This window comes from Amycolatopsis sp. NBC_00345, assembly GCF_036116635.1.
In the GTDB taxonomy this organism is placed as follows: Bacteria; Actinomycetota; Actinomycetes; order Mycobacteriales; family Pseudonocardiaceae; genus Amycolatopsis.
Window position 1 is genome coordinate 6,001,704 of sequence record NZ_CP107995.1, and the last position, 458,561, is coordinate 6,460,264.

The 458,561-nt window shown below is 70.9% G+C and carries 420 protein-coding genes, 2 tRNA genes and 3 pseudogenes (2 of these 425 cut by a window edge); 179 read left to right on the plus strand and 246 right to left on the minus strand.

Translation table 11 applies throughout. The features are described 5' to 3' along the window. A pseudogene (locus OG943_RS26755) lies at positions 1–6,582 on the minus strand (beta-ketoacyl synthase N-terminal-like domain-containing protein); its annotated part reaches 1,899 nt to the left of the window's first position; the annotation flags it as partial. 114 nt (positions 6,583–6,696) lie between these two features. After that, positions 6,697–9,336, minus strand: a complete 2,640-nt coding sequence (locus OG943_RS26760) for a helix-turn-helix transcriptional regulator (protein WP_328603676.1) — start codon at positions 9,334–9,336, stop codon at positions 6,697–6,699. Between the two features lie 172 nt (positions 9,337–9,508). Between OG943_RS26760 and OG943_RS26765 the strand changes: the two genes are divergently transcribed. Both OG943_RS26765 and OG943_RS26770 read left to right on the plus strand, forming a co-directional pair. Beyond that, the gene (locus OG943_RS26765) at positions 9,509–10,324 is read left to right on the plus strand and encodes a thioesterase II family protein (protein ID WP_328603677.1); all 816 of its coding nucleotides are present in this window, start codon (positions 9,509–9,511) and stop codon (positions 10,322–10,324) included. 109 nt (positions 10,325–10,433) lie between these two features. Beyond that, entirely contained in the window at positions 10,434–10,700 is a 267-nt protein-coding gene (locus tag OG943_RS26770; RefSeq protein WP_328603678.1) for a hypothetical protein, read from the plus strand. Positions 10,701–10,797: 97 nt separating this feature from the next. On the opposite strand, the gene OG943_RS26775 is transcribed toward OG943_RS26770, so the two are convergent. The 10 genes from OG943_RS26775 to OG943_RS26820 all read right to left on the minus strand — a co-directional run bounded on the left by OG943_RS26775 (position 10,798) and on the right by OG943_RS26820 (position 42,237). Further along, a complete protein-coding gene (locus OG943_RS26775; RefSeq protein WP_328603679.1) occupies positions 10,798–16,164 on the minus strand; it encodes a type I polyketide synthase in 5,367 nt (1,788 codons plus the stop codon). Beyond that, positions 16,161–32,126, minus strand: coding sequence for a type I polyketide synthase (locus OG943_RS26780; RefSeq protein ID WP_328603680.1), 15,966 nt, complete (start codon positions 32,124–32,126; stop codon positions 16,161–16,163). Before OG943_RS26780 ends, OG943_RS26775 begins: the two co-directional genes overlap by 4 nt. A gap of 107 nt (positions 32,127–32,233) precedes the next feature. After that, entirely contained in the window at positions 32,234–33,430 is a 1,197-nt protein-coding gene (locus tag OG943_RS26785) for a cytochrome P450 (protein ID WP_328603681.1), read from the minus strand. Continuing rightward, the gene (locus OG943_RS26790) at positions 33,427–34,701 is read right to left on the minus strand and encodes a methylaspartate mutase (protein ID WP_328603682.1); all 1,275 of its coding nucleotides are present in this window, start codon (positions 34,699–34,701) and stop codon (positions 33,427–33,429) included. The genes OG943_RS26785 and OG943_RS26790 overlap by 4 nt, the downstream gene beginning before the upstream one ends. A 103-nt stretch (positions 34,702–34,804) precedes the next feature. After that, positions 34,805–35,296: a cobalamin B12-binding domain-containing protein gene (locus OG943_RS26795; RefSeq protein WP_328603683.1), complete on the minus strand. Its 492-nt coding sequence runs from the start codon at positions 35,294–35,296 to the stop codon at positions 34,805–34,807. Beyond that, complete coding sequence (locus tag OG943_RS26800) at positions 35,293–36,507, minus strand: type III PLP-dependent enzyme (RefSeq protein ID WP_328603684.1); 1,215 nt, start codon at positions 36,505–36,507, stop codon at positions 35,293–35,295. The genes OG943_RS26795 and OG943_RS26800 overlap by 4 nt, the downstream gene beginning before the upstream one ends. After that, positions 36,504–37,970: an AMP-binding protein gene (locus OG943_RS26805; protein ID WP_328603685.1), complete on the minus strand. Its 1,467-nt coding sequence runs from the start codon at positions 37,968–37,970 to the stop codon at positions 36,504–36,506. The genes OG943_RS26800 and OG943_RS26805 overlap by 4 nt, the downstream gene beginning before the upstream one ends. A 244-nt stretch (positions 37,971–38,214) precedes the next feature. After that, positions 38,215–40,005: a hypothetical protein gene (locus OG943_RS26810; RefSeq protein WP_328603686.1), complete on the minus strand. Its 1,791-nt coding sequence runs from the start codon at positions 40,003–40,005 to the stop codon at positions 38,215–38,217. Positions 40,006–40,127: 122 nt separating this feature from the next. Then, the gene (locus OG943_RS26815) at positions 40,128–40,505 is read right to left on the minus strand and encodes a hypothetical protein (RefSeq protein WP_328603687.1); all 378 of its coding nucleotides are present in this window, start codon (positions 40,503–40,505) and stop codon (positions 40,128–40,130) included. 193 nt (positions 40,506–40,698) lie between these two features. Further along, entirely contained in the window at positions 40,699–42,237 is a 1,539-nt protein-coding gene (locus tag OG943_RS26820; RefSeq protein WP_328603688.1) for an AMP-binding protein, read from the minus strand. A 130-nt stretch (positions 42,238–42,367) separates the two neighbouring features. Between OG943_RS26820 and OG943_RS26825 the strand changes: the two genes are divergently transcribed. Next, positions 42,368–42,613 (plus strand): phosphopantetheine-binding protein, encoded by a 246-nt coding sequence (locus tag OG943_RS26825; RefSeq protein ID WP_328603689.1) that lies wholly within the window; start codon positions 42,368–42,370, stop codon positions 42,611–42,613. On the opposite strand, the gene OG943_RS26830 is transcribed toward OG943_RS26825, so the two are convergent. Continuing rightward, the gene (locus tag OG943_RS26830) at positions 42,606–43,565 is read right to left on the minus strand and encodes an ACP S-malonyltransferase (protein WP_328603690.1); all 960 of its coding nucleotides are present in this window, start codon (positions 43,563–43,565) and stop codon (positions 42,606–42,608) included. The two genes, OG943_RS26825 and OG943_RS26830, sit on opposite strands and share 8 nt — an antisense overlap. Beyond that, the gene (locus tag OG943_RS26835; protein ID WP_328603691.1) at positions 43,558–44,508 is read right to left on the minus strand and encodes a proline iminopeptidase-family hydrolase; all 951 of its coding nucleotides are present in this window, start codon (positions 44,506–44,508) and stop codon (positions 43,558–43,560) included. Before OG943_RS26835 ends, OG943_RS26830 begins: the two co-directional genes overlap by 8 nt. Positions 44,509–44,805: 297 nt before the next feature. On the opposite strand from OG943_RS26835, the gene OG943_RS26840 reads away from it, so the two are divergent. The 3 genes from OG943_RS26840 to OG943_RS26850 are packed head-to-tail and all read left to right on the plus strand — an operon-like array spanning position 44,806 to position 47,873. After that, the gene (locus tag OG943_RS26840) at positions 44,806–46,062 is read left to right on the plus strand and encodes a nucleotide disphospho-sugar-binding domain-containing protein (protein ID WP_328603692.1); all 1,257 of its coding nucleotides are present in this window, start codon (positions 44,806–44,808) and stop codon (positions 46,060–46,062) included. Then, positions 46,053–47,168, plus strand: coding sequence for a sensor histidine kinase (locus OG943_RS26845; RefSeq protein WP_328603693.1), 1,116 nt, complete (start codon positions 46,053–46,055; stop codon positions 47,166–47,168). The genes OG943_RS26840 and OG943_RS26845 overlap by 10 nt, the downstream gene beginning before the upstream one ends. Before the next feature lie 51 nt (positions 47,169–47,219). Beyond that, positions 47,220–47,873 (plus strand): response regulator transcription factor, encoded by a 654-nt coding sequence (locus OG943_RS26850; RefSeq protein ID WP_328603694.1) that lies wholly within the window; start codon positions 47,220–47,222, stop codon positions 47,871–47,873. A gap of 170 nt (positions 47,874–48,043) precedes the next feature. Here the strand turns inward: OG943_RS26850 and OG943_RS26855 are convergent, their stop codons facing one another. From OG943_RS26855 to OG943_RS26865, 3 genes are read right to left on the minus strand one after another with little or no spacing between them, the layout of a single operon-like run. Next, the gene (locus OG943_RS26855) at positions 48,044–48,571 is read right to left on the minus strand and encodes an acyl-CoA carboxylase epsilon subunit (RefSeq protein ID WP_328603695.1); all 528 of its coding nucleotides are present in this window, start codon (positions 48,569–48,571) and stop codon (positions 48,044–48,046) included. A 23-nt stretch (positions 48,572–48,594) separates the two neighbouring features. Next, positions 48,595–50,169 (minus strand): acyl-CoA carboxylase subunit beta, encoded by a 1,575-nt coding sequence (locus tag OG943_RS26860; RefSeq protein WP_328603696.1) that lies wholly within the window; start codon positions 50,167–50,169, stop codon positions 48,595–48,597. Then, positions 50,162–50,932 carry a thioesterase II family protein gene (locus OG943_RS26865; protein ID WP_328603697.1) on the minus strand — a complete coding sequence of 257 codons (771 nt, stop codon included), beginning with the start codon at positions 50,930–50,932 and terminating at the stop codon, positions 50,162–50,164. Before OG943_RS26865 ends, OG943_RS26860 begins: the two co-directional genes overlap by 8 nt. A gap of 185 nt (positions 50,933–51,117) precedes the next feature. Here OG943_RS26865 and OG943_RS26870 point away from each other — a divergent pair, with 185 nt between their 5' ends. Continuing rightward, on the plus strand, positions 51,118–51,918 hold the full coding sequence (locus OG943_RS26870; protein WP_328603698.1) for a maleylpyruvate isomerase family mycothiol-dependent enzyme: 801 nt from the start codon (positions 51,118–51,120) through the stop codon (positions 51,916–51,918). 53 nt (positions 51,919–51,971) lie between these two features. Beyond that, a complete protein-coding gene (locus OG943_RS26875) occupies positions 51,972–52,832 on the plus strand; it encodes an alpha/beta hydrolase (RefSeq protein WP_328603699.1) in 861 nt (286 codons plus the stop codon). On the opposite strand, the gene OG943_RS26880 is transcribed toward OG943_RS26875, so the two are convergent. The 4 genes from OG943_RS26880 to OG943_RS26895 form a co-directional block, all read right to left on the minus strand. Then, positions 52,801–53,271: a DUF2269 family protein gene (locus tag OG943_RS26880; RefSeq protein WP_328603700.1), complete on the minus strand. Its 471-nt coding sequence runs from the start codon at positions 53,269–53,271 to the stop codon at positions 52,801–52,803. The two genes, OG943_RS26875 and OG943_RS26880, sit on opposite strands and share 32 nt — an antisense overlap. A gap of 276 nt (positions 53,272–53,547) precedes the next feature. Continuing rightward, positions 53,548–54,168 (minus strand): GNAT family N-acetyltransferase, encoded by a 621-nt coding sequence (locus OG943_RS48450; RefSeq protein WP_442874812.1) that lies wholly within the window; start codon positions 54,166–54,168, stop codon positions 53,548–53,550. Between the two features lie 552 nt (positions 54,169–54,720). Then, positions 54,721–55,215 (minus strand): SRPBCC domain-containing protein, encoded by a 495-nt coding sequence (locus OG943_RS26890; protein ID WP_328603701.1) that lies wholly within the window; start codon positions 55,213–55,215, stop codon positions 54,721–54,723. 31 nt (positions 55,216–55,246) lie between these two features. Further along, a complete protein-coding gene (locus tag OG943_RS26895; protein WP_328603702.1) occupies positions 55,247–56,155 on the minus strand; it encodes a TIGR03564 family F420-dependent LLM class oxidoreductase in 909 nt (302 codons plus the stop codon). Between the two features lie 81 nt (positions 56,156–56,236). On the opposite strand from OG943_RS26895, the gene OG943_RS26900 reads away from it, so the two are divergent. The 3 genes from OG943_RS26900 (at position 56,237) to OG943_RS26910 (ending at position 58,140) form a co-directional block, all read left to right on the plus strand. Beyond that, complete coding sequence (locus tag OG943_RS26900; RefSeq protein ID WP_328603703.1) at positions 56,237–56,761, plus strand: TetR/AcrR family transcriptional regulator; 525 nt, start codon at positions 56,237–56,239, stop codon at positions 56,759–56,761. Positions 56,762–56,818: 57 nt separating this feature from the next. Next, on the plus strand, positions 56,819–57,547 hold the full coding sequence (locus OG943_RS26905; RefSeq protein ID WP_328603704.1) for a VOC family protein: 729 nt from the start codon (positions 56,819–56,821) through the stop codon (positions 57,545–57,547). Between the two features lie 95 nt (positions 57,548–57,642). Then, positions 57,643–58,140, plus strand: coding sequence for a GNAT family N-acetyltransferase (locus tag OG943_RS26910; protein ID WP_328603705.1), 498 nt, complete (start codon positions 57,643–57,645; stop codon positions 58,138–58,140). Position 58,141: 1 nt separating this feature from the next. Here the strand turns inward: OG943_RS26910 and OG943_RS26915 are convergent, their stop codons facing one another. The 3 genes from OG943_RS26915 to OG943_RS26925 all read right to left on the minus strand — a co-directional run bounded on the left by OG943_RS26915 (position 58,142) and on the right by OG943_RS26925 (position 60,912). Then, entirely contained in the window at positions 58,142–58,591 is a 450-nt protein-coding gene (locus OG943_RS26915; protein WP_328603706.1) for a hypothetical protein, read from the minus strand. 252 nt (positions 58,592–58,843) lie between these two features. Next, positions 58,844–59,818, minus strand: a complete 975-nt coding sequence (locus tag OG943_RS26920) for an NmrA/HSCARG family protein (RefSeq protein WP_328603707.1) — start codon at positions 59,816–59,818, stop codon at positions 58,844–58,846. Then, positions 59,815–60,912, minus strand: coding sequence for an LLM class flavin-dependent oxidoreductase (locus OG943_RS26925; RefSeq protein WP_328603708.1), 1,098 nt, complete (start codon positions 60,910–60,912; stop codon positions 59,815–59,817). Before OG943_RS26925 ends, OG943_RS26920 begins: the two co-directional genes overlap by 4 nt. Before the next feature lie 101 nt (positions 60,913–61,013). Here OG943_RS26925 and OG943_RS26930 point away from each other — a divergent pair, with 101 nt between their 5' ends. Next, positions 61,014–61,841 (plus strand): helix-turn-helix transcriptional regulator, encoded by an 828-nt coding sequence (locus OG943_RS26930; protein WP_328603709.1) that lies wholly within the window; start codon positions 61,014–61,016, stop codon positions 61,839–61,841. Here OG943_RS26930 and OG943_RS26935 read toward each other — a convergent pair. Next, a complete protein-coding gene (locus OG943_RS26935; RefSeq protein WP_328603710.1) occupies positions 61,838–62,311 on the minus strand; it encodes an Lrp/AsnC family transcriptional regulator in 474 nt (157 codons plus the stop codon). The two genes, OG943_RS26930 and OG943_RS26935, sit on opposite strands and share 4 nt — an antisense overlap. Positions 62,312–62,461: 150 nt before the next feature. Here OG943_RS26935 and pdhA point away from each other — a divergent pair, with 150 nt between their 5' ends. From pdhA to OG943_RS26950, 3 genes are read left to right on the plus strand one after another with little or no spacing between them, the layout of a single operon-like run. Continuing rightward, entirely contained in the window at positions 62,462–63,565 is a 1,104-nt protein-coding gene (gene pdhA / locus OG943_RS26940; protein WP_328603711.1) for a pyruvate dehydrogenase (acetyl-transferring) E1 component subunit alpha, read from the plus strand. Continuing rightward, complete coding sequence (locus OG943_RS26945; protein ID WP_328603712.1) at positions 63,562–64,605, plus strand: alpha-ketoacid dehydrogenase subunit beta; 1,044 nt, start codon at positions 63,562–63,564, stop codon at positions 64,603–64,605. Before pdhA ends, OG943_RS26945 begins: the two co-directional genes overlap by 4 nt. After that, complete coding sequence (locus OG943_RS26950; protein ID WP_328603713.1) at positions 64,605–65,858, plus strand: dihydrolipoamide acetyltransferase family protein; 1,254 nt, start codon at positions 64,605–64,607, stop codon at positions 65,856–65,858. The genes OG943_RS26945 and OG943_RS26950 overlap by 1 nt, the downstream gene beginning before the upstream one ends. A gap of 198 nt (positions 65,859–66,056) precedes the next feature. Here OG943_RS26950 and OG943_RS26955 read toward each other — a convergent pair whose 3' ends face one another. Next, entirely contained in the window at positions 66,057–67,538 is a 1,482-nt protein-coding gene (locus tag OG943_RS26955; RefSeq protein ID WP_328603714.1) for an amidohydrolase family protein, read from the minus strand. Between the two features lie 128 nt (positions 67,539–67,666). Between OG943_RS26955 and OG943_RS26960 the strand changes: the two genes are divergently transcribed. The 3 genes from OG943_RS26960 to OG943_RS26970 all read left to right on the plus strand — a co-directional run bounded on the left by OG943_RS26960 (position 67,667) and on the right by OG943_RS26970 (position 70,165). After that, positions 67,667–67,843, plus strand: coding sequence for a CsbD family protein (locus OG943_RS26960; protein WP_328603715.1), 177 nt, complete (start codon positions 67,667–67,669; stop codon positions 67,841–67,843). A gap of 131 nt (positions 67,844–67,974) precedes the next feature. Then, a complete protein-coding gene (locus tag OG943_RS26965; RefSeq protein ID WP_328603716.1) occupies positions 67,975–68,592 on the plus strand; it encodes a TetR/AcrR family transcriptional regulator in 618 nt (205 codons plus the stop codon). 34 nt (positions 68,593–68,626) lie between these two features. Beyond that, positions 68,627–70,165, plus strand: coding sequence for an FAD-dependent monooxygenase (locus OG943_RS26970; protein WP_328603717.1), 1,539 nt, complete (start codon positions 68,627–68,629; stop codon positions 70,163–70,165). Here OG943_RS26970 and OG943_RS26975 read toward each other — a convergent pair. Then, positions 70,146–70,964, minus strand: a complete 819-nt coding sequence (locus OG943_RS26975; protein WP_328603718.1) for a class I SAM-dependent methyltransferase — start codon at positions 70,962–70,964, stop codon at positions 70,146–70,148. The two genes, OG943_RS26970 and OG943_RS26975, sit on opposite strands and share 20 nt — an antisense overlap. A 33-nt stretch (positions 70,965–70,997) precedes the next feature. On the opposite strand from OG943_RS26975, the gene OG943_RS26980 reads away from it, so the two are divergent. Beyond that, the gene (locus tag OG943_RS26980) at positions 70,998–72,440 is read left to right on the plus strand and encodes a xylulokinase (protein WP_328603719.1); all 1,443 of its coding nucleotides are present in this window, start codon (positions 70,998–71,000) and stop codon (positions 72,438–72,440) included. Between the two features lie 12 nt (positions 72,441–72,452). After that, positions 72,453–73,256, plus strand: coding sequence for an alpha/beta hydrolase family protein (locus OG943_RS26985; protein ID WP_328603720.1), 804 nt, complete (start codon positions 72,453–72,455; stop codon positions 73,254–73,256). A 206-nt stretch (positions 73,257–73,462) separates the two neighbouring features. Here the strand turns inward: OG943_RS26985 and OG943_RS26990 are convergent, their stop codons facing one another. The 6 genes from OG943_RS26990 to OG943_RS27015 all read right to left on the minus strand — a co-directional run bounded on the left by OG943_RS26990 (position 73,463) and on the right by OG943_RS27015 (position 81,542). After that, positions 73,463–76,783, minus strand: a complete 3,321-nt coding sequence (locus OG943_RS26990; protein WP_328603721.1) for a fibronectin type III domain-containing protein — start codon at positions 76,781–76,783, stop codon at positions 73,463–73,465. Between the two features lie 311 nt (positions 76,784–77,094). Next, positions 77,095–77,424 carry a hypothetical protein gene (locus OG943_RS26995; protein ID WP_328603722.1) on the minus strand — a complete coding sequence of 110 codons (330 nt, stop codon included), beginning with the start codon at positions 77,422–77,424 and terminating at the stop codon, positions 77,095–77,097. Positions 77,425–77,525: 101 nt separating this feature from the next. Next, complete coding sequence (locus OG943_RS27000) at positions 77,526–78,239, minus strand: anti-sigma factor family protein (protein WP_328603723.1); 714 nt, start codon at positions 78,237–78,239, stop codon at positions 77,526–77,528. Beyond that, entirely contained in the window at positions 78,239–78,781 is a 543-nt protein-coding gene (locus OG943_RS27005) for a sigma-70 family RNA polymerase sigma factor (RefSeq protein WP_328603724.1), read from the minus strand. Before OG943_RS27005 ends, OG943_RS27000 begins: the two co-directional genes overlap by 1 nt. A gap of 412 nt (positions 78,782–79,193) precedes the next feature. After that, positions 79,194–80,240 (minus strand): S1C family serine protease, encoded by a 1,047-nt coding sequence (locus OG943_RS27010; RefSeq protein WP_328603725.1) that lies wholly within the window; start codon positions 80,238–80,240, stop codon positions 79,194–79,196. A gap of 1,053 nt (positions 80,241–81,293) precedes the next feature. Next, on the minus strand, positions 81,294–81,542 hold the full coding sequence (locus OG943_RS27015) for a hypothetical protein (RefSeq protein ID WP_328603726.1): 249 nt from the start codon (positions 81,540–81,542) through the stop codon (positions 81,294–81,296). Between the two features lie 128 nt (positions 81,543–81,670). Here OG943_RS27015 and OG943_RS27020 point away from each other — a divergent pair, with 128 nt between their 5' ends. Then, a complete protein-coding gene (locus OG943_RS27020) occupies positions 81,671–82,576 on the plus strand; it encodes a DUF3800 domain-containing protein (protein ID WP_328603727.1) in 906 nt (301 codons plus the stop codon). Between the two features lie 22 nt (positions 82,577–82,598). Here OG943_RS27020 and OG943_RS27025 read toward each other — a convergent pair whose 3' ends face one another. Next, complete coding sequence (locus OG943_RS27025; protein WP_328603728.1) at positions 82,599–83,018, minus strand: DUF5709 domain-containing protein; 420 nt, start codon at positions 83,016–83,018, stop codon at positions 82,599–82,601. A gap of 176 nt (positions 83,019–83,194) precedes the next feature. Between OG943_RS27025 and OG943_RS27030 the strand changes: the two genes are divergently transcribed. Continuing rightward, on the plus strand, positions 83,195–84,289 hold the full coding sequence (locus tag OG943_RS27030) for a VanZ family protein (protein WP_328603729.1): 1,095 nt from the start codon (positions 83,195–83,197) through the stop codon (positions 84,287–84,289). A 25-nt stretch (positions 84,290–84,314) separates the two neighbouring features. On the opposite strand, the gene OG943_RS27035 is transcribed toward OG943_RS27030, so the two are convergent. Together OG943_RS27035 and OG943_RS27040 are read right to left on the minus strand one after the other, a co-directional pair. Further along, complete coding sequence (locus tag OG943_RS27035) at positions 84,315–85,175, minus strand: COG1470 family protein (RefSeq protein WP_328603730.1); 861 nt, start codon at positions 85,173–85,175, stop codon at positions 84,315–84,317. Between the two features lie 19 nt (positions 85,176–85,194). Beyond that, positions 85,195–86,775, minus strand: coding sequence for an alkaline phosphatase D family protein (locus OG943_RS27040; RefSeq protein WP_328603731.1), 1,581 nt, complete (start codon positions 86,773–86,775; stop codon positions 85,195–85,197). 748 nt (positions 86,776–87,523) lie between these two features. On the opposite strand from OG943_RS27040, the gene OG943_RS27045 reads away from it, so the two are divergent. From OG943_RS27045 to OG943_RS27060, 4 genes are all read left to right on the plus strand, one after another. Continuing rightward, positions 87,524–88,990: an AlkA N-terminal domain-containing protein gene (locus tag OG943_RS27045; RefSeq protein WP_328603732.1), complete on the plus strand. Its 1,467-nt coding sequence runs from the start codon at positions 87,524–87,526 to the stop codon at positions 88,988–88,990. 11 nt (positions 88,991–89,001) lie between these two features. Continuing rightward, a complete protein-coding gene (locus tag OG943_RS27050; RefSeq protein ID WP_328603733.1) occupies positions 89,002–89,496 on the plus strand; it encodes a methylated-DNA--[protein]-cysteine S-methyltransferase in 495 nt (164 codons plus the stop codon). Between the two features lie 75 nt (positions 89,497–89,571). Continuing rightward, positions 89,572–90,942, plus strand: coding sequence for an NAD-dependent succinate-semialdehyde dehydrogenase (locus OG943_RS27055; RefSeq protein WP_328603734.1), 1,371 nt, complete (start codon positions 89,572–89,574; stop codon positions 90,940–90,942). Between the two features lie 234 nt (positions 90,943–91,176). Further along, entirely contained in the window at positions 91,177–91,563 is a 387-nt protein-coding gene (locus OG943_RS27060; RefSeq protein WP_328603735.1) for a cold-shock protein, read from the plus strand. Between the two features lie 63 nt (positions 91,564–91,626). Here the strand turns inward: OG943_RS27060 and OG943_RS27065 are convergent, their stop codons facing one another. The 4 genes from OG943_RS27065 to OG943_RS27080 form a co-directional block, all read right to left on the minus strand. Further along, positions 91,627–92,460 carry an isocitrate lyase/PEP mutase family protein gene (locus OG943_RS27065; RefSeq protein WP_328603736.1) on the minus strand — a complete coding sequence of 278 codons (834 nt, stop codon included), beginning with the start codon at positions 92,458–92,460 and terminating at the stop codon, positions 91,627–91,629. Between the two features lie 83 nt (positions 92,461–92,543). Beyond that, positions 92,544–93,560 carry an alcohol dehydrogenase catalytic domain-containing protein gene (locus tag OG943_RS27070; RefSeq protein ID WP_328603737.1) on the minus strand — a complete coding sequence of 339 codons (1,017 nt, stop codon included), beginning with the start codon at positions 93,558–93,560 and terminating at the stop codon, positions 92,544–92,546. A gap of 114 nt (positions 93,561–93,674) precedes the next feature. Then, positions 93,675–94,307: a peptide deformylase gene (locus OG943_RS27075; RefSeq protein ID WP_328603738.1), complete on the minus strand. Its 633-nt coding sequence runs from the start codon at positions 94,305–94,307 to the stop codon at positions 93,675–93,677. 11 nt (positions 94,308–94,318) lie between these two features. Further along, the gene (locus tag OG943_RS27080; RefSeq protein ID WP_328603739.1) at positions 94,319–94,885 is read right to left on the minus strand and encodes a TetR/AcrR family transcriptional regulator; all 567 of its coding nucleotides are present in this window, start codon (positions 94,883–94,885) and stop codon (positions 94,319–94,321) included. Between the two features lie 52 nt (positions 94,886–94,937). Between OG943_RS27080 and OG943_RS27085 the strand changes: the two genes are divergently transcribed. Both OG943_RS27085 and OG943_RS27090 read left to right on the plus strand, forming a co-directional pair. Next, positions 94,938–96,146: a cysteine desulfurase-like protein gene (locus OG943_RS27085; protein ID WP_328603740.1), complete on the plus strand. Its 1,209-nt coding sequence runs from the start codon at positions 94,938–94,940 to the stop codon at positions 96,144–96,146. Between the two features lie 34 nt (positions 96,147–96,180). Further along, positions 96,181–96,783 (plus strand): ANTAR domain-containing protein, encoded by a 603-nt coding sequence (locus tag OG943_RS27090; RefSeq protein WP_328603741.1) that lies wholly within the window; start codon positions 96,181–96,183, stop codon positions 96,781–96,783. An 8-nt stretch (positions 96,784–96,791) separates the two neighbouring features. Here the strand turns inward: OG943_RS27090 and OG943_RS27095 are convergent, their stop codons facing one another. Together OG943_RS27095 and OG943_RS27100 are read right to left on the minus strand one after the other, a co-directional pair. Continuing rightward, positions 96,792–97,313 (minus strand): TetR/AcrR family transcriptional regulator, encoded by a 522-nt coding sequence (locus OG943_RS27095; RefSeq protein ID WP_328603742.1) that lies wholly within the window; start codon positions 97,311–97,313, stop codon positions 96,792–96,794. After that, positions 97,246–97,785, minus strand: a complete 540-nt coding sequence (locus OG943_RS27100; RefSeq protein WP_328612154.1) for a GNAT family N-acetyltransferase — start codon at positions 97,783–97,785, stop codon at positions 97,246–97,248. The genes OG943_RS27095 and OG943_RS27100 overlap by 68 nt, the downstream gene beginning before the upstream one ends. Before the next feature lie 421 nt (positions 97,786–98,206). On the opposite strand from OG943_RS27100, the gene OG943_RS27105 reads away from it, so the two are divergent. Both OG943_RS27105 and OG943_RS27110 read left to right on the plus strand, forming a co-directional pair. Continuing rightward, on the plus strand, positions 98,207–98,629 hold the full coding sequence (locus OG943_RS27105; protein ID WP_328603743.1) for a hypothetical protein: 423 nt from the start codon (positions 98,207–98,209) through the stop codon (positions 98,627–98,629). Positions 98,630–98,783: 154 nt separating this feature from the next. Then, positions 98,784–99,404: an Rv1733c family protein gene (locus OG943_RS27110; RefSeq protein ID WP_442874567.1), complete on the plus strand. Its 621-nt coding sequence runs from the start codon at positions 98,784–98,786 to the stop codon at positions 99,402–99,404. A gap of 39 nt (positions 99,405–99,443) precedes the next feature. Here the strand turns inward: OG943_RS27110 and OG943_RS27115 are convergent, their stop codons facing one another. From OG943_RS27115 to OG943_RS27180, 14 genes are all read right to left on the minus strand, one after another. Beyond that, entirely contained in the window at positions 99,444–100,094 is a 651-nt protein-coding gene (locus OG943_RS27115) for a DUF998 domain-containing protein (protein WP_328603745.1), read from the minus strand. A gap of 76 nt (positions 100,095–100,170) precedes the next feature. Beyond that, entirely contained in the window at positions 100,171–100,482 is a 312-nt protein-coding gene (trxA, locus tag OG943_RS27120) for a thioredoxin (RefSeq protein ID WP_328603746.1), read from the minus strand. Further along, a complete protein-coding gene (locus tag OG943_RS27125) occupies positions 100,479–100,871 on the minus strand; it encodes a MerR family transcriptional regulator (RefSeq protein WP_328603747.1) in 393 nt (130 codons plus the stop codon). Before OG943_RS27125 ends, trxA begins: the two co-directional genes overlap by 4 nt. Before the next feature lie 41 nt (positions 100,872–100,912). After that, positions 100,913–102,103 (minus strand): FAD-dependent monooxygenase, encoded by a 1,191-nt coding sequence (locus OG943_RS27130; protein WP_328603748.1) that lies wholly within the window; start codon positions 102,101–102,103, stop codon positions 100,913–100,915. Positions 102,104–102,260: 157 nt separating this feature from the next. Next, positions 102,261–102,743 (minus strand): MarR family winged helix-turn-helix transcriptional regulator, encoded by a 483-nt coding sequence (locus OG943_RS27135; RefSeq protein ID WP_328603749.1) that lies wholly within the window; start codon positions 102,741–102,743, stop codon positions 102,261–102,263. A 31-nt stretch (positions 102,744–102,774) separates the two neighbouring features. Further along, positions 102,775–104,574 carry a feruloyl-CoA synthase gene (locus OG943_RS27140; protein ID WP_328603750.1) on the minus strand — a complete coding sequence of 600 codons (1,800 nt, stop codon included), beginning with the start codon at positions 104,572–104,574 and terminating at the stop codon, positions 102,775–102,777. 31 nt (positions 104,575–104,605) lie between these two features. Next, a complete protein-coding gene (locus OG943_RS27145) occupies positions 104,606–105,082 on the minus strand; it encodes a MarR family winged helix-turn-helix transcriptional regulator (protein WP_328603751.1) in 477 nt (158 codons plus the stop codon). 30 nt (positions 105,083–105,112) lie between these two features. Further along, the gene (gene asnB / locus OG943_RS27150; protein ID WP_328603752.1) at positions 105,113–106,948 is read right to left on the minus strand and encodes an asparagine synthase (glutamine-hydrolyzing); all 1,836 of its coding nucleotides are present in this window, start codon (positions 106,946–106,948) and stop codon (positions 105,113–105,115) included. A gap of 121 nt (positions 106,949–107,069) precedes the next feature. Beyond that, entirely contained in the window at positions 107,070–107,660 is a 591-nt protein-coding gene (locus OG943_RS27155) for a TetR/AcrR family transcriptional regulator (protein WP_328603753.1), read from the minus strand. Between the two features lie 22 nt (positions 107,661–107,682). Beyond that, positions 107,683–108,984 carry an ABC transporter substrate-binding protein gene (locus OG943_RS27160; RefSeq protein ID WP_328603754.1) on the minus strand — a complete coding sequence of 434 codons (1,302 nt, stop codon included), beginning with the start codon at positions 108,982–108,984 and terminating at the stop codon, positions 107,683–107,685. A gap of 2 nt (positions 108,985–108,986) precedes the next feature. Next, complete coding sequence (locus tag OG943_RS27165; protein ID WP_328603755.1) at positions 108,987–110,054, minus strand: branched-chain amino acid ABC transporter permease; 1,068 nt, start codon at positions 110,052–110,054, stop codon at positions 108,987–108,989. Further along, positions 110,051–110,929, minus strand: coding sequence for a branched-chain amino acid ABC transporter permease (locus tag OG943_RS27170; RefSeq protein WP_328603756.1), 879 nt, complete (start codon positions 110,927–110,929; stop codon positions 110,051–110,053). The genes OG943_RS27165 and OG943_RS27170 overlap by 4 nt, the downstream gene beginning before the upstream one ends. Beyond that, positions 110,929–111,636, minus strand: a complete 708-nt coding sequence (locus tag OG943_RS27175; RefSeq protein WP_328603757.1) for an ABC transporter ATP-binding protein — start codon at positions 111,634–111,636, stop codon at positions 110,929–110,931. Before OG943_RS27175 ends, OG943_RS27170 begins: the two co-directional genes overlap by 1 nt. Continuing rightward, complete coding sequence (locus OG943_RS27180) at positions 111,629–112,438, minus strand: ABC transporter ATP-binding protein (RefSeq protein ID WP_328603758.1); 810 nt, start codon at positions 112,436–112,438, stop codon at positions 111,629–111,631. The genes OG943_RS27175 and OG943_RS27180 overlap by 8 nt, the downstream gene beginning before the upstream one ends. Positions 112,439–112,679: 241 nt before the next feature. Between OG943_RS27180 and OG943_RS27185 the strand changes: the two genes are divergently transcribed. The 3 genes from OG943_RS27185 (at position 112,680) to OG943_RS27195 (ending at position 116,982) form a co-directional block, all read left to right on the plus strand. Then, entirely contained in the window at positions 112,680–114,794 is a 2,115-nt protein-coding gene (locus OG943_RS27185) for a DUF6351 family protein (RefSeq protein ID WP_328603759.1), read from the plus strand. 97 nt (positions 114,795–114,891) lie between these two features. Then, a complete protein-coding gene (locus OG943_RS27190; protein ID WP_328603760.1) occupies positions 114,892–115,083 on the plus strand; it encodes a hypothetical protein in 192 nt (63 codons plus the stop codon). Between the two features lie 405 nt (positions 115,084–115,488). Beyond that, complete coding sequence (locus OG943_RS27195; RefSeq protein WP_328603761.1) at positions 115,489–116,982, plus strand: alpha/beta hydrolase; 1,494 nt, start codon at positions 115,489–115,491, stop codon at positions 116,980–116,982. Between the two features lie 60 nt (positions 116,983–117,042). Here OG943_RS27195 and OG943_RS27200 read toward each other — a convergent pair whose 3' ends face one another. The 3 genes from OG943_RS27200 to OG943_RS27210 form a co-directional block, all read right to left on the minus strand. After that, the gene (locus OG943_RS27200) at positions 117,043–117,450 is read right to left on the minus strand and encodes a hypothetical protein (protein WP_328603762.1); all 408 of its coding nucleotides are present in this window, start codon (positions 117,448–117,450) and stop codon (positions 117,043–117,045) included. A gap of 299 nt (positions 117,451–117,749) precedes the next feature. Beyond that, positions 117,750–119,150, minus strand: a complete 1,401-nt coding sequence (locus tag OG943_RS27205; RefSeq protein ID WP_328603763.1) for an aspartate aminotransferase family protein — start codon at positions 119,148–119,150, stop codon at positions 117,750–117,752. Positions 119,151–119,323: 173 nt separating this feature from the next. Further along, a complete protein-coding gene (locus OG943_RS27210) occupies positions 119,324–119,809 on the minus strand; it encodes an Lrp/AsnC family transcriptional regulator (RefSeq protein ID WP_328603764.1) in 486 nt (161 codons plus the stop codon). 196 nt (positions 119,810–120,005) lie between these two features. Here OG943_RS27210 and OG943_RS27215 point away from each other — a divergent pair, with 196 nt between their 5' ends. Together OG943_RS27215 and OG943_RS27220 are read left to right on the plus strand one after the other, a co-directional pair. Next, positions 120,006–121,397 (plus strand): APC family permease, encoded by a 1,392-nt coding sequence (locus OG943_RS27215; RefSeq protein WP_328603765.1) that lies wholly within the window; start codon positions 120,006–120,008, stop codon positions 121,395–121,397. A 21-nt stretch (positions 121,398–121,418) separates the two neighbouring features. Next, on the plus strand, positions 121,419–122,852 hold the full coding sequence (locus OG943_RS27220) for a gamma-aminobutyraldehyde dehydrogenase (protein WP_328603766.1): 1,434 nt from the start codon (positions 121,419–121,421) through the stop codon (positions 122,850–122,852). A 1-nt stretch (position 122,853) separates the two neighbouring features. Here the strand turns inward: OG943_RS27220 and OG943_RS27225 are convergent, their stop codons facing one another. Next, the gene (locus OG943_RS27225) at positions 122,854–123,642 is read right to left on the minus strand and encodes an SDR family NAD(P)-dependent oxidoreductase (protein WP_328603767.1); all 789 of its coding nucleotides are present in this window, start codon (positions 123,640–123,642) and stop codon (positions 122,854–122,856) included. Between the two features lie 506 nt (positions 123,643–124,148). Between OG943_RS27225 and OG943_RS48455 the strand changes: the two are divergent. Next, positions 124,149–124,427: pseudogene (locus OG943_RS48455) on the plus strand (DUF222 domain-containing protein); the annotation flags it as partial. A gap of 285 nt (positions 124,428–124,712) precedes the next feature. On the opposite strand, the gene rho (OG943_RS27230) reads toward OG943_RS48455, so the two are convergent. Further along, positions 124,713–125,780 (minus strand): transcription termination factor Rho, encoded by a 1,068-nt coding sequence (gene rho / locus OG943_RS27230; protein ID WP_328603768.1) that lies wholly within the window; start codon positions 125,778–125,780, stop codon positions 124,713–124,715. Between the two features lie 219 nt (positions 125,781–125,999). Here rho (OG943_RS27230) and OG943_RS27235 point away from each other — a divergent pair, with 219 nt between their 5' ends. From OG943_RS27235 to OG943_RS27245, 3 genes are all read left to right on the plus strand, one after another. Next, positions 126,000–126,272, plus strand: a complete 273-nt coding sequence (locus OG943_RS27235) for a DUF6412 domain-containing protein (protein WP_328603769.1) — start codon at positions 126,000–126,002, stop codon at positions 126,270–126,272. A gap of 374 nt (positions 126,273–126,646) precedes the next feature. After that, positions 126,647–127,333, plus strand: a complete 687-nt coding sequence (locus OG943_RS27240; RefSeq protein WP_328603770.1) for a YidC/Oxa1 family membrane protein insertase — start codon at positions 126,647–126,649, stop codon at positions 127,331–127,333. Between the two features lie 45 nt (positions 127,334–127,378). Beyond that, positions 127,379–128,557 carry a Glu/Leu/Phe/Val dehydrogenase dimerization domain-containing protein gene (locus tag OG943_RS27245; protein WP_328603771.1) on the plus strand — a complete coding sequence of 393 codons (1,179 nt, stop codon included), beginning with the start codon at positions 127,379–127,381 and terminating at the stop codon, positions 128,555–128,557. Here OG943_RS27245 and OG943_RS27250 read toward each other — a convergent pair. After that, entirely contained in the window at positions 128,547–129,395 is an 849-nt protein-coding gene (locus OG943_RS27250; RefSeq protein WP_328603772.1) for an alpha/beta fold hydrolase, read from the minus strand. The two genes, OG943_RS27245 and OG943_RS27250, sit on opposite strands and share 11 nt — an antisense overlap. Before the next feature lie 42 nt (positions 129,396–129,437). Continuing rightward, complete coding sequence (locus OG943_RS27255; RefSeq protein ID WP_328603773.1) at positions 129,438–131,453, minus strand: glycogen debranching N-terminal domain-containing protein; 2,016 nt, start codon at positions 131,451–131,453, stop codon at positions 129,438–129,440. Between the two features lie 159 nt (positions 131,454–131,612). Between OG943_RS27255 and OG943_RS27260 the strand changes: the two genes are divergently transcribed. The 5 genes from OG943_RS27260 to OG943_RS27280 all read left to right on the plus strand — a co-directional run bounded on the left by OG943_RS27260 (position 131,613) and on the right by OG943_RS27280 (position 137,257). Beyond that, complete coding sequence (locus tag OG943_RS27260; RefSeq protein WP_328603774.1) at positions 131,613–132,608, plus strand: LacI family DNA-binding transcriptional regulator; 996 nt, start codon at positions 131,613–131,615, stop codon at positions 132,606–132,608. Positions 132,609–132,643: 35 nt separating this feature from the next. Next, the gene (locus OG943_RS27265) at positions 132,644–133,885 is read left to right on the plus strand and encodes a sugar ABC transporter substrate-binding protein (RefSeq protein WP_328603775.1); all 1,242 of its coding nucleotides are present in this window, start codon (positions 132,644–132,646) and stop codon (positions 133,883–133,885) included. A gap of 143 nt (positions 133,886–134,028) precedes the next feature. Further along, complete coding sequence (locus OG943_RS27270) at positions 134,029–134,964, plus strand: carbohydrate ABC transporter permease (protein WP_328603776.1); 936 nt, start codon at positions 134,029–134,031, stop codon at positions 134,962–134,964. Next, positions 134,961–135,788 (plus strand): carbohydrate ABC transporter permease, encoded by an 828-nt coding sequence (locus tag OG943_RS27275; protein ID WP_328603777.1) that lies wholly within the window; start codon positions 134,961–134,963, stop codon positions 135,786–135,788. The genes OG943_RS27270 and OG943_RS27275 overlap by 4 nt, the downstream gene beginning before the upstream one ends. Before the next feature lie 116 nt (positions 135,789–135,904). Further along, positions 135,905–137,257, plus strand: coding sequence for an HNH endonuclease signature motif containing protein (locus OG943_RS27280; RefSeq protein WP_328603778.1), 1,353 nt, complete (start codon positions 135,905–135,907; stop codon positions 137,255–137,257). Positions 137,258–137,278: 21 nt separating this feature from the next. On the opposite strand, the gene OG943_RS27285 is transcribed toward OG943_RS27280, so the two are convergent. Further along, complete coding sequence (locus tag OG943_RS27285) at positions 137,279–138,049, minus strand: ArsR/SmtB family transcription factor (RefSeq protein WP_328603779.1); 771 nt, start codon at positions 138,047–138,049, stop codon at positions 137,279–137,281. A gap of 301 nt (positions 138,050–138,350) precedes the next feature. Between OG943_RS27285 and OG943_RS27290 the strand changes: the two genes are divergently transcribed. Together OG943_RS27290 and OG943_RS27295 are read left to right on the plus strand one after the other, a co-directional pair. Then, on the plus strand, positions 138,351–139,499 hold the full coding sequence (locus tag OG943_RS27290; protein WP_328603780.1) for a glycosyltransferase: 1,149 nt from the start codon (positions 138,351–138,353) through the stop codon (positions 139,497–139,499). After that, entirely contained in the window at positions 139,496–140,014 is a 519-nt protein-coding gene (locus tag OG943_RS27295) for a hypothetical protein (protein WP_328603781.1), read from the plus strand. The genes OG943_RS27290 and OG943_RS27295 overlap by 4 nt, the downstream gene beginning before the upstream one ends. Here OG943_RS27295 and OG943_RS27300 read toward each other — a convergent pair. Then, on the minus strand, positions 139,896–141,368 hold the full coding sequence (locus OG943_RS27300; RefSeq protein ID WP_328603782.1) for a M81 family metallopeptidase: 1,473 nt from the start codon (positions 141,366–141,368) through the stop codon (positions 139,896–139,898). The two genes, OG943_RS27295 and OG943_RS27300, sit on opposite strands and share 119 nt — an antisense overlap. Next, positions 141,365–142,513 carry an ROK family transcriptional regulator gene (locus OG943_RS27305; RefSeq protein ID WP_328603783.1) on the minus strand — a complete coding sequence of 383 codons (1,149 nt, stop codon included), beginning with the start codon at positions 142,511–142,513 and terminating at the stop codon, positions 141,365–141,367. Before OG943_RS27305 ends, OG943_RS27300 begins: the two co-directional genes overlap by 4 nt. Before the next feature lie 162 nt (positions 142,514–142,675). Here OG943_RS27305 and OG943_RS27310 point away from each other — a divergent pair, with 162 nt between their 5' ends. From OG943_RS27310 to OG943_RS27330, 5 genes are read left to right on the plus strand one after another with little or no spacing between them, the layout of a single operon-like run. Beyond that, positions 142,676–144,475 carry a peptide ABC transporter substrate-binding protein gene (locus OG943_RS27310; RefSeq protein ID WP_328603784.1) on the plus strand — a complete coding sequence of 600 codons (1,800 nt, stop codon included), beginning with the start codon at positions 142,676–142,678 and terminating at the stop codon, positions 144,473–144,475. A gap of 4 nt (positions 144,476–144,479) precedes the next feature. After that, positions 144,480–145,439 (plus strand): ABC transporter permease, encoded by a 960-nt coding sequence (locus tag OG943_RS27315; protein ID WP_328603785.1) that lies wholly within the window; start codon positions 144,480–144,482, stop codon positions 145,437–145,439. Next, positions 145,436–146,266, plus strand: a complete 831-nt coding sequence (locus tag OG943_RS27320) for an ABC transporter permease (protein ID WP_328603786.1) — start codon at positions 145,436–145,438, stop codon at positions 146,264–146,266. The genes OG943_RS27315 and OG943_RS27320 overlap by 4 nt, the downstream gene beginning before the upstream one ends. Further along, complete coding sequence (locus OG943_RS27325) at positions 146,263–147,894, plus strand: ABC transporter ATP-binding protein (RefSeq protein WP_328603787.1); 1,632 nt, start codon at positions 146,263–146,265, stop codon at positions 147,892–147,894. Before OG943_RS27320 ends, OG943_RS27325 begins: the two co-directional genes overlap by 4 nt. Next, positions 147,891–148,796 carry an ROK family protein gene (locus OG943_RS27330; protein ID WP_328603788.1) on the plus strand — a complete coding sequence of 302 codons (906 nt, stop codon included), beginning with the start codon at positions 147,891–147,893 and terminating at the stop codon, positions 148,794–148,796. The genes OG943_RS27325 and OG943_RS27330 overlap by 4 nt, the downstream gene beginning before the upstream one ends. Here OG943_RS27330 and OG943_RS27335 read toward each other — a convergent pair. After that, a complete protein-coding gene (locus OG943_RS27335) occupies positions 148,771–149,343 on the minus strand; it encodes a TetR/AcrR family transcriptional regulator (protein WP_328603789.1) in 573 nt (190 codons plus the stop codon). The two genes, OG943_RS27330 and OG943_RS27335, sit on opposite strands and share 26 nt — an antisense overlap. Positions 149,344–149,375: 32 nt before the next feature. Here OG943_RS27335 and OG943_RS27340 point away from each other — a divergent pair, with 32 nt between their 5' ends. Next, on the plus strand, positions 149,376–149,525 hold the full coding sequence (locus tag OG943_RS27340) for a hypothetical protein (protein ID WP_328603790.1): 150 nt from the start codon (positions 149,376–149,378) through the stop codon (positions 149,523–149,525). 112 nt (positions 149,526–149,637) lie between these two features. On the opposite strand, the gene OG943_RS27345 is transcribed toward OG943_RS27340, so the two are convergent. Beyond that, positions 149,638–151,743, minus strand: a complete 2,106-nt coding sequence (locus tag OG943_RS27345; protein WP_328603791.1) for a glycoside hydrolase family 2 protein — start codon at positions 151,741–151,743, stop codon at positions 149,638–149,640. A gap of 421 nt (positions 151,744–152,164) precedes the next feature. On the opposite strand from OG943_RS27345, the gene OG943_RS27350 reads away from it, so the two are divergent. Continuing rightward, positions 152,165–153,103, plus strand: coding sequence for an MBL fold metallo-hydrolase (locus tag OG943_RS27350; protein WP_328603792.1), 939 nt, complete (start codon positions 152,165–152,167; stop codon positions 153,101–153,103). 281 nt (positions 153,104–153,384) lie between these two features. Here the strand turns inward: OG943_RS27350 and OG943_RS27355 are convergent, their stop codons facing one another. The 9 genes from OG943_RS27355 to OG943_RS27395 form a co-directional block, all read right to left on the minus strand. Next, positions 153,385–154,389, minus strand: a complete 1,005-nt coding sequence (locus OG943_RS27355; protein WP_328603793.1) for an ABC transporter substrate-binding protein — start codon at positions 154,387–154,389, stop codon at positions 153,385–153,387. A 33-nt stretch (positions 154,390–154,422) separates the two neighbouring features. Beyond that, positions 154,423–155,235 carry an ABC transporter ATP-binding protein gene (locus OG943_RS27360; RefSeq protein WP_328603794.1) on the minus strand — a complete coding sequence of 271 codons (813 nt, stop codon included), beginning with the start codon at positions 155,233–155,235 and terminating at the stop codon, positions 154,423–154,425. A gap of 13 nt (positions 155,236–155,248) precedes the next feature. Further along, the gene (locus OG943_RS27365; RefSeq protein ID WP_328603795.1) at positions 155,249–156,289 is read right to left on the minus strand and encodes a FecCD family ABC transporter permease; all 1,041 of its coding nucleotides are present in this window, start codon (positions 156,287–156,289) and stop codon (positions 155,249–155,251) included. Beyond that, on the minus strand, positions 156,286–157,305 hold the full coding sequence (locus OG943_RS27370; RefSeq protein WP_328603796.1) for a FecCD family ABC transporter permease: 1,020 nt from the start codon (positions 157,303–157,305) through the stop codon (positions 156,286–156,288). Before OG943_RS27370 ends, OG943_RS27365 begins: the two co-directional genes overlap by 4 nt. A 175-nt stretch (positions 157,306–157,480) precedes the next feature. Further along, positions 157,481–157,897, minus strand: coding sequence for a histone-like nucleoid-structuring protein Lsr2 (locus tag OG943_RS27375; RefSeq protein ID WP_328612155.1), 417 nt, complete (start codon positions 157,895–157,897; stop codon positions 157,481–157,483). 73 nt (positions 157,898–157,970) lie between these two features. Then, positions 157,971–158,531, minus strand: a complete 561-nt coding sequence (locus OG943_RS27380) for a GNAT family N-acetyltransferase (RefSeq protein WP_328603797.1) — start codon at positions 158,529–158,531, stop codon at positions 157,971–157,973. A 106-nt stretch (positions 158,532–158,637) separates the two neighbouring features. After that, positions 158,638–160,278 (minus strand): phospholipase C, encoded by a 1,641-nt coding sequence (locus OG943_RS27385; RefSeq protein WP_328603798.1) that lies wholly within the window; start codon positions 160,276–160,278, stop codon positions 158,638–158,640. A gap of 52 nt (positions 160,279–160,330) precedes the next feature. Then, positions 160,331–161,566 (minus strand): iron uptake transporter deferrochelatase/peroxidase subunit, encoded by a 1,236-nt coding sequence (efeB, locus tag OG943_RS27390; RefSeq protein WP_328603799.1) that lies wholly within the window; start codon positions 161,564–161,566, stop codon positions 160,331–160,333. Positions 161,567–161,603: 37 nt separating this feature from the next. Continuing rightward, the gene (locus OG943_RS27395) at positions 161,604–162,770 is read right to left on the minus strand and encodes an EfeM/EfeO family lipoprotein (RefSeq protein WP_328603800.1); all 1,167 of its coding nucleotides are present in this window, start codon (positions 162,768–162,770) and stop codon (positions 161,604–161,606) included. A 241-nt stretch (positions 162,771–163,011) separates the two neighbouring features. Between OG943_RS27395 and OG943_RS27400 the strand changes: the two genes are divergently transcribed. From OG943_RS27400 to OG943_RS27410, 3 genes are read left to right on the plus strand one after another with little or no spacing between them, the layout of a single operon-like run. Then, positions 163,012–163,389 (plus strand): VOC family protein, encoded by a 378-nt coding sequence (locus OG943_RS27400; protein WP_328603801.1) that lies wholly within the window; start codon positions 163,012–163,014, stop codon positions 163,387–163,389. Continuing rightward, positions 163,389–164,096 (plus strand): RraA family protein, encoded by a 708-nt coding sequence (locus OG943_RS27405; protein WP_328603802.1) that lies wholly within the window; start codon positions 163,389–163,391, stop codon positions 164,094–164,096. The genes OG943_RS27400 and OG943_RS27405 overlap by 1 nt, the downstream gene beginning before the upstream one ends. Then, entirely contained in the window at positions 164,086–164,832 is a 747-nt protein-coding gene (locus OG943_RS27410; protein ID WP_328603803.1) for an SDR family oxidoreductase, read from the plus strand. Before OG943_RS27405 ends, OG943_RS27410 begins: the two co-directional genes overlap by 11 nt. A 35-nt stretch (positions 164,833–164,867) precedes the next feature. Here OG943_RS27410 and OG943_RS27415 read toward each other — a convergent pair whose 3' ends face one another. From OG943_RS27415 to pucL, 9 genes are all read right to left on the minus strand, one after another. Beyond that, a complete protein-coding gene (locus OG943_RS27415) occupies positions 164,868–166,166 on the minus strand; it encodes a pentapeptide repeat-containing protein (RefSeq protein ID WP_328603804.1) in 1,299 nt (432 codons plus the stop codon). A gap of 124 nt (positions 166,167–166,290) precedes the next feature. Beyond that, positions 166,291–167,391 (minus strand): glycerate kinase, encoded by a 1,101-nt coding sequence (locus tag OG943_RS27420; protein WP_328603805.1) that lies wholly within the window; start codon positions 167,389–167,391, stop codon positions 166,291–166,293. Then, positions 167,388–167,780 (minus strand): allophanate hydrolase-related protein, encoded by a 393-nt coding sequence (locus OG943_RS27425; protein WP_328603806.1) that lies wholly within the window; start codon positions 167,778–167,780, stop codon positions 167,388–167,390. Before OG943_RS27425 ends, OG943_RS27420 begins: the two co-directional genes overlap by 4 nt. Positions 167,781–167,792: 12 nt before the next feature. Then, positions 167,793–169,235, minus strand: a complete 1,443-nt coding sequence (locus OG943_RS27430; RefSeq protein WP_328603807.1) for an NCS2 family permease — start codon at positions 169,233–169,235, stop codon at positions 167,793–167,795. Positions 169,236–169,427: 192 nt separating this feature from the next. Beyond that, positions 169,428–169,916, minus strand: coding sequence for a nucleoside deaminase (locus OG943_RS27435; protein WP_328603808.1), 489 nt, complete (start codon positions 169,914–169,916; stop codon positions 169,428–169,430). Between the two features lie 32 nt (positions 169,917–169,948). Beyond that, a complete protein-coding gene (pucD, locus tag OG943_RS27440; protein ID WP_328603809.1) occupies positions 169,949–172,258 on the minus strand; it encodes a xanthine dehydrogenase subunit D in 2,310 nt (769 codons plus the stop codon). Between the two features lie 88 nt (positions 172,259–172,346). Next, the gene (locus OG943_RS27445; RefSeq protein WP_328603810.1) at positions 172,347–172,817 is read right to left on the minus strand and encodes a (2Fe-2S)-binding protein; all 471 of its coding nucleotides are present in this window, start codon (positions 172,815–172,817) and stop codon (positions 172,347–172,349) included. Next, on the minus strand, positions 172,808–173,692 hold the full coding sequence (locus OG943_RS27450; protein WP_328603811.1) for an FAD binding domain-containing protein: 885 nt from the start codon (positions 173,690–173,692) through the stop codon (positions 172,808–172,810). The genes OG943_RS27445 and OG943_RS27450 overlap by 10 nt, the downstream gene beginning before the upstream one ends. Before the next feature lie 9 nt (positions 173,693–173,701). Next, positions 173,702–174,574 (minus strand): factor-independent urate hydroxylase, encoded by an 873-nt coding sequence (gene pucL, locus OG943_RS27455; protein WP_328603812.1) that lies wholly within the window; start codon positions 174,572–174,574, stop codon positions 173,702–173,704. 184 nt (positions 174,575–174,758) lie between these two features. On the opposite strand from pucL, the gene OG943_RS27460 reads away from it, so the two are divergent. After that, positions 174,759–176,624 carry a helix-turn-helix domain-containing protein gene (locus tag OG943_RS27460; RefSeq protein ID WP_328603813.1) on the plus strand — a complete coding sequence of 622 codons (1,866 nt, stop codon included), beginning with the start codon at positions 174,759–174,761 and terminating at the stop codon, positions 176,622–176,624. Here the strand turns inward: OG943_RS27460 and OG943_RS27465 are convergent. Next, positions 176,619–177,218, minus strand: a complete 600-nt coding sequence (locus tag OG943_RS27465) for an SDR family NAD(P)-dependent oxidoreductase (RefSeq protein ID WP_328603814.1) — start codon at positions 177,216–177,218, stop codon at positions 176,619–176,621. The two genes, OG943_RS27460 and OG943_RS27465, sit on opposite strands and share 6 nt — an antisense overlap. A gap of 92 nt (positions 177,219–177,310) precedes the next feature. Here OG943_RS27465 and OG943_RS27470 point away from each other — a divergent pair, with 92 nt between their 5' ends. Further along, the gene (locus OG943_RS27470; protein WP_328603815.1) at positions 177,311–177,874 is read left to right on the plus strand and encodes a TetR family transcriptional regulator; all 564 of its coding nucleotides are present in this window, start codon (positions 177,311–177,313) and stop codon (positions 177,872–177,874) included. Here OG943_RS27470 and OG943_RS27475 read toward each other — a convergent pair. Next, the gene (locus OG943_RS27475) at positions 177,850–178,758 is read right to left on the minus strand and encodes a hypothetical protein (protein ID WP_328603816.1); all 909 of its coding nucleotides are present in this window, start codon (positions 178,756–178,758) and stop codon (positions 177,850–177,852) included. The genes OG943_RS27470 and OG943_RS27475 overlap by 25 nt on opposite strands. 211 nt (positions 178,759–178,969) lie before the next feature. Between OG943_RS27475 and OG943_RS27480 the strand changes: the two genes are divergently transcribed. The 3 genes from OG943_RS27480 (at position 178,970) to OG943_RS27490 (ending at position 180,988) form a co-directional block, all read left to right on the plus strand. Beyond that, a complete protein-coding gene (locus OG943_RS27480) occupies positions 178,970–179,269 on the plus strand; it encodes a YciI family protein (RefSeq protein ID WP_328612156.1) in 300 nt (99 codons plus the stop codon). A gap of 181 nt (positions 179,270–179,450) precedes the next feature. Then, on the plus strand, positions 179,451–180,260 hold the full coding sequence (gene folP / locus OG943_RS27485) for a dihydropteroate synthase (RefSeq protein WP_442874813.1): 810 nt from the start codon (positions 179,451–179,453) through the stop codon (positions 180,258–180,260). Further along, positions 180,257–180,988 carry a pyrimidine reductase family protein gene (locus OG943_RS27490; RefSeq protein WP_328603818.1) on the plus strand — a complete coding sequence of 244 codons (732 nt, stop codon included), beginning with the start codon at positions 180,257–180,259 and terminating at the stop codon, positions 180,986–180,988. The genes folP and OG943_RS27490 overlap by 4 nt, the downstream gene beginning before the upstream one ends. 72 nt (positions 180,989–181,060) lie before the next feature. Here the strand turns inward: OG943_RS27490 and OG943_RS27495 are convergent, their stop codons facing one another. Then, positions 181,061–181,417, minus strand: coding sequence for a nuclear transport factor 2 family protein (locus tag OG943_RS27495; protein WP_328603819.1), 357 nt, complete (start codon positions 181,415–181,417; stop codon positions 181,061–181,063). 204 nt (positions 181,418–181,621) lie between these two features. After that, positions 181,622–182,725 (minus strand): DNA alkylation repair protein, encoded by a 1,104-nt coding sequence (locus OG943_RS27500; RefSeq protein WP_328603820.1) that lies wholly within the window; start codon positions 182,723–182,725, stop codon positions 181,622–181,624. Between the two features lie 56 nt (positions 182,726–182,781). Here OG943_RS27500 and OG943_RS27505 point away from each other — a divergent pair, with 56 nt between their 5' ends. Both OG943_RS27505 and OG943_RS27510 read left to right on the plus strand, forming a co-directional pair. Continuing rightward, a complete protein-coding gene (locus OG943_RS27505) occupies positions 182,782–183,474 on the plus strand; it encodes a TetR/AcrR family transcriptional regulator (protein WP_328603821.1) in 693 nt (230 codons plus the stop codon). A gap of 52 nt (positions 183,475–183,526) precedes the next feature. Then, positions 183,527–184,366, plus strand: a complete 840-nt coding sequence (locus tag OG943_RS27510) for an LLM class F420-dependent oxidoreductase (protein ID WP_328603822.1) — start codon at positions 183,527–183,529, stop codon at positions 184,364–184,366. Between the two features lie 187 nt (positions 184,367–184,553). Here the strand turns inward: OG943_RS27510 and OG943_RS27515 are convergent, their stop codons facing one another. Together OG943_RS27515 and OG943_RS27520 are read right to left on the minus strand one after the other, a co-directional pair. Beyond that, a complete protein-coding gene (locus OG943_RS27515) occupies positions 184,554–185,192 on the minus strand; it encodes a hypothetical protein (RefSeq protein ID WP_328603823.1) in 639 nt (212 codons plus the stop codon). Positions 185,193–185,586: 394 nt separating this feature from the next. Further along, positions 185,587–186,447: a hypothetical protein gene (locus tag OG943_RS27520; RefSeq protein WP_328603824.1), complete on the minus strand. Its 861-nt coding sequence runs from the start codon at positions 186,445–186,447 to the stop codon at positions 185,587–185,589. A 91-nt stretch (positions 186,448–186,538) separates the two neighbouring features. Here OG943_RS27520 and OG943_RS27525 point away from each other — a divergent pair, with 91 nt between their 5' ends. Both OG943_RS27525 and OG943_RS27530 read left to right on the plus strand, forming a co-directional pair. Then, positions 186,539–187,507: a helix-turn-helix transcriptional regulator gene (locus OG943_RS27525; RefSeq protein WP_328603825.1), complete on the plus strand. Its 969-nt coding sequence runs from the start codon at positions 186,539–186,541 to the stop codon at positions 187,505–187,507. A 118-nt stretch (positions 187,508–187,625) separates the two neighbouring features. Then, on the plus strand, positions 187,626–189,152 hold the full coding sequence (locus OG943_RS27530; RefSeq protein ID WP_328603826.1) for an AMP-binding protein: 1,527 nt from the start codon (positions 187,626–187,628) through the stop codon (positions 189,150–189,152). 40 nt (positions 189,153–189,192) lie between these two features. On the opposite strand, the gene OG943_RS27535 is transcribed toward OG943_RS27530, so the two are convergent. The 5 genes from OG943_RS27535 to OG943_RS27555 form a co-directional block, all read right to left on the minus strand. Then, entirely contained in the window at positions 189,193–189,747 is a 555-nt protein-coding gene (locus OG943_RS27535; protein WP_328603827.1) for a dihydrofolate reductase family protein, read from the minus strand. Between the two features lie 87 nt (positions 189,748–189,834). Next, the gene (locus tag OG943_RS27540; protein ID WP_328603828.1) at positions 189,835–190,872 is read right to left on the minus strand and encodes an LLM class flavin-dependent oxidoreductase; all 1,038 of its coding nucleotides are present in this window, start codon (positions 190,870–190,872) and stop codon (positions 189,835–189,837) included. Next, a complete protein-coding gene (locus OG943_RS27545; RefSeq protein WP_328603829.1) occupies positions 190,872–191,384 on the minus strand; it encodes an SRPBCC family protein in 513 nt (170 codons plus the stop codon). The genes OG943_RS27540 and OG943_RS27545 overlap by 1 nt, the downstream gene beginning before the upstream one ends. 113 nt (positions 191,385–191,497) lie before the next feature. After that, on the minus strand, positions 191,498–192,004 hold the full coding sequence (locus OG943_RS27550) for a winged helix-turn-helix transcriptional regulator (protein ID WP_328603830.1): 507 nt from the start codon (positions 192,002–192,004) through the stop codon (positions 191,498–191,500). Positions 192,005–192,056: 52 nt separating this feature from the next. Further along, positions 192,057–192,446, minus strand: a complete 390-nt coding sequence (locus OG943_RS27555; RefSeq protein ID WP_328603831.1) for a cupin domain-containing protein — start codon at positions 192,444–192,446, stop codon at positions 192,057–192,059. Between the two features lie 52 nt (positions 192,447–192,498). Here OG943_RS27555 and OG943_RS27560 point away from each other — a divergent pair, with 52 nt between their 5' ends. Continuing rightward, positions 192,499–193,464, plus strand: a complete 966-nt coding sequence (locus OG943_RS27560; RefSeq protein ID WP_328603832.1) for a helix-turn-helix domain-containing protein — start codon at positions 192,499–192,501, stop codon at positions 193,462–193,464. A 3-nt stretch (positions 193,465–193,467) separates the two neighbouring features. Here OG943_RS27560 and OG943_RS27565 read toward each other — a convergent pair whose 3' ends face one another. After that, the gene (locus OG943_RS27565) at positions 193,468–194,046 is read right to left on the minus strand and encodes a TetR/AcrR family transcriptional regulator (protein WP_328603833.1); all 579 of its coding nucleotides are present in this window, start codon (positions 194,044–194,046) and stop codon (positions 193,468–193,470) included. 74 nt (positions 194,047–194,120) lie between these two features. On the opposite strand from OG943_RS27565, the gene OG943_RS27570 reads away from it, so the two are divergent. Both OG943_RS27570 and OG943_RS27575 read left to right on the plus strand, forming a co-directional pair. Further along, a complete protein-coding gene (locus tag OG943_RS27570) occupies positions 194,121–194,606 on the plus strand; it encodes a GNAT family N-acetyltransferase (protein WP_328603834.1) in 486 nt (161 codons plus the stop codon). A gap of 176 nt (positions 194,607–194,782) precedes the next feature. Then, positions 194,783–195,952: a lytic transglycosylase domain-containing protein gene (locus tag OG943_RS27575; protein ID WP_328603835.1), complete on the plus strand. Its 1,170-nt coding sequence runs from the start codon at positions 194,783–194,785 to the stop codon at positions 195,950–195,952. A gap of 1 nt (position 195,953) precedes the next feature. On the opposite strand, the gene OG943_RS27580 is transcribed toward OG943_RS27575, so the two are convergent. Continuing rightward, positions 195,954–196,337, minus strand: a complete 384-nt coding sequence (locus OG943_RS27580) for a winged helix-turn-helix transcriptional regulator (RefSeq protein ID WP_328603836.1) — start codon at positions 196,335–196,337, stop codon at positions 195,954–195,956. 116 nt (positions 196,338–196,453) lie between these two features. Between OG943_RS27580 and OG943_RS27585 the strand changes: the two genes are divergently transcribed. The 3 genes from OG943_RS27585 (at position 196,454) to OG943_RS27595 (ending at position 199,142) form a co-directional block, all read left to right on the plus strand. Continuing rightward, positions 196,454–197,311 carry an NAD(P)H-binding protein gene (locus OG943_RS27585; protein ID WP_328603837.1) on the plus strand — a complete coding sequence of 286 codons (858 nt, stop codon included), beginning with the start codon at positions 196,454–196,456 and terminating at the stop codon, positions 197,309–197,311. 68 nt (positions 197,312–197,379) lie between these two features. After that, positions 197,380–198,288, plus strand: a complete 909-nt coding sequence (locus tag OG943_RS27590; RefSeq protein ID WP_328603838.1) for an SDR family NAD(P)-dependent oxidoreductase — start codon at positions 197,380–197,382, stop codon at positions 198,286–198,288. An 11-nt stretch (positions 198,289–198,299) separates the two neighbouring features. Further along, positions 198,300–199,142, plus strand: coding sequence for an urea carboxylase-associated family protein (locus OG943_RS27595; RefSeq protein WP_328603839.1), 843 nt, complete (start codon positions 198,300–198,302; stop codon positions 199,140–199,142). Here the strand turns inward: OG943_RS27595 and OG943_RS27600 are convergent. Further along, a complete protein-coding gene (locus OG943_RS27600; protein WP_328603840.1) occupies positions 199,127–200,035 on the minus strand; it encodes an SDR family oxidoreductase in 909 nt (302 codons plus the stop codon). The genes OG943_RS27595 and OG943_RS27600 overlap by 16 nt on opposite strands. 123 nt (positions 200,036–200,158) lie before the next feature. Between OG943_RS27600 and OG943_RS27605 the strand changes: the two genes are divergently transcribed. Beyond that, positions 200,159–201,037: a LysR family transcriptional regulator gene (locus OG943_RS27605; RefSeq protein ID WP_328603841.1), complete on the plus strand. Its 879-nt coding sequence runs from the start codon at positions 200,159–200,161 to the stop codon at positions 201,035–201,037. Here OG943_RS27605 and OG943_RS27610 read toward each other — a convergent pair. Then, on the minus strand, positions 201,027–201,971 hold the full coding sequence (locus OG943_RS27610) for a TetR/AcrR family transcriptional regulator C-terminal domain-containing protein (RefSeq protein WP_328603842.1): 945 nt from the start codon (positions 201,969–201,971) through the stop codon (positions 201,027–201,029). The genes OG943_RS27605 and OG943_RS27610 overlap by 11 nt on opposite strands. 126 nt (positions 201,972–202,097) lie before the next feature. On the opposite strand from OG943_RS27610, the gene OG943_RS27615 reads away from it, so the two are divergent. From OG943_RS27615 to OG943_RS27640, 6 genes are all read left to right on the plus strand, one after another. Continuing rightward, on the plus strand, positions 202,098–202,505 hold the full coding sequence (locus tag OG943_RS27615; protein WP_328603843.1) for a J-domain-containing protein: 408 nt from the start codon (positions 202,098–202,100) through the stop codon (positions 202,503–202,505). Positions 202,506–203,103: 598 nt separating this feature from the next. Continuing rightward, positions 203,104–203,484 (plus strand): hypothetical protein, encoded by a 381-nt coding sequence (locus tag OG943_RS27620; protein WP_328603844.1) that lies wholly within the window; start codon positions 203,104–203,106, stop codon positions 203,482–203,484. 125 nt (positions 203,485–203,609) lie between these two features. Further along, positions 203,610–203,936 carry a DUF222 domain-containing protein gene (locus tag OG943_RS27625; protein WP_328603845.1) on the plus strand — a complete coding sequence of 109 codons (327 nt, stop codon included), beginning with the start codon at positions 203,610–203,612 and terminating at the stop codon, positions 203,934–203,936. A gap of 755 nt (positions 203,937–204,691) precedes the next feature. Continuing rightward, positions 204,692–205,828 (plus strand): metallophosphoesterase, encoded by a 1,137-nt coding sequence (locus OG943_RS27630; RefSeq protein ID WP_328603846.1) that lies wholly within the window; start codon positions 204,692–204,694, stop codon positions 205,826–205,828. A 499-nt stretch (positions 205,829–206,327) separates the two neighbouring features. Then, the gene (locus OG943_RS27635; protein WP_328603847.1) at positions 206,328–207,134 is read left to right on the plus strand and encodes an alpha/beta fold hydrolase; all 807 of its coding nucleotides are present in this window, start codon (positions 206,328–206,330) and stop codon (positions 207,132–207,134) included. Positions 207,135–207,389: 255 nt separating this feature from the next. After that, the gene (locus OG943_RS27640) at positions 207,390–208,049 is read left to right on the plus strand and encodes an HAD family hydrolase (protein WP_328603848.1); all 660 of its coding nucleotides are present in this window, start codon (positions 207,390–207,392) and stop codon (positions 208,047–208,049) included. Here OG943_RS27640 and OG943_RS27645 read toward each other — a convergent pair. Beyond that, the gene (locus OG943_RS27645) at positions 208,046–208,507 is read right to left on the minus strand and encodes an NUDIX domain-containing protein (RefSeq protein ID WP_328603849.1); all 462 of its coding nucleotides are present in this window, start codon (positions 208,505–208,507) and stop codon (positions 208,046–208,048) included. The genes OG943_RS27640 and OG943_RS27645 overlap by 4 nt on opposite strands. Positions 208,508–208,867: 360 nt before the next feature. On the opposite strand from OG943_RS27645, the gene OG943_RS27650 reads away from it, so the two are divergent. After that, positions 208,868–209,284: a DoxX family protein gene (locus tag OG943_RS27650; RefSeq protein WP_328612157.1), complete on the plus strand. Its 417-nt coding sequence runs from the start codon at positions 208,868–208,870 to the stop codon at positions 209,282–209,284. Here OG943_RS27650 and OG943_RS27655 read toward each other — a convergent pair. The 6 genes from OG943_RS27655 to OG943_RS27680 all read right to left on the minus strand — a co-directional run bounded on the left by OG943_RS27655 (position 209,278) and on the right by OG943_RS27680 (position 214,765). Beyond that, a complete protein-coding gene (locus OG943_RS27655) occupies positions 209,278–209,880 on the minus strand; it encodes a GTP-binding protein (RefSeq protein WP_328603850.1) in 603 nt (200 codons plus the stop codon). The genes OG943_RS27650 and OG943_RS27655 overlap by 7 nt on opposite strands. Beyond that, on the minus strand, positions 209,861–210,232 hold the full coding sequence (locus OG943_RS27660) for a DUF742 domain-containing protein (RefSeq protein WP_328603851.1): 372 nt from the start codon (positions 210,230–210,232) through the stop codon (positions 209,861–209,863). The genes OG943_RS27655 and OG943_RS27660 overlap by 20 nt, the downstream gene beginning before the upstream one ends. Then, positions 210,229–210,645 carry a roadblock/LC7 domain-containing protein gene (locus tag OG943_RS27665; RefSeq protein ID WP_328603852.1) on the minus strand — a complete coding sequence of 139 codons (417 nt, stop codon included), beginning with the start codon at positions 210,643–210,645 and terminating at the stop codon, positions 210,229–210,231. The genes OG943_RS27660 and OG943_RS27665 overlap by 4 nt, the downstream gene beginning before the upstream one ends. Continuing rightward, a complete protein-coding gene (locus OG943_RS27670) occupies positions 210,645–213,005 on the minus strand; it encodes a sensor histidine kinase (protein ID WP_328603853.1) in 2,361 nt (786 codons plus the stop codon). The genes OG943_RS27665 and OG943_RS27670 overlap by 1 nt, the downstream gene beginning before the upstream one ends. Before the next feature lie 514 nt (positions 213,006–213,519). Beyond that, entirely contained in the window at positions 213,520–213,852 is a 333-nt protein-coding gene (locus OG943_RS27675) for a hypothetical protein (protein WP_328603854.1), read from the minus strand. Positions 213,853–214,108: 256 nt separating this feature from the next. After that, positions 214,109–214,765 (minus strand): transcriptional regulator, encoded by a 657-nt coding sequence (locus tag OG943_RS27680; protein ID WP_328603855.1) that lies wholly within the window; start codon positions 214,763–214,765, stop codon positions 214,109–214,111. A 190-nt stretch (positions 214,766–214,955) separates the two neighbouring features. Here OG943_RS27680 and OG943_RS27685 point away from each other — a divergent pair, with 190 nt between their 5' ends. Further along, positions 214,956–216,827 carry an AMP-dependent synthetase/ligase gene (locus OG943_RS27685; RefSeq protein WP_328603856.1) on the plus strand — a complete coding sequence of 624 codons (1,872 nt, stop codon included), beginning with the start codon at positions 214,956–214,958 and terminating at the stop codon, positions 216,825–216,827. Between the two features lie 74 nt (positions 216,828–216,901). On the opposite strand, the gene OG943_RS27690 is transcribed toward OG943_RS27685, so the two are convergent. Continuing rightward, entirely contained in the window at positions 216,902–217,798 is an 897-nt protein-coding gene (locus OG943_RS27690; protein WP_328603857.1) for an SDR family NAD(P)-dependent oxidoreductase, read from the minus strand. A 379-nt stretch (positions 217,799–218,177) separates the two neighbouring features. Here OG943_RS27690 and OG943_RS27695 point away from each other — a divergent pair, with 379 nt between their 5' ends. The 5 genes from OG943_RS27695 (at position 218,178) to OG943_RS27715 (ending at position 226,312) form a co-directional block, all read left to right on the plus strand. After that, on the plus strand, positions 218,178–219,392 hold the full coding sequence (locus tag OG943_RS27695) for an MFS transporter (protein ID WP_328603858.1): 1,215 nt from the start codon (positions 218,178–218,180) through the stop codon (positions 219,390–219,392). Positions 219,393–220,098: 706 nt separating this feature from the next. Continuing rightward, the gene (locus OG943_RS27700) at positions 220,099–221,343 is read left to right on the plus strand and encodes a GGDEF domain-containing protein (protein WP_328603859.1); all 1,245 of its coding nucleotides are present in this window, start codon (positions 220,099–220,101) and stop codon (positions 221,341–221,343) included. Between the two features lie 252 nt (positions 221,344–221,595). Further along, positions 221,596–223,767 (plus strand): phospholipase A2, encoded by a 2,172-nt coding sequence (locus OG943_RS27705; RefSeq protein WP_328603860.1) that lies wholly within the window; start codon positions 221,596–221,598, stop codon positions 223,765–223,767. A gap of 177 nt (positions 223,768–223,944) precedes the next feature. Further along, positions 223,945–225,648, plus strand: coding sequence for an LCP family protein (locus OG943_RS27710; RefSeq protein ID WP_442874568.1), 1,704 nt, complete (start codon positions 223,945–223,947; stop codon positions 225,646–225,648). 181 nt (positions 225,649–225,829) lie between these two features. Beyond that, complete coding sequence (locus tag OG943_RS27715; RefSeq protein WP_328603861.1) at positions 225,830–226,312, plus strand: helix-turn-helix domain-containing protein; 483 nt, start codon at positions 225,830–225,832, stop codon at positions 226,310–226,312. A 366-nt stretch (positions 226,313–226,678) separates the two neighbouring features. On the opposite strand, the gene OG943_RS27720 is transcribed toward OG943_RS27715, so the two are convergent. Then, entirely contained in the window at positions 226,679–228,139 is a 1,461-nt protein-coding gene (locus OG943_RS27720; protein ID WP_328603862.1) for a flavin-containing monooxygenase, read from the minus strand. 71 nt (positions 228,140–228,210) lie between these two features. Between OG943_RS27720 and OG943_RS27725 the strand changes: the two genes are divergently transcribed. After that, entirely contained in the window at positions 228,211–228,810 is a 600-nt protein-coding gene (locus OG943_RS27725) for a TetR/AcrR family transcriptional regulator (protein WP_328603863.1), read from the plus strand. Between the two features lie 928 nt (positions 228,811–229,738). Further along, positions 229,739–229,981, plus strand: a complete 243-nt coding sequence (locus OG943_RS27735) for a hypothetical protein (RefSeq protein ID WP_328612371.1) — start codon at positions 229,739–229,741, stop codon at positions 229,979–229,981. A gap of 692 nt (positions 229,982–230,673) precedes the next feature. On the opposite strand, the gene OG943_RS27740 is transcribed toward OG943_RS27735, so the two are convergent. Beyond that, a complete protein-coding gene (locus OG943_RS27740) occupies positions 230,674–230,895 on the minus strand; it encodes a DUF3618 domain-containing protein (RefSeq protein ID WP_091611307.1) in 222 nt (73 codons plus the stop codon). Between the two features lie 122 nt (positions 230,896–231,017). Here OG943_RS27740 and OG943_RS27745 point away from each other — a divergent pair. Then, positions 231,018–231,091 (plus strand) — tRNA-Leu (locus OG943_RS27745). A gap of 55 nt (positions 231,092–231,146) precedes the next feature. Here OG943_RS27745 and OG943_RS27750 read toward each other — a convergent pair. The 3 genes from OG943_RS27750 to OG943_RS27760 are packed head-to-tail and all read right to left on the minus strand — an operon-like array spanning position 231,147 to position 234,590. Next, a complete protein-coding gene (locus tag OG943_RS27750; protein WP_328603864.1) occupies positions 231,147–231,719 on the minus strand; it encodes a carboxymuconolactone decarboxylase family protein in 573 nt (190 codons plus the stop codon). A 33-nt stretch (positions 231,720–231,752) separates the two neighbouring features. After that, positions 231,753–233,138 (minus strand): MmgE/PrpD family protein, encoded by a 1,386-nt coding sequence (locus OG943_RS27755; protein WP_328603865.1) that lies wholly within the window; start codon positions 233,136–233,138, stop codon positions 231,753–231,755. A 21-nt stretch (positions 233,139–233,159) separates the two neighbouring features. Then, positions 233,160–234,590, minus strand: a complete 1,431-nt coding sequence (locus tag OG943_RS27760; RefSeq protein ID WP_328603866.1) for an aldehyde dehydrogenase family protein — start codon at positions 234,588–234,590, stop codon at positions 233,160–233,162. Positions 234,591–234,718: 128 nt separating this feature from the next. Between OG943_RS27760 and OG943_RS27765 the strand changes: the two genes are divergently transcribed. Further along, positions 234,719–235,552 (plus strand): helix-turn-helix transcriptional regulator, encoded by an 834-nt coding sequence (locus OG943_RS27765; protein WP_328603867.1) that lies wholly within the window; start codon positions 234,719–234,721, stop codon positions 235,550–235,552. A gap of 16 nt (positions 235,553–235,568) precedes the next feature. Here OG943_RS27765 and OG943_RS27770 read toward each other — a convergent pair whose 3' ends face one another. Continuing rightward, entirely contained in the window at positions 235,569–236,588 is a 1,020-nt protein-coding gene (locus OG943_RS27770) for an NADPH:quinone reductase (protein ID WP_328603868.1), read from the minus strand. 228 nt (positions 236,589–236,816) lie between these two features. Here OG943_RS27770 and OG943_RS27775 point away from each other — a divergent pair, with 228 nt between their 5' ends. From OG943_RS27775 to bcp, 8 genes are all read left to right on the plus strand, one after another. After that, entirely contained in the window at positions 236,817–237,686 is an 870-nt protein-coding gene (locus OG943_RS27775; protein WP_328603869.1) for an LLM class flavin-dependent oxidoreductase, read from the plus strand. Between the two features lie 246 nt (positions 237,687–237,932). Continuing rightward, positions 237,933–238,376: an HAD family hydrolase gene (locus tag OG943_RS27780; protein ID WP_328612159.1), complete on the plus strand. Its 444-nt coding sequence runs from the start codon at positions 237,933–237,935 to the stop codon at positions 238,374–238,376. A 23-nt stretch (positions 238,377–238,399) separates the two neighbouring features. Further along, entirely contained in the window at positions 238,400–238,921 is a 522-nt protein-coding gene (locus OG943_RS27785) for a GNAT family N-acetyltransferase (RefSeq protein WP_328603870.1), read from the plus strand. A 48-nt stretch (positions 238,922–238,969) separates the two neighbouring features. Next, positions 238,970–239,173, plus strand: a complete 204-nt coding sequence (locus OG943_RS27790) for a plasmid mobilization protein (RefSeq protein ID WP_328603871.1) — start codon at positions 238,970–238,972, stop codon at positions 239,171–239,173. Continuing rightward, positions 239,170–239,547 carry a type II toxin-antitoxin system death-on-curing family toxin gene (locus tag OG943_RS27795; RefSeq protein WP_328603872.1) on the plus strand — a complete coding sequence of 126 codons (378 nt, stop codon included), beginning with the start codon at positions 239,170–239,172 and terminating at the stop codon, positions 239,545–239,547. The genes OG943_RS27790 and OG943_RS27795 overlap by 4 nt, the downstream gene beginning before the upstream one ends. Before the next feature lie 121 nt (positions 239,548–239,668). After that, positions 239,669–239,851, plus strand: a complete 183-nt coding sequence (locus OG943_RS27800; RefSeq protein ID WP_328603873.1) for a hypothetical protein — start codon at positions 239,669–239,671, stop codon at positions 239,849–239,851. 181 nt (positions 239,852–240,032) lie between these two features. Further along, positions 240,033–240,569: a hypothetical protein gene (locus OG943_RS27805; protein WP_328603874.1), complete on the plus strand. Its 537-nt coding sequence runs from the start codon at positions 240,033–240,035 to the stop codon at positions 240,567–240,569. A 74-nt stretch (positions 240,570–240,643) separates the two neighbouring features. Beyond that, the gene (bcp, locus tag OG943_RS27810) at positions 240,644–241,120 is read left to right on the plus strand and encodes a thioredoxin-dependent thiol peroxidase (RefSeq protein ID WP_328603875.1); all 477 of its coding nucleotides are present in this window, start codon (positions 240,644–240,646) and stop codon (positions 241,118–241,120) included. 51 nt (positions 241,121–241,171) lie between these two features. On the opposite strand, the gene OG943_RS27815 is transcribed toward bcp, so the two are convergent. From OG943_RS27815 to OG943_RS27865, 11 genes are all read right to left on the minus strand, one after another. Beyond that, positions 241,172–242,935 (minus strand): sensor histidine kinase, encoded by a 1,764-nt coding sequence (locus tag OG943_RS27815; RefSeq protein WP_328603876.1) that lies wholly within the window; start codon positions 242,933–242,935, stop codon positions 241,172–241,174. Further along, a complete protein-coding gene (locus OG943_RS27820; RefSeq protein ID WP_328603877.1) occupies positions 242,925–243,623 on the minus strand; it encodes a response regulator transcription factor in 699 nt (232 codons plus the stop codon). The genes OG943_RS27815 and OG943_RS27820 overlap by 11 nt, the downstream gene beginning before the upstream one ends. Before the next feature lie 98 nt (positions 243,624–243,721). Beyond that, the gene (rdgB, locus tag OG943_RS27825; RefSeq protein WP_328603878.1) at positions 243,722–244,330 is read right to left on the minus strand and encodes an RdgB/HAM1 family non-canonical purine NTP pyrophosphatase; all 609 of its coding nucleotides are present in this window, start codon (positions 244,328–244,330) and stop codon (positions 243,722–243,724) included. Beyond that, the gene (gene rph / locus OG943_RS27830; protein WP_328603879.1) at positions 244,327–245,103 is read right to left on the minus strand and encodes a ribonuclease PH; all 777 of its coding nucleotides are present in this window, start codon (positions 245,101–245,103) and stop codon (positions 244,327–244,329) included. The genes rdgB and rph overlap by 4 nt, the downstream gene beginning before the upstream one ends. Positions 245,104–245,141: 38 nt before the next feature. Then, positions 245,142–245,909, minus strand: a complete 768-nt coding sequence (locus OG943_RS27835) for an MBL fold metallo-hydrolase (RefSeq protein ID WP_328603880.1) — start codon at positions 245,907–245,909, stop codon at positions 245,142–245,144. A gap of 30 nt (positions 245,910–245,939) precedes the next feature. Further along, positions 245,940–246,740 carry a glutamate racemase gene (gene murI, locus OG943_RS27840; RefSeq protein ID WP_328603881.1) on the minus strand — a complete coding sequence of 267 codons (801 nt, stop codon included), beginning with the start codon at positions 246,738–246,740 and terminating at the stop codon, positions 245,940–245,942. Then, on the minus strand, positions 246,737–247,399 hold the full coding sequence (locus OG943_RS27845; RefSeq protein ID WP_328612160.1) for a rhomboid family intramembrane serine protease: 663 nt from the start codon (positions 247,397–247,399) through the stop codon (positions 246,737–246,739). The genes murI and OG943_RS27845 overlap by 4 nt, the downstream gene beginning before the upstream one ends. A gap of 140 nt (positions 247,400–247,539) precedes the next feature. Further along, positions 247,540–248,256: an aspartate/glutamate racemase family protein gene (locus tag OG943_RS27850; RefSeq protein WP_328603882.1), complete on the minus strand. Its 717-nt coding sequence runs from the start codon at positions 248,254–248,256 to the stop codon at positions 247,540–247,542. After that, positions 248,253–249,203, minus strand: a complete 951-nt coding sequence (locus tag OG943_RS27855; protein WP_328603883.1) for a PLP-dependent cysteine synthase family protein — start codon at positions 249,201–249,203, stop codon at positions 248,253–248,255. Before OG943_RS27855 ends, OG943_RS27850 begins: the two co-directional genes overlap by 4 nt. A gap of 3 nt (positions 249,204–249,206) precedes the next feature. Further along, entirely contained in the window at positions 249,207–249,485 is a 279-nt protein-coding gene (locus tag OG943_RS27860; protein WP_091611350.1) for a MoaD/ThiS family protein, read from the minus strand. Between the two features lie 64 nt (positions 249,486–249,549). Continuing rightward, on the minus strand, positions 249,550–249,957 hold the full coding sequence (locus tag OG943_RS27865) for a M67 family metallopeptidase (protein WP_328603884.1): 408 nt from the start codon (positions 249,955–249,957) through the stop codon (positions 249,550–249,552). Positions 249,958–250,039: 82 nt separating this feature from the next. Here OG943_RS27865 and OG943_RS27870 point away from each other — a divergent pair, with 82 nt between their 5' ends. Next, positions 250,040–250,273, plus strand: a complete 234-nt coding sequence (locus tag OG943_RS27870) for a hypothetical protein (RefSeq protein WP_328603885.1) — start codon at positions 250,040–250,042, stop codon at positions 250,271–250,273. 4 nt (positions 250,274–250,277) lie between these two features. Here the strand turns inward: OG943_RS27870 and OG943_RS27875 are convergent, their stop codons facing one another. The 3 genes from OG943_RS27875 to clpS are packed head-to-tail and all read right to left on the minus strand — an operon-like array spanning position 250,278 to position 252,132. Continuing rightward, positions 250,278–251,282, minus strand: coding sequence for a P1 family peptidase (locus tag OG943_RS27875; RefSeq protein WP_328603886.1), 1,005 nt, complete (start codon positions 251,280–251,282; stop codon positions 250,278–250,280). Beyond that, entirely contained in the window at positions 251,279–251,836 is a 558-nt protein-coding gene (locus OG943_RS27880; protein WP_328603887.1) for a DUF2017 domain-containing protein, read from the minus strand. Before OG943_RS27880 ends, OG943_RS27875 begins: the two co-directional genes overlap by 4 nt. Then, complete coding sequence (gene clpS / locus OG943_RS27885) at positions 251,833–252,132, minus strand: ATP-dependent Clp protease adapter ClpS (RefSeq protein WP_328603888.1); 300 nt, start codon at positions 252,130–252,132, stop codon at positions 251,833–251,835. Before clpS ends, OG943_RS27880 begins: the two co-directional genes overlap by 4 nt. Before the next feature lie 74 nt (positions 252,133–252,206). Here clpS and OG943_RS27890 point away from each other — a divergent pair, with 74 nt between their 5' ends. Both OG943_RS27890 and OG943_RS27895 read left to right on the plus strand, forming a co-directional pair. Further along, on the plus strand, positions 252,207–253,511 hold the full coding sequence (locus OG943_RS27890; protein ID WP_328603889.1) for a nicotinate phosphoribosyltransferase: 1,305 nt from the start codon (positions 252,207–252,209) through the stop codon (positions 253,509–253,511). A 12-nt stretch (positions 253,512–253,523) separates the two neighbouring features. Next, on the plus strand, positions 253,524–254,102 hold the full coding sequence (locus tag OG943_RS27895; protein WP_328603890.1) for an isochorismatase family protein: 579 nt from the start codon (positions 253,524–253,526) through the stop codon (positions 254,100–254,102). Between the two features lie 57 nt (positions 254,103–254,159). On the opposite strand, the gene OG943_RS27900 is transcribed toward OG943_RS27895, so the two are convergent. Then, positions 254,160–254,810, minus strand: a complete 651-nt coding sequence (locus OG943_RS27900; RefSeq protein WP_328612161.1) for a hypothetical protein — start codon at positions 254,808–254,810, stop codon at positions 254,160–254,162. A 202-nt stretch (positions 254,811–255,012) separates the two neighbouring features. On the opposite strand from OG943_RS27900, the gene OG943_RS27905 reads away from it, so the two are divergent. The 3 genes from OG943_RS27905 (at position 255,013) to OG943_RS27915 (ending at position 258,148) form a co-directional block, all read left to right on the plus strand. Then, positions 255,013–255,618, plus strand: a complete 606-nt coding sequence (locus OG943_RS27905) for a biotin transporter BioY (protein WP_328603891.1) — start codon at positions 255,013–255,015, stop codon at positions 255,616–255,618. A gap of 87 nt (positions 255,619–255,705) precedes the next feature. After that, positions 255,706–257,757, plus strand: a complete 2,052-nt coding sequence (locus tag OG943_RS27910; RefSeq protein WP_328603892.1) for an ATP-dependent DNA helicase — start codon at positions 255,706–255,708, stop codon at positions 257,755–257,757. Between the two features lie 58 nt (positions 257,758–257,815). Beyond that, positions 257,816–258,148 carry a hypothetical protein gene (locus tag OG943_RS27915; protein ID WP_328603893.1) on the plus strand — a complete coding sequence of 111 codons (333 nt, stop codon included), beginning with the start codon at positions 257,816–257,818 and terminating at the stop codon, positions 258,146–258,148. 85 nt (positions 258,149–258,233) lie between these two features. Here OG943_RS27915 and OG943_RS27920 read toward each other — a convergent pair whose 3' ends face one another. The 4 genes from OG943_RS27920 to ctaD form a co-directional block, all read right to left on the minus strand. Then, complete coding sequence (locus tag OG943_RS27920; protein WP_328603894.1) at positions 258,234–258,638, minus strand: OsmC family protein; 405 nt, start codon at positions 258,636–258,638, stop codon at positions 258,234–258,236. Between the two features lie 89 nt (positions 258,639–258,727). Further along, on the minus strand, positions 258,728–259,492 hold the full coding sequence (locus OG943_RS27925) for an aminoacyl-tRNA hydrolase (RefSeq protein WP_328603895.1): 765 nt from the start codon (positions 259,490–259,492) through the stop codon (positions 258,728–258,730). After that, on the minus strand, positions 259,489–260,718 hold the full coding sequence (gene serB / locus OG943_RS27930) for a phosphoserine phosphatase SerB (RefSeq protein WP_328603896.1): 1,230 nt from the start codon (positions 260,716–260,718) through the stop codon (positions 259,489–259,491). Before serB ends, OG943_RS27925 begins: the two co-directional genes overlap by 4 nt. A gap of 132 nt (positions 260,719–260,850) precedes the next feature. Then, positions 260,851–262,626: an aa3-type cytochrome oxidase subunit I gene (ctaD, locus tag OG943_RS27935; protein WP_328603897.1), complete on the minus strand. Its 1,776-nt coding sequence runs from the start codon at positions 262,624–262,626 to the stop codon at positions 260,851–260,853. A gap of 137 nt (positions 262,627–262,763) precedes the next feature. Here ctaD and OG943_RS27940 point away from each other — a divergent pair, with 137 nt between their 5' ends. Continuing rightward, positions 262,764–263,594, plus strand: a complete 831-nt coding sequence (locus OG943_RS27940; protein WP_328603898.1) for a phosphotransferase — start codon at positions 262,764–262,766, stop codon at positions 263,592–263,594. A gap of 37 nt (positions 263,595–263,631) precedes the next feature. Here OG943_RS27940 and OG943_RS27945 read toward each other — a convergent pair whose 3' ends face one another. Beyond that, a complete protein-coding gene (locus tag OG943_RS27945; protein ID WP_328603899.1) occupies positions 263,632–264,375 on the minus strand; it encodes an alpha/beta fold hydrolase in 744 nt (247 codons plus the stop codon). On the opposite strand from OG943_RS27945, the gene OG943_RS27950 reads away from it, so the two are divergent. After that, entirely contained in the window at positions 264,374–264,916 is a 543-nt protein-coding gene (locus OG943_RS27950) for a GNAT family N-acetyltransferase (RefSeq protein WP_328603900.1), read from the plus strand. The genes OG943_RS27945 and OG943_RS27950 overlap by 2 nt on opposite strands. A gap of 480 nt (positions 264,917–265,396) precedes the next feature. On the opposite strand, the gene OG943_RS27955 is transcribed toward OG943_RS27950, so the two are convergent. Continuing rightward, complete coding sequence (locus tag OG943_RS27955) at positions 265,397–265,702, minus strand: hypothetical protein (RefSeq protein ID WP_328603901.1); 306 nt, start codon at positions 265,700–265,702, stop codon at positions 265,397–265,399. 538 nt (positions 265,703–266,240) lie between these two features. After that, a complete protein-coding gene (locus tag OG943_RS27960; RefSeq protein WP_328603902.1) occupies positions 266,241–267,365 on the minus strand; it encodes an alkaline phosphatase family protein in 1,125 nt (374 codons plus the stop codon). Positions 267,366–267,668: 303 nt separating this feature from the next. Between OG943_RS27960 and OG943_RS27965 the strand changes: the two genes are divergently transcribed. Continuing rightward, positions 267,669–267,872: an FmdB family zinc ribbon protein gene (locus tag OG943_RS27965; protein WP_328603903.1), complete on the plus strand. Its 204-nt coding sequence runs from the start codon at positions 267,669–267,671 to the stop codon at positions 267,870–267,872. Positions 267,873–268,194: 322 nt separating this feature from the next. Here OG943_RS27965 and OG943_RS27970 read toward each other — a convergent pair whose 3' ends face one another. Beyond that, entirely contained in the window at positions 268,195–269,307 is a 1,113-nt protein-coding gene (locus OG943_RS27970) for a trans-sulfuration enzyme family protein (protein ID WP_328603904.1), read from the minus strand. 58 nt (positions 269,308–269,365) lie between these two features. On the opposite strand from OG943_RS27970, the gene OG943_RS27975 reads away from it, so the two are divergent. Then, positions 269,366–269,839, plus strand: coding sequence for an Lrp/AsnC family transcriptional regulator (locus OG943_RS27975; RefSeq protein ID WP_328603905.1), 474 nt, complete (start codon positions 269,366–269,368; stop codon positions 269,837–269,839). 3 nt (positions 269,840–269,842) lie between these two features. Here OG943_RS27975 and OG943_RS27980 read toward each other — a convergent pair whose 3' ends face one another. Then, complete coding sequence (locus OG943_RS27980; RefSeq protein WP_328603906.1) at positions 269,843–270,685, minus strand: hypothetical protein; 843 nt, start codon at positions 270,683–270,685, stop codon at positions 269,843–269,845. 179 nt (positions 270,686–270,864) lie between these two features. Here OG943_RS27980 and OG943_RS27985 point away from each other — a divergent pair, with 179 nt between their 5' ends. Together OG943_RS27985 and OG943_RS27990 are read left to right on the plus strand one after the other, a co-directional pair. Continuing rightward, positions 270,865–271,047 carry a hypothetical protein gene (locus OG943_RS27985; protein ID WP_328603907.1) on the plus strand — a complete coding sequence of 61 codons (183 nt, stop codon included), beginning with the start codon at positions 270,865–270,867 and terminating at the stop codon, positions 271,045–271,047. Positions 271,048–271,117: 70 nt separating this feature from the next. Next, positions 271,118–271,702: a short chain dehydrogenase gene (locus tag OG943_RS27990; RefSeq protein WP_328603908.1), complete on the plus strand. Its 585-nt coding sequence runs from the start codon at positions 271,118–271,120 to the stop codon at positions 271,700–271,702. Between the two features lie 21 nt (positions 271,703–271,723). Here OG943_RS27990 and OG943_RS27995 read toward each other — a convergent pair whose 3' ends face one another. From OG943_RS27995 to nucS, 8 genes are all read right to left on the minus strand, one after another. Further along, a complete protein-coding gene (locus OG943_RS27995) occupies positions 271,724–273,496 on the minus strand; it encodes a 3-hydroxyacyl-CoA dehydrogenase family protein (protein WP_328603909.1) in 1,773 nt (590 codons plus the stop codon). Between the two features lie 116 nt (positions 273,497–273,612). Continuing rightward, a complete protein-coding gene (gene dhaM / locus OG943_RS28000; protein ID WP_328603910.1) occupies positions 273,613–274,290 on the minus strand; it encodes a dihydroxyacetone kinase phosphoryl donor subunit DhaM in 678 nt (225 codons plus the stop codon). Then, positions 274,287–274,919 carry a dihydroxyacetone kinase subunit DhaL gene (dhaL, locus tag OG943_RS28005; protein ID WP_328603911.1) on the minus strand — a complete coding sequence of 211 codons (633 nt, stop codon included), beginning with the start codon at positions 274,917–274,919 and terminating at the stop codon, positions 274,287–274,289. Before dhaL ends, dhaM begins: the two co-directional genes overlap by 4 nt. Then, positions 274,919–275,920: a dihydroxyacetone kinase subunit DhaK gene (gene dhaK, locus OG943_RS28010; protein ID WP_328603912.1), complete on the minus strand. Its 1,002-nt coding sequence runs from the start codon at positions 275,918–275,920 to the stop codon at positions 274,919–274,921. The genes dhaL and dhaK overlap by 1 nt, the downstream gene beginning before the upstream one ends. A gap of 127 nt (positions 275,921–276,047) precedes the next feature. Further along, positions 276,048–277,043 carry a hypothetical protein gene (locus OG943_RS28015; protein ID WP_328603913.1) on the minus strand — a complete coding sequence of 332 codons (996 nt, stop codon included), beginning with the start codon at positions 277,041–277,043 and terminating at the stop codon, positions 276,048–276,050. A gap of 47 nt (positions 277,044–277,090) precedes the next feature. Next, positions 277,091–277,381: a hypothetical protein gene (locus tag OG943_RS28020; protein ID WP_328603914.1), complete on the minus strand. Its 291-nt coding sequence runs from the start codon at positions 277,379–277,381 to the stop codon at positions 277,091–277,093. 9 nt (positions 277,382–277,390) lie between these two features. Next, complete coding sequence (locus tag OG943_RS28025) at positions 277,391–279,088, minus strand: sodium:solute symporter family protein (RefSeq protein WP_328603915.1); 1,698 nt, start codon at positions 279,086–279,088, stop codon at positions 277,391–277,393. 269 nt (positions 279,089–279,357) lie between these two features. Beyond that, positions 279,358–280,017: an endonuclease NucS gene (gene nucS / locus OG943_RS28030; RefSeq protein ID WP_328603916.1), complete on the minus strand. Its 660-nt coding sequence runs from the start codon at positions 280,015–280,017 to the stop codon at positions 279,358–279,360. Positions 280,018–280,054: 37 nt separating this feature from the next. Between nucS and OG943_RS28035 the strand changes: the two genes are divergently transcribed. Then, complete coding sequence (locus OG943_RS28035) at positions 280,055–280,594, plus strand: NUDIX hydrolase (protein ID WP_328603917.1); 540 nt, start codon at positions 280,055–280,057, stop codon at positions 280,592–280,594. Positions 280,595–280,625: 31 nt separating this feature from the next. Here the strand turns inward: OG943_RS28035 and OG943_RS28040 are convergent, their stop codons facing one another. Next, positions 280,626–281,240 carry a helix-turn-helix domain-containing protein gene (locus tag OG943_RS28040; RefSeq protein WP_328603918.1) on the minus strand — a complete coding sequence of 205 codons (615 nt, stop codon included), beginning with the start codon at positions 281,238–281,240 and terminating at the stop codon, positions 280,626–280,628. Between the two features lie 308 nt (positions 281,241–281,548). Between OG943_RS28040 and OG943_RS28045 the strand changes: the two genes are divergently transcribed. The 4 genes from OG943_RS28045 to OG943_RS28060 all read left to right on the plus strand — a co-directional run bounded on the left by OG943_RS28045 (position 281,549) and on the right by OG943_RS28060 (position 284,678). Further along, positions 281,549–282,883, plus strand: a complete 1,335-nt coding sequence (locus OG943_RS28045; RefSeq protein WP_328603919.1) for an LLM class flavin-dependent oxidoreductase — start codon at positions 281,549–281,551, stop codon at positions 282,881–282,883. 39 nt (positions 282,884–282,922) lie between these two features. Continuing rightward, positions 282,923–283,432 carry a flavin reductase family protein gene (locus tag OG943_RS28050; RefSeq protein WP_328603920.1) on the plus strand — a complete coding sequence of 170 codons (510 nt, stop codon included), beginning with the start codon at positions 282,923–282,925 and terminating at the stop codon, positions 283,430–283,432. A 68-nt stretch (positions 283,433–283,500) separates the two neighbouring features. Continuing rightward, positions 283,501–284,316 (plus strand): 3,4-dihydroxy-2-butanone-4-phosphate synthase, encoded by an 816-nt coding sequence (gene ribB / locus OG943_RS28055; RefSeq protein ID WP_328603921.1) that lies wholly within the window; start codon positions 283,501–283,503, stop codon positions 284,314–284,316. After that, positions 284,313–284,678 (plus strand): hypothetical protein, encoded by a 366-nt coding sequence (locus OG943_RS28060; protein WP_328612162.1) that lies wholly within the window; start codon positions 284,313–284,315, stop codon positions 284,676–284,678. The genes ribB and OG943_RS28060 overlap by 4 nt, the downstream gene beginning before the upstream one ends. 133 nt (positions 284,679–284,811) lie before the next feature. Here OG943_RS28060 and OG943_RS28065 read toward each other — a convergent pair whose 3' ends face one another. Continuing rightward, positions 284,812–285,585, minus strand: coding sequence for an enoyl-CoA hydratase-related protein (locus OG943_RS28065; protein WP_328603922.1), 774 nt, complete (start codon positions 285,583–285,585; stop codon positions 284,812–284,814). Between the two features lie 125 nt (positions 285,586–285,710). Further along, positions 285,711–286,658: a GlxA family transcriptional regulator gene (locus OG943_RS28070; protein WP_328612163.1), complete on the minus strand. Its 948-nt coding sequence runs from the start codon at positions 286,656–286,658 to the stop codon at positions 285,711–285,713. Positions 286,659–286,729: 71 nt separating this feature from the next. Here OG943_RS28070 and OG943_RS28075 point away from each other — a divergent pair, with 71 nt between their 5' ends. After that, complete coding sequence (locus OG943_RS28075; protein WP_328603923.1) at positions 286,730–287,281, plus strand: cysteine hydrolase family protein; 552 nt, start codon at positions 286,730–286,732, stop codon at positions 287,279–287,281. A 103-nt stretch (positions 287,282–287,384) separates the two neighbouring features. After that, a pseudogene (galE, locus tag OG943_RS28080) lies at positions 287,385–288,158 on the plus strand (UDP-glucose 4-epimerase GalE); the annotation flags it as partial. A 22-nt stretch (positions 288,159–288,180) separates the two neighbouring features. Here galE and OG943_RS28085 read toward each other — a convergent pair. Then, positions 288,181–288,678 (minus strand): MarR family winged helix-turn-helix transcriptional regulator, encoded by a 498-nt coding sequence (locus tag OG943_RS28085; RefSeq protein ID WP_328603924.1) that lies wholly within the window; start codon positions 288,676–288,678, stop codon positions 288,181–288,183. A 95-nt stretch (positions 288,679–288,773) separates the two neighbouring features. Between OG943_RS28085 and OG943_RS28090 the strand changes: the two genes are divergently transcribed. Both OG943_RS28090 and OG943_RS28095 read left to right on the plus strand, forming a co-directional pair. Continuing rightward, a complete protein-coding gene (locus tag OG943_RS28090; RefSeq protein WP_328603925.1) occupies positions 288,774–289,835 on the plus strand; it encodes a hypothetical protein in 1,062 nt (353 codons plus the stop codon). Between the two features lie 54 nt (positions 289,836–289,889). Beyond that, positions 289,890–290,888, plus strand: coding sequence for a quinone oxidoreductase family protein (locus tag OG943_RS28095; protein WP_328603926.1), 999 nt, complete (start codon positions 289,890–289,892; stop codon positions 290,886–290,888). 19 nt (positions 290,889–290,907) lie between these two features. On the opposite strand, the gene OG943_RS28100 is transcribed toward OG943_RS28095, so the two are convergent. From OG943_RS28100 to OG943_RS28110, 3 genes are all read right to left on the minus strand, one after another. After that, positions 290,908–292,929: a protein meaA gene (locus OG943_RS28100; RefSeq protein ID WP_328603927.1), complete on the minus strand. Its 2,022-nt coding sequence runs from the start codon at positions 292,927–292,929 to the stop codon at positions 290,908–290,910. 125 nt (positions 292,930–293,054) lie between these two features. After that, positions 293,055–293,315 (minus strand): DUF6191 domain-containing protein, encoded by a 261-nt coding sequence (locus OG943_RS28105; protein WP_328603928.1) that lies wholly within the window; start codon positions 293,313–293,315, stop codon positions 293,055–293,057. A 67-nt stretch (positions 293,316–293,382) separates the two neighbouring features. Then, on the minus strand, positions 293,383–293,946 hold the full coding sequence (locus tag OG943_RS28110; protein ID WP_328603929.1) for a hypothetical protein: 564 nt from the start codon (positions 293,944–293,946) through the stop codon (positions 293,383–293,385). A gap of 114 nt (positions 293,947–294,060) precedes the next feature. Here OG943_RS28110 and OG943_RS28115 point away from each other — a divergent pair, with 114 nt between their 5' ends. After that, complete coding sequence (locus OG943_RS28115) at positions 294,061–294,687, plus strand: LysE family translocator (RefSeq protein WP_328603930.1); 627 nt, start codon at positions 294,061–294,063, stop codon at positions 294,685–294,687. Positions 294,688–294,706: 19 nt separating this feature from the next. Then, positions 294,707–295,333 (plus strand): LysE family translocator, encoded by a 627-nt coding sequence (locus OG943_RS28120; RefSeq protein WP_328603931.1) that lies wholly within the window; start codon positions 294,707–294,709, stop codon positions 295,331–295,333. Here the strand turns inward: OG943_RS28120 and OG943_RS28125 are convergent. The 3 genes from OG943_RS28125 to murA all read right to left on the minus strand — a co-directional run bounded on the left by OG943_RS28125 (position 295,330) and on the right by murA (position 297,985). Continuing rightward, positions 295,330–296,139 carry an NmrA family NAD(P)-binding protein gene (locus tag OG943_RS28125; protein WP_328603932.1) on the minus strand — a complete coding sequence of 270 codons (810 nt, stop codon included), beginning with the start codon at positions 296,137–296,139 and terminating at the stop codon, positions 295,330–295,332. The two genes, OG943_RS28120 and OG943_RS28125, sit on opposite strands and share 4 nt — an antisense overlap. Further along, positions 296,132–296,560 (minus strand): nuclear transport factor 2 family protein, encoded by a 429-nt coding sequence (locus OG943_RS28130; RefSeq protein WP_328603933.1) that lies wholly within the window; start codon positions 296,558–296,560, stop codon positions 296,132–296,134. Before OG943_RS28130 ends, OG943_RS28125 begins: the two co-directional genes overlap by 8 nt. Before the next feature lie 150 nt (positions 296,561–296,710). After that, the gene (gene murA, locus OG943_RS28135) at positions 296,711–297,985 is read right to left on the minus strand and encodes a UDP-N-acetylglucosamine 1-carboxyvinyltransferase (RefSeq protein ID WP_328603934.1); all 1,275 of its coding nucleotides are present in this window, start codon (positions 297,983–297,985) and stop codon (positions 296,711–296,713) included. Between the two features lie 61 nt (positions 297,986–298,046). Between murA and OG943_RS28140 the strand changes: the two genes are divergently transcribed. After that, complete coding sequence (locus OG943_RS28140; protein WP_328603935.1) at positions 298,047–298,613, plus strand: cob(I)yrinic acid a,c-diamide adenosyltransferase; 567 nt, start codon at positions 298,047–298,049, stop codon at positions 298,611–298,613. 47 nt (positions 298,614–298,660) lie between these two features. Here the strand turns inward: OG943_RS28140 and OG943_RS28145 are convergent, their stop codons facing one another. From OG943_RS28145 to OG943_RS28225, 17 genes are all read right to left on the minus strand, one after another. After that, positions 298,661–298,939, minus strand: coding sequence for a hypothetical protein (locus OG943_RS28145; RefSeq protein ID WP_328603936.1), 279 nt, complete (start codon positions 298,937–298,939; stop codon positions 298,661–298,663). An 84-nt stretch (positions 298,940–299,023) separates the two neighbouring features. Further along, positions 299,024–299,458 carry a DUF2550 domain-containing protein gene (locus OG943_RS28150; protein WP_328603937.1) on the minus strand — a complete coding sequence of 145 codons (435 nt, stop codon included), beginning with the start codon at positions 299,456–299,458 and terminating at the stop codon, positions 299,024–299,026. Positions 299,459–299,483: 25 nt separating this feature from the next. After that, complete coding sequence (locus OG943_RS28155; protein WP_328612164.1) at positions 299,484–299,840, minus strand: F0F1 ATP synthase subunit epsilon; 357 nt, start codon at positions 299,838–299,840, stop codon at positions 299,484–299,486. A gap of 123 nt (positions 299,841–299,963) precedes the next feature. Next, on the minus strand, positions 299,964–301,391 hold the full coding sequence (gene atpD / locus OG943_RS28160) for a F0F1 ATP synthase subunit beta (RefSeq protein WP_315656398.1): 1,428 nt from the start codon (positions 301,389–301,391) through the stop codon (positions 299,964–299,966). Continuing rightward, positions 301,391–302,323 carry a F0F1 ATP synthase subunit gamma gene (locus OG943_RS28165; protein WP_328603938.1) on the minus strand — a complete coding sequence of 311 codons (933 nt, stop codon included), beginning with the start codon at positions 302,321–302,323 and terminating at the stop codon, positions 301,391–301,393. Before OG943_RS28165 ends, atpD begins: the two co-directional genes overlap by 1 nt. 11 nt (positions 302,324–302,334) lie before the next feature. Further along, positions 302,335–303,975, minus strand: a complete 1,641-nt coding sequence (gene atpA / locus OG943_RS28170; protein ID WP_328603939.1) for a F0F1 ATP synthase subunit alpha — start codon at positions 303,973–303,975, stop codon at positions 302,335–302,337. Between the two features lie 67 nt (positions 303,976–304,042). Then, positions 304,043–304,870: a F0F1 ATP synthase subunit delta gene (locus OG943_RS28175; RefSeq protein ID WP_328603940.1), complete on the minus strand. Its 828-nt coding sequence runs from the start codon at positions 304,868–304,870 to the stop codon at positions 304,043–304,045. Positions 304,871–304,876: 6 nt separating this feature from the next. After that, positions 304,877–305,425, minus strand: coding sequence for a F0F1 ATP synthase subunit B (locus OG943_RS28180; protein WP_328603941.1), 549 nt, complete (start codon positions 305,423–305,425; stop codon positions 304,877–304,879). Positions 305,426–305,454: 29 nt separating this feature from the next. Then, positions 305,455–305,712, minus strand: coding sequence for an ATP F0F1 synthase subunit C (locus tag OG943_RS28185; protein WP_328603942.1), 258 nt, complete (start codon positions 305,710–305,712; stop codon positions 305,455–305,457). Positions 305,713–305,768: 56 nt separating this feature from the next. Next, positions 305,769–306,554 (minus strand): F0F1 ATP synthase subunit A, encoded by a 786-nt coding sequence (atpB, locus tag OG943_RS28190; RefSeq protein WP_328603943.1) that lies wholly within the window; start codon positions 306,552–306,554, stop codon positions 305,769–305,771. Positions 306,555–306,947: 393 nt separating this feature from the next. Next, on the minus strand, positions 306,948–307,400 hold the full coding sequence (locus OG943_RS28195) for a hypothetical protein (protein WP_328603944.1): 453 nt from the start codon (positions 307,398–307,400) through the stop codon (positions 306,948–306,950). A 66-nt stretch (positions 307,401–307,466) separates the two neighbouring features. After that, on the minus strand, positions 307,467–308,624 hold the full coding sequence (locus OG943_RS28200) for a glycosyltransferase family 4 protein (protein WP_328603945.1): 1,158 nt from the start codon (positions 308,622–308,624) through the stop codon (positions 307,467–307,469). A gap of 127 nt (positions 308,625–308,751) precedes the next feature. Next, on the minus strand, positions 308,752–309,402 hold the full coding sequence (locus OG943_RS28205) for an L-threonylcarbamoyladenylate synthase (protein ID WP_328603946.1): 651 nt from the start codon (positions 309,400–309,402) through the stop codon (positions 308,752–308,754). 131 nt (positions 309,403–309,533) lie between these two features. After that, on the minus strand, positions 309,534–311,528 hold the full coding sequence (locus OG943_RS28210; protein ID WP_328603947.1) for a M6 family metalloprotease domain-containing protein: 1,995 nt from the start codon (positions 311,526–311,528) through the stop codon (positions 309,534–309,536). 145 nt (positions 311,529–311,673) lie between these two features. After that, positions 311,674–312,270, minus strand: a complete 597-nt coding sequence (locus OG943_RS28215) for a cadmium resistance transporter (RefSeq protein WP_328603948.1) — start codon at positions 312,268–312,270, stop codon at positions 311,674–311,676. Between the two features lie 63 nt (positions 312,271–312,333). Beyond that, a complete protein-coding gene (prmC, locus tag OG943_RS28220; protein ID WP_328603949.1) occupies positions 312,334–313,200 on the minus strand; it encodes a peptide chain release factor N(5)-glutamine methyltransferase in 867 nt (288 codons plus the stop codon). A 74-nt stretch (positions 313,201–313,274) separates the two neighbouring features. Then, the gene (locus tag OG943_RS28225; RefSeq protein ID WP_328603950.1) at positions 313,275–313,622 is read right to left on the minus strand and encodes a MerR family transcriptional regulator; all 348 of its coding nucleotides are present in this window, start codon (positions 313,620–313,622) and stop codon (positions 313,275–313,277) included. Between the two features lie 53 nt (positions 313,623–313,675). Here OG943_RS28225 and OG943_RS28230 point away from each other — a divergent pair, with 53 nt between their 5' ends. The 5 genes from OG943_RS28230 to OG943_RS28250 all read left to right on the plus strand — a co-directional run bounded on the left by OG943_RS28230 (position 313,676) and on the right by OG943_RS28250 (position 318,480). After that, positions 313,676–314,446, plus strand: a complete 771-nt coding sequence (locus tag OG943_RS28230; protein ID WP_328603951.1) for an alpha/beta fold hydrolase — start codon at positions 313,676–313,678, stop codon at positions 314,444–314,446. Beyond that, positions 314,446–315,237 carry a TIGR03619 family F420-dependent LLM class oxidoreductase gene (locus OG943_RS28235; RefSeq protein ID WP_328603952.1) on the plus strand — a complete coding sequence of 264 codons (792 nt, stop codon included), beginning with the start codon at positions 314,446–314,448 and terminating at the stop codon, positions 315,235–315,237. Before OG943_RS28230 ends, OG943_RS28235 begins: the two co-directional genes overlap by 1 nt. A 77-nt stretch (positions 315,238–315,314) precedes the next feature. After that, a complete protein-coding gene (wsfD, locus tag OG943_RS28240) occupies positions 315,315–316,757 on the plus strand; it encodes a glycan biosynthesis hexose transferase WsfD (protein ID WP_328603953.1) in 1,443 nt (480 codons plus the stop codon). Between the two features lie 411 nt (positions 316,758–317,168). Beyond that, positions 317,169–317,543 carry a hypothetical protein gene (locus OG943_RS28245; RefSeq protein ID WP_328603954.1) on the plus strand — a complete coding sequence of 125 codons (375 nt, stop codon included), beginning with the start codon at positions 317,169–317,171 and terminating at the stop codon, positions 317,541–317,543. Between the two features lie 202 nt (positions 317,544–317,745). Beyond that, positions 317,746–318,480, plus strand: a complete 735-nt coding sequence (locus OG943_RS28250) for an SDR family oxidoreductase (RefSeq protein WP_328603955.1) — start codon at positions 317,746–317,748, stop codon at positions 318,478–318,480. 14 nt (positions 318,481–318,494) lie between these two features. Here OG943_RS28250 and prfA read toward each other — a convergent pair whose 3' ends face one another. Beyond that, on the minus strand, positions 318,495–319,565 hold the full coding sequence (gene prfA / locus OG943_RS28255) for a peptide chain release factor 1 (protein ID WP_328603956.1): 1,071 nt from the start codon (positions 319,563–319,565) through the stop codon (positions 318,495–318,497). Positions 319,566–319,654: 89 nt separating this feature from the next. After that, on the minus strand, positions 319,655–319,879 hold the full coding sequence (rpmE, locus tag OG943_RS28260) for a 50S ribosomal protein L31 (RefSeq protein WP_091611534.1): 225 nt from the start codon (positions 319,877–319,879) through the stop codon (positions 319,655–319,657). A 236-nt stretch (positions 319,880–320,115) separates the two neighbouring features. Between rpmE and OG943_RS28265 the strand changes: the two genes are divergently transcribed. Beyond that, positions 320,116–320,646, plus strand: coding sequence for a CHAP domain-containing protein (locus OG943_RS28265; protein WP_328603957.1), 531 nt, complete (start codon positions 320,116–320,118; stop codon positions 320,644–320,646). Between the two features lie 73 nt (positions 320,647–320,719). On the opposite strand, the gene rho (OG943_RS28270) is transcribed toward OG943_RS28265, so the two are convergent. The 6 genes from rho (OG943_RS28270) to argS all read right to left on the minus strand — a co-directional run bounded on the left by rho (OG943_RS28270) (position 320,720) and on the right by argS (position 329,686). Beyond that, entirely contained in the window at positions 320,720–322,816 is a 2,097-nt protein-coding gene (gene rho / locus OG943_RS28270) for a transcription termination factor Rho (protein ID WP_328603958.1), read from the minus strand. A gap of 416 nt (positions 322,817–323,232) precedes the next feature. Further along, the gene (gene thrB, locus OG943_RS28275) at positions 323,233–324,132 is read right to left on the minus strand and encodes a homoserine kinase (RefSeq protein ID WP_442874569.1); all 900 of its coding nucleotides are present in this window, start codon (positions 324,130–324,132) and stop codon (positions 323,233–323,235) included. Beyond that, on the minus strand, positions 324,129–325,184 hold the full coding sequence (thrC, locus tag OG943_RS28280) for a threonine synthase (protein WP_328603959.1): 1,056 nt from the start codon (positions 325,182–325,184) through the stop codon (positions 324,129–324,131). Before thrC ends, thrB begins: the two co-directional genes overlap by 4 nt. Continuing rightward, positions 325,181–326,470 carry a homoserine dehydrogenase gene (locus tag OG943_RS28285; RefSeq protein ID WP_328603960.1) on the minus strand — a complete coding sequence of 430 codons (1,290 nt, stop codon included), beginning with the start codon at positions 326,468–326,470 and terminating at the stop codon, positions 325,181–325,183. Before OG943_RS28285 ends, thrC begins: the two co-directional genes overlap by 4 nt. 105 nt (positions 326,471–326,575) lie before the next feature. Next, positions 326,576–328,006 (minus strand): diaminopimelate decarboxylase, encoded by a 1,431-nt coding sequence (lysA, locus tag OG943_RS28290; protein WP_328603961.1) that lies wholly within the window; start codon positions 328,004–328,006, stop codon positions 326,576–326,578. A 3-nt stretch (positions 328,007–328,009) separates the two neighbouring features. Next, positions 328,010–329,686 carry an arginine--tRNA ligase gene (gene argS / locus OG943_RS28295; protein WP_328603962.1) on the minus strand — a complete coding sequence of 559 codons (1,677 nt, stop codon included), beginning with the start codon at positions 329,684–329,686 and terminating at the stop codon, positions 328,010–328,012. A gap of 182 nt (positions 329,687–329,868) precedes the next feature. On the opposite strand from argS, the gene OG943_RS28300 reads away from it, so the two are divergent. Further along, on the plus strand, positions 329,869–330,723 hold the full coding sequence (locus OG943_RS28300; protein WP_442874570.1) for a DUF3105 domain-containing protein: 855 nt from the start codon (positions 329,869–329,871) through the stop codon (positions 330,721–330,723). A 1-nt stretch (position 330,724) separates the two neighbouring features. Continuing rightward, entirely contained in the window at positions 330,725–331,447 is a 723-nt protein-coding gene (locus OG943_RS28305; protein WP_328603963.1) for a DUF305 domain-containing protein, read from the plus strand. Positions 331,448–331,502: 55 nt separating this feature from the next. Here the strand turns inward: OG943_RS28305 and OG943_RS28310 are convergent, their stop codons facing one another. Both OG943_RS28310 and OG943_RS28315 read right to left on the minus strand, forming a co-directional pair. Further along, complete coding sequence (locus OG943_RS28310; protein WP_328603964.1) at positions 331,503–332,429, minus strand: cation diffusion facilitator family transporter; 927 nt, start codon at positions 332,427–332,429, stop codon at positions 331,503–331,505. A gap of 172 nt (positions 332,430–332,601) precedes the next feature. Further along, a complete protein-coding gene (locus OG943_RS28315) occupies positions 332,602–333,723 on the minus strand; it encodes an epoxide hydrolase family protein (RefSeq protein ID WP_328603965.1) in 1,122 nt (373 codons plus the stop codon). A 143-nt stretch (positions 333,724–333,866) separates the two neighbouring features. Between OG943_RS28315 and OG943_RS28320 the strand changes: the two genes are divergently transcribed. Then, positions 333,867–333,942: transfer RNA gene (locus OG943_RS28320), tRNA-Arg, on the plus strand. Positions 333,943–334,014: 72 nt separating this feature from the next. On the opposite strand, the gene OG943_RS28325 is transcribed toward OG943_RS28320, so the two are convergent. Then, complete coding sequence (locus tag OG943_RS28325) at positions 334,015–334,674, minus strand: response regulator transcription factor (RefSeq protein WP_328603966.1); 660 nt, start codon at positions 334,672–334,674, stop codon at positions 334,015–334,017. Between the two features lie 6 nt (positions 334,675–334,680). After that, positions 334,681–335,832, minus strand: coding sequence for a sensor histidine kinase (locus OG943_RS28330; RefSeq protein WP_328603967.1), 1,152 nt, complete (start codon positions 335,830–335,832; stop codon positions 334,681–334,683). A 120-nt stretch (positions 335,833–335,952) separates the two neighbouring features. Here OG943_RS28330 and OG943_RS28335 point away from each other — a divergent pair, with 120 nt between their 5' ends. Next, positions 335,953–336,696, plus strand: a complete 744-nt coding sequence (locus OG943_RS28335; protein WP_328603968.1) for an ABC transporter ATP-binding protein — start codon at positions 335,953–335,955, stop codon at positions 336,694–336,696. Then, positions 336,696–339,155 (plus strand): ABC transporter permease, encoded by a 2,460-nt coding sequence (locus OG943_RS28340; RefSeq protein ID WP_328603969.1) that lies wholly within the window; start codon positions 336,696–336,698, stop codon positions 339,153–339,155. The genes OG943_RS28335 and OG943_RS28340 overlap by 1 nt, the downstream gene beginning before the upstream one ends. 104 nt (positions 339,156–339,259) lie before the next feature. On the opposite strand, the gene OG943_RS28345 is transcribed toward OG943_RS28340, so the two are convergent. From OG943_RS28345 to OG943_RS28380, 8 genes are all read right to left on the minus strand, one after another. After that, complete coding sequence (locus OG943_RS28345) at positions 339,260–340,228, minus strand: quinone oxidoreductase family protein (RefSeq protein ID WP_328603970.1); 969 nt, start codon at positions 340,226–340,228, stop codon at positions 339,260–339,262. Positions 340,229–340,365: 137 nt separating this feature from the next. Beyond that, positions 340,366–341,847, minus strand: coding sequence for a hypothetical protein (locus OG943_RS28350; RefSeq protein ID WP_328603971.1), 1,482 nt, complete (start codon positions 341,845–341,847; stop codon positions 340,366–340,368). Next, on the minus strand, positions 341,844–343,811 hold the full coding sequence (locus OG943_RS28355) for a hypothetical protein (RefSeq protein ID WP_328603972.1): 1,968 nt from the start codon (positions 343,809–343,811) through the stop codon (positions 341,844–341,846). The genes OG943_RS28350 and OG943_RS28355 overlap by 4 nt, the downstream gene beginning before the upstream one ends. 279 nt (positions 343,812–344,090) lie before the next feature. Continuing rightward, positions 344,091–344,507 (minus strand): hypothetical protein, encoded by a 417-nt coding sequence (locus OG943_RS28360; protein ID WP_328603973.1) that lies wholly within the window; start codon positions 344,505–344,507, stop codon positions 344,091–344,093. Positions 344,508–344,542: 35 nt separating this feature from the next. Continuing rightward, on the minus strand, positions 344,543–345,058 hold the full coding sequence (locus OG943_RS28365; protein ID WP_328603974.1) for an isochorismatase family protein: 516 nt from the start codon (positions 345,056–345,058) through the stop codon (positions 344,543–344,545). Positions 345,059–345,113: 55 nt separating this feature from the next. Beyond that, the gene (locus OG943_RS28370) at positions 345,114–346,265 is read right to left on the minus strand and encodes a CaiB/BaiF CoA transferase family protein (RefSeq protein ID WP_328603975.1); all 1,152 of its coding nucleotides are present in this window, start codon (positions 346,263–346,265) and stop codon (positions 345,114–345,116) included. A 602-nt stretch (positions 346,266–346,867) separates the two neighbouring features. Further along, positions 346,868–347,347, minus strand: coding sequence for a hypothetical protein (locus OG943_RS28375; protein WP_328603976.1), 480 nt, complete (start codon positions 347,345–347,347; stop codon positions 346,868–346,870). Positions 347,348–348,887: 1,540 nt separating this feature from the next. After that, entirely contained in the window at positions 348,888–349,715 is an 828-nt protein-coding gene (locus OG943_RS28380; RefSeq protein WP_328603977.1) for a hypothetical protein, read from the minus strand. A gap of 301 nt (positions 349,716–350,016) precedes the next feature. On the opposite strand from OG943_RS28380, the gene OG943_RS28385 reads away from it, so the two are divergent. Beyond that, positions 350,017–350,520: a MarR family winged helix-turn-helix transcriptional regulator gene (locus tag OG943_RS28385; protein WP_328603978.1), complete on the plus strand. Its 504-nt coding sequence runs from the start codon at positions 350,017–350,019 to the stop codon at positions 350,518–350,520. Positions 350,521–350,630: 110 nt separating this feature from the next. Here OG943_RS28385 and OG943_RS28390 read toward each other — a convergent pair whose 3' ends face one another. The 3 genes from OG943_RS28390 to wzm form a co-directional block, all read right to left on the minus strand. After that, a complete protein-coding gene (locus OG943_RS28390; protein ID WP_328603979.1) occupies positions 350,631–352,637 on the minus strand; it encodes a S9 family peptidase in 2,007 nt (668 codons plus the stop codon). A 41-nt stretch (positions 352,638–352,678) separates the two neighbouring features. Next, complete coding sequence (locus tag OG943_RS28395; RefSeq protein ID WP_328603980.1) at positions 352,679–353,776, minus strand: glycoside hydrolase family 3 N-terminal domain-containing protein; 1,098 nt, start codon at positions 353,774–353,776, stop codon at positions 352,679–352,681. A 168-nt stretch (positions 353,777–353,944) separates the two neighbouring features. Next, positions 353,945–354,865: a galactan export ABC transporter permease subunit Wzm/RfbD gene (gene wzm, locus OG943_RS28400; RefSeq protein WP_328603981.1), complete on the minus strand. Its 921-nt coding sequence runs from the start codon at positions 354,863–354,865 to the stop codon at positions 353,945–353,947. A gap of 71 nt (positions 354,866–354,936) precedes the next feature. On the opposite strand from wzm, the gene OG943_RS28405 reads away from it, so the two are divergent. Then, positions 354,937–356,322, plus strand: coding sequence for a class I adenylate-forming enzyme family protein (locus OG943_RS28405; RefSeq protein ID WP_328603982.1), 1,386 nt, complete (start codon positions 354,937–354,939; stop codon positions 356,320–356,322). A gap of 51 nt (positions 356,323–356,373) precedes the next feature. Here OG943_RS28405 and OG943_RS28410 read toward each other — a convergent pair whose 3' ends face one another. After that, positions 356,374–357,756 (minus strand): hypothetical protein, encoded by a 1,383-nt coding sequence (locus OG943_RS28410; RefSeq protein ID WP_328603983.1) that lies wholly within the window; start codon positions 357,754–357,756, stop codon positions 356,374–356,376. Positions 357,757–358,305: 549 nt separating this feature from the next. Between OG943_RS28410 and OG943_RS28415 the strand changes: the two genes are divergently transcribed. Together OG943_RS28415 and OG943_RS28420 are read left to right on the plus strand one after the other, a co-directional pair. Beyond that, positions 358,306–359,400 carry a reverse transcriptase family protein gene (locus OG943_RS28415; protein WP_328603984.1) on the plus strand — a complete coding sequence of 365 codons (1,095 nt, stop codon included), beginning with the start codon at positions 358,306–358,308 and terminating at the stop codon, positions 359,398–359,400. A gap of 4 nt (positions 359,401–359,404) precedes the next feature. After that, positions 359,405–359,821, plus strand: coding sequence for a cupin domain-containing protein (locus OG943_RS28420; protein WP_328603985.1), 417 nt, complete (start codon positions 359,405–359,407; stop codon positions 359,819–359,821). Positions 359,822–359,853: 32 nt separating this feature from the next. On the opposite strand, the gene OG943_RS28425 is transcribed toward OG943_RS28420, so the two are convergent. Then, positions 359,854–360,324 carry a hypothetical protein gene (locus OG943_RS28425; protein ID WP_328603986.1) on the minus strand — a complete coding sequence of 157 codons (471 nt, stop codon included), beginning with the start codon at positions 360,322–360,324 and terminating at the stop codon, positions 359,854–359,856. Positions 360,325–360,497: 173 nt separating this feature from the next. On the opposite strand from OG943_RS28425, the gene OG943_RS28430 reads away from it, so the two are divergent. The 3 genes from OG943_RS28430 (at position 360,498) to OG943_RS28440 (ending at position 364,000) form a co-directional block, all read left to right on the plus strand. Continuing rightward, positions 360,498–361,106 carry a hypothetical protein gene (locus OG943_RS28430; protein WP_328603987.1) on the plus strand — a complete coding sequence of 203 codons (609 nt, stop codon included), beginning with the start codon at positions 360,498–360,500 and terminating at the stop codon, positions 361,104–361,106. 128 nt (positions 361,107–361,234) lie between these two features. Next, on the plus strand, positions 361,235–362,323 hold the full coding sequence (locus tag OG943_RS28435) for a class I SAM-dependent methyltransferase (RefSeq protein WP_328603988.1): 1,089 nt from the start codon (positions 361,235–361,237) through the stop codon (positions 362,321–362,323). A gap of 18 nt (positions 362,324–362,341) precedes the next feature. Then, a complete protein-coding gene (locus OG943_RS28440; RefSeq protein WP_328603989.1) occupies positions 362,342–364,000 on the plus strand; it encodes an amidohydrolase in 1,659 nt (552 codons plus the stop codon). 26 nt (positions 364,001–364,026) lie between these two features. On the opposite strand, the gene OG943_RS28445 is transcribed toward OG943_RS28440, so the two are convergent. The 3 genes from OG943_RS28445 to OG943_RS28455 all read right to left on the minus strand — a co-directional run bounded on the left by OG943_RS28445 (position 364,027) and on the right by OG943_RS28455 (position 366,749). Next, positions 364,027–365,022, minus strand: coding sequence for an inorganic phosphate transporter (locus OG943_RS28445; RefSeq protein ID WP_328603990.1), 996 nt, complete (start codon positions 365,020–365,022; stop codon positions 364,027–364,029). Continuing rightward, complete coding sequence (locus OG943_RS28450) at positions 365,022–365,636, minus strand: DUF47 domain-containing protein (protein ID WP_328603991.1); 615 nt, start codon at positions 365,634–365,636, stop codon at positions 365,022–365,024. The genes OG943_RS28445 and OG943_RS28450 overlap by 1 nt, the downstream gene beginning before the upstream one ends. A 141-nt stretch (positions 365,637–365,777) precedes the next feature. Next, entirely contained in the window at positions 365,778–366,749 is a 972-nt protein-coding gene (locus OG943_RS28455) for a magnesium transporter CorA family protein (protein WP_328603992.1), read from the minus strand. 174 nt (positions 366,750–366,923) lie between these two features. Between OG943_RS28455 and OG943_RS28460 the strand changes: the two genes are divergently transcribed. Continuing rightward, positions 366,924–367,901: an MCE family protein gene (locus tag OG943_RS28460; RefSeq protein ID WP_328603993.1), complete on the plus strand. Its 978-nt coding sequence runs from the start codon at positions 366,924–366,926 to the stop codon at positions 367,899–367,901. Here the strand turns inward: OG943_RS28460 and OG943_RS28465 are convergent. Next, on the minus strand, positions 367,876–368,784 hold the full coding sequence (locus tag OG943_RS28465) for a class I SAM-dependent methyltransferase (protein ID WP_328603994.1): 909 nt from the start codon (positions 368,782–368,784) through the stop codon (positions 367,876–367,878). The genes OG943_RS28460 and OG943_RS28465 overlap by 26 nt on opposite strands. A 46-nt stretch (positions 368,785–368,830) precedes the next feature. Next, entirely contained in the window at positions 368,831–369,256 is a 426-nt protein-coding gene (locus OG943_RS28470; RefSeq protein WP_328603995.1) for a PaaI family thioesterase, read from the minus strand. 68 nt (positions 369,257–369,324) lie between these two features. On the opposite strand from OG943_RS28470, the gene OG943_RS28475 reads away from it, so the two are divergent. Beyond that, positions 369,325–369,747, plus strand: coding sequence for a MarR family winged helix-turn-helix transcriptional regulator (locus OG943_RS28475; RefSeq protein ID WP_328603996.1), 423 nt, complete (start codon positions 369,325–369,327; stop codon positions 369,745–369,747). Between the two features lie 379 nt (positions 369,748–370,126). Here the strand turns inward: OG943_RS28475 and OG943_RS28480 are convergent, their stop codons facing one another. Beyond that, on the minus strand, positions 370,127–370,861 hold the full coding sequence (locus tag OG943_RS28480) for a class I SAM-dependent methyltransferase (RefSeq protein ID WP_328603997.1): 735 nt from the start codon (positions 370,859–370,861) through the stop codon (positions 370,127–370,129). A gap of 6 nt (positions 370,862–370,867) precedes the next feature. Continuing rightward, complete coding sequence (locus OG943_RS28485; RefSeq protein WP_328603998.1) at positions 370,868–371,791, minus strand: proteasome assembly chaperone family protein; 924 nt, start codon at positions 371,789–371,791, stop codon at positions 370,868–370,870. 181 nt (positions 371,792–371,972) lie between these two features. Between OG943_RS28485 and OG943_RS28490 the strand changes: the two genes are divergently transcribed. The 5 genes from OG943_RS28490 to OG943_RS28510 all read left to right on the plus strand — a co-directional run bounded on the left by OG943_RS28490 (position 371,973) and on the right by OG943_RS28510 (position 375,688). Beyond that, complete coding sequence (locus OG943_RS28490) at positions 371,973–372,485, plus strand: PH domain-containing protein (protein WP_328603999.1); 513 nt, start codon at positions 371,973–371,975, stop codon at positions 372,483–372,485. After that, entirely contained in the window at positions 372,482–374,059 is a 1,578-nt protein-coding gene (locus tag OG943_RS28495) for a PH domain-containing protein (protein WP_328604000.1), read from the plus strand. Before OG943_RS28490 ends, OG943_RS28495 begins: the two co-directional genes overlap by 4 nt. 61 nt (positions 374,060–374,120) lie before the next feature. After that, positions 374,121–374,621 (plus strand): GNAT family N-acetyltransferase, encoded by a 501-nt coding sequence (locus OG943_RS28500; protein ID WP_328604001.1) that lies wholly within the window; start codon positions 374,121–374,123, stop codon positions 374,619–374,621. A 143-nt stretch (positions 374,622–374,764) separates the two neighbouring features. Beyond that, on the plus strand, positions 374,765–374,962 hold the full coding sequence (locus OG943_RS28505) for a hypothetical protein (RefSeq protein ID WP_328604002.1): 198 nt from the start codon (positions 374,765–374,767) through the stop codon (positions 374,960–374,962). A 177-nt stretch (positions 374,963–375,139) separates the two neighbouring features. Continuing rightward, positions 375,140–375,688 carry a dihydrofolate reductase family protein gene (locus OG943_RS28510; protein WP_328604003.1) on the plus strand — a complete coding sequence of 183 codons (549 nt, stop codon included), beginning with the start codon at positions 375,140–375,142 and terminating at the stop codon, positions 375,686–375,688. A 72-nt stretch (positions 375,689–375,760) separates the two neighbouring features. Here the strand turns inward: OG943_RS28510 and OG943_RS28515 are convergent, their stop codons facing one another. Next, positions 375,761–377,044 (minus strand): aminotransferase family protein, encoded by a 1,284-nt coding sequence (locus OG943_RS28515; protein ID WP_328604004.1) that lies wholly within the window; start codon positions 377,042–377,044, stop codon positions 375,761–375,763. A gap of 28 nt (positions 377,045–377,072) precedes the next feature. Next, positions 377,073–378,251, minus strand: a complete 1,179-nt coding sequence (locus tag OG943_RS28520) for a CaiB/BaiF CoA transferase family protein (RefSeq protein WP_328604005.1) — start codon at positions 378,249–378,251, stop codon at positions 377,073–377,075. Positions 378,252–378,416: 165 nt separating this feature from the next. Here OG943_RS28520 and OG943_RS28525 point away from each other — a divergent pair, with 165 nt between their 5' ends. Beyond that, entirely contained in the window at positions 378,417–380,381 is a 1,965-nt protein-coding gene (locus tag OG943_RS28525) for an NPCBM/NEW2 domain-containing protein (protein ID WP_328604006.1), read from the plus strand. An 80-nt stretch (positions 380,382–380,461) separates the two neighbouring features. Beyond that, the gene (locus OG943_RS28530; protein ID WP_328604007.1) at positions 380,462–380,944 is read left to right on the plus strand and encodes a DUF4231 domain-containing protein; all 483 of its coding nucleotides are present in this window, start codon (positions 380,462–380,464) and stop codon (positions 380,942–380,944) included. 12 nt (positions 380,945–380,956) lie between these two features. Here OG943_RS28530 and OG943_RS28535 read toward each other — a convergent pair whose 3' ends face one another. Genes OG943_RS28535 through OG943_RS28550 form a run of 4 tightly spaced genes read right to left on the minus strand, consistent with a single transcriptional unit; the run spans position 380,957 to position 387,121 of the window. After that, positions 380,957–381,742 carry an SDR family NAD(P)-dependent oxidoreductase gene (locus OG943_RS28535; RefSeq protein WP_328604008.1) on the minus strand — a complete coding sequence of 262 codons (786 nt, stop codon included), beginning with the start codon at positions 381,740–381,742 and terminating at the stop codon, positions 380,957–380,959. Between the two features lie 5 nt (positions 381,743–381,747). After that, positions 381,748–383,448 carry a hydantoinase B/oxoprolinase family protein gene (locus OG943_RS28540; protein ID WP_328604009.1) on the minus strand — a complete coding sequence of 567 codons (1,701 nt, stop codon included), beginning with the start codon at positions 383,446–383,448 and terminating at the stop codon, positions 381,748–381,750. Continuing rightward, positions 383,445–385,490, minus strand: a complete 2,046-nt coding sequence (locus OG943_RS28545; RefSeq protein WP_328604010.1) for a hydantoinase/oxoprolinase family protein — start codon at positions 385,488–385,490, stop codon at positions 383,445–383,447. The genes OG943_RS28540 and OG943_RS28545 overlap by 4 nt, the downstream gene beginning before the upstream one ends. Continuing rightward, a complete protein-coding gene (locus OG943_RS28550; protein ID WP_328604011.1) occupies positions 385,487–387,121 on the minus strand; it encodes a thiamine pyrophosphate-binding protein in 1,635 nt (544 codons plus the stop codon). The genes OG943_RS28545 and OG943_RS28550 overlap by 4 nt, the downstream gene beginning before the upstream one ends. 382 nt (positions 387,122–387,503) lie before the next feature. Here OG943_RS28550 and OG943_RS28555 point away from each other — a divergent pair, with 382 nt between their 5' ends. Then, positions 387,504–388,874 carry a WS/DGAT/MGAT family O-acyltransferase gene (locus OG943_RS28555; protein WP_328604012.1) on the plus strand — a complete coding sequence of 457 codons (1,371 nt, stop codon included), beginning with the start codon at positions 387,504–387,506 and terminating at the stop codon, positions 388,872–388,874. 12 nt (positions 388,875–388,886) lie between these two features. Here the strand turns inward: OG943_RS28555 and OG943_RS28560 are convergent, their stop codons facing one another. After that, the gene (locus OG943_RS28560) at positions 388,887–389,408 is read right to left on the minus strand and encodes a hypothetical protein (RefSeq protein WP_328604013.1); all 522 of its coding nucleotides are present in this window, start codon (positions 389,406–389,408) and stop codon (positions 388,887–388,889) included. 49 nt (positions 389,409–389,457) lie between these two features. Further along, the gene (locus OG943_RS28565) at positions 389,458–390,432 is read right to left on the minus strand and encodes an aldo/keto reductase (protein ID WP_328604014.1); all 975 of its coding nucleotides are present in this window, start codon (positions 390,430–390,432) and stop codon (positions 389,458–389,460) included. 120 nt (positions 390,433–390,552) lie between these two features. Here OG943_RS28565 and OG943_RS28570 point away from each other — a divergent pair, with 120 nt between their 5' ends. Further along, a complete protein-coding gene (locus tag OG943_RS28570; RefSeq protein WP_328604015.1) occupies positions 390,553–391,785 on the plus strand; it encodes an MFS transporter in 1,233 nt (410 codons plus the stop codon). On the opposite strand, the gene OG943_RS28575 is transcribed toward OG943_RS28570, so the two are convergent. After that, on the minus strand, positions 391,757–392,227 hold the full coding sequence (locus OG943_RS28575) for a MaoC family dehydratase (RefSeq protein ID WP_328604016.1): 471 nt from the start codon (positions 392,225–392,227) through the stop codon (positions 391,757–391,759). The two genes, OG943_RS28570 and OG943_RS28575, sit on opposite strands and share 29 nt — an antisense overlap. A 64-nt stretch (positions 392,228–392,291) precedes the next feature. Here OG943_RS28575 and OG943_RS28580 point away from each other — a divergent pair, with 64 nt between their 5' ends. After that, positions 392,292–392,966, plus strand: coding sequence for an ArsR/SmtB family transcription factor (locus OG943_RS28580; RefSeq protein ID WP_328604017.1), 675 nt, complete (start codon positions 392,292–392,294; stop codon positions 392,964–392,966). 574 nt (positions 392,967–393,540) lie between these two features. Here the strand turns inward: OG943_RS28580 and OG943_RS28585 are convergent. The 3 genes from OG943_RS28585 to OG943_RS28595 form a co-directional block, all read right to left on the minus strand. After that, positions 393,541–393,801, minus strand: a complete 261-nt coding sequence (locus OG943_RS28585; RefSeq protein ID WP_328604018.1) for a hypothetical protein — start codon at positions 393,799–393,801, stop codon at positions 393,541–393,543. 124 nt (positions 393,802–393,925) lie between these two features. Continuing rightward, a complete protein-coding gene (locus tag OG943_RS28590) occupies positions 393,926–395,308 on the minus strand; it encodes an amidase (protein WP_328604019.1) in 1,383 nt (460 codons plus the stop codon). Then, a complete protein-coding gene (locus OG943_RS28595; RefSeq protein ID WP_442874571.1) occupies positions 395,305–396,294 on the minus strand; it encodes a D-2-hydroxyacid dehydrogenase in 990 nt (329 codons plus the stop codon). Before OG943_RS28595 ends, OG943_RS28590 begins: the two co-directional genes overlap by 4 nt. Before the next feature lie 105 nt (positions 396,295–396,399). Between OG943_RS28595 and OG943_RS28600 the strand changes: the two genes are divergently transcribed. The 3 genes from OG943_RS28600 to OG943_RS28610 are packed head-to-tail and all read left to right on the plus strand — an operon-like array spanning position 396,400 to position 398,620. Beyond that, positions 396,400–397,140, plus strand: coding sequence for a maleate cis-trans isomerase family protein (locus OG943_RS28600; RefSeq protein WP_328604021.1), 741 nt, complete (start codon positions 396,400–396,402; stop codon positions 397,138–397,140). A gap of 46 nt (positions 397,141–397,186) precedes the next feature. Further along, complete coding sequence (locus OG943_RS28605; RefSeq protein ID WP_328604022.1) at positions 397,187–397,921, plus strand: maleate cis-trans isomerase family protein; 735 nt, start codon at positions 397,187–397,189, stop codon at positions 397,919–397,921. Between the two features lie 3 nt (positions 397,922–397,924). Next, positions 397,925–398,620, plus strand: a complete 696-nt coding sequence (locus OG943_RS28610) for a GntR family transcriptional regulator (protein WP_328604023.1) — start codon at positions 397,925–397,927, stop codon at positions 398,618–398,620. A gap of 58 nt (positions 398,621–398,678) precedes the next feature. Here OG943_RS28610 and OG943_RS28615 read toward each other — a convergent pair whose 3' ends face one another. The 3 genes from OG943_RS28615 to OG943_RS28625 form a co-directional block, all read right to left on the minus strand. Beyond that, the gene (locus tag OG943_RS28615; RefSeq protein ID WP_328604024.1) at positions 398,679–399,116 is read right to left on the minus strand and encodes a DUF4262 domain-containing protein; all 438 of its coding nucleotides are present in this window, start codon (positions 399,114–399,116) and stop codon (positions 398,679–398,681) included. 182 nt (positions 399,117–399,298) lie between these two features. Next, positions 399,299–400,357, minus strand: a complete 1,059-nt coding sequence (locus OG943_RS28620; protein ID WP_328604025.1) for a tartrate dehydrogenase — start codon at positions 400,355–400,357, stop codon at positions 399,299–399,301. Beyond that, positions 400,354–401,817 (minus strand): NAD-dependent succinate-semialdehyde dehydrogenase, encoded by a 1,464-nt coding sequence (locus OG943_RS28625; protein WP_328604026.1) that lies wholly within the window; start codon positions 401,815–401,817, stop codon positions 400,354–400,356. Before OG943_RS28625 ends, OG943_RS28620 begins: the two co-directional genes overlap by 4 nt. Positions 401,818–401,911: 94 nt before the next feature. Here OG943_RS28625 and OG943_RS28630 point away from each other — a divergent pair, with 94 nt between their 5' ends. The 4 genes from OG943_RS28630 (at position 401,912) to OG943_RS28645 (ending at position 407,540) form a co-directional block, all read left to right on the plus strand. Then, positions 401,912–403,168, plus strand: a complete 1,257-nt coding sequence (locus OG943_RS28630; RefSeq protein ID WP_328604027.1) for an aspartate aminotransferase family protein — start codon at positions 401,912–401,914, stop codon at positions 403,166–403,168. Positions 403,169–403,171: 3 nt separating this feature from the next. Next, entirely contained in the window at positions 403,172–403,672 is a 501-nt protein-coding gene (locus OG943_RS28635; protein WP_328604028.1) for a DUF3830 family protein, read from the plus strand. A gap of 895 nt (positions 403,673–404,567) precedes the next feature. Beyond that, positions 404,568–405,941: an FAD-binding oxidoreductase gene (locus OG943_RS28640; RefSeq protein WP_328604029.1), complete on the plus strand. Its 1,374-nt coding sequence runs from the start codon at positions 404,568–404,570 to the stop codon at positions 405,939–405,941. 45 nt (positions 405,942–405,986) lie between these two features. After that, positions 405,987–407,540 carry an acetolactate synthase large subunit gene (locus OG943_RS28645; RefSeq protein WP_328604030.1) on the plus strand — a complete coding sequence of 518 codons (1,554 nt, stop codon included), beginning with the start codon at positions 405,987–405,989 and terminating at the stop codon, positions 407,538–407,540. A gap of 51 nt (positions 407,541–407,591) precedes the next feature. Here OG943_RS28645 and OG943_RS28650 read toward each other — a convergent pair whose 3' ends face one another. Then, positions 407,592–408,995, minus strand: coding sequence for an MFS transporter (locus OG943_RS28650; RefSeq protein WP_442874572.1), 1,404 nt, complete (start codon positions 408,993–408,995; stop codon positions 407,592–407,594). A gap of 129 nt (positions 408,996–409,124) precedes the next feature. Continuing rightward, the gene (locus OG943_RS28655) at positions 409,125–409,592 is read right to left on the minus strand and encodes a DUF3761 domain-containing protein (RefSeq protein ID WP_328604031.1); all 468 of its coding nucleotides are present in this window, start codon (positions 409,590–409,592) and stop codon (positions 409,125–409,127) included. Between the two features lie 183 nt (positions 409,593–409,775). Here OG943_RS28655 and OG943_RS28660 point away from each other — a divergent pair, with 183 nt between their 5' ends. Beyond that, positions 409,776–410,882, plus strand: coding sequence for an FAD-dependent oxidoreductase (locus OG943_RS28660; protein WP_328604032.1), 1,107 nt, complete (start codon positions 409,776–409,778; stop codon positions 410,880–410,882). Here OG943_RS28660 and OG943_RS28665 read toward each other — a convergent pair. The 5 genes from OG943_RS28665 to OG943_RS28685 all read right to left on the minus strand — a co-directional run bounded on the left by OG943_RS28665 (position 410,879) and on the right by OG943_RS28685 (position 420,003). Then, positions 410,879–413,212, minus strand: coding sequence for a GH92 family glycosyl hydrolase (locus tag OG943_RS28665; protein ID WP_328604033.1), 2,334 nt, complete (start codon positions 413,210–413,212; stop codon positions 410,879–410,881). The genes OG943_RS28660 and OG943_RS28665 overlap by 4 nt on opposite strands. A 72-nt stretch (positions 413,213–413,284) precedes the next feature. Continuing rightward, positions 413,285–416,110: a hypothetical protein gene (locus tag OG943_RS28670; RefSeq protein WP_328604034.1), complete on the minus strand. Its 2,826-nt coding sequence runs from the start codon at positions 416,108–416,110 to the stop codon at positions 413,285–413,287. 108 nt (positions 416,111–416,218) lie between these two features. Then, positions 416,219–416,509 (minus strand): hypothetical protein, encoded by a 291-nt coding sequence (locus tag OG943_RS28675; RefSeq protein ID WP_328604035.1) that lies wholly within the window; start codon positions 416,507–416,509, stop codon positions 416,219–416,221. 87 nt (positions 416,510–416,596) lie between these two features. Beyond that, positions 416,597–418,768, minus strand: a complete 2,172-nt coding sequence (locus tag OG943_RS28680) for a 3-hydroxyacyl-CoA dehydrogenase NAD-binding domain-containing protein (RefSeq protein WP_328612168.1) — start codon at positions 418,766–418,768, stop codon at positions 416,597–416,599. A gap of 23 nt (positions 418,769–418,791) precedes the next feature. Beyond that, positions 418,792–420,003: an acetyl-CoA C-acetyltransferase gene (locus OG943_RS28685; RefSeq protein ID WP_328604036.1), complete on the minus strand. Its 1,212-nt coding sequence runs from the start codon at positions 420,001–420,003 to the stop codon at positions 418,792–418,794. Between the two features lie 173 nt (positions 420,004–420,176). Between OG943_RS28685 and OG943_RS28690 the strand changes: the two genes are divergently transcribed. Then, the gene (locus OG943_RS28690) at positions 420,177–421,358 is read left to right on the plus strand and encodes a TetR/AcrR family transcriptional regulator (RefSeq protein ID WP_328604037.1); all 1,182 of its coding nucleotides are present in this window, start codon (positions 420,177–420,179) and stop codon (positions 421,356–421,358) included. Between the two features lie 47 nt (positions 421,359–421,405). Next, entirely contained in the window at positions 421,406–422,614 is a 1,209-nt protein-coding gene (locus OG943_RS28695; RefSeq protein WP_328604038.1) for a low temperature requirement protein A, read from the plus strand. On the opposite strand, the gene OG943_RS28700 is transcribed toward OG943_RS28695, so the two are convergent. Beyond that, positions 422,589–423,425, minus strand: a complete 837-nt coding sequence (locus OG943_RS28700) for a helix-turn-helix transcriptional regulator (RefSeq protein WP_328604039.1) — start codon at positions 423,423–423,425, stop codon at positions 422,589–422,591. The genes OG943_RS28695 and OG943_RS28700 overlap by 26 nt on opposite strands. Before the next feature lie 102 nt (positions 423,426–423,527). Here OG943_RS28700 and OG943_RS28705 point away from each other — a divergent pair, with 102 nt between their 5' ends. Genes OG943_RS28705 through OG943_RS28715 form a run of 3 tightly spaced genes read left to right on the plus strand, consistent with a single transcriptional unit; the run spans position 423,528 to position 426,803 of the window. Continuing rightward, positions 423,528–424,229 carry an SDR family NAD(P)-dependent oxidoreductase gene (locus tag OG943_RS28705; protein WP_328604040.1) on the plus strand — a complete coding sequence of 234 codons (702 nt, stop codon included), beginning with the start codon at positions 423,528–423,530 and terminating at the stop codon, positions 424,227–424,229. A gap of 52 nt (positions 424,230–424,281) precedes the next feature. Continuing rightward, a complete protein-coding gene (locus tag OG943_RS28710) occupies positions 424,282–425,577 on the plus strand; it encodes an acyl-CoA dehydrogenase family protein (protein WP_328612169.1) in 1,296 nt (431 codons plus the stop codon). A gap of 17 nt (positions 425,578–425,594) precedes the next feature. Continuing rightward, positions 425,595–426,803: an acyl-CoA dehydrogenase family protein gene (locus OG943_RS28715; protein WP_328604041.1), complete on the plus strand. Its 1,209-nt coding sequence runs from the start codon at positions 425,595–425,597 to the stop codon at positions 426,801–426,803. Between the two features lie 28 nt (positions 426,804–426,831). On the opposite strand, the gene OG943_RS28720 is transcribed toward OG943_RS28715, so the two are convergent. After that, entirely contained in the window at positions 426,832–427,098 is a 267-nt protein-coding gene (locus OG943_RS28720) for an AMED_5909 family protein (RefSeq protein WP_328604042.1), read from the minus strand. 189 nt (positions 427,099–427,287) lie between these two features. On the opposite strand from OG943_RS28720, the gene OG943_RS28725 reads away from it, so the two are divergent. Together OG943_RS28725 and OG943_RS28730 are read left to right on the plus strand one after the other, a co-directional pair. Continuing rightward, positions 427,288–428,031: a DUF5919 domain-containing protein gene (locus OG943_RS28725; RefSeq protein ID WP_328604043.1), complete on the plus strand. Its 744-nt coding sequence runs from the start codon at positions 427,288–427,290 to the stop codon at positions 428,029–428,031. Positions 428,032–428,039: 8 nt separating this feature from the next. Further along, positions 428,040–428,510 (plus strand): NUDIX hydrolase, encoded by a 471-nt coding sequence (locus OG943_RS28730; protein ID WP_328604044.1) that lies wholly within the window; start codon positions 428,040–428,042, stop codon positions 428,508–428,510. A 198-nt stretch (positions 428,511–428,708) separates the two neighbouring features. Here the strand turns inward: OG943_RS28730 and OG943_RS28735 are convergent, their stop codons facing one another. Both OG943_RS28735 and OG943_RS28740 read right to left on the minus strand, forming a co-directional pair. Then, positions 428,709–429,305 carry a hypothetical protein gene (locus tag OG943_RS28735; protein ID WP_328604045.1) on the minus strand — a complete coding sequence of 199 codons (597 nt, stop codon included), beginning with the start codon at positions 429,303–429,305 and terminating at the stop codon, positions 428,709–428,711. A gap of 21 nt (positions 429,306–429,326) precedes the next feature. Continuing rightward, positions 429,327–429,770, minus strand: a complete 444-nt coding sequence (locus OG943_RS28740) for a DUF6414 family protein (RefSeq protein WP_328604046.1) — start codon at positions 429,768–429,770, stop codon at positions 429,327–429,329. 829 nt (positions 429,771–430,599) lie between these two features. On the opposite strand from OG943_RS28740, the gene OG943_RS28745 reads away from it, so the two are divergent. After that, positions 430,600–431,511 carry an ABC transporter substrate-binding protein gene (locus OG943_RS28745; RefSeq protein ID WP_328612170.1) on the plus strand — a complete coding sequence of 304 codons (912 nt, stop codon included), beginning with the start codon at positions 430,600–430,602 and terminating at the stop codon, positions 431,509–431,511. A 7-nt stretch (positions 431,512–431,518) separates the two neighbouring features. Here the strand turns inward: OG943_RS28745 and OG943_RS28750 are convergent, their stop codons facing one another. The 3 genes from OG943_RS28750 to OG943_RS28760 form a co-directional block, all read right to left on the minus strand. Further along, positions 431,519–432,580, minus strand: a complete 1,062-nt coding sequence (locus OG943_RS28750; protein WP_328604047.1) for an alpha/beta fold hydrolase — start codon at positions 432,578–432,580, stop codon at positions 431,519–431,521. 116 nt (positions 432,581–432,696) lie between these two features. Next, complete coding sequence (locus OG943_RS28755) at positions 432,697–433,560, minus strand: SDR family oxidoreductase (protein WP_328604048.1); 864 nt, start codon at positions 433,558–433,560, stop codon at positions 432,697–432,699. Between the two features lie 96 nt (positions 433,561–433,656). Further along, a complete protein-coding gene (locus tag OG943_RS28760) occupies positions 433,657–434,169 on the minus strand; it encodes a GNAT family N-acetyltransferase (RefSeq protein ID WP_328604049.1) in 513 nt (170 codons plus the stop codon). A 598-nt stretch (positions 434,170–434,767) separates the two neighbouring features. On the opposite strand from OG943_RS28760, the gene OG943_RS28765 reads away from it, so the two are divergent. The 3 genes from OG943_RS28765 (at position 434,768) to OG943_RS48460 (ending at position 438,646) form a co-directional block, all read left to right on the plus strand. Beyond that, positions 434,768–435,184, plus strand: a complete 417-nt coding sequence (locus OG943_RS28765) for a hypothetical protein (RefSeq protein ID WP_328604050.1) — start codon at positions 434,768–434,770, stop codon at positions 435,182–435,184. A gap of 169 nt (positions 435,185–435,353) precedes the next feature. Continuing rightward, positions 435,354–437,621 (plus strand): ATP-binding protein, encoded by a 2,268-nt coding sequence (locus OG943_RS28770; protein ID WP_328604051.1) that lies wholly within the window; start codon positions 435,354–435,356, stop codon positions 437,619–437,621. A gap of 290 nt (positions 437,622–437,911) precedes the next feature. Next, positions 437,912–438,646, plus strand: a complete 735-nt coding sequence (locus tag OG943_RS48460) for a phosphotransferase (RefSeq protein ID WP_442874573.1) — start codon at positions 437,912–437,914, stop codon at positions 438,644–438,646. On the opposite strand, the gene OG943_RS28780 is transcribed toward OG943_RS48460, so the two are convergent. The 4 genes from OG943_RS28780 to OG943_RS28795 all read right to left on the minus strand — a co-directional run bounded on the left by OG943_RS28780 (position 438,531) and on the right by OG943_RS28795 (position 444,226). Then, complete coding sequence (locus OG943_RS28780) at positions 438,531–439,685, minus strand: acyl-CoA dehydrogenase family protein (RefSeq protein WP_328604053.1); 1,155 nt, start codon at positions 439,683–439,685, stop codon at positions 438,531–438,533. The genes OG943_RS48460 and OG943_RS28780 overlap by 116 nt on opposite strands. Then, positions 439,682–441,667 (minus strand): acetyl/propionyl/methylcrotonyl-CoA carboxylase subunit alpha, encoded by a 1,986-nt coding sequence (locus OG943_RS28785; protein WP_328604054.1) that lies wholly within the window; start codon positions 441,665–441,667, stop codon positions 439,682–439,684. Before OG943_RS28785 ends, OG943_RS28780 begins: the two co-directional genes overlap by 4 nt. A 5-nt stretch (positions 441,668–441,672) precedes the next feature. Then, entirely contained in the window at positions 441,673–443,286 is a 1,614-nt protein-coding gene (locus OG943_RS28790) for a carboxyl transferase domain-containing protein (protein WP_328604055.1), read from the minus strand. 172 nt (positions 443,287–443,458) lie between these two features. Further along, positions 443,459–444,226: an SGNH/GDSL hydrolase family protein gene (locus OG943_RS28795; RefSeq protein ID WP_328604056.1), complete on the minus strand. Its 768-nt coding sequence runs from the start codon at positions 444,224–444,226 to the stop codon at positions 443,459–443,461. 195 nt (positions 444,227–444,421) lie between these two features. Between OG943_RS28795 and OG943_RS28800 the strand changes: the two genes are divergently transcribed. Together OG943_RS28800 and OG943_RS28805 are read left to right on the plus strand one after the other, a co-directional pair. Continuing rightward, on the plus strand, positions 444,422–445,012 hold the full coding sequence (locus OG943_RS28800) for an SACE_7040 family transcriptional regulator (RefSeq protein ID WP_328604057.1): 591 nt from the start codon (positions 444,422–444,424) through the stop codon (positions 445,010–445,012). 54 nt (positions 445,013–445,066) lie between these two features. After that, a complete protein-coding gene (locus tag OG943_RS28805) occupies positions 445,067–445,564 on the plus strand; it encodes a hypothetical protein (RefSeq protein ID WP_328604058.1) in 498 nt (165 codons plus the stop codon). Between the two features lie 118 nt (positions 445,565–445,682). On the opposite strand, the gene metX is transcribed toward OG943_RS28805, so the two are convergent. Together metX and OG943_RS28815 are read right to left on the minus strand one after the other, a co-directional pair. Beyond that, positions 445,683–446,816 carry a homoserine O-acetyltransferase MetX gene (gene metX, locus OG943_RS28810; protein ID WP_328604059.1) on the minus strand — a complete coding sequence of 378 codons (1,134 nt, stop codon included), beginning with the start codon at positions 446,814–446,816 and terminating at the stop codon, positions 445,683–445,685. After that, entirely contained in the window at positions 446,813–448,120 is a 1,308-nt protein-coding gene (locus OG943_RS28815; protein WP_328604060.1) for a bifunctional o-acetylhomoserine/o-acetylserine sulfhydrylase, read from the minus strand. The genes metX and OG943_RS28815 overlap by 4 nt, the downstream gene beginning before the upstream one ends. 273 nt (positions 448,121–448,393) lie before the next feature. Here OG943_RS28815 and OG943_RS28820 point away from each other — a divergent pair, with 273 nt between their 5' ends. Beyond that, entirely contained in the window at positions 448,394–448,879 is a 486-nt protein-coding gene (locus tag OG943_RS28820) for a MerR family transcriptional regulator (protein ID WP_328604061.1), read from the plus strand. A gap of 3 nt (positions 448,880–448,882) precedes the next feature. Here the strand turns inward: OG943_RS28820 and OG943_RS28825 are convergent, their stop codons facing one another. Continuing rightward, positions 448,883–449,638 (minus strand): class I SAM-dependent methyltransferase, encoded by a 756-nt coding sequence (locus OG943_RS28825; RefSeq protein ID WP_328604062.1) that lies wholly within the window; start codon positions 449,636–449,638, stop codon positions 448,883–448,885. A 54-nt stretch (positions 449,639–449,692) separates the two neighbouring features. On the opposite strand from OG943_RS28825, the gene OG943_RS28830 reads away from it, so the two are divergent. Beyond that, complete coding sequence (locus OG943_RS28830) at positions 449,693–451,267, plus strand: PucR family transcriptional regulator (protein WP_328604063.1); 1,575 nt, start codon at positions 449,693–449,695, stop codon at positions 451,265–451,267. Positions 451,268–451,288: 21 nt separating this feature from the next. On the opposite strand, the gene OG943_RS28835 is transcribed toward OG943_RS28830, so the two are convergent. Next, complete coding sequence (locus OG943_RS28835) at positions 451,289–451,567, minus strand: hypothetical protein (protein ID WP_328604064.1); 279 nt, start codon at positions 451,565–451,567, stop codon at positions 451,289–451,291. Positions 451,568–451,815: 248 nt separating this feature from the next. Further along, a complete protein-coding gene (locus tag OG943_RS28840) occupies positions 451,816–452,757 on the minus strand; it encodes a zinc-binding dehydrogenase (RefSeq protein WP_328604065.1) in 942 nt (313 codons plus the stop codon). A gap of 143 nt (positions 452,758–452,900) precedes the next feature. Here OG943_RS28840 and OG943_RS28845 point away from each other — a divergent pair, with 143 nt between their 5' ends. The 3 genes from OG943_RS28845 to OG943_RS28855 all read left to right on the plus strand — a co-directional run bounded on the left by OG943_RS28845 (position 452,901) and on the right by OG943_RS28855 (position 455,182). Further along, positions 452,901–454,016: an FAD-dependent monooxygenase gene (locus OG943_RS28845; RefSeq protein WP_328604066.1), complete on the plus strand. Its 1,116-nt coding sequence runs from the start codon at positions 452,901–452,903 to the stop codon at positions 454,014–454,016. 29 nt (positions 454,017–454,045) lie between these two features. Further along, entirely contained in the window at positions 454,046–454,480 is a 435-nt protein-coding gene (locus OG943_RS28850) for a nuclear transport factor 2 family protein (protein ID WP_328604067.1), read from the plus strand. Between the two features lie 84 nt (positions 454,481–454,564). After that, entirely contained in the window at positions 454,565–455,182 is a 618-nt protein-coding gene (locus tag OG943_RS28855) for a TetR/AcrR family transcriptional regulator (protein WP_328604068.1), read from the plus strand. 27 nt (positions 455,183–455,209) lie between these two features. Here OG943_RS28855 and OG943_RS28860 read toward each other — a convergent pair whose 3' ends face one another. Beyond that, positions 455,210–456,271 carry an aldo/keto reductase gene (locus OG943_RS28860; protein WP_328604069.1) on the minus strand — a complete coding sequence of 354 codons (1,062 nt, stop codon included), beginning with the start codon at positions 456,269–456,271 and terminating at the stop codon, positions 455,210–455,212. A gap of 117 nt (positions 456,272–456,388) precedes the next feature. On the opposite strand from OG943_RS28860, the gene OG943_RS28865 reads away from it, so the two are divergent. Continuing rightward, a complete protein-coding gene (locus OG943_RS28865; RefSeq protein WP_328604070.1) occupies positions 456,389–457,222 on the plus strand; it encodes a helix-turn-helix transcriptional regulator in 834 nt (277 codons plus the stop codon). Between the two features lie 135 nt (positions 457,223–457,357). After that, a complete protein-coding gene (gene ald, locus OG943_RS28870; protein ID WP_328604071.1) occupies positions 457,358–458,473 on the plus strand; it encodes an alanine dehydrogenase in 1,116 nt (371 codons plus the stop codon). Positions 458,474–458,477: 4 nt separating this feature from the next. Here the strand turns inward: ald and OG943_RS28875 are convergent, their stop codons facing one another. Beyond that, positions 458,478–458,561: the 3' portion of an acyltransferase family protein gene (locus tag OG943_RS28875; protein WP_328604072.1), read on the minus strand. Its footprint extends 1,047 nt past the window's final position; the window shows 84 of its 1,131 coding nt (coding positions 1,048–1,131); its start codon lies off the right edge, out of view; the stop codon is at positions 458,478–458,480.

Sequence of the window (458,561 nt, forward strand, 5' to 3'; positions counted from 1 at the left end):
GACCCGGGAGCAGCCCGCTTCGTCGCCGGCGCGGATGGCGATCTCGACAAAAGCCGCGCCGGGCAACAGAACCTCGCCGCCCACGGTGTGCTCGCCCAGCCAGGGGTGAGTGCCGATGGAGAGCCGGCCGCTGAGCACGATGCCGTCCGAGTCCGCCAGCCACATCGCCGCGCCGACGAGCGGGTGCCCGGTCGATTCGAGCCCGGTGGTGGCCAGGTCGCCGCTCGCCCTGATGGCCTCCATGTCCAGGTCCGGCCAGTACCGCTTGCGGTGGAACGCGTAGGGCGGCAACGGCACCCGCCGCGCCTCCCGTCCGGCGAACAGCCGCGTGCCGTCGAGGCCGAGACCGTCCACATGCAACTGTGCGGCCGCCCGCAGCACCGCGGTGGTCTCGGCGCGATCGCCGGGCAGCACGGGCAGTTCGGTGACATCCTCGCCCGGTCCGGTCAGGCAGGACCGCACCTGGCCCGCGAGCCCACCGCCGGGGCCGAGATCCACGAACCGGTTCACCCCCGCCGTCTCGAGGTTACGGACCGCGTCGAGGAAGCGGACCGGCCGCCGCAGGGTGGCCGCCCAGTGCTCGGGCTCGGACAGCTCGTCCCCGGCCAGTGCGCCGGTGACCGTGGAGACCATCGGAACGCGCGGGGCACCGTACGACAACTCCGCGGCGATCTCGGCCAGTTCCTCCAGAACCTCGTCCATCCGCGGCGAATGCGCGGCCTGCAGCGCCGGCAGCCGCCGGGTCTCGCGTCCCCGTTCCGCCCAGTGGGCGGCGATCTCCAGCACCGGCTTCTCGTCGCCGGAAAGAACGACGGAGTCCGGCCCGTTGACCTCGGCGACCGCGACCCTTGCGGTCAGCAGCGGGCGGACCTCCTCCTCGCTCGCCGCGACCGCGACCATCACGCCGCCCGTCATCTCCTCCAGCAGCTGCGCGCGGGTCGCGACCAGTTTGACCGCGTCCGGCAGCGACAGCACCCCGGCCACGTGCGCGGCCGCCACCTCGCCGCCGGAATGGCCGAGCACGTAGTCCGGCCGCTGCCCCCAGAACTCGAGCAGCCGGAACAGGGCGACCTGCACGGTGAACTGCGCCGCGTGCGTGAACGTCGCCCGTTCGAGCAGCTGCGCGTTGACCGAGCGCTCCTCGGCGAACAGCACGTCCGGCAGCGGCCGGTCCAGGTACGCCCCGAACTTCTCGCTCACCTCGGTGAATTCCCGGGCGAACGCGGGGAAGGCCGCGCAGAGGTCCTTTCCGCTACCGGGGCGGACGGCGGCGTGGCCGGAGAACAGGAACGCCGTCTTCGCGCCCGCCCGGACCCGGCCGCGCAGCACCGTGGCGGAGGGCTCGTCCCTCGCCAGCGCGGCGAGCCCCGCGAGCAGCTCCTGCCGGTCCTCGCCGACCACGGCCGCGCGGTGCGAAGCCGGGGCCCGGAAGGTGGCCAGCGAGTACGCGAGAGCCTGCGGGTCGGGTTCTCCACCGGTGCTCAGCTGGGACAGCAACCGCTGTGCCTGCAGCGGCAAGGCTTCCCGGCTGCGCGCGGACAGCAGCAACGGCAGCAACCCGTCGTGCTCGGGCGTGGCGGGCTCCGCCTTCTCCTGCTCCTGTGCGGGCGCCTGCTCGATGATCACGTGCGCATTGGTCCCGCTGTACCCGAACGAAGAGACACCGGCGCGCCGCGGACGTCCGGGGTCCGGCCACGCGATGGTCTCCGCCAGCAGCCGGACCTGCCCGGCCGACCAGTCGACCTGCTCGGTCGGGTTATCCGCGTACCGCGTCATCGGCAGCTGCTCGTGCCGCAGCGCCATCACCATCTTGATGATGCCGGCGACCCCGGAGGCGGCCTGGCTGTGCCCGATGTTCGACTTGACCGAGCCCAGCCACAGCGGCCGGTCCGCCGGCCGGTCCTGCCCGTAGACGGACAGCAGTGCGCGCGCCTCGATCGGGTCGCCCAGGGTCGAGCCGGTCGCGGACGCCTCCACCACGTCCACATCGGACGGTTTCAGCCCGGCGAGCGCGAGGGACCTGCGGATCACGCGTTCCTGTGAGGGGCCGCTCGGCGCGGTCAGCCCGTTGGACGCGCCGTCCTGGCCCACCGCGCTCGACCGGATCACCGCGAGCACCTCGCGGCCGTCGCGCAGGGCGTCCGAAAGCCTCGCGACCACGAGGACACCGACGCCTTCGGACCAGCCGATCCCGTCCGCGGCCGCGGAGAACGACTTGGACCGGCCGTCGGCGGCGGTGCCACCGGCATCGAAGTGGGCGAACGGGCTCGGCGAGGTGAGCGCCGAAACGCCACCGATCAGCGCGAGCGCGCAGTCGCCCTGGTTCAGCGCCTGGCTCGCCGAGTGCAGGGCCACCAAGGAGGACGAGCAGGCCGTGTCGATCGAGACCGACGGCCCCTCCAGGCCGAGCGCGTAGGACACCCGGCCGGACACCACGCTGCCGAGCACACCGGTGCTGCGGAACAGGCCGTTGGTCTCCATGTCGCCGGCCGGCCCGGGGTCGAAGTCCGACTTCATCACCCCGGCGAACACCCCGGTGTCGCTGCCCTTGAGCGAAACCGGGTCGATGCCGGCCCGCTCCAGCGCCTCCCAGCAGGTCTCCATCAGCATCCGCTGCTGCGGTTCGATCATCGCCGCCTCGTTGGGGCTGATCCCGAAGAAGGCCGCGTCGAAGTCGGTGAGGTCGTGCACGAACCCGCCCTGCGGCTGCCGCCCGCTCGACTCGACCAGGCCGAGCCAGTAGTCCATGTCCCAGGAACGGTTGACGGGGAAGGGAGAGATCCCATCACCGCCGGAGGCCGCGAGCTGCCACAGCTCCTCCGGCGAGCCGACCTCCCCCGGGTACCGGCAGGCCATCCCGATGATCGCGATCGGCTCGTCACCGGCCACGGTCCTCAGCGCGACCGTCTCCGGCTTGGCATTCAGCTCGCCGAGCAGCGCCTGGTACAGGTGCTCGGCCAGCTCCGCCGCGGTCGGGAAGTCGAACACCAGGGTGGGCGGCAGGGTCAGCCCGGTGGCCGCGCCGAGCTGGTTGCGCAGCTCGACGGCCAGCAGTGAGGTGAAGCCGAGATCGTTGAAGGCGCGGTCGACATCGATGAGCTCAGCCGAGTCCTGGCCGAGCACCGCGGCGATATTGGCGAGGACGACCCCACGCACGGCCTTGAGCCGCTCGGTGGCCGGGAGCGCGAGCAGCTTGCCCCGCAAGGAGTTCGGGTCGGCCTCGGCGCCGGCCGGCACGGCGGTCTCCGGTGCGCTGGCGGCCCGCCGCGCGAGCGGCTCCGGCTCCCGGCGCGACGCGGCAACATTGGAAGAGGCGGTGTTCGAAGACGCGGTGTTCGAAGACGCGGCGCCGCGGGCCGCGGTCAGCTGCTCCTCGGAGACCTGACGCAGCTTCAGCGATTCAACCGAGGCGACCGGGTTTCCCGCCACGTCGGCGAGTTCCAGCGAGACGACGTCCGAACCCGTGCGCCGCAACCGCACCCGCACCGCCGCGGCACCCGAGGCGAACAGCTCCACACCGGACCAGGCGTACGGGAACGACACGCCGTCACCGTCACTGGCGAGCCCGATCGCGTGCAGTGCCGCGTCGAGCACCGCAGGGTGCAGCCCGAAGCCCGCCGCGTCCCTTCTTGCCCGTTCGGGCAGGCTCACTTCGGCGAAGATCTCGTCCGCACCACGCCAGGCGCTCCGCAAGCCACGGAACACCGGCCCGTAGTCCAGCCCGAGCTCCGCCATTTCCTCGTACATTCCCGTCAGTTCCACCGGCTCGGCCTCGGCGGGTGGCCAGGAGGCCGGCGCGAACGAAGGCGCGCCGTTCGCGTCGGCCAGCACGCCACCGGCATGCCGGGTCCACGTCCCTTCACCGGTCAGGTCGTCGGTACGCGAGCTGATCGCGAACGAGCGCGCCCCGGATTCGTCCGGGGCGTCGACACTCACCTGGATCCGGACGCCACCCGCCGCGGGCAGCGCCAGCGGCGCGTGCAGGGTCAGCTCCCGCAGCCGGGAGCAGTCCACCCGGTCCCCCGCCCGGATCGCGAGTTCCACGAAAGCCGTGCCGGGAAAGAGAATCTGGCCGCCCACGGCGTGGTCGGCCAGCCAGGGATGGGTTCCGACGGAGACGCGCCCGGACAGCACGACGCCCTCGGAATCCGCGAGCACGGTGGCCGCACCCAGCAGCGGGTGATCCACCGGTTCCAGGCCGAGGGAGACCGGGTCGCCGTAGATCGGGGCCGACTGCAGCCAGTACCACTTCCGCTGGAAGGCGTACGTGGGCAGTTCGGCCGAACGCGCGCCACGGCCGGCGAAGTAGGCCGGCCAGTCCGGCGAGATTCCTTGCGTGTGCAGCTTTCCGAGCATGGTGGTCACGGTTTCCGCGGGCCGGTCCTCGCTCAGCGCGGACACCACGAGGGCGTTCCCGGTCAGGCTTTCCCGCGCGCCCGCCGGGCCGAACTCGACGAACCGGTTCACGCCCTGGGCTTCCAGGTAACGGACCCCGTCCGCGAAGCGCGCCTTCGCGCCGAGCCGCCGAACCCAGTACGCCGGCGAGCGCAGCTCCTCCTCGGTCGCCAGCTCGCCGCCGCCACCCGGCAGCACCGGAATCTGCGGCGCCGTGTAACTCACCCGCTCGGCGATCTTCCGGACCGCGTCGGGCTCAGCGCCGGTTGCCGCCACCAGGGCGGCCGCGTCCGGCAGCGACAACACCCCGGAAACGTGGGCGGCGCTCAGCTCGCCGGCCCCGTGCCCGGTGACGAAGTCCGGGGTGATCCCCCACGATTCCAGCAGCCGGAACAACGCCACCTCGATGGCGAACACGGTGCCGTTCTCGCCGTCGCCGTGCTCGGCCAGCGCCGCGCGGGCTTCCGCGTACGCAGTGGCGAACGCGGGGAACGCGGCGCTCAGCTCCTGTCCGAGGTCGCTGCGCGCGTTGCCGGAGAACAGGAATGCCGTCGACGTCTCACCGCGGGCCACCCCGTGCACGACCTCGGCCGAGGACTCGCCCGCGGCCACGTCGTCCAGGCCGCGCAGCAGTTCCTCGCGGCCGGTCCCGGTGACCACGGCCCGGTACGGGAACGCAGACCTGCCGGTGGCCAGTGAGTAGCCGATGTCGAGTGGGCCGAGATCGGGATTACCGCGAACATGCTCCAGCAGCCGTGCGGCCTGCGCGCGCAGCGACTCGGGGCTCCGGCCGGACAGCGCCCACGGGATCGGGCCACTCGCGGGAATTTCCCGCTCTGAAGACACCTCCGCGGCCTCGGGAGCCTCCTCCAGGATCACGTGCACATTGGTGCCGCTCATGCCGAAGCCCGACACCGCGGCCCGGCGGGGCCGGTCATCGCGCGGCCAGGCCACCGGTTCGCGGAGCAGCTCGACGCCGCCGGAGGCCCAGTCCACCCGGTGGTTCGGCTCGTCCACGTGCAGTGTCTTGGGCTGGAGGTCGTTGCGCAGCGCGAGCACGACCTTGAGCAGCGAGGCGACGCCCGCGGCGGCCTGGGTGTGCCCGAGGTTCGACTTGATCGAGCCGAGCCGCAGCGGCCGTCCCTCCGGCCGCTCCTGCCCGTAGGTGGCCAGCAATGCCTGCGCCTCGACCGAATCGCCGAGCGGTGTCGCCGTGCCGTGCGCCTCCACGAGGTCGATCTGGTCGCTCGACACCTGGGCATTGGCCAGCGCCTGGCGGATCACCCGCTGCTGGGCCGGGCCCCTCGGCGACATCATCCCGTTCGAGGCGCCGTTCTGGTTGACCGCGCTGCCGCGGACGACCGCGAACACCGGGTGGCCGTTGCGGCGCGCGTCCGAAAGCCGTTCCAGCAGCAGCATCCCGGCGCCCTCGGACCAGCCGATACCGTCCGCGGACTCGGCGAACGACCGGCACCGGCCGTCGACGGACAGGGTGTCGTCGACGCTGAACTCGGCGAAGGTCTGCGGGGAGGCCATCACCGTCACCCCGCCGGACAGCGCGAGCGAGCACTCGCCCTGGCGCAGGGCCTGCACCGCCATGTGCAGGGTCACCAGCGAGGACGAGCACGCGGTGTCCACGGTGACCGTGGGCCCTTCGAGGCCGAACGCGTAGGCGAGCCGGCCGGACACCACCGCGGAGGAACCGTAATGGCCCGGGTAGTTGTGGTACATCACCCCGGTGAACACCCCGACCGGGCTGCCCTTCACCGAGGCCGGCGGGATCCCGGCCCGCTCGAAGGACTCCCAGGTGGTCTCCAGCAGCAGGCGCTGCTGCGGGTCCATCGTGACCGCCTCGCGCTCGCTGAACCCGAAGAACCCGGCATCGAACTCAGGAGCCTGGTACAGGAAACCGCCGTGCCGGGTGCGGCTGGCGCCCGGCCGTTCGCCGCTCGGATCGTAGAGCCGGTCGGTGTCCCAGCCACGGTCAGCAGGGAATTCTCCGACGACGTCGGCGCCGTCGGCCAGCAGCCGCCACAGCTCCTCCGGCGTGCTCACGCCGCCCGGAAACCGGCAGGCCATGCCGACGATGGCGATCGGCTCGTGGCCGGCCTCGCTGAGCTTCTTGTTCTGCGCGCGAAGACGCTCGGTCTCCTTCAGAGACGTACGGAGGGCGTGAACCAGCTTGTCGTCGGACTTGTTCATTCAGACCTTCTCCTGAGTCACATGGTCTTTGGCATCGGCCGGGCCAAGGGCTCGTGAGTGTTCATGACGGTTCTAACCGTCATAAACACTCACGAGCTTTTAGCTTCGGGGGTTTTCGGCGAAGGCCAGTTCGGCGGCCAGCGCGGCGCGCCCGGCGACGCCGAGCTTGCGGTACACGCGGGTCAGGTGCTGTTCCACCGTGCTCACCGTGATGTACAGCGTCTCCGCGATCTGCCGGTTCGTGTGCCCCTCCGCCGCGAGCTCGGCGACCCGCAGCTCGGCCTCGCTCAGCGCCGACGACGCCGACGCCGAAGCCGGCTCCGGGCGCGCGAGCGCGGGCCGGGACGCGGCCGGCAGCCCCGCCGTCGGCCGGGGCGGCCGCGACCGGCCGTCGTGGCGCGGCACGTGGACCGGCTTCACCAGGCCCGCGGAGCGTTCCGCGCGCTGGCCCAGCTGGTTGAGCGTGCGCTGGGTTTTCGCCAGCTCCAGCCGGTCGCCGGAATCCTTGAAGGCCTCGGCCGCCCTGGTCAGCAGGCCGGGGCGCGCCGCGGCGTCGCCGGCCAGCGCCAGCACCCGCAGGGCGGAGCCACGCGAATAGGCGTCGGTCGGTGCGGCGCACGCGAGCTGCTGCCGGGCCAGCTCGACGGCCAGCGTCGGGTTGCCCAGCCGCAGGTTGGCCTCCGCGAGATCGGTGCGCCACGGCACGATCGTCGGCAGTTCGAGGTTCCAGTCGCGCAGTATCCGCTGGCACTGCTGGAAGTCGCTGACCGCGGCGAGTCCCCGGTTGGTCGCCAGGTGGAAGTGACCGCGTGCCCGCAAGTACCGGACGCCGCCCAGGGTCGTCAGCGCCGCCTCCGGCAGCGGGTGCCGCAGCACCGCCGCCGCCTCCTTGAACGCCCCGGCCACGGTGTGCGCGCTCAGCAGCGTCGCCAGCGGGTAGCAGATCGCGACGCCCCAGTTCGGCGCGTCCAGCATGGCCAGCGCCTCCTTCGCCCGCTCCGCCGCGCCCGCGACGTCGCCCTGGCGCAGCACCAGGCTCGCACCGATCGCGTCGAGCATCGCCTTCCACGTCACCGCGCCGCGGTACTCGGCCTCCTCCCTGAGCGAGGTGCACCAGCCCTCGGCGCGGTCGCCCTTGTTGTCGTGGGCCAGCGCGAGGATGGCGGTGGCCAGCGCCTCGAGCGAGGTGTCCGACAGCCGGCAGTTCTGCAGGATCCGTTCCGCGCACGCCGAGGTCGTTTCGGTGCCGCCGGTCTGCCACACCTCGGCCAGTGAGTTCGCCGTGCGCAGCCAGGGATCGCTCGTTTCGGCCGAAGCCGCCGAGACGCCGTAGTGCCAGTGCCCGGCCAGGCTGAACTCGGCGGCGGTGCGCGGGTCGAGCGGCTCGATGTCGTCTCCGAGCGCCGCGAACGCACGCTCGAACGTGTCCCGCTCGCCGAACCACAGTGACTGCCGGGCGAGCGCGGTCCGGTCGGTCTGGTCCAGCGAGTCACCGGCATCGCGCAGCGACTGCAGGTGCGGCGCGGCGGCGGCCGGGTTCACCCGCCAGGTGATCTTGGCGAGCAGCTGCGAGATCATCTGCTGCTCCCACTGCGCCGTCGACACCGACGCGGCGAGCTTCAGGCAGCGCGTGGCGAAGTCGATGTCGTCCGCGAGCATCACCTCTTCCGCCGCCGCCACCAGCACCGGCAGTGCCCACTCGGCGTTCGCCTCACCCGCGGCCACGAGATGCCGGGCGACGTCGGCGGAGGGAGACCCGCGCGAGTGCTTCACGCCGGCGGCCAGCGCGTGCAACCGCACCTTCTCGGACCCGCGCAGCCCACCCACCACGGCGGCCGCGGCCGGCGGCTGCCGGAACCGGACACCCGCGATCAGGCCCGTGTCGGCGAGCCGGCCGGCAGAAGTCTCGGCGTCGAGCGGATCCACGCCGGCGACGAGGGCCACCGCGTCGGTGGTGACGTCGGTGTCCAGCACCGCGATCGCCGTCGCCACCTCGCGCAGCGGTGAGCCGTAGTGATGCAGAAGCCGTTGCACGGCGTCGGAGTACGCCGAGCCGGTGTCCGCGCTGCCGCGGTGGGCGTCGACCAATGCGTTGACCAGCAACGGGTTTCCGCCGCTGAGCTCGTGGATCTGCTCGGGCAGCCCGTCGCGCTCCCCCTCCGCCACCAGCTCCGCGATGGCCCGCACGGAAAGCGGCGTCAGCTGTACGTGCAGGTGCGGCTGCGACGCGAACGGCTGCCCACCGCCCCCGTACCACGAGTCGGCGTGGTTGAGCACCAGCAGCAGGCCCGCCGACCGCGTCCGGCGCTGCAGGCGAAGGAGGAGCCGGGCGGAGATTTCGTCCACGTGGTGGAGGTCGTCGACGACCACGAGGACCGCGCGCTCTCGGGCCAGCCGGTGCACCGCGCTGCACAGCCCGGCGATCCAGTCGTCGGTGCCGTCGACCACGAAGCTCTCGGTCAGCGTCCTCGGCAGCGCGGGGCTCGCCAGCAGCTGGTCGATCACGCCGCCGGCCACGTCCCGCTCGTCGGCGGCACCGGTCGCGGTGAGGGTGAGGATGCCCAGTTCCCTGGCACTCGCCACCACCTGGTTCTGCAACTGCGTCTTGCCGCTGGCCGGTCCTCCACCGACCAGTACGGTCTCCCCGGCGCCGGCCTCACATCCGATCAGCAAGGCCTCGATGAAAACCAAGGCCTCCTGCGGGTCGTTTCGGCGGTTCTGCCCCCAGATCGCGCCCATCGCAAGCTCCTCGAAGAAGGCGGTTCGCTTCCTGCCCTATCGACATTCGCAGCACGCCCCTAAGTGCAGCCAACCGCAATCTAAAGTCACCCGAAGGGGCGACTTGACTACACACGGTCGCTGCGTGCTAGGGGTTGCCGGTCCCGTGAACGGACCGGAGACTTCCTGAACTGTGACTGCCCTGAACGAGAAATCGAGCCGGTGGATCCGGCGATTCCACGCGGCCGACGACGCCGCGGTGCGACTGGTGTGCCTGCCGCACGCAGGCGGGTCGGCGACCGCTTACTTCCCGTTCTCGCGGGCGGCCGCCGAGGCCGGGCTGGACGCCGATGTCATCGCCGTGCAGTACCCGGGCCGGCAGGACCGGCGGGGAGAGCGGTGTTTCGACGAACTCGCCGCGATGGCCGACGTCATCACCGAAGACCTCGGCCAGTGGTCCGACCGGCCGGTGGCGCTGTTCGGCCACAGCATGGGCGCGACGCTCGGATACGAGGTCGCGCTCCGGCTCCAGGCCCGGGGCGCGCGGCCGCTGGGCCTGTTCGCCTCCGCGTGCCCGGCGCCGTCCGTGCCGCGGACCGAGTACGTCCACCAGCTCGACGACGACGGTTTGATCGCCGCCCTCAAGGAGATCAGCGGCACCGACAGCGCCGTCTTCGGCGATGACGAGCTGCTGCGCATGGTGCTGCCCGCCATCCGCGGGGACTACACCGCCGTCGAGACCTACCGCCACGAGTCCGGGCGCGAGCTGGACTGCCCGATCCACGTGCTGCTGGGCGCGGACGATCCCGTCGTCGACCTCGCCGAGGCCGGTGCCTGGCGGGCCCGCACCACCGGCGGCTGTGCCGTGGAGGTGCTGGAAGGCGGCCACTTCTACCTGAACGCCCAGCTCGACGGCGTGCTGACCACCGTCGCCGCCCGCCTGCGGGACTGGCGCGAAGAGGCGCTCGCTCCCGCAACCCCTGAACCTGGGCGGGTAGTGGGGGAGTAAACCCCAGCTCGCGCTCAGGTGCCGCCCCCATGGTGTGAGGGGCCCGGGTCCGCGAAACTGGATACATCAAGGAAACAGACCGGACCCACCGCCCTCGGAGGTAGCCATGATGGCCATTCAGACCGCTCCCGGAGTCACCCAGCGGATGCTTCCCAACGGGCATCTCGAGCTGATCTGCAGCAGCACCAGCCGCCAGGTGGAGTGCGAACCGGTCGCCGCGGCGATGTGGATCGCGCTCAAGCAGCACAACGGCGACGTCGACAGCGCCAGCGCCGTCCTCGCCGCGCTGTGGGAGACCGATGTCGAGACCATCCGCTACGACATGATCGCCCTGGCCGGCTCCCTGTGCTCCCTCGGCCTTCTCACCGAGGAGTGAGCAGGTACCCGCGCCGGGTCCGACACCAAAAGCTCGTGAGTGTTTATGACGGTTAGAACCGTCATAAACACTCACGAGCTGTTGCGGGCTTGCGTGCTCAGACGGGTTTGCTGTCCAGTTCCTCGTCCAGGAGGGCGAAGAGGTCCTCGGCACTGGCGTTCTCGATGTCCGCGGGCTCGTCGGGGGCCGAGTACGAGGCCAGCAGGGCGGTCAGCCGGATGACCAGTTTCTCCCGTGCGGACTCGTCCAGGGCGGTGTCCCGCAGCGCGGTCTCGAGGGAGGCCAGCTGGGAATCCACAATGGACGGCTGGTCCGCCAGGCCCGCACCGAGGAACCCGGCCACGGCGGTGGCGGAGGGATAGTCGAAGATCAGGGTGGCCGGCAGGCGCCGTCCGGAGACCTCGTCCAGCCGGTTCCGCAACTCGATCGCCGTCAGTGAATCGAAGCCGAGCTCGATGAACCCCTTCCGGGGGTCGATCGCGTCCGGACGCTCGTGCCCGAGCACCACCGCGGCGGTGCCGCACACGAGGTCGAGCAGCGCCCGCTCCCGCTCACCGGCGGGCAGGGCCACGATCCGGGCCCACGAGTCGTCGGCGACCGTGGCCCGCCGCCGCGCACCGCCACGCACCAGTCCCCGCAACATCGCCGGCACGTGATCCGCGTCGGACCGCAGCCCGGCCACGTCGAGCCGCACCGGCACCAGCGAGGGCTGCTCGGTGCCGAACGTCGCGTCGAACAGCTCGAGCCCGTCGGTGAACGACAGCCCGGCGACGCCGGATCGCGCCATCCGGACCAGGTTGGTGTCCCCGAGCGCGTCCCCCATGCCGCCGGACCACAGTCCCCACGCCAGCGACACCGCCGGCAAGCCGAGCGCCGCCCGGTGATGGGCCAGCGCGTCGAGGAAAACGTTCCCCGCCGAGTAGTTCGCCTGCCCGGCCGAACCCAGCGTCCCGGCGACCGAGGAGAACAGCACGAACGCGGCCAGGTCGAGATCCGCGGTCAGCTCGTGCAGGTGCCAGGCCGCGTCCAGCTTCGGCCGCAGCACCGTGTCCAACCGCTGCGGCGTCAGCGCGAGCAGCACCCCGTCGTCCAGGACACCGGCCGTGTGCACGACCGCGGTCAGCGGATGCCCGGCCGGCACGCCGGCCACCAACGCGGCCGCCGCCTCCCGATCCGCGAGATCGCAGGCCACCAGCGAAACCGAAGCGCCCAGCTCCTCCAGCTCCGCCTTGAGTTCCGGCGCTCCCGGCGCCGCGGCGCCACGACGGCTGGTGAGCAGCAGGTGGCGCACGTCGTGCTCGGTCACCAGGTGCCGCGCGATCAGCCGGCCCAGCGCGCCGGTGCCGCCGGTGACCAGCACGGTTCCGTCCGGATTCAGCGACGGCGTCCGGCTCTCGGGCACGAACTTCGCCAGCCGGTGCACCAGCACCGCCCCGTCGCGGACGGCGACTCCGGGCTCACCGGCGTAGCCCGCCCCGAGCACCATGTCCAGCGCCGGCTCGCCGCCGGCAGCGCCGTCAACGTCAACCGCCATGAACTGGTCCGGGTATTCCAGCTGGGCCGACCGGACGACGCCCCACAGCGCGGCGTGGGCCAGGTCGCCGATGCCGTCCTCGGGATGCGTCGCGATGGCGCGGGAGGTGACCACGACCAGTCGCGAACCGGCCAGCACCGGCTCGCCGACCCAGGCCCGCACCAAAGCCAGCAGCCGGTGGGTGGCCTCGCGCGCCACCTCGGGCGTCGCCGTCTCGGGCGCCGCGAACGTCGCGATCACCACGTCCGGGACGTTCGCCCCCGCCCGCACCGCGTCGAGCAGCGCAGCAAGGTCTACATAGGACTCTCCGCCGAGGCCGAAGGAGTCCGCGCCGAGTACCACGCGCGAAACGCTCGCAGCGGCATCACCGGTGTAAGGCAGCCATTCCACCCGGAACAGCGAGTCGCCGGCAGCCGGCCGGGTGGCCGAGGCGAACGCGTCGTCGGCGATCGGCCGGAACGCCAGCGACTTCACGGTCAGCACCGGTGCCCCGGTGGGATCGGTGGCGGTGAGCGACACGGTGTTCTCGACATCGGCCGAGAGCAGCACACGCAGGCTCGACGCCCCGCCGGCGTAGAGCGAAACCCCGCTCCACGCGAACGGCAACGCCGGCTTGTCCTCCGTCAGCCCGGCCAGGCCGATGGTGTGCAGCGCGGCATCCAGCAGGGCCGGGTGCAGCCCGAACGCCGAACCGTCGGTGTGTTCCGGCAACTCGACCTCGGCGGCCATGGTGTTCCCCTCGCGCCAGACCCGGCGCAGCCCGGCGAAGACCGGCCCGTAGTCGAAGCCCTGGGCGGCGAGTTCGTCGTAACGACCGGTCACGTCGATCTCGACGGCCCCGGCCGGGGGCCACTCTGCGACGGCCGCGGGCGTGTCCACCGACGGCGACAGCCTGCCGCTGGCGTGTTTCGTCCACTCCCCGCCGTCCTCGAGCTGCGAGTAGATGCCCAGCGAGCGAGCGCCCGACTCGTCCTCCGCGCCCACCGTCACCTGTACCGGGACGGCTCCGTGTTCGGGCAGGATCAGCGGCACCGCGAGCGTCAGCTCGTCGAGCCTCGCGCAGTTCACCTCGTCGCCGGCCCGCACGGCCAGTTCGACAAAAGCCGTCCCGGGGAGCAAAACCGTCCCCTGCACGACGTGGTCGCCGAGCCACGGCTGTGCGCGCAGCGAGAGTTTCCCCGTGAGCACAACGCCTCCGGTGTCGGCGGCCGACACGACCGCGCCCAGCAGCGGGTGCCCGGCATCGAGCTGCCCGACCTCAGTGACCCCGCGGAGACGGGCGCCGGTCGGGTTCTCCAGCCAGTAACGCTTGCGCTGGAAGGCGTACGTCGGCAGCTCGACCACCGCGCCACCGGCGTAGAACGCCGAGAAGTCCACAGTGGAACCGCTGACGAAGAGCGTCGCGACCGCGGCGGCCGCCGACTCGGCTTCGGGCCGGTCCTTGCGCAGCACCGGGACGAACGTCGCCCGGTCGTCCGCACCCAGGCAGGTCTGGCCCATCGCGGTGAGCACCGCCGAAGGACCGACCTCGACGAACGTCGTGACGCCCGCGTCGAGCAGCGTGCGGACCCCGTCGGCGAACCGGACGGCGTCGCGGACCTGGCTCACCCAGTACTCCGGCGAGGCCAGGTCGGCGTCGGGCGAAACCGTGGAGACGATCGGGATCTCCGGCGCGCGATAGGTCAGCTTCCGGGCAATGGCGGCGAAGTCCGCCAGCATCGGCTCCATCAGCGCCGAGTGGAACGCGTGCGAAACCTTCAGCCGCGAAGTCCGCTCGAACTTCGACGCCACGGCGAGCACCGCGTCCTCGTCACCGGAGAGCACCACGGACGCCGGCCCGTTCACGGCGGCGATCGACACCCCGTCGGCCAGTAGCGGCAGGACGTCCGCTTCGGTCGCCGCCACGGCGACCATCGCGCCACCGGCAGGCAACGCCTGCATCAACCGCGCCCGGGCCGTCACCAGCGTGCAGGCGTCCTCGAGCGAGAGCACGCCGGCGACGTGCGCCGCGGCCAGCTCGCCGATCGAGTGCCCCAGCAGGTGGTCCGGCCGGACGCCCCACGACTCGAGCAGCCGGAACACCGCGACCTCGACCGCGAACAACGCGGGCTGCGTGTACCCGGTCTCGCCGGAGCCGAGCACGGTCGACAGGGGGACGTCCAGGTGTTTGTCCAGTTCGGCGGCCACCAGGTCGAAGGCCTCGGAGAACGCCGGGTACGCCGCCGCCAGCTCCAGCCCCATCTCGGCGCGCTGCGCGCCCTGGCCGGTGAACAGGAACGCCGTGCGCCCCGCCGCGGCGGTGTTATCGGCGGTGCCCTCGACGATCCCCGCGGGCGTCCGGCCCGCCGCGAATTCGGCGAGCGCCCGCACCGCGCCGGCCCGGTCGGCGGCCACGACGCCGGCGCGGTGCTCCGCGAGCGTACGGGTGGTCGCCAACGAGAACCCGATGTCCACTGTGGACGAATCCGCGACGAACCCGGCGAGGTTACCCGCCTGGGCCCGCAGGGCTTCCGGGTCGTTGGCGGACAGGAGCCAGGTCACCGGGCCCGAATCCCCGGCCGCCGCCGGACCGGGATCACCCTGCTCGACGATCACGTGCGCGTTGGTCCCGCTGATGCCGAACGACGACACCCCGGCCCGCCGGGGCCGCCCGGACTCCGGCCACGGCCGCTGCTCGCTGAGCAGCGAGACCGTGTCCGTCCATTCGACGTGCGGCGACGGCTCTTCCGCGTGCAACGTGCGAGGGAGGACGCCGCGCCGCAGCGCCTCCACCATCTTGATCACGCCGCCGACCCCGGCGGCCGCCTGGGTGTGGCCGACGTTCGACTTGAACGAACCGACGTGCAGCGGCCGCTCCGGCGTGGCCACCTTGCCGTAGGTGGAGATCAGTGCCTGCGCCTCGATCGGGTCGCCCAGCTTAGTGCCGGTGCCGTGCGCCTCGACGGCGTCCACATCGGACAGTCCCAGCCCGGCGTCGGCCAGTGCCGCGCGGATCACGCGCTGCTGCGCGGGCCCGTTCGGCACGGTGATGCCGCTCGACGCGCCGTCGGAGTTCACCGCGCTGCCCCGCAGCACCGCCAGCACGTGGTGACCGTTCGCCCGCGCGTCGGAGAGCCGTTCCAGGAGCAGCATCCCGGCGCCCTCGGAGCAGCCGACGCCGTCGGCGCCGCTGCCGAACGCCTTGCAGCGCCCGTCCGAGGAAAGCCCGTGCTGCTCGCTGAAGTAGACGAACATGTCCGGCGTCACCATCACGGTCACGCCGCCGGCCAGCGCCAGCGAGCACTCGCCGCGGCGCAGGGCCTGCGCCGCCCAGTGCATGGCCACCAGCGAAGACGAGCACGCCGTGTCCACCGACACCGACGGGCCTTCCAGCCCGAGGGTGTAGGAGACGCGGCCGGAGATCAGGCTGCCGTCGCTGCTGCCCGCGCCGTAGTCGTGGTACATCACGCCGGCGAACACACCGGTCTTCGAACCGCGCAGGGTCGACGGCACGATCCCGGCGCGTTCCACGGCCTCCCACGCCGTCTCCAGCAGCACCCGCTGCTGGGGGTCGAGCGTGAGCGCCTCACGGGGCGAGATCCCGAAGAACTCCGGCTCGAAGTCGGCGGCCTCGTAGAGGAAGCCGCCCTCCTTCGAGTACGTCGTGCCGGGCGGGCCGGCGGGGTCGAACAGCGCGGCGGTGTCCCAGCCGCGGTCCTCCGGGAACTCGCCGATCGCGTCCGTGCCGCCGGCGACGAGGTCCCACAGCTGCGCGGGCGTGGTCACCCCGCCGGGGAACCGGCAGCCCATGCCGATGATCGCGATCGGCTCGGTCGTCGCCGCGGCGAGCTTCCGGTTGTCCGCCTTGAGCTGCTCGTTGTCCATCATGGACTGGCGCAGGGCGGCGACGATCTGTTCGGTCGACGGCTGCGTGCTGGGTGACTGCGTCACTGGGACTCACCTCGTTCGTCGGTCGGGTTCCCGCCCATCGCGGACCGGACCAGGTCGGCCAGGTCCATCGCGGCGATGGCCGCACCCTCGTCGGTTCCATTCGCAGAAGCCGCTTCGCCGGCCGCCGTTTCTTCAACGGCACTGCCGATCTCCGGCAGCAGTTCGGCGAGCAGGTGCTTGGCCAGCGGCACGGGGCTCGGGTAGTCGAAGATCAGCGTGGCCGGCAGGCGCAGCCCGCTGGCGGCGCCGAGCCGGTTGCGCAGTTCCAGCGCCGCCAGCGAGTCGATGCCCAGGTCGGTGAAGCCCTTCTCGGCCCCGACCGCCGAAGCGTCGTCGTAGCCGAGGACGGCCGCCGCGTGCTCGCGCACCAGTTCCAGCGCCGCCTGCTCCCGCTCGTCCGGCGACAGCGTGACCAGCCGGTCCGCGAACCCGGCCACCGGAGCCGCCGCCTGAGGCCCGGCCGCCGCGGCCACCCGGCGTGGGGCCGCCGTGACCAGGCCGCGCAGCAGCGGGGCCACCGCGTCCACGTCCCGCAGTTCGGCGAGCTTCACCGGCACCAGTACCGGCTCGCCGGCCGCGAGCGCGGCGTCGAACAGCGCGAGGCCGTCGGCCGCGGACAGCTCCGCGACGCCGGACCGGGCGATGTGCGCCAGGTCCACCTCGCCGTCGGTGCCCTGCCACGGGCCCCAGGCCAGCGAGGTCGCCGGCAGTCCGCGGGCCGCGCGGTACTCGGCCAGCGCGTCGAGGAAGACGTTGCCCGCCGCGTAGTTCGCCTGCCCGGCGGCGAGCAGCAGGCCGCCCGCCGAGGAGTACAGGACGAACCCGGCCAGGTCGAGGCCCGCGGTCAGCTCGTGCAGGTGCCAGGCCGCGTCCACCTTGGGGCGCAGGACATTGTCGACCTGCTCCGGGGTGAGCGCGCTGAGCACGGCGCTGTCCATCTGGCCCGCGGCGTGCACCACCGCGGTGAGCTCGGACCCGATCGAGCCGATCAGCTCGGCCAGCGCCGCGCGGTCGGTGACGTCGCAGGCCGCGACCGTCACCTGGGCGCCCCGCTCGGTCAGCTCGTCGGCCAGCTCCTTCGCCCCCGGCGTGTCCAGGCCCTTGCGGCTGGTCAGCAGGAGGTTGCGGGCGCCGTGGCCGACCAGGTGCCGGGCCAGCAGCCCGCCGAGCAGGCCGGCGCCGCCGGTGATCAGCACCGTGCCGTCCGGGTCCCACGCCGCGGGTTCGCCGAGCGCGGTCACCTTGGCCAGCCGCGGCACGCGGACCTCGCCGTCGCGGACGATCGCCTCCGGCTCGCCGGACGCCACCACCGCGGGCAGCGCCCGCACCGACGAGGCCGCCGCGTCCACGTCGACCAGCTGGATCCGGCCCGGGTTCTCGGCTTGGGCGGCCCGCACCAGGCCCCAGACCGGAGCCTGGGCCAGGTCGGGACCATCCTCAGTGGACACTGCCGCCTGGGTCAGTACGACCAGTTTTCCGTCAGCGAACCGTTCGTCGGCCAGCCAGGACTGCAGCTGGGCCAACGTCTGGTGCACGGCGCCGCGGACCTGCGCGGGCACGTCACCCGAGCCCGGCGTGACCGGCAGGACCAGCACATCAACCGGCTCGGCACTGTCGAGAACAGGCACGCCCAAGCCGAGATCGTCGGCACCCAGCACAGCCCAGCCGTCGAGCGAGCCGGCCGGACGGACGCCCGCGGGCTGCCAGTCGATCCGGTAGAGCGAGTCGGGCACCTTCGCGCCCAGCTGGCCCTCCGACACCGGCCGCGTCACCAGCGATTCGATCCACGCCACCGGGTTGCCGGCCGCGTCGGCCAGCGCCAGCGAAGAGCCGGTGACGTCCTTGCGCACCAGCACCCGCAGCGCTGTCGCACCGGAGGCCTGCAGTGAGACCCGGTTCCACGCGAACGGGATGGTGGTCTCGGTCAGCGCCTTCGGGCCACCCGGGATCAGGTAGTCCGTCGCGCCCAGCGCCGAGTCGAGCAGCCCCGGGTGCAGGCCGAACTCGCCCGCGGCGGTGCCCTCCGGCAGCGCGACCTCGGCGAAGACCTCAGTCCCCCGAGCGCCTTCGCGCAGCCAGACGGCCTTCAGGTTGCGGAACGTCGGCCCGTAGCCGAAGCCCAGCCCGGCCAGGTCGTCGTACAGCCCGGTCAGGTCCACGGCCTCGGCGCCGGACGGCGGCCACTCCGTCAGGTCGAACTCGTCGGGCCGCGCCCCCGTGGCCAGCGTGCCGGCCGCGTGCTGCGTCCAAACCGCGCCGGACTCTTCGGTGCGCGAGTGCACCGACAGCTCCCGGATGCCACCGGCACCGGGCGCGCCGACCACCACTCGGAGGTCGACCCCGCCCTTTTCCGGCAGCAGCAACGGAGCCTGCTGGGTCAGCTCGTCCAGCACGTCGCAGCCGACCTGGTCGCCGGCGTGCAGGGCCAGCTCGACGAACGCCGCGCCGGGCAGCATGGTCCGGCCCATGATCACGTGGTCGGCCAGCCAGCCCTGGGTGTCCACCGACAGCCGGCCGGTCAGCACCGCGCCGCCGTCGGGCAGCTCCACCAGCGCGCCCAGCAGCGGGTGCGCGGCGGACTTCGCGCCGAGCGAGGTCACGTCACCGGTCTGCTTGGTGGCGTCGAGCCAGTAGGACTTGTTCTGGAACGCATAGGTCGGCAGATCCACAGTGGACGCACCGCGGCCCGTGTAGACGGCCCGCCAGTCGATCTTCGCGCCCCGTGAGTACAGCGTGGCGAGCGCGGCGAACAGGGTCGGCACCTCGGCGCGGCCCCGGCGCAGCGCCGGAACGCCGACAACGCGGTCCGGCCGGGCGGCACCCGCCGTGTCGCACTCGCGGGCCATGCCCGTGAGCACCGCGTCCGGGCCCAGCTCCACGAACCGGGTGACGCCGGCGGTCAGCAGCGTGGCGACGCCGTCGGCGAACCGGACGGCCTCCCGCACGTGGCCCACCCAGTATTCGGGCGAGCACAGCTGTTCCGCCGTGGCGATCCGGCCGGTCACGTTCGAGACGACCGGGACCGCCGGGGCCGAGTAGGACAGCCGGGCGGCCACCTCGCGGAACTCGGCCAGCATCGGCTCCATCAGCGTCGAGTGGAAGGCGTGGGAGACGACCAGCTGCTTCGTCCGCCGTCCGGCCTCGGAGAAGACCGCCATCGCGGCTTGGACCGCGGCCTCCGGGCCGGAGATGACCACCGAACGCGGGCCGTTGACCGCCGCGACGTCCACATCGGACGGCAGCGACTCACGAACCTCTTCTTCGGTGGCAGCAATCGCGGCCATCGCTCCGCCAGCCGGCAGAGCCTGCATGAGACGGCCACGGGCGGCGACCAGCGAGCAGGCGTCGGCCAGCGAGAACACCCCGGCAACGTGCGCCGCGGCCAGCTCGCCGATCGAGTGCCCGGCCACGTAGTCCGGCGTGACGCCCCACGACTCGATCAGCCGGTACAGCGCCACCTCGATCGCGAAGAGCGCGCACTGCGTGTACGCGGTCTGGTTCAGCAGTTGCCCGTCCGCCGAGTCCTTCTCGGCCCAGACCACCTGCTTCAGTGAGACCTCGAGCTCAGCGTCGAAGAGGCCACACGCCTCGTCGAACGCGCCGGCGAAGGCCGGGAAAACCTCGTACAGCCCGCGGCCCATGCCCGGCTGCTGCGCGCCCTGGCCGGTGAAGAGGAACGCGGTCAGGTCGGCCGCGCTGACCGTGCCGGTCACGGTGCTCGCCGGGGTCTGCCCCAGGGCCAGGCCGTCGAGCGCCTTGAGAGCGGCTTCGCGGTCGGCCGCCAGCACCACCGAGCGGTAGTCAAGCGCCGCACGGCCGGTGGCGAGCGAGTACCCGACGTCGGTCAGGTCCAGCTCCGGGTTGGCCCGCAGGTACCCGGCCAGCCGGCCTGCCTGGTCGGCGAGCGCGGTGTCCGCCGAGCCGGCGATCGGCAGCGGGACCACCGGAAGCTGCGGCGCGGTCCGGCGCGGTTCCTCCACAGTGGACGGCGGCGCCTCTTCGACGATGAGGTGCGCGTTGGTCCCGCTGATACCGAAGGACGAGACGCCCGCCCGGCGCGGCCTGCCGTTCGGCAGCCACGGCCGGGCCTCGGTCAGCAGCTCGATGTCACCGGTCGTCCAGTCGACGACCGGCGACGGCGCGTCGACGTGCATCGTCTTCGGCAACATGTTGTGCCGCAACGACTGCACCACCTTCATCACGGCGGCCACACCACCGGCGGCCTGCGCGTGGCCGATGTTGGACTTGACCGAGCCCAGGTACAGCGGCTGTCCGTCGGGGCGGTCCTGGCCATAGGTGGCCAGCAGCGCCTGCGCTTCGATCGGGTCGCCCAGCTTGGTGCCGGTGCCGTGCGCCTCGACGGCATCCACGTCGGACGGCAGGAGGCCGCTCGCGGCGAGCGCCGCGTGGATCACGCGCTCCTGCGAAGGACCGTTCGGCGCGGTCAGCCCGTTGGACGCGCCGTCCTGGTTGACCGCGCCGGAGCGGATCACCGCGAGCACCTCGTGCCCGTTGCGCTGCGCGTCCGAGAGCCGCTCCAGCAGAAGCAGGCCCGCGCCCTCGGCCCAGCCCACACCGTCGGAGGCGGCCGAGAAGGACTTCGACCGGCCGTCGGGTGAGAGCACGCCCTGACGGCTGGAGTCCACGAACAGGTCCGACTGCGAGAGCACCGTGACCCCGCCGGCCAGTGCCAGCCCGCACTCCCCCGCCCGCAGCGCCTGCACCGCGAGGTGCAGCGTGACCAGCGAGGACGAGCACGCCGTGTCGACCGTCATGCACGGGCCTTCCAGCCCGAGCAGGTAGGAGATGCGGCCGGAGACGACCGCGCCCGAGCTGCCGTTGGGGATGTAGGCGGCGACGTCGGCGGGCGCGCCGGGGACGCGGCTGCCGTAGTCGTCGTACATGGCGCCGGCGAAGACGCCGGTCAGGCTGCCGCGCAGCACGGTCGGGTCGATGCCCGCCCGCTCGATGGCCTCCCACGCCGTCGCCAGCAGGAGCCGCTGCTGCGGGTCCATGGCCAGCGCCTCACGCGGGCCGATGCCGAAGAACGCCGGGTCGAACTCGGCCGCGTCGTGCAGGAAGCCGCCCCGGTTGGCGTAGGTCTTCCCGCGCTTGCCGCGCTCGGGGTCGTAGATGCCCTCGGTGTCCCAGCCGCGGTTGGTCGGGAAGCCGCTGGTCGCGTCGACCTCGTCCACGAGCAGCTGCCACAGGTCCTCCGGCGACCGGACGCCACCGGGGTAACGGCAGGCCATGCCGACGATCGCGATCGGCTCCTGCATGGACGCGTTGGTCCGGGTGGTCGTGGCGGGGACCTTCGCGACCGCGCCGAGGAGCTTGCCCTTGACGAAGTCGGCCACGGCCTTGGCGGTCGGGTGATCGAAGATCAGCGTCGCGGGCAGCGAGAGCCCGGTGGCGGCGCCGAGCAGGTTGCGCAGCTCCACCGCGGCCAGCGAGTCGAAGCCCAGCTCCTTGAACGCGCGGGTTCCGTCCACTTCGGACTTGTCCGCGTAGCCGAGCACGATCGCCACCTGCGTGCGGACGATGTCCAGCAGCACGCGGTCGCGCTCGCTCTCGACCAGCCCGGCCAGCTCGGCGGCCAACGCGTTGTCGCTGGCCTTCGCCGCCTTCGCGACCCGGCGGGCCTTCGGCGGGACGAAACCACGCAGCAGGGCCGGCAGTTCGTCGGTGCGGGCCCGCAGCGCCGGGACGTCCACGCGCAGCGGGGCGATCACGGCGTCCTCGGCGGACACGGCCGCGTCGAACAGCGCGAGCCCCTGCTCCGCGGTGACCGCGGGCAGGCCCAGGCGTGCCATCCGCGCCAGGTCCGCCTCGGCCAGGTCGCCGCCGAGCCCGGTGTTCTCCGCCCACAGGCCCCAGGCCAGCGCCGTCGCCGGCAGGCCGTGGGCCCGGCGGTGCTCGGCGAGGCCGTCGAGGAACGCGTTCGCGGCCGCGTAGTTCGCCTGGCCCGCGGGCAGCACCTGGCCGCCGGCGGAGGAGAACAGGACAAACGCCGACAGCCCGGCGGTCAGCTCGTGCAGGTGCCAGGCCGCGTCCACCTTGGGCCGCAGCACCGCGTCCGCCTGCGCGGCGGTCAGCGAATCGAAGACCCCGCTGTCCGCGGTGCCGGCCGCGTGCACCACCGCGGTGAGCGGCGCGTCGGCGGGCACACCCGCGATCAGCGCCTCCGCCGCAGCGCGGTCGGCGACGTCGCAAGCCGCGACAGTCACCTTTGCGCCGAGGTCGGAAAGCTCCTCCACCAGCTGGGCCGCGCCGGGCGCCTCGAGCCCACGACGGCTGGTCAGCAGCAGGTTCGTGACGCCGTGCTCGGCCACCAGGTAACGGGCCAGCAGGCTGCCCAGCCCACCGGTGCCGCCGGTGATGAGCACCGTGCCGTCCGCCCGCCACGGCGACTCGCCTTCGGACTCGGTCCGGGCATACCGCGGCACCAGCACCGAGCCCGCGCGAACGGCGGACTCCGGTTCGCCGGACGCGATCACCGCGGCGATGGTCTCCACGGAGGTGTCCGCATCGGCGTCGACCAGGAAGACCCGGCCCGGGTGCTCGGCCTGAGCCCCTCGGGCCAGGCCCCACAGCAGACCTTGCGTGACGTCCACAGTGGACTCACCGGCAGGCACCGCGTCGCGGGTGACCACGGCCAGCTTGGTGCCCGCGAACCGGCCCTCGGCCAGCCAGGCCTGGATCTCGGCGAGCAGCCACGCGGTGTTGGCGCGGGCCGTCTCCGGGACGTCGGCATCCAGTGCGGGCACGGTCAGCGTCACCACGTCCGGCACCGGCTCACCGCGGTCGACCGCCCCGATGAGGTCGGCGAAACCGGCGTACGTGGCCGCCACCCCGACCCGGCCGCGGCCGACCGCGACGACGTCGCCCGCCTCGACCGAAGGCACGGAAACCGGCTGCCAGGCGATCTTCAGCAGCGAGCCGTCCGTCGAGTCGGCGGCCGGTGCGGACAGTTCCTTGTGCACCGGGCGCGAGACCAGCGAGCCGATGGTCGCGACCGGGCGGCCCTCGCTGTCGGCCACCTCGATGGCCGACACCTCGTCGCCGTCCAGCCGGACGATCCGCACCCGCAGCACCGAGGCGCCGACGGCGTGCAGCGTGACCTCGTTCCACACGAACGGCAGCAGCGTCGAGCCGTCCGGGTCGCCGAGCAGGTCGGCGTGCATGGCGATGTCGAGCAGGGCCGGGTGCAGGCCGTACGCGCCCGCCGTGGACGCCGCCGGCTCCGGCAGCGCGACCTCGGCGAACACCTCGTTGCCCCGGTTCCAGGCGGCCTTGAGGCCCTGGAACGACGGGCCGTAGCCGTAACCGCGGTCGTTCAGCCGCTCGTAAGCGCCTTCGACCGGGATGACGTTCGCGCCGGCCGGCGGCCACTCCGTGAGCCCGGCGGGCTCGGGCCGCGGCGCCGCGGAAAGCGTGCCGAGGGCGTGCTGGGTCCACTCGCCGTCAGCCGCGCCCGCGGGACGGGAGAAGACCGTGATCGGACGGCGGTCCTCGGCTGCGGGGCCGACCACCACCTGCAGCGCGACCGCCTCGCCCGGCGGCAGCACGAGCGGCGCCTGCAGCGTCAGCTCCTCCACCGTCGGGTGCCCGACCTGGTCGCCGGCCGCGATGGCCAGCTCGACGAACCCGGTGCCGGGCACCAGGATCGCGCCCTTCACCACGTGGTCGGCCAGCCACGGCACGGACTCGGCCGAGAGCCGGCCGGTGAGCACCGTGGTGTCCGAACCGGACAGCGGCACGACCGCGCCCAGCATCGGGTGCGCCAGCGGCTGCTGGCCCACCGACGTCACGTCGCCGGACGGCGTGGCGTCCAGCCAGTAACGCTTGCGCTGGAAGGCGTAGGTCGGCAGGTCGAGCCGGACCGGGCCGTCACCGAGCAGCTTGCCGAGCGCCGCGGCGCCGCGGACGTGCAGGCGGCCGGCGGCGGCGAGCACCGTCCGGACCTCGTCGGTGTCCCGGCGGCCGAGCGCCACGAACGCCACCGCGTCGGGGTCCGGCACGCTCTGCGGGCCGAGCACGGACAGCACGCTGTCCGGCCCCAGCTCCAGGAACGTCCGCGCCCCGGCGGCCTCGATGGCCGCCACCGCGTCGCCGAAGCGCACGGCCTCGCGGACGTGGGTGACCCAGTACTCCGGTGAACGCAATTCGTCTTCGGCCGCGAGCCGGCCGGTGACCGTCGAGACGATCGGAATCCGGGGCGCGGCAAAGGAAAGGCCCTCGGCCACGGTGCGGAACTCCGCCAGCATCGGGGCCATCAGCGGCGAGTGGAACGCGTGCGAGACGCGGAGCCGGCGCGTCTGGATGCCGGCGGCCGAAGCCTCACGCTCGATGCCGGACACCACCTCGTCGACCCCGGAGACGACCACGGACGCGGGACCGTTGACCGCGGCGACACTCGCCTCGTCCTCGTGCCCGGCCAGCAGCGCCCGCGCCGTCTCCTCGGAGGTGGCGAGCGAGACCATCGCGCCCGGCGGCTCGCTCAGCGAACCCATCAGCCGGCCGCGAGCGGCGACCAGCGTGGCGGCGTCGGCCAGCGAGAGGACCCCGGCGACGTGCGCCGCGGCCAGCTCGCCGATCGAATGCCCGGCCAGCGCGTCGGGCACGATGCCCCACGACTCGACCAGCCGGAACAACGCGACCTCGATGGCGAACAGGCCGGTCTGCGTGTACTGCGTCTGGTCCAGCAGCCCGCGGTTGGCCAGCGCCGTGGTGCCGAAGACGACGTCGCGCAGCGGCACGTCCAGCAGCGGGTCGATGGCGGCGCAGACGGCGTCGAACGCCTCCGCGAACACCGGGTACGCCGCGTACAGCTCCTGACCCATACCCACGCGTTGTGCGCCCTGGCCGGAGAACAGGAAGGCGATCTTGCCGTCGGTGGTGCTGCCGGTGACCACGTCGCCGGCCGGCTCACCGGTGGCGAGCGCGTCCAGCCCGTCGGCCAGTTCGGCCGGGGTTCCGGCCACGATCACCGCGCGGTGCTCCAGCGCCGCGCGGGTCGAGGCCAGCGAACGCGCCAGCTCGGCGACGTCCAGCTGCTCGTGATCGGCGACAAAAGCACGCAGCTTGGCGGCCTGGCCGCGCACCGCGGCGGCGGTCCGGCCGGACAGCGCGACCGGGACGACGGCGCCGGCCTGCGGCTCGGCGGGCTGTTCAACCACCGCGTCGGCCGGGGCCTGCTCCAGGATCACGTGGGCGTTGGTGCCGCTGATGCCGAACGACGAGACGGCGGCGCGGCGCGGGTGCCCGCCGTCCGACCATTCCTGTGCCTCGGTGAGCAGCCGGACGGCGCCGGACTCCCAGTCGACCACAGTGGACGGACGGTCCACGTGCAGCGTGCGCGGCAGCTGCGCGTGCTGCATCGCCATGACCATCTTGATGATCCCGGCGACGCCGGCGGCGGCCTGCGTGTGCCCGATGTTGGACTTGATCGAGCCCAGCCACAGCGGCTGCTCGTCGGCCCGGTCCTGGCCGTAGGTGGCCAGCAGGGCCTGCGCCTCGATCGGGTCGCCCAGTGTGGTGGCGGTGCCGTGGCCTTCGACTGCGTCCACTTCGGACGCTTCGAGCCCGGCGTCGGCCAGCGCCTTGGCGATCACGCGCTGCTGCGAGGGGCCGTTCGGGGCGGTCAGGCCGTTGGACGCGCCGTCGTGGTTCACCGCGGAGCCACGCAGCAGCGCGAGCACCGGGTGCCCGTTGCGGCGGGCGTCGGAGAGGCGCTCGACGAGCAGCATGCCCGCGCCCTCACCCCAGCCGGTGCCGTCGGCCGCGTCGGCGAACGAGCGGCAGCGGCCGTCGGCGGAAAGCCCGCGCTGACGGCTGAAGTCGACGAAAGTGTCCGGAGTGGACATCACCGTGACGCCACCGGCCAGCGCGAGCGTGCACTCGCCGCGGCGCAGGGCCTGGACCGCCCAGTGCAGGGCGACCAGCGACGAGGAGCACGCGGTGTCGACCGTGACAGTCGGGCCCTCCAGCCCCAGCGCGTAGGACACGCGGCCGGAGACGACGCTGGCGAGGCTGCCGTTGCCGAGGTAACCGGCGATGTCGTCGGAGACGGTGCCGAGCCGGGTCCCCCAGTCGTGGTACATCACGCCGGCGAACACGCCGGTGGCACTGCCGCGCAGCGAAACCGGGTCGATGCCGGCCCGCTCGAACGCCTCCCACGAAACCTCGAGCAGCAACCGCTGCTGTGGGTCCATGGCCTGCGCCTCACGCGGGCTGATCTCGAAGAAGTCGGCGTCGAACTCGGCCGCGTCGTGCAGGAAGGCGCCGTGCTTGACGTAGCTGCGGCCGGGCTTGCCGGGCTCGGGGTCGTACAGCGCGTCGACGTTCCAGCCGCGGTCGGCCGGGAACGGCGTGAGCGCCTCCTCGCCGTCGGCCACCATCCGCCACAGGTCCTCCGGCGAGCCGACCCGGCCGGGGTAACGGCAGGCGATGCCGACGATGGCGATCGGCTCTTCCGGGTCCGCGGTGGTGACCGGCGCGATCGGCTTCGCCGGGGCCAAGCCGACCAGCCGCGTGACGATGTACTCGGCCAGCGCGCGCGGCGTCGGGTAGTCGAACACCAGCGTGGCGGGCAGCCGCAGGCCGGTGACGGAGTCGAGCACGTTGCGCAGCTCGACCGCGGCGAGGGAGTCGAAACCGATCTCGCCGAACGGGCGGGCCGGGCTGATCGCTTCGGCGCTGTCGTGCCCGAGCACGGCCGCCACGTGCGTGCGCACCAGGTCCAGGATCGCGCGGTCGCGGTCGGCCTCGGTGAGGTGCGCGAACCGCTCGGCGAACTGCTGCTCCGGCGTCAGTTCCCCGGCCGGGACGGCGGCGGCGATCCGGCGGCGGCCGGCGGGAGCCAGGCCCCGCAGCAGCGCCGGGACGTCCTCGCCCCGGGCCCGCAGCGCGGCCCGGTCGACGCGGGTCGGCACCACGGCCGGCGCGCCGGTGGCCAGCGCCGCGTCGAGCGCGGCCAGGCTCTCCGAGACCGTCAGCGGGGCCAGGCCCAGCCGCGCGATCCGGTTCAGGTCCACTTCGGACAGTGTGGCGCCCATGCCCAGCGCCGCGCCCGCATCCGGTGACCAGAGGCCCCAGGCGAGCGACGTGGCGGGCAGGCCGATTTCCCGGCGGTGCGTGGCGAGCGCGTCGAGGAAGGTGTTGCCCGCCGCGTAGTTCGCCTGGCCCGCGCCGTCGACCAAGCCGGCCGAGGAGGAGAACAGGACAAACGCGGTCAGGTCCAGCTCCGCGGTCAGCTCGTGCAGCGCCCAGGCCGCGTCGAGCTTCGGCGCCACGACGGCGTCCAGCTGCGCTTCGGTGAGCGTGCCGATCATGGCGTTGTCGAGGATCCCGGCGGTGTGCACGACCGCGGACAGCGGCCGGTCGGCCGGGACCTTCTTCAGCGCCGCCGTCAGCGAGCGCTTCTTGGTGACGTCGGCGGCGGCGACCTCCACCGCGGCGCCCAGCTCGGTCAGCTCGTCGACCAGCTCGGCCGCGCCCGGCGCGTCGGCGCCACGGCGGCTGAGCAGCAGCAGCGAGCGAACGCCGTGCGTGGTGACCAGGTGCCGCGCGACCTGCGCGCCGAGGCCACCGGTACCGCCGGTGATCAGCACGGTGCCGTCCGCGCTCCAGGTCGTGCCCTCGGGCTCGGCCGTAAGCCGGACCAGGCGTGCGGACTGGACGGAGTCACCGTCCACCCGCAGCTCGGGCTCGCCCGACGCGAGCGCGGTGGCCAGCGTGCCCGGCGACAACTCGCCCTCGACCAGCACCACGCGGCCCGGGTGCTCGGCCTGCGCCGAACGCACGAGCCCGCGGACGGCGGCGTCCGTGAGCGTGCCACGGGTGACGACGACCAGCCGGGACCCGGCGTAACGCTCACCTTCGAGCCACTGCTTCAGCACGGCGAGCACACGGTGCGCGGTCTGCTTCGCCGCGGCCGGGATGTTCTTGCCCCGCACCGAAACCGGCAGCAGCACGGCGTCCGGCACGTCCACCAGCGAGACGAGCGAGTCGACCACCGGCACGTCCAGACCGGCGACGGAGCCCAGCGCGGCCAGCGAAGGCAGCTCGCCGGAAGCCGCGACCGGCGTCCACTCGACGGTGTAGAGCAGGTCCCGCGCCCGCGTGCCGAGGTCGGCGCCGCGGACCGGACGGGAGCGGAACGACTCGACCGACAGCACCGGCGAGCCGGCCGCGTCGGTCACTTCGAGCGTGACACCGCCGGTCGCGGGCGAGGTGATCCGCACCCGCACCTCGGTGGCGCCGGAGGCGTGCAGCCGCACCCCGGTCCACGCGAACGGCAGGCGGATCTCGTCGGCCTCGCGCGCCTCGCCCGGGGCGAAGTCGGTGGCGTGCAGGACGGCGTCGAGCAGCGCGGGGTGAACGCCGAACTTCGCGTCCCGGCCCGCGGCGGGCAGGGCAACCTCGGCGTACACGACGTCGTCGCGCTTCCACGCTGTGCGCAGGCCCTGGAACAGCGGGCCGTAACCGTAACCCTGCTCGGCCAGCTCGCCGTACAGCTCGGCGGTGGCGACAACCTCGGCGCCACGCGGCGGCCATTCGGTCAGCGGCTCCGGCGTGACGGCGTCCGCCTCGGCCAGCACACCCACGGCGTGCCGGGTCCACGCGGCGTCCGCGTCCTGCTCGGGACGCGAGTAGAACTCGATGCTGCGACGGCCGTCGGCGTCCGGGCCGACCACGGCCTGCACCGCGACCGCGCCACCCTCGGGCAGGGTCAGCGGCGCCTGGAGGGTCAGCTCGTCGACGACGTCGCAGCCGGCCTGCTCGGCGGCGTGCAGCGCCATCTCGACAAACGCGGTGCCGGGCAGCACCACGGTGCCGGCGATGGTGTGGTCGGCCAGCCACGGGTGCGAACGCAGGCCGACGCGGCCGGTGAGCACGAGCCCGTCGTGGTCGGCGAGGCCGATCTCGGCGGCCAGCAGCGGGTGCCCGGAGGCGAGCTGGCCGAGGTCGGCCGCGTCGCCGTGACCGGACGGCGAGATGAGCCAGAAGTGCTTGCGCTGGAAGGCATACGTCGGCAGGTCGACCCGGCGGGCCGGGCCGAAGACCGCGGTCCAGTCGACCGCCACGCCGCGCGTGTGCAGGCGTCCGAGCGCGGCGGCCAGCGTTGCCACCTCCGCGTGGTCACGGCGCTGCGCGGGGATGAAGCCGATCTGCTCGGCGTACGGGCCGGTGGCGGCCATCGCGGACAACACGGCGTCCGGACCGGCCTCGATCGCCGTGGTCACGCCGGCCTCGGCCAGCGTCGCGAGCCCGTCGGCGAACCGGACCGGACGGCGGACGTGCCACAGCCAGTACCCCGGCGAGCACAGCTCCTCGGCCGTGGCGATCCGGCCGGTCACGTTCGAGACCACCGCGATCGACGGCGGCGCGTAGTCGACGACCTGCAGGATCTCCCGGAACTCGGCCAGCATCGGCTCCATCAGCGGCGAGTGGAACGCGTGCGAGACGCGCAGCTCGCTCGTCTTGCGGCCCTGCAGCTGGAACACCGACACGACGTCGGCCACCGCGTCGCGCTCGCCGGAGATGACCACGGACGACGGCCCGTTCACCGCGGCGATGCTCACGCGCTCGTTCAGCAGCAGCTGGACCTCGTCCTCGGTCGCGGCGATCGCGACCATCGCGCCACCCTCGGGAAGGGCCTGCATCAGGCGCCCGCGGGCGGCGACGACCAGGCAGGCGTCCGCAAGCGACCAGACGCCGGCGATGTGCGCGGCGGCCAGCTCACCGATCGAGTGGCCGAGCAGCAGGTCCGGCTTGACGCCCCACGACTCGATCAGCCGCGCCATCGCGACCTCGACCGCGAACAGCGCGCACTGCGTGTACTGGGTGCCGTTCAGCTCTTCGAGGTCGTCGCCGAACAGCACGTCGCGCAGCGGGCGGTCCATCTGCACGTCGAGCTGGTCGATGGCCTCGTCGAAAACCTCGGCGAAGACGGGGTAGGCCAGGTACAGCTCACGGCCCATCGCGAGCCGCTGCGAACCCTGGCCGGTGAACAGCATCGCGAGCTTGCCGGGCGTGCGGGAACCGGTGGCCACCCCGGCGTCCGGCTCACCGGCGGCGAGCGCGAGCAGGCCGCGCACGGCGTCGTCGGTGTTCTCGGCGACCACCACGGCACGGTGGTCGTGCGCGGCGCGCGTGGTGGCGAGCGAGAAGCCGACGTCGGCCAGGTTCGTACCCGGCTCGAGGGCCTCCGCGAGCTTCCCGGCCTGCGCGCGAAGGGCCTCTTCGCTGCGTCCCGAGACGACGAGCGGCACGGCGGGCAGCGACTGATCGGCGATCTCTTCCTCGACGGCGTCCGGAGCCTGCTCGATGATGATGTGCGCGTTGGTCCCGCTCACGCCGAACGACGAGACCCCGGCCCGGCGCGGACGCTCGGCTTCCGGCCACTCGCGGGCCTCGGTGAGCAGCTCGACCGAGCCCATGGTCCAGTCCACATTGGACGACGGCGCGTCCACGTGCAGGGTCTTCGGCAGCACGCCGCGGCGCATCGCCTCGACCATCTTGATCACGCCCGCGACCCCGGCCGCGGCCTGGGTGTGGCCGATGTTCGACTTGATCGAGCCCAGCAGCAGCGGGGTCTCGCGGTTCTGCCCGTAGGTGGCGAGCAGCGCCTGCGCCTCGATCGGGTCACCGAGACGGGTGCCGGTGCCGTGCGCCTCGACAGCGTCCACTTCGGACGATTCCAGGCGCGCGTCAGCGAGAGCGCGGTTGATCACGCGCTGCTGAGAAGGGCCGTTCGGCGCAGTGAGGCCGTTCGAGGCGCCGTCGGAGTTGATGGCCGAGCCGCGCACGATCGCGAGCACGGTGTGCCCGTTCGCGACGGCGTCGGAAAGCCGCTCCAGCACCAGGACACCGACGCCCTCGGCGAAACCGGTTCCGTCGGCGGCCTCGGCGAAGGCCTTGCAACGCCCGTCCTCGGCGAGGCCGCGCTGGCGGCTGAAGGCGGTGAACGTGCCAGGGCCGCCCATCACGGCGACGCCGCCGGCGAGAGCCAGCTGCGTTTCGCCGCGGCGCAGTGCCTGGACCGCGAGGTGCAGCGCGACCAGCGAACCCGAGCAGGCCGTGTCGACGGTCAGTGTCGGGCCTTCGAGGCCGAGCGCGTACGCGACGCGACCGGAGACGACGCTGGGCGCGTTGCCGGTGAGCAGGTAACCGTCGAGGCCGTCCGGGGCCTCGTGCAGGCGCGGGCCGTACTCCTGGGCCTCCGCGCCGATGAAGACGCCGGCGGGCGTGCCGCGCAGCGTGCCCGGGTCGATCTTGGCGCGCTCCAGCGCTTCCCAGGCCGTTTCCAGCACGAGCCGCTGCTGCGGGTCCATTGCGGACGCTTCACGCGGGGCGATGCCGAAGAAGCCCGCGTCGAACTCGCCGGCGTCGGGCAGGAAGCCGCCGGAGGTCACGTAACTGCTGCCCGGGCGGTCCGGATCGGGGTCGTACAGGCTGTCCAGGTCCCAGCCGCGGTCGGTCGGGAAGCCGGAGATGGTGTGCGCCTCGTCGGCGACGAGCTGCCACAGCTGCTCGGGCGAAGCCGCGCCGCCGGGGTACCGGCAGCCGATGCCGACGATGGCCACCGGCTCGTCCACCGCGCCGGACAGCACTGCCGGTCCACTGTCGACGGTCTCCGCACCGAACACCAAAGCGTGCAGGTGACGCGCGACGGCGGACGGCGTCGGCTGGTCGAAGGCCAGCGTGACCGGCAGCTCCAGGCCCGTGGCGGCGGTCAGCTGCGTGTGCAGCTCGACCGCCGCGAGCGAGTCGAACCCGTGGTCCGAGAACGCCTTCTCCGGGTCCAGCGCCGCCGGCACGTCCGGCCGCACCGCCCTCAGCGCGGCTCGGGTGGCGTCGTGCACGACGTCGGCCAGGAAGCCCGCGCGGTCGCCCGGCGGCAATTTCGCCAGTCGCTCCGCGAAGCCGGATTCCCGATTCTTCTCACTCTCAGGCATTACGCACTCCACCGCGGTAGCAAGGCAGCATTCATGGTCTTCGGTTGGATCGTAAGTCGGCCCAGCACGCGGCCGGATCCCCAGAAAAAGCGGTTAGGGGCGGGAAATCACCAGGCGATGCGCAGCTCTGACGGCCCGCGGACAATCACGCCGTACTCCCACTTCACGCCTTCACGCCCGTCCGCGAAGCGCATTTCCGGGAACCGGTCGAGGATCGCCTTGAGCGCTTCCTGCAGCTCCAGCCGCGCCAGCTGCGCGCCGATGCAGTGGTGCGGGCCGTGCCCGAACGCCACGTGCGGGTTGGGGCTGCGCGTCAGGTCGATGGCGTCCGGGTTCGCGAACACCTCCGGGTCGCGGTTGGCCGCGTGCAGCGCCGGCAGCACCGGGTCGCCCGCGCGCACCACGACGTCGCCGAAGCGGATGTCCTCGGTGGCGTACCGGGCGAACATCGCCGCGGTGTTGATCGGCACGTACCGCAGCAGCTCCTCCACCGCGGTCGGCATCAGGTCCGGGTTGGCGCGCAGCAGCGCCAGCTCGTCCGGGTTCGTCAGCAGCGTGAAGATGAAACTGGGCAGGGCCGTGGAAACCGTCTCCACGCCACCGGTCAGCAGGCCGGCGCCGGCGATGGCGATCAGCTCGTTCTCGGAGAGCTTGTCCCCCGCGTCACGCGCGTAGACGAGCGCGCCGAGCAGGTCGTCGGTCGGCTCCTCACGGCGCTGGGCCACCAGGCCGGCCACGTACTCGTCGAGCTTGTCGCCGTAGAGGTCGAGCACGTCGCTCTTCGCCGTGGCGTCGCCGACCAGCGCCTGCGTCCACTCGCGGAAGATCTTGTGGTCCTCCTTCGGCACCCCGAGCAGGTCGCAGATCACCGTGACGGGCAGCGGCCGCGCCAGCTGCTCGACCAGGTCGGCCGAGTCGCCCTCGGCCATCATCTCGTCCAGCAGCCGGTTGACCAGGTCCCGCACGCCTTCGCGCATCTGCTCCAGCCGGCGCGCGGTGAACGCCTTGCCCACCAGCCGCCGCAGCCGCGAGTGGTCCGGCGGGTCCATGCCCATGATGCCGTCGCCCATCTGCTGGCGGCGCATCCGCGGCTGGTCGAGGCCCTGCGCCAGCTCGCGGCTGAACCGCGAGTCGGTGGTCACCAGCTTGACGTCGGCGTACCGCGTCGCCAGCCAGGCGGGCTCGCCGAACGGCATCTGCACCCGGCTCATCGGCTCTTCGCGCTGCAGGACGTGGTACTGCTCGGAAACGGAGATCTCGTGCATGTCGAACGGATAAGCGCGCACGGTCCGGCGTGTGCTCATCGCGAATCCCCTCCAATCGCGGTCATCGGCTGCTCCAGGAACTGGGCGTCGTAGGTGTTCTGGACGTGGGACAGCGCCGACATCAGCGTCGACGACGTGATCTTCCCCGGGCTCCGGCGCTCCACCACGTGCCGCAGCGGGAGCGAGCCGAGGTCGGACCAGCCGAGCCGGCCCTGGGGGTCGAGGTAGCTGCGGGCCTGCCCGGCGTTGTCCGGGTGCAGGCAGAACGGGACGTCGAGCAGGCCGCGCTTGAACGCGACCACGATCGCGCGGCCCAGGTCGGCGTGGCTGTTCAGCACGGCGTCGACGAGCGCGTACGCCTCGCGGTAGACCTGGTTGTCACTGTCTACTGTGGCCTTCGTGGTGACGGATCGCGCGGTCGCACCCGCATGCTCCAGTGCCGAGACGTTCTCCGCGACGGTCGGAATCCGGTGTGCCTCCGCGACCGTCTTCACGATCAGCCGCTCCGAGCCTGTGCTCATGGCCAGCTCGGCCGCCTTGGCGAGCAGGCCGCGCGCGCCGTCCGGGGTGCGCGGGAACAGGCCCATGTACGCGTAGATGACCACGTGCCAGGTCGCCCCCGGCAGCAGCTCGGCGCACAGCCGGCGCAGCGCGGACACGGCCTCCTGGTCCTGCGTCATGTCGGTCTGCTGCGCGTAGCTCACCGAGATGCTGCGCAATCCCTTGCGGTAGAAGAACAACGCCTCCAGCACGCTCAGCGCCACCAGCTCGCTGGGCGGGCACAGCTGGCCCATCATGCAGCCACCGAACGTCTCCAGGTGCGGGCGCCCGGCCGGGTGCTCGGCGTCCATCAGCAGGTCGCAGCAGTGGGACCAGTTGCGCACGGCTTCGTCGAGCGGCGTGCGGCTGTAGGGCAGGCAGTAGGAGACAGGGCCGCCCTCGGTGGCGTGCAGGCCGGCGTCGATCATCGCGCGGAAGATGTCCGCGGGCCGCGCCGAGCCGTGGCGCACCTGGACCGGGAAGTCCGGGCCCTCGATGCCGTCGAGCATGCCCCGCGTGACCTCGGCGGGGTGGTTGACGATCGGGTAGCCGTTCAGCTTGATCCCGTTGCGCAGCGCGTGCGCCACGGAATCGGTGTCGCAGACGCGGGTGTAACTGTCGAGCGTGACGGTGCCGACGGTCACCGCGTCCGCCGCCTTGGTCGCGGCCAGCCCGGCCCGCATCACCGCAGGGTCGGCGAAGCCCAGCCGCGGCTGCACCACGAGTTCGCCGGCCGCGTGCCGGCTCGCGACGAACTCCTCGAAACTCATGCTGCCCCCGCCGCCGCCGCACTTTGTGCCCTGAAGGCCACCTTCAGGGACCTACATGCCCTGAAGGTGGCCTTCAGGGCGCTTCGCGACACGTCGGCGGTACTCATGCCCCCTCCACCCGCGCCGGCAGCTGCGCACCGGCGCCGGGAAGCGCCGCCGCGAACCGCCGGAACGAAGCCGCCCCCTGATGGTCGTCGAACACCGCGTCGAACCCGGCCAGCAGCAGCTGCCCGGTCTCCTCCTCGGTGAGCGGACCACCGACGCCGAGCTTGCCGCCGATCACCACCGTGAGCCCGCGCAACTGCTCGAACGCCCGCAGCCGCTGGATCACCCGCAGCCCGTCCTGGTAACCGTGGCCGTTCACACTGCTCAGCACCAGCATCGCCGGGCGGCGGCTGAGGCACTCCGTCTCCAGCAGCTCGTCGGGCACGCAGGCGCCGAGGTTCACCACGTCGAAGCCCAGCTCGGCGACCAGCAGCTCCAGGTACACCAGGTTCCACGTGTGCGAATCCGAAGCCATGCTGCTGACGATCACCGTGCGCTGCTCCGGCGCGGCCGCGACACTTCCGCCGTAGGCGCGCATCTCCTCGCTCACGGCGAGACCTCATAGGCCCGCTGGTAGTCCAAACGCGACACCGAGACGACGTCCCCGCCGCGTACGACGACCTCCGTCGGGGCCGGGCGGCCGAGGAAGCTGATCAGGCTGGCGGTGACGCCGTACGCGCCGACGTTCGGCACCGTCACGATGTCACCGGCCGCCAGCTCGGGCAGCTTGGCCGCCTTCGCCAGCGCGTCACCGGGAGTACACAGTGGACCGACGAGGCTGCCGACCTGGAGGCCCTCGCCTTCGATGCCGACCGCGGCGGGCAGCAGCCGGCCGAGGCCGGACAGGCCGCCGAGCGTGTTGATCCCGGCGTCCAGGATGACGAACCGCTGGCCCCGGCTCTCCTTGACGTTCACCACGCCGGCCAGCAGCGAGCCGCTGGTGCCGGACAGGTAGCGGCCGGACTCGCAGGCCAGCTCCATCCCGCCGTCGCGCCACTCGGGCAGGTACAGGTCGAGCAGCACTTCCAGCCCGGCCCGCAGCTTCGGGTAGTCGGTGCGCGGGCCCGGCACGGCGTACGGCGAGGAGAAGCCGCCGCCGATGTCCAGGAACTCCAGCGGCAGCCCGACTTCCTGGCGCAGCTGCGCGGCCGACTGGAGCACGAACTCGTACTCGCCGAGCAGGCTGTCCTCGTCCTTCGCGTTGCTCATGGTGAAGAAGTGCGCGCCGACGACGCGGGTGCCGGGCACCGCCTTCAGCGCGGGCATGAGCGAGGGCAGCGTCTCGGCGTCGATGCCGAACTGCGAGGGACGGCCCATCATCCGGATACCGCTGGACGCGTTGCCCTGCGTGGTGTTGACGCGCAGCAGGCAGGACGCCGTCACGCCGTGCTTTTCCGCCGCGGCGCCGACGTGCTGCAGGTCCGAAAGCGACTCGACGGAGAACAGCCGGACACCGGCGGCGATCGCGTGCTCCAGCTCGCCGTCCGTCTTGCCGGGCCCGGTGTAGAGGATCTCGCCCGGGTCGAAGCCGGCGGCCAGCGCGTTCGCCAGCTCGCCGGTGGAGCTGATCTCCGCGCGGCAGCCACCGGCACGCAGTTCGCGGGCGATCTCCGGGTGCGGGTTGGCCTTCAGCGCGTAGTAGAGCTGGAAGCCCTCGGGCAGGAGGCCGAACAGCTGGTCGCGGGATTCGGCGACCACGTCGAGGTCGTAGACGTAGGTGGGCGTGCCGAACTTCTCGGCCAGCCCTGTGTAGTTGCTCATGCGCGGGCACCTTCCACCAGAAGCGCGAGTTCCTTCGTTGCGTTCTTGCCGTGCGCCGTGAGCGGGAACTCGTCGACGACGTGGCACAGCGACGGCACCTTCTGCGGTTCCAGCCGCTGGGCCAGCTCCCGCAGGACCGTGGTCGGCGGGAGGTCGCTCTCCACGCAGATCGCCAGGTCCCGCGTCTCGCTCGGCGGGATCGCGCCGGCCGCGCGCACCCCGGGGATGTCCATCGCCGCGGCCTCGATCTCCAAAGTGGACATCCGGATGCCCTTGCGCTTGAACATGTCGTCGCGGCGGCCTTCGAAGTAGAGGTAACCGTCGGCGTCCAGGCGGCCGTAGTCGCCGGTGTGCAGGCGGAGCCCGCCGGTGGCCTCGTCGGGGCGGAACGCGCGGGCCGTCAGCTCCGGCGCGCGCCAGTAGCCGGGCATCACGTGCGGGCCGGCCGCCACGATCTCGCCGATGTCGCCGGCCGGCAGCTCGGTGCCGTCGGCCGCGAGGATGTGCACGGACGTGCCGGGCAGGGGCAGCCCGGACGCGCCGGGGCGTTCAGCGTCCTCTTCGGGAGGCATGATCGTGATCCGCTTGCACTCGGTCTGGCCGAACTGGCGGACCACGCGGGCGCCCGGGAAAGCGTTGCGCAGCTTGGCGATGGTCGCGTCGGGCAGCGCGGCGCCGGTGTTGGTGAACAGGCGCACGGGCGCGGCGCCGGCCGTGTCACGTTCGGCCAGCGTGGCGATCATCGTGGCGAGCGACGGGACGATGGGGACCACCGTGGCGCCGACCTCGCGCATCCGCTGCAGCAGCCGCAGGTCGGATTCCGCGTCGGCGAGCACGATCTCGCTGCGGCCGAGGGTGGCCAGCAGGACCTTGTAGAGGCCGTAGTCCCAGGACATCGGGAACCGGCAGAACACCACGTCGTCGCGGCGGTAGCCGAGCACGGCCTGGATCGCGCGGGCGGCGAAGGTGACCTGCCGGTGCGGGCCGATCACGCCCTTGGGCGCGGCGGTGCTGCCGGAGGTGTAGATGAGCACGGCGACGTCGTCGGGCGTCACCTCGGTCGGCTCGGCCCGCTCGCCGGCGCGGAAGGCCGCGTCGACCTCGTTCCACAGTGGACCGAACTCGGCGGGCGTGAGCACCAGCTTCGGCTCGGCATTGGCCACCACGGAGTCGAAGTGGAACTTCTTCATCGCCGGGTTGATCGGCACGAACACCGCGCCCCGCCGGGTGGTCCCGTAGAACAGGGCGACGAGCTCGCGGTTGGTCGGCAACTGCACGACCACGCGGTCCCCGTGCCCCACCCCGCGACGGGCGAGCACAGCCTCCACCGCCCGGCTCCACTCCGCGGCCTCCGCGTAGGTCCACTCGCCGGCCCGGTCGCGCACCGCCGTGGCCCCCGCCGCGTCGGCCACCGCCTCGTCCAGCAGGGAAAAGATCAGCGAACCACCAGGAGAATCGTTCACGACTGCCACTCCCATGTACTCGACGGGCCTGTCCCCGGATGACTGCGTGCCGCGGAAAACCCTCCCCCGACGTCGCAGAAAGCTAGCCGCGCCGCCTCGGGCGGTCACACCCCTAACGGCCCCTAACCGGCCGCCCGGGACGGCACGCGAAAAGGCCTGCCCCGCCCGGAAACCCAGGCAGAGCAGGCCTTTTCAGATCCGCTTTAGATCTCGGTCAGCCCACTGTGCGCACCAGACACGTTGGTCAGTTGGTCTGCGAGTTCTTCAGGTGCTTGCCGATGTACCCGACGTAGACCCGTCCAGTCCCGCGTGCGTCGTTGCAGTAGTAGAGCCGAGGACTGATAATCCCGAACTGCGCGATCTTGAAGTGGGCGCCCATAAAGATCTCTTTATCCGCGCTGAGCTGCACAGGCACAGGAAACATGCGCTCCGCACGCAGCTTCGCGTTCGAGCGGACAGTCGGGCTCTCATCTGCGGCGTGCCGGTTTGGGGAAGAGGCTCGGCACCCAGTCGGCGGACTGCCCAAGTATTGGTGGACACTACCCTCGAACTCACCTTGGGAGACAACCCGTGCGTAGTCATCGAGAACGCCGAAGACGTCCCAGATCTTTCCGGCCCAGGATCCAGTGTCATACTGATCGAGTTCCCGTAGCCGGTCGGCATCACCCGTGAACGACACTCGCTCCCACTGGGAGAGCATATCCACCAGCTGCTCGTAGTCCTGCGGCCGTCGTTCCGGGACATTTGCCGTGGCATCCCAAACCTCATCAGCGCGTCCGGCGCTGATCAGCAACCGCTGCAACCGTCTTACTTCCCCGGCCGCCGCAGCCTGAGCTTCCTCCGCGTCGGCGGCGTCGAACTGCGTGTCCTCCAGACGCCGTCGCACCTCAAGATGGTCCGCGCGTAACGCAGCCAACTCTGAGTCGTACTCAGCAAGGCGGGCTTCGATCGCAGTGCGGGCAGCCTGTGCGCTGCGAGCAACTTCCGCAAGCACACCAAGTTCCATTACCCGTTCAGCAGTGACTTCCGGCCCGAGTATGAGGCCGAGCGCCACGGCGACCGGATCGCTGTACGGTTCGGCCACTGCTAACGGATCCTGCTGCAACGTCGGAGCAGTCGGCTGGTCGAGCGTGGCTACCAGGTTGGCATTGATGATCTGCGCGAAGACACGGTCGATCTTGGTGGCGGCAGCCGGCAACGGCGTGTCGAGCGCGGCCTCACGTGCACGACGCCCCAGCATCCGGGCGAGCCGCCGAACAGGATCCGCGACGATTCGGTCCATTCCCAGCACCTTGTGCCGTCGACCGTCCTCCGCATCATCAGGTTCCACACCCGGCCGGAAGGTACGCACCGTCCATGGATCAATCCGGTGAGCAGGCCCGATCGCGTTGTTGAACTCGGTCGTCGCCTCTGGCGACAGGACGTAGCCGCCGGCAAGTCCCACACAGTCCTTGAGCAAGTCCCGAACATGTTCCAGCCACCTGCCGAACGGCAAGCTGGGGTCGGATCCAGCGACGAAGACCAGGCTGCGGCGACGGGGATCACAGACGGCATCGACCAGGTCAGCGACCTCGGACGTGACCTGCACCGGTCGCGCCTGGCCGTGGCGCACATCGTCGGTCGTGGCGTCCAGGACCTCGAGTAGCGACCGTGCTAGGTGAGGAATTGCCGCATCGATGTGGCTCGGTCCTTCCAGGTCGAGCCACAGCCATGGCTTGGCTCGCTGATTCCCGGGCACGTCGACGGTCAGCTGGGTCCGCCAGGTCCCGACAGAACCAGCCTCCGTGATCGTCGCCCGAAATGACCTCGAACCGTCCGCCCTTTCAGACTTCTCCAGTGCGCCATTGGCGTGCTCAGCAAGCGCGACCTCCTCGCCGAAACCGAGGGCGTCAGCATCAAGTCCTTTCCTGCGCAGCCACGAGTGCAACTGTTCGAGAGCTAGCTTTTCGACCTCTTTGCGATCGTCATTCACCTCGACGAACAGCCGATAGTGCAGCATGAGACTTTCTTCTGCCATGAATCCGCTCTGCTTCATGCCACTGTCAGTCTCGATCGCAACAGCTTCCGTTACAGATGCTCAACGGCAAAGGCCTGCCCCGCCCGGAAACCCAGGCAGAGCAGGCCTTTTCAGATCCACTTCAGACGGCGGCCGGACGGCTACGCCGCATTGGAGCGCCGACGCCCGACGTGGTGCGCGATGGCGGCGGCGACGCTCACCGCGACAACGGCTCCGGTCGCGACCGGGCTCAGGAACTTCGACAGGCTCGGCGCACTGCTCGGCCCGATCAGCCACACCGCCAGCGGCACGACGTAGGCCGCGGTGAGCGCGCCGGTCCACCAGCGAAGGGCGCGCAGGCGGGCGTCTCGCAGGGTCCCGATCAGCACCACTGCGATCGGGAGGCCGGCCATCAGGGCGAACTGGCCGAGCACGAAAACGGGGACCAGCCAGGCCGCGATCAGCACGGTCAGCGAGGTGCGGCGGCCGGTCGGGCCGGCGGGGTTCACGCGGTCGACGGTCGGGGTGGCGGTGGTCATCGTCTGCTCCTGCGGGTCGGTCGGCTGGCGCTTCTTGCGATAGTTAGAAGCTATAACACTTCGTCCCGAGAGGCAATAGCCAAAGTGAGAAGTTCTAACTAGAACGCTCACAAAGCTCGCCGACCAGGCAAAAGCGCCGAAAAGAGGCCTGCCCCGCCGGGAACCCCGGCGGAGCAGGCCTTGCCGGACCAGCTCACCCGACGGGCACCGGGTTGAGCAGCTCGGCCGCCGTAGCCGCCAGCGTCTTGCGGTCGATCTTGCGGTTGGAGTTCAGCGGGAACTCGTCGACATGGCGGTAATGCCGCGGGATCACCCCCTCCGGCAGCACCTGCCGCAGCGCGCGGACAAGCTCGATGACCGGCCGCTCGCCGCCGGTGTAGAAGACGAACAGCTCGGTACCCGCGTCGCCCGCGACACCGAGGGCCACCGCGTCCAGGACACCGCAGTCGCGCAACGCGTGCTCCACCTCCGTCAGCTCGATGCGCCAGCCGAGCACCTGCACCTGCGAGTCGAGCCGGCCGAGGTAAGCCAGATCGGCCCCGTCGAGGCGGCGGACGCGGTCGCCGGTGCGGTAGAAACGGCGGCCGTCGCGGTCGAGGAAACGGCCGCGTTCGTCGGCCGGGTCGAGATAACCCGGCGTCAGCTGCGGGCCGGCGATGGCCAGCTCGCCCTCTTCCGGCTCCTCGACGTCACCCTCGCCCAGCAGCAGGTAGTCGTGACCCGCGTGCACCGCCCCGATCGGGACGACGCCGTTCACCGCGACCTGCGGCGTCACCTCGTCGTCCCACTGATAACCGGCGACGGTGATGGTCAGCTCGGTGGGGCCGTACAGGTTCTCCGCGATCGCGTTCGGCGCCGCGATCCGCCAGTCCGCCGTGTCCCGCACGGTCAGCGCCTCGCCCGCGAAGAAGCTCCACCGCAGCCCCGGCAGCGCCCCCGGGGTGAGCCCGCCGGTGCGGCGGACCAGGTCGATCGCGCTCGGCGTGGAGAACCACACCGTCAGCCCGCGCTCGGCCGCGAACGCCGGCAGGTTCCGGTACGCCGCGCCGGGCAGCACCACCGCGGGCGCCCCCGCGCCCCACGCGCAGAACAGGTCGAACATCGCGCAGTCGAAGTTCAGGTCGAAGGTCTGCGAGAACACGTCGTCCGGGGTGAAGTCGTACCGCTCGTCGAGCAGGCCGAAGTAGTGCTCGGTGGCGGCGTGGCCGATCCGGACCCCCTTCGGCCGCCCGGTGGAGCCGGAGGTGAACAGCACGTACGCGCTGTCCTCCGGACGCACCGGCCGAGGCGCCGTCAGCGAGTGGGCCGCCCGCGGCCGCACCACTGACGGCTGGTCGCCGCATTCGGGCGCCAGCACGGTGACCGCCCGTCCGCCCAGTGCCTCCGGCAGCAGGGCGAGACCACGGGCGTCCGCGACGATCGCGTCCACCCCGGCGGCCTCGACCATCTGCCCGGTCCGGGCGGCCGGGAAGTCCGGGCGCAGCGGGACCACCGTCGCGCCGGCGTACAGCCCGGCCAGAATCCCGGCGTAGGCGGTGACTCCCTTGCCCGCCAGCACCCCTACGGTGCGGGCGCCGGCCTCGGCCAGCGCACCGCCCCACAACAGTGCCAGCTCGTGCAGCCGGTCGTAGGTGACGGCCTGCTCACCCACGTGGACGGCCACTCCGCCGTCCGATCGTTCGAGGCCGCGCAGGAACCGCGAATGCAGTCCGCCGGTGAAGCTCGTGTCCATCGTGGTCCTCCGCCAGTAATAGGGGTACAGATGCGTCGATCCGGGACGGCGACGCGAGGTAGAGTCCAAAACCGAACCGGGCGGTCGGTTTCATGCCTGGTAGATCCGAACCTAGTCATCCGGAGCAGCCATGTGGGACAGCACTTTCGACGAGACCCTTCGCACGTTCCTTCCGTTCCTGCCCGCCGAGGAGGCGCTGACCGCCGAAACCCCGCTGCGGGAGTACGGGCTCGACTCGCTCGCGACCGTGGAACTGCTCGCCTTGCTGGAGCAGAACTACAACGTGCGCTTCGAGGACGACGCCCTGAACCTGGAAACGTTCGAGAACCCCGGCCGCCTGTGGGCGACCCTGACCGAACTCCAGCCGGCTAGCTGACGCGGGACGGGCCCGCGCCCCGGCGCCGTGGCTGCAGGGCCAGCCGCGGGTTCACGGTGACCACTTCGAACCGGCTCGTGGTGGCGCGGACCCGGCCGAACAGCGTGTCCGGTCCCGCCACCCAGAGCTTCCGGACGCCGAGCTGCTCCAAGGAGGACACGACATGCGGCCAGCGCAGCGGCTTGACGATGCTGTCCAGCAGCATCGTGCGCACTTGCTCACCGGTGCGCAGGATCGAGCCGTCCTGGTCGGCGACGATGGGCAGCAGCGGGTCGTGGAAGTCGAGGCCGCCGAGGACCTCGTCCTCCGCCTTGCGCCGCAACGCCCCGAACGCGCCCGAGTGCAGCGGCGGCCGCATCGTGTACAGCGACAGCCCGCCCATGCTCCGGATCGACTGCTTGAGCCAGTCGAGGTTCCGCTCGCGCAGCGAGACCATGTAGAAGTCGTGGTCGATGTAACACGAGATGTCGGACCACTCGCCGCGGCCTTCCAGCTCGGCGAGGGCGTCGTTGAGCTTCTCCTCCGGGGTGCGGACGAACGAGTGCGTGACCACGTCGGTGTGCTCGGTGGCGAAGAACTCGTTGAGGCAGCGGGCGAGCTCCGCGGTCATCCACACGGCGTCGGGGAAGGTCAGCGAACCGGCGTACACACTGGCCGGCTTCTCGCCGAAGCTCGGCCCGGTGCAGTAGTCGGGGCTGAGGTCGTACTCCTGCTCGGCCCATTCGGCGAGCGCGAGGCAGGTCAGCATGAACCCGACCTGGGCGTACTCGGAGTAGTCGCCGTCGGCCTCGCGGAAGTTGTCGACCAGCGAGTAGCCCAGCCGGTCGTTCGCCTCCCCGATCAGCCGGCGGGCGAACGGGTTGATCAGCAGGAACTTGCCGAAGTCGGCGAACCGGCACGGGCTCATCCCGGGGAACACGACCGCCGATCCGGCCCGGTTGGCCTCATCCATGACTGGCGACCTCTCGTTCGGCGGCCCGGCTCACGGGCTCGCGGGGGTGGACTTGCTGCAGGAAGCCCAGCAGGACCTCCTGGAACCGCTCGGGTTCCTCGAGGTGCGGGACGTGGCTGGAGTGCTCGAAGATCTCCCAGCGCACGTCGTGGATCCGGTCGAAGTACGGCTGGACGGTCACCGGGGTGGCTTCGTCGTGCCGGCCGGAAATGAGCAGGGTGGGTGCCTCGATGTCGTCGAGGTACTCGATCACGGAGTAGTCCTTCAGCGTGCCCGAGACGGTGAACTCGCTCGGCCCGTTCATCGTGGCGTAGACGGTGTTGTCCTCCGCCATCTCCATGAACGAGGCGAGGTAGTCACTCGGCCACGGCAGCTCCCGGCAGACGTGGCGGTCGTAGAACACCCGCATCAGGTCGAAGTACTCCTGCGTGGTGGTGGTACCGGCGGCTTCGTGCTCCCGCAGCCGGGCGTCGACGCCGGGCGGAAGCTGCGCCCGGAGCACGTCCATCTCCTGGCGCCACAACGGGTACGAGGCGGGCGAGTTCGCGATCACCAGCCCACGCAGGCCGTCCGGGCGCTGCGCGGCGTGCCGCGCGACGACCAGCCCGCCCCAAGACTGTCCATAAAGGACGTAATTGTCCTCGATGCCCAGCCGGTGCAGCAGGTTGTCCAGCTCGTCGGCGAACAGCTCCGGGGTCCAGAAGTCCGCGCCCCGGTCCGGCAGGTGCGTCGAACCGCCGCTGCCCAGCTGGTCGTAGTGCACCACCGGCCACCCGTGCCCGGCCAGTTCGCCGAGATTGCGCAGGTAGTCGTGGGTGCTCCCGGGCCCGCCATGGACCACGACCACGGTGGGCAGCTCGCCGCCGACGACGCCGGTGACCCGGTACCAGGTGCGGTACTCGCCGAAGGGAACCCAGCCCTTCGCGGTGGGTGCCACGGCCATGCTCATCACCTCTTTTGTCTCCCTCGTCCGGCTGCGTTCGGATGCTGACGGCCGGATCCACCTTCATGTCTATCCGCCGCGGCCGCGTCGTCACCAGCCCCTAAGGGGCGTCTAAAGCGCGTCTAAGTGCCACCACTTCATTACTGCACAACGGATCCCGGCGGAAGGCCCCGGCGGCGGAACAGGGGTGCGCGACCCCTAGCCGCGGCTTCCCGGGTCGGCCGGCCGTCCCATCGGGACTACCTTCTTCCCAGTACCAGCAGTGGTTTTCCACCCGCGACATCGGAGAGTGCGGCCATGCGTGTTTTGCTGATGGTGTTCCCGACGAGGACGCACGTCTACAGCATGGCGCCGGTCGGCTGGGCGCTGGCCGCGGCCGGGCACGAGGTCCGCTTCGCCGGGCAGCGCAATCCCCGGGAGGTCGCGTCGTTCGCCGAGACCGGCCTGGACGCGATGTGGTTCGGCGAGGACCTCGACATCGCCCGGCACCGGCAGGTGGACGGCAACGACACGACGCGGGACGACTTCCGTATCTCCGAAAGCCGGCCCGAGCGTTATACCGAAGAGTACGTGCGCAACGTCTACGACCAATGGATGCAGGTCTTCCGCTGGGGCGCCCCCGAGCCACTCCTCGACGAGCTGGTCCGGTTCGCCCGGCAATGGCAGCCGGACCTCGTGGTGTGGGACCCGATGATCTACCCCGCGCCGATCGTCGCGCAGGCGATCGGCGTGCCGCACCTGCGGATGATGTACGCGGCGGACCAGACGGCCCGGCTCGGCGCGCAGTACCGGGACCTGCGCGCGAGCCGGCCCGACGACACGACACCGGACCCGTTCGAGGAGTGGATGTCCGCGGCCGTCGCGCGCTTCGGCGCGGACTACGACGAAAACCTGCGCTACGGCGTCAAAACCATCGACTGCCACCCGTCCTACCTGCGCTACGACGGCGTCGATGTGGACTACCTGCCGGCCCGGTTCGTGCCGCTGAACAAGCCGATGGCCATCCCGCGCTGGGTGCTCGAACCCCCGGCGCGCCCGCGCGTGCTGGTGACGCTGGGCATCTCCAACCGGCAGACGCTCGGCGTCGAGGAGACGTCGGTGGCCGACCTGCTCGACGGCCTCGCGGACCTCGACGTCGAGGTGATCGCGACGCTCAACGCCGCGCAGCTGGCCACCGTGCCCAAGGTCCCGGACAACGTCCGCGCCGTCGACTTCGTGCCGATGAACGAGCTGCTCGCGAGCTGCTCGGCGATCGTGCACCAGGGCGGCGGCGCGACGATCGGCAACGCCGTGGTCAACGGCGTTCCGCAGCTCGTCATCCCCGGCACCACCTGGAGCGAGCGCGTCTCGGCGGAAGCGCAGGTCAAGCGCGGGAACGGAGTGCTGGTGGACCTGGAGGACGTCACGCCCGGCTCCGTGCGCGAAGGGATCCAGCGGCTGCTGGAGGAGCCGGGCTTCCGCGAGAGCGCGCTCGAGGTGCGCGACGAGATGCTGGCCACGCCGACGCTGGACGAGCTGGTGCCGGAGTTCGAACGGATCGCGCGATGCCGGTGACGCAGCGGCCGCACGCGATCCGGACCATCGGGTTCCTGATCGCGGGCTTCCCGCTGCGGCTGCTGGCGTTTGTCCTGACGCTGGCGTCGGTGGTGGTCGGCATCGCGACCACCATGCTGTGGGTCGGCATCCCGATCCTCATCGCCGCCACGTCCATCGCCCGCGGCTTCGCCGACCTCGAACGCCGCTGGGTGCACACCCTGCTCGGCATCGAGATCGCCGACCCGCTCCGGCGCCCGCACGGAAACGGGCTGCTGCACAAGTGGCAGACCCGGTTCATCGACCCTGTCACCTGGCGTGAGCTGGCGTTCGTGCTGCTGGCGCTGCCGCTGGGCATCTTCGAGTTCGTGGCCGGGATCGTCTCGGTGGCGGTGCCGCCGTTCGGCATCTACATCGCGCCGCGGATCGGTGCGATGCACGGCACGCTGTCGCTGTCGCTGCTCGGCCCGGACCGGACCGCGCAACTGGAGGCGCGCACGCGCCAGCTCAAGGACTCCCGCGCCCGCGGCGTCGACGCCGTGGAGGCCGAGCGCCGGCGCATCGAACGCGATCTGCACGACGGCGCGCAGCAGCGGCTGGTGGCCGTCGCGATGAGCCTGGGGCGCGCGCAGCTGAAGCTCGACACCGACAACCAGGCGGACGTGCGCGAGCTCATCGGCGCCGCGCACAGCGATGCCAAGCTCGCCGTCTCCGAGCTGCGTGACCTCGCGCGCGGGATCTACCCGCCGGTGCTGCAGGACCGCGGCCTCGACGCGGCGCTGTCCTCGCTGACCGCGCGCATGCCGCTCCACGTGGACGTCGAGGTGACGGTGGAGCCGCGGCCGCCCGCGCCGGTTGAGACCACGACGTACTTCATCGTCAGCGAGACGCTCACCAACATCACCAAGCACGCGGGCGCCGACCGCGCCTCGGTCCGGGTCACCCGCGACGCCGCCACCGTGGTCGTCGAGATCATGGACAACGGCCACGGCGGCGCCTCGGTGAGCCCCGGCGGCGGGCTGGCCGGGCTGGCCGACCGGGCCGCCACGATCGACGGGGTGCTCACCGTGGTCAGCCCCGTGGGCGGCCCGACGGTGGTGCGCGCCGACCTGCCCGTCCGATGGTGAGCTTTCGGCTCTGTTTCCAACCCGCTCGGCGAACCCCCTGAGGAGCACCCCATGCGCGTCGTGATCGCCGAAGACTCCGTGCTGCTGCGCGCGGGCGTGCAGAGCCTGCTCGCCGACGTCGGCATCGAAACCGCCGCCGCCGTCGACAACGGCGACGACATGCTGGTCGCCATCCGCGAACACCACCCCGACCTGGTCATCGCCGACGTCCGCATGCCCCCGACCTTCACCGACGAAGGCCTGCGCGCGGCTTTGGCCGCCCGTAAGGAAGTCCCGGGCCTGCCGGTGCTGGTGGTCTCGCAGTACGTCGAGGGCAGCTACGCGGTCGACCTGATCGCCGAGGGCACTTCGGGCGTGGGCTACCTGCTGAAAGAACGCGTCGCCGACGTGGCCGACTTCCTGGAGGCAGTCCGCCGCGTGGCCGGCGGCGGCTCCGCGATCGACCCGGACGTGATCGCCCAGATGCTCTCTCGCAGCAAGGACCCGCTCGACGCCCTCACCGCCCGCGAAACCGAGGTCCTCAGCGTGATGGCCCAAGGCTTCTCCAACGCCGCGATCGCCAAGTCCCTGGTGGTGACCCAAGGTGCCGTGGAAAACCACATCAGCAACATCTTCGCCAAACTCGGCCTGGAAGCCAGCCGCGACGAAAACCGCCGCATCCGAGCGGTACTGACCTATTTGGACAGTACCGCCGTGCGCGCGTGATTCACCTGATCGATACCGTGCAAGTGTTCGACTGGGGCGGGTAACTTGGAGGCATGGCCCTCTTTGACTCCCGCGGTTTCCTTCCTCTTTCCCGAGAACTGCTGTCCTGTAACGGAAGCCGCACCCGTGCCCGGAGATTCCGGCACGGGTGCGGCTCTTCTCGACCAGTCTCAGCGCGATGCACGCCAGCTCGTCGCCACCTGGAAACGAGGCGGCCGCGGGACCACCACTACCGGCGCACCGGACGAGGCTGTCCGAGACACGGCAGCGGCAGCCCCCACCGCAGACAGGACCGCGACCAGCGCCGCCAGCTCGGCATCGTCCGGTGAACCGCGCACGATGCGCACCTCCGGTGTGGTCGGCACGTCCATATCGGGTGTGGCCAACACATCCCCACCCGGCACGGTCGGCGGCGGCACCTCCGGCGTGCCCACCACATCCACGTCCGGCGCGGCCGACAGCCGCACCTCCGGCGCGGCCACCACATCCCCACCCGGTCTGGTCGGCAGCTGCACTTCCGACATGCCCACCACACCCACACCCGGCGCGGCCGACAGCCGCACTTCCGGCGTGGCCACCACACCCACGCTCGGCGCGGTCGGCGACGGCACCTCCGGCGTGGTCAACCCATCCACACCCGGTCTGGTCGGCAACTGCACCCCCGGCGCGCCCACCACACCCACACCCAGCGCGGCCACCAGCGGCACCTCCGGCGCGCCCATCAGACCGGCGGGTTCCCGTGCTTGCGCGCCGGGATGTCGGCGTGCTTGGTGCGCAGCATGGCCAGCGCGCGGATCAGCAGCGACCGCGTCTCGGCCGGCTCGATCACGTCGTCCACGAGCCCGCGTTCGGCCGCGTAGTACGGGTGCATCAGCTCGGTCCGGTATTCCTTGATCTTGAGGCGCCGCAAGGCTTCCGGGTCGTCGGCGGCCTTGATCTCGCGGCGGAAGATCACGTTGGCCGCGCCCTCCGCGCCCATCACCGCGATCTCGTTCGTCGGCCAGGCCAGGGAGACGTCCGTGCCGATCGAGCGCGAGTCCATCACGATGTACGCGCCGCCGTAGGCCTTGCGCAGGATCAGCTGGACTCGCGGCACCGTGGCGTTGCAGTAGGCGTAGAGCAGCTTCGCGCCGTGGCGGATGATGCCGCCGTGCTCCTGGTCGACGCCGGGCAGGAAGCCGGGCACGTCCACCAACGTCACGAGCGGGATGTTGAACGCGTCGCAGGTCTGCACGAACCGTGCGGCCTTCTCGCTGGCCTCGATGTCGAGCACGCCGGCCAGCATCGCCGGCTGGTTCGCGACGATGCCGACCACGTGACCGTCCAGCCGGGCCAGCGCGCACACCACGTTGGTCGCCCAGCCGGCATGCACCTGGAGGAACTCGCCGTCGTCGACGATCTCCTCGAGCACAGAGCACATGTCGTACGCGCGGCTCGAATCGGTGGGCACCAGGTCGAGCAGGCGGTCGGTGCTGCGATCGGCCGGGTCGTCGGTCGGCTCGTGCGGCGGAGCCTCGTTGTTGTTGGACGGCAACAGCGAAAGCAGGTAGCGCACGTCCTCGAGGCAGCTCTGCTCGTCGTCGTAGACGAACGCGGCTACGCCGGAGGTGGCGGCGTGCACGTCGGCGCCGCCGAGGCCGTTCTGCGTGATCTCCTCACCCGTCACCGCCTGCACGACGTCCGGTCCGGTGATGAACATCTGCGAGGTTTCGCGGACCATGAACACGAAGTCGGTCAACGCCGGCGAGTACGCCGCGCCACCCGCGCACGGCCCGAGCATCACGGAGATCTGCGGGATCACGCCGGAGCACCGCGTGTTGCGCTGGAAGATGCCGCCGTAGCCGGCGAGCGCGGTCACGCCCTCCTGGATCCGGGCGCCGGCGCCGTCGTTCAGGGAGACCAGCGGGGCGCCGGCGGCCTCGGCCAGGTCCATCACCTTGTGGATCTTCTGCGCGTGCGCCTCGCCCAGCGCGCCGCCGAAGATGCGGAAGTCGTGGGCGTAGACGAACACCGTCCGGCCGTGCACGGTCCCCCAGCCGCAGACCACGCCGTCGGAGTACGGGCGGCGGTGCTCCAGCCCGAACGCGGTGGCGCGGTGCCGGCGCAGGGCCTCGATCTCGGTGAACGAGCCCGGGTCGAGCAGCAGCTCGATCCGCTCGTGGGCGGTCAGCTTGCCGCGTTCGTGCTGCCGGATCGTCGCGGCGTCGTCCGGCCCGCGCCGCGCCTCTTCCTTGATCTCGCGCAGCTCCACGAGCCGGTTGCCGAAAGCGCCGTCTACAGCCAGTGCCTCAGACATGTGCCCGCCCCTTGTCGACAAGCCGATCCGCCAGGTACCGCAGGATCACGTCCTGGTGCCGGGTCAGGAAGAAGTGCCCGCCCGCCAGCGGCACCAGCTCGAAGCCCGCCGAAGTGTGCTCGGCCCACGAGGCGACCTCGTCCACGGACGCCACCGGATCGTCGGTCCCGGTGAACGCCACCACCGGCGTCGACAGGGGCGCGCCCGCGGTGTGGCGGTAGGTCTCGACCGCGCGATAGTCGTTGCGCACCACCGGGAGGATCATGCGGACCACGTCCTCGTCGCCCAGCAGGTCCATCTCGGTGCCGCTCAAGCGGCGCAGTTCGGCGATGACGCCGTCATCGGTGCGGGTGTGCACACTGTCGTCGCGCTGCCGGGAAGGCGCGCGCCGCCCGGAGACGAACAGCGCCGCCACGGGAGTGCCTGCCTGCTCGAGCCGGCGAGCCACCTCGTAGGCGACCATCGCGCCCATGCTGTGGCCGAACAGCGCCAGCGGCCGGTCGGTCTTGTCGCGCAGCAGCTCGGCGACGCGGTCGGCGATCGCGCCGATGCTGGTCAGGAACGGCTCGTGCCGCCGGTCCTGCCGCCCCGGGTACTGCACGGCGAGCACCTCGACGTCCGGCGCGAGTGACCTCGACACGGGGAAGTAGAACGTGGCCGAGCCACCGGCGTGGGGCAGGCACACCAGCCTGGCCTTCGCTTCGGGCGAGGGGTGGAACCGGCGAAACCAGTTCTCCTCGGCGTCCTCGGAACTTCCGACCATGTCGTCCCACCGCCTGTTCGTCTCACGAACCGGGGACACCACACCCCCCGGCGCCTTCTCGACAAGCCAAGCTAGCCCGGCGCGGCCTGTCGTAACGACCCCTAAAGCCCCCTAGCCAGAACCCTCCACTGTGGACTATTCAGGTCCGGGAACCGGAGCGTACGCAGGTGATCTACGGTGACGGGATGACTTCTCTGAGCCACGAACGCCTCTGCGCCGAGATCGTCGCACAATCGGAGCTGCTGCGGGACACCATCGAAGGAGCGGACCTGACCACCCCCGTCCCGTCGTGTCCCGGGTGGAACGCGGGGCAGCTGGTGCGGCACCTCGGCGGCGCGCAGCAGTGGGCCGGGAAAATCGTGCGGACCCGCGCGACGGGGCCGCTCCCGGACGAGCACTTCCGCGACCTCACGCCCTACGCGAACGAGGACCCGGCCGTCGTCGGGCCCTGGCTCGTCGAGGGCGCGACGAGGCTGGCCGAGGCGCTGCGCGAGGCCGGCCCGGAGGCGGAGGTGTGGACGCCGGTGCCCGGCCGCACGGGCGGGACCGCGGGATTCTTCGCGCGCCGCATGACACACGAGACGGTAGTGCACCGCGCCGACGCCACCCTCGCGCTGGGCGCCGAGTACACGCTCGCCGAGGACGTGGCGATCGACGCGCTCGACGAGTGGATGGAGCTGGGCTCGCTGCCGTTGCACCTCGAAGTCCGCCCGCAGGCCCGTGAGCTGCTCGGCCCCGGCCGGACGCTCCACTTCCACGCCACGGACGTCGCGCCGGAGCGGCACGCGGAGTGGGTCGTCGACCTGACCGGCGAGACGCTCGAGTGGCGGCGCGCGCACGAGAAGTCGGCCGTCGCGGTGCGCGGTCCACTCACCGACCTGCTGTTGATCGTCTACAAGCGCCGCCCGCCCCGCACCGAGAGCGTTGAGATCCTCGGCGACGAGCAGCTGCTCGACTTCTGGCTGGAGCGCGTCAGCTTCGGCTGACAATTACACAAAACGGACGACAAGGTGGCCCCGGGCCGGGCAGAATCGGCGACATGACTCCGACGTTTGTGCTCGTCCACGGCTCCAACGGCAACGGCCAGTACTTCGGCCCGCTGCAGCGTGAGCTGGCGCTGCTCGGCCACCGGTCGCTGGCTGTCGACCTGCCTGGGCACGGGAACGGCGGCGGGTTCTCGGCGGCGTACCAGGCGCAAGACCTGGCGGCGTTCGCCGAAGAGCCGTCGCCGCTGGCCGGCGTGACGCACGCCGACGGGGTCGCGCACGTGGTCGACGTCGTCCGGCGGGCCCACGAGCACGGGCCGGTGGTGCTGGCCGGGCACAGCCGGGGCGGGTTCGTGCTGACGAGCGTCGCCAACGCGGTGCCGGAACTGCTCGAACGCGTCGTGTACGTGTCGGCCTGGTGCTGCGTGGACAGCACGGCGGGCGAGTACGTGAACGGTCCCGAATACGCGTCGAGCGCACTGATGGACGTCGAGGGTCTCCTGGTCGGGGACCCGGCGAAGCTCGGCGCGTTGCGGATGAACTGGCGGACCGCCGACCCGGCGCTGCTGGCCACGCTGAAGCGCGCGCTGCTCGCCGACGGCACGGACAGCGAGTTCTACGCCTTCCTCGCCACCCTCGAACCGGACGAGAACCTCGACGCGGGCACCGACCGCGCCGCCGCGGGCACCTGGGGCCGCGTGCCGCACACCTACGTGCGGCTGACCGGCGACCAGAGCATCCCGGTCGCGCTTCAGGACCGGTTCATCACGGAGGCCGACGCGCTCACCCCGGACAACCCGTTCGACGTGCACTCCCTGGACAGCAGTCACCTCAGTGCGCTGCTGCGGCCGGCGGAGCTGGCGGGGATCGTGGCCGGGCGCGTCACACGCCTGTCGACGAGCCCGGCCGGATGATCATCAGCACGGTGACCACGGCCCACAGCAGGTTGAACACCCCGGTGACCATGCCTAGCCTCGCGGCGGGGCGGGTGTCGACGGCAGTCGCGACCCCACCACCGTCCTCGGCGACCGGCTCAGCGCCGACCTCGGCGAGCGCCGCGCGCTGCCCCGGCAGGACGAGCAGCACCAGCACGGCCGCCGCGACGGCCGTCAGCCCGATGGACACGAGCACCCAGGTGTCGCCGGTGACGCGCATGGTGCCCGCGACGGCGAACCCGAACACGGGCACCGCGATCCCCACCCACGCGTAGACGCGACAAATGCGGTACAGCAGCCGCAGAGTGCCGGCGTCGCCGCGCCTGAGGGCGGCGGGGAACATGCTGGCGGCCACGGCCACGGGCCCGACGGCGAGGATCGCCGCCAGCACATGGATCGACAGGAAGACTTTGCTCACGCCGATCACGCTAGCCCCGCCGCAGACCCGCCCGGAACCGGCTCGATCGCCTCGTTCCGCCGGATTCTCGCCACTGGCCCGGAAAGCCCCGATCGCGGCCGTCCGATCAGGACTCCGCCGCTGAAGCCCCGGCCGCCCCGATCCGGCGGCTCAGGACTCGGCCGCCCGAACTTCGCCGCCGGTTCAGCCGCGCGAACCCGGCCGATCAGATTCGGCCGCCCGGACTCGGCAGCCCGGATCCGGCCGCCTAGGACCCCGCGCTCCGGGCTCGGCGGCTCAGGACTCGGCGCTGCCCGGCACCTGGAGAGCGGAAAAGATCATCTCCCGCCGGAGCCGGAACCCGAGCGACTCGTACAGGCGGATGGCGTTGACGTTGGACGCCGCCGCGTGCAGGAAGGGCGTCTCGCCCCGGGCCCGGATGCCGGCGCCGACCGCGCGCACGAGCCGGGCGGCCAGCCCCCGCCCGCGGAACGCCGGGTCGGTGCAGACGGCGCTGATCTCGGTCCAGCCGGGCGGGTGCAGCCGCTCCCCCGCCATGGCGACGAGGGCACCCTCGTGACGGATGCCCAGGTAAGTGCCCAGGAAGACCGTCCGCGGCAGGAACGGCCCAGGCTGCGCCCGCGCGACGAGGTCGAGCATCTCCGGCACGTCGGCCTCACCCAGCCGCACAACGGCGAAATCCTCGGCACTCACAGCCTCGCCACGCGCGGCCTCGGCCCGCACAGCCCCGCCAACCCGCCCGCCCGCAACCCTCGACCCGCTCGCAGCAACACTCGCCTCAGCCGCCGAGCCTGGCTCACTCGCCACCAAACCCGCCTCAGTCACCAAACCCAGCCCGCTCGCAAGACCCACCTCGCCCGCCGAACCCGGCCCACCAGCAAGACCCGACGCGGTCACTGCCCCCGGCCCGGCAGCCGAGCCAGGTGCGGAGGTCAGCCCCGCACCGTCCAGCGGCGTCTCGGCCGGGCGACCACCCGACGCGGAGGCAAAGCCGCCCGCCCGAGCGGCAGCGTCCGGCCCAGCCACCAAACCCGCGACACTCGCCCCAGCCGCCAAACCCGGCCCACCCTCACGACCCAGCGAGGTCACCAACCCTGCCCCCTCAAGCTGAACCCCCGCCGTCTCCTGCAGGCGCGTCCACCCCTCCGGCGGCGCCGCCGCGCCACCGACGAGCACCACCGTCGCGCCGGGGCCGGCCAGGTCGGCGATGTCCTGCCAGAGGTGGTCGTCCGGGGCGTCGGGGATCGCGAGGAACGGGGTGACGTCCACGGGATACCGCAGCACCTGGCCCTTCTGCTCGGCGAAGTGCGCGTGCGGTCCCGTGAGGGCCGCCCACACGGGATTGTCCAGCGGCGACGAGCTCATCCTGCCTGCCATTCCGTGATCGGGGATCCCGATCCAGGATGCGTTCGGCGAGACGCCCGCCGCCACCGGATCCCACATGGTGAGTCACCGTGTGACGAGCGCCTCGAAGTACGGCTTCATCGCCGGGTAGTAGTCGTCGAACGACACCGGAGGCGCGGCGTCGCGGGCGGCGGCCAGGAGGTCCAGGTAGTACTCCCAGCCGGGACCGATTTCGCCGACGCCGCCGGTCCCGTCCAGGTGGTGCACCAGGCTCAGCTCGGTGCCATCGTCCACTTCGGACAACAGCAGCTCCATCCGCCACGCGCCAGCCTCGTCCGTCGCCGAGACGGCCAGGCGCCGCGGCGGCTCGCAGGCGTCGACGCGCAGCTCGAACCACGGCGTCTCCGCCTCGAACACCATCTTCACGCGGATCGTGCGCCCGGGGGCGGCGTCCCCCTCCCACGGCCCGAACCAGCGGGCCGTGCGCGACGGCTCGGTGACGTCGGCCCACACCTCGGCCACCAGCGCCGCGAACACACGCCGGAGCACGAGGTCGACGCCAGCCCCGGTGCAAATCAGCTGCCCGGCGGGCTCACCCATGACACTTCCCCTCACCGCAGAAGCAGAAGCGTCAGCGTAACCGCAAAACGGTCGAAACGGTCCGGACCCGCTCCTCCTCGTCACCGACCGGGCTGACCACCAGCTCGGTGACGCCGACGTCGCCGAACCGTCGCAGCTCGGCGGTCACCGCGTCCTCGGAGCCGGCCACCACCGTGTCCTCCGGGCCGGCCTTCCCTTGCGCCGCAAGCACTCGCCGGTAACTGGCGAACGCGCCGGCCCCGCCGAAGCGCGCCGCGATGTCCTGGCGGACTCGGTCGGGATCGGTGGTCACGCTGGCCATCACCGTCGCCACCACGCGGGGCGACGGCCGTCCCGCCTGGCGCGCGGCCTCGGTCACCTTCGGCACGATGTCCTCGCCCAGCAGATCGGCCCCGGTCCACACGGTCACCGTGCCGTCCGCCAGCTCCCCCGCCAGGCGCAGCATCACCGGCCCGAGCGCGGAGACCAGCACCGACGGCGCCGCGGCCCCCGGCACGTCGACGGTCCCGGTGGCGGCCAGCGACTCCCCGTGGAAGTCGACGGCCTCGCCCCGCAGCAACGGTTGCAGCACCTGCAGGTACTCGCGGACGTGCCGGGCCGGGCGGTCGTAGGACAGGCCGTACTGCCCCTCGATGATCTCCCGGTGGCTCGGCCCGATCCCCAGCGTCAGCCGCCCGCCGACGGCCGCCTGCACGGTCAGCGCCTGGCCCGCCAACGCGAGCGGATGACTCGCGAACGTGCGCACCACCGCGGTGCCGAGGCCGATCCGCGGCACCCGCTGCCCGACGAGCCCCGCGAGCGTGAGCGCGTCCCACGAAGTCAGCTGCGGCAGGAACACACTGTCCAGCCCCAAGCGCTCGGCCGCCGCGGCCTCCTCGACCACGGCGTCCAGACCCTGCGGACGGGCGGAGTAGAGCCCGATCTTCACAACTGCCCCCAAACGGAATCCTGAGTTCACCTTACGTCGCCGACCCTACCCTAAACTGAACCTCTACTTCCGCTTCCTGGGAAGGGGCTGGTCATGCGGGCGGACGCGGTGCGCAACCGCGAGCGGATCGTCACGAGCGCCGTGCGGCTGTTCACCGAACGCGGGCCCGACGTGCAGATGTGCGAGATCGCGGAGGCCGCGGGCCTCGGCGTCGGCACGCTCTACCGGCACTTCCCCGACCGGCAGGCGCTCGCGCTGGACATCGGCGTGGGCGCGCTGCGCGAGATGACGGAGTTCGCCGGCGTCGCCCGCGAGCGCGAGGATTCGGCGTGGGACGAGCTGCTCGCGCTCGTGCGGCATTGCGCGACGTTGCCGCTCCCGCTGGCGAAGTCGCTGTCGGAGCTGATGCCGGAGGAGGCCGGGCTGGCCGACCTGGAACGCTCCGTGAACGACCTGATGGCCGACCTCGTCGAGCGGGCCCAGAAAGAGGGCGCGGTACGGGCGGACGTCCCGCCGCGCGAGGTCGTGCGGTTGCTGAGCGTGGTGATCTGCCGTCCGGGCGCGCGCGCCGACGACTACCTGACCGTCGTGATGCTCGACGGGCTCCGGGCGAATTAGGACCGGAGCTGTCCTGAAGGCGGATTAGCTTGCGGGCACACCGTCGAAAGGAACCCGATGAGCAGCGTCGACCACAACCAGCCCCTCGGCACCCCCACCTGGGTCGACCTCGCCGTGACCGACCTGGAACGGGCGCGGGAGTTCTACGGCCGCGTGTTCGGCTGGGAGTTCGACGGCGGTGACTGCCTGCTGCGCGGCCTCCCCGTCGCGGGGCTGCGGCAGGCCGACAAGAACGGCCACGGCTGGGACGTCCACCTCGCCACCGAGGACATCGACGCGAGCGCCGCGGCCGTCCTCGCCGCCGGCGGCGCGCTGCTGGTCGAGCCGCACGACGTCGAGGGACGGGGGCGGGCCGCGTTCGCCGTGGACGCCGCCGGGGCGCGGTTCGGGCTGTGGCAGGGCCGCGGGTTCCCCGGCTGCCGGCTGGTGAACGAGCCGGACACCCTGGTGCGCAACGACTTGCTCACCCCCGCGGCCGCGAAGGCGCGCGACTTCTACTGCGCCGTCTTCGGCTTCACCCTCGACGGCAACGACGACCTGCCCGGCGCCGACTTCACGTTCCTGCGCCGCCCGGACGGCCACGAGGTCGGCGGCGTCTTCGCCGCCCCGGACACCACGGTTTCGGCCTGGGCCACCACCTTCGAGGTCGCCGACGCCGACGCGACGGTCGCGAAGGCCGCCGCGGCGGGTGGCGTGACCCGGCCCGCCGAGCCCACGCCGTATGGCCGCATGGCGACGATCACCGACCCGTTCGGCGCCGGGTTCACCGCGATCGCCCGCGGCTGAACCCACCGTCCACAGTGCACCGCCCGCCGAGCCGTCCTGGCAAGGCCTGCCCGAAAGTCATTGCGGCCGGCCCCGAAGGTGGCTAGACAGGACAGGTGGAACTCGATGAGCTGACCGGCCTCCCGGACACCCGCCTCCGCTTCGCCACCGAGGCGGACGCGGCGGAACTGCTGGTGCTGCAACGCTGCTGCTGGCTGCAGGAGGCGCTGCTGAACGACACCCTGGAGATCCCCGCGCTGCAGGAAAGCCTCGAGGACGTGCGTGAGTGGACGAAGTCGTGGCGCGTCTGGGTCGTGCGGCAGGGACCCCGGCTGGTGGGCGCGGTGCGCGGCAAGGTCGAGGACGGCGACTGGGAGGTCGGCCGGTTGATGGTGGCGCCGGACCTCGCCGGCCGCGGCCTCGGCCGGTTCCTGCTCGCCCACGTGGAGAGCCAGGCCCCCGCGGACCTGCGGCGGTTCACCCTGTTCACCGGGGCCAAGAGCACCCGCAACATCTCGATGTACGAACGGGCGGGCTACCGGCTTGTCGACCAGCCGGGGCCGGTGACGGGGCATATCGCGCACGCCGTGTTTCTGATGAAGGACCGCGCCTGACTCAGCCGGTGTGCAGGTGGGCGGCCAGCCGGCTGCGCAGGCCGCCCACATCGCCGAGCACGACGGTGAAGGCGTGGACCGGCCGGTAGCCCGCCGTGTTGTTCCAGCGGCCGCACGGCCCGGCGACGTAGAGGAAGCCGTCGGCGGGATCGGTGTGCGGGACAGACCAGATCTGCTCGCTGCCGCGGCCCGCGCCGGAGCGGCGGGCGCGCCAGAACTGCGGCGTCGCCATCACCTCGCCGAGCGCGGTGACGAGCCCGGGCACGTCCGTCTCGGGTAGCCCGAGGCCGCGGCCCGGCCATACGCGGGGCAGTGCGTCGGCGGGGGCGCCGGGCAGCGGGACGCATGTGAAGGTCACGTCGGCGTCCCCGACCTGGGCGGCCCAGACTTCAGCGGCCCAGACCTCAGCGCCGCATTGCCGCGGCGACCCGGTCGCCGTGATCCGCCGCATGATCCACTCCCTTCCGCGAAAGTGCGGCGAGTGAACCACGAAGCGGTCAAACCCGACTGGGCGATCACGGGTTCGTTCCTTCGCTGCCGGAGCTTTCCACCTCGGGGCTTTCACCGTCGGAGCGGCTTTCCGCGGCCCGCGCCCGGCTCGGCGGCCACCGGGCCCACCCGGCGGGGTGAACGGTGTCACCCCAGCGCCGCCGGCCCCGGGCGAAGGCCGCCCAGCCGGGACGGCCGTCGCCCCGGATTCCGCTCAGCCGAGCGGAATCTCCGCCTTGTGCTCCACCAGCCAGTCCTCCAGCGACTTCAGCCGCGGGTTGATCTCGCGGACCCGATCAAGATCACGCGCGGCGATGAACGAGCCCGAGGCGTCGGCGTAGAACTGGTACATGTTCGCGACCTCCTCGGCACCCGGGAAGCCGGCCGCCCGCACCTGCGCGTGGCTCAGCGGGCGGTAGACCACCTTTTCGCCCAGCACCCCGGTGAACAGCTCCGCCAGCTCGTCACCCGTGTAGTGAGCGCCGGCGAGGCCGACCGTACGGCCGATGTACCGGCCGCCCGCCAGGAAGATGCCGTACGCGGTGCGCCCGATGTCCTCGGCCGCGACGAGCGCCATCACCTTGTCGTCCATCGGGTTCGTGAGGACGAGCTGCCCGTCGGCGTCGCGGTTCGGGCCCTGACCGGCCAGGAACGACTCGTAGTAGAACGTCGTCTCGAGGAACGTGGTCGGCACCCCGGCCGCAGTGAAGAACGCGTTCGCCTCGCCCTTGGCGTCGAAGTGCGGCACCTTGTAGACCTCCAGCAGGTCCGGCAGCTCGCTGCCCAGGTGCGCGAAATGCGGCCGGGTGTCCTCCAAAGTGGACCAGACGACGTGCTTGAGGCCCGCGTCCTTCGCCGCGCGCGCCGCGATCGCGGCCTGGTCCAGTTCCAGCTGCGCCCGCGTGCGCGCCGCTTCCTCCTCCGGGGTGCGCTGCACCCAGAAGTTGGTGACGACAAACGCGCCGTACGCGCCGTCGAAAGCGCGCCGGACGGAGTCGAAGTCGTCGAGGTCCGCTTCGACGACCTCCGCGCCGCGCGCGGCCAGCTCCTTCGCCGCCGGCGAGTCCGCGCTGCGGGTCACCGCGCGCACCGCGAACGGCCCGTCCTCGTCGTCGAGGATCGCTCGCGCCAGACCACCGCCCTGCGAACCGGTCGCTCCCACTACGGCAATGATCTTCTTGTCGGTCATGACTTGCTGCCTTCCTTCTCTTCGGTGTTCCGGTCTGCTGCCACGAGTTCGCGCACCAGCGGCGCGACCCGGGTCCCGTAGAGCTCGATGTTGCGGAGCACCGCACCGCGCGGCACCCCGCCGAGCCCGTACTTGAGGTCGAAGCGCGAAGCCCCGAGGGTCTTGAGCGTCGCCGCGATCTTGCGGGCGACGGTTTCCGGCGAGCCGACGTACCAGGAGCCGTGCCCGGAAACCTCCTGTTCGAAGGTCTCGCGGGTCGGCGCGCGGAAGCCGCGCTGGCGCGAGACCCGCGTGAGCACCTCGACGTAGTGCGGGTACAGCTCCTCCCGCGCGGCCTCGTCGGTGTCGGCGACGTGGCCCGGCGAGTGCACGCCGATCGCGCGCCGCGGCTTGTCCAGCCGCCGCTGCACCTCGCGGAACAGCTCGGCGAACGGCCGGAACCGCGAGGACGGCCCGCCGATGATGGCGAGCATCAGCGACATGCCGTACTTCGCCGTCCGCAGCACCGACTCGGGGCTGCCGCCGACCCCGATCCACGCCGGGATCGGCCCGGCCTCGGTGCGCGGCACGACCTCCTGCCCGGTGAGCGCCGGGCGCATCCGGCCGGACCACGTCACCGGCTTCTCTTCGAGCAGCCGCGAGAACAGGTCGACCTTCTCCTCGAACAGCTCGTCGTAGTCCGCCAGGTCGTAGCCGAACAGCGGGAACGACTCGGTGCTGGAACCGCGGCCGAGAATCACCTCCGCGCGGCCGTGTGACAGCGCGTCGAGCGTCGAGTAGCGCTGGAACACCCGCACCGGGTCGTCGGAGCTGAGCACGGTGACGGCGGAGCCGAGGCGGATCCGCGACGTCTTCGCCGCGATCGCCGACAGCACCACGTCGGGCGCCGAGAGCGGCATGTCGGCGGTGTGGTGCTCGCCGATGCCGAAGAAGTCCAGCCCCGCCTGATCCGCGAGCACGCCGTGCTCGACCAGCCCCCGGATCGTCTCGGCGTGGCTGACCGGGGCGCCGTGGTCGTCGGCGAGGACGTCGCCGAACGTGTCCAGTCCCAGGGTGACCCCGGCCGCCGGCGCCGTGAGCGAATACTTCGTCATGCCATGAGGTTGAACCCTCACGTACCTCTCGTGCCGCACCACACGGTGGGTACCCACGGGAGGGGACGGCAGGGTCGGCCGTCCCGGGAAAGGATGGGGCCATGAGCGAGCAGCGGTACACCGAACTCGGGGACTTCCTGCGCTCCCGCCGGGCGGCGCTGTCCCCCGCGGAGTCCGGCGTCCCGACCTACGGCACCCCGCGGCGAGTGCCGGGGCTGCGCCGCGAAGAGGTCGCGCAGCTCGCCGGCGTGAGCGTGAACTACTACACCCGCCTGGAACAGGGCGAGAGCCATCAGATGTCCGACTCGGTGATGGAGGCGATCGCGAACGCGCTGCGCCTCGACGAGAGCGAACGGCTGCACCTGCTGCGCCTGGCCTGGCCCGCGCAGGTGGCCCGCCGTGAGATCGGGCCCGAATCGGTGCGCCCCGCGGTGCACGCGCTCGCCGAGAGCATCACCGGCCAGGCCGCGGTGATCGTCGGCCGCCGCGCGGACCTGCTCGGCGGGAACCGGCTCGGTTTCGCGCTGCTGGGCGTCGGCCCCGGCGAGCGGCCCAACATGACCAAGCGGATGTTCCTCGAGCCGTCGATGCGCGACCTGCTGGTGGACTGGGAGAACCAGGCGCGGTCCACCGTCGCGTTCCTGCGGATGGCGTCGGGCGACCAGCCGGACGACGTGCTGCTGGCCGAGCTGGTGGGCGAGCTGAGCATCAAGAGCCCGGAGTTCGCGCGGATCTGGGCCACGCACCCGGTGGCCGAATGCCTGCACGCGGTGCGCGAGTACGACCATCCGCTCGTCGGGCGGCTGACGCTGAACGAGGAGAGCCTCCGCCTGCCCGACGACCCGGGCCAGCGCGTGATCTTCAGCGGCGCCGAGCCGGGCTCGCCCTCGGCGGAGCGGCTGGCGCTGCTGGGCTCGCTGATCTCCTAAAGCTCGTCGAAGACCAGGACGGTGTGGGTCGAGAGCACGTCCGGCATCGACTGGAGCCGTTCGAAGACCAGGTCGCGCAGGCTGTCCGCGTCGCGGGTGCGGACGAACAGGATGAGGTCGTTGTCACCCGAGACGAGGCCGCCGTGCTCGATCTCGGCGATCTGCTTGAGCGCCGTGCGCACCGTGCGCCACGAGTTCTGCGTGACCTTGAGGTAGACGTACGCGGAGAGGCCCTGACCCATCCGGCGAGGGTCGGTGACCGCGGCGTACCCGGTGATCACGCCCTCGCGGTGCAGCCGCTCCACCCGGGTGTAGCAGCCCGCGCGTGAGATGTGCGCCCGCTCGGCCAGCGCGCGCATCGACGCCCGGCCGTCGGCCTTCAGCTCGGCGATCAGCTTCAGGTCGACCTCGTCGAGTTTCACGTCGGCTCCGCCGGGAGCGGCCGCCATTCGTCCATCCGACTCGGGCATCCGTGCCCCTCCCGACGCCACTCGTCCAGTGCAGATCGATCCAGCGAGCCATTATTCCACACTTGACCGAGATCCCTGGATACCTGATCGCCAGAGGGTGAGGATTCGCCTTAACCGTCTTTACGTCGAATCGTCGGATCGGAGCTGCCGGTGACCACCACGGAACGTGCCGCCGCCTCGCACCTGCTGCCCAGCGCGGACCCGCTCGGGCTCATCGCCGCCGACGGCAGCCCGGTGCCCGATCCCGCGCTGGAGCTGCCGGACGGCGAGGTGCTGCTGCGGCTGTACCAGGGCATGGTCGCGGGCCGCCGCTTCGACACCCAGGCCACGGCGCTGACGAAGCAGGGCCGGCTGGCCGTCTACCCGTCGGCGCGCGGGCAGGAGGCCGCCGAGATCGGCGGGATCCTCGCGCTGCGCCCGCAGGACTGGCTCTTCCCCACCTACCGCGACTCGATGGCCGTGGTCGCCCGCGGCGTCGACCCGGTCGAGGTGCTGACGCTGCTGCGCGGCGACTGGCACTGCGGTTACGACCCGTACCGCGCGAACGTCGCGCCGCAGTGCACGCCGCTGGCCACGAACACGCTGCACGCCGTCGGCTTCGCGCACGCCGCGCGGATCAAGGGCGAGGACTCCGTGTCGCTGGTTCTGCTCGGCGACGGCGCCACCAGCGAGGGCGACACCCACGAGGCGCTGAACTTCGCGGCCGTCTGGCAGGCGCCGGTGGTCTTCCTGGTGCAGAACAACGGTTACGCCATCAGCGTCCCGCTCTCGAAGCAGACCGCGGCGCCGTCCTTGGCACACAAGGGAATCGGCTACGGCATGCCGTCGGTGCTCGTGGACGGGAACGACGCCGCCGCCGTGCACGCCGTGGTGGAGCAGGCCGTCGCCCGCGCAGCCGCCGGCGAGGGCCCGACGCTGATCGAGGCCGTCACCTACCGCGTGGAGTCGCACACCAACGCCGACGACGCCAGCCGCTACCGCGACCGTGCCGAGGTCGAACAGTGGCTGGCCCGTGACCCGATCGCGCGGCTCAAGCACTACCTGACCGGCCGCGGCCTGCTCGACGACGCGCGCCAGCAGGAGATCGACGCCCGCGCCGAGGCCGAGGCGGCCACCCTGCGCGAGCGGATGAACGTCGACACCGAGCTCGACCCGGCGGAGCTGTTCCGCCACGTCTACGCCGAGCCGACCGCCGCCCTCCGGCAGCAGGCCGCCGAGCTGACCGCCGAACTCACCACCGGGAACCAGGCATGACCGCGATCGCCGAAGCTGCCCCTGCGGTATCCACTTCGGACACTTTGACCATGGCGGGCGCGCTCAACCGCGCACTGGCCGACGCGCTGACCGAGGACGAGCGGGTGCTCGTGTTCGGCGAGGACGTCGGCACACTCGGCGGCGTCTTCCGGGTCACCGACGGGCTCGCCGCCCGCTTCGGCGAGGCCCGCGTGTTCGACACCCCGCTGGCCGAGGCCGGCATCGTCGGCACGGCCATCGGCATGGCGATGAACGGCCTGCGCCCGGTGGTGGAGATGCAGTTCGACGCCTTCGCCTACCCCGCGTTCGAGCAGATCACCAGCCACCTCGCGAAGCTGCGCAACCGCACGCACGGCCGGGTCGAGCTGCCCATCGTGATCCGGATCCCGTACGGCGGCGGCATCGGCGGCGTGGAGCACCACTGCGACTCCTCCGAGGTCTACTACACCCACACGGCCGGTCTGCGGGTGGTCACGCCGTCCTCCCCCGCCGACGCGTATGCGTTGCTGCGCCAGGCGATCGACAGCCCGGACCCGGTGATCTTCCTGGAGCCGAAGCGCCGGTACTGGGAGAAAGAGACCGCCCGGCTGGACCACCGCGGCTCGACGCTGGACCGTGCCGTCGTGCGCCGGCCGGGCAGCGACGTCACGCTGATCTCCTACGGCGGCGCGCTCGGCACCACGCTGCAAGTCGCCGAGGCCGCGCAAGAAGAGGGCTACAGCGCCGAAGTGATCGACCTGCGCAGCCTCTCGCCGTTCGACCTCGACACCGTCGCCGCGTCCGTGCGCCGCACCGGCCGCGCTATCGTGGTGCACGAGGCGAGCCGGTTCTGCGGTTACGGCGCAGAGGTCGCGGCGCAGCTGTCGGAGACCTGCTTCCACTACCTGGAGGCGCCGGTGCTGCGCGTCGCGGGCTTCGACATCCCTTATCCCGCACCGAATCTGGAGCAGCACCACCTGCCGGGGGTCGACCGGATCCTGGACGCGATCGAGCGGCTGCAGTGGGACGACAGCGCCCCGGCGGCCGGCGGGGGTGCGTGATGGCCGTCTTCAAGCTGCCAGACCTCGGCGAGGGACTGACCGAGGCCGAGATCGTGGCGTGGCACGTGGCGGTGGGCGACACCGTGACCGTGGACCAGACGGTGGTGGAGGTCGAGACGGCCAAGGCGAGCGTCGAGGTCCCCGTGCCGTTCGCCGGGCGCGTGGCGACGCTGCACGGCGCGGCGGGTGACACGCTCGCCGTCGGCACCGCGCTGATCACCGTGGAGGAGGGTGCTTTCGTCGAGCCGGGAGTGGTGACGCCGGCCCCGTCGGAATCGGCCGAAGGCAGCGGGAACGTGCTGATCGGCTACGGCACCGGCACCGCGCAGGCCCGGCGGGTCCGGCGTCCGCGCGGCTCGGCGCGACCCAGGCACGACACGGTGCACGCGGCGCCGAAGTCCGCCCAGGACCGGATCCGCGTGGTCTCCCCGCTCGTGCGCCGGCTGGCGAAGGAGTCCGGTGTGGACATTCGCACGCTGACCGGATCGGGCACCGGCGGGCTGATCAGCCGCGCCGACGTCGAGCGTGCGGCCGCGGAGCCCGTCGCCGTTCCCGCCGCGCAGCCCGGTGAGTACCGGATCCCGTTGCGGGGCATAAGGAAGACCGTCGCCGACAAGCTCACCCGCTCGCGTCGCGAGATCCCCGAGGCGACGGTGTGGGTCGACGTCGACGCGACCCCGTTGCTGGAGCTGCGCGCGGCGCTGAACGCCGACCCGTCGGCGCCGAAGGTCGGCCTGCTGGCACTGCTGTCCCGCTTCGCGCTGGCCGGCCTGCGCCGGTTCCCGGAGCTGAACTCGCGCATCGAGGGCGACGAAATCGTGGTCCCGTCGGCGGTCCAGCTGGGCTTCGCCGCGCAGACCGACCGCGGCCTGGTCGTGCCGGTGATCCCGGACGCGCACGCGCTGACCGTCGAGGAGCTGTCCGCGGCGCTGGCCGAACGGACCGAGCGCGCGCGGACGGGCAAGCTGGCGCCGGCCGAGCTGACCGGCGGCACCTTCACGATCAACAACTACGGCGTCTTCGGCGTCGACGGCTCCGCGGCGATCATCAACCATCCCGAGGTGGCGATCCTGGGCATCGGGCGGATCATCGACCGGCCGTGGATCGTCGACGGCCAGGTGGTGCCGCGCAAGATCACGGAGCTGACGCTGGCCTTCGACCACCGCGCCTGCGACGGCGGCACGGCGGGCGGGTTCCTGCGCTTCGTCGCCGACTGCGTCGAGTCGCCCCTGCGACTGCTGCGGAACGTCTAGCGCCCTACCACTCAACGTTTGGGCAGGTAAAGCTCGTGAGTGTTTATGCCGGTTAGAACCGTCATCGCCACTCACGAGCCCTTGGCCAGACCCCTTGGGCCATTCAACCCCGGCGCCACCGCACCTGCGGACCGCGGTGGCACCGGCGACCGGCACCCGCGTATCCCTGTGACTTGCGACGCCCCGGGCGCGTCCGGCTCAGCCGCGCACGGCCCGGCCCGGCAGCGCGTCCGGCACGATTTCGCCGTCGCGGACGACCGGGACGCCGTTGACCAGGACGTGCGGGATGCCGAGCGAGGGCCGGGTGCCGTCCGCGTAGGACGCCTGATCGGTGACACGCTCGGGGTCGAACACCACGATGTCGGCGTCGGTCCCCCGGCGCAGGCGGCCTTTGCGCCGCATGGCGGGCACGGCCTCGTCCAGTACCTGTGCGGGCACGAGCGAGCAGCGCGCGATCGCCTCGGACAGCGTCAGCTTCCCCGTCTCGCGGTAGAGGCGGCGCAGGGCCCTGGCGAAGGTGCCCGCGCCGCGCGGGTGGCCGAGCGCGCCGGCGGGCAGCGGCCAGGTCAGCGGGTCCGGCCTCGCGCCGGTCCAGGTGAGCGGCATGGCGTCGCTGGCCACGGCGGCGTCCTCGAACAGCAGCGCGCGGTCCAGGTGCGCGCGGTCCGCCGGGTCGTCCTCGTCGAGGAAGTGCAGCACGGTGAGCGCGCCGGGGTCGGCGGCGCGGACCTCGGCCAGGCGGGCGGCGTCGGCGATCCGCTCGCCGGTGGCGACCAGTACCAGCGTGTCGGTGCGGATCCCTTGGCGCGCCAGGTTTTCCGGGGACAGGAAGGCCGCGCCGATCGCCGTGGAGCCGGCGCCGTACGGGTACGCCTCGGTGGTCACCATCGCGCCTTCGAGACGGCAGCGCTCCACCAGCCCCAGCACGCGGTCGATCTGCCGGGCCGAGGTGCTGTTCACGTGGCAGTAGTGCATGTGCGCGCCGGTCTGCCCCGCGACGCGGACGATCTCTTCGGCGCCGTCGATCGGCACGTCCGGATCCGCTTCGACGAGCGGGCGCGCGTGCGTGTACGTCGGCAGCCCGGCCTGCGCGGCCAGCTCCGCGACGGCGAGGTACTCCGCGGGATCGAGGTGCGGCGCGTACCCGGCGAGCACGCCGATGCCCAGCGCCCCGGCGGCGAGGTCGGCCGACAGGTGCTCGAAGATCGCCGCCCGCTGCTTCGGCGACGCGTCCACCTGCCAGGCCGGGTTGCCCAGGTGCGTGATCACCGTGTTCGCGGGTCCGTCGAGCGGCGCGCCCGCGAGCACGGCCATGCGCGCGAGCGCCCACGACGTCGAGTAGCCGTAGTTCAGCGGACGGCCTTCCGCGGCCGCGCGCGCGTACGCGGAGACCACCGGCGTGATGCCCGCTTCCAGTTCAAGCGCGGTGGTGACGCCGTCGAGCGCCTGCAGCCGCTGCTCGGGAATGGCCTGGCCGTGGCTGTGCAGGTCGACGAACCCCGGGCAGACCACCAGCCCGGTCGCGTCGATCCGCTGCGCGCCCTCCAGCGGCGTCGCCGACACCGCGGCCACGGTGGCGCCGTCGATCCCGACATCCGCGACGGCGTCGAAACCGCTCTCCGGGTCGATGACGCGGCCGCCGCTGATCACGAGCGGGAAACTGTCCAGCGAAGTGGTCACGATCGCTCCTGCGAAGGGGGCTCCGGCACGCACAACGTAAAGGTGATCACCCTGACCGGACAAGGGAAAGTTTCGGCCCCGCCGGACCCGGGTAGCCGCCGCGTACGGACCACAGGAGGGATTCGACGATGAACGACAAGATGGAGAACAAGGCCGAAGAGCTCAAGGGCCGCGCCAAGGAGGCCGTCGGCGACGCCACGGACAACGAGCAGTGGCAGGCCGAAGGCAAGGCTGAGCAGGGCAAGAGCAACCTCAAGCAAGCGGCCGAAAAGGTCAAGGACGCCATCAAGGGTGTCAAGGACTGACCTCCCCCGATTCCCGGAGGCCCCGGGACCCGCGTGGGTTCCGGGGCTTCCGCCTGGTCTGACCCGGTAGCCCAAACTTGCGTGATGCGCACTCTTTGCGCGTCACGCAAGTTTGCGCGTACTGTGGTCCCATGCCCGACCAACCGAGCCTGCGCGACCGCCGCCGCCAGGAGACCCGCACGCAGATCAGCCGGGCCGCCGTCCGGCTGACCGTGAAGCGCGGGCTGCGGCAGGTCACCATCGACGACATCGCGGCCGAGGCCGGCGTTTCGGCCCGGACGGTGAACAACTACTTCTCCGGCAAGGCCGAGGCCATCGCGTCCCTGCACCACGACCGTGTCCTCGGCATCGCGGAAAAGCTCCGCGCCCGTCCGGCCGAAGAACCACTTTGGACGGCCCTCACCGAGGCCGCGCTCGCCCGCTTCGCCGAGGACCTGGCCGGCGCGGACGAGCGGGTCCCGGATCCACAGTGGATCGATGGCACCCGGCTGATGCTGGCCGAACCCGCGCTGCAAGGTGAATTCCTCAAGGCCTACGCCGCCAGCGAAGGCACATTGGCCGAGGCGGTCGCCGAGCGCACGGGCACCGACGCCCGCACCGACCTCTACCCCGCGCTGGTCGCCATCGCCGCCGGCGGCGCGATCCGCGCGACGACGCAGCAGTGGGCTCGCGCGGACCCACCCGTGCTGTTCAGCGCCGTTCTGTGCGAGGCGTTCGACGCCGTCGCCGGTGGCCTCGCGCACCCCTGACTCCCCACCGATTCCGCCATTTCCGAGGAGAGCTATGTCCACGATCGACGTCACCATCGCGGGCGGCGGCCCCAACGGGCTCATGCTCGCGTGCGAACTCAGCCTGGCCGGCGTCCGGCCGGTCGTCCTGGAGCGGCTGCCCGAGCGCTCGGGCGAGTCCCGCGCCAGCGGCCTGGTCGGCCAGGTCGTCCGGCTGCTGCACCGTCGCGGCCTGTACGAGCACCTCTCCGGCGCCAAGGTGCCGGCCCCGGCGCCGCGGTACGTCTTCGGTGCGTTCCCGCTGGACCTCGCGGACTTGCCCGACAACCCGCTGTACATCCTGCCGCTGCCGCAACGCGAACTCGAACGCGCGCTGGAGGAGCGGGCGCTGGAACTCGGCGTGGAAATCCGCCGCGGGCACGAGGTCACCGGGCTCGACCCGGAGACCGGCGAGGTCGACGTCCGCGGCGCGAGAGGCGATTATCGGCTGCAGACACGATTCCTGGTCGGCGCGGACGGTGGCCGCAGCACGGTCCGCAAGCTCGCGGGCATCGGTTTCCCTGGTGTCACCCAAGAAAACCACGTGTCCCGCACCGCGTCCGTCACCCTCCCGGACTCCGTGCTCGACCCGGCCACCGGCGGGCTGCGGCTCGACGGCGTGGGCGTGATCCGGCCGTTCACCCACTTCCGCACGGAGACGGGACTGTTCGTGTTCTCGCCGTTCGACCCCGCGTGCCCCGGGGTCACGGTCAGCGAGCGCGATATGCCCGCCCCCGCCGACGACGTCCCGGTCACGCTCGACGAGGTGCGCGAGAGCATCCGCCGGGTGCTCGGCACCGACCTGCCGATCGGCCCGCCGGCCGGGCCGGGGCCGCACCAGCTGCGCCGCGTGAGCAGCAGGAACACCCGGCTGGCGGACACGTTCCGCGTCGGCCGGGTGCTGCTCGTCGGCGACGCCGCCCACGTGCACTCGGCGATCGGCGGGCCGGGCCTGAACCTCGGGCTCCAGGACGCCGCCAACCTGGCCTGGAAGCTCGCCGCCGAGGTGCACGGCTGGGCCCCGCCCGGTCTGCTGGACAGCTACGAGGCCGAGCGCCGCCCGGTCAGCCGCCGCGTCGTGATGCACACGCAGGCCCAGGGCGTGCTGACCGCGCCCGGCCCCGAGGTGACCGCGCTACGGGAACTGTTCGGCGAACTGCTGGGGCACCAGGACGTGGTGGCGCACCTGGCCGCCCTGATGGCGGGCTCGGACGTCCGTTACGGCGACGATCCCCACCCGCTCACCGGCCGCTGGGCCCCGGACCTGCAGACCGACGACCAGGACCGGCTGACCAAGGCGACGCACGCGGCCCGCCCGATCCTGCTGGACCTCACGGCCGACGCGGCACTGGCGACCGTCGCCGCCCCGTGGCAGGACCGCGTCGACACCATCACCACCACGGCCCCGGGCGAGGCGCCGTCCGCCCTGCTGATCCGGCCGGACGGCTACGTCGCCTGGGCGTCTTCGGACGAGCAGCCGGACCTCGCGGCGCTCCGCGAAGCCCTCGCCCGCTGGTTCGGCGCGCCGTCGGAGATCAGCTCCGCAGACGCGTAACGGCGAGGCTCATCTTCGCGCCCGAAGGAAGGCGGCCGTCCTCGGTCAGCAGCTCCCGGGTCGAGGCCTCGAAGGCGGCGCGCAGCTCGGCCAGCTGCGCGTCGTCCAATGTGGACACCGGGTAGTAGGTGTCGCGGCACCGCTGCCAGACCTCGTCCGCCGGACCGCCGAGGTCGAGCACCAGCGTGTCCCACGAGACCGGCCCGAAACCGGCCGGCGCCAGCAGTTCGTCGAGGCCGTCACGGCGCCGGGTCCGGGGGTCGCCCGTCTGCGGCGCCTGCCGTTCCTTCGGCACCTTGTCGAACATCGGCCGGGCGAAGGAGAGGAACACCTCCGCCGCGTCCAACGGGCCCGCCCCGACGGCGACCGCGAAAGTGCCACCGGGCGCCAGCACCCGCGCGACCTCCGCGGCGATCGACGGCACGTCCGCCATCAGCATCAACGCCATGTGCGACACCACGGCGTCGAACGAACCGTCCGCGAACGGCAACTCCTGCGCGCGGCCCTGGCGCAGGTCGGCGTCGGCGAGCGCGGGACGCCGCCGGCACGCCTCCAGCTCGCCGGACGAGAGGTCGATGCCCGCGAGCAGCTCGGCGCCGCGGCCGGCCAGCGTCTCCAGCAGCAGGCCGTCACCACAGCCGAGGTCGAGCACCCGCCGCGCCCCGGCGACCCGGTCGGCCAGCACGTCGTAGCTCTTCCGGCCGTCACCGACGACGGGCCCGGACAGCGACAGCCCGGACTGGGCCTCCGGCCGCTGGTCGTGGAAGCGACGCAGGAAGTCCTCGGCGGATGCAGTCATCCTCCGAACCTAGCGCCTGGTAGATGTGGGGGTATGGACAACGGCGAGGTCGTGCTGGGCATCGATGTCGGCACGACCGCGGTCAAGGTCGCGGCGTTCACGGCCGACGGGCGCCCGGCCGGCGCGCACTCGGTGGCGTACCCGATCGCCCGGCCCCGGCCGGGCTGGGCCGAGCAGGACCCGGAGGACTGGTGGCGCGGCTGCGTGACGGCGTTGCGGACCGTCCTTTCCGGACTCCCGGCCGGGTCCGTCCGCGCGGCGGGCATCGTCAGCCAGGTCAATACCCACCTGCTCGCCGACGCCGATCTGAACCCGCTGACCCCGGCCGTGATCTGGCAGGACCAGCGGTGCGCCGGCGTCGCGCGGGAGCTCGACGCGAGGTTCACCGCCGAGGACAAGACACGCATCTGGGGCGGCCCGGTGGCGCTGGACGCGTCGTTCGCCGGTGCCCGCGCCGCGTGGTTCGCCCGCGAGGAGCCGGAGTTGTGGGCCAGGGCGCGCTGGCTGCTGAGCCCCAAGGACTTCATCGGCGCGCGGCTCACCGGCCGCGTCGCCACGGACAAGCTCTCCGGCGTCCGGATCGCGGGCGCGGACGGCTACCTGCCCGAGGCCGTCGCGCTCGTCGACGGCCTGGCCGAGCGGCTGCCGGAGCTCCTCGAACCCGAGACGCCGCTGGGCACCGCGCCGGAGCTGGGCGGCGCGCCCGTGGTGGTCGGCACCATGGACGCGTTCGGCTCGGTGTTCGGCACCCGCACCACCGAACCGGGCCGCGGCATGGTCTCGTGCGGCACCTCGCTGGTGGTCGCCGGCGCGTCACGACAGGGGACGACGGTGCGCGGGCTGGTCCGGTTCCCGCCGCGCGACGGGCTTTTCGTCCACGCCGGGCCCACGCAGGCAGCCGGCGACGCGGTGCGGTGGTGGGGCCGGGTCTCCGGCCAGAGCGTCGAAGGGGCGTTCGCGTCGGCCGCCGACGGCTCGCCGGGAGTGGTCTTCACGCCGTACCTGCAGGGCGAACGCGCGCCGCTGTGGGACGCCGACGTGCGCGGCAGTTTCCTCGGGCTCGGCTCGGGCACCAGCCGCGCGGACCTCTCGCGCGCGGTGCTGACCGGCGTCGCCTGCTCCGCCCGGCACGTGCTGGAGGCGGTGGACGAAGCGTGCGGCTCCCCGTTGCCGTCCCTCACCTTCTCCGGCGGCGGCGCGCGCAGTGACCTGTGGACGCAGCTGCACGCGGACGTACTCGGCCGCCCGCTCGAACGGCTGCGGGTGCACGACAGCGGCGCGCTCGGCGCAGCCCTGCTGGGCGCTGTCGGCGCGGGCCTGTTCCCCGACGTGGAGACGGCGGCCGCCGCGACTGTCGCCGTCGAGCGCGTCTTCGAACCGGCTACGGACCTGACACCGTTGTACGAGGCGTACCGCGCTTCGTACAACGGCCTGGCGGAAGCCCACTCGCACCTCGCCACGTTCCGCGACGGCTGATGTAATGGCCGTATGACGAGGACGATCCGCTACGGCGACGAGCCGAGCCAGTTCGTTGAGGTGCACGGCGCCGAGCCTGTGCGCGGCACAGCCTTCGTGCTGCACGGCGGTTTCTGGCGCGCCCGCCACGACCTGCACCAGCTCGACGACCTGTGCGCCGACCTCGTCGCGGCCGGCTGGCTCGCGGTGAACATCGAGTACCGCCGCACCGAAGGCGACGGCGGCGGCTGGCCACAGAGCCTCGACGACGTCCTCGCCGCGATCGCCGCCGTAACCGCGGCCACCGCGGCGGATACGACGCCGCCCGTCGACTCCGCGCAGCCAGCTGACTCCGCGCCGCCCGTCGACTCCGCGCAGCCGAGCGACTCCGCGCAACCGGGCGCCGCGGCTGGTGCGGCACTCCCGACCGTCGCGATCGGCCACTCCGCGGGTGGTCATCTGGCTCTGCTGGCCGCCGCGCGCGCGGGACTGTCGGCGGCCGTCGGGCTCGCGCCGCTCACGGACCTGCCGCGCAGCTCCGCCGAAGGGCTGGGCGAGGAGGCGACGGACGCCTTCCTCACCGCCCCCGACCCCGCGGCGTCCCCGCTGACCTGCCTCCCGCTGGGCCTGCCGCAACTGATCGTCCACGGCGACGCCGACGTCCGCGTGCCGGTGGCGCACAGCCGCGCCTACGTCGCCGCCGCGCGAGCCGCGGGCGATACGGTCGACTACCTCGAGCTGCCAGGCCTCAGCCACTTCCAGGTCACCGCCCCCGAGGGCGAGGCCTGGCAGCACGTCCGCACCTGGCTCAGTGGACTGAACGGCGAGTCCGGTTAGGACCGGCTGGTTCTGTTATGTGTCACTGACGACTGGCCTGTCGTCAGTGAACGCTTTCGGGGCGCTGGGCAGGCGGTCAGTCCGTCTACATCAGACTCCGAGGCTTGTCCGTACCGCGCGTACCGCGTCGGTCGAGCTGTGGTGGTGCGCCGACGAACCCGGCCCCGCTGCGGGCAGCAGCGGGGCCGGTTCACAGTGTCCGCCGGTCAGCCGGCCGGACGTGGGGCGAGGTTCACCGTGATGCGGTTACCCGGGCCGGAGGCGACCGCGCCGACCAGGTTGTTCAGGGCCCCGCAGCCCTGCAACGGCGGCAGGCTGTAGGTGCCGGTCAGCGTGCCGCCCGCCGACGGGTCGAAGCCGGGCTTCGACTGGAGCCGGATCTGGGCGGGCGTTTTCGTCTGACACGTCGGGCTCGCCGAGACCGGAATGCCGAAGACGGTGATCCGCGGCAACTTGACCGTCACCGACGAGGCCGACTTGAGCACCCCGTCGGTCAGCGTGCCGGTGGTCCGGCCGACCGGGGCGAACCCGACCTTCGCGGTGATCGGCACGAAGCCCCAGAGCGTGAAGTCCGCGCTCGTCGGGTCGAGGGTCAGGTCCGCGTCGAAAGCCCCGTTCACCAGGGTGATCGCGGCGTTGACGCCGCCCCGCAGACTGATCGGCCCGGTAAGCCGCCTGAGCTGCGACGTGCCGGTCAGGTCGTAGCTGTACTTCACGACCGGCGGAGTCACCTGCGGCTTGGTCCTCGCCGTGGCCGCGGCACTCGGCGTGGACTTGTTGCCCGCCGCATCCCTGGCAACGACCGTGAAGCTGTAGTCGGTGTCCGCGGTAAGCCCCTCAACCGTCGCCGAGGTTTCGGTGACCGTCTTGACGAGCGTTGCGCCCTGATACACGTCATACCCAGTCACACCAACATTGTCGCTCGCCGCGTCCCACGCCAGCGCGACAGTCGTTTCGGTGACGCCAGTGGCATGCAGATTGCCCGGCACGGTCGGAGCCTGCGTGTCCGGCACCGCCTGGGTATGCGCAGTCACAGCCGCAGTGGCGGACGAGACGTTGCCCGCAGCGTCCTTGGCCTTCACGGTGAAGCTGTAATCGGTGTCCGCGGTAAGCCCCTCAACTGTCGCCGAAGTTCCGGTGACGGACTTGACGAGCGTGGCGCCTTGATACACGTCGTATCCGGTCACCCCCACGTTGTCGGTCGAGGCGTCCCACGCCAGCGCGACACTGCTCGGCGTGGTCCCAGTGGCCTGCAGGTTGCCCGGCACCGTCGGAGCCTGCGTATCCGGCACCGCCTGGGTATGCGCAGTCACAGCCGCACTCGGCGTGGACTTGTTACCCGCCGCATCCCTGGCAACCACCGAGAAACTGTAATCAGTATCCGCGGCAAGCCCGTCAACCGTCGCCGAGGTGCCGGTGACGGACTTGACCAGGCTGGCGCCCTGATACACGTCATACCCGGTCACACCAACATTGTCGGTCGACGCGTCCCACGCCAGCACGACACTGCTCGACGTAGTCCCAGTAGCCTGCAGATTGCCCGGCACCGTCGGAGCCTGCGTGTCCGCCACCGCCTGAGTATGCGCAGTCACAGCCGCAGTGGCGGACGAGACGTTGCCCGCGGCATCCTTAGCCTTCACGGTGAAGCTGTAATCGGTATCCGCGGTAAGGCCGTCGATCGTGGCCGAGGTACCGGTGACCGTCTTGACGAGCGTGGCGCCCTGATACACGTCGTATCCGGTCACCCCCACGTTGTCGGTCGAGGCGTCCCACGCCAGCGCGACGCTGCTCGGCGTGGTCCCAGTGGCCTGCAGGTTGCCCGGCACCGTCGGAGCCTGCGTATCCGGCACCGCCTGGGTATGCGCAGTCACAGCCGCACTCGGCGTGGACTTGTTACCCGCCGCATCCCTGGCAACCACCGAGAAACTGTAATCAGTATCCGCGGTAAGCCCCTCAACCGTCGCCGAAGTTCCGGTGACCGTCTTGACAAGCGTGGCGCCCTGATACACGTCATATCCAGTCACACCAACATTGTCACTCGCCGCGTCCCACGCCAGCACGACACTGGTCGGCGTAGTCCCCGTGGCCTGCAGGTTGCCCGGCACAGTCGGCGCCTGCGTGTCCGCCACCGCCTGAGTATGCGCAGTCACAGCCGCAGTGGCGGGCGAGACATTGCCCGCAGCGTCCTTGGCCTTCACGGTGAAGCTGTAATCAGTATCCGCGGCAAGCCCGTCAACCGTCGCCGAGGTGCCGGTGACGGACTTGACCAGGCTGGCGCCCTGGTACACGTCATATCCCGTGACACCCACGTCGTCCGTGGCGGCGCCCCAGGACAGCGCGACGCTGTTCTGGGTGACCTCGCCGACGGTCACGGCGCCAGGGGCCGAAGGCGGCGTGCTGTCGGGCGCGGAGGTGATGGTGAAGGTCTGCAGGACGTTGTTCTGTCCCGCCGCGAGCGTGCAGTCCGCGACGAAGGTACCGAGGCCGGTCTCCGCGCCCGAGGCGGTCAGCGGCGTCATCGTGAGCACCAGGTCGTGCACGGACAGGGTCGCCGTGCCGGGCTTGTCGAACCGCAGCGCCGGCGCGGAACCACCCGCGTTGACGATCAGGTCGTTGCCGTCGGCCGGGATGGGCTGCTGAGCGATCGCGGTCGGCACCCCGACGGCGAGATGACCCTGAGGACTGGTGACGAGTGAGGTGGCCAGCGCCGAGCCCTTGATGGTTTCGGCGCCGACGAGCCGAAGCCCCTGCGTCGCGGTCTTGCCCGCGTTGGACACCGCCGTGATGCCGATCGCCGGGGTGAACTGCCCGACCGGGATCGTGTCCGGCAAGGCGGCGCTGATGTCGACCGAGACGTCCTGGTTGCCGATCAGCGGGAACGGGCAGCTGTACACCTGGTGCAGCGGCGGGTGGTTACCCGTGCCGACAACGGTCTCCGGCGTGATGGCGGGACCGGTCACCGTATAGGTCTGCAGGATGGTGTCCTGGCCCTGGGCCGGCGTGCAGTCGGAGGTGAAGGTGCCGAGCCCGGTCGGGGTGCCATCGGCCTTGAGCGGCGTCATCTCCAGTTCGAGACCGGTCACCGCGAGCGTCGCCGAGCCCGGCTGGTCGAACCGCAGAGCGGGCGCGCTGCCCGTGGCGTTGAGGACAAGAGCGTTGCCGTCCGCGGGGATCGGCTGGTTGGGCACGTCGGCGGCGACCTGCACCGTCAAGTCCCCCTGGGTACCCGGCATGGTCACGGTCGAGGTCGCCCTGGCGGTGCCCTTGATGGACTCGGCCCCGACAAGACGAAGGCCCTGTGTCGCAGTGCTGCCCGCATTGGACACGGCGGCGATCTCGATGACGGGGGTGAATTTGCCGGTCTCGATGGTCGACGGCTGAGTGGTCTTGATGGTCACCGAGACGTTCTGCGGGCCGATCAGCGGGAATGAACATGAGTAGTTCTGCGTGAGCTCACCTTGAGCCGCGAGACTGGTGCCGGAACCGATCGCGAGACCCATGACCACCATGGCCGCCGCGCTCACCACGGCGATGACCTTTGTGCCCGGTCTTCGAACCCATCTTCTGTGTTGTTTCACAGGTCATCCTCCAAGTGAGCACACGCACACGTCACTTAAAGAAAACTGCTCAATTGTCAGCCGCTCATCCGTCAGCGGAATTTAAGGGGCGTGTGAAATGTGCGTTACAGGAATGCTACGACGTCCCATTAAGGCACTCGGGCAGTCGGGCACGCAAGAAATTCCCGGCTCCACAACGGGGAAGTCGGCAAAGTTGTCACCGGCAGTCGAAGCGCCTGGGACGAACTATCACCCTGGACAACCGCCGCTTACCAGCCGGTTCAGCCCGTCCCGGCCAGCTCGGCGCGGCAGTCGACGTTGCCGCCGGTCTGCTTCGCGACTTCCTTCTGCTCCACCACGATCCGGCAGGTGACGATCCCGGACGCGGGCCGCACGCTCAGCGTCACCGGGCCCGCGCCTTCGGGGGTGCGCTCGATGATCACCGGCAGCTGCGTCGTCACCACCTCCGGCAGCTTCGAGCCGGGGAACTGGTAGGTCAGCTGCGCGGTTCCGGTGCCCTCCACGCGAAACTCGGCGTCGACGGTCGGGGGCGGGGCCGCGCAGGCCGTGAGCCCCAGTGCCACGAGGCCCAGCAGGACGATCTTCCTCATGCCACGGAGTCTCGTCCCGCCGGCCCCGCCGGCACCTCACCCGGACGGCCGGAACCGCTCGTACTTTCGGTCCGTCCTTCTGTCCTAAATGGATCTACGGGTCAGACGTTCGCCTGGACGAACTCGTGGCCGTCGGTGTTCTCGATCACGACCGAGGCGACGTCGGCGGGATCGACGAGCGCGGAGCCGTAGAGCTTGGCGCCCTCGCGGGAAGCCTTCTCCGACACCAGCCAGCCGCCGGCGATCTCGCGGTCGCCGTCCTTGCCCACCACCACGAGCCGGCACTTCTGCCCGGCCGGGATGCCGCTCACGGCCGCCTCCACCCGGACCCAGCCGGCGGCGGGCACGATGTTCGCGGTCAGCCGTGTCCCAGGGCCGGTGCCGGTGACGGTCTTCGTGCCGGGCACCGCGCTCGACGTCGCGGGGGCGGGCGGCTGCTGCCCCGGCCCCGCTTCCGACGGCGCGCCGCTCGTGCCCGACCGGCCGACCAGCACCCCGGCGCCCAGCGCGGCGGCGGCGACCACCACGGCGGCCGCCACGGCAACGAACCGGCCGCGGCCGGCCGAACTGCGCGCCTCCGAGCGCACCTGGCGCAGCGTGCGCTGCAGCAGCAGGTCACCGCCCTCGGGCGGGCCGTCCAGCAGTGCCTCGGGCGGCAGCGCGCCGAGGAACTCCCGCATCTCGTTCAGCGACTCGACCTCGGCGCGGCAGTCCGCGCACGTCGCCAGGTGGGCCTCGACGGCCTGGGCCTCGCGCGCGGACAGCTCGCCGGCGACGTAGCCGGCCAGGTCCTCGTGCTCGTCGTTCATGCTCATCAGGCCGCCCCCTCCGCCCGCTGGTTCCGGAACAGCTCGCGCAACGCGCGCAGGCCGTAGTACGAGCGGGATTTCACAGTCCCCGGCGGGATACCCAGTTTCTCGGCGGCTTCGGTCACGGTTCGGCCGTGCAGGTACATCTGCTCGATGACTTCACGGTGCTCCGACGACAGCCCGTCCAGCGCGGAGAGCACCACCATCGAGTCCACCACCTGGTCCGAGTGGTCGCGCTCCACCCCGACGGTGGTCGGCGACTCGGCGACCTCGGCGGGCCGCGCGTCGCGGGCCCGGACCTTGTCGATCACCAGGTTGCGGACGACGGTCAGCAGCCAGCCGCGCACCGAGCCCTTGCCGTTGACCAGGCTGTCCGGGTTGCGCCAGGCGCGCACCAGCGCCTCCTGCACCACGTCCTCGGCGGCGCCCCGGTCGCCGAGCAGCCTGGTCGCGTAGGCGAGCATCGCCCTGCCGTGCTCTTCGAACAACGAGCGGACGAGCGCCTCGTCGGCCACCTCTTGGCGGTGACGGGTTCTCAACCCGGCCATCCGGACCACCCTCCCGAACCGGCGAAGTCACCCTCACCGTGTTGCGCAGAACTGTAGGACAGCGCGAACGGCCGTCCCCATGAGGCTCGTAACCACTGACAGTGGCCAAGGATGGCCCCGAGACAGTGAACACTTCCCTCGAATGGACCAGTCCATCAGTCGGCGCGACGTGACCTTCGGACATCGAACCCTGCCCGTTCGTGCCATGACATTACGGGCAATCCGGCCAGTCGATCCCACAACAGTTGTTCCCGCTGCGGTTGATCTCCACCGCGCTTGGTCACACAGCAGTTGGTCACACAGCAGTTGGTCACACAGCAGTTGGTCCCGCGGCACTTGGTCCCGCGGCAGTTGGTCCCGCGGGACTTGGTCCCGCGGCAGTTGGTCCCGCGGCGGGGATCGGGCCCCGGCGTCAGCCGACCGGCCCGTTCTCCGGCACCACCGTGGCGGTGGCCTGGCGGCCGCCCTGACCGGCGACGGTGATTTTCAGTTTGTCACCAGGGTGATGGGTGTCCATCACCCTGATCAGCGCGGTCGCGGACTGCACCGGCTGACCGTCGATCGCGACGACCAGCAGATCCGGCTTCAGCCCGACCTTCGCGGCGGGGCCGCCGGCCACCAGTGACTTGATCAGCGCGCCCTGGCCGTTGCCCCCGTCGACCACGGTCAGGCCGAGGAACGCACTGGGTCCGATGTGGACGGTCGACGAAGAGCGGCCGGCTACGATCTCCGCCGCGATGGCCGCGGCCTGGTTGATCGGGATGGCGTACCCCTCGTGCGCACGCGCGCCCTCGTCGAACTGGTAGCCCGCGCCGGAGGCGGTGTCGACGCCGATCACGCGGCCCTGCGCGTCGGCCAGCGAGCCGCCGGAGTCGCCGGACTGGATGTCGGCGTCCACCTGGATCAGGTCGGTCAGGGTCTCGCTGGCTCCGGTGGTTTCGTCGGACGCGGTGATCGTCTGGCCCAGCGCGGTCACCCGCCCCGGCGACACGATGGGCTTGCCGCCGAGGCCGCCCGCATTGCCGAGGGCCACCACCCCGTCGCCGGCCACGACCTTCGCCGAGTCGCCGAGCTGCGCGGGGATCAGCCCGCTGGCCCCGTCGAGCTTGAGCACGGCGATGTCGTGGCTCCGGTCGTAGCCGAGCACCGCGGCGTCGTACGCGCGTCCGTTGCCGACGTCGGTAGCCCGCACCGTGGCGGCGCCCTCGACCACGTGGTTGTTGGTCAGGACCAGCCCGTCGGGGCTCAGCACGATGCCGGTGCCCGCCGCGCCGCCGCCGTCGAGCCCCAGCTGGACCTCGATGTTGACCAGCGCCGGACTCACCTTCGCGGTGACCGCCCCGACGTCGAGGTTCGCCGGCACCGACCAGGCCGCACTGACCGGCGCGGGAGCGGGCGCCGGCCCCTGCGCGTAGTGCCCCACCGCGACCCCCGCGAGCACGGCGAGTACGAGAACCACCGCCGAGATCCCAAGGACCTGCAGCCGCCTGCGCTTCGGCACGGATTCCGGCTCCGGCCCACTTCCCGCGACCGACGGCGGGGCTGTGGGCTGCGCGGGCTGCTGCGCCCACGGTGCGCCGAGCGGGGTGTTCGGCCCAGGCCCCGGGGGCGGGGGCGGGGCCAGCTGCGGCTCCGCGGGCTCCGCCGGCTGCGGGCCCACAGGCTGCGCCGACGGCGGGACTGCGCCCTGCGCCGGCTGCGGGGCTACGGGCTGCACCGGCTGCATGGCCGTGGGCTGCGCGGGTTGCGAAGCGGCGGGCTGCGCAGACTGCGGGGCCGAGGGTTGCGCGGGTTGCGAGGCGGCGGGCTGCGCCGACTGTGGGGCCGTGGGCTGCGCCGGTTGCTGCGCCCATGGCGCGCCGAATGGGGTGTTCGGCTGCTCGCTCATCGTGGGTCTTCACCTGCCGCTCGGATCGATCCGTCACCTGCACGGGTCCGTGCCGGCGCAGATCAACCGACACGATCGGGGAGAGTACTGCCGTCCGCCCGGCGCCGTGGGTTAGGTTCGAGTTGATCTTGCTCCCTTCACCAGGTCGGCGCCAGGCCGGCGCGGGGTACTGGGATCACCGCCACGGCCGCCGACCGCCAGGCCGCCGGGAGCGCGGTACACAACCGCACTCCCGGCGGCCGGTCACCAACCCACATCACACTCCCGGCGACCGGCCAGCAGCCCACGCCGCACCCCGACGGCCAGCCAGCAAGCCACATCGCACCCCAAGCAGCCGGACGGCAACCCACATCCCACGCCTGCAACCGGACAGCAACCCGCATCCCACGCCCGGCAACCGGTCACCAGCGCGCGCCGCACCCCATCGGCCAGCCAGCAACCCACATCGCACTCCTGGCAGCTCGTCACCAGCCCGCATCGCACCCCGGCAGCCGGACAGCAACCCACATCCCACTCCCGGCAACCGGTCACCAGCGCACGCCGCACCCCGACAGCCAAGGCTCAGGCCATCAGCCGCCGCAGCAGCCAATGCTCAGACCACCGATCGCAGCCGAGGTCCAAAGTTCAAGCCGCCAGCCGCACCGCGCCGAGGTCGGTCAGGACCACCGGGCTGTCCGCGGCGCCGCGGCGGCGGGCCACCGCGGCGAGACCGCGGCGCAGCAGCCGGTCCAGCGCCTGGCATTCCCACGGCGGCACGCGCCCGCCCGCGGACCACAGGTAACACTCCGTCGCCCCCAGGAATCCATTGTGGACGGACAGTAACCCTCGCCGCACGTCTTCGAGCGCCCGGACTTCCTCCTCCGCCAGCACCATGACGACTCCCTTCGCCGTCCCCCATGGTGCGCCGCGCGAGGCCGTGGCCACATCCGGGAAAATCACCCCAGGGGTCCCCGGAGAAACGGGGTCGCCGTGGTCACCGCGGTCTGGCAGGATCCGGGTGCGTGCGGCCCAGGCGTGCTTTCGCCGGGGACGTCGCGGAGATCGCGTGCGACGAGTCCGGTTCCGAGGGCGAGAACCTCATCGGCGCGAACACGGACGTGTTCGCCCACGCCGGGGTGCGGCTCACCGTGGCCGAGGCCGCCGGCTGCGTCGCCGAGCTGCGCGAACGGATCCGCTCGCCCGCGTTGGAGTACAAGGCGAATCACCTGCTCAGGAGCAAGAACAGGGCGGCGCTCGTGTGGCTGCTGGGCCCGTCCGGGCCACTGCCGGGCGCCGCGAGTGTGCTGCTGGCCGACAAGGCCCTGTTCGTCGCGGGCAAGGTGGTGGACCTGCTCGTGGACGAGGTCCCCTACCCCGAATGCCTCACCCGGCGCCCGGACGCGCGGGCCCTCGCCTTGCACCGCGACGGAATGCGTACACACGGCGCCGCGGGCTGGACGGAGTTCCTGCGCTCGTTCACCGATCTGCTGCGCACCTCACCGCGGCACGAGGGAACGTCGTCCGCGGAGTTCTTCGCTCGGGCCGGGCAGTTCGCGCGGGCACGGCCGCACGTCGAGGAATTACGAGCGGAGCTGCTCGCGAACCCCAAGCTCGTGCCGCCGCTGGACCCGCTGATGCCCGCGCTCGTCGACACCGTCGCGCACTGGCGGCCCGCCGCCGTCGTCCACGACGAGCAGCAGTCGCTCACGCCGGAGCGGCTCGACCTGCTGCTCGGGCCCGGCCGTGACCTGCGGTTCGTCGACTCCCGCGCCGACCCGCGGGTGCAGGTGGCGGACTTCCTGGCCGGCGTCGCGCGCCGGATCGCCGAGGACCACCTGCACGGCCACGGCGACGCCGAGCTGACCGGTCTCCTGCAGCCGTACGTGCTCCCAGCGTCGGTGTGGGCAGCCGCTCTGCTCCGGCCGTAAGCGCTCCCGACGTCGGTACGGCCTAAAGCTCCCGCGGACTCACGACATGCACGGCGGCCTCCTCGGCGGAGGCGGCGCCACCGTCGATGCCGACGTCGGAGGCGTGCAGCTCCTCATCGGAGTCGCCGCCGAACCCCTCGTCGGTCGCGACCAATCGGCCCGCGCGCAGGTCGCCGACCTCGTCGTCGACCAGTTCGCCGTCGGTGTCCTCGCTGTCGCCGAGGCCGTCGCTGTCGTCGTAAGGAGTGTCGGGGACCTCGCGCGCGAGGCGGCCCTCCCAGCTCTCGCCGGTCGACTCCTCGCCGGCCGTGGTGCCCCAGCCGGCGACCGCCAGCGGACGCTCCGGCGGTGAGTAACCCTCGTCGTAAGGGTCGCCGTCCTGCAAAGTGTCCTCGGAGTCCAGCACGCCGGTGTCGGCGTTGTCCTCGATGTCGTCGTCCACGACGGCTCCTCTCGGGTGCTTTCCCTGCAGGCTACTGCGAGATCCGGACCGCGACGCCCGGCAGCGCGCCCGGATCCCAGCCCAGAACCACCCGATCCGGGGTCCACGCCCGGCCGGTGGCACGCGTCCGGCGTCGATATCCTCTCCGGCACCTACGAGCACGGAGGAGCCGACGGGTGACGGAGTGGGGCGGGCCGACGGTGTTGGCCCTGTTCGCTGGGTTCGGGCTCGCGTTTGTGCTCGTTGTGCCGTACGTCGCGGTCAGCTACCGGCGGCGCGGCGAGTTCGGGGTGGGCCGGGCGATCGTGGGCCTCGCCTTCCTCGTGTACTGCTTCGCGCTCGTCACGTACACGCTGGTGCCGCTCCCGGTCGTCGACGCGGCGTACTGCGCGGCGCACGCCTCGCTCCGGCACCCGGTGTGGAACCCCGTCCAGTTCTTGAGCGACATGCGGCAGTTCAACACCGGGCTGCTGGACAATCCGGCGCTGCGGCAGGTGCTCTTCAACGTCGCGCTGTTCGTCCCGTGGGGTGTGTTCGCCCGGCGGTTCCTGGGGTGGCGCGCGGCGGCCGCGATCGGCAGCGGATTCCTGGTTTCGCTGACGATCGAGCTCACGCAGCTGACCGGCGTCTGGTTCCTGCTGCAGTGCCCGTACCGGTTGTTCGACACCGGCGACCTGGCGGCGAACACCCTCGGCGCGGCGGTGGGCGTGCTGCTCGCCCCGATGCTGTGGCGCACCCCGCGCGGGCAGCCGGCCCCGGACGAGCCCCGCCCGGTCCGCACCGGGCGGCGGCTGCTGGGCATGGTGCTCGACCTGGTGGGCGTCACGGTGCTCGGCGCCGCGCTGGTCGTCTGCGTGCGCGCGGTGGAGTACCTCAACGATCCCGCGCAGCTCACCGGTCAGGGCCACCCGCTGCTCGACGCCGCGCTCGGCACGTGGCTGCCCGCCGTGGTGCTGCTGCTCGTGGTGCCGCTGGCCGGCAACGGCGCCACCGTCGGCCAGCGCGCGGTGCTGCTGACCATGGTCAACGCGCGCGGGGAGAAGCCGTCCGCCGTCGCGTCCGTGGTGCGCTTCCTGGTGGGCTCCGGCGGTTACTTCGTGCTGGCCGGCCTCGCGACGGCGACCGGCCAGCCGTCCACGCTCACCACGTGGTGGCTCGTGCTGAACGTGCTCTTCGTCTTTTTCACCCGCGGCCACCGCGGGCTGACCGGCCTGATCACCGGCCTGTCGGTGACCGACGCCCGGCCGACCCGGGTCACCGTGAGTGTCTGACTTCCGTCCTTAATGGACAACGTGGTCAGCTCGAATACGCGGCCAGCTCGACGATCCGCGAGTACCCGTGATCGTTCGAGTCCAGGGCCACGATCTGGACCCCGTCAGCGGTCACCGGCGAGAACGTGGACGTCACCCGGCCCGCGACGTTGCCGCGCACGGACGCGACCGTCACCCACGCGCCGCCGACGTGAGCCTGCACATCGAAGTCACGGAGACCGTTCTTCGCCGCCGGGTACTTGGCCGAGTCGAGCGTGTCCAGGACAACGCGGCCGATCGACGTGGCCGCAGGCAGCGTGACGCTGTAGTTGTCCGGGAAAACGGACTTGGTGCCGTCGTTCCAGCCGGTCGAGGTGGACCAGTGGTCGCTGTTCGCGTCGCCGTCCACCGCGCCGCAGACGGCGAAGCTGCCGTTCGTGGACGACGCGGACGCCTGCTCGCCCAACAGCAGGTTGTCGCCAGTTCCCTTGAGCGGCAACGGAAGCACCTGCACGGGCACGGTGAGCCGCTGCCGCTCGACGTTCAGGTCGACGGCGTAGCTGCCAGGTTTCGCATCACGCGGAACGGTGACGCCGACCTTCACGGTCACCGGCTGGTCCGGCTCCGCGGCGGGCAGCCACGACGAGAAGACGCGCCGGTCGAGCGTGAGCGGCCGCGGCGCGGACAGCTCCATGTCCGCGTAGAGCGCGCCGCTGCCGGTGTTGGTCATGCCGACAGTCAGCGCGCCGGGCAGGCACGGCAGCCCGACGACCTGGACCCGCTCCGGCGAGGCGGAAAGCTTGATCTGCGAAGGGGTTGTGGCCGGGGTGCTCTGCGCGGCGGTCGTCAGCGCCACGCAGAGCACCACGGCACCGGCGGCGGCCACGACGAAATGACGTCGTTGCATGGGAAGTCCTCCTGGGAAGTCAGCCGACGTGGATGGCGGGCACGCGGTCCTCGACGGTCAGCTTCGCCCGCGAGGTGACCTTGCCGTCCGGGATCGAGACCTTGTCGACCACGCGGTAGTCGGCGGTCCACTCGCGCGGGGTGACCTCGCAGCGGACGTAGCCGCGCTGGAAATTGCCGAACTTCACATGCGGGTTCTCGTTCAGGATGGTCCGGCCGCCCGGGTCGAGGTCCATGCCGTCCTGGCCGGAGGTGATCGACGTGCCGACGAACTCCGTCGCCACGACCGGCGAGGCCGGGTCCGCATAGTCCGGCCGCAGCTCCGAGGCGACGCTGCGGTGCAGATCGCCCGCGATGCTGACGAGGTTGCGCACCTTGCGTTCCTGCGCCCCGCCGAGCACCCGCTTGCGCGAGGCGACGTAACCGTCCCAGGTGTCCATCGGGACCAGCACGGGCGGCCCGTCGGCGGTGTCGAGCTGCGCGATCGCGGTCTGGTGGGCGAGGACCTCCCAGCGCGCGGAGTGCTCGGCCATGCCGTCGAGCAGCCACTTCTCTTGCGCCGCACCGGTGATCGTCCGCTTCGGGTCGAGCGAGCCGGGATTGGGCGCCTTGACGCCGTCGCCCGCGGCCTGGTCGTCGCGGTACTGGCGGGTGTCGAGCACGTTGAACCGGATCAGGTCGCCGTACTGGAACCGCCGGTACATCTGCACGTCCGGGCCGTTCGGCAGCTGCGCGACGCGCACGGGCTGGTGCTCCCACCACGCGCGGAACGCGTTGGCGCGGCGGACCAGGAACTGCGCGACGGGGTCGTTGTTCTCCGAGATGTCGCCGGCCCAGTTGTTCTCGACCTCATGATCGTCGATCGTGATGATCCACGGCGCGGCGGCGTGCGCGGCCTGCAGGTCCGGGTCGGTCTTGTAGAGGGCGTAACGGCCGCGGTAGTCGTCGAGTGTGGTGGTCTCGCGCGTGAACTCGACGGCCATGTCCTGCCGGCGCAGCCCGCCATCCGCGCCGACGCCGTACTCGTAGATGTAGTCGCCGAGGTGGAAGACGACGTCGTGGTCCTGCTTCGCCATGTCGCGATAGGCGGTGTAGAAGCCCTCGTACCAGGCTTGGCAGGAGGCGTACGCGAGCGAGACGGCGGGCACAGCCTGCTGCGCCGTCGGCGAGGTGCGCGTGCGCCCGGTGGGGCTGGAGTGCCCGCCGACGCGGAAGCGGTAGTAGTAATGGCGCCACGGCCGCAGCCCTCGGACGTCCACATGCACGCTGTGCGAGGCCTCGCGCCGGGCGATCGCGTCGCCGGACCGCACCACGCGGCGGAACCGCTCGTCCTCGGCCACCTCCCACCGCACGGAGACGGGCCGTTCCCCCATCCCGCCGAACGGCTCGAGCGGCCGCGGGGCCAGCCGCGTCCAGATCACCACGGCGTCCGGCAGCGGATCCCCGGACGCCACCCCGAGCCGGAACGGGTACTCCCGCACCCGATCGGTGTCGACCGCGCCCGCCCCGGACGCGGCGATACCGGGCAACGCCCCGGCGAGCGCCAACGCGGCGGCCGCGCCGGTGACGGTGAGGAACTTGCGTCGGGTCGGGTTCTCCACATCGCTCCGTTTCGAAGGCTGGGTGGCTCCGGATTTGCCGGGAGGCAAGGCAACCCAGGGTGGGCAGGGCGGTCAGCGGGCCGCCGGGCAGGCGACGGCGGTTGGCAGTGCACTGCTCGCGAGCAGTGCAGCCGCACGCAGGCAGCGGAGGAACACTCGCCGACACGCGAGCAGCGGTAAGCAGGCAGCGCAGAGCCGGCGGCGGGCAACAGCAGGCTGACCGACTGGCCAGCGCACGAGCGAGCAGCGGGCTGACTGGCAGTCAGCGCACGAGCAGGCGAGGTAGGCGGGCGAGCAGCGAATGGGTAGTCGAACGGGCAACAGAGCACCGTGTGGAAAGCGCGGTGCGGTCGGGTTCCCGCCCGCGGCTTCCCCAGTCGCGGCGTGCGCGCCTTCGCGGGTGGGACAAGTTCTTGAAACGTATCAACACGAGATGGTAGCCACGTCGCGCAGAGGTTACAAGACCCGGTGACAGTAGGTGAATCGTTTCATGACCGCCTTCTGATCACCGTGCGGCGACGAGATTAGCCGCCCGACATCGTCCCGCGGCCGGACAGCAGCGATCGCCCGGGTGAACTCGCGGCGACGAAGGAGAACCGGTCGCCGGGCAGCCCGGTTGAAAGCCCCGGTTGCAGGCGTCGGTTGAAGAGGCCCCGGTTGAAGGCCCGAAGAGCCGCTGAAGGGTCACCGAAGGGTGATGTCGTTTTTTCGCGAGGTTTTGCCGGTTCCCCCGGGCAGACTGGCCATCGTGTACGAGGACACCGAACGCTGCGTCCGCGCGGTGCAGTCGAAGGACGAACGGTTCGACGGGTGGTTCTTCACCGCCGTGGTGACCACCGGTATCTATTGCCGGCCGAGTTGCCCCGTCGTGCCGCCCAAGGTCGAGAACATGCGCTTCCACCCCAGTGCCGCGGCCGCGCAGGCGGCGGGGTTCCGGGCGTGCAAACGCTGCCGCCCCAACGCTTCGCCCGGATCGCCGCTGTGGAACGAGCGCGCGGACCTCGTGGCGCGGGCCGTGCGGCTGATCGCGGACGGCGTGGTCGACCGGGAGGGCGTCACCGGGCTCGCCGCGCGGCTCGGGTACAGCGTCCGACAGGTGGAGCGGCAGGTGTACGCCGAGCTGGGCGCCGGGCCTCTCGCGCTCGCGCGGGCCCAGCGCGCGGAGACTGCACGCCTGCTCGTGGAGACCACCAAGATGCCGATGGGCGACGTCGCGCACGCCGCCGGGTTCGCCAGCCTCCGCACGTTCAACGACACGGTGCGCGCGGTCTTCGCCTTGACGCCCAGCGAGCTGCGGTCGCGCGCGAAGGGCGCGGAGCAGGCGTCGCCGGGTGGGCTTTCGCTGCGGCTGCCGTTCCGCAAGCCGCTGTGCCCGGACAACCTCTTCGGCCACCTCGCGGCCACGGCCGTGCCCGGCGTCGAGGAGTGGCGCGACGGCGCGTACCGCCGCACGCTGCGCCTGCCCCACGGCCACGGCGTCGTCTCGCTGCGGCCGACGCCGGACCACATCGCGTGCCGGCTGAACCTCACCGACCTGCGCGACCTCGCGGCGGCGACCAGCCGCTGCCGGTGGCTGCTGGACCTCGACGCCGACCCGGTCGCCGTGGACGAGCAGCTGGCAGCCGACCCCGCGCTCGCGCCGCTCGTCGCGAAGGACCCCGGCCGCCGGGTGCCGCGCGCGACGGACCCGGACGAGTTCGCCGTCCGCGCGGTGCTGGGCCAGCAGGTGTCCACGGCCGCGGCGCGCACCCACGCCGCGCGGCTCGTGCTGGCCCACGGCACCGCGGTCGAGGACCGCGAAGGCGGCCTCACCCACCTGTTCCCGCTCCCGGAGGACCTGGCCGGCCTCGATCCCGAGACCCTCGCGATGCCGAAGTCACGCCGGTCCACGCTGCTCGGGCTGCTCGACGCGCTGACGTCCGGCGAAGTGGACCTGACCGTCGGCGGCGACTGGGACCGGGCGCGGGCCCAGCTGGGCGCGCTGCGCGGCTTCGGACCGTGGACGGTGGAGACCATCGCCATGCGCGCGCTGGGTGACCCGGACGCGTTCGTGGCCACCGACCTGGGAATCAAGCTCGCCGCCGAAGCACTGGGACTACCCGCGAAGCCGGCCGGGCTGATCGAGCGCGCCGAGCGCTGGCGGCCCTGGCGCGCGTACGCCGTGCAGTACCTGTGGGCCACCGGCGACCACGCCGTCAACCGCATCCCCGCGTGAAAGGAACGACCATGCCCACCACGGTGCACACGATGATGGAAAGCCCCGTGGGCGAGCTGACCCTCGTCGCCCGCGACGGGCTGCTCGCCGGCGTCTACATGACGCGGCAGCGGCACCTGCCGCCGCCGGAAACGTTCGGCGAGCGTGACGAGCGGCCGTTCGGCCCGGTGATCACGCAGCTCGAGGAGTACTTCGCGGGCTCGCGCACCGAGTTCGACCTGCCGCTGGCGTTGCGCGGGACGCCGTTCCAGGAGACGGTCTGGCGCGCGCTGACCACCATCCCGTACGGCGAGACGACCAGCTACGGCGAGCTGGCGGAGCAGATCGGGCGGCCGACCGCGTCGCGGGCGGTCGGGCTGGCCAACGGCAAGAACCCGATCAGCATCATCGTGCCCTGCCACCGGGTGGTCGGCAGCAGCGGCAACCTCACCGGCTACGGCGGCGGGCTCGACCGCAAACGGCAGCTGCTGGACTTCGAGAACGGCCACGCCCCGGCACTCTTCTGAGCGATCCGCGGCGGTTTCGCGGCGGGGTCCGGGCGGGTAACCAGCCCGCGAGAACCGCCGACGAAGGAGTGCCCTGTGGCCATCGAATCCGTGAACCCCGCGACCGGCGAGCGGCTGCTCTCGTTCGACGCCCTGACCGCCGGCGAGCTCGACGGGAAGCTGGCGCGCGCGGCGGAGGCGTTCGCGGCCTACCGGCACACCTCGTATGCCGAACGCGCCGGATGGCTCCGCCGCGCCGCCGACCTCCTCGACGACGAGGCCGGCGAGCTGGGCCGGACCGCGGCGCTCGAGATGGGCAAGACGCTGGCGTCCGCCGTCGCCGAGGTGCACAAGAGCGCGAAGGGCTGCCGCTGGTACGCCGATCACGGCGAGGAGATGCTGGCGGACGAGCACTGGCCGATCGACGGCGCACGGGTGCTCACCCGCTACGAGCCGCTGGGCCCGGTGCTCGCGGTGATGCCGTGGAACTTCCCGTACTGGCAGGTGTTCCGGTTCGCGGCGCCGGCGCTGATGGCCGGCAACGTCGGGCTGCTCAAACACGCGTCGAACGTGCCGCAGTGCGCGCTGAAGATCGAGGACGTGCTGCAGCGCGCGGGTTTCCCCGGCGGTGTGTTCCAGACGCTGCTCATCCCGTCCTCGGCCGTCGAGGGTGTCGTCGAGGACGACCGCGTGCGCGCGGTGACGCTGACCGGCAGCGAGCCGGCCGGGCGCCAGGTGGCCGCGACGGCGGGCGGGGCGATCAAGCCGAGCGTGCTGGAGCTGGGCGGGGCCGACGTGTTCATCGTGATGCCGTCGGCGGACGTCGAGGACGCGGCGAAGCAGGCCGTGGCGTCGCGGATGCTGAACAACGGGCAGTCCTGCGTGAACGCGAAACGATTCGTGCTGCACGAATCCATCGCCGAGGAGTTCCTGCGGCACATGGTCGCGCGGATGGAGGGGTTGAAGATCGGCGACCCGATGGCCGAGGACACCGACCTCGGCCCGCTGTCTTCGGCCGGCGCGGTGGAGACGCTCGACCAGCAGGTGCGCGACACCGTGACCGCGGGCGCCCGCCTCCTCACCGGCGGCAAGCCGCTGGACGGCCCGGGCTGCTTCTACCCGCCGACGGTGCTCGCCGACATCCCGGACGGCTCCCCCGGCCACCACGAGGAGTTCTTCGGCCCGGTCGCCCTGGCCTGGCGCGTCGGCAGCGCCGACGAGGCGGTCCGCATCGCCAACGACTCCCCGTTCGGCCTCAGCGGCTCGGCCTGGACCACCGACGAGGCCGAGCAGGAGAAGTTCATCGCCGAGGTGGACACCGGCATGATGTACATCAACAAATTCACCGAGTCCACGCCCGAAGTCCCCTTCGGCGGCACCCGCAACTCGGGTTACGGCCGGGAGCTGGCCGCGTTCGGCCCGCGCTCGTTCGTGAACCCGAAAACCGTGTGGGTGCAAGGTAAGTAGCCCACAGCCGCCGCTCCGCACCGGTCGGCGCCGTGCCGACGATGCGGGGTGGCGACGCGACCGCCCGTCGGCCACTGTCCCCGAAGGACAGACGGCCTCGCCGCGGGCCCGGAACGGCCACAGCCGCAGGTGTTCGGGGACGTGCCTCCAAACCGGCGCGACCGTCGTGGTTATCCTCCTGACGACGGTGCGGTGGATCCGTCCGGTGGGATTTCCGAGGATGAGGACAGTGCTGTGGTCACAGGTAAAGTTGTTCATTTCGACGAGGGTCGCGGGTTCGGTTTCGTCTCGCCCGACGACGGCGGAGACGATGTCTTCCTGCACGTGAATGACATTCACTTCGACAAGCGGCTGCTCGCGCCGGGCGTGCAGCTGCAGTTCGACACCGAAGAGGGCGACCGGGGCCTGAAGGCCGCCCGGGTCAGCCTGCTCGAAACCGGGCAGAGCCGTCCGGTGCACCACGACGACGGTCTCTGCGACGTCCTCCCGGAACACGAGTTCCTGGAGGAGGTCACCGAGCAGCTGCTGGCCAAAGCGTCCTCTTTGACCGGTGAGCAGATCCTCGCCGTGCGGCGGTGCGTGACGGCGCTGGCGCGGTCCCACGGCTGGCTGGAGGAGTGACCACGGTCGCCGCCGGATCGGCGGCGACCACCGGCTCGGTGTCCGGCGACGGCTGACCACGGCTCAGCGTCCGAAAAGGGCGTTCAGCGTGCCGAAGTCCAGGCTCTGCTCCAGCTCCGTATACGTGCCCTTGGTCAGCAGCTCGACCGCCGCACGTTCGGCGAGGGTGTAGGCCGCCTGGGCGATGGCGGTGCCAACGGTGACCCGGCGGACGCCCACGGCGGCCAGCTCCGCCACCGGTGGCGCGCCCGGACCCGCCATGGCGGCGATGGGGATCGGGGCGGCGGCGGTGAGCCGGCGCAAGACGTCGAGGTCCACCAGGCCCGGCACGAACAGGTAGTCCGCGCCCGCCGCGGCGTAGGCGGTGGCCCGGGCCAGCACGTCGTCCAGCCGGCCCTCCGGGGCGCCGACGCCGAACAGGTACACGTCGGTCCGCGCGTTGATCACCAGCTCAGGCAGCCCGGCCGCCTCCGCCGCGTCGCGAGCCGCGCGCAGCCGTTCTGCCTGAGCCTGCGCGTCGAACAGCGTCACGGTGCCCGCGATCGAGTCCTCCAGGTTCACCCCGGCCGCGCCCGCCTCGACGATCGCCGAGACCGTGGCAGCGACGTCGGCCGGGGCCGGTCCGTAACCACCTTCAATGTCCGCGGTCACCGGAACCGTGACGGCCGCCGCGATCCGCCGGACCGCCGCCACCATGTCCGCCCGGGTGAGCCGCTGCCCGTCGCCGTGGCCGAGCGCCCAGGAAACGCCGCCACTCGTCGTGGCGATCGCCGGGGCGCCCGCGCGCTCGACGATCGCCGCACTGACGGCGTCCCACGCGTTCGGCAGCACCAGCACTGTCCCCTGATGCGCCACTCTGAACGCCTTTGCCTTGTCCCGCAACGATTCCAGTGTCATGTCGATCCTCCCTCGGCCGGCGCTCGCCGACCGAGGGAAAAGCTAGCAGCGGGCACCGACAAAAACCGCGCGCCGAACTCCGGTCACGCCCCGAGTTCAAGCACGACGCGGAAACGGGCCTGGCCGGAGAGCATGCGCTCGTACGCCTTGGGGGCCTCGGCGAAGGGCAGCACCTCGGTCATCGGGTGGACGCCGCGGGCGTTCGCGAACGCCAGGCTGTCCTCGTTCTCGATCGACGAGCCGGTGAGACTGCCGCTGACGGTGCGCGTGCCGAAAACGAGGTCCGTGGTCTGCACCTCGATCGGGTCGGTCGCCGCGCCGACGACGATCAGCCGTCCACGCGGCGCGAGACCCGCGACCAGCGGGGACATGGACGCGCCGCTCGCGGCCGTCGCGACGATCGCCGCCGCGCCACCCAGCGCCTGCAACGCCTGGCCGGGGTCTTCGGCGGAGCTGTCGATGTAATGGTCCGCGCCGAGCTTCGCGGCCAGCGCCGCCTTGTCCGTGCCACGCGCGATGGCGGCGACGCGGTAGCCGAGCGCCTTCGCGTACTGGACGCCGAGGTGGCCGAGCCCGCCGATGCCCTGCACCGCGACCAGCGAGCCGGGACGGGCGTCGATCTGGCGGAGGGCACTGTAAGTGGTCAGGCCGGCGCACAGCAGCGGCGCGGCGTCCACTGAGGACAGTCCCTCGGGCACCCGCGCGAGGCCGGAAGTGCGGGCGTACGCGTATTCGGCGTACCCACCGTCGACGTCACTGCCGGTCTGCGGCTGATCGGCGCAGTTCACGAAGTCCCCGCGGCGGCAGTGTTCGCACTCGCCGCAGTGGCCGGAGAGGAAGCCGACGCCGACCCGCTCGCCCACCCGCCAGGCCCGCACCCCGGCGCCGACAGCGTCGATCACGCCGACGATCTCGTGCCCCGGCACGACGGGCTGCTCGGGGTGCGCCCGCAGCCCCTCGACGCCGAGGACGTCGGAATGACAGACGCCGCAGTACTCGACCTTGATCCGCACCTGGCCGGGCAGCGGCTCGGCCAGCTCCCGTTCGACCAGCTGGAACTGGCGGGACCCGGTGACCTCGAAGGCTCGGTAAGTTGTCATAAATTGAATATGACCGGTCGTCTTAAACGTGTCAAGACAAGTCACTCAGGCGTCGGAGCGGAAATCGAAAGAGCCCGTCCGCCGGGAACGACCAGCCCAGCCGAACCCCGGAAGTCAGGGCAGGTCGAAGCCCAGTTCCTTCGCGGCGTTCTCCGGGGTCGGCTGGGCCCAGCGCGTGGCAACCGCGGAGTGGGTGGACAGGCTGCGCAGCTCCGCGCGGTCCAGGTACAGCGTCCCGGCCAGGTGATCCGTCTCGTGCTGGACGATGCGGGCGGGCCAGCCGGCCAGCTCTTCGTCCAGGGACGCGCCCGTCTCGTCCTGTGTTTCGAGGCGGACGCGCAACGGGCGCGAGACCACCGCCTGCCACCCGTTCACGCTGAGGCAGCCCTCGAAGAACGCGGCCCGCTCCTCACCCAGCGGGGTGTAGCGCGGGTTCACCAGGACGCGGAACGGCAGCGGCGCGATCCCCCGCGTCTCAAGCGTCGAAGCGGGCACGCCGGGACGTTCCTGGGCGCGATCCTCGACCACGGCGAGGCGCACGGGCAGGCCGATCTGCGGCGCCGCCAGGCCGACGCCGGGCGCCTCGTGCATGGTCACCTTCATGCCCTCGACCAGCGCGGCCAGTGTGTCGGCGGCCAGCTCTCCCTCGTACGGCAGCGCCGCGTTCCGCAGCACCGGGTCGCCCGCCTGGACGATGGGCCACGGCAGCGGCCGCGCGAGTAGTTCGTCCACCAGGTCGGTGAGCAAGCGCTCCCCCTCTACAGCAGTGAGCCGAAGACGACCGCGAAGAAGTCATCCAGCGGGGCGGCGGACTTCGCCACCTTGGCCCGGATGATCGCACCCTCCCACGCGTCCAGCACGAACCGGCCGAGCCGGTCCTCGTCGCGGTCGGCCGGGACCTCGCCCGCCCGCTGGGCCTCGCGGATCGACTCCGCGATGTGGCCCGACCACCCGCTCAGGCTCACCGCGACCTGATCGCGGATCACCGGGCTGTGGTCGGCGCGCTCGGCGCCCATGTTGCCGATCAGGCAGCCGCGGGTGAAATCGGCGGCGACCAGCACGTCGCGCATCACGGCGAACCGCGCGCGGAGGGTGTCGAGCGGGCCGAGGTCGCCGTGGCCGTCGCGCCAGCCGGAGGTCGCCGCGTACCGGGCGACGACCTCGGCGCCGAGGTCTTCCTTGCTCTTGAAGTGGTTGTAGAACGACCCTTTCGGCACGCCGGCGGCCCGGGTGATGGTGTCGACCGAGCAGGCCGCGAACCCGTGCCGGTGGAACTCCGTGACCGCCGTCTCGACGATCACCTCACGAACGCTGGGACGAGGCATCCCGCCAGCATATGACCGGTCGTCTCACCTTGCCAAGCTGCCGATCTGCGGCATGCTGGGCGACGTGGCCTACGACGTGAGCGCGATCCGCAAGCACTTCCCCGCCCTGGACGAGGGCGCCGCCCACTTCGACGGGCCCGGCGGCTCCCAGGTGCCGGACGTGGTGGGCGAGGCCGTCGGCGCCACGCTCTGCTCCGCGATCTCCAACCGGGGCGCGATCACGCCCGCGGAGCGCCGCGCCGACGGCATCGTCCGCGAGGCCCGTCAGGCGGTCGCCGACCTGCTGGCCGCGCGGCCCGAGGGTGTCGTTTTCGGGCGCAGCATGACGCAGGTGACCTACGACTTCTCCCGCGCCATCGCGAAGGACTGGCGCGCGGGCGACGAGGTCGTGGTCACCCGCCTCGACCATGACGCGAACATCCGGCCGTGGGTCCAGGCCGCTGAGGCACGCGGGGTCACCGTGCGCTGGGCCGACTTCGATCCGTCGACAGGTGAGCTGCCCATCGACGCGGTGGCCTCGCTCCTGTCGCCGAAGACGCGACTGGTGGCCGTCACGGCGGCGTCCAATCTGCTCGGCACCCGTCCGGACATCCCGGCGATCACGGCGAAGGCGCGTGAAGCGGGCGCGCTGAGCTACGTCGACGGCGTCCACCTCACGCCGCACTCGCCGGTGGACGTCACCGAACTGGGCGCGGACTTCTACGCGTGCTCGTCGTACAAGTTCCTCGGCCCCCACCTCGGCCTGCTGGCCGCCGCGCCGGAGCTGCTGGAGACGCTGCGCCCGGACAAGCTGGTGCCCTCCAGCGACGCCGTGCCCGAGCGGTTCGAGCTGGGCACGCTCCCCTACGAGCAGCTCGCGGGCGCCACCGCGGCGATCGACTTCCTGGCCGCTCTCGTGCCCGCCGAGGGCACCCGTCGCGAGCGTCTGCTGACGTCGATGGCCGAGCTGGAGGCCCACGAGGAGGCCCTGCGCGAACGCCTCGATGCCGGTCTCGCCGAGCTGCCCCGGGTGATCCGGTACGGGTCACCGGACCGCCGCCGTACGCCGACTGTCCTGTTCTCCGTCGAAGGCGTCGCGCCGAAGGCCGTGTACGAGCACCTCGCGCGCCACGGCGTCAACGCGCCGGCCGCGACGTTCTACGCCATTGAGTGCTCCCGTCACCTGGGACTCGGCGACACGGGCGCGGTCCGCGCGGGCATCGCGCCGTACACCACCACCGAAGAGGTAGACCGGCTGGTCAGCGCGGTGGCAGCCCTGTGACGGGCATGTGCCCGCGTGACCGGGAGGCCGGCGCGTGAACACCGCCAAAGCTGCCTCCCGAAGACCGTCACGCGCGCGGGAAGGCTCCCTCGAACGGCTGCGGTCGGCCGTCGCCACGCTCACGGAGGTGCTGGAGCTGTCGCCCGACGCGTTCGCCGTCGTTTGCGAGGAAGCGGTGCGGGCCGTGCCCGGAGCGGCGATGGCGAGCTTCGCCACCGATGACGGCACCGTGATCGCGACCGACGAGCGCGCCGCGACCCGGCATCCGGCCGCGAACGGCCACGACTGCCTCACCGCGCCCCTGACCGTCGACGAGACCACAGCCGGCACGCTCGCTGTGTACACAATGGACGAAGACGGGTTCCCCGACGACGCCGCGGCCGTCCTCGAGCTGTACGCCGCCATCGTGCGCTTCGGCCTCCGCGCGCGCCGTCATCACGAGGGCACGCTCATGCTCGCCGAACAGCTGAAGCAAGCGCTGAAGTCCAGGGCCGTGATCGAGCAGGCCAAGGGAATCCTGATGGCTGTACACCGGATCGACGCCGACGAAGCCATGCGGCGGCTCGTCGAACGGTCCCAGCACGAGAACGTGAAGCTGCGTGAAGTGGCGGCCAGGTTCGTCCGGGAAGTCACCTGAGCCGGACGTCAGGCGGGCCGCCGGCGGCGCTTGTCCACCGCGCCGTCCAGCACGGGGCGCAATTCCTCGACCACCACGTCGAGCGGGCCCACGTCCTGGTGGGCGCGGGCCAGCACGATGGCGCCTTCCAGCGCGCTGATCATCAGCACGGCCAGCGACGCCGCCCGCGCGGGCGGAACTCCCAGCTGCGACAGCGTCTCCGAGACCGGGCGCTGCCAGCCGGTGAACGCCGAGCTGACGGTCTCGCGCAAGGACTCGTTGACGGCGGCCGTGTCAGCGACCGTGGCGACCAGCGGACAGCCGCCGTCGTAGCCGCGTTCGGTGAACTCGTCGCGCCACTGGTCGACCATCGCGGCGAAGAAGGCGCCCGGCGTCGGCTCGTCGAGTGACTCGAAGCTGCGACGCACGCGGCGCGCGGCGTACGCGCCCGCCCATTCGACGGCCTCTGCGACGAGCTGGTCCTTACCCCGGGGGAAGTAGTGCTGCAGCGAACCCCGCGGCGCGCCCGCGTGCGCGACCACGTCCCGCATGCCGGTGCCGCCGACCCCCTGCGTCCGCAGCAACTGCGCGGCGCTGAACACCATCCGCCCCCGGGCCGGCCTCTCCGCCATCAACGACCTCCTTCACCACATTCGCCAGGCTGGCCATGACGACCAGCTCGAAGTCCCGCTCACCGCGCTCGAACACCGGGACCAGGCGGAACCCGTATCCGCGCAGCAGGCCCTCCGCGGCCGCGTTGCCCTCCTGCACGGTCGCGTGCGCCGTCCAGCCCAGCCAGCACGCTTCCCGCCAAGCGTGCCGGACCAGCGCGCTCGCGACGCCCCGCCGGTGCCACGCGTCCGCCACCAGGATGCCGAGATCGGCGCGGCGGACGTCGTCCGGGACGACGTTCAGCAAGCCGATCGGGACGTCGCCGGCCCTGGCAACCAGGGTCGTCCCGGCGAGCAGGTAACTCCGGTACAGCAGCAGGATCCGCTCCGCGTCCGGCCGCCCGCCGAGCATGAAACGCAACCGGAGGCTCTCCGGCGAGCACGCCCGGACCAGGAGGCCGACATCGTTGTCCGTGGCCGGCCCGTCCACCGTTATGACAGCTGTCATAGTTCAGGGATACCACGCCACGGCTGATCGACTCACTATGACGAACGTCATAATGTTGCTCACGCAGGCGACACGGCCGAGTCCCCGCGAACCGGTCACGTCCCGCCGAAACGGTGGCGCACCACCCCCAGGAGGCAATTTGTTTTCACGTGCCGTGTCCGCCATCACCCATAGGCGCTAAAAAACGCCGGAAATCATGCGTCGGTCACCATCAGTTCCCGCGTAGGCCTCATCGGGTGAAAACCGTTCCCAAAACCACCCTGGACCACGTTTTATCCCTATCTTTCAATGGACTCTCCAGCACGGTCAGCAAAGGGGAAAGGCCATGACGCAGTCGCTCGAGGTTCCGACAAAGGAATTCTGCGTCGAGTGGACGATGGACGGCCACGAAGGCGGTCGCGTCCGCTTCACCCTCTCCGGGCAGGTGAGCCTGCTCGACGGCAAGCGCTTCTACAAGGTCGACGGCGTGCTCTACATCTCCGAAGGCAGCACCTACTGCCGGGAAATCGGAAATCCGCGCCTGTACGTCCGGCGCAACGGCGTCGAGGCGAGCGGACGGCAATGGGGCTGGGAGACCATCAGCTCCCGCAAGACCGCGAACCGCCTCTGCACGATGGACGGCTATTTCGTCCGCACCGGCTACTGGGCCCCCGCCGACCGCTCGATCCAGCTCAGCATCGTCGCGGAGCACGGCTTCAACCGCCGCAAGTCCTACAGCCCGACGACCGCCCTCCGGCTGGTCGATTGAGCACCGGAGCAGCCGGACGGCGATGACCGCGTCACCCACATGTGCCACACCAGGCCCGAGGGGTGCTGAGGAACACACTGGTTTCTCCCGAAATTCATTCAAAACGTTGTGCCGGACACAGCGCACAGGAACGGGTCAGAGGACCATGGGGGGCATGCGGAACAAGGCCCGGGGTGGCAGACCACCCCACCCCTGCAAGCGAGTGCTCCGACGGCTCGGGGCCGCCCGCAATCCGCTCGTGCGGCGGTCCGATCGGCTCGAGGGCGCGTTCCTCGCCGTGGCGGTCCTGCTCGCTCTGCTGGCCGTCCCGCTGGTGATGGTTCTGGGACAGGCGGACGTGGCCATGGAGGTGGCGGCCTCCGAGGCGCAGACGAGCGCGCGGCACGAGGTCACCGCGACCGTGCTGAAGGCCGCACCGCAGCCCGCGACCGTGGGCGACGGCGCGCCCATCACGCAGAACTCGCGCGTGACCGCCGGCTGGCGACTGCCCAACGGCTCGCCGCGCACCGGTGTGGTCACCGTGCCCGCCGGGGACGCGACCGTCGGCACGCGGACGCCGATCTGGCTGGACCACAAGGGCAAGCAGACCACCGCGCCGCTGACCCACTCCGACGCCGTGACCAACGGCGTGCTCGTGGGGGCCTTCGCCTGGCTGTGCACGATCGCGCTGCTGGCCGGCGCTTACTGGGTGGCCCGCCAGGTGCTCGACCGCCACCGGGCGGCCCGGTGGGCGGCCGAGTGGCAGCAGTTCGCCGGCCCGGAAGCAGTGCGCTAGCACCTTTCTCGTCCACTGTGGACACCGTGCCGCACGGGCTCAGGCGGGTTGAGGACCTTCCGCCTGCGGCTGCGGAAGGTCGGCCAGGAGGGTTTCGCCCTTGACGAGCCAGGCCAACGCGAACGCGAAGATCGCCAGTGACTCCAGCCAGACCGTCGGGTGAAGCGACACCGTGGCGTTGTTGAAGAAAAGGCCGACGAGCACGATCAGGACCAGGCTGGCGAGCATCACCACACCGCACACGCGGTACAGCACGTTGCGCGCCTTTTTCCTCGGTGTGACAACGGAACCGTCCGACTTCGTGAACAGGAACAGGCAGAAGAAGGCCAGCGTCAGGAAGAACACCGCCGCGAAGACCAGGTGGGCGATGCCGATCGCGTGCTCCGTGGTGGTCGGCGACGCCGGGCTCGTGGGGAACAGCGCGACGCCGATGCCCGCGACCGCCGCGATGTCGGCCGCGATGTCGTCGAGCCGGCCGTAACCGCGGTAGGAGATCAGGAAGACGCCGATCGCGCACAGGATGCCGACGAAGACGTTGCGCATGTCGCTGTAGTAGTAGCCGCTCAGCGAGCCGAGCAGGCCGCCGCCTTGCAGGATCTCCTTGCCGACGATCACGACGATCGGCAGGGCGAAGCCCAGCACCCCGATCGCGCGACGGAGGAAGAGGTACGAGCGGACGAGTGTGTTCACGGTGGGGCCTCCCCGTTGTCCGACGCTGCCTTGGTCCGACGCTGCCTTGCCCTAAGTTATCGGCTCCGTGGCGGGCTTACCTGAGGGCATCGTCCAGTTCGGCGAGCAACTTGGCCTTCGGGCGGGCGCCGACGAACGCGCGCACGGGCTCGCCGCCGCGGAAGAGCATCAGCGTGGGCAACGACATCACCTGGTACGCCCGCGCGGTCTCGGGGTTCTCGTCGGTGTTCACCTCGCGGACGGTCAGCGAGCCGGCGCGCTCCTCGGCGATCTCCGCCAGCACGGGCGCGATCATCCGGCACGGCGGGCACCAGGTGGCCCAGAAGTCGACCAGCACCGGCTTGTCCTGCTCCAGTACTTCGGCGGCGAAGGTGGCATCGGTGGTCATCGGGGTCCTTCCTCAGCAGGGACAACACAGGTTCCGGTGCGGGCCGTCGCCCCGGCGAGCTTGTCCATCAGCACGGCCCGCACGGCGCCGAGGTCGCGCAGGCAGGCCTCGACCTCTTCGAGCTTGCGGCGGTAGACCTCGACCGACCCCGCGCACGAGTCGCCGGTCTCGTGGCCGGTGCGCAGGCACTCGACGAACGGGCGGGTGTCGTCGAGGCTGAACCCGACCGTGCGCAACGTCTGGATCTCGCTGACCAGCCGCAGGTCGTCCTCGCCGTACTCCCGGTACCCGTTCGCCGAGCGCTCCGCCGGCATCAGTCCCTGCGCCTCGTAGAAGCGCAGCGCCCGTGGTGTGGTCCCCGCCCGCTGGGCGAACTCGCCGATCCGCATGCCCCGACGCTAGACCTTGACGCGCGCGTGAAGGCAACGTCTCAGCTCGCGACCCGGCCGGGGTATTCGCGGTACTCGACGGCGTTCGCGGCGCGGTTGCCCATGTAGTCCCACAGCTTGCCGAACAGCGCGTTGGCCATCATCTTGTAACCGCGGTTACGGGTGTGGATCCCCTTCTGCGTGGCCGGCACGAGGAAGTTGGCCGAGCCGGCGCCGTTCTTGTGCCCGACGTGCGCGGGCTTGCGGAGCCGCTCTTCGTAACGCGCGAACGCGGTCACGTGGTCCCCGTCCGCTGCGGCGAGCTCACCCGCGAGGATCTGCGCGCCCATCATCGCCAGCCCGGTGCCGGAACCACCGGGGCCCGCGCACCACGCGGCGTCGCCGAGCAGCACCACACGCCCGGCCGACCACCGGTCGAGCCGGATCTGCCCGACGGTGTCGAAGTAGAGGTCCGCCGAGTCCGGCATCGCGCGCATCAGCCGGGGGATCTCCCAGCCCGCGCCCGCGTAGACGCCGGCCAGGATTTCCTTCTGCCGCTGCAGGTCCGGGCGGCCGTAACCACGCGCGTCGCCGCGGAAGAACAGGCCGACGGTGACCGTGCCCGGTTCGCGGTTGCTCGCGATCATCGCGCTGCGGCCGGGCTCGCTGTAGATGAGGCCGCTGTGGTCCAGGCCGAGGTGGTTGGGCGCGGTGAAGCCGGCGACGTGGTAGCCGAGGTCCCGGCGGAACGACGCCTCCGGGCCGAACGCCGCCGTGCGGACGCCGGAGTGGATGCCGTCGGCGCCCACCACCAGGTCGAACTCGCGGGGCGCGCCGTGGCGGAAGGTCACCTGCACCCCGTCGGCCGTCTCGGTGAGCGCGGTGACGCGGTCGCCGAAGACGTACTCGGTGTAGTCCTTCGTACGGTCGTAGAGGATGCGGGCGAGGTCGCCCCGCAGCACTTCGACCTCGCCGCTGATGAACCGGGCCGGCACGGTGAACGCCGGCCGCCCGGCCTGGTCGAGCACGGTCTGGTCGCCCATCGCGGTCTCCCGCTCGCGGACCTCGTCGGCGATCCCCATGGCGCCCAGCAGCTTCATCTGCTCACCGCGGAAGTCGACGGCCTGGCCGCCGGGACGCAGCGTGGGCGCCGTCTCGACGACGGTCACCGAGTAGCCGTGCTGGTGCAGCCAGTAGGCGGCCGACGGCCCCGCCACGCTGGCGCCGGAAACGAGGACGGTCTTGCTGGTCATCGCTGATCCCTTTCTCGGGTTCGGGTTTCGATGACGCAAGACTGCGGCGGGGCGCTGACCACACCCGCACAATGCGCTGACGGCCCCCGCCCGGCACCGTCAGCGAAAGGACTCGTGAGTGTTTATGACGGTTCTAACCGTCATAAACACTCACGAGTCAACGGGTGCAGGGGTCGCCCTCGGCGTCCTCGTCGAGCCGCGCCAGCATCCGGTCGAAGGCCCGGCCGAGCACTTCCAGGTCGTCGCCGGAAAGCGGGTCGAAGAAGTACCGCCGCACCGTTTCCACGTGCTGGGGCGCGGCGGCCTCGATCGCGCCGCGCCCGGCCGCGGTCAGCCGCACCATCGAGCCGCGCGCGTCGTCCGGGCAGTCCTCGCGCGAGACCAGGCCGCGCTTCTCCATCCGGCTCACGTGGTGCGAGAGCCGGCTGCGGTCCCAATCGACCTGGGTGCCGAGGTCGCGCATCCGCAGCACCTCGTCCGGGGCCTCGGACAGCGGCACGAGCAGCGCGTAGTCGGCGCCGGACAGGCCCGCGTCACGCTCCAGCTGCCGGTCCATCGCGCCGCCGAAGTCCCGGACCAGCCGGTGGTAGGACCGCCAGACGTGCGCTTCCCGCTCATCGAGCCACTGTGCGTCCGCCATCCCCTGATCCTACAAAATTGTTGACATATCATCACGGCAGCGCGGCGAGGATCACCGCCGGGCCAGGATCGGCGGCGTAGAGCCGTTCGACGATCCCGGCGCGCCGCCGCAGCACCTGGCGCTGGTTGACGTACCCCTTGTCCGTGATCTCGCCGGCGTCGAGATCCGGCGCCTCGGCCAGCAGCACGAGCCGCTCGACGCGCCCGGCGGAGCCCGCTGTGGCGTTGAGCGCGGCCAGCAGCTTCGCGATGTGCGCGCCCAGCTCCGGGTGGACCACACAGCCGTCGACAACCGTCGGCTCAGCCGTCGACAACGCCCGCGCTTCGGCCTGGTTGAGCCAAGCCAGCGCGCCCACGTGCGCCCGGTCCTCTCCCGCGATCACGGCGTCCGAGAGCACTGGGACGGCCGAAAGCAGCGCAGTCCGCAGCGCGCCGACGCGGACGAAAGTGCCGGTGCCGAGTTTGAAGTCCTCCGCGATCCGGCCGCCGAACAGGAGCCCGGCGTTCGGGTCCGCGGGATCGGCGGGCAGCGCGGCGTCGCCGGTGCGATAGAAGCCGTCGCCGTCGAACGCGGCGGCGGTCTCCTCCGGACGCCCCAGATAGCCGGGCGTCACGGCGGCTCCCCGCACCCGGATTTCCCGCGCGCCGCCGACGGGCGCGAGCTTCACCTCCAGCCCCGGGAGCGGGACGCCGATGCACCGCGCGTCCTCGAACGCGTAGTGCGCGCTGGTCACGGCGGGCGCGGTTTCGGTGGCGCCCCACGAACCCGTGAGCGCGATTTCTCGATCGGTGGTAGCCCGCGCGACCGCCGTGAGCCGTTCGCGCAACGCGGCGGGGAGCGCGGCCGCGGCGTTGAACAGCAGCCGCAGGCGGGAGAAGAAGACCCGGGCGAACTCGGCGTCCTGCTCCAGCACGGGCACGAGCTGGGCGTAGCCGGCGGGCACGTTGAAGTACAGCGTCGGCGGCGCGGAACGCAGGTTCTCCACACTCCGGCCGAACAGGTGCGGCGCGGGTTTGCCGTCGTCGACGTACAGCGTGCCGCCGCCGCGCAGCACCAGGTTGACGTTGTGGTTGCCGCCGAAGGTGTGGCTCCACGGCAGCCAGTCGACGAGCACCGGCCGCTCTTCGGCCAGGAACGGCCACACCTGCGTGATCGCCTGCTGGTTCGAGCAGAGCATGCGGTGGGTGTTCAGCACCCCCTTGGGCGTGCCCGTGGAGCCGGACGTGAAGAGCACCTTCGCCAGCGTGTCCGGCCCGACCCCGGTGTACGCGGCTTCGAGGCCGGGCCCGGGTTCCGTCGCGAGCAGGTCGTCGAGCAGTTCGGCACCGGGCCCGGGATCACGCGCGACGACCACCGCGCCGGGCGACACCGCGGCAAGCGCGGCCGCGAACGGGCCGCCGTCCTCGGCGAACACCAGCCCCGGCCGGAGCAGTGCGGCGATCTCGCGGATGCGCGCATGATCGGCGCTGAGCAGGGAGTACGCCACGCTGATCGGGGCCACCGGGACGCCCGCCGTCAACGCGCCGAGAGTGAGCACGAGGTGGGCCGCGGAGTTGCCGGACAGGATCATCAACGGCGCGTCCGGGCCGAGCCCGCGGTCGAGCAGGGCCTGGCCGACGGCGTCGGCGCGGCGGCGGACCTCGCCGTAGGTCAGCGTCGCCCAGCCCTCCCCGGCGCGCTCGGCCACCAGCGGGTAATCCGGGTCGACGGCCGCCCACTCGCGGAGCATGGCGGCGACGCTGCGCGGGTACGGGCCCAGCGGCGTCCGGGAGCGGAAGACCACGCTCCCGTCGGGCCGGTCCTCGCACTCGACGTCGGGCACAGCGAACATCCGGCCTCCTCCGCGAGTGCCCCTCACGCAACTATTGCGTCTCGCGGGAAATTTGTCGAACGTCGGCCGGCTCCGGCTCGACCAGCCGGCGCATCACGGCGCCGGCCTTGAGCAGCAGCTCCACCTCGTCCTGGTCGAGTTCGCCCAAGCGCTCGACCAGCGCTTCGGACTCGTCGCGCACCACCGCGCGCAGCCGCCGCCGTCCCGGCTGGGTGACGTGGACGTAGCTCACGCGCCGGTCGTCCGCGTCGGTCCCGCGCGCCACCAGCCCGGCCTCCTCCATGGCGTGCACGACCTTCGTCGCGGTCGGCTGGGAGCAGCCGACCTCCGCGGCGAGCGCGCCGATCCGCAACGGCCCGGAGCGCGACAGCTTGGCCAGCACCAGGAGCTGGGTACGGGGCAGGCCATCCGGCGGCGCGGCCCGGCGCAGCTCCCGCAGCAGCCGGTGCAGCGACAACACGAACTGGAACGCCTCGTCGGCGTCGACATCCCGCGGCTCGCGCGCCATGCCCGCTCCTTCACCCTCACCCAGCCGGTCTCACCGGATACGCAGCTCCGGTGAGTACAGATCGAACCAGGTCGCGAAGTTCAGCACGCGTTCGAGGAGCGGTCGCAGCGGCGAGGCGGTCTCATCGGCCGCCATCAGCTCCTTCAACGCCCGGTGGTCGACCAGGTCGAACACCGGGTGCGCGCGGTTCGCCAGCACGTCCTCGACCTGGCCGCGCAGCGCTTCGACGTACTTCGGGTCCTGCGTGGACGGGTACGGGCTCTTCACCCGCTCCGCCACCGAGACGGGCAGAACGTCGCGAGCCGCGGCCCGCAGCAGGCTCTTCTCACGGCCGTCGAACGTCTTCATCGCCCACGGCGTGCGGTAGACGTACTCCACCAGCCGGTGATCGCAGAACGGCACGCGCACCTCGAGTCCCACGGCCATGCTGAGCCGGTCCTTGCGGTCGAGCAGGACCCGCACGAACCGCGTCAGGTGCAGGTAGCTGATCACGCGCATGCGGCGTTCGTGCTCGCTCTCCCCGGCGCGCGTCCCGGCCTCGGCGACGGCGGTGGCGTAGGAGTCGCGGAGGTGCCCGCCGAGGTCCAATGTGGACATAAGCTCGCCGCCGAACAGTCCCCCGCCGGGCCGTCCTCCCCCGGCGAACCGGTGCGCCAGCCACGGGAACGTGTCGGCCTGCTGCACCACGGGATCGTGGAACCACGCGTAACCGCCGAACACCTCGTCCGCCGACTCACCCGACAGCGCCACGGTGGAGCGCTCGCGGATCGCCCGGAACAGCAGCAACAGGGAGTTGTCGAGCTCGCCCAGCCCGGACGGCAGGTCGCGCGCGGCCACGACGGCGCGGCGCACCGCCGGGTCGGCGAGGTCACCCGAGTCCAGCACGATGTCCTGGTGCAGCGAGCCGACGTGCTCGTGGACGTCGCGGACGTACGGCGCGTCCGGAGTGGACCGTGACCGGTCGGCCACGAAGCGCTCGGTGTGCCCGGCGAAGTCGACGGCGAAGCTGCGCACCTGCTCGTCCTGATCGGCCAGCTGCCGCGCGGCCAGCGCGGTGAGCACGCTGGAGTCGAGGCCGCCGGACAGCAGCACACAACGCGGCACGTCGGCGACGAGCTGGCGGCGCACGATGTCGTCGAGAAGTTCGCGCACGCGCTCGACGGTCACGCTGACGTCGTCGGTGTGCTCACCCGGCTCCAGCCGCCAGTACCGGTGCACGCGCAGGCCCTGGCGGTCCAGCGTGACGACGGTGCCGGGCTCGACCTCCCGCATCCCGGCCCAGACGGCGTGACCGGGGCTCTTGGTGAACGACAGCAGCTCACGCAGGCCGTCCGCCTCGATCACCGGCCGGATCCCGGGGTGCGCGAGGATCGCCTTCGGCTCGGAGCCGAACAACAGTCCTTCGCCGTGCGGGGCGTAGTAGAGCGGCTTGATGCCCATCCGGTCGCGCACGAGCAGCAGCCGCTCCTCGCGGGAATCCCAGATGGCGAAGGCGTACATGCCGTTGAGCCGCTCGGCCAGGCCGGCGCCCCACTCGAGGTAGCCGTGCAGGACCACCTCGGTGTCACTGGCCGTGGTGAACCGGTGCCCGCGCCGGGTCAGCTCCGCGCGCAGTTCGGCGAAGTTGTAGACCTCGCCGCTGTAGGTGAGCGCGACGGTGCCGCCCGCCTCGGCCGTCATCGGCTGGGCGCCCAGCTCCAGGTCGATGACCGCCAGCCGGCGATGGCCGAACGCCGCGGGCCCGTCCGCCCACAGCCCGGCCGCGTCCGGCCCCCGGCAGGCCATGGTCGCGGTCATCGCCGCCACCGTCTCCCGCTCGGCCGTCAGATCCCGGCCGAAGTCGACCCATCCCGTGATCCCGCACATGCCCGTACCCCCGCTGTCCGTCGCCGTTGCCCGTCACCGAGAAACATTCATAGGGAATGAAACTATCTCGCGGACAGGCGGCGCCACCCCGCGAGCGGGTGTCCTGCGTCACATCAAGGGGTCACGACGACGGGTACAAGCGGCCCATCAGTTCCAGGACCTCGTCGATCATCCGGGTCGCCTCGGCCTTCGACGGGGCGTCGGCCACCTCGCGGCCGGCCTCGGTGGACATCGCGGTCAAGGAGAGCACGAGCATGTCCGACAACGGCCGGGTATGGCCGTTGACCAGGGTGGCGTTGGCCGTGAGCCATTCTCGGAACCGCGCGCGGGAGAGCAGGCCGAAGCCGGCCGGGCCGTTTCCCGAGAGGAACAGCCGGGCCAGCTTCCGCTCCTGCCAGCAGCCCTCGAGGTAGGCGCGCGCCCCTGCGATGTACAGCCGCAGCGCGTCCTCCTCACCCGCCGCCAGCGCCGTGCGGAACGCCTTGGCCGACCGGTGCTGCTGGCGGCGGTTGTACTCGTTGTAAACGGTGATGTACAAATCGGACTTCGCGGCGAAGTGGTGGTACAGGCTGCCGATGCTCGCGCCGGCCCGTTCGGCGATCGCGGCCATGCTCGCCCGCTCGTAGCCGGCGGCGATGAACACCTCACCGGCTGCCGAGAGCAGAGCCGTCCGGGTCGCCTGCGCCCGCTTGCTCCCTGTCGCCTCCGTCATGGCGCGATTGTGCCGGACCCGGTCATCCGGCCGGGATCCCGTTGGCCGGAGCCTGCGGCTGGGCCTGCGTGTAGGGGGTCACCGCGCCGTCGCCGTCGCCGGTGACGAGCGGAGTGCCGGCCGAGACCTGCTTGCCGCCCTTCACCATCGCGATCTGCCCGCCGGTGAACCCGGCGTGCGAGTCCGCGCTGTAGCGGAACGGGACCAGGCCCGGCCCGGCGAGCCCGCCCTTCTGCAACGCGTCGACGAGCCCCTGCCGGGTCGGGTTCTGCCCGGCCCGCGCGAGCGCCTGGGTGAACGTGTAGGCGTAGGACATCGCGTAGTAGACGTTGCCGTCGAAGGGCACGTTCGGGATGTACTGGTCGTGGATCTTCTTGAACAGCGCGGTCCACGAGTTGCTCGTGTCGTCGAGCGCGGGCAGGTAGGCCGAGGTGACCAGGCCCTCGATCAGGTCCTGGCCCTTCACCGAGGAGCCGGCCTGCTTCGCGAAGTTCTCCAGCAGCCCGGAAACGGTGATCGGGTCGGCGCCCACGCTGGAGGCCACCAGCGTCGGTGTGTAGCCGAGCTTCAACGACGTCAGCTTGAACAGCGCGGTGTACGCCGGGATCGCTTCCAGCACAACGACGTCCGCCTTCGACGCCGCGATCGCCGAGACCTGCGCGGCCACGTCGGTGTTGCCCGGCTGGTACGGCTGGCGCGAGACGACCAGGCTCTGGTCGACGTACTTGTCCAGGCCCTTCATGCCGTCGTGGCCGAAGTCGTCGTCCTGGTAGAAGTAGGCGACTTTCTTGCCGGCGAAGTTCTTCTTCACGTAGTCGCCGAGGATCTTGCCTTCGACGGTGTAGTCCGGCTGCCAGCCGAACGTGTAAGGATGCGCCTTCGGCTGGTCCCAGCAGGTGCAGCCGGACGCGACGAACAGGTCCGGCACCCGCGAGGAGTTCAGGAAGTCGACGACCTTGGTGTGCGTCGGCGTGCCCAGCGAGCCGACGATCGCGAACACCTTGTCCTGCAGCACCAGCTGTTTCGTGAGGGTGACGGTCTGGGCCGGGTTGTAGGCGTCGTCGAGGTACTTGAGCTGGATCTTGCGGCCGTTGATGCCGCCATTGGCGCTGACGTAGTCGAAGAACGCCTTCGCGGCCGGGCCCTGCTCGCTGTAGCCCGGCGCCGCGGTCCCGGTGAGGGGGATCGTGGAGCCGATGGTCACGGTGTCGGCGGTGACGCCGGGCGTGGCGTCGGCCGAATCACCGCCCGACGCGCAGGCGGCGGCCAGTGCGACCGTCGCGGTCAGGGCGACCGCGACGGAAACGTGTCGGCGTACGGTCATCTTCATGTCTCCTGACGGTTCTCTTGTGGACGGCCGGAGCGGGCCGGCCGCAGCAGGGCACCGAGCTTGCGCACCCCGGACTGGATGCCACCGGGGAACACGACGATCACCACGATCAGCACCAGCCCGTAGAGGACCAGCGGGATGTTCGCGTAGATCGCCCGTGGCAGGTTCGCCCGCTGCGCCAGGTCGGCGGTCCAGTTCGGCAGCAGGGTGACGATGACGGCGCCGTAGACCGCGCCGGCGAGGGAGCCGAGCCCGCCGACCACGGCGGCGGTGAGCAGTGACAGCGAGAGGGCGAGGGTGAACGCGCCGGGCGCGGCCAGGCTGTTGACGATGGCGAACAGGCCACCGGCCAGGCCCGCGAACGCGGCGCTGATGCCGAACGTGACGATCTGCGTGCGCGCCACGTGCACCCCGGACAGCGCGGCGGCCTGCTCGTCCTCGCGCACCAGCCGCATGTCGCGCCCGAGCCGGCTGCTCGCCAGGTTCGACAGCAGGAACAGCGTGATCACCAGGCACAGCCCGCAGATCCAGGCCTGCCAGCGCTCCAGCGGGAAGCTCTCACCGAGTGACAGCGGTGGTGGCTCGGAGGTGACGATGAGGCCGTTGGCACCACCGAGCAGGTCCCGCAGCCCGTGGTAGTCCGCCAGTGACGGCAGGCCGACGGCGAGCGCCAGCGTCGCACCGGCCAGGTACGGCCCGCGCAGCCGGGCGGCGGCGACACCGACCAGACAGCCCAGCGCGCCGCCGACGACCACGGATCCGAGCAGGACGAGCGCCAGCGGCCACTGGAGGTGTTCCAGCAGCACCGCCGTGGTGTACGCGCCGACCGCGACGAAGGCGCCGTGGCCCAAGGAGATCTGACCGGACAGTCCGGAAAGGACGGTGAGCCCCGCGGTCGCGATGGCGGTGTAGCAGATCTGCGCCAGCTGCAGATTCGCGAACGCGTCGAGCGAGGTGGAGACGAAGTAGAGCACGACGAGGCCGAGCACCGACCAGGTCAGGTGCCGGACCAGAGTGGACTGCCGCCAGAGGCGCAGCGGTGCGGCGGAGGCCAGAGCCGTCATACCTGCCTGCCCTTCGCGGTGCCGAAGAGTCCCTGCGGCCGCACCATGAGCACGGCGATGAGGACGACGAGCGACGCCAGCGTCACGATGTCCGAGCCGAGGTAACCGGCCACGTAGCTGAGCACGATCCCGAGCGCGAGCCCGCCGACGACCGCGCCCGGCGGGCTGTCGAGCCCGCCGATCACCGCGGCGGTGAAACCGAACACCAGCACAGCGTCGAACGCCGTCGGGCTGACGAACGTGCTGGGCGCGATCAACACTCCGGCGACCGCGCCGACCGCCGCGGCCAGCGCCCAGCCGAGCGTCAGCATCCGCCCGACGCGCACGCCGAGCAGCCGCGCGACCTCCGGCGCGAACGCCGTCGCCCGCATCCGCAGGCCGAACGAGGTCTTGCGGAACACGAGCGCCAGCCCGGCCATCACGGCCAGCACCACGAGCACGACCCACAGGTCGTTGGGCGCGAACAGCAACTGCCGGCCGCCGGCCTGGAACCCGGCGATGCCGAACGCGGGCGGGTACGAGCGCGGGGTGCCGCCGAACAGCATCCCGGCCGCGCCCTGCAGCAGCACGAGCAGGCCGAACGTCACCACCACCGCGTCCAGCGGCGACCGGTTCTCCACCGGCCGCACCAGCACCCGTTCCACGACCGCGCCGAGCACCAGCCCGCTGAGCACCGCGACGATCAGCGCGAGCCAGTACGAGCCGCCGTGCGAGATGATCGTGTAGGCGATGAACGTGGTGATCATCAGCATGCCGCCCTGCGCGAAGTTCACGATCCGCGTCGAGCGCCAGATGAGCACCAGGGCCAGCGCGACGGCCGCGTACACGGCCCCGCTGGTGAGGCCGGCCAGGGTCAAGTCCACGAAGCGGCCCATCACACCTCCAGGTAGGCGCGGCGCACCCGGTCGTCGGCGGCCAGCGCGCCGGCGGTGTCGTCGGCGACCTTGCGGCCGAGGTACAGCACGACGGCGCGGTCGGCGACCGAGAGCGCCGTCGCGGCGTTCTGCTCCACCAGCAGGAGCGTGAGGCCGTTCTCGGCGCGCAAGGTGCGCAGCACGGCCACGATGCGGGCCGCCACGCGCGGCGCGAGGCCCAGCGACGGCTCGTCGAGCAGGAGCAGGTCCGGCCGGCTCATCAGGGCGCGGCCGATGGCGAGCATCTGCCGCTCACCGCCGGAAAGCGCTTCCGCGCGCTGGTTTCTTCGGTCCGCCAGCGGCGGGAACAGCTCGTACATCTCCACGGCGCCCGCGCGCAGCCAGCGGCGGTCGCGCCGCCACAGCCCGCCGAGGCGGAGGTTTTCCGCCACCGTCAGCTCGGCGATCACCCCGCGTCCCTCCGGCACGTGCGCGACACCGAGGCGCACCAGGTCCTCCGGCGCCAGGCGGGTGATGTCGCGGCCGTCGAGCCGGACGGCGCCGTCGCGCGGCCGGTGCAGGCCGCTCAACGCGCGCAGCAACGTCGTCTTGCCGGCGCCGTTCGCGCCGAGCACGGCGGTGATCGACCCCCGCGTCACCTTCAGGTCCACGTGGTCGAGCGCCCGCACCGGGCCGTAGTCGACGACGAGCCCGCTGACGTCAAGCATGCGCGCCCTCCTCACCCGCGACGGCCGCCACGGGGTCACCCAGGTAGGCCCGCTGCACCTGCGGGTCGGACCGGACCTCCGCCGGCGTGCCGCGGGCGATGACCTCGCCGAAGTCGAGCACCACCAGCTCGTCGCACAGGTTCATGACGAAGTCCATGTGGTGCTCCACGAGCATCACCGTGGTCGTGGGCGCGAGGCCGCGGACGGTGTCGGCCAGCTCGCCGATCTCGTTCTCGGAAAGCCCGGCCGCCGGCTCGTCGAGCAGCAGCAGCCGGGGTTCGCTGATGAGCGCCCGCGCGAGCGCGACCCGTTTGCGCACGCCGTAGGGCAAGCCGGCGCAGACCCGGTGCGCTTCGCCGTCGATTCCCAGCTGCCGCAACACCTCCATCGCTTCCGAAGCCAGCGCACGCTCGTCGCGGTCCGCCCACGGCGACGCGAGCAGCGCGCCGGCCAGCCCGGTGCGCGAGCGGTGGGTCGCTCCGGCGACGACGTTGTCCAGCACGGTGAGCCCGGCGAACAAGCCCAGGCCCTGCAGCGTGCGGGCGATCCCCCGGCCGGTCAGCCGTTCCGGGCGCGGCCGGACGAGTTCGGCGCCGGCGAAGGTCAACCGGCCCGCGTCGGGCCGCACGAAACCGCAGATCGCGTTGAACAGGGTGGTCTTGCCGGCGCCGTTGGGCCCGATCACCCCCAGCACGCAGCCCGCCCGCACGTCGAGCGAAACCTGCCGCAGCACCTCGAGCCCACCGAAGGAGACGCAGAGCCCCTCGGCCCGCAGCAGCACCTGGTCCTCGGCCACGCTCACCCCACCGCCTCGTCGCAGTGAAACCCGGCAGATCAGAATCCGATTCGGACGCGACGAACAGTACAGCGGCGAACCTGGCTTGCCCAGACTCGTTATCAGGCCGAGTTTTCCGGTGACCGAAGTTTGATCGAAGACGCCCGGTACCCGGAGAACCGAATATTGTTCTACCTAAGTATCGCGTGCTATACCCGCACTCGGGTGGCGTCGCACCGGAGCGGCGCCGAGAGCAACGAGGTGCGTTTTGAGAAACCGTACTTGGCGCTCCACCGCGGTGCTGGCCGCACTGGCCGTGCCGATCCTCCTGACCTCGGTCGCCACCGCCGCCGAAGCGTCACCCTCGCGTTTGGGCATCACCACCGTCTCCAATCCCCGGCCCGACCTGGTCAGCGGCGGCCAGGTACTGGTCAGGGTCACGCCGCCGGACCCGGGCTCCGCGCGGCAAGTCCGGGTGACAGCAGGCGGGCACGACGTCACGTCCGTCTTCCGCGCCCAGGCCGACGGCAGCCTGCTCGGGCTCGTCACCGGCCTGCGCGACGGCGGCACCGACGTCACCGCCACCGCCGGGCACGGCGGCCGCGCGAGCGTGCGCGTGGTGAACCACCCGATCACCGGGCCGGTCTTCTCCGGCCGCCAGCAGCAGCCGTTCTACTGCGAGACCACGGCGTACGGCCTGCCGCCCGCGACGATGCCGCTCTGCAGCGCGCCGACGCAGGTCACCTACCAGTACAAGACGACGGCCGGGAAGTTCCAGCCACTGGCCGATCCCGCGAGCCGTCCGGCCGACCTCGCGACAGCCACCGTCGGCGGCCACCCCGTGCCGTACGTGGTGCGAGTGGAACGCGGGACGATCGACCGCGCGGTGTACGAGATCGCCGCGCTCACGTCCGACGCCACGGCGCCCTCGCCGTACACCGCGAGCCCCGGCTGGAACGGCAAGCTCGTGTACACCTTCGGCGGCGGCTGCAACGCCGGCTACCACCAGGGCGCCACGACCGGCGGAGTGGTCAACGACCTGTTCCTCGCGCAGGGCTACGCGGTCGCGTCGTCGAGCCTGAACGTGCTGGACAACAACTGCAGCCCGATCATCTCGGCCGAGGCCGCGATGATGGTCAAGGAGCACTTCGCCGAGACCTACGGCCCGATCGCGCACACCATCGGCTGGGGCGGTTCCGGCGGCGCGATCCAGCAGTACGACATCGCGGAGGCCTACCCCGGCATCGTCGACGGCATCATCCCCGGAGTGTCCTTTCCGGACCCGATGACCACGTTCGGGCCGGTGTCGGACTGCGAGCTGCTGAACCGGTACTTCGCCGGGAACGGCGCTTCGTTCACCGCCGCGCAGAAGCTCGCGGTCGGCGGCTGGAACTCCTACGACACCTGCGTTTCGTGGGAACTGACCTTCGCCAACCGCGCGACGGCCACCGACAGCTGCAACGCGGCGATCCCCGTCGCGGCACGGTGGGACCCGGTGACGAACCCGCACGGGGTGCGCTGCAATTCCAACGAGCAGTTCGTGAACCAGATCGGCCGCGACCCGAAGACCGGCTTCGTGCGCAGCCCGCTGGACAACGTCGGCGTGCAGTACGGCCTCGACGCGCTGCGGGCCGGGAAGATCACGCCGGCCCAGTTCGTCGACCTCAACGCGTCGGTCGGCGGGCTCGACTACACCGGCAAGCCGGTGCCGCAGCGCAGTACCGCGGACCCGAAGGCGCTGGACGCGGTCTACCGCGACGACATCTACAACTCGGCCTCGCTGGGACTGCGCTCGACGCCGATCATCGACCAGCGCACGGACCTCGACTTCGCGGGCACCGGGAACGACATCCACACCAGCGACTGGTCGTACGTGCTGCGCCAGCGGCTGCTCACCGCGAACGGGACCGCGGCGAACCAGGTGATCATCGAGAACCAGCCGACGGCCGAGCAGCAGGCGGCCGCCAGCGCCTACGAGCTGGACGCGATGGACCGCTGGCTGACCGCGATCGACCGCGACGGCTCGCACCGCCCCGCCGCGGCGAAGGTGATCGCGAACCGGCCCGCCGACCTGTCGGACGGCTGTTACGTCTCGGCGACCCAGCGGGTGCAGGAAAAGCTGACCTACCCGTCGAGCGGCCAGTGCGGCGCGGCGTACCCGGTGGCCGAGAACACGCGGACGGCCGCGGGTGAGGGCACCGCGATGAACACGCTGAAGTGCCGGCTGGAGCCGGTGGACTTCCGCTCCTACCCGGTGCGGTTCACCCCGGCCGAGCAGTCCGCGCTGCGGTCCGCCTTCCCGTCCGGAGTCTGCGACTACGACCGTCCGGGCGTCGGCGAGCGCCACCCGGCCGGGACTTGGCTGGATTACGGGAGCCGCTGAGCCGTGAGGGCCACCCCGCGCCGCCGGGGGTGGCCCTCACCCGGTTCAGCGGTGGCGGCAGCCTGCGGCCCGGCCCCGGCGGTGCGATGCTGGGTTCATGACTCACTACGCGCTGGCGCAGGCGGTCACCGTCGCGCAGGACCTCGAGGCGAAGGGCTTCCTGGGCACGGTCGGGAAGATCGCGGCCGCCACCATCATCTTCTTCATCGCGATCGGGCTGATCGTGGGCCTGATCCTCGGCTTCTTCATCGGCCGCGCGGCCGGGCGCCGACAGGGCTCCGGCTCCTGACCGCGTTCCGCGGACCACGCTGTCCACAAAGGACTCAGCGCGGTCGCGGACTCGGCAGATGAGGCACCGGCCACTGCCAGTGCCAGGGCCGGCGGCGCTCCTCGGCCGCCAGGGACGGGTCCGGGCGCTGCGCTTCCGGCCGGCCGTACCGGTACTCCCGCTCCACTTCCACCAGATCGAAGATCCAGTCGCCTCTCATTGTGTTCCTCCCAGGTCGTCGGTGATTCCGGCTTCCACGGTGGTACTGAGGGCACGGTGCGGGCATCGGGAGATCACGTCGTCCCGCCCGTCGACCCCTTACGCCGGGAATTCCCTTACTCGGCCGGACAGCTGCCCCGGGCCAGGTGATCTTCTGGCAAGATTCACGCGAACTCGGTCGAACTCTCGCCGGAAGGGTGGGCACCCATGGGCCTGGGCAGGAAACTGGCGCTCGTCGCCACGGCCGCGACGGCGGTGGCAGCGATGCTCTCCGCCGGGCCGGCCGGCGCCGCACCGAGCGGTGGCGTCGCGTGGAAACCTTGTGCCACAAGCAAAGGCGTCGACTGCGGCACCGTGACCGTGCCGATCGACTGGGACCACCCGGACCACGGCACGATCCAGCTCGCGCTCGCGCGCCGCAAGGCGACCGACCCGTCGGCGCGGATCGGCTCGATCCTGATGGACCCGGGCGGCCCGGGCGGGCCCGGCGCGGGCGAGGTGCAGGACGGCTGGTCGCTGTCGCCGGAGATCACCCGCCGGTTCGACACCGTCGGCTTCGACCCGCGCGGCGTCGGGCAGAGCAACCCGGTGCGCTGCGGCCTCACCGAGGTGACCGCCCCCGACCCGCAGCTGCCGAAGAACGCGAGCGAGTACGCGCAGCTCACAGCCTACAACCGCGCGCTGGGTGCGAGCTGCGCCAAGAACACCGGGCCGCTCGCCGGGTTCGTCGACACCAAGAGCGTCGTGCACGACATGGACGCCATCCGCGCCGCACTCGGCGAGGACAAGCTGACGTACTACGGCGTCTCCTACGGTTCGCTGATGGGCCAGCAGTACGCCGAGACGTACCCGGACCGGGTGCGCGCGCTCGTGCTGGACAGCAACATGGACCACTCACTGCGGACCACGTGGGAGTTCCTGAGCAGCGAGACCGTGTCGTCGCAGGAGCTGTTCGAGCAGTTCGCCGCCTGGTGCGCGCGGACCGCGACCTGCGCGTTGCACGGCCAGGACGTGCACGCCCTGATGGCGAAGCTGTACTCCCGCGCGGAAAGCGGCGACCTCGGCACGCCGGACGACCGGCTCGGCCCGGTGGCGCTGGTCAACCTGGTCGGCCAGAACTTCTACGGCCCCACCTGGGACCAGCTCGCCACCACGATGGTGAACCTGCGCGACGGCAAGCCCGCCCAGCCGTCGGCGTTCGGCGACATCACCGTGCCGTCGGCGTTCGGCAGCGTCTTCTGCTCCGACTGGAAGCTGCCCGTCAGCGGCTACGGCGAGCTGGAGACCTACCGCCGCGCGCTCGCCGCGATGGCGCCGGACATGCGGTTCTCGCCGCTGGGCTGGACCTCGACCGCCAGCTGCATCGACTGGCCCGGCAAGGTGCGCAACCCGCAGCACCGGCTGTCGGTGCACGGCGCGCCGCCGCTGCTCATGCTGAACAGCCGGTACGACCCGGCCACGCCGTACCCGTGGGCGCAGCGCGCGGCCCAGCAGAGCGGCGCCACCCTGCTGACCTACGACGGCTGGGGCCACGGCGCGTACTTCAAGAACAGCGACTGCGTCATCAAGGCGACGGACGCCTACCTGATCTCCGGCACCGTGCCGCCGAAGGGGACGCACTGCGCCGCCGTGGAGCCGAAGGCCAAACAGTCCAGGATGGACGGTCCGATTCTGCCGCCCATCAAGCTCTTCGGACGCTAGCCGACAGCACGGCCCTCCTCGCTTGGTACTCGCGAGGAGGGCCGTGTCATGCGGGACGGATCAGTAGTCGTCGCGCCCGGTGAACTGCTGCTCCAGCAACTCGGCCGACCCGGCGACCAGTTCCAGCGGGTCGATGAACTCGTTGATGTCCAGGTTGATCAACGGCAGCGAATGCCGCAGCACCACGTGCTCGCCCATCACCACCACCCCGCCGACGACCAGCGTGTTGCCGACTTCGGTGAGCACGGAGAGCAGGTCGACCTCGTCCACGCGCGCGAACGGGGTCGCGATCTGCACCCAGTCCTCCCGCTGATCGAAGACCTCCCGCGCGATCACCATGACCTGCGCGCGCCCCTCCGTCTCCGCGTCGTCGCCGAACGACATCCGGATCCGGATCTCGTCCGGATCGTCCAGGATCACCCGGTACTCGTGCCTGATGTACCCGACCAGATCGGCCCAGTCCGCCACGCGTTTCCTCCCGTTTCGCTTCGTGAACGGTCAGGGTAGTGAAGATCGGGCAGCGGAGGGCCGGAAGCGCCGGGTATGTCCGGTCAAGCGCCGAATCGGGCGACACAATGCCGCAGCAACAGGACCCCGCCCACGAGGCGGCCAGGGTGGAAGTGCACCGTGACGTCGAAATCGCCGAGTAGCGGGACCGTGGCTCAGCGATGCGACGTGCGACAGGGCCCGCCGCCAAGGTTCGGCGTCCACCTCGGCTGGAACAGCACGGGCGGCGCGCCGAAGCCCCTCTGGCGCGCCGCCCTGGCTCAGAGCAGTTTCCAAGCCCCCGTCAGCGTCTCCCGCAGAATCTGCTCCATCTCGTCGAACTCCCGCTGCCCGCAGATCAACGGCGGCGAAAGCTGTACCACCGGCTCCGCCCGGTCATCCGCCCGGCAGTACAAGCCGGCCTCGAACAGCGCGTCCGACAGATATCCCCGCAGCACCCGCTCCGACTCGTCCGCGGTGAAGGTCTCCTTGGTCACCTTGTCCTTCACCAGCTCGATCCCGTAGAAGAACCCCGCTCCCCGGACGTCACCCACGATCGGCAAGTCCAGCAGACGGTCCAAGGTCCCGCGGAACGCCGTTTCCTGCGCCAGCACATGCCCGTACAGGTCCTCGCGCTCCATCAGATCCAGGTTCGCGAGCGCGACGGCACACGAAACCGGATGGCCGCCATAGGTGGAGCCGTGCATGAACGTCGTGGAACCGTGGGTGAAGGGCTCCATCAAACGGTCGCTGGCCAGCACCGCGCCCAGCGGCGCGTAACCCGACGTCAGGCCCTTCGCCGTGGTGATGATGTCCGGCTGGTACCCGTACCGCTTCGCCGCGAAGTCGTGGCCGAGGCGGCCGAAGGCGCAGATCACCTCGTCGGAAACCAGGAGCACGTCGTGACGGTCGCAGATCTCGCGGACGCGCTCGAAATAGCCCGGCGGCGGCACAAAGCAGCCGCCCGTGTTCTGCACCGGCTCCAGGAAAACCGCCGCGACGGTGTCGGCGCCCTCGAACTCGATGGCCTGCTCGATCTGGTCCGCGGCCCACCGGCCGTACGCCTGGTAGTCGTCCGCGTGTTCGGGCGCGCGGTAGAAGTTCGTGTTCGGCACGCGCATCGTGCTCGGCACCAGCGGCTCGAAGTCCGCCTTCGCGCCCGGGATGCCGGTGATGGACAACGCGCCCTGCGAAGTGCCGTGATACGCCAGCGCGCGGCTGATCACCTTGTGCTTGGTGGGCTTGCCGACGAGCTTGAAGTACTGCTTCGCGAGCTTCCACGCCGTCTCGACGGACTCCCCGCCGCTCACGGTGAAGAACACGCGGTTCAGGTCGCCGGGCGAAGCGGCGGTCAGGCGTTCGGCCAGCTGGATCGCCGACGGGTGCGCGTGGCCCCACAGCGGGAAATACGCGAGTTGCTTCGTCTGCCGCGCGGCGGCCTCGGCCAGCTCCTCACGACCGTGCCCGACCTGAACGGCGAACAGGCCGGCCAGCCCGTCGAGGTAGCGCTTGCCGCGCGCGTCCCAGATGTACGCGCCTTCGCCGCGCACGATCACCGGTACCTCGGAGGACTCGAAGCTGGAGTGGCGCGTGAAGTGCAGCCAGAGGTTGTCGCGGGCGGCGCGGGCCAAGCCGGCCGCGTCGGCGGCGGAGACTTCGGCGGATTCGGCGGTGGTGCTCATGGCTCCCTCGAAACGGCCTCGGGGCTGCCGGCACGCGGGGCGCGCGCCGGCCTGACCCCTCGGTTATCGCACGAGCGAACCGCCTGTCGCAAGTGGATCGGTTGAAACAAGATATTCACACGACTGATTCAAGGTCATTCTGGGAGATCAACCTTCGGATTTAGTCGTCACCCTCAGCGCACACCCCACTGGTACGACTGTTTCCGCAGCTTGAGGTATACGAGCACCTCCGCGTTGCGCACGCCGGGCAGCGCGCGGATGCGGTTGGACGTCAGGTCGAGCAGCGCTTCGTCGTCGGCGCAGACCGCCTCGCACAGCACGTCGAAGCGGCCGGCGCAGAGCACCACGTAGTCGATCTCGTTCATCTCGGCGAGCGCGTCGGCGACCGGCTCGAGCGGACCGTCCACATTGATCGCCACCATCGCCTGCCGGAACAGCCCGACCTGCAAGGGATCCGACACCGCGACGATCTGGATGACCCCGGAGTCCGAGAGCCGCTGCACCCGCTGGCGGACTGCGGCCTCGGACAGCCCGACCGCCTTGCCGATCGTGGCGTACGCCCGCCGCCCGTCCTCCTGCAGCTGCGCGATGATCTGCTTGGAGATGTCGTCGATCACCGGCGGCGCCGGTCGGCTCGGGTTCGGTTCCTGGCTGCTCACCACGGGATCATCCCCTTCCCGGGCGAGCGCGGGCAAACCGGCGGCCACCGCGTCACCCGGCCCCGAATCGTCACTGAAAGCAACTGCGCTACCAGCGCCGACGACGGATTTAGTCGTCTTTGTGGCGTTGACAACACTGAATCAGTGCTGTTCCATCCGTCGAAAGATTTCGCCGCTGACGGAGGGACACCTCCCCATGCCCCCTAACCCGGCCCCCACCGAACCCAGTCTGTCCGGCGCCGCCGAAGCCACCGCGCCACCGGCCCGCCGCGGCCTCACCCGCTCGATCGGCGTCGGCGGGGGCACCCTGCTGACGCTCAGCTGCGTGACCCCCGCGTCCTCCCTGTTCGTCCTCGTGCCCCCGCTCTTCGCCCAGCTCGGCACCGGCACCGCGCTGGCCATCGCGCTCGCGGTCCTGCTGTGCGTCGGCATCGCCTTCTGCTACTCGGAACTCGGCACGCTCGTGCCGAGCGCCGGCGGCGAGTACGCCATGGTGACGACGGTGCTCAACCGGTTCGCCGGCTGGATCACCTTCGTGCTGTCGTTCATCGTGATCCTGGTGGTGCCGCCGATCATCGCGATCGGCGTGGCCGGCTACGTCAGCTCGATCGTGCAAGTCAGCCCGTCGGTGGCGGGCGCGGTCGTCATGCTCGCCTCCACCGTGATGGGCCTGCTGAACCTGCGCTCCAACGCCTGGCTCACCGGAGTCTTCCTGGCGATCGAGGTCGTCGCGATCGTCGTCGTCTCCGTGCTGGGCTTCGGCCACGTCAGCCGCTCGGCCGCAGTGCTGGTGAAGCCGAGCTTCGACGGCGTCAACGGCATCGGGCTGGTGGCGGTGATCGCCGGGCTCGCCGTGGCGCTGTTCGTGGTCCAGGGCTTCTCCACCGCCGTCTACCTCGCCGAGGAGATGCGCGAGCCGCACAAAACGGTGTCCCGCACGGTGTTCTGGACGCTCGGCATCAGCGCGCTGGTGATCCTCGTACCGGTCGTCGCGATCACGCTGGGCTTGCCCGACCTCGGCTCGCTCGGCGCGGTGGACATCACTGCGCTCGTGGTGGGCTGGAGCAATTCGACGTTCGGCACGATCATCAGCCTGTGCATCGCGGCGGCGATCGTGAACGCCGTGATCGTGATGGTCATCCAGAACTCGCGGGTGCTGTTCGCCTCCGGTCGCGACCAGGCCTGGCCTGAACCGGTCAACCGCGCGCTGAGCGTGGTGAGCGAACGGTTCGGCTCACCGTGGGTGGCGACGCTCGTGGTCGGCCTGTCCGAGGCGGTACTGTGCTTCGTCCCGGTGGAGACGCTCAGCGGGGTGACCGGAGTGGCCGTCGTCGCGCTGTACCTCGCGGTCGCGGCGACCGTGCTGGGCGCGCGCCGCGCGACGCACCGGAAGCCGCGGGTCTGGCGGATGCCCGGCTGGCCGGTGGTGCCGGTCGTCGTGGTGCTGGCGCTGGCGTACGTGCTCGTCGAGCAGAGCGCGCTCGACCTCGGCATCACGGCGGCAGTCCTCGTCGTGTCCGGCCTCTACTGGTTCGGCTACCTCCGCCGGCGCGCCGACCGCTGGCTCATCACCGTGCCGGGCATCTGAATCCCCAACAGGAAGGAATCCATGAACGACAAGCAGGTCTTCCGGAACTTCGTCGCGGGCGAGTACCGCGACGCGACGGACGGGCGCACACTCGACCTCATCGACCCGGTGACCGGGACGGTGTACGCGACCTCATCGCTGTCGAGCGAAGCGGACGTCGCCGCCGCCATCGAGGTCGCGGCCGAAGCGTTTGAGACCTGGCGCGACACCACACCAGCCGAGCGGCAGCTCGCGTTGCTGCGGATCGCCGACGCGATGGAGTCGCGGGCCGAGGAGTTCGTCGCGGTCGAGTCCGCGAACACCGGCAAACCGCTCGCCGTGACCCGCACGGAGGAGCTGCCCATGGGCGTCGACCACGTGCGGTTCTTCGCCGGCGCGGCGCGGGTGCTCGAAGGCCGCGCGGCCGGGGAGTACATGGAGGGGTTCACGTCGTTCATCCGCCGTGAGCCGGTGGGTGTCTGCGCTCAGGTGACGCCGTGGAATTACCCGCTGTTGATGGCGATCTGGAAGATCGCGCCCGCGTTGGCGGCGGGAAACACGATCGTGCTCAAACCGTCCGACACCACACCCGCGTCGACACTGCTGCTCGCCGAGGTGTGCGCGGAGTTCCTGCCGCCCGGCGTGTTCAACGTCGTCTGCGGCGACCGCGACACCGGGCGAGCGCTGGTGTCGCACCCGCGGCCGGACATGGTGGCGATCACCGGCTCGGTGCGCGCGGGCATGGAGGTGGCGGGCGCGGCGGCGGCCGACGTCAAGCGCGTGCACCTGGAGCTGGGCGGCAAGGCGCCGGTGGTGGTGTTCGCGGACGCCGACCTCGCCGTGGCCGCGGAGGCCATCGCGGCGGCGGGCTACTTCAACGCCGGCCAGGACTGCACGGCCGCGACCCGGGTGCTCGTCCACGCGGACGTGCACGACGAGTTCGTTGCGGCACTCGCCGCCCAGGCCGCCGCGACGAAAACCGGCCTGCCGGACGACCCCGGCTCGGCGTACGGACCGCTCAACAACGCGGGGCAGCTCGCCCGGGTGGCGGGTTTCATCAACCGGCTGCCGGAGCACGCCGTCGTCGCCCACGGCGGGGAGCAGCTCGGCGACCGCGGCTTCTTCTACGCCCCCACGGTGGTCGCCGGTCTCCGCCCGGATGACGAGATCGTCCGCGACGAGGTGTTCGGCCCCGTCATCACCGTGCAGCCGTTCACGACTGAGGACGAAGCCGTGCAGCTGGCCAACGCCACCGACTACGGTCTGGCGTCTTCGGTCTGGACCCGCGACCACGCCCGCGCGATGCGCCTGACCCGCCGGCTGGACTTCGGCTGCGTGTGGGTGAACGCGCACATCCCGATCGTCTCGGAGATGCCGCACGGCGGGTTCAAGAAGTCCGGCTACGGCAAGGACCTCGGGATGTACGGCTTCGAGGACTACACGCGGGTGAAGCACGTGATGACGGCGCTGGGCTGACTCACCAACCCGGCGCCAGGCCCAGCAGCTCGGCGGTCCGGTCCCACAGCGCGCGTTCACGCTCGGGATCGGCCCCGCTGGGCACCTTCACCCGGCCCCGCGTGAAGTAGGCACCGGCCGGCAGATCCGGCGCAGAAGCCAGGTGCAGCAACGGTTCCGCACCCTCGTCGGCCGTCTTGAGAACCCGGCGGCCGAGCGGCGAGCGGACGGCCGACGCCAAGAAGCCGCCTTCCCGGAAGAGGTCGGTGACCACCCCGCCAGGGTGGAAGCTGACGGCCGTCACCGGGGCGCGGCGAGCCAGCTCACGGGTGAAGAGGATGTTCGCCAGCTTCGAGGTGCCGTAGCGACGAAAGGAGTTGTAGCGGACTTCGGAGGCGTCGAGGTCGAGGCGGCCGAGCCCATGCGCGTTACTGGCGGTGGAAATCACCCGGGCGCCGGTGAGCGAGCCGGCCAGCAGGCGGGTGAGCAAGTAGGGAGCGAGATAGTTGACCTGGATGGTCAGCTCGTGCCCGTCGACGGTGACGGCGCGCTCGCCGAACTGGCCCCCGGCGTTGTTGGCAAGCACGTCGATGGCCGGGTAACGCTCGCCGAGGGTGGCGGCGAGCGCGCGAACGTCGTCGAGCTTCGCGAAGTCCGCCGTGAACGGCTCACCGCCGGCCTCCCGCGCGACGGCCGCCGTCTTCTCCGGCGAACGGCCCACGACGGCGACCTCGGCGCCCAGCTCGGCGAACCGCCGGGCGGCCGCCGCGCCGATTCCCGCGCTGGCCCCGGTGATGACAACGGTCGGCATGGTTCAGTCCTCCAGACGGCAGGCGGGCCGGGTGGCCCGGCCCCGCGATCAGCGCGGTGCGCTGGTCAGCCTGCCACCTATCGTGACTTCCCTGAAGGTGACTTTGGCCCGGCCCAGGGCACGCCGGACCGGCCGGCCATCGACGTGACGGGTCGACCATCTGGCCGTCCACGCGGACGGCGGCGCCCGCACTGTCCTCGAGGCCGCGACACACCTTGCCGCCGAAACCCAGATGACGGACGCGGCTCGCGACGGCCGTCTCGGCGAGGTCGTCGAGATTCGTGATCACGCCGTCGATCGGTGTTATTTCGTTGGCACTAAAGACTTCCTGCATACTTGGACGGCGCCGCGAGTCTATCCGATCGAGTGATGCATCGAACGTATGTTCTAGGTACCGTGAGGATATGGATACCACAGAGCAGGTGCTGGAGTGGCGGCTTTCCGACGAAGAGCTGACCGCTGAACTTATTACTGCGGAGCGGGAGTCGTGTCGTGCGCATGCGCGGATGTTGGCGGTGGTGGGCGAGATAGAGCGACGCGGTCTGGCGGCAGACAAGGGTTTCCGCAGCACTCAGGCGATGCTGGTGCGGTCGCTGCGGGTCTCGTGGAAGGAAGCGCGGGCGCGCGTCGGGCAGGCGACGGCGGTGATGCCGATGGCTCGGGGCGCACTGGCCGCCGGTGAGATCAACTCCGAGCATGCGGGCGAGATCGCGCATGTCCTCGCACAGACCCCGGATTCGGTGCCACCGGAGGAATCGGCGGGAAATGAGGCCGTATTGGTGGTGCTGGCCCGCCAGACGCGACCGTCGGCTGTGCGAAGAGCCGGGAAGGGGATACAGGACCGCCGGGTGGATTCCTCCCGCGTGGCTGAATCCGGAACGAAGACCGATCCGCAGCACCGTCCACGACCGACCCCGCACCCGCGACACCCGACGGCGCGGCCCACTACGGGGAACCTTCAGACGGCATTCGGTCCACATCAGACACATCGGTCCTCGAAGCCGCCAGAGTGGCGGGCCGGGGCAAGGCGGGTAACGGCTCGGCTGCGCACTCCGCTCAAGAGATACGTCCTAGGCGGCGGCCGGCATCGGCGTGCCGAGCGAGGCGGTGACGCGCATGACGAACTCGGCGTTGGACCTGGTGCCGCGCACCTGGTCGAGGAACTGCTCGGCGGCGCGCTTGGCGTCCTGTCCGGACAGCGCCCGGCGCACCTCGCCCATCACCGTCAGCTCGGGGCCGGAGACGAGCAGCTCGTCGCGGCGGGTGCCGGAGGCGAAGATGTCGACGGCGGGGAACACGCGCTGGTCGGCGAGGACACGGTCGAGCCGCACCTCGGAGTTGCCGGTGCTCTTCAACTCCTCGAAGAACACAGTGTCGGCCAGCGAGCCGGTGCCGACGAGCGCGGTCGCGACGACGGTGAGCGAGCCGCCGCCCTCGATGTTCCGCGCGGCGCCGAGGATGCGCTTCATCGGCTGCAGCGCGCCGGCGTCGACACCTCCGGAGAGGATGCGGCCGGACGGGCGGCTCGCCAGGTTGTAGGCGCGGCCGAGGCGGGTCAGCGAGTCGAGCAGGAGCACGACGTCACGGCCGCTCTCCACCAGCCGCTTCGCCCGCTCGACGGCCAGCTCGGCGACGGTGACGTGCTCGGCCGGCGGCCGGTCGAACGTGGACGCGACCACCTCGCCGCGCACGGAGCGCTGCATGTCGGTGACCTCCTCCGGCCGTTCGTCGGCGAGCAGCACCATCAGGTGCGCCTCGGGGTGGTTGGTGGCGACGGCCTGCGCGATCGCCTGCAGCACCGAGGTCTTCCCGGTCCGCGGCGGCGCGACGATCAGCGCGCGCTGCCCCTTCCCGATCGGCGCGACGAGGTCGAGCACGCGGGTGGTCAGCTGGTGGCGGCTGGTTTCGAGGACGAGCCGCTCGTCCGGGTGCACCGGGGTGAGATTCGCGAACTCGGGCCTCGACCCGCCGGGCTTCTCCCCGTTGACCGAGGTGATGGTGTCACCGTCGCCGACGATCTCGTCGCCGCGGCGCAGGCCGTACTTGCGCACGAGTCCGAAGGGGACGGTGGTGCCGCCCGGGCCGTAGCCGAGGGTGGCCTTGTTGGCGTGGATATCAAGAATTCCGTGGTATGACATGGTTTTCTCCCAATGAGAAAGGAACGATCGACGCGTGGCGCGGATCGTGTGATGGTGAACGAAGAAGGCTCTGGAAGAACCGGACTTCGGAGAAACTCCTCCGGGCGGCGGGTGGGCCGACATCCATGAGGATCGTGGCTGAGTGTAGCGCACTCGGGGCGACAGCCACAACACCCTTGTTTGGGCTAGACTCGCGGACGAGCGAAAGGGGGCTGCCGGATGGACACATTGCTGGACCTCGCCTTCCCGGCACTGATGAGCCCCGCGGGCCTGGTGGCCTTCGCCTCCGTGGTGGCGGCCGGACTGCTGGTCGTCCTCGTGGTGGGCTACGCGAACCGGGGCGAGCTGTCCTTGTGGGCCATCCCGGTGCGAAGCCGCTTCACGGCCCTGAACCAGCGCGCCCGCCGCGCGGCCTTCCTGCGGCTGCGCGATCCCTCCGCGCCCGGCCGGTGCAGGCCGCGGGCACCCGGACTGCCCAGCTCGGCTGCGTAGTTCCGCGGAAGCAGCTCTTTTCCTTACCCGCCAACACTTGACCGGACCTGTCACGGCGTCGTAGCGTGCGGTATCTCTGCCACGCCGAAGCCTGGCATGTCCCGCCACGACGTTGTAGCGCGGCGGTATATCCGCTACGCCAACGCCTGGCAAGTCCTGTCACGACGTTGCAGCGTGCGGTTTTGCCCCCACGTCGATGCCTGACAACCCTGTCACGGTGGTCGCGACGCGCGGATTTTCCTTCCACGCCAACGCTTGACGACCCCGTGACTGCGGTCGTGGGCGAGTGGCGTGACACGCCCTCCGCGGGTTTCCTTGCAACGCAGCCGATTCCGCCTGCCCGAAATCCTTCTCACTCAAGCGGAGTCCGACCCATGCCCGGTTTTCTCGACGTGCCCGTCGCGGGTGCGTACCACCTCGTCCACTGGCTTGTCTCACTCACCACCCCCGTCGCCGGGTCGTTCGCGGTGGTGCTGGCGATCGTGGGGTTCACGGTCGCCGTGCGGCTCGCGTTGCACCCGTTCGCCAGGGCGGCGGTGCGGGGCGAGCGCGCCCGGACCGCGTTGATGCCCGAGATCCGCAAGCTGCAGGAGAAACACCGCGGGAACCGCGAAAAGCTCGCGGCCGAGATGACCAAACTGCAGCAGGAGTCCGGCACGTCCATGTTCGTCGGGTGCCTGCCGATGGTGGCGCAGCTGCCGTTCTTCTGGGTGATGTACCACCTGTTCAGCACCGCGGTCATCGCCGGCACACCCAACGCGCTGCTCACGGCCGCACTGTTCGGCGTCCCCTTCGGGGCGCACGGGCTGGCGGCGGCACCGGTGGTCTTCGTGGTGGCCGGCGCGCTCGTCGTGGTCGCCTGGCTGTCCATCCGCTGGCAGGACCGCCAACGCGATCTCACCGCCCCTGGCGCCAAGCTTCTGCGCCTCCTGCCCTATGGAACAGTCCTGGTCACCCTTTTTGTTCCCGTCGCCGCCTCGCTCTACGTACTGACCACCACCACGTGGACCGTCGCGGAGCGGGCGCTGCTGCGGCGACGTGCTGATTCGCCGGTCGGCTAGGGTGCCCGCGACCACCGCCACGAACCGACCGGAGGATCGGCCGCCGTGTTCCTCGAAGTGAGCTGGACCGACCCCGGCACGGGCTGCCGCGGGTACCTCGTCATCGACCGGCTGGTGCGCGGCGTCGCCAGCGGCGGCCTGCGCATGCGGCCCGGCTGCACGCCGGCCGAAGTCCGCGGGCTCGCCGAGGGCATGACCCGCAAGGAGGCCCTCAACTACCAGCCGGACGACCGTTACCTCCCGCTCGGCGGCGCCAAGGGCGGCATCGACTTCGACCCGTACGACCCGCGGGCCCGGGACGTGCTCAAGCGTTACCTCGACGCCATGCGGCCGCTGATCGAGCGCTACTGGACCATGGGCGAGGACCTCGGCGTCCGCCAGGACGTGATCGACGAAGTGCTCGCCGAGCTGGGCCTGAGCAGCTCCGTCGTGGCGATCTACCCGCTGCTCGACGACCCGGCCGCCGCGATGGCCCGGCTCGCCGCGGCGTTCCGGGTCCGGGTGGCGGGCCTCGGGCTCGACGAGCTGGTCGGCGGCCTCGGCGTCGCGGAGGCCGCGCTGACCGGGCTGGACCGCCTCGGCCTCGACCGCCGGGAGAGCCGCGCGGTCGTGCAGGGCTTCGGTTCGATGGGCGGCGCCACGGCGCGGTTCCTCGCCGAGGCCGGGGTGCGGGTGGTCGCCGTCGCGGACCGGCACGGGCTGGTCGCCAACCCGGCCGGGCTCGACGTCGAGCACCTGCTGGCGCACCGGGACCGCTTCGGCGTGATCGACCGCGACCGCCTGCGGCCGGGCGACACGACGGGCCCGGCCGACGGCTGGCTCACCGTGCCCGCCGAGGTGCTCGTCCCGGCCGCCGTCTCGTACTGCATCGACGTCGAGAACGAATCCGCCATCACGGCGAGGCTCGTGGTGGAGGCCGCAAACCTGCCCGTGACGGCGGAGGCCGAAGCCCGCCTCGCCGCGCGCGGCATCCCCGTGATCCCGGACTTCGTGGCCAACTCGGCGACCAACTCCTGGTGGTGGTGGACGCTTTTCGGCGACATCGGCCCGGACGCCGGCGAGGCGTTCACCAAGGTCCGCACCCGCCTGCGCGATCTGGTCGAACCGCTGTTCGTCCACTCCGGACAGACTGGTGGCACCCTTCGCGAGGCGGCACAACAACTCTGCGACACCCACCTCGCAGCCATCGAAGCCCGGTTCGGCGACGCGCCCGTCAGCTCCTGAAGAACTCCCGCAGCTCTTGCGCCACCCGAGCCGGATCGCCGTCGTCCGAAGGAGCCGAGTGGTCGAGGCGGGGGAAGGTGACGCGGTGGGCGTGCGGCAGCACCGCCGCCAGCTCGTCCAGCGCGCCTTTCAGGTACGCCGGGGACTTCCCGCCGCCGAGCAGCAGCACCTCGGCCGGAACCGCGGCGTAGTCCCGCTGCGTGTCGGCCAGCTCGCGGACCAGGGCGAGGTCGAAGTGCTGCGTCGGCACGAGGGCGGCGATCGGCACGTCGCCCTCCGCCGTCCGCTGCAGGCGCAGCGCGAGGGCCATCATCGGTGCGAGCACGAACCGCGGGACCCGGCTGAACAGCGGGTCGACGTCCATCCCCTTCAACGCCGTGGCGAGCGCGGCCGGCACCCGGCCCGCGGCGATCTCGCGATCGAACCGCGCCAGCCACTCCATGGGCATCGAACCCCGCACCGACAACGGCGGCTCGTACAGCGCGATCCGCTTCGGCGCAGGAGTCTCCAGCGCCGTGCGCAGCGTGACGAGCGCGCCCGAGCTGAGCCCGAACACCTGCGCCGCACCAGTTTCTGTGAGCAGTGCCTGAACGTCCTCGACCTCGCGCGCCACCCCGTAGTCCGGCCCGTGCGGCCCGCTGGCCCCGCGCCCGCGACGATCGGGGACGTACACGGTGAAGTCGCCGGACAGACCTTCGGCCAGCTTCATCATGCTCTGCGCGGCCAGCATCCCGCCGTGCAGCACGACCAGCCCGGGACCGCCGCCCAGCTCGCGGTACCCGAGCACGGTGCCGTCGGCCGAGCGGACGGAGCCCCTGCGGTACGGCACCGGTGTCATGCCCGGACGCTACCTTACCCGGAACATCGTTCGCAATAATCCTCAGCCACGCCGCAGTCCGGGCGGCAGCCGCAGCTCGGTGACGGTCCCGGCCGCGTCGATCGCGACGTCCAGGGTTCCGCCGGCGAGCGGCAGGCCGGTCACCCGCAGCGCGCCCACCGGGCTGGGCCGCGGCGGGTCGACGGTCACCGTGCCCGCCGGGACGTCCGCCCGCAGGCCGAGGAAGGTGGCCAGCAGGGTCACCGCCGCGGCCGCGGACCAGGCCTGCGGCCGGCACGACGCGGGGTACGGCAGCGGCGCCTCGACGTCGCCGGGCCCGTAACCCGCGAACAGCTCCGGCATCCGGTTGCCGAACGCGCCCGCCGCGCGGACCAGCTGCATGCCCAGCTCCGCGGCGCGCGCGGACTGCCCGGACTCGCTCAGCGCGCGCACCACCACGGCCGTGTCGTGCGGCCACACCGAACCGCAGTGGTAGCTCAACGGCGAGAAGCCGCCGGCCGTCGACGCCATGGTGCGCAGCCCGAACCCCGGGGCCAGCGCCGGCCCGAGCAGCAGCGCGCCGATTTCCTCGCCCTCGGCCGCGTCGACCAGCCCGGTGCCGAGCAGGTGGCCGATGTTGCTGGTCAGCGAGTCCACCGGCCGCTTTTCACCGTCCAGCGCCAGCGCGGGGAAGCGACCCTCCGAAGTGGACACCCAGAAGGTGGAGCGGAACCGCGCCCGCAGCGCCGAAGCCCAGCCCACCAGCCCGTCGGCCGGCTCCCCCAGCGCGGACAGCAGCTCGGCCGCCCGCACCACGGCCTCGTGCTGGTAGCCCTGCACCTCGGCGAGCGCGACGGGCGGCGCGGCCTGCGTGCCGTCGGCGAACCGCACCGCGTCGCCGGAGTCCTTCCAGCCCTGGTTGGCCAGGCCGCGGCCGGTTTCGTCGAGGTATTCGGCGAAGCCGTCGCCATCGGTGTCGGCGAGCCCGGTGATCCAGAACAGCGCGGCGCGCAGGTTCGGCAGCAGCGCGCGGACCTCGTCCTCCGGCAGCCCCCAGCGCCACGCGTCGTGCAGCAGGCAGACCCACAGCGCAGTCGCGTCGATGGTGCCGTAATACCGCGCGGGCAACGACATCCCGTTCACCTCGAAGTCGGCCCGGCGCAGTTCGTGCAGGATCTTGCCGGGCATCTCGCCGGTCGCGGGGTCGTTCCGCTCGCCCTGGGCCCGCGCGAGCGTGCGCAGGGTGCCGCCGGCCAGCTCCACCGAAAACGGCAGCGCGAGCCGGGCCGCCCACAGGCTGTCGCGGCCGAACAGGGTGAGGAACCACGGCGCGCCCGCGCCGGCGAACACGTCCTCGGGGTGCTCGCGCTCCGCCAGCAGCAGCCCGTCGAGGTCGGTCAGCGAGCGGTTCAGCAGCGCGGTGAATCGCCGGTCGTCGGCCTGGACCACCGGCGCCGCGAGCAGCGTGGCGGTGCCGGGCACGAACAGCGAGTCCGGGTCGGCCGCGCTCAGCGTCCAGCGCAGCCGGACGGTCCCGGCCACCCGCACTCGCCAGCGCAGCCGCACCCGGTCACCGTCCACAGTGGTCTCGGCGTCCGTGGTGACGGTGGCCGTCACCGAGCCGGACGTCCAGCGGATCCCGCCGTCCACCGGGGCCGGCACCACCCGGGCCGCGCGGCCGCCGGACTTGATCACCTCGATCGCCGCGAAGTCCGCGGCCAGCACCAGCTCGACCACGCACTCCGCCGGCCGGGCGGCGCGGGAGACCAGCTCCAGCTCCTCCGTCATCCCGGTCGCGGTGACCCGGCGGCGGCGGCGCAGCCACACGGTCGGGTCCGGGCCGGGGTCGCCGAGATGGCGCAGCAACCCGGTGAAGCTCGCCTGGGCGGCCGACGGCTCCTCGGCGCCGATCGGCACCGGCTCGTGCCCGTCGACCGTGAGCACGGCCTCGCTGAGCAAGCGCAGGTCACCGTGCAGCAGGCCCTGGGTCCCGTCGCCGCGGACCTGGCCGTCGCGGCCGGAGAAGACGACGGTCGGCGCTCGCAGGGCGATCGCGAGGTCGTGGAGCAGCGGCTGCATGGGGACGTCCTCCGGTGGGGTTGGGTGCTTCGATTTGATCGATCAAACCGGTCCCGTGTCAAGTTCCGGGGAGGTCTTGACAGGTCAGTGTCCAACGTTCAGAGTAGCCGCCAGGTTGAACGTTCAAATCGGCAAAGACACAGGCGAACGGGAGTCGGCATGACGCAGCGGGCGACGCTGAACTCGGTCGCGGAGGCCGCCGCCGTCTCGCGCCAGACGGTGTCGAACGTGATCAACTCCCCCGAGGTGGTCAGCCCGGAGACCCGCGAACGGGTACTCGAGGCGATCCAGCGCCTCGGCTATCGCCCGCACACCGCCGCGCGGCAGCTGCGCACCACGCGTTCGCAGATCATCGGGCTGCGCATCGCGCCGGTCGGCAACGGCGTCAGCGGTGTGGTCCTCGACCAGTTCCTGCACTCGCTCACGGCCACCGCCGAGGAGTACGACCACCGGATCATGCTCTTCACCGCGACCGACGACGAGTCCGAGACGCGCGCGTACGCCGATCTCATCGCCTCCGTCGGTGTCGACGCCTTCGTGCTCACCCACACCCACCACCACGACCTCCGCACGCGCTGGCTGCGCGAGCGCGAGCTGCCGTTCGTCACCTTCGGCCGGCCGTGGGGCTCCGAGCAGGAACACCCGTGGGTCGACGTCGACGGCGCGCGCGGCACGCGGCTGGCCACGGACCACCTGGTGCGCCAAGGCCATCGCCGGATCGCGTTCGTCGGCTGGCCCGCGGGCTCCGAGACCGGCGACGACCGGCGCGCGGGCTGGGCAGCCGGGCTGGCCGAGGCGGGCATCGCCGAACGGCCCGAGGTAGCGGTGTTCGACGGTGTCGAAGGCGGCCGCTCGGCCGCCGCGCGCCTGCTCGACGAGCCACTCGCGCCCACCGCGTTCGTCTGCGCCAGCGACTCGCTCGCCCTCGGTGTGGTCGGCGAGCTGCGCGACCGCGGCCTGCGGCTGGGCGCCGACGCGTCCGTGATCGGCTTCGACGACACCCCGACCGCGGCGGTGCTGGGGCTGAGCAGCGTGGCGCAGCCGATCGCCGAGGTCGCCGCCGAATGCGTCCGCCAGCTGCGCGTGATGCTGCGCGGCGAGGCCAGCCCCGCGTCGGCGCTGCTGGCCCCGCGGCTGGTCCTGCGCACGACCTGACTTCCCCACCCCATCTGCACGATCAAGGAGGATCGATGCGTCACACGCTCTCCCGCACGGCCGGTGCCGTCACCGCGACCGGGCTGCTGCTCACGCTTTCCGCGTGCGGCGGCGGGTTCGCCGACTCGACGACGCCCGCGACCCAGCAGTCCGGTCCCGCCACGCTCAAGCTCATGATCGCCTCCAGCGGCGGCGCCGAGCTGAAGGCCATGCAGGATGCCGCGGCCAAGTGGAGCGCGGCCAGCGGCGGTTCCCAGGCCGAGGTGATCGCCGCGAACGACCTGCCGCAGCAGCTCAGCCAGGGCTTCGCCGCGGGCAGCCCGCCGGACGTGTTCGCCGTGGACGCCACCAAGTTCGAGGGCTACGCCGACGAGATGCTGCCCTACGGCGATTCGGTGTCCTACAAGGACGATCTCTACCCGACGCTGCGCACCACGTTCACCAAGAACGGCAAGCTCTACTGCGTCCCCAAGGACTTCTCCACATTGGCGCTGGGCATCAACACCGACGCCTGGGCCGCCGCGGGCCTCACCGACAACGACGTGCCGAAGAACTGGGACCAGCTGAAGGCCGTCGCGCAGAAGCTCACCACGGACGGCCGCGCCGGGCTCGTCTTCAACAACACCCGTGACCGCGTCGGCGCGTTCCTGGTGCAAGCCGGCGGCTGGCCGCTCGACGCCGACCAGAAGAAGGCCACCGCCGACACCCCGCAGAACCTCCAGGCCCTCACCTACGTGCGCGACCTGCTGTCCTCGGGTGTCGCGAAGTACCCGAAGCAGCTCGGCGCGGGCGACTCCGGCGAGGCGTTCGGCCAGGGCAAGGCCGCGATGAGCATCGACGGCAACTGGATGGTCGGCGGGCTGGCCAAGGACCACCCGGACCTGAAGTACCGCGTGGTGCCGCTGCCCGCGGGACCGGCCGGGCCGGGCACGCTCTCGTTCACGCAGTGCTGGGGCATCGCCGCGAAGAGCAAGTTCCAGGCGCAGGCCAAGCAGCTCGTCGACGCGCTGATGGAGCCGCAGCAGGAGCTGGCGTTCGCGAAGACGTTCGGCGTGATGCCCTCGCGGCAGTCCGTGCGCACGCAGTACCAGCAGGACTTCCCGCAGCAGACGGCCTTCCTGTCCGGCGCCGAGTCGGCGCACGGGCCGGTGACGCTGACCAAGATGGACCCGGTGCTGACCGACTTCGACGCCCAGATCCAGCAGCTGCCCGGCGCGGACCCCAAGCAGATCCTCACGCAGCTGCAGACCAACACCACCGCCGCGCTGGGCCAGTGAGCGCGCGCACCACAGCTCCCGCCCCCGCCGCGTCCCCATCCCCCTCGCGGCGGGGGCGGGCACCCAGGCGGAGCCCGCTCCGTCGCGAAGGCCGGGCCGGCTGGCTGTTCCTCGCCCCCACGCTGGTGATCCTCGGCCTGTTCATGGTGGTGCCGATCCTGATGGCGCTGTGGGTGAGCGTGAGCGACTGGACCGGCAACGGCAGCCCGCTGTCCTCGCGGGTGCACTTCGTCGGCGCGGACAACTACGCCGCGCTGCTCACCGACCCGGGGCTCACCCAGCAGAACTTCGCCACGAGTGTGCGCAACAACGCCTACTTCGTGCTGTTCGTGGTGCCGCTGCAGACGGCGCTGGCGCTGCTGCTCGCCATGATGCTGAACCAGCGCCGGCTCAAGGGCAAGCAGTTCTTCCGGACCGCGTTCTACTTCCCGACCGTGACCAGCTCGGTCGCGATCTCGGTGGTGTTCCTGTTCCTCTTCTCCAGCACGGGAACGGTGAACGCCGCGCTGGGGCTGTTCGGAGTGAACGGTCCCAGCTGGTTCGCCGACCCGCGCGGGATCTTCCAGCTCCTCCTGCACGGGCTCGGGGTGACGAACCCGCCGCAGGCGCTGGCGGCCAACAGCTTCATGGGCTTGTCCTGGTGGGACTGGCTTTCCGGGCCCAGTGTGGCGATGTGCTCGATCATCGTGCTCGTGGTGTGGACCTCGACCGGCGGGTTCATGCTGATGTTCTACGCGGCCCTGCAGAACCTGCCGCCGAGTGTGGACGAGGCCGCGCTGATCGACGGCGCCGGGCCGTGGCAGCGGTTCTGGCGAGTGACGCTCCCGCAGCTGCGGCCGACGCTGTTCCTCGTGCTCACCCTCGGCCTGATCGGCACCTGGCAGGTGTTCGACCAGGTGTACGTGCTCAGCCGCGGCGAGCCGGCGAAGACCACGCTCACGCCGGCCTACCTGTCCTACTCGACGTCGTTCATCGGCAAGGAGTGGGGGCAGGGCTCGGCGATCGCGTTCCTGCTGTTCGTGGTCATCGTGCTGTTCACGCTGGGGCAGCGCTGGTTGTTGCGGGAGAAGGGCGAATGAGGCAACGCAGGTCGCTGCGCTGGGCGGGCTACGCCGTGCTCGCCGTGGTCGCGGCCGTCTACATCTACCCCTTCCTGATCCAGCTCGGCACGGCGTTCAAGACCGACGCCGACGCCACGGCCCACCCGCTCACCCCCTGGCCGCACGAGTGGTCCGTGGCGGTGTTCGGCGCGCTCGCCCAGCAGGACTTCCCGCGCTGGGCGATGAACTCCGTGATCGTCTCGGTCTCGGTGACGGTCGGCCGGGTGGTGTTCGACTCGCTGGCCGGCTACGCGCTCGCGCGGCTGCGGTTCCGCGGCCGGACGACGGTGTTCGGCGCCGTCCTGGCCGTGCTCGCCGTGCCGAGCGTGGTGCTGCTGATCCCCAAGTTCCTGGTGCTGAACCAGTTCGGCATGTACGACACCTACGCGGCGATGATCGTGCCGCTGCTGGTCGACGCCACCGGCGTGTTCATCATGAAGCAGTTCTTCGAGACGGTGCCGGTGAGCGTGGAGGAGGCCGCCCGGATCGACGGCGCCGGACCGTTGCGCACGTTCTGGTCCGTGGTGCTGCCGATGTCGCGCCCGGCGCTGATCACGCTGACCATCCTTTCGTTCCAAGGTTCCTGGAACGAGCTGCCGCACTTCATCGTCTCGCGGCAGGACCCGGCACTGAACACGCTGACCTCGGGCGTGGCCACGCTGGTGTCCGGTCAGCTCGGGCAGGGCAACCAGTTCCCGTTGAAACTGGCCGCCGCATTGTTGATGACGCTGCCGGTGGCGGTGGTGTACTTCATCTTTTCGAAGCGCTTCACTCGCGGCACTTACGAGGGTGTCGACAAGTAGTCACCTTTCCGGCCCAAGAGTCCACTGTGGACAGATTTGGCGCCGAAGCTGCCGGATTGAGGGTTTCGCCCGATCGAGTGATGAACGTACGTTCGATTGCGCGGTAACGTGGAGGAGTGAGCACTACTGAAGACACCCGCGAAGCGTGGCAGCGTCCCGACGAGGACCTGACCACGGATTTGCTGGCATGCGAGGAAAGACTCCGTCGAGGTTACGCGGAAATGCTCGGTCTCGTCGGCGAGATCGAGCGTCGGGGATCGGCCCGGGCGCTCGGCTATACCGACACTGCCGTGATGCTGCGCGAAACGTTGCGCGTCTCGGCCCGTGAGGCCGTCATCCGGGTCGCCCACGCGCAAGCGACGATGCCGTCCGCATCATCCACCGGCGCACCCTGGCCCGGACCGTTGGCGGCGACCGGAAACGCGTTGGCCGGCGGGCTGATCAACCGGGAACACGTGCAGTTGATCGTGGCCCTCTTCCAAGGTTGTCCTGATGCGATCAACGCCGGCCAACGGACCACGGACGAAGCCGCCCTGCTCGCCCTGGCCGCGCAGGCGGCCCCGGAAGCACTCCGGACCGCCGGTCGGCGGCTGGCCGCCTACTGGGACCTGGACAGCACTCCGCCGGCTGATCACCAGCGGCGCGAGCTGCATCCGGTACGGCGGCTGGATATCACCCACCGCCGTGACGGCAGTGCCAGGTTCGCCGGCGAACTGGACCCCGATACCACCGCCATCCTGGACGGCCTTCTCGGCCCCTTGGCCAAACCCCGTACCGATCCTGGCACGGGCGGCCCCGACCCACGCACCGCGGCCGAACGTCGCGGTGACGCTTTGGCTGACATCATCGGCCTCGCCGCCCGCTGCGATGACCTTTCCGTGCAAGGTGGGGAGCGGGCGGTGATGATCGTGACCGTCACACTGGCCGAACTCGAGGGCCGTCTGGCCGACGCACTGGTGACCGTTCCCGGGCTTTGCAGTGTGGACGAGCTCCGCCGGTATGCGTGCGAAGCGAAGGTGGTACCGGCCGTGTTCGGCACAGACGGTCAGCCACTGCATCTCGGCCGTTCCGCGCGGCTGGCCAGCCCGGCTCAACGACACGCACTCGCCTTGCGGGACAAAGGATGCGCCCACCCGGGATGTGACCGCGGACCGAAATGGTGCACCGCGCACCACCTGATCCCGTGGGAGCGGGGTGGATCTACCGACCTGGACAACCTGGTCCTGCTCTGCCCCCGTCACCACCGGCAGACCCACCACGGCGGCTGGACCGTCCGAATGCGCGATGGAATACCCGAGTTCCTACCACCCGCCTGGCTCGACCCTGACCGTACGCCGCGGCGCAACCACGTCCACGACACCGCACCACGACATCATCAGCGCACCCGGCACCGGCAGACACGGCACCGTGACTTCCATTATGGACGGACGAACGCGTCCGCCCGGGAGGGCGCCACAACGACACAATGACCACCCCGCAGCTTCGGAGCACTACTGCGACTTCGACATCTCCAGCGACAGCGGCTTCCCGGTCTCCAGCAAGGACTTGAGGTTCGACAGCACCGCCGCCCAGCCGCCGGAGACGTCGCGGTGGGCCTTGGCGTCGGCGAGGTCGGTGTGGGTCACGGTGAGGCGCACGACGCCCTGGTACGGCTGGATGTCGAAGGCCGCGCGGGAGGGCTGCTGGTCCTCCGGCCCGTTCGGGTCGTACCAGGTGGTGACGAGCCGCTTCGGCGGCACGCTCTCGATCACCTCGCCCTTGACGTCGGCGACGCCCGATCCGTCAAGGCGCACGTGGGCCCAGTTCGAACCCTCCTGCCAGTCGGATTCGTTGCGGTGGCCCCAGTACTGCGCGGTGATGTCCGCGTCGGTAAGCGCTTCCCAGACCTTCTCCGGCGTGCTCTCGATGTAGGTGACGTAGACGAAACTCGGCTTGTCGCTCATGTTTTCCTCTGCTCGGCGTTTGACGGCGCTCAGTGCGTGCAGCCGGGGGCGTTCGAACTTCCCGACCCACCGCTCCTGCATCTCGTGCAGCGGCACGGGGTTCAGGTAGTGCAGCTTCTCCCGGCCACGGCGGACCGTGCTGACCAGGTTCGCCGCTTCGAGGACGGCGAGGTGCTGCGTCGCCGACTGGCGCGTCATGTCCACGCGCCGGCACAGCTCGTTCAGCGTCAGGCCGTTGTCCTCGTGCAGCTGGTCGAGCAGGTAGCGCCGGGTCGGGTCGGCCAGCGCCTTGAAGACTTTGTCCAGCTCCGGTTGCACACACACAGTAAGGCAGTCAAATGCCTGCATGTCAAGTCCTCGGGTTACCGACCTGGTGAAACGGCCTTCAGTTCCGCGCTACCGCGACGCGCGGTCGATGCGGGCGACCACCTTGTCGGAGCTCTGACGCAACGCGTGCAACTCTTCCGATCCTGGCGACTACCGCGCCCGCGGCCTCGACCAGCCCTACTCACCTACGACTACGTCCTGCGCCTCGAGTGAAAGAGGCCACGGTCCGGCCACCGCATCTACGCAACTCTTACGGACGCAGAGCCTGCACACGCTGAAGTAGGTTCGGTTCATGCGAATTCTCTTCAGCGCCACCCCCGCATACGGCCACGTTCTGCCGTTGGGCTCGTTGATGCGGGCCGCGGTCGAGGCCGGGCACGCCGTCGCGCTGGCGACCAGCGCCGGTGCGCGGGACACGGTCGGCCCGGAGCTCCCCGAAGAAGTGGAGTTCCTGGCCGCGGGGGTCATGCCGATGGAGTTCTCCCTGGACGCGGCCAGCCGCACCGGCGCGGACCCGTTCCACCCAGGGCCCGAGCTGATCGGGGAGATCTTCGGTGGCTCCCGCGTGGCCCTCGGCGGCGCTGAAACGATCAGCCTCGCCCGCGAGTGGGCGCCCGACCTGATCGTGGCCGAAATCTTCGACGCGATCGGCCCGATGGTCGCGGCGGCGCTCAGCATTCCTTGGTACCAGGTCGGTTTCGGGCCCGCGACGCCCGCGGTGATCACCGAAATCGAGCGCGTCGCGGCTTCGCGCTATCGGGACGCCGGGCTGACTCGCGCCGAGCCGCTGGCCTACCTCGACCCGTGCCCGCCGCAGCTGCAGGACCCGGACTGGTCCAACCGCGTTCCCGTGCTGCCGCTGCGGACGCAAGCCCACCGGCGCCCCCGCGACCTGGCCTTCGAGCTGCCCGCCTTCACGAATCCGGCGCGGCCCACGGTGCTGGTCACGCTGGGCACGATCTTCTCCGACCCGCAGGTGCTCGAGACGACCGTCGCGGCGCTGGCGGGCCTCGAGGTCAACGTGATCGCCACCGTGGGCTCGTCACTCAAGGACCCGAACGCGGATGGCCCCCGGCCGGGCGCGCGAACCGACGGGGTCGAGGTGGGTTACGTGCCGTTCGTGCCGCTCGGCCAGCTGCTCGACCGAGCGGACCTGGTGGTCGGCGCCGGTGGGGCGGGCACCGTCCTCGGCGCCCTGGCGCACGGTCTTCCCCTGGTGCTGTGGCCGCAGGGCGCCGATCAGCCGATCAACGCCGCCCGCGCCGCCGCGGCCGGAGTGGCCATCACCATCGAGCGCGCGGACGAGATCACTTCGGCCGTGCGGCGGATACTGGAGGAGGACACCTTCCGCGATCGCGCCAAGGCCGCCGCCGCGGAGAATGACGCTCGCCTCAGCCCCGCCGACACCGTCAAGGAAATCACCGAGGGAGCGTTGGGATGACCGCCGGACGGCAGCCGCCGCGGGTGAACGCCGTGCTCAGGGCCTGGGCAGTGGCGGCCACCGTCAGCGGGCTGCCGTCGACGGTGCACGCGCTGGTCACGAGGCGTGACCCGCTGGCGGCGACGCGCGCGGCGGGCACGCTGCTGCCCGGCGGCCGGGCGAGCGTGCTCGGCGGCACCGTCGCGCACCTCGTGGTCTCCGCGGGCTGGACGGCCGTGCTCGCCGGCTTGGACCGGCGCCGTCCGTTGTCGGTCGCGGACGGGCTGACGGCGGGCGCGGTGATCGCCGCGCTGGACCTGGGGCTGGCCAGCCGGCGTTACCCCGCGATCCGCGCCCTGCCGCAGCTGCCGCAATGGCTGGACCACCTCGCGTACGGCGCGCTCACCGCCGCTTCGCTCAAAGCAGCTCGGGACGCAGAGCCGGAGCCGCCATCGCTTCGTCGAACGGGAACATCGGCCGCTCGATCGCGACGTGCCCGAGGCGCAGGAGATCCTGGTCGACGCCGCCGGGCGTGAGCGCGAGCAGCCAGTCCGCCGCCATCTCGTACAGCTCCGGCTCGAGGTAGCCGATCTTGACGATCACGACCTCGGCCTCGCGCGGGCGCAGGCCGAGGGCGAGAAAGTCCGACTCCAGGTGGTACGGCTTGCGGCGCGCCGTCACGATCACCCGCAGGCCGCCGACGGCGAGCGCCACGGCCGTGCCCGCGACCGGGTCGGTGTCGTCGATCGCCACGACCCGCGCGGTCATCGGCACCGGGCCGTGTGGAGCGGCGTCGACCTTCCCGCCCAGCTCCACCGTCACGGTCGCGCCGAGCCCGGCTTCGACGGCGGCGGCCACGGCGGCCGGGTCCACGATCGCCGCGTACAGCGTCGTCAGCTCGGAGTCCACAATGGCCGGTGTGCGCAGCAGCACGTCCAGCGTCCATGACGTGTCCCCCGCCCCGCCCGCGGTCGGGTTGTCCCCGGAATCGCTGATGAAAAACGGGCGTTCGGCCGATTTCACCGCCTGCTCCAGGCATTCCGGCAGGGTTCCGGTGGGGGCGACGAAGGCGAAGTCGCGGCGAGCGTCCCAATAGGACTGCGCCAGCCGGGTTGCCTCGGCGGTGATCACGTCCTCGTCGTCACCGGTGACGACCACGGCGGCCTGGCAGCGCGGCTCGTCCGCCCACGCGTAGCCGACCCAGATGGCCGCGTCCAGCACACCGTCGAGCGCTTCGACCTCGTCCACGGCGGCGTAAACGCTCTTCGCCGGCTCCAGCCGCGTGCTCGTCTTCTCACCCGGCAACAGCACGGGCACCTGCAGCCACGCCTTCTTCGGCTTCCCGCCGGAACGCAGCCGCGCGACCAGGTTGCGAGCCGCGCGCTCACGCGTGTCCCACGCGTCGGTGTGCGGGGCCTTGCGGTAACAGGTGATCAGGTCCAGCGCCGTGGCCAGCTCACGCGAGACGTTGCCGTGCAGGTCCATCGACGCCGAGACCAGCACGTCCGGTCCCACGATCGCCCGCACTTGCGCCGCCAGCTCGCCTTCGGCGTCCGTGCGGCCGACCACGCTCATCGCGCCGTGAATGTCGAAGAACAGCCCATCGAGGCCCTCGGCCGCACGCAGCCGTTCCAGGATTTCGCCGGACAGCTCGGCGTACGCCTCCTCGGTCACCGCGCCGCCGGGCAGCGAGCGGGCGTGCACCAGCGGCACCCACTCGACGCCGTCCGTCCACTCGGGAAGCTCCCGCAGGAAGTCGTACCGCGCCAGCAGCTCGTCGCCCCGGGTCACATGGAAGTCGTCCACAGTGGATCGATGCGGCGAGAACGTGCTCGACTCGATGGCGATCCCGGTGATCCCGACCCGCAGTTTCCGCCCCGTTGTTGTCATCGACCGCTCCGTATCGCTTCGTCGAACACCTCGTCCAGCACCAGCGCGCCCGCGCCGTACAGCCCCGCGTCCGCGCCGAAGCGCACGCGGTCGATCCTCAGTTCCCTGGTCGCCAGCGGCAGGCAGCGTTCGTAGAGCGCGCCGCGCACGGCGGCCATGAACGCCTCCGAGCCGGACAGCGCGCCGCCGAGCAGCACCTCGTCCGGATTGCTGAAGTTGACCACCGTGGCCAGCACCTCGCCCAGCTGCAGCCCGGCGCGCCGGACGGCCGTGGTCGCCGCCGGGTGGCCGTCCTCCGCGGTGGCCATCACCTGCGCGGTACTCGCCACGTCGACCCCCTGCTCACGCAGCTGGGCGACCAGCGCCGCGCCGCTCGCCACCGTCTCCAGGCAGCCGCGGTTGCCGCAGGTGCACGGCCGCTCACCGGCCACCGGCACGCGCACGTGGCTGATGTCGCCGGCCACCCCGGCGCGGCCTCGGTAGAGCCGGCCGGCCATCACCAGGCCGGAGCCGATGCCCGTGCCCGCCTTGACCACGAGCAGGGTCCGCCCGGGCGAGCCGGCCACGGACTCGCCCAGCGCCAGCAGATTCGCGTCGTTGTCCACGGCCACGGGCTGCTCGAAGTGCTCGCGCAGCGCCTCGCGCACCGCGAACCCGCGCCAGCCCGGCATCCGGGACGGCAGCGTCATCGTGCCCGCGCCGACGTCGACCGGGCCGGGGAACGCGACCCCGACGCCGAGCGAGCGACCGGGGCAGTCCGCTTCCGCCGCGACCTCGCGCACGGCCGCGGCGAACTCCGTGACGACCTCTTCCGGCTCCCGGTTGATGTCCAGCGGCCGCTCGTCGACGTGCAGCAGCGTGCCGGCGATGTCGAGGGCGCCGATGCGGACGTGGCGTGAGCCGACGTCGGCCGCCCAGACGTGGCCGAACCCTGCGTTCACCGACAGCAGCTTCGGCCGCCGGCCGCCAGCGGACCGGCCCTCGCCGTGCTCCGTGAGCACCCCCGCGGCCAGCAACGCCTGCGTGCGCACGGAAATCGTGGACTGCGGCAGCCCGAGCACCCGCGCGAGGTCCACCCGGGACACCGCGTGCTCGTGCGCGATCAGCCAGAGCAGGCGCAGCAGCCCGGCGGGATCGTCGGCCACGGCCGTCACCTACTTAATTCAGAGCTGATGTAACTATCCGGAAACTCGGTGCGAAAATCGCCTCTTGGCTTTTCCTGGCACCCATGCGACATTACACGGCAACCAGGAACCGGCCCAGTCCCCCAAGTTTGACTTACATCAACCGTGTTGGAAGTGATGGCGATGGCTCGACACCCGTGGCGCACCGCGCTCGGGGTCACGCTCGCCTCCGTGCTCGCACTGTCCGGCTGCGCGGGCAGCCAGGAGCAGCACGGCGGCGGCTCCGGAGCGCCCCGGACCGGCGGCATCGCGCGATTCGCGCTGCCGCCTTCGGCGACCCCGAACTGGATCATGCCGATCGCGATCCCCGGCTACGGGGCGAACTACAACGGGGTCATCCGGGACACGATGTTCGTGCCGCTGTACAACTACGACGGCAGCTCCGGTTCGGTCACTTTCGACGACCCCGGCAGCGCCGCCGACGCGCCGCGCTACTCCGCCGACGGCAAGACGGTGACGATCACGCTCAAGCCGCTCACCTGGTCCACCGGCGACCCGGTGACCAGCCGCGACGTCGAGTTCTGGCTCAACCTGGTCCGCGCGGGCAAGGACAACTGGGGCAAGTACTCCGAAGGCCTGATGCCGGACAACATCAAGGCCTTCCACGCCATCGACGACCGCACCTTCACCCTCACCCTGGACAAGGCGTACAACCCGGACTGGTTCACCGCCAACCAGCTCCGCCTGATCGTCCCGATGCCGCAACGGGCGTGGGACCGCACGAGCGCGGACGGCCCGGTCGGCGACCACGACCGCGACCCGGCCGGTGCGAAGCAGGTGTTCGACTTCCTGGTGGGGCAGGCCAAAAAACTCGGCACCTACGCGACGAACCCGCTGTGGAAGGTCGCGGACGGGCCGTTCACGCTCACCGGGTTCACCGCCGGCGGCGAGGTGACGCTGACGAAGAACCCGAAGTACACCGGACCCGACACGGCGAAGCTGGACACGGTGAAGTTCCTGACCTTCACCAGTTCCTCGGCCGAGTACAACGTGCTGCGCGCGGGCGGCGTCGACTACGGCTACGTGCCCACGTCGAACCTCGGCCAGCAGCCGAAGCTGGAGTCGCAGGGCTACCGGGTCGTGCCGTGGAACGGCTGGTCCATCACCTACTCGCCGTACAACTTCAACAACCCGCGGCTGGGCAAGGTGTTCTCGCAGCTGTACGTGCGCCAGGCGCTGCAGCACGCGGTGGACCAGGACGCGATCACGTCGGTGATCTGGCGGGGCTCCGCCCGGGTGGGCTACGGCCCGGTGCCGCAGGACAACGACACGAAGTACCTGTCCCAGCGGCAAAAGACCAACCCGTACCCGTTCGACCTCGACGCCGCCCGGAAGCTGCTGGCCGGCCATGGCTGGAAACCCGGCTCCGACGGCGTGCTCGCGTGCGCCGCGCCGGAGCTGTGCGGCGAGGGCATCGCGGCCGGCACCCGGCTCTCCCTCACCATGCTGACCGAGTCGGGCTCCGACGAGACCGACGGCACCATGCAGGAGCTGCGGTCGCAGTTTTCGAGAATCGGCGTCGAGCTGAAGGTCAACAGCCAGCCGCTGAACACTGTGCTGGCGAACGGCACCGCGTGCGAGCCGTCCGACGCGTCGTGCTCCTGGCAGCTGTCCTACTTCGGCACGCAGGGCAGCTGGTACTTCCCGGCCAACCCCAGCGGCGAGCAGCTGTTCGCCACCGGCGCCGGGACGAACTTCGGCAGCTACAGCGACAAACACGCGGACGAGCTGATGAACGCGACGACCCTGTCCGCCTCCGACCAGCCGATGTTCGACTACAGCGCCTACCTGACCGAGCAGCTGCCCGTGCTCTGGCTGCCCAACCCGCCGTACCAGGTTTCGGCGATCGACACCGCGCTGCACGGCGTCAGCCAGGACCCGATCGGCGGCCTGACGCCCCAACGCTGGTTCTGGACGAGGTGAAGCGATGACCCGGTACATCCTCCGCCGGCTGGTGCTGGCTGTGATCGTCGTCCTGCTGGTCACCGTGGTCACGTTCGTGCTGCTGCACCTGCTGCCCGGCGGGCCGGCGCGCGGCGTGCTCGGGGTGAAGGCCACGCAGGCGCAGATCGACGCGTTCAACTCCGCCCAGGGCTTCGACAAGGCGCTGCCCGTGCAGTACTGGGACTACCTGGTACGGCTGCTGCACGGCGACCTCGGCGACTCCTACACGCAGAACTCCCCCGTGACCACGCTGCTGGACGAGCGGCTGCCGAAGACGCTGCTGCTCACCGTCGTCTCCACGCTGCTGGCGATCGTCGTGGCCCTGCCCGTCGGCGTCTGGCAGGCGGTCCGCCGCGGCAAGGCGTCCGATCACGTGACGACGGCGTTCACCTTCGTGCTGTACGCGACGCCGGTGTTCTTCCTGTCGCTGGTGCTGATCATCCTGTTCGCGCAAGTGCTGCCGTGGTTCCCGGCGCAGGCCGCGCAGGGCGAGACGATCAGCGAGCTGCTGTCCCAGCCGGGTTCCCTGGTGCTGCCGATGCTCGCCGGGACCGGTGCGGCGCTGGCCGCGTTCAGCCGGTACATGCGGGCGTCAACACTGGACAACCTGGCCGAGGACTACGTCCGCACGGCGCGGGCGAAGGGCACGCCGGAGCGCACGATCATCTGGCGGCACGTCTGGCCCAACTCGCTGACCGCGGTGGTCTCGATGCTCGGGTACTACGTGCCCTCGGTGTTCGCCGGCTCGCTGGTGGTGGAGTCGATGTTCAACTACCCCGGCATCGGGCTGCTGTTCTGGACGGCCGCGCGTAACGCCGACTTCCCGGTGCTGCTCGGCGTGGTGCTGGTGATCGCGATCGCGACGGTGGTCGGCTCGCTGCTCGCGGACCTGCTGCAGCTGCTCATCGACCCGCGCGTGCGGGTGAAGGGGGCGCGGTCATGACCGTCCTTTCGCGACTGTTCGCCCGGCGCACGGCCGTCGCCGGCGGGGTGCTGCTCCTGCTGGTGGTGCTCTTCTGCTTCCTCGGCCCGCTGCTCTACGGCACGGACCAGTCGCACACCGATCTCGCGTCCGCGCGGCTGTCCCCCGGCGGCGGGCACCCGCTCGGCACCGACGAACTGGGCTACGACGTGCTCGGCCGGCTGATGGTCGCCGGGCGGACGTCGCTGGTCATCGGCGTGCTGGCCGGGCTGATCGCGACCGTGATCGGCGCGGTGTGGGGCGCGGTCGCCGGCTACACCGGCGGCTGGCTCGACACGGTGCTGATGCGGGTGGTCGACACCGGCGTCGCGATCCCGGCGCTGTTCCTGCTGCTGGTGGCGGCGACGCTGGTGACGCCGAGCGTCGGCGTGCTGGCGCTGCTGATCGGCTGCGTCTCGTGGCTGGTGCCGGCGCGGCTGATGCGCGCGGAGACCGTCAGCCTGCGCGAACGCGACTACATCCGCGCGATCACCGTGCTCGGCGCGAGCCGCACGCGCGTGGTCTTCCGGCACATCATCCCCAACGCGATCGGCACGGTGATGGTGAACGCGACGTTCCAGATCGCCGACGCCATCCTGCTCGTGGCGTACGTGAGCTTCCTCGGCCTGGGCGTGCCCGCGCCGGCCACGGACTGGGGCGCGATGCTGTCCAAGGGCATCACCTACACCTTCGACGGCGCGTGGTGGCTGATCCTGCCGCCCGGCATCGCGATCGTGCTGGTGGTGTGCGCGATCAACTTCCTCGGCGACGGGCTGCGCGACGCGTTCGCGGTGAAGGGACGGCGATGAGCGACTCGGTGCTCGACCTCCGCGACCTGCGGGTGGCCTACGGCGACGGCGAACCCGCCGTCGACGGCCTGTCGCTTTCGGTCGCGCCGGGCGAGATCGTGGCGATGGTCGGCGAGTCCGGCTCCGGCAAGAGCACGGCCGCGCTGGCCGTGCTGGGGCTGCTGCCCGCGTCCGCCACGGTGTCCGGCTCGATCGTCCTCGACGGACAGTCCGTTCTGGACCTGCGCGGCGAGGCGCTGCGGAAGCTGCGCGGGCAGGGCGCGGGGATGGTGTTCCAGGAGCCGATGACGGCACTGAACCCGTTGCTGCGCATCGGGTTCCAGCTGGCCGAGGCGATCAGGAACCACGACCCGGAGCCGAAGCGGCACCGGCACTACCACGCGCGGTGCGCCGAGCTGCTGGACCGCGTCGGTGTGCCGGACCCCGAGGCGCGGCTGAAGCAGTACCCGCACGAGCTGTCCGGCGGGCTCCGGCAGCGCGTGATGATCGCGATCGCGATCGCGGCCGGGCCGCGGCTGATCATCGCGGACGAGCCGACCACGGCGCTGGACGTCACGGTGCAGCAGCAGATCCTCGACCTGCTGCGCGACATCCGCGACACCGAGGGCACGGCGACACTGCTGATCACGCACAACATGGGCGTGGTCGCGGACGTCGCGGACCGGGTGCTGGTGCTGCGGTCCGGGCTGCTGGTCGAGCAGGCGCCGACGGCGGAGCTGTTCGGCTCGCCCCAGGCCGAGTACACCCGTGAGCTGCTGGCGGCGGTGCCCCGGCTGGGCGCGGGCGTGCACCCCGAGCCCGAGGCGGCGCCGGACCGGCCCGTGCTCGCGCTGTCGGACATCGTCGTGGAGTACGGCGGACGGCGGGTGGTCGACTCCGTGTCGCTCACCGTGGCGCCGGGCGAAATCGTCGGGCTGGTCGGCGAGTCCGGGTCCGGGAAGACAACGCTCGGCAACTGCGCGCTGGGCCTGGTCACCCCGAAGTCCGGGCGCGTGGAGGTGCTCGGCGGCCCCCTGCCGCGCGGCACCGGACGCGCCGCGCGGGCGGTGCGACAGCAGATCGGCGCGGTGTTCCAGGACCCGGCGTCGTCGCTGGACCCGCGGATGACGGTGGCCCAGACGGTCGCGGAACCCCTGGCCGTGCACACCTCGGCCGGGCGCGCGGAGCGGCGGAAGCGGGTGCGGGAGCTGCTCGACGCCGTCGAGCTGCCGGAAGCCCTGATGACCCGGTACGGCCACGAGCTGTCCGGTGGGCAGCGCCAGCGCGTGAGCCTCGCGCGGGCACTGGTGCTGGGCCCGAAGCTGCTCATCGCGGACGAGCCGACGAGCGCGCTGGACGTCTCGGTGCAGGCCGCGGTGCTGGACGTGTTCCGGCGGCTGCACGAGGAGTTCGGCTTCGGCTGCCTGTTCGTCAGCCACGACCTGGCGGTGGTGGACAGCCTGTGCGACCGCGTGGCGGTGCTGCGCTCGGGTGAGCTGGTGGAGCAGGGGCCGGCCGCGACCGTGCTGCGCGCGCCGGAACACCCGTACACCAAGGCGTTGCTGCTGTCCTCCCCCGTGCCGGACCCGGAACTGCAGCGCAGCCGGCGCGAGGCGCTGGCCAGCCCGGACGTGAACCCGGCGGCGTGAGCGGGCTCTGGGCCGGTGTGGACATCGGCGGTTCGAAGACGCTGGCGGTGCTGTGCGGCGCCGACGGCCGCAAACTGGCCTCGGCGACGGCGGACTCCGGCGCGCACCTCGGCGGGCAGTCCATCCTGGACATCGCCGCCGGACTGGTCCTGTCCCTTGTGGACGATGTCTCGGCGGATGTCTCGGCGCTGGCCGGGGTCGGCGTCGGCGCGGCCGGGGTGGTCGAGGCGGAAACCGGCACGATCGTGGTGACCGGCGACTCGTTCACCGGCTGGGCGGGCACCGCCGTCAACGCCGGGCTTTCCGCGCGGCTCGGCGGGGTGCCGGTGCGCACGGAGAACGACGTGAACGCGTTCCTGCTCGGCGAGCTGGCCCCGGGGGAACGGCACGTACTGGGCGTCGCGCTCGGCACGGGTGTCGGCGGCGCGCTGTACGTGGACGGCCGCCTGCTGCACGGCGGCGGCACCGGCGCGGGCGAGATCGGCCACGTCGGGAACTTCGGGCCCGCGCCGTGCACCTGCGGGGTGCCCGGTCACCTGGAGGCGTACGCGTCCGGCCGTTCCCTGGCCCGCCGCTACACCGAGGCGACGGGCGTCTCGCTGCCCGCCGCCTCGGTCGCCGCCGCCGCTTTGGCTGGTGACGAAGCGGCTCTTGGCGTTTTCACCGACGCGGGCCGCTTCCTGGGCGAGGCGATCACGCACGCGGGCGGGCTGCTGGGCATCAGCACCGCCGTGGTCGGCGGTTCCGTGACGAACTCGTGGGCACTGCTGGAAAAGCCGATGCAAACGGCGCTGGCCGAGCACCCGCTGCTGTCCGGTTCACCCGTCGAGGTGCGGCTTTCGCGGTGGGGCGCGGACGCGATCGCCCTCGGCGCGGTCAGCCTGGTTCGGTCACGCGGCTGACCATCGCCACGACCCGGCGCAGCGACGGCTCCGGGTCGAAGTCCGGGACCGGCATCGTGAGCTGGTGGAAGACCAGGCCGTCGAGGTGGTCGAGCAGCAGCCGCAGGTCGGCGGGCGGGTCGGGCGAGCCGGCCGCGGTCAGCCAGGCCAGCAGCGGGGCGAAGGCGTGCGCGCCGGACGCGGCGAGCTGGTGCCGGAGGTGGTCGTCCCAGGCCGCTTCGAGGTGCAGCGCGTAGCAGGCGAGGGTTTCGACGCGGCCTTCGCCCAGCTGGTAGCGGACGAAGCCGACAAGAGCACCGGCGAGGTCGTCCGGACGGCTCGCCGCCAGCAGCTCACCCCGGTCGTGCTCGTGCGCGGCGACGTGGGTCAGCACCCCGGACAGCAACGCGTGCCGGGTGCGGAAGTGGTTGGACGTGGTGCCCGCGGGCAACCCGGCGTGCGCGTCGACGGCGCGGTGAGTCAGCTGCCGCGCGCCCTGGGCGGCGGCATCGGGGGTCTGGCCTGCGCGCTCGCGCTGCACGGCGCGGGGGTCGAGGTGGAACGGCACGCGAGCTGGCCGGTCGCGGGACGGCGCTGGGCATGTGGCCGCAGGCGCTGCGGGCCCTCGACGCGATCGGGCTCGGCGAGCAGGTGCGCGCGACCGGCGTGCGGCAGCGGGAGATGATGTTCCGCCGGCCCGACGGGTCCACGATCGCCCGGATGGACGTCGGCCGGCCCAGGGGCGCCTGACGATGTACCCACCGCTGACGGGTGTGCGCAACAGGGTGTTCCGCACCGCCGGGTTGGCCGGGCCACCCGAGCGGAGCACGGCCCGGGCGTGAGCGGCTATCGGCGCCGTGACCTAACCAGCCAGTGTCCAGGTGACCGTGTCCGTGTACGCGTGGCCGCCGCGGACGCCGGTCAGCTTCACCACGTTCGCGCCCGGTGAGAGGGTGACCGGCCACGTGTAGATGTGGTCCGCGGAGGCTTTCGGCGCACCGGTCGCGACGCCGTTGATCGTCAGCGAGACCGTGTCGACGCCGTTGCCGTAGGCCTTCACCGTGGTCGCCGCCGTGGTCCGATCGGTCCAGCGCCTGCTGGTCAGGTAGACGAACGGCGTGGTCGTCCAATTGGCCTTGTACCAGTAGAACGCGTCCTTGCGGACCTGCCGGTCGTAGGTCACCAGGCCCTTGTCGTTGCGGCCGAGCGTGTCGCCCTCGGTGCGCCCGTCCGAGGCGAAGTCGAACATGTTCCAGACGAACGTGCCCCACAGGTAGGGCCGCGTCTCGATCTGCTTCCACGTGTTCTCCTGCACCAGCGTCTCGTACTCCTCCGGGTGCGTGCGCGACGGGATGACCGGCGGCTTCACCGTGGAGTTCTCCACGTGCTGGCTGATGCTGCCGCCCGCGCCGTACTCGCTGATCGCGATCCGGCGGCCCGGGTCCGCCGCGTGCAGCTGGTCGGTCCACGGGCCGGGGCCGGGCGCGGACAGGTCGTACCAGCCGAAATACTTGTTGTAAGCCGACAGATCGGCGTGGTCCGACACCGAGTCCTGGCCGCCCCGGTTGTTGGCGTAGGTGGACAGCCGCGTCGGGTCCTCGGCCTTCACCTGGCCGGCGAGCGCCTGCAGGAGGTCGTTCGTGACGGCGTCGCTCTTCGCCTGTTCGTTGCCGATGCCCCAGAACGCGATCGACGGGTGGTTGTAGTTCTGCCGGATCAGCTCGGACATCTGCTGCGCGGCGTTCGCGCGGAACGCGGCGCTGTCAGTGACGCCGTTGACCAGCGGAATCTCCGCCCAGACGACGTAACCACGCTGGTCGGCGAGGTCGTAGACGTGCTGAGACTGCTGGTAGTGCGCGGTCCGCAGCGCGTTGACGCCCATCTCGTCCATCAGGTCGAAGTCCTGGTCGCGCTGCCGGTCCGCGACGGCCCAGCCCTCGTCGAGGCGGTCCTGGTGGGCGTTGACGCCGTGCAGGGCCACGTGCCGGCCGTTGAGGAAGAAGCCGGTGTTCGCGTCCACAGTGGACGTCCGCAGGCCTAAGGACACGCTGACGGAGTCGGTGACCTGGCCGGAGCTCGCGTCGACGACCTCGGCGGTCGCGCGGTACAGGTACGGGTCCGCCTTGCCCTGCCAGCGGTGCGGCTTCGGGATCTCGACCCGCTGCGTGACGTCGGCGTCGGCCGCGGCGGCGACCTCCTGCGGCGGGGACAGCACCGTCGCGGCGACCTTGCCGCTCGCGTCGGCGACCACCGTCCGCACGCGGACCTGCCGGGTGGTGGTGCCGCTGTTGCGCGCCTTGGTGGTGACGTCGACGCTCGCCGCCTCGGCCGTCACGGAACGCTGGGCGAGGTACACGCCCGGGCCGCCGAAGTCGTCCATCCGGACGCCGAGCCGGTCGACGGCGACGAGGGAGACGTCACGGTAGATGCCGCCGAAGAACGTGTAGTCCGCGCTCAGCGGGGCGACGTCGGGCTGGCTCGAGTTGTCGACGCGCACGGCGATCACGTTGTCGAGGCCGGTCCGCAACGCGCTCGTGGCGTCGAAGCGGAACGTCGCGTAGCCGCCCCGGTGCTGGCCGAGGTGCACGCCGTTGACCCATACGTCGGCAACGGTGTTGACCCCGTCGAACTGCAGCCACAGCTGCTTGCCCGCCAGCGACGGCGAGGGCGTGAAGTGCTTCCGGTACCAGCCCGTCCCGCGGTAGTAGTCGCCGCCGCCGTCCTGGCCGTCGAGGTTGTTCCAGGTGTGCGGCACGACCACGTGTGTCCACGCGGTGTCCGGGAACCCCGGGGCCTCCGCGCCCGGCACGTCTTCACGGGCGAACCGCCAGCCGGCGTCGAGGCCGACCTGCTCGCGCGCCTTCGCGCCCGCCCCGTCCGGAGCAGCGGAAACCCCTGGGGCGAAAGCGAATCCGGAGACGCTGAGGACCACGGCCAATGCCACGGACAACCATCGTGAGCGGCGCACGAGACCACCTCGATATTCATGGATATGAATGAAGTCCAGACACTTGAACGGCTCCGCAATGTAGTCGCGTCATTACGCGTGCGTCAACAATCGGGCCGTGACCACCGAAACCCGGCCAAGTTCCGGACCGCCCGGGCCCGCGGGTCCGGGCCACGAGGCCGTTCCAGGAGTAACGTCCTCGCGAACCGGCGGTGCGGCAGAGGGAACCGGGCGGGCCAGATGATCACCGGAAACGCGAGGCGGGCGGGGCGGGAGTGCTCCCGGGAGCCGGGCGAGGCCGTCCCCATCGGGAAGCTGGGCCGGAACGCGATCCCCCTGCCTGCTGACATACGCCCACTTGGTCTATACCATTCGAAGGTCAGTGATCCACTACCATGCGGTGGTCCGGTATCACGGCGGCACGGCCCACGAGGGGGATTCCATGCCCGCCATCAGGCGCAACATCGTCCCGCTCAGGTATTCCGACCCGAGCGTGGTCGCTTATGTCCGCAGTCCGAGCGATTGGCTGGTGTCCAACTGCGGCTGGATCCGGGGCCGTGACGGTGTCCTGCTCGTGGACACCTGCGGCACCGAGCGCGACACGCTCGACCTGGTCAAGGACGTGCGGAAGTACTCCACGGTCGAGATGCCGCTGACGCTCGTCATCACGCACGCGCACGGCACGCACCACAACGGCGCGGGCGTCGCGCTGCGCAACGGCGGCCGGATCCTGGCCGCGCCGGCCGCGGTGCCGATCGTGCGGGCCGGGCCGCAGCGGAACGAAGAGGCGTTCACCTGCAGCCATTGGGGCACGCTCGAGGCCCCCGACCCCGAAGCGGTCTACGCGGTGACGGCGCCTGCGGAGATCAACCTCGGCGGTGTGGTCGTGGAGATCGTGCCGTTCCCCGGCGTCGCGCACACCGACGGCGACCTGGTGCTGTTCGAGCCCCGGACCGGCACGCTGTTCACCGGTGACCTGCTGTCCGTCGGCGCGACGCCGATGGCGGTGCACGGCTCGGTGCCGGGCTGGCTCGACGCGCTGGAGTGGCTGGACAAGATGTTCCCGGGCGTGCGCACGTTCGTGCCCGGCCACGGCGGGCTCAGCCACCCGGGCAGCTTCCCGGTCGCGGTGCTGCGCACCTACCTGCACTGGCTGCTCGACGCCACCGCCACGGAAGGCACCCCCGACTTCCCCGCGCTCGCCACCATCGCCCGCCGCCGCTGGCCGCACTGGAACAACCCGGAACGCCACGTCGGCAACCTCATGCGCGCCCACGCCGACCAGCACGGCGGCCACCTCCAGGAGGACAAGGCGATCAGCGCCATCCTGGACGCCGCGGGCGGCAAGATCGACCTCGACGCCCGGCTGGGCCTGGACTGAGACGCCCTCGGCCGGCGTGATCCGGCCGCTTCACCCCGTGGGGTCTCGCCGTCGTCAGCCGGCAACAGCGACCCTGCCGGGCAGTCAGCGAGGCACAAGCCGAAAGCGGGTCGTCATGCGGAAAACTTGCCCGGAATGTCTCGGGTCGGGGCTGGACCGGGACCGGAAGGCGTGCGGCCGGTGCGGCGGGCTCGGAGACGTCTACGAGTTGCGCCGCTCGAAAGGGCTCGTGAGTGTTGATGACGGTTAGAACCGTCATCAACACTCACGAGCCTTCCCCGCTAACCCAGGTACTTCTTCAGGTCGTCCAGTACGCGCATTGCACCGATCGGGCCGAGGCCGAGGAACCAGACCTCGTCGTCGACCGGGATGGCGTGTTTCGCCTTGACCGCGCCGAGGCCGGCCCACAGGCCGCTCGAAGTCACCGCCTTCTCGTCCGGTGAGGGGCCCGCGCCGTAGCTGGAGTAGAAGATCCAGTCGGCGTCGGCCTCGTCGATGCGCTCCTTCGAGATCTGCGCGGCGAGTTCGTTGATGTTCTGGTTGGCCGGGCGCGCCAGTCCGACGTCCTTGAGGATGACGCCGATGAACGACAGGTTCCCGTACAGCCGGATGTTGCCGGACAGGAAGCGCAGCAACGAGATCTTGGGCGCGCCGGTGATCCCGGCCTTCACCTCGTCGGCCTTCTTCTGGTAGTCGTTCAGCGCCGCGACGGCCGGGTTCTCGTCGCCGAGGGCCGCCGCCACCAGCAGGAAGTTCTCCTTCCACGGGAAGCCGGGGCGGATGCTGAACACCGTCGGCCCGATCTTCGACAGCTGCGGGTACAGGTCGTTCGCGCGCAGCTTGCTGCCGAGGATCAGGTCCGGCTGCAGTGACGCGATCTTCTCCAGGTTCAGGTTGTTGATGTCGCCGACCGCCGGGATCCCCTTGACCCGGTCGGCGAGGTACGACGGCACCCCGGTCTGGCCCGCGGTGGTGGCCATGCCGACGGGCGTGACGCCGAGCGCCAGCACGTCGTCGAGTTCACCGCTGTCCAGCACGACGACGCGCGTGGGCTTCTTCTCCAGCTTCGTCTGCCCCAGCGCGTGGGTCACCGTGCGCGGGAAGACGCCCGGGCCGACGTCGGCCTTGAGCTTCGCGGTTTCGGCGTCCGCCGTGGAGAAGAGCCGCCCGCCGGTGGCGACGTCCTTGTCGCCCACCCCGGAGGTCGTGGTGTTGGCGGGCTGGCTGCAGGCGCCGGCGAGGGTGGCGGCGGCGAGCACGGCGGCCACCTTGGTCCATCTGGCCATCTGGGGCTTTCCTTTCGCGGGACCGGGTCTTTCCTAGGACCGGGTGGCGGGCGGGCCGGCGCGGTGCCGGCCGATCGGGACGACCATGGGGGTGCCGGACACGGGGTCGTCGATGATCCGGCACGGCAGGCCGAACACGTCCTCGACCAGTTCGGCGGTGAGGATGTCCCCGGGCGCGCCCTCGGCGGCGATCCGCCCGGCCTTCATGGCGATCAGGTGATCGCCGTAGCGGGCGGCGAGGTTGAGGTCGTGCAGCACGATGACCACCGTGGTGCCGTCCGCGCGGTTCAGGTCCGACAACAGGTCCAGCACCTCGATCTGGTGACTGATGTCGAGGAACGTGGTGGGCTCGTCGAGCAGCAGCAACGGCGTCCGCTGCGCCAGCGCCATCGCGATCCACACCCGCTGCCGCTGCCCGCCGGAAAGCTCGTCGACCGGACGGCTCGCCAGCTCGACGGTGTCGGTGGCGAGCATCGCGCGGGCCACGGCCTCGTCGTCCTCGGCGGTCCAGCGGCGGAAGAGGCCCTGGTGCGGGTAGCGGCCGCGGCCGACCAGGTCGGCGACGGTGATGCCCTCCGGCGCGGTCGGCGACTGCGGCAGCAGGCCCAGCACCGTCGCGACATCCTTGCTGCGCAAGGAGGAGATGCTCTTCCCGTCGAGGTACACGGCGCCGGCGGACGGGCTGAGCAGGCGGGCGAGGCCGCGCAGCAGCGTCGACTTCCCGCAGGCGTTGGTCCCGACGATCATCGTGACCCGGCCTTCGGGGATCGCCGCGGTGAGGTCGTCCACGACCGTCACCGGGCCGTAGCCGAGGCTCAGGTGCTCGGTGCGCAAGGTGGGGGTCAACAGCTGTTCCCTTTCAGACTCGGCCGGCGCGGTTCGCGGTCGCGAGCAGCAGGAGCAGGTACGGCGCGCCGACCGCGCCCGTGACGACCCCGACCGGCAGCTGCGAGCCGAGCAGGTGCTGCGCGGCGAAGTCGCCGAGCAGGGTCACGAGCGCGCCGGTGAGCGCGGGCGGGACGAGGCCGGTCCGGGCGCCGCCGGTCAGCCGGGTCGCGATCGGGTTGGCCACGAACGCGACGAACGCCACCGGGCCCGCCGCCGCGGTCGCGAACGCGGCGAACGCCGTCGCCACCACGAGCAGCAGGAGCCGGGTCCGCTCGACGCGCAGGCCGAGGCCCGCCGCCGTGTCGTCGCCGAGCTGCAGCCCGGTGAGCGCGCGGCCGAGCACCAGCGCCGCGGGCACCAGCACCACCAGCGCGATCGCGAGCGGCACGACGTGGTCCCAGCCGCGCCCGTTGAGGTTCCCGGTGAGCCACACCAGCGCCTGCTGCGCGAGCGTGACGTCGGCCCAGGTCATCAGGTACGAGACGACGCTGGTCAGCACCGCGCCGACGCCGACGCCGATCAGCACGAGCCGGTAGCCGCTCACCCCGCCGCGGCGCGCGAGCAGGTAGATCACCGTGCCGGTGACGAGCGCGCCGCCGAGCGCCGCGGCCGAGACCACCGCGCCGGACACGCCGAACAGGACGATGCACAGCACGGCCGCGGCGCTCGCGCCCTGCGTCACCCCGATCACGTCGGGGCTCGCCAGCGGGTTCCGCAGCAGGCGCTGGAAAAGCGCGCCCGCGAGTCCGAACGCGACACCCACGAGCAGGCCCGTGACGGCCCGCGGCAGGCGCAGCTCCGTCACCACGTACGCGCCGCCGCCGGTGCCGTCGCCCAGCAGGATGCCGGGCAGGTCGCCGAGCGGCACGGTGAAGTCGCCGACAGCCAGCGAAAGCGCGAAGACCACCACCAGGGCCACGGCCAGCACGAGCGAGACGACCCGGGCGCGCGCGGCCCCGTGGCGCCGGGCCGTCCTGACCACGCGGACGGCCTCGGCGAGCGGCGCGCTCACACCGTCACCAGCTTCCGGCGGCACACCAGCACGATGAACAGCGGCGCCCCGATCACCGCGGTGACGATGCCCACCTGCACCTCGGCGGGGCGCGCGACGACCCGGCCGACCACATCGGACACCAGCAGCAGCAACGGCGAGATCAGCGCCGAGTACGGCAGCAGCCACCGGTGGTCCGGCCCGGTGATCAGCCGCGCCACGTGCGGCACGGTCAGGCCGACGAACGCGATCGGGCCCGCGATCGCCGTCGCGGATCCACAAAGGACGACCACGGCGAGCGCGCAGACCACGCGCGCGACGGCGACGTTCTGGCCCAGCGCGCGGGCGACGTCCTCCCCCAGCGCCAGCGCGTTCAGCATCCGCGCGGACACCAGCGCCAGCACCACGCCGACGACGATGAACGGGACGGCCTGGGTGATCGTGGCCTCGTCCCGGCCGGTGAGCGAGCCGACCTGCCAGAACCGGTACTGGTCGAACGTCGTGGCGTCGGTGAGCAGCAGCCCGCTCGTCACGGACTGGAGCGCGGCCGTCACCGCCGCACCCGCGAGGGCGAGCTTCATCGGTGTCGCGCCGACGCGGCCGAGCGCGCTGATCCCGTACACCACGGCACCGGCGGCCGCCGCGCCCGCGAAGCCGAACCAGACGTAGCCGGTGACGCTGGTGATACCGAGCGTGCTGATGCCCAGCACCACGAACAGCGCGGCGCCGGCGTTCACCCCGAGCAGGCCGGGGTCGGCGAGCGGATTCCGCGTGGCGCCTTGGATGACGGCGCCGGACAGTCCCAGCGCGACTCCCGCGAGCACCCCGGCGAGTGTCCTCGGCAGGCGCAGCTCGCGGACCACGAGGTGATCGGGATTGGCGGCGTCGAAGTGGAACAGTGCGTCGAGGACGGCCGCAAAGGACAGTCCCCGCGACCCGACGGCGATGCTGAGCAGCACGGCCAGCACCAGCGCGACGGCGAGCACAACCAGCCCGGACGTCAGGGAAAGCGCTCTCGGCCGGGCACGGTCAGCCACAGTTCTTTACCTTTGCGGGGCGGGGGCGATTAGGCTTGGCTAATCTACCTCTCGCGCGCGAGAACTCCACTGTCGGCTAAGTCACCGCAGCCCTTAAGTCACCGCAGCGCCTGAATCACCCGAAGAGAAAGGGCCCGTCACCGCCGGTGCGGTGACGGGCCCTCCCCCGTGCGGTTCAGGCGTTCGCCTTCTTGCGCGGGGCACGCTTGCGGGCGGGCTTGGCGGGGGCCTCTTCGACCTCCACGATTTCCTCGCGCTCCTCGTAGGCCTTGACGATCTCGGCCGGCAGCCTGCCCCGGTCGGAGACCGCGAAGCCGTTGGCCTCCGCCCACTCGCGCATGAGGCGGTTGCGCTCGCGGTCGGCCGCGGACGACGTCGGACGCGGGGCCTGGCCCGCGGCCAGCCGGACCTTGCGGCCACCGGTCCGGCGGGAGGCGGCCACGTAACGGGCCAGCTCGTCACGAAGGGCGGCGGCGTTGTCTTCCGACAAGTCGATCTCGTAACTAACACCGTCGAGACTGAACGGGACGGTCTGCTCGGCGATGCTGCCGTCGATGTCGTCGACCATCTCGACGTGAACCTTCTGCGCCATGGTTCGTCGTTCCTTCACCTTCTACAGGATGTGCCTGGGCGAACCCTATCGTGTCGACTAATGTCGCGCTCTGTCACACGCCCCATTCCTCTCTGGACAGGGCGTACTCGACATCCCCGTGTTCCGCGCCTTCGAGGTATTCCGGCCACTCGAGGAAGAAGGTGCGCACGTGCCTGAGCCCGGCCTTCTCCAGCACCCGCCGGGAACGCGTGTTGACGGTCATCGTGGTGGCGACGACCCGTTCGACGCCGGGACCGGTGAAAACCCGGTCGACCACCGCGCGCAGCCCTTCGGTCGCGAAACCGCGTCCCCACACCGCCGGCCGCAGGCGATAGCCCAGTTCGATGCCGCCGTCCAGCCCGGCACTCACGGCGGGGCGAGCGGAGAACCAGCCCAGGAACCGGCCCGTCCCGGTTTCCTCCGCGACGAAACAACCGTGCTCGTGGGACCGCTCGCGGTATTCCGCGAGGAACCCCGGAAGCGTCGAGTTCTCGACGACCTCGCGCGGCACCGGGCGCCCGTCGTCGATGAACCGCATCACCTCCGGGTCGCCGTGAAGCGCGGCGAGATCGGCTGCGTCGCCCGGCGTGAACGGGCGCAGGCGCAGCCGTGGCGTTTCGGTCCAGTTCGTCACACGCGGGATTGGACCAGCCCCGGAACCCCTTTCGCAAACGCCTTTTCCACGCCGAAGGCCACCGGGCAGGATCACCCGGTGGCCTTCGGCTGGAGCAGTTACCGCGTCAGTGGTGACCGCCGGGAGCGGCCGCCCCCGTCTTCGGGTCCAGCGGGAGCTTGCCCGCCTGCGGCCACCAGAAGTTGAACATGTTCCACAGCCCGCCGGACCGGCTGTCGAACGAGGAGTCGCCCACGCGGCCGGCGAACCAGTTGTCCTCGATGAACTGCAGCACCGAGGTCTGGTCGGTCCGGGTGTGGTCGACGTAGTTCACCTTGCTGTACGGCGAGATGACCAGCATCGGCAGGCGCGGGCCGTAACCGCAGCGGTCCGCGTACTTGCCCTGCGTGGTCGGCTTGCCGGTGCAGACCGACTGGTCCTGCGAGGCGTCCTTCGAGCCGTTCACGACCGTCGCGCCGACGTGGTCGTACCAGCCGTCCGAGTCGTCGTAGGCGAGCACGACGGCGGTGGAGCGCCAGTCCGGCGACTTCTGGATCTGGTTGATCTCGTTCACGACGAACTGCTGCTCGTCCAGCGGGTCGGAGTAGCCCGCGTGGCCGTCCTGGTATTCGGGCGCCTTGAGGAAGCTCACCGCGGGCATCGAGCCGGCCTTCAGCGAGTCGTTGAAGTCGCTGACGTCGTACTGGTGGTTCGCGCGGTCGGTCTGGCCGATCGCCTGCACCGAGGACGGCGCCAGGTGGTGCGGGTTCGCCGTGGACGCGTAGTACTGGAACGGCTCGTGGTGCGGGCTGTAGTCCACGGAGGACTGGGCGCCCACGTTCGCGTGCTGCGCGCCGCACTGCGCGTAACCGTTCGCGGTGCCGGTGGGCTTGAAGCCGCCCTGGAACCAGCCCCACGTGACGTGCCGCGAGTTGAGCAGGTCACCGACGTTGCGGCCCTGCATCGCGCCGAGGTTGTCGGTGGCGGTGTGGTTCTTGTCGGAGCAGTCGTCCCACGCCGGGTCCGGGTCGTTGATGACCGTGCCGACGCCCTTGGCGTCCGGCGACTGGGTGACGTAGGCGTCCGTGGCCGGCTCGTGGGTGACCGGGTCGACCGCCTGCATGCCGTGCGTCTGGCCCGAGATCAGGTTGATCGCGCCCGGGGTGGACGGGCCGAACACGGTGTTGAACGAGTTGTCGCTCAGCGCGTAGTTCTGCGCGTAGTTCCACATGCCGGTGACGGTGTTGCCGTCGTAGTAGTCCATCACCAGGCCCGGCTCGCCGAACAGCACGGGCTGCCCGGTGCACTTGTCCGTCTCGGTCTTCTCGACGAACTTGTCCATCTTGCCGCCGTTGAAGGCGGCCTGCTCCGCGCCGTAACCGTGGTTCTGGTCGCAGGTCAGCGCCTGGTCGGGGCCGAGCCGCTTGGGGTTGTAGGCGTTCGGGTTGTCCGTCATGAGCTGCGGCGAAAGCCCGTTGACCTTCGGGGTGTTGCGCGCGGCCTGGAACGGGGTGCCGTTCTCGTTGGTCGCGTTCGGGTAGCTGCCGAAGTAGTGGTCGAACGAGATGTTCTCGCCGAAGATCACCACGACGTGCTTGATCGGGGTGAGCGTCGGCAGCCACGACGCGGGCTGGGGGCGCAGCGGCTGGGCGTCCGCCGACGTCGCCGCGGAGCCGGTGACGATCACCAGCGCGGCCGCCGAAGCGAGCGCGCCGGCGCCGAGCAGCCGCCGTGACCGGCGGCGCCGTCTGCCGATTCCTGTGTCCACTGGGGAATCCTCCTGATCTCGGTGACCTCGTGGTGGGAACTGGGGGGCCGGCTCAGGCGAGCAACGCCCGGCCGAAGTGGTCGTCGGGACCGGTGACCCCGGGCAGCGCGAAGAAGTAACCGCCGCCGAACGGGGAGATGTAGTCGACCAGCGGCTCGTCCACGAGCCGCTTCTGGACCGCCTCGAACTGCCGCTCGAGGTCCTGCTGGTAGCAGAGGAAAACCAGGCCCATGTCCAGGTTGCCGTTCACGTCCACGCCGCGGTCGTAGTTGACCGCGCGGCGCAGGATCCGGCTGTTGTCGGTCTCGGCGGTGCGCGGGTTCGCCTTGCGGATGTGGCTGGTCAGCGGGATGACCGTGCCCACCGGGTCGTCGGCGTAGCGCGGCACGTCCTGCTCGTTCGCGCCGTCGAGCGGGGCGCCGGTGTCGCGCCGCCGGCCGAACATGTTCTCCTGCTCGGTGAGCGACACGCGGTCCCAGAACTCCACCAGCATCCGGATCAGCCGCACCACCTGGTAGCTGCCGCCGGTGGTCCACGCGGGCTCGCCGCCCCCGGACACCCACACCAGACGGTCCATTTCGGACTCGGCCGGGTTGGCGATGCCGTCCTTGAACCCCATCAGGTTGCGCGGGGTGCCGGACGGTCGCGGCTGCGAGCTGAACCCGTTGATCTTCCAGCGCAGCTGCATGCCGCCGCAGGTGGCGCGGGTGATGTCGCGAAGCGCGTGCAGCACGGTGTCGGTGGACTCGGCGGAGAGGGTGAGCGACAGGTCGCCGTGGCACTGCGCCGCGTCGAGCGCGTCGTTCGGGAACATCGTCATCGGCTTGAGCTTCGCCGGCTTGCGGTCCGCCAGCCCGTACCGGCCGTCGAACAGCGACGAGCCGGCGCCGAGCACCACGCCGAGGCTGCCCGGCGGCACCACGGGACCGAGCACACCGGAGTCGGCCGGCGGCGCGGTGATGCCGAGCGCGGCCGGGGCCCCGCCCGTGGTCAGGAACCGCGAGCGGTCGGTGATCTCCCGGAACAGCTCGGTCAGCTCCGCGCGGTTCTCCGCGATCACGTCGAACGACGCGACCACGCTCTGCGCGGGCGGCTGCCGCAGGATCGCGGCCTGGCGGGCACCGTGGAACGGGACCGCTTCACTGTCCTGGCTGTTTTGGCTGTTTTGGCTGCCTTGGCCGGCCGCGGTCGCCGCCGAGGCCCCCACCCCGACCCCGGCGACGGCCGTCAGCCCGGCGCCGACAACGGTGCGGCGCAGGAAATGGCGGCGCGAGGATTCGGTGCTCATACTGCCGCCTCCGCGGGAAGAAGTACGTCGGCGGTGCTCAAGAAACTCTCCTCGGCTCGGCGATGGCCGCGATCGGGGCCAGCTGCTCGGTCAGCTCGGCGACATCGCCGTTGATCTTCTGACGCTCCTGCGCGCCCAGCTGCGCGACGGGCGTCCAGCTGCCGTCCGCGCGGCGGGCGCCGTCGAGCACCGCCTCGGTGCGCTTCATCCAGCTGTCCACGGTGGACAGTTGCGGGAAGCGCGGGGCGAGCACCGGGCGCAGCACGTCGAGCACGGCCTGGACGCCGTCGAGGTTGGCGCGCGCCGTGGCGAGGTTCGTGCCGCTGCCGTAGTCGGTGCGGGCCGTGAGTTCGAACTGCAGGGCGTTCTCCACGATCTCGTGAGCGCGCAGGCCGAGGTCGTTGCCGTCCACCTGGCTCTGGGCGAACGACTGCTGCAGGGCGTGCGCGTCGGTGTCCAGCTGGTCCACGACGGTGCCGAGCGCGCCGAGGTCCTCACCGTGCCAGAGCCCGTATTCGAGCCGGTGGAAGCCGGTGAACCCTGGGTCGGACACGCCGTCGGGCAGGCCTGCGGTGGTGCCGTTGAGGGCGCCGTCGGAGTCGCCGAACGCGTCGTACGCGGCACCGAGCCGTTCGTAGGTCAGGTGCGCGGTGAGCCAGGCGGTCTGGGCGCCGGCGCGATCGCCGCGGTGCACGGCGTCCTTGACCGGGGCGATGTCGCCGACCAGCTGGACCAGCCCCTGCGTCACGTGCGCCTGGTACGTCTTGAGCGGCTGGAGCAGGTCGTTGCTGGTCACCGGCGCGACACCCGGGCCGCGCTCGGCGCCGCCACTGACCGTGCTCACCGGGCCGACGATCGCCGATGCGTCCTCCGGCAGGCACCGGAAGGCGTACTTTCCGTTACCGAGTGTCACCGGAAGCGGCCGGGTGGTCCCGGCGCCGAGCCCCTCCACCTCGCCGTAGACGACGCCGGTGCCCGGGTCGATCAGGTCGACCTCCGAGGTCACCGAACCGGTGTTGTGGAGGGTGAAGGTCTGGGCCCCCGGCCGAGGATCCGTCCAGCCCTGACCACAGGAGGAGCGGGAAATGGTGATCTCCGGATCCTGCGCCGACGCGCCGTCCGGCCAGACCGCGACGGCGATCCCCGCGACCAGCACCACGCCGACGGCCCCCACCACCCAGCGGGCACGCAAAGACCCCGGCACGTGAACACTCCTGCCACTCGTTCGGACTACCGGATCGGAATTATGCGTGCGGAAAGTGAAGAAACGAGGGGTCGGGCAGCCCGCCCACCGGGAATTCACCAGGACTTCAACCAGGAGAGTGCCAAAACGGAAATAGCGAACAAAGCGACCGCACCCAGTACGTCCGGTTCGAGTCCTATGGCGGATTCGCTCGCGGCGGAAATCGGCGGACGTCCGGCCCGGCCTGTGGTTGGCTGCCGGGATGACCACCCCACCCGGCTACCACACCGTCACTCCCCGGATGGTGGTCGCCGACGTCGCGGCCGCCGTGGACTTCCTAGTCTCGGTCTTCGCCGCGACCGCCCCGGCGCCCGCCGGCGGCCCGGTCCAGGTCCGGCTCGGGGATTCACTGGTGCTGATCTCGTCGACGGACTCCCGTGAATTGTTCCCCGCCTTCCTGTACGTCTACGTCGCCGACGTCGAGGCCACCTACGCCCGCGCGCTGGCCGCGGGCGCGACCTCGATGGAGCCGCCATGGGACACCCCGTACGGCGATTTCCGCGCGATGGTGCGGGATCCGTCCGGGAACGTGTTCCAGCTGGCTTCACCGAAAGACGCCGGCCGAAAGGGCTCGCGCTGATGGACAACCAGGAACTCCGCCGCCGCTTCGAAGGGCTCACCACCGCGCACCTCGCCGACGCCTGTGTCCGGGCGCGGCTGCAGGTCCGGTGCGCGCCGGCCGGGACGAGGGCGACGACGCCGGGCGCGCGGGTGGCCGGCCGGGTGCTGCCCGCGCGGCACGTCGGGAGCGTGGACGTCTTCCTCGAGGCGTTCGCCGGCAGCGAGCCGAGCGACGTGCTCGTGGTGGACAACCAGGGCCGTCTCGACGAGAGCTGCGTCGGTGACCTCGTCGCGATCGAAGCGGCGACGGCGGGCGTCGGCGGCATCGTGATCTGGGGGCTGCACCGCGACACCGCCGACCTCGCCGCGATCGGGCTGCCCGTGTTCAGCCTCGGTTCGATCCCGACCGGTCCGCTGAGTGTCCACACGCGACCGGAGGACGCGCTCGAATGCGCCACGGTCGGCACGTGGACGACAACCCGCGAAGACCTCGTGTTCGGCGATGAAGACGGTGTGCTCTTCGTACCCGGCAGCGAGGCCGACGAGGTTTTCCGCCTCGCGGAGTCCATTCGCGACACCGAGCACCGCCAGGCCGGGCTCATCCGCGGCGGCACCACGCTCCGGGCGCAGGTGCGGTTCGACGACTTCCTCCGGCAGCGCGCGGAAAACCCCTCACTCACGTTCCGGGAGCACCTGCGCACGGTCGGTGGCGCCGTTGAGGAATGAACCGCTGAGGAGTGACCGCCTGCTCGCATTGGTAACCGGTGTCGGCCGCCGGACCGGCCTCGGCGCCGCGATCGTCACCCGGCTGGCCGCGACCGGCTGGGACGTCGCGTCCACCCATTGGCAGCCCTACGACGACCGGATGCCCTGGGGCCACGACGAAGCCCGCGGCGAGATCGCGAGCACGTTCGATCTGGAGGCCGACCTCGAAGACCCGGCGACACCGTCGATGCTCTTCGACCGCGTCACGGCCGAGCTGGGTGACGTCCGGGCGCTGGTGCTGGCGCACTGCGAGTCCGTGGACTCCGGGCTGCTGGACACCACACCGGAAAGCTTCGACCGGCACTTCGCCGTCAACACCCGCGCTAGCTGGCTGCTGATCCGCGAGTTCGCCCAGCGCTACCGCGGCCCGCGCGGAGACGGCCGGATCGTCGCGCTGACCAGTGACGCCGTCGTCGGCAACGTGCCCTACGGCGCGAGCAAGGGCGCGCTGGACCGGATCGTCCTCGCCGCGGCGAGCGAGCTGGGGCCACTCGGGATCACGGCCAACGCCGTCAACCCCGGCCCCACCGACACGGGCTGGCTGACGGACGAGCTGGCCGCCGCCGTTGTCACCAGGACCCCGCTCGGCCGCCTCGGCCTGCCCCGCGACGGCGCCAACCTGGTCGCCTTCCTGCTCAGCCCCGAGGGCGGCTGGATCACCGGCCAGCTCCTCACCAGCAACGGCGGTTTCTCATGAGTGGCAACGAAACTCACCCGGACAACGTCGGGCACTTACGCGCCCGGTGACCGCACCAGCCGCGCTTCACTTCCAGGCCCGTGGGGAATTGTCTCCACGCACCAGCCGCGAGGCCATATGTGCTTGCGGTTCGGGCTGATAACACGAGCATTGTCAAAACTGATCTCAGCTTTGTACGCCGCCCCGCGGAACAAGGCGTCCCCGGTGAACGTCACCCCGCCAAACCCCGCGTCCCCGACGAACGTCACCTCGCCAAACCCCGCGTCCCCAGTGAACGTCACCCCGCCGAACTCGGCTTCCCTGGCGAACGTCGCTCCACGGAACCAGGCGTTCCCGGTGAACGTCACCCCGCGGAACTCGACGTCCCCAGCGAACGCCGCCCCTCCGAACCAAGCGCCCCCAGTGAACATCGCCCCGCTGAACTCGGTGTCCCCGGTGAACGTCACCTCGCCGAACCCTGCGTTCCCGATGAACGTCGCCCCGCTGAGGTCGGCGCCTCCAGCGAACATCGCCGCGCGGAACCACGCGTTCCCGGTGAACGTGACCTCGCTGAAGTCGGCGTCCCTGGTGAACGTCGCCCCGCCGAACCAGGCGTCCCCGGCGAACATCGCCCCACGGAACTCGGCGTCTCCGGCGAACGTCACCTCGCCGAACCAAGCGTCCCCAGCGAACGTCACCCCCTCGAACCACGAGTAGCTGTGGAGGGTGGCGTTCCGGAAGTCGGCGGAGGCGATCCGGCAGTTCCTGAAGTCGACTTCGATGAGCACGGCGTCTCGGAGGTCGAGGCTGATTTTCTTCCAGAACGCATGGGGTGAGGTTTCTGAGCTTCGCAGGTGGCGGAGCAAGATCTGCTGCGCGGTGCGGCGCACGTCCAACTCCAGCCGGCGAGCCGCGATCTCCTCATCGGATGGTTCTGGATCACCAGCGCTTGTGTCTGATGAAGCAGGCTCGGCACCGGCGGCGAGGATGACGCGACCGGGTGGCAGCTGATAGGGCGCACGGAGGTACGCGCAGATCCGGTCGACCACGGTCTGCCGCAAGCTCGGGTACTGCTCGGCGAGCCGTTCCAGGTCGGTCAGCCCACCAATGCGAACGGCGGCTTTTTCGCTGCCGAGTTGCTCGCTGGCTTTGGAGGACAAAGTAGTGATGTGGGTTGCTTCGTCGTTGGCGAGTTGCCGACGATGTTCCCGCTGACTCAGGCGTAGCCGTTCGACGGTGACGAAGGCGGCGAGGATCGCGAGCACGGCGGCGGCGCTTTTCCATCCGGTGTCGAACGCGTCTCGATGATTAGCAGAGGTATCGCCCCACAGCAACACGGTGATCGTGATCCCCACGGCGGCGCTCACAGCCAGGGCCAGCCACACCCAGACCCACGCGAACTCACGCAGGGAACGATCCTCTCGCCCACCATTCATCCAGCTAGTTCAGCACGGCGCACGGCTGGCGTACGGGTGAATCTCACCGCGACGGCGTCAGAAACTCACGCGCCAACTGCTCCGCCCGGCGCCGCAGCAAAGACCGGGCATTGGCGACGCAACGGGCCGGGTCCGGGTCCAAGTCCGTGAGCGCGTACACGGCTTCAAAACCCGCCGCCCGCCACCGCGCTGGAGAGAGCAGACAACGACCCGCGACAGCGACCACCGGGACGCCCGCCGCAGCAGCCGCACGTTGCACACCAACCGGAGCCTTACCCCGCAACGACTGCTCATCCAACGAACCCTCACCGGTGACCACCAACCGCGCGTCCCGGACAGCATCGGTAAAACCCAGCAGCTCCAACATCAAACCGCTGCCCGGCCGCATCCGAGCGCCCAGCACCGCCAGCGCCGCGAAACCCACGCCACCCGCCGCGCCCGCGCCCGGCGCCGCGGCGAACTCCGGGCCGACCACCTCCGACCACCGTCGCAGACCGCGTTCCAGCACCACGACATCATCCGGCGACGCGCCCTTCTGCGGCCCGTACACCGCCGCCGCACCAGAAGATCCCAGCAGCGGATTATCCACATCAGACGCCAGCGAGACGTCCACCGGAGCCACCCACGAAAGGTCCACAGTAGACAGAGAAGCCAAAGAAGCCCCACCAGGCGGGAGAACGGCACCGGAGGCATCCAGCAGACGCGCCCCCAGCGCCGTCAGCATCCCGGCACCGCCGTCCGTGCAGGCGCTGCCGCCGACACCGAGCACCACTCGCGAAGCACCCGCCGCCACCGCCGCGGCGATCAGCTCACCGGTGCCGATACTGGACGCCGTCAGGGGTTGCGGCACGCCGCCGGGCAGCCGGTGCAGGCCGGAAGCCTCCGCCAGCTCCACCACGGCGACGTCGTCCCGGAGCGCGAAGTACGCCGTCACCCGGCGTCCGGTCGGGCCGTGCACCCGCGCCGGCACGCGGCGGAAACCGGCGGCGACGGCGGCCGCGACCGTCCCGTCACCGCCGTCCGCCACCGGCAGCATCCGCACCGGCTCCGGCGAAACCGCCGCGAAACCCTCGGCCACCACCGCCGCGACTTCGGCCGCGGTCAGCGAGCCCTTGAACTTGTCCGGGGCGACCAGCACCGTCACGGCCGCGGCTCGGACTCCGCCGCCCGGTAGGCGCGCCAGTCGCCGATCTCCGTGATGTCACGAAGCTGCACGTGCGAGGTCTGCGGGCGGCGCAGCAGCATCGCGAACGCCGAGCTGCCGTCCGCCAGCTCGATCACGCCCAGCTCCAGTTCCGGCGGCTCCGCCGGCAGGACGCGATCGCGCAGGGCGTCCAGCGAGACGTCGTAAACCTCGCCGCTCACGGGCGCGCCGCCGTGGGCGACCGGGATCAGCGCCGGGCACTGGCCGCCGACGGAGTAGAAGCGGTACTTCGGCGCCGTGGTCGTCGCGGTGACCAGCGGCGCGCCGTCGAGCAGGTGGTGCAGCGGCTCGCCGCGCATGGCGCCGCCGTTGAGGAAGATCAGGGCCACGGAAGGTCCTTTCTAGAGGATCGCCTTGACGACGTCGATTCCGAAGTAGACGGTGAAGACGAGCGCCAGCACGGTGAGGATCCAGCCGGCCTCGCGCCACTTCCCCTTGCAGGTCTTGATCAGCACGTACGCGATCAGGCCGGCGCCGACGCCGTTGGTGATCGAGTAGGTGAACGGGATCAGCGCGACGGTGAGGAACACCGGGATCGTGTAGTCCGGGTCGTTCCACGGAATGTTTCGGCACTGCGCCACCATCATCCCGCCGATCACCACCAGCGCGGGCGCGGCGGCCTGCGCCGGCACGATGCCCGCGATCGGGGTGAACAGCAGCGTCGCGGCGAACAGCACACCGGTGACCACGCTCGCCAGCCCGGTCCGCGCGCCCTCCCCGACGCCGGCCGCGGATTCCAGGAACACGGTGTTCGGCGACGAGCCGGACAGCCCGCCCGCGATCGCGCCCGCGCCGTCGACCAGCAGGATGCGGCCCATCTTCGGCACGCGCCCGTCCTTCGACAGCCCGGCTTCGGCCGAAACGCTGGTGATCGTGCCCATCGCGTCGAAGAAGCCCGACAGCACCAGCGTGAACAGGAAGATCGTGGCCGTCAGCGCACCCGCCGAGGCGAAGCCGCCGAACAGGTCGACGTGCCCGAGCAGCCCGAAGTTCGGGGCCGCCACGACGTGGCTGGGCAGGGTCGGGGTGGCCAGGCCCCAGCTGCCGACGCCGAAGCCGTCATGCAGCACCACGGCGAACACAGTGGACACCGCGATGCTGATCAGCACCGCGCCGGGCACCTTGCGCGAAGTGAGCACGGTCATCAGCAGCAGGCCGAAGCAGAACACCGCGATCGGCCAGCCGTTCAGGTGCCCGTCGAGGCCGAGGCGGACCGGGACGGTGGTGCCGGCCGTGTCCGGGGTCCGGGTCACGAACCCCGCGCTGACCAGGCCGACCAGGGCGAGGTAGAGCCCGATGCCGACCGTGATGGCCATCTTCAACGGCGGCGGGATCGCGTTCATGATGCGTTCCCGGATCCCGCTGACGGCCATCAGCACGATGCAGACGCCTTCGAGCACCACCAGCCCGAAGGCCTGCGCCCACGTCATCGCCGGCGCCATCTGGAACGCCACGATGCCGTTGATGCCGAGCCCGGCGGCGATCGCGAGCGGCGCGTTGCCGACCAGTCCCATGAGGACGGTCATCACCGCGGCCGCCAGCGCGGTGGCGGTGGTGACCTGCGCGGCGCTCAGCTTCGCGCCGGTGATGTCGGCGGAGGCGCCGAGGATGAGCGGGTTGAGCAGCACGATGTAGGCCATCGCGACGAACGTGGTGACGCCGCCGCGCACCTCCCGGCCGACGGTCGTGCGCCGCTCGGTCAGGTCGAACAGGCGGTCCATAAGGGACTTCCGGACCGGGTCTTTCTCCGGGCTCACAGCGTCTTCGATGCGTACCTGGGTCATGCGTCCTCCCCTTGCCGGTGGGTGTGCTCCACCGCGCCCCGCATTCGAGCGGGGCGTGGGAAGCGGGACGTTTCGGTTTTTGTGGTGCTCCGGTCAGCACCGGGATGGGCCCGGGGTACGGGCTTCCGGTGTTGGGGCGAATCCCTTGTGAGTGTTTATGACGGTTAGAACCGTCATAAACACTCACAAGGTTCAGTAGTCGACGCGGTCCGGCCGGTCCAGCCAGGCGTCGAAGGGCGCGAAGCCGTCCTTCAAGGACAGCCGGGAAACGGGTACTTCCCAGTTTTCGCGGGGGTTTTCGAACAGCTCGTAAAACGCGCGGTCGTCGAACCCGGCCTTGGCGGCGTCGTTGCGGTCGGCCGCGAAGAGCACACGGTCCACCCGCGCCCACAGCGCGGACGCGAGGCACATCGGGCACGGCTCGCACGAGGAGACGAGCACGCAGCCCGTCAGCTTGAAGTCGCCCAGCGCCTGGCAGGCCGCGCGGATCGCGACCACCTCGGCGTGCGCCGTCGGGTCGAGCGAAGGCGTGACGCGGTTGACGCCGGTGGAGATGATCTCGCCGTCCTTCGCGACCAGCGCGCCGAACGGGCCGCCGCCGTCGGCGACGTTGCGGGTGGCGATGCGGACGCTCTCGGCGAGCCAGGCGTGTTCGAGGTCGGCAGCGGCGGATACGGTCATTTCTTCAGCTCTCCCAATGGTTTTCAAAGTCTTCAGGTACCGGTGATGTGCTCGGGGCGGATCGGGACACGGGGCAGTTCGAGCCCGGTGGCCGCGCGGATCGCGTTGGCGATCGCCGGCGTCGCGGAGATCGTGGGCGGCTCCCCGACCCCGCGCACGCCGTACGGGGAGTGCGGGTCGGGCCGTTCCAGCACGTCGATCCGCATCGGCGGCATGTCGAGGACGGTCGGGATCAGGTAGTCGGTGAAGGACGGGTTGCGCACCTTGCCGTCGACGACCTGGATCTCCTCCATCACGGCCAGCCCGAGCCCCTGCGCGGAGCCGCCCTGGATCTGGCCGAGCACGGCGTCGGGGTTCAGCGCCTTACCGACGTCCTGCGCGCAGTCCAGCTGGACGACCTTGACCAGGCCCAGCTCCACGTCGACGTCCACCACCGCGCGGTGGGCGGAGAAGCCGTACTGCACGTGGGCGTCGCCCTGGCCGGTCTCCGGGTCGAGCGGGTAGGTCTTGCGGTGGTGGTATTCACGGGTCTCCTCCACGACCTCGTCGCCCAGCAGCTCGGCCAGCCCGGTGAGCACCTCGCCGTCGTCGGCGACGACTTTGCCGCCGGCCAGCGACATCCCGGTGGCCGGGCGGACGAGCCGACGCTCAGCCAGCGCGTACACCGCTTCGGCCACCGCGCGGCAGGCATTACGTACGGCGCCACCGGTGATGTACGTCTGGCGCGAGGCCGAGCTGGAACCCGCGTCGCCGACGCTCGTGTCGGCCGGGTGCACGGTCACCCGCGGCACGCCCAGCTCCGTCCGCGCGATCTGCTGCTGCAGCGTGACGAGGCCCTGCCCCACCTCGGCCGCGGCGGTGTGCACCATCGCGACCGGCTCGCCGCCGATGACCTGCAGCCGCACGCGAGCCGTCGAGTAGTCGTCGAGGCCCTCGGCGTAGGAGATGTTCTTGATGGTCACGCCGTAGCCGACACCGCGGACCACCCCCTCGCCGTGCGTCACGTTCGACGCGCCGCCGGGCAGGTCCCGGATGTCCACGGCACCGGTGCGTTCCGGCGGCAGCGGCATGTCCTTGAGCCGCTGGACCAGCTCGCCGACCGGCGCCGGGAAGTCGACGACCTGGCCGGTGACGTTGGTGGAGCCCTCGCTCATCGCGTTGCGGATCCGCAGGTCCGCGGGGTCGACGCCGAGCGCGGCGGCGAGTTTGTCCATTTGCGACTCGTACGCGTACGTCGGCTGCACCGCGCCGAGGCCGCGCATCGCGCCGCACGTCGGGTTGTTGCTGTACACGCCCCAGCCCTCGATCTTCGCGTTCGGCACGTTGTACGGGCCGACGCTGAGTGTCGTGCCGTTGCCGACCACCACCGGGGTCTTGGACGCGTACGCGCCTCCGTCGAAGTACATCCGCGCGCGGACGTACACGAGGTCGCCGTCCTTCGTCGCACCGTGCTCGTAGTACATCTTCGCCGGGTGACGGTGGACGTGGCCGAAGAAGGACTCTTCGCGGTTGTAAACCATCTTCACCGGACGGCCGGTGCGAAGCGCCAGCAGGCACGAGTGGATCTGCATGGACAGGTCTTCACGCCCGCCGAACGCGCCGCCGACGCCCGACAGCGTCAGCCGCACCTTCTCCGGTGGCAGGCCGAGCGCCTTGGCCGTCTGCCGCTGGTCGACGTGCAGCCACTGGGTGGCGAGGTAGAGGTCGACCCCGCCCTCGTCGTCCGGCACGGCCAGCCCGGACTCCGGGCCGAGGAACGCCTGGTCCTGCATGCCGATCTCGTAGACGCCGGAGACCACCACGTCGGCGGCCGCGTCCGGGTCGCCCTTGAGGATCCGCTGGTAGCGCACCAGGTTCCCGCCCGGGTGCAGCTTCGGCAGCGTGGTGTCGTGCGCGGCGCGCTCGGGGTCGGTGATCGGCTCCAGCACCTCGTACTCGACGTCGATCTCCTTGAGCGCCTGCCGTGCGATCTCGGGGTGGTCGGCCGCGAGGATCGCCACCGGCTCGCCCTGGAACCGCACCCGGTCCTCGGCCAGCGCGGGGGTGTCCTGGTACTTGAGGCCGTAGACGTTCTCGCCGGGCACGTCCTCGTGCGTGAGCACCGCGTGCACCCCGGGCTGGGCCAGCGCGCGGGACACGTCGAGGCGCACGATGCGGGCGTGCGGGTGCGGGCTGCGCAGCGTCGCGCCCCACAGCATGTCCTCGTGCCACAGGTCGGACGAGTAGGCGAACTCGCCGCGGACCTTGAGCGTGCCGTCGGGGCGCAGTGGGCTCGCGCCGATCCCGCCGCTGACGGTGCCGGCCAGGTCCTGCGGGGACCGGGCCGGGGCTGCCCTGGTCATGCGCCCTCCTCAACGGACACGGCGAGCCGCGGCTGTGTTGCTACGTCGGCCAGGCATGGCGCCGATGATTCGGACCTGCAAGCAGTCCTCATGCGTTCTCCTTTCGCGCAGCCGCAAGCCGGACCGCGTCCAGGATCTTCTCGTACCCGGTGCAACGGCACAGGTTGCCTGCCAGCGCCTCGCGGATCTCGGCGTCACTCGGGTCGGTGGTGCGCGCGACGAGGTCGTGCGCCGTCACCAGCAAGCCGGGGGTGCAGAAGCCACATTGGATGGCCCCGTACTCCACAAAGGACTCTTGGATCGGGTCCAGCCGGTCGCCGTCGGCGAGGCCTTCGACGGTACGCACCTCGCGACCCTCCGCCTGACCGGCCGCCACCAGGCACGAGCACACCGGGACGCCGTCGAGGTACACCGTGCAGGATCCGCATTCGCCCTGTTCACAGGCGTTCTTCGAACCCGCGAGGCCCAGCCGCTCGCGCAGCACGTACAGCAGGCTCTCGCCTTCCCAGACGTTGTCCGCCTGGCGCTTTTCGCCGTTCACCACCACGTTCACGCGCATTCGGCCTGCCTTCCGCCGCAGTAGTCGGTCCAGGCCCAGGTCAGCGTCCGCCGAGCGAGGACGGACAGGGCGTGCTTGCGATAGTCCGCGCTGCCGCGGACGTCGTCGATCGGAGCCGCCGCCTGCGCGACCAGCTCGCCGAACCGGCGTTTCACCGAGTCGGCGAGCGCGCGGGGCCGGTCCCACTGGTCCTCGGCCGCCAGCTCCCCGGCGATGAACTCCTCGGCGTCGACGGCCCGGCGCGGGGTCGGTGCGGCCGAGCCGACCCCGGTCCCGACCCGGCGCTCCCCCGGGTGCAGCGCGAGGCCGAAGGCGCAGACGGCGATGACCATCGCGTTGCGCGTGCCGACCTTGCTGAACTGCTGCGGCCCGGCGGCCGGGGCGAGGTGGACGGCGGTGATCAGCTCGTCCGGCTCGAGAACGTTGCGCTTCACGCCGAGGTAGAAGTCCTTCGCCTCGACACGGCGGGTGCCGCGCACCGAGGCGATCTCGACCTCGGCGCCGGCCGCGAGCAGGGCCGGGTGCGAGTCGCCCGCGGGCGAGGCCGCGCCGAGGTTGCCGCCGACGCTGCCGCGGTTGCGGATCTGCGGCGAGCCCACCGTCCGCGCGGCCATGGCGAGCCCGGGCAGGCGGTCGCCGAGTTCCGCGATGATCCGGGTGTACGGCGTCGCGGCGGCGATCCGGATCCGACCGTCCACAGTGTCGTGGCCGGACAGCTCGGCGACGCGGTTGAGGTCGAGCAGCGCGGCCGGGCGGCGGTGGTCGAAATTGATCTCCACCAGCACGTCCGTGCCACCCGCGACGGGCACCGCGTCCGGGTGCGCCGCCTTGGCCGCCAGTGCCTCGGCCAGCGAGGCGGGGCGCAGAAACTCCATGACGTCCTTTCAGTGCCAGGCCGGGCCGGCGGGCGGCGCGTCGTCGCGCAGCACGGTGCCCTCGATCAGGCCGTACGGCCGATCGGCGGCGTGGAACACCTCACCGGGGTTGTCCAGCCCGAACGGCGAGAGGTCGGTCAGGAAGTGATGCTTGTTCGGCAGGGAAAGCCGGATCTCGACGATCTCCGGCACCGTCTCCAGCACACGCGTGCCCATCGCGTAGAGCGTCTGCTGCAGCGACAGACTGTACGTTCCTCCGAACGCGTCGAGCAGCGACGCCAGCGCCGTGTCGTACGCCTTGGTCCAGTCGGCCTCGTCGGCGGCGAAGCGCCAGGTGGCGGACACCGCCGTGGCCAGGATGCGGTCCTTGGTCTCGGCGAGCGTGGTGTACTCCTCGCGCGGGAAGCCCCAGAACTCCGAGCCGGTGGTGTTCAGCACGGTCAGGTCGCGCACGCCGCCCAGCACCCAGGCACGCTCGCCGTCGAAGGTCACGGTGGTGGCGCGCGTGCCGCCGCCGGAGCGGGCGAACGAGTGGTGCGCGGGCCGGCCGCCGACCTGAAGCCGCTGCCACGGATAGGACTCGACCTCGACGCGCGCCCCGTGGATGCTCTCCTGCGACGTCACGAAGTGGCGGGCCAGGCGCAGCGCGTAGTCCTCGATCTCGCCGATCCCGTCGCGGGCGAACGCGTGCACGGTGTTCTTCTGCGTGTCGGTGGCCAGGACCTTGTCGTTGGCCCCGGTCAGGTGGGTGTCGCTCATGTCGCCGGAGAGCGACACGCTCACGTTGAGGTCGGTGATCCGGTGCTCGTCGCCGTCGCGGTCGACGCGCACGAGCCGGTTCTCCGCCTTCCCGTAGCGGTTGTCACCCAGAACGATCGCCATGGTCTTCCTTCCCGCGCTGTGTCCTCGATGTCTTGGGAGTACACACGCCGCGACGTGGCGCGGACCACGGCAGATCCGCCGAAAGGAGCGGGGTACACGGGGCCGTTTTTCGTAGATTCCTCCAAACGACGCGCCGGGTGGGGTGTGCGGTACTGGTGGGGTCGGAACTGGGAAGGGGTGAGGCGTGCGGCTCGGTGCGCTGCTGGACACGCCGGGGCTCGGGCTGACGCTGCTGGCCGGCGCCGAGGCGCTGGACCGCGAGTTCGAGCGGGTGTTCCAAGTGACCCTGCAGGACCCGACGCGGTACCTGGACGGCGGCGAGATCGTGCTGAGCGGCCTGCGCTGGCTGCCCGGTCCCGCCGACGCGGACGAGTTCGTCCGCGCCCTCGCCGCGGCGGGGGTGGTCGCGCTGGGCGCGGGCACGGCCGAGTTCAGCGGCCCGGTGCCGGATCACCTGGTGGAGTCGTGCCGCCGGGTCGGGCTGCCGCTGTTCGAAGTGCCGCTGTCGGTGTCCTTCGCGACGGTGACGGAACGCGTGATCCTCGGCCTCGCCGCCGAGCGCGACGCCCCGGCGCAGGACTCGCACCGGCGGCTGATCGCGGCCGTCACCGAGGGCCGCGGCCTGCCCGCCCTGGTCGCCGCCGGCGCGGCCGAGCTGGCCGCGGACTGCTGGGTGCTCAGCGCGACGGGCCGCCTGATCGCCGGCCCGGACTCCCTGCCGGCCGACCGGCGCGCGTCGCTCGCCCGGCACTTTCTTCGGGCGGAACGCTTGCCGCTGACGGTAGAGGCGACCGGCACCCGCGGGTCTGCCGTCGCCGAGGCAACCGCTCCGGACGGTTCGGCCGCCGCTTCTGTCTCGACTGGCGGCCGCAACCGCGGCCCGTCAACAGGCCGCGGTTCGACTTCTGCGCCCACCGGCGACCGCACTTCCGCCCCACCAACAGCCCACAACTCGACTTCCCTCCCAACTGGCGGCCGACTAACAGCCCACGGTTCGGCTTCTGTCCCAACCGGCGACCACACCCCCGCCCCACCAACAGCCCACAACTCGACTTCCGTCCCAACCAGCGACCCCACTCCCAACGCGCCGCAGGCAACCCGCAACTCGGCGCCGTCCGGCCCGGTCACCCTCCTCGCCGCGGCGAGCCGCTCCGGGCACCGGGTGGCCAGCTGGTTCCTGGTGGTCGACGGGGACTGCTCGGCGTGGCCGTCGTGGCGGCGGGAGCTGGCGCTGGAACTGGCGCCACTGGTCGGGCTGGAGCGCTCGCGTGTCGACGAGGCGAAGCGCATCGAGAACCGCGCGGCCGAACCGTTGCTGCGTCTGGCCCTGTCCGACTCGCCGACGGCCGAGCTGGCGTCCCGGCTGGCGGCGGCGGAGTTCCCCGCGCGGGCGCAACTGGTGGCGCTGTCCGCCGAGGTCGCGGGCGGCGGCCCCGGCCTGACCCCGGTGCTGGTCGAGGAACTGCTGGCGACCGTCTCCGGACCGACGCTCGTCGGCACCGTCGATGGCGAGACTTTCGGCCTGTTCCCCGCTTTCCTGCGCCTCGACCGCGTGGCGGCGGACCTGCGCGGGGCCGTCCGCACCCTCGAACCGGCGCTGGGCTCGGCCCGCCTGGCCATCGGGCTGAGCCGGGCACCGGACGCGGCGGGGCTGCGCGCGGGAATCCAGGAGGCCCGGCACGCGCGCACGCTCGCGGCGCTTTCGCCGGGCCGCGCGAGCGTCCTGGCAGGTGACGAGGTCGCGTCGCACCTGCTGCTGCTCGCCGCCGTCCCGGAGGACCTGCGCCGGTCCTTCGGCGACAAGGTCCTCGGCCCGGTCCTGGCTTACGACACCGCGCACGGCTCCGAACTGCTGCGAACGCTCAGGGCCTTCCTCGAGCACTCGGGCTCCTGGACGCAGACGTCCGCCGCGCTGCACCTGCACGTGAACACCCTGCGGTACCGGGTGGGCCGGATCTCGGACCTCACCGGACGGGACCTGGGCCGGTTCGCCGACCGCGTCGACCTCTATCTGGCGGGCTGCTTCACCCAGGGCTGGGGCTGGTCATGACGCGCGCCCGTCGTGGACCGCCTCCAGCGCCCACTCCGCACGCGGCTGGTTGTGCAGCCGCCAGTAGTGCTCGGCGATGTCGTCCGGGTCGAACGCCGTGCCCGGGGCGACCGCTCCGGCGACCGTGACCGAGGCGAAGTGGAGCTCGGGGTACTGCTCGGCGAACAGCGCCACCAGCGTCCGCACGCCCGTCTTCCCCAGCGACAAACTGCTGTAATCCGCCTTCGGCTCCGGCATCCCGCCGGTGACCAGGAAGGTGCCGTGGCCCCGCGCGGCCATCGCCGGGGCCAGGTGCGCGGCGGCGGCGTACGCGCCCAGCACGTTGACCCGCCAGCGCTCCAGGTGCTCGTCCACCGTCAGCTCGCCCGGGGTGTCCGGCCGGATCACGGCGGCGTTGTAGACCACCACTTCCGGTAGCCCGAGGTCCGCGACGGCCGCGTCCAGGGCCGTGCGCAGGGACTTCTCGTCCATGACGTCGGCCTGGTACGGCCCCGTGCGCGAGATCAGGGCGGCCCCGAACCCCTCCCGCTCGAAGCGGCGTCCCACCGAGCGGCCGATGCCCGGTCCCGCCCCGATCACGATCGTCACCGGCATGCCCGGCTCCTTCCCTCGGTCTCCTCGACCGTACGGCCTGACACCGGTGTCAACCCCAAATCCACTGACCGGTTGGTTGCTAGCCTGGGCGCATGGCTCGCGACGCGGAACAGACGAAACGCCGGCTGCTCGACGCCGCCACCGGCGAGTTCTCCGGCTACGGCATCGCGGGCGCGCGCGTCGACCGGATCGCCGCCGCCGCGGGCTGCAACAAGGCGATGATCTACTCCTACTTCGGCAGCAAGGAGCAGCTTTTCGACGCCGTCTTCGACGAGCGGACAAAAGCGTTCTTCGCCGCCGTGCCGTTCGACGCCGGCGACCTCGCCGGCTACACCGGGCGCGCGTTCGACTACTACGAGGACCATCCCGAGACGCTGCGACTGTCCACCTGGTACCGGCTCGAACGGCCCGCCGACGAGCACCTGCGCGCGATCACCGAGGCGAACGACCTCCGGCTGGGCGAGATCGGCCGCGCGCAGCAGGCGGGCGAGGTGCCGGGGCACTACTCGCCGGTGCAGCTGGTCGTCCTGATCCAGGCGCTGTCCGCGGCGTGGCACACCACGAACCCGGAACTCGGCCCGCGGCTGCCCGCCGAACGGGCCGAACGGCGGCTTACGCTCGTCGACGCCGTTCAGGGATTGCTTGCACGGAAATAGTCAAGGCTTTCTTTCGTTCGCAGCGCGGAAAACAACGCAATAATAACGGCCGCGACGAGAACAGCGAGTGCGACAGCGGACAACCCGGTGTAAACGACCGGCGCCGAGAACGGCGGAATTCCGGCGAAGGCCTCGATTCCGATGACGGCCGTCAGCACGGCGTCCGCGACGACGGCGAGCCACACCAGCCGGAGCCGCCGTGGTTCGGCCCAGTCGGTGAACCGCAGCAGCCACGCGAGCCCGGGCAGCACCAGGATCGCGTGCATCGCCACGGCGTGCAGCGGCTTCAGCGCGCCCGCCGTGGTGTACGCCAGCTGCGGGTCGCCGCCGCGCGCCTCGCCGACGCCGCGGGCGATCATCACCGCACCGGTCGCGAGCGCGACCATCAGCACCAGCAGCCCGAAGCGCACGGCCAGCCGGAGGCTCGGCGACATCACGCCTGGTGAGAGGAAGGCCGCGAGGGTGAAACCGAGCCCGGTCACCACGATCACGGCGCCACCGCCGGCGAGCGTCGTCGAAACGGCCGTGTCGAAACCGGTCTCGAAGTTGAAATGCGACGGCACGCCGCGCCACGCCTGCATGGTCACCAGCGCCACCTCGGCCACGCAGGCGATGAGGAACGCGCCGAGCAGCCCCGTCCGGCCCCGGACCGTGAGGTACGACGTCGCCCACGCGACCGTCGCCAGGGTGAGGCCGAACGACAGCCCGAACGTGACCGCCTTGCGCAGCGAAACCGGCCCGATCCAGGTGCCGCCCGAAGCCAGCAGGACCACGGCGTTCACCAGCCCGGCGGCGAAGAGCACGGCGCCCACCACGTACGCGGCGCGCTCGACTCGCCGGCCGTCCCGCCAGATGCGGCCCACGGCCACCACGATCGGAGTCATGCCGCCGAGTCTGGTGCCACGACAACGTTTCGTCGTCGTGCCGGTGTCGACACCAGCGTACGCAGATTTACGTACGCCAGTCGCATTAAAAAGAAACAAAAAGCGCCGGTAAAGGAATTCCGGAGTTATTGACCGGGAGATGACTTTGCCAGTGTGCGGCGACACTCGGGAGGAGGATGCACGGTCGGCTCAGGAGTTCTACCCTGAAGTCATGTACATAGCCCTGCTGACATACACAGCGCCCCGAAACGAAGTCGACTACGCACTTCCGGAACACGCGGATTGGGTGCGGTCACACTTTTCGCACGGCTTGTTCCTGGTTTCCGGAAAAGGAAACGGGGATGCCGACCAGGTCATCCTCACCCGCCCCTGCCTGCGCGGCAAGCTGGACGCCGTGCTCGCCACCGACCCCTTCATCCTCCAACGCCTCGCCCGCTACACCGTGATCGAGTTCTCCGCCACCCGCACCTCCCACGAATTCCACGCCATCAACGAGGCACTCGCCTCCTGAGTCGGTCGAAGGCCCGCGCGCAGGTGGCCTCCGGCATCGTCGCCCGCCACCTGCCGGCCGTACTGCCGTCGTGAGCTCGCCTATGATCGCGGAGACCGACGCACCGGCACGGGAGAGCACATTGAAGACGCCCGACCTCGTCTTCCGAGGCCGCCGCCTCACCAGCGATCGCGCACTGGTGATGGCCATCGTCAACCGCACGCCCGATTCGTTCTACGACCACGGCGCCACTTTCGAAGAGCAGCGCGCGCAGGACGCCGTCCGCCGCGCCCGCGCCGAGGGAGCGGACCTCATCGACATCGGCGGAGTGCCCGCCGGCAAGGGCCCCGAGGTCACCGCGGCGGAGGAGATCAGCCGCGTCGTGCCGACCGTCGCCTGGGCCCGCGAGACCTTCCCCGACCTCGTGATCAGCGTCGACACCTATCGCGCCGAGGTCGCGGACGCCGTCTGCCGCGCCGGCGCGGACCTGGTCAACGACAACTGGGCCGCCGTCGAACCGGAGATCCTGGACGTCGCCGCGCAGTACGGCGCCGGGTACATCTGCGCGCACACCAACGGTTTGAAGCCGCGCACGGAAGCCGTCCGGCCCGAGTACGACGACGTCGTCGCGGCCGTGATCGAGGGCACCACCGCGCTGGCCGAGCGGGCGCTGGAGCGCGGGGTGCCGCGCGAGGGCATCATGATCGACCCCTGCATCGACTTCGGGAAGAACTCTTACCAGTCGCTGGAACTGCTGCGGAACGTCGAGGCGCTGACCGCGACCGGCTGGCCGGTGCTGATGGCGCTGTCGAACAAGGACGTGATCGGCGAGACTCTGGACGTGTCCGTCGACGAGCGCGTGAGCGGGACTCTCGCGGCGACGGCGGTGGCCGCGCTGCACGGGGCCGCGATGTTCCGCGCGCACCAGGTGCGCGAGACGCGGCACGTGGTCGAGATGGTGGCCAGCATCGCAGGCACGCGCGCGCCGGCGAACGTGGTGCGTTCGCTGTGATCCGCGAGATCTGGCCCGGCACCCGCGACCTGACCGACGCCGACCTGGAGCGGCTGTACTCCTACCCGGCGGACCCGAAGTGGCTGGCGGTGAACTTCGTCTCCAGCGCCGACGGCGCGGTGACGGTCGAAGGCCGCTCGGCCACGCTGTCGACGCCCGCGGACCGGACCGTCTACCGGCTGGGCAACGACCTCGCCGACGTCGTCCTGGTCGGCGCGGGAACGGCGCTGATCGAGGGTTTCGAGGGCGGGCAGCCGGACTCGCGGTCGGCCGAGCGGCGTCGTCGCCACGGCCTGGCGCCGATCGCGCCGGTCGCGGTGGTGACTTCGGGCCGTTCCCTGCCGCCCGACGCGCCGGTGATCGCGAAGGCCGCGGTGCCCACGATCGTCATCACCAGCGAAGCCGCGCCCGCGGACCTGCGCACGGCGTGGTCGTCGGCGGGCGCGGACGTGCTGATCGCGGGCACCGACACCGTGGACCTCCGCACAGCCGTCGACGGTCTGGTCGCCCGCGGCCTGACCCGCATCGACTGCGAGGGCGGCCCCCACCTGTTCGCGACCCTCGCCGCCGCCGGAGTCGTCGACGAGCTGCGCCTCACGATCGCCCCGCTCCTGGTAGCCGGCACGGCGTCCCGCGTCGCCGCCGGCGCCGGTTTGGACCCGGCCCGGCTGGAGCTGGCGTCGGTTCTGGTGGAGGACGGGACTCTTCTGCTGCGCTACCTGCTTTAGTCGCTTGCGGGATCGGCTTCGGTCTCCTCGGTCTCCCACACCTTCCGCGCCGCCGTTGCCGCTGGCCGACCCTCAGCGCTGCTGGTGCTCGTAGAAAGCGCGGACGTGAGCAGCCTGCCCCGCGGCGTCCAGTTCCACGACGTCGAGGGCGCGATTGCCGTTCTCCCGGTGGTAGAACAGCGCGTAGCCGTCCGGGCTGCTCAGGAGCGCCTCTTCGGTGAACGCCAGGTCCGGTGCGAGTTCCAGACCCCGCTCGAAGTGCAGGCGCAGCTCGGCTTGGCCATGCAGGTGCCCGTCGGCCCGCCCCCAGCGACGGACGACGGTGGACGCCACGAAGTCGACGTCCTCGGCGTAACAGGCCATGATCGCGTCAAGATCCCGGTCCCGCCAGGCCGCGAGCCACACATCAGCGTGCGCGCGAGCATCCATGGTCGCAGTATGCCCGTACCGGGAGACGTTCGCGATCAAGAAACACGCAGGCGCTGGGGTTTTCAGGCGCTGGGGTTTTCAGGGGTTGGGGTTTTCGGGGGTCGGAGGTTTCAGGGGTTGGGGTTCCGTGGCCTGGGCTGGCAGAACCCGAGCCACCGGCCACTCCCGGCACCCCCACCGACACCACCCCTCCCGGCTCACCCCTCACGTCACGGGAAGCAGCTCGAACCCCGCTTTCCCGAACGATTCGCCGTTCACCTGGATCTCCAGCGCGTGCGGCCCCGGGTGGTACACGCGCGTGGTGATCAGCCGGAACGAGTGAGTGCGCTCCAAGACCAGCTCCGCCCCCGGCTCGAGAGTCTTCGTGGTGAGCTTGAAGACCTTGGGCGTGGTGGAACCGTTGGCCTTGCGGTGATGCACGACGTAATCGACGACCAGGTTCGCCGGCGCGGCGCTCGTGTTGCGCAGCGTGCAGCTGAAACCGAGTTCGTCGCCGACCGCCACGGATTCGCCCGAGAGCGCGGGACCGTCGAGGGCGATGCCGGTGGGCGGGGCGAAACCCAGCAATGCCAACGCATCCGCGTCGCCCTGCTTGATCAGCGTGCGCAGGCCGTGGCGCACGAGTTGCGCGGTCTGCTTACCGGTGTCCGCGGCCGACCAGCGAGCCGCCGCCGATACGGCGATCTCCGGACGGCCGCGGCTCACGTCGTTCAGATGGTTGGCAACGGAACGCCGCACGTACGCGGACTCGTCGCGGCACAGCGCGTCGAGGATCGGCACGGTCACCCCCGGGCGCTCCACGATCGCAGTGACCCGCCGTGCCCAGGGCAGCAACGGCCGCGTTCCCTCCGAGGCCAGCCGGCGGACGTGCTCGTCGGGATGCTCCGTCCAGCTCAGCACCTTCGGCAGCGCGCGCTCGAGGTCAGCGTCCAGCAACGGGCGGACAGCGAACTCGGCGGTGAGCCGCGGGGTGAGGTCGGCGAGCAGATCAAGCGCCGCGTCGAACGCTGCCGGCCCACCGTCCTCGAGCGCCCGCGCCGACACAGCCTCGGTGACCGGCCAGATCATCCAGCCGGTGAACGTGTCGTCGATCAATGCCCGGCGCACCACGTCCTCCAGTTCGTGGTAGCAGCCGGGCAGGTCGGCCAGCAACGCGTCACGCAACAAATCGGTGCGCTGGCGCAGGCCGAGCCCGGTCAACCGCGCCCGGCCCAGCGCCGGGAACCGCAGACCCGGCGCCGCGGTTTTCAAGCTCCCAGCCAATCCTTCAGCCGCCCGCGCGTTGAGCAGCTCGTCCGCCAGTGGCATCGTCCCTCCCTCTGCTACATACTCGACTATATCATGTGTAGCGCTACAGTTGCTATATGGACATCGTGAACGGCAGCGCCAAGGACCGGCTACTGCTCGCCGCCGCCCAACTGCTCGACAACGCCCACGGTCACGCGGTGTCCACTCGCGCCATCTGCGAGCGAGCCCACGTCCAGGCACCGACGCTCTACCACCACTTCGGCAGCAAACAGGGCTTGCTCGACGCAGTGGTCAACTTCGGCTTCACCCAGTATGTGGAGAGCACCGACAAGACCGAGCCGGACGCGGATCCAGTCCAGCAGATCCGCGACGGCTGGGACCGTCACGTCAGCTACGGCCTGCACTACCCGACCTTCTACGTACTGCTCTACGGCCAGATCAAGCCCGGCGAACCGTGCGCTCTCACCTCCAGCGCGGAGGAGATGCTGCTCGAACTGCTCACGCCCGTCGCCCGCCAGGGCCGGCTGCGCACCACCCCGGCGGAGGCCGCGCGGCAGATCGCGGCGGCCAACTCCGGCGTCACGCTGAGCCTGATCGCCCAGCCCGAAGAGGCCCGCGACCTGGCGATGTCGCATCAGGTCCGCGAGTCCGTGCTGGCCGGGCTGCTCACCGACGAGCCCGCCGGGAAGCCGTCCACCGTCGACGCGCTCGCGGTCGCTTTGTCGACCGCGCTGGACTCGCAAGCCGCCGCGCTGACCTCCACCGAGCAGAGCATGCTGCGCGAATGGCTCGGTCGCCTCGTCCACTGACTTCTGCTACATTCGCTATAGTCATCCATATAGCGAATGTAGGAGGTACGCGGTGACAGCACGACTCGGCCGGTTCGGCGCTTGGATGAGCCCGGCGACCGACGACCGGACGCTCAGGAAAACGGCCGTCGAAGCGGAGAAACTGGGCTACGGCACCGTCTGGTTCGGCATCGGCAGCGGCACGGTCGAAGACCTCGCCTTCTTCGAGGAGGTGCTGGCGGCGACCGAAACCGTCACCGTCGCCACGGCGATCGTGAACATGTGGACCAACGACGCGGGCAAGATCGCCGCGTCCTACCACCGGCTGGCCGAGCGCTACGGCGACCGGTTCCTGCTGGGAGTCGGCGTCGGCCACCCGGAATCCGTGGCCCAGTACGAAAGTCCATACGCGAAGATGGTCGGCTACCTCGACCGGCTCGATGCCGAAGGCGTACCGAAGGACGGCCGAATCCTGGCCGCGCTGGGTGACAAGTCCTTGAAACTGGCCGCGGACCGCACGCTGGGCGCGCACCCGTACCTCGTGACCCCCGCGCACACGGGACATGCCCGCAAAATCTTGGGCCCGGACGTGGTCCTCGCACCCGAGCACAAGGTCGTGGTGGAGGAGGACGCGGCGGCCGCGCGGCTGATCGGGCGGCCGTTCGTGGAGAAGCCGTATCTGGGACTGCGCAACTACGTGAGCAATCTCCGCCGTCTCGGCTACACCGAGGAGGACGTCGCGGGCGGCGGCACCGACCGCCTGATCGACGACCTCGCGCTGCACGGCTCCCCCTCGACGATCGCGAACCGGCTCGGCGAGCACCTGGCCGAGGGCGCCGACCACGTGGGGGTCCACGTACTGGGCACGGACATCCTGACGGGGTACCGGAAACTGGCGGAGGTGCTGTTCTGACGATTGCGAGACTTGGGCAGCGACCGGCTCCAGGGGCCATGCCGGTTCTTTCAGATCGCGCTGCTGCACACCTGTGGGTACTCGGAACCGAATCCCGTGATGAGCTGTCGTTTCGGGTGTTCGGGCGGGCGTCCCGACTTCTTGCCCCTGGGTAGCGGCAATTCCGGCTTCGCCCAGGAATCAGGCCCTAGCTCGCTTGTCCAACGGAACTGGAGAGAAGCGACGGGCCGAGGTCAGCCGAGCCGACCGCGGCGAGCATGGCGGTGTCACCAGCGAGCGGGGCAGCGCCGAGGGTGGTCCCCATGACACTGGCCAACTGGCCGGTGAGCATGCACTGCGTGGCGAGTTTGACGCCAAGGGGCAGCAACTGCGGCTGAATGTTGGCCCGCAACACGTTGACGTAGAACACGTCGACTGGGCCGGGCTGGTTGTTCACCTTCGCCGTGGCGACCAGGGACATGCCGCGGGTGCGGACGTCGAGGCCCGTCAGGGTCAGGTGCCGGCCGGCAGCGTTGCCGAAGTCGAACCCACCGGGCAGAGTGGCGTGCGCCTCGGTGATGTCCAGATTGGACTCGCCCACGACGGTGAACTTGACACAGGAGCGGCCGTCAGCGGTCGTCGAGTAGGTGGCCGGCGCGATCGCGGCCATTCGCAAGCCGTCGGCGGTGAACGCGCGCTGCGCCGTGGCGTTCAGGCAAACAGTCAGCACACCATTCCGAATTTGCAGCGGCGGCAGCGGTGACAACGCGGAAGCCGCGGCGATTCCGTTGCCAGCCAACAGGGACACGACGGCAAGGGCGACAACCGCCGCCAGACGGGCCTTCACAACCAGGAGTCCTCTCGCAACTATCCTTTGTGGACCGCAGGAGCGTAGCGGCGATCATCCGCGAAAGGGAGCCACTTACGTCTATCAAGTGACGAGAGGGAAATACTTCAGCGTACAACGGAAATAGCCGCGACCAGATCGCGCTGGGAATACTCGGCGCGCCGCGACGGCACTGTCGAGTTGGACCACCACGAGATCGGCCGGTCGTGCGACCAGCCGGACCGGGCGTTGGCCGATAAGGCGTACGGTTCCCGCGCGAACCGCGCCTACCTGCGGCGGGGCATCCAGTGCACCATTCTGGAGAATGGCCGACCAGATCCGCCATCGCCAGAACCGGGGCCACCGTCGTGATCGCGGCGACCAACGAGTAAGACAGGCCCAGTTCTCAGTGGTGCTAGTTCTCCAGAGCGGCAGCGGCTTTCTTCGCAGCCTCGTCCGCAGTCGCGAAGGCTGAGCGGGCGGCGGTGAGGTCCTTGGTGGATTGGGTGGCGCGGGCTTCGGCGTCGGCGAGGCGGGTGCGGAGGTCGGTTACGCGGGCGTCGGCTTGTTCGGCTGTGCGTTCGGCGCGGGTGAGGGTGCGTTCGGCCTCGGCGCGTTCACGGTGGGTGGCGGCGGCTTTGCGGCGTTGTTCCTCGCGTTGGGCGCGGGCGCGTTCGCGGGCCTGACGCTCCTTCTCGGCCTTTTTCCGTTCTGTGGAAGGGGAAGCGGGCTTTTTCGGTGAAGCTTTCCGCGGTGACGCGGCATTCTTCGGCGCAGCGTCCTTTTTCGGCTGCGGAGCCGAAGAGACCGGCAGTGACAGCCACTGGTCCGCGTCCTGCTGGGCCATCGACGTCAGGCGGCCGGCCAGGGCCAGGTCGGCGACGGACGGGTCGGCGACCACCGCCTCCAGGGTTTCCTCCACTTCGCGGGCGACGGCGTCGCTGAGGCTGGGGGCGTCGGCCATGATGTGGCGGACCAGCTCGTTGCGGCGGTGTGCCAGGTCGCGCAGGTCGGCGCCCGCGAGGTTCGTATGGGCCTCCCGCAGGCGCTTGCCCAGGGCGGCCAGCTCGGTCAGCGAGGCGGCCCCGTCGCGGGCCAGGCGGTTGACGACGAAGGCCGCGCGAGTCGGCTTGCGCAGCGCGCGGATCCGGCCGGCCAGCTCACGGTCGCCGGCCGCCGTGGCGTCGCGCGCGGCAGCGGTTCGAGCCGCGACGAACTCGCCCGGCTCCCCCGCGTAGAGGGCCTCGGCGACGGTGTCGAAGTCCGGAGCATCCACCCCGCCACCGAACCACACCCGTGGTCCGATTGCGACAGACGGCGTAGCGTCAAAGTCTCACCGCAGGTCAAGCGAGGCGAGGACGGTGCCCATGACGTCATCGGGCCGACTCGCGCTGGCGGCCAGCCCCCTGGTCACCGGCGCGCTGCAGGCACTCCAACGCGCGACCGGGCTGCCCGTCGCGATGGGCGGTCCCGTGTCGGCGGGCTCACGCTCCCTGGTGATCGACCAGCTGCGCGGCACGGCCACGCGCTCGTTGCAGCACCTGCGAGTCGACACCGGCGCCGGGCTCGGCGGCAAAGCCGTGGCGCTGCGGCGGCCGTCCACGGTCGTCGACTACCTGAACGCGCAGGGCATCACGCACAAGTACGACCGCGCCGTGGCACCCGAACAGCTGCGGGCCATGGTCGCGCTGCCGGTGCGCGTCGGGGAGTCGACGCGCGCGGTGCTCTACGCCGCGACACGCGATTCGATCACGTTCGGCGATCGGATCCTGCGCGCCGCGACCGCGGTGGTGTCGAGGTTGGAGCGTGACATCGAGGTGGAGGAAGAGGTCCGGCGCCGCATCGCGGCCCAGGCTGACGTCCCCGCGAGCGAGCACCGGAAGCGGCGTTTCGAGACACTCGCCGGCGAGCACCGGGAGCTGCTCGCCGAACTGCTCGCAATCGCCGGTTCGATGCACGACGTCGAGGCCCGCGCCCGGCTGCTCGGAGTCTGCGAACGCCTGCACCCAGCCATCGGCAACGGCACCGGTGGCGGCAGCGGTGTCAACGGCGATAGCGACGACGTCAGCGATGGCGGCTCCGGCGACAGCTTCGACGGCAACGTCAGCGCCGGTACCGATAGCACCGGCATCAACACCCACCTAAAGCTTTCCCCACGAGAGCTCGACGTCCTGCGCCTCGTGAACACCGGCTGCACCAACGACGAAATCTCCGCGAGCCTGGGGCTGCAGCCCAACACCGTCAAGTCGTACCTCAAGCACGCGATGCGCAAGCTGGACGCCTCCAACCGGATCCAGGCGGTGAACCGGGCGCGCGCGGCCGGGCTGCTGGACTGACCACCCGACCACGCTGACCACCCGGCCACCCCCTTTGTGGGGTGGCCGGCACCACCGGCGCCGGGTCATCATCGCCTCGCGGGCGGTGCTGCCCGTACGTAAGTGAAGGGAACCGCACGTGTTCTACGACCTCGGCGTCCGCGACTTCCTCGACCGCGCGGAGTCCGTCTACCCGGACCGGATCGCGGTGGTGGACGAGCCCGGCCAGCCCGCCGCGTCGTGGGGCGAGGTGACCTATCGGGAGCTGGCCCGCCGCGCTCGTGCGCAGGCCGCGAACCTCGACGCGCTCGGGGTGCCGGTGGGCGGGCGCGTCGCGATCGTTTCGCACAACTCCGCGCGGCTGCTGACGTCGTTCTTCGGCGTCTCCGGGTGGGGGCGGGTGCTGGTGCCGGTGAACTTCCGGCTCGCCGCGGCGGAGGTGCGCTACATCGTCGAGCACTCCGGCGCCGAGGTCGTCATGATCGACCCGGAGCTCAAGCCGCTGCTGGACAGCATCACCGCGGAGCACGTGTACGTGCTGGGTGAGCACGACGAGCAGATCTTCGGCGGTGACGGAGAACCGCGGCCGTGGGCAGGCGACGAGTCGGCCACGGCCACGCTGAACTACACCTCCGGCACCACCGCGCGGCCCAAGGGCGTGCAGCTCACGCACCGCAACCTCTGGCTGAACGCCGCCGTCTTCGGGCTGCACACCACCTTGAACGACAACGACGTGCTGCTGCACACCCTCCCGATGTTCCACGCGAACGGCTGGGGCATGCCCTACGCCGTCACCGGCCTCGGCGGGCGGCACATCGTGCTGCGGAAGGTGGACGGCACGGAGATCCTCCGGCGCATCGAGGAGCACGGCGTCACGATCCTGTGTGCCGCGCCCGCGGTCGTCACCGCCGCCCTCGACGGCGCGGCGAAGTGGGAGGGCGAGGTGCCGGGCCGCGACCGCGTGCGGATCGTGGTGGCCGGCGCGCCGCCGCCGACCCGCACCATCGAGCGGGTACGGGCGGAGCTGGGCTGGGAGTTCATCCAGATCTACGGCCTCACCGAGACTTCGCCGCTGCTCACGGTCAACCGGTTCCGCAGCGAGTGGGCGGACCTCGGCCCGCACGAGCAGGCGAAGCTGCTCGGCCGCGCCGGCACGCCCGCGCTCGGCGTCCGGGTGTCGATCGACACCGACGGCGAGGTGCTGGTCCAGTCGAACATGAACCTCGACGGTTACTGGGAAAACCCGGACGAGACGGCCCGCGTCCAGCAGGGCAACTGGTTCCACACCGGCGACGGCGGCTCGTTCACCGACGGGTACCTCACCATCGCCGACCGCAAGAAGGACGTGATCATCACCGGCGGCGAGAACGTCTCGTCCATCGAGGTGGAGGACGCGCTCGCCTCCCACCCGGCCGTCCGCGAGGTCGCGGTGATCGGCATCCCGGACGAGAAATGGGGCGAACTCGTCACGGCGCTCGTGGTCACCGACGGCTCCCCCGTCACGGCCGAGGACCTGATCACCCACTGCCGCGGCTACCTGGCCGGCTACAAGTGCCCGAAACGCGTGGAGTTCCTCGGCGAGCTGCCCCGCACGGCGACCGGGAAGATCCAGAAGTTCAAGCTGCGCAAGCCTTTCTGGGACAACCAGGACCGGCAGGTGAATTAGCGCGCCGTCCGCTGTGGATCCGGCACCGCGCTGACGGACGTCAGAGGTCCTCGGCCGGACGGTAGACGAGCTGCACAACCCCGTTGCCGAAGGCCTTCGACCGGGCCAGTTCGAACGCGAACGACGGCCCCTCGACCGGGAACAGGCGCCGCCCGCAGCCGACGACCACGGGGTACTGCAGCAGCGTCAGCTCGTCGACCAGGCCCTCGGCCAGCAGCCAGCGCACGAGCGTGGTGCTGCCGCTGGTCATGATGTCGCCGCCCTCGCCCGCCTTCAGCCCGGCGAGCGCCGCGGCGAGGTCGCCCTCCAGCAGCGTCGAGTTCTGCCATTCGACGCTCGTCAGCGTGGTCGACGCGACGTACTTGCGGACGTTGTTCATGAACTCCGCGCCCGGGTCGTCCGCCGCGGTGCGGCCCGGCCACGATTCCGCGAAGCCCTCGTAGGTGACCCGGCCGAGCAGCATCGTGTCCGCGTCCGCCATGCCGCCGCCGACGGCGTGCTCGAGTTCCTCGTTCCAATAGGACAGCGACCACTGGTCCGGCGCCTCGACCACCCCGTCGAGCGAGATGAACAAAGTGGACACGATCTTGCGCATCAGGCAGCTCCTCGGCTCGGGAATGCCGCCACTATCGCGCAGCCGGGACCGTCCGTGCAGGCGTTTCGCGGAAGCCGGCCCGAACGTTCAGCCGACCTGCCTCACGAGGTCGAGTGCCCGGCCGAGAGTGGTGAGCTTCGCGTCGAGCGTCTCGCCCGACGGGTACAGGCGGACGGTGTCGACGCCGGCGTCGCGCCACACCCGCAGCCGCTCGCGGACCATGTCCTCGGTGCCGATCAGCGTGGTGCCCAGCACCATCTCGTCCGTGACGAGCGCGGTGGCGCCGTCGCGGTCACCGGCCTGCCAGCGCTCGCGAACCTCGGCCGCGACCTCGGCCCAGCCCTGGCGGCTGTACGCGTCGTTGTAGAAGTTCGTGCTGGCGGAACCCATGCCGCCGAGGGAGAAGGCCAGCTCCTTCTTACGGCTGCCCACCATCGTGCGCAGCTCGTGGTCATTAGCGGCGAACGCGACTTCGGCGCCCTGGCAGACGTCCAGGTCCTTACGCACGCGCCCGGATTTCGCGAGCCCGGCGTCGATGGGGCCGAAGTAGGCACTCGCGCCCTCGGGCACGAAGCTGGTGCCGAGCCAGCCGTCGGCGATCTCACCAGTCAGCTCCAGCAGCTTCGGCGAGAGCGTGGCCAGATAGATCGGGATGTCCTCGTTCGGCTTCGACGACAACCGCATCGGCCGTGCCTCGCCCGGCAACGGGATCTCAAAAGCGTTGCCGGAGAAGGAGATCTTCTCGCCGGCGAAGGCCTGCCGGATGATCTCGACGGTCTCGCGCATCCGCGTCAACGGCTTCGCGAACGGCACGCCGTGCAGGCCTTCGATCACCTGCGGACCGGACGGGCCGAGGCCGAGCGAGAACCGGCCGCCGGACAGGTCGGCCAGGGTCAGCGCGGTCTGCGCGATCGCGACGGGCGTGCGCGTGCCGAGCTGGATGATCCCGGAGCCGAGCTGCAGACGCTCGGTGCGCCCGGCGAGGTAACCGAGGACGGACGGCGCGTCGGAACCCCACGCCTCGGCGACCCAGCACACGTCGAGGCCCAGTTTTTCGGCCTCCAGCACAAAAGCCAGCGTGTCCGCCCAGCCGGCGGACGCCTCGACCGTGGTCGCCGTCCGCATCACTTCTCGGCCTCGACGCGGTCCTTGATAGCGGCAACGGTCGCGGTCAGCGCGTTCTCGAACTCGCGCATGCGGACGAAGATGATCTTCTGCTCCTTGTCCGGCATCCGGTCGATGGCGAGGGAGATGCCGGACCGGGCCGGGCCCATCCGCACCCACTGCGTGAGCCGGGTGCCGCCGTTCTCGGGATCCAGCGTGAACCGCCAGGTGGCCGTCGGATTCTCGCGATCCGTGACGGCCCAAGCGAAAACCCGCGGCTCCTCGCACTCGATGACAAACGACTTCGTCTGCCACTCGCCGAGCGCGTCGTGCTTGTTGCTGCCGACGAACGCGTTGCCCAGCGCCGGGCCGGTGACGCCGTCGCACCACTCGACGGACTGCAGCTCCTGGCTCATCGAGGGCATCAGCCGGACGTCGGCCACGACCTGCCACACGCGTTCGGGGTCGCCGTTGATCCACGTCGTGGCCTCGACCGTGGGGTTGTCCGCGTACCGCGCGCCGGTCCACTCCATCGTGGTGCGTCTCCTTGCTCGTCACTGCGCCCTCTACCAAAGGCCCTCTGCAAGAGTGCCTCTGACCACGATAGTTGCGTAGTGAGACCCACATTGTCAACGCGCGGCCGCCGCTAGGCCTCCTGCCGGGCGAACCGCGCCTCGACGTCGGGCCGGTGCGCGATCCGCTCCGGGAAGCCGGGGCCGCGGCGCATCCGCGTGTCCTCCGCCGTGAGCCGTTCGCCGCATTCCGCGCACACCACTTCGGCGTGGGTCTCGTGCCCACATGCCTTGTGCTGCATGGTGATCGGCGGTCCGGCCTCGGTGGCGAGCCAGCGGTCGCCCCACGCCGTCATCGCGGCGAGCACACTCCAGAAGTCGGCGCCCTTCTCGGTCAGCACGTAGTCGTAACGCACCGGTTCGGCCTGGTACGGCCGCTTCTCAATGAGGCCCTCCTCGACCAGCCGGCGGAGCCGGTCGGCGAGGGTGTTGCGCGCGATGCCGAGCGCCTGCTGGAACTCGTCGAAGCGCGTGACGCCGTAGAACGCGTCCCGCAGCACCAGCGGCGTCCACCAGTCCCCGAGCAGGTCCATGGTCCTCGCGATGGAACACGGCCACTGCGCGAAGGAAGTCCGTTTCATGGCGCTGAGGATACGCCGTCTCAGACTGAAACTCAGCAGTTGAAGGCCATAATCAAAGGCGATGACCGACGGTCACGTCCACGTAGTCGGGCACCTCGTCGTGTTCGTCGCCCACCGAGAGCGTGCCCGTCGGCTCCACCAGCAGCACGGCCGCGCCCGCCTTCGACGACGGCTTGTGGAACGTGCCGCGCGGGACCACGAAGATCGAGCCACGGGTGACGGTGACCACGCGCTCGCCCGCGGGCTCGCGCAGGCCGATCTCGATTTCGCCGTCGAGGACCAGGAAGAACTCGTCGGTGTCCTCGTGGACGTGCCACACGTGCTCGCCGGCGAAGCGCGCCAGGCGGATGTCGTAATCGTTGACAGCGGCGACGATGCGCGGGCTCCACACGGCGTCGAAGCCGTCGAGCACGGACTGCAGGTTGATGGGGTTTTCGCTCATGACCCCGATTCTCGGCCTGGTCACCCGGCGGCGGGAGTGCTAGGAATCGCATATGCCGCAAGAATCCTCGCACCGGGTCGTGATGGTGGTCGACGACGGCTCGAACCCGTTCGAAATGGGCGTCGCCACTGAGCTGTTCGGGCTGCGACGGCCGGAGCTGGACCGGCCGTGGTACGAGTTCACGATCGCCTCCGCGCGCCCGGAAGTGACCATGCACCTGGGGATGTTCACGCTGTCCGGCGTCGCGGGACTGGCCGCGGTCGACGCGGCGGACACGGTGATCGTGCCGAACCGCCCGGACCCGCAGGCGCCCGCGCACCCCGGCGTGCTGGCCGCGATCCGGCGCGCGGCGAAGCGGGGCGCGCGGCTGATGAGCTTCTGCACCGGCGCGTTCACCCTCGCCGACGCGGGTGTCCTGGACGGACGGCGGGCGACCACGCACTGGCGCTGGGCGGCGGAGTTCACGGCCCGGTACCCGGAGGTGCGGCTGGAGCCGGACGTCCTGTTCGTCGACGAGGGCACCGTGCTCACGGCGGCGGGCAGCGCGGCGGCGCTCGATCTGGGCCTGTACGTGATCCAGCGCGACCACGGCGCGGAGATAGCGAACGCCGTCAGCCGCCGGCTGGTCTTCGCCGGCCACCGCGACGGCGGCCAGCGGCAGTTCGTGGCCCGGCCGGTGCCCGCGGTGCCCGACACCTCACTCGCGCCGGTACTGGAGTGGGCGCGGGCGAACCTGGGCCGCGCGCTGACGGTCGCCGACCTGGCCGCGCGCGCCGCCACGAGCCCGGCGACGCTGCACCGGCGTTTCCGCGCGGAGCTCGGCGCCACCCCGTTGACGTGGCTGACCACGGAACGCGTGACGCTGGCGTGCCGCCTGATCGAACGCGGGGAGCTGCGCCTCGACCACATCGCGTCCTCCAGCGGCTTCGGCACGGCGGCCAACCTCCGCGCGCAATTGCGGCGGCACACCGGACTGAGCCCGTCGGAATACCGGCGACGCTTCGGCCCCGCCGCCTGACACCTAAAGCGCGGCCACGGCGGCGGCGACCGCCTCCCGCTGGGTGACCGGCGAATAGGTCTCCGGATCGGCGGCGGCCAGCGCGTTGAGGCCTTCGACCAGCGCCACCAGCCGTTTCGCCGCCGCCCGGCACCGCTCGTCCGTCCACTCAGGACGGACAGCGCCGGTCAGGCGGGCGATCCGGGTGACGAACGAGCGGTTGTTCGCGCGGTGCCGGGCGGCCAGCTCCGGATCGGCCAGCGCGGCGGCGAGGAAGCCGACCCAGACGCGCGCCTCGTCGGCCGCTTCCGGGGTGAGCGTGACCGCCCGCAGGAGCACGTCGCGCAGCACGGTCCGCGGCTCGCCGCCCGCGTCCTGCAACGCGTCCGCGCGGGCGGCGGTGCGCTCGTGCAGCAGCTCCCGGGCGTGCAGCAGCAGCGCCCGCTTGGTCGGGAACGCGTGCATGACCAGCCCGCTGGTGCAGCCGGCCCTGGCCGCGACGGCGCGGACCGTCAGGCCGGGCAGGCCCGACTCCGCCAGCACCTGCCAGACGGCGCCGGACAGGAGCTCGCGCTGGGCGGCGACGTCACGCCGCCTTGGCATCCCGGCCTCCATTCCGTAACATCCGTTACCGTAACAGATGTTCCGAGACCGTGAGCCGACCAGCCGGGAGTGCCGTGATCAGCATCGAACCCTGGGACTCTCCCGACGCCGTCGCCCTCCGGCAGGCGCAGCGAGACGAGCTCAACGCCCGCTACGACTCCTCCGACCACGAGGCCGGGCCGGCCCCGACGGCCGAGAGCGTCGCCGTGTTCCTGGTCGCCCGCGACGAGGACGGCAAGCCCACCGGCTGCGGCGGCCTGCGCCTGCTCGGCCCGGGCGAGGCCGAGATCAAGCGCATGTACGTCGCCCCGGGGGCACGCGGCTCCGGGCTCGCCACCGAGCTGCTGCGCGCTCTCGAAGAGCAGGCCCGCGGCCACGGCGTCGCGCGGCTGCTGCTGGAGACCGGCATCCGCCAGCCGGAAGCGATCCGCTTCTACGAACGTGAGGGATACCAGCCGATCCCCGCCTTCGGGGCCTATCGAGAAGACCCGCTCGCGCGCTGTTACGCCCGCGGAATCACCGCCGTTACTCCATTCGGCCCAGCTCGAAAATGCGGCTGAACAACGGGTTGCCCGGTGAAACCCTGGTGAAAAAGGACAGTTGACCGACGATGGATTTATGCCAGATGGACGAAAGTTGACCGTCTCGGACAAATTCCGCTCAGTGACTCACCGAATCTCCTCGGCATCGGCTAGCTTGGCGAGCGGTGCAGGTCCAACAGACGGGGAGTGACCACATGCCGAAACACCGGCCACGCCCGGAACGCGCGCGCTCGGTCCGGCACCGGACGGCGGCCGCTCTCGCGGGTGGCGCGCTCGTCGTGCTGCCGACGGTGACCGCCTCGGGTCTGCCGACCCCGCTCGCCGTGCAAAGCCCGCTGGGCGGCGGACAGCCGTCGCTGGCCGCGCCGTTGTTCCCGCCGGACATCCTGCTCCCGCCGCTCGCCGTGGACGGCAGCCTGCCGCAGCCGCCGGTCCCCCAGCCGCTGATGGTGCCGGGCGCGCAGGCCGGCAACGGGTCCTCGGCCCTGTCCGGGCCGCTCGGCATCCCCGGCAGCATGCTCAAGGCGTACAAGAACGCGGCCGACATCATGGCCAGGGAGCAGCCCGGCTGTCACCTCGACTGGGCGCTGATCGCCGCCATCGGCCGCATCGAGTCGAACCACGCGCGCGGCGGCTATGTAGATGCCAAGGGCAACACCCTGGAGCCGATCCTGGGCCCGGTGCTCAACGGCGCCGGCGCGTTCGCCGCGATCCGCGACACCGACGGCGGCCGCTACGACGGCGACCGTATGTGGGACCGCGCCGTCGGCCCGATGCAGTTCATCCCGTCGACCTGGAACGGTTACGCCTCCGACGGCAACGGCGACGGCGTCGCCGACCCGAACAACATCTACGACGAGTCGCTGGCCACCGCGCGTTACCTGTGCTCCGGCGGGCTGGACCTGTCGAGCGACGAGATGCAGCGGCTGGCCGTGCGCCGGTACAACAACTCGCAGTCCTATGTGGACACCGTGATGTCCTACGCCGCGGCGTACCGCGGCGGGGTCTCGCAGCTGCCGGACAGCCAGGTCCCGATCGGCGCGCCGCCGGGGCCGGGCGCCGTCGACGCCGCCGCGGGCAGTCCCGGCGGGGACCCGGCGCCGCCGGTCACGCAGCCGCCGCCGAGCGTGCCGCCGCCTTCGCAGCTGCCGCCGAGCAGCACGACGCCGACCAGCAGCACGCCCACGACTACACCGACCACGCCGACCACTACACCGACGTCGAGCACGCCGACCAGCGACAGCCCGCCGCCGACCACCCCCACCACGCCCACGACACCGACCAGCCCGGCCACCACATCGTCGAGCGCCCCGGCGGATTCGGGCAGCTCCACACCGGCGACCACGAGCACGCCGGCCGGCTGAGTCAGGAGCCGCGGCGCGCCTGGTCATAGTCCTCGCGCGCCGCGAAGACCTGAGGGACCCGCTGTTCGGTCCAGCGGGCCAGCGCCCACACCTGCTCGGCCGCCTCGTGCCCGAGCGGGGTGAGCGAATAGTCGACGCGCGGCGGGATCACGGGCTTGGCGTCGCGGTCCACGAAACCGTCGCGCTCCAGCGTCTGCAGGGTCTGGGCCAGCATCTTCTCGCTCACCCCGCCGACCTCGCGGCGCAGCTCGCTGAACCGGTACGAGCGCTCCAGCAGCGCGGCGAGCACCAGCACGCCCCACCGGCTGGTCACGTGTTCGAGCACCCCGCGCGACGGGCAGTCCGCGCGCTTGACGTCAGGGGCCACGTCGATCGCCTCGGTCATGCCTGATCCTCCTCATTACGGGAACACCAGTACCTTACCCCGAAGTGGGTACTATCCCTGAGTTAGTACCACTCCTAAGGTGAGTGCCGCACCATCCACTCGACCTGAGGACCAGCATGAGCATCGTCATCACCGGAGCCACCGGCCAGCTCGGCCGGCTCGTCGTCGCGGACCTGCTGGCGGCGGGTGTCGCGCCGGACGACATCACCGCCATCGCCCGCAGCGAGGAGAAGGCCGCCGGCCTGGGCGTCCACGTGCACGTCGGCGACTACGACCGGCCGGAGACGCTCGAAGGCGCGTTCGCGCCGGGCGACCGCGTGCTGCTGATCTCCGGCCCGGACGTGGGCAAGCGCGTCCCGCAGCACACCGCCGTGATCGACGCCGCGAAGGCCGCGGGCGTCGCGCAACTCGCGTACACCGGCGTCTTCGGCGGCCCGAAGGCGGACTTCGCGCTCGCCGACGAGCACCGCGTGACCGAGGACCTGGTGCTCGCTTCCGGTCTGCCGTATACGTTCCTGCGCAACAACTGGTACACCGACGTGTACACCGCCGGCCTCGCGGACACGGTCGCGCGCGGCGCCGTCACCAACAGCGTGCCGCTGGAGGCCCGCATCGCCACCGCGACCCGCGCGGACTACGCGGCCGCGGCGGCGGTCGTGCTGCGCACCGAAGGACACCTCAACGCCGCGTACGAGCTGAGCGGCGACACGGCGTGGACGTTCGGGGAATTCGCCGCCGAGATCGCCCGGCAGAGCGGCCAGCCGGTGGCGCACAATTCCGTGAGCCCGGAGGAAAACAAGAAGATCCTGGTCTCCGCCGCCGGGCTGCCGCCCACGTTCGCCGACGTGCTCGTGGGTGTGGACGCCGCCATCGGCCGGGGCCTGCTCGCCGGCACGCCGGGCGACCTGTCGCGGCTCATCGGACGGCCGACGACGCCGATCGCCGGCTCGATCGCGGCGGCACTGGCCGGTTAGTTCGCACACCGCGGCAGCGACCTCCCTATAGTTCGGGCAGTTCGAGTCCCCGAAGTGCTGGAGGGATCGTGTCCTGGAACCCCGGGTCGCCGCCTGACCTGTCCGGCCGGACCTACGCGGTGACCGGGGGCAACTCCGGTATCGGCTACTTCATCTCCGAACAGCTCGCCGCGGCCGGCGCGCACGTGGTCATCCTCGGCCGGAATCCCGGGCGCCTGCGCACCGCCGTGGACGCCATCCGCGGGCACGTCGGCCCCGCGGCGAAGCTGAGCACCATCCCGCTGGACCTGGCGGACCTCGAATCGGTGGCGTCGGCGGCCGAGGCGCTCGTCCGGCTGGGGCAGGTCGACGCGCTGGTCGAGAACGCGGGCACGACGTCGCCCGGCCGCACCCGGCAGACCACCGAACAGGGCTTGGAACTGGCGCTGGGCACGAACCACCTCGGCCACTTCGCGTTGACCGCGCTGGCCATGCCGGTGCTGAAGGCGACCCCCGGCAGCCGCGTGGTCCCGACGGGCAGCCTCATCTCCCTGCTGGTCAAGTTCGACCTCGACGACCTGCAGAGCGAGCGCGAGTACTCGGAATTCCGGGCGTACGGGCTGTCCAAGCACGCCGTGGCGTCCTTCGGCTTCGAGCTGGATCGACGACTGCGTGCGTCCACTATGGACGTCCATTGTGTTCTCACCCATCCCGGCCTCTGCCTTGACGGCGGGAGCCCTTGGCGCGAGGGCATCAGCAAGCCTTCACCGCTGGCGCGCCTTTCGCCGGTCACGCAGGGCGAGCACCACGGCGCTTGGACCGCCGTTCGCGCGGCGACTGACCCGTCGGCCAAGGGCGGCGAGTACTACGGCCCGAGGTTCGGCAGCGTGGGCCGTCCGGTGCGGCAACGAACCGTCGCCGCCGACCGTGACCCGGTGCGGGCCGCGCGGCTGTGGGAGCTTTCCGAGAAGCTGACCGGCGTCGAATTCACGGTATAAGGAGATCGACCATGGTGGAGCCCGCCTACCAGGCGACCGCGGGCGGCGCGCTCGACGTGGACCGCGAGTTCTACGGCCGGCTCGCGAGCCGCCAGGCCGGGCGCGAGCTGGTCGAGGCGTTCGAGATCCCGATCCGCTCCGGGCGGGCGTGGACCGTGCCGCGGGGCCACCTGTGCCGGATCGTCACGGTCGAGGGGCCGCAGGTCGGGGACCTCAACGTGTGGAACCGGCACGACCCGCGGGAACGGCTGTGGGCCGCGCGCACCCGGCAGCTGCAGCGCGCGCACGTGAGCACGTTCGACCGGCTCTGGTCGACGCTGCCGTTCCTGCGCCCGCTGCTGACCATCACCGCGGACACGCTGGCGGGCTACGGCACCGACGCCGACGGCGGCCGCGTGCACGACCTGCTCGGCACGCGCTGCGACCCGTACGTGAACCGGATGCTCACCGGCGAAGACTTCGACTTCCACTGTCATTCCAACCTGGTGCGCGCCGTCCTCCCGTACGGGCTGACCGAGTTCGACGTGCACGACGTGCTGAACGTCTTCCAGTGCACCGGCCTGACCGCGGACGACCGGTACTTCATGGCCGCCTGCCCCGCCCGGCCCGGCGACCACTTGGAGTTCTTCGCCGAGCAGGAGCTGCTCTGCGCGCTGTCCACCTGTCCCGGCGGCGACCTCTCGATCCCGTTGTGGGGCCCCGACGCCCGCGACCCGATCGACGTCTGCCACCCGATCGGCATCGAGGTCTACCGCCCCGCCGCGGAGCTCCTCGACGGCTGGGCCCCGCCCGAGCGGGCGGAATACCGCGGCCTGCACGGAATCCGCTTGCCCGAGAGTCAGCCTTCGAAGTAGTGGCCCTCCTCGATGTCGGCGACCAGCGTGGGATGGGCCGGCGACCAGCTGAGGCGTTCGCGGGTCAGCGCGCTGGAGGCCGGGCTGTCGAGCGAGACCAGCGGGGCGAGGAAGCCGGCGAAGTGCTCGCTCGCCTCCGCGGCCGTCAGGCTGACGACCGGCAGCTCCAGCCGGCGGCCGATGGCGTCGGCGATGTCCCGGAACGGGACCCCTTCCTCCGCGACCGCGTGCAGTCGAGCACCGGCCACTGCGGACTCCACGGCCAGCCGGTACAGGACCGCGGCGTCCAGCCGGTGCACGGCCGGCCACCGGTTCGCTCCGTCGCCGACGAAGGCGGACACACCCTTCGCGCGAGCGATGCCGATCAGGGCCGAGACGAATCCGCGCGCATCCCCACGGCCGTGCACGGTCGGCGCCAGCCGTACCGAAGACGAACGCACACCACGCCCGGCCATGGCGAGCACGGCTTGCTCGACGGGGAGCCGAGGAGAGGTGAGGGCGCTGGGGTCGGTGGGGGTCGTTTCGGTGAGCACACGCCCTGGCGCACGGCCCAATACTCCTGAAGTGACCACAAAAGGCCGGTCCGTTCCCGCCAATTCCGCGCCGAGCGCTTCGACCGCGTTCAGCTCGGCCCGCGCGCGAGCGGCCGAATCGGTGGTTTCGGAAATGTGCTTGTTCGCGGCGAATACCACGCCGTCGGCCTTCGCGGCCCCGGCTCGCAGGCCGGCGGGGTCGTCAATGTCCCCGCGGTGCACCTCGACACCGGCCTTGGCCAAGGCGTCGGCGGAGGCCTCGGAGCGGGCGAGCCCGAGTACGTCGTGACCTGATTCGAGCAGTTCGCGGACGACGGCCGATCCGACGTATCCGGTTGCTCCTGCGACGAAAACACGCACGGTGGGAATCCCTCGATCGCGGTGAATGGGGTGTGCTTCAACGCTAGGAACCGGGCGCCGCGGTGTCCAAGACCCGTTCTTCACCGGCCGATACGGAACGGGCATCACGAGTAGGCTGCGGGAGTGCCCAGTGCCCCCGCGGACCTCGATCTTCGCCTGGTGCGGTACTTCGTCGTCGTGGCCGAGCACGGCAACTTCCACCGTGCCGCGGACGCGTTGCGTGTCGCGCAGCCGTCGTTGAGCCGTCAGGTGCAGCGTCTCGAACAGCGGCTGGGCGTCCGTCTGCTGGACCGGACGACGCAGGGCAGTCACCTCACCGAGGCGGGGCGCGCCTTCCTGCCCGAGGCGAGGGCGCTCCTGCACTCCGCCGAGCTGGCCGCGACGAAGGCGCGAGCCGCCGCCGTACCCGGCGCCGTCACGATCGGGTACGCGGGCGGTCTGCTCGTCACTGCCCCCGTGCGTGAGCTACGCGCCCGCCACCCCGAAGCCGACGTGCGCACCCGGCACCTGGACTGGGCCGGCGTGCATCCAGCGCTGCTGGAGCACCGGGTCGACGCGGTCGTCGCGCGGGAACCCTTCCCGACCGGCGGGCTCAGCGTGACGGTCCTGTACGAGGAACCCCGGGTCCTCTTGGTGCCGGCGAGCCATCGCCTGGCCGGCAAGGAATCGATCACCCTCGACGACCTCGACGGCGAACCCCTCGTCCGTTACGCGGACGCCGCCTACGACGCCTTCTGGCGGATCGACCCGCGCCCGGACGGACGGCCGGCCCCCGACGGCCCACTCGTCGAGACGCCGCAGGACAAACTCGAATCCGTGGCCGGCGGCCGGGCCCTCGCCCTCGCGCCCGCCGCGGGCGGGAACGTCGCGAGGAACGATCTCACGGCCGTGGCGGTCGAAGGGATCGAGCCGTGCCGGGTGGTGGTCGCGACCCGCGCCAGCGAGCGCAGCCGTTTGGTCACGGCTTTCCTCGAGGCGGCCCGGTCCCAGCTCACCGCGTGACCTGCTGCTCGATGCCGTCGAGGAGGCGGTCGAGGCCGAACCCGTAGGCTTCCGCCGCCTGCTCGCCCGCGCTCTGGTCGAACCCGCCGCCGAGCCAGGTGCGGTTCATCGCCGGGTGCGCCTCGATGTCGAAGTACTTGCCCCAGAACGACGAACGCTGGTCCCACCACGCGTCGTTCGACTGTCCGGTGCTGCGCTCCAGGTGGGCGCTCTCGGCCTCGAGCGCGGCGTTCGCGTCCACGTGGGTCGCGATGCTGTTGGCCGCGGCGACGGCCAGGCGCGGGGCCAGCCCGAGACCGTCCACGATGGACAGCAGGTACTCCTGCCCGGCGAGCTGGCCCGGGCCCAGCGCGGGCCGCACCCGGGACATCTCACGCAGCCACGGGTGCCGGCGGTGGACTTCGCGCGTGCGGTCGGAGTAGAGCTTGACCTGCGCGCGCCAGTCGCCGACGCGGGGTTCGCCGGGCTTGGGCAGGCGGCGCTCGACCAGCGCGTCGTCCACCATCAGGTCCACCAGCTCGGTTTTGCCGGGCACGTAGGTGTAGAGCGTCATCGTGCCGGCGCCCAGTTCCTTGGCCACGCGGTGCATCGACGTGGCCAGCAGGCCGTCGGCATCGGCGACCGCGATGGCCGCGGCGACGATGCGGGCGACGCTGAGCGTGGGACGCCGCCCGCGCGTCGGCTCGCCCGCCCGGACATCGCGGTCCCGCCAGAGCAGGCGGAGGGTGCGGTCGATCTGCTCGTCGACGGCCGCGTCGTCGGCGCAGGGCCCGGGGGTGATCGGCCCGGCGGCGCTTAGCTTGTCGGTGATCGGCTGGTCGGTGATCGGCTCGGCGGTGATCGGCTCGGCGGTGATCGGCTGGTCGGTGATTGACCTGGCGGCGCCTGGCCCGTCCGTGCCTGAGTCGCCGGTCCACTCGCGTTCGACGGTCATCGCGCAGCCCGCTCCCTGCCCCGGCGCCGGTGGTCACGGGGGATCCTACCGGCCGATACGGGACCTTCGACCCATCCACCGCGGACCTCACCCGGCTACCGTGAGTGTGGAGTGGAGGTGGTTACGGTGACCAAGCGCAAGCCGATCGGCGCGTCCTTCGGATTCTGGGTGGAACGGCAGATCACGACCGCGCAGGAACGCGGCGACTTCGACGACCTGCCCGGCATGGGGAAGCCCCTGCCGAAGCCCACGGGGCGGGACAGCGCCACCGAGTGGGTGCTGCGGCAGTTGAAGGAGGGCGACCTGAGCGCGGTCGACCTGCTGCCGCCGTCGCTCGCCCTGCCGCGGGAAATCCAGGACCTGCCCGCGAAGCTGGCGAAGGTGCGCGCGGAGCGTCGTGTGCGCGAGATCGTCGAAGACCTCAACGACCGCATCCGTGACGCGCACCGCCGCCCGCAGGTCGGGCCGCCGCTGACCGTCGTACCGCTGGATGTCGAGGAGACCGTGGAGGAGTGGCGCGCCGCGCGCGGGTGAGTGGTCGCGGGGACGGTGGGCCGCACGTCGTTGCCGCATCGGCGTCGTCCTCTGTGGACTCAACCTGCCAGCCTCTTACGTGGGTACTCGTCCAGCGTCGCGCCGGAGTCGTCGGCGACGAGCAGAAGGGCAACGATCGGTCCAGCTCGCTCACCATGACGCAGCTGTGATGGAAAGGCATGTTTCTCCTCTGTGGACTGATGGAGCGGCACCTGGGCTCGTGGCCGATTCACCCGTTCCTCATGCCTGCCAACGGTTCTCCAGGACGACCTTGCCCCGGACATGGCCGCCTGCCAGCAGCCGCCGGGCTTCCGCCCCTCTCCCACGCCGTCGCCCATCTGGAACGGCGCGTGGGCGTCCCTGGACCGCACCCTGCGGCAGGTGACGCTGACCGCCGCGGGCGAGGTCTTCCTGGCCGAAAGCCGCGCGATCCTGGCGGCGATGGACACCGCCGTGCGGAAGGCGCACAAAGCCGCCGATCAGCGACGGACACCGTCGCGGTATGGCCCGCTGCCGGCCCTTCCTGCGCTACTCACCGCCAGCGCACAGGGCCCGGACGGTGTGCTCGCCGACGTCGTTTTCACCTACGAGGAGGTCGATGCCCCTTCGAGACGGCACCGCCGACATCGCCCTCATGTGCCGGTCGGCCGCCATCCCCGGTCTGGAGCTGATGGAGCTCGGCCTGGAACAACCGATCGCCCTGCTCCCGGCCGACTACCCTCCGGCCGTCCGCCCGTTCCTGACCCTCGCCGAGGTAGCGGCGCCGCCGGGCTACGAGGCACAACTGCCGAACGAGGCGCTGGACACCATGGTCGACCGCGTCGCGCTCGGACAGCTCGTGGTCGTCGTCCGCGACCGTCTCGGGGGATCCGTACGGGTAGTGCCCGTCCACGGATACCCCGCCCCCCAACTGGTGCTGGCTTGGCTCCCGACCGCGCGTCGGCCGTATCGCACCTCACCGCAACCGCCCACGCCCTGATGGCAGCGCAAGCCGCGACCGCCGGCGCGGGAAGCCCCGGTGGTCAGCCCGCCGCCTGAGCGATCTGGCCGCCTTCACCCCATCAAGCGACTGCCGTTCGATCATGTGTTCGATACTATAGAACCATGAAACCACCCCGCCGGACCACCGAAATCACCCGCCGCCTCGCCCTGTCGCCCACCGAGATAGCCGCCATGACCGCCCTCGCCACAGCACTCGCAAACGACCTACCGGAAACCCAGAAAGCCTTACAGGACGGCGAAATCGACATCGGCGTGGCGGCAGAAATAGCCGCCCTGGCCGGTTACCTGACTCCCCACCAGGCCCACCTGGCCGCCGACGTGATGAACCCCGGCACCCCCGAATGGCGTTGGCTCACACCCACACCCAACGACGCCCCGGCCGCTCCAGGGGCTCCGGCCGTCCCAGCAGCTCCAGCCGCTTCTCCCTAGCCACTCCGCAGCCACGCCGCCACTCCGTGCTCTTCCCGTCACCACGCCCACCGATTCTCCCTAGCCACTCCGCGCCCTTCCTTCACCACACCCACCGTTTCCCCCAACAACTCCACACTCCACGCCGCACCAGCCACGTCCGCCAACAATTCCGCGCTCCTCTCCGCACCAGCCAGTCCCCCAGCAACCGCACTCCTCTCCACACCGCATCAGCCACGCCCCCTTAGCCCGCTCCGCACGCCTTCCCGCAACCCCAGCCACCTCACCCAGCCGCCACCCCCCGACCGCCAACGGCCAGTCACCCATCACCGCAACCGAACGGAGGCCACACCACCACCCCGCACCCCCCGTGCGCCGGAACCAGCTCACCAGAGGTAAGCCGAGCGCTCGTCGTTACGGAACTCGCCCGTCAGACCGTCCGGACCCGGCACGGCACGGCACGGCACGGCACGGCACGGCACGGCACGGCACGTGATTGTCCAAGCCACCCTCCTTCGCGGAACCGTTGGCAGGCTTCGCTTCGGGACCGTCCACGCGTTCAGCGCAGCCTTCGACGACCGATGCACCGCCTGCACGCCACCGAACGGAGGACTTGACTCGCCGATCAGGGTGATCGAGCCCAGTCCGCTCGACCCGTTCACTATGCGCGTGGCCGACGTCGGTCCGTCGAGGAGTAACAGCCCATCGGGCCGTTAGTCGGCGATTCCGGCTACGCTGGGTTGTCCAGGTCCGAATGACGAGGGATGGCCACTGTGATGCGTCGAGTTCGCCGGGCCGCCGCGCTGGTCGCCGCCCTGCTCCTGCTGTTCGGCGAGCCGTGGTCGGTGTTCGTGCTGCTGCCGGGCTGGCCGGTCGCGGGCACTGTCGTCGGCACGGTGGTGTTCGCGGCGGCGATGGCCGGGTTCCCGCTCCTGCTGTTCCGCGGCCACGGCCCGGCGCAGAGCGACGCGGCCGCCCGCGCCGGCGACGTGCTGCTCGGCTCGATCTGGGTGCTGTTCACCTGGAGCGTGCTCGGCCACGTGCTGCGGCTGGTGCTCGCACTGTCCGGTGTGGACGATCCCGCCCGGCCGCGGATCGTCGCGGGCGCGGTGCTCGTCGTGTCGGCGGTCCTTCTCGTGACGGGCAACCGGGTCGCGATGCGCGTGCCGCCGGTGAAGGAAGTCGACGTCGTGATCCCGCGACTCGGCGCCGGCGTCGACGGGCTGCGCGTCGCGGTGATCACCGACACCCACTACGGGCCGATCGACCGCACGAAGTGGTCCGAGCGGCTGGTGGCCGAGCTGAACCGGCTGCAGGCCGACGTCGTCTGCCATGCCGGCGACCTCGCGGACGGCTCGGTTGCCAAGCGCCGCAAGCAGGTCGACCCGCTCGGCGGCGTCCAGGCCCGGCTCGGCCGGTTCTACATCACCGGCAACCACGAGTACTTCGGCGAGGCCCAGGCCTGGCTCGACCACATGACGACCCTCGGCTGGGACACGCTGCACAACCGCAGCACCGTCGTCGAGCGCGACGGCGACGGTGTCCTCTTCGCAGGCATCGACGACCCGACCGGCGCGACCTCCGGACTCCCCGGCCACGGCCCCGACCTGCCCGCCGCGCTAGCCGGCGCGGACCCGGACCTGCCCGTCGTCCTGCTGGCCCACCAGCCGAAGCAGGTGACGCAAGCCAGCGAGGCCGGCGTCGACCTGCAGATCTCGGGCCACACGCACGGTGGCCAGATCTGGCCGTTCCACCTCCTGGTCCGACTGGACCAGCCCACCCTCTCCGGTCTCACCCGCCACGGCGCCCGCACGCAGCTCTACAACAGCCGCGGCTCCGGCTTCTGGGGCCCGCCGTTCCGCGTGTTCGCCCCGAACGAGATCACGCTGCTCACCCTGCGCCGCTCCGCCTGACCCACCCGCCTCCTTCACCCCTGCGCCACACAGTCGGCACGCATGGCCGCCCCGCCAAACCGGCACGCTCGGCCGACCAGTTCTCCCGGCCCGCCCGGTTCTCCCGGCCCGGCCGGTTCTCCCGGCCCGGCCGGTTCTCCCGGCCCGGCCGGTTCTCCCGGCCCGGCCGGTTCTCCCGGCCAACCTGCCTACCCAGCAGGCGCGCGGCGGTCCCGCTCGGCCGGGCTGGCCACCCAGTCCGCCCAGCCCTCGTCAGCCCGCCCAAGCTAACCCGCCCAACCCACTCAGCCCGCCCACTCAACCCGCCCAACCACGTCAGCCCGCCCGGTCCCGCCAACCCGGCCCGTCAGCCCGCCCGCTCGGCGACCCCGCTCAAAGCACCACCCCGCCCCCATCCCCCCACCGACAATTTTTTTAGTCTTGACAACCAGAGAAGTCGGTGCGAGAGTCCCTTCAGAGACCAGGCAACCCACCATCCACTGAGGACAAAGGACCGGACATGACCACCACCGTTTCCGCCGACGGCACTGCCATCGGTTACCGCCGCGTTGGTAGCGGGCCGGCGCTTGTGCTGGTTGACGGGGCGCTTTGCTATCACGGCTCGACGCCCAATGACGCGCTCGCGGCTGAGCTTGCGGGGCGGTTCACGGTCTACACCTACGACCGGCGGGGGCGGGGCGAGAGCGGGGACACCCGGCCCTACGACGTCGAGCGGGAGGTCGAGGACGTCGCGGCAGTGGTGAAGGAAGCGGGCGGCACAGCGGGGCTGTTCGGCATCTCGTCCGGGGCCGCGCTGGTGCTCCAGGCCGCCCACCGCGGGGTGCCGGCCGGGCGGATCGCCGTGTACGAGCCGCCGTTCATCGTTGACCGGATCCGCAAACCCGTGCCGGACGAGTACCCGGCCAGGCTCGAAGGCGCCCTCGACGCGGGCAGACCCGGCGACGCGGTGAAGATCTTCATGACCGCGGGCGTCGGCCTGCCCGCGCCGATGGTCGCGTTGATGCGGCTGATGCCCGCCTGGTCGAAGATGAAGCGCGTCGCGCACACGCTGCCGTACGACACCGCCGTCATGGACGGTCACCAAGCCGGACGGCCGCTCCCCGCCGGTCGCTGGTCGGCGATCATGGCGCCCTCGCTCGTCGTGGACGGCGGCAAGAGCCCGGAGTGGATGCGCAACGGCGTCGCGGCGCTCGCCGCTCAGCTGCCCGGTTCCGAGTACCGGACGCTGCCCGGCCAGACGCACCTCGTGAAGGCCACGGCGCTCGCACCAGTGCTGGCGGAGTTCTTCGCCCGGCCCAGCTCATGAGCCGCCAAGCCAACCTGCCCAACCCACTCAGCCGCCCAAGCCGCTGAGCCGCCCAAGCACTGAGCCGCCCAAGCACTGAGCCAGCCCCAAGCCGCTGAGCCACCCAGCCGCTGAGCCGCCCGAGCACTGAGCCACCTGAGCACTGAGCCACCCAAGCCGCCGAGCCGCCGAGCCGCAAAAGCCCGCAAAACCGCGTTATGAGCCGCCCGCCACTCCGCCTTGCCGCCCCGGGACGGGGTGAGGCAGGCTGCCGGAGTGGTCACGCGAGCTTTGATCTTCGACTTCGACGGCACGCTGGCCGACACCGAAGCCGCCGTGCTGCAGTCGTGGCAGGAGACGTTCCGGAATCACGGCGCGGAGCTGCCGCTGGACGTCTGGCACACCGTCATCGGCACGCAGGACACGGCGTCGACGATGTTGGCGCTGCTGGGCGAACACGTGCCGGACCCCGAGACCCTGCGCCCCGGGATGCGCGCGCGGGTGCTGGAGCTGCTGGAAACCGGGGGACCGCGAGAAGGCGTGCTCGACTACCTCGACGCGGCGGACGCGCGCGGGCTGCGGCTCGGCGTGGCGTCCAGCTCGTCCGGCGCCTGGGTGCACGGCCAGCTCGACCGGCTGGGCCTCGCCGCGCGCTTCGCGTCCGTGGAGACCGGCGACCGTCATGCGGCGAAGCCGCGCCCGGACACCTATCTCGCGGCGCTGGCGACGCTCGGCGTCACGGCCGGCGAAGCCGTCGCGTTCGAGGACTCGCCGCACGGCGTCAGCGCCGCGAAGGCCGCCGGGATCACGACCGTCGCGGTGCCGAACCCGATCACCGCGGACCTGGACTTCGGCCACGCCGACCTGGTCCTGCCGTCGTTCGCCGACCAGCCGCTGGACGACCTGCTCACGGTGCTCGGCCGCGCCGCCGGCTAAAGCAGCTCGACGAGCCGGTCCAGCAACGGCAGCTGACCCTTCAGGAGCTTCTCCCGGGCCGCGGCCAGCCCGAACCACTCGACCCGGTCCATCTCGGGAAACTCCTGTTGACGGCCGGAACGCGGCGGCCACTCCATCTCGAACGTCCCCGGCACCACCGCCGCCGGGTCCAGGTCCCCCTCGACGGCCCAGGCCGTGACGACCTTCCCGCCCGACTGCTTGACGTCCCCGAGCGGCCGGTACTCACCGCCCGGAGCCGGCAGGCCCAGTTCCTCGGTGAACTCGCGGCGCGCCGCGGCCTCCGGCTCCTCGTCCGGCTCCAGCTCGCCCTTCGGCAGCGACCACGCGGCCGCGTCCTTCTTCGCCCAGAACGGGCCGCCCATGTGCCCGAGCAGCACCTCGACCTCGTGGTCCTGACGGCGGAAAAGCAACAGCCCGGCGCTGCGTTTGGCAACCATCGGCCCAGTCTGCCGGGCCGCACCGGACGGGCCGGAAGGCGGTGGGAAAAAAGTTCCGGACGGGTGTCGATCCGCTCCTGGGCCGTTCGACGCATCGGTGAAAGCACCGGAGAACGGCCTTACGGAAGGACCCTCGTCATGAGCAGCACCACCGCACAGACCACCACCGCACAGACCACCGCCGGCCAGACCGCCCAAGCCGCCGGGCCGCAGACCACCGCGGCCCGCACCCAGACCGACTACCGGACCACCGCGGCCCATACCCAGGCCGACGACAACCGGACCGCCGCAACCCACACCGATCACCAGACGGCCGAGCCCACCCGAACCACCACCCGAAGCACCCGAAGCACCCAAGGCATCCGCAGCAAACTCACCGCCACCGTCCGAGACCACGCCCGCCCCGGCGTACTGGCCGCCTTCCGCGTCGTGGTCTCGTTCCTGTTCCTCTGCCACGGTCTCCAGGGCTTCGGGCTGCTCGGCGGGATCGACGGGGCCGGGATGGCCGTGCCGTTCGGGCAGTGGCCGGGGTGGTGGGCCGGCCTGATCGAGGTCGTCGGGGCGCTGTTCGTGCTGGCCGGGTTCGCGACGCGGCCCGCGGCGGTGCTGCTGTCCGGCACGATGGCGTACGCCTACTTCACCGTGCACGCGCCGACGGGTCTGCTGCCGTTGCACAACATGGGCGAGCCCGCGGCGCTGTACTCGTGGATCTTCCTGCTGATCGCGGTGTTCGGGCCGGGCTCGTTCGCGCTCGGGCGCAAGCGCGGGGTTCAGTGACCCGGCTGCGCCGCGGCAAGGTCGTTGCGGTCCATCACGTGCTCCATGAGGATCGTCAGCACCTGCTTGGTGGAGTCCCGCTCCCGCGCGTCGCACAGCAGGAGCGGGACTTCCTCGCTGAGGTCGAGCGCCGCGCGCACCTCCTCGGTGCCGTAGCGGTACGCGCCGTCGAAGCAGTTGACGCCGACGACGAACGGCAGGCCGCGGCGTTCGAAGAAGTCCACGGCCGCGAAGCACGACTCGAGCCGCCGCGTGTCGGCGAGCACGACGGCGCCGAGCGCGCCCTCGGCCAGCTCGTCCCACATGAACCAGAACCGGTCCTGCCCCGGCGTGCCGAACAGGTACAGGATCAGCTCGGGGTTGATCGTGATCCGGCCGAAGTCGAGCGCGACGGTGGTCGTGGTCTTCTGCTCGACGCCGGCGAGGTCGTCGACGCCCTCCGAAGCGGTGGTGATCACCTCTTCGGTGCGCAGCGGCGGTATCTCGCTGACCGAGCCGACCATCGTGGTCTTGCCGACCCCGAAGCCGCCGGCGACGAGGACCTTGACCGCCGTCGCAGTCAGGGTCCGCCGGGCCTCAGAGTTTCCGGATGCCATCAAGAACCGCCTGGAGTACGTGGTTGCTGGGGGCTTCGCTCGCCGGCGCCGCGGTACGGAACAGCACCAGGTTCTGCTCGATCAGGTCGCTCAGCAGCACCTTCACCACGGGCAGCGGCAGGTCGACGCGAGCGGCCACCTCCGCGACGGAAGTGGGCTTCTGGCACAGAGTCAGGATGCGCGCGTACTCCGGCTCGCTCACGCCGGACTCCCGCGCCGTACGCAGTGCGACGACCAGCGTGATCAGGTCCAGCGCGAGTGTGCCGGACCGCGTGCGCCCGCCCGTCACCGCGTAGGACCGGACCAATGGGCCGGCCTCGTCCTCGTACCAGGACTCGTGCCGTGCGCTCATGGCGACGTCCGCTGGACCACCCCGGCCCTCGGCGCCGCGGTCAGGACCGCCCCCACCCGCTTGACCATCAGGTTCATCTCGTACGCGACCAGGCCCATGTCGGCGTCCTCGCTCGCCAGCAGGGCGAGGCAGGCGCCACGCCCGGCGGCGGTGACGAACAGGAAGGCGTGATCCATCTCGACCATGGTCTGGCGGACGTTGCCGCCGCCGAAGTGCCGCCCGGTGCCGCGGGCCAGGCTCTGGAACGCCGACGCCACCGCGGAAAGGTGCTCAGCGTCCTCTTCGGACAGTGTGCCGGACCGGCCGATCAGCAGACCGTCCGAAGAGAGGACCACCGCCCGATCGGCACCGGTGACCCGCTTGACGAGGTCGTCGAGCAGCCAGTCGAGCTCGTTCACGCCGTTGTTGGCCATTACTCGCGATCTCCGTGCCTGTTGTCGAAGTTGCCGGATCCGGCACCCGCCGCCCGGGCGCGCCGGGTGCCCTGCTGGAACGCCGCCAGCCGGTCGCGGGCGACCTCCGCCGAGTCCTCGCGGGCTTCTTCCCGCTCCGGTCCGGGCCGGTCCGCCCGCAGCTGCGGGACGAGGTTCTGCTGACGACGGCGCTGCGGCAGCGGCGGCCGCCCGGGCGCCTCGGGCCGGCGCGGCTGCTGCGGCCTGCCGTTCTCGGGCGCGGGCCGCGGTTCGTGCGCCGGCCACGCGGGCTGCGGCGGGCGCGGCGGTCGGGCGGGCGGCTGCGGTTCCGGCGACAGCGACGGCGACGGCGGGATGACGGCGACCGGCGCGACCGGCTCCGCCAGCGCAGCCCGGTGACGCGAGCGGCGCCCGATCCGCGCGACGTCCTCGACGGCCACCGGCTGATCCGCGGCAGGCGCCTCGGCGTCCGCGGAATCCGGCGTCACCTCACTGAGCGGGGCGAGCAGGTCGGTCCGCACCAGGACGATCGCCCGGGTGCCGCCGTACGCGGACTCGCGCAGGTGCACGGAGATCCCGTGCCGCGACGCCAGCCGCGCGACCACGAACAGGCCGAGGCGGGGCTCGTCGGACAACGCCATGATGCCGAAGTCGGGCGGGTCGGCGAGCATCTGGTTGAGCTCGTCGGCCACCTCGTTCTCCAGGCCGAGGCCCTGGTCCTCGACCTCGATGACCACGCCCTTGCCGACCACGTTGCCGCGCAGCTCCACGCGTGACTCGGGCGGGGAGAACGACGTCGCGTTGTCGATCAGCTCCGCGAGCAGGTGCACGAGGTCGCCCACGACCGTGCCGCGCACGGCGATCGACGGCAGCGTGGCCGTCTTCACCCGCGCGAAGTCCTCGGTCTCGGCCGCGGCGCCGCGGACCAGCTCGGCGAGCCCGACCGGGTGCCGCCACTGACGGCCCGGCTGGCCGCCGCCGAGGATGATCAGGTTCTCGGCGTTACGGCGCGCGCGGGTGGAGAGGTGGTCGAGCTGGAACAGCGTGTCCAGCTGGTCCGGGTCCTCCTGCTTGCGCTCGGCCTGGTCGAGCACCTTCAGCTGCCGGTGCACGATGACCTGGCTGCGGTGGGCGATGTTGAGGAACACCGCCTTGGTGCCCTCCCTGGTCTTGGCCTCCTCGACGGCGGCCGCGATGGCGGCCGACTGCGCCTTGTTGAAGGCCTCGGCGACCTGGCCGATCTCGTCGGTGCCGTGGTCGAGGAAGTGGCCGCCCGCTTCGAGGTCCACCGGCCGTCCGGCGCGGACGTGCTCCACCAGCTCGGGCAGCCGCACCTCGGCCGCGTCGAGGGTGTCCTCCCGCAGCCGCGCGAGCCGCGCGATGAACCGCCGCGACAACCGCAGGGCGATGAGCACGACCGCGATCGCGAGGAGGATCGCGACGACGCCCGCGATGATCGAGTCGACCAGCGTGCGGCCGGCGTCGCTGATGGCCGCGTTGGTGGCGTTGGCGCTCTGCGTGACGAAGAGCGTCATCATCGTGGTCGCCACCTGGTGGGCGGCGGTGCGCCACTGCTCCTGCGAAACGGGCAGCTGCTTGTTCGCCCCGCCGGCCAGGAACGCCGCCTCGACCTGGTTGACGGTCTTCCACTCGGGGCTCGCGACGAGCTTGTCGTAGCTCGCGCGCACCTCCGGGATCATCTGCGGCACGGACTGTTCGAGCTGGGCGTGGTACGCGCCGACCTCGCCGAGGTACGCGCGCAGCTCATCGCCGCCGAGGCCGCCGGCCGCGAGCCCCGCCGCGGACAGGGCGTCGCTGCGCTGCATCTCCTCGGCGGCGTTGAAGATCGGGATGGCGGACAGCCGCGCGAACGCGTTCTCCGCGCCGCTGGCGGCCTGGGCCAGGCCGGCGACGCCCTGGGTGAACTGGTCGATGATCTGGTTGTAGAAGGTGAACGCCTGCAGCAGCGGGACCTGGCCGGCGTCGACCTGCTGGCGGAGCTGGTGGATTTTCGCGTACAGCGCGGCGAACGTCGTGATGTTCTGCTTCACGCTCGCGGGCACCGTGCTGTCGTCGGCGAAGTTGTCCTGCAGCACCGCGCTGATCCGGCCGGCCGCGTCGTCGGTCTTCGGCCGCGTGGCGAGCAGCGCCGTCCTCGCCGCACCCTGCCCGGCGATGACGCTCATCGTGAGCTGGCGCTCCTGCTCCGCGGCGACGATGAACGGGATGCCCGGACCTTCGGAGCTGCGGATCTTGTTGGCGTAGTCACGCGCCTTCACCGCGTCGGTGATGAGGTAGCCCGCCAGCGCGACGCCGACGAGCAACAGAGCGACGCTCGGAATCAGGGCGATCGCGAGCACGCGTGATCGAATCGACGATCCGCGGTTCCGTCGAACAGAATTCTGCTTCACCGTGGCCCGTATTCCTTCCGGCAGTACCTGCTGTCCGGGTCGCCCCGGGGCTTTCTCACCCGGTTCCGACCAGCCGGATCAACTCACCGTGGTCCGCATCGCCCGCGACGACGGTATGAGGCCCCGAGAAGCACGTCAAGTCCGGGCGCGAATCACGAGCGGCACCGTGTGATTGACTCACAACCCCGTGCGGGGCTTCGGAAATCGACCACGGCAGAAGTGACGCCAATCCCACATCGCGCGGTCCGGACGGCAGTGCCGGAGTGACCTGCGGCGCACTGCCGGGCGTGAGAAGTCTACGTACACCAACATTGAAACGGTTCGGTGAGATCCGTCACGGACTTCCGGACGCTCGGTGATGATCGCCTTACCGGCGGCCTTGCCCACCCACGTCGTGAGAAAAGGGTGAAATTGCCGACACCCGCCACGAAATCGCCGCTTCAGACTGCCGGATTGCCACTTTTCAGCGCCGAACGCCGTTCGGATGCGGGCGGTCCGGGTGGGGCATCCGCAGCCTCGGGTAGCCGGACCCGGCCGGCTCTGGCCCTGGTTCGCCGTGGCCGGGCCCGTGCCCGTGCTCACGTTTGCCGCCGCGCCGGACGAGGTCGCGCAGCATCTCCCGGCACGCCCAGGCGAGCACCGCGACCGAGCAGGCGAGCACGGCGACCAGCACCGCCTCCACCGGGTAGCGCACGAGGACCTCGCCGAATTCGGCGAGCAGGAATCCGAGAACCACGCCGGCCAGAAGCGTGACGAGATAGGAAATCGGTACCTCACGACCCCGTTCCTCAGCCATCACCGTCCCCCTTCAGCCGGTTTTCCCGCACCACGATTTCGGTTTCCGCGCGGGCCGGGATCTTGCTCCGGCAGGGTCACGACCAGCGGGAAGCAGGTGGCGATCATAACCGGCGGAACCGGGAAAGCACCCCTGCCGCTCACCCGAAGGGGCGATGCGTAGATCAATTCCGCGGCCCGGTCCGGCCATTGTCGCGAATTTCGTTCGGCTTAGATTCCTGCCGCGACGCGATCCTCACAGACACGCGCGGCGGGCGTCACGCCGGGAACTCCTCGGCGAGGGTGTTCCAGAACATCAGCTCGTACCCCTGGAACAGCCGGGCGTACGTCCGCGCGCGGTCCGCGTCGAGCCGGCCGGCGTCGAGGCCCGCCTGGATCGCCGCGAGGGCCTGGTCCTCGATCCCCGGCGCGTCGGCGGCGAAGAAATCGAAGAACGCGCACGCGTCGTCGTCGAAGCCGTAGTGCTCGCGCATGCCCGCGGCGATCGAGCCGCAATACCGGCCCCACGCGGCGAAGTTCGCGAAGATGGCGACAGCGACTTCGGCCGATTCGCCGTTCAGCGCCAGCCACGCGAAGTAGGCCGGGTACGCCTGGCAACCCACGCGCGGCAGCTCGGTGCCGGGGTCCGCGCCCGCGGCCGCCACGAGCGCGTCGAGCTTGCCCAGCGCGAGCTGCTCCCCCGGCGCGAGCCCGCCGAAGAACTCGCGCGCCCGCGGCTCGTCCGCGCGCGCCGCCAGCTCGTGGAAGCTGCGCCAGTCACTGCGCACGATCCACTTCTCCTCGGCGGCGATCGCGGCGAACACCGCCCGCGCCGCCCGGCCTGTGGCCACCAGCGGCACCAGCCGGTTGTCGGCGTCACGGGGCGCCAGCTCCGCTTGGATCGCGTGGAGCAGCTCGCGGGCGGGGCTGGTCATGGACACTCCTCCGAGTCCGGGGCAAGCCTCCATTCAATCAGGCCGGTCGTGTCCGCACGGTGGGTAAATGACCGTTCCGCCCGGTTGAAGGCCAGGTCCACGCCGGTGCCGAAGGTGGCCGCGAATCTCTATCCACACCGGCCGGGAGCCCCTACAGTGACGTCACCAGGCACCAGCGAGGAGGTCAGCGTTGACCACGCCCAAGTCAGCGGCCGAGCAGACCGAAGGCCAGACGATCCCCAGTCTGCTGTTCCGCAACGCCACCGAGTACGGCGACCACCCGGCGGTCACCTCACTCGATCTCGAAGGCCACCCGACGCTGACCTGGAGCGAATACCGCACCGCGATCGCCGAGGTGTCGCGCGGCCTGGCCGGGCTCGGGCTCGGCCCCCGCGACCGGATGCTGATCATGGCGCCCGGCAGCCCGGACCACCTCGTCGCCGACCTCGCCGCCGTGCACCTCGGCGCCATCCCGTGCACCGCGTACGCGACGCTCAGCCCGGACCAGATCCGTTACGTGGCAAGGCACAGCGCCGCCCCGGTGGTCGTGCTCGCGGGCGAAGGCGAGCTCACGCGCTGGCTGCCGGTGCTCGACGACCTGCCCGCGCTGCGCCACCTCGTGGTGCTGGACGCCGGGGCGATCCCGGCCGGAGACAAGCGGTTCACCTCGTTCGCCGACGTGCGCGAGGCGGGCCGCGCCGCGATCGCCGCCGACCCGGACGTCTTCGAGAACTCGTGGCCGTCCATCCAGCCGGACGACCCGCTGGCGATGATCTACACCTCCGGCACCACCGGCGACCCGAAGGGCGTGGTGCTCTCCCACCGCAACGCCCTCCACGAGGGCTACGCCGTACAGCAGCTGCACAACGCTCCGATGCACCTCACCAACATCGCGTACCTGCCGCTCGCGCACATCGCCGAGCGCGAGATATCGGTGTACCTGCCGATCATGTGGGTGGGCCACGTGCACACCCTCGCCGACCCGTCGGCCGTCGTCACGGCACTCGGCCAGGTGCGCCCGCAGAACTTCTTCGGCGTGCCGCGAGTCTGGGAGAAGATGGTGGCCGGGCTGAAGAACATGCTCGGCGGCGTCCCCGAGGACCGGCGTGAGGCCCTCCTCGCCGCGAACGCGCTGTTGCAGGAGGGGTACAAGCTCCGCAGCGCGGGCCAGGAGGTCCCGGCCGAGCTGGCCGAGCGCATCGCGAAGACCGACGAAACCGTGCTGGCCCCCGTCCGCGCGCTGCTCGGCCTCGACCGGCTGATCGTCCCCGGCAGCGGGGCGGCCGCGCTGCCGGTGGAGGTGCTCTACTTCCTCGCCGGGCTGGGCGTCGAGATCCAGGAGGTCTGGGGCCTGTCCGAAACGACCGGCGCGGCGACGTCGAACAGTGCGGCCGCGTTCCGCGCGGGCACCGTCGGGAAGCCGATCGACGGCGTCGAGGTGAAAGTGGCCGAAGACGGCGAGCTGCTCGTGCGCGGGCCCATCGTGTTCCTCGGCTACCTGCAGGCGGACGGCTCGATCGAGAAGGCGACCGACGACGAGGGCTGGTTCGCCACCGGCGACATCGGCACCTTCGACGAAGACGGCTACGTCAAGATCACCGACCGCAAGAAGGAACTGATCATCACCTCGAGCGGCAAGAACATCGCGCCGACGCACATCGAGGGCCTGCTGAAGGAACACCCGCTGATCGGCCAGGCGGTCGCGATCGGCGACGACCGGCCGTACGTCACCGCGCTGATCGTGCTCGACGACGAGATCGCGCCCGGCTGGGCCGCGGCGAACGGCGTCGAGGCCACCGACACGCTGGAAGCGCTGGCGGTGCACGAAAAGGTGCGCGCGGAGATCGAGCGCGCCGTGGAATCGGCCAACAGCCGGCTGGCGCGCGTCGAGCAGATCAAGCGCTACCACGTGATCACCCGCGTCTGGACGCCCGAGTCCGGCGAGCTGACCCCGACGCTCAAGCTCAAGCGGCGCGTGATCAACGACCGTTACGGCGACGCCATCGCCGGGCTGTACACCGGCCGCCCGTCACCGGCGCCCGAGCCGGCCGCGGGCGCCTGAGCCACTGTCCAAGTCCGTCAAGGCCTCCTTACCCGCGTAGGACGCGGGTAAGGAGGCCTTGACGGAACGCGCCGCTAAGCGATGCGGCTGGAAGTTTCCGTCCACTTGCGCAGGCGCGGCGGGACGCGCTTCTCCAGGCCGTAGTTCTCCAGGTGCGCGCTGAACACCTCGTCGAACGCCTTCTGCACCGTCTCGGTGTCCCACACCGGGCGTTCGAGGATCGGCTGCTTGAGGTACGGCTGGCCCATCACGTGCAGCTGCGGGCCGTTGCACCGGATCATCTGGCCGGTGATCCCGTGTGAGCCCCCGCCGAGCAGGAACAGCACCACCGGCGCGATCTTCGACGGCGTGCGGTCCGGCGGGCACGCCCGCAGCGCGCGCTCCGACTTCCACACCATCCGCGTGTGCGCCACCGGGCACACGGCGTTGACGCGGATGCCCGCCTCCTCCAGGTCGAGCGCCCAGGAGTAGGTGAGCGACGCGACCGCGCCCTTGCTCGCCGCGTAAACGCCGAGCTTGCGCTGGCCCAGCGAAGCGCCGGAGGAGATGTTCACGATCGACCCGCCGGTGCCGCCCGCGACCATGGCCTTGATCGCGGCGAGCCCGGTGTACATCACCCCGAGGACGTTGACTTCGACCAGCTCCCTGGCCTGCTCGACGTCGTCCTCCCACGGGAGTGCCTCGTAGTTCAGCCCCGCGTTGTTGACCAGCCCGTCGATCCGGCCGAACGCCCGCACGCACTCGTCCACGATCGCCTGCGCCTGTGCCGGGTCGGCCACGCTGTGCCCGCTGGCCACCGCCCGGCCGCCGTACGCGCGGATGTTCTCCGCCGTCCGCTCGGCCAGCTCCACGTCGACGTCGTTGACCACCACGGCGCCGCCCGCGCGCGCCACGTGCACGGCGAACGCTTCGCCGAGCCCCCGGCCGGCGCCGGTCACGACCACCGCCTTGTCCTGCATCAGCCCGTCCATAACCTCTCCCCACTGCATGCACCGGCGGGCGAGGGGCCGCACCGCCGGGCTCCTCACCAGTCTTGGGCCATTCGGCGCAGCGAACAGGGCGACGGCGGCGAACGGTGCCAGGCCTGCGCCGAGCGAGTGATAGTCGATCAGCCCACCGGTACCTCCCGACGGGTCAGTACCACCGGAAGACGCGGTCCACCCGGCGTAGCCCGATCGGCTCAACAGCCGACGACATCCCCGTTCCCGGTCCGCCTCCGCGTAATCAGCGGCATACTGGCTGTCGTCCCCGGTGCCTCAACCTGTGACGCGCTGACCGGCGCTGTCACGGCGCAGGCAGAATGCGGGAACGCCACGTTCACCCGACCGGGGAGGGGGGAATGGTCACCCCGTGACGACCCACGCCAGTCCGCCGCTGACCGCGCCACTGCGGAACGTCGAATACCGCGTTCTGTGGGCGGCCGAGGCCATCTCGAGCGCGGGCGACCAGCTGGCGAAGGTGGCGCTGTCCATCCTCGTCTACAACCGCACCGGCTCGGCGCTCTGGGCCGCGGTGGTCTACGCCCTCACCTTCCTGCCCGCGCTGGCGGGCGGGCTCGGGCTGTCCTTCCTGGCCGACCGCTACCCGCGGCGAGCGGTGCTGGCCTCGAGCGCGGCGGTGCAGGCGGTGCTCGTGGGACTGATGAGCATCCCGGGGATGCCGCTCGGCGTGCTGTGCGGGCTGCTCATCGTGGTGCAGCTGACCGCTTCGCCCGCCAACGCGGCGCAGAACGCGATCACGCGCGAGGTGTTCGACGACGACGAGCTGTACCTGCGCAGCCAGGACCTGCGCGGGATCACCACCAACACGGTGCAGCTGCTGGGCCTGGCGGGCGGCGGGCTGCTGGTGACCGCGGTCGGCTCGTCGTGGGCACTGGCGATCGACGCGGTGAGCTTCGCCGCGGCCGCGGCCATCGTCCGGGTCTGGGTGCGCGACCGGCCCGCGGCGGGCGGGGAGCAGACGACCTGGTTCGGCGCGACGCGGTGGGTGTTCGGGCAGCGAAGGCTGCGGGTGCTGATCGCGCTGTCCTGGCTGGTCGGGCTCGCGGTGGTGCCGGAAGGTCTCGCCGCGCCGCTGGCCCATCAGATGGGCGCGCCGTCCGCGGCCGTCGGCTGGCTGCTCGCCGCCGACCCGCTCGGCTTCGTGGTGGGGGCCTACCTGCTGTCCAAATTCGCCTCGGCGCCGACGCGGCAGCGGCTGCTCGGGGTGCTGGCGACCTTGTCACTGGCTCTGCTCGCACTGTTCCTGCTGCGGCCGAACCTGCCGGTCGCGCTGGTGCTGCTGGCACTGGCGGGCGCCATGGGGGCGTACATCATCACGGTCACCGCCACCTTCTCCACGTGGGTGCCGAACGAGCTGCGCGGCGGCGCCGGCGGGCTGTACCGCACGGGGCTGCGCGTCGCGCAAGGTATCGGCGTCGCGATCGGCGGGGTGGTCGCACAGGCGACCGGGTCCGCGATCACCGCCATCGCACTCGCCGGACTGGCCGGCGTCGCGCTGGCGATTCCCACCGCGCTCTCCTGGACCCGGGTCCGGCACGCGGTCGCCACCGACACCGGGCTCTGAGTCATGGCCGGATCACTGCCGCCGGCCCGGCGGAAGACGTCCGGCACTCGAAGCCGGACCGAAGTGTTTTCACGCCTCACGGTCACGCACGGAATTCACCTCCGCTCACAATGTCACGGAACAAGCACGGCAAGGTTCAGCTCAGGCTTCACGGTCCGACATCGTTCGGCACCTCCTCGTGACTGCAATTCGGGCGGAAAAGGGGCGGGAACGATTCAGGCCTCACGGTCCGACATCAGGAAAACACCTCCTGTCGAGCACCGCGGGGGTGCGGAAGGGACCGGTGCCGCAATTCGCATTCAAGATTCACCAGCCGTCGGGGGAAGGCGCCTCCGGGGGCTGGAGGCACTCGAGTGGGCGGAACACGAATTCTGTCCTCAGGGAGGACTCGCTGCCGGGAAGTCGGTGAGTGCGATGATACCGGTAACGGTTAACACCACCACAGCGGGAACCATCACACACCCACGACCCGAGAGACCGGAGGAGGCCGAGCCCGATGCCCGAGAACGGACACGCGCGCGGTGAACCGACGGACTCCACAGACGGGGTACCCGAAACGGTCCATGATCACTCACCGCTGAACCAGAATTCTTCGCGTGATGCACAAACCGCGACCGAACGATCGCAGGGTGTCGGCGGCCGGCTGCGCGAGCTGATTTCCGCGAATCCGGTGCCCTCGTGGGATCTGTGGACGAAGCCGCGTCCGATGATCATTTTCCTGCTTTCCTGGGAAGCGGTCGCGGTCGCGCTGCTGACGTTCGCGATCGTCACCACCGGCCAGACGATGCTCGTCGACTGGGCGCGGTTCGGCATCCTCGCCGCGTGCGCCACAGTGCACATCCAGCTCACCCGGCGGCAGGAAGAGCGGCGGCGCAACCGGGTCACGGCCGTCCACATCGACCTGTCCGGCATCTGGGTCTTCCCCGGCGCGCTGCTGCTGCCGATCCACCTGACCCTGCTGCTGATCGTCATCGTCCGGACCCAGCGGTGGTTCAACTCGCGACGGCCGCCGCACAAGTTCGTCTTCACTTCCCTCACCCACGCGGTTTCGGCCTGGGTGGCCCACGAGCTCTACCAGACCTTCGCGTCGGCGGAGGTGGCCCGGCTCAGCCCGGCGAACTCGCTGCAGGTCTTCGGCATCCTGATGCTCGTCGGCTTCTGTTACGCCGCACTGCAGGCGATCGTCATCGGCAGCCTGCTCGCGCTGGGCGGCACCTCGGCGCCGACGCTGAGCAACGTACTGGGCACCAAGGACGACAACCTGCTGGAGCTCTCGACGATCGGGCTCGGCACGATCGCCACCATCCTGCTCGTGGAAATCCCGCCGGCGATCGTGATCCTGGTGCTGATCACCGTGCTCGGCAACCGGCTGGCGGAAATCAACCAACTGCAGTCGGAGGCGCGGACGGACCCGAAGACGGGGATCTTCAACGTGCGCGGCTGGTCCGAGTCGGCCGAGCGCGCGCTGGCCCGCTCCGTGCGCGGCGGCGAAATGCTGGCGCTGCTGATGATCGACCTCGACCATTTCAAGTGGATCAACGACACCTACGGTCACCCGGCCGGCGACGACGTGCTGCGCACCGTCGCCCAGACACTCGACGAAATCACCCGCCCCAAGGACATCATCGGCCGGTTCGGCGGCGAGGAGTTCCTGATCCTGCTGCCGGACGTCGACGAGACGGCGGCGAAGGTGACGGCCGAGCGCATCCGCGTCGCGCTCGCCGAACAGCAGATCGTGAGCACCGACAAACGCGGCGGCCGGGCCAGGATCAGCGACCGCACCGCGTCGATCGGGGTGGCGCTGCTCGGGCCGAACGGGACCACTGTGGAGCAACTGCTGCACGCCGCGGACGCCGCCGTTTACGCGGCTAAGGAGGGCGGCCGCAACCAAGTGCGGTTCGCCGACGCGGACCAGTCCTTCACCGAGGGCCAGCCCTTCACCGATAGCTGAGCGCCCCTGTTTCCGGCCTTCTCGTTTCCTGCTCTCCGTTTGCCCGAGCACAAAACCCGATTAATCGCGTTCGGCTCCGGCCCGGCGGGAACGGCGGTGCGAATTCGCTTTCCGCCGGGTTTCCCGAGCGGTAATTCATCGACGCCCGAAATAAGCGGTATGTTCGGCGCCGTCGTCATCGGGGGTTATCCCCCGCCCGTGCCGGGGGCTGTCACCGTGCCGTCCCCACCGGAGGACTGGCACCCTGGGGGCATGCCAGCCACCGACGACCGCGCCCCGGCCGCCGCACGCCCACGACGTCGCTGGTCGACGTCGGGGTGGCTGCTGCTCGTCCTCTTCATCGTGTTCGCCTTCGGGCTGATCGCCTCGCGCCCGGCGTCGCCGCCGGACCAGGGACCGCCGACGGGTGACGTGCTGGCGGCGCAGAACGCCATCGAGGCGCTGGTGCACCCCGGCCCGCAGCCGAGCGCGCTGGCCTTGCTGCCCAAGGATTTCACCACCGTGATGGGGGTGCGGCCGGGCGTGCTGACGGCGCGCGACGGGACCGTGCGGGCCGTGCACGTCGACGGCGGCTGTTCCGCGCCGTGGGGTGACGACAACACGAAGTGGGACTACTCCGTGCCGTGCAAGGCGCACGACCTCGGCTACGACCTGCTGCGCTACGCCGACAAGAAGGGCCACCCGCTGGACCAGCCGGCCCGCGCGTCGCTCGACGCCCAGCTGTCGAAGGACATGCACCACACCTGCACGCTGAACCCGATGGATTCGCCGCGCACCTGCCAGCTCGTCGCGACGCTGTACTCGGCCGGGCTGGTGGTGAACTCGTGGCACCAGCGCTGGGGCCCGCCGGTGGGCGACCCGATCGGCGCGATGGTGGCGGGCGTGCTGGTGATCGGCGCGCTGCTGGTGCTCCGGCTGCGCGCCTGGCCGGCGGCGCGGCGGACCCGGCCCGCGGTTCGCCGGACCGGCCCGCCGACGCGGTGGGCCCTGCTCGGCGCGGGCGGCGCGGCGCTGCTGATGCTCGGCGAGTCCGTGACCGCGCTCGCCGACTGGGCGGGCGCGCCGGAGCAGGCGCTGTGGCCGTTGACCTGGCTCGCGCAGCTGACCCCGCTGCTGTTCTTCGCCGGCGGCCACGCCAACGAGGCGGGCTGGCAGGCCGAACGCGACCGCGGCTACCGGCACTACCTCGCCGAGCGCGCGAGCCCGTTGCTGCGGCCCGCGCTGATCTTCGCCGTGGTGGCGCTGCTGGTGCCGCTGGCGCTCGAACTGCTCGGCATCCCGGCGGGCACCAACGCCACGGTCATGCGGATCGCGCTGCACCCGTTGTGGCTGCTGGGCGTGTACCTGCTGATGATCGTCTGCGCGCCGGCGCTGCTGGCGCTGTACCGCCGGGCGCGTCTGGCGTCGGTGCTCACGCTGCTGGCCCTGGTCGTCGCCGGCGAGCTGACGGCGACCTGGTCGGGCTCGCAACTGCCGCGTTACGGCGCGACCCTCGCGCTGGCGCTGCTGGCCCAGCAGCTGGCCTTCGCGCACGCTGACGGCGTTCGGCCGTCCCGGCGAGTGCTGGCCATGGCGGCGGCAGTCGGTGTCGGCGGGCTTGCGGTGGCGAGTTTCACGCTGGGCGCCTCGCCGACCCTGCTGGGCAGCCCCGGCGCGCCCGCGGCCCTGTCCGCCGCGCCGTGGGAAGTGCTGCTGCTGGGCGTCGCGCAACTGGGCCTGGCCGGGCTGTTCGCGACGCCGCTGCGGCGCTGGGCGGCGCGGCCCGCGATCCGGCGGGCGGCGGGGCTGGTGCTGCGCGCGCCGATGAGCCTGTACCTGGCGTTCCTGGCGGCGATGCTGCTGCTCGTCGCCGTGGTGTACCTGCCGGGCCCGATCGCCGACGACCTCAGCTGGCTGATCCGGCCGCGGACCGCGATGGCCGTCGCGCTGCTCGCGGTGCCCGCCCTCGCGGTGTTCTGGTGGTTCGAGCGCCACCCGGGCGCGGCGGCCGACAACGACGCCGAGCCACCGGTCCGCGTCCGCACCGGCCCCGGCTGGCACGCGGTGCTGCTGACCAGGGCCGCCGCGGTGATCGGCATCGGCTACGCGACGGCCGGCGTGTTCGGCCTCGCGCTGGCCCGCTTCGGCGACGTCGCCGCGGACGCCGACCTGCTCGGCCTCCGCTTCGACCCGGTGCAGAGCCTGGTCCACCTCCTGCTCGGCGTGCTGCTGCTGCACACGGTCCGGACCGGCGCCACGACGGCGGCGAGCACCTGGCTGGCCTGCGCGCTCGGCTGCATCCCCGCGCTGGTGGCCGCCTCGGACGGTGAGCCCTCGGGCGCCGCCACGGTCGTCCTGCATGCCGGGACGGCGGTGTTCGCCCTGGTCGCCGCCGCATCGTGCCTGGTACCGGCCCGGCGGGCGGCCGGCGCGACGCCGGGCTGAGCCGGACACTCCGGGTACGACCGGCATTCCGCCGGTCAGGCGAACCCGCCGCGAATGGCGGAACATGGGTGGTGCACGCCACACGAAGAAGGGGATGTGTAAACCTACGACAACCACGTCCCGGCACCATGCGTCTTCAAGACCGGGACCGCAGTACTGACGAGAAGGAGCCGACGCGTGGATCACCCGCCTCGGAACGGGCAAGGCGACCGCCGCCCCGCCCGCCCCTGGCAGGACACGCCAGGGCGTGGACCGGCCCGTCGCGTCCCGCCTCCAGGGCGCGCGCCCCGCGAAAACGCCGAGTACGGCGCCCCCCGGGAGCCCCGCGACCCGCGTAAGGCCCCGCCTCGCCGCCCCGGCCCGCCGCCGCCGAACCGCCGTCCGGCCCAGCGGGCCCGCCGCAACTCCTTCCGCAGCGCCAAGATCGTCCTCGCCGTGGTGTCACTGCTGGTCATGGGCCTCACCGGGTACGCGTGGGCCTCGTTCCAGGGCCTGGTCAACGGCCTGAACTACTCCGACGTGATCGACCCGAAGTCCGGCGGCGACCAGCCCGCCGACGGCGCCCGCGACATCCTCATGGTCGGCCTCGACAGCCGGACCGACGCGCAGGGCAACCCGCTCTCCCAGGAACTGCTCGACCAGCTGCAGGCGGGCGAGTCCGACGGCGAGCTGAACACCGACTCGCTGATCTTCGTGCACATCCCGAACGACGGCAGCAAGGCCGTCGCCATCTCACTGCCGCGCGACTCGTACGTGGACATCCCCGGCGGCTACGGCAAGCACAAGATCAACTCCGCGTACGCCCGCGCGATGCTCCAGGCCCGCAAGGACCTGCAGAAACAGGGCGTGACGGACCCCAAGGAGCTCGACGTCAAGGCCAACCAGGCCGGCGCGAAGGAGCTGATCTCCACCGTCGAGGCGCTCACCGGGTCCACGATCGACAACTACGCGGCGATCAACCTGCTCGGCTTCAGCGACATCACGCAGGCCATCGGCGGCGTCGACGTCTGCCTGAACGACAACGTGGACGACTCCTACTCCGGCGCGAAGTTCACCAAGGGCGTGCACACCATCTCCGGCGTGCAGGCGCTCGAATTCGTCCGGCAGCGCCACGGCCTGCCCCGCGGCGACCTCGACCGCGTGGTGCGCCAGCAGGTGTTCATGGCCGGCATGGCGCGCAAGGTGCTCTCGGCCGGCACCCTGACCGACCCGACGAAGCTGAACGCGCTGATCGACGCCATCAAGAAGTCCGTGGTGCTCAACCAGAACTGGGACATCTTCGGCTTCGCCGAGCAGATGAAGGGCCTCACCGGCGGCCAGCTCGAGTTCCGCACCATCCCGGTGGAGAACGTCGACTACCAGACGCCGAGCGACGGCTCCGCGATCCAGGTGGACCCGGCCGCGGTCCGGGCGTTCGTCCAGGGAGTGGCCCCGCAGCAGGGCCAGCAGCCGCCGCCCGCCGCCGACAGCGCGAACAAGGCGACCACCGTCGACGTCCGCAACTCCTCGGGCCGCACCGGCCTGGCGGCGAGCGTCTCCAAGCAGCTCGCCGGCAAGGGCTTCACCGCGGGCGACACGGCGAACGGGACCTCGCGCAAGACCACCGTGATCTGGGTGCCGAAGGGCGGGAAGGCCGCCGGGCAGGCGGTCGCCGACGCGCTGGGCACGAAGGCCACGGTCCAGGAGGACAAGAGCGTCGCCGCCGGCCACGTGATGATCTTCCTCGGCTCGGACTACTCCCCGTCCGACTCGGCCTCCGGCGGCTCGAACGCGGCCGGCGCCTCGTCCTCGGCCGGCGCCCCGTCCACCCCCGCCGCCCCACCTGCGGGGAACTCGGACGACAAGCCGATCACCGCCGACGGCGTCCCCTGCGTCAACTGACCTGTTCAGGCCAGCTCGGTACTCCGTTCGGAGCAGCTGACGAAATCGTCACCAAAGACTTCGGCCAAACCGCGTAAGGGAAAGCGCACTGCCCACTTTCATACACGTGAGAAGCGCACGCGTTCGCAGTAACGACAGCGGATACGACGCGGTGGAACGTGATCAGGGCAGGGGACGAGGAGTGGTGATCGACGTTGAGCACTACCAGCGGATACTCGGGGACGAGATCCGCAAGCTCAGGCGCGGGCGAGGCTGGACCCGCAAGGAGCTGAACCGGCATCTGCAGAGCGAAATCTCCCTGCAGACGCTGGCGACGTACGAGCTGGGCACCCGACAGTGTTCCGTGGTGCGCCTGGTGGAGCTGTGCGTCGCCATGGACGAGCTTCCCCAGGACCTGCTGGCGAAGGTGCACAGACGCGTATTCGTAGAAGAGCCCGGCCGTGTCCGGGTCGACCTGCACCGGGTGATCGCGGAGGCCGCCCCGGAGCTGCTGCCGCTGCGCCGCTGGGCGGAGGACCGCCTCCGCCAGGCCGCCGACCCGGGCCCGGACTCGAGTTCGGCGGAGGTTTCGCTGGACCTCGCGGCCCTCGAACGCATGGCGGAACTCTGCGACTTGCCGACCGTCGAGCTGATCACCCACCTCCGCAAGCTCAGTCCCGGCTGAGGGCTCGGCCCCGTTCGAGGGCCGCTGCTCGACCCGGTTGAGGACCGTGGGCTCGGCCGAACCTGAGCCTGACCCCGTCCGGCACGAGGGGGACTTTCGCGTCGTCGAGGGCCGCGAAGTCTCCTTCGCCGCCGGGGTTCCCAGGTCCCCGGTGCAGGCGCTCGCCGTTCCCGCTCCGCCACGGAGACCGCCGCTCACCTGAAAAGTTCCCGCTTCACCACCGGCAACGCCGAGTGGTCGCCGAAACGCGCCCGAAGGCCGCGCGCGTTTCGCCCACCGTCGGACCGCCGGGCCCACCATGACCGCTCGGCGGCGCGAACGTCCCCCTCGCGCCGCCGAGCACCGGGCCTCAGCGCCTCAGCTCTCTCAGTCGAGCAGTTCGTAGTCCCCGCGGCGGAGGGTGCGGGTGTCGAGCCAGTAGCGCCAGGTGAAGCCGGGCCAGATGGTCCGGTTGACGCCCTTCGCGTCGAGGTACCAGCTCTTGCAGCCGCCCTGGGTCCAGATGCCCTTGGCGAGCTTGCGCTGGATGCCGGCGTTGAAGCGTTCCTGCGCCTCCGGCCGCGGGTCGATCGCCCGGCCGCGCGCCAGGCGCAGGGCCTGCGCGATGTACGAGATCTGCGCCTCGATCATGAACACCACTGAGTTGTGGCCGAGGCCGGTGTTCGGGCCGAGCAGCAGGAACAGGTTCGGGAAGCCGTTCACCGTGATGCCGAGGTGCGTGCGCATGCCCTCGGCCTCCCACTCCTTCCCGAGGTTGCGCCCATCGCGGCCGACGATCTCCAGGTTGCCGAACGCGTCGATGACGTGGAAGCCCGTGCCGTAGACGATGGCGTCGACCTCGTGCTCCACGCCGGCCGCGTCGACAACGCTGTGCTCGCGGACTTCGGCGACGCCGTCGGTGACCACGTCGACGTTGTCCCTGGCCAGCGCCGGGTAGTAGTCGTTCGAGATGAGCACGCGCTTGCAGCCCATGGTGTAGTCCGGCGTCAGCTTGGCGCGCAGGGCCGGGTCCCCGACCGCCTTGTTGATGTTGCGCTTCGCGAGCCGCTGGCCGATCTTCATCACCCACTGCTGCCCGTTGAAGCCGATCGCGCGGGCTTCCAGCGCCCAGTAGATGAAGTTCCGGTACGCGCGCTGGGCCAGTGGCAGCGTCTTGAACAGTCCGCGCAGCCAGCCGGCCATGTCGTGGTCGGACTTGGGCATGATCCACGGCGGCGTCCGCTGGAACAGCGTCAGCGACTCCACCTGCGGCGCGATCTTCGGCACGAACTGCACCGCGCTCGCGCCCGTGCCGACCACGGCGACGCGCTGGCCCGCGAAGTCGTAGTCGTGCTCCCACTCCGCGGAGTGGAACGCGCGGCCGGCGAACTTCTCGATGCCCGGCAGGTCCGGGATCTGCGGCCGGTGCAGCGCGCCGACGCCCATCGTCAGCGCCTCGGCCACGAACTCGTCGCCGCTCTGGGTGGTGACGTGCCAGCGGTTCTCGTCGGCGTCCCAGCGCGCGCCGATCATCTCCTGGCCGAAGCTGATGAAGCGGCGGAGGTCGTGCTTGTCGGCGACGTCGCGCATGTAGCGCCAGATCTCCGGCTGCGGCGAATACGCCCGCGACCAGCCGGGGTTCTGTTCGAAGGAGAACGAGTACATGTGCGACGGGATGTCGCACGCGCAGCCGGGGTAACTGTTGTCGCGCCAGGTGCCGCCGACGTCGTGCGCCTTCTCCAGGATCACGAAGTCGTCGCGCCCGTCCTTGCGCAGCTGGATGGCCATGCCGAGCCCGGAGAATCCGGTCCCGACGACGATCACCCCGGTCTCGGTGCGCTTGCCCATCGGTCCTCCCAATTGACTGTTACCCGAAGTCCATCTTACTCAGAGTAGGTTACTGTCGGTAGAGTGTTCCCGTGACCACCGCTAAACGCAAGCGCATGCCCCGCGCCGAACGAGAACGGCAGATGATCGAGGTCGCGGAGCAGGTGTTCAGCGAGCGCGGCTACGCGGCGGCCTCGATGGACGAGATCGCCGAGCTGGTGGGCGTGTCGAAGCCGATGCTGTACGAGTACTTCCGCTCGAAGGAGGGCCTGCTGCTGGCGTGCATCGCGGAGTCGCGGGCGGCGTTGCGGGAGGTCACGGAGCGGGCGACGGTCGGCGCGGAGACCGCGGAGGAGGCACTGCGGCGCGGGTTGCTGGCGTTTTTCGTGTTCATCCGCGAGCGCCGCCAGGCCTGGTCGCTGCTGCGGCACGAGATGGCGCTGATCGGCACGCCGGCGGCCGAAGAGATCGAGCAGACCCGCCGTCAACAGACCGATTTGATCGCCGCACTGGTGAGCGGCTACTTCGACGGCGAGGACGAGCTGCGCGCCGAAGCGTCCGCCGAACTCGTCGTCGGCGCCTGCGAGCGGCTCGCGATCTGGTGCGAGCGCTTCCCCGCCGTGACGCCCGAGATGGCGACCGGCTACGCCATGGACATGCTCTGGTCCGGACTGTCACGACACGGTCGCTGAGATGCCCGTGAAGATGCGCGTGCATTAGGCCATTCGGTCGTCACTCAGCGCTCATTCCCTCTCGTTACTTGTGACACAGAGTTTTCCTACTGTATCGATGACACTGTAGAAAGACTGATGGAGAGTCGCGGGGAGCAGAAAATCGCGTCATGAGCGTGCGGTGGCCGAGTCCCGGCCAGTAACGCATGCTGATGACGAGAGGGGTGGGACAGTGGTGGAGACGATCACAGCGACGTACCTGCACGACAACGAAGACTGGACGATCACCGTCAACGGCCGGGGCAAGGAGCTGTCGGCGAAGGCGCCGGGGATCATCGCTGCCCGTGACCGCGCCGACCAGCTGGTGGAACAGGTCGCCCCGGACGGACGACCCACGGTCGTGCACCTGCTCAACGGCAGCGCGCTGGAGTTCACCAGCACCTACATGACCGCCCGGCTGACCCTCCCGGAGATCGAACCGCTGCAGGTCCCGCCGGCTGGCGCTAAGTCGGCTGCTGGTGCTGGTGCTGGCGCTGGCGCTGGCGCTGCTGATGGTGCTACCGGCGCAGGTGCCGGTGCTGCTGCTGGTTCTACCGGCGCTGCCGGTGCTGGTGCTGCTGGTACTGGTGTTACCGCCGCTGGTGCCGTTGCTGCTGGTGCTACTGCTGATGCTGCGCCCGCGGGTTCTGCCGCTACGGATTCCGCATCCGCCGGTCCTACTCCGACTGGCTCTGCCCTTACCGGCCCTGCTTCTACCGGCCCTGCTTCTACCGGCTCTGCTTCTAGCAGCCCCGCTTCTCCTGGTCCTGCGCATGCCGGTCCGGCCCCCACCGGTTCCGTTTCTACCGGTTCCGCCCCGGCTTCCAGCGCCACGCCCGCCACTCCCGCACCCACCCCGACGCCCGCCACCACCACGGCCGACTCGACTCCCGCACCGTCCGGCAGCTCCGTGACCAGCAACTCTGCGGCCAACTCGATTCCCACCGACGACTCCGCACCCGCGGGCTCAACGGCCGACTCGGTCTCAGTACCCGACCAGGCCACCGCCTCCGCGCCCCCGAAGTCCCTCAAGCCGCAGCTCCCGTCGAGCAAGCAGCTCCCGAAGGAGGTCGAGGACCGCAAGCCCGAAGCACCCAGCCGTCCCGGCATCCCCGCGGTCGCCTCGGCAAAGCCGCCGGCAACCCGCGCCTGACCACCAGCCCCACAAACACCGCCCGCCCACCCCGCGCAAGGCAACCCCCGCGCAAGTCAGACCCGCGCAAGTCAGACCCCACCCTCCCTGGGGGGCGTGCCCTGCTCCAGTCTACTGGGCAGGGGTGACAGGAAGCCACGAAAAGCCTGGTCAGGGCGGTTGTTATCCACAATCGACACTGGCTGTGGACAACTGCTGAGCTGTCGTGGAGCGGTAGGGGCTCAGGGGTGGCCGAACCATTGCGGGCCCGCGGGGTTTCAGTGGAGATCGGAACTGCCGCGGGTCGGCAGGACAGGCGGCAGAGTGTCGGCGGGACGGTAGTGCCGCCACAGAACAGCAGCCTCAGGGGACGGCGGAGCTGTCGTGGGCCGGCGGAGCGGCGGAGCGGCGGACCGCAGAGCAGCCAGACACCAGCGGAGCTTCAAGTGGACCGCGGAGCCGCCACGTACCAGCGGAGTTCCAGCGGGCCGCAGAGCCGTCGTGGACCAGCGGAGTTCCAGCGAAGCCGCCACAACGAGCCGAAGTTCCAGTGGAGCCGCCACAGACGAGCAGAGTCCCAGCAAGACCGCGGAACCGCCGTCGATCAGTGGAGTTCCAGCGGGACCGCCACAGACGAGCGGCCACACCAGCAGGACCGCGGAACCGCCAGACACCAGCGAGACCGCGGCGCTGCCGCAGGGATCAGTGGAGTCTCAGCGGAACAGTTTGCGAAGCAGCAGTACGGCGATCAGCGCGCCGGCGCCGATCAGGGGGTACTTGACCTTCGGGTTGTCCAGCTTGGCGCGGACGCCGTCCTTGGCCGCGTTCGCGAGCTTCTGCGGGTTGGCCTTGGTGCCCAGCTGGTCGAGCGTCGCCACCAGGTTGGTCCTGGCCTGCTCGATCTCACGCTCGATGGTCTCGGGGTCGCGAGCCACGTGCCCTCCTCGCCGCATCGGACTGTAGGCGCCCACGTTAGAGGACTCCCCACCCGCAACAGCCACTGGCCACGCCGAGCCGACCCGAACGTGGTGCACGCTACGATTCGCGGAGGTTCCCGGGGGCCGTAGCCCAATTGGCAGAGGCACACGGTTTAGGTCCGTGCCAGTGAGAGTTCGAGTCTCTCCGGCCCCACTATGGGTCACAAACCCGAACCCTTTGGACACGCAGCAGCGGCAGTTCTACTCGGTCATCGTGGTCTTCCGGGGAGTTCGGGCGGAGTCCAGGTCGAGCCGTACTCCTGCGCGTACACGTGGGTCAGCTCGACGTCGAGGACGGTGGACACGCGGCCGAACGTCCAGTAGTAGCCGATGACGTGCAGCAACTCCACGATCTCCCGATCGGACAGGTGCTTCCGGGCCTCCGCGAACAGCGCGTCCGGGACGTCCGGACGGGTCACGACCTCCGCCACGAACCGGATGACGGCGCTGTCGGCCGCGGACAGCGCCGCGTTCCGGTAGTCCCGGTCACGGATGAGCCGCCTGATGTCGTCCCCGACATCGGCGGCCTGGGAGATGGGCACGTGCTGGGTCCAGACGAACTCCGACGAGACGAGGTCGGCCAGCGTGAGGATGGCCAGTTCCCTCGTGCGCACCGGTAGTTCGAGCGTGGTGTACAGCGCCTGGGCCAGTCCGAGCAGCGGACGGACGGTCGTGACCGAGTGGCTCAGCATCCGGAACATCGGGTCCGGTGGGAGGCCCGCCAGGAATTGGCGGACGTCCTCGGGGATGGTGCTCGCGTCGGGTTCGTTCAGCCGGGGCACAGTTTTTCTCCTTGAGGTGGGCGGGATCAGGCATCAGTCACCGGCCACATCGGATCGCCGCACGGTGAGGCCGATGAGCCGGCCGGCCGCGTCGAGCCGATCCAACGTGTCCACTGTGGTCACCAGTTCGCCGGCGGTCCGGGCGGGCAGGAGGCCGATGACGTTGTCGCGGAACTTCGCCTCCACCGCGGCCGCCCGGCCTGGGTCGTCCTGGTGGCCGCGGAACCCCTGCTGCAGGTGCGACAGCACACGACCGTCCCGGAGCGTGATGTCGATCCGGGCGCTGAGCACCGGCGAGCCAGGCGGAAAGTCGGCCTCGTAGGGCTGCACGAGGTCGACGACCCGCCGGATGCCGGGGTCTGCCAGCAGGTCCGCGTTGAGGTAGTCCGCGGGCCGGTTCGACCCGTGGACCAGCATCAACCCGACGCCGAACGCGGTGCTGAACTGGGCGGACACCGCGTCCCGCGGATGCGTGACGGTCGCGCCGTGGCCGATCGCGATGCGGGGCAGGCCGAGCCGGATGGCCGTGATCTCCCGCCAGTCCAGGCCGTCGCCGTCGCCGTCACTCAGCTGACGAAGGCCGTCGAGGACGGTGGCCGCCGAGCCGATCGTCGGGTACATCCGGAACGCGGTGTCGGTGATGTGGAACCGGTCCCACAGCGCCTCGATGCCGGCCGGGTCCGCTCCCTCCGCGAAGAGCCGCAGGAGCCCGCGCGTGCCTTCGACGATGGTGAGCGGTCCGGTGAGTCCCCGTTGGGCGAGCAGCGCGGCCTGTGAGCCGAGGCGGGCGGCCGATCCCGAGTGCATGCGTTTCACTTCGCCGCCACTGAACTCGTACTCCATGCCGCCACCGGCGTCGCTGGCGGCGATGGCCAGTGCGTGGGCGAGCTGCGCAGGTGTCAGGCCGAGGAGTTTCCCGGCCGTGGCCGCCGCGCCCAGCGTGCCCAGGATCTTGGAGCCGTGCCAGCCCCGGCCCACCATCCTGGCGACCGAGATGCCACCGAGCAGCGACATCACCTGCGCGCCGGCGACGATGGCCGTGATCACCTCGCGGCCGGAGGCGCCCGTCGTCTCGGCGAACGCCAGCGCCGGTGGGACCACGTGCGAGCCGATGTGCGCGGCGTACATGTGCACGTCGTCGAACTCGCTGCTGCCGGCCAAGGTCCCGTTGACGAATGCGGCGTACGGCGCGGCGGTCCGCGCGCCGGACAGCGCCACCGTGCTCTCCGGGACGGCCTTCATGGCCTCTACCAGCTGGATCTCGGGCTGGACGTGGGGCAGGGTGGCACCGTTGACCTGGAGCCCCAGCTGGTCCAGGACGAGCAGCTTCGTGGTGTCCACGGCGGCTCGCGGGATGTGTTCGTAACGGAGGCCGGAGACCCAGCCGGCCAGCCTCGTCGCGATGGTGGTGCCGGTCATGACTCCCCTTCGTCGCGTCGGTCATCGCTGGATGGACTTGACCTCGGTGAACTCCTCGACGCCGAGGCGGCCGAACTCGCGGCCGTGGCCGGACTGCTTGTAGCCGCCGAAGGGAGCGAGGAAGTTGAACTGCGCCCCGTTGATGTCGACCTGGCCGGTGCGCATCCGCTTCGCGACCCGCAACGCGCGTTCGGGCTCGCCGAACACCGCGCCCACGAGGCCGTAGATGGTGCTGTTGGCGATGGTGACGGCGTCTTCCTCGTCCTCGTAGGTGAGCACCGACAGAACCGGGCCGAAGATCTCCTCCTGCGCGATCACCGCGTCCGGGGCGACGTCGACGAAGACGGTCGGGCGGACGTAGGCGCCGTGCTCGAGGCCGGGAACCCGCCCGGGGCCGCCGACGACGAGCCGCGCGCCCTCCGCGATGCCACGCTCGATGTACCCGTTCACCCGCTGCCACTGGGTTTCCGAGGCGACGGGACCGATGCGGGTGGTCTCGTCGGCCGGGTCACCCACCGAGTACGCCGCGGCGGCCGCCTTGAGCAAGTCGACGATCTCGTCGCGCCGGGCGGCCGGCACGATCATGCGCGTCCAGGCGCCGCAGACCTGCCCGCTGTTGGTCCACGCGCTGGCCAGGGTGCGCTCGACGGCGAGACCCAGGTCCGCGTCGTCGAGCACGACGCTGGCCGACTTGCCGCCCAGTTCGAGGGCCACGCGCTTGACGGTGCCGGAGGCCAGGACCGAGATCCGCTTTCCCACCGCGGTCGAACCGGTGAAGCTGACCATGTCGACACCCGGATGGGTCGCGATCGCTTCTCCGACAACGGGTCCGCGCCCGTGGACGACGTTGAACACACCGTCGGGGATGCCGGCGTCCCGGGCCGCCTCGGCCAGGATGCGGGCGGTCAGCGGGGCGAGCTCCGCGGGCTTGTGGACCATCGTGTTGCCGGCGAGCAGGGCGGGTGCCAGCTTCGTCATGATCTGCTGGAGCGGGAAATTCCACGGGGTGATCGCCCCGACGACGCCGACCGGCTCCCGGATGACGAGGGAGTTGCCGACCTCCTCGGCCCACGGGATCTCGTCGGCGAGGCCCGCCACCGAACTGGCGACCGCGGGCGGCAGCGCGGCGTGGCCGAACCGCGCGAGGCTGATCGGGGCGCCGATCTCGGCCGAGATCGTGGTCGCGATCTCCTCGGTGCGGTCGCCGAGGCGGGCCGCGAGGTGCTGGATCAGGCCCGCCCGTTCGGCCGGGGAAGTCGCGGCCCAGCCGGGAAGCGCGGCGCGCGCCGCGGCGACCGCCTTGTCGACGTCCTCGGCAGTGCCGTCCGGCACGCTCGCGACCACGGTGCCGTCGGCGGGGTTCACCACGTCGATGACCGGGCCGCCGGTCCGCGCTTCCCGCCCGTCGATCCAGTGACCGGCAACGCTCTGGGTGGTTTTCGTGTCTGTCATGACTCCGACTGTGCTCATGCACGCACGCCACAGCCATGTCAAGAGTGTCCGTGGATAACGCCGCCCGGCGAGACGACACTGGGCCGGAGACGATGTCGGCGCCGAGCCGGAAAGGACACCGCACGACCATGGATCGTTCAGAGCTGGCGAACTTCCTCCGCGCCCGGCGCGCGGCCCTCCAACCGGAGGACGTCGGCCTGCCCCGGGGACCACGCCGCCGCACCGCGGGGCTCCGCCGGGAAGAAATCGCCGCGCTCAGCGGCGTCTCCAGCGACTACTACAGCCGCATCGAACAGCAGCGCGGCCCGCTGCCGTCCGAACAGATTCTCGCCGCGATCGCCCACGGCATGCACCTCACCCTCGAAGAGAGAGATCATCTCTTCCGGCTCGCGGGACATGGAACGCCGCAGCGCATCGTGCGTGGTGACCACATCAACGCGGGCCTGATGCGGATCTTCGACCGATTGCAGGACACTCCGGCGCAGGTCGAGAACGTCCTCGGTGAGACGCTCAAGCAGACGCCGCTGGCGGTCGCGCTGCTCGGCGACGAGTCCGCCTACATCGGGTTCGACCGCAGCCGGGTGTTCCGCTGGTTCACCAATCCCGCGGTCCACGAGCTGTTCCCCGAGGAAGACCACGAGCACCATGCGCGGATGCTGACCGCTCAGCTGTCCGCCGTCCACGCCAGGACGGGGAGGAACTCCCCCGCCGGCATCCTCGTGGAGACCCTGCGGAAACGCAGCCGGGAGTTCGCTGATCTCTGGGACGAGCACCCCGTCGTGGGCCCGTACTGCGAGCCCAAACGCCTGCTGCATCCCCAGTTCGGTGAGCTCGAGGTCTACGGGCAGACGCTGCTCGACCCCGACCAGTTCCAGATGCTGATGATCTTCACCGCCGTGCCGGGAACCGAGAGCCACGAGAAGCTCGAGCTGCTGTCGGTCATCGGCGCCCAACGACCGTGACAGCCTCGTGGTCACGTCACCCCGCGACGTCCACCAGAACCTTGCCGACCGCGCCGTTCTCCACCGCCCGGTGCGCGTCGGCGGTGCGGTCGAGCGGGAAGTGGACCAGCGGCAGGCCGTGTTCCTCGCCGACCGGCAGGGCGCCGTCGTGGAGTGCCGCGGCGACATCCTCGGCGGCTGCGGCGCGCACCTCCGGGCCGGCCGTGTAGAGCACCAGGAACTGCAAACGTGTGTTCAGCACCAGGTTCTGCAGCACGTTCAGCTCGACCGGCTTGCCACCGTCGTTGGCGTAGGTCGAGATCGTGCCGCGCGCCCGCAGCACGGCCAGGTCCAGCGCGAAGTTCGCGCCGAGCGCCACCTCGGCGACGATGTCGACGCCGTCCGGGGCGAACCCGCGGATCTCGGCGGCCGGGTCACCCTCGCGGTAGTTGACCACGTGGTGGGCCCCGGCGGCGGTGGCCAACCGGGCCTTCTCCGGACCGCTGACCGTGCTGATCACCGTGGCGCCGGCCCATCGGGCGAGCTGGATCACCGCGTGCCCGACCGCCCCGGCCCCGCCCGCGGCGAGCACCACGCGGCCGTCGAGCGCGCCGGGCCGCAGGCGGCGAGGCCCGTTCTCGGCGACGGTGAGCGCGCGATGCGCGGTGAGCGCGGGCACGCCGAGTGAGGCACCGGCGTCGAAACCGGCGTCTTCGGGCAGCGGCACGGCCTGCTCGGCGGGCACGACGGTGAACTCGGCGGCGGTGCCGGTGGGCCGCCCGGCGGTGGCCATGAACAGCCATACCCGCTGACCGGCCCGGCTCCGGTCGACGCCCGCACCGACGGCGTCGATCACGCCGGCGCCGTCCAGGTGCGGAGTGACCTCGGGGAACCGCTTGGGGCCGGTCGCGCCGGAACGGGCCTGCCAGTCGGTCGGGTTGACCCCGGACACGGCGACCCGGACGCGAACCTCGCCGGGGCCGGGCTCGGGCCGGTCACGATCGACGAGCTGAAGAACGTCCGGACTGCCGTTGTCGCGGTAGACGATGGCCTTCATGATCCGTCACTACTCCCGTTCGGTGCTGATAGTCATGGCAAAACCGGGCCCGGCGCGGTCGCGATCACCAGCAACCACAACGCTTTCCGCACGGCGGCCCCCGGCGCCCCGAAGATCACCGTACGACCGTGAGTGACAAATATCAAGAGTTGTCATCAAGATACTGTCAGCCCGGCCGGGCCCCCATACCTGGTTGCCTCGCCTAACCCGGCCAAGCACCATCGGGGCATGCGCTTTTCGATCAACATTCCGAACTTCGGGGAGTTCGCCGACGCCAGGACAGTCGCTGCGGTGGCCACGGCGGCGGAGCAGGCGGGCTGGGACGCGTTGTTCGTGTGGGATCACGTGGTGCACGACAAACGCGAGCGCCGCGGCCAGCCGTTCGGCGATCCGTGGATGCTGCTGACCGCCGCGGCACTGGCCACCTCGCGGATCAAGCTGGGCACGCTGGTCACCCCGGTGGCGCGGCGACGGCCGGAACAGCTGGCCCGCCAGGTGGCCACCCTGGACTCGTTGAGCGGCGGGCGGGTGGTCTTCAGCGCCGGCCTCGGCGGCCCGATCGCGGACGAGTTCGGCAGCTTCGGCGAGCCGACCGACCCGGTGGTGCTGGCCGAGCGGCTGGACGAAGGGCTGGACCTGCTGCAGCGTTATTGGACCGGCGAGCCGGTCGACCATCAGGGGCGGCACTACCAGGTCCACGACGTGACGTTGCTGCCCGCCTCGGTGCAACGCCCCCACCCGCCGATCTGGGTCGCCGGGTACTGGCCGCACCGCCGGCCGATGCGCCGGGCCGCGCGCTGGGACGGCGTGGTCCCGCTGTTCACCGACGCGAGGCATGGGCAGGCTCCGCCGGCGGACCAGGTCCGTGAGCTGGTCGCCTACGTCCACCAGCATCGTGACCGCCGGGCGGCTGAGCCGTTCGAGGTCGTCATCGGCGGGGTCAGCCCCGGCGATCCGGCCCAGGCCCGCGACCTGATCGGCCCGCTGGCCGACGCGGGCGCCACCTGGTGGGACGAACGTCAGCTGCAAACCAGCGAAGACCTCGCTCGCCTCGCACCGACACTGCGCCGGATCGAGCAGGGACCTCCTGTTTTGTAGCCGGGCCACGGATTCCTCGGTTTGACGCGCAGCAGCGAGCAGCGTCGGTCCCGCCGGTTATCCGTTGGCCAGCGGCAGATTTGGCCGGTGTACGGCCGTCACGACTTGGACGCCTGGTTTCGTCAGGATGTTCGACGCGTCGAACCGGTTGGCGTGGCACATTTCTTGGCACGAACGGAAGTTGGCTCGGCCGATTCTCGCTGGGGTGTCACATGAACGTCCAGGAACACCGAACGTCATCACGTACTGGTCGCGCTCGACAGGACCGTCGCCGTCCTGCCCTCGCCTCCGCCGATAACCGACGAAGCCTTTGCCCTCCTCGCCGCCGCGGGCACCCAGGTCACCGTGATCAGCAACCTGGCCGCCACGGCCGTCCGAACATTCCTGATCAGGCACGGCCTGGACGAGCACGTACGACACTTCGCCGCCCGCACCCGGCCAGACCGGGCGGCACTACCGCCGGCCCCGGACCTGATCACCGCGGCGATACGCGAGCGCGCCGCACCCGCCCGGTCGTGCCTGTTCGTCGGCAGCGCCGACCTCGACCTCACCGCCGCGCGCGCCGCGGGAGTCGACACCATCCGCTACCGCCGCCGGGCCACCGCACCCACGGCTGAACCACCGGCAACACCACCACCGAATCCCTGGTTCGACGCCCTGGCCGGGGAACCATCGATCGCCCGGCGGTGACGGCCGTGTGGGAGCCTTCAGCCATGCCACAACTCTTGGTCAGCATCCGACCGGCCGACCTCACCTCGGAGGAGGGCGCGGTCGGTGACCTCATGGTCGAGTACATGACCTGGGCCACCGGGCAGTTCAAGGCCTCCTTCGGCATCGACGCCCCTACCGACCCCGCGCAGATGCGGGACAACGTCGCCGATTTCGGCAAGCCGTCGAGCGCGCTGCTGGTCGCCGTCGGCGCGGGCGGGGAGCTGGCCGGGGCCGGGGCGCTGCGGACGTTGGAACCGGGCGTCGTGGAACTCAAGCGGATGTACGTCCGGCCGGCCTGGCGTGGGCGGCACGTCGGGTCCCAGCTGCTCGATCGGCTGCTCGACCAGGCGGCCGAGCTGGGCGCCTCGACGATCCGGCTCGACACCGCGCGCTTCATGCACGACGCCCAGGGCCTGTACCGGTCACGGGGCTTCGCGGAGCGGCCCCCGTACCAGGGCACCGAGATACCCCCGGACTTCCAGCAGTACTGGGCTTTCTTCGAGCGGCCCGTCACCGGCGGCTGAGCGCTTTTCGCCGGAGCAGGGCGGGCCCGGCACCGCTATCGTCTTCCCATGGGGCAGACACTTCCGGTCGAGTTCACCGCCGACGAGGTCGAGGAGATCCAGCGCCACGCCGACGCCGCGGGGCGGAGCCTGCAGGACTTCGTGCGCGAGACGCTGATGGTCGCCGTGACGTCGCGGGGAGACCGGCGCTGCGCCGCCCTCGACCACGTGCTCGAGGTCAGCACCGGCCTCAACGAGCGGCTCGCGCGGTGATCGACTACCTCACCGTGCACGACCTGATGGTCGTCGCGCGGAAGGTGGTCGCCGGGGAGCTGGCGGTGCGCGACACGGGCATCCTGGCGTCCGCCGCCGCGCGGCCGCAAACCTCCGTGTTCGGCGAGGACGCGTACCCCGGCGTGTGGGAGAAGGCCGCGGCGCTGATGGAGTCCCTCGGCCGCGGCCACCCCCTCATCGACGGCAACAAACGCCTCGCCTGGACCGCCACCTGGTTCTTCCTCGGCCTCAACGACCACCCGCTGCGCGCGCCGCTGGACGAGGACACCGCCGAGCCGTTCGTCCACGACGTCGTCCAGGGCCGGCTCGACCTGCAGCGCATCGCGGCCCGGCTCGCCGAATTCGCCCGGTGACGGCACCGCGCGACAGTCCGAAGTAGACAGTCCCGCGCAGGACCGGCCCGGCGCTGCTTCACCGCACGGCCACCGGACCCGTAGGCTGGCCACGGGACAGCGAGAGACCGGGAGGTGCGCCGTGGCGAAACGCAGCCCACTGGCCTTGCTCCGCCGGTGGTCGGACTGGTTCGAGAACCGCGGCGTCTACATCCCCGGCGAGGAGAGCCGCGCCGTCGACCCCGTGCGGGACTTCGGCTGGCTGATGGTCGCCTGGGGCGCGGGCGTGGCGGTCTTCATCCTGCTGTTCGCCTTCGCCGTCTAAGTGGCGTTTCGGTGACGACTGTCACCCGGCGTGCCCTTTCGGTCACGGATCGGCCACGGGTCGACACCAGGTGCGCGTCTTCGCCCGCGAGCACGTGCATGTACGACCACAGTGGAGCGGGTCCGCTTCGGCAGCTACGCCGAACGGTCCCCCGCACACACCCCGACTGGAGTACCCCGCGATGGCGCTCGCGCGCACCCCGAAGCTGTTGCTGTCCGCCTTCTTGCTGTTCGGGGTGGCGGCCTGCGGGGTCGACGCGCGGGAGGGCACGGCGGCGCTGGGCGGCGGTGGCGCCCCGGCGAAGGCCGCGGCCGCGCAGTCCCCGGCCGACCTGCAGTTCGGCGCCGAGCACCGGTTCACCAGCGGCATCACGATCTCGATCTCGCCCCCGCAGTCGTTCCAGCCGAGCCCCGCGGCGTACCCGCGCAGCCCGCGCGCGGCGTCGTTCGACATCGAGGTGACGAACAACGGCGCCGACGCCTACAAGCTGTCCGGCCTCGCGGTCACGGCCAGCATCTCCGGCCGGCCGGCGAAGCAGGTGGTGGACGCCACGCAGGGCCTGAACGGCATCATCGACGCCGGCAAGGACCTGCAGTCCGGCCGCACCACGCGGATGACCCTCGCGTTCGCCGTGCCCGAGCAGACCACGCAGCTCAAGGTGCAGCTGCGGCCCAGCGCCGCCGAACCCGGCGTGGTCACCTACTGCGGGGCCGCCTGAATCACCGGGAGCAAGCCGGCGGACCGGCGTGCTTCCGGCCGGTTCGGCGACGACCGGCCCAGTACGCTGCGGTCATGACCGAGCAGCGACTCTCCCCGGGCGACGCCGCCCCCGACTTCACCCTGCCCGACAGCACGGGCAAGGACGTCTCGTTGAGCGACTTCCACGGCCAGGCCGTGGTCGTGTACTTCTACCCCGCCGCCGGCACGCCGGGCTGCACGAAGCAGGCCTGCGACTTCCGCGACAACCTGGCCGAGCTCAACGACGCCGGTTACCAGGTGCTGGGCGTCTCGCCGGACAAGCCGGAGAAGCTCGCCAAGTTCGTGGCGGCCGAGCAGCTGACCTTCCCGCTGCTGGCGGACCCGGACAAGACGGTGCTCACCGCGTGGGGCGCGTTCGGCGAGAAGAAGAACTACGGCCGCGTGGTGCAGGGCGTCATCCGCTCCACGTTCATCGTCGACGCCGACGGCAAGATCGCGAAGGCGCTCTACAACGTCCGCGCCACCGGCCACGTCGCGAAGCTGATCAAGGACCTCGGCCTGGCGGCCTGACTCCTGGACAGGCTCGTGAGTGGCGATGACGGTTAGAACCGTCATCGCCACTCACGAGTCTTTGACCGCCGGGAAGCGGAGCGTGAACGTCGAGCCGTGGTCCGGAGTGCTGGTGACGGCCACCGTGCCGCCGTGGGCCTCGGCCAGGTTGCGGACGATGGCCAGGCCGAGCCCGCTGCCGCCGGAGCCGCGGGTGCGGGACCGGTCCGCCCGCCAGAACCGGTCGAACACGTGCGGCAGGTCCTCGGGCGCGATGCCGACGCCGGTGTCGGCCACCTCGAAGACGACGTCGTCACCGTCGCGGCGACCGGTCACCGTGACCGTGCCGCCGCTCGGGGTGTGCCGCACGGCGTTGGACACCAGGTTGTCGAGGGACTGGCGCAGCCGCACCGGGTCCGCGGTCAGCTCGGGCTCGGTCATCAGCGGGACAGTCAGCTGGACGCCGGCCGCGTCGGCGCGCGGGGCGTGCGCCGCGGCCAGCTGCGCGAGGAGCACGTTCGCGTCGATCGGCTCCGGGTGCACGCGCAGCGACCCGGCGTCGGCGAGCGCCAGGTCCTGCAGGTCGTCGACGATGTGCTGCAGGTGCAGCGCCTCCTCCAGCAGCGACGCGACCAGCTCGTCGTCGAGCCGGCTGATGCCGTCCTGCGTGGCCTCCAGCCAGCCGCGGATGTTGCTCAACGGCGTGCGCAGCTCATGCGCGACGTCGCTGACCATCGCCTTGCGCGCGACCTCCAGCCGCTCACGCGCCTCGGACATGTCGTTGAACGCGACCGCCAGCCGCGCGATCTCGTCCTTGCCCTTCACCCGCACCCGGGCGCCGGTCTCGCCCGCCTTCATCCGCTGGGCCGCGCCGGTGAGCGCGTGCAGCGGCCGGATCAGCCGGATCGAGGCGAGGCCGGTGACGACGATGGTGAGCAGCAGGATCCCGCCCGCCACCTCGGCGAGCCGCACCCGGTTCTCCGAGGACAGCGTGAACCCGCTCGGCGGCTGGTCGCTGCCCTTCTCCGTGATGTAGAGCCACGCGGCCGGCGCGACGTACGGCGTCAGCTGCTCGCGCCGGGCGGACGTCACGCAGTTGCGGGCGGTCGGGTCGGTCGTGCTGGAGACCGGGCCCTCGAACGTCCAGTTCACCGGCGCGAGCTGAACGGCGGGCGCGGATTGTGAGTTACGGCCGAAGCAGGCGCTGACGAGCTGGTTCAGCTTCTCCAGCGCGGTCTCCTCGGTCTCGACGGGCTTTTCCAGGCCGGGCGCGCCGCACCGGGCCATCGCGAACGGGTCCTGCACCGCCACTCGCGGGTGCCCGCCCGGGCTGACTTCGATGTCGGCGTAGCCGAAGTACCGCTGCACGCACAGCTGCACCTTGTGGGCCGTGTCCATCAGGTCCTGACGCTCCTCCGCCGTCAGCGCGTACGGCCCGACGGCGCTGGGGTCGATCCGGTCGGGCGTCGACGGGACGCCGAGGCCCGGGTCCACCGACAGCGGGTCGATCACCACCGACGGCTGCTCTGGCAGCCGGCCCGGGTCCGGGTCCGAGCTCGCGATCAGCTTGCCCTGCGGGGTGGTCAGCACGACCCGGCGGCCGGTGGCGTCCGCGTACTTCCGCACGACCGGGCCGGCGCCGTCCCAGTTCGGGTGGGTGGCGGCGTAGGAGAGCAGGCCCTGGTAGATGGTGCCGTCGTCGGCGAAGACCTGCCCCTGCTCCTGCTGGATCGCGCCCGAAGTGGTCTGTGCGGCGAGCCACGCGGTGGCCGCGATCGCGCACACCGCGACCAGCGCCGACACCGCGATCCAGCGGATCAGCAGGCTACGGCGCATCGGGCGGCCCCGCCGTCAGCTTGTAGCCGACCCCGTAGACGGTGACCAGCCGCGCGGGCTTGCGCGGCGCCACCTCGATCTTCTTGCGCAGGTTCATCACGTGCACGTCGATCGCGCGCTGGGTGATGTAACGGTCGAAGCCGTGCAGGTGCTCCAGCAGCTGCCCGCGGGTGAACACCTGGTCCGGGTGCGCGGCCATCACCTCGAGCAGCCGGAACTCGCCCGGTGTGGTGTCCACCGGCTTCTCGTTCACGCTCACCTCGTGCCGCCCGACGTCCACGGACAGCGCGCCGACGCGCATCGGCCCGGCCTCCCGCTCCGCGGCGTGGGTGCGGCGCAACAGGGTCCGCACGCGGGCCATCAGCTCACGCGGGCTGTAGGGCTTGGTCATGTAGTCGTCGGCGCCGAGGTCGAGGCCGCGCAGCAGGTCGTCCTCTGTGGACCGTGCGGTGAGCATCAGCACGGGCACATCGGACTCCGCGCGCAGGATCCGGCACACCTCGAGGCCGTCCATGCCGGGCAGCATGACGTCCAGTACCAGCAGGTCCGGCCGGCGGCGGCGGACGAGCTCCAGCGTCTCGCGGCCGTCGGGCACGACCACCACCGAGTGGCGCTCCCGCTCGAGGTAGCGGCGGACGAGCTCCGCTTGTTTCGGGTCGTCCTCCGCCAGCACGATGTCAGCACACATGCAGCGAGCATATGGATCACCGCGGTCCCGGGCGAATGGGTCCCGCGATGACCGGCACCGGCCCGGCGAGCGCACCACGCACCCACCGGGCCGCGTCGTCAGGAACCGGCGAGCTTGCGCAGGTCCGGGACGAGCGCGCGCAGGGCCCGGCCACGGTGAGACGACGCGTCCTTCTCCGCCGGCGGCAGCTCGGCGGACGTGCGCGCCCCGCCGTCCGGGACGAAGATCGGGTCGTAGCCGAAACCGTTGGTGCCACGGCGTTCCCGGATCAGCGAGCCGCGCCATTCGCCGCGGACCACCGTCTCCTCGCCGCCCGGCAGGACCAGCGCGGCGGCGCACACGAAGGCGGCGCCGCGGCGTTCGTCCGGGGTGTCGGTGAGCTGGCCGAGCACCAGGTCCAGGTTCGCCTCGTCGTCGCCGTGGCGACCGGACCAGCGGGCGGACAGGACACCCGGCATGCCGTTCAGCGCGTCGACCGCCAGGCCCGAGTCGTCGGCGATCGCGGGCAGGCCGGTGGCCGCCACGGCGTCGCGGGCCTTGGCCACGGCGTTGCCCTCGAAGTCCGGCGCGGTCTCCGGCGCCTCGGGGAACTCCTCGACGTCGCTCAATCCGACGACCTCGATGCCCGAGATGCCCTCGGCCTCGAGGATCCGCCGCAGCTCGCCCAGCTTCTTCTGGTTACGGCTGGCGAGCAGCAACCGGGTCACTTGGAGCCCTTCTTGCGGTCCGGGCGCGGCTCCGGCAGCTCGCCGGGGTACGGCAGCGCCAGCGCCTCGTTCTGCATCCGGGTCAGGTCCGCGCAGCCGGCCAGCGCCATGTCCAGCATCGTGTCCAAAGTGGACCGTGCGAAGGTGGCGCCCTCGCCGGTGCCCTGCACCTCGATCATCGTGCCGGCGTCGGTGGCCACCACGTTCATGTCGACCTCCGCGCGCGAGTCCTCCTCGTACGGCAGGTCGAGGCGCACGCGGCCGTCCACCACGCCGACGCTGATCGCGGCGACCGAGGACGACAGCGGCTGCGGGTCGTTGAGCCGGTTCGCCGCGCCGAGCCAGGTGATGGCGTCGGCGAGCGCGACGTAGCCGCCGGTCACCGCGGCCGTGCGGGTGCCGCCGTCGGCCTGGATCACGTCGCAGTCGATCACGATCGTGTTCTCCCCCAGCGCCGCGAGGTCGATGCACGCGCGCAGGGACCGGCCGATCAGCCGGGAGATCTCGTGGGTGCGGCCGCCGATGCGGCCCTTGACCGACTCGCGGTCGCCGCGGGTGTTGGTCGCCGACGGGAGCATCGCGTACTCCGCCGTGACCCAGCCCAGCCCGGACCCGGCGCGCCAGCGCGGCACGCCCTCGGTGACGCTCGCCGCGCACAGCACGCGGGTGTTGCCGAACTCGATCAGCACCGAACCGGCGGGCCATTTCTGGAAGCCGCGGCTGATCTTGACGTCGCGGAGCTGGTCGTCGTTCCTGCCATCTTTTCTCGACACGCGGTGCACTCTAGAACGTGACCCCGACAGTCTGCCGCTCAGATGTCGTAGACGGAGCCCTGCGTCACGACGTCGGTGTCCGGGAACACCGCCGAGGCCTCGGCCAGCACCACACCGCGGTCGGTCCACGGCGCGATGTGCGTGAGCAGCAGCCGCCCGACGCCCGCGTCCTTGGCCAGTTCGCCCGCCTGCTTGCCGGAGAGGTGGACGCCGCCGGGGCGGTCGGCCGCGTCGGTCCAGGAGGCTTCGGACAGCAGCACGTCGACGCCGTCGGCCAGCTCGCCGAGCGCGCGGCACGGGCCGCTGTCGCCGGTGTAGGCGAGGATCCGGCCGCCGTAGGAGATGCGCAGGCCGAACGCCGGCGTCGGGTGGTGCACGGCGACGGCGGTGACCTCGAACGGGCCGATCCACAGCCGTTCCTCGCGCAGCGCGTGGAACTCGTAGACGTCCGAGAGGTCGACGCCGGCCCTCTCGTCCGCGTCGGCGGCGTACGCGTGAGCGAGGCGCGAAGGCGCGTCCGGCGGCGCGTACAGCGGCAGCCGCTGCGGCCGGGCCGGGTACGGCGGCGCGGGGTGATAGCGGCGCAGCACGGTGAGCGCGTTGACGTCCGCGCAGTGGTCCGAGTGCAGGTGCGACAGGACGAGCGCGTCCAGGTCGAACGGGTCCAGCACCGTCTGGAGCTGGGCGAACGCGCCGTTGCCGAGCTCGAGCCCGAGCTGGAACCCCTCCGCCTCCAGCAGGTAGCCGGACGCTGCGGTGTTCGGCCCGGGAATGCTGCCCGAGCACCCGAGGATCGTCAGTCGCACGTTTCTCACCCTAAACTTCCCGGGCCCGTTCTACGCGCTGGTGGGAGCGAGGACACCTGGGGCGAAGCCCATGAAGCGCTGGGCGAGGCGCGTGAACGGCTCCGGCGAGCCGGTGGCCAGGAACTCGTGCCGCGGCGGGGTGTCGCGCTCGGCCAGCAGGTCCAGCTCGGTGAGCACGCGGAACAGGTCCTTGGCCGTCTCGTCGGCGCTGGAGACGAGCGTGACCTCTTGGCCCATCACGATCTGCAGCACCCCGGACAGCAGCGGGTAATGCGTGCAGCCCAGCACCAGCGTGTCCACTTCGGCGTCCAGCAGCGGTTCGAGGTACCCCTGCGCGAGCCCGAGCACCTGGCGCCCGGAGGTGATGCCGCGCTCGACGAAGTCGACGAAGCGCGGGCACGCGACGCTGGTGAGCTTCACGTCGGGCGCCGCGGCGAAGGCGTCTTCGTACGCGCGTGAGCGGACCGTGCCCTCCGTGCCGATGACGCCGACGCGCTTCGAGTGCGTCGCGACGACGGCGCGGCGCGCGGCGGGCAGCACAACCTCGATCACCGGCACGTCATAACGCTCGCGCGCGTCGCGCAGACAGGCGGCCGAGGCGGTGTTGCAGGCGATCACGAGGGCCTTCACGCCACCCTCGACGAGGTCGTCGAGCGCGGCCAGCGCGTACTCTCGGGCCGTGGCGATGGGCAGTGGGCCGTACGGGTTGTGCGCGGTGTCGCCGACGTAGCGCAGCTGCTCCGACGGCAGCAGCTCCAGGATCGAGCGGGCGACGGTGAGACCGCCGACGCCGGAGTCGAAAACACCGATGGACGCGTCCGGGGAGGTCACACCCCGAGGCTACCGCCGGGTACCGCCTCGATCGCCTTGGCTCCCCGGCGATCGCCCCGTGAGGTCAGCCACGCCGCGAGGATGCCGGCCAGCGCGCCGAACAGGTGGCCCTGCCAGGAGATGCCGGTGTTGCCGGGCAGCAGGCCCCAGAGCATGCCGCTCCAGATGCCGAGCAGCACCACGGCCACCAGGATCTGGCCGGCCGCGCGGTTGAAGATGCCACGCACCAGCAGGAACGCGAGCCAGCCGAAGGCGAGCCCGGACGCGCCCACGGTGTAGGTGTTCCCGCCCGGCCCGATCAGCCACACACCGACCCCGGAGACCAGCCAGATGATGGCCGTGACCACGGCCCAGCGCCCGATGCCCGCCGCCATGGCGAGGAAGGAGAACACCAGCACCGGCACCGTGTTCGAGAACAGGTGCGACCAGTTGGCGTGCAGCAGCGGCGCCCACAGGATCCCGTCGAGCCCCGACAGCCGCCGCGACAGGATGCCGCCGTGGTCGAGGTTCCCCGGGAGGATCACGTCGGCCAGCTCCACCAGGTACAGGACCAGGGTGAACGACAGCGCCACGATCGCCGCCGCCTTCGGGTTGGGCGGCAGGATCCGCTTCGTCACGTCGGTGGGCTTGTCACCGGACGGCACGGGCAGGGGAGGCAGTGGTGTGCTCACGCGTCCAGGTTACGGCCGCCCGGTGCGTCCCGCCTCGGGTGAAATCCCTGATACTCGCCCCGGGTCAAACGCCGTTAAGGCCTCCTTACCCGCGTAGGACGCGGGTAAGGAGGCCTTAACGGCGCTAGTCACGAGCGAGGAGGGGGCAACGGCGCCACGCCGAGCGCCCAGTCGGCCGCCGCCTCCGCGTGCAGCCGCGTGGTGGGGAAGGACGGCACCGGGCTGTCCGTCGCGTCCACGAGCAGTTCGATCTCCGTGCAGCCGTAGATGACGCCCTCGGCCCCGGCCTCGACCAGCCGCCGGATCACGCCGCGGTAGGCCTCGCGGGACTCCGCGCGGATGACGCCCTGCACCAGCTCGTCGTAGATGACCCGGTGCACCAGCGCCTGGTCCTCCGGCGACGGCACCAGGACGTCCAGCCCGTGCGAGGCCAGGCGTTCGCGGTAGAACGGCCGGCCCATGGTGAACGCGGTGCCGAGCAGTCCGGCCCGGGAGACGCCCGCGGCGCGGATCGCCGACGCCGTCGTGTCGGCCAGGTGCAGCAGCGGGATCCCGATGCCGTCGACGATCCGGGCGGCGACCTGGTGCATCGTGTTCGTGCAGAGCACCACCACGTCCGCGCCCGCCGCCTCCAGCGCCCGTGCCGCCTCGTTCAGCAGCGTGCCCGCGTCGTCCCAGCGGTCCTCCGCCTGCATGGCCTCGACCTCGGCGAAGTCGACCGAGTACAGCACCACCCGCGCGGAGTGGAACCCGCCGAGCGCGGCCTTCACCCGCTCGTTGACCAGCCGGTAGTACTCGGCCGAGGACTCCCAGCTCATCCCGCCCAGCAGGCCGACGACCTTCACGCCCAGAGCTGCCCGTCCAGCCGGGCCGCGGCCTCGTCGAGGGAACCGGAGTACGCGCCCGTCGAGAGGTACTTCCAGCCCGCGTCGGCCACGACGAACGCGACGTCGGCGGGCTCGCCCTTCGCCGCCGCCTTCTCCGCGACGGCGAGCGCCGCGTGCAGCACCGCGCCCGTCGAAATGCCCGCGAAGATGCCTTCGTGCTCCAGCAGCTCGCGAGTGCGGCGAAGCGCGTCGTACGCGCCGACGGAGTAGCGGCTGTTCAGCACGCTGGCGTCGTACAGCTCCGGCACAAAGCCCTCGTCGAGGTTGCGCAGGCCGTACACCAGCTCGCCGTACCGCGGCTCGGCCGCGATGATCTGGACGTCCGGCTTCGCCTCGTGCAGGTAGCGCCCGACGCCCACGAGTGTCCCGGTCGTGCCGAGGCCGCCGACGAAGTGCGTCACCGTCGGCAGGTCCTTCAGCAGCTCCGGGCCCGTGCCGCGGTAGTGCGCGTCCGCGTTGGCCGGATTGCCGTACTGGTAGAGCATCACCCAGTCCGGGTTCTGCTCCGCCAGCTCCTTCGCGCGGCGGACGGCCTCGTTCGAGCCGCCCGCGGCGGGTGAGAACACGATCCTCGCGCCGTACGCCTGCAGCAGCTGCTTGCGTTCGATGGAGGTGTTCTCCGGCATCACGCAGACCAGCCCGTAGCCCTTGAGCTTGGCGGCCATGGCCAGCGAGATGCCGGTGTTGCCCGAGGTCGGCTCCAGGATCGTGGAGCCGCGCCGCAGCCGCCCCTCACGCTCGGCGGCCTCGATCATCGCCAGCGCGGGGCGGTCCTTGATCGAACCGGTCGGGTTGCGGTCCTCGAGCTTCGCCCACAGCCGCACGTCGTGCGTCGGGGAAAGCCGGGGAAGCCCGACCAGCGGGGTGCCGCCGAGAGCGTCCAGCAGCGACTCGTAGCGGGTCATGGATCAGCGTGCGCCGCCGGCCACGGCGGGCAGGATCGTCAGGGTGTCGCCGTCCTTGACCTCGGCCTCGAGGCCGCCGGCGAAGCGCACGTCCTCGTCGTTGACGTAGACGTTGATGAAGCGGTGCAGCTTCTCCTCCTTGACCAGGCGCGCCTTGAGGCCGGCGTGACGCGACTCGACGTCGTCGATCACCTCGAGGACGGTCTTGCCCGCCGCCTCGACGGACTTCTCGCCGCCGGTGTGCGTGCGCAGGATGGTCGGGATGGACACGGTCACGGCCATGGGTTCTACCTCCGGTGGGTTCTCACAGGCTGACGCGCGGGACGCCGCCCTTTATTCCGGCAGCTCAGTCGAGGACTTCGACCGGCTCCTCGGTGATCTCGGCGTCCACGATCCGGTACGAGCGGAACTCGGGCGAATCGGGGTCCCGCGTGGACACGAGCACGTAGTGCGCTTCCGGCTCGGCGGCGATGTTCGCGTCGGTGCGCGACGGGTAAGCCTCCGTCGCGGTGTGCGAGTGGTAGATGACCACCGGCACCTCGTCGTTCGCGTCCATCTCGCGGTAGAGCTTGAGCAGGTCGCCCGAGTCGAACTCGTAGAACGTCGGCGAGCGGGCCGCGTTCAGCATGGGGATGAACCGTTCGGGCACATCGGAGCCCTCCGGCCCGGCGATCACCCCGCACGCCTCGTCGGGGTGGTCACGGCGGGCGTGGGCGACGATCTCGTCGACGAGTTCACGGCGGATCCGGAGCACATCGACATCTTAGGTGGTGGACGCGGGGTGTCCACATGGTGAGAGCTTCCGCTCATGGGCCCGATTCGGGAGAATCGTCCGCGTGCCCGTGCCGTCGAGAATCCGTGACAGTTGCCGCCCGTTCCTGGCCGAGGGCGACGTGCTGCCGCGGACCACGGAGCTGGGACCGGTGGACGTCCACCCTTCGCTCGGCCCGACCGTCTCGTTCGGCGGGCTGGTGCTGGAGATCGACGAGGAGTACGTCCCGGCGATCCGGGCCGCGGACCTGGAGCGGGGCGGCGTCGGGCTGCCGGACGATCCGCTGCCCGGCCTCTGAGCAGTCAGTAGGCCTCGGGCCAGACGTCCCGGTAAGCCACGACACCGCCGGCCGCGGTGGCCGCCAGCAGCCCGTGCACCATCGCCCGCGCGAACACCCGGGCGGCGGCCGAGCACAGCATGTCGAGAGCACCCGCGCGCTGGGCGTCGGCGAAGGAGCCCGCCGCGGCGGGCAGCTCGCGAGCACCCGTGGCCAGCGCGAAGACGGTGTCACCGTCGAACATCGTGTGGGCGGGGCGGACGGCTCGGGCCAGCCCGTCCTGCGCCGCCACCGCCAGCCGCCGGGCCTCGGCCTTGGACAGCTTCGCGTCGCAGGCCACGACGCCGATCGTGGTGTTCAGGTCGGTCGCGGCCGGCGGCACCGAGCCGGGCCGATCCGGCCAGCGGGCGCCGAACTCGCCGTCCACCTCGTGGTCGGCCGCGAACGGGCGGCCGGTGGCGAAGTCCACGGCTTGACCGGCCGCGTTCACCGCGGCCAGCGCGCCCACGGTCACCCCGCCGGCAACACCGACGACCTCGCTCGCGGTCCCGATCCCGCCCTTCAGCGAGCCGACGGCCGCGCCCGCCCCGGCGCCGACGGTCCCTTGCGTGACAGCGCCCGAAGCGGCGGCTTCACAAGCGGCGTAACCGAAAGACGCGTCCGGCCGGTTGCCCCACTCGCTGCGCGGCAGGTCGAACAGCACTGCCGCGGGCACGATCGGCACGACCTCGTGCGGCGCCGCGCCGACCGGGAAGCCCAGGTTCCGCTCGCCGAGCCAGCGCACCACCCCGTCGGCCGCCGCGAGCCCGTACGCGCTGCCGCCGGACAAGCAGACGGCGTTCACGCGCTGTACCAGGTTCTCCGGCTCCAGCAGGTTCGTCTCGCGGGTGCCGGGGGCGCCGCCGCGCTGGTCGACCGCGCCGGTCGCGCCATCGGGCACCAGCACCACCGTGGTGCCGGAAGCCCAGCCGTCGCCGACCCGCTCGTGGTGGCCCACCAGCACGCCGGGCACATCCGTCAGGCCGCTCAAGCCGTCAGCGCCTGGATCAGGGTCTCCTGCACCCAGGTCAGCCAGTGGTAGACGCCGAGGTGCGGGGACCGCGGATCGTCGTCGGGCAGCTCGTCCGGCATGTCCTCGGTGACGTCGAGGGCGGTGCCCAGCGCCAGGCGCACGTCGTTGAGCGCGCCCAGCCAGGCGTCGGCCTGCTCGAAGCTCAGCCGCACGTTGCCGCCGTCGCGGGGCAGCGTGTCCAGCACGACCTTCGCGACGCCGACCTTCGTCTCCAGCAGCTCCGGCTCGTGCAGCGACCGCATCGCGGCGGCGGAGTCGAGGTCCTCGCGCGTGGGGTTGTCCGGGTCGAGCTTGTGGAAGTCGGGCAGCAGCCGCGAGAGCACCGGGTCGTCCGGCGACTCCGACGGCCCGGTGCGGATGCCGGTGAGCTCGGCCAGCTCGTCCTGCGGCGCCTCCTCGGCGCGCGCGGTGAGCATGTCCTCGAGCTGGCTGACCAGGCCGCGCAGCACGGCGGCCTCCTGCTGCTCGAAGCCCGCCAGTATCGACTCGCCCTTGCGGCGCCAAGGCTTCATGAAGGCTGTTCCATGGTCGCCCACAGGCCCGCCGCGTGCAGCTTCGCCACGTCGACCTCCACCTTCTCCTTCGAGCCCGACGACACGATGGCCTTGCCCTTGTGATGCACGTCGAGCATCAGCTTCGTGGCGTGGTCCCGGCTGTAGCCGAAGAGCTTCTGGAACACGTACGTCACGTAGGACATCAAGTTGACCGGGTCGTTCCACACGACGGTTCGCCACGGCTTGTCCTCCTCGGCGGCTTCGACCCCGAGTGGATCAACCTGCGTCTGTTCGGATGCGACAGGCGTGGACATGCACTCCATGGTGTCACGGGGGCCACCGGGTACGCCGCGCCAGGTCCGGCCATGTGGGTGAATAGGCTGACCCCATGGGTTCACCCGAGCCGGTCACCAGCGCCAGCACGGCGCTGCTCACCGACCACTACGAGCTGACCATGCTGAGCAGTGCGCTCGCCGACGGAACCGCCGAACGCCCTTGTGTGTTCGAGGTCTTCGCGCGCCGTCTGCCCGACGGCCGTCGTTACGGCGTCGTCGCCGGGACCGCGCGCGTGCTCGACGCGATCGCGGACTTCCGGTTCACCGACGCCGAGCTGACGCAGCTGGAGCAGACCGCCGTCGTCGATGACGCGACGATCGCCTGGCTCGCCGACTACGAGTTCTCCGGCGACATCTACGGCTATCCCGAGGGCGAGCTGTACTTCCCCGGCTCGCCGCTGCTGACCGTCACCGGCGGCTTCGGCGAGGCGGTGCTGCTGGAGACGCTGGTGCTGTCGATCCTCAACCACGACAGCGCGATCGCCTCGGCCGCGGCGCGGATGGCGGGGGCCGCGCACGGCCGGCCGATCATCGAGATGGGCGGCCGCCGCACGCACGAGTACGCCGCCGTCGCCGCCGCGCGCGCCGCCTACCTGGCCGGCTTCGCCACGACGTCGAACCTCGAAGCCGGCCGCCGCTACGGAATCCCCACCCGCGGCACCGTCGCGCACGCTTTCATGCTGCTGCACGACAACGAGGAGCAGGCGTTCCGCGCGCAGGTCGACAAGATGGGCGCGGACACCACACTGCTGGTGGACACCTACGACATCACCGCGGGCATCGACGCGGCCGTCCGCGTGGCCGGCCCGGAGCTGGGCGCGATCCGGATCGACTCCGGCGACGTCGGCCCGCTGGCCCGCAAAGCGCGTGACCAGCTCGATTCCCTCGGCGCGAAGGACACCCGCATCGTGGTGTCCGGCGACCTCGACGAGCACGCCATCGCGGCGCTGCGCGCGGAGCCCGTGGACGCGTACGGCGTCGGCACCTCCGTGGTCACCGGCTCGGGCGCGCCGACCGCCGGCATGGTCTACAAACTGGTGGAGGTCGACGGCCGCCCGGTCGCCAAGCGCAGCGCGCACAAGGAGTCCCGCGGCGGCCGGAAGTCCGCGCTGCGCCGCCACCGCGTCACCGGGACCGCGATGGAGGAGGTCGTCTGGACCGACGCCTCCGGCCGGCCCGAGCCCGAGGAGCACGACCGCGAACTCCAGATCCCCCTGGTCCGCGGCGGCCGCGCGGTGGATGATTTGCCCACGCTGGACGACGCGCGGGCCCGGCTGCGGCGCGCGCAGGTCAGCCTGCCGTGGGAGGGCCTGAAGCTTTCGCACGGCGAGCCCGCGATACCGACGACGTTTCTGTAGAGGGAGCCGACCATGGGAACCGCCCTGATCGTGGTGGATGTGCAGAACGACTTCTGCGAAGGGGGCTCGCTCGGCCTGCCCGGCGGGGCCGCCGCCGCGGAGGCGATTTCGGCACGGGCGGCCGAGGGCGGCTACAGCCACGTCGTCGCGACCCGCGACCACCACATCGACCCCGGCGACCACTTCAGCGACACGCCGGACTTCAACACCAGCTGGCCGGTCCACTGCGTCGCGGGCACGCCGGGCGCCTCGTTCCACCCGTCGCTCGACGTGGTGCCGATCGAGGCGGTCTTCTCGAAGGGCGAGTACACCGCCGCGTACTCCGGCTTCGAAGGCAAGTCCCGCGACGGCAAGACGCTCGAGGAGTGGCTGCGCGAGCACGAAGTCACCGACGTGGACGTGGTCGGCATCGCCACCGACTTCTGCGTACGCGCCACGGCGCTCGACGCGGCGAAGGCGGGCTTCGGCGTGCGCGTGCTGCTGGACCTGACCGTCGGCGGCTCGCAGCCGACAGTGGACGCGACGTTGAAGGACTTCGAGGAGGCCGGCGTCGCCTATTCCGGCAAAGCCGCCGTGCCGCCGCCCGCCTGACTTCGGACTCGTGAGTGTTTATGACGGTTAGAACCGTCATAAACACTCACGAGGAGGTCAGCCCTGCGGCGGAGTGGGCGCCCCGCCCTTGCCGAACGGGTTGCAGGCCGCGGTGCCGAGGTAGATGTCGCCGCTGGCCGGGCCGCCCTGCGGGAACAGCTGGATGTGCACGGCGTGCGTGACCAGGCTGCCGTCGGCCGGCTGCGGGGTGACGGTCTCGTTGAGCGTCACCGTGGCCAGCGCGGTCCCGGCCGCGCCACCGGGGATGGCGACCCGGTAGTTCGCCGGGATCGACGACGGCACGGTGACACCCTCGACCGTGCCGATCGAGACGTCGCCGGTGCTGCCGTTCTGCGTGGTGCTGCAGCCCGCGGAGTAGGTGCGGACCTTCAGCACCGGGCCGCCGTACCGCTTCAGCACGTCCGACTCGAAGCGCTGGCCGCCGGCCTCGACCGTCGTCACCACGTCCTTGCGGCCGCAGGTCGTGCCGCCGAGGCCGAACACGGCGACGTCACCGGTCCGGCCGCCGTCGCTGCGGCCGGACGTCGGCCCGTCGGCGTCGCAGCGGGCGAGCTGGCCGGTGGTCACGTGCTCGCTGTCGATCAGCACGTCGACGCTGCCCGCGGCCGCCCACCCGGTGGAGGTGACCTCGTCCTCGTCCGCGTGCGCGACGGCGGGCAGGGCCGCCAGTGCCAGCGCCGCCGTCATCAGGACCAGTCCGTGTTTCCCCGGCATTCCCGCACTCCCTCTCCGTCCGTGCTTCGACATCGGCAGCGCGGCACCTCGCCCAAACGTCGCAACCCCTACACCACCCGGATGAGTGGTGTGGTGAGGAACGCAACTTGTGGGGTCATCGCGAACTAACGAGCGTTAACCTCCTCGGACGTCCGTTCTCGTTCTGGGAGGTCCCGTGTCGTCGCTGTCCCTCACCGGCCACCGCCAGGTGCTCGCCGACCTCGTGCCCGGCACCCTCGTGCGCGACCTGACCCTGGTCGCCGGCGGTGCCCTGCTCACCGGCGCCGCCGCGCAGCTGGTCATCCCGATCCCGGGCAGCCCGGTGCCGATGACCGGCCAGACGTTCGCCGCGCTGCTCGTGGGCGCCTCGCTCGGCATGCGCCGCGGCGCCGCCTCGATGCTGCTGTACCTGCTCGTGGGCGCGGCCGGCGTGCCGTGGTTCCAGGGCGCCACCTCCGGCCTGTCCGGCGCTTCGGCCGGCTACATCGTCGGCTTCGTCTTCGCCGGTGCCCTCGTGGGCGCCCTCGCCCGCCGCGGCGGCGACCGCACGCCGCTGCGCATGGTGGGGACCATGGTGGCCGGCAACGTGGTGATCTACGCGTTCGGCGTGCCGTGGCTGATGGCCGCCACCGGGTTCGACCTGGCGACCGCGTTCGACAAGGGTGTGACGCCGTTCCTGATCGGCGACGCGCTGAAGACGGTCGTCGCGGCGGGTGTGCTGCCGCTGGCGTGGGCCGCCGTCAACCGCCTCGGTAAAGAACACAGCCGCAAAGAAGACTGAGCCGTACTCCCTGGTGTTCCGGCGCGAACGGCCCGTTCGAGCCGGAACGCGGGATCCTGTCGGACCCGGCGGCTATCGTGTCTCGCTGTGCCCGTCCGAACAGACTTCCCCGGCGTCCTCGAACTCCTGACCCACGCGGTCGAGTCGGTGGGCGGAGCCGAACGCCCCGGCCAGGTCGAGATGGCCGACGCCGTCGGCCGCGCCATCCGCACCGGTGAGCACCTCGCCGTCCAGGCCGGCACGGGCACCGGCAAGTCGCTGGCCTACCTGGTGCCCGCGATCCGCCACGCGGTCGAAAAAGAGGCCACGGTCGTGGTCTCCACGGCCACCATCGCGCTGCAGCGCCAGCTGGTCGACCGCGACCTGCCGCGCCTGGCGAAGGCGCTGAAGAAGCCGCTCGGCCGCGAGCCGACCTTCGCGATCCTCAAGGGCCGCCGCAACTATCTCTGCCTCCACCGGCTCGACACGGGCGCGCCCGACGAGCCGGAGGACGCGCAGCTGTTCGACCCGTTCGCGGTGTCGAGGCTGGGCAAGGAGGTCACGCGGCTGCGCGAGTGGTCCTCGGACACCGAAACCGGCGACCGCGACGAGCTGGTGCCCGGCGTCGGCGACCAGGCGTGGCGGCAGGTTTCCGTGACAGCCAGGGAATGTCTCGGCGCCTCGCGCTGCCCGATCGGCACGGACTGCTTCGCCGAGCGCGCGCGGGCGGAGGCCGGGCGCGCCGACATCGTGGTGACCAACCACGCGCTGCTGGCCATCGACGCGTTGCAGGGCTACCAGGTGCTGCCCGACCACGACCTGGTGATCATCGACGAGGCGCACGACCTGGTCGACCGCGTCACGTCCGTCGCCACGGGCGAGCTGAGCAGCGCCATGGTGTCCTCCGCCGCGCGCCGCAGCGGGCGGCTGATCGACGCCGACGTGGCCGACCGCCTGCTGGAGTCCAGCGACGGCCTGGCGCTCATCCTCGACGACCTGCCCGCGGGCCGGATGGACACGCTGCCGCAGGCGCTGCAGGGCGCCGTCCCGGCGGTCCGCGACGCAGCGAAGGCCTGTCTCACCGCGCTGGGGTCCGACCGCAAGGAGGACGTCGAGGGCGCCACCGCGCGCAAGCTGGCGCGCACGCTGCTGGAAGAGGTGCACGACACCGCCGTGCGCCTGCTGGAGGCGTACGAGGAAGACCAGGCGCACCAGCGTGACGTGGTCTGGCTGACCGGCGACAAGTACTCCTCGAACCCACGGCCGCCGGCGTTGAAGGTCGCGCCGCTGGGCGTCGCCGGGCTGCTGCGCGAGCGCGTGTTCAACCTCAGCACCACGGTGCTGACCTCGGCCACGCTGACCCTCGGCGGCACGTTCGACACGATGGCCCGCCAGTGGGGCCTGCCCCCGGGCCAGGCGCGGGTGGAGAAGGCGCCGGGCACGGCCACGGACAAGGAAGCGCCGTCCGACGAGGACAAGGGCCCCAAGTGGACGGGCCTCGACGTCGGCTCGCCGTTCGACCACAAGCGCAACGGGATCCTGTACCTGGCCAAGCACCTGCCGCCGCCGGGCCGCGACGGGCTGGCAGAGTCCACAATGGACGAGCTGGCCGGGCTGGTCGAGGCGGCGGGCGGGCGCACGCTCGGGCTGTTCTCCTCGATGCGCGCGGCGAAGCAGGCCGCGGAGGCCATGCGGGAGCGGCTGGACCACCCGATCCTCTGCCAGGGCGACGACGCCACGTCGCTGCTGGTGCGCAAGTTCGCGGACGACCCGCGCACCTGCCTGTTCGGCACGCTGACGCTGTGGCAGGGCGTGGACGTGCCGGGTCCGTCGCTGCAACTCGTGGTGGTGGACCGGATCCCGTTCCCGCGGCCCGACGACCCGGTGTCCTCGGCGCGGCAGCGGGCCGTGGAAGCCAGGGGCGGCAACGGGTTCCTCACCGTCGCGGCCACGCACGCGGCGCTGCTGCTGGCCCAGGGCACCGGCCGGCTGCACCGCTCGGTCACCGACCGCGGCGTGGTGGCCGTGCTCGACTCGCGGCTGGCCACCGCGCGGTACGGCGGATTCCTGCGCGCGTCGCTGCCGCCGTTCTGGCCCACCACGGATTCGCAGGTCGCGCGGGATGCGTTGAAGCGTCTGGACGCTGCCGCGCCCGCGTGACGGCGCGCACAAGCGCAGCGGGTACGGTAAAGGGAACGAACACGACAGGGAGCACCGGTTGACCCAGGATTCGTCCAGCGCACGATCCCGGACCGTCAGTGTCGACGACACCGGGGTGCGGCGCACTCTCGCCGATGGCAGCGAAGAAGCCGTGACGTGGTCGGACCTCTCGTCCGTGATGGTCAGGGTGATCCCGGACGGCCCCTGGAACGAGGACGTCTTTTTCATGCTCGTCGGCCACGACGGCAAGGGCACGGCCGTGCCGAGCGGCGACCCGGCCGCCGACGCGCTGATCGAGCGGCTCCAGTCCCTGCCCGGCTTCGACAACGACAAGTTCGTCGAAGCCATGACGACGGACGCCGACCAGGCCTACGTCGTCTGGCAGAGCTGACCCACCCGAACCCGGCTCACCGCCCGGTCCGCAGCAGCGGGCCGGGCGGTGCTGTATTCAGGCGCTGTCTTCAGAACAGCCGCGTTCAGGCGGTCGGAAACGTCTCCGTCACGGGGATGCCCTTCTTGAGCGTCCGGCTCACCGTGCACAGGCGCTCGATCGCGCGGTCCACGGCGGCGGCCAGCGCCTCGCGCTGATCCGGTTCGAGGCCGGACACGTCGACGTCGAAGGCCAGGTGCACCGCGTCCAGCTCGGACGCGCCCTCGCGCCGGTCCGCGTCCACCCCGACGCGGAACTTCGAATCCTCGCCCACGCGCCGGGTGATCAGCTCCTCGGCGGTGACGGCGGCGCAGCCCGCCGCCGCGATCTGCAGCAGCTCGGCCGGGGAGAACGCGCCCTCGGCGCCCTTGCGGCCCAGCCGCACCTGCGCGCCGCGATCGTTGCGCCCGACGAAACTGTGCTCACCTTCGCGCTGCACTTCCAGGGTCACGTCCAGCTCCTCATCCTCAGCAGAAAGGCCTCATCCGGGAGAACCGCCGCCCGGACGGCGATGTTCCGTGTCCCATCCCACGGGCGGGCTCAGGCGGGCTGCTGCGCCAGCACCGTGATCGTGCCCGGGTCGACCTCGGTGAACCCCGCGTCCCGCACCGCGACCACGCGGTTCTCGCGCCAGCCGGCCGCCGGGTCGTCCACCGGGCACAGCTCCTTCCAGCGGGCGGGCGACGGCGTGCGGACGGCCACGCGGTAGCCCCGCGCCGCCCACGCGGCCAGCTCGGCCTCGTCGAGCAGCGAAGCCAGGATCATCGTGGCGTGGCCGACCTGGGCGGCAGCCTTGCCGACGGTCATCGTCACCTCCGGGTTGAGCAGCAGCAGCGGCACCCCCGACGGCGCCGGCCCCGGGGTGTCGGGCGGCAGCTCACTGCCCGAGATCTGCAGCCGTGACACCTCCTTCGGCGTCTCCGTGACCAGTCCGGGCACCAGCGCCCGTGCCTCGGCGCCGTCGACCTCGACCGTGATGCCCGGCAACGCCAGCACGGCCTGCCAGTGCGCGCCCCGCGCCCGGCGCGCGACCTTGCGGATGCGGTTGTCCAGCCAGGCCTGCATCGGCTCGGCCCATTCGCCGCCCGGTTCGGTGCGCTCGTCCAGGCACACCGCCAGCGCGGCCGCGGCCGCCGCCTCCAGCAGCGGGGTCCGGCCGGGCGGCTCGGCCCGCTCGATGCGCAGGATCACCGGCATCGCCCGGACCTGGTCCGGCTCCTCGTCGGAAGTGTCGGAAGTGGCCTCGGCGGGCAGCCCCAGCCAATAGGCGTAACGGCTCCCCAGCGGCTCCAGTACGCGGTTCACGGCCGGACCAGTTCCATCCCGTCGGCCGCGTCGGCGGCCTCGACCTCCGCCCGCGTGACGCCCAGTACGAACAGCACAGCGTCCAGGTACGGGTGCGAGAGCGCGGTGTCCGCGACCTCGCGCAGCGCCGGCTTGGCGTTGAACGCCACGCCCATCCCGGCCGCGGAGAGCATGTCGATGTCGTTGGCCCCGTCGCCGACGGCGACGCACTGGCCCAGCGGGATGCCGTACTCGCCGGCGAACCGGCGCAGCGCCGTCGCCTTGCCCGCGCGGTCGACCACCTCGCCGGCCACCCGGCCGGTGAGCTTGCCGTCGACGATCTCCAGCTCGTTCGCCGCGGCGAAGTCCAGCCCGAGGTCGTCCACCAGGTGGTCGATGACCTGCGTGAACCCGCCCGAGACGACGCCGCAGCGGAAGCCCATGCGCTTGAGCGTGCGGACCGTGGTGCGCGCGCCCGGCATCAGCTCCAGCGAGGCCGCGACCTCGTCGAGCACCGTCGCGGGCAGCCCGGCCAGCAGCGACACCCGCCGCTCCAGTGATTCGGTGAAGTTCAGCTCGCCGCGCATGGCGGCCTCGGTGATCTCGCGGATCTCCGGCTCGACCCCCGCGTACGCACCGATCATCTCGATCACCTCGCCCTGCACCAGCGTCGAGTCGACGTCGAAGACCACCAGCCGCTTGGCCCGGCGCGCGATGCCCGCGCGCTCCACGGCGACGTCGATGGCCACCTGGGACGCCGCGTCCGCCACCACCGAGCGCAGTTCGGCGTCGGCCTCCGCGGTGTCCTCCCCGACCGAGACGTACAGCTCCAGCCCGGTCACCGGGTAGTCGGCGACACTGCGGATCGAGTCGATGTTCGCGCCCATGCCCGCGAGCCGCCGCGCCACCTCGGAGAACGCCCGCGCCGTCACCGGGCGGCCCAGCATCACCAGAACGTGTGACGAATCGCGGCGGCCGAGCGCGAACGGGTCCACGCCGATCGCGTTGCCGATCCGGACGTCCACCTGCATGCCGACGCTGGCCATCGCCTGTTCCACGGACTCCTGCAGGCCCTCCGGGTCGCGGTACACGCCGGCGAGCACCCCGAGCACGAGCTGCCCGCGGATCACGACCTGCTCGACGTCGAGCACGTCGACGTCGTGCCGCGTGAGCACGGCGAACAGCACGGACGAGACACCGGGCTTGTCGGGGCCGGTCGTGGTGATCAGGACGGGCGTCTGGGTCACTGGGCTCTATCCCTCGTTCGGCGCGGTCTCCTGGCAACGATCAGTCTGGCCTGCCGGACCTGGACACAAAAAGGGCGCGTGCCCGGCTTCACACCTGCCGGGCACGCGCCTTTTCGAATCCAACGGGCGTTACTACTGCTCGCCCGAGTTGTCCTTGTCGTGGTCACCCGGCATGGTCGCGTCGACCAGCTTCTGCGACGGCGCGCCATGGCCGTTGCGTGGCTTGCCGAAGAAGCCGATCTCACCCTCGGCGTGCAGCCGCTCGACCATGTGCGGATAGTGCAGCTCGAACGCGGGCCGCTCGGACCGGATCCGGGGCAGCTCGGTGAAGTTGTGCCGCGGCGGCGGGCAGGACGTGGCCCACTCGAGCGAGTTTCCGTAGCCCCACGGGTCGTCGACCGTGACGATCTCGCCGTAGCGGTAGCTCTTGAACACGTTCCAGATGAACGGCAGCGTCGAGGCACCGAGGATGTACGCGCCGATCGTGGAGATCGTGTTCAGCGTGGTGAACCCGTCGCTGGCCAGGTAGTCGGCGTACCGCCGGGGCATGCCCTCCGCGCCCAGCCAGTGCTGGACCAGGAAGGTGCCGTGGAAGCCGATGAACGTGGTCCAGAAGTGCCACTTGCCGAGCTTCTCGTCCATCATCCGGCCGGTGATCTTCGGGAACCAGAAGTAGATCCCGGCGAAGGTCGCGAACACGATGGTGCCGTAGAGGACGTAGTGGAAGTGCGCCACCACGAAGTAGCTGTCCGACACGTGGAAGTCGATCGCCGGCGCGGCCAGCAGGATGCCGGTCAGGCCACCGAAGAGGAACGTGACGATGAAGCCCATCGAGAAGATCATCGGCGTCTCGAAGGACAGCTGGCCCTTCCACATCGTGCCGATCCAGTTGAAGAACTTCACGCCGGTCGGGACCGCGATCAGGAACGTCATGAAGGAGAAGAACGGCAGCAGGACCGCGCCGGTGGCGTACATGTGGTGCGCCCACACCGCCACGGACAGGGCCGCGATCGCCAGCGTCGCGAAGACCAGGCCCTTGTAACCGAAGATCGGCTTCCGGCTGAACACCGGGAAGATCTCGGACACGATCCCGAAGAATGGTAGAGCGACGATATATACCTCTGGATGGCCGAAGAACCAGAATAGGTGCTGCCAGAGGATCACGCCGCCGTTGGCTGGATCGAAGACGTGTGCGCCGAGATGCCGGTCGGCCAGCAGGCCCATCAGGGCCGCGGTCAGGATCGGGAACGCCAGCAGGATCAGGATGCTGGTGACCAGGATGTTCCAGGTGAAGATCGGCATCCGGAACATCGTCATGCCCGGGGCGCGCAGGCAGATCACCGTGGTGACCATGTTGACGCCACCGAGGATGGTGCCCAGACCGGACACGACCAGACCGGAGATCCACAGGTCCGCGCCGACGCCCGGCGAGTGGATCGCGTCCGACAGCGGGGTGTAGGCGAACCAGCCGAAGTCGGCGGCGCCACCCGGGGTCAGGAAGCCGGAGAGGACGATCAGGCCGCCGAAGAGGTACAGCCAGTACGAGAACGCGTTCAGCCGCGGGAACGCCACGTCCGGCGAGCCGATCTGCAGCGGCAGGATGAAGTTCGCGAATCCGAAGAGGATCGGCGTCGCGTACAGCAGCAGCATGATCGTGCCGTGCATGGTAAACAGCTGGTTGTACTGCTCTTGCGACAGGAACTGCTGGCCCGGCCGGGCCAGCTCCGTGCGGATGAGCATCGCCATCGCGCCGCCCGCCATGAAGAAGGCGAACGACGTGACCAGGTACATGATGCCGATCTGCTTGTGGTCCGTCGTGCGGAACAACCGCAGCAGGTACGAACCCTTAACCGACTCGCGCGCGGGGTACGGGCGCGTTGCGATCGGCTTGGGGGCTACGGCCGTCACTCCTGCCTCCAACACTGAAGCCTTGTGGTGGTCAACATCCGGGACACCGAAGGGTCAGGCAGGCCTGATCCGGCGGCTAGGTGGGATCGTAGCCCTCGCTACCGACAGTCGCGCGCACCGGCTGGTTAGATCACCGCATGACCGACCCCTACACGGCTTCGGCGGTGGCGGCGGCGACCGCGGTGGCCCGGCGGCTGGGGTTGCCGGCCGGCTCGCCGGAGGTGCTGCACGAGCGGTCGAACGTGCTGGTGAGAATGGGTCACGTGGTGGCGCGGGTGCCTGCCACCACGCTGCTCATGCGCCCCGACGCGACGGCGTGGCTGGAGCGCGACGTGGCACTGTCGGCGTTTCTCACCGAGCGTGATGTGCGCGTCGTCTCACCCACCACGGATCCCCCGGCCGGTCCGCATTTCGCCGAGGGCCTGCCGGTCACGCTCTGGCACTGGACGCCGCACGATCCGGACCATCGGCACAGGCCGGACGAGGTCGCGAATTCACTCGCCCGGGTCCACTCCGCGCTGCGCGACTTTCCCGGCGAACTGCCCATTCGGGGACCGTTCGCGGAACTGGAGACGATGCTCCGGCTCCACGGCGACGCCATGGACGGGGCGGCGGAACGGATTCGCGCGGAGGCCGCCCGGATCGAGGCGGAACTGCCGGCGGCGCCCGTGCAGGCGCTGCACGGGGACGCACACCCGGGCAACCTCATCGCGACCGCGGACGGGCCGGGCTGGCTCGACTTCGAGGACACCTGGCGCGGCCCGCTCGCGTGGGATCTCGCGATCCTGGCGAAGCAGGGCGGACCGGACCTGCTCGCCGCGTATCCGGCCGAAGTGGACGAAGCCGCCATCGCGTCGTACCTGAGGCTGCGCGAGCTTTTCGCCGTGGGCTGGCGGTTCCTGATCGCGAAACGGTTCCCGCACCGGCGCGGCGAGGCCCGCGCGGCGCTGGCCGGCTACTTCGGCTGAGCGGATTTCAGCCGGGTTTTTCAGCCTGACGGGTACTTCAGCTGACCGGGTACCAGCCGAGGATCGCCTCCACGACCCCCGCGGGGTCTTCCAGCGGCGTCAGGTGACCGGCGCCGGGGAGCACGACGAGGGTGGCGTCGGGGAGGGCGCCGACCATCGTGTTCGCGGCTTCGGGCGGGGTGAGTGCGTCCTGCTCGCCGACGATCACCAGCGCCGGAACGTTGGCGTCACGCAGCAACTCGACGGAGTCCGGCCGGGCGCGGAGGGCGCGCGCCGCCCAGGCGACCCCGGCGGGCGGCTGCTCGTCGATCAGGCCGCGCACGCGCTCGACGACGTCCGGCGCGGCGGTGCCGGCCAGCAGATTGGGCAGGTTGGCCTCGGCGAGCCAGCCGGCGACGCCCTCGGCCTCGGCCCGTTCCGCGACGTCCAGCCGGGCCCGCGCGGCTTCGGGCGTGTCGGCGGTCGCCTTGGTGTCGATGAGCACGAGGCCGCCGACGCGTTCAGGGGCGAGACGCAGCACGGCCATCGTCAGGTATCCGCCCATCGAGCAGCCGCCGAGCACCACGCGGTCCAGCTCCAGGCGGTCGAGCAGCGCGACGACGTCGCGGGCGGCGTCGTCCAGGCTCGGCTCGCGGCCGGTTTCGGGCAGCGGGCTGCGGCCGAGGCCGCGCTGGTCGGGCGTGACGAGCCGGACGCGCTCGGCGAGCGGCGCCCGCACCGGGTCCCACATCCGGGCGTCGAGCGGGAAGGCGTGCAACAGGAGCAGGGGCAGTTCGGTCATGCCCGCCATTTTGTCGGACCGCGGGGCTACGTTCGGGGATGTGCTGACGGAGATCAAGACCGAACGGCTGCTGCTCCACCCGTTCCGCGAGGCGGACCGGGTGGAGATGGTGGCCATCGAAACCGACCCGAGAACCAACCGCTACCGCGTGGACCCGCCGGACGGACCGGCCGCGGAGCAGCAGTTCGACAGCTGGCTGGCGCACTGGAGGGAACACGGTTACGGCTACCTGGCCGTCCGCGACCATCACGGTCCCGCCCTGCTCGGCATGTCGGGCGTCCGCCTGCGCGACTTCCGGGGCGAGAAGGTGCTGAACCTGGGCTACCGCTTCCACCCGTCGGCGTGGGGCAAGGGCTACGCGGTGGAGGCGGCGAGCGCGTCAGTGGACTGGGCGGAGCGCGAACTGGCCCCGGCGCCGGTGCTGATCTCGGTGAACGTCATCAACAAGCCGTCCCTGCGCGTCGCCGAACGCCTGGGCTTCACGAACTACGAGGAGACGACGTACGAGGACGGTGCCGTGGTCCGGAACTTCCGGCGGTGAGGGGGGTCGGCGGCCGGTGACCAGCAGCCGGGCCGCTCGTGGCGCACCCGGCTTGGAGTGGGTGTGGGCCCCGGCGGGGTCATCGGCCAGTGGCGGATGGGCCGACGGGGTATGGGCTCCGGCGGCGTGCGCTCCGGCGGAGCCATCAGCGGCAGCGGACTGGACCGGCGAGGGCATGATCAGCAGCGTGGCCCCGGGCGGGAGTCATCACCCAGCGGCAGGCAGGGTCATCGGTTAGCGGCGGGTGGGCCGACGGGGGATCAGCGACGGCGTGGGCTCCGGCGGCGTGCGCTCAGGTGGAGCCATTATCAGCGGTGGGCTGGACCGGCGAAGGCATGACCAGCAGCGTGGCCCCGGGCGGAGTCATCACCCAGCGACAGGCGGGGTCATCACCAGCGACGTGAGCCCGGCGGAACCATCACCCAGCAATGCGAGCCCGGCGGAACCACCACTCAGCGACAGGGTGGACCGGCGAGGCCATCACCAGCGGCGGGTGGGCCGTCGGCGGCCGCGCGCGTCCCAGCAGGCGCGGTGCCAGTGGCGGCGGTCGGCGACTGAGCCGGTTTCGTCGGCGGGCCAGACCACCACGTGCGGGGTGCCGGGGCGGATCTCGTGGTCGCAGCCCGGGCAGCGGTAGGTCTTGGCGGCGTGCGAGCCGGGCACGGTGCGGACCAGCCAGTCCCCGTCCTGGCCGGACTCGGAGTGCGCCCAGCCGCTGGTGGCGCCGATGTCGGGACGGTCGGCGCGACCGGGACGGTCACGCCCGGGGCGATTACGTCGGGGCACACCGAAAACGGTAACCGGCGGCTGAGCACGGCCGCGCGGGAGTCTCGCCCCGCCCACGGGAATCCGCCGGCCATCAGCTCTGGGCGAGGACCGCTCCCCACTCGCCATCAGCCTCGGACGAGGGCCCGCAGCCCGCACTCGGCCAGCCTCGGACCGGGGCCCTCGGACCGCGCTCGGCCAGCCTCGGACGGGGGCCCGCAGCTCGCCCGCAGTCAGCATCGGACGAAACCCAGTGGGCCTTCCCCAGCCTGCATAGCCCGCGCGGGGTCAACCTTGAACGAGGACCAGCAGACCGCCCCTAACCCTCGACAGCTCACCCGCCCTCAGCCCCGGGCAAACCTGCGAACCACTCCGGCTCTCCCCCTCCGCAGCCCACCCGCCATCAGCCCGAGCAAACCAGCGGACCACTCCCCGCCCTCCACAGCCCACCCGCCATCAGCCCTGGGCGAGAACCAGCGGACCGCTCCACTCCACAGCCGCCAACAACCCTGCGCGAGGACCGGCCAACTGCTCCCTGCCTTCTGCGGCAAGCCCGCAGTCAGCCTTGGGCGAGCGCCAGCGGGACCAGTTGCTCGGCCTCCGTCAGGGAGCCGTGCTGGCCGATGAGGGATGACTCGACGGCCTCGGCGAGTTCGCGGACCAGGCCGAAAGTCCCGGTTGCCGCGGCGACGACGTTGCCGATGCGCGGGCGGACGCGGTCGCTCACCTGGTGGCCGAACCAGCCGCGCTCGATGGCCTCGTCGCGGGGCAGGACCCAAGCCCGGTCGCCGAGGACGGTGCGCCACGCGGCCAGCACGTCAGCCGCCGCGCCGGGCTCGGTGTAGACGTGGCGGGCGCGCACCTCGCCGCCGAACGTGCGGACGCCGTCGAGCAGCTCGGGAGTGTCGTCGAGGTCCAGTTTCTCCTCGACGGTCACCATTCCGTGATCCGCCACCACTGCCAGCAGAGCACCAGGCGGCAGACCGTCCACAAGGGACTCCACGAGCCGGTCGACGTGCCGCAGCTGCATGCGCCACGCCGTCGAACCGGGGCCGTACAGATGCCCCAGCATGTCCAGTTCACTGTGGTACGCATAGCAAAACGAGCGCGACGACAGCACGTCCAGCGTCCGCGCGGCCAGATCGCCCAGCGCGTGCACACCGGCGTAACGCGCGCCGCTCTGCGTCGCCCGGGTCAGCGCCGTGTCCGCGAACTGCGCCGACGACACCACCACCGCGTCGATGCCGGCCGCCGACGCGCGTTCGAACGTCGTCGGCAACGGCTGCACCTCCCGCGGCGGCAGGGCACCGCGCAGGTCGCTGCCGTCGGTGTGGGAACGCCAGCGCAACGCGTTCAGCACGCCCGTCCCCGGCACCTCGAAGGTGTAGCCGACCATGCCGTGCTCCCCCGACGCCAGGCCGGTGCCGATCGCCGCCACCCCCGCCGCGGTCGTCGAGGGAAAGCCGACGCGCAACGGTCGCTTCGCGAGTTCCGCGAGCACAGGCGCGTCGGCGGCGTGTTCGGCGAGCAGCTGCCAGCCGAGCCCGTCGATGAGCAGCACGCACGCACTGCTCGCCTCGGGCAGCGAGAGGGTGCTCACCTCCCCCGGCACGCCGAGCGAGCCGAGCAGCGCCGGGACAACCTGACCGAGGTGCGGGAGATCCGCGAGCTGAGGAACATCCACCCGCACAGCTTCCCACCGGACGGCATCGCCCGGGCATCACCCCTGCACCGCACTTCGACCGGCCGCTTCCCACTCAGCCCCTGTCCCCACAGCACAGCACAGCACCGCACAGCACCGCACAGCACCGCACAGCACCGAGCACCACACCGCCACACTTGCGCGACCGCTCTCCGTCCACGCACCACCCGCAAGGCTTGCCCACAGGCGCTTCCCCGGCACCAACCGCGGCAGCACAGCCCCGCCCGGCCACTCTCCACCTGGGCGGCGCTTCCCACGCGTGGCCCCGGCGGCGATAATCGCGCCATGCCCACCTACGCCTACCGCTGCCGCGACTGCACCGGGACCTTCGAGCTGCAACGGCCGATGAGCGAATCCGCCGCGCCGGCGCCCTGCCCCGAGGGGCACTCGGACACGGTGAAGCTGCTGACCACCGTCGCTCTCACCGGGTCGGCCGCTGCCCCCGCTTCCTCGGGCGGCGGCTGCTGCGGTGGCGGCTGCTGCGGCTGACGACCGGCGGCTTGCGCTCAAACACCTGAGCCGGACGCCGAACGCTCGCCCACGCCGCGGCATCGGGCAGCCGCGACATCGGGCTGCCACAGCGACCATCTGCAACCGCGGCAGTGACCAGCGGGCCGCACGCCGTCATAGCGACCACCGGCGGCCGCGGAGTGACCGGCAGCAGCGACGGTGATCCTCGGGCCGCACGGCGCCACAGCGACCACCGGCAGTAACCATCGGGCCGCGCCGCGACCACCGGCAGCAACCCCGCCGCCCGCCAAGCGCGGCAGGGACCACAGGCAGGCCGCCAAGTAAGCGCCGCCCGGAAGCGTCAGCAGGCCTTCAGAGCCTGATCCAAGTCGTGCCACAGATCCTCGACGTCCTCCAGACCCGCGGACAGGCGGATCAGCCGGTCGGTGATGCCCGCCTCCTCGCGGTCGCCGGCGGGGACGACGCGGTGGGTCAGCGAGGCCGGGTGCTGGATCAGCGTGTCGACGCTGCCGAGGCTCACCGCCGGCGTGATCAGCCGGACGGCGCCGATCAGCGCGTGCGGGTCGCCCGCCAGCTCGAACGCCACCAGCGGGCCGCCCAGCTTCGGGTAGTGCACGGCGTGGACCGCGGGGTGCGACGCGAGCCGCTCGGCCAGGATCGCGGCCGTGGCCGAAGCCGCCGTTACGCGCAGGGGCAGCGTCGCCAGACCACGCAGCAGCAGGTAGCCCGCGAGCGGGTGCAGCACACCGCCCGTCGCGAAGCGGATTTGGCGTAGCCGCGCGGCTTCCTCGGCATCGCAGGCGACGACGCCGCCCATTACGTCGCCGTGGCCGCCGAGGAACTTCGTCGCGCTGTGCAGCACGATCCGGGCGCCGAGCCGTCCAGGGCGCTGGAGCACGGGCGTCGCGAAGGTGTTGTCGACGAGCAGCGGGACCTCGCCGCACGCCGAGGCGAGGGCCGCGATGTCCAGCTCGGTCAGCGTCGGGTTCGCGGGCGTCTCGACGAACACCAGCCCGGTGTCCGGCCGGATCTCCCCCGCCACGTCCTCGGGCCCGACCCAGGTGACCTCCGTGCCCAGCAGCCCGGAGGTGAGCAGGTGGTCGGTCGAGCCGTACAGCGGCCGGACCCCGACGACGTGCCGTTTCCCTTGCGCCACAGCGGAAAGCAGGCACGCGGAGATCGCCGCCATGCCGCTGGCGAACGCGACGCCGTACTCGAAGCCCTCCAGCTCGGCCAGCGCCTGCTCGAACCGCTCCACCGTCGGGTTGCCGATGCGCCCGTAGATGCCGGTGACCTTCCCGCCCGCGGTGAACTCGTCGATCCGGCGCGCCTCCTCCGCGCTGTCCCGCGAGGGGTACGTCGTGGAGAAGTCGAGCGGGGCGGCGTGCAGGCCCAGGTCGGTCAGATCGTCCCGCCCGGCGTGGACGGCTCGGGTGCGCAGCGCAGAAGTCATGGCCCCAGGCTCGGACAAACCACGGCTTCAAAGCAATGATCTCGGATATCATTCGCGGATGACAGGATCCGTCGAACTGAGTCCGGCTGATCTCGATATCCTGCGCCTGCTGCAGAACGATGCCCGGATCTCCAACAAGGACCTGGCCGCCGAGGTCGGCCTCGCGCCGTCCACCTGCCTCGACCGCGTGGCCCGGCTGCGCGAGTCGGGGGTGATCACCGGCCAGCACGCGTCCGTGGACGCGGCGAAGCTCGGCCGCCCGCTGGAGGCGTTCCTGTTCGTCCAGGTCCGCCCGCACCGGCGGCCGCTGGTGGACTCGTTCGTCGAGCACCTGCTCGCGCTACCGGAGGTCCGCGCGGTCTATCACCTGACCGGGCCGGACGACTTCCTCGCCCACGTGGCCACCGGCTCCGCCGCCGAGCTGCAGCGCCTGGTGCTGGACGAGCTGACCGCCCGCGACGAGGTCGCGCGCGTGCACACGAACCTCGTCTTCCAGCATTGGAGCGGCGGGCCGCTGCTGCCCCCGGCGTGAGCCTCACTCGATCCGCACCTTGAACGGGTGCCGCACGTCGGCCGGGCAGAGGAAAACGTTGAGCGCGGCCGAATCGCCGACGAAGAACCCGGTCTCGGCGTCCTCCCCGAGACCACCCTCCCCGAGGTCACAGCCACACGGCCGCTCGTCCTCCTGAGAAGCGAGCGTCAGCGCCTGGCGCAGGCGCTGCCCGCACACCCCGCAGTCGAGCTGCCACGGGTCCGTGGCGTACCAGGACGTCCAGCCGCCGATCTTGGAGAACTGGCCCAGCTCCGGCCATTCCGCCGCCGTGTGGTCGTCGGACAGGCCCATCGCCGCACGGCGTTCCGCCGGAATGTCCGAGGTATAGGGCAGTTCCGGGAACCGGCACGGCCGGAGCACCCGTGCTTCGAGGACCAGCTCGGGCTCGGCCTCTTCCGGCTCCGGAGGCGGGTCGGCGACCGCCGTGACGTCGGCCGCGGTCCGCCAGACCAGCCGGACCGCGGGCCCGTAGTGGTGCTCGCTGTTGTGCAGGGTCGGGCAGAACAGCACCTGGAGCACGTCCGCCCCGTCCGGGAACGGCAGCTCCGGGAAGTCCGATCGGAAGAACTGCGCCGCGCCCACCATCGACGGCACCGGCTCGTCGACCGGATGCCCGCCCGCCCACTGGTCGTCGGACGCCCCGGGCCGCGGCGGCCAGGTCACCGGGCACGTCGGCCACGGTTCGCCCGCGGGCCACAGCAGCGGGCCGCCGACATGGCTTTCGCGCACCCCGGGTGAACCTTCGGTGGGATGCAGGCGCACGGCGGTGCGCAGGAAGCCGGCGAGGCCCGGGATCGGGGCGCCGTCAAGGGTGGGCAGGTCCATGGCGGCAGCCTAGCCAGCACCACCGACAACTTTGGAGCACAGCGCGCACACCAAGCGCGACGAATTCTCTCGATCCGGTCGCGAAAAAAGGCCCGCGCGGTATTCCGGTAACGGACTCCGGCACCCGCCCGACCTTCCGGCCACAATGGATCGCCGAGAACGGTGCGGAGGCTGGAGCGATGACAAGCACAACGGGGCAGGCGGCAGGGAACGCGCCGGATTACTGGGGTCCGCCAACGGAACCGCTGCGGCTGCCGAAGCAGGCACCGCAGGCGGAAACGCTCTGGCTGCTGCTCGCGGCGCTCGCCGGGGCGGCCGTGATCGGGGCGATCTGGCTGGGCATCGCGCTGGCGGCCCTCTGAGCCGCGAAACCGGTTCGTGAATTGCCAAACCCGTGGCGGGACAACAACGGAAAACGGTAACGTCCCACCGGTGAAGATCATTCTGCTGGGCGCGTCCGGGCTCGTCGGCCGGGCCGTCGCAGCCGCCCTCTCGCCGCGTCACGAACTGGTTCCGGTCTCGCGCCGGAGCGACACCAAAGCCGACCTGACCGACCCCGCGTCGCTCGATGCGCTGTTCGAGAACAACACTGCCGACGCCGTGGTCTGCTGCGCCGCGAACGTCCCCCTCAGGCCACTGGCCGACCTCACCGAGAGCCAGGTCCTCGAAGACCTCCACGGCAAGCTCCTCGGCCAGGTCGCCCTCGCGCGCCGGGCCGCCGCGCACCTCACCGACGGCGGCTCGATCACGCTCACCGCGGGCACGTTCACCGAGCCGATCCCCGGCAGCAGCCTGGGCGCGCTGGTCAACGCGGGGCTCGCCGGGTTCGTCCGCTCGGCGGCCACCGACCTGGCGCGCGGCCTGCGGATCAACGCCGTCAGCCCCGGCTGGATCAGCGAAACGCTCGAGGCCATGGGCGAGGACAGCAGCCGCGGCACGCCCGTGGCCAGGGTCGCGGCCGCTTACGCCGAACTCGTCGAGGGCACCGCGCAGGGCACCACCGTCATTCCTCAGTAGTAGAACCCAGTAGTAGAACCCTCAGTAGTCCTTGAAACCCTTGCCCGTCTTACGCCCGAGCCGTCCCGCCGTCACCAGGTGCTCCAGCAGCGGCGCGGGCGAGAAGCCCTCCTCGCGGAACTCGTTGAACAGCGTCCGCTCGATCGCCAGCGACACGTCCAGCCCCACCACGTCGAGCAGTTCGAACGGCCCCATCGGCAGGCCGCAGCCGACCTTCATCGCGGTGTCGATGTCGTCGGCCGACGCGTAGTGCGCTTCCAGCATCTTCACCGCGTCGTTGAGGTACGGGAACAGCAGCGCGTTGACGATGAAGCCCGCCCGGTCACTGCAGTGCACCGGGCGCTTGCCCACGGCGGCGCACACGGCGGCGGCGGTCGCGACCGCGTCCGGCGCGGTCGCGATCGTCGACACGACCTCCACCAGCTTCATCACCGGCGCCGGGTTGAAGAAGTGCAGGCCCAGCACGTCCCCGGGACGCGAAGTCGCGGCCGCGCACTCGATCACCGGCAATGAGGACGTGGTCGTGGCGAGGACCGCGCCGGGCCGCACCACGTCGTCCAACGCCGCGAACACCGCCTGTTTCACAGCCAGTTCCTCGGCCACCGCCTCCACCACGAGGTCGACGTCCGCCAGCGCCTCGAAGTCGGTGACGGGCACGATCCGGCCCAGCGCGGCAGCCGCGTCCTCTTCGGACAGACGGCCCTTCACCACGGACTTGTCCAGCGACTTCTTCACCTTCGCCACGGACGCCTCGGCCTTCTCCAGGCTCCGCGCCCGCAGCACGACGTCGAACCCGCGCTTGGCGAACACCTCCGCGATGCCCGTGGCCATCGTCCCGGTGCCGATCACGCCCACCTTCCGCACCTCACGCGGCGCCACGGATTCCACTGTGGACACCGGGGCGAAGCTGTCGGCGACGACGGTGGGCGAGTCCGGCGCGTCGTAGGTGTAGAAGCCCCGCCCGGTCTTGCGGCCCAGCAGGCCGGCGGTGATCATCTGCTTCAGCAACGGCGCCGGCGCGTGCAGCCGGTTGCGTGACTGGTGGTACATCGTGTCGAGGATTTCGTAGGCCGTGTCCAGGCCGATCAGGTCCAGCAGCGCGAGCGGCCCCATCGGGTAGCCGCAGCCGAAGCGCATCGCGGCGTCCAGGTCCTCCCGGGTCGCGTAACGCTGCTCGTACATCCGCACGGCGTGGTTGAGGTAGCCGAACAGCAGCGCGTTCGCGATGAACCCGGCGCGGTCGCCCATCACCACGGGCACCTTGCCGAGCCGTTCGGCGAACGCCACGACGTCCGTCACCACTTCCGGCTCCGTGACGACCGTGCGCACCACCTCGACCAGCTTCAGCACCGGCGCCGGGTTGAAGAAGTGCATCCCGACAACCTTGCCCGGCCGCGCCGTGTGCACGCTGATCTCGGTGATGGACAGCGACGAGGTGTTCGACACGAAGACCACGTCCGGCCGTGTCACCTTGTCGAGCTGGGAGAAGACCTCCGCCTTCGCCGCCAGGCTCTCCGGGATCGCCTCGATCACCAGGTCCACTTCGGACAGGTCGGACAGCGAGGTCGAGCAGCTGATCCGCGCCAGCAGCGCGTCGCGGCCCGCCTCGTCGAGCTTGCCGCCGGCGAGCGCGCGTTCGGTGGAGTGCCGCAGGTGCCCCTGGCCCCGCGCGACGCCGGCTTCATCCAGCTCCACGGCGACGACGTCGATCCCGCTGCGCGCCAGCACCTCCGCGATGCCGGCGCCCATCGTGCCCAGGCCGACGACGCCGACCTTCGAGATGTCCCGTGCCATCGGGTCCTCCGGAGGTTACTCGCGGGTAGTGTGGGCCCACTGTGGCACGGGAGCCCCGCGAAAGCACTTCGGAATCGAGTCAGACCGGGGCCATCTCACCCGGTCGCGAACCCGCCTCACTCCCCGAAATTCGCCTCCACCAGCGCGGTCACCTTCGCCAGCGCCTCACCCGCCTGTGGCCCGTGGGCCCGGACGACGATCCGGTCACCCTGCCGTGCACCCAGCGACATCAGCGCGAGCACGCTGTGCCCGTCCGCCTCCCGCTCGCCCAGCCGCACGGAGACCTCGGCCTCGATCCCGGCCAGGCTCCGCACCAGCACCGCCGCCGGCCGCGCGTGCAGCCCGACGTCGTTGGCCAGCGTCAACGCCTTCTCCTCGACGCCATCGGCATCGGCGTCCACAGCCAGCAGGTCGGGCGCCAGTCCCGCGCTCGCCGCGGCCTCACCCACGGCCTTACGGTCCGCGCCGCCCTGCGCGGCCACGGCCGCCGCCACCGCGCCCTCCACCAGCGGCGCGTCGACCACCACCGCCGAGGACGGGTCGGCCAGCGACTCCACGGCCAGCTCGGCCGTCATCTGCGCGCTGCCCAGGTCGTACAGCAGCACCACGCCGTCGCCGGAGTCGGCGCGCTGGACGGCCGCGACGACCTCGTCGTAGTCGGTGCCGATCCCGCCGCCGTCGGCGAGGCCGCCCGCCGGGCGGATGCGGACGTCCGGCGCCATCTGCGCCGCCAGCTCAGCCAGCCCTTCGGCCAGCTTCGCACTGTGCGATACGAGCACGATTCCGACGGTCACCGGGCCGCCTCCGCGAACGCGCGCAGCAGCAGCGCCGTGGACCGGGCACCGGGATCCAGGTGGCCGACGGCGCGCTCACCGAGGTAGGACGCGCGGCCCTTGCGCGGCACCAGGTCCACTGTGGACTCCGCGCCACGGTCGGCCGCGTCGGCTGCGGCCGCGAGCACCCCGGCGACCGACGCGTCCGCACCGGCAGCGGCTTCCTCGGCGGCCGAGACGGCGGGGATCAGCGCGTCCACCATGGTCGCGTCGCCGCCGACCGCCTTGCCGCGCGCCTGCACGCCCTCCAGCGCGGCCCGCAGCGCGTCGAGCAGCAACGGCACGTCGATCTCCGCGGCGTCGCCCAGCTTCGTCGACGCACGCAGGAAAGCCGTGCCGTACAACGGTCCTGCCGCACCGCCGACCTTCGAGATCAATGTGGTGGCGGCCAGCTTCGCGACAGCGCCCGGCGTCGACGGCACCTCCGTCTCCAGCGCCGAGACGATCGCGGTGAAGCCGCGGCTCAGGTTCTCGCCGTGGTCACCGTCGCCGATCGCGCGGTCGAGCTCGATCAGCTCGGTGCGGTGCTCGGCGACGACCTCGGCCGCGGCCCGCAGCGCGACCGCGACACCTTCCGAAGTACAGCCCATCAGATCCCCCACCGCAGCGCGGGCGTCCACACGGGCGCGTCCCACAGCTCGGTCAGCTCGTCGTCCAGTTTCAGCAGCGTCAAGCTCATCCCCTGCATCTCGAGACTGGTGATGTACGGGCCGACGAGCCTGCGTTCCACCACGATCCCACGCTCCGCCAGCAGCCGCTCGGCGATCCCGTGCGCGAGGTACAGCTCCACCAGCGGCGTGGCACCCATCGAGTTGGTGAACAGCAGCACCTTGTCACCCGGCTCGTACGGCAGGTCGGAGACGACGGCCTCGACCAGCCGGGCCACCAGCGCGTCGGCCGGTTCGAGCGGGATGCGCTCGCGGCCGGGCTCGCCGTGGATGCCGATGCCGAACTCGACCTCGTCCGGGCCGAGGTCGAAACTCGGCTCGCCGACATGCGGCACCGTCGGCGCGGTCAGCGCCACGCCGATCGAGCGCACCTGCCCGATCACCTTGCGCGCCAGCGCTTCCACCGCGTCCAGCGAGTCGCCGCGCTCCGCGGCCGCGCCGGTGATCTTCTCCAGCAGCACCGTGCCGCCCACCCCGCGCCGCCCGGCGGTGAACGTCGAGTCCTTCACCGCCACGTCGTCGTCGATCACCACGCTGCGCACGTCGAGGTCCTCGGCCGCGGCCAGCTCGGCGGCGGTCTCGAAGTTCAGCACGTCGCCGGTGTAGTTCTTGACGATCAGCAACGCCCCGGCGGGCCCGGTGGTCGCGGTGACGGCGGCCTGCACCGCGTCCGGTGTCGGCGACGTGAAGACCGGGCCCGGCACGGCGGCGTCGAGCATGCCGCGGCCGACGAACCCGCCGTGCAGCGGCTCGTGCCCGGACCCGCCGCCGGAGATCACGGCGACCTTGCGCGAAACCGGCGCGTCGGCCCGCACGACCAGGGCCGGGTCGTCCCGCACCCGCAGGATGTCCGCGTGGGCGACCGCCAGGCCGCGAAGCGACTCGGCGACCACATCGGCCGGATCGTTGATGATCTTCTTCAAGGCGGGCCTCCGGCACGTCGGCGGTGAGTGCGCACCCAACCTATCCGCCCGCGGCCACCCACCGCCAAGCCTCAAGCCTCGTGAGTGCTTATGCCGGTTCTAACCGTCATGAACACTCACGAGTCTTTCAGGGCTGCGGCAGTTTCGGCGCCACCTGCTTGGCCAGGCCCAGCGCCTTGCCGCACGGGTCGTCCTGGTCCGGTTTGGTGTCGTAGTTCGTGTACTGCACCTGCGCGATCTCGACGCGGTCGTCCTGCCAGGGCCGGTGCTGCCACTGGACCTGGCAGTCGGAGCTGCCCGCCGTCCCCTGTTTCTGGAACGCCTGATTCGGGGTGCCGGCGTCGGCCTTCACCCAGCCGCTGCCCTCCAGAGGCGGGCTACTGGGGAAGAACAGGACGGTGACGCTCGCGCTGGTGCCCCACACGCAGCTGTGCAGCGAAGCCGCCCTGGCCTTGGCGTTCTTGACCACGGCGTCCACCGCCGCGTCGGTCAGCACCGCGCACGGGTCGGCGTCGATCAGGGAGCCCTTGGCTTCGGGGTACTTCTGCGGCGAGGAGCGCAGCTTCTGCACGGCCGGCGCGAGCAGCGTCCGCCCGGCGCGGCACGGGTCGCCGCCCGCGTAGTCGATCGCCAGCGAGATGCCGAGGTCGGGATCGCGCGAGGTGAGCGCGCTGAGCGTGCAGGAGTCGCCGCTGTCCTTGTTCTCGACCTGCGGGAGGCCGCCGACCTGGCCGTTGCCCTTGGAGGAGGCGAAGCTGACGCCCGTGCCGACCTGGACGTCGACCGTGATCTCCTTGCCACCAGGGTCTTTCACCTTGGCGCGGCAGTCGTCGAACCGCACGGTGGACGGCACCGGGTCGCCGTCGGCCGTGCCGAGCACGGCGAGCGAGGCCTGGTCCACGAACTGGCACGGCTGCACCGGGCGCAGCGCGGCGGCCGCCACCGCCGGGTCGGTGATCGGGCCGGACGACGCCGACGCGTCCCCGCTCGCGGCGGGGACCGTCGTACGCGCGAAGTTCTGCTTGCCCAGGTCCGGGCCGCCGCACGCGGACGTCACCAGGACACCCGCCGCGACCAGCGCGGACAGCTTCAGGAACCGGCCGCGCCGGAGATCGTGCACCACGCGGAGCACGGTAGCCGCCACCGGCGCGGCCTGTCCGGACAACCCGGTTATTCGACCGGCGCCGGTGGCTCCGCGATGTTCTCGGCCGGCGCGGCGTCGGCCGGGACCACGATCGGGCGCAGCAGCGCCCACGCCACGAAGATCGCCGTGAACACGAGCAGGCCGATGCCGGCCCACAGGTTGATGTTCACCCCGGCGGCCTTGTCCAGGTCCGCCTGGGTGGTGAACGCCGCGCCCATCACCGTCAGCACCACGCCGTACACGCCGGTCAGCAGCGCGATGATCAACCGGATGTCGAAAGCGCCCGCCTTGCGCGGCCGCGAGGACCCGTCAGTCATTCCGACCTCCTAGAAGATGACGTTGAGGACGATGGTCACGACGAGCACGATGCCGGCCAGCAGGCCCGGCTTGCGGTACCAGCCCGAGTTCTCGCCGGTGTCGTCGTGCTTCAGCGAACCGCGCGGGGTCAGCGAGTAGACCAGCCCGACCAGCTCGCTGTCCGGCTTCGGCCGGGTGACCATCGAGACGCCGACGCTGACCAGGATGTCCACGACGAACGCGACGCCGGCGGCCACGAAGCTGATGCCCTGACCGGTCAGCCCGAGGATCCCCGCCTGCGACAGGCTCCAGACCAGGATCGCGGACACGGTGCCCGACACCAGCCCGATCCAGCCCGCGCTCGCCGTCATCCGCTTCCAGAACATGCCGAGGATGAAGGTGGCGAACAGCGGCGCGTTGAAGAAGGAGAACAGGTCCTGCAGGTAGTTCAGGATGTTGCCCGAGTTCGACGCGATGAACGCGGTGCCGATCGCGAGGATCGTGCCGGCCGCGGTCACGCCGCGGCCGAGCCGCAGGTAGTAGCCGTCCGGCTTGTCCTTCTTGACGTACGCCTGCCAGATGTCGTACGTGAAGACGGAGTTGAACGCGCTCAGGTTGGCCGCCATGCCGGCCATGAAGGAGGCGAGCAGACCGGCGATGGCGATGCCGAGCATGCCGTTCGGCAGCAGGTCGCGCATCAGCAGCAGCAGCGCGTTGTTGAACGTGACGCCGCTCGGCGCGCTGCCGCCCTGGAGCAGGATTCCCTTGTCGTGCAAGTACTCCGGCACGGTGACCGCGGCGATCATGCCCGGGATGATCACGATGAACGGGACCAGCATCTTCGGGAACGCGCCGATGATCGGCGTGCGCCGCGCGGCCGACATGCTCTTCGACGCCATGGCGCGCTGGACCTCCACGAAGTTCGTGGTCCAGTAGCCGAAGGAGAGCACGAAGCCGAGGCCGAAGATGATGCCCAGCACCGAAAGGAAGTTGTTGCCGAAGCCGGTCAGGTTGTCACCGGGCCACGAATGCAGCTGCGCGGTACCGCCCGGGCTGCCGGTGACCTTGTCGACCAGGCCCTGCCAGCCGCCGACCTTCACCAGGCCGACGATGGTCAGCGGCAGCAGCGCGGCGACGATCACGAAGAACTGCAGCACCTCGTTGTAGATCGCCGCGGACAGGCCGCCGAGCGCGGTGTAGGAGAGCACGATGACCGCCGCGATGACGATCGAGATCCACAGGTCCCAGCCGAGCAGCAGCTTCACCACGCTGGCCAGCAGGAACAGGTTCGCGCCGGCGATCAGGATCTGCGCGGCGGCGAAACTGATGCCGTTGACCAGGTGCGCGACGTTGCCGAACCGGCGGCGCATGAACTCGGGAACGCTGCGCACCTTGGAGCCGTAGTAGAACGGCATCATCACGAGGCCGAGGAACAGCATCGCCGGGATCGCGCCGATCCAGAAGTAGTGCACGGTCGGCAGGCCGTACTGGGCGCCGTTGGCCGACATGCCCATCACCTCGACCGCGCCGAGGTTCGCCGATATGAACGCCAGCCCGGTCACCCAAGCCGGTAGCGATCGTCCGGAGAGGAAGAAGTCGAGACTGCTCGACACCTGCCTTCTGGCCAGATAACCGATGCCGAGCACCAGCACGAAATAGAACGCCAACTCGATGTAGTCAATAGCACTAGCGTCGAGTCGCAGGTTCGCGTCGGCAAGGACGTGCACCCGACCCACCTCCGAATCAAACAATTTCCCACAGGAACCACCACGTTCCTGCCAGGCGGGAACAGTACTGCATGGATTCAGGGTCGGCACCACGACATGGCGGTTTTAGCCCGGAAGGCCTCCCCACCTCGGGGCAAGGAGGGCAAAAGAGGCTTTCCGACGGCTTCGGCGGGCGGCGCTCAGCGTCGGGTCGGCTTCAGCCGGAGGGGTCGGCAGACCAGCAGGTGTTGGCGGGCAACGGGATGCTGACCGCGGAAGAGCGGACCGGCTCAGAACAGCCGGAACTCGTCGGATTCGATGCCGCGCAGCGCGTCGTAGTCCAGGGTCAGGCAGCGGATGCCGCGGTCCTCCGCGAGGGTACGGGCCTGGGGCTTGATGATCTGCGCGGCGAACACACCCTGCACCGGCGCCAGCAGCGGGTCGCGGTTGAGCAGTTCGAGGTAGCGCGTCAGCTGTTCCACGCCGTCGATCTCGCCGCGGCGCTTGATCTCGACGGCGACGCTGCCGCCGCCGGAGTCGCGGGCCATGATGTCGACCGGGCCGATGGCGGTGGGGAACTCGCGGCGCACCAGCGTGTAGCCGTCGCCGAGGGTCTTGATGTGCTCGGCCAGCAGCTCCTGGAGGTGGGCCTCGACGCCGTCCTTCTGCAGGCCCGGCTCGGCGCCCAGCTCCTGGGAGTGGTCGTGGTAGATCTCCTCGATCGAGATCACCAGCTTCTCGCCCTGTTTGTTCTCGACGATCCACAGCTTGCCGTCCTCGATGAGCCAGCACGGCGGGCTCATCCAGTTCAGCGGCTTGTAGGCGCGGTCATCGGAGTGGACGGACACGGAGCCGTCGGACTTGACGAGCAGCAACCGGGTGGCCATCGGCAGATGGGCGGTCAGACGGCCGGCGTAGTCGACCTGGCAGCGAGCGATCACGAGACGCACCCGCCGAGGGTAGGACAGGCTCCGCGATACTGGGCGAGTGGACCCCATTCAGCGTGTCGCGAGCCGCGAGGTGTACCGGAACAACTGGATGACGGTGCGGGAGGACGCCATCCGCCGCCCCGACGGCAGCGAAGGAATCTACGGCGTGGTCGACAAACCGACCTACGCCTTGATCATCCCCCTCGACGGCGACCGGGTGCAGCTCGTCGAGCAGTTCCGCTACCCGCTGGGCGAGCGGCGCTGGGAGTTCCCGCAGGGCACCGCGCCCGACCTCGCCGAGATGCCGCCCGCCGAGCTGGCCCGCCGCGAACTGCGCGAGGAAACGGGCCTGCGCGCGGAGACGATCACCGAACTCGGCCGGCTCGACGTCGCCCCCGGCCTGTCCAGCCAGCGCGGCCACGTCTACCTCGCCACCGGCCTCACCGAAGGCGAGCCGGAACGCGAGCTCGAAGAGCAGGACATGAGCACGGCCTGGTTCGCCCGCGCCGACGTGGAGAAGATGATCTCGACCGGCGGGATCACGGACGCGCAGACTGTCGCCGCTTACACGCTTCTGCTGCTGCACGAACGGCGCTGATGATCTCGGTTTCCTCCACGGCGCTGCTCGCCTAAATGGACGGCGGCGTCACGACAACGATGATCTCAGCCTCGGCGTTCGTCATGTTCCGCCACCAATGCGGAGTCGTTGCCGGGTAGCTGACGCTGTCCCCTGGTTCCATGACAAAGGTCTGCTCGCCGATGTGGGCTTCCAGCCGTCCTCGGAGGACGGTGGCGAACTCCTCGCCTTCGTGCTCGGAGGGAACCTCCCTGGTGTCGTAGTTTTCCGGGATCAGGCACCGGAACACCTCGAGCGCACGGAGGAAGTCCGGGGTGAGCAACTCGAAGACCACGCGACTGCGCGGGAACACCAGCTGCCGTCGCGCGTCGGCCCGGACCACCCCCACCGTCGGCGGGGGAAGGGTCCTGGCCGCCTGGTCGCCGTCGCCCCGCACATGCGGCCGCCGATCGCCCTCGTCGAACAACGCGCTGGGCGGGAGGTCGAATACCAGCGCGAGCTTGTGCAGGTTCTCCAGGGACGGGTTGCCCACCCCCCGCTCGAGCTGACCGATCAGCCCCTTGCTGACCCCGGCCTTGTCCGCCACCTCGGCCACGGTCCAGTCACGCGCTTGCCGCTCACTGCGGATCCGGCGCCCCACGATCGGTGACACACGTTCGGTAGTCATGGCCGACGTCCAATCTTCCGGGTGCGCGCTGACGGTGGTCCATCATCCTCGCACCGCGCCGGCCTCGGCGGGGACTCCTGCACCGCGGGAACGCGCATCACCGGCGCCCGTGACCGGGTCATCGATCGACACCACGATGTCAACTTGGTCATTATGATGTTCACGGTTGACATCATAATGCATCAGTGTGACTATGAAGTGGTACGGGGCCAGCTTGGGAGCGCCACCTGGGTCACCGGTGGCAGCTTCACCGCCCGCCTGCTTCCGGCCATCCGCGAATCCTTACTCACCTCATCCGGAGGAATACGATGCTTCATCTCGCCTCATTACTCGCCACGCCCGGTATCCACCTTTACGGATGGCGGCACCCGGACGCGGATCCGGCCGTCGACATGGACTTCGATTTCTATGTCAGGACAACCCAGGCCGCGGAACGAGCGAAGCTCGACGCGGTATTCCTGGCCGACAGCGTGGCCGTTCCGGGTTATGGAAAACCAGAAGTCGCGACGACCGGGAAATCCCGGTACCCCAGGCTCGCCGGCCTGGAGCCGATCTCGCTGATCACGGCGCTGGCTCCACTGACCCGCAACATCGGCCTCATCGCCACTATGACGACGACATACAACGAGCCCTATCATGTCGCGCGCCGGATGGCTTCTGTTGATCACCTCAGCAAGGGGCGAGCGGGCTGGAACCTCGTCACATCCGAGGCCGAAGAAGAGTCGTTGAACTTCGGGTTCGAGCAGCACCTCGAACATTCGCAGCGCTACGTGCGGGGCGGTGAATTCCACGATGTCGTGACCGCACTCTGGGACAGCTGGGACGAAGACGCCTTTGTGCTGGACAAGGCCACCGGACAGATATTCGACCCGGCGAAGGTCCGGCGCATCGACCACAAAGGCGAGTACTTCACGGTGCAGGGGCCACTCAATGTCCCGCGTCCCCCGCAGGGACATCCCGTCATTGCCCAGGCCGGCGCTTCGGATCCGGGCCGGGAACTGGCGGCCCGCACGGCCGACCTCGTCTTCGTCGCGGCCCAGACGCTCGACGAGGCCAAGGAGTACTACGACGACGTCAAAGGCCGGCTGGCTCGCTACGGGCGGTCGAAGGATTCGCTCCGGATCCTGGCCGGCATCGTCCCGGTCGTGGCCGACACGGACGAACAGGCCGCCCGGATCGTGGACCAGCTCGCCGGCTTCATGACCGACGAAGACGCGGTGGCGCAGTTGCAGAGGTGGGCCGGCGACCTCGACCTGACCGCGCTGCCCCTCGACGAGCCGTTGCCGGAGCTTCCCGAGATCAACAACGCCAAGGGGCGGCAGAAGATGCTCGTCGACATGGCGCGCCGGGACAACCTCACCCTCGGCGATCTTGCTCGCCGCTTCGCCGGCACCCTCGGCCATCGGCTTGTCTTCGGGTCCGCCCAAACCATCGCCGACGACCTGCAACTGTGGCACGAAAGCGGAGCGGCCGACGGGTTCATGCTCATCTCCCCCTACTACCCCGGGCCGGCGATCGACTTCTTCGACAAGGTCGTGCCCGAACTCCAGCGCCGCGGCATTTTCCGAACGGAATACTCCGGACAGACGCTCCGAGACAACCTGGAAATCGCCGTGCCCGCAAACCAGTTCCACAACAAATAAATCAGACAACCGCGAACATCTTCCCAAGGTGGCGAGAACATGAACCATGAGAATGGATTTATCAGCCCAGCCCCAGCAGCGGAATTCCGTGCGGCGATGGCCGAGGTGTGCACCCCGATCTCCGTCGTGACAACCGTCGAAGACGGACGGCCGTACGGCACAACGGTAAGCGCGTTCCTCTCCCTGTCGATGACGCCGCCCATGGTCCTGGTTTCACTCGGCAAGCAATCGCACCTGCTTGAGGTAATGCGACGAACCAGCGCATTCGGACTGAATGTGCTGGCAACCGGTCAGTCGGAGTTCGCGCTGCATTTCGGGACGAAGGCTCCCGACAAGTTCAGCGGTATCGACTGGTCATACGAGTGCGGGTCCGCGCGACTGCCCGGGGTCGCGGTGTGGGTCGCAGGCACTGTGGACACGTTCGTCGAGGGCGGCGACCACGTGCTGATGCTCGGCAACGTGGCCGCCGCGGACACCACGGAGCTTGCGCCGCTGACGTATCACGCCCACGCCTTCGGCACTCACCACCGCTTCGCCGAGGCATCCTGATGACGGGCCGATCGCCGGCCGCACGAGTGCGGCACGCCGCCTCCGCGCTCGCTGCCGGGGAGTTGGTGGTGGTCGCCGACGGCGCCGATCGGGAAAACGAGGTCGACCTGGTGGGCGCCGCCGAGCTGATGACACCGGAAAAGATGGCCTTCTTGGTGAGCCAAACGAGTGGGATCGTCTGCGCGCCGATGAGCGGCGAGCGCTGTGCCGAACTGCGACTGCCGCAGATGGTGGAGCGTAATACCGACGCGCACGGCACTGCGTTCACGGTGAGCGTCGACCACGTCGATTCCGGTACCGGCGTGTCGGCGGCGGCGCGGACGCGTACGGTGCGCGCGCTCGCGGATCACGACACTCTGGCGGAACAACTGCACCGGCCAGGGCATGTCTTTCCGCTCCGGGCCCGCGACGGCGGCGTGCTCGCCCGGGCCGGGCATACCGAGGCGGCGGTCGATCTGCTCGCGATCGCCGGCCTGTGCCAGGTCGGGGTGATCTCGGAGCTGGTGGCGGCGGGCGGGGAGATGTTGCGTGGCGATCAGGCGGCGGGGTTCGCCGACGAACACGGGCTGCCCCTGGTCGCCGTCGCCGATGTCGTGCGCTATCGCACGCACATCGAGAAGCTCCTGAAGGACGTCGCATCGGCAACGATGCCGACCGTGTTCGGCGCGTCCCGGGCGATTGCCGGCCGTGACGCCCTGGATGGCACCGAGCACCTGGCCTGGCCTGGCCTGGACGACATCGCCGCACCGAGCGTGGTGTCCCGCTCCGCCGAGCTGATCGCCGATGAGGGCACCGGCCTCATCGTCTACCTACGCGGATACGAAGGCCGGGCGTCGGACTGGCCAACAAGATCCACGCGTACGCGCTACAGGATCAGGGACTGAACACCGTCGACGCCAATACCGCGCTCGGTCTGCCGGCGGACGCACGCCGTCACGACACCGGCGCCGAGATCCTCGTCGGTCTCGAGGTGTCCCGGCTGCGGATGATCACCAACAACCCAGCCAAGATCGCCGGCTGGCCGGCTACGGCCTCGACCTCGTCGGCCAAGTCCCGCTGCCGAGCGCGGCGACCCGGCTACCTGCGCACCAAACGCGACCGAATGGGCCACGACCTCGCGATCGGAAAAGGGATCAGTCCGCTGGGAACGCGATGGTGGGCAAAGATCGGCCAAACGCTGGTGGCCGGTAGCCAGTGCGGCCGTGGGCGAGCTGTTCGGTGCGGGCCTGCCCCAACACGACCGTAGGCAAGCTGTTCGGTGCGGGGGGCGTCCCATGCCCAGTCTACCGGCCCACCCCGGCAAATCCCGTGGTCAAGCCGCAGCGGGCCCGAGTTGTCCACAACTCGGGAGGTCTGTGGGTAACCGAGTGCGGGAGCGCTCAGTCCGGCCATTCCGCGTGCCGCTTCTCCAGGAACGCGGCCATTCCCTCGCGCGCGCCGGGCAGCTGGGACGCCGAGGCCATCACCTCGACGGCCAGCGCGTAGGCGTCCGCCTCGGGCCGGTCCAGCTGGGCGTACAGGGTCTGCTTTCCCATGGCCTTGCTGGCGCGGCTGCCACGGGTGGCGCGGGCCAGCAGCTCGGCGACGGCGTCGTCCAGTGAGTCGTCCGGGACCACGCGGTTGACGAGGCCCCAGTCGAGCGCGGTCGCCGCGTCCACGACGTCGCCGGTCAGGGCCAGTTCCATCAGGCGCTTGCGGCCGATGGAGCGCGCCACCGGCACCGCGGGCGTGTGGCAGAACCAGCCGCCTTTGCCGCCAGGGAGAGCGAAACCCGCCGACGCCGCCGCGACGGCCAGGTCGCACGACGCCACCAGCTGGCAGCCCGCCGCCGTCGCCAGGCCGTGCACCCGCGCGATCACGACCTGCGGCAACGACTGCATGGTCCGCATCAGCTCGGTGCACAGCGTCAGCAACGAGCGCACGCCCATCAGGTCGCGGGAGGCGACGTCGCCGAAGTCGTGGCCCGCGGAGAACACCGGGCCGGCGCCGGCGAGCACGATGCCCGTCGCGTCGGTCTCACCCGCCGAGCGGAACGCCGCGAGCAGCTCACTCAAGTGGTCGGCGGACAGCGAGTTGCGCCGCGCCGCGCGGTTCATGGTGACGGTGATCGTGTCCCCGTCCCGTTTCACCAGGATGTGCTCGTACTCGCCCATCCCCCGACCGTACAGCGCTGTTCGTTACTAATCCGACGGCCGTCCTCGGCGGAAAGGGTTTCTACGAGCAGATCGGCTGCAGCCCGTTTCCGCCTACTTTCGGTCGGATTAGTAACCCTGCGGCGTCAGGAACGGAACGTGCGCCGGTACGAGTCCGGGCCCACGCCGACCTCGGCGCGCAGCCGTCGCCGCAGGTTCGCGGCCGTGCCGAGGCCGGACCGCTGCGCGACGCGCTCCACCGGCAGCTCCGTGGTTTCCAGCAGCCGCTGCGCGTAGCGGACGCGCTGCACGCGCAGCCAGCGCCCGGGCGTCGCGCCGGTGGCGGCCGCGAACTCGCGGTGGAACGTCCGCTCGCTCATCCCGGCGTGCCCGACGAGGTCGTCGACGCCGATGTCCTCGCCCAGCCGGCCCATCGCCCAGTCCATAGTGGACGACAGACCCGGCCGGGACGGCTTGGCCGGCAACGGGTTCTCGACGTACTGCCGCTGCCCACCCTCGCGCGCGGGCGGCATCACCAGCCGCCGCGCGAGCCGCGACGCGACGTCCGCGCCGTGGTCGCGGCGGACCAGGTACAGGCAGAGGTCGAGCCCGCCGACCACCCCCGCCGACGTGAGCACGCCGCCGGACTCGGTGTAGAGCACGTCGCGCTGAAGGTCGGCGCCCGGCGCGGCGACGGCCAGCGCGTCGAGGTCGCGCCAGTACGTGGTGGCCGGGCGGCCGTCGAGCAGCCCGGCCGCGGCCAGCGTGAACGCGCCGGAGCACAGCCCCGCCACCGTCGCGCCCGCGCGGTGCGCCCGGCGCAGCGCCGCACGGGCCGGGCCGGGAACGTCGGCCAGCGGGTCGTCGCGGCCGGGCGCGAGCACGAGGTCGCAGCCGTCGAGACCGGCGAGCCCGTGCGTGGCCGCGACCTCCCCGAACGGCGAGACCGGCGTGCGCCCGCGCCCCGCGGCGCACAGCCGCACGGAAAACGGGCCGATCCCGCTGTCGGTGCGGTCCTGGGCCCACACCTCGGCGATCACCGCGAGGTCGAACATCCGGCTGCCCGGCAGGAGCAGTACCCCGATCGTGCGCATGGCAGAAAAGTACCGCATCGCGCGTCTCCTGCCACTGTCCGCGACGTCGGCGGGGAGCCAGACTCGTCCGTATGACCGCACTCATCCTGATCGACGTCCAGCGCGGGTTCGACGAGCCGGGGTCCTGGGGCCCGCGCAACAACCCCGGGGCGGAGGCGAACATCAAGGCCCTGCTCGACGCGTGGCAGGAGCGCCGGCTGCCCGTCGTCCTGGTGCACCACGACTCGGCGAAGCCGGATTCGCCACTGCGCCCGGGCCAGCCGGGCCACGACTTCAAGTCCGAACTCGACGGCGCCCGCCCCGACCTGGTGTTCGGCAAGAAGGTGAACTCCGCCTTCATCGGCGACGTCGACCTCGACGCCTGGCTCAAGACGCGGGGCATCCGCAGCTTCGTGCTGGCCGGCATCCAGACCAACTTCTGCTGCGAGACCACCGCCCGCATGGGCGGCAACCTCGGCTACGACGTCACCTTCGCCCTCGACGCGACATACACCTTCGACCTGCCCGGCATCGACGGCGACGTCGTGACGGCGGACGAGCTGTACCGCGTGACGGCGGCGAACCTGGCCAACCAGTTCGCCACGGTGAGGTCCACAAAGGATATATTGGCCGGGATGGGCTAAGGGATGTCTCGTAATCCGGTCTCGGGCTCGCTGGGCCGGCAGGTGATCATCTGGAAGCTGGCCGCCTGACCGGGCCGCTGTATCGCTAAGCTACCAGGACCATTCAGGCTTCGAAGGCGTGCTTCACTTCGCGGGTCGGATCGAGGTCGCGGAGTCCGTTTCCCGGCCGGACATCTACTGGGACGTCAACGTGCGCGGGTCCCTCGCACTGCTGGAGGCGGCCCGCGCGGCGCACGTCCAGCGCATGATCTTCTCGTCGACCGGTTCGATGTACCGGGGCGCGGGCGACGAGAAGCTCGCCGAGACCGCCAAGGTGGAACCGCGCAATCCTTATGCGGCCAGCAAGCTCATGGTCGACTTGATGTTGTCCGCGGAAGCTGCGGCGTTCGGCCTCGGCGCGACGAGCCTGCGCTATTTCAACGCGGCCGGCGCGGTCGGCGAACTCGGTGAGCGGCACGACCCGGAGAGCCATCTCATCCCCATCGTGTTGCAGGTCGCGGCCGGCAAGCGAGAGCAGTTGCAGATGTACGGCAACGACTACCCGACCCCGGACGGCACTTGCGTGCGCGATTACATTCATGTCGCGGACCTGGCCACGGCGCATGTTCTCGCGCTGGAAGCGATCGAGCCTGGCCGTCACGAGGTCTACAACCTGGGCAACGGCAACGGCTACACCAACATGCAGGTCGTGGAAGCAGCTCGCGAGGTGACCGGGCGCCCCATCCCGGTAGTGCTTGCCCCTCGGCGCAAAGGCGACGCGGTGGTGACCGTCGCGAGCAGCGAGAAAGCCCGGAAGGACCTGGGGTGGCAGCCCGGCAGGCCTGACCTGCACGACATCGTTGCCGACGCCTGGAACTTCCACACCAACCACCATTGACCTTTGAGGCACGTTGGCCGGCTCAGGGGCGTGACTGCGGAGTCACGCCCCCTTCGGCGTCGAAGGCGGTCAGGATGCGCCCGGCGATGGTCCGCAATTGCCGGGCTTGCGCGGTGGTGAGCGGATCGAAGACGAGCCGGTTGACGGTCTCGACGTGTCCCGGCACCGCTTCGACGAGGACGGCCCGGCCTTTGTCGGTCAGGGCAGCCAGGGTGTAACGGCCATCGGCCGGATCCAGCGTGCGGGTGACCCACTCGCGGCGTTCCAGCCGCGCGACCGCTCGCGACAGGCGCGATAGCGAGCCGTTGGCATAGATCGCGAGCTCGCTCATCCGGAGCGTCCCCTCGTCGGCCTCCGACAGCGAGGCCAGGATGCCGTACTCGAAGTGGCTCAGGCCGGAGTCGCGCTGCAGCTGGTTGTCGAACGCGGTCGGCAGCCAGATCAGCATGCGGGCAAGGGCGACCCAGGTCTCCTGGTTGTCCTCGTCCAGCCAGCGCGGCTCGGGATCGGGTGGGTTCATGCGCCCATCTTACGTGACTGGGAAAGTCACGCCTCCTCGAACATCACTTGACTGAGCAAGTCATCCGGTCTACGTTTCACTTGCTCAGTCAAGTGATGTTCGACCTCCTGGTGCTGGTGGGACGGTTGCTTGCCGACGTTGGACAACGTCGAAATCAAACCCAAGGAGCTACCTTGCGTCAGCCAACCCGTCGTGCCGTCGTCCTGGGAAGCCTGCGAGGAGCGGGGGCGATCGCCGCCGCCACGGTCCTGGCCGGCGCCGCCCCCGCCCTCGCCTCGGTCCCGAGCACGCCGCCCGCCCGGCTCCCGGATCCGCCGCAGGACGTCACACACGCGACGCCACTGCTCGTACAGCGGGTCAACAACCTGTTCCGCGACAAGACCGCCCGAAACGTCGACGGCTTCCTTTCGCACTTCTCCCAGAATCCGCTGTACTACACAGACGCCACCCTGGGCTGGTACGTACCGAGCTGGACAGCCCTGAAGGCGACCTTCGCGCAGTACATGCCGACGTGGCCCGACACCGCGCGTTCCTACGCCACCCGCATCATCGGAGACGAGAACAGCGCGATCGTCGAGTTCGTCGACTCGCCGGAGCTCTTCGGCCACGAGATCCGCGCGATCGCCGCCGTCGACTTCCGGAACGGCCTCATTGTGCGCGAGGTCGACTACTGGGACGGACGTCATTTCGGCATCGCCGCCGTCAATGCGCTGCGCACCCCCGACGCCCAATTCCCGACGACTTACGGCGAGGAATACCTCGCCGAATGCTCCTCGCCGGCCCTGCGTCAGGTACTCGATCGATTACGCGCCGCCCTCGCTGCCGGCGACACCACCGGGCTGTTCGCCGAGGACGCCATCTTCGAAGACCTCGCGCTGCACACCGAATTCGCCGGCGCCTTGGCCATCAACGCCTACGTCAGCCGGGCCTATACCCGCCTGCCCTACGGCGTCGGCACCACCGTGCGCCGCACCCTGGGCAGTGGCCGGGGCGGAGGCTACGAATGGATCGGCAACGGATTCTCCAGCAGTCACGGGATTATCGCGATCGAACTCGACGCGGCCGGCCGCATCACCCGATTCACCGCCGCCTGGGACGCGTCCCGGCTCGACGCCACCGCCGTGACCACCTTGCTCGCGGACACCCTCGAACACTGACCACATCGGGTCATCCGCCAGTTCAATCAAAAAACCGACAAAAGGATTCTGAACATGTCCACCGATACTCAGCACTCCCGCGATAACGCGCAGATGAACGCGGTCGTCATTCAGGCCAGTGGGCTGCCGGCGCAGTCCTTGGCCTATCGCCCCGAGCCGGTGCCGCGGCCGGGTCCGGGGGAGGTGCTCGTCGAGGTCCACGCGGCCGCGGTGAACCCGCTCGACCTCGCCAACGCCGCAGGCTTTCTCGGCACGCCGCTGCCGATGATCCCCGGAGGCGACTTCGCCGGCATCGTCGTCTCCGACGGCGACCGCACCGGACAGGAGGTGTGGGGTTGCGGGCCATCGCTGGGAATGGCGATCGGAGTGGAGCGACCGGGCACGCACGCGCGTTTCGTCGCCCTTCCCGAGACGTGGCTGTCACGCAAGCCCGAGCGCCTGACGATGATCGAAGCCGCCGCTGTCGGCCGGTCCTACCTCACGGCCTGGCAGACGGTCATCAACGTCATGGAGGTCATGCCCGGCGAGACGATCCTCATCACCGGCGGCTCGGGCATGGTCGGCCAGGCCGCCGCCGCGATCGCCCGCTGGCGTGGCGCGGAGCCGATCATCGCCGATGTGCGCAAGCCCGACGGCGTTGACCACTTCATCGACACCAGCTCCAGCGACCTGCGCGAGGCGGTGCTCGAACTCACCGACGGGCGCGGCGCCGACCTGGCGCTGGACACGCGCGGTGGCGCGCTGTTCGAACCCACGCTTCGCAGCCTGCGGTTCGAGGGCCGGATGGCCGGGATCTTCAACGCCGAACCGCGGGTCGAGTTCGACCTGAGCGAGGTCTACAACCGCCAGCTGCACGTGACGGGACTCGCCAGCGTGTTCCTGGACGGGGCTGACGCGGCGCGCATCTTCGACCAGCTCCGGGTGCTGTTCGACCGCGGCCTCCTCGTTCCCCCGGCCGTGGCGGCGTGGCCGCTCGAGAAGAGCGCCGAGGCGTACGAGACGGTGCGCGCCGGGTCCGCCGGGATCAAGCAGGTTCTGCTGCCGATCCCGTAACCACGCATCTCGTCTGTCGTCAGCCGGTGAGGCCGTGCCGCTCGCGGATCAGGTCGACGATCCCGGCCATGATGCCGGTCAGCTCGTAGTCCTTGGGCGTGAACACGCGGGCGATGCCGCGCTCGGTGAGCAGCGCGGCATCGTCCGGCGGGATGATGCCGCCGACGATCACCGGGATGTCGGCGGCGCCCGCGGCGCGCAGGCCGTCGACCACGAGCGGCACGACCTCCAGGTGCGAGCCGGACAGCACGGACAGCCCGACCACGTGCACGCCCTCCTGCACGGCGGCCGCGACGATCTGGTCCGGGGTCAGCCGGATGCCCTGGTAGACCACCTCGAACCCGACGTCGCGGGCCCGGACGGCGACCTGCTCGGCGCCGTTGGAATGCCCGTCCAGGCCCGGCTTCCCGACCAGGATCCGCAGCCGCTCGCCCAGTTCCGCTTCCGTGGCGCGGATCCGGGCGCGCACGCGTTCCAGCTCCGGGTCACCCTTCCCGGCGGCCGCGGCGGCGGAAACACCCGTCGGCGCGCGGTACTCGCCGAACACCTCGCGCAGGGCGCCGGACCACTCGCCGGTGGTCACGCCCGCGCGCGCACAGTCCACAGTGGCCTCGAACAAGTTGTCCGAAGTCGCCGCCTTCTCCTTCAACGCCGCCAAGGAAGCCTCGACAGCGTCGTTGTCGCGGTGCGTCCGCCAGTCCTCGATCGCCGACACCGCGGCCTTTTCGACGGCCGGGTCGATCGTCTCGATCGCCTTCGCGCCCTCGGCCTGCAGCGGCGACGGTTCGGTGGTGTCGAACTTGTTCACGCCGACCAGCACGCGCTCGCCGTTCTCCATCCCCCGCCGGTACTCGGCGAGCGACGTGACCAGCTGCGACTTCATGTACCCGCTCTCGACGGCCGCGACCGCGCCGCCGAGGTCCTGCACCCGCGCGATCTCCTCGCGCGCACCGGACATGATCTCGTCCACTTTGGCCTGAACCACGTGCGAGCCGTCGAAAATGTCCTCGTACTCCAGCAAATCGGTCTCGAACGCGAGCACCTGCTGCATCCGCAACGCCCACTGCTGGTCCCACGGCCGCGGCAGGCCGAGCGCCTCGTTCCACGCCGGCAGCTGGATCGCGCGCGCCCGCGAGCCGCGCGAAAGCGAGACCGCCAGCATCTCCAGCACGATCCGCTGGACGTTGTTCTCCGGCTGCGCCTCGGTGAGCCCCAGCGAGTTCACCTGCACGCCGTAACGCAGGCGCCGCGCCTTCGGGTCCTCGACGCCGTAGCGGTCCCGCGTCAGCTCGTCCCACAACGCCGTGAACGCGCGCATCTTGCACATCTCTTCGACGAACCGCACACCGGCGTTGACGAAGAACGAGATCCGCGCGACCACCTTCGCCATGTCCGACGGCTCCACCTGGCCGGAGTCGCGCACGGCGTCCAGCACGGCGATGGCGGTGCACAGCGCGTACGCGACCTCCTGCGTCGGCGTCGCGCCGGCCTCCTGGAGGTGGTAGCTGCAGATGTTGATCGGGTTCCACTTGGGCACGTGGCGCACGGTCCACGCGATCATGTCGGTGATCAGCCGGAGGCTCGGCCCGGGCGGGAAGATGTACGTGCCGCGGGAGAGGTACTCCTTGATGATGTCGTTCTGCGTGGTCCCGGTGAGCTTCGCGAGCACCTCGTCCACGTCGCGGCCCTCGGCCTCGGCCTGCTCGCGCGCGACCGAGACGTACAGCGCGAGCAGCCACATCGCGGGCGCGTTGATGGTCATCGACGTGTTGGCCTCGGCCAGCGGGATGCCGTCGAACAGGCGCCGCATGTCGCCGATGTGGGAGACGGGCACGCCGACCTTGCCGACCTCGCCGCGCGCGAGCACGTGGTCCGGGTCGTAGCCGGTCTGCGTGGGCAGGTCGAAGGCGACCGAAAGCCCGGTCTGGCCCTTCGCGAGGTTGCGGCGGTACAGCTCGTTGGACGCGGCGGCCGAGGAGTGCCCGGCGTAAGTGCGCATCACCCAGGGCCGATCGCGCTCGTGGTCGGATGGATACGGCACGGGCCACCTCCGGCGTTGGGTGCGCCGATTGTACCCACCGGTAACTTCCGCCGGGCAGTGCAATCGGACACGTAAGGGTGGCAAGGCTCGTGAGTGTTTATGACGGTTCTAACCGTCATAAACACTCACGAGCCCTTGTCGAGGTCGACGACCCCCAGCGGCGGCGCCCCCTGCGCCTCTTCGTCGAGCGTCATCTCCACCGAGTCACGGTGGTCCAGCTCGTGGCGCTTGGTGCCGTAGAGGAACGCGGTGACCTCGTCCAGGTAAGTCGAGGACAGCCGCGCCTTCAGCTTCGACGGCCGTCTCTTCGGCCGCATCTCGTACGCCCCGACGGCGACGAGCAGGAGCGTCATGCCGGGCAGCCCCAGAGCCAGCACTGTCTCCACGGCCGGTGAACGAACGGCGGCACAACGGAGTTCCGAGCGGTTCGCGGGACGAACCCGCACAAGGTGGTCAGCGGGCCCCGCCGGGACTCGGGTGCCGAGGAACCGGACCCGCGTGCTGGGCCCCTTCGATCAGAGCTGCGACCCGTTGCGCGTCCGGGATCGCCCGCAGCTCTGGCAGGAACGGCGCCCAGGCGCCCCGCACCGGCTGGTTCCTCAACCCCCATCGGGTGTACGGCCGGGTGCCGAACAAGATCGTGCCGGTACCGTCCGGCCGCTGCTTGACCTCCGGCCGCCCGAGGTCATTCAGCCGTACCCAGCGGTACTCGGCCGCGGCCGGCCACTGGGCGACGAGGACCAGCCGCACGGTCGTGACCACGTACGTCGTCGCCACAGTCAGCGCGCGGCGGCCCTGCAGCTGATAGATCACCGGCGTCACCATCACGGCCAGGGCCGGGTACCACGCGAAAAACGGCAGCGGCGGCAACCCCGTCGTCTCCGGAACTATGAACGTCGCCAAGAACGCCAGCCCCAGCACCACGAGCACGGTGTGCTCCCAATACCAGCGTGGCTGCCGCACCGGCCGGCCCCGCCAGAGCTCCTGCTCGCCCACTTCCATCGGAAACGCCTGCATGTCGCCCTCCCCAGGTCTCGGGGGATACACGCCGGGCGGTTCGTCCCGGTTGCCGGAGCACTGTGACGAAAATCCGCGAGACGCCGCCCGTCGAGGCCCTTAGGCTGGCAAAACGTGACTTGGAGTGGGTACGGCAGCTACCTGGTGATCGTTGTCCTCATCGTGCTCGCGCCGGGACCGGACACGATGGTGATGCTGAAGAACTCGCTGTCCGGCGGCACGCGCGGCGGGCTGCTGGCGACGTTCGGCATCTTCACCGGCAACGCGGTGCAGGGCACGGCCGCGGCGCTCGGGCTCGGCGTGGTGATCGCGCGGTCCCAGCCGGTGTTCCTCACGCTGAAGTGGCTCGGCGCGGCCTACCTGGTGTTCCTCGGGTTCCAGGCGCTGCGCGGCGCGTGGCGCGGGAACTACGCCACCGTCGAGGAAACCCGGCGCAAGCGCACCAGCGGGTTCCGCCGGTGGCGCGAGGGCTTCCTCTCCAACATCACCAACCCCAAGGTGCTCGTGCTGTACCTGTCCGTCCTGCCGCAGTTCCTCGACCCCGTGCGGACCACGACGTGGGACGCGCTGGTGCTCGCGTACACCGTCGCGGTGCTGGGTTCGCTGTGGCTGATGGTGCTGCTGTTCTTCGTGCACCGGGTGCGAACCTGGCTGGAGCGCCGCAAGGTCCGGCGCGCGCTCGACGGCGTCACCGGCACCGCGCTGCTCGGCTTCGGGGCGGCTCTGGCATTGGAGTCCTGACCGGAGTTACGGTTCGCGCATGACGTGGGGTGTGTACGGCGGATTCCTCGCCATGATGATGCTTCTCGCCGCGGCTCCGGGGCCGGACAGCATGGTGGTGCTGAAAAACGCGCTGTCCGGCGGTGCCAGGGGCGGCGCGTGGGCGTGCTTCGGCATCGCCGTCGCGAACTTCCTGCAGGGCACCGCCGCCGCGCTCGGGCTGGGCGCGGTGATCACCAGTTCGCGGCCGGTGTTCGAGACCGTGAAGTGGCTGGGCGTGGCGTACCTCTGTTACCTCGGCTTCCAAGCTTTGCGCGGCGCCTGGCGCGGGGACTACGAGGCGCTGCACGACGCCCGGCGCCAGCGGCAGACCCCGTTTCGCCGCTGGCGCGAGGGCTTCCTGTCCAACGTGACCAACCCGAAGGTGCTGGTGCTGTACCTCTCGGTGCTGCCCCAGTTCCTCGTCCCCGGCGTCACCACGACCGGCGACGCGCTGCTGCTGGCCTACACCGTCGCCGGCGTCGGCGTGGTGTGGCAGGTGCTGCTGCTCCTGCTCGTCCACCGCGTCCGCGCCTGGCTGGAGCGCCGCCGGGTGCGCCGCACGCTCGACGGCGTCACCGGCACCGTGCTGATCGGCTTCGGCGCCGCGCTTGCCTTGGAGGGCTAGCGGATTTCTTCGTTCGCGAAGGTGCGGAAGTCACGGGCGGGGCGGCCGGTCACGCGCTCGACGGTGTCGGTCACGCGGTCCTCGGACCCTTCGCGGATGGCGTCGTCCATCGCGGCGAGGACAGCCGCGAACTCCGCCGGGATGCCGGCCGCGATGTGGCGCGCCGCGAGCTCGGCCGAGGTGACGGCGCGGTGCGTGACGGGCCGCCCGAGCCGTTCCGCCACGATCGCCGCGGCTTCGGCGTAACTGAGCGCCGACGGGCCGGTGAGCACGTGTTCGGTGTTGTGCGGTTCGGCGTCGGTCAGCGCGCGGACGGCGACGGCGGCGATGTCGGTGGCGTCCACGAACCCGACGCGGGCGTCACCGGTCGCCGTGACGATCGCGCCGTCCCGCGCCGTCTGGCCGACGAGGTGCTCACCGGTGAAGTTCTGCATGAACCACGACGGCCGCAGGACCGCCCAGCCCGGCTGCCTCTGGACGAGCCCGTGCAGCTCGCCGAGGCCGGGGGTGGTGTCGTCTACCGGCGACGAGCTGAGCAGCACGACCCTGGCGTCCGGCGCGGCGGCGAGGAACGGCTCCACCAGCGGCCGCGGCTCGGCGACCCCGATCGGGGCGACCAGGTAGACGGCCCCGACGCCGTCGAGGGCCTCGGCGTGGGTCGCGCGGTCGGCCCAGTCGAACCGGACCTGGCCGGGCCGCGTCGGCCGGCGCGTCGCGGCCCGGGTCGGGACGCCCCGGTCGCGCAGCTGCCGGAGCACTCGGCCGCCGGTGTTCCCGGTCGAGCCGAGCACCAGGACGTCACGCATCCCGGCCCCCGGCGAACGCGGTGAGCAGCTGGTCTGCGCCGCCGAGGACCTCGGCCGCGGCGAGCGGGCTCCAGTAGTCGCGGTAGTGCCGGATCTCGCCGTCGCGGACGGTCAGGACGGCGATGTAGCCGAGCCGGTACGGCTTCCCCGTCGCGACGGCCACCCCGGCGACCTCGAACTCGACGACGGTGACGCCGGCGTCCGCCGTCTCGTGCACGGTCTTCTCGGTGATCTCGCGGATGTCCAGCAGGTCGGGATAGCCGCGCAGGTACTCGGCGATCGCCGCGCGGCCCTCCACCCGGCGCGGGTAACCGGGCGAGGCGAACGGGAATTCGAGCACCCCGTCCTCGGCCCACAGGTTCGCGAACCCGGCCATGTCGTGGGCGAGCAGCCGGTCGAGCGCACGGTCGACGAGAGTCATGGCTCCCCTTCAGAGTCGTCGGGACGGGACTGTATCGTCCCGACTAAAAGGTACCTGAGAGGCAACGGTTCCGTCCACTCGCTCAGCCCGCGGATGATCCGCCGGTGCCCGCGGCTCGGAGCCGGTGTCCTCTCAGGTCACAGAGCGCGGTTACGCGCGGTCCGGCTCGCCGGCCACGCGGTCGATGCGGGCGCCGAGGCGGTTCAGGTTCTCGACGAAGTGCGGGTAGCCGCGGTCGATGTGGAAGACGTCCCAGACCTCGGTGACGCCGTCGGCGCAGAGGCCGGCCAGCACCAGGCCCGCGCCGGCGCGGATGTCGGAGGCCCAGACCGGGGCGCTGGACAGGCGTTCGACACCGCGGACGACGGCGTGGTGGCCGTCCGTGCGGGCGTCGCCGGAGAGGCGGATCATCTCCTCGATGAAACGGAACCGCGCCTCGTAGACGTTCTCCGTGATCATCGACGTGCCCTCGGACACCGCCGAGAGCGCGACCGCGAACGGCTGCAGATCAGTGGCGAAGCCGGGGTACGGCAGCGTCACCCAGTCGACCGCCTGCGGGCGCTCGGGCTGGACGATGCGGAAGCCCTTCTCGTCGAAGGTCGTCACTTCCGCGCCGCCGAGGCGGAGCTTGTCCAGCACCAGGTCCAGGTGATGCGGGTTGACCCCGCGCACGGTCAGGTCGCCGCGCGTCATGGCCGCGGCGAACGCCCAGGTCGCGCCGACGATCCGGTCGCCGATCACCCGGTGCTCGGTCGGCCGGAGCTGCTCGACGCCGTGCACCGTGAGCGTCGACGTGCCGGCGCCCTCGATCCGCGCGCCCATCTCGACCAGCATCTCGCAGATGTTGATGATCTCCGGCTCGCGCGCGGCGTTGTCGATCACCGTGGTGCCCTCGGCCAGCACCGCGGCCATCAGGATGTTCTCGGTCGCGCCGACGCTCGGGAAGTCGAGCCAGATCTGGGCGCCGACAAGCGATTCCGCCTTCGCCACCACGCAGCCGTGCTCGATGGTGCTCGTGGCGCCCAGCTTGCGGAGGCCGTTCTGGTGCATGTCGAGCGGCCGCGAGCCGATCGCGTCACCGCCGGGCAGCGCGACGACGGCCTGCTTCAGCCGGCCGACCAGCGGCCCCAGCACGCAGACGGACGCGCGTAGCTTGCCCATCGCCGGCGAATCCGCGCGGTGCGACAGCTCCGCGGGCGTGGTGATGGTCGCCGTGTCGCCCTCGATCACCACCTCGCAGCCCACGCTGCGCAGGACGTCGCCCATCAACGGGACGTCCAGGATCTGCGGGCAGTTCCGGATGGTGGTCGTGCCCTCGGCCAACAGGGCCGCCGCCATCAGCTTCAGCACGCTGTTCTTGGCTCCGACCACGTCGACCTCGCCGACCAGCCGTGCCCCGCCGTGCACGTCGAAGTGCTCGCTCATGGCCGCCAATCATGCCCTCCGGTCCAGTTTTGCCTTACGCGGGGCCGGTAGAGTCGGGCTCATGGTCGTTCGCATCAATCGCGTCTACACCAAGGTCGGCGACAGCGGCAGCACCGCGCTGGGCGACGGCTCCCGGGTGCCCAAGACCTCGCCGCGCCTCGGCGCGTACGCGGAAACCGACGAGGCCAACTCCGTGATCGGACTGGCCGTCGCGGCCGGCGGCCTCACCGACGAGCTGACCGCCGTGCTGCGGCGCGTGCAGAACGACCTCTTCGACGTCGGCGCCGACCTGTGCCTGCCGATCCAGCAGGACCCGCCGTACGAGCCGCTGCGCATCACCGAGGCGTACCTGGAGCGGCTGGAGGGCTGGTGCGACGAGTTCAACGAGCGGCTGCCGAAGCTCACGTCGTTCATCCTGCCGGGCGGCACCCCCGACGCGGCCTACCTGCACCAGGCCCGCACCGTCACCCGCCGCGCGGAACGCGCCGCCTGGGCGCTGATCGAGGCCGAGCCGGGCACCACGAACCCGATCGCGGCGAAGTACCTGAACCGGCTGTCCGACCTGCTGTTCATCCTCTCCCGGCTGGCCAACCCGGACGGCGACGTCCTGTGGCAGCCGGGCGGCTGAGCGAACTCGCGCCGAACAGCGACACATCCGATCGGCGTGACAAGTACCTAGTCCCCGCCGCCGGGAACGACGTCGAGCCCGTGCAGCGGGTCCGGCACGGCGTCGAGCGCCGCCCTGACCGCAAGCCGATCGCGGAACTCGTCGCGGATGAGCTCAGTCCGGAAGGCGACCTCGAGCACCACACCACGGCCGTGCTCCCGCCAGGCCCACCGCACGGCTCGGTTCGCGATCGCGGCGTCGGTCAAGGCCTCGGCGTGGGCCCGGCGCCACTCGCGCGCCGGGACCGGCCCGTCAAGGACCTCGATGCGCAGCCAAGGATCCGACACCCGCTAGAGCCGATCCTTGGCGGCCCAGTAACGCTTGCGCTCAGCGCGCTCCTCGGCGTCCATGACACCCAGGATAGGCGCGGTTCAGGACGCCCGGGGCAGCCTTCGCCCCGGCGGCGCGGACTCGAGCCAGGACAGGAACCCGGTCAGCGCGCCCGGTCCCATGGCGATCTCGATCGCCTCCTGCGTGGGCGACTCACAGCGCAGGACGGTCGCGCCCTCGGGCACCGCGTAGGCCTCCGTGCCCGACGGGTCCCGCCGGTCGGCGATCTGCATGCTCGCCCGCTGGAAGACGCGGTCCGGGCCGGTGCGCAGGCTCCACACGCGGTACCAGACGAACTCGTCACCCTCGTAGCGGCCGAGGCCGAGGTGCCAGCTGGAGCGGGCCGCGTCCGGACGCCACCGCAGCGCGACGCTGACGCCGCCACCGCGGCGCATCCGGATCCAGCGCTGGCCGTACCAGGCGACCAGCACTGCGAGCACGAGCAGGAGCCCCAGCACCACGATGGCGATCTTCACGGCCCGGCTCCTGCTCGTCGCTCGATCAGACCGACTGACCGGCCGCGCGCAGCTGGGCCGATGCCCTGGCCCGCCCCGCCTCGTCGTCGCCGGTGAGGGCTGCCTTCGCGGCATCCACGTCGATCTCGTCGGAGAGCTCGGCGCTCTCGGCGAGCACGCTCACCCCCGTGCCGGTCACCGACAGGAAACCGCCGTGCACGGCCGCGCAGACCGTTTCGCCGTCGGTCGTGGTCACCTTCACCACGCCACCTTCGACCAGCTGCCCCAGTACCGGCTCGTGGCCGGCCATGATGCCGATCTCACCCTCGGTGGTCTGGGCCACCACGAAGGTGGCGGTACCCGACCAGAGCCGGCGCTCCACGGCCACCAGCTCCACGGACATCTCAGCCACGTAGCACTCCTTCGCTCGGGGTGTCACCACCGAGTGTAATAGGTCAGGCTCCGGTTACGAGAACGGCGGGGGCTGGAGTCCATAATGGACACAGCCCCCGCCGTCCCCGAGGAGTCACTTCTTGGTGATTTCCTTGTACTTCTTCTCGAGGTCTTCGAGGCCACCGATACCCAGGAACGCCTGCTCCGGGTAGTGGTCGAAGTCGCCCTTGGCGATGCGGTCGAACGACTCGATGGTCTCCGACAGCGGCACCGTCGAGCCCGGGATCTGCGTGAACGCCTCCGCGACCAGCATGTTCTGGGAGAGGAAACGCTCGATCCGGCGGGCGCGCTGGACGGTGAGCTTGTCCTCTTCCGAGAGCTCGTCCATGCCGAGGATCGCGATGATGTCCTGCAGTTCCTTGTACTTCTGCAGGATCCGGATGACCTCGGACGCGACCCGGTAGTGGTCCTCGCCGACGATGGCCGGGTCGAGGATCGTCGAGGTCGACGCCAGCGGGTCCACCGCCGGGAAGATGCCCTTCTGGAACACGCCACGCGAGAGCTCCGTGGTGGCGTCCAGGTGGGCGAACGTCGCGGCCGGGGCCGGGTCGGTGTAGTCGTCCGCGGGCACGTAGATCGCCTGCATCGAGGTGATCGAACGGCCACGGGTCGAGGTGATCCGCTCCTGCAGCTGGCCCATCTCGTCCGCCAGCGTCGGCTGGTAGCCCACGGCCGAAGGCATCCGGCCCAGCAGGGTCGAGACCTCGGAGCCGGCCTGGGTGAACCGGAAGATGTTGTCGATGAACAGCAGCACGTCCTGGTTCTGCACATCGCGGAAGTACTCCGCCATGGTCAGCGCGGACAGCGCGACGCGCATACGCGTGCCGGGCGGCTCGTCCATCTGGCCGAACACGAGGGCGGTGTCGTTGATGACGCCGTCCTCGCTCATCTCCAGGAAGAGGTCGTTGCCCTCACGGGTGCGCTCGCCGACGCCGGCGAACACCGAGGTGCCACCGAAGTTCCGGGCGACACGGGTGATCATCTCCTTGATCAGCACCGTCTTGCCCACGCCGGCACCGCCGAACAGGCCGATCTTGCCACCCTGGACGTACGGGGTGAGCAGGTCGACGACCTTCAGGCCGGTCTCCAGCATCTCCGTCTTGCCCTCGAGCTGGTCGAAGGAAGGCGGGTTGCGGTGGATGCCCCAGCGCTCGAGGTCGTCGCCGTAGCCGGGCTCGTCCAGGCACTCGCCGAGCGCGTTGTAGACGTGGCCCTTGACCTTGTCGCCCACCGGGACGGTGATCGGCTTGCCGGTGTCGGTGACCTCGGCGCCGCGGACGAGGCCGTCCTGCGGCTGCAGCGAAATGGTGCGCACGAGGTTGTCACCGAGGTGGCTGGCGACCTCGAGCGTCACGGTCTTGCGCAGCTGCTCGAACTCGATCTCGACCTTGAGCGCGTTGAACTGGTCGGGCACGGAACCGCGCGGGAACTCGACGTCGACGACCGGACCGGTCACCGACACGATGCGCCCCTTGGCGCGCGGGGCTTCAGTACTGGTCATCAGTCATCACTTCCTGCTGCGGTGAGCGCGTTCGCGCCACCGACGATTTCGGAGATCTCCTGGGTGATCTGCGCCTGACGGGCCTGGTTCATCTCCCGCGTCAGGTTTCCCACCAGGTCGTTCGCGTTGTCCGACGCGGCCTTCATCGCGGTGCGCCGGGCTGCCAGCTCCGACGCCGCCGACTCCAGCAGCGCCGAGTAGAGGCGCGTGTTGATGTACTTCGGCAGCAGCGCGGACAGCAGGCGGTCGGCACTCGGCTCGAACTCGTAGCTCGGGAGCAACCCGGGCTGCGGTTCTTCCTCGCTGTACTCGACCTCCAGCGGGGCGACCCGCTTGGCCACCGGGCGCTGCGTCAGCATCGAGACGAACTCGGTGTAGACGACGTGGATCTCGTCGACCCCTTCGATGCCGTCGGCGTTGCCGGTGGCGTCGTCGGTGCCGGAGAGGAACGAGGCCACCAGCGTCTCGGCGGCCTCGACCGCGTTGGCGTAACCCGGCTGGTCGGAGAAGCCCGTCCAGCTGCCGGTCACCGGGCGGCCGCGGAACCGGTAGTAGTTCAGCCCCTTGCTGCCGGTCACGTAGACCTCGGGCTGCTTGCCCTCGTCACGCAGGAGCTTGAGCAGTTCCTCGGTCGCCTTGAGCACGTTGGTGTTGTACCCACCGCACTGGCCCTTGTCGCTGGTGACGACCAGTACCGCGGCGCGCTTCGGGTTCGGGCGCTCGACCAGCAGCGGGTGGTCGAGGTTGGCCGCCGCACCGGCCAGCGCCGAGAGCACCTTGGTGATCTCGTCGGCGTACGGCCGGGAGGCGGCGACCTTCGCCCGCGCCTTGGTGATGCGCGCGGTGGCGATGAGCTCCATCGCCTTGGTGATCTTGCCGATCGATTTGGTCGCCTTGATGCGCGACCTGAGTTCCCGCAGCTGTGCGGCCATGAGCTACCAGCTCACTTCTTCGGCGCGGGCTTGTTGACCTTCACGGTCTCCTGCCCGACCTGGTCGGCGTCCATGGCCTCGGTGTTCGCTTCGGCCAGGTTCTTGCCCTCGGAGGTGGTGAACTCCTTCTTGAACTCGTTCACCGCGTCGACCAGGCTCTCGCGGGCCTCGGGCGAGAACTTGCCCGTGTCGCGGACCGAGCCGAGGATCTCGCCGTGCTTGCGGCGCGCCGAGTCGAGGAACTCGTGGTTGAACCGGCGGACGTCCTCGGTCGGGACCGAGTCGTAGTGCCCGTTCGTGCCCAGGAACACCGTGGCGACCTGCTCCTCGACCGGGACCGGCGAGTACTGCGGCTGCTTGAGCACCTCGTACAGGCGCGCGCCCCGCTCGAGCTGTGCCTTGGAGGCGTCGTCGAGGTCGGAGGCGAACGCGGCGAAGGACTCCAGCTCGCGGTACTGCGACAGGTCGATCCGGAGCGAGCCCGAAACGTCCTTCATCGCCTTGACCTGCGCGGCACCACCCACGCGGGACACCGAGATGCCCACGTCGATGGCCGGGCGCTGGCCGGCGTTGAACAGGTCCGACTGGAAGAAGCACTGGCCGTCGGTGATCGAGATGACGTTCGTCGGGATGTAGGCCGACACGTCGTTGGCCTTGGTCTCGATGATCGGCAGCCCGGTCAGCGAGCCGGCACCCAGCTCGTCCGACAGCTTCGCGCACCGCTCCAGCAGGCGGGAGTGCAAGTAGAAGACGTCGCCGGGGAAGGCCTCGCGGCCCGGCGGGCGGCGCAGCAGCAGCGAGATCGCGCGGTAGGCGTCGGCCTGCTTGGTCAGGTCGTCGAACACGATCAGGACGTGCTGGCCCTCGTACATCCAGTGCTGGCCGATGGCCGAGCCGGTGTAGGGGGCGATCCACTTGAAGCCGGCCGAATCGGAAGCCGGGGCCGCGACGATGGTGGTGTACTCCATCGCGCCCGCGTCCTCGAGCGACTTCTTCACCGCGGCGATCGTGGAGCCCTTCTGGCCGACCGCGACGTAGATGCAGCGAACCTGCTTCTTCGTGTCGCCGGTCTCCCAGTTGGCCTTCTGGTTGATGATCGTGTCGACCGCGACCGCCGTCTTGCCGGTCTTGCGGTCGCCGATGATCAGCTGGCGCTGGCCACGGCCGATCGGCGTCATCGCGTCGATGGCGGTGATGCCGGTCTGCAGCGGCTCGGACACCGGCTGGCGCTCGACCACCGAGGCGGCCTTGAGCTCCAGCGGGCGACGGCCCGTGGTCTCGATCTCGCCGAGCCCGTCGATGGCCTGGCCCAGCGGGTCCACGACCCGGCCGAGGTAGCCGTCGCCGACCGGCACGGACAGGACCTGGCCGGTGCGCTTGACCTGCTGGCCTTCTTCGATGGTCTCGAAGTCACCCAGGATAGCGACACCGATCGAACGCGCGTCGAGGTTCAGCGCCACACCGAGGACGCCGCCCGGGAACTCGAGCAGCTCGTTGGCCATGGCCGAGGGCAGGCCCTCGACGTGGGCGATACCGTCACCGGCGTCGACGACGACGCCGACCTCTTCCCTCTCAACGGAAGGGGCGTAACTCGAGACGTAGTTCTCGATCGCGTGGGCGATCTCGTCCGAGGAGATCGTCAGCTCCGCCATTTCGTTCCCGCTCTCGCTTCTGTTCTGTCCAGTGTGCAAAGTCTGTTGGGCCGGCCGGGCACGCCGGTCAGGCCCGGCTCAGCCGGCCACGCAGGGTGGCGAGCTGTCCGGCCGTGCTGCCGTCGATGACCTCGTCGCCGACCCGGACGACGAGTCCGCCGCCGAGCCGGGGGTCCACCTCGACGTGCAGGGCCATGGACCGGCCGTAGATCCCGTTGAGCTTCGACCCGAGCTGGGTCTGCTGCTCGTCGGTGAGGGCGTTCGCGCTCGTCACATAGGCGACGGAGCGCTGACGCCGTTCCGCGGCCAGCTTGACCAGCTTGTCGAGCCCGATGCCGACGCCACGCCCCTTGGCGCGGCGGACGACCTGCTCGACCAGGGTCTCGGTGACCACGTCGACCTTGTCCGCGAACAGCCCCCGGACCAGCGTCCGCTTGGCTTCGGCGGGGCCGGCCAGGTCCGAGAGCGCGGCCTCCAGCTCCGGGGAGCCGGCCACGATGCGCGCGACCTGGAACAGCTGGGATTCGACGGTGTCGACGTTCCCGGTCTGCTCGGCGGCGGTGAGCAGCGCCGAGCGGCCGACCGACTCGAGCCCGTCGGTCAGCTGACGCGGGCTGGACCAGCGGCTGCCCGCCACGGTGTCGAGCACCTTCAGCGACGGCTCGCTCAGCTTCCCGTCGAACAGGCGACGGACGAGGCCCTGGCGGGCCTCCGGCTCGACCGAAGCGTCGCCGACTGCCCGGCGCAGGCCGATCTCGCGGTCGAGGAGGTCGACGACCGAAAGCAGCTCGTCCCCGACCAAGGCCGGCACTGCGGGGTCGGCGTCGGCCAGTACCTCGCCGAGACGCTTCTCGGCGAGGTCGAGCGCTTCACGGCTCGCAGCATGCAGCGTCATTCTGGTCTACTTCCCCGCTCCGTTAGCGCCGGCGGTTTCCAGCTCCTGCAGGAAGCGGTCGACGGTGCCCCGGCGACGCGCCTCGTCCTCGAGCGACTCGCCGACGATGCGGCTGGCCAGCTCGACCGCGTTGCGGCCCATGTCGGCCCGCAGCTCGGCGACGATCTGCGCCTTCTGGGCCTGCAGCTGGGCCTGCCCCTGCGCGACGATCCGCTGGGACTCGGACTCGGCCTCGGCGCGGAGCTCCGCCTTGATCTGCTCGGCTTCGAGCCGCGCGTCGTCACGGATCTTCGCGGCCTCGGACCGGGCCTCGGCCAGCTGCGCCTTGTACTGCGCCAGCGCTTCTTCGGCCTCGGCCTGGGCGCGCTCGGCCTTCTCGATGCCGCCTTCGATCTTCTGCGCCCGCTCCTCGTACGCGGTCTCGAAACGCGGGACCACGTACTTCTTGAGGATGAACAGCAGAATCAGGAACGCGACGATACCGAGGATCAGCTCCGACCAGTCCGGAATGATCGGGTTGTGGGCCTCGGCCAGCACCACTTCGGTCTTCAGCACAACGTCTCCTTAAGCGAGAAGCAGACGACTCAGGAGGAGGCGATGAAGTAGATGACGATACCGATCAGGGCGAGCACCTCGGTGAGCACGAAGGTCGCGTAACCGATGCCCTGGAGCTTGCTCTGCGCCTCCGGCTGACGGGCGGTGCCGTTGATCACCGCGGCGAAGATCAGGCCCACGCCGATGCCCGGGCCGATCGCGCCAAGGCCGTAACCGATCGCGGCGAGACCCTTGTTCAGGTTCACGGTCGTCTCGGCGGCGGCCTGGGCCAGAAGGATGTTGCTCACGTGCGTTTCCCTTCACTTCGGTCCGCGTACTCACGCGGATCGGGGCTTGTCTTTTCTCAGTGCTCCGCGGCCAGCGCGGCGCCGATGTACCCCGCGGACAGCAGGGCGAAGATGTAGGCCTGCAGCACCTGGATGAAAGCCTCCAGGAAGGTCAGCCCGATCGCGAAGATCCAGGCCACCAGGGAGACCGGCTTCAGCGCGATGCTCGACGTCTCGGTCAGCAGGAAGGTGCCGCCGAGCGTGAACACCGCGAGGATGAGGTGTCCCGCGAACATGGCGGCGAAAACTCGGATGGCGAGTGTGAGCGGGTTGAGGAAGAACTTCTCCGCGAACTCGATCACCGCGAACAGCGGCAGCACCGGGCCCGGCACCCCGGCCGGGGCGAGCTCCTTCTTGAAGTACCCGCCGAGGCCGTGCCGCTTGATCCCCACGTAGTGGTAGACCGGGTACACCACGAGCACCGACAGCGCGACCGGGAAAGCGAACCGCGCCATGGTCGGGAACTGCAGGAAGGGGATGATGCCGTACAGGTTGTTCATCAGGATGAAGGTGAACAACGCGAAAATCATCGGAACGAAGCGCTTGAAGTCTCGTGAGCCGATCTGCTCACGCGCGATGTTGTTCCGGGCGAAGTCATAGATGAACTCGGCGGCGAACTGCCCCTTGGTCGGCACGACCTTGAGCTTGCGGGTCGCCAGCAGGAAGTACGTCGCAATGATGATCACCGAGAGCACGACCAGGAGCATCGGCTTGGTGACAAAGCCGAACAACGGCGGCAACTCGAAGCTTTCCGCACCCGGGGGTGTAAACGTCGCACCCTCGGTCAGTACCAGCGCGCCCACTGGGCTCCTCCCGGTTCTCCCGGCCGGCGTTCACTCCGCCGGGGGAATCGTCACGATCTGGACTTAACGTACCCGACACGCGTCGGGACGCCGGAGGCGGCTTACCCACTGTGCGCCGAAGACGGCTTGCACACGGGGATGTCTCGCGTTAACACTGCCCTGCGGTCTACTTCGGACCTGCAGCGGAAGGCGGAAACCATCGGTCGCCACACTGCTGATCGCGGTTCGTCGTCGGGAGTGTGCGGCCGAGGCCGCCACCCATGAGCGGACCATACCAGCAGGTCAATCAGTGCCGTACAGACGTACTCCTAACCAGCCGAACGGTCGAGGACCTAAGTCCCGGGCCGACCGGGACCGGCGTCCCGAACCGGTCACTTCCCATTCAAGAACCGGTCACTTGCCTTCGGTGATGACGATCGCCGGGAGGTTGGTACGGCGGAAAGCGGCGAACTCCACGGCCGCCGCGACCAGGATGGCCACGATCATGGTGATGCCCAGCGACATCGGGTGCAGCACGGTCACGCCCTTGAGCAGGGTGAGCGCGCCGAAGAGCACGATGACCTTGATGACGTACCCGCCGAGCGCGATGACCATCACGAACATCGGGTCCTGGCCGGCGCTGAACCGCATCATGCCGAGGGTGGACAGCGAGGCGAGCAGCGCCAGCACGCCGCCGACGAGCGAGCCGAGGAATCCGTGCAGTCCGTTGAGGACGCTGAACAGCACGATGCAGACCAGCACGGCGGGCGGGGTCACCAGCAGCGACGCCCGGGTCATCGCCCGTGCGGCCTTCCGCACCGGTGCGGCGTGCGGGTTCTCCTGCGCGGTGGTCTCGGTGTCGCTCACAACTGGCTCCCTGCTCGGTTCGACCCGCCAGTATAGAGGTGGTCCCGGACCAGGTCCGGCCCGGTGCTACACGCTCGGGCGGTGACGCGCGCGCAGCCTCGGGACGATCGAAACCAGCACGGCCGCCGCCAGTGCCAGGCCGATCACCCAGAACTTCACCGAGCCGTCGAACAGCGTCAGCGAAACCGCGCCGAACGCCAGGATCCCGGCCCACAAGTAGATGAGCAGCACCGCGCGGCGCTGCGAGTGGCCGATCTCCAGCAGCCGGTGGTGCAGGTGCATCTTGTCCGCCGCGAACGGGCTCTCGCCGCGGCGGGTGCGGCGGATCACGGCCATGATCAGGTCCAGCAAGGGCACGAAGAGCACCGCGACGACCACGACGAGTGGCGAAAGCAGGGCCAGCGCGTCCGAAGCGCTGAAGTGCGTGTAGTTCACCCGGCCGCTGGCGGACGTCGTCGCGCCGGCGAGCACCAGCCCGATCATCATCGATCCCGAGTCGCCCATGAATATCTTGGCGGGCTGGAAGTTGTACGGCAGGAAGCCGAGACAGGCCCCGGCGAGCGTGGCCGCGATCAGCGCCGGCGGGTACGAGCCGAAGTCGCCGCCCGAGCTGTCGAGCAGGCCGAGGGAGAACGCGCAGACGGCCGAGGCGGCGATGAAGCCGAGGCCGCCCGCGAGCCCGTCGAGGCCGTCCACGAAGTTCATCGCGTTGACCATCACCACGACCAGCAGCACGGTCAGCAGCGCGCCCTGGTTCTTGTCCAGCACCAGCACGGAGCCGAACGAGTCGCCCTGGCCGCCCCACGGCACCCAGAACGACACCCACTGCACGCCGAAGATGACCAGGATCCCGGCGCACATCACCTGCCCGGCGAGCTTCGTCCAGGCGTCCAGCTCGAACCGGTCGTCCAGCGCGCCGATGAGCGAGATGACGCCGGCCGCGAGCAGCACGCCGACCGAGTCGAGCGAGACGTCGAAACCGTGGCTGAGCGCGGGCAGCTGGTGCGCGAGCCCCATCGCCGCGGCGACCCCGAGGTAGATGCCGATCCCGCCCATGCGCGGGATCGGCGTCACGTGGACGTCGCGGGCGCGCGGGTTGGCGATCGCGCCGATGCGGATCGCGACACGGCGGACGACGCCGGTGAGCAGGAACGTCACAGCCGTCGCGGTGAGCGCGACGAGGAGGTACTCCCGGATCGGGAGAAGTCCTTGCACAGGGGGCATGACCGCGTCACGCCTGCCGGGGGGTCCGAGTCACCGCGTCACGCTACCGCGACCGTGAGACAGCGTTGTAAACGACTGTCACCGGGTCGCTGCGGCGGGCCGGGCGGACCACTGTGGACTCCCCCGCTCAGGCGAGCGACTCGACGGCGATGCCCATCACCTCGGCGATCGCGGCCCGCGTGACCGCGCCCTCGCGCAGCACCACGGGGGTGTCGCCGGTGAGGTCCACGATCGACGACGCGACCGGCTCGCCGCTCGAACCGCCGTCGAGGTACACCGCCACGGAGTCGCCGAGCTGGTCCTGCGCCTCGGCGGCGGTGGCCGCGGGCGGGCGACCGGAGACGTTCGCGCTCGACACGGCCATCGGGCCGACGTCGCGCAGCAGCTCCAGCGCGACCGGGTGCAGCGGCATGCGCAGCATCACCGTGCCGCGCGACTGCCCGAGGTCCCACTGCAGGCTCGGCGCGTGCGGCAGCACGATGGACAGGTCGCCGGGCCAGAACGCCTCGATCAGCGCGCGCGCCTGCGGCGGCACGCCGAGCACCAGACCGTCCACAGTGGACCATGAGCCGACGAGCACGCCGACCGGCATGTCCGGGCCGCGGTTCTTGGCCCGCAGCAGCGCCTGCACGGCGCCCGCGTCGAAGGCGTCCGCGCCGATCCCGTAAACGGTGTCGGTGGGCAGGACGACCAGCCGGCTGGACCGTACGGCGGCGGCCGCGGCGGCCAGCCCTTCGGCCCGGGACTCGCGCTTGCTGCAGTCGTACACCGTGCTCATGCCGCGAAGCCTAGCCCGCCCTCCGGAGCGCCCCAATGTGGCGTTGGTTGCGTTGAACGCACCCAATGTGGCGTTCGGTGCGTTCAACGCACCGAACGCCACATTGGGGCGCATTCGGCGACCAGGGCGGCTCAGAAGCCGATCGCGGCGCAGGTCGCGGTGCTCGTGCGGGACGGATCGGCGACCGAGGTCGCGGTGAGCCTGACCTGCGCGGTGTAGGCCGCGCCCGGAGCCCGTTTCGCGTAGGCCCGCACCGGGGCCGCCTTGCCGAACTTCGCCGTCGTCAGCTCGTTGGGCAGGCGGACCTCCCAGCCCTTCGCGTCGGTGCTGACGCTCAGCCGGTAGGTGTCGGAGTCGTACGGGGCCTTCGCACCGCGCGCCGAACCCGTGTTGAACAGGCGGAAGTCGCACGTCGCGAGCCCGCCGTCGGTGACCGCGGGCAGGGCGGGCAGCAGCGCCGCACCGCGCGTCTGCGGCCCCGCGCCGTCGAGCGAAGCGACCGTGACGGTGTAGGACAGGATCCCGCTGCCGTCCCGTTTGACGTCGGTGACGAAGAAGTGCAGCCGGTTCGCCTCGTCGGTGTACTCGTACGCGCCGGACGCGCCGGTGCCCGCCTTGAACGCGGCGTCGTTGAGCTGCCGGTAGTCGCCGACGGTGGCCTTCACCGGCGTGCCGTCCGGCTTCACGTAGTCGGTGAGGCCGATGTCCTGCGGATTGGCGTCGACGATCCACTCGAACGGCGCGTCGTCGCGGTTCTTGGTCTTGGCCAGCAGCACGCCGGAGTCGGGCGCGAAGGAGTCCGAGCCCATCCGGTCGACGACCTCGACGGTGTAGTTGTCGTAACCGCCGCCGTCGCACAGCGGGTCGGTGTCGCCGTCGCACTTCGGCGATTTGTCGCCGCCCGGCAACGCGATGGTGATGCCGGTGTACGCGCCGGGCTCCGGCGCCGCCTCGCGCGCGGTCACCCGCGCCGTGACGGGGCCGGTCTTCGCCAGCTGGTCGCGATCGAGCCGCAGCACGTCGGCGGGGTCGACGATGCCGAGCTTGAGCTTGTTGCGCAGCATGTGGTGCGCGCCCATGGAGCCGCCCTCGGTGGCCGGGATCTGCCAGCGCGTGTGCGGTCCGCCGGGCCCGTTGAAACTGCCGCGGGACAGCATCTCCCACGGGCCGGTGTAACTGCGCTGGGGCGGGTCGCCGAACGGGTTGTTGTAGTTGTCGCCGATGCCGAGGATGTGGCTGAACTCGTGCGCGTAGACCGCCTGCCCGGAGCTCTCGGCCTGGGTGGAGGAGCCGTTCTGCGCGTTGGGCCAGATGCTCGCGGCCGAGGCCCACGAGGTCCACGGCACGTACCGGGTGTCCGCCCAGTTGGGCAGGGTCTCGTCGCCGGGCGGGCCGAACTCGTCCGGCACGGCTTCCTTGGTACCGAACTTCATCTCGCCGAACTCCTGCCAGGTCGAGCTTTCGTCCTGGCCCGCGGAGAGGAAGAAGACGAAGTCGAACTGGTCGGCCACGGGGCCGACGTCGGCGCGCCACGCGGCCGCCGCGTCCGTGCGGAGGTTCCGATTGCAGTTCGCGCCCTTCGGGCAGGCGCCCTGCTGGAACTCCATGCCGTACTCGAAGGACTTGCCGGGCATCCGGTACGGGCCGAACGCGGTCAGGTCGACGCCGAGGCGGCCGCCGGAGTCCTCCATCCAGTACTCGTTGATGGTGTGGCCGTGGTTCAGGGCCTCGGGCTTGTTGAGGAAGTCCTGGTAGTACTTCGCGACGCCGTCGCGCGGGAGGTCGTGGGCGCTCGGGCCGGGGTTGCCGAACACGGTCGAGTGCGGCGCCTTCGTGACGACGAAGTCCTGGTCGGGGTAGTCGGTGAGCACGACGGCGCCCTTGAACGTGCGCTGGGTCGGCTTCAGCGCCGGGTCGGCCCAGTCGGTGCCGGGGATCTTGCGGTAGTCGTCCCAGGTCATGGCGGCCTGGTCGGTCCAGCGCGAGGCGTCGATGGGGGCGGGCCAGCCGCGCGTGAGCGGGTCGGCCGACGCGGTGCCGGCGGCCAGCCCCGGCAGCAACGCCGCGGCGACCAGGACGGCAAGGGCCCTGCTCGCGTTTCTCGTGCGTCGGTAGGAGAGTTTCATCCACGCTCCTTCACGAACTTCCGGCCGCCTCGGGGAGGGCGGCCCGAAGATCGACCGTAGGGCCGGTAGTTAGGGCTGCGAACGAAATCCACCCCCATGCCTCACGACGAAAGTCGGGCGCGGGGGTGATTAGCGGGCAAAAGCACTACCGGCCGAACGCGCCGCCTTCGACGAGGATGAGCAGGCCGATGCCGATCAGGACAACCGGGAGCAGGATGTGCCCCCACCGCGACAGGGCCTTCGCAATGGCCGCCCGGGTGGCGAAGAACCGGCCCGCCACCAGCCAGACGGCCACCAGGACGAGGAACACGGCCACGTACCCGGTCATGCCGCCGACGCCCGCGGTGGCGAAGACCGGCACGTAAACGCCGATGTTGTCGCCACCGTTGGCGAAGGTGACCGCGGCGACCTCGAGGATCTTCGGGCCGCGGCCCTCGCCCGCCTTGTCCTCGCCGGGGTCGTCGCGGCGCCGCCACGCCTGCACCGCGGCCTTGATACCGAGCGCGAGCGGCAGCAGCCCGAGGTACGGGATGGCCCCCTCCGGCAGGAACGTCGCGCCGAACGCCGCGGCCACGGAGACGGCGAGGATGACCAGGAAGCCGAGGTACTGGCCGAGGGCGACGGCACGCGCCGCCCCACGGTGCCCGGCGCCCTGGGCGAAGAACAGCGCCAGGATCACGATGTCGTCGATGTTGGTGACGGCGAACAGGCCCATCGCCTGGTCGAGGACGCCGAAGCTCACGACCGGACCGCAGGCCGGTCGGGCATCACCAAGTACCCGGGCACGACCTGCTGTGCCACCGCCTCAGCCGAGGCGGCGAGCCGTCACGAAGCGGGCGCGGCCGGTGTAGTCGTTGTGGTCCTCGACGCCGGTCAGGACGCGGCGCGCGCGGACCAGGGCCGGGGCGGCCGAGCCGTGCGTGTCGTCGTGCTCGATGGCCAGGCCGCCGCCCGGGCGCAGGAGGCGGGCGCCCGCGGCGACGGCGTGGCGGATGATCGCCAGGCCGCTCTCCTCCGCGAACACCGCGCGCGCCGGGTCGTGCTCGGCGACCTCCGGCGGCACGTAGGTGCCCTCGGGCACGTACGGCGGGTTGCACAGCACCAGGTCGACGAGCCCGTCCAGCTCGGCGAACATGGTCGGGTCGGTGATGTCGCCGGAGTACAGGCGGATCGGGGTGTTGCCGGCGTCGGAGTGGACGTCCGCGTTGTGGCGGGCCCACGCGAGCGCCTGCGCGTCCACGTCGACCGCGTAGACCACGGCGTCCGGGCGCTCGTGTGCCAGCGCCAGCGCCAGCGCGGCCGAGCCCGTGCACAGGTCGACCACCACCGGGTACTCGCGCCCCTGCAGGAACTTCAGCCCCCACTCCAGCAGCAGCTCGGTCTCCGGCCGCGGGACGAACACCCCCGCGCCGACGTTCACCGTGACGTTGCCCAGCGCCGCCCAGCCGGTGAGGTACTGCAGCGGGATGCGCTTGGCCCGCTGCGCGACCAGCTGGCCGATCGCCTCGATCACCGGCGGGTCGACCAGCGGCACCATCGGCAGCCTGCCCCGTTCGACGCCGAGGACGTGCGCGGCGATGAGGTCCGCGTCCGACCGCGGGGACTCCACGCCGGCCTCGGTGAGGATCCGGGTCGCCTCCATGATGGCCAGGCGCAGCGGCTGCCGATTCACTGGTCGTCCTTCACATCGTCAAGCCTGACACAGCAGGGGGAATTCCCAGGGTATCGACACCGCGCCCAGGACGGTCACGCCTGGCCGGACAAGTACCTGGCGAGCGAGCCCCGCTGCCGGCGCATCGCGTCGATCCGCTCGTCCATCGCGGCCAGCTCGCCGTGCAGCAGCGAGACCAGCTGCGGGCACGGGTCGAGCCGCGCCTCCGGGCCGTCGACGCAGCCCAGCGCCCCCGCGATCACCTCCGTCGTCAGCCCGGCCGCGAGCAGGCGCCGGATCTGGCAGACGCGGACCAAGGCGTCCTCGCCGTACACGCGGTAGCCGTTGCTGTTGCGCGTGGACGGCAACAGCCCCTGCTCGCCGTAGTAACGCAGCAGCCGCGGGCTCACTTCCGTCCGCCTCGACAACTCACCGATCAGCACACGACCCCCAAGACTTGACCTTCACACCGATGTCAGCACTTAACGTCGCGGGCATGAGCAAACATTTCGCAGCCGTGGTGCGCGGCTCCGGCCCCGGGCTGCTGCTGGCCCACGGCGGTGGCGGCGGCGTGGAGGGCAACTTCGGGGGCATCCTCGACGAGCTGGCCCGCACCCGCACCGTCGTCGGCCCCGACTACCCCGGCTCCGGCGCCACACCGCGGTCGACGGTCCCCCTGGTCCTGGACGAGGTGGCCGACGAGCTCGTCGCCACGGCCGCGGCCGCCGGGGTCGAGCGGTTCGCGATCCTCGGCTACTCGCTGGGCACGGCGGTCGCGGTGCGCGCGGCGACCCGGCACCCGTCGCGGGTCACCGGCCTGGTCCTGACGTCCGGCTTCGCCCGGATGGACAACCGCATGCGCCTGGCCGTGGACGTCTGGAAGTCCCTGCTCGGCGGCGACCGCGAGCTGCTCGCCCGGTACCTGATGCTGGCGGGCACGGGGGTCAAGCACCTGGCCACGCTCACCCCGGACGAGCTGGAGACGGCGGTGAAGGAGCTGGCCGCGTTCGTGCCCGAGGGCAGTCCCGAGCAGGTCGCGCTGGTCGAGTCGGTGGACACCCGGGCCGAGCTGGCCGGGATCGCGGTGCCCACGCTGGTGATCGCGACCAGCCTCGACGGCCTCGCCTCCCCCACGCTTTCGCGCGAGCTGGCGGACGGCATCCCCGGCGCGAAGCTGGTCGAGATCGAGGCGGGGCACAACATCGGCGTCGAGGCCCGCGACGAGTGGCTCGCGGCGATCGGCCCGTTCCTGGCGGAGGTGGCGTGATGGTGGACCTGCAACTGCTGCTGCCCAACGAGGCCCCGGACCTCGACCCCCGGCAGTTCGCCGAGCTCTCCCGGCTCGCCGAGGAGCTGGGTTACGAGTCGGTGTGGCTGCCCGACCACATCCTGCCGCCCGGGCCGTTCGGCGAGGTCTACGGCGGCACGTACGAACCGCTGGTGACGCTCGCGTACGTCGCCGCGGCCACCGAGCGGATCGGGCTGGGGACGTCGGTGCTGATCCTGCCGCTGCGGGAGCCGTACGTGCTGGCCAAGCAGGTGGCGACGCTGTCGCGGCTGTCCGGCGGGCGGCTGGTCCTCGGTGTCGGCGTGGGCTGGAACGCCGAGGAGTTCGCCGAGGTCGGCGCAGACTTCGCCGGTCGTGGCCAGCGCACGGACGAGACGCTGGCCCTGCTGGAGCGCCTGTTCACCACGGGCCGCGGCCCGTCGGGCGGTTATTTCGAGCCGCAGCCGGGCGCGCGCGTGCCGATCCTGGTCGGCGGCAATTCGACGGTCGCCCTGCGCCGGGCCGCCCGCGCCGGGGACGCGTGGCTCAGCGCGGGCCTGGACCCGGCGGCTTTCGCCGAGCGTGCCCGGACGCTGGCCGGCCTCGCCACGGAGCGACCGGTGCGGCCCATGGCCCGGATGGAGTGGTCCGGCGATCAAGCGGACCTCGACCGCGCGGTGGCGGACTACCACGCATACGCGGCCGCCGGTGCCGCTGCCGTAGCCGTGCACTTCGGACCGGACGCCGGGTACGAGGACCGGATGCGCGCCTTCGCGGCCGCCGTCCGCTGACCGGGCGCCGGTTCGCGGAAAAGGGCCCCGCTCCAGGTCATCGGTGATCGCCCACCGTCATCTCCTAGAATCGGCCGGTGCGATCCAAGGAACTGCGCTTCGGCCTGACGGTCTTCGTCGCCTCGTTGGCGCTGCTGCTGGTGCGGTTCCTGGTCCCGCGTCCGATCGGCATGGCGGACAACGGCGACGGGTGGCGGCTGCTCTGCGGCCTCGGCGGCAAGCAGCTCGACCGCCCGTCCGAGGGCTGGGTGCGCTTCAGCTACGGCCAGGGCGTGCCCTGCACCAGCGACTACGTCTCCAGCCAGAGCTGGCTCGACTGGCTGGCCAACAAGGCCGGCACGCTGCTCGGCTCCACCGGCATCCTCAACCTGCTCGTGCTGGGGGTGATCACCTGCGTGCTGGTCGCCGCCGCGATCACGGCCACGGTGCTCGGGCTGGAGCTGACCGGGCGGTACCGCTGGATCGCCACCGCGCTGCTGCTGCTCGTGATGGGCGACTCCGCGTTCTTCGGCTACTTCGCGTCCACGCTCAGCGAGGGTGCGGCGTTCCTCGGCATCCTGCTGATCGCCGGCGGGCTGGTGCTCATGCACCGCAAGCACTTGCGGTACGCGGGCGCCGTCGTCACCGTCCTCGGTGGACTGATCGGGATCAACGCGAAGTCGCAGACGTTGTTGCTCATCCCGCTTTTCGTCATCGCCGTGCTGATGGCCCGGCCGGCCGGCACGCGTGGCCGGGCCCGCTGGGCACTGCCGCTGGCGGTGCTCGCGATCGTCGGCGCCGGCACGTTCGGCATGCAGTCGCACGGCGACCCGGCCAACGCGGAATACCGCGAGGCCAACATGTACAACGCCGTCTTCGACTCCATTGTGGACGGCAAGCACGACACGAACGCCGACCTCGCCGCCCTCGGGCTGCCGCCGTCGTTCGCGCAGTACATCGGCACCGGCTGGTGGAGCCCGGGCGCGGCCTGGCACGACCCGCTGTACCCGCGCTACCGCGACCAGATCAGCCGCCGCAACATCGCGCACTACTACGCGACGCACCCCGTGCGCGTGGCCCAGATCCTGCAGCAGGGCGGGGTCGACACGCTCACCGCGCGCCCGGACAACCTCGGCAGCTTCGGCGAGCTGTCCGGCGAACCGAGGCTGTCGAAGGAATATCGCGTGCCGGTGTTCTCCGGCCTGGCCGCGCTGGCCGCCCCGCTCGGGCTTTTCGTGCTGATCCCGGTCTGGCTGCTCACGGGCTGGGCCGGCGTCCGCGCCTTCCGCCGCCATGAACACGGCCGTGAATACGGGATCGTGCTGTTCCTGCTGCTGTTCTTCTCCGTCGGCCAGCTCGGGCTGTCCGCGCTCGGCGAGGGCGTGGAGGGTGTGAAGCATCAGCTACTCACGCTGTTCCCGACCGTGCTGGCCGTGGTCTTCGCCGGGATCAGCCTGCTGCCGCGCCCCGGGAAGCCCGAGGCCGAGCCGGCCGCGACGGACAGCGAGCCGGTGACGGAGACGATGGAAGCGGTCCGCTAACGCGCTGAGCCGGAAATTCGCGAGCCTCTTGGCCTCGCGCCGGGGACCGGTCCCCGGTGGTGGGTTCTAACGTGCCGCCGAGGCACATCCGCACGGTGTCCTCGCCGACCGGTTTTCTGCGCGAAGGGAGCGTTCATGTTCGGGAGTTCAGCCGCCGTGGCGGCCGTCAGCGTAGTACGGCAGCGAGGCGCCCTCGGCCAGCGTGAAAGCGTGCAGGCAGTACAGCAGCTACCCGCTGACCGGCACCAGCACGGCGACCCAGGCCGTCGTTGTCATCCACGGCACCGGCCGTAATGCCGCGAGCTACTTCGACCGGACGGTCGAGGCGCCCACGACGCGGGCGCGGACTCCACGACCGAGATCGTCGCGCCGCACTTCCAGACCTCGAAGGACGATCCCGCGGACGGCGACGTGTCGTGGACCAACGGCGACGAGACGTCGTGGAAAGACGGGGGCGATTCGGTTTCCCCCGCCGGCATCAGCTCTTTCACCGTGGTGGACGAGATACTGGCCGGGCTCGCGGACAAGCAGCACTTCCCGGACCTGACCCGGATCACCCTGATCGGGCATTCCGCCGGCGGCCAGTTCATCCAGCGTTACGCGGTGGCCGGCGCCGCGCCGGCGAAGCTGCCGGGTGTGTCGTTCCATTACGTCACCGCGAATCCGTCGTCGTACCTGTACTTCACGCCGGACCGGCCGGTCGGCCAGGGGCTGCCCGGTTCGTGCCCGGAATCGGCCGGCTCACCGGCGAGCAGCTGGCCGGCCAGTACGCGAACCGCAAAGTGACCTACCTGCTCGGCGGTGACGACGTCCATCAGGACCACGGGATCGACCAGTCCTGCTCCTCGGCCACGACAGCGGCGCCATGTTCGATTCGGCCCAAGGCCGGGCCACGATCTTCGGCTGAGCGTGCCGACATGCCGTGCGGGCATGACGGATTGCCGATCCGGTCTTGGACGCCGTCGCCGTCCGGGATTTGACTTGGGGCATGGGAAAATACGACGGAAAGCGCGCCCTCGTCACCGGCGGCAGCAGCGGGATCGGCCTGTCGATCGCCCGTCTGCTGTCGGCCGGGGGCGCTCGGGTGATGGTCACGGGCCGCACGGAAGCCACGCTCGAAACGGCGAGTGAAGAGGGGCTGATCGCGGTCCGCAGCGACGCCACCTCAAAAGCCGACATCGACGCGCTGGCGGGGAAGGTCGAGGCGGCGCTCGGTCGGCTGGACGCGGTGTTCCTGAACGCGGGCACCACCAGCCTGGTGTCGTTCGAGGCGATGACCGAGCAGACGTACGACGACATCTTCGCGGCCAACACCAAGGGGCCCTACTTCACCTTGCAGCGGCTGCTTCCGCTGCTCGCCGAAGGTAGCGGCGTGGTGCTGACCACCTCGATCTCGAACGAGCTGGGGCAGCCGGACCACACCGTCTACTCGGCGAGCAAGGCGGCCCTCCGGTCGATGGCGCGAACCTGGGCCCGCGAACTGCTGCCGCGCGGCATACGGGTCAATGCGGTGCGCCCGGGGCCGACGGACACCGGCATTCTGCACAAGCGACTGCCCGCCGAGGTGGCGGACGAAATGCTGGCCGGTTTCGCCGCCCAGATCCCGATGCAGCGGCTGGGAAAGCCGGAGGAGGTCGCGCGGGCCGCCCTGTTCCTGGCCTTCGACGCCACCTACACCACCGGCGCCGAATTCACGGTGGACGGCGGCGGCACCCAGCTGTGACGCAGCGGGCCGTCTCAGCCGGACTGTGAAGCCAGCCGCTCCTCGCGGTCGGCGGTGGCCAGCGCGTCGAGCACGCCGTTGAGGTCACCGTCGAGGACCTGGTCGAGGTTGTAGGCCTTGTAGTTCACCCGGTGGTCGGAGATGCGGTTCTCCGGGAAGTTGTACGTGCGCACGCGCTCCGAGCGGTCGACCGTGCGGACCTGGGAACGCCGGGCGTCGGACGCCTTCGCGGCGGCCTCCTCCTCGGCGATGGCCTGCAGCCGCGCCTGGAGCACCTGCAGCGCGCGGGCGCGGTTCTGGATCTGCGACTTCTCGTTCTGGCAGGACACCACGATGCCGGTCGGCAGGTGCGTGATCCGCACGGCCGAGTCGGTGGTGTTCACGCTCTGGCCGCCGGGGCCGGACGAGCGGAAGACGTCGATGCGCAGTTCGTTCGGGTCGATCTCGACCTCGACCTCCTCGGGCTCCGGGTAGATCAGCACCCCGGAGGCGGAGGTGTGGATGCGGCCCTGCGACTCGGTCGCAGGCACCCGCTGCACGCGGTGCACACCGCCCTCGAACTTCAGCCGCGACCAGACACCGTCGACGTCGGCCGACTTGCTCTTGATCGACAGCGTGACGTCCTTGTAGCCGCCGAGGTCGGAGTCGGTGGAGTCGAGCACCTCGGCCTTCCAGCCATGCCGCTCGGCGTAGCGCAGGTACATCCGCAGCAGGTCGCCGGCGAACAGCGCGGACTCCTCGCCGCCCTCGCCGGACTTGATCTCCATCACCACGTCGGAGCCGTCGTACGGGTCGCGCGGCAGGAGCAGCTCGGTGAGCCGGGACTCGAGGTCCGGGATCTTCGCGGCCAGCTCGGCGGCTTCTTCGGCGAAGGACGAGTCCTCGGCCGCCAGCTCACGGGCGGCGGACAGGTCGTCCCGCGTCTCGTCGAGCTCACGCACCGCGCGGACGACCGGGCCCAGCTCGGCGTAGCGGCGGCCCAGCTTGCGGGCCCGGGCCTGGTCGGTGTGCACGGCCGGATCCGCCAGCTGCTCTTCGAGCTGGGCGTGCTCTTCGAGCAGACCCTTGAGCGACGTCGAATCCACGTGTGCCTCTTTCCCGGCCTCGAAAACAAGCTGTAACAGGACAAAAAACGGCGCCCACCCGAGCATGCGGGTGGGCGCCGTTGACCAAGCTACTTGGCGTCGGTCTTCTGCCGCTTGCCGTAGCGCTTCTCGAACCGCGCGACCCGGCCACCGGTGTCCATGATCTTCTGCTTGCCGGTGTAGAACGGGTGGCAGTTCGAACAGATCTCGACGTGGATCTCGCCCGAGTCCTTGGTGCTGCGGGTGGTGAAGCTGTTCCCGCAGTTGCAAGTGACCTGGGTGGTCACGTATTCGGGGTGAATACCGCTCTTCATGGTGTCCTCTCTCGTTGGCCCCGGGTCCCCGGAGATGGGGTGAACCGGTGCCGGACTTCAGCGGGTCATTCTGCCAGACGGGCTGACAGCTGCTTCAACACACCCCGGTGACCTGGTATTCCACGCCCCGGCGACCAGCGGTTGAGCCCTCAACCAGCATCCGATTGTACGAATCTTGTACCTGCTGGCGCGATGCTCGCCGGGTTCGTGAATTACCCACAGGTAGGAGGTTCAGCATGCGCACGACCGACCTGCTCTCCCGGGTGGCGAAGCCCGCGGCCGTGGCCGCGCTGGTCGCCGCCGCGGTGATCGCCGCCCCGGCCGCGAACGCGAGCACCGGGATCACGGCCGCCGACGTCCACCCCGCCGCCGCCACGTTCACCGAACTGCCCTCCAGCACGGTGAGCGTCGACAGCGCCGGTGACGGCACCGCCGCCGGCGCCGTCGCCTGGTACAAGGCGCACATGGGCAGCACCGGCTGGCAGAGCTACTGCGAGAAGGCCGCCGAGAACGCCTACGGCACCACCGGCGTCTGGGCCTCGGCGAACGCGCACTGGAACGGCGCGAGCCCGAAGCACACCAGCGGCACCCCGCCGCTCGGCTCGTTCGTGTACTGGAACATCAGCGCGTACGGCCACGTCGGCATCGCCGACGGCAGCGGCGGCTTCTACGCCACCAGCGTGAACGGCGCGATCGGCCACGGCAGCGCGACCAGTTACTTCTCCAACTACCGCGGCTGGACCCCCGCCGCCGTCCCGCACCAGTAGGCCAAACGCCGTTAAGGCCTCCTTACCCGCGTGGAACGCGGGTAAGGAGGCCTTAACGGATTGCGGGGAACGATCAGTCGTCGTCGTTCGAGCCGAGGGCCGTCTTCGAGACCTGCATGAGGAACTCGATGTTGGTCTTCGTCTTGCGCAGACGCGAGATCAGCAGGTCGATGGCCTGCTGGGAGTCCAGCGCGTGCAGCACGCGGTGCAGCTTGTGCGTGACCGCGAGCTCGTCCGGCGAGAGGAGCAGGTCCTCCTTGCGGGTCCCGGACGGGTTGACGTCGACGGCCGGGAACACGCGCCGCTCGGAGATCTTCCGGTCCAGCTTGAGCTCGGCGTTGCCGGTGCCCTTGAACTCCTCGAAGATCACCGTGTCCATCGTGGAGCCCGTCTCCACCATCGCCGTGGCGAAGATGGTGAGCGAGCCGCCGTTCTCGATGTTGCGCGCCGCGCCCAGGAACCGCTTCGGCGGGTACAGCGCGGTCGAGTCGACACCACCGGACAGGATCCGGCCGGACGCCGGGGCCGCCAGGTTGTAGGCCCGGCCCAGGCGGGTGATCGAGTCGAGCAGCACGACGACGTCGTGGCCCATCTCGACGAGCCGCTTGGCCCGCTCGATCGACAGCTCCGCGACGGAGGTGTGGTCGGACGGCGGGCGGTCGAAGGTGGAGGCGATGACCTCGCCCTTCACCGACCGCTGCATGTCGGTGACCTCTTCCGGACGCTCGTCCACGAGCACGACCATCAGGTGGCACTCGGGGTTGTTCGTCGCGATCGCGTTGGCGATGTCCTGCATGATCGTGGTCTTACCGGCCTTCGGCGGCGACACGATCAGGGCGCGCTGCCCCTTGCCGACCGGCATGATCAGGTCGATCACGCGGGTGGTCAGCTTGTGCGACTCGGTCTCCAGGCGCAGCCGCTCGTTCGGGTACAGCGGCGTCAGCTTGGTGAAGTCCGGGCGGCGCTTGGACTCGTCCGGGTCCAGCCCGTTGATCGAGTCGACGCGCACCAGCGGGTTGAACTTCTGCCGCTGCTGCTCGCCGTCGCGCGGCTGGCGCACGACACCGGTGATGGCGTCACCGCGGCGCAGGCCGTACTTGCGGACCAGCGAAAGCGAGACGTACACGTCGTTCGGCCCGGCGAGGTAGCCCGAGGTGCGGACGAACGCGTAGTTGTCCAGCACGTCCAGGATGCCCGCGACGGGCAGCAGGACGTCGTCGTCGCGGATCTCGGTGTCCGGCGAGCCGGTCTCGCGCTGGCCGCCCCCGGTGCCCCGGCGGCGACGGTCGCGGAAGCGACGGCCACGACGGCCGCCTTCCTCGTCGTCGTCCCCGGCCTGCTGGCGGTTGTCCTGCTGGCCGCGGTTGCCGCTGTCCTGCTGGTTGTTCCGCTGCCGGTTGTCCTGGCCGCCCCGGTTGTCCCGGTTGCCCTGCCGGTCGCCACGGTCGCCACGGTCGCCGCGCTGGTTGTCGCGGTCGCCACGCTGGTTGCCGTTCTCACGCTCGGCCCGGTCACCACGGTCAGCCCGGTCACCGCGGTCGGCGCGCTGGTTGCCACCGTCGCGCTCGGCACGGTCGCCGCGCTGCTGGTTGCCGCCATCGCGTTCACCACGCTGGCCGCCGTCACGCTGGCCTTCGGGGGCGCCCGCGGCGCGGTTCGAGCCGCGGCGGCGACGGCCGCGGCCGCCTTCCTCCTGCTGCTGCCCGTCGCCGTCCGGACGCTCCTGCTGCGCGGGCCGCTGCTCGGCCGGGGCGGAGTTCTGCGGCGCCTCGGCCACCGGGGCCGAGCCGTTGCTCTCGGCCTTGGGTGCCTCGGCCGGGGCCTCCTCGCGCTTCTTCGCGGCGCGAGCCGGCTCCTCGGTCTTGACCGCCTTCGGGGCCTTGACGGCCTCGGGAGCGTCGCCGACGCCTTCGAGCGGAAGCGTCTCCGCCGTACCGGCGGCCCGCTTCTTGGTCTTGCCCTGACGCTCGCGGATGGCCGCGATCAGGTCACCCTTGCGCATCCCGGTGGTCTCGCCCACGCCCAGTTCGCCCGCCAGCTGGCGGAGCTCGGCGATGACCATTCCGGACAGGCCCCCGGTGCGGCGCTTCGGAGCGGCCGCGGCCCCATTGCTCTCAACGGCCGCGGCGGGGGTCTCCACGTCGCCGCTCAACAGATCGGTGTTGCTCACACATGTCCTTCCTGACCGATCCACGCCTCCAGGTGGATCAGCGGACTGCCGCCGATCGCGTCTGATCGCGAAACGGCATTTGCTTCCGATGCGGACGAGTCGCGCCTAGCCGTGCGAGACACAGCGAGAGCGCCGCCAGCACAGGGGTGTTTGCCTCCCCCAAACGGAGGAAACGGAATTCGGCACCGCCGAAACCGGAAACCCGCCTGCGTCCTCCGCTTTCCCGCAGCTCATGCGGTGCGGATCGGCGGATCGACGAAGGATGCGATCCGGAGACTCCCGAGGAGTGGACAGGACCGGCACCGGGTGCGGAAACGCACGGTGATCGAACGCCCCCGAGGGTAGACCGACGCACACCCGGGTGCAACAACCACCCCCCGCGTGGCGCGGCTGCCCCCTGCCCCGTGACCGGGGCTTTACAGAGCTGCAACCTGCACACCGGCGAGGTCCACGCCCAGCTCCGCGACGTCGAAACCGGTGACGTCGGTTTCGGGCGGCAATGCTCCGCTCGTGGTGAGAGCCAGTACCGTCGGGCCGGCGCCGGAAATCGTGGCCGCGATCCCGCGAGCACGGAGCGTGCGCACCAGCCCGGTGCTCTCCGGGTACGCGCTCGCGCGGTAATCCTGGTGCAGCCGGTCCTCCGTGGCCGCCAGCAGCAGCTCGGGCTTGACGGTCATGGCCAGCACCGAGAGCGCGGCGCGCCCCGCGCTGTGCGCCGCGTCCGCGTGCGGGACCTGCGGCGGGAGCAGCCCGCGGGCGGCGTCGGTGGACGACTTCACCGCGGGCACCGCCACGACCGGCCGGATCGCCGGGTTCGGCGTCACCCGCTCGGCGTGGAACCGGCCGTTCTCCGACCACGCCACCACCAGGCCGCCCAGCAGGCTCGCGGCCGCGTTGTCGGCGTGGCCTTCGAACTCGGCCGCCAGCTGCAGCGCCCCGTCGTCGAGCGGGACGCCGGCCAGCGCGTAACCCACCGCCACCCCGGAAACCACCGCCGCCGCCGAGGAGCCGAGCCCGCGCGCGTGCGGGATGTTGTTGAAACAGCGCAGGTGCAGCCCCGGCGGGCGGACGTCGAGGTGCGCGCACGCCCGTCGGATCGCCCGCACCACCAGGTGCGTCTCGTCGGTCGGCACGTCGGCGATACCGCCGGCGCCCGCGTCGATCACCTCGACCTTGAGCCCGTCCTCGGTGACCTGCAGCTCGACCACGTCGTGGCGGGCCAGCGCCAGGCCGAGCGCGTCGAAACCGGGGCCGAGGTTGGCCGTGGACGCCGGGACGGTCACCCGGAATCCCACGGCGGCGTCCCGCACAGTCACCGCAGGTCCAGCGCGGTCGCCACCGCCGACGGGTCCACCGCCAGCGGCTCGACCTCGACGTTGCCCTCCAGCGCCGTGGCCGGGTCCTTGAGGCCGTGCCCGGTCACCGTGCAGACGACGGTGGAGCCCTTCGGCAGCCGGCCGTCCGCGGCGGTGGCGAGCAGGCCCGCGACGCTGGTGGCCGACGCCGGCTCGACGAACACGCCCTCACGGTTCGCGAGCAGGCGATAGGCCTCGAGGATCTTCTCGTCGGTGACCGCCTCGAACAGCCCGCCGGAAGACTCCTTGGCGGTCACCGCGCCGGCCCACGACGCCGGGCTGCCGATGCGGATCGCGGTCGCGATGGTGTCCGGCTCGGCCACCGGCTCGCCGCGCACGAGCGGGGCCGCGCCCGCCGCCTGGAAACCGAACATCCGCGGCGTGTTGTTCACCACACCGTCCGCGGCGTACTCGGAGTATCCGGCCCAGTACGCGGTGATGTTGCCGGCGTTGCCGACCGGCAGGCAGTGGATGTCGGGCGCGCGGCCGAGCACGTCGCAGATCTCGAACGCGGCCGTCTTCTGCCCGGCGATGCGCACCGGGTTCACGGAGTTCACCAGCGTCACCGGGTAGTCGGCCGCGGTCTTGCGGGCCAGTTCCAGGCAGTCGTCGAAGTTGCCGTCGACCTGCAGGATGCGCGCGCCGTGCAGCACGGCCTGGGCGAGCTTGCCCATCGCGATCTTGCCCTGCGGCACCAGCACCGCGCAGGTGAGCCCGGCACGGGCGGCGTACGCGGCCGCCGACGCGGAGGTGTTGCCGGTGGACGCGCAGATCACCGCCTTGAGCCCGCTGGCCAGCGCGTGCGTGATGGCCACGGTCATGCCGCGGTCCTTGAACGAGCCGGTGGGGTTCGCGCCCTCCACCTTCAGGTACACCGTGGCGCCGGTGACCTCGGACAGGTGCGCGGCCGGCAGCAGCGGCGTGTTGCCTTCGCCCAGCGTCACCACTTTCGCGCCGTCGGGCACGGGGATCCGGTCTCGGTACGCCTCGATGATTCCAGGCCACGCACTCATGCGTCTTCGCCCTCCACCCGCATCACGCTGACAACTTCGTGCACCACGTCAAGCTTCGCGATTTCGTCCACAGTGGACTGCAACGCCGCGTCCGGCGCCAGGTGGGTGACCACGACCAGGCTCGCCGTGTCGTTGGCGTCGCGCTGGCGCACCGCGGCGATGCTCACGCCGTGGCCCGCGAAGGCCTGCGCCACCTGCGCGAGCACCCCCGCGCGATCGGCGACGTCGAGGCTTACGTGGTAGCGCGTCGGCGTCTGGCCCATCGGGCGCACCGGCAGCGCGGCGTGCGCGGACTCGCGTGGGCCGCGGCCGCCAGCGACCTGGTTGCGGGCCACCGCCACCAGGTCACCGAGCACGGCGCTCGCGGTGGGCGCGCCGCCCGCGCCCTGGCCGTAGAACATCAGCTCGCCCGCCGCGTCGGCCTCCACGTAGACGGCGTTGAACGCGCCGCCCACGCCGGCCAGCTGGTGCCCGCGCGGGATCATCACCGGGTGCACCCGCGCCGAGACGGATTCGGCGCCGTCGTCGGCCGTCACCCGCTCGCAGATGGCCAGCAGCTTCACCGTGCGGCCCAGCACCCGCGCGGCGACCAGGTCGGCCGCCGTGACGTCGGCGATGCCCTCGCGGTGCACGTCCGAAGCCGTGACCCGGGTGTGGAACGCCAGCGACGCGAGGATCGCGGCCTTCGACGCGGCGTCGTAACCGTCGACGTCCGCGGTCGGGTCCGCCTCGGCGTACCCGAGCCGGCCGGCCTCGTCGAGCGTCTCGGCGTAACCCGCGCCGGTGGAGTCCATTGCGGACAGGATGTAGTTCGTGGTGCCGTTGACGATGCCCATCACCCGCGTGATGCGGTCACCGGCGAGCGACTCGCGCAGCGGCCGCAGCAGCGGGATGGCACCGGCCACGGAGGCCTCGAAGTAGAGGTCCACGCCCGCGGCGTCGGCGGCCTCGAACAGGTCGGCCGAATGCTCGGCGAGCAGCGCCTTGTTGGCCGTGACGACCGACTTCCCGGCGCTCAGCGCGGCGAGCAGCCAGCCGCGGACCGGCTCGATGCCGCCGACCAGCTCGACCACCACGTCCACGTCGTCGCGGACCACCAAGCCCGCCGCGTCGTCGGTGATCAGCTCCTGCGGCAGCTCCGGGTGCTTGTCGGGGCGCCGCACGGCGATGCCGGCCAGCTCCACCCGCGCCCCGGCGCGCGCCGCCAGCTCGTCCGCCTGCTCGACGAGCAGCCGGGCGACCTCACGGCCGACCGTGCCGCAGCCGAGCAGGGCGACCCTGATCACGCGACCGTCCGAGGGAGACCCGGCCGGACTGGAAGACCCAGCGGGACTGGAAGACCCAGCGGGACCAGAAGACACAGTGGACCGTGGAGACACAGTGGGCACTTCTCAAACCTCCAGGCGCAGCATGTCGTCCGTCGTCTCCCGCCGCAGCAGCACCCGGGCGCCGCCGTTGCGCACGGCGACCACCGCCGGCCGCGGCTGCCGGTTGTAGCCGCTCGCCATGGAGTAGCAGTAGGCCCCGGTCGCCGCGACGGCCAGCAGGTCGCCGGGGGCCAGTGTGTCGGGCAGCCAGCAGTCCCGGACGACGACGTCGCCGGATTCACAGTGCTTTCCCACCACTCGGGACAGGGTGGCGGCCGCGGGGTCGGTCCCGTCGTCCGCGGAGCGCGAGACGACGCGGCAGTCGTACACCGCGTCGTACAGCGCGGTGCGGATGTTGTCGCTCATCCCGCCGTCGACGCTGACGTACCGGCGCGCGGTCTCGTCGCCGAGCGCGACGTCCTTGATGGTGCCCACCTCGTACAGCGTGATCGTGCCCGGGCCGGCGATGGCGCGGCCCGGCTCCCCCGCGATGCGCGGCACCGGCAGCTCCGCGTACGCGCATTCCTTGCGCACGATCTCGCGGATCTGCGTGATCATCTGCGCGGGCGGCGGCGGGTTGTCCTTTTCGGTGTAGGCGATGCCGAAGCCGCCACCGAGGTCGACCAGGTTCAGCTGGTCGAGCAGATCGCGGCCGTGCTCCTTCGCCAGTTCGGCGAGCAGCCCGACCACGCGGCGGGCGGCGACCTCGAAGCCGTCGGCGTCGAAGATCTGCGAGCCGATGTGGCTGTGCAGGCCGGTCAGCTGCAGCGACGGCGCGTTCAGCACCCGGCGGACGGCCTCGGCGGCGTCACCCGAAGCCAGCGAGAAGCCGAACTTCTGGTCCTCGTGCGCGGTGGCGATGAACTCGTGGGTGTGCGCCTCGACGCCCACCGTGACGCGCACCAGCACCGGCTGCACGACGTCGCGCTGCGCGGCCACGTCGGCGAGCCGGGCGATCTCGTAGTAGGAGTCGACCACCACCGTGCCGACCCCGGCGTCAACGGCGTACTCCAGCTCGGCGACCGACTTGTTGTTGCCGTGGAAGGTGATCCGCTCGGCCGGGAAGTTCGCGCGCTGCGCGACGGCCAGCTCGCCGCCGCTGCAGACGTCCAGGCTCAGCCCCTGCTCGGCCACCCAGCGGGCGATCTCGATCGAGAGGAAGGCCTTGGACGCGTAGTGCACCAGCGCCGGGTCGTCGAACGCCTCCGCGTAGTCGGCGCAGCGGGACTTGAAGTCCGCCTCGTCGACCACGAACAACGGCGTGCCGTAGGTCTCGGCCAGCTCGCGCACGTCGACGCCGGCGATCCGCACCACCCCGTCGGCGGCGCGGAAGGTGTTGCGCGGCCACACTTTCGCGGGCAGCTGGTCAAGCTCGACGGCGCTCGCGGGCGGGAACCCGGAGGCGTCGGCATGGGGGTAGACGTCGGCGTGGCGGGGGCCCGCGGGGTGCGCCATTCGTTACATCCGTTCCGGAGCGGAGACACCGAGGAGGGACAGGCCGTTCGCCAGCACCTGGCGCGCGGCTTCACACAACGCGAGACGGGCGTAGGTCAGAGGGGTCGCCTCCTCGTCGCCCTGCGGCAGGACCCGCGCCTCGCGTACGGCGTAGAACTTGTGCAACGCGCCGGCCAGCTCTTCGAGATAGCGCGCGACCCGGTGGGGCTCACGCATTTCGGCGGCGCGGCGCACCATGGCGGGGTATTCGCCGATGGTGCGCATGAGGTCGCCCTCGACCGCCAGCGTCAGCAGTCCGAAATCGACGTCCACAGTGGAATTGAGCACAGTGGGCTTCAGGCCGAGATCGGCCGCGGAGCGCTGCATCGAGCGCAGCCGGGCGTGGGCGTACTGCACGTAGTAGACCGGGTTGTCGTTGGAGTGCTTGCGCAGCAGGTCCAGGTCGACGTCCAGGCTGGAGTCCACGGAGTAGCGGATCAGCTCGTAGCGGGCCGGGTCGACGCCGACCGCCTCGACCAGGTCCTCCATGGTGATCACGGTGCCCGCGCGCTTGGACATCCGCACCGGCTTGCCGTCGCTGACCAGGTTCACCATCTGGCCGATCAGCACCTCGACGCTGTCCGGGTCGTCGCCGAACGCCGCGGCCGCCGCCTTGAGCCGGGCGATGTAGCCGTGGTGGTCCGCGCCGAGCATGTAGATGCACAGGTCGAAGCCGCGGTTGCGCTTGTCCTTGAAGTAGGCGAGGTCACCGGCGATGTAGGCCGGGTTGCCGTCGGTCTTGATGACGACGCGGTCCTTGTCGTCGCCGTACTCGCTGGAGCGCAGCCACCAGGCGCCCGCCTCGAAGTAGAGGTTGCCGGAGTCCTTGAGCTGCTGCACCGCGGCGTCGACGGCGCCGGACTCGTGCAGCGAGTTCTCGTGGAAGTAGACGTCGAAGTCCGTGCCGAAGTCGTGCAGGCTCTGCTTGATCTCGCTGAACATCAGCTCGATGCCGATCCGGCGGAAGGCCTCGTGCCGCTCGGCCTCGGGCAGCGACAGCGCGCTCGGCTCGGCCTTGATCACCTCGGCCGCGATGTCGGTGATGTACCCGCCCGCGTACCCGTCCTCCGGCGCCGGCTCGCCCTTGGCGGCGGCGATCAGGGAGCGCACGAAGCGGTCGATCTGCGCGCCGGCGTCGTTGAAGTAGTACTCGCGCGTGACGTCGGCGCCCTGCGCGCCCAGCACGCGGCCCAGCGCGTCGCCGACCGCCGCCCAGCGGGTGCCGCCGAGGTGGATCGGGCCGGTCGGGTTGGCCGAGACGAACTCGAGGTTGATGACGCGCCCGGCCAGCGCGTCGCCGCGGCCGTAACCGTCACCCGCGGTGAGCACCTGGCGGACGACCTCGCCCTGCGCGCCGGCCGCGAGCCGGAAGTTGAGGAAGCCGGGCCCCGCGACCTCGGCGGCGTCGACCCCGTCGGCGGCCGAGACGACCTCGGCCAGCGCCTCGGCGAACTCCCGCGGCTTCAGGCCCGCCTTCTTGGCCACTTGCAGGGCGAGGTTGGTCGCGTAGTCGCCGTGTTCGGGGTTGCGCGGGCGTTCGATGGTCACCTGCTCCGGCAGCACGGCGACGTCGACGCCTCGTGCGTCGAGCACCTGCACGGCGGAGCTGCGGACCAGGTCGGCGAGAGCGGCGGGAGTCACTCGCCGAATTCTAGGTGTGCCCAGGTCGGACGCCCACGGCGGCCGGGGCGTCCCGGGAGCGCGGTCACACCCACGGTGATCGTGAGAGGTGTTCACGGTCACCAGACGCCCGGTCTCTACACTGGCCCAGGGCAGGGTCCGTCCGGATCCCTCCAATCCCTCACGAGGAGATCGCGGGAACCATGGCGAACGGGACAACCAGGAAGAAGGGGACGCCCGCCAAGGCGATGAGGGCGGCCAAGGCCCGCTCGGTCGTCGCCAAGAAGGGCACACCATGGGGCACCATCGCCGGTGTCATCCTGGTGGTGGCCCTCCTGGCTTCGGTGATCACCTATTACATGGTGAAGTCCGCGCCGCAGCGTGACCAGAAGTCACGTGACGCGGCCGCGGCCTCGTACGCGCCGAGCGCGTCCAACCCGGACCCGTCCAAGAAGATCCCCGGCGTGATCACCGCCACCTACGCCGGCTCGGTGCACATCCTGCCGACCGAGCGCGTGGCCTACGACCACTCCCCGCCCTTCGGCGGGCCGCACGACGGCTACTGGGCCGCCTGCAACGGCGTCGTCTACCCGAACGCGGTGCGCACCGAGAACATGGTGCACAGCCTGGAGCACGGCACCGTCTGGATCGCCTACAACCCGCAGCAGATCACCGGGGACCAGGTGGCCCTGCTGTCCGCGCGGGTCAAGGGCAAGCCGTACACGATGATGTCGCCGTACCCGGGCCTGGACAAGCCGATCTCGCTGCAGTCGTGGGGCCACCAGCTGAAGCTGGACAAGGCCGACGACCCGCGCATCGACGACTTCATCGCCGCGCTGCGGACCAACCCGAACGGCGTCTACCCGGAGATCGGCGCGTCCTGCGACGCGCTCGGCCCCGGCCAGTTCGACCCGAGCAACCCGCCCCCGTTCGACCCGAGCAAGCCGGGCCCGGACGCGAAGCCGATGGACTACAAGGGCAGCACGGGCGCCCAGGGCGACTCCGGCACCGCGCCGGTCGGCTCGGGCATGCCGTCGGCCCCGCCGGCCGGGCAGTGAAGTGAGTTCCGAAACCGACCTCGAACCGGAAGCCGCCGACACCGAAGCGGGTGAACGGCCGGGCTGGTCCCGCTGGGTGGTCATCGGCGGGACGCTGGTGGCCGTGCTGCTGATCGGCGCCGCCATCGGGATGTTCGCCACGCGGCTGAACGACGGCGACCCGGCGTCCTCGACGCCGGCCGCCGGCTCGGTCGAAGTCGGTTTCGCGCAGGACATGTCGGTGCACCACCTGCAGGCCGTCACGATGGCGAACTGGGCGCGCGACCACACCACGGACCCCGAGGTGAAGCAGCTCGCGTTCGACATCGAGAGCACGCAGACCGAGCAGGTCGGCCGGATGAAGGGCTGGCTCATGCTGTGGGACCAGCCGGAGCAGACCACCGGCGCGTACATGACGTGGATGACCGAGCCGATGGGCCACGCCGGCATGCAGATGCCGACCAGCTCCCCGGCCGGCGGCGCGCCGATGCCCGGCATGGCCACCGACGACGAGCTGGCCAAGCTGCGCTCGCTGTCCGGCAAGGCGATGGACGTCGACTTCCTCCAGCTGATGCTGCGCCACCACCAGGGCGGCACGGCGATGGCGCAGTACGCGCAGGACCACTCGAGCCTGCCGGCGATCAAGGCGCTCACCACGAGCATGCTGACCTCGCAGGGTGCCGAGATGAACCAGATGACGCTGATGCTGCAGGCACGGGGCGCGAAGCCACTTCCCGCGCCTTGATCCTGACTCGTGAGTGTTTATGACGGTTCTAACCGTCATCGCCACTCACGAGTCCTCACCAGGACAGCTCTTGGCACCGTCGCGCGCATTGGGGCGCCTCGACCTGCAGGGTGGCGTGCTTGATCGAGTAACGCGCCGAGAGCAGGTCCTGCGCCTCGGTGAGGACGGCGGACTGCTCGGCCTCCCCCTTGATCGTCAGGTGGGCCGAGGCGACCTCCATGCCGGAGGTGAGGGTCCAGACGTGCAGGTCGTGCACGTCCTCGACGCCGGGCAGCGCGGCGAGCTCGGTGCTGATCTCGCCGACGTCGACCCCCGTCGGGGCGTGCTGGAAGAGGATGCGCAGCGCGCGGCGGGCCAGCGTCCAGGTGCGGGGCAGCACGAACAGCCCGATCGCGACGCCGATGATCGGGTCGGCGTAACGCCAGCCCGTGGTCAGCGTGATGGCGCCGCTGAGCAGCACGCCCACCGAGCCGATCAGGTCGGCGAGCACCTCGAGGTACGCGCCGCGGACGTTCAGGCTCTCCTTGGCGCCCGAGCGCAGCAGGAGGAACGACACGATGTTCGCGACCAGGCCGGCGCCCGCGGCGAGCATCACCGGCAGCCCGGCCACGGCCGGCGGGTCGCTGATCCGGCCGATGGCCTCCACCAGCACGTAACCGGCGACGCCGAACAGCAGCACGGCGTTGGCCAGCGCGGCGAGGACCTCGGCGCGGTACATCCCGAACGTGCGGCTGAACGTCGGCCCGCTGCGCCGCGCCAGCAGGATCGCGGTGAGCGCCATGCCGACGCCCAGGACGTCGGTGAACATGTGCGCCGCGTCGGAGATCAGGGCGAGCGAGCCGGTGGCGAAACCGACCACGAACTCCAGCACCATGAACCCGGCGCCGATGGCGAGGGAGATCAGCAGCGCGCGCACGTAACGCCCGGAGGCGCTACCCGGCGCGACCGCCTGCCCGTGCCCGTGGCCATGTCCGTGCCCCATGCTTCGCCTCCCCGTCCAGGTCTGCCCGTGGGACCGCGGTGTGGGTCCCAGACGAAATATATAGTCGCATGCGCATATGTGCAATACAGGTAAGCCTAAGTTCACCTTAACGACCGAAGGGCGGCAAGAACCATCCCCCGGGCGTGGGCTTCCCGGGGGATGGGACGAGCGGTCAGCGGAACAGGCGGAAGAACCCGCGCACCTGCTCCACCAGGGACTCCGGCTGTTCCAGCGCGGCGAAGTGGCCACCACGGGGCAGCTCTTCGAACCAGCGCAGGTCGGTAAAGCGCTGCTCAGCCTCCCGCCGCGACGGGCGGGTGATCTCGCGCGGGTAGATCGAGAGCCCGGACGGCGCCGTGACCTGCTCCCGGAAGCTGCCGAAGCTCTCCCAGTACAGCCGCGCCGACGACGTGGCCGACGCGGTGAACCAATAGACCGAGATCGCGTCCAGGATCTTCTGCCGCGACAACGCGTCCTCGGGATGGCCGTTGTTGTCCGTCCAGGCCCAGAACTTCTCGGCAATCCACGCGGCCTGGCCCGCCGGGGAGTCGGTGAGGCCGTAACCGAGCGTCTGCGGCCGCGTCGACTGCTGCCCCGAGTACCCCCGGCCGGTGCGCTGGAACTCCTGCGAGGCCTCGAGGTTCGCCAGCTCCGCGGGCGTCGGGTCGTCGAACGTGCCCAGCGGCGCGGCCCCCATGTTCAAGTGCACGCCGGCGACGCGCTCGGGCGCCACCTCGCCAATCGCGCCGGACACCGCCGAACCCCAGTCACCGCCCTGCGCGCCGTACCGCTCGTAGCCCAGCGAAACCATCAGCTGGTCCCAGGCGCGCGCGGTGCGCTTGATGCCCCACCCGGTCGTCGACGGCTTGTCACTCCAGCCGTACCCGGGCAACGACGGCGCGACCACGTGGAACGCGTCCGCCGGGTCCCCGCCGTGCGAACGCGGGTCGGTCAGCGGGCCGAGCACCTCCAGGAACTCCAGCACCGAACCCGGCCACCCGTGTGTGATCACCAACGGGAACGCGTCCGGCTCCGGCGAGCGGACGTGCAGGAAGTGGATGCCCAGCCCGTCGATGGTGTCGCGGTACTGCGGGAAAGCGTTCAGCCGCTTGGCGAACCCGAAGTCGTAGTCCTCGGCCCAGCTGCGGCACAGCTCCTGCGCGTAGGCCAGCGGCAGCCCCTGCGACCAGTCGTCCACCGGCTCGGCCTCGGGCCACCGCGTCCTTCGCAGCCGTTCACGCAGGTCCGCGATCTCGGCGTCGGTGATGCTGACCTCAAACGGTTCGGCGGCCACAGTGGGGCTCCCTTCCTCGGCAAGATCGACGCTATCAGCGCTCAGGCCGCCCCGGCCACGAAGATCAACCCGCGAGAACCCTCCTGTTGTCAGCCCCGGAGGCGGCATGCGCTAAGCTTCTCCAGTCGCGCAAGCGGCGGTCCGCCCTCGTAGCTCAGGGGATAGAGCACTGCCCTCCGGAGGCAGGTGTCGCAGGTTCGAATCCTGCCGAGGGCACCACAAGGATGGGAACCGGGAGATGGATTCTCCTCGTTCCCTTTTTTGCGTTTACGCTGGTCCAGCCGCTCACCCCTAAGAGCACAACCCCGTCCGCCAGGCCCACGCGGCGATCTCCACCCGGTTCCGCACGGTCAGCTTCCGCTGCACGTTCGCCAGGTGGGTCTTGACCGTCGCCTGGGTCACGTACAGGCCGGCGGCGATCTCGCTGTTCGTCCGGCCCTGGGCCACCTGCCGCACCACGTCGAGCTCCCGGTCGGTCAAGGGCTCGCTCGGCGCCGTGTCCGGTGTGGTCGCGTCCGAGCGGTCCAACGCGAAGTGCGACAACAGCCGGGTGGTCACCGTCGGCGCGATCAGCGTCGCGCCGGCCGCGGCCGCGCGCACCGCCTCGACGAGCAGCGCGGGTGACATGTCCTTGAGCAGGAACCCGTACGCCCCGTTGCGCAGCGCCCGGTACACGTACTCGTCCAGGTCGAACGTGGTGGCGATCAGGACGTTGAGCGGGTTCAGCACCCCCGGGCCGGCGAGCAGGCGGGTCGCCTCCAGGCCGTCGAGCTTGGGCATCCTGATGTCGAGCAGGCACACGTCCGGGCGGAGGCGGCGGGCTTCGTCAACCGCGGCGCGGCCGTCCTCGACCGCGGCGATGACCTCCATGTCGGGCTGGGAGTCCAGGATCATCCGGAACGCCGAGCGCATCATCTCCTGGTCGTCGGCGATCAGCACGCGGATGCTCATGACCGGTCATGATGGCAGAGCCGGCGTCAGCGGCAGGATCGCGGTCACGCGCCAGCCGCCGTCCGCGGGCCCCGCGGTGAGGGTGCCGCCGGCGGCATCGACGCGTTCGGTGAGGCCCACCAAGCCGAAGCCGCCGCCGGAAGTGTCCGATGTGGACGTACCGTCGTCGGTCACCACGGTCTCCAGGCGCCCGCCGGGCAAAGTGCGGGCGCGCACCTCGACCGCCGTGGCCCCGCCCGCGTGGCGCAGGATGTTGGTGAGCGACTCCTGGACGACGTGGTGCACCGCGTCGAGCACGTGCGGGGCCAGATGGGTCGTGGCGAGGTCGTCGTCGATGTCGGTGGTGACCGGCGGGCCCACGAAGTGCCCGACCGGTTCGGCGACCGCCTCGCCCAGCGTCGTGCGGGCCGGCGCCGGTTCGTCGTTGCGCAGCACCGTGATCATCCCCCGCATCGACGCGAGCGCCTGCGAGCCGGACTTCTCGATCCCGGCCAGCATCTCGTCGAGTGCCTCGGGGCTGGGCCGCTGACCGGCGGACGAGGTGTAGCGGACCGCCTGGGTCTGGGCGACGATCGCGGTCACGTGGTGGGCGACGAAGTCGTGCAGGTCGCGGGCGTAGGCGAGGCGCTGCGCCTGCTTGGCGAGCTCGCCCGCGTCGATGCGGCGCTGGTCGTGCAGGCGCAGGTACATCCCGAGCAGGACCACCAGCAGCATGCCGAAGCCGAGGACGGTCACCACGTTGTCGAGCAACGGGCGCCCCAGCGTGTAGCAGCGGGTCGGCAGGGCCACGATCGCGACGAACAGCAGCGGCACCACCAGCACCGAGCGGCTCGGCCGCAGCTCGATGATCGACCTCGCCGTCAGCCAGGCCAGCGCGACTATCTCCACGATGCCGAAGGTGTTGTCCAGACCGTCCGGCAGCGCCTGGACCAGCAGCGTGAACGCGATCGAGACGACGGCCAGCCCGGCGACCACCAGCGCGCGCACCGTGGGCATCGCCAGCACCGCCAGCGAAAGCAGGCCGCAGACCAGCAGCCCTGCCCCCGTCGCCACGGTCTCCGCGCTCAGGCTCTCGAACACCACGATCCCCGCGGCGAGCACGCCCAGGACGAGCAGGAGGCGTTGCGCCCAGGACATTCTTCCGATCATCGCCAGCATGACCGTCACGGTAGGACAGTTCTCTCGCGACGGTCCTCATCCCTTCGGCGGAGCCGGCGCCGGTTCACTCGTCAGTTCGGTTGAGCCGCGCGCCCCACCGCCCGCGCGAGCATGGCGATCATGAACGAACAAACTGTGGCCGAGGCGCACCAGCTCGGCAAGGTCTACGGCGACGGCGATGCCGCCGTGGTCGCGCTGGCCGGGGTGACCGCCGGCTTCCGGCGCGGCGAGTTCACCGCGATCATGGGCCCGTCGGGCTCGGGCAAGTCGACCTTCATGCACTGCCTCGCCGGGCTCGACAAGCCCACCACGGGGAAGGCGAGCATCGCGGGCGTCGACCTGGGCTCGCTGGACGACGAGAAGCTCACCCGCGTGCGCCGCGAGAAGATCGGCTTCGTCTTCCAGTCCTTCAACCTGCTGCCGACGCTGAGCGCCTGGGAGAACATCATCCTGCCGTTGTCGCTGTCCGGCCGGAAGCCGGACCAGGCCTGGGCCGACCAGGTCATCGCGGCGACGGGCCTCGGCGACCGGCTCGACCACCGGCCCGCGCAGCTCTCCGGCGGCCAGCAGCAGCGCGTCGCGTGCGCGCGGGCGCTGATCACCCGGCCGGAGCTGGCCGTCGCCGACGAGCCCACCGGGAACCTGGACTCCCGCTCCGGCGCGCAGATCCTCGGCCTGCTGCAGCGCTGCGCCCGCGAGTGGGGGCAGACCGTGCTGATGGTGACGCACGACCCGATCGCCGCCGGGTACGCCGACCGGGTCCTCTTCCTGGCCGACGGCCGGCTGGTCGACGAGATGCGGCAGCCGACGCCCGGCCGGGTGCTGGACCGCATGCGCCGGTTCGAGCCGCAGGCGGTGCGCTGATGTTCCGCCGCGCGTTCCGGTCGATCCTCGCGCACAAGGCGCGGTTCCTGCTGCCCACGCTCGGGGTGGTGCTCGGCGTCGCGTTTGTCGTCGGGTCGCTGCTCTACGGCGACGCGGTCAAAACCTCGGTCGCCCGCGCCCAAGCCCGCGCACAGGCCGACGTCGCGGTCGAGGTGCAGCCCTCCCTGCTCGCCACCCCGCTCGGCGACGACGTCGTCCAGCAGCTCCACGCCGTCCCTGGCGTCGCGCAGGCCCGGCCGCTCGCCGACGGGTACGCCTTCCTCGTCGGCAAGGACGGGGCGATCGTCGGACGGTCCGAGCGCGCCGGCGGCGTCAGCTACGACCCCGGCCGCTACCCGCTGAGCGCCGGGCAGGCACCCACCGGCCGGGACCAGATCGCGCTCGACGAGTTCACCGCCGAGCGCGCGGGTTACCAGGTCGGCGACCAGGTGCGGGTGATCGTCAACGGCGCGGCGCACCAGGTGAAGGTCACCGGCGTCTTCGCCGCCGAAGACCCCAGGCTCGCCGGGGGCGGCACGCTCGTCGCGTTCGACCTCAAGACCGCCAGCGCGCAGTTCAGCCCGACGCGGGGCGGTTACACGGCGGTGGACCTCGTGGCCGCGCCCGGCGTCAGCCAGGACGCGATCGCCGCGAGCGTGCGCGCCACGCTGCCGCCGACGTTCGACGCCGAAACGGGAGCCTCGCTCAACTCCGCCCCGAGCGACGACAAGCTCACCGATATCCTGCTGCTGTTCGCGGCCGTGGCGCTGTTCGTCGCGATCTTCCTGGTAGCGAACATGTTCACCATGCTCGCCGCGGCCCGCGCCCGGGAGAACGCGCTGCTGCGCGCGGTCGGCGCGTCGCGGCGGTACGTGCTCCGGAGCGTGCTCGCCGAAGCCGCCGTGCTCGGTGTCATCGCGACGGTGCTCGGCTACGTGCTCGGGATCGGCGCGGCCCTCTTGCTCAACCGCGGATTCTCCGTGGTCAACGGGCCCGACGTGCCGCTGCAGGTGTTCAGCGCCGGCGCGTTGGCCGCCGCGCTCGGCGTCGGTGTCGGCGTGACGATGATCGCCGCGTACGTGCCGGCACGGCGCGCGGCCGCCACCCCGCCGATCGCGGCGCTGCGGGCCGGGCTGGCGCCGACCGCGAAGTCGTTGCGCCGCCGGAACATCATCGGTGTTGTGGTCTGCCTGCTCGGCGCGGCGATCACCGCGGCCGGGATCGAGACGCAGGAGCTGATCTACCTGGGCGCGCCGCTGCTCGTGCTCGGCCTGATCGTGCTGACCCCGTGGCTGAGCCTCGGCCTGACCAAGCTGCTGCGCGGCCCGCTGACCAGGCTTTCCGGGATGCGCGGCACGCTGGCCGTGGAAAACACCCGCCGCAACCCGCGCCGGACCGCGGCCACGGCGGCGACGCTGATGATCGGGCTGTCCGTCTGCGCGGCGGTCACCGTGGGGATCGCGTCGGTCGCCGCGAAGGACGCGAAGGAGACCGAGACCGGCGACAAGGCCGACATCAGCGTCACCGCGATTGCCTTCTCGGAACTCAACTCCGGCACCACCGCCGATATCGCGAAGGTGCCCGGTGTAAGCGCGGTCAGCCCGCTCACGCCGGTGTCGATCAAGCTCGAGGAGGACAAGTTCCTCAACCTGACGGCCGTGGATCCGGGCAGTGCCAAGGACTTCCTGCCGCTGACGGTCAAGGAGGGCTCGCTCGACAAGCTGGCCGACGGCATCGCGGTCTCGACGGCGACGGCACAGAGGTACGACCTCGAGGTCGGCTCCGAGGTGTCCGGGCCGATCCAGGTGCTGGGCGCGGCCGATCAGGCGGTGTCGCTGCCGGTCGTCGCGATCTATGACGCGCCGCAGTCCGCCGACCAGAAGGCGCTGATCTCGGTGCAGCGCGCTCCGGAAGCGGCGACTCCGCAGACGATCCTGGTGAAGGCCGCGCCGGGACAGGACCCGGCAGCGTTGCGGAAGCAGATCCAGCAGACGCTCGCAAACCCGGTGCTGACCGTGCAGACCAAGGCCGAGGCCGCCGAGGCAGCGAGCAGCGAGGCGGAATCCTTCCTCAACATCCTGTACGCGCTGCTCAGCGTGTCGGTGCTGATCGGCGCGCTCGGCGTGGTGAATACCATGACGATGTCCACTTTGGAGCGAGTGCGCGAGATCGGCCTGTTGCGCGCGGTCGGTCTCGGCCGCAAGCAGGTCGGATCGGTGCTGCGATGGGAGTCGGTGATCATCGCGGCGCTGGGCGCCGGCATCGGGCTGATCGCCGGGTGCGCGCTCGGCGCGGTGGGCGTGCTCAGCCAGAAGGGGGTCTCGCTGGTGGTGCCGTGGACGCAGCTGGGCGTGTTCGTCCTGATGACCGTGGCGATCGGGATCCTCGCGTCGCTGTGGCCCGCCCGGACAGCCGCCCGTACGCCGATCTTGACCGCGATCCACACCGACACGGAGTAGCCAGTGCGTACCCGAGCAGGTGCGAAGGTGCTTGCTCGGGTACGGCGACGCTCGCGGGCGGCGCCACCCTTGACCGCTGGGAGTGCCGGCCGGTCACACCGGCATCAAGGCACAACCCGACCAGGAATTCCTTGTGCGGCAAGCAGAACGACCTTGCCGAACGACTTTCCGCGCTCTACCCGCCGGAGCGCGGCGGCGGCATCGGCGAGCGGGAAGCTCTGGTCGAGCACGGCGGAGAGCCGGCCGTCGGCCAGGAGCGCGACGACCCGATCCCAGGACTGGCGGCGATCTTCGGGCGCCACGGAGTTCAGGCTGAAGGTCAGCAGCGTCAACGACTTGTGGAAGTCGCGGAGCAGCGGCTCGAACGCTTCGGGCCCCGGCACACCGCCGGCGCCACCGCAGAGGACGTAACGGCCGTTGGGGCGCAACAGTTCCAGATACTCGCCCACCTGCGGGCCGGCCACGGTGTCCACAATGACGTCGTAAGTGTCCTCGGGACGGCCGGACCGGGTGCGGTCGACGACCTTCGCGGCGCCGAGTGCCCGCAAGCGTTCTCCCCGCTCCGCGGAGGAAGTCACCACAGTGACCTCGCCGCCCCGAGCGTGGGCGATCTGCGTGGCGAGCACGCCGATCCCGCCGCCCGCGCCACGGACCAGCACCCGTTCACCCGGGGCGACTCCGGTCCGGTGCAACGCTCCCTCGGCGACCAGCGCGTTGAGGCCCAAGGCGACCACCTCGGCCGGGTCGGCATCGGGCGGCGCCGGAAGCAGCCGATCGGCGTCGACCGCGACCTGCTCGGCGTAACCACCGAAATCAGGTTGCGCCAGGACTCGTTTTCCGACGAGTTCCTCTGACACGCCGGAACCCACGGTCCGCACACGCCCGACAACCTCGAGGCCAGGCACCGAACCGGCAGCGGGAGAGAGCTCGTCGCCACCCCGCAGTCCCATGACGTCCACGTAGCCCACTCCGACCACGTCGACATCCAGCAAAACCTGCCCGGGACCAGGAGCCGGCTCGGGCACGTCGGCCACGGCCAGCTCCCGTGATGCCTCGACGACTACCGCTCTCATGCGAATCCCCTCCATCATATTGTTCCGATTCGGATCGGAACGTTATGACGGAGGGCGCTCACCTGTCAAGGCTCGCGCGACGTCGGCTCGCTTGACGCGGTTCGCGCCCGGTCGCCCGCGCACCAAGGATTCGTCCCTCAGGACAAGGGAGCCGAGAGCTGCACGAACTCCGGGGTGTCGCCCAGCCGGACGCGCAGGATCGGCACCGCCTTGTTCACCGGGTCACCGCGGTCGTCGAAGGAGATCATGCCGCTCGCGCCCGGGACGGCGAGGGTGTCGTGCAGCCGGTTCTTCGCCTGGAGCACGTCCTGCGCGGTCACCTGGGCGGGCACGGCCCGCGGGATCTGGCGGATCGCCCAGACCACGGTGAGCACGGCGTCGTGCGCGAGGATGGCGACGCCGTCGTCCAGCCGCTCCTTCGGGAACAGGGCCTCGAAGCAGTCCGTGCAGTCGCGCTCTTGGAAGCTGGCCACCGCGGCCTTGTTGAACGCGTTCGGCTCGCTCGTCCACGCCTGGGGGTGGGCCAGCCCGGGGGCAAGCACCGTGACGTTCGATTCCAGGCCCCGCCGCATCTCCGGGCCCGGTGGGCCGGTCTGGGCCAGGTCACCGGTCAGCACGGTGAGGTGCCGGTCGAGGCACGGGCGCTGGGCGAGCTGCGTGACGAACGCGGTGAGGTCGTTCTCCCGCCCGGCGAAGTAAACGACGTCGGGCTGGTCGCCGCAGATGTTCGGCATCATCTGCAGGAACGTGTTCTCGACGCCGGGCAGGCTGGAGTCGTACCGCTCGGTGCGGCCGGTGATCCGGTGGTCCGCGTCGGCGAACCGGCGGGTGAACGCGGTGGCCAGCGTCTTCGGGTAGAGGTCGGCGGCGTTGTCGTCTTGCACGATCGTGGCCGTGTGCGCGGTCGGCTTGACGTAGCTGGCGGCGGCCATGCCGTAGGTGGAGCTGGTCGGCGAGACCCGCAGGAAACCGGGGATCTCCGAGAACTCGTCCGCGGCCAGGTGCGAGGCCACGACCGGGATCCGGTGATCCGACAGCCGCTGGATCGCGGCGTGCGCGGTCTCCAGGCTGAGCCCGATCCCGGTGACCGCGACCAGCCGGTCGGTGCCGGGCAGCCCGAGCAGCGCGTTCACCACGGGCTCCCACTGGTTCAGGTGGCTGCCCGGGTTGGCCAGCAGCAGCCGGACCAGCGGCAGGCTGCCCCACGACTGTGTGGTGTTGGCGCGGTGCTGCGCGATGTAGGCGCCCTCCAGCTGGTGGCGCACCCACTCCGGCGACAGGATGTCGTTCTCGGTCAAGGTCATCGGGAGGAAAACCGCGATCGTGACGAACGGCTTGCCCGACGCGGCGACCGAGTCGTTCTCGGCGCGGATGCGCTGCTCGACGGAGGCCAGATCGGGGGCGAACACGTAGCCGCCGTCGGTGAGGCCCGTGCACTCGGCGTTGTCCCCGCGCTTCTCCACGCCGTCCGCGCAAGTGCGCCCGGCCAGGCTGATCGCGGGCACGACCACGAACACCGCCACCAGCACGATCACGAGCAGGACCACTCCGCCGCCGGCCACCAGCCACTTCGACCAGGTCGGCCGCGGTGGCCGGATCCGCTCGTCCCGCCGGCTCATCGGTACCGCTCCGCGCGCTCGTGCACCAAGATGGATCCACGCCCCCTGCCCTGCGCCAGCTGGTGGAAGCCGGCTTCGATGGTCGAGTCCAGCGTCCGGCCCGGATCGCCCAGCGGGTCGCGCGCGATCCACAGCGCGACGACCAGCCAGGCCAGCGTGGTCTCCAGCTCGTCGTCCCACTGCCCGGCGAGCGACTCGACCTGCTGGTACGGGTCGGCGGTCTTGTCGAGCCGGTTGGGCGCCGCGGTGATCACGTCCAGCTCGGCCAGCCACGCCTTGGCCGTGGCGAGGTCGAACTCGGCGTGCCGGGCGCGCAGGAACGGCTTGCTCAGGTGCTCGACCGCGCCGGCGACGTTCTCCAGCGCCAGGTCGTGGTAGCGGGCGGCGACCGTCCGGCCGTTCTTCTCGTAGAAGTCGCGGCAGCGGGTGTGCACGCGGACCCAGCTCAGCGAGTGGTCCTCGGCGCGCGCGGCCAGCTCCTGCACCAGTACCCGGCGCAGCCACGGGTGCAGCACGTACCGCACGGGGTCACCCGGCTCGGCGCACAACCACAGCCGGTCGCCCAGCTCCTTGAACAGCGCTCCTTCCCCGGCCGGATTCCGCAGCTCCAGGATTTCCTTGTGGAACAGCATTTCCACGTCCAGCGCGGCGCTCGCGGTGACCAGGTCCTCCCGGCTCGGCGGCGCGAAGTCCTGCAGGAGGTACTCGCGCATCCCGGCCAGCAGCACCGATTCGCCGCCGTCCGGCCCGGCGACCGGCGTGTGCAGCGCGGACCGCAACGCGCCCGCGCGATGGGAGTCGTAGGTGTGCGCGACGGCGTTCAGGACCTCCGCGACGGCGCCGGGGTGGCCGTCGGTCAGGCGGTGCAGGAAACCCGGCAGCCGCGAGGCCGGGTGGATGTCGCTGCCCGCGGCGACGTCCACGACGTCATCGCGGCCCAGCGTGCCCACCTCCACCAGGTACCAAGGGTTCCACCGCTGTTCCGGCGATTCGGCGCCAGGCGCCCAGTCGGCGTCCACTTCGGACGGATGGCGCGGGGTGGGGGCGACGAGGCCGTTCGTCCGGTGCGCGGTCGGCCGGCGCCGGTCAATGGCGTCGGCGGGCGGCGCCGTCGGCAACGACCAGCTCTCGTTCCAGTCCGGGTTCCAGCTCCGGCCGGTCGCGACCACGGCCAGCGGGTCGGGCTCGTCCGGGCTGCGGTGGCGGGCTTCGGTGAGCACGCGCAGGAACGCCCGGCCGCCCGGGGTGTGCGCGTTGTCCAGCAGCAGCACGCTGTTCAGCGTCCGGCGGGAGCGGTTGATGCCGGAGTACGCGCGGCGCAGGTCGGCGAGGAACGCGTCGCAGAAGGTGGCGTCGACGGTGGCGCGGTCCTCCTCGTCGCCGTTCGCCTGCTTGGCGATGCCGAGCAGGAAGTCGGAGTGGTCGCCGGTGGCGGCGGGCAGCGCCTTGATCTTCCCGAGCAGCCGCCTGCGGTCATACCAGCTCAGGCCGCGCAGCAACAGGTCAGTTGCCGCGGTCAGGCCCGGCAGGCCGTCCACCGGCGCGACGCCGCCCGCCAGCCGCACGACGTCGACGATCGCTTCGCGGTTTCGTTCCAGTGGCTGGTTTTTCGCCAGCAGCTCCCGCAGCTTGCGCAACGCGGCCCTGCGGTCGTTCAGCTCCACCGGCGCGCCGAGGACGAGCATGCACAGCCACAGCCGGGGAAAGGCCAGCCGGCCGAACTGCCGCCAGTGCCGGCCGAGCTCGAACGCGAGGTGGCCGACCAGTTCCCGGGGCTGAACGTTTTCCCAGTCGTGCCGCTCGAAGTCCACCTGCGCGTGCGGAACGTCCTCACACCGCTTGGCGACGGCGGCGAGCAGGGCCGTCTTCCCGGTCCCCCGCGCCCCGACCGCCACCACGATGGGCAGCGCCCGGCTCTTCCCGTCGGGCCGGGCGAGCAGTTCCTCGGTGAGCCTGCCGGTCACGGCACCGACTCCAGCCAGCAGGGGCACGTCGACGTCCCCCTTCCCCCGAGTGAAAACCGAGCGATAACTATAACCAGCGGGTGGTACCGGACGCAGAGAATGCAAATACCGTACGCGTTGGGCCCGGACTGTGCTAACGCGTCCATGTTCGCAGGTCAGAGCTTTGACGGTGCGGTACAAGGGAAAATTCACGACTTCAGCATTAACCGGTTCGGCCTAACGTCCGGTGGTGCTATTGAACGAATGCCATTCCCTTTCCTATTTTCGATCAGTGGAGCGTCACCGGGGCCAGGTGCAGATCGCGCCGGCCCGCGATACCGAGCTTCCGGCCGACGGGTAGTACTCGACGGCGCGAGTGGTCAGCACTGGTTTCTGCGCGATCTCCTTGTTGCTGTACCCCGCGCGGGCCGGCGTGGCGATCTTGGCCTCTTGCCGCGTAAGCGATGCGCTTTTGCCCGGCGCGCCAACGCGTCGCAACGCGGTGTCGACGTGGGTGCACCAGATCGCGTTCCCGGTCTCACGCGCGAGGGCACCGGCCGCGGCCAACACCGCCCACGCCTCGGCGACGTCCTTCTGCCCGGCCGCTCGCACGCCCAGCTCGACGAACGCGGGTATCAACTCGGCGCGAACGTGGGCGATCTCGAGCAGGTTCGCCGCCTCCGCGAGCGCCCCGTCGTCCCGCTCGGGCCCGGCCACCACGCCGATGGTGAAAGTCCGGAATCCGCCGCCGCTCAGCGCGCGGCGAAATCGACCGTTTCGCTCGTCGTCAGCGTCACCCCCTCCGCGGACAGTTCGGCGTCGACGGCCTTCGACGTCGTCGCGGCGGGCGTGCTGCCGTCGTAGGTGGCGTGGGCGTCGGAGACAAGGGTGACCGTGTGACCGCGCCGGAGGGCCGCCAGCGACGTCGAGCGCACGCAGAACTCGCTCTGCATCCCCGCCACCACAAGCGGTGCCGAGGGCGGCAACAGACTCGCCAACGGGGTGCCGTCGAACGAATCCGGCGTCGTTTTGTCCACGATGTGCTCGCCCTCGCGCACATCGTGGACAAAGGCCCAGCCAGGTGAGCCGGGTACGTCGGGATCGTCTTCGGTGCCGTTGTTACGCACGTGCACGACGATGGCGCGGGCCGAGCGGGCACGGGCCAGCACGGCGGCGATCGCCGCCGCCACCCGGTCGGCGTCGGGCACCGGCTCGGGCGGGCGGAGCATGTTGTTCTGGACATCGATGAGGAGCAGCGCTGGAGTCATGCCAAGAGCATGGCACCCACCACCGACAAAAACGGCTCCTCGCCACTGTGGACGGTCAGTCCGGCATGCCGTCGTAGCCCAGTTCGGCCAGCAGGGCGGCGTTGTGTTCACCTACATCGGGGATGGGGTCGAGGCGCGGTTCACGGCCCGCGACCGTCACCGGTGGTACGAGCGAGCGCAGCGGCCCTGCCGGCGAACCGACTTCGCCCCAGCGTCCGCGTTCGGTGAGCTGCGGATGGTCGGCCAGCTGGGCGATCCCACGCAACCGCGCGTTGGCGATCGACGCCGCGTCAAGCCGGTCGAGCACCGTCGCCGAGTCGAGCGGGGCGAACGCCGCTTCGATGACGGCACGCAGTTCGTCGCGATGCTCGGAGCGGGCGTCGTTGGTAGCGAAGGAATCCTGAGCCGCCAGCTCCGGCTGCCGCAGGACGTCGGCGCAGAGCCGCTGCCACTCACGGTCGTTCTGCACGGCCAGGAAAATCGTCTCGCCGTCACCGCAGAGGAACGGGCCGTACGGGGCGATGGCCGCGTGCGAAAGTCCCGTTCGCGCCGGCTGGGTGCCCCCGTACACAGTGTAGTAGAGCGGGAAGCCGACCCATTCGGTGAGTGCGTCGAAGAGGGAGACCTCGAAGGCCTGGCCGCGGCCGGTGCGTTCGCGTTCGTACAACGCGGAAAGCACGCCGCTGTAGGCGTACATGCCGCCGGCGATGTCGGCGACCGGGATGCCGGTTTTCGCGGGCTGGTCCGGGGTTCCGGTCAGGGTGGGGACGCCGGTTTCGCACTGCACCAACAGGTCGTACGCCTTCTTGTCGCGGTACGGGCCGTCGGTGCCGTAGCCGGAGATGCCGCAGACGATCAGCCGCGGATGCTCGGCCAGGAGCCGGTCTGCGCCAAGGCCGAGCCGCTCCGCCGCGCCGGGCGCGAGGTTCTGCACGAAGACGTCGGCGCGCGCCAGCAGTTCGTCCAGCACTTGGCGCTGCCCGGGCACTTTCACGTCGAGCGCGAACGACTCTTTGTTGCGGTTGAGCCAAACGAAGTGGCTCGACAGACCGTGGACGGTGGCGTCGTAAGACCGCGCGAAGTCGCCCGCGCCCGGCCTCTCGATCTTGATCACCCGCGCGCCGAGGTCGGCGAGCTGCCGCGTCGCGAACGGCGCCGCGACGGCCTGTTCCAGCGAAACGACGGTGATTCCGGACAATGGCAGCATCGAAGTCCTTTCCGCGAGACCTGCCGACGAGGGTAGGAGCGCGGAGCTGGACCCGCCACGGCTTGCCACCGGAAGTTCGAGGCCGGGCCCGCAACGCGCGGGCCCGGCCGAGCCCGCCGCCCCGACGGTGGGGGGAGGAACCGCGACGGCGGGCTACTTCTGACGTACCCGAGCGGGGGCGTCCTCAATCGTGTGACGCGGGCGGACGTCTCGTCTGTTGGGATCCGCCCTGCCGGGGCGGACCGGGAGCCGTCGGACGGGGCGGGGCGAGTGGCCGTGGGTAGCTGGGTGGCTTGGGTGTGCGCGGTCGGGCCTCGGCGGCTGTCGGGTCTTGTCTGGTTTTGGCGGAGGTGGTCGGAGCCGGGTCGGGCCGGAAATGACAGGGCAGAGCAGGTCCGAGGTGCACCGCTCCGGAGTGGGGTCGGCTGCGGGCCCGCCACGTGGTTCAGCCGTGTCGCCGCCGGGCGAGGGTCAAGCCGCACCGTGGTGCCGCGCCAGGCGGAACCATGCCCAGTGTGTCTCGGCGGGTGGGTCAGTCAGGGCAACCGAGCCTGGAACATCCGTTCACGGTGGGCAGTGGGCCTGCCAGGTCGGGCTGGTGGTCAGTGGTCGTCCGGGCGGGGGCCGTCCAGACGGCGGGAGATCTTGCCGGTGCCCGGTTGATCTTCGGGAGGCGGGGTGGCCCTCCCCCACCGTCGACGTTCCGGCGGGCCGACCAGCCTGCGCCCGGACGTGCGGCGATCGACGTTGCCAGCCGTTGGGGAGACGCCGGGTGGTGGTTCCTGCGGCTCAACGGGGTAGTGGCGCTGGTCGGCCGGGGCGTGTTCCTGGCCGACCAAGCGGAGGTGCGGGTTGTCGGACCAGTTGCGCTCGCTGTCGAAATGGCTGCCCTGATCGGCCGGTGAGCGGTTCTCATCCACGGGGCGGGGGCTCGGATCGGCGGAGTGGAGGCGCGGATCAGCGGGGCGGGGGCGCGAATCGGCAGGATAGAGGCGTGCATCGACGGGGCGGGGATGCTGGTCGGCGGGGTGGTACTGATCGGCGGAGCGGTGCTGGTCGAGGGGGTGGCGGATCTCGTCCACAGGGCGCGGACTCGGATTGGCGGGGCGGGGGCCCGGCCCGTCGGGGCGGTGCTGGTGGACGGGGTGACGGCTCTCGTCCACGGGGCGAGGGCGCTGGGCGCCGGGCTGGTGGGAGGGCATGGGGCTGAAGCTCGCGACGTCGGGGCTCGTCCGGCGGGCTGGGGACGTGCGGGGTTGCGGCAAGCCGGCGTCGGGCCACGTTGTGGTGTCGGGAGTTCGTCGGGGTTGGCCTGGGTTGGTGGGGCGGTGGTCCGGCAGGTGGACCGGCTGAGTCGGCGTGGCGCCGGGGGACTCGAACAGCTCCGGTGGAGTGGGGTGGGACGCGCGGGGCCGCGATGGGCTCGCTTGTGTGGCCGGGCTCGGTGCTGGGTGGGGATGGCTCGCGGCGGCGGACGTCGGCGTGCTGTCCTCCCCGAGCCACTGCGGGCGACCTACACCAGCAGGCCTCGGCGCACTGCCCTCCTGAGGCGACGACGGACGATCCACACCGGCAAGCCTCGGCGCGCTGCCCTCCCCGAGCCACTGCGGACGGTCCATACCGACAGGCCTCGGCGCACTGTCCTCCAGGGGCAACGGCGGGCGATCCATACCGGCAAGCCTCGGTGCGCCGTCCTCCCGGAGCGGGTGCGAGGGGTCCGCACCCGCAGGCCTCGGCGAGCCGTCCTCCCAGGGCGGGCGCGGGTGGTCCGCACCGGCGAGCCTCGGCGCGTCGTTGTCCTCCGGGGTGGGGGAAGGACGGCTATCGCCGGTCGTCCTTGACGGGTTGTGCTTGGGGTCGGAGTGGGGACCGCTCATGCGGGTTGGTCCCGGTCCTCGGCTCTCTGAAACCGCGGGTGGACGGTTCGCAGCGCGAGCCGTCGGATCGTGGTCTGCCTGCGGCAGGGGCGCGCTGCCAGCACCATCGGCAGGACGGTGGTTCTCTGGCCCTGGGGTGGGGAGTGGCGCCAGGTAAGGGCGGTTTCGTGATCGGTCTCGCGGTGGGGTACGGCGGGTGGTGGGGTTCGGGACTGGGCGTTGACGGGCCGTGGGGTAGCGGGCTAGCGGGTCATCCGTGTGGGCAGCGCTTTGGCGAGAGTCAGAACCCGCGTGAGGACGCGAGCTGGTGTCGGAATCAGTGCGAGAACGCGAGTCAGAACCAGTGCGGGAACGCGAGTCGGTGGCGGAGCCAGAATGAGAACGCGAGTCAGTGGCGGAAGCGGACGGGGAAGGAGCGCGGGAGGCAGCACGGCGGCGCGAGCCAGAGCGCGAAGCAGAGCGGGAAGCGGCGCGCGAGTCAGTGGCGGAGCCGGAGCGCGAGCCGGAAGCGGCGCGGGAACGCCAGTCGGCGACAGCGGCGGCACGGGCGCGCGAGGCACGGCGACTGCGCAGCATCACGAGGACCGCGGCCAGCACGAGAACGAGCACGACAGCGGCCACGGCCACTGCCCACCAGGGTGTCATCCGCGCGGCTCCCGTCGTTGTGCGGTCGCCGCAAGGATGCCCGGTGCGAGCATGATCAACCGGAGCACCACACGCGTGAGTGACACCCGGCCGGGGAAGGCTATTCGTAGACGACGTAGGCGGGCGTCGGCGTCAGGGAGAGGACTTCGGTGGGGGTCATCAGCGCCGCGCCGTGACGGGTGTCCTCCTGGAAGAAGAGCTTGAAGCCCGGCTGGACGTGTGGCGGTCTGGTCGCCATCAGCCTCGTCCAGGTGGCCTTCTTCGCGCCAGCGCTGCCGATTCCGTCGACGATCTTCACCGCCGACACCCCCGGGTGCACGCGCAGGCCCGCCTCGTCTCGCACGATCGACGGTGCGACCTGGTGGTAGGCCATGATCTTGTCCGGCAGGTGACGGGTGCGCGCGAACTCGCCCAGGTACGCGGCGACGCCGTCCAGTTCGGCGCCCGTCGTGCGGCCGAACTTCTCCCCCGGCACGACGCCCGGCTCCACCGCCCACTCCGGGTCCAGCGCGACGCCGACGTCCGGCTCCGCCAGCCAGTGCTCGTACGCCCGCACCTCCGGCAGGAAATCCGCGCGGCCGGGCTGGATGTTCAGCAGCAGCACACCCTTCAACGCGCGCGCCTCGTCGAGGTACTCGCGCACGGTCACGTCCGACGCGCGGCTGCGGAACATCCCGTCAGGTCCCGGCGTGCGGTGTGCGGCGGTGGCGATCAGCTCGACGACCGGCGTCACCGGACGGTCCCGCGGGAAAGTTCCGATTTGGTGCGTCAGCTCCCGGCCGGCCGCGGCCAGGTCGCCCGTCATCTCGCCGAGCGCCTTCGCGCCCGGGGCGCCGCAGAAGCCGACGAGCAGGCTGGTGGCCAGGGCGTTCGGCGGAGGTGGGGGCAGCGTCTCCCGTGGAGTCGACGACGGCCGGGGCGACGGCACCTCCGCTCGCGGCTGGACACCCCGTGGCGGTGCGCCGCACGCACTCGCGGCGAGTCCGGCGAGCACCGTTGTGAATACCGCTCGACGGGTGAACCCTCGATCAATTCGCATCCGCACCTCCGATCGAGAATCCCTTGCAACAAAAGGGAAGTACCCGGGAGCCGATGGAATGAACCATCCGGGGAATCCGAGATCTTGGCTTCAGCAAAGGGAAATCGCGATTTCCCGGCCAGTGGAACAGATTCCGCGCAGGTAAGGAAGAAGCGACAGCGCTTATATAAGCCCTGTTAGACTCCCGGACATGGTTGACGAAGACCCGACCGAGCAGAGCGCCTGGCGACCGCTGCGACTGCTCCAGGCCGCGATGGACGACGACATCTCGCGGCTCTACACCGAGCGCGGCATCGACGGCCTGAAGCCCAGCTACGTGATGGAGCTGCTGCGCCTGCACGCGCGCGGGCCGATGACGATCACCGAGCTGGCCGCGTCCGTCGACCGGACCCACTCCGCGCTGAGCCAGAAGGTCGCGGCGATGCGGAAGGCCGGCCTGGTCACGACCGCCACCGGCGACGACGCCCGCAGCAAGAGGGTGACGCTGACCCCCAAGGCGGCGGGCATCGTCGCCCAGCTGGCCGCGGAGTGGCGCGCGACCGAGGCCGCGATCGCCGAACTCGAGGCCGAGGTCCCGTACGCGCTCAGCAAGATCGTCCTTGACCTCGAGAAAGCTTTGCAGCGCAAGAGCTTCCACGACCGCATCGCCGAGAAGCTGGCCGAGGACGACGCTTGGACCCAGGCGCCGGCCTGAGCGCCAAGCCGGCCAAAGCGCCGCCCCTGAGCATCAACCTGGGCGCGGGCCGGGCATCAAGCCGGCCAGCGCATCAACCTGAGCGACGACCTGAGCCTCGGCCCGAGCGGCTACCCCAGCAGCTCCGGCCGACGCCAGGGCAGGCCCCGCACATGGTGGTCGGCAAACGCGAGGACCGTCTCGTACCAGACCTTGACGTGCCCGGGCGCGAGGATGAAGTGGTCCTCGTCCGGGAAGTACAGGAACTTGTGCGGCGTGCTCCCGTCCTCGGCTTTCGAGCGCGACAGCAGAGCCCACCAGAGGGACAGCGCCTCACCGATGGGACAGCGGTAGTCGAGCACGCCGTGGGTGATGAGCATCGGCGTGGTGATGGCGTCCGCGAACCGGTGCGGGGACGCCGTTTCGGCGGCCTCCGGGGTCATCTCCTGATGGAAGAAGTGCGCGAAGTCGGAGGCGTCGCTCTGCTGTCCGAGGTCCCAGATCGAGGCGTGGCTGATGATCGCGGAGAAACGGTCGGTCTGCGTCGCGATCCAGTTGGCCATGAACCCGCCGAAGGACCCGCCCGCGGCCGCCGCCCGGTGGGAGTCGACGTCCGGCCGCGCCTGGGTGGCGTCGGTGAGCGCCAGCACGTCGGTGTAAGGCGCGCTGCCCCACTGGCCCCAGCCACGCCGGATGAACTCGACGCCGTAGCCGGTCGAAAGCGCGAAGTCCGGCAGCAGCACGGCATAACCGCGCGCGGCGAACAGCCACGGGTTCCAGCGCCACGACCAGGTCTTCGCCGAGCCGACCGGGCCACCGTGGAGCATCACGACCAGCGGCGCCGGCTCTCCCTCGGCCGGGGGCTCGGGCAGCACCAGCCAGCCCCGGATCTCCGTGCCGTCCGACGCAGTGGTGACGACCTCCTCCAGCCGCCCTGGCAGCTCCAGCGGCGCCACCGGGCTCGGCAGCTCCTCGACGCCCCCGCCGCCGCTGAGGTCGATCCGCACCGGGGCCGGTGGACTGTCCGTGGCCGAACGTGACGCGTACACCCACCGCCCGTCCGGCGAGACCTGCGCATCCGAGTACGCGCCGTGGTCCGGGGTCAGCCGTGTGACCGCACCTGTCGCGACGTCGACCCGCCACAACGGGGCCCGGCCGTGGTCGTCCGCCGTCGTCAGCAGCGCGGAGCCGTCCGGGGTCCAGCACGCGGACTCCGGGCGCCGGTCCCAGTCCTCGGCCAGGATCCGCACCTCGCCGCCCGCGAGCGGGACGACGCCGAGCCAGCAGTCGCCGGGGTCTTCCGGGGTGAACCGCCGGCTGACGACCACGGCCACCCTCGCGCCGTCCGGCGAGATCCGCGGCCCCGCGTACTCGTGGCCGACGTCGTCGGCGAGCGTGCGGCGGGCACCAGTGGCCACGTCGATCGCGACCAGCGTGTAGCGCTGCGAGCCGCCCGGTTCCGGGACCGCCCAGGTGGTGACCGCGGTGCTGCCGTCCGGGCTGATCTCCCAGGTGCAGGAGTCGTCCAGCGCGCGCCCGACGTGCCCGGTCAGGTCGCTCAGCTCCAGTCCTTCACCGGTCAGCTGCCCGGTGAACAGCCGCGTGCGCGCCGGGCCGATGTCGTGGTTCCAGAACCGCACGGGGAACTCCTCGTGCAGCAACGCGGTGACCCCCGCGTCCGCCCGCCCCGCGCGCAGCTCCCGGTCGCTCGCCTCGTCGGTCGCCGACGGCAGCATCTCCGACCCGAGCAGCACCGTCCCCGTGCCGCTGGCAGAAACACCCCGCACACCCCCGGACGGCGACACCAGCATCCGCGCCTCGCCGCCTTCGGCGGGCAGCAGCCACAACGCCTGCTCGCCGGAGCGCGACGACACGAACAGCAGGTCGCCGGACGGGGTGAACCCGGCCGCCGACTCGCCTTTCGCGCCGCGCGTCAGCCGACGCGCCGCGCGCCCGCCCTCGGGGTCCACCTCCCACAACGCCGTCGCCTCCCGGCTGCCCCCTTCGTCGAGCGAGGTCACGGGCACAACGAGGCGCCGGCCGTCCGGGGACAGCCAGAGCCCGGGGGTCAGCCGGGGAAGGCCGACGTAGGCTTCGAGATCGGAGAAGGGCCCGGTGCGGGCGTCGTCTGCAGGCACCCGTCCTTCTTACCGGAACCCACCGACAGTTTTCGCCGGATTCAGTGCAATTGGCCCCGCAGCGAGGAAATCCGGTCCACGGCGGCGGTGAACTCGGCGCGCGGGAGGCTCCCGTCGGTCAGCCCCGCGGCGAGCGCGTTGACGGCGTCGTCCCCTTGCTGGACGTCGCGGGCGGACGCGAGGATCAGGTCCATCCCCGCCTTCGCCGCGAGCGTCGCGCGGTTGCCGGTGCCGCCGTAGTCCTTCAGCGCGCCGGCTTCCAGCGCGTCGGTGATCGTGACGCCGTGGAAGTTGTTGTGCTGCCGCAATTCCTGCTGGACGACGGTCCGTGACAAGCCGGCCGGACGGCTGGGGTCGAGCGCCGGGTACACCGCCCACGACAGCATCACGAAGTTCACCCACGCGCGCACAGCGGCCGGGTACGGCGCTTCGTCCTTCGCGCGCAGCTCCGAAAGCGGCACGTTCAACGTCACCGGGCCCACGTCGGTGTTCGCGCCCGCCGGAACCGCGCCGAGGCCGGGGAAGTGCTTCGCGGTGGCGGCGGCGCCCGCGGCCTGCTGCGCGGTGATGAAGTCGTACCCCAGCCTGGTCGCCGTGCCCGGGTCGTTGCTGTACGAGCGGCCGAACTGGTCGATGAAGTTGCCCTCTTGCCGGTAGACGTCAAGGACCGGCGAGAGGTTGACGTTCATCCCGACGCTCTTGAGGTTCTCCCCCGCGCCGGTGCCCGCGGCCCTCGCCGCGGCCTCGGGATCGGCGGCCTGGCCCACCTGCTTCTCCGACAGCGTGGGCTCGCCCGGCAGCCGCCGGACCTTGCCGCCCTCCTGGTCGGTCATCAGCAGCAGCGGCTGGTGCACCGGGCTCTGCGCGGCCGCGGCGCGCAGCTGCTGCACGACGCCCGCGATCTGCTGGCTGCTCTGGACGTTCTCGCCGAAGAAGATGACCCCCGCCGCCTCGCCGGCGCGGATCCGCTGCAGCAGCGTGTCCGGCGGGGTGAGGCCGGGGTAGGAATAGATCACCCGCTGGCCGGCCAGCTGTTGCGGGGTGAGGCCGGCCGGGCCGGGGGCGGCGGCCGCGGTGCCCGCCAGCACGGCGACGGTGGCCAGGGCGAGCATGGTCTTTCCGGGCGTCACAAAGTTCATCGGTGTTCGACTCCCTCCAGGTGGCGTTCACGGTAACGCCTTCGAGCTGCTGAAGGAAACTTTCCGGCCGATGCCGGCGTGATGTCCGTAATCTGCCCATTGTCCGGGCGGCCCCGGGAAACGCCAGGGCCGTTCCCCCATTCGGACGCAGACCGTCCTATATGGACATCAGACCCAGTAGGCCACGCGCGAGCGGTAGTTGCGCAGCACGACCAGCGCCAGCGTCCAGCCGACGATCGTCACCACACCGGTCACCAGCCAGTGCGTCCAGCTCTGCTGCTGGCCGACCAGCGGCGCCCGGACGATCTCCACGAAGTGGTACACCGGGTTCAGCTGCAGCAGGTCGACCGCGATCGAGCCGAACCCGCTCTTGGCGCCCTGGTTCATCGCCCGCACCTGGTCCATCGACCACATGATGGGCGTGGCGTAGAAGAGCATCGTGATGAAGCTCTGAATCACCGGCGGGATGTCGCGGAACCGGGTGGACACGATGCCGAGCAGCAGCACCACCCACGCGCCGTTGAGCAGGATCAGCGCGAGCGCGGGGATCGCCAGCAGGACCGTCCAGCTCAAGCCGGGGTGCAGCAGCGCGCCGGGCCGGTCCACGAGGTGGTACGGGTGGTTCAGGTTGCCGAAGAAGATGATCAGCACGACCACGTACACGATCAGGTTATGCCCCAGGTACAGCGCCTGCCGCCACACCGTGCGCAGCGCGTACACCGAAACCGGCGCGGGCAGCTGCTTGATCATGCCCTCGTTCGCGATGAACGTCTCGGAGCCCTCGACGATGCAGCCGTTCATGAAGTTCCACAGGATCAGCCCGGTGGTGATGCTCGGCAGCAGCGTGGAGATCGACGTGCCGAACAGCGCCGAGTTCACCACCCCGAGCGCGAGCGCCGTCACCGCCATGCCGACGGTGATCCAGAGTGGACCGAGTGACGAACGGCGGTAGCGCTGCTTGATGTCCTGCCAGGCCAGCAGCGCCCACAGCTCCCGCGCGTGCAGTCCGGCACTGAGGTCGGCGAACGCCCGCCTGAAGCTCTTCGGCGGGGCGTCGACGGCGGGGGCCGCGGTGGGAGTGGCAGTCATCCGTCCAACCTAACGACGAACCCGCGCCGCGGCCACCACACCGCGACGGCCGGGTCGGCTAGGGTGCGGCAGTGGCACCGAGTTTTTTCCTGACCCGCGTCCTGGCCGCGCTCGAACAGGGCGGCTCAGCAGTGCTGTTCCACCATGACGACGGCGTGACGACGTACCGCGAAGCGCACGAAATCCTGTTGCGGCTCTACACCGGGCTCGGTGACGCCGACGGCGACGTGGTGGCGATCGACGCCCGGAACCGGCCGGAAACCGTGCTGGCCCAGCTCTCCGCGCAACTGCGGGGCTTCGAGGTGTTACTGGTGGCCGCGTCGTCGAGCCGCCCCGCGCGGGCCGCGGTCCTCACGTCGACCGGCGCGGTGCTGCTGACCGACAACGACCTCGACCGGCTGGCCGGCGCCGGAACGTCCACTCCGGACTCACTGCCGGACGGCGTCACCACGGTCTTCCCCAGCGGCGGCACCACCGGGGCGCCCAAGCTGATCCGGCACAGCGGCATCTACGACGGCATGGCGCACATCTTCGCGCCGGACCCGGCGGGACCGGGGCGCATCCTCGTCACCGCGCCCCTGACGCACATGACCGGCAACGCGGCCGTGCTTGGCGCGATCCTTTGCGGCAACACCGTTGTGCTGCGTAACGCCTTCCACGCCGAACAGCTGCTAACCGACATCGCCGAGTACCGCGTCACTTCGCTATCGCTGACGCCGCCCCGGCTCTCGGCGGTGCTGGACAGCCCAGCGCTGGCGGCCACCGACGTCAGCAGCGTGCGGTCGCTTTCGCTGGGTGCCGCGCCGCTCTCGCCGCGGCGGCTAGCTGACGCGCTGGCCGTGTTCGGCCCCGTGGTCGGGCAGGGGTACGGGCTCACCGAGGCCCCGATGATCGCCAGCATCTCCGCCGCCGAGCTGACCGGACGGCCCGAGCGGCTCGGGTCCGTCGGCCGGATCGTGCCGGGCATGGAGGCCCGGATCGAAGCCGGTCAGGTCCTCGTCCGCGGACTGTCCATGATGGACGGTTACCACGGCGAGCCGCCGATCGGCGACGGCTGGCTGCCCACCGGCGACCTGGGCTCGTTCGACGAAGAGGGTTACCTCTACCTGTCCGACCGCATCGGCGACGTGATCGTGACCGGCGAGCACGGCACGAAAGTCGCGTCGACCGCGGTGGAACACGCGCTGCTCGCCCATCCCCTGGTCACCGCGGCGGCGGTCTTCGGCGTCCCCGGCCCCGGCGGCGAGGGCGAGCTGGTGCACGCGGTGGTGGTCGCGACCGGCCCTCTCGCTCCCGGTGACCTGCGCGACCACGTCCGGGCCGAGCTGGGTGGCGAGCACTTCGTGCCGTCCGAAGTGGAGTTCACCACGGCGCTGCCGCTGACCGCCGTGGGCAAGGTCGACAAACGGTCCCTGCGCGAGCCGTTCTGGGCCGGGCACGACCGCGGCATCGCCTGAAAACGAAAGAGCCGGGGCGCGTGCGCACCCCGGCTCCGTCGCGTCGTTGCTTTACTTGTCGCCGAAGCGGATCGAGGCGACCTGCTTGTCGAAGCCGATCGTGCCGAGGTCCGCGACGCTGCTGGTGATCACCGTCGACTGGCCGGTGCAGTTCGGGCCCTTCCAGAGCTTGACCGGGCCGCCGCTGAGCTGGATCGAGGAGACCTGCGCCGGCTGCGGAACCGCGACGCAGCCCGGGCCGGCGACGCCGGAAGAACCGTTGGGCTCGCTGAAGTTCTTGCCGCTGTCCAGGGTCGCGCTGCCGTTGCCGAGGGTCACCGAGGTGGCCGGGGCCGACGTTGCGGGGGCGCTGGTGGCCGACGCGCCAGGAGCGCTGGTGGCCGGCGGCTGGCCGCCCTTGGGCAGGGTCTTGCCGCCGGTGGGCGAGACCGCGAACCAGGTGCCGCCCACGCCTTCGCCGTTGGTGTCGCCGGCCTTCTTGTCACCGCTGAAGCGGTAGACCGGCCAGCCGCCGATGGAGACCTGACGGCTGCCGTCGGCGCGGGTCAGGATGCCGATCTTCGAGGTGGCCACGCCGTTGACGAAGATGCGCGAGCCCGGCTTCACGAGCACCGGCGGCCAGGTCTTGGCGCAGTCGCCGTTGCAGTTGGACGTCGGCGGCTTCGGGCTGTCCTTGTCGAAGCGGTACAGCGTGAAGCCGGCGCCATCGTGGACGATCGGGTTCAGGCCACCGGCCGAACCGCGGCTGAGCTGGACCCACTTCATCGCGGCGTCGTCCGTGCGCGGGCCCTGGTAGTCGTCACCGGCGGTGAGGTCGGCGCCGTTTTCCTTGGCGGTGCCGGTCTTGTAGCCGACGCCCGACGCCGCGTCGGTGCCCTCCTGGGACTTCTGCGCCTTCGCGCCCTCCGGCGTGACGCCGAACCAGGTGCCGCCCACGCCCTGGCCGTTGGTCTGGCCCGGCTGGGAGTCGCCGCTGTACTTGTAGACGGGCCAGCCGCCAAGGGTGACCTGCATGCTGCCGTCGTCGCGCTTGACGAAGCCGACATCGGCCTGGTCCACGCCGTTGAGGAAGAGCTTGCCGCCCTGCTTCAGCGTCACCGGCGGCCAGGTCTTCGCGCAGTCACCGTTGCAAGTGGACTTCGGCGGCTTCGGGCTGTCCTTGTCGAAGCGGTAGAGCGTGAAGCCCTTTCCGTTGAGCACCACCGGGTTCAGCCCACCGGCCGAGCCCGAGTCCAGCTCCACCCACTGCTCGGCGGCGGCGGTGTCCCCCGGGGCGGCGAAGTCGCCGGTGTTCTGCGGCGCGCCGTTGGCCTGCGCGGTGCCGGTCAGGAAGTCGGCCGCCGCGGCGACGGCGGGCGCGACGTTCGGGGTGCCGGCGGTGGAGCCACACGCGCTCAGCACCGCCACACCCGCCGCCGTGAGGGCAGCGAGCATCGCAACTCGAATACGGATCATTTCGGGATTCTCCCCTGTAAGAGCCCGGGCTTCGGCAGTTCCGGAAGCCTTGATGCCGGGTACACGGATGTCGTCCCGAAAACGGTTCACGGCGGTTTGGTGACGCCGGTCACAGTCGAACTCGCTCCCCATGCCGCTTGATTCCGCCTGCTCCACCTGCCGCGGTGCCCCGCCTCCGGCTCGGCCCGCAGCGCCCCAATGTGGCGTTGGTTGCGTTGAGCGCACCGAACGCCACATTGGGGCGCAACCCGCCAGGGGACGCCCACCCGCTCGAACCGTTGCGCCCCGGGCACCTTGCCGCGGGCGACGTTCGCGCGGTGCCAGCATCGACGGGCGGCGTCGAGGTCCGCAGGCGAAGCAAAGCGGACTTCGGGCATACCGATGATCTTGGCCTATGGTGGAGACCAGCGACGCGGAGGTGAGCCCGGTGGAGAACCACCCTCTCCGGGGTAACCCCGGGGGGCACCAGGACACGTTGGCACAGCGCCCCACGCGAACGCGGCACGCTCCGCGTACAGGACCGCGCGGATGAGCGGAGAAACAGTCACCTCCGCGTCGCTGCTCGAACCGTGGCCGGTCTGGCGCTGGCCGGTCGCCCGGTGGGCGTCGTTCGACGAGTGCGCCGCCGCGCTGGACCTGACGCCCGGTGAGCTGGGCTGGTTCGGCGACGCGCGGGGCTGGAACCGGCGCGCGAACCCGGTCCTGCGGCACTATTCGTACCGCTGGATTCCCACCGCGTCCGGCGGGATCCGGCTGATCGAGCGGCCGAAGCCGCGGCTGGCCGAGCTGCAGCGCCGCGTCCGGCGGCACGTGCTCGACGCGCTGCCGGTGCACGAGGCGGCGCACGGGTTCCGGCCCGGCCGCTCGGTCGTCACCTGCGCGCAGCCGCACGCCGGGCAACAGCTCGTGGTGCGGATGGACCTCGAGGGCTTCTTCCCGACGGTGTCCGCGCGGCGGATCCGCTCCCTGCTGGAGCTGGCGGGTTACCCCGGCGCCGTGTCGGCCGCGCTGGCCGGGATCCTGACCACCGCGACCCCCGCCGACGTCCTGCGCGAGGCCCCCGCCGGACGACGGGGGCCGGTTCGCACCCGGCTGATGAACAGCCTCGCCGCCACCCACCTTCCCCAGGGTGCGCCGTCTTCGCCGAGCGTCGCGAACGCCGTGACGCACCACCTCGACCGCAGGCTCGCCGGGCTGGCCCGCACCCTCGACGCGCGCTACACCCGCTACGCCGACGACCTCGCCTTCTCCGGCGACGCCGGCCTCCCGCTGCACCGGCTGCTGCCCGGCGTCCGCCTGATCGTCACGGCCGAGGGATTCCGCGTGCATGAGGACAAAACGTCGGTGGCCGCGGCGCATCAGCAACAGCGGGTCGCGGGCCTCGTTGTCAACAGCACGCCGGCCGCCGCGCGCGCGAGCTACGACGAGCTGCGCGCCGTGCTGCACAACTGCACCCGCACCGGCCCGGCCGCGCAGAACCGCGCCGGGCACCCGGACTTCCGCGCCCATCTGCTCGGCCGCATCAGCTGGATCGCGGCGACGAGCCAAGCGCGCGGAGAGAAGCTGAAGGCGCTGTTCGACCGGATCGACTGGCGCGTGGAACCGGACCCGGCAGGAGACTGAAGCAATGGAGAGCGACAACACCGAGAGCGTCTTCGACGTCTTCGCCGAGCTGGCGCGGCTGCCGGAGACCGCCGAAACGATGCTGGTGGACAAGTACTTCGTCGACAAGCCGTCGGCGAGCGCGCGGATCTTCCGGATCTACCGGGAACTGCCGCTGCACTACCACACCGAGTGCGACGAGCACCTGTACGTGGTGAGCGGCCGCGGCACGTTCCACCTCGACGGCGAGGAGTACGAAGCGCGGCCGGGCTTGTTCCTCAGCTTCGCGAAGACAAAGGTGCACGGGTTCCCGAGCATCACCGAGCACCCGCTGGTCGTGCTGTCCGTGGACGTGCCACGCCGACGGCCCGACGACATCGTCTTCGTGGACCCCAGGCAGGGCGACGCCGCTTCGTTCATGGCTCGCAACCAACCGCGCTGAGACACCTACCGAACGGCCACAATGGACTGACCTCAGGTGAGCAGGGGGCAGAAGTCGCGCTCCACGGCGGCCCAGCCACCGGTGGCGGCGACGTCGCGGGACTCGATCTTGCCCGCGCGCAGGACGAGGTCGAAGCGCTTCTCGCGCCAGGCGTAGGAGAGCAGCTCGTCGTACTGGGCCTTCGGCAGCCAGCCCTTCGCCCGGGCGGCCTCCAGCCGCACCAGGTGCCGGACCAGCTTGACGCTGTCGCGGTCCTGCTCGCGAAGCCGGGTCAGGAAGCGCTGCACATCCTCGGCCCTTCCGTCCCGGAATGCCCGGTACGCCAGGAAAAGCGCCGTCGCGGCCAGTATGTCGGACCGGCGCACCCCGCCCTCCGCGGCGAGGTGCTCGGCGAGCCGGAAGCTGCGGTCACTGGCCCCCTCGACCACCGCTTCGGCCAGCGCACGCTGCTGACGAGTGAGATAGTCTTCGCCCCGGGACGCCACGTCGTCGAGTTCCTTCACTGCACCCTCCCCCTACGGCCGGGACTTTACCCGGTCGCTCCTCCTGAGTAGGACCCTCCGGCGGCGCGGCAGATACATCGAATGCCCCAACGCGTTCACCTAGGTGAAGGCTAGCGGTCACGATGTGTGCTCCGGGGGCGGGCCGAACGGCCCCACCCCGGCGGTTTCCCGGAATGAGTTCGGGCAAGACCATCGGCACCGGGGGCACCATGTCGGACGAACCGCTCACCAGGGACCATCTGGTCACGCTCTTGGTCAGCTCGTCGATCGGCGTCCTGTTCGGTGCGGCGTGGTGGTTCGCGGGCGCGACGACGATCCCCGACGCCACGGGAGTCCTGCGTGGACTGGACGCGGCGATCGTGCTCGCTTTCGCCGTCTGGGCGTTCCTGATCGGACGGCGCGGGGCCGCGCTGCCGTCCGGGACGCGGGGCCGGGGCCCGTTCGGCCGGCGTTACGGCGTGGTCGTGGTGCTCATGGTGGCCGCCATCATCGGAGGCTCCCGGGTGCTCGGCTCCGTCCTGCACCGGCCCGCCACGGTGCCGGCGTGGGTGCTGCTGTGCGTCGGGCTGCATTTCGTGGCGTTCTACCGGATCTTCGGCTCACGCCGGTTCCTCGCGCTCGCCGCGGTCCTGTGCCTGCTGGCCGCGCTCGCCATCGTCCTGGGCGGCACCGGGCAGACATGGGCCTGGCTCGGGCTGCCCGGCTTCGGCGGCGCGCTCGCCCTGTGGGCCGCGGCGGCCGCGGGCTTCGTCGACGCGCCCTGGCCGGGCGCCGGGCGCTGATACCCTGGGCTCCATGGTCGTACCCACCCACGCGCACGCAGTCCGCTAGTCAGCTGCGCCTTCTCGGCGCGCGACTTCGTGGACTGTTCGGCAACGCGTGGATGTGGAGACTTTTGCTGGAATCACCCATGCCCGGTTTTCCGGGCTGTTCGTGGTACTCGGAAACCGGCGCCCCGCCGCCCCGGCGGGTGGTCACGGCCGATGACACCCTCTCGGCCGCGAGCGCCTACCGCCTGGCGACGGCCGGGACCGGCGTCCTCTGGACCGGCGGTTTCCCGAACGCCCGCCAGCTGCTGTCGGCGCTGGACCGGCGGCTTCCCGGGCCGTCGGCGGGCTCGGACCCGGCCCAGGCGTTCCGGCGGCACCGGGAGGCCAGGGCCCGGCGGGCCCGGGTGCTCGGGAAACTGCTGCTGCGCCTGGAACCGGGCGCCCGGCTGAAGGCGGCACGGGCCCCGGACGTCCAGGTGGCGTGCGCCGAGGCGGGATGTTCGACGGAGCGGGCATTCCTCTGCTCGCTGCGCGACCTGCTCGGCATGATCGGGGCGCACGAGTGGCGGCGCCGGGGTGTGCTCGTGCCCGCGCTGGGCGCCCGGATCCATCCGCACCACGGTGTGTTCTCGCCCGTACGCGGTGAGTACGTCGGCCTGGTGGCGCGGGCGCCGTTGCCCGCGGGGGCGCGGACCGCGCTGGACATCGGCACCGGGACCGGGGTGCTCGCGGCGGTGCTGGCTCGGCGTGGCGTGGCATCGGTGCTCGCGTCGGACCGGTCGGCCCGCGCGGTCGCGTGCGCCGAGGACAACATCGCGCGGCTGGGGCTGGCCAGACAGGTCACGGTGACCGAGGCCGACGTCTTCCCGGCGCGGGCCCGGGCGCCGCTGGTGGTGTGCAACCCGCCGTGGCTGCCGGGGCGGGCGGCGTCGGCCCTCGACGCGGCGGTGTACGACCCGGGCAGCCGGATGCTGCGGGCGTTCCTCGACCGGCTGCCGCGCCACCTCGAGCCGGGCGGTGAGGCCTGGCTGATCCTGTCCGGCTTCGCCGAGCAGGCCGGGCTGCGCACGCGGGAAGAGCTGCTGGGCCTGTTCGACCGGGCGGGCCTGGAGGTCGCCGGGCGGCTCGACGCCACGCCACGGCACCGGCGGGCGCTCGACCCCACCGACCCGCTGCACGCCCTGCGGGCCGCCGAGGTCACGTCGTTGTGGCGGCTGCGCGTCCGCTGAAGCCAGCACAATGGCGGAATGAGCACAACGAGGGTCTTCCGCGGCGGCCGCGTCTTCACCGCGGACGCCGCGGGGACAGTCGCGTCGGCGGTCGCGGTGTCCGGCGGGCGGATCGTCGCGGTGGGCGGCGACCGCACGGTGGCGCCGTACTTGCGTGAGGCCGAGGAGGTCGTGGAGCTGGACGGGCGGCTTCTGCTGCCCGGCTTCGGCGACGCGCACGTGCACCCCGTGATGGGCGGCCTCGAACGCGTCCGCTGCGACCTCTCCGGCGCGAACACCGTGGCCGCGTACGTCGAGATCATCGGCGAGTACGCCCGCAGCCACCCCGGGCGTGAGTGGGTCCTCGGCGGCGGCTGGGCGATGGAGGCGTTCCCCGGCGGACGGCCGCACCGCGAGGTGCTGGACGCCGTCGCCGGGGAACGCCCCGTGCTGCTCCCCAACCGCGACCACCACTCCAGCTGGGCCAGCTCGGCGGCGCTGGCGCGGGCCGGGATCACCCGCGACACCCCGGATCCCCCGGACGGCCGCATCGAGCGTGACGCCGGCGGCGAGCCCACCGGCCTGCTGCACGAGGGAGCCGCCGACCTCGTCCGCGCAGTCGCACCCGCGGACACCCAGGAGGATCTCGACGAAGCACTGGCCGAAGCCCAGCGCTACCTCCACGCCCACGGCGTCACCAGCTGGCAGGACGCCCTCCTCCCGGTGCACGAGCCGGGCCCGTCCGAGCATGAGTCGTACCGCCGCGCCGACCTCGGCGGCCGGCTCACGGCGAAGGTCACCGGCGCGTTGTGGTGGGACCGCTCGTGCCCGCGTTCGCAGGTGCCGGAACAGGTCGCGCGGCTGGCCGCGATCCGCGCCGCCACCGCCGCGGACGGCCGGAACTACCGCACCGGCACGGTCAAGGTGATGCAGGACGGCGTCGTCGAAACGTTCACCGCCGCGATGCTCGAGCCGTACCTGGACTCGTGTGGCCAGACGACCGGCAATCACGGAATCGGCTTCCTCGAACCCGAGCTGATCCGCGAAGTCACCATCGCGCTCGACGCGGCCGGCTTCCAGGTGCACTACCACGCGATCGGCGACCGCGCGGTACGCGAAGTCCTCGACGCGCTCGAAGCCGCGGCCGCCGTCAACGGCACTTCGGCGCAGCGCCACCACCTCGCGCACCTGCAGGTGGTGCATCCCGACGACGTGCCGCGGTTCCACCGGCTGGGCGTCACCGCGAACCTGCAGGCGCTGTGGGCCACCCACGAGCCGCAGATGGACGAGCTCACGCTGCCGTTCCTTGGCGACCCGCGGGCCGGCTGGCAGTACCCGTTCGGCGACCTGTTCCGCACCGGCGCGGCACTCGCGATGGGCAGCGACTGGCCGGTGAGCAGCCCGGACCCGCTGGCCGCCGTCCACGTCGCCGTCACCCGCATCGCGCCGGACGCCCCGGCGGGCACCCCCGCGCTCGGGCCGGAGCAGGCACTTCCGCTCGCGACGGCCTTGCGCGCGTACACCGCGGGCTCCGCCGCCGTGAACCACCTCGACCACGTCACGGGCTCGATCTCCGTCGGCAAGGCGGCCGATCTGGTCGTGCTCGACCGCGACCCGTTCGCCGGCCCGGCCGGTGAGATCGCGGCGGCCCGGGTGGACCGGACCTACGCGGACGGGGTCGAAGTCCACCGGGCCTGAGGCTCGTTCACATAGTCCACAAAGGACTACGTGAACGCCTGGATGAGCAGGCAGGCCGCCGCGGCCACGGCGGCCGCGGCCGGGAAGGTGAGCACCCAGCCCAGCACGATGTCCCGCGCGACGCCCCACCGGACGGCCGAGATCCGCCGGGTGGCGCCGACCCCCATGATCGCCGCGGTGATCACGTGGGTGGTGGAGATGGGGGCCTTCACCGCGAACGCCGTCAGGTACAGCACGGACGAGGCCACGGACTCCGCGACGAAGCCGTGCGGCGGGTCGAGCGGGAAGACGCGGCGGCCGAGCGTCCGCATGATGCGCATGCCGCCCGAGTACGTGCCCAGCGACAACGCGGCGGCGCACAGCAGCGTCACCCACAGCGGCACCGCGAAGGACGACTGGGCGCCCGCCGCGACCAGCGCGAGCACGATGATGCCCATGCCCTTCTGCGCGTCCTGCAGACCGTGGCCCAGCGCGAGGCCCGCCGCGGAGAACACCTGCAGCCGCCGGAAATTGCGGCCGACGCGGTGCGAGTTCGCCCGGCGCAGCAGCCACAGCACCCCGACCATCACCAGGTAGCCCAGCACCAGCCCGAGCAGCGGCGAGACGATCATCGGGATCAGCACCTTCTCGGCGATGCCGGCCCAGTGCACCGTGCCCGCGGCCGCCAGCGCGGCGCCGACCATGCCGCCCACCAGCGAATGCGAGGACGACGAGGGCAGCCCGAAGTACCAGGTCACCAGGTTCCACGTGATGGCGCCGACCAGCGCGGCGAACACGACGGTGAGCGCGGAGCCGTCCGTCGGGACGTCGATGATGCCTTTCGCGACCGTGGCGGCGATGCCGGTGCTCAAGAGCGCGCCGGCCAGGTTCATCACCGCGGCCAGCGCGAGCGCGGGCCGGATGCCGAGCGCGCGGGTCGAGACCGCGCTGGCGATCGCGTTCGCGGCGTCGTGGAAGCCGTTGGTGTAGTCGAAGAAGACGGTGAGGACGATGACGGCGACCAGGGCGGCCGTGCCCGTCATCAGGACTCCTTGACCGCGATGGTCTGGACGACGTCGGCGATGTGCTCGAACGCGTCCGCCGCCTCTTCCAGCTGCTCCACGACCTCCTTCGTCTTCAGCACGGTCAGCGCGTCGGCGCCGGGCTGGAACAGGTGCGCGAGCAGGCGCCGGTAGATGCGGTCGGCCTCGTTCTCCAGGTCGTTGATCTCGACCCAGAACGGCTCCAGCTCACTGACCTTCGCCAGGCCGGGCATCGACCGCGCGGTCAGGTCGGCCGCGCGGCTGAGCACCTTCACCTGGGCGTCGATGCCGGGCGGCAGCTCGTCCACGCGGTAGAGCACGGCCAGGTCCGCGGCCGCGTCGATGGCGTCGAGCACGTCGTCGATGCGCGCGGCGAGCGCCTGGATGTCCTCGCGGTCGAACGGCGTGATGAACGACTTGTTCAGCTGCACCATCACCTGGTGGGTGAGGTCGTCGCCGCGGTTCTCGACCTCGTGGATCCGCTTCGCGATTTCCTCGCGCTCCGCGGGCGGCGCGGCGATGAATTCGCGCAGCAGCGCCGTCGCCGTCACGAGGTTCCCCGCCGCTTCGGTGAGCAGGTCGAAGAACTCCGTCGAGCGGGGAGTCAGCCGCATCCGTCCGTCCTCTCGTTCAGCACGATGACCCGGAGCGCCCGGGTGTACACGGGATGAACATATAGGGCCGAACGGGTGACGGCGGTCTGGGGCAGCGGTGGAACGCGGGGTGTCCGGTTCCCCTCTATGGACCTACCGTGATCACAGCCAGTCGCGGCGCTTGAACGAGGCGTACAGCCCCACCGAAAGCAGCACGATGACCACTGTGGACACCCAGAACCCGGACGTCGCCTGGAAACCCGGGTACGGCACGTTCTGGCCGTAGAACCCGGTCACCGCCGTGGGCACCGCGATGATCGCGGCCCAGCTGGTGACCTTCTTCATGATCAGGTTCAGCCGGTTGCCCTGCAGGTTCAGCTGGGTCTCGCGCACGGTCGCCACCAGGTCGCGCAACGACTCCGTCCACTCCGACGCGCGCAGCACGTGGTCGTAGACGTCCTGGAAGTACGGCATCATCACGTTGTCGACCAGGTGCTGGTCACGGCGCATCAGCGCGTTCACCACCTCGCGCATCGGCAGCACCACCCGGCGCAGCGCGGTGAGGCTCTTGCGCAGCCGGAACGAGCGCCGTTGCAGCTCCCGCTGGTCGGGCCGCTCGTCGAAGACCAGGTCCTCCAGCGCCTCGATCTGCTCGTCGAGCGCCTGCACGCTCTCGAAGTGCCCGTCGACGACGTAGTCGAGCAGCCCGTGCAGCAGGAACGAGATGCCGGACTTCGCCAGGTCCGCCGACGAGTCCCAGCGCGCGGCGACGGCCTCGATGTCGAAGCCGTCGTCCTTGCGCACGGTCACGAGCGCGTGCGGGGTGATGAACGCGGCCAGCTCGGACCGCGTGACCGCCCCGCTCTCGGGGTCGAAGTGCGCCGAGTACGCGGTCAGGAACGCGTGCGTCTCGTACCGGTCGAGCTTCGGCCGCTGATGCTCGTGCACCGCGTCCTCGACGGCCAGCGCGTGCAGGCCCAGCTCGTCACTGATCGCGGCGAGGTCCGCCTCGGTCGGCTCGCAGAAGTCGAGCCACACCGTGGCCGACGGGTCCTGGAGGTAGTCCGAGACGCGCTCGACCGGGAAGTCCCGCTCGGCCAGCACGCCGTCGCGGTAGACCCGCGTGTACGCCATGCCCGTTCCGCCTTCCACCGGGGGAAATTCAGTTCCGCCGAACGTACCCGGCACCGCCGTCCCGCGCGCCGCCGCGGTTTGCCCCGGGTCCGGACGCTCATCGGCAAAACGGTCTCCGCCGATCGAGTGGTGTGACTGGCGTCACCCCATCGAGCGACGTCACCATGTGCGGCGATGAGAACCGCCGAGAAGCCCATCTGGACCGCGCTGGCCGGGCTCATCGCCGCGGCCCTGGCCTTCGTCACTGCGCTCAACGCGCCCAACCTGCCCATCATCGGCGACGGCACCACCTACGCGGCGGAGTTCACCGAGGCCGCGGGCCTGCAGACCGGGAACGACGTGCGCGTCGCCGGGGTGAAGGTCGGCCAGGTGTCGGCGATCGGGCTGCGCGGCGACCGCGTGCGGGTTTCGTTCAAGGTCAAGGGCGCCTGGCTCGGCGACACCACCACCGCCGCGATCAAGCTGAAGACCGTGCTCGGCCAGAAGTACGTCGCGCTGGATCCCGAGGGCGGCGGCACGCTCGACCCTGACCAGCCGATCCCGCGCTCGCGCACCACCGTGCCCTACGACCTGCTCACGGCGTTCCAGCAGCTGTCCGCCACCGTCGACGCGATCGACACCGGCCGGCTCGCGCGCAGTTTCGACGCCATCACCGCGACGTTCGCGAACACCCCCACGGACGTGCGGACCGCGCTCGGCGGGCTCTCCCGGCTGTCGGACACCATCGCCTCGCGCGACCGCGGGCTGACGCAGCTGCTCGCGAACACCCGGCAGGTCTCGTCGACGCTGGCCGACCGCGACGTCGAGGTCCAGCGCCTTTTCACCGACGGCAACCGCCTGCTCGACGAGGTCAGCCGCCGCGAGTCCGCCATCTCCGCCCTGCTCGACGGCTCACGCGAACTCGCGGCCCAGCTCTCCGGCCTGATCGAGGACAACAACCGCACGCTGGACCCCGTGCTCACCCAGCTCGACCAGCTGACGTCGATGCTGCAGCGCAACCAGGACGCGCTCGCCAAGGGCATCAAGGCGTTCGCGCCGTTGCTCCGCTTCGCCACCAACCTGAGCGGCAACGGCCGCTGGATCGACGGTTATCTGTGCGGCCTGCTCCCGCCCTCGATCGGGCCGGTCAACGAGCGGGGGTGCTTCGGCTGACGTCGGCGGCGGTGGGCTGGTCGAGGCCGGGCACGCCGGTGATGCGCACGGTGACCTGGTTGTCGTTGTACGTGTAGGCCTCGTAGGTGAACTCGACGCCGGTCTTCTCGATGTGCTCCATCCAGGCGCGGTACTCGTGCCGCTTCCAGCCCGGGAAGTTGAAGAACTCGTCGAAGTGCACGATGCTGCCCGGCCGCAGGCGCGGCCCGACGAGGTCCAGCACGGTCTTGGCCGAGCTGTACAGGTCGCCGTCCACGTGCAGGAAATCGACGTGGCCCTGGTGCTTTTCGAGGAAGCCCGGGAGGCTGTCGGCGAAGAGGCCCACGACGAGTTCGGCCCCGGGGACGTCCGGCAGGTCGTCCCGCGCGAAGGCGCCGGCGGGCATGCCGTTCAGCCACGCTTCGGGCAGGCCCTCGAACGAATCGAAGCCGTAGACCTCGACGCCGCCGCGCGCGCCCGAGATGGTGCGCAAGGTGTTCCCCGACGCGACGCCGAACTCCAGCGCCATGCCGCCGGCCGGCGCGAGCGACAGCGCGAACTTCAGCGTCTCCGGCGGGCTGCCGAAATGCTTGGCGCCGATCAGGCTTTCGCGGGCGAAGATGTTGCTCTCCAGCGCCGCGTCCTGGTCGCCGGCGTAGACGATGTCGCGGCGGCTGCGGATCTCGAACTCGACCACCCGGTCGAGGAGCCGGTCACCCTGCTGGACGATCTCGGCGCGCAGCTCTTCCCGCATCCGGCCCAGCTGGTCCTGCATCCCGTTCAGCTGATCGGAGTACGGGTCATGCAGCCGGGCGGCGGCCCGGCGCAGCACCGTGCCGGCCTTGCGCCGCAGGGCCCCGCCCAAAGTCCTTGGTGTCAAACGATCTTCGTGCTGATGGTCCATCCACGGACGGTACACAACGGGCATCCGACCATCCCCGTGGGGCGGTCTACCCGCGGGTAGCGACGACCGTCCCCTGCGCTACCGCACAGAGTGCCGACGCGCCGTCTTCGTCCACTGTGTACAGATCGCACCGGGACGTCGCGCGCGAGCGGCCGGATTGGACGACCACGGCTTCGGCGCGCAGCTTCGGGCCGCCGGCGGGCCTCAGGTAGTCGATCGTGAAGCCCGCGGTCAGCACTGCCGGGCCGAGAACGGCGCCGGCGGCGAACGTGAGCGTGTTGTCCGCGGCGTAGGCGAGCACGCCGCCGTGGACGTAGCCGTTCTGCTGGCGCAGCTCGTCGCGGATGTCGAGCTCGATCGTCGCGCGGCTGTCGCCGAACTCCGTCAGCCGGGCGCCGAGCAGGACTGAGAACGGCTGGGCGGCGAGCCCTTCGCGGGCGGCGGCGAGATCCATCAAAGCAGTGAGATCCATCAAAACTCCTCACTTCAGTAGTGAAGTGACAATGGCGCCCGGCGGGCCGCACTGTCAAGATCAGGGCCATGGCCGACGACCAGCGCCTGTTCTTCCTGTTGCAGCAGGCCGCCCACCAGCTCCGGGTGACCGGGGACCGGCGCTGCCTCGCGGCCGCCGGAGTCACGACGGCCCAGCTCGGGGCTCTGTTCACCGTTCAGGACCGGCCCGGGCTCACCCAGCGCGAGCTGGCGGCGGAGCTGGGCCAACGCGAATCGGCCGTGACGGCGATGATCGGCCGGCTCGTGGACGGCGGGCTGATCGCGAAGCGGCCGCACCCCCGGCAGCACCGCGCGGTGGTGCTGGAGCTGACCGACGCCGGCGCCCGCGCGCTCGTCCGGGCGCGGCCGGAGATCGACCGGGTCAACGCCGAACTGCGGGCGCTGGTCGGCGACTCCGACTACGCCCGCACGGCGGCCGCGTTGCGGAGGCTCGCGGACTGGCCGTCGTAGCGTCGCGGAAGCTGGCCGACTGGCGGCCGAGTTTCGAAGACTGGCGCACTGGGCGCCGTAGCGTCGCGGAAACCGGCGGCCGCGTTGCGGAGCTGGCGGGCTGGTCGCCCGTAGCGTTGGGGAGGCTGGCGGCCACGCTGCGGGAGCTGGCGCACTGACCGCCGTAGCAGGGTGTGGCCCAGGCGTCACCCCCTGCACCCCTGCTCGTTTTTCCCCGGAAACTTCCAGCCCCGACCATGGCACCGTGGTGACCATGACGGCACGCGCCTGGTGGGCCTGGCAAACGCTGCGATCCGCCGCGATCGCCTATCGAGGCACGCGGCGGCGATCCCGCTCGTGAGTGTTTATGACGGTTAGAACCGTCATAAACACTCACGAGTCAGCTGTGGGAGACGAGCAGGCGGAACCCGGCGTCCCACTCGGGCAGGGTGAGCAGCTCGGCGTGCTCGCGCTCCCACCGCCCGCTCTTCAGGTCGGCGCGGAGCCGGGCCATCCCGCGCTCCACGGCGGCAGACGGCGCCTGCGCGAGCGCGGAGCACGAGCGGCGGACGCGCTCGTCCAGGTAGGCCCGCGGCCGGCGCCAGTGCGCGGGGAACACCCCGTCGGCGAAGTCCCACGGCACGGGCAGCGGCACGACCTCGTCGGCACGGAGTTCCTCGGCGATCTGCTCCGCGGACGGCCGGGCCAGCTCGAGCCGCGCGATCTCCGGGACGTACTCGCGGACCAGCCAGAAATCGGCGTGCAGCCGGGTGTCGTAAGCGAGCACCACGCGTAACGGGGCGACGCGGCGTAGTTCAGCCAGCCCGCGACGCCAGTCGGGCCAGTGGTGGACGGTGAGGAGCGCGAGCACGGCATCGACGGCGTCGGAACGCACCGGCAACGCTTCGGCGACCGCGCGCACCACCGGCGCCGCTCCGGGCGGCCGCTGCCGGACCATCTCCGCGGACGGCTCGACCGCGAACACGGTGCGGTCACGCGGTTCGTACGAGCCGGTGCCGGCGCCGACGTCCAGGACCGTGCGGGCGTCCCCGAGTGCGGCGACGATCGGCGCCAGCCAGCGCGGATCCGTGCGGCGGCCGTGGGCGTAGCCGACACCGATCCGGTCGTAAAGCACGGCGCGTTACCGGTCCGGGGACTCCGTGCCGCCCTGCTGCTCGGCGAGGAAGCGCTCGAACTGCGAGCCCAGCTCCTCCGCCGTGGGCATGTGCTCCTTGGACTCCGCCAGCAGGCTGTCGTGCGCGGAGGCCTCGACGAACGTGTCGTACTGGCGCTCCAGCGCGCGCACCACGTCGGCGACCTCGTCGGACTCCGAGACCTGGCGGTCGATCTCCGCGGTGGCCACCTCGGCGGCCGTGCGCAGCTCGCCGTCGGGAAGGCTGAGACCGGTCGCGCGGCCGAGGGCTTCGAAGACCTTCAGCGCGGCCGACGGGTAGGCCGACTGGGCCAGGTAGTGCGGCACGTGCGCGGCGAAGCCCATCGCGTCGTGGCCCAGCTCGCCGAGGCGGAACTCGATCAGCGCCGCGACGCTGCCGGGCACCTGCATGCGGTTGGGCATCGGCTGGTGGTCGCCCACCAGCTCACCGCGCGTCGCGTGGGCCGTGACGCCCAGCGGGCGCGTGTGCGGGGTGCCCATCGGGATGCCGTGGTAGCCGACGGTCAGGCGCACGCCCCAGCGTTCCACCAGCTGCTTGACCGCGGTGGCGAAGCGCTCCCAGTCGTGGTCCGGCTCCGGGCCGGACAGCAGCAGGAACGGCGTGCCGTCGGTGTCGTGCATCAGCCGGACCACCAGCTCGGGCGCCTCGTAGTCCTCCCAGTGGTCCACCGCGTAGGTCATCGGCGGGCGCCGGGAGCGGTAGTCGATGAGCCGGTCGACGTCGAAGCGGGCGATCACGCGGCCCTTGACCTCGCTCGTCAGGTGGTCGGTGACCAGCCGGCCGGTGGAACCGGCGTCCATGAAGCCTTCGAAGAAGTGCAGGAGCACGGCTCCGGACAGGTCGGGGACGTCCGAATCCACCTCGTACAGTTCCTCGGGATCGAACCCCACCGGAATCCTCCTGCTGTTCGCTGTCGTGCACGGACGTATCGGATTACAACGCGGCACGACCGCGATTCCATCCCACCCACGTGGTCGAAATAGTAACGCCATGCACTCGCCGGGGACCCGGATCGGGGCATCATGACACTCGTCGTGGCCATATCTTCACGGAGTCAGGCACGCTGAGCAGGTGACTGAAGCGAACACCACCACATTGCGCCTGCAGCTGCGCCCACCTGCGCACCGGGTGAGCCGCAAGGCCCTCGGCTACTGGACGGCGTCCGCGGCGATCGGCTGGATCGTCGTGATCGGGGTACAGGCGGTGGTGGTGGCGACCAGCGACGACCCGCCGTCATGGCTGTCCGTGACGCTGACGATCTCCTGTGTGCTCGGCGTGGCGCACCTGCTCGTAATGCCGCAGTGGCGCTACCGCGTGCACCGCTGGGAGGTCACCGGCGAAGCGGTGTACACGCAGTCCGGCTGGTTGAAGCAGGAATGGCGCATCGCGCCGATCTCGCGGATCCAGACCGTGGACATCGAGCGCGGGCCGATCGAGCAGCTCTTCGGGCTGGCCGAGATCAGGGTGACCACGGCTTCGGCCGCGGGGTCGCTGCACGTCTCCGGGCTCGATCACGGGCGCGCGGTCGAGCTGGCCGACGAGCTGACCCGCACCACCCAGGCTTCCACCGGTGACGCGACATGAGCGAGCTGACCACCGAAAAGAGCAGCCCGCCGGTCCCGGCCGAGGGCACCCCCGACGCCCCGTGGCACCGGCTCGACCGCCGCATGCTGCTCATCCGCCCGGTGCTGGACGGGGTGAAGTCGCTGCCCCTGCTGATCGGCGCACTGCTGCTCGGGCACGGCAACTACTGGCAGTGGATCGGGCTCGCCGTGACCGCCGTGACGGTGCTCGCCGGCATCTCGCACTGCCTCACCTCGCGCTACCGCGTCACCGCGACGCAGGTCGAGTGGCACACCGGCCTGCTGCTGCGCAAACAGCGCTCCGTGCCGCGCGACCGGATCCGCACCGTGGACGTGATGTCGGAGCCGAAGCACCGGCTGTTCTCCCTCTCCGCGGTGCGGATCGGCACCGGACGGCACTCCCACGGCAAGGGGCCGGGCAAGGACGAGCTGGTGCTCGACGCCGTCAGCGGCGCGGAGGCCCAGCGGCTGAGAACCCTTCTGCTGCACCGGAAAACCATCACAACGAACACAGCGGCGGGCACTGAGACGAGCGCTGAGGACAGCGTCGAAACCGGTCCCCAGGAGCGGCTGGTCGCGGCCGTCGACAAACGCTGGCTGCGGTACGCGCCGTTCACGCTGTCCGGCATCGCCGTGGTCGGCGCGATCGTCGGCACGCTGTACCACTTCGTGCACGAGCTGCACCTGGACCCGCTGCGCTACGGGCCGCTGCGCGAGCTGGCCCAGCAGTACACCGCCGCGCCGACGTGGCTGGTCGTGCTGCCCACGGCCGTCGGGCTGCTGGTGCTGGTCGCGGCGCTGTCGGTCGGCGGCTACGTGCTGTCGTTCTGGAACTTCCGGCTCACCCGCGAGGACGGCGGCACGCTGCACATCCGGCGTGGCCTGGTGACCACGCGGTCGGTCTCCATCGAAGAGGAGCGGCTGCGCGGCGTCGAGGTGAAGGAACCGCTGCCGCTGCGGATGGTGGGCGGCGCGAAGTGCGTCGCCGTGGCCGCCGGGCTGCGCGAAGGCAAGGGCGCGGACAAGGGCGGCGGGCTGCTCCTGCCGCCGGCGCCGATCGGGCGGGTGCACGAGGTGGTGGCGGACGTGCTGGGCGAGGACATCGCCGCCGTCCCGCTCGTACGGCATCCGCGCCGGGCGCTGACGCGACGGCTGACCCGCGCCGTGACGGGTGTGCTGCTGTTCGCCGCCGCGCTGTTCCTGTTGGCGTGGATCGATTTCCTGCCCGCGTGGCCGTGGCAGGCGGCGCTGGTGCTGCTGCCGTTCGCGGTGCTCGTGGGCTGGGACCGCTACCGGACGCTGGGCCACGCGCTGGCCGGGGCGTACCTGGTGACGCGCTCGGGCTCGCTGGACCGCACGACGGAAGTCGTCCGCCGCGACGGGCTGACCGGGATCGTCGTGCTTCGCTCGCTGTTCCAGCGACGGGCCGGGCTGATCACGGTGGTGGCACCGATCGCCGCGGGCAAGGGGCACTACCACGTGGTGGACGTCGACGAAACCGTCGGGCTCGCGCTCGCCGACCACACGGTGCCGGGGCTGCTGAGCCCCTTCCTGGTCGCCGAATCCGGGATCTGAAGCCGTTTCCCGGCCCCGGAAAGCAGTTCCCCGGCTTCGCCCCGCGCGGTAGGAATGGCGCATGACCCGTCTCGCCCGTCCCGAAGACCTGCCCGCGCTCCGTGAACTCGAACGGGCCGCGGGCGTGCTGTTCCGGGACGTCGGCATGGCGAAGATCGCCGACGACGAGCCGTGGTCGGTCGAGGAGCTGGCGCCGTTCCAGTCGGACGGGCGGTGCTGGGTCACCGAGGACGCCGGGCGCGTGGTCGCGTACCTGATCGCGGAGGTGGTGGACGACCGCGGGCACATCGAGCAGGTTTCGGTGCTGCCGAGCCACGCCCGCCGCGGGCTGGGGCGCGAGCTGATCGAGACGGCGGACGAGTGGGCCGGGAAGCTCGGGCTGCCGGCGCTGACGCTCACCACGTACGCCGAGGTCCAGTGGAACGCGCCCTACTACGCGCGGCTCGGATTCCGCGTCCTGCCGAGCGCGGAACTGGGCCCCGAGCTGCGGGAAATCCGCGCCACGGAGATCTCGCGCGGCCTCGACGAGTGGCCGCGCGTGGCCATGATCCGCAACCGCTGACCTGCGGATTTACCCGCTCGGGCGACTTTGGTCGCCCGCGCGGGGGACCCGATTTGCGGGCTGATTCGAACACGTGTTCTACTGGTCGAGCCGGCCCCGGAGGGGGAAGCTCCGCGGGTCGGCTCCCACTACGAGGAGGCAGCGTGGCGGTCAAGATCACCCACCTCACCAACGGCCAGCAGGTCCGCTTCGCCAACGCGGACGGCGCCCGCCGATACGCCGAGATCATGGGCGGCGGCATCGACAAATGGGACTTCACGGTGGTCCCGGGTGAGGCTGGGCTGCCGCAGATGTCGGGGGCGGTCGTCAACGTCCCGGTGTGGCGCACGCCTTCCAGGTGAGGCAGCTGATCCACACGCGCGTCAGCGGCGCGCGCCGAATGCCTCCGTGCCAGCCGACGTGTCCAGAAGCGTCCGAACGGCCGCGAGCAACTGGTCGCCGCGCACGCCTAGTACGCACGCCGCCCCCGGAACACGGAGCCCCACATGAGAAGACTCAAGATCATCGAACACATCTCGTTGGACGGCGTGATCCAGAATTCCACCGACGACGACGATTTCCCTTACCCCGACTGGACCGCGCCCTATCGGACGCCCGCGGGCCGGGACGCGGTGTTCGCCGCGCACGGGGAGAGCTTCGATCTGCTGCTCGGCCGTCGCACCTACGATCTCTGGTCGGGCTTCTGGCCGAAGGCGCCGAGCAGCCCGATGGTGGACAGTCTCAACGCGGCCACGAAATTCGTCGTGACCCACCGGCCGGAAAGTCTGGAATGGGGCCCGGTCGAGGGTATTGGACCGGACACCGCCGAGGGCGTTCGCCGCGTCAAATCGGGGGACGGCCCCGACCTTGTCCTCTCGGGCAGTTCCACGCTGACCTCGACGCTGCTCGAACACGGCCTCGCGGACGAAGTCCTGCTGATCGTCTATCCCGTCCTGGTGGGCACGGGGAAGCGCTTCTTCGCGGAAGGAACCCCGGCGCAGGCATTCGAGTTCGCCGGCACGGAAGCGATGCCGTCCGGCATCATCCTCAGCAGCTACCGGGTCGCCGGGCCGTTGAAGACCGGCTAGGTCCCGCGCACCACGGCCGTGGCACCGGCCGCTCCACCCGAGCCAGACCACGGCCCAGGTGGAGCGAACCGCTCAGGACTTGAGCCGGTCCAGCGCCTTCGGCAGCGCGGCGGCCAGCAGGTCCAGTTCCGGCTCCGCGGCGATCAGCGGCGGGGACACCACAACACCCTTGGCCACCGGGCGGACCAGGACACCCTCGTCGCGGATCAGGCGCTGGAGGCGGCCCGGGGCACCCGGGTCGGCGGCGAGAGTCTCCGCGGTCAGCTCCACCGCGGCGAGGAAGCCAAGGCCCGCACGCACTTCTGCGACCAGGGGGTGGACGGCGGCATCCGCGAGGGCGTCGGCGAGCGGCTTCTCCAGTTCACGGCCACGGGGGATCAGGTTGTCGCGCTCGTAGATGTCCAGGGTGGCGTTCGCGGCGGCGCAGGCGACCGGGTGGCCCGAGTACGTCGGGCCGTGGCGCAGGGTCGGGGCGCCGGGCTCACCGGTGAAAAACGGCTCCGCCACGTGGGGCGCGACCAGCAGCGCGGCCAGCGGGACAGTGCCGCCAGTGAGGCCCTTCGCCGTGGTGATCATGTCCGGCCGCACCGCCCAGCGGTCGATGCCGAACCACGTGCCCAGCCGGCCGAACGCGGCGATCACGCAGTCCGCCACGAACAGCACGTCGTGGCGGCGGCAGATCGCCGCGACCTCTTCGATGTAGCCCTCCGGCGGGAGCAGCACGCCGCCCGCGCCGATCACCGGCTCGCAGAAGAACGCGGCCACCCGGTCGGCGCCGAGCCGTTCGATCTCCGCCTCCAGCGCCGCCGCACTGTCGTACGCGATGTGCGAGAAACCCTCCAGCAGCGGCCCGAAACCCACGGCGTTCACAGCGATCCCGCCGACAGCCGTGCCGAAGCCGTGGGTGCCGTGGTAACCCTGCACCCGGCCGATCACGTGGGTCTTCGACGGCCGCCCGGTGTTCGCGAAGTACGCGCGGGCGATCTTCACCGCCGTGTCCACCACGTCGCCGCCGCCGGAGCCGAGGAACACTTTGGACCCCGGCGTCGGCGCCAGCTCGGACAGCCGCGAAGCCAGCTCCAGCGCCGGCTCGTTCGCGTAGTAGCCGAAGAGGTTGTACGAGTCGAGCTTCTCCAGCTGGGCCGTCACGGCGCGGGTGATCTCCGGCCGTCCGTGGCCGAAGTTGGCGTACCAGAGCGAAGCGGTCGCGTCGAAGTACTTCCGGTCCGCGTCGTCCCAGACGTACGAGCCCTCGCCGCGGGTGATGATCATGCGGTCGCCGTCCACGGCGCCCATGTCCGCGAACGGGTGCCACAGCGGGTTCAGCGCCTGGGGATTCAGCGGCTGGTCGGCCATCTCGTTCCTCCTCGAAATCGGGGCCACGTCAGAACTCCGCGATCTCCGCCGCGGAATAACCCAGCTCGGCCAGCACCTCGGCGGTGTGCTGGCCCAGCGTCGGCGGCGCGGACGTCGGCCGCGGCTGGGTGTCCGACGCCTTGATCGGGAACCCGTTGCCGAGGTAAGTCCCGACGGTCGGGTGCGGCAGCCGCACGACCTGGTCCCGCTCGGCCGCCCACGGGTCGGCGTACACGTCGTCGATGTCGTTGATCGGCGCGGCCGGGATGCTCGCCGCGTCGAACGTCTTCATCCAGTCTTCGACGGTACGCGTCACGAGCACCTCGCCCAGCCGGCCGTTCAGCTCGTCGCGGTTCGCCGCGCGCGCGGCGTTGCTGGCGAACTTCGGGTCCTCGGCGATGTCCAGCTCCAGCACCCGGCACAGCGCGCGCCACAGCTTCTCGCTGCCGATCGCGACGATCAGCCAGCCGTCGGACACGTGGTACGCCTGGTACGGGACGATGCTGGGGTGCGCCGAGCCCATCCGGCGCGGCCGCGGGGCGTCGTAGAAGTGCGCGCCGGCGGCGTAGACGTGCCAGGCGAGCTGGGCGTCGAGCAGCGAGACGTCCAGGTACTGGCCGCGCCCGGTGGTGTGCCGGGCCTGCAACGCCATCAGCACGGCGATGATCGCCCAGGCGCCCGCGTTGAGGTCGGCGACCGGCAGGCCCACCTTCGCGGGCGCGCCGTCCGGCTCGCCGGTCAGCGCCATCACGCCGCCCATCGCCTGCGCGACGAGGTCGTAGCCCGGCCGGTCGCGGTACGGCCCGGTCTGGCCGAACCCGGTGATCGACACGTGGATCAGCCGCGGGTTCAGCGCCGACAGCTCGGCGTAGGACAGGCCCCACTTCTCGAGCGTGCCCGGGCGGAAGTTCTCGACGAGCACATCGGCGTCCGAGAGCAGGCGGCGGACCGCTTCACGGCCGCGCTCGCTCTTGAGGTCGAGCACGATCCCGCGCTTGTTCCGGTTCGCAGCGAGGAAGTACACCGCCTCGTCCCCCTCGCCGACGAACGGCGGCCCCCACAGCCGGGTGTCGTCCCCGTGCCCCGGCGGCTCGACCTTGACCACGTCCGCACCCATCTCGCCGAGGTACTGCGTGCAGTACGGCCCGGCGAGGATCCGGGAGAGGTCGACGACCTTGATCCCGTCGAGCGGACGGACCTCGGGCATGGACGTCTCCTCGCGGTCGGGGCTTGATCTCCTTTCTACCTCGCGAAGACCGGATTCCCTACCAACGGCCGCTTGACGCGAACCTGTGCGTGATGTTGATTGTTGAGTGAGTTTGTGCAGAGTTGCGCACTCCTGGAGGAATCTATGCGTCGTTTTGTGGGTCTGATGGCCGCCAGTGCGCTGGCCGCGGGCTTGACCACCGCCCTCACCGCTCCGGCCGCCGTGGCCACCCCGGCCGCCACCCCGGCCCCGTTCGCCACCCAGCAGGCCGCCGGCGCCCTGCCGCCGATGGGCTGGAACAGCTGGAACAAGTTCGGCTGCAACATCAACGAGGAGCTGATCCGCGAGACCGCGGACGCCATCGTCAGCTCCGGCCTCAAGGACGCCGGCTACCAGTACGTCAACATCGACGACTGCTGGGCCGAGCACGACCGCAACGCCGAGGGGAAGTTCGAGCCCAACCACGAGCGTTTCCCCGGCGGCATCAAAGCCCTCGCCGACTACGTGCACGGGAAGGGCCTGAAGCTCGGCATCTACACCAGCGCGGGCACGATGACCTGCGCGCAGACCATGCCCGGCGGGCTCGACCACGAGGACGTCGACGCGCAGACGTTCGCGGACTGGGGCGTCGACTACCTCAAATACGATAACTGCAACAACGAGGGCCGCCCGGCGATCGAGCGTTACACGAAGATGGGCGACGCGATCAAGAAGACCGGCCGCCCGATGGTCTACGCGCTGTGCGAGTGGGGCGAGAACCAGCCGTGGCTGTGGGGCAAGAGCTCCGGCGCCCAGCTGTGGCGCACCACCGGCGACATCAGCGACAACTGGCCGAGCATGACCGGCATCCTCGACCAGCAGGTGGGGCTCGAGAAGTACTCCGGCCCCGGCGGCTGGAACGACCCGGACATGCTCGAGGTCGGCAACGGCGGCATGACCGACGCCGAGTACCGCTCGCACTTCGCGCTCTGGTCCCTGATGAACGCGCCGCTGCTGGCGGGCAACGACATCCGCTCGATGCCCGAGGCCACCAAGAAGATCTTGGAGAACAAGGACATCGTCGCGCTCGACCAGGACTTCGCGGGCGTGCAGGGGCACAAGGTCCGCGACGACGGCGACACCGAGGTGTGGGCCAAGCCGATGTCCGACGGCTCGGCCGCCGTGGTGCTGTTCAACCGCGGGCTGACCGGCACGACGATGACCAGCAGCGCCGCCGAGCTCGGCCTCTCCGGCAAGGACTTCCGCGTCCGCGACCTGTGGACCGGCGCCGACACCGAGAGCACCGGCACGCTGCGCGCCACCGTGCCCAGCCACGGCTCCGCGGTGTTCCGCGTCTGGCCGACGAAGGCCCCGAGCGCCGCGCCGGCCACGACGCTGTCGCTCGACGCCGGCCAGTACTTCCCCGCCGGCAAGCCGTTCACCGCGAAACTGAGCCTGACCAACGACGGCAGCACCCCGGTCGCCGCCGCGCAGGTGAAGGTGACCGCACCGGCCGGCTGGCGCCTCGACGGCCGTGGCGACGCGTTTGTGCCCGCCGTGCTGCCGGGCAAGACCTGGCGGCAGTCCGTGAAATTCGAGCCCGTGAACCCCAGTGGTGACAAGGTTTCCCTGTCCGCCAACGTCTCGTACTTCACCGCGTGGGGCACCCGAAAGCTGACGGCCGACGCCGGCGGCCCGGTGGTCACCCCGCTGCCGTCGGGGGTGACCCCGATGTCGAAGGCGCCGTTCGTGGTCTCCGAAAACGGCTGGGGCCCGGTGGAGCGCGGCACCAGCAACGGCGAGAACCAGGCCGGCGACGGCAACCCGATCACCATCAACGGCCAGGTCTACCCGGACGGCCTCGGAGCGCACGCGCCGTCGCTGGTCCGCGTCTACCTGGGCGGCGGGTGCACGTCGTTCAGCTCGGTGGTCGGCCTGGACGACGAGTTCGCCACGGGCAGCATCACCTTCGAGGTCCACGGTGACGGCAAGACGCTGGCCTCGACCGACGTCCTCCGGCACGGCGCCCCGGCGCAGACGCTGAACGTGCCGCTCAAGGGTGTCCAGGTGCTGGACCTCGTCGTCACCGACGGCGGCGACGGCAACAACACCGACCACGCGGACTGGGCCAACGCGGCGGTCACCTGCTGAGAAGACCCGCCTGGCACGGCCCGCTCGGGGGAACCCGGGCGGGCCGTTCCCCTGCCGGGCGCGGCCCGGGACAATGGGGCATGGCCAAAGCCGAGGCAGAGCACTGGATGCTGACCGGGGAACGGGCCGGCCGGCCGCTGCCCGACGTGGTGGTCCGGCGGTGGTCGTGGTTCCGGCGGCGGGCCCGGCGCAGCCGGCGGAACTACGTGACCGCCGAGGTGGTCAGCGTGGTCGCCGCGGCGGCCGTGCCGGTGTTCGCCACGCTGCGGTGGGACGTGGCGCTGAGCGCGATCGCCGGCGCCGTCGTGCTGATCGCCACGACGGTGCGCACCGTGCTGGGCTTCCACGACGATTGGGTCGAGTACGTCCGGCTCCGGTTCGACCTGGAGCGGGAGGCCACCGCGTTCCTCTACCGCATCGAGCCGTACGACACGGAAGACACCGAAGCGGTGCGCACGCTGGTGATCCGTAACGACGACCTCGCCGCCGCTTCACGGAGCGGCTGGCTCAACCGCCGTCAGCAGGTCGCCGCCGCGCCACCGCCGCGGGAGAAAACCCCGTGACACGGCGGAACCTCAGCGGACGCCGAGGTCGAAGTCCAGGCTGTAGCGGTTCGACGGCATCGCACCGGCGGCCTTGGCGCCGTCCACCGGGAGCACCGCGCCGCTGATGAACCGCGACTCGTCGCTGGCCAGGAAGACGATGGCCTTCGCCACTTCCCACGCCTCGCCGACGCGGCCGGCGGGGGTGCTGGCGACGAGCTGGTGCTGCTTGGCCTCGAAGTCGTCCGGCGAGGCCAGCGTGGAACGCAGCATGTCGGTGTCGATGGCGCCCGGGTTGACGGTGTTCGCGCGGATGCCCTGGTGCGCGTGCGCCACCGCGATCGACTTCGTCAGGCCGACGAGCGCATGTTTCGTGGCGTTGTAAACCGGGTCGGCGGGGCGGCCCATCATCCCGCCGTTCGACGACGTCGTGACGATGCTGCCCGCGCGCTGCTCGATCATGTGCGGCAGCACCGCGCGCGTGCCGAGGAAGGCCGCGCGCACGTTCAGCGCGAAGATGTTGTCGAACTCTTCGAGCGTGGTTTCGGCCAGCGGCTTCGCCAGGTGGATGCCGACGTTGTTGACCAGCACGTCGATCCGCCCGGCCTCGGCCAGCGCGCCGGCCACGAAGGTCGCGACCTGCTCCTCGTCCGTCGCGTCCGCGAGGGAGTACTGCGCGCCCTCCACCGGCGACTCGGGCTCACGGATGTCGCTCGCGAACACCGTCGCGCCCTCGGCGACGAACTCCCGCACCGTGGCGAGCCCGATCCCCCGCGCCCCACCGAAAACCACCGCGACCTTGCCGGCCAACCGACCCATGACGTTCAGTCCCTCGCTCTCAGCTGTGCGGTCCCGGCCGCGTCGAGCCCGTAGTCCTCGGGCAGCCGGACCAGCGCGTCCGGTGCGCCGGTGTAACGGACCACCACACCGTAGACGGCGCGGGCGGCCTCAGCCGAAACGTACCCGGCCACGACGTCGGCGAACACCGCCTCGGGCGCCCGCCGCAACGGGTCGCCGCTGCCGCCGCCACCGGGCAGCACGACGTCGACCTCGTCGCCGGGCCCGAGCGCGACGCGGGCCTTCGACGGCAGGTCCGGGCCATCGACCAGGCCGAACCGGCCGACGGCGCCGGCCCGTCCACCGTCCACACCGGACGCTGCCTGCCGCACGCGGTCGACGTTCCCGTTGACACTCCAGGAGATCTCGCCGCGCGCGGCCATCGTGGTCCGCTGGCCGAGGCCGCCGCGGAACTCCCCGGCGCCACCGGAGTCCACGCGCAACGCCCGCTCGTGCTGCACCAGCGGCGCCATCGTCTCGATCACCTCGGTCGGCGTCGAGCGCAGGCCACTGGGGAAACCGGTGGTGGTCAAGCCGTCCTTCGCCGGGCGCGCGCCCATGCCGCCGGTCTGGAACACGTTGAGCATGAACCCCTGGCCACGCCAGATCGTCATCCACAGCGCGTCGGCGCTCGGCGCGACCGCGTGGCCCGGCAGCGCCCCGATCAGCAGTGACGGCAGGAAATGCCCGATCAGGTGTCGTGACGCGACGGGCGCGGGCGGTTGGCAGTTCAGCACCGAGCCTTCCGGCGCGGTCACGTGCACGGGGCGGAACGAGCCCGCGTTGTGCGGCACTTCCGGCGAGATCGCCGCCTTCACCGCGAACGACGCGTACGCCCGCGTGTAGTTCAGCACCACGTTGATCCCGCGGCGGCTCTGCGGCGACGACCCGGCGAAGTCGACGTGGATCTCGTCGCCCGCGACCGTGACGGCCACCCGCAGGACCACCTCCTCGTCGTCGAAGCCGTCGGTGACCAGCTCGTTGTGGTGGACGCCATCCGGCAGCGCGGCGATCGCCTCGCGCAGCGCGCGCTCGGAGCGGTCCATGATCTCCGCGGCGATGTCGTCGAGCGTCTCCAGCCCGAACTCCGCGAGCAGCCGCACCAGGCTCGCGGCGCCGACCTCATTGCCGGTGACCTGCGCGTACAGGTCGCCGATGGTCTCCTCCGGCGTGCGCACGTTCGCGCGGATCAGCCGTTCCAGGTCCGCGTTCACCTCGCCGGCCCGCAGGAACTTCAGGATCGGCAGCCGCAGGCCCTCTTCGAACACCTCGGTGGCCTCGGCCGACACGAGCCGCCCGCCGATGTCCGGCGCGTGGCAGCACGAGGCGAACCACGCGACCAGCCGCCCGTCCGCGAACACCGGAGTGGCCACGGTGATGTCGTTGATCTGCCCGGCGGTCAGCCACGGGTCGTTGGTCAGCAGGACGTCGCCGGGCTCCAGCGTCTCCGGCGGGTACGCGGCGACGAAGTGGTGCATGCCGGTGGCCATCGCGTTGATGTGGCCGGGCGTGCCGCCGACGGACTGGCCGATCATCTCGCCGCGCGAGTCGAACACCGCGCACGCGAGGTCGAGCGATTCGCGGACCACGGCCGAAAACGCGGTGTTGACCAGCGCGTTCTGCTGCTCGGCGAGGATCGAGTGCAGCCGGTTGCCGAGCACGCCGACGAGGATCGGGTCGGCCGTCACACGACCACCGCCAGGCTCGCGTCCGCGCGCACTTCACACCCGGCGCCGGGCGGAACGACCACAGTGGACTCCCGTTCCTCGACGATCGCCGGGCCCTCGAGCCGCGAGCCCGGTGGCAGCCGGTAGCGGTCGAACACCGCCGTGTCGACAAATCCACCCGCCGCCGGGAAGTAGGCCGGACGGCGACCCTTGCGCGCGTCACCGGCCACGATTTCCCGCAACCGCAAGGAAACCTCGGGCGCGGGGGTCGACGAGACCACCCGCCAGTTCAGCACCTCGACCGCCACCGCGGGCCCGGTCCGCCGGTACAGCGAGCGGTAGACGTCCGTGAAGTCCGACACCAGCGTCTCCGGCCAGGAGCCGGCCCGGACCGGCACGCGGACCTCGTAACCCTGCCCGGCGTAACGCATTTCGGCGATCCGGCGGTGGGTCACCTCGGCCGAACCCTGGAGCAGCGCGGCGCCCTCGGCCTCCATCTCGGCGAACAGCGCGTCGACCTCGTCCCACGACAGGTCCAGCACGGCGGCGCGGGCCGAGCGCACGAAGTCGAACGCGAGCGGCGCGGTCAGGAACCCCAGCGCGCTCAGCACTCCGGCCGCCGGCGGCGCCACGACCGTCGGCGCGCCCAAGGCCCGCGCGACCCCCGCGCCGTGCACCGGGCCGGCTCCGCCGAACGTGTACATCGGCAGCTTCGCCGGGTCCTTGCCGCGCTCGACGGCGTGCACGCGCGCGGCGTTCGCCATGTCCTCGTTGACGCTGGTGTGGATGCCCCAGGCCGCGTCCTCGACGCTGACGCCGAGCGGTTCCGCGATCCGCGTGCGCACGGCTTTCCTGGCCGCCTCGACGTCGAGGGCTATGCCGCCGCCGAGGAAGTACGCCGGGTCGAGGTAGCCGAGCAGCAGGTCGGCGTCGGTGACCGTCGGCTCGGTGCCGCCGCGGCCGTAACAGGCCGGGCCCGGCTCGGAGCCCGCCGAATCCGGGCCGACGGTGAGCAGGCCGAGCCGGCTGATCCGCGCGATCGAGCCGCCGCCGACGCCGATCTCGATCATGTCGGTCACCGGCACCTTCACCGGCAGGCCGGAGCCGGGCAGCAGGCGGTACTTGCGGTCCACTTCGAACTCGTGCGTCACCAGCGGCGCGCCGTCCGCGATCAGGCAGAGCTTCGCCGTGGTGCCGCCCATGTCGAACGCCAGCAGGTCGTTTTCCCCGGCCTCCGCGGCAAACGCGGACGCCGCGAGCGCGCCGCCGGCCGGGCCCGACTCGAGGATGCGGATCGGGTACTTCGCGGCCGTGGCCACCGTCGCGATCCCGCCGTGGGACAGCATGATGTGCGGGGCCGGCCGCACGCCGAGGCCGTGCAGGCGGCGTTCCAGGTCGGCCAGGTACCGCTCGGCGAGGTCCTGCACGTAGACGTTCGCGACGGTGGTGGAGGTCCGCTCGAACTCCCGGATCTCCGGCACCACGTCGGACGAGAGCGCCACGCGCAGCCGCGGCGCGACGCGGCCGAGCACCTCGGCCACGCGCCGCTCGTGCTCCGGGTTGGTGAAGGCGTGCAGGAAGCAGACGGCGACGGCCTCGATCCCGCGCTCGTCCAGCTCCCGGCCGAGCCGCGCGACGTAGTCCTCGTCCAGTCCGGTGTGGACAGTCCCGTCGGCGAGAATTCTTTCTGGCACGTCGAAGCGCAGGTACCGCGGCACCAGCGGCTCGGGCAGCTCGATGCCGAGGTCGTACAGCTCGTAGCGGTGCTCGCGGCGCATCTCCAGCACGTCGCGGAAGCCGGCCGTGGCCAGCAGTGCCGTGCGTGAGCCCTTGCGCTCGATCAGCGCGTTCGTGACCAGGGTGGTGCCGTGCACGAGCTGGTCGACGTCGCCGGGGTCGAGGCCGGCCTTGGCGAACGTCTCGGCCAGACCGTCCGCGACCGCACGGGCGGGCTCGTCGTGGGTGGTGAGCACCTTGCCCACGGCGACCACGCCGGTGGCGTCGAGCACGCAGAGATCCGTGAAGGTACCGCCGATGTCGACGCCGACCCGGAGGCCGGTCATCGGTCCTGCCGGCGGTACCACCGCGGGGACGTGTTGAGCGGCGGCTTCAGCTTCGCCCGCACCACCAGGACGTTCGGCTCGCCGGATTCGATGAACTCGCTCAGCAGCCGCCGGAACGCGCGGCCGAAGCCGGCCACCCGGTCCGCGTGCACGCCGAACGAGCGCGCCAGCCCGACGAAGTCCGGGCTGTCCCAGTCGACGCCGCGGTGCGGCAGGCCCTCCTGCTCCTGGTCGTAGCGGAGCATGCCGTAACCGCCGTCGTCGACCACCACGACCGTCACCGGCAGCTGCTCCTCGGCCAGCGTGGCGAGGTCGCCCACGGCGTAGAGGAAACCGCCGTCGCCGGTCACGCAGATGACGCGGCCGGTCTCCGCGGCGGCGGCGCCGAGCGAGGACGGGAAGCCGTAGCCGAGCGTGCCCCAGCCCATCGGGTAAGCGAGCTTGCGCGGGCCGCGCACGCGGTGGAAACCGCCGACCCAGTAGCCCGCGACGCACATGTCGGACACCAGCACGGCGTCCGCCGGGAGCACTTCCTCCAAAGTGGACAGGAAGTCGGCGGCCTGCGGTTCCTCGTCGCGGATGCGCTGGCGCACGCGTCGGCCGATCGCGCCGAGGCGCGCGGTCAGCTCGATCAGCCCGGGGCGGCTCTCCGGGCGCAGCGACTCGACCACGCGGCGGGCGTCGCCGACGAGCGTGATGTCCGGCCGGTAGTTCTTGGCGGCGTCGTCGGCGTCGACGTTCACCGCGATCAGCTTCGGCGGCTGCGGCATGAGCCAGTTCTGCGTCATCAAGCCGTCGAAGTCGGTGCCGATGGCGAGCACGACGTCGGCCTCGTCCCACAGCTCACCGACCTCGGGCGAGTGCACGGGATTCGGGGCCAGGCAAGGATGATCGAGCGGCAGCAGGCCACGGGCGGCGAACGTGGTGATCACCGGCGCGGCCAGCCGCTCGGCCAGCTTGCCGATCGCCGCGCCCGCCTCGGCGCGCAGCGCGCCACCGCCGGCCCAGATCAGCGGGCGGCGCGCGGCCGACAGCATTTCCGCGGCGCGGGCCAGGTCGGGCAGGTCCAGCACGCCTTCGGCCGGCGTCGCGGGCGGCTCACGCGACTCCGACTTCTCCCGCAGGTAGTCCGTGGGAATGCCGAGGTAAACCGGCCCGGTCTGCGGCTGCAGCGCGAGCCGCGCCGCGCGGTGCACGGTGGTGCCGATCTGGTCGGCGCGGTGCACGGTGAAGCCGCCCTTGGTGACGGGCGCGAACATCGCCTGCTGGTCGGAGGTCTCGTGCAGCACGCCGCGCACGACGCCGGGGCGCTTGAGCATGGACGGGATGTCGGTGGCCACCACGAGCACCGGCGCGGCCGAAGCCATCGCCTCACCGACCGCGCCGAGCGTGTTCGCCGCCCCGGGCCCGGTCGTCACCAGCGCGACGCCGAGTTTCCCGGTGGCGCGGGCATAACCGTCCGCCGCGTACCCCGCCGTCTGTTCGTGCCGGACGTTGACGATCCGGATCCCCACCTCCGCCAACGCCTCCCACAGCGGCAGGTTGTGCACACCGGGCAGCCCGAAGACGACGTCGGTCCCGAGTGCCTTCAGCGCGTCGCCCAGATGCTGAGCACCAGTCCGTCCTACCACGGCCGCGATCGTATCCGCCCGTCCGGACGCACCGCACGGACGTCACCGGACATCGTTTGTCACCGGGCGAAAACGTGGGCAGGAGCTCACCTTGGCCACACATGGCCCTTGGCGCCCCCAGCCGGACACACCCCCGCCCTCCTCGGGGGGCGTCCCATGCCCAGCCTACCGCCGCCCACCGACGGAACCGGCGTGGCGGCCGCCGGGGGCAGGGGGTTGTCCACATTGCGGGCCGGCTGTGGACAAGATCGGCGGCAGCCGTTTCAAGCGCGGCAGGGAGGGCCATAATCGCCGGTGTAAGGCCGGTAACAACCGGGGAAATCGTGCGTAGACTTCGTGCTCCGGGCGCGACGAAGCGCCCGGCGCGCGGAAGGTGGTCCGAATGCCGTTGATGCCTGTGACCGACTCGATGTTCCTCTTGGTCGAGACCCGCGAGCACCCGATGCACGTCGGCGGCCTCCAGCTCTTCCGCAAGCCCGAGGACGCGGGTGACAACTACCTGCGGGACCTGCGCCGCAGCATGCTCGACTCGGACAACATGCGCAGCGTCTTCCGGCGGCGGCCGAGCCGTCCGGTGAACACCCTCGGTCACGTCTCCTGGTCCACCGACGCGGAGCTGGAACTCGACTACCACTTCCGCCACTCCGCGCTGCCCCAGCCGGGCCGCATCCGCGAGCTGCTGGAACTCACCTCACGCTGGCACAGCACCCTGCTCGACCGGCACCGGCCGCTCTGGGAAACCCACCTCATCGAGGGCCTGCAGGACGGGCGGTTCGCCGTCTACACCAAGGTCCACCACGCGCTGATGGACGGCGTCTCCGCGCTGCGCCACCTCCAGGGCACCCTCTCCGACGACCCGAACGACCTCGACTGCCCGCCGCCGTGGGGCACCCGCCAGACGGAGAGCAAGCACAACGGCAAGGCGCCGGCCACGTTCCTGGAGACCGCGGGCAAGACGTTCGGCCAGGTCGCCGGGATCGCGCCGGCCGCGGCGAAAGTCGCGCGCGAGGCCTTCCGCGAGCACACCCTGACGCTGCCGATGCAGGCGCCGAAGACGATGCTGAACGTGCCGATCGGCGGCGCCCGGCGGTTCGCAGCACAGTCCTGGTCGCTGGACCGGGTCAAGGCGATCGCGACGGCGGCCGGCGTCTCGCGCAACGACGTGGTGCTGGCCATGTGCTCCGGCGCCCTGCGCGATTACCTGATCGAGCAGAGCGCGCTGCCGGACGCGCCGCTGATCGCGATGGTGCCGGTCTCGCTGCGCCGGAAGGCCGACGCCGGCGAGGCCGCGGGGAACAACATCGGCGCGCTGTTGTGCAACCTGGGCACCGACCTGACGGACCCGGCACTGCGGCTGGCGGCCGTGCACACGTCCATGCGCAACGGGAAAAAACTGTTCTCGGAGCTGACCCCGCTGCAGACGCTGCTGCTGTCCGGCATCAACGTGGCCCAGCTGGGCGTCTCACCGGTGCCCGGGATCGTCAACAACACCCGGCCGCCGTTCAACCTGGTGATCTCCAACGTGCCCGGGCCACGCAAGCAGATGTACTGGAACGGCGCAACGCTCGACGGGATCTACCCGGCGTCGGTGCTGCTGGACGGGCAGGCGCTCAACATCACGCTGACCAGCAACGGCGACAACCTGGACTTCGGGATCACCGGATGCCGCCGGAGTGTGCCGCACCTGCAGCGGATCCTGACGCACCTCGACACCGCGCTGGCGGAGCTGGAAGGAGCCACCGGGGTGAAGTGAACGGCCTCGCCCTCACGAGGAGAGCGCCGACTGGAACGCCAGGTAGGACACCAAAACCGTGGAAGCCGGCGTCGGGCGCAACTCCTTCCGATCGCTCGCGGAAGCCGGCTTCCCCGTGCCGGTCAAGCCGAAACAGCCCAGATTGCCCAGCGTCTCGACCCCCTTGTGCACGGTCTGGGCGTTGTCGATGATCTCCTGGGTCTCCGGGCCGGGGACGTAGTCACCCATGACCCGGACGACGCCGTCGGCGGCCTGTCCCAATCCCTTCACCTGCGCTCCGCACGCTTGATCGTTGTAGGCCACGCCGGTGGGGCACGCGTCGGACATCGGGTAGACAACGTGGTTTTCGCTCTCGAAGATCGTGCGGAGAAACCTCTTGCCGTCGTCCGTGATCGGGTGCGGCGCCTGACTGCCCGAGGCGGCGCTCGGCGAGGTGCTAGGCGGCGGGGCGCTGCTCGGCAGCGGGGCGCCATTCGACGAGCAACCGGCGACGAGGGCCAGTGCAGCGGCGGCGGCCGTCAGCTTTCCACGCATTTGCGCAGTATCGGCCGCCGCCGCGGGACCGGTCCCTGGACTGACCGCGTCAGGCGATGCCCTCCGGGCTGGCGCCGCCGACCTGGATCGCGTCGGCGATGATGCGGGTGATCTCGGCCAGGTCTTCGGGCGTCAGGTCGACGTCCGCGGCCGCGGTGCTCTGTTCGATGTTGTGTGGTTTGCGGGCGCCGACGATCGCGGTGTGGATGCCGGGCTGCGCCAGGGTCCAGGCGATGGCCAGCTGGCTCACCGAAATGCCCCGTTCCGCGGCGAAGGCGGCCAGCTTGTCGACGATCTCCAGGTTGTGGCGCAGGTTCTCGCCCAGGAAGGCCGAGGAACGGGACCGCCAATCGGACTCTTCGAAGACCGTGTCGGCGGTCAGGGTGCCGGTCAGCAGCCCACTGGCCAGCGGGCTGTAGGCGAGGACGCCGATGTTGTGCTCGCGCGCGTAAGGCAGCGGATCGGTTTCGATCCCGCGGCGGAAGAGGTGGTAGGGCGGCTGCAGGGTCTCCACGGGTCGCGTCTCGTCGAAGTCCGCGAGCTGCGCGGCGTTGTAGTTGGACACGCCGGCGTGGCGGATCTTCCCGGCGTCCACGAACCCCTGCAGCGTTTCGGCGACGTCGGCCGCCGGAGTCAGCGAGTCGGGCCAGTGGATCTGGTACAGGTCGATGTGGTCGACGCCCAGCAAGCGCAGGCTGTCGTCCACGCCCTTCGTCAGCCATTCGCGACGGGAATCGCGCGCGCGTTCCGAACGGGGCTTCGTACCACCCTTCGTCGCGATGACCACGCTGTCACGGTCGTTCTTCAGTTCGTGGCTCAGCGCCTTGCCCAGCAGGGCCTCGGACTGGCCGGAACCGTAGGCCTGAGCGGTGTCGAAGAGGGTCACGTCCAGCTCACGCGCGTGCCGGATGGCGGCGATCGCCGTGTCCTCGTCGAAGGCGCCCCACTGCCCGCCGAGCTGCCAGGTGCCGAAGGCGATCCTCGAAACCTCAAGGCCGCTGCGGCCCAGAATCGTCGTACGCATGCGTCCAGCACAACACAGGCGCACGGCCGTCGCAGCGCCCGCCGCCGCGGATCCCGCCCACCGGATACCCGATTGACGCCTCCGTCCCGGTGATCGGATACTCGGCTGGGTGAGACTTCGATGAGCCTCCTGGAACCCTTACGGCAGCGCAGCTTCCGCGCGCTGGTGACCGGCCGCACTCTCGCCACCTTCGCCAACGCCGTGGCCCCCGTCGCACTCGCTTTCGCGGTACTGGACCTCACCGGTTCGGCGGCCGACCTCGGCCTGGTGGTCGGCGCGCGCTCGATCGCGAACCTCGCGCTGCTGCTGTTCGGTGGTGTGCTCGCGGACCGGCTGCCCCGGTCGGTGATCATGCAGGGCACGGAGGTCGCGGCGGGCGTCACGCAGGGCGCGCTCGCGGTGAGTGTCCTTTGTGGATTCGCGTCGATCCCGCTGCTGGTCGGGCTGAGCCTGGTCAACGGCGCGGTGTCCGCGATCTCGCTGCCCGCCGCGGCGGCCATCACCTCGCAGACCGTGCCGCGCACGCTGCTCAGCCAGGCCAACGCGCTGCTGCGGCTGCTGTCCAACACTGGCCGCATCGCGGGCGCGGGCGCCGCGGGCGTGGTGGTCGCGGCCGCGGGGTCCGGCTGGGCGGTGGCGGTGAACGCGCTGCTGTTCTTCGGGGCCGCGGCGGCCTATCGCGGGATCCGGCTGCCCCGCGGTGCGCGGGCCAAGGCCGGCCACCCGATCGCGGACCTGATCGCCGGCTGGCACGAGTTCCGCTCGCGCGCGTGGGTGTGGATCGTCGTCGTGCAGTTCGCCTTCGTCAACGCCGCCGGCCTCGGCACGCTGATGGTGATCGGGCCGGTGGTCGCGGACGAAACGTTCGGCCGCTCCGGCTGGGGGCTGGCGCTGGCGATGTCCACGGCCGGCGCACTCGTCGGCGGGCTCATCGCGGCGCGCTGGCAACCGCGCCGGGCGCTGTTCGCCGGCGTGGTGCTGGTGACGGTGGAGGCGTTGCCGGTGCTGTCCCTCGGCTTGTGGCCCGCGCTCATCCCGCTGCTGGTGGCGATGCTGCTGGCGGGCCTGTCGATGGAGCAGTTCAGCGTGGTGTGGGACGTCTCGCTGCAGGAGAACGTGCCGGAGGACCGGCTCGCCCGCGTGTACTCCTACGACATGGTGGGCTCGATCGTCGCGGTGCCGGTCGGCCAGATCGCGGCGGGCCCGCTCGTCGAGCAGTTCGGGCGGGAGCCGGTGCTGCTGACCTGCGGCGCGCTGATCGTGGTGTCGACCCTGCTCGCGCTGTGCAGCCGGCAGATCCGCGGCCTGGTGCGCCGGGATCCGGTCAGCTCGGGCGCACTCGCAGGAAGTTGACCGCGCTGGCGCTGAGCTTCAGCTCGCCGCCGGCGTCGAAGACCTCCATCTGGGTGCGGATCAGGCCGCGGTCGGGCTTCGACTTCGACAGCCGGGCCTCCGTGACGGTCGCGCGCATGTGGAGCTTGTCACCGGGCCGGACGGGCCGCGGCCAGCGCAGCTCGTCGACGCCGGGGCTGCCGAGGCTCGCGACCGAAGACAGGTAGTGGTCCGCGAACATCCGCATCATCAGGCTCGAGGTGTGCCAGCCGCTGGCGATCAGGCCGCCGAAGGGCCCGTTCTCGGCCGCGACCGGATCGGTGTGGAAGCTCTGCGGGTCGAACCGCCGGGCGAACTCGAGGACCTCCTCTTCGGTCACCACGGCCTCGCCGAATTCGTACACCGCGCCGAGCGGGTAGTCCTCGAACCAGCGGTCGTCGATCGGCGTCGTGAACTCCGTCATGACGGCAGCCTGCCACAACAACACTTCGCCCCGCAGCGAAGTGTTAGCAGATTATCCTGGGCCGATGACGGCCGAACCGGACATCGCGACGGTCGCGCAGGCGATCGGCGAACCGGCGCGGGCGGCGATGCTGCTCCAGCTGATGGACGGTGACGCCCACACCGCCCGCGGCCTAGCGACGGTCGCGGGCATCGCCCCGTCCACCGCGAGCGCGCACCTACGCCGACTGTGCGACGCAGGCCTGGTCCGCGTGACGGAGTCCGGCCGGCAACGACTGCACCGGCTCGCCGGCCCGGACGTCGCCCAGCTCGTGGAGGCCCTAACGGCGCTCGCCCCGCCGCGGCTGCCCCCGAACCTGCAACCGGACCCGCCGACGGATCAGCTTCTGGAGGCCCGAGCCTGTTACGGCCACCTCGGCGGCCGACTCGGCGTCACGATCGCGGCGCGCCTGCACGAGGACGGCGTGATCGACGAACTCCGCCCCGGCGACACCGGCCCCGTGCACACCTTCGACCACCCGCTGCTCACGACGCTCGGCATCACCGGCCTCGCGACGCCCCCACCCGTCCGCGCCTGCCTCGACTGGTCACACAGCAGCGTCCACCTCGCGGGCGCGCTGGGAACGGCCCTGCTGACCGGCCTGCTCGACGCGGGCTGGCTGCGCCGCCGCCCCACCGGCCGAGCCCTGCGAATCACCCCGAACGGCCGGGATCGCCTGGCCCAGCTGGGTTTCCGGTAGCACGACCGGCCCCGCGGGGTGGCATGGCCACGGCTACCGCAACGCTGCTGGACCCGCGCGAGTGCCGCCGAGTCTGAGCGATGTCGCCAAGCACAGACGAACCAGCCGGGCTCGGGCCGCACCGGCCAGACTCAGCCAATGCCGCCGGGCTCGGGCCGCACCGGCCAGACTCAGCCAATGCCGCCGGGCTCGGGCCGCACCGGCCAGACTCAGCCAATGCCGCCGGGCTCGGGCCGCACGGTCGAGCTCGGCCAACACAGCTGAGCTCGGCCAACACAGACGGGTGCAAGCGAGGTGGCTTGGGTAGGCAGCTCAGCCTGCTCAGCCACCGGAGTCTCGCCCCGGCGGCGCGGCCACAGTTACGCGGTTGCGGTTGCGGTTGCGGTTGCGGCAGCGGCTGCGCGGCAGCGCGGTTGCGGCCGCGCGGTTGCGGCAGCGGGCTTGGCGCCGCGGCTGGGCTTGCCGCGGTCACAGCGAGCCTTGGCACTGCGGCCGGGTTTCCCGCAGCGCGGCGGGCCTCACGGCCACCCAGCTGGGCCCCGGCAGCACAGGGTCACCAGCTCCGGTGGTGCGGTCAGTTTCCGCCGGTGCGGGGTTCTGGGGCTATGTCGCGGTGGCCGTCGAGTTTCCACCAGCTCTCGAGGGTTTGACGGAGGGCCTTGAGCAGCTCGCCGCCGGTTTCCAGGGGGACCAGTGCGGTGGGGCCGCCGTCGATGCGCAGGGCGGCCGAAAGGCGGTCGTCACGCTCGATGAGGCCCACGATGACCTCGGTGGGCCGACCTGCCATGTCTACGGTGGGGATCGCCTGTTCATAATGCCAGCCGGTGGAATGCACGCCGAGACATTGGCACAGTTTCCGGCCGCCTCCCGCGGAGTTCACCCGGACGTGGTCAGTACCGGGCCAGGGCCGGACGCGGTCAGTGGTCAGCACCGGGCCCGGGGCCGGACGTGGTCAGTGCTCAGTGCCGGGCCCAGGGCCGGACCTCCTCCAGCAGCTTCGCCACCGCCAGCACCAGATCGTCCGAATGGCGCGGGCCGACGATCTGCAGGCCGACAGGCAGACCGGCCGCCGTCCGGCCGGCCGGCACGCTGATCGCCGGCTGTTGGGTCATGTTGAACGGGTAGGTGAACGGGGTCCATTCCGGCCAGCCGCCCAGCCCGCTGCCCGGCGGCACCTCGTGGCCGGCCTCGAACGCCGGGATCGGGATGGTCGGCGTGATCAGCACGTCGTAACGCGTGTGGAACTCGCCCATCAGGATGCCGAGCGCGGCGCGGTCGGCGGTGGCGCCGAGGTAGTCGCTCGCGGAGAACTGCTTGCCGAAGTCCCACACCCGGCGCAGGCCGGGGTCGACACGTTCATAGGTGCCCGGCCCGAAAGAGTCGAGCATCTTCGCGGCGCCGGTGGACCACAGCACGTCGAACGCGGCCTTGGGGTCTTCGAAGCCCGGGTCGGTTTCCTCGAGCTGCAGGCCGGCGTCGCTGAGCGACTTGACCGCGGCCGCGACGATGGCCGCCACCTCCGGGTCGACGTCCACGAAACCGAGCGTCGGCGAGAACGCGGCGATCAGCCCGCGCACGTCACGCCGCACGGCTTCGCGGTAGGTGCCGACCGGCGGCGCCAGCCCGGCGGGGTCACGGGGGTCGGGCGTCGCGATGACGTCGAGCAGCAGTGCGGTGTCGTCGACGCTGCGGGCCATCGGCCCGGCGTGCGCGAGCGGGCCGAACGGGCTCGCCGGGTACAGCGGGATGCGGCCGTGCGTCGGCTTCATGCCGACGATGCCGCAGAACGACGCGGGGATCCGGACCGAGCCGCCGCCGTCGGTGCCGACGGAAAGCCCGCCCATGCCCGCCGCGACGGCCGCCGCGCTGCCGCCGCTGGAACCGCCCGCCGTCTTCGTCGGGTCCACCGGGTTGCGGGTGATGCCGGTCAGCTCGCTGTCGGTGACGCCCTTCCACGCGATCTCCGGCGTGGTCGTCTTGCCGAGCACCACCAGGCCCGCCTCGCGCATCCGCGCCATCACCGGGCTGTCGACGTCCCAGGGCTGGTCCTTCGGGATGCTCGTGGACCCGCGCAGCGTCGGCCAGCCCTGCGTCAGGAACATGTCCTTGATCGACGCGGGCACACCGTCGAGCCAGCCGATCGGGTTCCCGTCGCGCCACCGGATCTCCGCGGCCTTCGCCTGCTCCAGCGCGCGATCGGCGTCCACGAGGCAGTACGCGTTGATCTCACCATCACGTTCTTCGATGGCCTGCAACGCGTTCTGCGTCGCCTCCACCGGGGACAGCTCCCCGGTGGCGTAGGCGGCGACGAGTTCGCTCGCGGTCAGTTCCCGATCGGTCATCCGCTGGCTCCCTGTGTTTCGGTCGGCACGTACCCGAGCTGTTTGTCCACGACGTTCTGCAGCGGCTCCCCGGCCACCCAGCGGCGGAAGTTCGCCGCGAAGACCTCCACCAGCGTGTTCCGCCAGCCGACGAAGTCACCCGACATGTGCGGCGAGAGCAGCACGTCCGGCATCGTCCAGAGTGGACTGTCGGCGGGCAGCGGCTCGGTGTCGAACACGTCCAGCGCGGCGCCGGCGATCTCGCCGCCCCGCAGAGCGCCGATCAGGTCGGACGTCACCACCAGTTCACCACGCCCGACGTTCACGAACCGGGCGGTGGGCTTCATCGCCGCGAACACACCCGCGTCGAACAGGCCCTTCGTCTGCTCGGTGAGCGGCGCGACGGCCACCACGTAGTCGTAGGCGGGCAGGTGCCGGGCCAGCTCGGCGGTGTCGTGGACCTCGCCGAAGTCCGGGTCGCCGGTCCGCGGGCGCCGCCCCGCGCCGGACACGCGCAGGCCGGCCGCGCGCAGCAGCCGGGCGATCGAGCGGCCGATGGGTCCGGTGCCGACGACCAGTGCCTCGCGCCCGGCGACCCGCTCGGTCTCGCGGTGCTGCCATTTACCGGCACGCTGCAGGTCAAGCGACCGTGCGAAGTCCTTCGCGAACGACAGCACGACGCCGAGCACGTACTCCGCGATGGCGTCGTCGAAGACTCCCCGCGAGTTCGTGAGCACCACGTCGCTCTCCCGCAGGCCTGGGAACAGCACCGGGTCCACTCCCGCGCTGGCGATGTGCAGCCAGCGCAGCCGGTCCGCGGCCGGCCACGCGCCGGGCACGGCCGTGGAGAGGAAGTCGTAGACGAAGAGCGCATCGGCTCCGGCCAACGCTTCGCCGAGCCCTTGCGCGTCCGTGTACCGAACCACCGCCGCCGCTTCGACAGCGGCCATGTCCGGTGGTGGGGCTGCCCCGCAGAGCACCGCCAGGACGGGGGTTTCCGAGGCCATCACATTGACACCGTAAAAGTGGCTCGTATGATTGTCAACAATCCGAGGAACGACCCCCGGAGCACCGGACATGTCCCCTGCACCGGCGATTCCGGAGGCTGAGCCTTGGATCTGGACTTCCTCGCGTTCGAAGGCCCGTTGGCGCAACGTGGCATCGGCGTCATCGCTCCTTTCGACCTCGCGCTGGAACGCGAGCTCTGGCGGTGGGTACCCATGGATGTCTCCCTTCATCTGGCGCGCACCCCGTACGAGCCGGTGCCGGTGAGCATGGAGATGGCGCAGCTCGTCAGCGACAGCCGGCACCTCGCCGCCGCGACGCGGGACGTGCTGCACGTGGAGCCGGAGGTGGTGGCCTACCTCTGCAGCTCCGGCAGCTTCGTGAACGGCATCGACTACGAGCGCTCCCTGACCAAGGCGATCTGCGACGCGGGCGCGCCCGACGCCGTGACCACCTCCGGCGCGCTCGCCGAGGTGCTGCAGCAGCTCGACCTGCACAACGTCTCGGTGCTGACGCCGTACGACGCCGATCTCACCGGGAAGCTGCACGACTTCCTCGCCGAGCTGGGCGTGACCACCGTGTCGAGCGACCACCTCGGCTTGGGCGGCGGCATCTGGAAAGTCAGCTACCGCACCATTGCCGAGCGGATCCTGGCCGCCGACCACAGCGACGCCGAGGCGATCTTCGTCAGCTGCACCAACCTGCCGACGTTCGACCTGATCGAGCCGCTGGAGGCGGCGCTCGGCAAACCGGTGCTGACCGCGAACCAGCTGACCATGTGGGCCTGTCTGCGCCGGATGGGCCTGCCCATCGTGGGCCCCGGCCGGTGGCTGCGTGAGGTCTCCTGATGCACCCGGTTAACATTGTCGACAATCTGCGTATCCCGGAGGTTTCGTGACCACCATCGGCTTCATCTACCCCGACCACGCGGCCGAGGACGACTACCTGCTCGCGGAGCAGCTGCTCGGCGGCGCCGACAGCGAGCAGGGCGATATCCGGCTGCCGGTGGAGCACATCTACGGCACCGACCTGCACGCCGTGCCGGAGCTGCTCGACCTCGGCAGCGAGGCCCGGCTGGCCGACGGCGCCGCGCTGCTGGCCAAGCACGAGCCCGACGCGGTGATCTGGGCCTGCACGTCCGGCAGCTTCGTCTACGGCTGGGACGGCGCGCGTGGCCAGGCCGACGGGCTGGCCCAGGTGGCCGGAGTACCGGCTTCGAGCACCTCCTTCGCGTTTGTGCACGCCGCGCAGGCACTGGACGTGAAGCGGGTCGCCGTGGCGGCCAGCTATCCCGACGACGTGGCGCAGCTGTTCGTGGAGTTCCTCGCCGCGGGCGGCGTCGAGGTGGTGGCCATGGCGAGCGCGGACATCAGCACCGCTGCCGAGGTCGGCCGGCTCGCGCCGGAGGCCGTGGTGCGCCTGGCCGTGCAGCACGACCACGCCGATGCCGATGCCGTGCTGGTGCCGGACACCGCCATGCGCACGCTGGCCGAGATCAACGCCATCGAGACCGCGCTCGGCAAGCCGGTGCTGACCGCGAACCAGGTGACCGTGTGGGAGGGCCTGCGGCTCACCGGGACCACTCGGCTGGTGCGCTCGATGGGCCGGCTGTTCCGGGTGAGGGACTGAGCCATGGTCACCCTGCCCGACATCGAGCCGGTCAGCCGCGAGTCGACGGCCGCGGTGATCGCGCGGCAGCTGCGCGACGCGATCATGACCGGCGCGCTGCCGCCCGGCACTCAGCTCGGCGAGACCGACCTGGCCGCCCGGTTCCATGTTTCGCGCGGCCCGCTGCGGGAGGCGATGCAGCACCTCGTCTCGGAAGGCCTGCTGCGCAGCGAACGCCACCGCGGGCTCTTCGTGATCGACCTCGAACCGGGCGACGTCTACGACATCTACCTCGCCCGCTCGGCGGTCGAGCGCGCCGCCATGCTGCGGGCGCTGCGCGGCGACCGCGACGCGGTGGCGGCCGTGCTGGAGCAGACCGTGGCGGACATGGCCGCGGCCGCGGACGACGACGACCCCACCGCACTGTCCACAGCGGACCTCCGGTTCCACGAGGCGCTGATCGACGCCTCCGGCAGCAAGCGCCTGGTGCGCATGGCCCGCACCCTGCTCATCGAGACGCGCATGTGCCTGAGCCTGCTGCAGAACACCTACCAGCGGGTCGAAGAGCGCGTGGACGAGCACACCCGCATCATCGACGCCTTGCGGGCCGGCGACGACGAGACCGCGCTGCACCTGCTCGAGGCCCACATGGAGGACGCGGTGCAGCGCCTGGCGCCCGGCACGAGCCTGAACCAGGGCCCGGCGCCGGCGGTTCCCTAGCCACCGCACCAAAAACGGCAGCGCGACCAGCCCGCCCCGCCACGGCGCCCGGCGGTACTCACCCATCGCCGCGCACCCCCAGCACGGGCTGGCCGCCGCGGCCGCCGCGGTAGGACGGCGACCACGGGTAGGCGCCCTCCTCGTCCGCGTAGACGAGCTGAAGCGCCCGTACATCGGGGCCATACAAGGTGATCGCGAGCGAGAGGTGTGCCGAGGGCTCCGCCAGCGCCACGACCTCGATCGGTGGCAGGCCCCGTGCGGTGAGCACCTGGCCCGGCTGGGGCGGACCAGCCTCCAGCGACTCCGCGGCGACGGCGTTCAGCAGCCTCGCCGACGGGTGGGCATCAAGACCGGTGACCACGAGTTCCGGCAGCCCGTACCGGGTCAGACCGGCGGTGTACGCCCAGGGCGGCCGCGGGTCTTCCTTGCCCACGGCCTGGACGACCCACCCGGTTTCGTCGATCTGGCCGAGGATCTGGGTCAGGTACTCGGCCACGAGTCTGTCGCGTTCTCGTGCGGCGTTTTCTCTTACCGTGCTATCTCGCGCGGTGCTTTCCCGTACCGCGTTCGCCCAAGCGGGATTGTCGCAAAACCAGCACATCGGAGCTTTCCCTCCCCTCGTCCCGGTGGGGTTCCATCGGGACGAGGAGAAGTGAAGCGCGGGGCACCGACAGAAAATCAGTGGAGGGCTTCGGCCACCGCCGTGCCGAGCCGGGTTGTGGTAGCGGTGCCGCCGAGGTCGGGGGTGAGCTCGGCGCCGGCCGTGAGGACCTCGTCGACGGCCGTACGGATTGCTTGTGCGGCAACGGTTTCGCCCAGGTGTTCGAGCATCATCGCGCCCGCCAGGATCTGCGCCACGGGGTTGGCGATGCCCTGGCCGGCGATGTCCGGGGCACTCCCGTGGACCGCCTCGAACATCGACGGGTATTCACCTGATGGGTTGATGTTGCCGGACGGTGCCATGCCCAGGCCGCCCGTCACGGCGGCCGCGAGGTCGCTCAGGATGTCGCCGAACAGGTTCGACCCGACCACCACGTCGAGCCGTTCCGGCGCCTGCACCATCCGCGCGGCCAGTGCGTCCACATGGCACTGTTCCGCGCGCACGTCCGGGTACCCGGCCCCGACCTCGGCGAAGATCTCGTCCCAGAACGGCATCGAGTGGATCAGCCCGTTGGACTTCGTCGCCGACGTGACGCGCCCGGACCGCGTGCGCGCCAGCTCGAACGCGTACCGGATGATCCGCTCCACGCCCACCCGCGTGAACACCGACTCCTGCAACACGAACTCGTCGGGACGGCCGGTGTTGTGCCGCCCGCCGATGGCCGAGTACTCGCCCTCGGAGTTCTCCCGGACGATCACCATCTCCAGGTCGGCCGCCGAACGCCCGGCGAGCACCGAGGTGGTGCCGGGGAGCAGCCGCACCGGCCGCAGGTTCACGTACTGCTGGAACGCCCGGCGCAGCGGGATCAACAGGCCCCACAAGGAAACGTGGTCCGGCACACCGGGGAAGCCGACGGCGCCGAGGAAGATCCCGTCGAACGCCGCCAGCTGGTCCACCCCGTCGTCCGGCATCATCGCGCCGGCCTTGGCGTAACGCTCGCAGCTCCAGTCGAATTCGTTCCACGCCAAGGAGAAGCCGTGTTTCGCGGCCGCCGCGTCGAGCACCTTGCGGGCCTCGATGGTGACGTCTACGCCGATCCCGTCGCCCGGGATGCTCGCGATCCGGTAGTCGCTCACAGGCTCACCGCGATGTACTTGGTCTCCAGGAACTCGTCGATGCCGACCGTGCCGCCCTCGCGGCCGAGGCCGGACTGCTTGATCCCGCCGAACGGCGCCGCCGGGTTCGACACGATGCCCTGGTTCAGGCCGATCATGCCGGCCTCCAGCCGCTCCGAGACGCGCAGCGCGCGCTTCACATCGCTGGTGTACAGGTAGGAAACCAGGCCGTACTCGGTGTTGTTGGCCTTCGCGACCGCCTCGTCCTCGGTGTCGAACGGGGTGATGGGCGCGACCGGCCCGAAGATCTCCTCGGCCGCCAGCCGCGCGTCGACCGGCACTTCGGTGAGCACCGTCGCCGGGTAGAAGTGGCCCGGCCCGTCAATGGCCGCGCCGCCGGTCAGCACCCGCGCGCCGCGGTCGGTGGCGTCCTTGACCAGCTCGGTGACCTTCTTCACCGCGGCCTGGTCGATCAGCGGGCCGACGACCACGCCGTCCTCGGTGCCGCGGCCCATCGGCAGCGCCTGCATCCGCTCGGTGAGCCGCCGCGAGAACTCTTCGAGCACGCCGCGCTGCACGTAGAACCGGTTGGCCGCGGTGCAGGCCTCGCCGATGTTGCGCATCTTCGCCTGCATCGCGCCCTCGACGGCGGCGTCCAGGTCCGCGTCGTCGAACACCAGGAACGGGGCGTTGCCGCCCAGCTCCATCGACGTGCGCAGCACCTTCTCCGCGCACTGCTCCAGCAACTTGCGGCCGACCGCGGTCGAGCCGGTGAACGACAGCTTGCGCGCCCGCCCGTCGCGGATCAGCGGCTCCATCACGCCGCCCGCGTCGGTGGTCGTGACGATGTTCAGCACGCCCTCCGGCAGCCCCGCCTCGGCCAGGATGGCGGCGAGCGCGAGCATCGACAGCGGCGTCTGCGCGGCCGGCTTGATCACCATCGTGCAGCCCGCGGCGACGGCCGGGCCGATCTTGCGCGTGCCCATCGCCATCGGGAAGTTCCACGGCGTGATCAGCAGTGCGGGGCCTACCGGTTGGCGGGTGACCAGGAACCGGCCGGCACCGTTCGGGGCGACCGCGTAACCGCCGTCGATGCGCACGGCCTCCTCGGCGAACCAGCGGAAGAATTCGGCGGCGTAAGTGATCTCACCGGCGGCCTCGACCAGCGGCTTGCCCATCTCCAGCGTCATGAGCAGCGCGAGTTCGTCCCGGCGCTCGATCAGCTTGTCGTAGGCCCGGCGCAGGATCTCGCCACGCTCGCGGGGCGCGACCGCTGCCCAGCTCGCCTGCGCCGCGGCGGCCGCGTCCAGCGCCGCGAGGCCGTCTTCCGGCGTGGCGTCCGCGACCTGGCACAGCACGGTGCCGGTCGAGGGATCCTGGACGTCGAACGTCTTGCCGCCCTTGGCGGGCACCCACTTGCCGCCGATGAAGAGTTCCTTGTCGACCGCGCCGACGACGCCTGCCTCACTGATCGCGCTCATGCAGCTTGCTCCCTGTCGTGGTTGTCCCGAAGCCATGCTATGGATATTGTCAACAATCGACAACCGATCGAACCCAGCTTAGGAGCGCCGCCGCATGGCCCAGCTTTCCCCGCTGCTCAAGCAGGCAACGCCCGTCGTGGTCGACCACGGCGAAGGGGTGTACCTCTACGACGTCGACGGGAAACGTCACCTCGACTTCACCGCGGGGATCGGCGTGACCAGTACCGGCCACTGCCACCCGCGAGTCGTCGAGGCGGCCCGGGAGCAGATCGGCAAGCTCGTGCACGGCCAGTACACGACCGTGATGCACAAGCCGCTACTCGAGCTCACCCAGCGGCTCGGCGACGTGCTGCCGGCCGGACTGGACTCGCTGTTCTTCGCCAACTCCGGCAGCGAGGCCGTGGAGGCCGCGCTGCGCCTGGCCCGCCAGGCCACCCAGCGGCCCAACGTGATCGTGTTCCAGGGCGGCTTCCACGGCCGTACGGTGGCCGCCGCGTCGATGACCACCTCCGGCACCCGGTTCAGCGCGGGCATCTCGCCGCTGATGGCCGGGGTGCACGTCGCCCCGTTCCCGTACGCCTACCACTACGGCTGGGACCAGGAGACCGCGACGAAGTTCGCGCTGCGCGAGCTGGACTACCTGTTCCAGACGGTCTCCGCGCCGAACGAGACGGCCGCGTTCTTCATCGAGCCGGTGCTCGGCGAGGGCGGTTACGTGCCCGGCAACACCGAGTTCTTCGCCGGCCTGCGCGAGCGCGCCGACCGCCACGGGATCCTGCTGGTCATGGACGAGGTCCAGACCGGCTTCGGGCGCACCGGGAAGTTCTGGGGCCACGACCACTTCGACGTCTCCCCCGACGTCGTGCTCATCGCGAAGGGCCTGGCCAGCGGCTTCCCGCTGTCCGGCATCGCGGCTTCGCAGGAGCTGATGGCGAAGGCGCTGCCCGGCTCGCAGGGCGGCACCTACGGCGGCAACGCGGTCTCGTGCGCCGCCGCGATCGCGACGCTGGCGGTGATCCAGGACGAGGGCCTGGTCGAGAACGCCGCCGAGCGCGGCCGCCAGCTGCTGGACGGCGCGCGGCTGATCGCGGACAAGACCCCGGCGATCGGCGACGTGCGCGGCCTCGGCCTGCTGGTCGGCAGCGAGTTCACCACCGCCGACGGCGAGCCGGACCCGGCGACGGCCGCTGCCGCCCAGCAGGCCGCGGCCAGGAGCGGCCTGCTGCTGCTGACCTGTGGCGCCTACTCGAACGTGGTCCGCATGGTGCCGCCGCTGGTCGTCACCGCCGAGCAGGTCGACGACGCCCTGCGCATCTGGGGTGACGTGGTCACGTCGGTCACGGGGAGCTGAGCCATGGCCCGGTACATCACCATCACGCTGGACAAGCGCGGCGTCACCTGCCGCGCGCGGCTGCTCGACGCCGAGGCGCCGCGGACCTGCAAGGCCGTGTGGGACGCGTTGCCGCAGAGCGGCTCGGCCTACCACGCGAAGTACGCGCGCAACGAGGTCTACGCGCTCGTGCCGCCCTTCGCGGAACCCAAGCCGGGCCGCGAAAACCCGACGATCACGCCGATCCCCGGCGACGTCGTCTACTTCGGCTTCGAGGCGTGGGAAATCGGCAACCCCGCGTACGGCTACGACGACGGCAGCGAGGCGCACAGCGACCAGGGCGCCACCGACCTCGCGATCTTCTACGGCCGCAACAACCTCCTGATCAACGGCGACGCCGGCTGGGTGCCCGGCAACGTGTTCGCCACCATCGAGGAGGGCCTGGCCGAGATGGCGGAGGCCGCGCAGGACCTGTGGCTGCGCGGTGTCGAGGGCGAGACGCTGTGGTTCGCCCGCGTCGACTGACGCACGCACGTTTGCCGTTAAGGCCTCCTTACCCGCGTTGGACGCGGGTAAGGAGGCCTTAACGGCGTTGGGCACTCGTTGGGGTTGGTATCCCTTTCGAGCGGGTTTGGCGACACTGTTCAGTGAGGGCCGGATGACCGTCGGTGATCATGCGGCGAGGCCCGGAAACCCGTGCCAGCACGGGAAAATCGCCCCGGAATACAAGCCTCATCACCCGGCCGTGTGAACCTGGCGGACTCACCATTCGTGGCAGCGCCATCACCGGTTCGTGTAGCGGCCGCCCCCACTTGCCCTAGCGAGCTTCTACTACCCAGAGTGATCGCCAGGCGTATCGCTACGCACCGTGGCGGAACGCCGGGGAAGTCACCCCCGCCGGAGAACACGAAAGCCTTACGCGTTTATGGTGGGAAGATTCGCGGCACCCACCGGTTCGGGCCACGGCTTTTTGACAACGCGCCAGCGTGGTGAAAATCTTCAATCGTTCCTCGCGAGGGCACAACTGAACACGAAAATCCGAACAAGGAGCCCCTCAATGCAGCTTTTCACCCAGCACGCGCACCACTGCCACGACCTGATCACGGGTGTGCTGGCCCACCTGGCGCACGTGCTCGGCTGGCTTGTCTGATCTCCTAAGCAGGATTACCGAGGGGCCGGCCTGTTGGCGCGGGCCGGTCCCTCGGCTCATTATTCAGAAATAGCAGGCCACCCGTTCAACGGAGTGGCCTTTGTGCTTTTCCGGGAATTGTTTCAAAAACGTTTCCCCGGGCGCCGTGACGCTCACCGGCGGTCACCCCGGAGGTCACCCAGGGCAAACGTGAACAACGTTCATGGCCAGCTCACCACACGACGTACTACGCTTCGGGCACAGGCGAAGGCGCGTGAGGAAGAGGTGCCGATGGGCGACGTGACGGCACAGCTGGCCGCGATCGTCGGGGAGAAGAACCTGCTCACGGGCGAGGCCATCCCCGACGACTACGCGCACGACGAGGCTCTCAGCTCCCCGCCGCAGAAGCCCGCGTACGTCGCGAAGCCCGCCACCGCCGAGGAAGTCGCGGAGCTGTTGAAAGCCGCTTCGACGGCGGGCGTGCCCGTCACCGCGCGCGGGTCCGGCAGCGGTCTGTCGGCCGCCGCGCGCCCGCTGGCCGACGGCCTGGTCGTCTCGTTCGAGCGGATGAACGCGGTGCTGGAGATCGACGTCGAGAACCACGTCGCCGTCGTGCAGCCCGGCGTCACGCTCGCGGAGCTGGACGAACGGGCCGCCGCCGCGGGCCTCACCTACCCTGTTTACCCCGGCGAGCTGAGCGCGACCATCGGCGGCACCGTCGGCACCAACGCGGGCGGCATGCGCGCGGTGAAGTACGGCGTCACGCGCAACAACGTCGTCGGCCTGCAGGCCGTGCTGCCGACGGGCGAGATCGTCCGCACCGGCGGGCGCACGTCGAAGGTGTCCACGGGGTACGACCTCACGCAGCTGATCATCGGCTCCGAGGGCACGCTGGCGCTCGTCACCGAGGTGATCGTGAAGCTGCACCCGCGGCTGCCGCACGGCGCCACGGTGCTCGCGCCGTTCGACGACCTCGACCAGGTGATGGCCGTCGTGCCGAAGATCCTGGCGAGCGGGCTCGCGCCGCACATCCTCGAGTACATCGACAACATGACGATGGCCGCGATGGTCTACAACGAGAAGCTCGAGCTGGGTGTCCCGGACGCGATCCGCGAACGCTCGCAGGCGTATCTCTTGGTGGCACTGGAAAACAGCGACGCCGGACGGCTGGGCGAGGACGTCGAGACGCTCGGCGGGCTGCTCGGCGAACTGGGCGCGATCGACGTTTACGTCCTCGAAGGCGGCTCGGCGCGCAAGCTGGTCGAGGCGCGGGAGAAGGCGTTCTGGTCGGCCAAGGCCGCGGGCGCCGACGACGTGGTCGACGTGGTGGTGCCGCGCTCCGCGATGCCGGTTTTTCTCGCCAAGGCCAGGGAACTCGCGCTCGCCGCGGGCGGTGGCGTGATCGGCTGCGGGCACGCCGGCGACGGCAACGTCCACCTCGCGGTCTTCTGCAAGGACCCGGAAACCCGGACGAAGCTGCTGACCGACGTCTTCACCCACGCCATGGCGCTGGGCGGCGCCATCTCCGGCGAGCACGGCCTCGGCCGGACCAAGACCAAGTACTACCTGAAACTCGAAGACCCGGCGAAGATCGAGCTGCTGCGCCGGGTCAAGTCCGGCTTCGACCCCGCCGGCATCCTCAACCCCGGTGTCCTCTTCGGCTGAGCACCCGGATCCGGCCAGCCGGATTTCGACCAGAAAGCGAGCACCATGAACGGCGCCCAGTCCCTGATCCGCACGCTCGTCGACGCCGGGGTGGAGGTGTGTTTCTCGAACCCCGGCACGTCGGAGATGCACTTCGTCGCGGCGCTCGACAGCGTGTCGGAGATGCGCGGTGTGCTCGGGCTGTTCGAAGGAGCCGTGACCGGCGCGGCGGACGGCTACGCGCGGATGGCGGAAAAGCCGGCCGCGACGCTGCTGCACCTCGGGCCGGGCCTGGGCAACGGGCTGGCGAACCTGCACAACGCGCGGCGCGCGCACACGCCGATCGTCAACATCGTCGGCGACCACGCGACGTACCACAAGAAGTACGACGCGCCGCTGGAGTCGGACATCGACGCGATCGCCAGCTCGCTGGAGGGCTGGGTCCGCCGGTCCAAGCACACCCAGGAGGTCGGCGCGGACGCGGCGGCGGCCGTCGCGGCGGCCCAGGACGCGCCCGGCCGGATCGCGACGCTGATCCTGCCCGCGGACGCGTCGTGGGGCGAAGGCGGCGAGACGTGCGCGCCGATCCCGCCGCGCGCGCCGCAAGCTGTCGACGCGACGACGGTCAAGAAGATCGCCGAAGTGCTGCGCAGCGGCGAATCCGTCGCGCTGCTCATCGGCGGTGCCGCCTGCCGTGAGACGGGATTACTGGCCACCAGCCGGATCGCGGCGGCGACGGGCGTGAAGGCGTTCGCGGAGACGTTCCCCGCGCGGATGGAACGCGGCGCCGGGCTGCCCTCGATCGAGCGGCTCGGCTACCTGGCCGAGCAGGTGGCCTACCAGCTCGACGGGGTGAAGCACGTGATCATCGCCGGCACCAAGGCGCCGGTGTCGTTTTTCGCCTACCCCGGCAAGCCGAGCGACCTGGTGCCGGAAGGCGCGCAGGTGCACGTGCTCGCCGAGGTGGGCCAGGACGCGACGGGCGCGCTGAACGACGTCGCCGCCATCGTCGCCCCGGACACCGCGCCGGTGCTGCAGGAAGCGTCACGCCCCGCGATGCCGACCGGCCCGCTGACGCCGCAGAACTGGGCCGACGTGATCGGCGCGCTGCTGCCCGAGCGCGCCATCATCGCGGACGAGGCCAACACGTCCGGCCTGCTGATCCCGGCCGCCACGGCGGGCGCCCCGCGCCACGACGTGCTCACCCTGACCGGTGGCGCGATCGGTTACGGCATCCCGGTGGCGACGGGCGCCGCGGTCGCCGCCCCGGACCGCCCGGTGGTGAACCTGCAGTCGGACGGCAGCGCGCTGTACACGATTTCGGCGCTGTGGACGCAGGCGCGGGAGAACCTGAACGTCACCACGGTGATCCTGAACAACCACGCGTACGCGATCCTGCGGATCGAGCTGCAGCGTGTCGGCGCCGCGCCGGACGGCCCGAAGGCGAACGACCTGCTCGACCTGAGCCGTCCGGACATGGACTTCGCGAAGATCGCGGAGGGCCTCGGCGTCCCGGCCACGCGGGCGACCACGGCGGAGGAGCTGGCCGAGCAGTTCGCCCGCGCGCTGGCGGAGCCCGGGCCGCACCTGATCGACGCCGCGGTGCCATCGCTGATCTGAGCCTTGTGAGTGTTTATGACGGTTCTAACCGTCATAAACACTCACGAGTCCTTAGGCCGCCACGGGTTCCAGGGCGGCGGCACGAGCCCGCGGGACGAGCGCGGTGAAGCCCAGCCCCACCACCGCGGCGAGGGCCGCGACCGCGAACGTCGCCCGGAAACCCGTGAGGGACGGCCAAGTCAGGCCGCCGGCGGTGATGGTCAGCTGGGCGAGCATGGTGGCCATCACCGCGCTGGAGGTGGACGTGCCGACCGAGCGCATCAGCGAGTTCAGGCCGTTCGCCGACGCCGTTTCCGTGACCGGCACCGAGCCCATGATCAGCGCGGGCATGGCCGCGTACGCGATGCCGACGCCCGCGCCGATGATCACCGACGCCGCGATGATCTCCAGCGCGTTGTCCATCAGCAGGATGGCGAAGACGTAGCCCAGCGCGATCACCACGGCGCCGGTCATCAGCGTGGTGCGCGCGCCGTAGCGGTTGGTCAGCCGCGCCGAGACCGGGGACAGCAGCATCATCACCAGCCCGTTCGGCGCGAGGCACAGGCCCGCCTCGACCATCGTGCGGCCGAGGCCGTACCCGGTGGACGACGGCGCCTGCAGCAGCTGCGGGAACGACAAAGCCATGGCGTACATGGCAAAACCGACCATGATCGACGCCAGGTTGGTGAACAGCACCGGCCGCCGCGCGGACACGCGCAGGTCGACCAGCGGGTCTCGGCGGCGCAGCTGGTACCAGCCCCACCCGAGCAGCACGACCACGGCCGCGGCGGCGAACCCGAGTGTGCGCGGGCTGCCCCAGCCCCACGTTGCGCCCTTGACGATCGGGAGCAGCAGGCAGGTCAGCCCGGCCACGAGGCCGAGCGCGCCCGCGTAGTCGAACGGCGCGGGCGTGCGCACCGGCGACTCCGGCACGTACCGCATGATCAGCAGCGCGCACGCCACCCCGAGCGCGGCGGAGCCCCAGAAAAGCACGTGCCAGTCGGCGTTCTGCGCGACCACCGCCGCCAGCGGCAGCCCGATCGCGCCGCCGACGCCGAGCGTCGCGCTCATCAGGGAGATCGCGCCGCTGACGCGTTCGGCCGGCAGCTCGTCACGCATGATGCTGATGCCCAGCGGGATCACGCCCATCGCACAGCCCTGCAGCCCGCGGCCGGCCACCATCAGCGCGAGCGAGCTGGTCAGCGCCGAGAGCACCGAGCCGGCCACGAGCACGGCGAGGCTCGCCAGCAGCACGCGCCGCTTGCCGTAGAGGTCACCGAGCCGGCCGCTCACCGGCGTGATCACGGCCGCCGCGAGCAGCGTGACGGTGACGACCCACGACGCGTCCGTCGGCGAAGCGTTGAGCAGCTGCGGAAACGCCGGGATGAGCGGCACCACCAGCGTTTGCATGAACGACGCCACCAGCCCGCACGACGCCAGCACCACGACGATCGCCCGACCGCTGCCCTGAGCCACCCAGCCCCCCAAGTCCGTACGCGATACCAAAACGCACGTTACCCGGCAGCACCGACAATCCCGTCGCTTCGTGATCGACCCGACTTAGCGGACTGGGCCGAACGGAGCAGTCATTCCGGGCGATCGGCGCTAGAGCCACTGTTTGACGCCGCCGTGGCCGGAGCAGGTACCGGAACGGTGCTGGCTGTAGCTGTAACTGCCGTCCTTGCACTGAGCCGTCGCACCGGACGGGTTGGACGACGGGCGGTGCACACAGGTGCCGCTCGAGTTGAGGTAGTAGTCACTGCCGCACGCGGCGGGCGTCGCCGGCTGGGGCGCGGCCTTTTTGGTCGCCGGGATTTTCGGAACAGCCTTCTTCGTCGCCGCGGGCGCCGGCGCGGCGGGCGCGGCGGGCGCGATCGGAGCGGCCGAAACGGGCGCATCAGACGTGGTCGGAATAGGAGTTTCAGGAGTCGTCGCCGGCGTGGAATAAGTCGGCAACGACGAAGTGGGAGTGTCCGGGGTGACGACGCCAGAGTCCTTGACGGGCAACGTACCCACGCCGCACCCGGCGACGAGCGCACCCGCCGCCAGCACCATGCCCAGCTTCCGCAGCATCGCGGCCTCCCTTTCCGGAATGAACTTCGTGCCGCATAGTCGGAAGGTTCCCGGAAAGTGTTACGCCGGTTAAGGAATGGAGGAAAACCGGCGAATGGCGTTACCGGGCCACCGGGAAACGATTCGGCAACGAAACCCGGCGCGATCAACAGCGGCTCGCCCGAACGGAGCACCATCACCGCCGTGCCGAACAGTTCTGAGCGACGAGCAGTGGTCGCGGGCGGCGGGGTCGTGGGTCTCACCACGGGACTCGGCCTGCGCCAGGCCGGATTCGACGTACTGGTGTGCGAGCAGGAGCCCGAGGTGCGCGGCATCGGCGCCGCGCTCGGGCTGTGGGCGAACGCGCTGACGGTCTTCGACCGGCTCGGCGTGGGCGCCGGGATCCGCGCCTCCGGCCACCCGAGCGCGATCCGCTACCAGGACCCCACCGGGCAGGTGCTGGACGAGTACTACGCCGGCCTCGCGGACGTCGACTACCTGATGATCACCCGCCAGCGCCTCAACGAGCTGCTGGCCGAGGCCCTTGGTCCGGACCACCTGCGCACGAGCGCCCGCGTGGTCGGCTACGAGGACCAGGCCGACGCCGTTGTCGTGCGGTTCGAAGACGGCAGCACAACGGAGGCCGACCTCCTCGTCGGCGCCGACGGCGTCTACTCGAAGGTGCGCGAGCAGCTCTCACCCGGTTCCGCCGCGCAGGAGTACCCAGGACACCTTGCGTGGCGCGGAATCGTGCCGGAGAGCGCGATCCCCGAAATCACCAGCGAACGGTTCGTGGTCGGCCTCGAGCGCACCCGCGGCGGGGTCATCCGCAGCGGCGGCGGGATGGCGTTCTGGGTGCTCGCGCAGCTGGGCGCGCAGTCGTCGGCCGCGTCCGGGAAGCAGGAAGCCCTCGCGCTCGTGCCGCACCTGCACGAAGGCGACTGGACGTTCCCGCTGCGCGAAGCGATCGAGGCGACGCCGGAGGACAGGGTGGTCCGCAACCGCGTGATGGCCGTGCCGCTGCAGAGCCGCTGGGTCGACGGCCGTGTGGCGCTGGCCGGCGACGCGGCGCACGCGCTTTCACCGCACATCACCTCCGGCGCCTCGCTGGGCATCGAGGACGCCGCCGTACTGGCCGACCACTTAGGACAGTCCGGCGACGTGCCCGCCGCCCTCAAGGCGTACGAGGCCGGCCGGCTTCCGCGCTACGCCGAGGCGTACCGCAGGGTCGACGAGGTCGCGGAGGCGTCGGTGGAGCCGCGCGAGTTCGCCAAGGAGTTCTTCGGCTTCATCCGGTGGATGCTCGCCTAGGCACCCCAGCCCGTCGGCGTCGGTGACAGGCGGAAGTCCAGCGTGCCACCGAAGCGGACGAACGACGGGTCGAGTTTCCAATCCCGCTGCGGTCGCCCGCCACGGCGGACGTCCTGGATGTACTTGCCTTCGCCGGACGCGGTGATCGTCAGGACCGCGCCGCCGCCGGAACGCACGACCGCCTTCGGGAACAGTGGGCTGGACAGCAGCAGCTCACCGGAGCCGGGCGTGCGCGGGTATACGCCGAGCGCCGCGAAGACGTACCAGGCGGACATGGTGCCGAGGTCGTCGTTGCCGGGCAGCCCGGACGGGCCGGTGGTGTACACGGTGGTGGCCAGCTGCCGCACGGTCTCCTGCGTCTTCCACGGCTGCCCCAGCTCGTTGTACAGCCAGGGTGCGTGGATGTCGGGCTCGTTCGTCGGGTCGTACTTGAGCGGCCCGCCGCCTTCCAGCTGCCAGTTTCCGTTGGCATCGTGGAAGAAGCCGTCGAGCCGGGTGGCGGCCGCCGCCTTGCCGCCCATCGCCGCGGCGAGGCCGGAGACGTCCTGCGGCACCATCCAGGTGTACGCCGCCGCGCTGCCCTGCGCGAAGCCGCGGTCGCTCGCCGGGTCGAACGGCGTGACCCAGCTGCCGTCGACGTTGCGCGCCTGCGTGTAGCCGGTGGCCGGGTTGAAGACGTTGCGCCAGTACTCGCCGCGCGCGCTCAGCTCTGCGGCCTCCTTGCCGCGTCCCAGCGCCTTCGCCCACTGGCCGAGCGAGTAGTCCGCGACCGAGTCCTCCAGCGTTTCCGCCGCGCCGCCCCAGCAGTGGCAGACGTCGTTCGCGGCGTAGCGGGAACCCAGGTACTGGGCCAAATTCGGCCGCTGCCCGACGCACTGGCCGGGGCAGCCGCCGTCCTGCAGTCCTTCCGGGCGGGGCACGGTGGCCTGCCGGTACAGCGAATCGAAGGCGCCGCGGTAGTCGAAGTTCCGCACGCCCATCGCGTAGAACGTGGCGAGGGTGGCCGCCGACGGGTCCCCGGTCATCACGTGCGTGGCGCCGCTGATGTGCACCCATCGGTCCCAGACGCCGTTGTTCTGCTTGGCGTAGTTGAACAACGACTGCGCGAAGTCCCCGGCGACGCGCGGCTCCAGCAGCGCGAGCAGCTGCACCTGCGCGCGGTATTGGTCCCAGCCGGAGAAGTTGCTGTACTGCGCGCGTTGCCCGGGCGCGAGCCGGTGCGGCACCTGGTCCATGCCGAGGTACTGCCCGTCGACGTCGTTGATCAGGTTCGGCTGCTGCAGGCCGTGGTAGAGCGCGGTGTAGAAGACCTTCCGCTGGTCCGGTGTGCCGCCGCCGATCGCCACCCGGCCCAGCTCGTCGTTCCACGAGCGCCGGGTCTCGGCCGCCACGCTGTCTACAGTGGACTTCGGGGGCTGCTCGGCGCGCAGGTTCCGCTCCGCGCCGTCGAGCGAGACGTACGAGATCGCGAGCCGCATGGTGACGTGGCTGCCGGGCGCGAAGCCGACGTAGCCGCCCGAACCACGGCCGGCACGGTCCTTGCCCGTCGCGTAACCCTCGCCGCCGGTCTGCTCCAGCCCGCCCGGCTGCAGCGTCGCGTCCTTCCACGTGCCGGTTCCGGTGAACGGCTGGTCGAACTGCGCGGTGAAGTACAGCCGGTAGTAGCTCTTGCGGTTGTTGACGCCGCCGTTGGCGCGGCGGCCGCAGAACGCGCCGGTGAGCACGGACCCGGTGACCTGCCGGCGCGCCGGGTCGAGCCGGGTTTCGGCGTCTTCGCTGCCGTTGAGCGAGTTCGACGTGCGGAACAGCAGGTTCGCGGGCTTGCCCGCGGGGAACGACAGCGTGCCGACAGTCGTGCGGTCGGTCGCCGCGAAGTCCGTGGTGACGCCGTTCGCCAAGCCCAGCCGGTAACGCCCGGGTGTCGCGGACTCGTCGGCGTGCGCGAAGTCGCTCGCGTACACGGCGTCGGTGGTGTCCGCGCTCGGCGAAGAGGTGACGTCGCCGGTGAACGGCAGGATCGGCACGTCGCCCGCCGCGCCCGGGTTGCAGCCCGCGCCGTTCACGTGTGTGAGGCTGAAACCGCGCAGCCTGGTCGTGTCGTACTGGTAGCCGTTGGCCGCGCCGGTGCTGGTCTGGTCGCCGCGGGTGCTGGTCGGGCTCCAGGCCAGCATGCCGAACGGCGCCGTCGCACCCGGGTAGGTGTTGCCGTCGCCCGCCGAGCCGATCAGCGGGTCGACGGAGGCGGCGAGATCAACGGGCGTGGCTCCAGCCGGTACCGCGGTGGAAGTCAGCAGGACGGCGGTGAGGACCACCGTGAGACGACGACGCATGAGCGGACACTAACCGCGTCCGGTGACTTTCCGGCGAACTCCGGTGGACGAGATCCCGGACAGGAATCCGGCTCAGCCGTCCGTCGGGCACCACGGGTCCGACGTGTGGCCGACGGCCAGCCCGCAGAAGCCCTGCAGGGTCCGGACCACTTCCCCGCCCTCGACGCGCAGGACCGAGACGGGCTTGTTCTCCGGCACGTTCCGGCTGATGTCGCCGCCGTAGTCGATGGTCCCGGTGACCCCCTCGATGTACTTGTTGGTCTGCTGCGGGTTCTCGCGCGAGGTGTGGATGGCGGTGATCTCGCGCCAGACCGCGCCGGGTGTGACCGGGATGTTCGACGAGGTCTCACGCAGGTACGCCGTGGCCGTGATCATCACCAGCGCGGCGTCGTAGGACAGCCCGGCGTGGCCGTCGTAGGAGCGGCCGCGCTCGGTCTGCTCGAACGGGAACAGCGTGGTGTTCAGCGTGGTGTAGAAGTCCCGCGCCAGCCCTTGCGGGTCGGTCGCCGGCTCGGTCGCGAACGAGAGGTAGTAGTACGGCAGCGCCCGGTTCTGCTCGCGCGCGACCTGGTCGGCGACGTACCGGCTGACGTCGTCGTCACCGATGATCGTCGCGGTGCTGCCGCACTGCGCGGCGCCGCCGGTGAAGTCGCCGAAGTCCGGCACCCCGCGGCCGGCGAAGAAGGCCAGGCCGTCGTAGGAGCAGGTGTCGCGCCCGGCCGCCGCGGCGTTGCCCACCAGCCGGTCGCCGTAGCGCTGGTGCGACGGCGGCGCGATCTGCCCGCCGTCCGGCGCGAACGCCCGCGCGTCGACCGTGAACCCCTTGTCCTGGAACGACTTCATCACGTCGTCGCGCAGGTTGGTGCTGTAGCTGTCGGAGTCGTCGTCGGAGTAGTACACGCGCAGCGTGCGCGGGCCCAGCCGCTGGGTCGCGAACGCCGCGGCGACGGCCGCCTCGCGCCGGTTCTGCGGCGCCACCTGGAAGTAGATGGGGTTCTGGTCGGCGAGGCCGTCGGCGCTCAGCGTGGACGCGACCACCGGGATGCCGGCGTTGCCCAGTGCGCGGATGGTCGCCTGCGTCGGCTCGCTGCTCATGTCCAGCCCGACCACGCCGGCGAGGCTCTTGTCCTGCTCCGACATCTGCTTCAGCTGATCGGCGACGCGCACGCCCTCGCGCATCCCGGTGCCGCCGTTCGCGATCAGCATCCGCACGATCGGCTCGGACGCCGCCGTCGCGTTGAGCTGCCGCAGCTGCGCGACGGCGAACCCCTCCAGCGACTCGCGCTCGGCGGTGAGGCCTTCGGCCGTCCCATTGGACGAGGTCAGGGCCTCGAAGTCGACCAGCGTGATGAACGGCCGTTCCCCGTGTTCCCGGTGCAGCTGCTCGGCCCGCCGGTTCTGGTCGGTGATCACCTGCTCGACCTGGCGGATGGTGTCGTCGGCCGGGTCGAACAGGGTGAACGTGCCGTCGGAGATGCCGACGCACTCGCTGCCGGTCCAGGTGAGCCACTCGCTGGAGGTGCCGCAGTGGCTCGCGCGGAAGTCCTCGTACCGCACGGCGACCAGGCTCCCGGCGAGGACGAGCACCACCAGGGGCACGCCGATCCGCATCCACCGCGTCGCCCACCACGGCGGACGGGACTCGCGACGGCGCAGCACGTACGTGTCGCCCAGCGACTGCAGCTCCTTACGCGCATCGCTGCGCTGCTCGGGCGAGCCGACGTGGTCGAGGCCGATCGGCAGGTACCACGCGGCGGCGTCGCGGGCGCGGCGGTCCTTGAGCAGCTCGTGCTGCCAGGCCCGGTACGCGCCGCCCGCGTCGGACGCGCGGCGCTTGGGCCGCAGCTCGCTCGGCGCCGCGTCCGGCGGCGGCGCGTGGCTGGTGGCGACCACGAGCAGCGGGTCGAACAGGCCGGTCTGGTTGCGCACGTCGTTGATCAGCTTCAGCAGCCGGTAGCCGCCGTTCACGGTGCTCACGTGGTCGAGCAGCAGCACGGGGTAGGTCATCCGGCGGCGGCGCCAGAACCCCGCGGGGCGCAGCTGGTACCCGCGGCGGAGGTCTTCCAGGAACGCGTTCACCAGCAGCCGCCCGACGAACTCGGGCGACTCCCGCTGCCACTCGCCGTCGGTCAGCCGCAGCGCGAACCGCACGAAGCTGCCCGACATCTCCGGCGCCAGGTGCGGCTGGCGGAGGAACCAGCGGTACCGCCCGGACAGCCCCGGCACCCGTCCGGTGACGGCGAGCCGGAACGTCGCCATGGTCAGCAACCGCAGCAGCAGCAACGGAATCCGCCACGCGTCGTTCTGCGGCACCAGCTCCTGCCCGACGTTCTCGATGGCCGAGCGGAACCGCACCATCAGGCCGTTCTCCTGCAGCCGCCGCAACAGCGTCCGCTCCGGCTCGGGGTCGTGCCCGGCGAGCTTCTCCCCCATCAGCTGGACAACAAGGGTGAACAGCCCGAAGCGCAGCCCGGTGCCGCGGGACCGCGGGCTGCGGAGCAGTTCGTTGCGCGCGTCCCACAGGATGTCCCGCACGGCCTCGACGCTGTCCGCGGTCGCGGTGCCCTCGGCGTCGGTCGCGTCGCGCTTGTCCAGCGGCAGGTAGGCGTAACGGACGCTGCCGCTGGGCCGGGCGCTGCGCAGCCGTGAGCTGAACTCCTCCAGCACGCCCTCGCAGGAGTCCGACCGGACCAGGCACACCATCGGCAGCCCGCGCCGCCCCGCGCGCTCCTGCTGGTACCCGGGCTCCCACTCGACGTTCGCCTGGTGCAGCGACCGCGGCAGATCCCCCATCCGCGGCCGCTGGTAGAGCGCGCCGATGAGCTTCACCAGCTTTTCGCCCCCGCGGAAGGCGAGCGGTTCGTGCTGGTGCTCCTGGGTGGCGGTGGTCTGGTCCATGAACGATTTTCACATGCGGTGAGTGTCGGAGGTCCGGCATTTCTGCCGTCCCACCAGGAAACGTTGCCCTTTCGCAGTGCGGCGCTGGGCCGAACGGGGGAAGCCGCCTCACATCCGGGATCTCAGCACGTCGACCTCGCAGCCCGGCGAGGACGGGTCGAAGCCGTAGCCGGCGACGACGTCACCCTCGACGAACACGTGGGCGATCTGCAGGTCTCCGTGCGTGAACACCGGTGTCCACGGCCGAAGTGCGGCCTCGGCGACCTCGCGGTTACGCGTGACCAGGTCAGCGGGAAGGACGCCGTTCGAGACGAGCCGGACCTCCGGGATCGGCGCCATGGCCATCGCCTCGACCTCGACGTCGGCGCGCGCTGGGTCGGCGTCGATCTTCAGGAACACGTCGCCGGGTTTATCCCAGCGAAAAGGCCACCCCGCAGGCACCCGAGCACCCGCGAGGTGGCCTCACCATCGCCTAGCTAGAACTGCTTATTCGTAGATCTCGCCCTTGGCCGCCTTGGCCACCAACGACTCCGGCGGGGTGAAGTGGTCGCCGTACCGGGCGGCCAGCTCACGGGAGCGGTCGACGAAGCCCTGCAGGCCACCCTCGTACTGGTTGATGTACTGGATGACACCGCCGGTCCAGGCCGGGTAGCCGATGCCGAAGATCGAGCCGATGTTGGCGTCGGCGACGGACGTCAGCACGCCCTCGTCGAAGCACTTCACCGTTTCGAGCGCCTCGGCGAAGAGCATGCGCTCCTTGAGGTCCACGAACGGGACGTCACCGGTGCCGGCCTTGAACGCGTCACGCAGGCCGGGCCAGAGGCCGGTGCGCTTGCCGTTCTCGTCGTACTCGTAGAAGCCCGCGCCGGTGGAGCGGCCCTTGCGGTCGTACTCGTCGAGCATGGTGTCGATGACGGCCTCGGAGGCGTGCGCCTCCCACTTGCCGCCCGCGGCCTCGATCGCGGCGCGGGTCTCCTTGCGGATCTTGCGCGGCAGCGTCAGGGTCAGCTCGTCCATCAGCTGCAGCGGCGGCGCCGGGTAGCCGGCCTGCGAGCCCGCCTGCTCGATCGTGGCCGGCTCGACGCCCTCGCCCAGCGCGGCCACGGCCTCGTTGATGAACGTGCCGATCACGCGCGAGGTGAAGAAGCCGCGGCTGTCGTTGACGACGATCGGGGTCTTCTTGATCTGCTGGGTGTAGTCGAAGACCTTGGCCAGCGTCGCCGGCGAGGTCTTCTCCCCGCAGATGATCTCGACCAGCGGCATCTTGTCCACCGGTGAGAAGAAGTGGATCCCGATGAAGTCCTCGGTCCGCTGCACGCCCTCGGCGAGCGTGGTGATCGGCAGGGTCGAGGTGTTGGAGCCCAGCACCGCGTCGGCGTTCACGATGCCCTCGATCTCGCCGAACACCTTGTGCTTCAGCTCGACGCTCTCGAACACGGCCTCGATCACGAAGTCGACGCCGGCGAAGTCGGCCGCGTCGGCGGTCGGCTTGATCTTGGCCAGCAGCGCGTCGGACTTCTCCTGCGTGGTCTTGCCGCGCGAGAGGGCCTTCTCCTCGATCTTGGCGGCGTAGCCCTTGCCCTTGTCCGCGGCCTCCTGGCTGACGTCCTTGAGCACGACGTCGATCCCGGCCTTCGCCGACACGTAGGCGATCGCGGCGCCCATCATCCCGGCGCCGAGCACCCCGACCTTGCGGGCGGTGAACTTCTCGAAGCCGTCCGGGCGCGAGCCGCCCGAGTTGATCGTCTGCAGGTCGAAGAAGAACGCCTTGGTCATGTTCTTCGCGACCTGCCCGGTGGCCAGGTGCACGAAGTAACGCGTCTCCACCGTGATCGCGGTGTCGAAGTCCACCTGCGCGCCCTCGATCGCGGCGGCCAGGATCGCCCGCGGCGCCGGCATCGGCGCGCCCTTGAGCTGCTTGCGCAGGTTCGCCGGGAACGCGGGCAGGTTCGCCGCGAAGCTCGGGTTCGACGGGGTGCCGCCCGGGATCTTGTAACCCTTGACGTCCCACGGCTGCACGCCGGCCTCGGGGTTCGCCTTGATCCACGCCTTGGCGGCGGGCACCAGCTCCTCGACGGTGTCCACGACCTCGTGCACCAGGCCCAGCTCCAGCGCCTTGCGCGGGCGGTGGCGCTGGCCCTGCAGCAGCACGTTCAGCAGCGCGCTCTGGATGCCCAGCAGCCGCACGGTGCGGACCACGCCGCCACCGCCGGGCAGCAGGCCCAGGGTGACCTCGGGCAGGCCGATCTGGCTGCCCTTGGCGTCGGCCGCGATGCGGTGGTGCGTGGCGAGCGCGATCTCCAGGCCGCCGCCGAGCGCGGCGCCGTTGATGGCCGCGACGACCGGCTTGCCCAGCTGCTCGACGCGCCGCATCTGGCTCTTCATCCGCGAGCTGGACGCGGTGAACTCGGCCGCGTTCTCCGGCTTCGCCTGGATCAGGTCGTTCAGGTCGCCGCCGGCGAAGAAGGTCTTCTTCCCGGAAGTGAGGACCACACCGGTGATGCTGTCCTTCTCCGCCTCGAGACGGTCGACGATGACGCCGAGCGACTCGCGGAAGTCGGCGTTCATCGTGTTCGCCGACTGCTTCGGGTCGTCCAGGGTCAGCGTGACGATGCCGTCGGAGTCCTGCTCCCAGCGGATGGTCTTGCTCTCGGCCAGCTTTTGGTTCGACACAGTTTTCCTCACACCCGCTCAATAATTGTCGCGACGCCCATGCCGCCGCCGATGCACAGGGTCACCAGCGCGCGCCGCGCCTGGCGGCGTTCCAGCTCGTCGACCACCGTGCCGACCAGCATCGCGCCGGTGGCGCCGAGCGGGTGGCCCATGGCGATCGCGCCGCCGTTGACGTTCACCTTCTCGTCCGGCAGGTGCAGATCCTGCTGCCACTTCAGGACGACGGACGCGAACGCCTCGTTCAGCTCCCACAGGTCGATGTCGTCCGGGGTCAGGCCCGCGGTCTTGAGCACCTTCTCGGTGGCCGGCGTGGGGCCGGTCAGCATGATCGTCGGCTCGGAGCCGATCGACGCGGTGGCGACGATGCGCGCCCGCGGCGTCAGCCCGAAGGTCTTGCCCACAGCCTCGCTGCCGACGAGCACCAGCGCGGCGCCGTCGACGATGCCGGAGGAGTTGCCGCCCGTGTGGACGTGGTCGATCCGCTCGACCTGGTGGTACTTCTGCAGCGCGACGGCGTCGAAGCCGCCCATCTCGCCGATCGTGGTGAAGGCGGGCTTGAGCTTGCCCAGGCCTTCGACGGTGCTGCCCGGGCGGCGGTGCTCGTCGTGGTCGAGGATCGTGACGCCGTTGATGTCCTTGACCGGCACCACGGACTTCGCGAAGTAGCCGCCGGACCAGGCCGCCTCGGCCTTCTCCTGCGAGCGCACGGCGAACCGGTCGACGTCCTCGCGGGAGAAGCCCTGCATGGTCGCGATCAGGTCGGCGCCGATGCCCTGCGGGACGATGTACTGGTCGTAGGCGGTGGCCGGGTCCATGAACAGCGCGCCGCCGTCGGAGCCCATCGGCACGCGCGACATCGACTCGACGCCGCCGGCGATGATCAGGTTGTCCCAGCCCGAGCGCACCTTCTGCGCGGCGGTGTTGGTGGCCTCCAGGCCGGACGCGCAGAACCGGTTGAGCTGGACGCCCGCGACCGTCTCCGGCAGGCCGGAGACCAGCGCCGCCGTGCGCGCGATGTCGGCGCCCTGCTCGCCCACCGGGGAGACCACGCCGAGCACGATGTCGTCGATCGCGGCGGGGTCGAGGTTCGGGTGGCGGACCTTGAGCTCTTCGATCAGGCCGGCCACCAGGTCGACCGGCTTGGTGCCGTGCAGCGCACCGCCCTTGTTCTTGCCCCGAGGCGTGCGAATCGCCTCGTAGATGTAGGCCTCGCTACTCACTGAACACTCCTCCGCGCAGGGCGTCTGGATGGACACTTCGTTGGATCAGCCGACGTGCACCGGCAGCGCCAGCATACCCGTCAGTAGTGCTAATACCCATTAACATATGCCCCCGGAACCCGATGGTGTCAATGGGTTGCCACTGTTCCGGTTCACGCTATGGTCGGTTCACCATGACGACTCATCCCACCCGTGTGCCGCGGCCCCGCGACCGCAAGGCCCAGCTCGCCGCGGTCGCCGCCGGGCTGTTCCGCGCCCGCGGGTTCCACGGGGTGGGGATCAACGACATCGCCGCCGCGGCCGGCGTCACCGGGCCCGCGCTGTACCGGCACTTCAGCGACAAACAGGCGATCCTGGCCTACGTCGTGCTCAGCGGGATCGACGACATGGAGGCCGTCACGGCCGAGGCGCTGACGGACTCCGTGCCGGTGCCCGAGCAGCTCGACGCCCTGCTCACCGGCTTGGCGGCGCAGGCCGTGGAACGCCGGGAGATCGCCGCGCTGTGGCGCTGGGAGGGCCCGCACCTGGCGCGCGAGGAGCGCCGGGAGATCCGCCGCCGCTCCGGCGCCGTGCTCGACGCGTGGACGAAGGCGGTGCTCGCGACCCGGCCCGAGCTGGCCGGCGAAGAGGCCGAACTGCTGTGCTGGGCGGCGCTGTCGGTGTTCGGCAGCGTGTCCGTGCACCACACGGCTGTGGCCAGGAAACGCTTCGTCGCACTGCTCGTGGAGCTGGCGACGGCTGTGCTGGAAACCACACTCCCGTCGGCCACCGCGCCGCCGGCCGCCACGGTCGCGGGCCTCGGCACGCCGTCACGCCGGGAGCAGGTGCTGGCGGCCGCGACGGCGCTGTTCGCCGAGCGCGGCTTCCACGCGGTCAGCGTGGAGGACATCGGCGCCGCGGCGGGCATCGCCGGCCCGAGCGTCTACCGCCACTTCCCGAGCAAGGCCGCGCTGATGGTCGCCATCGGCCACCGCGCCGCCGACCGGCTCGCGCTGGCCGCCGAGCAGGCCCTCCAGGCCCCGGACGAGGCGACCGGCCTGCGCCGGCTGGCCGCGTCGTACGTCCACACCCTGCTGCACACGCCGGAGCTGCTGGTCTCCTTCACGGCCGACCGCGTCACCATGCCCGACCGCGACAAGGCCGACCTGCTGCGCGTCCAGCGCGATTACGTGGCCCAGTGGCTCACGCTGCTCACCGCCGTCCACCCCGGCCTGCCGCCGCGTGAGGCGAAGGTCCGCGTCCACGCGGCGCTCACCGTGGCCAACGACCTGAGCCGCACCCGCCGCGTCTCCGGGCGGCCCCACCTGCAGGCCGAGCTGACGGCGCTGCTGCACGCCATCCTCGGGCTGTACTAAGCGCGGAAACCGCCCCCGATCACCGCGTTCGCGTGCGACGATGCCGCGTGCCCACACGACAGCGGCTGCATCTGGTCGGCGCGGACGAGGACCACCGCGTCTCGACCCTCGAGTTGTTCTTCGATCTCGTGTTCGTCTACGCGATCACGCAGACGACCCAGCTGATGGCCGACCACCTGAGCCCGCTCGGCGTCGCGCAGGGGCTGATGGTGCTGGCGGTGCTGTGGTGGTGCTGGTGCAGCTACGCGTGGCTCGGCACGACGATCCACGTGGACCACGGAGTCGCGCGGCTGGCGATGTTCGGCGCGATGGCCGTGATGTTCCTGGTGTCCCTCACGGTGCCCGAGGCGTTCACCGACCCACCGGGCGGGCTGGACGCGCCGCTGCTGTTCGTCGGCTGTTACGCGGTCGTGCGGCTGCTGCACGAGGTCGCGTACCTCGGCGCGGCCCGGCACGACCCGGAGCTGCGCCGGGTGCTGCTGCGGATGCTGCGCGGCTTCGTCCCGAGCATCGCGCTGCTGGTCGTGGCGACGTTCCTGCACGGGCCGTGGCAGCTCGTGGTGTGGGCGGTGGCGCTGTTCGTCGACTACCTCAACGTCTACCTGTCCGGCCCGGCCGGCTGGCGGCTGAACTCGCCGGCCCACTTCGCGGAGCGGTTCGGGCTGATCGTGATCATCGCGCTGGGCGAGTCGATCGTGGCGATCGGGATCGGCATCGGCGAGCTGCCGATGACGTGGCTCGTCGCGGGGTCGGCGATCTGCGGGATCGCGCTGGCGGCCGGGATGTGGTGGACCTACTTCGACGTCGTCGCGCGCGCGGCGGAGCACCGGCTCGCCACCGCCACCGGGGTCGAGCGCACGAAGATCGCCACCGACTCCTACACCTTCCTGCACCTGCCGTTGATCGCCGGTGTCGTGCTCGTGGCGCTGGGACTGAAGAAGTCCTTCCTGTACCTGGCCGACACTGTCCACTATGGACCATCCGTGCCGCTGCACGGCGTGCCGCTCTGGGCGCTCACCGGCGGTCTCGCGCTCTACCTCGTGGCGGTCAGTTCGCTGCGCCGCCGCAACCTCGGCAGCTGGAACCGCCAGCGCCTGGTACTGGCTGTGGTGCTGATCGCGCTGACGCCGCTGCTGGCGCACGTGCCCGCGGCCGTGCTGCTGCTGATCGTGGCGGCCACCGTGCTCGCGCTGATCGCGTTCGAGCGCATGCCGTGGGCACGCCGTCAGGTCAGCGTCCCGCCAGCTGGCCGATGACCCCGAGCAGCGCCAGCTTGTCGTAGTCCTCGGTGCCGGGCGTGGCCGTGAAGACCAGCAGCGCCTGGGCGAGGTCGTCGGTGTACAGGAACTGGCAGTCCAGCTCGATGCCGCCCAGCTCGGGGTGGACGATCACCTTGCGCCGCGCGGGTTTCAGGCCCACCTCGTGCCGTTCCCACAGCTCGGCGAACTCGCCGCTCTCCTCCGAAAGCCGCCGCACCAGCTCGGCGACGCGGGTGTCGCGGCCGGCCCGGGACGACGTCGCGCGGAGGCCCGAGACGAGTTCGCGAGCGAACTTTTCGTGGTAGCTGCCGGGATAGATCGCGCGCTCGCCGGGATCGGTGAACCACCGGTAGATCGCGCTGCGGGTCAGCCCGGTGTACCCGCTGTGGTCGCCGAGCAGCGCGGCCGCGAGCCGGTTCTGCGCGAGCGTTTCGCCGAGGTCGGACAGGACCATCGCCGGGGTGTCGTCGAGCCGGTCGAGCACCCGGAGCAACGCCGGGCTCACGTGGTCCGTGCGCGCCATCCGGGTCGGCGTGCCGTGGCCGGCCAGGCGGAACAGGTGGTCGCGCTCGTCGGCCGACAGCCGCAGCCCGCGCGCGATCGCGGCCAGCATCTGCTCCGACGGCTGCGGCCCGCGCCGCTGCTCCAGGCGTGTGTAGTAGTCGGTCGACATGCCGGACAGCGTCGCGATCTCCTCACGGCGCAGGCCGCTGGTGCGCCGGCGCGGGCCCTTGGGCAGGCCGACGTCGGAGGGCTGCAGCGCCTCGCGGCGCCGGCGCAGGAAGTCGGCCATTCCGGGACGGTCCATACCGCCATTATCAGCGCCCGCGCGCGACGCCAGCCAGGGATCCGCGATCCCTGGCTGGCTGGACTCTGCCCGCCGCGCCGGGCCCGGGGTCACACTCGGGGCATGGCATCCGGACAGTGGAAACTCCCCGATCTCACCGGGCGGACGATGGTGGTCACGGGCGCGTCGAGCGGGCTCGGCGCCGTCACCGCGCGCGAACTGGCCCAGGCGGGCGCCCACGTCGTGCTGGCCGTACGCGATGTGGCGAAGGGCGAGCGCGTGGCCGCGGGCATCAGCGGAAAGACCGAGGTGCGCCCGCTCGACGTGCTGGTCAACAACGCCGGGATCATGGCCGTGCCACCCGGGAAAACGGCCGACGGCTTCGAGGACCACTTCGGCACCAACCACCTCGGCCCGTTCGCGCTGACGAACCTGCTGCTGCCGAACATCACCGACCGCGTCGTCACCGTCTCATCGGGGCTCGCGCGGATCGGCACTGTCCAGCTTGACGAGCTGAAGCGCGTGACGGCCGATAGCGGCGGCGCTCCCAGTTCAGGTCTACCGGTTCACCGCGCAGCGCGAAGCCGCGTACGGCGCGTTGCCGACGCTGTACGCGGTGGCCGAAGACCTGCCTGGGAACTCGTACGTGGGCCCCACCGGCCGTTCCGGCGCGCGGCCGAAGCTCGAACGCAGGCGAAATGCCGACAGCGATACCGAACTCGCGAAGCAGCTGTGGGACGTCTCGGCGCGACTCACCGGCGTCAACTGGCACGAGTGAGGGACGGCACTGGCGCATCCGGACACCTCGCGCTAACCTACTGGTGAGTAGGTAACGCGAGGGAGAGGCCACATGGCTGCGCCAAGGAAACGAGACGCGATGGGCATCGGCCTGGCCGCGCTCACCCGGTTGGCCGGGAGCAGGGTGATCGACCGGGCGGGGCTCCGCGAACCCGTGCAGAACCTGGTCAAGGCGGGGGTCCGCACGGGTTTCCGGGCCGCCGGGGCGGCCACGCGGTCGTTCACCTCGGTGCAACGGCTGGGCAAGCCCGCGCGGCTCGCCCCCGCGTCCGGCACGGGCCTGTTCGACCTGACCCCGAGCGAGGACCAGCAGCTCATCGTCGAAACGGTGACCGAGTTCGCCGCCGAGCAGCTGCGGCCCGCCGCCGCGGACGCCGACGCCAAGCTCGAAGCCCCCGAAGGCCTGCTGACGCGCGCGGCCGAGCTGGGCATCAGCCTCGTCGGCATCCCCGAAGAACTCGGCGGCGTCGGCACCGAGCGTTCGGTGGTCACGAACGCACTGGTCGCCGAGGCCCTCGCGCACGGCGACCTGGGGCTGGCCGTGGCCGTGCTCGCGCCGTCGGCCGTCAGCACCGCGCTGGTGGCGTGGGGCGACGAGCAGCAGCAGGCCGACTACGTGCCCGCGTTCGCCGGCGAGCAGGTGCCCGCCGCCGCGTTGGCGCTGCAGGAGCGCGCGCCGCTGTTCGACCCGTTCAAGCCCGCCACCAAGGCGAAGCGCACGCCGAAGGGCTACCAGCTCGACGGCGTGAAGTCGCTTGTGCCGCGCGCCGCGCAGGCCGAGCTGTTCATCGTGTCGGCCGACCTCGAAGGCCGCGGCCCGGCGTTGTTCCTGGTGGAATCGTCTTCCGCGGGCGTGACGGTCGAAGGCGAGCCGGCCATGGGCCTGCGCGGCGCCGCGACCGGAAAGCTGCACCTGGAGAAGGTCACGCTGCCCGCGGGCGCACTGCTGGGCGGAGGCAAGGCGGACGTCTTCGCCGACGTCGTCCGGCTGTCACGGCTGGGCTGGGCGGCGCTCGCGGCCGGGACGGCGAAGGCCGTGCTCGACTACGTGGTGCCGTACGTGAACGAGCGCACGGCGTTCGGCGAGCCGATCAGCCACCGCCAGGCCGTGGCGTTTTCGGTGGCGGACATCGCGATCGAGCTGGAGGGCCTGCGCCTGGTGACGCTGCGCGCGGCCGCGCGGGCCGAGCAGGGCAAGCCGTACGCGCGGGAGGCCGCGCTGGCGCGCAAGCTGGCCGTGGACAAGGGCATGCAGATCGGCAACGCGGGGGTGCAGCTGCTCGGCGGGCACGGCTTCGTCAAGGAGCACCCCGTGGAGCGGTGGTACCGCGACCTGCGCGCGATCGGCGTCATGGAAGGCGCCGTCCTTCTCTAGGCTTTCGAAAGGCAGTCATGATCAACCTTGAAGCTCCCAAGAAGGCCGGCGCGCTGATCAACCAGGCGTACCAGGCCGCGGCCGAGGTGTTCCGGCCGATCTCGCGCAAGTACGACCGCGCCGAGCACACCTACCCGGCCGAGCTGGACATGTTCGCGGCGCTGCTGGACGGCCTCAACTCCTCCGGCGAGGGCGGCGCGGGCGCGGCCGGCGTGCGGCGTTCGGGTGCGGAGGACAAGAAGGGAAACCGCAACGGCGCCAACCTGAACGTCGTCCTCGGCACGATCGAAATGTGCTGGGGTGACGTGGGCCTGCTGCTGTCGATGCCGCGCCAGGGCCTGGGCAACGCTGCCATCGGCTCGGTGGCGACGGACGAGCAGCTGGAGCGTTTCTCCGGCCTGTGGGCCGCGATGGCGATCACCGAGCCCGGCTGCGGCTCGGACTCCGCCGCGATCACCACCACGGCCACGGTCGACGGTGACGACTACCTGCTCAATGGCGAGAAGATCTTCGTGACGTCCGGCCAGCGCGCCGACGCCGTGGTCGTCTGGGCCACTTTGGACAAGTCGAAGGGCCGCGCCGCGATCAAGAGTTTCGTGGTGGAGAAGGGCACGCCGGGCTTCGAGGTCGTGCGCGTGGAGCACAAGCTCGGAATCCGCGCGTCCGACACGGCGGTCCTGCGCTTCGAAAACTGCCGCGTCCCGCGTGAGAATCTGCTGGGCACCCCGGAAATCGACACCGCGAAGGGCTTCGCGGGCGTCATGCAGACCTTCGACAACACTCGCCCCCTCGTCGCGGCCATGGCGGTCGGCGTCGCGCGTGCGGCTTTGGAGGAGACGCGCGCGATCCTGTCTTCCGCCGGGGTCACCCCCGACTACGACCGCCCTTCGGTTACGCAACACGCCGCGGCCGCCACTTTCCTCCAGCTGGAAGCCGACTACGAGGCCGCGTACCTGCTGACGCTCGAATCGGCGTGGATGGCGGACAACCGCCAGCCCAACTCCCTCCAGGCCTCGATGGCGAAGGCCAAGGCGGGGCGGTCGGTTGTGGAGATCACCCTCAAGTGCGTGGAGCTGGCTGGCGCTTTCGGCTACACGGAAGAGTCTTTGCTCGAGAAGTGGGCCCGGGATGCGAAGATCTTGGACATTTTTGAGGGGACTCAGCAGATCCAGCAGCTGATCGTGGCTCGGCGGGTGCTGGGGAAGACTTCCGCTCAGCTCAAGTAGTTCGAATCCGCCCGGTCGCTGACCTCCTTCAGGCTCCGCGATCGGGCGGCTTTCGTGTCAAATCGGCGGACTTGCCTTCCTGGAGTTCAGCCGCCTGCCGTTCCTCGTACCCAGCCCAGTACAACGCCTCGTGGTGATGACCCCGGTCCACGTCCGCGATCGCCTTGTACAACCGCGCGTTGCCAAGCCGGAACGCCAGCCACGTCGACGGATTCGCGTCCCTCGGCGGGCGACGTTCCGTCACCACGTCGTGGGCGTCCTGCAGGGTCTTCAGCTCACCTTTCGGCACGATCACGCCGCCCCGAGCGGGCTTCCAACAGGGCCGCCAGTTTCGATGGTCACGCCTACCTCCCCGGCACCGGGCCAGCCCCAGCAACCTGACACCAATCTCCGCCCAAACGCGGGACGTGATCACCGCATGGCAGGACATCTCGGGACGTCCCTGATACGGTCAAAGACGTCCCTACAAGTCCCAAGGGTGCCGATGCCGAACGAACGCCTGCGTGACGCACTACTGCGCAACGGCCTGACCTTGGACCAGGTCGCCAAGGCCGCCGGCGTCGACCAGAAGACCGTCGAGCGCTGGATCACCAAGAACCGGACGCCCTACCCCAAGCACCGCCACAAGATCGCCGCCATGGCACGCGAGTCAGAGACCTACCTATGGCCGGATTCCGTGGCCCCGGAGCGCAAAGCCGAGACGGCCGCCGCCGAGGTCGTCCAGGTCTTCCCACACCGCAACGCCATCCCCGTCGAACTATGGGACCGCTTGATCAAGGAAGCCTCGGAGACCGTCGAGATCCTGGTACACGCGGCGCTGTTCCTGGTCGAACGCCCGCGGTTCATCAAGGACCTGGCCACCAAGGCAGCGGCCGGCGCCAAGATCCGCCTCGCCTTCGGAGACCCAGAAGGCGACAGCGTCGCCCTGCGCGGAGAAGAAGAGCAGCTGGGCAACGGGACGCTCCCGGCACGCATCCGCAACGCACTGGCGTCCTACCGCCCGCTGATCAGCGTCGACGGCGTGGAGATGCGCTTCCACAACACGACGCTCTACAACTCGATCTTCCGGTTCGACGACGAGATGATCATCAACACGCACGTGTACGGGTTCCAAGGAGCCCACGCCCCATCCCTCCACCTGCGGCGACTCTCCGCCGGGGACCTCTTCGAGACGTACTCCGAAAGCTTCGAGTCAGTCTGGAACCTCGCCAAGCCAGCCACCTTCTAGGAGGCACCATGACCCGAGTCGACTACTACAACGACCCGACCGCACCCAAGGCCAACAGCATCGCCGTCGCCGTCTCTGCTTTCATCCAGGACGACAAAGGCCGGATCCTGATGATCAGGCGCACCGACAACGACCTGTACTCCATCCCAGGCGGCCAACTGGAACTCGGCGAGACGCTGGCCGAGGCGGCGGTCCGCGAGGTCCGCGAGGAGACAGGCATCGAGTGTGAGGTCACGGGCGTGGTCGGCCTGTATTCAGACCCAAAGCACGTCATCGCCTACGACGACGGCGAGGTCCGACAAGAGTTCTCCATCTGCTTCCGCGCCCAAGCGACCGGCGGCACTCTCCAAACAAGCGACGAGAGCCATGAAGTTCAATGGTCCACCGAAAAGCAAATAGAACAATTAAACATACATCGTTCAATTAGAGCGCGCATCAAGCAAGGAATCCTCGAACAATCAGAGCCGTTCTACTCTTGATAACGAATTGAAATCACATACCAAAATACGACTTAATCAGTGCAGCAATCACACTACCCGCAGCTGAAGTCACTACCTTTCCAACACCTTTACTTGACGAAGAAGCACATCGACAGGAACATCTCCAGACGAAGGGCCCTCAATCAATTTTTCAAGAAGAGTCATCCAATCCTCTTTTCCGTCAGATTATTCCCGCTATCAAGAATTTCTCGAAAAAGACCTATAGACAGCGATTGGAATGGCAGAAATTCCTGGATGCTGAGGTATATCAGATAGACCAAAAGCTCCAAAGCTCTGAATCAGAGATGATACGGTATCAATGAAATACTTTCGAGAGAAGTTCCCTTTAGAGTCCACGGAACCGCGGGCATTCATCAATTCGTTCAGTAACTGAACATCCTCAACAGGTTGCGTATAGTGACAAATTGTTCCAATTATTGTCCAGTTCTGTTTGGAAAATCCGTACCTTGATGCGACAGTCGCAGAATCGGCATCGAAGTACCTGCGATTTTGCTGGAACCGAGCGGCCAATACAAGCGCATCCTCATCGCCACTCGACTCTGCAATCAGGCTCATACCAGGCCGAGAAATTCCTCTAGTTAGGCGCGCCATACTTCGAAAAAATGCAGGCGAAGTGTAGTCACTTGCCTCAAACTCTTCAATATAGTCTTCCGCCGTCGAATCCGACGGTATCGACCTATAGCGAGAAGAATTGTCAATCTTACCCGCCTTTGCCGGACGCCTTTGACTAGGCTTCCTCAGGTTTTCGCCGGAATCCGCCTCATCAGCGAGCATCACCTTCGTGAAATCTTCAAATCATCCGGCAGCCGCAGAGAAACTGGACAGAGTCTCAGCAAAATACTCGAAGTCGAAGAGGATTCCAGGTGCAGTCAATCGAAAAATAGAACCTTCAGGCCTAGTCGACTTAATTATTGAGAATTTATCAAGTCCCGCACTAAACTCCTCGGTGATATCAGTCAGCCAACCGTCTTCCAATGCTACTTCGAGTTCAGGAAATAGCGAATCAACCACCGAACGCTGCAGGTAGCGCTCCTCTGATGATTCATTACTTCCGGAGACAAATTTTTCCCAGCCGAGCGATCGCTTCCTCTTAGCCGTGTCAGTCTCACGCAACTCCTCGGGCACGCCAAATTCCAATTGACCAGCGATTGACCTAACTTTTTCAATATCCATATACAAGTAGTCACGAAGGAATTCATAACGCGGAACGTGCTCATCATTAGCAACGACTTCGGACAACTTTATTCTCTTCCCTTAATTAATGCAGAAATTGGCCCTACGGGATCAAGGGCGCGCCATCGCTGACGGCGCGCCTGTCGCCTATATAGCCGCTCGCCTTGGCGGCCGCATCCCCTCCCGGCACAGCGGACTGCCATTCCGCTTCGCCCGCCAGTCGGGAGGCGCGGCCACCTGCGGGCCGCCTGGCGCAGCATCGGCCCGCGGCACACAAGTCTCCCGAGCCAACGTCGGCCTCCCTCTATAGGCAGTGGTGACGGACGAGTCGTTCGTGACTCAATCCCTGTTACGCACCGTCGTAGGAGACCTACATCCCGACGCTTGATCGTGACAACGGGTAAGTCGCACGGTGTCAAGACGGCGAAGCGTGTCTTGACACGGCATCACCGGACACCTGGAGGCTTTGTATCGGAATACAGGGCAGTGTATGGCTGGGACCACCGGGCCGTCTTCAAGCAGTCAAACGCGAGGAGGAAGCAGCGACAGACGACGAGAACTAGCCGAGAAATCCTGGACATCCTTGAGGAGACACAGATCCAGCAGCTGATCGTAACCCGGCTGACCTGGGGAGGAGGAGTGCGCGCCTCAAGTATTTGTGACGCAACGAGAATCCCCCCAGCCAGCGCCCCTCATCTCACGGAGGCCCAAGGCCAGGCTGAGGCACGTTCCGTGGCCAACCGGCAGCGCATCCCACAGCTAGAGAATTAGGCAACCCTAAGCTAACCTCACCTCTATGACCGCGGCACTCCTGGACCACCCCGGCGCTCCCGCAACCCTCGAAAACGCGCTCACGCGAAGGGGATTCCTCACCAGTGGCGTCGGAGCAGCCGGCATGCTGCTGAGCCTCACCGCCTGCACCACCCACGAGACAGCGCCGACAGGAGCGACCCGCCAGGTAGCAAGCGTCCACGGCCCCATCCAGGTACCCGTACTACCAGAGCGAGTAGTAACGCTCGACAGCTTCACCATGGGCGCCGCATTCGACCTCGGGCGGCTGCCCGTAGGGGTCTACAGCGCCGGAGAGCAGTACGTAGAGCCGCAGTTCGTCGAACAGTGGCGGGGAATCACGAAGATCTCGCGCGGCGAAGTAGGCGGGGCGATCGACCTCGAGAAGGTAGCGACATTGCGGCCCGAGCTGATCCTCGGGATCGACGGCTCGCAGCCGCCATACGAGCAGTTGAAGCAGATCGCGCCGACGGTCGTGCTTCCGTTCAGTTCCTCGAAGACGCCGTGGCGGGAGATGACCACCGCGACCGCGGCGGCGCTGGGGCGGACGGAGTCACTGCACGGGCTCGAGCAGCGCTACGCCGCCCGCACCTCGAGCATCGCCCGCACGTATGTGGACGTCCTCGCCCGCACGCGGTGGGACATCGTGCAGGGCGGCTTCGACCAAGGACAGTTTTGGCTCTACGGACCGACTTCGCCCATCGGCGGGATCCTTGCTGACGCCGGCGTGCAGTTCGCTGACGCCTCGCGGTCGGTCGAGGGCGGGCAACAGCAGTCGGTGTCCTACGAGCTGGTCGGGGACCTCGGCACTGCCGAGGCGGTCTTCTACTACGCCACGAACGCCGGGAAACCGGCCAATCTCGGCGAAGAGCTGTTCGCACAGAAGACGTTCACCACGCTGCCCGCCACGAAGTCCGGGCACCTGTACGGCTCGGTGTACTTCCTGCCGAACTGTTACAGCGACGCCCTCGGCGCCCTCGATGCACTGGAGCGGGCCCTGATTTCCCTGCGCCGCTAACGAAAACTCAGCGACCCGAAATCCGGTCATCCAGAAACTCGTCCAGGTACTTCCACGTAGTCCCCCGCGCCCGCCGCCCCGTCAAAACCCCCAGATGACCACCCGGCGCCGTCTTGAAACGGACCTCAGGCGCGTTGTCCAGCAGCTGCACCACGCGCTCCACCGAGGCTTGCGGAGCGATCGTGTCGTTCTCGCCCGCGACGACGAGCATCGGGGCCTTCACGTCGGACAGGCTGATCACCCGGCCGTTCAGGTCGACGGTGCCCTCGGCGAGGTCGTTCGTGCGGAACAGCCGGTGGTACAGCTGCCCGAACGTGCGCCCGGGGTAGGCGTACATGTTGTCCATGAAGTGGTCCACGGCCTCGATCTGCGCGAGGTAGTCGCGGTCGTCCAGGTTCTTCAGGATCGCCAGCGGCTTGGTGATCTCCTTGCTGATGCCGGTGGCGCGGAACACCCGGGTGACCAAATAGGACGGTGCACCGCCGAACGCGCGGTAGATCGGCGTGAGCAGGTGGCCGCCGGTGAGGTCCACCAGTGGGCGGAACGGCGCGACAATCGGGATGGCCGTGAAGTCCACCGGCGAGCCGATCGCGGTGATCGACTCGATCGGCAGGCCCGGCTGGTCGGCGTTCACCAGCATCGAAAAGATCCCGCCCAGCGACCACGACACCAGGTGCACGCCCTGACCGCCCGCGTCCTCGCTCACCTTGCGGATCGCACGCGGCAGCACCTCGTCGATCCAGTGCTCGATGCCCAGGCGCCGGTCGGCGAAGGCGACCGTGCCGTAGTCGACCAGGTACGTCCGCCGCCCGGCCTCCACCAGGTGCTCGATCAGGCTGCAGCCGCGGCGCAGGTCGAAGCACAACGCGGGCGCGGCCAGCGGCGGCACCAGCAGGATCGGCGGGCCGGAGACCTCGGACGCGCCGTGCGTCATCCGGTACACCGACCGGTTGGGGCCCTGGTCGATGAGCACCCTCGGCATCGGGCGGAGGTCCGCGACGCCACCACGCAGCACCTTGCCCACGACGTTCGAAGCCGCGGCAGCCAGCCGTGCCGATGGTGAAGCCATATCGTGCCTCCTGGAGCTCGTCTCCAGGCCAATCTTGCCGTGCCGGGTGGTGCGGCTTCAACCACCACAGTTGCAAGCACCCGGCAAGCACGTCCATTTCGGACAGTGCCGCCCGGCTACCTGTCCGAATCCGCCGCGGGCGCACTGTGCGCGGCCCGCTCCTCGTACTCGGCGCGTTCCGGTGAGTGGGCAGCCGAGGCCAGCAACTGGTCACCCCCGAGGGTGCGGACGAACCACTCGCCGAACGCCCGCGGAAAGAGCCGCGTGAAGCGGCCCGTGAGGTCCAATGACTTCGGCACGAAGACGTCGAACCGCGGATACCGCAGCGCCTGCGCGATCGCCGCGGCCACGTCCTCCGGCCCGACGGACTTGATGAACCGCGCCTCGCCCAGCCCGGCCGCCAGCTCCGTACGCACCACCGCGGGCATCACGCAGGACACCAGCACGCCGGTCCCGCGCAGCTCCAGGTGCACCGCCTCGGACAGCCCGACCACGGCGTGCTTGGTCGCGCAATACGTGGCCGCGCCGGGAAAACCGGACTTTCCGGCCATCGACGCGACGTTCACGATGTGCCCGGTCCCCCGCGGCCGCATCCGTTTCACGGCCTCGCGCGTGCCGTGGACCACCGCGTGCAGGTTGATCTCCAACGTCCGCCGCGTGGTCGCGTCGTCCTCCTCGGCCAGCGGCGAGAGCGGCATGATGCCGGCGTTGTTGATCAGCACGTCGATCGGGCCGACGCGGCGCTCGACCTCGTCGAGGAACCCGGTGAACGCCGCGGTGTCGGTGACGTCGAGCGGCAGGGCGAGCGCGTCCGCGCCCAGCTCGGCCGCCGTCTTCTCCGCGCGGACCTGGTCGAGGTCGCCGATCACCACGCGCGCGCCGAGCCGGGTCAGCGCCGACGCGGTGCTGGCGCCGATGCCCTGCGCACCCCCCGTGATGACGATGACCTTCCCGGTGAGCGAGCGTGGCTTCCTGGCCATGGCGGGTTCCTCCTGCGTCGTCGGAGACGGAACACTATTGGCGTCGTGTCAATATGGTGCCCCCGTCGCGCCGATCGCGCCAGCCCCGTTCGCGGCTCAGCTCGGGCGCTGCTCGAACACCTGCCCGATCCAGCCGTCGACGTCGAAGCGGACGGTCGGTTTGAAGCCCTGGCCCTCGTAGTAGCGCTGGAGGTCGCCGTCGCCGCCGGCCCAGCAATCGACGCGGACCAGCTCGATGCTGCGACGCTTCGCCTCGTCCAGCGCGTACTCGATCAGCCGCGCGCCGACGCCGTGGCCGCTGAACCGCCGCGACGTGATGAGCAGCCTGATGTACAGCTCGCGCTCGCCGGCCTTCGGCACCTGCTCCGCGCATTCCTCGGCGACGATCAACGCGCCCGCGGGCTCGCCGTCGACCTCGGCGATGCGCAGGCCCGGGTCCGCCGCCATGCCGCGCACCTGCTTGATCCGCTTCGGCCGCCCGGACCACGGCTCGGTGCCCCACTGCCCGGCACTGCCGCGCGCCGCCAGCCACTCGACGGCCTCGTCGAAGAATCCGAGCAAGGTGTCCGCGTCGGTGTCCTCACCCGATCGGACTATGTAGTACCCCATGGAAAACGTTCTACAGCAAGGTGCGGACCCGCGGGCCGTGTTCGGCGATTGCGACCATGTGTTCGACGCGGGCGTCGCAGGGCGTGATTGCAGGCCGCCTGTCAACTCAGACAGCGTCGATCCTGGTTCGATGCCAACCTCGGCAAGCTGGCGGAAGTCGCGATCCGTTCCCAGGTGCTGATGTGCGTACGGCGTCGCCGAGACGGTGCGCCGGCTGGAGACGCCGCGGTGACCATGCGCCGGAACACCGAACTGTCCAGTCGTGACGCCTTACGCGGGGTGCTCGGTGCTCCGGCCCGCGACATCGAGGTGTGGCGGGAACGCCGAAAGAGCCTGCTCGCCTTGATGGAGCGCAGCGCTGCCATCTGCCCGCCACACGGACGGCTTTCGGCCACGGGCGCGAACGACAGGCGAACGACAAGCCGTCGTCATGGAGTTCCCGCTCCGGGGCGGAGAGGATGTTGTGCAGCGGCAGGGGCGGAAAAACGGGGGACCGCCACCTCCTGCCGGCTGAGGAGAACAGCCTCAGTTCAGCGCCCTATCGGGCTATGCGGCGATCGCCCATGCGACGTCGCCATTCATTCAGGAGGAAAAGCTTATGCGCATCGGAGAGAAGCTGGCCGCGACTGCGGCGGTCATCGGCACGGCGGTGCTGGGTGGGGTGGTGGCCGCCGCGCCGGCGACCGCGGCCCCGATGGATGCCGGAATCCACCTGACCGCAGGGCACGACGTGGGGGTGTACGGCAAGGACGTGTATCCCGTCGACAGCAACAAGATCGCCCCGAATCTCCTGTACCCCTCGAGGCCGGGCATCCCCACCGACGGGATCGACGCTGACTGCTATACCAGCAAAGGATCTGCCGTGAACGGCCACGACAACCGCTGGTACCACACGGTGTACCTGTACTACAACCACAATGGGGGGAAGTTGCAGAAGTACGCGTGGGTCTACGCGCCCTACGTGGACAACAGCGCCGCAGCCAACGAGTACCTCATCCCTGATTGCCAGTACTAGTCCCCGCGTCGAAAGGACCGCGCACGCCGAGGTGACCGCGTCCGAACTCTGTCCCTTCTGTCCCACTTTCCCCGTGGACACAACGAAATTGGCGCCGCACGACCCGCCGGCCCGGTATAGTCGGTAGGCTCGGGCAGTTCAGTGGCTGACCGTTTCCAGGGGAGAGGGAATGGGCGGTAGTGCCTTCGGTGAGGTCCTGCGCGGCTGTCGGCTTTCGGCCGGCTGGACTCAGGACGAGCTGGCGGACCGATCAGGGGTGTCGGTCCACTCGATCAGTGTGCTGGAGGCAGGGCGAAGACAGCCGCGGCTGTCTTCGGTGCGTCGGCTCGCCGACGCCCTCGCGCTCGATCCGCGCCGCCGCGAGCAGTTGCTCGCGGCGGCGCGCAACGACACCGTCCCGGTCCCGGTGCCGGCTCGACCGAGTGCCCGGGTGCCCCGGCAGCTGCCGGGCGCGGTGCCGGGCTTCACCGGCCGGGCAGCCCAGCTCAAAGAACTCACCGGCTTGCTGGACTGGCATGACAGCGTTGTGGTCGCGGCGATCAACGGCACCGCGGGCGTTGGCAAGACGGCTCTTGCCGTGCACTGGTCACACCAGATCGCGGACCGGTTTCCCGACGGTCAGCTCTACGTCAACCTCCGGGGTTTCGACCCCAGCGGTGAGCCGGTCCAGCCCGCCGAGGCGATCGGGGGTTTCCTCGACGCCCTCGGGGTACCCGCCGAACGGATACCTGCCGGTCTCGCCGACCGGTCGGCGCTCTACCGATCCCAGCTGGCCGGTCGCCGGATACTCGTGGTGCTGGACAATGCCCGCGACGCCGGTCAGGTCCGGCCGCTGCTTCCGGGCTCAGCCCAGTGCCTGACCGTCATCACCAGTCGTGACCAGCTCGGTGGCCTGATCGTCAGCGAGCGTGCGCGCGCCGTATCCCTGGATCTGATGACCATCGCCGAAGCCCATGACCTGCTGGCGGACAGGCTGGGCCCGGAATGCCTGGCCGCCGAACCACAGGCGGTCAGCGACCTGATCGAGTTGTCCGCACATCTGCCGCTGGCGCTGAGCATCGTCGCCGCACGAGCGACCCTCACCGCGACCAGGTCGCTGACCGAACTGGTCAGCCAGTTGCGCGATGTCCGCGATCGCCTGCATGTCATGGATATCGGCGACACCTACGTCGACCTCAGTGCCGTGTTCTCCTGGTCATACCGGACGCTGAGCGCCGCGGCGGCGCGAATGTTCCGGCTGCTGAGCCTGCATCCCGGCCCGGACATCTCGATACCAGCCGCCGCCAGTCTCGTCGGAACCGAACGCGATCAGGCTCAGCTGGCCCTCTCCGAGCTGGCCAGAGCACAGTTGCTCACCGAACCCAGCACCGGCCGATTCGCCTACCACGATCTGCTGCGCGCGTATTCGGCAGGAACGGCACAACAGGACGAGAACGAGCAGACGCGCCACGCCGCCTTGCACCGCATGCTCGATCACTACCTCCACACCGCGCACGCCGCGGCGCTGCTGCTCAACCCGCCCAACGACCGGCTGTCCCTGGTCGCACCTCAGCCCGGCGCCGTGGTCGACGAACCCGCCGATGACGAGCGGGCATGGCAGTGGTTCGCCGTCGAGCGACCGGTGTTTCCCGCCGTCATCGACCGCGCCGCCGACGCCGGTTTCGACGCGCACGCCTGGCAGTTCGCCTGGAGCGTGGCCGATTTCTGTATCCGCGCCGGACATTGGACCCAGCTGGTCGCCGCTCAGCTCGTCGCGATCGCCGCGGCCGAACATGCGGGTGACCCGTATGGGCAGGCACGGTCTCTGCGTGAACTCGGCCGGGCATACGTCCGGCTCGGTCGTTATCCGGACGCGCGGGCCAGCGTGGTCCGCGCGCTCGACCTGGACGAGTCGCTCGGCGACCTGATCGGCCAGGCACGCAGTCACAGCACCCTCGGCGTCGTGGCGTACCTGCAGGGCGAATACCAGGAGGCAATGGAGCGCGACGGAATCGCCTACGAGCTGTTCCGAGCGGTCGGACACCGGGCTGGCCAAGCCGACGCACTGAACGGGATCGGCTGGATGCAGACCAAACTCGGCCAGCACACCGAAGCACTGCGCTACTGCACAAGGGCACTCGAACTACAGCAAACGGCCGGCAACAGGCACGGCGAGGCGGACACCTGGGACAGCCTCGGCTGCATCCATCACAACCTCGGCGAGCACCAGCGCGCCGTCGCCTGCTACCACAGCGCACTGGACCTGTACCAGAAAGTGGGCGCTCGCCATCCGCAGGCCAACACTCTCATCCGTCTCGGCGACACACACCAGGCCGCGGGCGACATCCACGCCGCGCACCGCTCCTGGCAGCGAGCACTGCCCATCCTCGACGACCTCCACCACCCCGACGCCAACATCCTGCGCACACGACTGGCCGAGCACTCGCCGGCCCGGTAAGCCCAGATTGCCCGGCCGAGGGAGCCCGCCAGGTAATTACCGCGTACCGGTGCCGGCACGGTGGAAGCCGAAGAAATGGGCATCACGACCGTGCGAGGTCGGTTTTCACCGTCACAACCACAAGACAGGCAGGCCTCGCACACAAGTTGTGACAACTAGGATGGCCAGCCGGTGACAGACAGCGCGATCAGTCACAGCACGCCCGGACCCGAGGAGATCCCGCTCGCCGGCGGCAACATGAACGCCGGGGTGGTGCGGGTCGGTGACACGGTGCGGCGGCCCGCCGGGCCGTGGACACCCGCGGTGCACGCCCTGCTGGAACACTTGCACAGCAACGGTTTCCGCGGTTCGCCGCGGCCACTCGGGCTGGACGGTCAAGGCCGCGAAGTGCTCACCTACGCCGAAGGGCCGTCGTCCACCCGGACCACAACGAGACGATGGAGCCCGACGCCGCACTCACCCGCGTGGCCCGGCTGATCCGGGACTTCCACGACGCCGTCGCGGGATTCCGGCCGCCGCCGGACGCGCGATGGCAGGTCGTGATCCCCAGTGACGGGGCCGAGATCATCGCCCACCACGACCTCACGCCGTGGAACCTCGTCGCCGGGCCGGAGTGGGTGTTCATCGACTGGGACACCGCCGCTCCCGAGACCCGGATCTGGGACCTGGCCTACGCCGTGCCCGCCTTCGCGGCGCTGCGACCGGGGACCCCGCGAGCCGAGGCGAAACGCCGATTACGCCTGTTCGCCGACGCGTACGGCCTCGACTGGTTAGCTGTCTTGTGGCGCTGCCTGGTTTGCGCCCCAATGTGGCGTTCGGTGCGTCCAACGCACCGAACGCCACATTGGGTGCGTCCAACGCAACCAACGCCACATTGGGGCGCTAGCCGCCGCGATCAAACCGCCGCCATCAAGCCACCCCGAGGTGCCGCGCGATCAGCATCCGCTGCACCTCGCTCGTCCCCTCGCCGATCTCCAGGATCTTGGCGTCACGGTAGAACCGGCCGACCGGGAACTCGTTCATGAAGCCGTAGCCGCCGAAGATCTGGGTGGCGTCGCGGGCGTTGTCCATGGCTGCGTTCGAGGCGACGAGCTTCGCGATCGAGGCCTCCTTCTTGAACGGCTCGCCGCGCAGCATCTTCGACGCCGCCTGGTAGTACGCCAGGCGCGCCGTGTGCGTCCGGACCTCCATGTCCGCGATCTTGAACTGGATCGCCTGGTACTCCCCGATGCGGTGGCCGAACGCCACGCGGTCCTTCGCGTACTTCAGGCACTCGTCGACGCAGCCCTGCGCCAGCCCCACGCTCACCGCGGCGATCGCGACGCGGCCTTCGTCCAAAATGGACAAGAACTGCGCGTACCCACGGCCTCGCGAGCCGACCAGGTTCGAGTCCGGGACCCGGACATCCGAAAAGGACAGTTCGTGGGTGTCCGAGCAGTTCCAGCCGACCTTCGAGTACTTCCGCGCCACGGCGAAGCCCGGTGTGCCGGCCGGGACGATGATCGCGGAGATCTCCTTGCGGCCGTTCTCCATCACGTCGGTGACGGCCGTGACGGTGACCAGCCGGGTGATGTCGGTGCCGGAGTTGGTGATGAACGCCTTGCTGCCGTTGATCACCCAGTCCCCGTCGTCGAGCTTGGCGCGCGTGCGCGTGGCGCCGGCGTCCGAGCCGCCGCCCGGCTCGGTCAGGCCGAAGCCGCCCAGCGCCTCGCCCGAGCACAGCGTGGGCAGCCAGGTCTCCTTCTGCTCCTGCGTGCCAAAACGGTAGATCGGCATCGCCCCGAGCGAGACGCCCGCCTCGAGCGTGATGGCCACCGACGAGTCGACCCGGGCCAGCTCCTCCAGTGCCAGGCAGAGCGCGAAGTAGTCACCGCCCATGCCGCCGAACTCCTCGGCGAAGGGCAGGCCGAACAGGCCCATGCCGCCCATCTTGGCCACGATCTCGTACGGGAACTCCTCCTTCTCGTACATCGGGCCGATCACCGGCGCGACCTCCGCGTGCGCGAAGTCCTCGACCGTCTTGCGGAGTGATTCGTACTCTTCGTCCAGGCGGAAGTCGATCACTGCTTCTCCTCGGTCGGGCTCATCACGGCCAGCGTCTCGTCCAGCGCGACCTGCTGGCCCGCGCGGACGGGAAGTTCGCTCACCACACCGTCGATCGGCGCGGTCACGGTGTGCTCCATCTTCATCGCCTCGACGACCAGCAACGGCGTGCCCGCGCTGACCACGTCGCCGGCGGCGACCTTGACCACGAGCACGGTGCCCGGCATGGGACTGGTGACCGGCCCGGCGCCCGCGGTTTCCCCGCGCGCCGAGAGCTGCACTTCCTGGTCGGAGAAGGCAAAGCTGCGGCCCGCACTGGCCAGCCAGACCGTCCGGTCCGGCCCCGAAGCGCGCCGGTACCGCAGGAACCCTTGCGGCTGGCGGATTTCCAGCAGGTCACCGTCGCGGCGGGCTGAAACCCGCACCGGCTCGGCGTCGTCCACCCACACCGTGGCGTCGGCCGGGACGCCCTCGACGCGGACCACGGCTTGTATCGTCGAGCAGCGCAGCCGGAACGTCACTCCGCCGGCAGCACCGAGGCGCCAGCCGCTCGGCACGTCCCACGGGTCCACAGTGGACCCGGTGGGCTGCAGCGAGAGCAGCCGGTCCAGCGCCGCGGCCACGAAGAACTCCGCCGGGACGTCGGCGGAGACCAGCTCGTCCAGCCGCCGGTCCACCAGCTCCGTGTCGAGCCGGCCCGCGCGGACGTCCTCGTCGGCCAGCAGGCCGCGCAGGAACGCCACGTTCGTGCCCACGCCCAGCAGCGCGGTGTCGGCCAGCGCGAGGTCCAGCTTGTGCAGCGCGGACGCGCGGTCCGGGCCGTACGCGATGACCTTGGCCAGCATCGGGTCGTAGTTCGAGCCGACCACGGCACCCTCGGTCATCCACGAGTCGACGCGCACGCCCTCACCCGAGGGCTCGTGGACGGCCAGCACCGTGCCGCCGGTCGGGATGAACCCGCGCGCCGGGTCCTCGGCGTACACCCGGGCTTCGATGGCGTGCCCGTCGAGGCGGACATCCTCCTGGCGCAGCGTGAGCGGCTCGCCCGCGGCGATCCGCACCTGCCACGAGACGAGGTCGAGGCCGGTCACCATCTCCGTGACCGGGTGCTCGACCTGCAGCCGGGTGTTCATCTCCATGAAGAAGAACTCGTCCGGGTCGTGCGCCGACAGGATGAACTCGACGGTGCCCGCGCCGACGTAGCCCACGGACCGCGCGGCCTCGGCGGCGGCCGAGCCCATCCTCGCGCGCATCGCGTCGTCGAGCAGCACCGAAGGCGCCTCTTCGATGATCTTCTGGTGCCGCCGCTGCAGGCTGCACTCACGCTCGCCGAGGTGCAGCACGGTCCCGTGCGCGTCGGCGAGCACCTGGATCTCGATGTGCCGCGGGGTGGTGACGAAGCGCTCCATCAACAGCGTGTCGTCGCCGAACGAGCCCTTGGCCTCGCGTCGCGCGGACTCGATCGCGGCGTCCAGTTCGGACTCCCCGTGCACCAGCCGCATGCCCTTGCCGCCACCACCGGCGGACGGCTTGAGCAGCAGTGGGTACCCGACCTTCGCGGCCGCCTCGGCGAAACCGCCCTCGGGGATGTCCACATCGGACGATCCGGGCACGACCGGGACCCCGGCCGCGGACACCGTGGCCTTGGCGCGGATCTTGTCACCCATCGCGTCGATCGCGCTCGGCGGCGGCCCGATGAAGACCAGGCCGGCCTCCTCGCAGGCACGCGCGAACCCCGCGTTTTCGGCTAGGAAGCCGTACCCCGGGTGCACGGCCTGCGCACCCGTGTCCAGCGCCGCCTGCACGATCGCCGGAATCGACAAATAGCTTTTCGCCGCTTCAGCCGGGCCGATACGGACCGCGGTGTCCGCCTCGCGCACGTGCTTCGCGTCAGCGTCCGCGTCGCTGTACACCGCGACCGAGCGGATGCCGAGCGCGCGCAGCGACCGGATGACGCGGACCGCGATCTCCCCGCGGTTGGCTACCAAAACACTGGTGAACACGCTCATCACATCCGGAAGACGCCGTAGTTGACCTCGGGCAGGGGCGCGTTGGCCGCGGCCGACAGCGCGAGCCCGAGCACCGTGCGGGTGTCCGCCGGGTCGATCACCCCGTCGTCCCACAGCCTCGCGGTCGAGTAGTACGGGCTGCCTTGCGCCTCGTACTGCTCGCGGATCGGGTCCTTGAACGCCTCTTCATCTTCAGCCGACCACTCGCCGCCGCGGTTCTCGATCGCGTCGCGGCGGACCGTGGAGAGCACCGACGCCGCCTGCTCCCCGCCCATCACGGAGATCCGCGCGTTGGGCCACATCCACAGGAACCGCGGCGAGTACGCCCGGCCGCACATCGAGTAGTTCCCGGCGCCGAACGAGCCGCCGATGACGACGGTGAACTTCGGCACCCGCGCGCAGGCGACGGCGGTGACCATCTTGGCGCCGTGCTTGGCGATGCCGCCCGCCTCGTACGCCTTGCCGACCATGAAGCCGGTGATGTTCTGCAGGAACAGCAACGGGATCGAACGGCGGTCGCACAGCTCGATGAAGTGCGCGCCCTTCATCGCCGACTCGGAGAACAGCACGCCGTTGTTCGCGACGATGCCGACCGGGTGGCCGTGGATGTGCGCGAAGCCGGTGACGAGCGTCGAGCCGTACTCCTTCTTGAACTCCGCGAACCGGCTGCCGTCGGTGATGCGGGCGATCACCTCGCGGACGTCGTACGGCGTGCGCGGGTCGGTCGGCACCACGCCGTACAGCTCGCGCGGGTCGACGGCCGGCTCCTCCGTGGGCAGCACATCCCACGGCCGCGGCGTGCGCGGGCCGAGGGTGGAGACGATGGAGCGGACGATGCGCAGCGCGTGCGCGTCGTCGTCCGCCAGGTGGTCGGTGACGCCGGACTGGCGCGAGTGCACGTCGCCGCCGCCCAGCTCCTCGGCCGTGACGACCTCGCCGGTCGCGGCCTTCACCAGCGGCGGGCCGCCGAGGAAAATCGTGCCCTGATTGCGCACGATGACCGCCTCGTCGCTCATGGCGGGCACGTACGCGCCGCCCGCGGTGCACGAGCCGAGCACGGCGGCGATCTGCGGGATGCCCCGCGCGGACATGGTGGCCTGGTTGTAGAAGATGCGGCCGAAGTGGTCCCGGTCGGGGAACACGTCGTCCTGGCGCGGCAGGAACGCGCCGCCCGAGTCGACCAGGTAGATGCAGGGCAGGTTGTTGTGCAGCGCCACTTCCTGGGCGCGCAGGTGCTTCTTCACCGTCAGCGGGTAGTAGGTGCCGCCCTTGACGGTGGCGTCGTTGGCCACGATCACGCACTCGCGGCCGGACACCCGCCCGATGCCGGTGATCACGCCGGCGGACGGGGCCTCGTCGTCGTACAGCCCGTTCGCCGCCAGCGGCGACAGCTCCAGGAACGGCGACCCCGGGTCGAGCAGTGTGTCGACGCGGTCGCGCGGCAGGAGCTTCCCCCGCTCGACGTGCCGCGCGCGCGACTTCTCCGGCCCGCCGACGCGAGCGGCGGCCAGCCGCTTGCGCAAGTCCTCCACGAGCTCGCCGTGCGAGGTGACGCTGCGGGCGAACGGTTCACCGCGTGGGTCCGCGGAGCTGCTCAGTACCGGCGTGTCCATGACTCCCCGTCGCGAGGTTAGCGGTCGTTAACTTCACCTCGGATGTTAGCGACCGCTAACCAGGGTGTCCAGCGGGGACCCCTGTGACCTGACGCCGTTAAGGCCTCCTTACCCGCGTAGGGCGCGGGTAAGGAGGCCTTAACGGACTTCGGAACCTGGAGATGCGGGCTGATCAGCCGATCGCGGACGTCAGCGGGGTGTAGTAGCCACCCCGCTGGCCGGCCGACGTCGGGTGGTACGACTCGTCCACCGGGAAGGTGAGGCTGTGCAGGTAGTCACTGGCCGAGGAGCAGATGTTGTGCCCGTCGAACGCCGACCGGACGTCCACGAACTGGGCACCGGCCGCCGAGGCCCGCGCCGAGAGCACGCCGGCCAGGGTGTCCGCGCCGGAGTTGATCGCGGAGCGCTTGGTGTCGCTCAGGCCGACGCTGCAGGAACCCGGCACGGTGTAGAAGCGCGGGTAGGACAGCACCACGAGCTTGGCGCTGGGCGCCTTCGCCTTGACCGCCGCGTACACCTTGTCCAGCAGGGGCGGGAGCGTGTTCTGGACGTAGGTCTTCGCGGTGTTCACCCGGTTGACGCAGTCCTGGTCCCCGTTGAGGGTGCAGGTGGTGATCACGTCGGTGAAGCCGGCGTCGTTGCCGCCCACGGTCAGCGTGACCAAGGAGGCGCTCGACGGCATCGAGCCGATCTGGGTCAGCACGTCACCGGTCTTCGCGCCGGAACAGGCGAGGAAGGTGAACGTGGTGCCGCTGTGGGCGTTCGCCCACAGCTGGCCGTAGGCGTTGGCGCTGCGCTTGCAGTCGCCGGAGCTGCCGTAGGACCCGGCGCCCACTCCCGAGGAGTAGGAGTCGCCGAGCGCGACGTAACTGGTGGCGGCGCCGGCGGTGCCGGCCAGGCCGAGGCAAGCGAGTAGAGCGACCCCCAGGGCCGCGCACATCCGTTGAACGTTTCGAGTGGTGGAACGGGTGGGAACAGCCATGGGTCACTCCTGTCGTGACGACTCAACGGGGTAAAGCAGTACCAGGTGAGATCCCCACCGGGCACCCCTAGAACTGCCTTGCCGCCACTTGGCCCAGGCCGGAAGTCGGACCGGACGTTAGCGCTCGCTAACCGGCGGTCCTACTATGACCGGATGCCGGCGAACCCCACCCCACTCGTGACTGGCGAGAAGGCGAACAGGCGTGAACAGATCATGGCCGCCGCCGCCGAGCTGTTCGCCCACCACGGCTTCCACGGCGTGGGCATCGACGACATCGGCGCCGCGGTGGGCATCTCCGGCCCCGCGCTGTACCGCCACTTCCGCAGCAAGGACGCCATCCTCGGCGAGATGCTGAACTCGATCAGCCACTACCTGCTCGACGGCGGCACCCAGCGCGCGGAGATCGGTGGCTCGCCCGGGGAGCTGCTGGCCGCGCTCGTGCGGTTCCACGTGGACTTCGCGCTCGATCACCCGGCGCTGATCACGGTCCAGGAGCGGAACCTGGCGAACCTCACCGACGGTGACCGCAAGCAGGTGCGAGCACTGCAGCGTCAGTACGTCGAGGTATGGGTGCGGGCGATCCGTGACGCCGACCCGGGGCTCGAGGAGCGGCAGGCTCGCTCAGCGGCGCACGCGGTGTTCGGCTTGATCAACTCGACGCCGTACAACCGCCATCTCGGTGACGGCGAGCTCGCCGACCTGCTCTGCCGGCTCGCGCTGGGCGCACTTTCGGCGGCCGGCTGATCCGCCGGATTCGGGGTATCCCCACGGATGCCGGTGCTGGTGTTTGATAGGCACGTGACCCCGGACCGGAACGAGGATGAGCAGCGGCTCGTCGAGAAGGCGCAACGCGCGCTCGTCGCCATCAGCCTTGGCGAAGACGCCGAAGCGCTCGACGAGGTCACGCCGTCTTCGGAGGAGCCGAAGGAGCGCTCGGACGAGACGAAGGCGCTGATGCTGCTGCTGTTCGGCGAGTGCAGCACGATGGTGTCCACGCTCGGTGACGGCGGGACGGCGCCGGTGAAGGTCCAGGTTTTCGACGAGGACGGCGAAGAGGTTTCCATCGACCAGGCCGACCCGCCGGTGCGCACCGCGGTCCGCACGCTGCTCGCCGAGGTCCACGGCAACACGGCCGCCGCGCAGGAACAGGTCGAGATCGCGCTCGCCAACGCCGCGCCGAACGAGGTCGACAGCCTGGTCCTGCAGGCCCTGCGCTGGACGATCCGGCTGTCGGTCGAGTGCCTGGAGCGGGACCTGCCGGTCGCGGACTGGATCTCGGACGCCGTCGACGGCTGAGTCCCCCTGGCAAGCCGAAACGCCATGAAAACTTCACCACCTACAGCGCCCTGAAGGCCACCTTGAGGGCATGTAGGACCCTGAAGGTGGCCTTCAGGGCGTTCCAAGGCCCGGAAAGTCAGCCCAGCAGCGACTTCACCAGCGCGCCGATCTGGCCGCTCTCGATCAGGAACGAGTCGTGTCCGTACGGCGACGACACCACCGAGGCCTCGCCGCCGACCGCGCCCGCGATCTCCGCGGACTGGTACAGCGGGTAGAGCCGGTCGCTGTCGACGCCGGCGACGACGGTACGGGCGGTGACCTGCGCCAGCGCGGCCGCGACCCCGCCGCGGTCCCGGCCGACGTCGTGGGTGTTCATGGACTCCGTCAGCACCACGTAGGAGCCCGCGTCGAAGCGCGCGGCCAGCTTCTCCGCGTGGTGGTCCAAATAGGACTCGACGGCGAATCGCCCGCCGCGCAACGGGTCCTCTTCACCCTGGTACCGGCGGCCGAAGCGCTGGGCCAGCTCGGGCTCGCTGCGGTAGGTCACGTGCGCGATCCGCCGGGCGACGCCGAGGCCGCGGTGCGGGCCCTCGCCGTCGGGCTGTCCGTAGTAGTCCCCGCCGTGCCAGCCCGGGTCCGAGCGGATGGCGTGCAGCTGCGGGGCGGCCCAGGCGATCTGCTCGGCCGACGCACGCGCCGTGGACGCCAGCACCAGCGCCGAATCCACCCGATCGGGAGCCGAAACGGCCCATTCGAGCGCCCGCATCCCGCCCATCGACCCACCCGCGACGGCGGCCCAGCGGTAGACGCCGAGCGCGTCCGCGAGCGCCTCTTCGGTGCGCACCTGGTCCCGCGCCGTCACCACGGGGAACCGGCTGCCGTACGGCCGCCCGTCCCCGGCGTCCGACGACGGGCCGGTCGAACCCTGGCAGCCGCCGAGCACGTTCGGCACCACCACGAACAGCTCGTCGGTGTCGAAGGCCTTGCCGGGCCCGATCAGCCCGTCCCACCAGCCGGCGCTGGGGTGGCCCGGCTCCGCGGGCCCGGCCGCGTGGCTGTCACCGGTGAGGGCGTGCTCGATGAGGACGGCGTTGGAGCCGTCGGAGTTCAGCGTCCCCCACGTCTCGTACGCGAGGGTGTACGACGGCAGCGAGCCACCGGCCTCCAGCGCGAGCGCGCCGGGACCGGTGAACCACTGCCGCCTTCCGGGTGGGTCTCCCGCCCGCCACGCTCCGGTGGCCGGCGGGAGGCCGTCACCGGAATCCGTCACTGCGCCGCCTTGGCGGCCCGGAAACCCGCCTCGAGGTCGGCCTTCAGGTCTTCGACGCCCTCCAGGCCCACGGCGAGCCGCACCAGGCCCGGCGTGACGCCGCTGGCCAGCTGCTCCTCGGGGCTCAGCTGACTGTGCGTGGTGGACGCCGGGTGCACGATCAGGCTGCGCACGTCGCCGATGTTCACCAGCTGGCTGTGCAGCTCCGTGCCGTCCACGAAGCTGCGGCCCGCGTCGACGCCGCCGCGCAGGTCGAACGACAGCACCGCGCCCGCGCCGCGCGGCAGGTACTTCTGCGCGGCGGAGTAGTACGGGCTCGACGGCAAGCCGGCGTAGTAGACCTTCTCGACCTCGTCGCGCTGTTCCAGCCACTCGGCCAGCGCCTGCGCGTTGGACACGTGCCGCTCCAGCCGCAGCGACAGCGTCTCGATGCCCTGCAGGATCAGGAAACTGTTCAACGGCGCGATGGCCCCGCCGGTGTCGCGGAGGATCTGCACGCGAGCCTTCGCCGCGTACGCGCCCGGGCCGAGCGCTTCCCAGTACTTGAGACCGTGGTAGCTCGGGTCCGCCTCGTTGAAGCCCGGGAACTTCGCCGGGTCCTTGCCGAAGTCGAACGTGCCGCCGTCGACGAGCACCCCGGCGACGGTGGTGCCGTGGCCGCCCAGGTACTTGGTGGCGGAGTGCACGACGACGTCCGCGCCGTGCTCGATCGGGCGCAGCAGGTACGGCGTGGGCACGGTGTTGTCCACGACCAGCGGCACCCCCGCCTCGTGCGCGACGTCGGCGACCGCGCGGACGTCGAGCACGTTGCTGCCCGGGTTCGCCAGCGTCTCGGCGAAGAACAGCTTGGTGTTGGGCCGGACCGCGGCGCGCCACTGCTCGAGGTCGTCCTGGTCGTCGATGAACGTGACCTCGATGCCGAGCTTCGGCAGCGTGTAGTGGAACAGGTTGTAGGTGCCGCCGTAGAGCGAAGGGCTGGAGACGAAGTGGTCGCCGGAGGAGGCCAGGTTGAGGATCGCCGCGGTGGTGGCGGCGGAACCGGAGGCGAACGCCAGCGCGGCGACCCCGCCTTCGAGCGCGGCGAGGCGCTGCTCCAGCACGTCCTGCGTCGGGTTCATGATGCGGGTGTAGATGTTGCCCGGCTCGGCCAGGCTGAACAGGTCGGCGCCGTGCTGGCTGTCCCGGAAGACGTACGACGTCGTCTGGTAGATCGGCGTCGCGCGGGCCCCGGTCGTGGGATCCGGCGCCGCGCCCGCGTGGATCTGCTTGGTCTCGAAGGACCAGGCCGAGGTGTCTTCCGGCATCGACTTCTCCTTGCGGCTCAATGGGATCGGCTCCGTGGTCGAAGCTAGCTCCCCCGAACGGCCCACCCAAGGGCTCCCACGGGATGGGAGTACCCATCCAACGTACGCCGGTCACCACCACAAAGAGGCCACTCGGAAGTGGTGGTTCTTCACCCACATGCCTACCGCGTCGGCGCGGCAGCCGGTCTCGGGCTACCGGCAAAAGCCAGATGGTCCACTGTGGACTTATTCGGCTCGGCGCGAGCAGGACATGGAGCGAGTTACCAAACCCGGTTGAAGCGTTACGGCGTCGCGCACCTGGTGCGCCTGCTGCGGATCCAGCGGCTGACCGACCTCGGGTTCTCACTGGCGCAGATCGCCGAAATGGGGGCCGCGGACGAGCATCCCGGGAAAGCGTTCCGGACGCCGGACGCCGACCTCGCCTCGACCATCGAACGGCTGAAGCGGGTGCTCAGCCCCTCGGCGATCACCGCGTACAAGGACATGCTGGAGGGCTGCGACACGGATCCCGCGCTGGTCGAGTTCGACCGGCTGCCGGCCGACGCCGACGAGCGGACCCGCGCCGGCCTGGCCCGGCGGATGGTCCCCCACGCCCGCGAGCTGTACACCCGGTACCCGGGGGTGCAGCAGATGAAGGGCAACGCGCGCAGCGCCGCCCGAACGGTCCAGGCGGCGCTCGCGGACCTCTACAACCCGGCCCAGGTCGAGGTCCTCACCCGGGTCGGGCGCCTGATCGAAACGTCCGCCGAACCCGGCTGACCTTCAGCCGCGCGCGGCCGTCGCCAGCTCGGTCAGGTAGCGCTTGGTGATCCGGCCGCCGTGCTCCTCATCGATCAGACGGGTGATGGAGGCGAGCAGGCCCTCGCGGTTCTCCGGCGGCAGGGCGCGGTGGCCGGAGTAGGTCAGCAGCAGGTCGACGTATTCCGCGGCCGAGTAGCTCAGCTCCCATTCCCAGCGGCGGAAGCGCGGCGGGCCGAAGCGGTCGGACTCGTCGAAGGTCGTGGGCACGTCCGCGGCCGCGGACAGGCGCAGGCCGGGCGGGGTGGCCGGGTCGAAGCGTTCGTAACAGCGCTGGACGTCGGCGAAGAAACGCTCACTGCCGCCGGCCACGTGGTGGGTCGTGATCAGGGCGAGCGTGCCGCCTTCACGCAGCGCGTCGGCGGCCTTGGTCATGCGGGTCGCCGGGTCGAGCCAGTGGAAGGCCGTCGCGGCGAGCACGACGTCGAACGGCTCGGGCGGCAGCGGCCAGTCCTCGAAAAGGCCGACTTCTACGGCTGTATCAGGGAAATCCGCCAGCTTCGCCGACGCGACGGCCGCCAGGTCCGCGCTCAGCTCCACCGCGGTGACCACACACCCGCGCCCGGCCAGCGGGACGGTCGCCTGCCCGGTCCCGCAGCCGATCTCCAGCACCCGCGTGCCCGCGGCGAAGTCCTCGAACACCGCCGCCGGATAACCCGGGCGCGCCCGGTCATACCGCCCGGCGTCCTCGCCGAACGTCGTCCGCAGCCGTTCCCGCATGGCCTGAAGGCTACCGTTTCGCGCGCCGGTGACGACTCAGCGAAGATGTACCCCGTGGTCTCCGTACGCAGCGTTGTCGACCGGGTGGGGCCGACGCTGCTGCACGCGTTACAGTTGCCCGAGGACGGCCCGGCGGTCGGCGACGTCGTCATCGCCGAGCCTGGCCCGGGCACGCCCACCGGCGTGGCGGCGGGCGACCTCGTGCTGGGCGTGGCGACGGCGGAGGCGGCCGACGCGGCGGAGCTGGTGCGGCTCAGCGCGAGCCAGGGCGCGGCGGCGGTGCTGCTGAAACCGCCGCTGGCGGCGAAGCCCGCGGTGAAACGGGCGGCGAAGGCCGCCGGGATCGCGCTGGTCCAGGTGCACGCGGCGACGTCGTGGGCCCAGCTCGTCTGGCTGTTGCGCACGGTGCTCGACGCGCTCGGTGACGAGTCGGAGTCACCGGAGGAGGGCGGCGATCCCGGGTCCGGCGACCTGTTCCGGCTGGCCGACGCCGTGGCGTCCGTGGTGGACGCCCCGGTGACCATCGAGGACACCAACTCGCGCGTGCTCGCCTACTCCGCGCGCCAGGACCTCACCGACCCCGCGCGCGTCGCCACGATCATGGGCCGCCGGATCCCCGACGACGTGCTCGCGCGGTTCCGTTCCCGCGGCGTCTTCCGCGAGCTTTCCCGTGGGCGGCAGACGATTTTCGTCCCGGCCCAGCGCGACGGCACGCTGCCGCGGCTGATCGTGCCCGTCCGGATGGGCGGCGAGCTGCTGGGCTCGATGTGGGCGGTGGTCGCCGGGCCCGTCTCCGAGGAGCGCGCGGCCGCCTTCGCCGACGCCGCGCCCGTTGTCGCGCTTCACCTGCTTCGGCGACGCGCGCACACGGACACGCAGCGCCGCGCTTCGGCCGAACTGTTGCGCGCCGTCCTCGAAGGGCGGGCAGGGCCCCGACGCGCGGTCGGCGAGCTGGACCTCTCCGACGAGCCGCACCGCGTGGTCGTCATCGAGGTCACCGGCGGCGACGGGCGCGACGCCGAGGGCCTGCGACTGGCGCTGCTGGAACGGATTTCGCAGGGTGTCGGCCGTCGTCCGGTGGCGACGGAGCTGGGCGGGCTGCTGTACGCGGTCGTCCCGGACGCCCCCGGCGCCGGCGGCTGGGCCGAGCTGCGTGACGCGATCGCCGGCCAGACCGCGTCACGGCGCGGCGGCGTCCCCCGGGTGGCCGCGGGAGCGCCCGGCGACGTCACGGCGCTGCCGACGTCGCGGGCCCAGGCCGACGAAGCACTCGGCCTGCTGCGCGCGGGAATCGTGGACAGCCGCGTCGTCGCGTTCGACCAGCAGTGGACGGCGCTGGTCCTGCACCGCGGCGCGACGGGCGCGGCCGCGGCGAAGGTGGCGGAGCTGGGCCCGCTCGGCCTGCTGCGCGCCCACGACGAGACGAGCAACGCCGGCTACGTCGACACGCTGTACGCCTGGCTTCGCCACCCCGGAGACCCCCGCGCGGCCGCGCTGGAGCTGCGGATCCACCCGAACACCTTGCGCTACCGGATGAAACGGCTGCTGGCGCTGGTCCCCCTCGACCTGGACGACCCGGACGTCCGGCTGGCCCTGATCACCCAGCTGGTCACGTTGCGGTGGAGCTGATTCCCTTCCACCGCAATGCTTTCAGACCTGGTAGCTGAGGTCACGGCCCCGCAGCGACGCCGGCGCGAGCCGCACCCAGACGGTGCGGTCGTCCTCGTGCAGGTAGTCGCGGAAGCGCGGGTCCCAGCGCCGCTCGTCCGGCCCGAGGTAACGCACCAGCTTGCGGCGCCCGCGCGGCACGTCGAACGGCCGGATCTCCGCGTCGCCGCTCGCGCCGACCTGGCGGACGAGCCCGGTGGCCACGTCGCAGACGTCGACCGTCAGCGCGATCCGGGGCGTGGCGCGGATCCGGCCGGGCAACCGCGACCACGAGCCGCTGAGGATCCAGAACGCGTTGTCCTCCCACAGGTACTGTGCCGTTCGGTACTAATCCGACGGCAGCCACGGCGGAAACGGGTTTCTCCGAGCAAATCGGCTGCAGCCCGTGTCCGCCTACTTTCGGTCGGATCAGTACCAGGTGGGGCGCACCGTCGGCCCGGCCGTCGCGACCCTCGCGGTGAGTGGCTGGGCGAGGAACTCGTCGATGTCAAAAGGGCAGTCGAACTCCGTCACGGGATCAGCAGCGTCTTGCCGAACGTCTCCCGCGCCTCGATCGCCGCGTGGGCTTCCGCGGCGGCGGCGAGCGGGAAGCGCTGGCCGATCACCGGGGTGAGGTGTCCCGCGGCAGCCGCCGCGAGGGCGGACTCCGTGAAGCCGCGCATGGCGGCCGCGTCGCCGATCGAGCCGACCAGCGTGACGCCGCGGGCGCGAGCGTCCTCTTCGGACACTTCGGCCCACGTGCCGCTCGCCAGGCCGTACCTCGCCATGCGGCCGCCCGGGCGCAGCAGGGAGAACGCCGTGGTGCCGATCTCGCCGCCGACGCCGTCGAAGACCACGTCGACCTCGCCGGCCTTCTCGGCCCAGCCGGGCTCGGTGTAGTCGACCGCGAAGTCCGCGCCCAGCTCACGGGCGCGCGCGATCTTCTCCGCCCCGCCCGCCGCGGCGACCACCTCGGCGCCCGCGGCCTTCGCCAGCTGCACCAGCAGGCTGCCGACACCGCCGGCCGCCGCCTCGACCAGCACCCGCTCACCCGGCTCGACGGACACCGCGTGCACCAGGCCGGTCGCCGTCCGGCCGTCGGCGAGGAGCGCGACGGCGACGTCCAGGCTCAGCGCGTCCGGCACCGGGAACACCAGCGACGCGTCGACGGCCACGCGCTGCGCGTAACCGCCGGCCCCGCCGGTCGACGTCACCACGCGCTTGCCCACCAGGCCGAGCCGGACGCCCTCGCCCACGCTGCTGATCACGCCGCCGACCCCGTTGCCGGGGATCATCGGCAGCACCGGGGTGAACGGGCCGGAGCCCGACGCCCGGAACTGGGTCTCCACGAACGTCACGTTCGAGAAGGCCACCTCCACCAGCACCTGCCCCGGCCCCGCGACCGGGTCCGGCGCCTCCCCCGCGACCAGCACCCCGGGACCGCCGAACTCGCCTAGCCACACAGCACGCATGAACGCCCTTCCTCACCGACATCCGCCGGCTGACAGCCAACAACCTCGACCGCACTCGAGGTCAAGGGTTTGTGTCACGATCTTAAAGCAACAAATTGTTGCTATAGTCGAGGCGACGGGACAGCGACCCGAGGGGAGACATCATGAAGATCCTGATCAGCGGTGCGGGAACGGCCGGGCTGTGCGCGGGCATCAACCTCGCGCGGGCCGGGCACACGGTGGAGATCGTGGAGCGGGCAAACCACTTGCGCGTCAACGGCTCGCCCATCGACGTGCGCGGCGACGCGCTCGAGACCGCGCGCGGCATGGGCATCCTGGACGCGGTGCGCGAACACCGGATCACGATGACCGAGCAGACGATGTTCGTCGACCGGTCCGGCGCGGCCGTCGCCCCCTTGGCCGGACAGGAGATCAACGAGTCCGCCGAGGACATCGAGATCCCCCGCGAAGATCTGATGACCATCCTGCGCCACGCCCTGCCCGAACAGGTCGACCTGCGCTTCGAGGAGTCCATCGCGACGCTGGCCGACGACGGGAACCGGGTCGCGATCACCTTCGCCTCCGGCCGCGAGGCCGCCTACGACCTCGTCGTCGGTGCCGACGGAGTGCACTCGGCTGTGCGCCGGATGGTGTTCGGCCCGGAGCGGGAGTTCACCGAGCACCTCGGGGTGTACGTCGCGATCGGAGACGCACCCGGCCAGACGGCTCCCGGCGCCGGCCGCGTGACCGAAATCCTCAACCTGCCGGGGCGCTTCGCCGGCGTGGCCCGCTACCGCGACCGGGCGCTGGGAATCTTCGAGTTCCGGTCCGAGCCGATCGACTACGACTACCACGACCTGGACGCGCAGAAGCGCATCCTGGCCGGGGCCTTCGCCGGGATCGAGGACTGGAAGGTCCCCGAGCTGCTCAAGACCGCCCAGGACGACCCCGGCCTCTACTTCGACGCGATCGCCCAGATCCTCATGCCGGGCTGGCACCGGGGGCGGGTCGTGCTGATCGGGGACGCCGCGCACTGCGCGACCCCGATGGCCGGGCGCGGCGTCTCACTGGCCCTGCTCGGAGCGTGGACGCTCACCGAGGAGCTCGATCGCCACGGCGACGACCTGGCAGCGGCCTTCAGCGCCTACGAGCAGCGCCAGCGCCCCCACGCGGCGGCGGCCCAGGAGTTCGCGCGCGTCGGGGCCGACCTCATGGTCCCCGCCACCTGGGAGGCCATCGAGGCGCGCAACGCCCGGCTGCGTGCGGCCCAGCCGCTGTAGGCGAAACGCCGTCACATGAAGGAGTGATCATGCACCGTACGCCCCGCGAAATGATCGAAGAGGTCCGCCGGATGATCGCCGGTGACGGGCCCGAGTTTTCCAGTCTGTTCGCGACCGACGGGGTGGTCCGGTACCCCTTCGCCCCGCCCGGCCGGCCCGCCGAGCTGCGCGGGCGCGAGGCGATCCGGGAGCACTACCAGGCCGGCGAGTCGAGCAAGGGGCTGCTCGACATGGCCGAGGTGAAGGCGGTGGTGCGCCAGACCGACGACCCGGAGGTGGTGCTGGCCGAGTTCAGCCACCACGGCTGGTCACACGCGACCGAAGCGCCGTACCGGTTCCGGGCGCTGGCCGTGGTCCGGGTGCGGGACGGCCGGATCGTGAGCTACGAGGACTACATCGACTCGATCGCGATGGCGCGGATGCTGGGCCGGACCCGGGAGCTGGCCGACGCGCTGACCAGGTAGCGCAGCCGAGATGACAAAGGGACGGAGCCCCGCCGCCGGGGAAGCCATCGAGGCACGCGGCGCAACCGCAGTAGGCTGCCGTCCGTGACCGACGACGGACCCACGCCAGAACCGGTCCGCCGCCCGGGCGGGCGCACCGCCCGGGTGCGGCACCGGATTCTCGAGGCCGCCGCCGAGCTGATCGCCCGTGACGGGATCGGCGGCCTGCGCTACGACCAGATCGCCGAGCTCGCCGAGGTCAACAAGACCAGCGTCTACCGCAACTGGCCCGACCGCACCACGCTGGTCGCCGACGCGCTCGCCGCCTTCGGCGCCGACGCCGCGCCCCTGCACGACTCCGGCGACATCGACGCCGACCTCGTCGGCTTCCTCGAAGCCCTCGCCGCCGCCACCGCGAGCCCGGAAGGCCGGGCGCTGCTCAACGTGGTGGCCGCGGCTCGGGAAAACCCCGAGCTGCGGGCCGTCGTCGACGAGGTGTTCGACCAGCGGCAGGCGACCCTGCGAGACCGCCTGCGGACCGCGGTCGAGCGCGGCGAGCTGCCCGCGATCGACCTCTCCTTCCTCGCCGCGATGCTCGCCGGGCCCGTCCAGCTGTTCGTCAGCCGCGGTTCCCGCACGTTCACCCGGGCCGACGCGCAGCAGGTGAGCGCGATCGTGCTCGCCGGCGTGCGAGCCACCGCCGCCGAAGAATCCCGAGACTGATCCCGAGCGACAGCACGGAAGCGGGCGTCAGCGGCGGGATTCGATCTTCAGGTCGCCGCTGTTGAACGCGCGGCCCCGGTCACCGGCGAGCAGGGCGTGCGGGTTGCCGAGGTCGATCGCGCCGGCCTCGTCGAGGCGGGCCAGCTGGGCGGCGGTGAAGTCGACCTCCAGCGCGCCCAGGTTGTCCTCCAGCTGCTCGGGGGTGCGCGCGCCGATGATCGGCGCCGTCACGCCCGGGTTCTGCAGCACCCAGGCCAGCCCGACCTGGCCGGGGCTGCGGCCCATCTCCGCGGCGACCTCCTTCAGGACGTCCGCGATCGCGAGGTTGCGTTCGGTGACGTCGCCGTTGGCGAGGTTGAAGCCCTTGCGGGTGCCGTCGGCGGCGACCTTCGCCGGGTCCAGGTCGTCGCGGGTGTACCGGCCGGCGAGCACCCCGCCGGCCAGCGGCGAGTAGGGGATCACGCCCAGCCCCAGCTCGCGGGCCATGGGGATCAGGTCACGTTCCCCGGTGCGCTCGATCAGGTTGTATTCGAGCTGCAGCGCCACCAACGGCGACCAGCCACGCAGGTCGGCGATCGCCTGCATGCGCGACACCTGCCACGCCGGGGTGTTGCAGATCGCCACGTACAGGACCTTGCCCTGACGGACCAGGTCGTCCATCCCGCGCAGGACCTCTTCGACCGACGTCGTGAAGTCCCACACGTGCAGGTACAGCAGGTCGAGGTAGTCCGTTTCCAGCCGGCGCAGGCTGGTTTCCACCGAATTGAACAGGGTCTTGCGGTGGCTGCCCCCGGAATTCGGGTCGCCGGGCCGGCTCAGCGTCGAGTATTTCGTTGCCAGAACCAGGCTTTCGCGGTTGTCGCGGGCGAATTCGCCCAGCAGGCGCTCGGAGCTGCCATTGGTGTAGGTGCTGGCGGTGTCGATGAAATTGCCGCCGCGTTCGAGGTAGCGGTCGAACAGCTTGCGGGCGTCGTCCTGCTCGGCGCCCCAGCCCCACTCGGTGCCGAAGGTCGCCGCGCCCAGCGCCAGCGGGGAGACCCGCAGCCCGGAGCGGCCGAGCAGCCGGTAGGTGTCGAGGGTGGTCGACATCGTGTCCTCCTGTGCTTGTGATCCGTTGTCGAAAACCAGTCTGTGACGGCCACGAGCTGGGGATAAGGGAGAGGACTTCCTGGGAATACCAGTCCTACCCTGGCGGTAGAAAGGGATATGACGACGAGCACCGCGGACACGACACAGGAGCTGGCCGTGTTCCTGCGGACCCGGCGCGAACGCCTGGACCCGGACGATTTCGGCCTGCCCACGCGCCGTCAGTCCCGGCGGACCCCGGGGCTGCGCCGCGAAGAGGTCGCCGAACTGGCCGGGGTCAGCATCGACTACATCGTGCGGCTCGAACAGGCCCGCGGGCTGCGGCCGTCCGCGAACGTGGTGGAGGCGCTGGCCAAGGCCCTGCGCCTGGCCCCCGACGAACGGTCCTACCTCTTCGACCTGGCCCAGCAGCGCCCCCGCACCACCGAGAAGGCCGCCACCACCGCGCCGGAGCCGCTCGCCCGGCTGGTCTCCGGCCTGTCGCCGCTGCCGGCCATGCTGATGAACCATCGCTACGACATCCTGGCCTGGAATCCTGAGATGGCGAGCCTGCTGATGGATTTCGGCACTCTGCCGCCGTCGCGGCGCAATCAGATGTGGCTGTGCCTGATGCACCCGGAAGTCCGGGGGTTCTACGCCGACCGCGAACTCGTCGTGCGGGAGGCGATCGCCCACCTGCGCGCCGCGTGGGCCGCGCATCCGGAAGATCAGGTTCTGGCCGGCTTCATCACGGAGTTCACCACTCAAGACGAGCTGTTCGCGCGCTTGTGGGCCGAGCGGGACATCGTGCTCAACGGCCGCGGTCGCAAGGTGCTGCGGCGTCCCGACGTCGGGACGCTCACCGTCGACTTCGAAGTGCTCATGCCCCTGCAGGACCAGGACCAGCGGCTGGTCATCTACCGCGCCGCCGACGAGGCGAGCCAGGTGGCCTTGGACCGCCTGTGCGTACGGTGAACGCTCCCGGGGAGCTTGTGCTCCGGGAACCATGAAACGGCGTCAAGACTGTGGCACCGGCACGATGACACCGCCGTCTGGGTGCATCACCGTGAGTGGCAGCACCTCGAACCAATCCGCCGCCAGGAGGCCGCCGTGCGTATCGCCGTTCCCCGTGAGATCAAGAGGCACGAGTACCGGGTCGCGCTGACCCCGGCCGGGGTGCACGAGCTGGTCGGGCGAGGCCACGACGTCTTCGTCGAGACCGGCGCGGGCGTGGGCTCCTCGATCAGCGACGAGGAGTACGTCACGGCCGGCGCGAAGATCCTCGGCACCGCCGAGGACACCTGGGCCGAGGGCAAACTGGTGCTGAAGGTCAAGGAGCCGATCGCCGAGGAGTACCCGCGCCTGCGCAAGGACCAGGTGCTGTTCACCTACCTGCACATCGCCGCCGACCGCCCGCTGACCGACGCGCTGCTGGCCGCCGGCACCACCGCGATCGCGTACGAGACGGTGCAGACGCCGAGCGGCGCGCTGCCGCTGCTCGCCCCGATGTCCGAGGTCGCGGGCCGGCTGGCCCCGCAGGTCGGCGCGTTCTCGCTGATGAAGCCCAGCGGCGGCCGCGGTGTGCTGCCCGGCGGCATCCCGGGCGTGCACCCGGCGCGGGTCGTCGTGATCGGCGGCGGTGTGGCCGGCCTGAACGCCGCGCGCGTGGCGCTGGGCCTCGGCTCGGACGTCGAGATCCTGGACACGAACGTCGACCGCCTCCGCCAGATCGACAACGACTTCGGCGGCCAGATCCGCACGGTCACGTCGAACCGGCTGTCCGTCGAGGAGTCCGTGCTGGCGGCCGACCTGGTCATCGGCGCGGTGCTGGTGCCGGGCGCGAAGGCGCCGAAGCTGGTGTCGAACGACCTCGTCAGCCGGATGAAGCCGGGCAGCGTGCTCGTCGACATCGCCATCGACCAGGGCGGCTGCTTCGCCGACTCCCGCCCGACCACCCACGACGAGCCGACCTACCAGGTGCACGAGTCGGTCTTCTACTGCGTCGCGAACATGCCGGGCGCGGTGCCGCGGACGTCGACCTACGGCCTCACCAACGTGACCCTGCCGTACGCCGTCCAGCTCGCGGACCACGGCTGGAAGGCGGCCCTGACCGCCGACGCGAGCCTCGCGAAGGGCCTCAACACCCACGCCGGCCAGCTGACGAACGAGCCGGTCGCGCTCGCGCACTCCCTGCCCCACGCTTCGCTGGAAACCGTCCTCGCCTGAGGATTCAGCTCACCCGGGCGGGTCCCTGCTGCTCAGCGGCAGGGGCCTGCTTGCGTTTCGCCACCAGCTTCCGGCCGAACGCGATCGC

Bases quoted from the DNA above. Each gene is read 5' to 3' on its own strand.
- OG943_RS26760 (WP_328603676.1), bottom strand. From the start codon at position 9,336: ATGGGCGCGATCTGGGGGCAGAACCGCCGAAACGACCCGCAGGAGGCC.
- OG943_RS26770 (WP_328603678.1), top strand. From the start codon at position 10,434: ATGGCCATTCAGACCGCTCCCGGAGTCACCCAGCGGATGCTTCCCAAC.
- OG943_RS26780 (WP_328603680.1), bottom strand. From the start codon at position 32,126: ATGCCTGAGAGTGAGAAGAATCGGGAATCCGGCTTCGCGGAGCGACTG.
- OG943_RS26785 (WP_328603681.1), bottom strand. From the start codon at position 33,430: ATGAGCACACGCCGGACCGTGCGCGCTTATCCGTTCGACATGCACGAG.
- OG943_RS26790 (WP_328603682.1), bottom strand. From the start codon at position 34,701: ATGAGTTTCGAGGAGTTCGTCGCGAGCCGGCACGCGGCCGGCGAACTC.
- OG943_RS26800 (WP_328603684.1), bottom strand. From the start codon at position 36,507: ATGAGCAACTACACAGGGCTGGCCGAGAAGTTCGGCACGCCCACCTAC.
- OG943_RS26810 (WP_328603686.1), bottom strand. From the start codon at position 40,005: ATGAAGCAGAGCGGATTCATGGCAGAAGAAAGTCTCATGCTGCACTAT.
- OG943_RS26815 (WP_328603687.1), bottom strand. From the start codon at position 40,505: ATGACCACCGCCACCCCGACCGTCGACCGCGTGAACCCCGCCGGCCCG.
- OG943_RS26820 (WP_328603688.1), bottom strand. From the start codon at position 42,237: ATGGACACGAGCTTCACCGGCGGACTGCATTCGCGGTTCCTGCGCGGC.
- OG943_RS26825 (WP_328603689.1), top strand. From the start codon at position 42,368: ATGTGGGACAGCACTTTCGACGAGACCCTTCGCACGTTCCTTCCGTTC.
- OG943_RS26830 (WP_328603690.1), bottom strand. From the start codon at position 43,565: ATGGATGAGGCCAACCGGGCCGGATCGGCGGTCGTGTTCCCCGGGATG.
- OG943_RS26835 (WP_328603691.1), bottom strand. From the start codon at position 44,508: ATGGCCGTGGCACCCACCGCGAAGGGCTGGGTTCCCTTCGGCGAGTAC.
- OG943_RS26840 (WP_328603692.1), top strand. From the start codon at position 44,806: ATGCGTGTTTTGCTGATGGTGTTCCCGACGAGGACGCACGTCTACAGC.
- OG943_RS26845 (WP_328603693.1), top strand. From the start codon at position 46,053: ATGCCGGTGACGCAGCGGCCGCACGCGATCCGGACCATCGGGTTCCTG.
- OG943_RS26850 (WP_328603694.1), top strand. From the start codon at position 47,220: ATGCGCGTCGTGATCGCCGAAGACTCCGTGCTGCTGCGCGCGGGCGTG.
- OG943_RS26860 (WP_328603696.1), bottom strand. From the start codon at position 50,169: ATGTCTGAGGCACTGGCTGTAGACGGCGCTTTCGGCAACCGGCTCGTG.
- OG943_RS26865 (WP_328603697.1), bottom strand. From the start codon at position 50,932: ATGGTCGGAAGTTCCGAGGACGCCGAGGAGAACTGGTTTCGCCGGTTC.
- OG943_RS26870 (WP_328603698.1), top strand. From the start codon at position 51,118: ATGACTTCTCTGAGCCACGAACGCCTCTGCGCCGAGATCGTCGCACAA.
- OG943_RS26875 (WP_328603699.1), top strand. From the start codon at position 51,972: ATGACTCCGACGTTTGTGCTCGTCCACGGCTCCAACGGCAACGGCCAG.
- OG943_RS26890 (WP_328603701.1), bottom strand. From the start codon at position 55,215: ATGGGTGAGCCCGCCGGGCAGCTGATTTGCACCGGGGCTGGCGTCGAC.
- OG943_RS26900 (WP_328603703.1), top strand. From the start codon at position 56,237: ATGCGGGCGGACGCGGTGCGCAACCGCGAGCGGATCGTCACGAGCGCC.
- OG943_RS26905 (WP_328603704.1), top strand. From the start codon at position 56,819: ATGAGCAGCGTCGACCACAACCAGCCCCTCGGCACCCCCACCTGGGTC.
- OG943_RS26915 (WP_328603706.1), bottom strand. From the start codon at position 58,591: ATGCGGCGGATCACGGCGACCGGGTCGCCGCGGCAATGCGGCGCTGAG.
- OG943_RS26920 (WP_328603707.1), bottom strand. From the start codon at position 59,818: ATGACCGACAAGAAGATCATTGCCGTAGTGGGAGCGACCGGTTCGCAG.
- OG943_RS26925 (WP_328603708.1), bottom strand. From the start codon at position 60,912: ATGACGAAGTATTCGCTCACGGCGCCGGCGGCCGGGGTCACCCTGGGA.
- OG943_RS26930 (WP_328603709.1), top strand. From the start codon at position 61,014: ATGAGCGAGCAGCGGTACACCGAACTCGGGGACTTCCTGCGCTCCCGC.
- OG943_RS26935 (WP_328603710.1), bottom strand. From the start codon at position 62,311: ATGCCCGAGTCGGATGGACGAATGGCGGCCGCTCCCGGCGGAGCCGAC.
- OG943_RS26945 (WP_328603712.1), top strand. From the start codon at position 63,562: ATGACCGCGATCGCCGAAGCTGCCCCTGCGGTATCCACTTCGGACACT.
- OG943_RS26950 (WP_328603713.1), top strand. From the start codon at position 64,605: ATGGCCGTCTTCAAGCTGCCAGACCTCGGCGAGGGACTGACCGAGGCC.
- OG943_RS26960 (WP_328603715.1), top strand. From the start codon at position 67,667: ATGAACGACAAGATGGAGAACAAGGCCGAAGAGCTCAAGGGCCGCGCC.
- OG943_RS26965 (WP_328603716.1), top strand. From the start codon at position 67,975: ATGCCCGACCAACCGAGCCTGCGCGACCGCCGCCGCCAGGAGACCCGC.
- OG943_RS26970 (WP_328603717.1), top strand. From the start codon at position 68,627: ATGTCCACGATCGACGTCACCATCGCGGGCGGCGGCCCCAACGGGCTC.
- OG943_RS26975 (WP_328603718.1), bottom strand. From the start codon at position 70,964: ATGACTGCATCCGCCGAGGACTTCCTGCGTCGCTTCCACGACCAGCGG.
- OG943_RS26980 (WP_328603719.1), top strand. From the start codon at position 70,998: ATGGACAACGGCGAGGTCGTGCTGGGCATCGATGTCGGCACGACCGCG.
- OG943_RS26985 (WP_328603720.1), top strand. From the start codon at position 72,453: ATGACGAGGACGATCCGCTACGGCGACGAGCCGAGCCAGTTCGTTGAG.
- OG943_RS26995 (WP_328603722.1), bottom strand. From the start codon at position 77,424: ATGAGGAAGATCGTCCTGCTGGGCCTCGTGGCACTGGGGCTCACGGCC.
- OG943_RS27000 (WP_328603723.1), bottom strand. From the start codon at position 78,239: ATGAGCATGAACGACGAGCACGAGGACCTGGCCGGCTACGTCGCCGGC.
- OG943_RS27005 (WP_328603724.1), bottom strand. From the start codon at position 78,781: ATGGCCGGGTTGAGAACCCGTCACCGCCAAGAGGTGGCCGACGAGGCG.
- OG943_RS27015 (WP_328603726.1), bottom strand. From the start codon at position 81,542: ATGGTGCTGGCGGAGGAGGAAGTCCGGGCGCTCGAAGACGTGCGGCGA.
- OG943_RS27035 (WP_328603730.1), bottom strand. From the start codon at position 85,175: ATGCAACGACGTCATTTCGTCGTGGCCGCCGCCGGTGCCGTGGTGCTC.
- OG943_RS27050 (WP_328603733.1), top strand. From the start codon at position 89,002: ATGCCCACCACGGTGCACACGATGATGGAAAGCCCCGTGGGCGAGCTG.
- OG943_RS27065 (WP_328603736.1), bottom strand. From the start codon at position 92,460: ATGACACTGGAATCGTTGCGGGACAAGGCAAAGGCGTTCAGAGTGGCG.
- OG943_RS27070 (WP_328603737.1), bottom strand. From the start codon at position 93,560: ATGACAACTTACCGAGCCTTCGAGGTCACCGGGTCCCGCCAGTTCCAG.
- OG943_RS27080 (WP_328603739.1), bottom strand. From the start codon at position 94,885: ATGCCTCGTCCCAGCGTTCGTGAGGTGATCGTCGAGACGGCGGTCACG.
- OG943_RS27085 (WP_328603740.1), top strand. From the start codon at position 94,938: ATGCTGGGCGACGTGGCCTACGACGTGAGCGCGATCCGCAAGCACTTC.
- OG943_RS27095 (WP_328603742.1), bottom strand. From the start codon at position 97,313: ATGCGGGACGTGGTCGCGCACGCGGGCGCGCCGCGGGGTTCGCTGCAG.
- OG943_RS27100 (WP_328612154.1), bottom strand. From the start codon at position 97,785: ATGCTCGGCGGGCGGCCGGACGCGGAGCGGATCCTGCTGCTGTACCGG.
- OG943_RS27105 (WP_328603743.1), top strand. From the start codon at position 98,207: ATGACGCAGTCGCTCGAGGTTCCGACAAAGGAATTCTGCGTCGAGTGG.
- OG943_RS27110 (WP_442874567.1), top strand. From the start codon at position 98,784: ATGCGGAACAAGGCCCGGGGTGGCAGACCACCCCACCCCTGCAAGCGA.
- trxA (WP_328603746.1), bottom strand. From the start codon at position 100,482: ATGACCACCGATGCCACCTTCGCCGCCGAAGTACTGGAGCAGGACAAG.
- OG943_RS27125 (WP_328603747.1), bottom strand. From the start codon at position 100,871: ATGCGGATCGGCGAGTTCGCCCAGCGGGCGGGGACCACACCACGGGCG.
- OG943_RS27130 (WP_328603748.1), bottom strand. From the start codon at position 102,103: ATGACCAGCAAGACCGTCCTCGTTTCCGGCGCCAGCGTGGCGGGGCCG.
- OG943_RS27135 (WP_328603749.1), bottom strand. From the start codon at position 102,743: ATGGCGGACGCACAGTGGCTCGATGAGCGGGAAGCGCACGTCTGGCGG.
- OG943_RS27140 (WP_328603750.1), bottom strand. From the start codon at position 104,574: ATGTTCGCTGTGCCCGACGTCGAGTGCGAGGACCGGCCCGACGGGAGC.
- OG943_RS27145 (WP_328603751.1), bottom strand. From the start codon at position 105,082: ATGGCGCGCGAGCCGCGGGATGTCGACGCCGACGAGGCGTTCCAGTTC.
- asnB (WP_328603752.1), bottom strand. From the start codon at position 106,948: ATGTGCGGGATCACGGGATGGGTCGACTTCGGCCGGGATCTGACGGCC.
- OG943_RS27155 (WP_328603753.1), bottom strand. From the start codon at position 107,660: ATGACGGAGGCGACAGGGAGCAAGCGGGCGCAGGCGACCCGGACGGCT.
- OG943_RS27160 (WP_328603754.1), bottom strand. From the start codon at position 108,984: ATGACCGTACGCCGACACGTTTCCGTCGCGGTCGCCCTGACCGCGACG.
- OG943_RS27165 (WP_328603755.1), bottom strand. From the start codon at position 110,054: ATGACGGCTCTGGCCTCCGCCGCACCGCTGCGCCTCTGGCGGCAGTCC.
- OG943_RS27170 (WP_328603756.1), bottom strand. From the start codon at position 110,929: ATGGGCCGCTTCGTGGACTTGACCCTGGCCGGCCTCACCAGCGGGGCC.
- OG943_RS27175 (WP_328603757.1), bottom strand. From the start codon at position 111,636: ATGCTTGACGTCAGCGGGCTCGTCGTCGACTACGGCCCGGTGCGGGCG.
- OG943_RS27190 (WP_328603760.1), top strand. From the start codon at position 114,892: ATGACTCACTACGCGCTGGCGCAGGCGGTCACCGTCGCGCAGGACCTC.
- OG943_RS27195 (WP_328603761.1), top strand. From the start codon at position 115,489: ATGGGCCTGGGCAGGAAACTGGCGCTCGTCGCCACGGCCGCGACGGCG.
- OG943_RS27205 (WP_328603763.1), bottom strand. From the start codon at position 119,150: ATGAGCACCACCGCCGAATCCGCCGAAGTCTCCGCCGCCGACGCGGCC.
- OG943_RS27215 (WP_328603765.1), top strand. From the start codon at position 120,006: ATGCCCCCTAACCCGGCCCCCACCGAACCCAGTCTGTCCGGCGCCGCC.
- OG943_RS27220 (WP_328603766.1), top strand. From the start codon at position 121,419: ATGAACGACAAGCAGGTCTTCCGGAACTTCGTCGCGGGCGAGTACCGC.
- OG943_RS27225 (WP_328603767.1), bottom strand. From the start codon at position 123,642: ATGCCGACCGTTGTCATCACCGGGGCCAGCGCGGGAATCGGCGCGGCG.
- rho (WP_328603768.1), bottom strand. From the start codon at position 125,780: ATGTCATACCACGGAATTCTTGATATCCACGCCAACAAGGCCACCCTC.
- OG943_RS27235 (WP_328603769.1), top strand. From the start codon at position 126,000: ATGGACACATTGCTGGACCTCGCCTTCCCGGCACTGATGAGCCCCGCG.
- OG943_RS27240 (WP_328603770.1), top strand. From the start codon at position 126,647: ATGCCCGGTTTTCTCGACGTGCCCGTCGCGGGTGCGTACCACCTCGTC.
- OG943_RS27250 (WP_328603772.1), bottom strand. From the start codon at position 129,395: ATGACACCGGTGCCGTACCGCAGGGGCTCCGTCCGCTCGGCCGACGGC.
- OG943_RS27255 (WP_328603773.1), bottom strand. From the start codon at position 131,453: ATGCAGCCGCTGCTCCACGACCTCGCGATCGCCCTGCGAGCGCCGACC.
- OG943_RS27260 (WP_328603774.1), top strand. From the start codon at position 131,613: ATGACGCAGCGGGCGACGCTGAACTCGGTCGCGGAGGCCGCCGCCGTC.
- OG943_RS27265 (WP_328603775.1), top strand. From the start codon at position 132,644: ATGCGTCACACGCTCTCCCGCACGGCCGGTGCCGTCACCGCGACCGGG.
- OG943_RS27270 (WP_328603776.1), top strand. From the start codon at position 134,029: ATGGTGGTGCCGATCCTGATGGCGCTGTGGGTGAGCGTGAGCGACTGG.
- OG943_RS27275 (WP_328603777.1), top strand. From the start codon at position 134,961: ATGAGGCAACGCAGGTCGCTGCGCTGGGCGGGCTACGCCGTGCTCGCC.
- OG943_RS27290 (WP_328603780.1), top strand. From the start codon at position 138,351: ATGCGAATTCTCTTCAGCGCCACCCCCGCATACGGCCACGTTCTGCCG.
- OG943_RS27295 (WP_328603781.1), top strand. From the start codon at position 139,496: ATGACCGCCGGACGGCAGCCGCCGCGGGTGAACGCCGTGCTCAGGGCC.
- OG943_RS27300 (WP_328603782.1), bottom strand. From the start codon at position 141,368: ATGACAACAACGGGGCGGAAACTGCGGGTCGGGATCACCGGGATCGCC.
- OG943_RS27310 (WP_328603784.1), top strand. From the start codon at position 142,676: ATGGCTCGACACCCGTGGCGCACCGCGCTCGGGGTCACGCTCGCCTCC.
- OG943_RS27315 (WP_328603785.1), top strand. From the start codon at position 144,480: ATGACCCGGTACATCCTCCGCCGGCTGGTGCTGGCTGTGATCGTCGTC.
- OG943_RS27320 (WP_328603786.1), top strand. From the start codon at position 145,436: ATGACCGTCCTTTCGCGACTGTTCGCCCGGCGCACGGCCGTCGCCGGC.
- OG943_RS27325 (WP_328603787.1), top strand. From the start codon at position 146,263: ATGAGCGACTCGGTGCTCGACCTCCGCGACCTGCGGGTGGCCTACGGC.
- OG943_RS27340 (WP_328603790.1), top strand. From the start codon at position 149,376: ATGTGGCCGCAGGCGCTGCGGGCCCTCGACGCGATCGGGCTCGGCGAG.
- OG943_RS27350 (WP_328603792.1), top strand. From the start codon at position 152,165: ATGCCCGCCATCAGGCGCAACATCGTCCCGCTCAGGTATTCCGACCCG.
- OG943_RS27355 (WP_328603793.1), bottom strand. From the start codon at position 154,389: ATGGCCAGATGGACCAAGGTGGCCGCCGTGCTCGCCGCCGCCACCCTC.
- OG943_RS27375 (WP_328612155.1), bottom strand. From the start codon at position 157,897: ATGGCGCAGAAGGTTCACGTCGAGATGGTCGACGACATCGACGGCAGC.
- efeB (WP_328603799.1), bottom strand. From the start codon at position 161,566: ATGAGCACCGAATCCTCGCGCCGCCATTTCCTGCGCCGCACCGTTGTC.
- OG943_RS27400 (WP_328603801.1), top strand. From the start codon at position 163,012: ATGACCACCCCACCCGGCTACCACACCGTCACTCCCCGGATGGTGGTC.
- OG943_RS27405 (WP_328603802.1), top strand. From the start codon at position 163,389: ATGGACAACCAGGAACTCCGCCGCCGCTTCGAAGGGCTCACCACCGCG.
- OG943_RS27430 (WP_328603807.1), bottom strand. From the start codon at position 169,235: ATGACCCAGGTACGCATCGAAGACGCTGTGAGCCCGGAGAAAGACCCG.
- OG943_RS27435 (WP_328603808.1), bottom strand. From the start codon at position 169,916: ATGACCGTATCCGCCGCTGCCGACCTCGAACACGCCTGGCTCGCCGAG.
- pucD (WP_328603809.1), bottom strand. From the start codon at position 172,258: ATGACCAGGGCAGCCCCGGCCCGGTCCCCGCAGGACCTGGCCGGCACC.
- OG943_RS27445 (WP_328603810.1), bottom strand. From the start codon at position 172,817: ATGCGCGTGAACGTGGTGGTGAACGGCGAAAAGCGCCAGGCGGACAAC.
- OG943_RS27450 (WP_328603811.1), bottom strand. From the start codon at position 173,692: ATGGAGTTTCTGCGCCCCGCCTCGCTGGCCGAGGCACTGGCGGCCAAG.
- pucL (WP_328603812.1), bottom strand. From the start codon at position 174,574: ATGGCGATCGTTCTGGGTGACAACCGCTACGGGAAGGCGGAGAACCGG.
- OG943_RS27465 (WP_328603814.1), bottom strand. From the start codon at position 177,218: ATGCCGGTGACGATCGTGATCGGGGCGGGACCGGGCATCGGCCGCTCG.
- OG943_RS27470 (WP_328603815.1), top strand. From the start codon at position 177,311: ATGGCTCGCGACGCGGAACAGACGAAACGCCGGCTGCTCGACGCCGCC.
- OG943_RS27475 (WP_328603816.1), bottom strand. From the start codon at position 178,758: ATGACTCCGATCGTGGTGGCCGTGGGCCGCATCTGGCGGGACGGCCGG.
- OG943_RS27480 (WP_328612156.1), top strand. From the start codon at position 178,970: ATGTACATAGCCCTGCTGACATACACAGCGCCCCGAAACGAAGTCGAC.
- folP (WP_442874813.1), top strand. From the start codon at position 179,451: ATGGCCATCGTCAACCGCACGCCCGATTCGTTCTACGACCACGGCGCC.
- OG943_RS27495 (WP_328603819.1), bottom strand. From the start codon at position 181,417: ATGGATGCTCGCGCGCACGCTGATGTGTGGCTCGCGGCCTGGCGGGAC.
- OG943_RS27500 (WP_328603820.1), bottom strand. From the start codon at position 182,725: ATGCCACTGGCGGACGAGCTGCTCAACGCGCGGGCGGCTGAAGGATTG.
- OG943_RS27505 (WP_328603821.1), top strand. From the start codon at position 182,782: ATGGACATCGTGAACGGCAGCGCCAAGGACCGGCTACTGCTCGCCGCC.
- OG943_RS27525 (WP_328603825.1), top strand. From the start codon at position 186,539: ATGACGTCATCGGGCCGACTCGCGCTGGCGGCCAGCCCCCTGGTCACC.
- OG943_RS27535 (WP_328603827.1), bottom strand. From the start codon at position 189,747: ATGCGCAAGATCGTGTCCACTTTGTTCATCTCGCTCGACGGGGTGGTC.
- OG943_RS27540 (WP_328603828.1), bottom strand. From the start codon at position 190,872: ATGCGGACGGCGACCACGGTCGAGGCGTCCGCCGGCTGGGCGGACACG.
- OG943_RS27545 (WP_328603829.1), bottom strand. From the start codon at position 191,384: ATGGAGTGGACCGGCGCGCGGTACGCGGACAACCCCACGGTCGAGGCC.
- OG943_RS27550 (WP_328603830.1), bottom strand. From the start codon at position 192,004: ATGAAACGGACTTCCTTCGCGCAGTGGCCGTGTTCCATCGCGAGGACC.
- OG943_RS27555 (WP_328603831.1), bottom strand. From the start codon at position 192,446: ATGAGCGAAAACCCCATCAACCTGCAGTCCGTGCTCGACGGCTTCGAC.
- OG943_RS27560 (WP_328603832.1), top strand. From the start codon at position 192,499: ATGCCGCAAGAATCCTCGCACCGGGTCGTGATGGTGGTCGACGACGGC.
- OG943_RS27565 (WP_328603833.1), bottom strand. From the start codon at position 194,046: ATGCCAAGGCGGCGTGACGTCGCCGCCCAGCGCGAGCTCCTGTCCGGC.
- OG943_RS27575 (WP_328603835.1), top strand. From the start codon at position 194,783: ATGCCGAAACACCGGCCACGCCCGGAACGCGCGCGCTCGGTCCGGCAC.
- OG943_RS27580 (WP_328603836.1), bottom strand. From the start codon at position 196,337: ATGACCGAGGCGATCGACGTGGCCCCTGACGTCAAGCGCGCGGACTGC.
- OG943_RS27585 (WP_328603837.1), top strand. From the start codon at position 196,454: ATGAGCATCGTCATCACCGGAGCCACCGGCCAGCTCGGCCGGCTCGTC.
- OG943_RS27595 (WP_328603839.1), top strand. From the start codon at position 198,300: ATGGTGGAGCCCGCCTACCAGGCGACCGCGGGCGGCGCGCTCGACGTG.
- OG943_RS27610 (WP_328603842.1), bottom strand. From the start codon at position 201,971: ATGACCGTCGAACGCGAGTGGACCGGCGACTCAGGCACGGACGGGCCA.
- OG943_RS27620 (WP_328603844.1), top strand. From the start codon at position 203,104: ATGCCCCTTCGAGACGGCACCGCCGACATCGCCCTCATGTGCCGGTCG.
- OG943_RS27625 (WP_328603845.1), top strand. From the start codon at position 203,610: ATGAAACCACCCCGCCGGACCACCGAAATCACCCGCCGCCTCGCCCTG.
- OG943_RS27630 (WP_328603846.1), top strand. From the start codon at position 204,692: ATGCGTCGAGTTCGCCGGGCCGCCGCGCTGGTCGCCGCCCTGCTCCTG.
- OG943_RS27635 (WP_328603847.1), top strand. From the start codon at position 206,328: ATGACCACCACCGTTTCCGCCGACGGCACTGCCATCGGTTACCGCCGC.
- OG943_RS27645 (WP_328603849.1), bottom strand. From the start codon at position 208,507: ATGGTTGCCAAACGCAGCGCCGGGCTGTTGCTTTTCCGCCGTCAGGAC.
- OG943_RS27655 (WP_328603850.1), bottom strand. From the start codon at position 209,880: ATGGCATCCGGAAACTCTGAGGCCCGGCGGACCCTGACTGCGACGGCG.
- OG943_RS27660 (WP_328603851.1), bottom strand. From the start codon at position 210,232: ATGAGCGCACGGCACGAGTCCTGGTACGAGGACGAGGCCGGCCCATTG.
- OG943_RS27665 (WP_328603852.1), bottom strand. From the start codon at position 210,645: ATGGCCAACAACGGCGTGAACGAGCTCGACTGGCTGCTCGACGACCTC.
- OG943_RS27675 (WP_328603854.1), bottom strand. From the start codon at position 213,852: ATGGCTGAGGAACGGGGTCGTGAGGTACCGATTTCCTATCTCGTCACG.
- OG943_RS27680 (WP_328603855.1), bottom strand. From the start codon at position 214,765: ATGACCAGCCCCGCCCGCGAGCTGCTCCACGCGATCCAAGCGGAGCTG.
- OG943_RS27690 (WP_328603857.1), bottom strand. From the start codon at position 217,798: ATGGACGGGCTGATGCAGGACAAGGCGGTGGTCGTGACCGGCGCCGGC.
- OG943_RS27700 (WP_328603859.1), top strand. From the start codon at position 220,099: ATGATCATTTTCCTGCTTTCCTGGGAAGCGGTCGCGGTCGCGCTGCTG.
- OG943_RS27705 (WP_328603860.1), top strand. From the start codon at position 221,596: ATGCCAGCCACCGACGACCGCGCCCCGGCCGCCGCACGCCCACGACGT.
- OG943_RS27720 (WP_328603862.1), bottom strand. From the start codon at position 228,139: ATGGGCAAGCGCACCGAGACCGGGGTGATCGTCGTCGGGACCGGATTC.
- OG943_RS27755 (WP_328603865.1), bottom strand. From the start codon at position 233,138: ATGACCGGCACCACCATCGCGACGAGGCTGGCCGGCTGGGTCTCCGGC.
- OG943_RS27760 (WP_328603866.1), bottom strand. From the start codon at position 234,590: ATGACAGACACGAAAACCACCCAGAGCGTTGCCGGTCACTGGATCGAC.
- OG943_RS27765 (WP_328603867.1), top strand. From the start codon at position 234,719: ATGGATCGTTCAGAGCTGGCGAACTTCCTCCGCGCCCGGCGCGCGGCC.
- OG943_RS27770 (WP_328603868.1), bottom strand. From the start codon at position 236,588: ATGAAGGCCATCGTCTACCGCGACAACGGCAGTCCGGACGTTCTTCAG.
- OG943_RS27775 (WP_328603869.1), top strand. From the start codon at position 236,817: ATGCGCTTTTCGATCAACATTCCGAACTTCGGGGAGTTCGCCGACGCC.
- OG943_RS27785 (WP_328603870.1), top strand. From the start codon at position 238,400: ATGCCACAACTCTTGGTCAGCATCCGACCGGCCGACCTCACCTCGGAG.
- OG943_RS27790 (WP_328603871.1), top strand. From the start codon at position 238,970: ATGGGGCAGACACTTCCGGTCGAGTTCACCGCCGACGAGGTCGAGGAG.
- OG943_RS27805 (WP_328603874.1), top strand. From the start codon at position 240,033: ATGGCGCTCGCGCGCACCCCGAAGCTGTTGCTGTCCGCCTTCTTGCTG.
- bcp (WP_328603875.1), top strand. From the start codon at position 240,644: ATGACCGAGCAGCGACTCTCCCCGGGCGACGCCGCCCCCGACTTCACC.
- OG943_RS27815 (WP_328603876.1), bottom strand. From the start codon at position 242,935: ATGCGCCGTAGCCTGCTGATCCGCTGGATCGCGGTGTCGGCGCTGGTC.
- OG943_RS27820 (WP_328603877.1), bottom strand. From the start codon at position 243,623: ATGTGTGCTGACATCGTGCTGGCGGAGGACGACCCGAAACAAGCGGAG.
- OG943_RS27855 (WP_328603883.1), bottom strand. From the start codon at position 249,203: ATGACCCGCTACGAGTCGCTGCTGGACGCTCTCGGCGGCACCCCGCTG.
- OG943_RS27860 (WP_091611350.1), bottom strand. From the start codon at position 249,485: ATGGCCGTGACCGTGTCCATCCCGACCATCCTGCGCACGCACACCGGC.
- OG943_RS27880 (WP_328603887.1), bottom strand. From the start codon at position 251,836: ATGAAGCCTTGGCGCCGCAAGGGCGAGTCGATACTGGCGGGCTTCGAG.
- clpS (WP_328603888.1), bottom strand. From the start codon at position 252,132: ATGTCCACGCCTGTCGCATCCGAACAGACGCAGGTTGATCCACTCGGG.
- OG943_RS27890 (WP_328603889.1), top strand. From the start codon at position 252,207: ATGGGTTCACCCGAGCCGGTCACCAGCGCCAGCACGGCGCTGCTCACC.
- OG943_RS27895 (WP_328603890.1), top strand. From the start codon at position 253,524: ATGGGAACCGCCCTGATCGTGGTGGATGTGCAGAACGACTTCTGCGAA.
- OG943_RS27900 (WP_328612161.1), bottom strand. From the start codon at position 254,810: ATGACGGCGGCGCTGGCACTGGCGGCCCTGCCCGCCGTCGCGCACGCG.
- OG943_RS27940 (WP_328603898.1), top strand. From the start codon at position 262,764: ATGACCGACCCCTACACGGCTTCGGCGGTGGCGGCGGCGACCGCGGTG.
- OG943_RS27950 (WP_328603900.1), top strand. From the start codon at position 264,374: ATGCCCGCCATTTTGTCGGACCGCGGGGCTACGTTCGGGGATGTGCTG.
- OG943_RS27945 (WP_328603899.1), bottom strand. From the start codon at position 264,375: ATGACCGAACTGCCCCTGCTCCTGTTGCACGCCTTCCCGCTCGACGCC.
- OG943_RS27965 (WP_328603903.1), top strand. From the start codon at position 267,669: ATGCCCACCTACGCCTACCGCTGCCGCGACTGCACCGGGACCTTCGAG.
- OG943_RS27970 (WP_328603904.1), bottom strand. From the start codon at position 269,307: ATGACTTCTGCGCTGCGCACCCGAGCCGTCCACGCCGGGCGGGACGAT.
- OG943_RS27975 (WP_328603905.1), top strand. From the start codon at position 269,366: ATGACAGGATCCGTCGAACTGAGTCCGGCTGATCTCGATATCCTGCGC.
- OG943_RS27980 (WP_328603906.1), bottom strand. From the start codon at position 270,685: ATGGACCTGCCCACCCTTGACGGCGCCCCGATCCCGGGCCTCGCCGGC.
- OG943_RS27985 (WP_328603907.1), top strand. From the start codon at position 270,865: ATGACAAGCACAACGGGGCAGGCGGCAGGGAACGCGCCGGATTACTGG.
- OG943_RS27995 (WP_328603909.1), bottom strand. From the start codon at position 273,496: ATGGCACGGGACATCTCGAAGGTCGGCGTCGTCGGCCTGGGCACGATG.
- dhaL (WP_328603911.1), bottom strand. From the start codon at position 274,919: ATGGGCTGTACTTCGGAAGGTGTCGCGGTCGCGCTGCGGGCCGCGGCC.
- OG943_RS28020 (WP_328603914.1), bottom strand. From the start codon at position 277,381: ATGACTGACGGGTCCTCGCGGCCGCGCAAGGCGGGCGCTTTCGACATC.
- OG943_RS28040 (WP_328603918.1), bottom strand. From the start codon at position 281,240: ATGACTACCGAACGTGTGTCACCGATCGTGGGGCGCCGGATCCGCAGT.
- OG943_RS28045 (WP_328603919.1), top strand. From the start codon at position 281,549: ATGCTTCATCTCGCCTCATTACTCGCCACGCCCGGTATCCACCTTTAC.
- OG943_RS28050 (WP_328603920.1), top strand. From the start codon at position 282,923: ATGAACCATGAGAATGGATTTATCAGCCCAGCCCCAGCAGCGGAATTC.
- OG943_RS28065 (WP_328603922.1), bottom strand. From the start codon at position 285,585: ATGGGCGAGTACGAGCACATCCTGGTGAAACGGGACGGGGACACGATC.
- OG943_RS28070 (WP_328612163.1), bottom strand. From the start codon at position 286,658: ATGCGCACGATCGGGGTACTGCTCCTGCCGGGCAGCCGGATGTTCGAC.
- OG943_RS28075 (WP_328603923.1), top strand. From the start codon at position 286,730: ATGACCGCACTCATCCTGATCGACGTCCAGCGCGGGTTCGACGAGCCG.
- OG943_RS28085 (WP_328603924.1), bottom strand. From the start codon at position 288,678: ATGAACCCACCCGATCCCGAGCCGCGCTGGCTGGACGAGGACAACCAG.
- OG943_RS28090 (WP_328603925.1), top strand. From the start codon at position 288,774: ATGTTCGACCTCCTGGTGCTGGTGGGACGGTTGCTTGCCGACGTTGGA.
- OG943_RS28095 (WP_328603926.1), top strand. From the start codon at position 289,890: ATGTCCACCGATACTCAGCACTCCCGCGATAACGCGCAGATGAACGCG.
- OG943_RS28110 (WP_328603929.1), bottom strand. From the start codon at position 293,946: ATGCAGGCGTTTCCGATGGAAGTGGGCGAGCAGGAGCTCTGGCGGGGC.
- OG943_RS28120 (WP_328603931.1), top strand. From the start codon at position 294,707: ATGACGTGGGGTGTGTACGGCGGATTCCTCGCCATGATGATGCTTCTC.
- OG943_RS28125 (WP_328603932.1), bottom strand. From the start codon at position 296,139: ATGCGTGACGTCCTGGTGCTCGGCTCGACCGGGAACACCGGCGGCCGA.
- OG943_RS28130 (WP_328603933.1), bottom strand. From the start codon at position 296,560: ATGACTCTCGTCGACCGTGCGCTCGACCGGCTGCTCGCCCACGACATG.
- murA (WP_328603934.1), bottom strand. From the start codon at position 297,985: ATGAGCGAGCACTTCGACGTGCACGGCGGGGCACGGCTGGTCGGCGAG.
- OG943_RS28140 (WP_328603935.1), top strand. From the start codon at position 298,047: ATGGTCGTTCGCATCAATCGCGTCTACACCAAGGTCGGCGACAGCGGC.
- OG943_RS28155 (WP_328612164.1), bottom strand. From the start codon at position 299,840: ATGTCCGTGGAGCTGGTGGCCGTGGAGCGCCGGCTCTGGTCGGGTACC.
- atpD (WP_315656398.1), bottom strand. From the start codon at position 301,391: ATGACCAGTACTGAAGCCCCGCGCGCCAAGGGGCGCATCGTGTCGGTG.
- OG943_RS28165 (WP_328603938.1), bottom strand. From the start codon at position 302,323: ATGGCCGCACAGCTGCGGGAACTCAGGTCGCGCATCAAGGCGACCAAA.
- atpA (WP_328603939.1), bottom strand. From the start codon at position 303,975: ATGGCGGAGCTGACGATCTCCTCGGACGAGATCGCCCACGCGATCGAG.
- OG943_RS28175 (WP_328603940.1), bottom strand. From the start codon at position 304,870: ATGACGCTGCATGCTGCGAGCCGTGAAGCGCTCGACCTCGCCGAGAAG.
- OG943_RS28200 (WP_328603945.1), bottom strand. From the start codon at position 308,624: ATGCCCCCTGTGCAAGGACTTCTCCCGATCCGGGAGTACCTCCTCGTC.
- OG943_RS28205 (WP_328603946.1), bottom strand. From the start codon at position 309,402: ATGAGCACGGTGTACGACTGCAGCAAGCGCGAGTCCCGGGCCGAAGGG.
- OG943_RS28210 (WP_328603947.1), bottom strand. From the start codon at position 311,528: ATGAAACTCTCCTACCGACGCACGAGAAACGCGAGCAGGGCCCTTGCC.
- OG943_RS28230 (WP_328603951.1), top strand. From the start codon at position 313,676: ATGAGCAAACATTTCGCAGCCGTGGTGCGCGGCTCCGGCCCCGGGCTG.
- OG943_RS28235 (WP_328603952.1), top strand. From the start codon at position 314,446: ATGGTGGACCTGCAACTGCTGCTGCCCAACGAGGCCCCGGACCTCGAC.
- OG943_RS28250 (WP_328603955.1), top strand. From the start codon at position 317,746: ATGGGAAAATACGACGGAAAGCGCGCCCTCGTCACCGGCGGCAGCAGC.
- rpmE (WP_091611534.1), bottom strand. From the start codon at position 319,879: ATGAAGAGCGGTATTCACCCCGAATACGTGACCACCCAGGTCACTTGC.
- OG943_RS28265 (WP_328603957.1), top strand. From the start codon at position 320,116: ATGCGCACGACCGACCTGCTCTCCCGGGTGGCGAAGCCCGCGGCCGTG.
- thrC (WP_328603959.1), bottom strand. From the start codon at position 325,184: ATGAGTGCGTGGCCTGGAATCATCGAGGCGTACCGAGACCGGATCCCC.
- lysA (WP_328603961.1), bottom strand. From the start codon at position 328,006: ATGGCGCACCCCGCGGGCCCCCGCCACGCCGACGTCTACCCCCATGCC.
- OG943_RS28300 (WP_442874570.1), top strand. From the start codon at position 329,869: ATGGCGAACGGGACAACCAGGAAGAAGGGGACGCCCGCCAAGGCGATG.
- OG943_RS28310 (WP_328603964.1), bottom strand. From the start codon at position 332,429: ATGGGGCACGGACATGGCCACGGGCACGGGCAGGCGGTCGCGCCGGGT.
- OG943_RS28325 (WP_328603966.1), bottom strand. From the start codon at position 334,674: ATGAGCATCCGCGTGCTGATCGCCGACGACCAGGAGATGATGCGCTCG.
- OG943_RS28330 (WP_328603967.1), bottom strand. From the start codon at position 335,832: ATGCTGGCGATGATCGGAAGAATGTCCTGGGCGCAACGCCTCCTGCTC.
- OG943_RS28335 (WP_328603968.1), top strand. From the start codon at position 335,953: ATGAACGAACAAACTGTGGCCGAGGCGCACCAGCTCGGCAAGGTCTAC.
- OG943_RS28340 (WP_328603969.1), top strand. From the start codon at position 336,696: ATGTTCCGCCGCGCGTTCCGGTCGATCCTCGCGCACAAGGCGCGGTTC.
- OG943_RS28345 (WP_328603970.1), bottom strand. From the start codon at position 340,228: ATGAGAGCGGTAGTCGTCGAGGCATCACGGGAGCTGGCCGTGGCCGAC.
- OG943_RS28350 (WP_328603971.1), bottom strand. From the start codon at position 341,847: ATGAGCCGGCGGGACGAGCGGATCCGGCCACCGCGGCCGACCTGGTCG.
- OG943_RS28365 (WP_328603974.1), bottom strand. From the start codon at position 345,058: ATGACTCCAGCGCTGCTCCTCATCGATGTCCAGAACAACATGCTCCGC.
- OG943_RS28370 (WP_328603975.1), bottom strand. From the start codon at position 346,265: ATGCTGCCATTGTCCGGAATCACCGTCGTTTCGCTGGAACAGGCCGTC.
- OG943_RS28385 (WP_328603978.1), top strand. From the start codon at position 350,017: ATGGTTGACGAAGACCCGACCGAGCAGAGCGCCTGGCGACCGCTGCGA.
- OG943_RS28395 (WP_328603980.1), bottom strand. From the start codon at position 353,776: ATGAACTTTGTGACGCCCGGAAAGACCATGCTCGCCCTGGCCACCGTC.
- wzm (WP_328603981.1), bottom strand. From the start codon at position 354,865: ATGACTGCCACTCCCACCGCGGCCCCCGCCGTCGACGCCCCGCCGAAG.
- OG943_RS28410 (WP_328603983.1), bottom strand. From the start codon at position 357,756: ATGCTCGCTGCCCTCACGGCGGCGGGTGTGGCGGTGCTGAGCGCGTGT.
- OG943_RS28415 (WP_328603984.1), top strand. From the start codon at position 358,306: ATGAGCGGAGAAACAGTCACCTCCGCGTCGCTGCTCGAACCGTGGCCG.
- OG943_RS28420 (WP_328603985.1), top strand. From the start codon at position 359,405: ATGGAGAGCGACAACACCGAGAGCGTCTTCGACGTCTTCGCCGAGCTG.
- OG943_RS28430 (WP_328603987.1), top strand. From the start codon at position 360,498: ATGAGTTCGGGCAAGACCATCGGCACCGGGGGCACCATGTCGGACGAA.
- OG943_RS28435 (WP_328603988.1), top strand. From the start codon at position 361,235: ATGCCCGGTTTTCCGGGCTGTTCGTGGTACTCGGAAACCGGCGCCCCG.
- OG943_RS28440 (WP_328603989.1), top strand. From the start codon at position 362,342: ATGAGCACAACGAGGGTCTTCCGCGGCGGCCGCGTCTTCACCGCGGAC.
- OG943_RS28445 (WP_328603990.1), bottom strand. From the start codon at position 365,022: ATGACGGGCACGGCCGCCCTGGTCGCCGTCATCGTCCTCACCGTCTTC.
- OG943_RS28450 (WP_328603991.1), bottom strand. From the start codon at position 365,636: ATGCGGCTGACTCCCCGCTCGACGGAGTTCTTCGACCTGCTCACCGAA.
- OG943_RS28455 (WP_328603992.1), bottom strand. From the start codon at position 366,749: ATGGCGTACACGCGGGTCTACCGCGACGGCGTGCTGGCCGAGCGGGAC.
- OG943_RS28460 (WP_328603993.1), top strand. From the start codon at position 366,924: ATGAGAACCGCCGAGAAGCCCATCTGGACCGCGCTGGCCGGGCTCATC.
- OG943_RS28465 (WP_328603994.1), bottom strand. From the start codon at position 368,784: ATGGACCATCAGCACGAAGATCGTTTGACACCAAGGACTTTGGGCGGG.
- OG943_RS28470 (WP_328603995.1), bottom strand. From the start codon at position 369,256: ATGGATCTCACTGCTTTGATGGATCTCGCCGCCGCCCGCGAAGGGCTC.
- OG943_RS28475 (WP_328603996.1), top strand. From the start codon at position 369,325: ATGGCCGACGACCAGCGCCTGTTCTTCCTGTTGCAGCAGGCCGCCCAC.
- OG943_RS28495 (WP_328604000.1), top strand. From the start codon at position 372,482: ATGAGCGAGCTGACCACCGAAAAGAGCAGCCCGCCGGTCCCGGCCGAG.
- OG943_RS28500 (WP_328604001.1), top strand. From the start codon at position 374,121: ATGACCCGTCTCGCCCGTCCCGAAGACCTGCCCGCGCTCCGTGAACTC.
- OG943_RS28515 (WP_328604004.1), bottom strand. From the start codon at position 377,044: ATGGCCGACCAGCCGCTGAATCCCCAGGCGCTGAACCCGCTGTGGCAC.
- OG943_RS28520 (WP_328604005.1), bottom strand. From the start codon at position 378,251: ATGCCCGAGGTCCGTCCGCTCGACGGGATCAAGGTCGTCGACCTCTCC.
- OG943_RS28525 (WP_328604006.1), top strand. From the start codon at position 378,417: ATGGCCGCCAGTGCGCTGGCCGCGGGCTTGACCACCGCCCTCACCGCT.
- OG943_RS28530 (WP_328604007.1), top strand. From the start codon at position 380,462: ATGGCCAAAGCCGAGGCAGAGCACTGGATGCTGACCGGGGAACGGGCC.
- OG943_RS28535 (WP_328604008.1), bottom strand. From the start codon at position 381,742: ATGGGTCGGTTGGCCGGCAAGGTCGCGGTGGTTTTCGGTGGGGCGCGG.
- OG943_RS28545 (WP_328604010.1), bottom strand. From the start codon at position 385,490: ATGACCGGCCTCCGGGTCGGCGTCGACATCGGCGGTACCTTCACGGAT.
- OG943_RS28555 (WP_328604012.1), top strand. From the start codon at position 387,504: ATGCCGTTGATGCCTGTGACCGACTCGATGTTCCTCTTGGTCGAGACC.
- OG943_RS28560 (WP_328604013.1), bottom strand. From the start codon at position 389,408: ATGCGTGGAAAGCTGACGGCCGCCGCCGCTGCACTGGCCCTCGTCGCC.
- OG943_RS28565 (WP_328604014.1), bottom strand. From the start codon at position 390,432: ATGCGTACGACGATTCTGGGCCGCAGCGGCCTTGAGGTTTCGAGGATC.
- OG943_RS28570 (WP_328604015.1), top strand. From the start codon at position 390,553: ATGAGCCTCCTGGAACCCTTACGGCAGCGCAGCTTCCGCGCGCTGGTG.
- OG943_RS28575 (WP_328604016.1), bottom strand. From the start codon at position 392,227: ATGACGGAGTTCACGACGCCGATCGACGACCGCTGGTTCGAGGACTAC.
- OG943_RS28580 (WP_328604017.1), top strand. From the start codon at position 392,292: ATGACGGCCGAACCGGACATCGCGACGGTCGCGCAGGCGATCGGCGAA.
- OG943_RS28590 (WP_328604019.1), bottom strand. From the start codon at position 395,308: ATGACCGATCGGGAACTGACCGCGAGCGAACTCGTCGCCGCCTACGCC.
- OG943_RS28595 (WP_442874571.1), bottom strand. From the start codon at position 396,294: ATGGCCTCGGAAACCCCCGTCCTGGCGGTGCTCTGCGGGGCAGCCCCA.
- OG943_RS28610 (WP_328604023.1), top strand. From the start codon at position 397,925: ATGGTCACCCTGCCCGACATCGAGCCGGTCAGCCGCGAGTCGACGGCC.
- OG943_RS28625 (WP_328604026.1), bottom strand. From the start codon at position 401,817: ATGAGCGCGATCAGTGAGGCAGGCGTCGTCGGCGCGGTCGACAAGGAA.
- OG943_RS28630 (WP_328604027.1), top strand. From the start codon at position 401,912: ATGGCCCAGCTTTCCCCGCTGCTCAAGCAGGCAACGCCCGTCGTGGTC.
- OG943_RS28635 (WP_328604028.1), top strand. From the start codon at position 403,172: ATGGCCCGGTACATCACCATCACGCTGGACAAGCGCGGCGTCACCTGC.
- OG943_RS28640 (WP_328604029.1), top strand. From the start codon at position 404,568: ATGGGCGACGTGACGGCACAGCTGGCCGCGATCGTCGGGGAGAAGAAC.
- OG943_RS28645 (WP_328604030.1), top strand. From the start codon at position 405,987: ATGAACGGCGCCCAGTCCCTGATCCGCACGCTCGTCGACGCCGGGGTG.
- OG943_RS28655 (WP_328604031.1), bottom strand. From the start codon at position 409,592: ATGCTGCGGAAGCTGGGCATGGTGCTGGCGGCGGGTGCGCTCGTCGCC.
- OG943_RS28665 (WP_328604033.1), bottom strand. From the start codon at position 413,212: ATGCGTCGTCGTCTCACGGTGGTCCTCACCGCCGTCCTGCTGACTTCC.
- OG943_RS28670 (WP_328604034.1), bottom strand. From the start codon at position 416,110: ATGGACCAGACCACCGCCACCCAGGAGCACCAGCACGAACCGCTCGCC.
- OG943_RS28690 (WP_328604037.1), top strand. From the start codon at position 420,177: ATGACGACTCATCCCACCCGTGTGCCGCGGCCCCGCGACCGCAAGGCC.
- OG943_RS28700 (WP_328604039.1), bottom strand. From the start codon at position 423,425: ATGGACCGTCCCGGAATGGCCGACTTCCTGCGCCGGCGCCGCGAGGCG.
- OG943_RS28705 (WP_328604040.1), top strand. From the start codon at position 423,528: ATGGCATCCGGACAGTGGAAACTCCCCGATCTCACCGGGCGGACGATG.
- OG943_RS28710 (WP_328612169.1), top strand. From the start codon at position 424,282: ATGGGCATCGGCCTGGCCGCGCTCACCCGGTTGGCCGGGAGCAGGGTG.
- OG943_RS28715 (WP_328604041.1), top strand. From the start codon at position 425,595: ATGATCAACCTTGAAGCTCCCAAGAAGGCCGGCGCGCTGATCAACCAG.
- OG943_RS28725 (WP_328604043.1), top strand. From the start codon at position 427,288: ATGCCGAACGAACGCCTGCGTGACGCACTACTGCGCAACGGCCTGACC.
- OG943_RS28730 (WP_328604044.1), top strand. From the start codon at position 428,040: ATGACCCGAGTCGACTACTACAACGACCCGACCGCACCCAAGGCCAAC.
- OG943_RS28735 (WP_328604045.1), bottom strand. From the start codon at position 429,305: ATGCTCGCTGATGAGGCGGATTCCGGCGAAAACCTGAGGAAGCCTAGT.
- OG943_RS28745 (WP_328612170.1), top strand. From the start codon at position 430,600: ATGCTGCTGAGCCTCACCGCCTGCACCACCCACGAGACAGCGCCGACA.
- OG943_RS28750 (WP_328604047.1), bottom strand. From the start codon at position 432,580: ATGGCTTCACCATCGGCACGGCTGGCTGCCGCGGCTTCGAACGTCGTG.
- OG943_RS28755 (WP_328604048.1), bottom strand. From the start codon at position 433,560: ATGGCCAGGAAGCCACGCTCGCTCACCGGGAAGGTCATCGTCATCACG.
- OG943_RS28760 (WP_328604049.1), bottom strand. From the start codon at position 434,169: ATGGGGTACTACATAGTCCGATCGGGTGAGGACACCGACGCGGACACC.
- OG943_RS28765 (WP_328604050.1), top strand. From the start codon at position 434,768: ATGCGCATCGGAGAGAAGCTGGCCGCGACTGCGGCGGTCATCGGCACG.
- OG943_RS28770 (WP_328604051.1), top strand. From the start codon at position 435,354: ATGGGCGGTAGTGCCTTCGGTGAGGTCCTGCGCGGCTGTCGGCTTTCG.
- OG943_RS28790 (WP_328604055.1), bottom strand. From the start codon at position 443,286: ATGGACACGCCGGTACTGAGCAGCTCCGCGGACCCACGCGGTGAACCG.
- OG943_RS28795 (WP_328604056.1), bottom strand. From the start codon at position 444,226: ATGTGCGCGGCCCTGGGGGTCGCTCTACTCGCTTGCCTCGGCCTGGCC.
- OG943_RS28800 (WP_328604057.1), top strand. From the start codon at position 444,422: ATGCCGGCGAACCCCACCCCACTCGTGACTGGCGAGAAGGCGAACAGG.
- OG943_RS28815 (WP_328604060.1), bottom strand. From the start codon at position 448,120: ATGCCGGAAGACACCTCGGCCTGGTCCTTCGAGACCAAGCAGATCCAC.
- OG943_RS28825 (WP_328604062.1), bottom strand. From the start codon at position 449,638: ATGCGGGAACGGCTGCGGACGACGTTCGGCGAGGACGCCGGGCGGTAT.
- OG943_RS28840 (WP_328604065.1), bottom strand. From the start codon at position 452,757: ATGCGTGCTGTGTGGCTAGGCGAGTTCGGCGGTCCCGGGGTGCTGGTC.
- OG943_RS28845 (WP_328604066.1), top strand. From the start codon at position 452,901: ATGAAGATCCTGATCAGCGGTGCGGGAACGGCCGGGCTGTGCGCGGGC.
- OG943_RS28850 (WP_328604067.1), top strand. From the start codon at position 454,046: ATGCACCGTACGCCCCGCGAAATGATCGAAGAGGTCCGCCGGATGATC.
- OG943_RS28860 (WP_328604069.1), bottom strand. From the start codon at position 456,271: ATGTCGACCACCCTCGACACCTACCGGCTGCTCGGCCGCTCCGGGCTG.
- OG943_RS28865 (WP_328604070.1), top strand. From the start codon at position 456,389: ATGACGACGAGCACCGCGGACACGACACAGGAGCTGGCCGTGTTCCTG.